Origin of the sequence: Bacillus sp. FSL W8-0629, assembly GCF_038593225.1 — a bacterium.
GTDB lineage: Bacteria > Bacillota > Bacilli > Bacillales > Bacillaceae > Bacillus > Bacillus altitudinis.
Genome location: NZ_CP151975.1, coordinates 1 through 461,373 on the forward strand (window position 1 = coordinate 1; position 461,373 = coordinate 461,373).

Annotated in this window: 407 protein-coding genes, 23 tRNA genes, 15 rRNA genes, 1 other RNA gene, 2 pseudogenes, 2 riboswitches and 3 other annotated features (1 of these 453 only partly in view); of the genes and pseudogenes, 358 read left to right on the forward strand and 90 right to left on the reverse strand. The window is 42.6% G+C overall.

The window, feature by feature from the left end:
• The 12 genes from dnaA to rrf (NSQ17_RS00060) all read left to right on the forward strand — a co-directional run bounded on the left by dnaA (position 1) and on the right by rrf (NSQ17_RS00060) (position 14,529).
• The gene (gene dnaA / locus NSQ17_RS00005; protein WP_008347594.1) at positions 1-1,341 is read left to right on the forward strand and encodes a chromosomal replication initiator protein DnaA; all 1,341 of its coding nucleotides are present in this window, start codon (positions 1-3) and stop codon (positions 1,339-1,341) included.
• Between the two features lie 196 nt (positions 1,342-1,537).
• Positions 1,538-2,674: a DNA polymerase III subunit beta gene (gene dnaN / locus NSQ17_RS00010; protein WP_008347596.1), complete on the forward strand. Its 1,137-nt coding sequence runs from the start codon at positions 1,538-1,540 to the stop codon at positions 2,672-2,674.
• Between the two features lie 150 nt (positions 2,675-2,824).
• Positions 2,825-3,040: a S4 domain-containing protein YaaA gene (gene yaaA, locus NSQ17_RS00015; protein ID WP_008347598.1), complete on the forward strand. Its 216-nt coding sequence runs from the start codon at positions 2,825-2,827 to the stop codon at positions 3,038-3,040.
• Between the two features lie 16 nt (positions 3,041-3,056).
• Positions 3,057-4,169, forward strand: coding sequence for a DNA replication/repair protein RecF (recF, locus tag NSQ17_RS00020; protein ID WP_007497487.1), 1,113 nt, complete (start codon positions 3,057-3,059; stop codon positions 4,167-4,169).
• 17 nt (positions 4,170-4,186) lie between these two features.
• The gene (locus NSQ17_RS00025) at positions 4,187-4,432 is read left to right on the forward strand and encodes an extracellular matrix/biofilm biosynthesis regulator RemA family protein (protein ID WP_024718423.1); all 246 of its coding nucleotides are present in this window, start codon (positions 4,187-4,189) and stop codon (positions 4,430-4,432) included.
• A 57-nt stretch (positions 4,433-4,489) separates the two neighbouring features.
• Complete coding sequence (gyrB, locus tag NSQ17_RS00030) at positions 4,490-6,406, forward strand: DNA topoisomerase (ATP-hydrolyzing) subunit B (RefSeq protein ID WP_024718422.1); 1,917 nt, start codon at positions 4,490-4,492, stop codon at positions 6,404-6,406.
• Positions 6,407-6,640: 234 nt separating this feature from the next.
• Positions 6,641-9,145 (forward strand): DNA gyrase subunit A, encoded by a 2,505-nt coding sequence (gene gyrA / locus NSQ17_RS00035; RefSeq protein WP_039169042.1) that lies wholly within the window; start codon positions 6,641-6,643, stop codon positions 9,143-9,145.
• A gap of 366 nt (positions 9,146-9,511) precedes the next feature.
• A 16S ribosomal RNA gene (locus NSQ17_RS00040) occupies positions 9,512-11,060 on the forward strand.
• A gap of 96 nt (positions 11,061-11,156) precedes the next feature.
• Positions 11,157-11,233: transfer RNA gene (locus tag NSQ17_RS00045), tRNA-Ile, on the forward strand.
• Between the two features lie 14 nt (positions 11,234-11,247).
• Positions 11,248-11,323: transfer RNA gene (locus NSQ17_RS00050), tRNA-Ala, on the forward strand.
• Positions 11,324-11,421: 98 nt separating this feature from the next.
• A 23S ribosomal RNA gene (locus NSQ17_RS00055) occupies positions 11,422-14,352 on the forward strand.
• Positions 14,353-14,413: 61 nt separating this feature from the next.
• Positions 14,414-14,529: ribosomal RNA gene (gene rrf, locus NSQ17_RS00060) — 5S ribosomal RNA — on the forward strand.
• The 16S, 23S and 5S rRNA genes sit together here with 2 tRNA genes alongside, the layout of an rRNA operon.
• An 11-nt stretch (positions 14,530-14,540) precedes the next feature.
• Here the strand turns inward: rrf (NSQ17_RS00060) and NSQ17_RS00065 are convergent.
• Complete coding sequence (locus NSQ17_RS00065) at positions 14,541-15,509, reverse strand: YaaC family protein (RefSeq protein WP_113767306.1); 969 nt, start codon at positions 15,507-15,509, stop codon at positions 14,541-14,543.
• Between the two features lie 121 nt (positions 15,510-15,630).
• On the opposite strand from NSQ17_RS00065, the gene guaB reads away from it, so the two are divergent.
• Positions 15,631-17,097, forward strand: coding sequence for an IMP dehydrogenase (gene guaB, locus NSQ17_RS00070; protein ID WP_008342039.1), 1,467 nt, complete (start codon positions 15,631-15,633; stop codon positions 17,095-17,097).
• 160 nt (positions 17,098-17,257) lie between these two features.
• Positions 17,258-18,583, forward strand: coding sequence for a D-alanyl-D-alanine carboxypeptidase family protein (locus NSQ17_RS00075; protein ID WP_008342036.1), 1,326 nt, complete (start codon positions 17,258-17,260; stop codon positions 18,581-18,583).
• Between the two features lie 42 nt (positions 18,584-18,625).
• Here the strand turns inward: NSQ17_RS00075 and NSQ17_RS00080 are convergent, their stop codons facing one another.
• The gene (locus tag NSQ17_RS00080) at positions 18,626-20,104 is read right to left on the reverse strand and encodes a PLP-dependent aminotransferase family protein (protein ID WP_144680511.1); all 1,479 of its coding nucleotides are present in this window, start codon (positions 20,102-20,104) and stop codon (positions 18,626-18,628) included.
• A gap of 246 nt (positions 20,105-20,350) precedes the next feature.
• Between NSQ17_RS00080 and pdxS the strand changes: the two genes are divergently transcribed.
• From pdxS to NSQ17_RS00105, 5 genes are all read left to right on the forward strand, one after another.
• On the forward strand, positions 20,351-21,235 hold the full coding sequence (gene pdxS, locus NSQ17_RS00085) for a pyridoxal 5'-phosphate synthase lyase subunit PdxS (RefSeq protein WP_024719576.1): 885 nt from the start codon (positions 20,351-20,353) through the stop codon (positions 21,233-21,235).
• A 20-nt stretch (positions 21,236-21,255) separates the two neighbouring features.
• Positions 21,256-21,846 (forward strand): pyridoxal 5'-phosphate synthase glutaminase subunit PdxT, encoded by a 591-nt coding sequence (gene pdxT / locus NSQ17_RS00090; protein ID WP_135009453.1) that lies wholly within the window; start codon positions 21,256-21,258, stop codon positions 21,844-21,846.
• Positions 21,847-21,899: 53 nt separating this feature from the next.
• Positions 21,900-22,115, forward strand: a binding site (T-box leader).
• 48 nt (positions 22,116-22,163) lie between these two features.
• The gene (serS, locus tag NSQ17_RS00095; protein ID WP_008342028.1) at positions 22,164-23,438 is read left to right on the forward strand and encodes a serine--tRNA ligase; all 1,275 of its coding nucleotides are present in this window, start codon (positions 22,164-22,166) and stop codon (positions 23,436-23,438) included.
• Between the two features lie 101 nt (positions 23,439-23,539).
• Positions 23,540-24,367 carry a methyl-accepting chemotaxis protein gene (locus tag NSQ17_RS00100; protein WP_008342025.1) on the forward strand — a complete coding sequence of 276 codons (828 nt, stop codon included), beginning with the start codon at positions 23,540-23,542 and terminating at the stop codon, positions 24,365-24,367.
• A 132-nt stretch (positions 24,368-24,499) separates the two neighbouring features.
• Positions 24,500-24,592: transfer RNA gene (locus tag NSQ17_RS00105), tRNA-Ser, on the forward strand.
• 84 nt (positions 24,593-24,676) lie between these two features.
• Here the strand turns inward: NSQ17_RS00105 and NSQ17_RS00110 are convergent.
• The 4 genes from NSQ17_RS00110 to NSQ17_RS00125 all read right to left on the reverse strand — a co-directional run bounded on the left by NSQ17_RS00110 (position 24,677) and on the right by NSQ17_RS00125 (position 27,937).
• Positions 24,677-25,336 carry a deoxynucleoside kinase gene (locus tag NSQ17_RS00110; RefSeq protein WP_024719578.1) on the reverse strand — a complete coding sequence of 220 codons (660 nt, stop codon included), beginning with the start codon at positions 25,334-25,336 and terminating at the stop codon, positions 24,677-24,679.
• Positions 25,333-25,956, reverse strand: a complete 624-nt coding sequence (locus NSQ17_RS00115; RefSeq protein WP_039170337.1) for a deoxynucleoside kinase — start codon at positions 25,954-25,956, stop codon at positions 25,333-25,335. The genes NSQ17_RS00110 and NSQ17_RS00115 overlap by 4 nt, the downstream gene beginning before the upstream one ends.
• Before the next feature lie 79 nt (positions 25,957-26,035).
• Entirely contained in the window at positions 26,036-27,337 is a 1,302-nt protein-coding gene (locus tag NSQ17_RS00120) for a glycoside hydrolase family 18 protein (protein WP_342467727.1), read from the reverse strand.
• Positions 27,338-27,382: 45 nt separating this feature from the next.
• Complete coding sequence (locus tag NSQ17_RS00125) at positions 27,383-27,937, reverse strand: isochorismatase family cysteine hydrolase (protein WP_041091587.1); 555 nt, start codon at positions 27,935-27,937, stop codon at positions 27,383-27,385.
• Positions 27,938-28,016: 79 nt separating this feature from the next.
• Here NSQ17_RS00125 and tadA point away from each other — a divergent pair, with 79 nt between their 5' ends.
• The 25 genes from tadA (at position 28,017) to rsmI (ending at position 47,014) form a co-directional block, all read left to right on the forward strand.
• Positions 28,017-28,493, forward strand: a complete 477-nt coding sequence (gene tadA, locus NSQ17_RS00130; RefSeq protein ID WP_008342015.1) for a tRNA adenosine(34) deaminase TadA — start codon at positions 28,017-28,019, stop codon at positions 28,491-28,493.
• A gap of 76 nt (positions 28,494-28,569) precedes the next feature.
• Positions 28,570-28,834: signal recognition particle sRNA large type (gene ffs / locus NSQ17_RS00135), an RNA gene on the forward strand.
• Between the two features lie 330 nt (positions 28,835-29,164).
• Positions 29,165-30,877 carry a DNA polymerase III subunit gamma/tau gene (gene dnaX / locus NSQ17_RS00140; protein WP_008342013.1) on the forward strand — a complete coding sequence of 571 codons (1,713 nt, stop codon included), beginning with the start codon at positions 29,165-29,167 and terminating at the stop codon, positions 30,875-30,877.
• 25 nt (positions 30,878-30,902) lie between these two features.
• Positions 30,903-31,226 carry a YbaB/EbfC family nucleoid-associated protein gene (locus tag NSQ17_RS00145; protein WP_008342011.1) on the forward strand — a complete coding sequence of 108 codons (324 nt, stop codon included), beginning with the start codon at positions 30,903-30,905 and terminating at the stop codon, positions 31,224-31,226.
• A gap of 15 nt (positions 31,227-31,241) precedes the next feature.
• Complete coding sequence (gene recR / locus NSQ17_RS00150) at positions 31,242-31,838, forward strand: recombination protein RecR (RefSeq protein ID WP_003218094.1); 597 nt, start codon at positions 31,242-31,244, stop codon at positions 31,836-31,838.
• An 18-nt stretch (positions 31,839-31,856) separates the two neighbouring features.
• Complete coding sequence (locus tag NSQ17_RS00155; RefSeq protein WP_008342008.1) at positions 31,857-32,081, forward strand: YaaL family protein; 225 nt, start codon at positions 31,857-31,859, stop codon at positions 32,079-32,081.
• 66 nt (positions 32,082-32,147) lie between these two features.
• Complete coding sequence (locus NSQ17_RS00160; protein ID WP_012009068.1) at positions 32,148-32,411, forward strand: pro-sigmaK processing inhibitor BofA family protein; 264 nt, start codon at positions 32,148-32,150, stop codon at positions 32,409-32,411.
• A gap of 276 nt (positions 32,412-32,687) precedes the next feature.
• Positions 32,688-34,236 (forward strand): 16S ribosomal RNA (locus NSQ17_RS00165).
• 96 nt (positions 34,237-34,332) lie between these two features.
• Positions 34,333-34,409 (forward strand) — tRNA-Ile (locus NSQ17_RS00170).
• 14 nt (positions 34,410-34,423) lie between these two features.
• A tRNA-Ala gene (locus NSQ17_RS00175) sits at positions 34,424-34,499 on the forward strand.
• Positions 34,500-34,597: 98 nt separating this feature from the next.
• Positions 34,598-37,528 (forward strand): 23S ribosomal RNA (locus tag NSQ17_RS00180).
• A 61-nt stretch (positions 37,529-37,589) separates the two neighbouring features.
• Positions 37,590-37,705: ribosomal RNA gene (gene rrf / locus NSQ17_RS00185) — 5S ribosomal RNA — on the forward strand.
• A gap of 170 nt (positions 37,706-37,875) precedes the next feature.
• Entirely contained in the window at positions 37,876-38,067 is a 192-nt protein-coding gene (locus tag NSQ17_RS00190) for a sigma factor G inhibitor Gin (protein WP_017359334.1), read from the forward strand.
• Between the two features lie 128 nt (positions 38,068-38,195).
• Positions 38,196-38,810 (forward strand): 5-bromo-4-chloroindolyl phosphate hydrolysis family protein, encoded by a 615-nt coding sequence (locus NSQ17_RS00195; protein ID WP_017359333.1) that lies wholly within the window; start codon positions 38,196-38,198, stop codon positions 38,808-38,810.
• Positions 38,811-38,831: 21 nt separating this feature from the next.
• Positions 38,832-39,893, forward strand: a complete 1,062-nt coding sequence (locus tag NSQ17_RS00200) for a toxic anion resistance protein (RefSeq protein ID WP_259255581.1) — start codon at positions 38,832-38,834, stop codon at positions 39,891-39,893.
• A gap of 77 nt (positions 39,894-39,970) precedes the next feature.
• The gene (locus NSQ17_RS00205) at positions 39,971-41,377 is read left to right on the forward strand and encodes an aminotransferase class I/II-fold pyridoxal phosphate-dependent enzyme (RefSeq protein WP_096880877.1); all 1,407 of its coding nucleotides are present in this window, start codon (positions 39,971-39,973) and stop codon (positions 41,375-41,377) included.
• A complete protein-coding gene (gene tmk, locus NSQ17_RS00210; protein WP_159160123.1) occupies positions 41,374-42,012 on the forward strand; it encodes a dTMP kinase in 639 nt (212 codons plus the stop codon). Before NSQ17_RS00205 ends, tmk begins: the two co-directional genes overlap by 4 nt.
• Positions 42,013-42,091: 79 nt before the next feature.
• Entirely contained in the window at positions 42,092-42,421 is a 330-nt protein-coding gene (locus NSQ17_RS00215) for a cyclic-di-AMP receptor (RefSeq protein ID WP_012008640.1), read from the forward strand.
• 12 nt (positions 42,422-42,433) lie between these two features.
• Entirely contained in the window at positions 42,434-42,874 is a 441-nt protein-coding gene (locus tag NSQ17_RS00220) for a YaaR family protein (RefSeq protein ID WP_008341898.1), read from the forward strand.
• Positions 42,875-42,885: 11 nt separating this feature from the next.
• Positions 42,886-43,875 (forward strand): DNA polymerase III subunit delta', encoded by a 990-nt coding sequence (holB, locus tag NSQ17_RS00225; protein ID WP_041506542.1) that lies wholly within the window; start codon positions 42,886-42,888, stop codon positions 43,873-43,875.
• A 2-nt stretch (positions 43,876-43,877) separates the two neighbouring features.
• Positions 43,878-44,705 (forward strand): stage 0 sporulation family protein, encoded by an 828-nt coding sequence (locus tag NSQ17_RS00230; protein WP_024719352.1) that lies wholly within the window; start codon positions 43,878-43,880, stop codon positions 44,703-44,705.
• A gap of 14 nt (positions 44,706-44,719) precedes the next feature.
• Positions 44,720-45,073: a DNA replication initiation control protein YabA gene (yabA, locus tag NSQ17_RS00235; RefSeq protein WP_007496228.1), complete on the forward strand. Its 354-nt coding sequence runs from the start codon at positions 44,720-44,722 to the stop codon at positions 45,071-45,073.
• 55 nt (positions 45,074-45,128) lie between these two features.
• Positions 45,129-45,872: a tRNA1(Val) (adenine(37)-N6)-methyltransferase gene (locus NSQ17_RS00240; RefSeq protein ID WP_017359328.1), complete on the forward strand. Its 744-nt coding sequence runs from the start codon at positions 45,129-45,131 to the stop codon at positions 45,870-45,872.
• On the forward strand, positions 45,859-46,158 hold the full coding sequence (locus NSQ17_RS00245) for a GIY-YIG nuclease family protein (protein ID WP_178896440.1): 300 nt from the start codon (positions 45,859-45,861) through the stop codon (positions 46,156-46,158). Before NSQ17_RS00240 ends, NSQ17_RS00245 begins: the two co-directional genes overlap by 14 nt.
• The gene (rsmI, locus tag NSQ17_RS00250; protein ID WP_342467728.1) at positions 46,133-47,014 is read left to right on the forward strand and encodes a 16S rRNA (cytidine(1402)-2'-O)-methyltransferase; all 882 of its coding nucleotides are present in this window, start codon (positions 46,133-46,135) and stop codon (positions 47,012-47,014) included. Before NSQ17_RS00245 ends, rsmI begins: the two co-directional genes overlap by 26 nt.
• 44 nt (positions 47,015-47,058) lie before the next feature.
• Here the strand turns inward: rsmI and NSQ17_RS00255 are convergent, their stop codons facing one another.
• Entirely contained in the window at positions 47,059-47,349 is a 291-nt protein-coding gene (locus tag NSQ17_RS00255) for an AbrB/MazE/SpoVT family DNA-binding domain-containing protein (protein ID WP_087975202.1), read from the reverse strand.
• A gap of 519 nt (positions 47,350-47,868) precedes the next feature.
• On the opposite strand from NSQ17_RS00255, the gene metG reads away from it, so the two are divergent.
• The 136 genes from metG (at position 47,869) to NSQ17_RS00935 (ending at position 164,102) form a co-directional block, all read left to right on the forward strand.
• Positions 47,869-49,869, forward strand: coding sequence for a methionine--tRNA ligase (metG, locus tag NSQ17_RS00260; protein WP_041506541.1), 2,001 nt, complete (start codon positions 47,869-47,871; stop codon positions 49,867-49,869).
• An 81-nt stretch (positions 49,870-49,950) separates the two neighbouring features.
• The gene (locus NSQ17_RS00265; protein WP_017359325.1) at positions 49,951-50,718 is read left to right on the forward strand and encodes a TatD family hydrolase; all 768 of its coding nucleotides are present in this window, start codon (positions 49,951-49,953) and stop codon (positions 50,716-50,718) included.
• A gap of 244 nt (positions 50,719-50,962) precedes the next feature.
• A complete protein-coding gene (locus NSQ17_RS00270; protein ID WP_268372947.1) occupies positions 50,963-52,165 on the forward strand; it encodes a G5 and 3D domain-containing protein in 1,203 nt (400 codons plus the stop codon).
• A 160-nt stretch (positions 52,166-52,325) separates the two neighbouring features.
• A complete protein-coding gene (gene rnmV / locus NSQ17_RS00275) occupies positions 52,326-52,886 on the forward strand; it encodes a ribonuclease M5 (protein ID WP_008341876.1) in 561 nt (186 codons plus the stop codon).
• Positions 52,879-53,757: a 16S rRNA (adenine(1518)-N(6)/adenine(1519)-N(6))-dimethyltransferase RsmA gene (gene rsmA, locus NSQ17_RS00280; RefSeq protein ID WP_024719357.1), complete on the forward strand. Its 879-nt coding sequence runs from the start codon at positions 52,879-52,881 to the stop codon at positions 53,755-53,757. The genes rnmV and rsmA overlap by 8 nt, the downstream gene beginning before the upstream one ends.
• Positions 53,758-54,047: 290 nt before the next feature.
• A complete protein-coding gene (gene yabG, locus NSQ17_RS00285; protein WP_007496216.1) occupies positions 54,048-54,932 on the forward strand; it encodes a sporulation peptidase YabG in 885 nt (294 codons plus the stop codon).
• A gap of 213 nt (positions 54,933-55,145) precedes the next feature.
• A complete protein-coding gene (locus NSQ17_RS00290; RefSeq protein WP_003217979.1) occupies positions 55,146-55,403 on the forward strand; it encodes a Veg family protein in 258 nt (85 codons plus the stop codon).
• A 161-nt stretch (positions 55,404-55,564) separates the two neighbouring features.
• Positions 55,565-55,750: a small, acid-soluble spore protein, alpha/beta type gene (locus tag NSQ17_RS00295; RefSeq protein ID WP_017366434.1), complete on the forward strand. Its 186-nt coding sequence runs from the start codon at positions 55,565-55,567 to the stop codon at positions 55,748-55,750.
• Positions 55,751-55,897: 147 nt separating this feature from the next.
• Positions 55,898-56,767 carry a 4-(cytidine 5'-diphospho)-2-C-methyl-D-erythritol kinase gene (gene ispE / locus NSQ17_RS00300; protein ID WP_017359321.1) on the forward strand — a complete coding sequence of 290 codons (870 nt, stop codon included), beginning with the start codon at positions 55,898-55,900 and terminating at the stop codon, positions 56,765-56,767.
• Positions 56,768-56,822: 55 nt separating this feature from the next.
• On the forward strand, positions 56,823-57,656 hold the full coding sequence (gene purR / locus NSQ17_RS00305) for a pur operon repressor (protein ID WP_007496210.1): 834 nt from the start codon (positions 56,823-56,825) through the stop codon (positions 57,654-57,656).
• Between the two features lie 38 nt (positions 57,657-57,694).
• Positions 57,695-58,072 (forward strand): 2-iminobutanoate/2-iminopropanoate deaminase, encoded by a 378-nt coding sequence (gene ridA, locus NSQ17_RS00310; protein ID WP_008341860.1) that lies wholly within the window; start codon positions 57,695-57,697, stop codon positions 58,070-58,072.
• A gap of 224 nt (positions 58,073-58,296) precedes the next feature.
• Complete coding sequence (gene spoVG, locus NSQ17_RS00315) at positions 58,297-58,593, forward strand: septation regulator SpoVG (RefSeq protein ID WP_008357439.1); 297 nt, start codon at positions 58,297-58,299, stop codon at positions 58,591-58,593.
• A 198-nt stretch (positions 58,594-58,791) separates the two neighbouring features.
• A complete protein-coding gene (glmU, locus tag NSQ17_RS00320) occupies positions 58,792-60,162 on the forward strand; it encodes a bifunctional UDP-N-acetylglucosamine diphosphorylase/glucosamine-1-phosphate N-acetyltransferase GlmU (protein WP_342467729.1) in 1,371 nt (456 codons plus the stop codon).
• A gap of 22 nt (positions 60,163-60,184) precedes the next feature.
• Positions 60,185-61,138 (forward strand): ribose-phosphate diphosphokinase, encoded by a 954-nt coding sequence (locus NSQ17_RS00325; protein WP_003217907.1) that lies wholly within the window; start codon positions 60,185-60,187, stop codon positions 61,136-61,138.
• A gap of 138 nt (positions 61,139-61,276) precedes the next feature.
• Positions 61,277-61,903, forward strand: coding sequence for a 50S ribosomal protein L25/general stress protein Ctc (locus tag NSQ17_RS00330; RefSeq protein ID WP_017359319.1), 627 nt, complete (start codon positions 61,277-61,279; stop codon positions 61,901-61,903).
• Positions 61,904-62,043: 140 nt separating this feature from the next.
• Positions 62,044-62,610 (forward strand): aminoacyl-tRNA hydrolase, encoded by a 567-nt coding sequence (gene pth, locus NSQ17_RS00335; RefSeq protein WP_144668535.1) that lies wholly within the window; start codon positions 62,044-62,046, stop codon positions 62,608-62,610.
• A gap of 55 nt (positions 62,611-62,665) precedes the next feature.
• Positions 62,666-62,896, forward strand: a complete 231-nt coding sequence (locus NSQ17_RS00340; protein WP_003217967.1) for an anti-sigma-F factor Fin family protein — start codon at positions 62,666-62,668, stop codon at positions 62,894-62,896.
• 67 nt (positions 62,897-62,963) lie between these two features.
• Entirely contained in the window at positions 62,964-66,497 is a 3,534-nt protein-coding gene (gene mfd, locus NSQ17_RS00345) for a transcription-repair coupling factor (RefSeq protein WP_342467730.1), read from the forward strand.
• A 139-nt stretch (positions 66,498-66,636) separates the two neighbouring features.
• Entirely contained in the window at positions 66,637-67,173 is a 537-nt protein-coding gene (gene spoVT / locus NSQ17_RS00350; RefSeq protein WP_007496196.1) for a stage V sporulation protein T, read from the forward strand.
• 204 nt (positions 67,174-67,377) lie between these two features.
• Positions 67,378-68,982: a polysaccharide biosynthesis protein gene (locus NSQ17_RS00355; RefSeq protein ID WP_342467731.1), complete on the forward strand. Its 1,605-nt coding sequence runs from the start codon at positions 67,378-67,380 to the stop codon at positions 68,980-68,982.
• Positions 68,972-70,456, forward strand: coding sequence for a nucleoside triphosphate pyrophosphohydrolase (mazG, locus tag NSQ17_RS00360; RefSeq protein WP_342467732.1), 1,485 nt, complete (start codon positions 68,972-68,974; stop codon positions 70,454-70,456). Before NSQ17_RS00355 ends, mazG begins: the two co-directional genes overlap by 11 nt.
• Complete coding sequence (locus NSQ17_RS00365) at positions 70,453-70,713, forward strand: RNA-binding S4 domain-containing protein (RefSeq protein WP_008341839.1); 261 nt, start codon at positions 70,453-70,455, stop codon at positions 70,711-70,713. The genes mazG and NSQ17_RS00365 overlap by 4 nt, the downstream gene beginning before the upstream one ends.
• Positions 70,714-70,787: 74 nt before the next feature.
• Entirely contained in the window at positions 70,788-71,096 is a 309-nt protein-coding gene (gene yabP / locus NSQ17_RS00370) for a sporulation protein YabP (protein ID WP_007496190.1), read from the forward strand.
• Positions 71,093-71,731, forward strand: a complete 639-nt coding sequence (gene yabQ / locus NSQ17_RS00375; protein WP_146271839.1) for a spore cortex biosynthesis protein YabQ — start codon at positions 71,093-71,095, stop codon at positions 71,729-71,731. Before yabP ends, yabQ begins: the two co-directional genes overlap by 4 nt.
• Before the next feature lie 18 nt (positions 71,732-71,749).
• Positions 71,750-72,124: a septum formation initiator family protein gene (locus NSQ17_RS00380; protein ID WP_342467733.1), complete on the forward strand. Its 375-nt coding sequence runs from the start codon at positions 71,750-71,752 to the stop codon at positions 72,122-72,124.
• Positions 72,125-72,206: 82 nt separating this feature from the next.
• Positions 72,207-72,605 (forward strand): S1 domain-containing RNA-binding protein, encoded by a 399-nt coding sequence (locus NSQ17_RS00385; protein WP_003217901.1) that lies wholly within the window; start codon positions 72,207-72,209, stop codon positions 72,603-72,605.
• 179 nt (positions 72,606-72,784) lie between these two features.
• Positions 72,785-72,858, forward strand: a tRNA-Met gene (locus tag NSQ17_RS00390).
• Positions 72,859-72,883: 25 nt separating this feature from the next.
• Positions 72,884-72,955: transfer RNA gene (locus tag NSQ17_RS00395), tRNA-Glu, on the forward strand.
• 202 nt (positions 72,956-73,157) lie between these two features.
• Positions 73,158-75,641 (forward strand): stage II sporulation protein E, encoded by a 2,484-nt coding sequence (spoIIE, locus tag NSQ17_RS00400; RefSeq protein ID WP_025206603.1) that lies wholly within the window; start codon positions 73,158-73,160, stop codon positions 75,639-75,641.
• 77 nt (positions 75,642-75,718) lie between these two features.
• A complete protein-coding gene (locus NSQ17_RS00405; RefSeq protein ID WP_342467734.1) occupies positions 75,719-76,453 on the forward strand; it encodes a VWA domain-containing protein in 735 nt (244 codons plus the stop codon).
• Positions 76,437-77,447, forward strand: coding sequence for a protein kinase family protein (locus NSQ17_RS00410; RefSeq protein ID WP_342468075.1), 1,011 nt, complete (start codon positions 76,437-76,439; stop codon positions 77,445-77,447). The genes NSQ17_RS00405 and NSQ17_RS00410 overlap by 17 nt, the downstream gene beginning before the upstream one ends.
• A gap of 96 nt (positions 77,448-77,543) precedes the next feature.
• The gene (tilS, locus tag NSQ17_RS00415; RefSeq protein ID WP_017366442.1) at positions 77,544-78,947 is read left to right on the forward strand and encodes a tRNA lysidine(34) synthetase TilS; all 1,404 of its coding nucleotides are present in this window, start codon (positions 77,544-77,546) and stop codon (positions 78,945-78,947) included.
• A 15-nt stretch (positions 78,948-78,962) separates the two neighbouring features.
• Positions 78,963-79,502, forward strand: a complete 540-nt coding sequence (hpt, locus tag NSQ17_RS00420) for a hypoxanthine phosphoribosyltransferase (protein WP_007496175.1) — start codon at positions 78,963-78,965, stop codon at positions 79,500-79,502.
• Positions 79,503-79,597: 95 nt separating this feature from the next.
• The gene (gene ftsH, locus NSQ17_RS00425) at positions 79,598-81,502 is read left to right on the forward strand and encodes an ATP-dependent zinc metalloprotease FtsH (RefSeq protein ID WP_024719367.1); all 1,905 of its coding nucleotides are present in this window, start codon (positions 79,598-79,600) and stop codon (positions 81,500-81,502) included.
• Between the two features lie 164 nt (positions 81,503-81,666).
• Positions 81,667-82,443: a type III pantothenate kinase gene (locus NSQ17_RS00430; protein WP_008341820.1), complete on the forward strand. Its 777-nt coding sequence runs from the start codon at positions 81,667-81,669 to the stop codon at positions 82,441-82,443.
• Between the two features lie 15 nt (positions 82,444-82,458).
• A complete protein-coding gene (gene hslO, locus NSQ17_RS00435) occupies positions 82,459-83,334 on the forward strand; it encodes an Hsp33 family molecular chaperone HslO (protein WP_007496169.1) in 876 nt (291 codons plus the stop codon).
• Positions 83,335-83,386: 52 nt separating this feature from the next.
• A complete protein-coding gene (locus tag NSQ17_RS00440) occupies positions 83,387-84,289 on the forward strand; it encodes a peptidyl-prolyl cis-trans isomerase (RefSeq protein ID WP_024719368.1) in 903 nt (300 codons plus the stop codon).
• Between the two features lie 77 nt (positions 84,290-84,366).
• Positions 84,367-85,290 carry a cysteine synthase A gene (gene cysK, locus NSQ17_RS00445; protein ID WP_017359310.1) on the forward strand — a complete coding sequence of 308 codons (924 nt, stop codon included), beginning with the start codon at positions 84,367-84,369 and terminating at the stop codon, positions 85,288-85,290.
• A gap of 124 nt (positions 85,291-85,414) precedes the next feature.
• The gene (locus NSQ17_RS00450; protein WP_048002274.1) at positions 85,415-86,833 is read left to right on the forward strand and encodes an anthranilate synthase component I family protein; all 1,419 of its coding nucleotides are present in this window, start codon (positions 85,415-85,417) and stop codon (positions 86,831-86,833) included.
• Positions 86,834-86,846: 13 nt separating this feature from the next.
• Positions 86,847-87,440 carry an aminodeoxychorismate/anthranilate synthase component II gene (pabA, locus tag NSQ17_RS00455; RefSeq protein ID WP_008341810.1) on the forward strand — a complete coding sequence of 198 codons (594 nt, stop codon included), beginning with the start codon at positions 86,847-86,849 and terminating at the stop codon, positions 87,438-87,440.
• The gene (gene pabC / locus NSQ17_RS00460) at positions 87,437-88,285 is read left to right on the forward strand and encodes an aminodeoxychorismate lyase (protein ID WP_342467735.1); all 849 of its coding nucleotides are present in this window, start codon (positions 87,437-87,439) and stop codon (positions 88,283-88,285) included. The genes pabA and pabC overlap by 4 nt, the downstream gene beginning before the upstream one ends.
• Before the next feature lie 9 nt (positions 88,286-88,294).
• On the forward strand, positions 88,295-89,152 hold the full coding sequence (folP, locus tag NSQ17_RS00465; protein ID WP_024719371.1) for a dihydropteroate synthase: 858 nt from the start codon (positions 88,295-88,297) through the stop codon (positions 89,150-89,152).
• Positions 89,145-89,507, forward strand: a complete 363-nt coding sequence (folB, locus tag NSQ17_RS00470; RefSeq protein WP_024719372.1) for a dihydroneopterin aldolase — start codon at positions 89,145-89,147, stop codon at positions 89,505-89,507. Before folP ends, folB begins: the two co-directional genes overlap by 8 nt.
• Positions 89,504-90,007 (forward strand): 2-amino-4-hydroxy-6-hydroxymethyldihydropteridine diphosphokinase, encoded by a 504-nt coding sequence (gene folK, locus NSQ17_RS00475; protein WP_007496156.1) that lies wholly within the window; start codon positions 89,504-89,506, stop codon positions 90,005-90,007. Before folB ends, folK begins: the two co-directional genes overlap by 4 nt.
• On the forward strand, positions 89,959-90,192 hold the full coding sequence (locus NSQ17_RS00480; protein WP_008341798.1) for a helix-turn-helix transcriptional regulator: 234 nt from the start codon (positions 89,959-89,961) through the stop codon (positions 90,190-90,192). Before folK ends, NSQ17_RS00480 begins: the two co-directional genes overlap by 49 nt.
• Positions 90,185-91,186: a tRNA dihydrouridine synthase DusB gene (gene dusB, locus NSQ17_RS00485; protein ID WP_008341796.1), complete on the forward strand. Its 1,002-nt coding sequence runs from the start codon at positions 90,185-90,187 to the stop codon at positions 91,184-91,186. Before NSQ17_RS00480 ends, dusB begins: the two co-directional genes overlap by 8 nt.
• Positions 91,187-91,276: 90 nt before the next feature.
• On the forward strand, positions 91,277-92,776 hold the full coding sequence (gene lysS / locus NSQ17_RS00490) for a lysine--tRNA ligase (protein WP_024719373.1): 1,500 nt from the start codon (positions 91,277-91,279) through the stop codon (positions 92,774-92,776).
• 342 nt (positions 92,777-93,118) lie between these two features.
• A 16S ribosomal RNA gene (locus NSQ17_RS00495) occupies positions 93,119-94,667 on the forward strand.
• Positions 94,668-94,849: 182 nt separating this feature from the next.
• A 23S ribosomal RNA gene (locus NSQ17_RS00500) occupies positions 94,850-97,780 on the forward strand.
• 61 nt (positions 97,781-97,841) lie between these two features.
• Positions 97,842-97,957: ribosomal RNA gene (gene rrf / locus NSQ17_RS00505) — 5S ribosomal RNA — on the forward strand.
• A gap of 782 nt (positions 97,958-98,739) precedes the next feature.
• A tRNA-Val gene (locus NSQ17_RS00510) sits at positions 98,740-98,815 on the forward strand.
• A gap of 33 nt (positions 98,816-98,848) precedes the next feature.
• Positions 98,849-98,924, forward strand: a tRNA-Thr gene (locus NSQ17_RS00515).
• Positions 98,925-98,961: 37 nt separating this feature from the next.
• Positions 98,962-99,037, forward strand: a tRNA-Lys gene (locus NSQ17_RS00520).
• A 7-nt stretch (positions 99,038-99,044) separates the two neighbouring features.
• A tRNA-Leu gene (locus NSQ17_RS00525) sits at positions 99,045-99,127 on the forward strand.
• A 30-nt stretch (positions 99,128-99,157) separates the two neighbouring features.
• Positions 99,158-99,229, forward strand: a tRNA-Gly gene (locus NSQ17_RS00530).
• 12 nt (positions 99,230-99,241) lie between these two features.
• A tRNA-Leu gene (locus NSQ17_RS00535) sits at positions 99,242-99,327 on the forward strand.
• Positions 99,328-99,338: 11 nt separating this feature from the next.
• A tRNA-Arg gene (locus tag NSQ17_RS00540) sits at positions 99,339-99,415 on the forward strand.
• 7 nt (positions 99,416-99,422) lie between these two features.
• Positions 99,423-99,499, forward strand: a tRNA-Pro gene (locus tag NSQ17_RS00545).
• 8 nt (positions 99,500-99,507) lie between these two features.
• Positions 99,508-99,583: transfer RNA gene (locus NSQ17_RS00550), tRNA-Ala, on the forward strand.
• Between the two features lie 124 nt (positions 99,584-99,707).
• Positions 99,708-101,256, forward strand: a 16S ribosomal RNA gene (locus NSQ17_RS00555).
• Positions 101,257-101,437: 181 nt separating this feature from the next.
• A 23S ribosomal RNA gene (locus tag NSQ17_RS00560) occupies positions 101,438-104,368 on the forward strand.
• Positions 104,369-104,429: 61 nt separating this feature from the next.
• Positions 104,430-104,545 (forward strand): 5S ribosomal RNA (rrf, locus tag NSQ17_RS00565).
• Between the two features lie 177 nt (positions 104,546-104,722).
• A complete protein-coding gene (locus tag NSQ17_RS00570) occupies positions 104,723-105,187 on the forward strand; it encodes a CtsR family transcriptional regulator (RefSeq protein ID WP_003217184.1) in 465 nt (154 codons plus the stop codon).
• A gap of 14 nt (positions 105,188-105,201) precedes the next feature.
• Positions 105,202-105,759: a UvrB/UvrC motif-containing protein gene (locus tag NSQ17_RS00575; RefSeq protein WP_007496258.1), complete on the forward strand. Its 558-nt coding sequence runs from the start codon at positions 105,202-105,204 to the stop codon at positions 105,757-105,759.
• Positions 105,760-105,763: 4 nt separating this feature from the next.
• Positions 105,764-106,855 carry a protein arginine kinase gene (locus NSQ17_RS00580; protein WP_065459669.1) on the forward strand — a complete coding sequence of 364 codons (1,092 nt, stop codon included), beginning with the start codon at positions 105,764-105,766 and terminating at the stop codon, positions 106,853-106,855.
• Positions 106,852-109,287: an ATP-dependent protease ATP-binding subunit ClpC gene (clpC, locus tag NSQ17_RS00585; protein ID WP_007496263.1), complete on the forward strand. Its 2,436-nt coding sequence runs from the start codon at positions 106,852-106,854 to the stop codon at positions 109,285-109,287. Before NSQ17_RS00580 ends, clpC begins: the two co-directional genes overlap by 4 nt.
• 93 nt (positions 109,288-109,380) lie before the next feature.
• A complete protein-coding gene (radA, locus tag NSQ17_RS00590) occupies positions 109,381-110,760 on the forward strand; it encodes a DNA repair protein RadA (protein ID WP_017359160.1) in 1,380 nt (459 codons plus the stop codon).
• 2 nt (positions 110,761-110,762) lie between these two features.
• Entirely contained in the window at positions 110,763-111,842 is a 1,080-nt protein-coding gene (disA, locus tag NSQ17_RS00595; protein WP_007496267.1) for a DNA integrity scanning diadenylate cyclase DisA, read from the forward strand.
• A 153-nt stretch (positions 111,843-111,995) separates the two neighbouring features.
• Positions 111,996-113,096, forward strand: coding sequence for a PIN/TRAM domain-containing protein (locus NSQ17_RS00600; RefSeq protein ID WP_047946821.1), 1,101 nt, complete (start codon positions 111,996-111,998; stop codon positions 113,094-113,096).
• Between the two features lie 13 nt (positions 113,097-113,109).
• Positions 113,110-113,799, forward strand: coding sequence for a 2-C-methyl-D-erythritol 4-phosphate cytidylyltransferase (gene ispD / locus NSQ17_RS00605; protein ID WP_008345432.1), 690 nt, complete (start codon positions 113,110-113,112; stop codon positions 113,797-113,799).
• A 3-nt stretch (positions 113,800-113,802) separates the two neighbouring features.
• Positions 113,803-114,279: a 2-C-methyl-D-erythritol 2,4-cyclodiphosphate synthase gene (gene ispF, locus NSQ17_RS00610; protein WP_007496273.1), complete on the forward strand. Its 477-nt coding sequence runs from the start codon at positions 113,803-113,805 to the stop codon at positions 114,277-114,279.
• A gap of 94 nt (positions 114,280-114,373) precedes the next feature.
• Entirely contained in the window at positions 114,374-115,825 is a 1,452-nt protein-coding gene (gltX, locus tag NSQ17_RS00615) for a glutamate--tRNA ligase (RefSeq protein WP_039169429.1), read from the forward strand.
• Positions 115,826-116,055, forward strand: a binding site (T-box leader).
• Between the two features lie 81 nt (positions 116,056-116,136).
• A complete protein-coding gene (gene cysE / locus NSQ17_RS00620) occupies positions 116,137-116,790 on the forward strand; it encodes a serine O-acetyltransferase (protein WP_017366453.1) in 654 nt (217 codons plus the stop codon).
• The gene (gene cysS / locus NSQ17_RS00625; protein ID WP_251211266.1) at positions 116,787-118,187 is read left to right on the forward strand and encodes a cysteine--tRNA ligase; all 1,401 of its coding nucleotides are present in this window, start codon (positions 116,787-116,789) and stop codon (positions 118,185-118,187) included. Before cysE ends, cysS begins: the two co-directional genes overlap by 4 nt.
• Before the next feature lie 3 nt (positions 118,188-118,190).
• Entirely contained in the window at positions 118,191-118,622 is a 432-nt protein-coding gene (locus tag NSQ17_RS00630) for a Mini-ribonuclease 3 (RefSeq protein ID WP_008345428.1), read from the forward strand.
• Entirely contained in the window at positions 118,606-119,355 is a 750-nt protein-coding gene (rlmB, locus tag NSQ17_RS00635) for a 23S rRNA (guanosine(2251)-2'-O)-methyltransferase RlmB (protein ID WP_017359163.1), read from the forward strand. The genes NSQ17_RS00630 and rlmB overlap by 17 nt, the downstream gene beginning before the upstream one ends.
• Before the next feature lie 2 nt (positions 119,356-119,357).
• Complete coding sequence (rae1, locus tag NSQ17_RS00640) at positions 119,358-119,870, forward strand: ribosome-dependent mRNA decay endonuclease Rae1/YacP (protein ID WP_007496285.1); 513 nt, start codon at positions 119,358-119,360, stop codon at positions 119,868-119,870.
• A 63-nt stretch (positions 119,871-119,933) separates the two neighbouring features.
• The gene (sigH, locus tag NSQ17_RS00645; RefSeq protein WP_008345424.1) at positions 119,934-120,590 is read left to right on the forward strand and encodes an RNA polymerase sporulation sigma factor SigH; all 657 of its coding nucleotides are present in this window, start codon (positions 119,934-119,936) and stop codon (positions 120,588-120,590) included.
• Between the two features lie 76 nt (positions 120,591-120,666).
• Positions 120,667-120,816 (forward strand): 50S ribosomal protein L33, encoded by a 150-nt coding sequence (gene rpmG / locus NSQ17_RS00650; RefSeq protein ID WP_008356502.1) that lies wholly within the window; start codon positions 120,667-120,669, stop codon positions 120,814-120,816.
• Between the two features lie 34 nt (positions 120,817-120,850).
• Positions 120,851-121,027: a preprotein translocase subunit SecE gene (gene secE, locus NSQ17_RS00655; protein WP_008345422.1), complete on the forward strand. Its 177-nt coding sequence runs from the start codon at positions 120,851-120,853 to the stop codon at positions 121,025-121,027.
• A gap of 171 nt (positions 121,028-121,198) precedes the next feature.
• A complete protein-coding gene (nusG, locus tag NSQ17_RS00660; RefSeq protein WP_003217197.1) occupies positions 121,199-121,732 on the forward strand; it encodes a transcription termination/antitermination protein NusG in 534 nt (177 codons plus the stop codon).
• 171 nt (positions 121,733-121,903) lie between these two features.
• Positions 121,904-122,329, forward strand: a complete 426-nt coding sequence (gene rplK, locus NSQ17_RS00665) for a 50S ribosomal protein L11 (RefSeq protein ID WP_003216956.1) — start codon at positions 121,904-121,906, stop codon at positions 122,327-122,329.
• 99 nt (positions 122,330-122,428) lie between these two features.
• Complete coding sequence (gene rplA / locus NSQ17_RS00670) at positions 122,429-123,127, forward strand: 50S ribosomal protein L1 (protein ID WP_017359164.1); 699 nt, start codon at positions 122,429-122,431, stop codon at positions 123,125-123,127.
• 46 nt (positions 123,128-123,173) lie between these two features.
• Positions 123,174-123,314 (forward strand) — a sequence feature (ribosomal protein L10 leader region).
• Between the two features lie 70 nt (positions 123,315-123,384).
• Entirely contained in the window at positions 123,385-123,885 is a 501-nt protein-coding gene (gene rplJ / locus NSQ17_RS00675) for a 50S ribosomal protein L10 (protein ID WP_003217048.1), read from the forward strand.
• Positions 123,886-123,927: 42 nt separating this feature from the next.
• Positions 123,928-124,293: a 50S ribosomal protein L7/L12 gene (gene rplL / locus NSQ17_RS00680; protein WP_008345418.1), complete on the forward strand. Its 366-nt coding sequence runs from the start codon at positions 123,928-123,930 to the stop codon at positions 124,291-124,293.
• Positions 124,294-124,389: 96 nt separating this feature from the next.
• Positions 124,390-124,995, forward strand: a complete 606-nt coding sequence (locus tag NSQ17_RS00685; RefSeq protein WP_135010469.1) for a class I SAM-dependent methyltransferase — start codon at positions 124,390-124,392, stop codon at positions 124,993-124,995.
• A gap of 255 nt (positions 124,996-125,250) precedes the next feature.
• Complete coding sequence (rpoB, locus tag NSQ17_RS00690) at positions 125,251-128,832, forward strand: DNA-directed RNA polymerase subunit beta (protein WP_024425866.1); 3,582 nt, start codon at positions 125,251-125,253, stop codon at positions 128,830-128,832.
• Between the two features lie 61 nt (positions 128,833-128,893).
• Positions 128,894-132,493, forward strand: coding sequence for a DNA-directed RNA polymerase subunit beta' (gene rpoC / locus NSQ17_RS00695; protein WP_007496298.1), 3,600 nt, complete (start codon positions 128,894-128,896; stop codon positions 132,491-132,493).
• Positions 132,494-132,639: 146 nt separating this feature from the next.
• The gene (locus tag NSQ17_RS00700; RefSeq protein ID WP_008345416.1) at positions 132,640-132,888 is read left to right on the forward strand and encodes a 50S ribosomal protein L7ae-like protein; all 249 of its coding nucleotides are present in this window, start codon (positions 132,640-132,642) and stop codon (positions 132,886-132,888) included.
• 113 nt (positions 132,889-133,001) lie between these two features.
• On the forward strand, positions 133,002-133,421 hold the full coding sequence (gene rpsL / locus NSQ17_RS00705) for a 30S ribosomal protein S12 (protein ID WP_003216962.1): 420 nt from the start codon (positions 133,002-133,004) through the stop codon (positions 133,419-133,421).
• Positions 133,422-133,542: 121 nt separating this feature from the next.
• A complete protein-coding gene (rpsG, locus tag NSQ17_RS00710) occupies positions 133,543-134,013 on the forward strand; it encodes a 30S ribosomal protein S7 (protein ID WP_003216884.1) in 471 nt (156 codons plus the stop codon).
• Positions 134,014-134,067: 54 nt separating this feature from the next.
• Positions 134,068-136,146: an elongation factor G gene (gene fusA, locus NSQ17_RS00715; RefSeq protein WP_007496301.1), complete on the forward strand. Its 2,079-nt coding sequence runs from the start codon at positions 134,068-134,070 to the stop codon at positions 136,144-136,146.
• 117 nt (positions 136,147-136,263) lie between these two features.
• Positions 136,264-137,454 (forward strand): elongation factor Tu, encoded by a 1,191-nt coding sequence (gene tuf / locus NSQ17_RS00720; RefSeq protein ID WP_007496302.1) that lies wholly within the window; start codon positions 136,264-136,266, stop codon positions 137,452-137,454.
• Between the two features lie 108 nt (positions 137,455-137,562).
• Positions 137,563-138,522 (forward strand): alpha/beta hydrolase, encoded by a 960-nt coding sequence (locus NSQ17_RS00725; RefSeq protein ID WP_342467736.1) that lies wholly within the window; start codon positions 137,563-137,565, stop codon positions 138,520-138,522.
• Between the two features lie 218 nt (positions 138,523-138,740).
• Positions 138,741-139,049 carry a 30S ribosomal protein S10 gene (gene rpsJ / locus NSQ17_RS00730; RefSeq protein ID WP_003156464.1) on the forward strand — a complete coding sequence of 103 codons (309 nt, stop codon included), beginning with the start codon at positions 138,741-138,743 and terminating at the stop codon, positions 139,047-139,049.
• Between the two features lie 37 nt (positions 139,050-139,086).
• On the forward strand, positions 139,087-139,716 hold the full coding sequence (rplC, locus tag NSQ17_RS00735) for a 50S ribosomal protein L3 (RefSeq protein ID WP_007496311.1): 630 nt from the start codon (positions 139,087-139,089) through the stop codon (positions 139,714-139,716).
• 27 nt (positions 139,717-139,743) lie between these two features.
• Entirely contained in the window at positions 139,744-140,367 is a 624-nt protein-coding gene (gene rplD, locus NSQ17_RS00740; RefSeq protein WP_007496312.1) for a 50S ribosomal protein L4, read from the forward strand.
• Positions 140,367-140,654 (forward strand): 50S ribosomal protein L23, encoded by a 288-nt coding sequence (rplW, locus tag NSQ17_RS00745; RefSeq protein ID WP_003217016.1) that lies wholly within the window; start codon positions 140,367-140,369, stop codon positions 140,652-140,654. Before rplD ends, rplW begins: the two co-directional genes overlap by 1 nt.
• 28 nt (positions 140,655-140,682) lie before the next feature.
• Entirely contained in the window at positions 140,683-141,516 is an 834-nt protein-coding gene (gene rplB, locus NSQ17_RS00750; RefSeq protein ID WP_142153613.1) for a 50S ribosomal protein L2, read from the forward strand.
• A 57-nt stretch (positions 141,517-141,573) separates the two neighbouring features.
• Positions 141,574-141,852, forward strand: coding sequence for a 30S ribosomal protein S19 (gene rpsS, locus NSQ17_RS00755; RefSeq protein ID WP_003216920.1), 279 nt, complete (start codon positions 141,574-141,576; stop codon positions 141,850-141,852).
• A gap of 17 nt (positions 141,853-141,869) precedes the next feature.
• Positions 141,870-142,211, forward strand: coding sequence for a 50S ribosomal protein L22 (gene rplV, locus NSQ17_RS00760; RefSeq protein WP_007496316.1), 342 nt, complete (start codon positions 141,870-141,872; stop codon positions 142,209-142,211).
• A 3-nt stretch (positions 142,212-142,214) separates the two neighbouring features.
• A complete protein-coding gene (gene rpsC, locus NSQ17_RS00765) occupies positions 142,215-142,871 on the forward strand; it encodes a 30S ribosomal protein S3 (RefSeq protein WP_003217241.1) in 657 nt (218 codons plus the stop codon).
• A gap of 1 nt (position 142,872) precedes the next feature.
• Complete coding sequence (rplP, locus tag NSQ17_RS00770) at positions 142,873-143,307, forward strand: 50S ribosomal protein L16 (protein WP_003225801.1); 435 nt, start codon at positions 142,873-142,875, stop codon at positions 143,305-143,307.
• On the forward strand, positions 143,297-143,497 hold the full coding sequence (gene rpmC, locus NSQ17_RS00775) for a 50S ribosomal protein L29 (RefSeq protein WP_003217155.1): 201 nt from the start codon (positions 143,297-143,299) through the stop codon (positions 143,495-143,497). The genes rplP and rpmC overlap by 11 nt, the downstream gene beginning before the upstream one ends.
• 25 nt (positions 143,498-143,522) lie before the next feature.
• Positions 143,523-143,786: a 30S ribosomal protein S17 gene (gene rpsQ / locus NSQ17_RS00780; RefSeq protein WP_003216906.1), complete on the forward strand. Its 264-nt coding sequence runs from the start codon at positions 143,523-143,525 to the stop codon at positions 143,784-143,786.
• A 39-nt stretch (positions 143,787-143,825) separates the two neighbouring features.
• Positions 143,826-144,194, forward strand: coding sequence for a 50S ribosomal protein L14 (gene rplN, locus NSQ17_RS00785; protein WP_003216882.1), 369 nt, complete (start codon positions 143,826-143,828; stop codon positions 144,192-144,194).
• Between the two features lie 35 nt (positions 144,195-144,229).
• Positions 144,230-144,541, forward strand: coding sequence for a 50S ribosomal protein L24 (rplX, locus tag NSQ17_RS00790; RefSeq protein WP_007496325.1), 312 nt, complete (start codon positions 144,230-144,232; stop codon positions 144,539-144,541).
• 25 nt (positions 144,542-144,566) lie between these two features.
• A complete protein-coding gene (gene rplE / locus NSQ17_RS00795) occupies positions 144,567-145,106 on the forward strand; it encodes a 50S ribosomal protein L5 (RefSeq protein WP_003217159.1) in 540 nt (179 codons plus the stop codon).
• A gap of 22 nt (positions 145,107-145,128) precedes the next feature.
• A complete protein-coding gene (gene rpsN / locus NSQ17_RS00800) occupies positions 145,129-145,314 on the forward strand; it encodes a 30S ribosomal protein S14 (protein WP_008356542.1) in 186 nt (61 codons plus the stop codon).
• 31 nt (positions 145,315-145,345) lie between these two features.
• A complete protein-coding gene (rpsH, locus tag NSQ17_RS00805) occupies positions 145,346-145,744 on the forward strand; it encodes a 30S ribosomal protein S8 (protein WP_007496327.1) in 399 nt (132 codons plus the stop codon).
• Between the two features lie 31 nt (positions 145,745-145,775).
• Positions 145,776-146,312, forward strand: a complete 537-nt coding sequence (gene rplF / locus NSQ17_RS00810) for a 50S ribosomal protein L6 (RefSeq protein ID WP_008345395.1) — start codon at positions 145,776-145,778, stop codon at positions 146,310-146,312.
• Between the two features lie 32 nt (positions 146,313-146,344).
• The gene (gene rplR, locus NSQ17_RS00815) at positions 146,345-146,707 is read left to right on the forward strand and encodes a 50S ribosomal protein L18 (protein ID WP_003216951.1); all 363 of its coding nucleotides are present in this window, start codon (positions 146,345-146,347) and stop codon (positions 146,705-146,707) included.
• 24 nt (positions 146,708-146,731) lie between these two features.
• Positions 146,732-147,232: a 30S ribosomal protein S5 gene (gene rpsE / locus NSQ17_RS00820; RefSeq protein ID WP_007496332.1), complete on the forward strand. Its 501-nt coding sequence runs from the start codon at positions 146,732-146,734 to the stop codon at positions 147,230-147,232.
• A gap of 13 nt (positions 147,233-147,245) precedes the next feature.
• A complete protein-coding gene (rpmD, locus tag NSQ17_RS00825; protein ID WP_003217067.1) occupies positions 147,246-147,428 on the forward strand; it encodes a 50S ribosomal protein L30 in 183 nt (60 codons plus the stop codon).
• A gap of 30 nt (positions 147,429-147,458) precedes the next feature.
• The gene (gene rplO / locus NSQ17_RS00830; RefSeq protein WP_003216888.1) at positions 147,459-147,899 is read left to right on the forward strand and encodes a 50S ribosomal protein L15; all 441 of its coding nucleotides are present in this window, start codon (positions 147,459-147,461) and stop codon (positions 147,897-147,899) included.
• Position 147,900: 1 nt separating this feature from the next.
• Entirely contained in the window at positions 147,901-149,193 is a 1,293-nt protein-coding gene (gene secY, locus NSQ17_RS00835) for a preprotein translocase subunit SecY (RefSeq protein WP_007496334.1), read from the forward strand.
• A gap of 55 nt (positions 149,194-149,248) precedes the next feature.
• The gene (locus NSQ17_RS00840) at positions 149,249-149,902 is read left to right on the forward strand and encodes an adenylate kinase (RefSeq protein ID WP_007496336.1); all 654 of its coding nucleotides are present in this window, start codon (positions 149,249-149,251) and stop codon (positions 149,900-149,902) included.
• Positions 149,899-150,645 (forward strand): type I methionyl aminopeptidase, encoded by a 747-nt coding sequence (gene map / locus NSQ17_RS00845; RefSeq protein ID WP_017359166.1) that lies wholly within the window; start codon positions 149,899-149,901, stop codon positions 150,643-150,645. The genes NSQ17_RS00840 and map overlap by 4 nt, the downstream gene beginning before the upstream one ends.
• Before the next feature lie 310 nt (positions 150,646-150,955).
• Positions 150,956-151,174, forward strand: a complete 219-nt coding sequence (gene infA, locus NSQ17_RS00850) for a translation initiation factor IF-1 (protein ID WP_003217190.1) — start codon at positions 150,956-150,958, stop codon at positions 151,172-151,174.
• Positions 151,175-151,205: 31 nt separating this feature from the next.
• Positions 151,206-151,319, forward strand: a complete 114-nt coding sequence (rpmJ, locus tag NSQ17_RS00855) for a 50S ribosomal protein L36 (RefSeq protein ID WP_003156543.1) — start codon at positions 151,206-151,208, stop codon at positions 151,317-151,319.
• Between the two features lie 21 nt (positions 151,320-151,340).
• On the forward strand, positions 151,341-151,706 hold the full coding sequence (rpsM, locus tag NSQ17_RS00860; RefSeq protein ID WP_003217023.1) for a 30S ribosomal protein S13: 366 nt from the start codon (positions 151,341-151,343) through the stop codon (positions 151,704-151,706).
• A gap of 20 nt (positions 151,707-151,726) precedes the next feature.
• A complete protein-coding gene (gene rpsK, locus NSQ17_RS00865) occupies positions 151,727-152,122 on the forward strand; it encodes a 30S ribosomal protein S11 (protein WP_003217231.1) in 396 nt (131 codons plus the stop codon).
• Between the two features lie 175 nt (positions 152,123-152,297).
• The gene (locus tag NSQ17_RS00870) at positions 152,298-153,242 is read left to right on the forward strand and encodes a DNA-directed RNA polymerase subunit alpha (protein ID WP_003217009.1); all 945 of its coding nucleotides are present in this window, start codon (positions 152,298-152,300) and stop codon (positions 153,240-153,242) included.
• A 75-nt stretch (positions 153,243-153,317) separates the two neighbouring features.
• Entirely contained in the window at positions 153,318-153,680 is a 363-nt protein-coding gene (gene rplQ / locus NSQ17_RS00875) for a 50S ribosomal protein L17 (RefSeq protein WP_003216944.1), read from the forward strand.
• Between the two features lie 124 nt (positions 153,681-153,804).
• A complete protein-coding gene (locus NSQ17_RS00880; RefSeq protein WP_008345218.1) occupies positions 153,805-154,647 on the forward strand; it encodes an energy-coupling factor ABC transporter ATP-binding protein in 843 nt (280 codons plus the stop codon).
• Positions 154,623-155,492 (forward strand): energy-coupling factor ABC transporter ATP-binding protein, encoded by an 870-nt coding sequence (locus tag NSQ17_RS00885; RefSeq protein WP_024718300.1) that lies wholly within the window; start codon positions 154,623-154,625, stop codon positions 155,490-155,492. Before NSQ17_RS00880 ends, NSQ17_RS00885 begins: the two co-directional genes overlap by 25 nt.
• Positions 155,489-156,286 carry an energy-coupling factor transporter transmembrane protein EcfT gene (locus NSQ17_RS00890; RefSeq protein ID WP_007496348.1) on the forward strand — a complete coding sequence of 266 codons (798 nt, stop codon included), beginning with the start codon at positions 155,489-155,491 and terminating at the stop codon, positions 156,284-156,286. Before NSQ17_RS00885 ends, NSQ17_RS00890 begins: the two co-directional genes overlap by 4 nt.
• Before the next feature lie 11 nt (positions 156,287-156,297).
• Entirely contained in the window at positions 156,298-157,041 is a 744-nt protein-coding gene (truA, locus tag NSQ17_RS00895) for a tRNA pseudouridine(38-40) synthase TruA (RefSeq protein WP_110487780.1), read from the forward strand.
• Between the two features lie 164 nt (positions 157,042-157,205).
• Entirely contained in the window at positions 157,206-157,643 is a 438-nt protein-coding gene (gene rplM / locus NSQ17_RS00900; protein WP_003217042.1) for a 50S ribosomal protein L13, read from the forward strand.
• A 20-nt stretch (positions 157,644-157,663) separates the two neighbouring features.
• On the forward strand, positions 157,664-158,056 hold the full coding sequence (gene rpsI / locus NSQ17_RS00905) for a 30S ribosomal protein S9 (RefSeq protein WP_007496354.1): 393 nt from the start codon (positions 157,664-157,666) through the stop codon (positions 158,054-158,056).
• Between the two features lie 840 nt (positions 158,057-158,896).
• Positions 158,897-159,658, forward strand: a complete 762-nt coding sequence (locus tag NSQ17_RS00910) for a hypothetical protein (RefSeq protein ID WP_342467737.1) — start codon at positions 158,897-158,899, stop codon at positions 159,656-159,658.
• Positions 159,659-159,722: 64 nt separating this feature from the next.
• Positions 159,723-160,781, forward strand: a complete 1,059-nt coding sequence (locus tag NSQ17_RS00915; RefSeq protein WP_342467738.1) for a YaaC family protein — start codon at positions 159,723-159,725, stop codon at positions 160,779-160,781.
• A gap of 342 nt (positions 160,782-161,123) precedes the next feature.
• Positions 161,124-161,639 carry a GNAT family N-acetyltransferase gene (locus tag NSQ17_RS00920; protein ID WP_342467739.1) on the forward strand — a complete coding sequence of 172 codons (516 nt, stop codon included), beginning with the start codon at positions 161,124-161,126 and terminating at the stop codon, positions 161,637-161,639.
• Between the two features lie 97 nt (positions 161,640-161,736).
• Complete coding sequence (locus NSQ17_RS00925) at positions 161,737-162,483, forward strand: amidohydrolase family protein (protein WP_342467740.1); 747 nt, start codon at positions 161,737-161,739, stop codon at positions 162,481-162,483.
• Positions 162,484-162,519: 36 nt separating this feature from the next.
• Positions 162,520-162,993 (forward strand): GNAT family N-acetyltransferase, encoded by a 474-nt coding sequence (locus tag NSQ17_RS00930; protein WP_342467741.1) that lies wholly within the window; start codon positions 162,520-162,522, stop codon positions 162,991-162,993.
• 110 nt (positions 162,994-163,103) lie between these two features.
• The gene (locus tag NSQ17_RS00935; RefSeq protein WP_342467742.1) at positions 163,104-164,102 is read left to right on the forward strand and encodes a serine hydrolase; all 999 of its coding nucleotides are present in this window, start codon (positions 163,104-163,106) and stop codon (positions 164,100-164,102) included.
• Positions 164,103-164,139: 37 nt separating this feature from the next.
• On the opposite strand, the gene NSQ17_RS00940 is transcribed toward NSQ17_RS00935, so the two are convergent.
• Positions 164,140-164,709, reverse strand: a complete 570-nt coding sequence (locus NSQ17_RS00940; RefSeq protein ID WP_058337236.1) for a DUF4825 domain-containing protein — start codon at positions 164,707-164,709, stop codon at positions 164,140-164,142.
• 147 nt (positions 164,710-164,856) lie between these two features.
• Here NSQ17_RS00940 and NSQ17_RS00945 point away from each other — a divergent pair, with 147 nt between their 5' ends.
• From NSQ17_RS00945 to NSQ17_RS00955, 3 genes are all read left to right on the forward strand, one after another.
• Positions 164,857-165,300: a YbaK family protein gene (locus tag NSQ17_RS00945; RefSeq protein ID WP_035389125.1), complete on the forward strand. Its 444-nt coding sequence runs from the start codon at positions 164,857-164,859 to the stop codon at positions 165,298-165,300.
• A gap of 58 nt (positions 165,301-165,358) precedes the next feature.
• Positions 165,359-166,072, forward strand: coding sequence for an N-acetylmuramoyl-L-alanine amidase CwlD (cwlD, locus tag NSQ17_RS00950; RefSeq protein WP_017359175.1), 714 nt, complete (start codon positions 165,359-165,361; stop codon positions 166,070-166,072).
• Positions 166,073-166,175: 103 nt separating this feature from the next.
• Positions 166,176-167,234 carry an Mrp/NBP35 family ATP-binding protein gene (locus NSQ17_RS00955; RefSeq protein WP_159145319.1) on the forward strand — a complete coding sequence of 353 codons (1,059 nt, stop codon included), beginning with the start codon at positions 166,176-166,178 and terminating at the stop codon, positions 167,232-167,234.
• Between the two features lie 38 nt (positions 167,235-167,272).
• Here NSQ17_RS00955 and gerD read toward each other — a convergent pair whose 3' ends face one another.
• On the reverse strand, positions 167,273-167,851 hold the full coding sequence (gerD, locus tag NSQ17_RS00960) for a spore germination lipoprotein GerD (RefSeq protein ID WP_007496366.1): 579 nt from the start codon (positions 167,849-167,851) through the stop codon (positions 167,273-167,275).
• A 90-nt stretch (positions 167,852-167,941) separates the two neighbouring features.
• Between gerD and NSQ17_RS00965 the strand changes: the two genes are divergently transcribed.
• Positions 167,942-168,544 (forward strand): KinB-signaling pathway activation protein, encoded by a 603-nt coding sequence (locus NSQ17_RS00965; RefSeq protein WP_008345196.1) that lies wholly within the window; start codon positions 167,942-167,944, stop codon positions 168,542-168,544.
• Here NSQ17_RS00965 and pdaB read toward each other — a convergent pair.
• Entirely contained in the window at positions 168,537-169,301 is a 765-nt protein-coding gene (pdaB, locus tag NSQ17_RS00970; protein WP_017366469.1) for a polysaccharide deacetylase family sporulation protein PdaB, read from the reverse strand. The genes NSQ17_RS00965 and pdaB overlap by 8 nt on opposite strands.
• Positions 169,302-169,675: 374 nt before the next feature.
• Between pdaB and NSQ17_RS00975 the strand changes: the two genes are divergently transcribed.
• The 7 genes from NSQ17_RS00975 (at position 169,676) to NSQ17_RS01005 (ending at position 177,535) form a co-directional block, all read left to right on the forward strand.
• Positions 169,676-171,224 (forward strand): 16S ribosomal RNA (locus NSQ17_RS00975).
• Between the two features lie 182 nt (positions 171,225-171,406).
• Positions 171,407-174,337 (forward strand): 23S ribosomal RNA (locus NSQ17_RS00980).
• Between the two features lie 61 nt (positions 174,338-174,398).
• Positions 174,399-174,514, forward strand: a 5S ribosomal RNA gene (rrf, locus tag NSQ17_RS00985).
• Positions 174,515-174,557: 43 nt separating this feature from the next.
• Positions 174,558-174,632, forward strand: a tRNA-Asn gene (locus NSQ17_RS00990).
• 1 nt (position 174,633) lies between these two features.
• Positions 174,634-174,706 (forward strand) — tRNA-Thr (locus NSQ17_RS00995).
• A 362-nt stretch (positions 174,707-175,068) separates the two neighbouring features.
• The gene (locus NSQ17_RS01000; protein WP_047946085.1) at positions 175,069-176,508 is read left to right on the forward strand and encodes a SulP family inorganic anion transporter; all 1,440 of its coding nucleotides are present in this window, start codon (positions 175,069-175,071) and stop codon (positions 176,506-176,508) included.
• Positions 176,509-176,569: 61 nt separating this feature from the next.
• Positions 176,570-177,535, forward strand: coding sequence for a bile acid:sodium symporter family protein (locus tag NSQ17_RS01005; protein WP_237562576.1), 966 nt, complete (start codon positions 176,570-176,572; stop codon positions 177,533-177,535).
• 38 nt (positions 177,536-177,573) lie between these two features.
• On the opposite strand, the gene NSQ17_RS01010 is transcribed toward NSQ17_RS01005, so the two are convergent.
• Genes NSQ17_RS01010 through murQ form a run of 6 tightly spaced genes read right to left on the reverse strand, consistent with a single transcriptional unit; the run spans position 177,574 to position 185,303 of the window.
• Complete coding sequence (locus NSQ17_RS01010; RefSeq protein WP_024719111.1) at positions 177,574-178,821, reverse strand: DUF1343 domain-containing protein; 1,248 nt, start codon at positions 178,819-178,821, stop codon at positions 177,574-177,576.
• A gap of 11 nt (positions 178,822-178,832) precedes the next feature.
• Complete coding sequence (locus NSQ17_RS01015) at positions 178,833-180,752, reverse strand: glycoside hydrolase family 3 protein (RefSeq protein WP_039170240.1); 1,920 nt, start codon at positions 180,750-180,752, stop codon at positions 178,833-178,835.
• Positions 180,753-180,765: 13 nt separating this feature from the next.
• Positions 180,766-182,121, reverse strand: a complete 1,356-nt coding sequence (gene pbp4b / locus NSQ17_RS01020) for a penicillin binding protein PBP4B (RefSeq protein ID WP_342467743.1) — start codon at positions 182,119-182,121, stop codon at positions 180,766-180,768.
• Between the two features lie 12 nt (positions 182,122-182,133).
• Positions 182,134-183,513 carry a PTS transporter subunit EIIC gene (locus NSQ17_RS01025; protein WP_017358875.1) on the reverse strand — a complete coding sequence of 460 codons (1,380 nt, stop codon included), beginning with the start codon at positions 183,511-183,513 and terminating at the stop codon, positions 182,134-182,136.
• The gene (locus NSQ17_RS01030) at positions 183,510-184,379 is read right to left on the reverse strand and encodes a MurR/RpiR family transcriptional regulator (protein WP_007498558.1); all 870 of its coding nucleotides are present in this window, start codon (positions 184,377-184,379) and stop codon (positions 183,510-183,512) included. The genes NSQ17_RS01025 and NSQ17_RS01030 overlap by 4 nt, the downstream gene beginning before the upstream one ends.
• A 12-nt stretch (positions 184,380-184,391) precedes the next feature.
• Positions 184,392-185,303 carry an N-acetylmuramic acid 6-phosphate etherase gene (murQ, locus tag NSQ17_RS01035; RefSeq protein WP_017358876.1) on the reverse strand — a complete coding sequence of 304 codons (912 nt, stop codon included), beginning with the start codon at positions 185,301-185,303 and terminating at the stop codon, positions 184,392-184,394.
• A gap of 220 nt (positions 185,304-185,523) precedes the next feature.
• Here murQ and NSQ17_RS01040 point away from each other — a divergent pair.
• The 25 genes from NSQ17_RS01040 (at position 185,524) to NSQ17_RS01160 (ending at position 205,301) form a co-directional block, all read left to right on the forward strand.
• Positions 185,524-185,598: transfer RNA gene (locus NSQ17_RS01040), tRNA-Glu, on the forward strand.
• A gap of 6 nt (positions 185,599-185,604) precedes the next feature.
• Positions 185,605-185,680, forward strand: a tRNA-Val gene (locus tag NSQ17_RS01045).
• A 3-nt stretch (positions 185,681-185,683) separates the two neighbouring features.
• A tRNA-Thr gene (locus NSQ17_RS01050) sits at positions 185,684-185,756 on the forward strand.
• 28 nt (positions 185,757-185,784) lie between these two features.
• Positions 185,785-185,869: transfer RNA gene (locus tag NSQ17_RS01055), tRNA-Tyr, on the forward strand.
• Between the two features lie 4 nt (positions 185,870-185,873).
• A tRNA-Gln gene (locus NSQ17_RS01060) sits at positions 185,874-185,945 on the forward strand.
• Between the two features lie 136 nt (positions 185,946-186,081).
• The gene (gene rocF / locus NSQ17_RS01065; protein WP_039170230.1) at positions 186,082-186,993 is read left to right on the forward strand and encodes an arginase; all 912 of its coding nucleotides are present in this window, start codon (positions 186,082-186,084) and stop codon (positions 186,991-186,993) included.
• A 184-nt stretch (positions 186,994-187,177) separates the two neighbouring features.
• Entirely contained in the window at positions 187,178-187,741 is a 564-nt protein-coding gene (gene sigW, locus NSQ17_RS01070; RefSeq protein WP_007498553.1) for an RNA polymerase sigma factor SigW, read from the forward strand.
• 14 nt (positions 187,742-187,755) lie between these two features.
• Entirely contained in the window at positions 187,756-188,382 is a 627-nt protein-coding gene (gene rsiW, locus NSQ17_RS01075) for an anti-sigma-W factor RsiW (protein ID WP_047946092.1), read from the forward strand.
• A gap of 203 nt (positions 188,383-188,585) precedes the next feature.
• Complete coding sequence (cdaA, locus tag NSQ17_RS01080; protein ID WP_008344027.1) at positions 188,586-189,407, forward strand: diadenylate cyclase CdaA; 822 nt, start codon at positions 188,586-188,588, stop codon at positions 189,405-189,407.
• A complete protein-coding gene (locus tag NSQ17_RS01085; protein WP_035704327.1) occupies positions 189,400-190,806 on the forward strand; it encodes a YbbR-like domain-containing protein in 1,407 nt (468 codons plus the stop codon). The genes cdaA and NSQ17_RS01085 overlap by 8 nt, the downstream gene beginning before the upstream one ends.
• Before the next feature lie 25 nt (positions 190,807-190,831).
• Positions 190,832-192,178: a phosphoglucosamine mutase gene (gene glmM, locus NSQ17_RS01090; RefSeq protein WP_008360584.1), complete on the forward strand. Its 1,347-nt coding sequence runs from the start codon at positions 190,832-190,834 to the stop codon at positions 192,176-192,178.
• A gap of 579 nt (positions 192,179-192,757) precedes the next feature.
• Positions 192,758-194,560, forward strand: a complete 1,803-nt coding sequence (gene glmS / locus NSQ17_RS01095) for a glutamine--fructose-6-phosphate transaminase (isomerizing) (RefSeq protein ID WP_342467744.1) — start codon at positions 192,758-192,760, stop codon at positions 194,558-194,560.
• Positions 194,561-195,041: 481 nt separating this feature from the next.
• The gene (locus tag NSQ17_RS01100) at positions 195,042-195,398 is read left to right on the forward strand and encodes a DUF2200 domain-containing protein (RefSeq protein WP_024719119.1); all 357 of its coding nucleotides are present in this window, start codon (positions 195,042-195,044) and stop codon (positions 195,396-195,398) included.
• A gap of 160 nt (positions 195,399-195,558) precedes the next feature.
• A complete protein-coding gene (locus NSQ17_RS01105) occupies positions 195,559-195,750 on the forward strand; it encodes a PLD nuclease N-terminal domain-containing protein (protein ID WP_017358881.1) in 192 nt (63 codons plus the stop codon).
• 14 nt (positions 195,751-195,764) lie between these two features.
• On the forward strand, positions 195,765-196,682 hold the full coding sequence (locus NSQ17_RS01110) for an ABC transporter ATP-binding protein (protein ID WP_024719120.1): 918 nt from the start codon (positions 195,765-195,767) through the stop codon (positions 196,680-196,682).
• Positions 196,679-197,443, forward strand: coding sequence for an ABC transporter permease subunit (locus NSQ17_RS01115; RefSeq protein ID WP_024719121.1), 765 nt, complete (start codon positions 196,679-196,681; stop codon positions 197,441-197,443). Before NSQ17_RS01110 ends, NSQ17_RS01115 begins: the two co-directional genes overlap by 4 nt.
• A 155-nt stretch (positions 197,444-197,598) precedes the next feature.
• Positions 197,599-198,318, forward strand: a complete 720-nt coding sequence (locus NSQ17_RS01120) for an ABC transporter ATP-binding protein (RefSeq protein ID WP_024719122.1) — start codon at positions 197,599-197,601, stop codon at positions 198,316-198,318.
• Positions 198,287-200,752 carry an FtsX-like permease family protein gene (locus NSQ17_RS01125; protein ID WP_342467745.1) on the forward strand — a complete coding sequence of 822 codons (2,466 nt, stop codon included), beginning with the start codon at positions 198,287-198,289 and terminating at the stop codon, positions 200,750-200,752. Before NSQ17_RS01120 ends, NSQ17_RS01125 begins: the two co-directional genes overlap by 32 nt.
• Positions 200,753-200,757: 5 nt before the next feature.
• On the forward strand, positions 200,758-201,270 hold the full coding sequence (locus tag NSQ17_RS01130) for a PadR family transcriptional regulator (RefSeq protein WP_041508142.1): 513 nt from the start codon (positions 200,758-200,760) through the stop codon (positions 201,268-201,270).
• 125 nt (positions 201,271-201,395) lie between these two features.
• Complete coding sequence (locus NSQ17_RS01135; RefSeq protein ID WP_039169392.1) at positions 201,396-201,794, forward strand: RidA family protein; 399 nt, start codon at positions 201,396-201,398, stop codon at positions 201,792-201,794.
• A gap of 217 nt (positions 201,795-202,011) precedes the next feature.
• Positions 202,012-202,734: an ABC transporter ATP-binding protein gene (locus tag NSQ17_RS01140; RefSeq protein ID WP_144668355.1), complete on the forward strand. Its 723-nt coding sequence runs from the start codon at positions 202,012-202,014 to the stop codon at positions 202,732-202,734.
• Positions 202,727-204,148 carry a sporulation killing factor system integral membrane protein gene (gene skfF, locus NSQ17_RS01145; protein WP_342467746.1) on the forward strand — a complete coding sequence of 474 codons (1,422 nt, stop codon included), beginning with the start codon at positions 202,727-202,729 and terminating at the stop codon, positions 204,146-204,148. Before NSQ17_RS01140 ends, skfF begins: the two co-directional genes overlap by 8 nt.
• An 18-nt stretch (positions 204,149-204,166) precedes the next feature.
• Entirely contained in the window at positions 204,167-204,682 is a 516-nt protein-coding gene (locus NSQ17_RS01150; RefSeq protein WP_024719127.1) for a HEAT repeat domain-containing protein, read from the forward strand.
• The gene (locus NSQ17_RS01155) at positions 204,682-205,092 is read left to right on the forward strand and encodes a thioredoxin-like domain-containing protein (protein ID WP_342467747.1); all 411 of its coding nucleotides are present in this window, start codon (positions 204,682-204,684) and stop codon (positions 205,090-205,092) included. The genes NSQ17_RS01150 and NSQ17_RS01155 overlap by 1 nt, the downstream gene beginning before the upstream one ends.
• Before the next feature lie 23 nt (positions 205,093-205,115).
• On the forward strand, positions 205,116-205,301 hold the full coding sequence (locus NSQ17_RS01160) for a hypothetical protein (RefSeq protein ID WP_342467748.1): 186 nt from the start codon (positions 205,116-205,118) through the stop codon (positions 205,299-205,301).
• A 65-nt stretch (positions 205,302-205,366) separates the two neighbouring features.
• Here NSQ17_RS01160 and NSQ17_RS01165 read toward each other — a convergent pair whose 3' ends face one another.
• The 5 genes from NSQ17_RS01165 to NSQ17_RS01185 form a co-directional block, all read right to left on the reverse strand.
• Complete coding sequence (locus tag NSQ17_RS01165) at positions 205,367-206,887, reverse strand: PH domain-containing protein (RefSeq protein ID WP_342467749.1); 1,521 nt, start codon at positions 206,885-206,887, stop codon at positions 205,367-205,369.
• Positions 206,888-207,409 carry a PH domain-containing protein gene (locus NSQ17_RS01170; RefSeq protein ID WP_216895617.1) on the reverse strand — a complete coding sequence of 174 codons (522 nt, stop codon included), beginning with the start codon at positions 207,407-207,409 and terminating at the stop codon, positions 206,888-206,890.
• Positions 207,410-207,477: 68 nt separating this feature from the next.
• A complete protein-coding gene (locus NSQ17_RS01175) occupies positions 207,478-208,398 on the reverse strand; it encodes an ABC transporter ATP-binding protein (protein WP_216895614.1) in 921 nt (306 codons plus the stop codon).
• Positions 208,398-209,087, reverse strand: coding sequence for an ABC transporter permease subunit (locus tag NSQ17_RS01180; protein WP_050826862.1), 690 nt, complete (start codon positions 209,085-209,087; stop codon positions 208,398-208,400). The genes NSQ17_RS01175 and NSQ17_RS01180 overlap by 1 nt, the downstream gene beginning before the upstream one ends.
• A 13-nt stretch (positions 209,088-209,100) precedes the next feature.
• Positions 209,101-209,529: a DUF4064 domain-containing protein gene (locus NSQ17_RS01185; RefSeq protein WP_216895612.1), complete on the reverse strand. Its 429-nt coding sequence runs from the start codon at positions 209,527-209,529 to the stop codon at positions 209,101-209,103.
• A 190-nt stretch (positions 209,530-209,719) separates the two neighbouring features.
• On the opposite strand from NSQ17_RS01185, the gene NSQ17_RS01190 reads away from it, so the two are divergent.
• Together NSQ17_RS01190 and NSQ17_RS01195 are read left to right on the forward strand one after the other, a co-directional pair.
• Positions 209,720-210,016 (forward strand): DUF2089 family protein, encoded by a 297-nt coding sequence (locus NSQ17_RS01190; RefSeq protein ID WP_216895610.1) that lies wholly within the window; start codon positions 209,720-209,722, stop codon positions 210,014-210,016.
• Positions 210,017-210,310 carry a hypothetical protein gene (locus NSQ17_RS01195; protein ID WP_216895608.1) on the forward strand — a complete coding sequence of 98 codons (294 nt, stop codon included), beginning with the start codon at positions 210,017-210,019 and terminating at the stop codon, positions 210,308-210,310.
• 102 nt (positions 210,311-210,412) lie between these two features.
• Here NSQ17_RS01195 and NSQ17_RS01200 read toward each other — a convergent pair whose 3' ends face one another.
• Genes NSQ17_RS01200 through NSQ17_RS01225 form a run of 6 tightly spaced genes read right to left on the reverse strand, consistent with a single transcriptional unit; the run spans position 210,413 to position 211,503 of the window.
• Positions 210,413-210,562 (reverse strand): aureocin A53 family class IId bacteriocin, encoded by a 150-nt coding sequence (locus NSQ17_RS01200; RefSeq protein ID WP_342467750.1) that lies wholly within the window; start codon positions 210,560-210,562, stop codon positions 210,413-210,415.
• A 25-nt stretch (positions 210,563-210,587) separates the two neighbouring features.
• The gene (locus NSQ17_RS01205) at positions 210,588-210,737 is read right to left on the reverse strand and encodes an aureocin A53 family class IId bacteriocin (protein ID WP_342467751.1); all 150 of its coding nucleotides are present in this window, start codon (positions 210,735-210,737) and stop codon (positions 210,588-210,590) included.
• Between the two features lie 42 nt (positions 210,738-210,779).
• Positions 210,780-210,929 (reverse strand): aureocin A53 family class IId bacteriocin, encoded by a 150-nt coding sequence (locus NSQ17_RS01210; RefSeq protein WP_050826864.1) that lies wholly within the window; start codon positions 210,927-210,929, stop codon positions 210,780-210,782.
• A 42-nt stretch (positions 210,930-210,971) separates the two neighbouring features.
• A complete protein-coding gene (locus tag NSQ17_RS01215) occupies positions 210,972-211,121 on the reverse strand; it encodes an aureocin A53 family class IId bacteriocin (protein ID WP_035390638.1) in 150 nt (49 codons plus the stop codon).
• A 38-nt stretch (positions 211,122-211,159) separates the two neighbouring features.
• Positions 211,160-211,312, reverse strand: a complete 153-nt coding sequence (locus NSQ17_RS01220; protein ID WP_144740576.1) for an aureocin A53 family class IId bacteriocin — start codon at positions 211,310-211,312, stop codon at positions 211,160-211,162.
• A gap of 41 nt (positions 211,313-211,353) precedes the next feature.
• The gene (locus tag NSQ17_RS01225; RefSeq protein ID WP_035390638.1) at positions 211,354-211,503 is read right to left on the reverse strand and encodes an aureocin A53 family class IId bacteriocin; all 150 of its coding nucleotides are present in this window, start codon (positions 211,501-211,503) and stop codon (positions 211,354-211,356) included.
• A gap of 396 nt (positions 211,504-211,899) precedes the next feature.
• On the opposite strand from NSQ17_RS01225, the gene NSQ17_RS01230 reads away from it, so the two are divergent.
• From NSQ17_RS01230 to NSQ17_RS01285, 12 genes are all read left to right on the forward strand, one after another.
• Positions 211,900-213,027, forward strand: a complete 1,128-nt coding sequence (locus NSQ17_RS01230; RefSeq protein ID WP_342467753.1) for a DUF418 domain-containing protein — start codon at positions 211,900-211,902, stop codon at positions 213,025-213,027.
• Between the two features lie 172 nt (positions 213,028-213,199).
• Positions 213,200-213,571, forward strand: a complete 372-nt coding sequence (locus tag NSQ17_RS01235; protein WP_017366490.1) for a GntR family transcriptional regulator — start codon at positions 213,200-213,202, stop codon at positions 213,569-213,571.
• Positions 213,572-213,576: 5 nt separating this feature from the next.
• Positions 213,577-214,452: an ABC transporter ATP-binding protein gene (locus NSQ17_RS01240; RefSeq protein WP_024719131.1), complete on the forward strand. Its 876-nt coding sequence runs from the start codon at positions 213,577-213,579 to the stop codon at positions 214,450-214,452.
• Complete coding sequence (locus NSQ17_RS01245) at positions 214,436-215,041, forward strand: ABC-2 transporter permease (RefSeq protein WP_008343909.1); 606 nt, start codon at positions 214,436-214,438, stop codon at positions 215,039-215,041. Before NSQ17_RS01240 ends, NSQ17_RS01245 begins: the two co-directional genes overlap by 17 nt.
• 184 nt (positions 215,042-215,225) lie before the next feature.
• Complete coding sequence (locus NSQ17_RS01250; RefSeq protein ID WP_144684438.1) at positions 215,226-215,444, forward strand: helix-turn-helix transcriptional regulator; 219 nt, start codon at positions 215,226-215,228, stop codon at positions 215,442-215,444.
• Complete coding sequence (locus tag NSQ17_RS01255; protein WP_017366494.1) at positions 215,441-215,740, forward strand: hypothetical protein; 300 nt, start codon at positions 215,441-215,443, stop codon at positions 215,738-215,740. Before NSQ17_RS01250 ends, NSQ17_RS01255 begins: the two co-directional genes overlap by 4 nt.
• Positions 215,741-215,796: 56 nt before the next feature.
• Positions 215,797-216,744 (forward strand): alpha/beta hydrolase, encoded by a 948-nt coding sequence (locus NSQ17_RS01260; RefSeq protein WP_342467754.1) that lies wholly within the window; start codon positions 215,797-215,799, stop codon positions 216,742-216,744.
• Between the two features lie 93 nt (positions 216,745-216,837).
• Positions 216,838-217,728, forward strand: coding sequence for an AraC family transcriptional regulator (locus tag NSQ17_RS01265; RefSeq protein ID WP_024719134.1), 891 nt, complete (start codon positions 216,838-216,840; stop codon positions 217,726-217,728).
• Positions 217,729-217,857: 129 nt separating this feature from the next.
• Positions 217,858-218,490, forward strand: a complete 633-nt coding sequence (locus NSQ17_RS01270; RefSeq protein WP_008343904.1) for a TetR/AcrR family transcriptional regulator — start codon at positions 217,858-217,860, stop codon at positions 218,488-218,490.
• 28 nt (positions 218,491-218,518) lie between these two features.
• The gene (locus tag NSQ17_RS01275; protein ID WP_342467755.1) at positions 218,519-219,190 is read left to right on the forward strand and encodes a bacitracin ABC transporter permease; all 672 of its coding nucleotides are present in this window, start codon (positions 218,519-218,521) and stop codon (positions 219,188-219,190) included.
• A 17-nt stretch (positions 219,191-219,207) separates the two neighbouring features.
• A complete protein-coding gene (locus NSQ17_RS01280; RefSeq protein ID WP_335352546.1) occupies positions 219,208-219,975 on the forward strand; it encodes a DUF4097 family beta strand repeat-containing protein in 768 nt (255 codons plus the stop codon).
• A 219-nt stretch (positions 219,976-220,194) separates the two neighbouring features.
• A complete protein-coding gene (locus NSQ17_RS01285; RefSeq protein ID WP_008343901.1) occupies positions 220,195-221,583 on the forward strand; it encodes an amino acid permease in 1,389 nt (462 codons plus the stop codon).
• Positions 221,584-221,621: 38 nt separating this feature from the next.
• Here the strand turns inward: NSQ17_RS01285 and NSQ17_RS01290 are convergent, their stop codons facing one another.
• The 5 genes and pseudogenes from NSQ17_RS01290 to NSQ17_RS01310 all read right to left on the reverse strand — a co-directional run.
• Complete coding sequence (locus NSQ17_RS01290; RefSeq protein WP_045034665.1) at positions 221,622-222,503, reverse strand: glycerophosphodiester phosphodiesterase; 882 nt, start codon at positions 222,501-222,503, stop codon at positions 221,622-221,624.
• A gap of 92 nt (positions 222,504-222,595) precedes the next feature.
• The gene (glpT, locus tag NSQ17_RS01295; RefSeq protein WP_008343899.1) at positions 222,596-223,930 is read right to left on the reverse strand and encodes a glycerol-3-phosphate transporter; all 1,335 of its coding nucleotides are present in this window, start codon (positions 223,928-223,930) and stop codon (positions 222,596-222,598) included.
• Positions 223,931-224,148: 218 nt separating this feature from the next.
• Positions 224,149-224,919: a SurA N-terminal domain-containing protein gene (locus NSQ17_RS01300; RefSeq protein ID WP_144679767.1), complete on the reverse strand. Its 771-nt coding sequence runs from the start codon at positions 224,917-224,919 to the stop codon at positions 224,149-224,151.
• Between the two features lie 152 nt (positions 224,920-225,071).
• Positions 225,072-226,559: a thioredoxin domain-containing protein gene (locus NSQ17_RS01305; protein WP_342468076.1), complete on the reverse strand. Its 1,488-nt coding sequence runs from the start codon at positions 226,557-226,559 to the stop codon at positions 225,072-225,074.
• Positions 226,560-226,643: 84 nt separating this feature from the next.
• A pseudogene (locus tag NSQ17_RS01310) lies at positions 226,644-227,135 on the reverse strand (thioredoxin domain-containing protein); the annotation flags it as partial.
• A gap of 573 nt (positions 227,136-227,708) precedes the next feature.
• Between NSQ17_RS01310 and NSQ17_RS01315 the strand changes: the two are divergent.
• Positions 227,709-228,164, forward strand: a complete 456-nt coding sequence (locus NSQ17_RS01315; protein ID WP_144679763.1) for a stage III sporulation protein AH — start codon at positions 227,709-227,711, stop codon at positions 228,162-228,164.
• A gap of 355 nt (positions 228,165-228,519) precedes the next feature.
• On the opposite strand, the gene fabF is transcribed toward NSQ17_RS01315, so the two are convergent.
• Complete coding sequence (gene fabF, locus NSQ17_RS01320) at positions 228,520-229,752, reverse strand: beta-ketoacyl-ACP synthase II (protein ID WP_342467756.1); 1,233 nt, start codon at positions 229,750-229,752, stop codon at positions 228,520-228,522.
• Between the two features lie 103 nt (positions 229,753-229,855).
• Between fabF and NSQ17_RS01325 the strand changes: the two genes are divergently transcribed.
• Positions 229,856-230,692 (forward strand): helix-turn-helix transcriptional regulator, encoded by an 837-nt coding sequence (locus tag NSQ17_RS01325; RefSeq protein WP_342467757.1) that lies wholly within the window; start codon positions 229,856-229,858, stop codon positions 230,690-230,692.
• A gap of 129 nt (positions 230,693-230,821) precedes the next feature.
• Here NSQ17_RS01325 and NSQ17_RS01330 read toward each other — a convergent pair whose 3' ends face one another.
• Positions 230,822-231,430, reverse strand: a complete 609-nt coding sequence (locus NSQ17_RS01330; protein WP_338704555.1) for a transglutaminase family protein — start codon at positions 231,428-231,430, stop codon at positions 230,822-230,824.
• A gap of 40 nt (positions 231,431-231,470) precedes the next feature.
• A pseudogene (locus NSQ17_RS01335) lies at positions 231,471-231,966 on the reverse strand (hypothetical protein).
• Positions 231,967-232,084: 118 nt separating this feature from the next.
• On the opposite strand from NSQ17_RS01335, the gene NSQ17_RS01340 reads away from it, so the two are divergent.
• The 10 genes from NSQ17_RS01340 (at position 232,085) to NSQ17_RS01385 (ending at position 237,607) form a co-directional block, all read left to right on the forward strand.
• Entirely contained in the window at positions 232,085-232,399 is a 315-nt protein-coding gene (locus NSQ17_RS01340; protein ID WP_008343888.1) for a metalloregulator ArsR/SmtB family transcription factor, read from the forward strand.
• Between the two features lie 83 nt (positions 232,400-232,482).
• A complete protein-coding gene (locus NSQ17_RS01345; RefSeq protein ID WP_008343887.1) occupies positions 232,483-232,911 on the forward strand; it encodes a DMT family transporter in 429 nt (142 codons plus the stop codon).
• 13 nt (positions 232,912-232,924) lie between these two features.
• Positions 232,925-233,389 carry a DMT family transporter gene (locus NSQ17_RS01350; protein WP_138278038.1) on the forward strand — a complete coding sequence of 155 codons (465 nt, stop codon included), beginning with the start codon at positions 232,925-232,927 and terminating at the stop codon, positions 233,387-233,389.
• Between the two features lie 122 nt (positions 233,390-233,511).
• The gene (locus NSQ17_RS01355; RefSeq protein ID WP_003217059.1) at positions 233,512-233,772 is read left to right on the forward strand and encodes a metal-sensitive transcriptional regulator; all 261 of its coding nucleotides are present in this window, start codon (positions 233,512-233,514) and stop codon (positions 233,770-233,772) included.
• Between the two features lie 125 nt (positions 233,773-233,897).
• The gene (locus NSQ17_RS01360) at positions 233,898-234,380 is read left to right on the forward strand and encodes a DsrE/DsrF/DrsH-like family protein (RefSeq protein ID WP_008343885.1); all 483 of its coding nucleotides are present in this window, start codon (positions 233,898-233,900) and stop codon (positions 234,378-234,380) included.
• 14 nt (positions 234,381-234,394) lie between these two features.
• Positions 234,395-234,751: a rhodanese-like domain-containing protein gene (locus NSQ17_RS01365; protein ID WP_148942579.1), complete on the forward strand. Its 357-nt coding sequence runs from the start codon at positions 234,395-234,397 to the stop codon at positions 234,749-234,751.
• Positions 234,752-234,803: 52 nt separating this feature from the next.
• Entirely contained in the window at positions 234,804-235,364 is a 561-nt protein-coding gene (locus NSQ17_RS01370; RefSeq protein WP_342467758.1) for a sulfurtransferase TusA family protein, read from the forward strand.
• A gap of 15 nt (positions 235,365-235,379) precedes the next feature.
• On the forward strand, positions 235,380-236,507 hold the full coding sequence (locus NSQ17_RS01375; protein WP_160758222.1) for an MBL fold metallo-hydrolase: 1,128 nt from the start codon (positions 235,380-235,382) through the stop codon (positions 236,505-236,507).
• A 34-nt stretch (positions 236,508-236,541) separates the two neighbouring features.
• Positions 236,542-236,772: a sulfurtransferase TusA family protein gene (locus tag NSQ17_RS01380; RefSeq protein ID WP_342467759.1), complete on the forward strand. Its 231-nt coding sequence runs from the start codon at positions 236,542-236,544 to the stop codon at positions 236,770-236,772.
• A 58-nt stretch (positions 236,773-236,830) separates the two neighbouring features.
• Positions 236,831-237,607: a sulfite exporter TauE/SafE family protein gene (locus tag NSQ17_RS01385; protein ID WP_342467760.1), complete on the forward strand. Its 777-nt coding sequence runs from the start codon at positions 236,831-236,833 to the stop codon at positions 237,605-237,607.
• A 52-nt stretch (positions 237,608-237,659) separates the two neighbouring features.
• Here the strand turns inward: NSQ17_RS01385 and NSQ17_RS01390 are convergent, their stop codons facing one another.
• Together NSQ17_RS01390 and proS are read right to left on the reverse strand one after the other, a co-directional pair.
• Positions 237,660-237,836 carry a hypothetical protein gene (locus tag NSQ17_RS01390; protein WP_017358723.1) on the reverse strand — a complete coding sequence of 59 codons (177 nt, stop codon included), beginning with the start codon at positions 237,834-237,836 and terminating at the stop codon, positions 237,660-237,662.
• 291 nt (positions 237,837-238,127) lie between these two features.
• Positions 238,128-239,561: a proline--tRNA ligase gene (gene proS, locus NSQ17_RS01395; protein ID WP_017358725.1), complete on the reverse strand. Its 1,434-nt coding sequence runs from the start codon at positions 239,559-239,561 to the stop codon at positions 238,128-238,130.
• Positions 239,562-239,961: 400 nt separating this feature from the next.
• A riboswitch (purine riboswitch) is annotated at positions 239,962-240,061 on the forward strand.
• 77 nt (positions 240,062-240,138) lie between these two features.
• On the opposite strand from proS, the gene NSQ17_RS01400 reads away from it, so the two are divergent.
• Positions 240,139-241,311 (forward strand): MFS transporter, encoded by a 1,173-nt coding sequence (locus tag NSQ17_RS01400; protein WP_096880926.1) that lies wholly within the window; start codon positions 240,139-240,141, stop codon positions 241,309-241,311.
• Between the two features lie 53 nt (positions 241,312-241,364).
• On the opposite strand, the gene NSQ17_RS01405 is transcribed toward NSQ17_RS01400, so the two are convergent.
• The gene (locus NSQ17_RS01405; protein WP_073415831.1) at positions 241,365-241,742 is read right to left on the reverse strand and encodes a hotdog domain-containing protein; all 378 of its coding nucleotides are present in this window, start codon (positions 241,740-241,742) and stop codon (positions 241,365-241,367) included.
• A gap of 138 nt (positions 241,743-241,880) precedes the next feature.
• Positions 241,881-242,648, reverse strand: coding sequence for a GNAT family N-acetyltransferase (locus NSQ17_RS01410; RefSeq protein ID WP_039169312.1), 768 nt, complete (start codon positions 242,646-242,648; stop codon positions 241,881-241,883).
• A gap of 203 nt (positions 242,649-242,851) precedes the next feature.
• On the opposite strand from NSQ17_RS01410, the gene NSQ17_RS01415 reads away from it, so the two are divergent.
• The 4 genes from NSQ17_RS01415 (at position 242,852) to NSQ17_RS01430 (ending at position 245,691) form a co-directional block, all read left to right on the forward strand.
• A complete protein-coding gene (locus NSQ17_RS01415) occupies positions 242,852-243,310 on the forward strand; it encodes a MarR family transcriptional regulator (protein WP_024719151.1) in 459 nt (152 codons plus the stop codon).
• A 348-nt stretch (positions 243,311-243,658) separates the two neighbouring features.
• On the forward strand, positions 243,659-244,120 hold the full coding sequence (locus tag NSQ17_RS01420) for a DUF523 domain-containing protein (protein WP_008343870.1): 462 nt from the start codon (positions 243,659-243,661) through the stop codon (positions 244,118-244,120).
• 29 nt (positions 244,121-244,149) lie between these two features.
• Entirely contained in the window at positions 244,150-244,566 is a 417-nt protein-coding gene (locus NSQ17_RS01425) for a DUF5301 domain-containing protein (protein WP_008343869.1), read from the forward strand.
• 297 nt (positions 244,567-244,863) lie between these two features.
• On the forward strand, positions 244,864-245,691 hold the full coding sequence (locus NSQ17_RS01430) for an aldo/keto reductase (RefSeq protein ID WP_008343867.1): 828 nt from the start codon (positions 244,864-244,866) through the stop codon (positions 245,689-245,691).
• 51 nt (positions 245,692-245,742) lie between these two features.
• Here NSQ17_RS01430 and NSQ17_RS01435 read toward each other — a convergent pair whose 3' ends face one another.
• Positions 245,743-246,825, reverse strand: a complete 1,083-nt coding sequence (locus NSQ17_RS01435) for an iron-containing alcohol dehydrogenase family protein (protein ID WP_342467761.1) — start codon at positions 246,823-246,825, stop codon at positions 245,743-245,745.
• A gap of 199 nt (positions 246,826-247,024) precedes the next feature.
• Here NSQ17_RS01435 and NSQ17_RS01440 point away from each other — a divergent pair, with 199 nt between their 5' ends.
• A complete protein-coding gene (locus NSQ17_RS01440) occupies positions 247,025-247,993 on the forward strand; it encodes a rhodanese-related sulfurtransferase (RefSeq protein ID WP_007498459.1) in 969 nt (322 codons plus the stop codon).
• Between the two features lie 343 nt (positions 247,994-248,336).
• Positions 248,337-249,956, forward strand: coding sequence for an APC family permease (locus NSQ17_RS01445; RefSeq protein ID WP_024719047.1), 1,620 nt, complete (start codon positions 248,337-248,339; stop codon positions 249,954-249,956).
• A gap of 33 nt (positions 249,957-249,989) precedes the next feature.
• On the opposite strand, the gene NSQ17_RS01450 is transcribed toward NSQ17_RS01445, so the two are convergent.
• Entirely contained in the window at positions 249,990-250,190 is a 201-nt protein-coding gene (locus NSQ17_RS01450; protein ID WP_024719046.1) for a hypothetical protein, read from the reverse strand.
• 185 nt (positions 250,191-250,375) lie between these two features.
• On the opposite strand from NSQ17_RS01450, the gene NSQ17_RS01455 reads away from it, so the two are divergent.
• The 4 genes from NSQ17_RS01455 (at position 250,376) to NSQ17_RS01470 (ending at position 255,087) form a co-directional block, all read left to right on the forward strand.
• Entirely contained in the window at positions 250,376-251,212 is an 837-nt protein-coding gene (locus tag NSQ17_RS01455; protein WP_008343858.1) for a PRD domain-containing protein, read from the forward strand.
• A gap of 236 nt (positions 251,213-251,448) precedes the next feature.
• Positions 251,449-253,308, forward strand: a complete 1,860-nt coding sequence (locus NSQ17_RS01460; RefSeq protein ID WP_058336293.1) for a beta-glucoside-specific PTS transporter subunit IIABC — start codon at positions 251,449-251,451, stop codon at positions 253,306-253,308.
• A gap of 18 nt (positions 253,309-253,326) precedes the next feature.
• Positions 253,327-254,748 (forward strand): glycoside hydrolase family 1 protein, encoded by a 1,422-nt coding sequence (locus NSQ17_RS01465; protein WP_342467762.1) that lies wholly within the window; start codon positions 253,327-253,329, stop codon positions 254,746-254,748.
• A gap of 153 nt (positions 254,749-254,901) precedes the next feature.
• Positions 254,902-255,087 carry a hypothetical protein gene (locus NSQ17_RS01470; protein ID WP_058336295.1) on the forward strand — a complete coding sequence of 62 codons (186 nt, stop codon included), beginning with the start codon at positions 254,902-254,904 and terminating at the stop codon, positions 255,085-255,087.
• 118 nt (positions 255,088-255,205) lie between these two features.
• On the opposite strand, the gene NSQ17_RS01475 is transcribed toward NSQ17_RS01470, so the two are convergent.
• On the reverse strand, positions 255,206-255,487 hold the full coding sequence (locus tag NSQ17_RS01475; RefSeq protein WP_025206666.1) for a hypothetical protein: 282 nt from the start codon (positions 255,485-255,487) through the stop codon (positions 255,206-255,208).
• A gap of 572 nt (positions 255,488-256,059) precedes the next feature.
• On the opposite strand from NSQ17_RS01475, the gene arr reads away from it, so the two are divergent.
• Positions 256,060-256,476 (forward strand): NAD(+)--rifampin ADP-ribosyltransferase, encoded by a 417-nt coding sequence (arr, locus tag NSQ17_RS01480; RefSeq protein ID WP_041508172.1) that lies wholly within the window; start codon positions 256,060-256,062, stop codon positions 256,474-256,476.
• Between the two features lie 61 nt (positions 256,477-256,537).
• Here arr and NSQ17_RS01485 read toward each other — a convergent pair whose 3' ends face one another.
• The 6 genes from NSQ17_RS01485 to NSQ17_RS01510 are packed head-to-tail and all read right to left on the reverse strand — an operon-like array spanning position 256,538 to position 264,027.
• Positions 256,538-258,457 carry a BglG family transcription antiterminator gene (locus tag NSQ17_RS01485; RefSeq protein WP_342467763.1) on the reverse strand — a complete coding sequence of 640 codons (1,920 nt, stop codon included), beginning with the start codon at positions 258,455-258,457 and terminating at the stop codon, positions 256,538-256,540.
• A complete protein-coding gene (locus NSQ17_RS01490; protein WP_058336297.1) occupies positions 258,454-259,338 on the reverse strand; it encodes an ROK family protein in 885 nt (294 codons plus the stop codon). Before NSQ17_RS01490 ends, NSQ17_RS01485 begins: the two co-directional genes overlap by 4 nt.
• A 57-nt stretch (positions 259,339-259,395) precedes the next feature.
• Positions 259,396-262,059: a mannosylglycerate hydrolase gene (mngB, locus tag NSQ17_RS01495; protein WP_285528974.1), complete on the reverse strand. Its 2,664-nt coding sequence runs from the start codon at positions 262,057-262,059 to the stop codon at positions 259,396-259,398.
• Between the two features lie 28 nt (positions 262,060-262,087).
• Entirely contained in the window at positions 262,088-263,206 is a 1,119-nt protein-coding gene (locus NSQ17_RS01500; RefSeq protein WP_017358746.1) for a PTS fructose transporter subunit IIC, read from the reverse strand.
• Between the two features lie 36 nt (positions 263,207-263,242).
• The gene (locus tag NSQ17_RS01505; protein WP_007498438.1) at positions 263,243-263,572 is read right to left on the reverse strand and encodes a fructose PTS transporter subunit IIB; all 330 of its coding nucleotides are present in this window, start codon (positions 263,570-263,572) and stop codon (positions 263,243-263,245) included.
• The gene (locus tag NSQ17_RS01510) at positions 263,569-264,027 is read right to left on the reverse strand and encodes a PTS sugar transporter subunit IIA (protein ID WP_024719036.1); all 459 of its coding nucleotides are present in this window, start codon (positions 264,025-264,027) and stop codon (positions 263,569-263,571) included. The genes NSQ17_RS01505 and NSQ17_RS01510 overlap by 4 nt, the downstream gene beginning before the upstream one ends.
• A 242-nt stretch (positions 264,028-264,269) precedes the next feature.
• Here NSQ17_RS01510 and NSQ17_RS01515 point away from each other — a divergent pair, with 242 nt between their 5' ends.
• Positions 264,270-266,936, forward strand: a complete 2,667-nt coding sequence (locus tag NSQ17_RS01515; RefSeq protein ID WP_342467764.1) for a S8 family serine peptidase — start codon at positions 264,270-264,272, stop codon at positions 266,934-266,936.
• 107 nt (positions 266,937-267,043) lie between these two features.
• The gene (locus NSQ17_RS01520) at positions 267,044-267,526 is read left to right on the forward strand and encodes a hypothetical protein (protein WP_007498435.1); all 483 of its coding nucleotides are present in this window, start codon (positions 267,044-267,046) and stop codon (positions 267,524-267,526) included.
• 345 nt (positions 267,527-267,871) lie between these two features.
• Here the strand turns inward: NSQ17_RS01520 and NSQ17_RS01525 are convergent, their stop codons facing one another.
• The 3 genes from NSQ17_RS01525 to mmuM form a co-directional block, all read right to left on the reverse strand.
• A complete protein-coding gene (locus tag NSQ17_RS01525; protein ID WP_144668299.1) occupies positions 267,872-268,492 on the reverse strand; it encodes a hypothetical protein in 621 nt (206 codons plus the stop codon).
• 112 nt (positions 268,493-268,604) lie between these two features.
• On the reverse strand, positions 268,605-270,008 hold the full coding sequence (gene mmuP / locus NSQ17_RS01530) for an S-methylmethionine permease (protein WP_024719033.1): 1,404 nt from the start codon (positions 270,006-270,008) through the stop codon (positions 268,605-268,607).
• Between the two features lie 46 nt (positions 270,009-270,054).
• Positions 270,055-270,993, reverse strand: a complete 939-nt coding sequence (gene mmuM / locus NSQ17_RS01535) for a homocysteine S-methyltransferase (protein ID WP_342467765.1) — start codon at positions 270,991-270,993, stop codon at positions 270,055-270,057.
• Positions 270,994-271,329: 336 nt separating this feature from the next.
• Here mmuM and NSQ17_RS01540 point away from each other — a divergent pair, with 336 nt between their 5' ends.
• The 4 genes from NSQ17_RS01540 (at position 271,330) to NSQ17_RS01555 (ending at position 273,914) form a co-directional block, all read left to right on the forward strand.
• Positions 271,330-272,160 carry a YitT family protein gene (locus NSQ17_RS01540; RefSeq protein WP_025206673.1) on the forward strand — a complete coding sequence of 277 codons (831 nt, stop codon included), beginning with the start codon at positions 271,330-271,332 and terminating at the stop codon, positions 272,158-272,160.
• 689 nt (positions 272,161-272,849) lie between these two features.
• Entirely contained in the window at positions 272,850-273,167 is a 318-nt protein-coding gene (locus tag NSQ17_RS01545; protein ID WP_008342169.1) for a PadR family transcriptional regulator, read from the forward strand.
• Positions 273,160-273,747, forward strand: a complete 588-nt coding sequence (locus NSQ17_RS01550) for a DUF1700 domain-containing protein (protein WP_072367545.1) — start codon at positions 273,160-273,162, stop codon at positions 273,745-273,747. The genes NSQ17_RS01545 and NSQ17_RS01550 overlap by 8 nt, the downstream gene beginning before the upstream one ends.
• Positions 273,744-273,914 carry a hypothetical protein gene (locus NSQ17_RS01555; RefSeq protein ID WP_162835678.1) on the forward strand — a complete coding sequence of 57 codons (171 nt, stop codon included), beginning with the start codon at positions 273,744-273,746 and terminating at the stop codon, positions 273,912-273,914. The genes NSQ17_RS01550 and NSQ17_RS01555 overlap by 4 nt, the downstream gene beginning before the upstream one ends.
• A 209-nt stretch (positions 273,915-274,123) precedes the next feature.
• Here the strand turns inward: NSQ17_RS01555 and NSQ17_RS01560 are convergent, their stop codons facing one another.
• Complete coding sequence (locus tag NSQ17_RS01560; protein ID WP_060832035.1) at positions 274,124-275,341, reverse strand: multidrug effflux MFS transporter; 1,218 nt, start codon at positions 275,339-275,341, stop codon at positions 274,124-274,126.
• A 211-nt stretch (positions 275,342-275,552) separates the two neighbouring features.
• Here NSQ17_RS01560 and NSQ17_RS01565 point away from each other — a divergent pair, with 211 nt between their 5' ends.
• Positions 275,553-276,089 carry a GNAT family N-acetyltransferase gene (locus NSQ17_RS01565; protein ID WP_058336302.1) on the forward strand — a complete coding sequence of 179 codons (537 nt, stop codon included), beginning with the start codon at positions 275,553-275,555 and terminating at the stop codon, positions 276,087-276,089.
• A 57-nt stretch (positions 276,090-276,146) separates the two neighbouring features.
• Here NSQ17_RS01565 and NSQ17_RS01570 read toward each other — a convergent pair whose 3' ends face one another.
• Positions 276,147-276,353, reverse strand: a complete 207-nt coding sequence (locus NSQ17_RS01570; RefSeq protein ID WP_024719027.1) for a hypothetical protein — start codon at positions 276,351-276,353, stop codon at positions 276,147-276,149.
• A 114-nt stretch (positions 276,354-276,467) separates the two neighbouring features.
• Between NSQ17_RS01570 and NSQ17_RS01575 the strand changes: the two genes are divergently transcribed.
• Positions 276,468-277,004 carry a DUF402 domain-containing protein gene (locus NSQ17_RS01575; RefSeq protein WP_039166435.1) on the forward strand — a complete coding sequence of 179 codons (537 nt, stop codon included), beginning with the start codon at positions 276,468-276,470 and terminating at the stop codon, positions 277,002-277,004.
• 37 nt (positions 277,005-277,041) lie between these two features.
• Here NSQ17_RS01575 and NSQ17_RS01580 read toward each other — a convergent pair whose 3' ends face one another.
• Entirely contained in the window at positions 277,042-278,655 is a 1,614-nt protein-coding gene (locus NSQ17_RS01580; RefSeq protein WP_235123200.1) for a S8 family serine peptidase, read from the reverse strand.
• Between the two features lie 188 nt (positions 278,656-278,843).
• Here NSQ17_RS01580 and NSQ17_RS01585 point away from each other — a divergent pair, with 188 nt between their 5' ends.
• From NSQ17_RS01585 to NSQ17_RS01600, 4 genes are all read left to right on the forward strand, one after another.
• Positions 278,844-280,328 carry an amidase gene (locus NSQ17_RS01585; RefSeq protein WP_342467766.1) on the forward strand — a complete coding sequence of 495 codons (1,485 nt, stop codon included), beginning with the start codon at positions 278,844-278,846 and terminating at the stop codon, positions 280,326-280,328.
• 43 nt (positions 280,329-280,371) lie between these two features.
• Positions 280,372-280,935 (forward strand): TetR/AcrR family transcriptional regulator, encoded by a 564-nt coding sequence (locus NSQ17_RS01590; RefSeq protein ID WP_024719023.1) that lies wholly within the window; start codon positions 280,372-280,374, stop codon positions 280,933-280,935.
• Positions 280,936-281,015: 80 nt separating this feature from the next.
• Positions 281,016-282,038 carry a quercetin 2,3-dioxygenase gene (locus NSQ17_RS01595; protein WP_342467767.1) on the forward strand — a complete coding sequence of 341 codons (1,023 nt, stop codon included), beginning with the start codon at positions 281,016-281,018 and terminating at the stop codon, positions 282,036-282,038.
• 161 nt (positions 282,039-282,199) lie between these two features.
• Positions 282,200-283,333 (forward strand): zinc-dependent alcohol dehydrogenase, encoded by a 1,134-nt coding sequence (locus NSQ17_RS01600; protein ID WP_342467768.1) that lies wholly within the window; start codon positions 282,200-282,202, stop codon positions 283,331-283,333.
• Between the two features lie 21 nt (positions 283,334-283,354).
• On the opposite strand, the gene NSQ17_RS01605 is transcribed toward NSQ17_RS01600, so the two are convergent.
• Positions 283,355-283,792 carry a MarR family transcriptional regulator gene (locus NSQ17_RS01605; RefSeq protein ID WP_007498406.1) on the reverse strand — a complete coding sequence of 146 codons (438 nt, stop codon included), beginning with the start codon at positions 283,790-283,792 and terminating at the stop codon, positions 283,355-283,357.
• Between the two features lie 262 nt (positions 283,793-284,054).
• Between NSQ17_RS01605 and NSQ17_RS01610 the strand changes: the two genes are divergently transcribed.
• The 4 genes from NSQ17_RS01610 to NSQ17_RS01625 all read left to right on the forward strand — a co-directional run bounded on the left by NSQ17_RS01610 (position 284,055) and on the right by NSQ17_RS01625 (position 288,453).
• Positions 284,055-285,563 carry an AMP-binding protein gene (locus NSQ17_RS01610; RefSeq protein WP_061417791.1) on the forward strand — a complete coding sequence of 503 codons (1,509 nt, stop codon included), beginning with the start codon at positions 284,055-284,057 and terminating at the stop codon, positions 285,561-285,563.
• Positions 285,564-285,630: 67 nt separating this feature from the next.
• Entirely contained in the window at positions 285,631-287,013 is a 1,383-nt protein-coding gene (locus tag NSQ17_RS01615; RefSeq protein ID WP_017358611.1) for an amino acid permease, read from the forward strand.
• Between the two features lie 100 nt (positions 287,014-287,113).
• The gene (locus NSQ17_RS01620; protein ID WP_008342155.1) at positions 287,114-287,479 is read left to right on the forward strand and encodes a VOC family protein; all 366 of its coding nucleotides are present in this window, start codon (positions 287,114-287,116) and stop codon (positions 287,477-287,479) included.
• A 113-nt stretch (positions 287,480-287,592) separates the two neighbouring features.
• Positions 287,593-288,453, forward strand: a complete 861-nt coding sequence (locus NSQ17_RS01625; RefSeq protein ID WP_342467770.1) for an alpha/beta hydrolase — start codon at positions 287,593-287,595, stop codon at positions 288,451-288,453.
• 39 nt (positions 288,454-288,492) lie between these two features.
• Here the strand turns inward: NSQ17_RS01625 and NSQ17_RS01630 are convergent, their stop codons facing one another.
• Both NSQ17_RS01630 and NSQ17_RS01635 read right to left on the reverse strand, forming a co-directional pair.
• Entirely contained in the window at positions 288,493-289,920 is a 1,428-nt protein-coding gene (locus NSQ17_RS01630; protein WP_017358609.1) for an alanine/glycine:cation symporter family protein, read from the reverse strand.
• A 33-nt stretch (positions 289,921-289,953) separates the two neighbouring features.
• Positions 289,954-290,934: a glutaminase gene (locus NSQ17_RS01635; protein WP_342467771.1), complete on the reverse strand. Its 981-nt coding sequence runs from the start codon at positions 290,932-290,934 to the stop codon at positions 289,954-289,956.
• A gap of 517 nt (positions 290,935-291,451) precedes the next feature.
• On the opposite strand from NSQ17_RS01635, the gene NSQ17_RS01640 reads away from it, so the two are divergent.
• From NSQ17_RS01640 to NSQ17_RS01650, 3 genes are all read left to right on the forward strand, one after another.
• Positions 291,452-292,738: a sensor histidine kinase gene (locus NSQ17_RS01640; protein WP_277519298.1), complete on the forward strand. Its 1,287-nt coding sequence runs from the start codon at positions 291,452-291,454 to the stop codon at positions 292,736-292,738.
• 4 nt (positions 292,739-292,742) lie between these two features.
• A complete protein-coding gene (locus tag NSQ17_RS01645; protein WP_047945840.1) occupies positions 292,743-293,681 on the forward strand; it encodes a response regulator in 939 nt (312 codons plus the stop codon).
• 193 nt (positions 293,682-293,874) lie between these two features.
• Positions 293,875-294,966, forward strand: a complete 1,092-nt coding sequence (locus NSQ17_RS01650; RefSeq protein ID WP_342467772.1) for an SEC-C metal-binding domain-containing protein — start codon at positions 293,875-293,877, stop codon at positions 294,964-294,966.
• A 48-nt stretch (positions 294,967-295,014) separates the two neighbouring features.
• On the opposite strand, the gene NSQ17_RS01655 is transcribed toward NSQ17_RS01650, so the two are convergent.
• Positions 295,015-296,055: a DUF4352 domain-containing protein gene (locus NSQ17_RS01655; protein ID WP_342467773.1), complete on the reverse strand. Its 1,041-nt coding sequence runs from the start codon at positions 296,053-296,055 to the stop codon at positions 295,015-295,017.
• A 498-nt stretch (positions 296,056-296,553) separates the two neighbouring features.
• On the opposite strand from NSQ17_RS01655, the gene NSQ17_RS01660 reads away from it, so the two are divergent.
• Entirely contained in the window at positions 296,554-297,483 is a 930-nt protein-coding gene (locus NSQ17_RS01660; protein ID WP_045034629.1) for an aldo/keto reductase, read from the forward strand.
• 35 nt (positions 297,484-297,518) lie between these two features.
• Here NSQ17_RS01660 and NSQ17_RS01665 read toward each other — a convergent pair whose 3' ends face one another.
• Both NSQ17_RS01665 and NSQ17_RS01670 read right to left on the reverse strand, forming a co-directional pair.
• Complete coding sequence (locus NSQ17_RS01665) at positions 297,519-298,484, reverse strand: GHKL domain-containing protein (RefSeq protein WP_342467774.1); 966 nt, start codon at positions 298,482-298,484, stop codon at positions 297,519-297,521.
• Positions 298,485-298,495: 11 nt separating this feature from the next.
• Entirely contained in the window at positions 298,496-299,197 is a 702-nt protein-coding gene (locus NSQ17_RS01670) for a LytTR family DNA-binding domain-containing protein (protein WP_342467775.1), read from the reverse strand.
• A gap of 160 nt (positions 299,198-299,357) precedes the next feature.
• Here NSQ17_RS01670 and NSQ17_RS01675 point away from each other — a divergent pair, with 160 nt between their 5' ends.
• The 3 genes from NSQ17_RS01675 to NSQ17_RS01685 all read left to right on the forward strand — a co-directional run bounded on the left by NSQ17_RS01675 (position 299,358) and on the right by NSQ17_RS01685 (position 301,781).
• Positions 299,358-300,098: an ATP-binding cassette domain-containing protein gene (locus NSQ17_RS01675; RefSeq protein ID WP_007498365.1), complete on the forward strand. Its 741-nt coding sequence runs from the start codon at positions 299,358-299,360 to the stop codon at positions 300,096-300,098.
• Positions 300,098-301,279 (forward strand): ABC transporter permease, encoded by a 1,182-nt coding sequence (locus NSQ17_RS01680; RefSeq protein WP_342467776.1) that lies wholly within the window; start codon positions 300,098-300,100, stop codon positions 301,277-301,279. Before NSQ17_RS01675 ends, NSQ17_RS01680 begins: the two co-directional genes overlap by 1 nt.
• Positions 301,280-301,451: 172 nt before the next feature.
• Complete coding sequence (locus NSQ17_RS01685) at positions 301,452-301,781, forward strand: hypothetical protein (RefSeq protein ID WP_342467777.1); 330 nt, start codon at positions 301,452-301,454, stop codon at positions 301,779-301,781.
• Between the two features lie 306 nt (positions 301,782-302,087).
• Here the strand turns inward: NSQ17_RS01685 and NSQ17_RS01690 are convergent, their stop codons facing one another.
• Complete coding sequence (locus NSQ17_RS01690; protein WP_039166404.1) at positions 302,088-303,149, reverse strand: DUF4352 domain-containing protein; 1,062 nt, start codon at positions 303,147-303,149, stop codon at positions 302,088-302,090.
• A 539-nt stretch (positions 303,150-303,688) separates the two neighbouring features.
• Between NSQ17_RS01690 and NSQ17_RS01695 the strand changes: the two genes are divergently transcribed.
• Both NSQ17_RS01695 and NSQ17_RS01700 read left to right on the forward strand, forming a co-directional pair.
• Positions 303,689-304,117 carry a cell wall hydrolase gene (locus NSQ17_RS01695; RefSeq protein WP_008342138.1) on the forward strand — a complete coding sequence of 143 codons (429 nt, stop codon included), beginning with the start codon at positions 303,689-303,691 and terminating at the stop codon, positions 304,115-304,117.
• A 112-nt stretch (positions 304,118-304,229) separates the two neighbouring features.
• A complete protein-coding gene (locus NSQ17_RS01700) occupies positions 304,230-305,012 on the forward strand; it encodes a glucose 1-dehydrogenase (protein ID WP_017366553.1) in 783 nt (260 codons plus the stop codon).
• 19 nt (positions 305,013-305,031) lie between these two features.
• Here the strand turns inward: NSQ17_RS01700 and NSQ17_RS01705 are convergent, their stop codons facing one another.
• Together NSQ17_RS01705 and NSQ17_RS01710 are read right to left on the reverse strand one after the other, a co-directional pair.
• Entirely contained in the window at positions 305,032-306,072 is a 1,041-nt protein-coding gene (locus tag NSQ17_RS01705; protein WP_216895570.1) for an acyltransferase family protein, read from the reverse strand.
• Between the two features lie 213 nt (positions 306,073-306,285).
• A complete protein-coding gene (locus NSQ17_RS01710; RefSeq protein ID WP_340940493.1) occupies positions 306,286-307,278 on the reverse strand; it encodes an LLM class flavin-dependent oxidoreductase in 993 nt (330 codons plus the stop codon).
• A gap of 417 nt (positions 307,279-307,695) precedes the next feature.
• Here NSQ17_RS01710 and NSQ17_RS01715 point away from each other — a divergent pair, with 417 nt between their 5' ends.
• The 15 genes from NSQ17_RS01715 to NSQ17_RS01785 all read left to right on the forward strand — a co-directional run bounded on the left by NSQ17_RS01715 (position 307,696) and on the right by NSQ17_RS01785 (position 322,870).
• Positions 307,696-308,298, forward strand: a complete 603-nt coding sequence (locus NSQ17_RS01715) for a TerD family protein (RefSeq protein ID WP_008342134.1) — start codon at positions 307,696-307,698, stop codon at positions 308,296-308,298.
• 20 nt (positions 308,299-308,318) lie between these two features.
• On the forward strand, positions 308,319-308,900 hold the full coding sequence (locus tag NSQ17_RS01720; RefSeq protein ID WP_008342133.1) for a TerD family protein: 582 nt from the start codon (positions 308,319-308,321) through the stop codon (positions 308,898-308,900).
• A 41-nt stretch (positions 308,901-308,941) separates the two neighbouring features.
• Complete coding sequence (locus NSQ17_RS01725) at positions 308,942-309,520, forward strand: TerD family protein (protein WP_007498343.1); 579 nt, start codon at positions 308,942-308,944, stop codon at positions 309,518-309,520.
• A gap of 140 nt (positions 309,521-309,660) precedes the next feature.
• Positions 309,661-310,440 carry a TerC family protein gene (locus NSQ17_RS01730; protein ID WP_007498342.1) on the forward strand — a complete coding sequence of 260 codons (780 nt, stop codon included), beginning with the start codon at positions 309,661-309,663 and terminating at the stop codon, positions 310,438-310,440.
• 82 nt (positions 310,441-310,522) lie between these two features.
• Positions 310,523-311,716 (forward strand): HpcH/HpaI aldolase/citrate lyase family protein, encoded by a 1,194-nt coding sequence (locus NSQ17_RS01735; RefSeq protein ID WP_342467778.1) that lies wholly within the window; start codon positions 310,523-310,525, stop codon positions 311,714-311,716.
• Positions 311,700-313,031, forward strand: a complete 1,332-nt coding sequence (locus tag NSQ17_RS01740) for a phosphoribosyltransferase family protein (protein ID WP_342468077.1) — start codon at positions 311,700-311,702, stop codon at positions 313,029-313,031. Before NSQ17_RS01735 ends, NSQ17_RS01740 begins: the two co-directional genes overlap by 17 nt.
• Entirely contained in the window at positions 313,024-314,133 is a 1,110-nt protein-coding gene (locus NSQ17_RS01745; protein ID WP_335352436.1) for a cysteine protease StiP family protein, read from the forward strand. The genes NSQ17_RS01740 and NSQ17_RS01745 overlap by 8 nt, the downstream gene beginning before the upstream one ends.
• The gene (locus NSQ17_RS01750) at positions 314,130-314,945 is read left to right on the forward strand and encodes an HAD family hydrolase (protein WP_342467780.1); all 816 of its coding nucleotides are present in this window, start codon (positions 314,130-314,132) and stop codon (positions 314,943-314,945) included. Before NSQ17_RS01745 ends, NSQ17_RS01750 begins: the two co-directional genes overlap by 4 nt.
• A 70-nt stretch (positions 314,946-315,015) precedes the next feature.
• A complete protein-coding gene (locus tag NSQ17_RS01755) occupies positions 315,016-316,632 on the forward strand; it encodes a YceG family protein (protein ID WP_024719001.1) in 1,617 nt (538 codons plus the stop codon).
• Between the two features lie 14 nt (positions 316,633-316,646).
• Complete coding sequence (locus NSQ17_RS01760) at positions 316,647-317,741, forward strand: toxic anion resistance protein (RefSeq protein WP_024719000.1); 1,095 nt, start codon at positions 316,647-316,649, stop codon at positions 317,739-317,741.
• Between the two features lie 400 nt (positions 317,742-318,141).
• Entirely contained in the window at positions 318,142-319,410 is a 1,269-nt protein-coding gene (gene opuAA, locus NSQ17_RS01765; protein ID WP_135010189.1) for a glycine/proline betaine ABC transporter ATP-binding protein OpuAA, read from the forward strand.
• 10 nt (positions 319,411-319,420) lie between these two features.
• Positions 319,421-320,266, forward strand: coding sequence for a glycine/proline betaine ABC transporter permease subunit OpuAB (opuAB, locus tag NSQ17_RS01770; protein ID WP_024718999.1), 846 nt, complete (start codon positions 319,421-319,423; stop codon positions 320,264-320,266).
• On the forward strand, positions 320,266-321,147 hold the full coding sequence (locus NSQ17_RS01775; protein ID WP_024718998.1) for a glycine betaine ABC transporter substrate-binding protein: 882 nt from the start codon (positions 320,266-320,268) through the stop codon (positions 321,145-321,147). Before opuAB ends, NSQ17_RS01775 begins: the two co-directional genes overlap by 1 nt.
• 39 nt (positions 321,148-321,186) lie before the next feature.
• Positions 321,187-322,062, forward strand: coding sequence for an alpha/beta hydrolase (locus tag NSQ17_RS01780; RefSeq protein WP_342467781.1), 876 nt, complete (start codon positions 321,187-321,189; stop codon positions 322,060-322,062).
• An 85-nt stretch (positions 322,063-322,147) separates the two neighbouring features.
• Positions 322,148-322,870: an SDR family oxidoreductase gene (locus tag NSQ17_RS01785; RefSeq protein ID WP_342467782.1), complete on the forward strand. Its 723-nt coding sequence runs from the start codon at positions 322,148-322,150 to the stop codon at positions 322,868-322,870.
• A gap of 48 nt (positions 322,871-322,918) precedes the next feature.
• Here NSQ17_RS01785 and NSQ17_RS01790 read toward each other — a convergent pair whose 3' ends face one another.
• The gene (locus NSQ17_RS01790; RefSeq protein ID WP_335350186.1) at positions 322,919-324,046 is read right to left on the reverse strand and encodes a M20 peptidase aminoacylase family protein; all 1,128 of its coding nucleotides are present in this window, start codon (positions 324,044-324,046) and stop codon (positions 322,919-322,921) included.
• A gap of 153 nt (positions 324,047-324,199) precedes the next feature.
• Between NSQ17_RS01790 and NSQ17_RS01795 the strand changes: the two genes are divergently transcribed.
• The 3 genes from NSQ17_RS01795 to NSQ17_RS01805 all read left to right on the forward strand — a co-directional run bounded on the left by NSQ17_RS01795 (position 324,200) and on the right by NSQ17_RS01805 (position 328,461).
• Positions 324,200-325,630, forward strand: coding sequence for a YfcC family protein (locus NSQ17_RS01795; protein ID WP_007498311.1), 1,431 nt, complete (start codon positions 324,200-324,202; stop codon positions 325,628-325,630).
• A gap of 217 nt (positions 325,631-325,847) precedes the next feature.
• Complete coding sequence (locus NSQ17_RS01800; protein WP_007498309.1) at positions 325,848-326,795, forward strand: L-lactate dehydrogenase; 948 nt, start codon at positions 325,848-325,850, stop codon at positions 326,793-326,795.
• A 43-nt stretch (positions 326,796-326,838) separates the two neighbouring features.
• Positions 326,839-328,461: an L-lactate permease gene (locus NSQ17_RS01805; RefSeq protein WP_342467783.1), complete on the forward strand. Its 1,623-nt coding sequence runs from the start codon at positions 326,839-326,841 to the stop codon at positions 328,459-328,461.
• A 52-nt stretch (positions 328,462-328,513) separates the two neighbouring features.
• Here the strand turns inward: NSQ17_RS01805 and NSQ17_RS01810 are convergent, their stop codons facing one another.
• Positions 328,514-329,503: a LacI family DNA-binding transcriptional regulator gene (locus tag NSQ17_RS01810; protein ID WP_159145371.1), complete on the reverse strand. Its 990-nt coding sequence runs from the start codon at positions 329,501-329,503 to the stop codon at positions 328,514-328,516.
• A gap of 109 nt (positions 329,504-329,612) precedes the next feature.
• On the opposite strand from NSQ17_RS01810, the gene NSQ17_RS01815 reads away from it, so the two are divergent.
• The 6 genes from NSQ17_RS01815 (at position 329,613) to NSQ17_RS01840 (ending at position 335,325) form a co-directional block, all read left to right on the forward strand.
• Positions 329,613-330,938 (forward strand): DegT/DnrJ/EryC1/StrS family aminotransferase, encoded by a 1,326-nt coding sequence (locus NSQ17_RS01815; RefSeq protein ID WP_326111455.1) that lies wholly within the window; start codon positions 329,613-329,615, stop codon positions 330,936-330,938.
• Positions 330,913-331,779, forward strand: a complete 867-nt coding sequence (locus NSQ17_RS01820) for an HAD-IIB family hydrolase (RefSeq protein ID WP_024718989.1) — start codon at positions 330,913-330,915, stop codon at positions 331,777-331,779. Before NSQ17_RS01815 ends, NSQ17_RS01820 begins: the two co-directional genes overlap by 26 nt.
• Positions 331,776-332,822: a Gfo/Idh/MocA family oxidoreductase gene (locus tag NSQ17_RS01825; RefSeq protein ID WP_024718988.1), complete on the forward strand. Its 1,047-nt coding sequence runs from the start codon at positions 331,776-331,778 to the stop codon at positions 332,820-332,822. Before NSQ17_RS01820 ends, NSQ17_RS01825 begins: the two co-directional genes overlap by 4 nt.
• 57 nt (positions 332,823-332,879) lie before the next feature.
• Positions 332,880-334,067, forward strand: a complete 1,188-nt coding sequence (locus NSQ17_RS01830) for an MFS transporter (protein WP_342467784.1) — start codon at positions 332,880-332,882, stop codon at positions 334,065-334,067.
• Positions 334,068-334,192: 125 nt separating this feature from the next.
• On the forward strand, positions 334,193-334,822 hold the full coding sequence (locus NSQ17_RS01835) for a LysE family translocator (protein ID WP_039166356.1): 630 nt from the start codon (positions 334,193-334,195) through the stop codon (positions 334,820-334,822).
• Positions 334,823-334,941: 119 nt separating this feature from the next.
• A complete protein-coding gene (locus NSQ17_RS01840; RefSeq protein WP_342467785.1) occupies positions 334,942-335,325 on the forward strand; it encodes a UPF0715 family protein in 384 nt (127 codons plus the stop codon).
• On the opposite strand, the gene NSQ17_RS01845 is transcribed toward NSQ17_RS01840, so the two are convergent.
• Positions 335,320-335,601: a DUF2651 family protein gene (locus NSQ17_RS01845; protein ID WP_024718984.1), complete on the reverse strand. Its 282-nt coding sequence runs from the start codon at positions 335,599-335,601 to the stop codon at positions 335,320-335,322. The two genes, NSQ17_RS01840 and NSQ17_RS01845, sit on opposite strands and share 6 nt — an antisense overlap.
• Before the next feature lie 229 nt (positions 335,602-335,830).
• On the opposite strand from NSQ17_RS01845, the gene NSQ17_RS01850 reads away from it, so the two are divergent.
• Complete coding sequence (locus NSQ17_RS01850) at positions 335,831-336,589, forward strand: YqcI/YcgG family protein (RefSeq protein ID WP_024718983.1); 759 nt, start codon at positions 335,831-335,833, stop codon at positions 336,587-336,589.
• Here NSQ17_RS01850 and NSQ17_RS01855 read toward each other — a convergent pair.
• Positions 336,584-337,933 (reverse strand): amino acid permease, encoded by a 1,350-nt coding sequence (locus NSQ17_RS01855; protein ID WP_268373329.1) that lies wholly within the window; start codon positions 337,931-337,933, stop codon positions 336,584-336,586. The two genes, NSQ17_RS01850 and NSQ17_RS01855, sit on opposite strands and share 6 nt — an antisense overlap.
• 83 nt (positions 337,934-338,016) lie before the next feature.
• Here NSQ17_RS01855 and NSQ17_RS01860 point away from each other — a divergent pair, with 83 nt between their 5' ends.
• The 9 genes from NSQ17_RS01860 to NSQ17_RS01900 all read left to right on the forward strand — a co-directional run bounded on the left by NSQ17_RS01860 (position 338,017) and on the right by NSQ17_RS01900 (position 347,874).
• Positions 338,017-338,613 (forward strand): urea carboxylase-associated family protein, encoded by a 597-nt coding sequence (locus NSQ17_RS01860; protein WP_096882145.1) that lies wholly within the window; start codon positions 338,017-338,019, stop codon positions 338,611-338,613.
• Between the two features lie 195 nt (positions 338,614-338,808).
• Positions 338,809-339,630 (forward strand): ammonia-dependent NAD(+) synthetase, encoded by an 822-nt coding sequence (gene nadE / locus NSQ17_RS01865; RefSeq protein WP_024718980.1) that lies wholly within the window; start codon positions 338,809-338,811, stop codon positions 339,628-339,630.
• 324 nt (positions 339,631-339,954) lie between these two features.
• A complete protein-coding gene (locus NSQ17_RS01870) occupies positions 339,955-340,812 on the forward strand; it encodes a citryl-CoA lyase (protein WP_286068355.1) in 858 nt (285 codons plus the stop codon).
• Complete coding sequence (locus tag NSQ17_RS01875) at positions 340,809-342,242, forward strand: aldehyde dehydrogenase family protein (protein WP_135010171.1); 1,434 nt, start codon at positions 340,809-340,811, stop codon at positions 342,240-342,242. The genes NSQ17_RS01870 and NSQ17_RS01875 overlap by 4 nt, the downstream gene beginning before the upstream one ends.
• Before the next feature lie 9 nt (positions 342,243-342,251).
• Positions 342,252-343,025, forward strand: a complete 774-nt coding sequence (aroD, locus tag NSQ17_RS01880; RefSeq protein ID WP_342467786.1) for a type I 3-dehydroquinate dehydratase — start codon at positions 342,252-342,254, stop codon at positions 343,023-343,025.
• Positions 343,026-343,063: 38 nt separating this feature from the next.
• The gene (locus tag NSQ17_RS01885; protein ID WP_047945860.1) at positions 343,064-344,824 is read left to right on the forward strand and encodes a thiamine pyrophosphate-binding protein; all 1,761 of its coding nucleotides are present in this window, start codon (positions 343,064-343,066) and stop codon (positions 344,822-344,824) included.
• A gap of 23 nt (positions 344,825-344,847) precedes the next feature.
• Positions 344,848-345,228, forward strand: coding sequence for a cupin domain-containing protein (locus NSQ17_RS01890; RefSeq protein ID WP_024718975.1), 381 nt, complete (start codon positions 344,848-344,850; stop codon positions 345,226-345,228).
• 87 nt (positions 345,229-345,315) lie between these two features.
• The gene (locus tag NSQ17_RS01895; protein WP_135010167.1) at positions 345,316-346,518 is read left to right on the forward strand and encodes a CoA transferase; all 1,203 of its coding nucleotides are present in this window, start codon (positions 345,316-345,318) and stop codon (positions 346,516-346,518) included.
• A 45-nt stretch (positions 346,519-346,563) separates the two neighbouring features.
• A complete protein-coding gene (locus NSQ17_RS01900) occupies positions 346,564-347,874 on the forward strand; it encodes an MFS transporter (protein ID WP_008342087.1) in 1,311 nt (436 codons plus the stop codon).
• 242 nt (positions 347,875-348,116) lie between these two features.
• On the opposite strand, the gene NSQ17_RS01905 is transcribed toward NSQ17_RS01900, so the two are convergent.
• Positions 348,117-349,478, reverse strand: a complete 1,362-nt coding sequence (locus NSQ17_RS01905; protein WP_342467787.1) for a hypothetical protein — start codon at positions 349,476-349,478, stop codon at positions 348,117-348,119.
• A 143-nt stretch (positions 349,479-349,621) separates the two neighbouring features.
• Between NSQ17_RS01905 and NSQ17_RS01910 the strand changes: the two genes are divergently transcribed.
• The 5 genes from NSQ17_RS01910 (at position 349,622) to NSQ17_RS01930 (ending at position 354,971) form a co-directional block, all read left to right on the forward strand.
• On the forward strand, positions 349,622-350,395 hold the full coding sequence (locus NSQ17_RS01910) for an IclR family transcriptional regulator (RefSeq protein ID WP_017366579.1): 774 nt from the start codon (positions 349,622-349,624) through the stop codon (positions 350,393-350,395).
• A gap of 85 nt (positions 350,396-350,480) precedes the next feature.
• Positions 350,481-351,038 carry a shikimate kinase gene (locus tag NSQ17_RS01915; RefSeq protein WP_025206715.1) on the forward strand — a complete coding sequence of 186 codons (558 nt, stop codon included), beginning with the start codon at positions 350,481-350,483 and terminating at the stop codon, positions 351,036-351,038.
• Positions 351,039-351,441: 403 nt separating this feature from the next.
• On the forward strand, positions 351,442-352,389 hold the full coding sequence (locus NSQ17_RS01920; protein ID WP_045034606.1) for a dihydrodipicolinate synthase family protein: 948 nt from the start codon (positions 351,442-351,444) through the stop codon (positions 352,387-352,389).
• A gap of 77 nt (positions 352,390-352,466) precedes the next feature.
• Positions 352,467-353,474 (forward strand): LacI family DNA-binding transcriptional regulator, encoded by a 1,008-nt coding sequence (locus NSQ17_RS01925; protein ID WP_341014846.1) that lies wholly within the window; start codon positions 352,467-352,469, stop codon positions 353,472-353,474.
• Between the two features lie 120 nt (positions 353,475-353,594).
• Positions 353,595-354,971 carry an MFS transporter gene (locus tag NSQ17_RS01930; RefSeq protein WP_024718969.1) on the forward strand — a complete coding sequence of 459 codons (1,377 nt, stop codon included), beginning with the start codon at positions 353,595-353,597 and terminating at the stop codon, positions 354,969-354,971.
• 230 nt (positions 354,972-355,201) lie between these two features.
• On the opposite strand, the gene NSQ17_RS01935 is transcribed toward NSQ17_RS01930, so the two are convergent.
• The gene (locus tag NSQ17_RS01935; protein WP_342467788.1) at positions 355,202-355,975 is read right to left on the reverse strand and encodes a class I SAM-dependent methyltransferase; all 774 of its coding nucleotides are present in this window, start codon (positions 355,973-355,975) and stop codon (positions 355,202-355,204) included.
• 118 nt (positions 355,976-356,093) lie between these two features.
• Between NSQ17_RS01935 and NSQ17_RS01940 the strand changes: the two genes are divergently transcribed.
• On the forward strand, positions 356,094-356,999 hold the full coding sequence (locus tag NSQ17_RS01940; RefSeq protein WP_342468078.1) for a LysR substrate-binding domain-containing protein: 906 nt from the start codon (positions 356,094-356,096) through the stop codon (positions 356,997-356,999).
• Positions 357,000-357,197: 198 nt separating this feature from the next.
• Here NSQ17_RS01940 and NSQ17_RS01945 read toward each other — a convergent pair whose 3' ends face one another.
• The gene (locus NSQ17_RS01945; RefSeq protein WP_096880978.1) at positions 357,198-357,983 is read right to left on the reverse strand and encodes a carbon-nitrogen family hydrolase; all 786 of its coding nucleotides are present in this window, start codon (positions 357,981-357,983) and stop codon (positions 357,198-357,200) included.
• 210 nt (positions 357,984-358,193) lie between these two features.
• Between NSQ17_RS01945 and NSQ17_RS01950 the strand changes: the two genes are divergently transcribed.
• On the forward strand, positions 358,194-359,156 hold the full coding sequence (locus NSQ17_RS01950; protein WP_327855610.1) for an acetylxylan esterase: 963 nt from the start codon (positions 358,194-358,196) through the stop codon (positions 359,154-359,156).
• A 70-nt stretch (positions 359,157-359,226) separates the two neighbouring features.
• Here NSQ17_RS01950 and NSQ17_RS01955 read toward each other — a convergent pair whose 3' ends face one another.
• Positions 359,227-359,541 (reverse strand): hypothetical protein, encoded by a 315-nt coding sequence (locus tag NSQ17_RS01955; RefSeq protein WP_008342068.1) that lies wholly within the window; start codon positions 359,539-359,541, stop codon positions 359,227-359,229.
• Between the two features lie 60 nt (positions 359,542-359,601).
• Here NSQ17_RS01955 and NSQ17_RS01960 point away from each other — a divergent pair, with 60 nt between their 5' ends.
• The 5 genes from NSQ17_RS01960 to NSQ17_RS01980 all read left to right on the forward strand — a co-directional run bounded on the left by NSQ17_RS01960 (position 359,602) and on the right by NSQ17_RS01980 (position 365,841).
• A complete protein-coding gene (locus tag NSQ17_RS01960) occupies positions 359,602-360,405 on the forward strand; it encodes a nucleotidyltransferase domain-containing protein (protein WP_342467789.1) in 804 nt (267 codons plus the stop codon).
• A 161-nt stretch (positions 360,406-360,566) separates the two neighbouring features.
• Positions 360,567-361,484, forward strand: a complete 918-nt coding sequence (locus NSQ17_RS01965; protein ID WP_024718963.1) for a proline dehydrogenase — start codon at positions 360,567-360,569, stop codon at positions 361,482-361,484.
• Between the two features lie 23 nt (positions 361,485-361,507).
• The gene (gene pruA / locus NSQ17_RS01970; protein WP_007498254.1) at positions 361,508-363,055 is read left to right on the forward strand and encodes an L-glutamate gamma-semialdehyde dehydrogenase; all 1,548 of its coding nucleotides are present in this window, start codon (positions 361,508-361,510) and stop codon (positions 363,053-363,055) included.
• A gap of 125 nt (positions 363,056-363,180) precedes the next feature.
• Positions 363,181-364,413: a helix-turn-helix domain-containing protein gene (locus tag NSQ17_RS01975; RefSeq protein WP_008342058.1), complete on the forward strand. Its 1,233-nt coding sequence runs from the start codon at positions 363,181-363,183 to the stop codon at positions 364,411-364,413.
• A gap of 129 nt (positions 364,414-364,542) precedes the next feature.
• Positions 364,543-365,841, forward strand: coding sequence for an arsenic transporter (locus NSQ17_RS01980; RefSeq protein WP_008342056.1), 1,299 nt, complete (start codon positions 364,543-364,545; stop codon positions 365,839-365,841).
• A 227-nt stretch (positions 365,842-366,068) separates the two neighbouring features.
• Here NSQ17_RS01980 and NSQ17_RS01985 read toward each other — a convergent pair whose 3' ends face one another.
• The gene (locus tag NSQ17_RS01985; RefSeq protein ID WP_008347854.1) at positions 366,069-366,746 is read right to left on the reverse strand and encodes an amino acid ABC transporter permease; all 678 of its coding nucleotides are present in this window, start codon (positions 366,744-366,746) and stop codon (positions 366,069-366,071) included.
• Positions 366,747-366,758: 12 nt separating this feature from the next.
• Positions 366,759-367,631, reverse strand: a complete 873-nt coding sequence (locus NSQ17_RS01990) for a transporter substrate-binding domain-containing protein (RefSeq protein ID WP_008347852.1) — start codon at positions 367,629-367,631, stop codon at positions 366,759-366,761.
• Between the two features lie 181 nt (positions 367,632-367,812).
• Between NSQ17_RS01990 and NSQ17_RS01995 the strand changes: the two genes are divergently transcribed.
• Entirely contained in the window at positions 367,813-368,142 is a 330-nt protein-coding gene (locus NSQ17_RS01995) for a YckD family protein (protein ID WP_024718960.1), read from the forward strand.
• A 46-nt stretch (positions 368,143-368,188) separates the two neighbouring features.
• On the opposite strand, the gene NSQ17_RS02000 is transcribed toward NSQ17_RS01995, so the two are convergent.
• Positions 368,189-368,953, reverse strand: a complete 765-nt coding sequence (locus tag NSQ17_RS02000) for an MBL fold metallo-hydrolase (RefSeq protein ID WP_056703006.1) — start codon at positions 368,951-368,953, stop codon at positions 368,189-368,191.
• Between the two features lie 115 nt (positions 368,954-369,068).
• On the opposite strand from NSQ17_RS02000, the gene NSQ17_RS02005 reads away from it, so the two are divergent.
• Positions 369,069-369,488 carry an Lrp/AsnC family transcriptional regulator gene (locus tag NSQ17_RS02005; protein WP_024718958.1) on the forward strand — a complete coding sequence of 140 codons (420 nt, stop codon included), beginning with the start codon at positions 369,069-369,071 and terminating at the stop codon, positions 369,486-369,488.
• A 24-nt stretch (positions 369,489-369,512) separates the two neighbouring features.
• A complete protein-coding gene (locus NSQ17_RS02010) occupies positions 369,513-370,319 on the forward strand; it encodes an AAC(3) family N-acetyltransferase (RefSeq protein WP_024718957.1) in 807 nt (268 codons plus the stop codon).
• A 1-nt stretch (position 370,320) separates the two neighbouring features.
• Here the strand turns inward: NSQ17_RS02010 and comJ are convergent, their stop codons facing one another.
• The 3 genes from comJ to NSQ17_RS02025 form a co-directional block, all read right to left on the reverse strand.
• A complete protein-coding gene (gene comJ / locus NSQ17_RS02015; protein WP_178929520.1) occupies positions 370,321-370,707 on the reverse strand; it encodes a competence protein ComJ in 387 nt (128 codons plus the stop codon).
• A gap of 136 nt (positions 370,708-370,843) precedes the next feature.
• Complete coding sequence (locus NSQ17_RS02020) at positions 370,844-372,541, reverse strand: methyl-accepting chemotaxis protein (RefSeq protein ID WP_017358550.1); 1,698 nt, start codon at positions 372,539-372,541, stop codon at positions 370,844-370,846.
• A 126-nt stretch (positions 372,542-372,667) separates the two neighbouring features.
• Positions 372,668-373,096 (reverse strand): NucA/NucB deoxyribonuclease domain-containing protein, encoded by a 429-nt coding sequence (locus tag NSQ17_RS02025; protein WP_007498233.1) that lies wholly within the window; start codon positions 373,094-373,096, stop codon positions 372,668-372,670.
• Between the two features lie 368 nt (positions 373,097-373,464).
• On the opposite strand from NSQ17_RS02025, the gene NSQ17_RS02030 reads away from it, so the two are divergent.
• The 12 genes from NSQ17_RS02030 to NSQ17_RS02085 all read left to right on the forward strand — a co-directional run bounded on the left by NSQ17_RS02030 (position 373,465) and on the right by NSQ17_RS02085 (position 426,433).
• Entirely contained in the window at positions 373,465-375,534 is a 2,070-nt protein-coding gene (locus NSQ17_RS02030) for a hydantoinase/oxoprolinase family protein (RefSeq protein ID WP_041508230.1), read from the forward strand.
• Positions 375,524-377,509, forward strand: a complete 1,986-nt coding sequence (locus tag NSQ17_RS02035; RefSeq protein WP_342467790.1) for a hydantoinase B/oxoprolinase family protein — start codon at positions 375,524-375,526, stop codon at positions 377,507-377,509. Before NSQ17_RS02030 ends, NSQ17_RS02035 begins: the two co-directional genes overlap by 11 nt.
• The gene (locus tag NSQ17_RS02040; protein WP_017358546.1) at positions 377,506-378,591 is read left to right on the forward strand and encodes an ABC transporter substrate-binding protein; all 1,086 of its coding nucleotides are present in this window, start codon (positions 377,506-377,508) and stop codon (positions 378,589-378,591) included. The genes NSQ17_RS02035 and NSQ17_RS02040 overlap by 4 nt, the downstream gene beginning before the upstream one ends.
• Before the next feature lie 8 nt (positions 378,592-378,599).
• A complete protein-coding gene (locus NSQ17_RS02045; protein WP_342467791.1) occupies positions 378,600-379,688 on the forward strand; it encodes an ABC transporter ATP-binding protein in 1,089 nt (362 codons plus the stop codon).
• Positions 379,688-380,557 (forward strand): ABC transporter permease, encoded by an 870-nt coding sequence (locus NSQ17_RS02050; protein ID WP_008347830.1) that lies wholly within the window; start codon positions 379,688-379,690, stop codon positions 380,555-380,557. The genes NSQ17_RS02045 and NSQ17_RS02050 overlap by 1 nt, the downstream gene beginning before the upstream one ends.
• Positions 380,550-381,353 carry an ABC transporter permease gene (locus NSQ17_RS02055; RefSeq protein WP_008347828.1) on the forward strand — a complete coding sequence of 268 codons (804 nt, stop codon included), beginning with the start codon at positions 380,550-380,552 and terminating at the stop codon, positions 381,351-381,353. Before NSQ17_RS02050 ends, NSQ17_RS02055 begins: the two co-directional genes overlap by 8 nt.
• Positions 381,354-381,721: 368 nt before the next feature.
• Positions 381,722-381,814: riboswitch (cyclic di-GMP riboswitch) on the forward strand.
• Between the two features lie 146 nt (positions 381,815-381,960).
• Positions 381,961-392,676 (forward strand): amino acid adenylation domain-containing protein, encoded by a 10,716-nt coding sequence (locus tag NSQ17_RS02060; protein WP_342467792.1) that lies wholly within the window; start codon positions 381,961-381,963, stop codon positions 392,674-392,676.
• A 19-nt stretch (positions 392,677-392,695) separates the two neighbouring features.
• A complete protein-coding gene (locus NSQ17_RS02065) occupies positions 392,696-403,390 on the forward strand; it encodes an amino acid adenylation domain-containing protein (protein ID WP_342467793.1) in 10,695 nt (3,564 codons plus the stop codon).
• A gap of 44 nt (positions 403,391-403,434) precedes the next feature.
• On the forward strand, positions 403,435-407,268 hold the full coding sequence (locus NSQ17_RS02070; RefSeq protein ID WP_342467794.1) for an amino acid adenylation domain-containing protein: 3,834 nt from the start codon (positions 403,435-403,437) through the stop codon (positions 407,266-407,268).
• 63 nt (positions 407,269-407,331) lie between these two features.
• On the forward strand, positions 407,332-417,474 hold the full coding sequence (locus tag NSQ17_RS02075; RefSeq protein WP_342467795.1) for an amino acid adenylation domain-containing protein: 10,143 nt from the start codon (positions 407,332-407,334) through the stop codon (positions 417,472-417,474).
• 13 nt (positions 417,475-417,487) lie between these two features.
• Positions 417,488-425,686 carry an amino acid adenylation domain-containing protein gene (locus tag NSQ17_RS02080; RefSeq protein ID WP_342467796.1) on the forward strand — a complete coding sequence of 2,733 codons (8,199 nt, stop codon included), beginning with the start codon at positions 417,488-417,490 and terminating at the stop codon, positions 425,684-425,686.
• A gap of 6 nt (positions 425,687-425,692) precedes the next feature.
• Positions 425,693-426,433, forward strand: a complete 741-nt coding sequence (locus NSQ17_RS02085) for an alpha/beta fold hydrolase (protein ID WP_024720177.1) — start codon at positions 425,693-425,695, stop codon at positions 426,431-426,433.
• Between the two features lie 79 nt (positions 426,434-426,512).
• On the opposite strand, the gene NSQ17_RS02090 is transcribed toward NSQ17_RS02085, so the two are convergent.
• From NSQ17_RS02090 to NSQ17_RS02100, 3 genes are all read right to left on the reverse strand, one after another.
• Positions 426,513-427,205, reverse strand: a complete 693-nt coding sequence (locus NSQ17_RS02090; RefSeq protein ID WP_041091079.1) for an ABC transporter ATP-binding protein — start codon at positions 427,203-427,205, stop codon at positions 426,513-426,515.
• An 8-nt stretch (positions 427,206-427,213) separates the two neighbouring features.
• Positions 427,214-428,548, reverse strand: coding sequence for a hypothetical protein (locus NSQ17_RS02095; RefSeq protein WP_235672216.1), 1,335 nt, complete (start codon positions 428,546-428,548; stop codon positions 427,214-427,216).
• Between the two features lie 193 nt (positions 428,549-428,741).
• A complete protein-coding gene (locus NSQ17_RS02100; RefSeq protein WP_342467797.1) occupies positions 428,742-429,668 on the reverse strand; it encodes a DMT family transporter in 927 nt (308 codons plus the stop codon).
• A gap of 131 nt (positions 429,669-429,799) precedes the next feature.
• Here NSQ17_RS02100 and NSQ17_RS02105 point away from each other — a divergent pair, with 131 nt between their 5' ends.
• Positions 429,800-431,137, forward strand: coding sequence for a PLP-dependent aminotransferase family protein (locus NSQ17_RS02105; RefSeq protein WP_342467798.1), 1,338 nt, complete (start codon positions 429,800-429,802; stop codon positions 431,135-431,137).
• Here NSQ17_RS02105 and NSQ17_RS02110 read toward each other — a convergent pair.
• Positions 431,124-431,825 (reverse strand): 4'-phosphopantetheinyl transferase superfamily protein, encoded by a 702-nt coding sequence (locus NSQ17_RS02110; protein ID WP_045035154.1) that lies wholly within the window; start codon positions 431,823-431,825, stop codon positions 431,124-431,126. The genes NSQ17_RS02105 and NSQ17_RS02110 overlap by 14 nt on opposite strands.
• Positions 431,826-431,968: 143 nt before the next feature.
• Here NSQ17_RS02110 and NSQ17_RS02115 point away from each other — a divergent pair, with 143 nt between their 5' ends.
• Positions 431,969-432,829 carry a GyrI-like domain-containing protein gene (locus tag NSQ17_RS02115; protein WP_342467799.1) on the forward strand — a complete coding sequence of 287 codons (861 nt, stop codon included), beginning with the start codon at positions 431,969-431,971 and terminating at the stop codon, positions 432,827-432,829.
• 25 nt (positions 432,830-432,854) lie between these two features.
• On the opposite strand, the gene NSQ17_RS02120 is transcribed toward NSQ17_RS02115, so the two are convergent.
• Together NSQ17_RS02120 and NSQ17_RS02125 are read right to left on the reverse strand one after the other, a co-directional pair.
• Positions 432,855-433,445 carry a hypothetical protein gene (locus NSQ17_RS02120; RefSeq protein ID WP_342467800.1) on the reverse strand — a complete coding sequence of 197 codons (591 nt, stop codon included), beginning with the start codon at positions 433,443-433,445 and terminating at the stop codon, positions 432,855-432,857.
• A gap of 85 nt (positions 433,446-433,530) precedes the next feature.
• The gene (locus NSQ17_RS02125) at positions 433,531-434,175 is read right to left on the reverse strand and encodes a YitT family protein (RefSeq protein WP_007498187.1); all 645 of its coding nucleotides are present in this window, start codon (positions 434,173-434,175) and stop codon (positions 433,531-433,533) included.
• 546 nt (positions 434,176-434,721) lie between these two features.
• On the opposite strand from NSQ17_RS02125, the gene NSQ17_RS02130 reads away from it, so the two are divergent.
• The 3 genes from NSQ17_RS02130 (at position 434,722) to NSQ17_RS02140 (ending at position 439,732) form a co-directional block, all read left to right on the forward strand.
• The gene (locus tag NSQ17_RS02130) at positions 434,722-438,771 is read left to right on the forward strand and encodes an isopeptide-forming domain-containing fimbrial protein (protein WP_342467801.1); all 4,050 of its coding nucleotides are present in this window, start codon (positions 434,722-434,724) and stop codon (positions 438,769-438,771) included.
• A 6-nt stretch (positions 438,772-438,777) separates the two neighbouring features.
• Entirely contained in the window at positions 438,778-439,338 is a 561-nt protein-coding gene (locus NSQ17_RS02135; protein ID WP_039166256.1) for a class D sortase, read from the forward strand.
• Positions 439,339-439,447: 109 nt separating this feature from the next.
• The gene (locus tag NSQ17_RS02140) at positions 439,448-439,732 is read left to right on the forward strand and encodes an AbrB/MazE/SpoVT family DNA-binding domain-containing protein (protein WP_041508244.1); all 285 of its coding nucleotides are present in this window, start codon (positions 439,448-439,450) and stop codon (positions 439,730-439,732) included.
• Positions 439,733-439,771: 39 nt separating this feature from the next.
• Here the strand turns inward: NSQ17_RS02140 and NSQ17_RS02145 are convergent, their stop codons facing one another.
• From NSQ17_RS02145 to tcyA, 3 genes are read right to left on the reverse strand one after another with little or no spacing between them, the layout of a single operon-like run.
• Positions 439,772-440,515, reverse strand: coding sequence for an amino acid ABC transporter ATP-binding protein (locus NSQ17_RS02145; protein ID WP_007498183.1), 744 nt, complete (start codon positions 440,513-440,515; stop codon positions 439,772-439,774).
• 12 nt (positions 440,516-440,527) lie between these two features.
• The gene (locus NSQ17_RS02150; RefSeq protein WP_008347286.1) at positions 440,528-441,220 is read right to left on the reverse strand and encodes an amino acid ABC transporter permease; all 693 of its coding nucleotides are present in this window, start codon (positions 441,218-441,220) and stop codon (positions 440,528-440,530) included.
• A complete protein-coding gene (tcyA, locus tag NSQ17_RS02155) occupies positions 441,207-442,022 on the reverse strand; it encodes a cystine ABC transporter substrate-binding lipoprotein TcyA (protein ID WP_007498178.1) in 816 nt (271 codons plus the stop codon). The genes NSQ17_RS02150 and tcyA overlap by 14 nt, the downstream gene beginning before the upstream one ends.
• Before the next feature lie 360 nt (positions 442,023-442,382).
• Between tcyA and NSQ17_RS02160 the strand changes: the two genes are divergently transcribed.
• Both NSQ17_RS02160 and NSQ17_RS02165 read left to right on the forward strand, forming a co-directional pair.
• Positions 442,383-443,003, forward strand: a complete 621-nt coding sequence (locus tag NSQ17_RS02160; protein ID WP_342467802.1) for a dienelactone hydrolase family protein — start codon at positions 442,383-442,385, stop codon at positions 443,001-443,003.
• 330 nt (positions 443,004-443,333) lie between these two features.
• A complete protein-coding gene (locus NSQ17_RS02165) occupies positions 443,334-444,725 on the forward strand; it encodes an amino acid permease (RefSeq protein ID WP_047946191.1) in 1,392 nt (463 codons plus the stop codon).
• 44 nt (positions 444,726-444,769) lie between these two features.
• On the opposite strand, the gene NSQ17_RS02170 is transcribed toward NSQ17_RS02165, so the two are convergent.
• A complete protein-coding gene (locus NSQ17_RS02170; RefSeq protein WP_159145400.1) occupies positions 444,770-446,263 on the reverse strand; it encodes a peptide MFS transporter in 1,494 nt (497 codons plus the stop codon).
• A gap of 263 nt (positions 446,264-446,526) precedes the next feature.
• Between NSQ17_RS02170 and NSQ17_RS02175 the strand changes: the two genes are divergently transcribed.
• The 11 genes from NSQ17_RS02175 (at position 446,527) to NSQ17_RS02225 (ending at position 458,445) form a co-directional block, all read left to right on the forward strand.
• Positions 446,527-448,311 carry a right-handed parallel beta-helix repeat-containing protein gene (locus tag NSQ17_RS02175; RefSeq protein ID WP_039166244.1) on the forward strand — a complete coding sequence of 595 codons (1,785 nt, stop codon included), beginning with the start codon at positions 446,527-446,529 and terminating at the stop codon, positions 448,309-448,311.
• 198 nt (positions 448,312-448,509) lie between these two features.
• Positions 448,510-449,835 (forward strand): LLM class flavin-dependent oxidoreductase, encoded by a 1,326-nt coding sequence (locus tag NSQ17_RS02180; RefSeq protein ID WP_047946171.1) that lies wholly within the window; start codon positions 448,510-448,512, stop codon positions 449,833-449,835.
• Positions 449,836-449,852: 17 nt separating this feature from the next.
• Positions 449,853-450,356: a GNAT family N-acetyltransferase gene (locus tag NSQ17_RS02185; protein ID WP_024720188.1), complete on the forward strand. Its 504-nt coding sequence runs from the start codon at positions 449,853-449,855 to the stop codon at positions 450,354-450,356.
• A 22-nt stretch (positions 450,357-450,378) separates the two neighbouring features.
• Positions 450,379-451,173 carry an amino acid ABC transporter substrate-binding protein gene (locus NSQ17_RS02190; RefSeq protein WP_008347268.1) on the forward strand — a complete coding sequence of 265 codons (795 nt, stop codon included), beginning with the start codon at positions 450,379-450,381 and terminating at the stop codon, positions 451,171-451,173.
• Between the two features lie 24 nt (positions 451,174-451,197).
• Positions 451,198-451,872: an amino acid ABC transporter permease gene (locus tag NSQ17_RS02195; protein ID WP_007498163.1), complete on the forward strand. Its 675-nt coding sequence runs from the start codon at positions 451,198-451,200 to the stop codon at positions 451,870-451,872.
• A gap of 12 nt (positions 451,873-451,884) precedes the next feature.
• Complete coding sequence (locus tag NSQ17_RS02200; RefSeq protein ID WP_007498162.1) at positions 451,885-452,631, forward strand: amino acid ABC transporter ATP-binding protein; 747 nt, start codon at positions 451,885-451,887, stop codon at positions 452,629-452,631.
• Positions 452,632-452,664: 33 nt separating this feature from the next.
• Positions 452,665-453,822 (forward strand): amidohydrolase, encoded by a 1,158-nt coding sequence (locus NSQ17_RS02205; RefSeq protein ID WP_342467803.1) that lies wholly within the window; start codon positions 452,665-452,667, stop codon positions 453,820-453,822.
• Positions 453,813-455,147: an MmgE/PrpD family protein gene (locus tag NSQ17_RS02210; protein ID WP_342467804.1), complete on the forward strand. Its 1,335-nt coding sequence runs from the start codon at positions 453,813-453,815 to the stop codon at positions 455,145-455,147. Before NSQ17_RS02205 ends, NSQ17_RS02210 begins: the two co-directional genes overlap by 10 nt.
• A gap of 267 nt (positions 455,148-455,414) precedes the next feature.
• The gene (locus tag NSQ17_RS02215) at positions 455,415-455,963 is read left to right on the forward strand and encodes a GNAT family N-acetyltransferase (protein WP_342467805.1); all 549 of its coding nucleotides are present in this window, start codon (positions 455,415-455,417) and stop codon (positions 455,961-455,963) included.
• A 369-nt stretch (positions 455,964-456,332) separates the two neighbouring features.
• Positions 456,333-457,028, forward strand: coding sequence for a response regulator transcription factor (locus NSQ17_RS02220; RefSeq protein WP_024720193.1), 696 nt, complete (start codon positions 456,333-456,335; stop codon positions 457,026-457,028).
• The gene (locus tag NSQ17_RS02225) at positions 457,018-458,445 is read left to right on the forward strand and encodes a HAMP domain-containing sensor histidine kinase (RefSeq protein ID WP_072367891.1); all 1,428 of its coding nucleotides are present in this window, start codon (positions 457,018-457,020) and stop codon (positions 458,443-458,445) included. The genes NSQ17_RS02220 and NSQ17_RS02225 overlap by 11 nt, the downstream gene beginning before the upstream one ends.
• Before the next feature lie 186 nt (positions 458,446-458,631).
• Here NSQ17_RS02225 and NSQ17_RS02230 read toward each other — a convergent pair whose 3' ends face one another.
• From NSQ17_RS02230 to NSQ17_RS02240, 3 genes are all read right to left on the reverse strand, one after another.
• The gene (locus NSQ17_RS02230; protein WP_024720194.1) at positions 458,632-459,477 is read right to left on the reverse strand and encodes a GAF domain-containing protein; all 846 of its coding nucleotides are present in this window, start codon (positions 459,475-459,477) and stop codon (positions 458,632-458,634) included.
• 152 nt (positions 459,478-459,629) lie between these two features.
• Positions 459,630-461,006, reverse strand: coding sequence for an aspartate kinase (locus NSQ17_RS02235; RefSeq protein WP_017358521.1), 1,377 nt, complete (start codon positions 461,004-461,006; stop codon positions 459,630-459,632).
• Between the two features lie 174 nt (positions 461,007-461,180).
• On the reverse strand, positions 461,181-461,373 hold the final stretch of the coding sequence (locus NSQ17_RS02240; protein WP_342467806.1) for an MDR family MFS transporter. It continues 1,241 nt past the right edge of the window; 193 of the gene's 1,434 nt are visible here — the last part of the coding sequence; its start codon lies off the right edge, out of view; it ends in the stop codon at positions 461,181-461,183.

Genomic DNA, 461,373 nt, shown 5'->3' on the forward strand with positions numbered 1-461,373 from the left:
ATGGAAAATATTTTGGATCTGTGGAATAAAGCACTTCAAAAAATAGAGACAAAATTGAGCAAACCTAGTTTTGAAACATGGATGAAGTCCACTAAAGCCCATTCTCTTCAAGGAGATACGCTGACTATTACTGCACCTAATGAATTTGCGAGGGACTGGCTCGAGTCAAGATACCTTCACTTAATTGCAGATACCATCTATGAACTGACAGGCGAAGAGCTCAGCATCAAATTTATCATTCCTCAAAATCAGGACGAAGAGGAAGCCATGCCAAAATCTCCAATCAAAAAAATGTCGAAAGAAGAACCCGTTGAAATTCCACAAAATATGCTGAATCCAAAATATACATTTGATACTTTTGTTATTGGTTCAGGCAACCGTTTTGCTCATGCAGCTTCACTTGCAGTCGCAGAAGCACCAGCAAAAGCATATAACCCGCTTTTTATTTATGGGGGCGTTGGTTTAGGAAAGACTCACTTAATGCATGCGATCGGTCATTACGTCATCGACCATAATCCATCAGCCAAAGTGGTCTATCTATCATCTGAAAAATTTACAAATGAATTTATCAACTCAATCCGGGACAACAAAGCAGTCGATTTCCGTAATCGCTATCGGAATGTAGATGTGCTTTTGATAGATGATATTCAATTTTTAGCAGGAAAAGAACAAACACAAGAAGAGTTTTTCCATACATTCAATACACTTCACGAAGAAAGTAAGCAAATCGTCATTTCTAGTGACCGGCCGCCAAAGGAAATTCCGACACTTGAAGACAGATTACGCTCTCGATTCGAATGGGGCTTAATTACAGACATTACCCCGCCAGATCTAGAAACGCGTATTGCGATCTTACGTAAAAAAGCAAAAGCAGAAGGTTTAGACATTCCGAATGAAGTCATGCTTTATATTGCCAATCAAATAGACAGCAATATCCGGGAACTGGAAGGTGCTTTGATTCGTGTTGTTGCTTACTCTTCTTTAATCAATAAAGACATCAATGCTGATCTAGCAGCTGAAGCCCTAAAGGACATCATTCCTTCATCAAAACCTAAGGTGATTACAATTAAAGATATTCAAAGAATTGTAGGGCAGCAATTTAATATTCGATTAGAAGATTTCAAAGCGAAGAAACGTACGAAATCAGTTGCTTATCCAAGACAAATTGCGATGTATCTCTCTAGAGAAATGACCGATTCCTCTCTACCTAAAATCGGAGAAGAATTTGGTGGACGAGATCATACGACCGTCATTCATGCTCATGAGAAAATTTCAAAATTAATCGTTGAAGATGAACAGCTTCAGCAGCATGTCAAAGAGATCAAAGAACAACTAAAATAATCAAGCTGATAAGATAAGTACGGGAAAATGTGAATAACTAGAGCATAGTCATACACAGTCTGTCCACATGTGGATAGGCTGTCTTTCCTTTCTTTCTACTGACTTATCCACATATTCACAAGCCCTACTAGTACTTCTACGATTTTTATTAAATAAATATATATACATGTCATTAAGAAAAATTAGGAGGACCACTATGAAATTCACGATTCAAAAAGATCGTCTTGTTGAAAGTGTCCAAGATGTATTAAAGGCCGTATCCTCTAGAACAACGATTCCTATTTTGACAGGGATTAAAATTGTTGCATCTGATGAAGGGGTTTCTCTCACAGGGAGCGATTCTGATATCTCAATCGAATCTTTTATTCCTCAAAGAGATGGAGATTTAGAAGTCATTACAATTGATCGACCAGGAAGTATTGTGCTGCAAGCCCGCTTCTTTAGCGAAATCGTTAAGAAACTGCCTATGTCTACAGTCGAAATTGAGGTAGAACAAAATCATCTGACCATCATCCGCTCTGGTTCAGCAGAATTTAATTTAAACGGCTTAGATGCTGAAGAATATCCGCATCTGCCACAAATTGAAGAGCATCATGCTTTTCAAATTCCAACAGATTTGCTTAAAAACCTTATCCGTCAAACGGTTTTCGCAGTGTCCACCTCAGAAACACGACCTATCTTGACAGGTGTAAACTGGAAGGTTGAAAAAGGTGAATTAATATGCACAGCAACGGATAGCCATCGTCTTGCTTTAAGAAAAGCGAAGTTGGATATTAACGAGGAAAGCTCGTACAATGTTGTCATTCCAGGAAAGAGTTTAACAGAGCTAAGTAAAATTCTTGATGATGGACAAGATCTTGTGAGCATCGTCATTACGGAGACACAGGTTCTCTTTAAAGCACAGAACGTGCTATTCTTCTCAAGATTGCTGGATGGTAATTACCCAGATACAGCTCGCCTCATTCCGCAAGAAAGTAAAACGGATGTAGTGGTGAATACGAAAGAATTCCTTCAAGCGATTGATCGCGCGTCACTTTTAGCAAGAGAAGGGCGTAACAACGTTGTGAAGCTTTCTGCTGATCCTGCGCAAAGCCTTGAAATCTCTTCTAATTCGCCTGAAATCGGTAAAGTAGTTGAAACGGTGCAAGCAGATGACATTAAAGGGGAGGATCTCAAAATCTCTTTCAGCCCGAAATATATGCTTGATGCTTTAAAAGTATTAGAGGGAACAGAGATTCATGTCAGTTTCACTGGCGCAATGAGACCATTCCTATTACGCACGCCAAATGATGATTCCATTTTGCAATTGATTCTTCCAGTTAGAACGTATTAATTTGGTCTAAAATGGCTGCTGTGTGAGCGCACAGCAGCTTTTTTCCTCGTTTCCTCAGCTTTCTTTCATCTCAGTTCGCTTTCCCCCTTTCCTTCTTGTCTTGTTTTTTAGTACAATTAGATATTAGTGATATTGAAAGAGGTCGATACAATGCCTAATCTGATAACGATTGAAACAGAAATGATTACATTAGGGCAGTTTTTGAAATTAGCCGAAGTCATTCAATCTGGTGGAATGGCGAAGTGGTTTTTAAGTGAACATGAGGTGTTCATCAATCAAGAGCCAGATAATAGACGGGGACGCAAATTATACCCAGGTGATGTTGTCGAGATAGAAGGTCACGGCACATTTCAAGTTGTGAATTAGAAACGGGTGACAATACATGTACATTCAAAGTCTGGCGTTAACTTCATACCGAAACTATGAACACACCGAGCTTCAATTCGACAATAAGGTGAATGTGATGATTGGTGAGAACGCCCAAGGTAAAACGAACCTGATGGAAGCGATCTATGTATTGTCGATGGCAAAGTCTCATCGTACGTCAAATGATAAAGAACTTATCCGATGGGACGAAGACTATGCTAAAATAGAAGGTAGAGTCATCAAAAAAAATGGTCCACTCCCCATGCAGCTCGTGATCTCAAAAAAAGGAAAAAAGGGCAAGGTCAATCACATTGAACAACAGAAACTCAGTCATTATGTTGGTGCCTTGAACACCATCATGTTTGCACCAGAGGACTTAAGTCTTGTAAAGGGCAGCCCGCAAATCCGCCGAAGATTCCTCGACATGGAGATTGGACAAGTGTCTGCTGTCTACTTGCATGATTTATCGCTCTATCAAAAAATCCTCACTCAGCGAAATCATTACTTGAAACAATTGCAAACAAGAAAGCAAACGGATCAAGCGATGCTGGAGATTTTAACAGAGCAGTTGATTGATGCGGCAGCGAAGGTTGTCAAAAGACGACTGACTTTTACGAAACAGCTCGAAAAATGGGCGCAGCCGCTGCATTTTGGGATTTCAAGAGAGCTGGAAACGCTCACGCTCCAATACCAGACGGCCATAGAGGTATCAGAAGCGTCAGACTTGTCGAAAATAAAAAATAGCTATGAAGAATCGTTTCAGAAACTAAGAGACAGAGAAATAGACCGAGGGGTGACGCTATGGGGGCCTCACAGAGATGATCTTCTTTTCTTTGTGAATGGTCGGGATGTTCAGACATATGGCTCTCAAGGGCAGCAAAGAACAACAGCTCTTTCACTAAAGCTGGCAGAAATTGATCTGATTCATGAAGAAATCGGTGAATATCCAATTCTTCTGCTCGATGATGTTTTATCTGAACTTGATGATTACAGACAGTCTCATTTGCTCCATACCATTCAGGGACGTGTACAGACCTTCGTCACCACAACAAGTGTTGAAGGCATCGATCACGCCACCTTGAAAGAAGCGGAAATTTTCAGAGTAGCCAGTGGAAAAGTAATTGACTGATAAATGAGGTGTGGGTCTTGTATATTCATTTAGGTGATGATTGTGTTGTTTCTACACGAGAGATTGTCGCAATTGTTGATTACAAAATGAGGTCATCTTCTGTTGTAGAGGAATTTCTTCAAAAACAAGAAGAACAAATCATTTCGTTGTCACAAGGGACACCCAAATCCATCGTCGTCACAACTAAATCCGTGTATTACTCTCCTCTTTCCTCAAGCACGCTCAAAAAACGTGCTTCATTTGTGATTGAAATTGAAGTCTAAAAGCTCAATTCATATAAATATATCGTTTAAGAAAAGTGTAGGTGAATGTACGTGGCAATGGAACAGCAACATAATAGTTATGATGAAAATCAGATACAGGTGCTCGAAGGACTAGAAGCGGTTAGAAAACGTCCAGGAATGTACATTGGGTCAACCAGTGCAAAAGGACTTCACCATCTTGTATGGGAAATTGTCGACAACAGTATTGATGAGGCTTTAGCTGGTTATTGTACAGACATTACAGTGCAAATTGAAAAAGATAATAGCATCACAGTGAAAGATAACGGCCGCGGAATTCCTGTTGGGATTCATGAGAAAATGGGACGTCCTGCTGTAGAAGTGATTATGACTGTTCTTCACGCTGGTGGTAAATTTGACGGCAGCGGTTATAAAGTATCTGGCGGTCTGCATGGTGTAGGGGCATCTGTTGTTAATGCGTTATCTACGACCTTAGACGTGACCGTATACCGTGATGGGAAAATTCATTATCAACAATTCAAACGCGGTGTTCCAGTTGGAGATTTAGAGATCATTGGTGAAACAGATGTAACAGGGACAACCACTCATTTTGTGCCAGATCCAGAAATTTTCACTGAAACCATTGAATTTGATTACGACACACTTGCTAACCGTGTACGTGAGTTAGCTTTCTTAACAAAAGGCGTCAACATCATCATTGAAGACTTACGTGAAGGCAAAGAGCGAAGAAACGAATACTGCTATGAAGGCGGTATTAAGAGCTATGTAGAACATTTGAATCGCTCGAAGGAAGTCGTTCATGAAGAACCTGTTTACATCGAGGGTGAAAAAGACGGAATCACCGTTGAAGTTGCACTGCAATACAACGATTCCTATACAAGCAATATTTATTCTTTCGCCAACAACATCAACACATATGAAGGCGGAACACACGAAGCTGGCTTTAAAACAGGTCTGACGCGTGTGATCAATGATTATGCTCGTAAAAATGGCGTATTCAAAGATGGTGACTCGAATTTGAGCGGTGAAGATGTACGAGAAGGCTTAACAGCCATTATCTCTATCAAACATCCAGACCCTCAATTCGAAGGACAAACGAAGACAAAGCTCGGTAACTCAGAAGCAAGAACCATTACCGACTCCCTCTTCTCCGAAGCACTTGAGAAATTCCTCCTAGAGAACCCTGATGCTGCAAAGAAAATTGTGGAGAAAGGTGTGATGGCAGCTCGTGCAAGAATGGCTGCCAAAAAGGCACGTGAGCTGACAAGACGTAAAAGTGCACTGGAAGTCTCTAGCTTGCCTGGGAAACTGGCAGACTGTTCTTCTAAAGATCCTTCCATCTCTGAGCTTTATATCGTAGAGGGAGATTCTGCGGGCGGATCTGCTAAGCAAGGTCGTGATCGACATTTCCAAGCGATCTTACCGTTAAGAGGGAAGATCCTAAACGTTGAAAAGGCACGACTAGATAAAATTTTATCTAACAACGAGGTTCGTTCAATGATTACAGCGCTAGGGACTGGAATCGGAGAAGACTTCACTTTAGAGAAAGCACGTTATCACAAAATTGTGATCATGACTGATGCTGATGTTGATGGAGCGCATATTCGGACGCTACTCCTAACATTCTTCTATCGCTACATGCGTGAAATCATTGAAAACGGTTATGTGTATATTGCACAGCCACCTTTATATAAAGTGCAGCAAGGAAAGCGTGTTGAATACGTGTATAACGATAAACAGCTAGATGAACTGTTAAAAACACTGCCTCAAACACCGAAACCTGGACTTCAGCGTTATAAAGGTCTTGGAGAGATGAATGCTACTCAGCTTTGGGAAACAACAATGGATCCTGATGCGAGAACACTTCTTCAAGTGACACTTGAGGATGCAATCGATGCTGATGAGACTTTTGAAATGCTAATGGGAGATAAAGTAGAGCCGAGACGTAACTTTATCGAAGAAAATGCACAATACGTAAAAAATCTTGATATTTAGATAGGTATCCCCCCTTGAGAGCAACCTTATTTCTTGTTTGGAATAAGGTTGTTTTTCAAGAAACAGGGGCGTGAAACGAATGTCCTGGTTTTCTGCGTTTCGTTGATTTTCTAGTAAATAAATGTGTATAAAGGCAAGATTATTGATATAATGGAGAATAGTCTTGTGAAGATAAATACATATTTTACTCCCACATAATTTATTTCATGTGATACGTAAAGGGAGGTTCTTATAGTGAGTGAACAACATACACCAAATGTACGCGAAGTGAATATTAGCCATGAAATGCGTACGTCCTTTTTAGATTATGCAATGAGTGTTATTGTTTCGCGTGCATTACCAGATGTGCGAGACGGATTGAAGCCCGTGCATCGAAGAATTTTGTATGCGATGAATGACCTAGGTATGACAAGTGATAAACCATTTAAGAAATCTGCACGTATCGTTGGGGAAGTTATCGGTAAGTACCACCCTCACGGTGATAGCGCTGTATATGAAGCGATGGTTCGGATGGCGCAAGATTTCAACTATCGTAATATGCTGGTTGAAGGGCACGGGAACTTTGGGTCTGTCGATGGAGACGGTGCAGCAGCCATGCGTTATACCGAGGCACGTCTTTCTAAAATTTCGATGGAGATCCTGCGTGATATCACAAAGGACACCATTGATTATCAAGATAACTACGATGGCAGTGAAAGAGAGCCAGTCGTTATGCCTGCTAGGTTCCCGAACTTATTAGTGAACGGGGCAACTGGAATCGCTGTAGGGATGGCAACGAATATCCCGCCTCACCAACTAGGTGAAGTGATTGATGGGGTATTGGCAATTAGTCAAAATCCTGATATGACGACACAGGAACTAATGGACATCATTCCAGGTCCAGACTTCCCAACTGCGGGACAAATCATTGGCCGAAGCGGTATTCGTAAAGCGTATGAAACAGGACGCGGCTCTATTACATTACGTGCAAAGTCAAATATCGAAGAAACATCTAGTGGTAAGCAGCGCATTATCATCAACGAGATTCCTTACCAGGTTAATAAAGCTCGTTTGATCGAAAAAATCGCTGATCTTGTCCGTGATAAAAAGATTGATGGCATTACAGATCTTCGTGATGAATCTGACCGTAATGGAATGAGAATTGTCATTGAACTACGAAGAGACGCAAACGTCCATGTTCTATTAAACAATCTTTATAAACAAACGACACTTCAAACGTCCTTCGGTATTAACTTGCTTGCACTTGTTGATGGACAGCCGAAAGTGTTGTCTCTCAAACAATGTCTTGAATATTACCTTGAGCATCAGAAAGTGATCATTCGTCGAAGAACGGCGTATGAATTGCGTAAAGCGGAAGCAAGAGCTCATATTTTAGAAGGCTTAAGAATTGCGCTTGATCACTTAGATGAGGTCATTGCCTTAATTAGAGGCTCTCAAACTGCTGAAATTGCAAGAAATGGTTTGATGGAAAACTATAGCTTGTCTGAAAAACAAGCACAGGCCATTCTCGATATGCGACTCCAGCGTTTGACTGGTTTAGAAAGAGAGAAAATAGAAGATGAATACAAAGGGCTTGTTGAATTGATTGCTGAATTGAAAGCCATTCTAGCAGACAATGAGAAAGTTCTAGAAATCATTAGAGAAGAATTAACAGAAATCAAAGAACGCTTCAATGATACGCGCCGCACAGAAATTGTGACAGCGGGTATAGAAACAATCGAAGACGAAGATTTGATTCCTGTTGAAAATATTGTGATCACACTGACTCATAATGGTTATATTAAGCGCCTGCCTGCATCAACATACCGCAGTCAAAAAAGAGGCGGTAAAGGTGTACAAGGAATGGGAACCAACGAAGATGATTTCGTTGAACAGCTGATCTCAACATCTACGCACGATACGATTCTCTTCTTCTCTAATAAAGGGAAGGTCTATCGAGCGAAGGGCTATGAGATCCCTGAATTCGGACGAACAGCGAAAGGGATTCCGATTATTAACCTTCTTGAAGTAGAAAAGGGAGAGTGGATAAACGCCATTATTCCAGTCAGCGAATTTGATGAAGATTCGTATCTCTTCTTTACAACAAGACACGGTGTATCGAAACGAACGTCATTGTCTCAATTTGCAAACATCCGTAACAACGGTTTGATTGCACTCAGCCTGCGTGATGAAGATGAATTGATGGCTGTTCGTTTAACCAATGGTGAAAAACAAATCATCATCGGAACGAAAAAAGGAATGCTCATTCGTTTCGACGAGACAGATGTTCGTGAAATGGGACGTACAGCAGCTGGAGTTAAAGGGATCACACTTTCTGAGGATGACATCGTCGTTGGAATGGAAATCCTTGAGCCAGATGCAAATGTATTGATCGTAACTGAAAAAGGTTATGGTAAATTAACGCCTGAAAAAGAATATCGTGTCCAAAGCCGTGGTGGTAAAGGTCTGAAAACGTGCAAGATCACTGACAACAACGGTCCGCTTGTTGCAGTGAAGGCGACTAACGCTGAAGCTGAAGAAGACTTGATGATTATTACAGGTAGTGGTGTCATCATCCGTATGGCTGTTTCAGATATCTCCACAACAGGCCGAGTCACTCAAGGTGTCCGTCTGATCCGTCTAGGTGATGATGAACATGTCGCTACAGTGGCATTAGTAGAACAATCACCAGAAGACGATGAAGAGAATAGTGAAGAAAACGTAGAAAATGTAGAGTCAGATCAAGAGCAATCTGAGTAAAGATAAAGCCGGTTTTTCACCGGCTTTATTTTTTTTTGAAAAAACATGATTTTTTTTGAAGTTTATAATGCTTTTTTCATAGATATGTGTTAATCTTTCAAAGGAGCAAAAAGAGGCTCTATTTTTTATCTCTTTCATAACAAAAACTTCTTAAAAAAATAAAATGTTTTTCAAGAAAAATGTTGACTATTGATAGAGATATATGATATATTTAAGTGGTCGCTTTGAGAGAGTGACAAACAAGTTCTTTGAAAACTAAACAAGACAAAACGTACCTGTTAATTCGAGTTTTTATAAAAAAATCCTATGATACATCATAGGTAGTCAGTCAAACGCTGACGAAAAACAAAACTTCGGTTTTGTACTTTTTCGGAGAGTTTGATCCTGGCTCAGGACGAACGCTGGCGGCGTGCCTAATACATGCAAGTCGAGCGGACAGAAGGGAGCTTGCTCCCGGATGTTAGCGGCGGACGGGTGAGTAACACGTGGGTAACCTGCCTGTAAGACTGGGATAACTCCGGGAAACCGGAGCTAATACCGGATAGTTCCTTGAACCGCATGGTTCAAGGATGAAAGACGGTTTCGGCTGTCACTTACAGATGGACCCGCGGCGCATTAGCTAGTTGGTGAGGTAACGGCTCACCAAGGCGACGATGCGTAGCCGACCTGAGAGGGTGATCGGCCACACTGGGACTGAGACACGGCCCAGACTCCTACGGGAGGCAGCAGTAGGGAATCTTCCGCAATGGACGAAAGTCTGACGGAGCAACGCCGCGTGAGTGATGAAGGTTTTCGGATCGTAAAGCTCTGTTGTTAGGGAAGAACAAGTGCAAGAGTAACTGCTTGCACCTTGACGGTACCTAACCAGAAAGCCACGGCTAACTACGTGCCAGCAGCCGCGGTAATACGTAGGTGGCAAGCGTTGTCCGGAATTATTGGGCGTAAAGGGCTCGCAGGCGGTTTCTTAAGTCTGATGTGAAAGCCCCCGGCTCAACCGGGGAGGGTCATTGGAAACTGGGAAACTTGAGTGCAGAAGAGGAGAGTGGAATTCCACGTGTAGCGGTGAAATGCGTAGAGATGTGGAGGAACACCAGTGGCGAAGGCGACTCTCTGGTCTGTAACTGACGCTGAGGAGCGAAAGCGTGGGGAGCGAACAGGATTAGATACCCTGGTAGTCCACGCCGTAAACGATGAGTGCTAAGTGTTAGGGGGTTTCCGCCCCTTAGTGCTGCAGCTAACGCATTAAGCACTCCGCCTGGGGAGTACGGTCGCAAGACTGAAACTCAAAGGAATTGACGGGGGCCCGCACAAGCGGTGGAGCATGTGGTTTAATTCGAAGCAACGCGAAGAACCTTACCAGGTCTTGACATCCTCTGACAACCCTAGAGATAGGGCTTTCCCTTCGGGGACAGAGTGACAGGTGGTGCATGGTTGTCGTCAGCTCGTGTCGTGAGATGTTGGGTTAAGTCCCGCAACGAGCGCAACCCTTGATCTTAGTTGCCAGCATTCAGTTGGGCACTCTAAGGTGACTGCCGGTGACAAACCGGAGGAAGGTGGGGATGACGTCAAATCATCATGCCCCTTATGACCTGGGCTACACACGTGCTACAATGGACAGAACAAAGGGCTGCGAGACCGCAAGGTTTAGCCAATCCCACAAATCTGTTCTCAGTTCGGATCGCAGTCTGCAACTCGACTGCGTGAAGCTGGAATCGCTAGTAATCGCGGATCAGCATGCCGCGGTGAATACGTTCCCGGGCCTTGTACACACCGCCCGTCACACCACGAGAGTTTGCAACACCCGAAGTCGGTGAGGTAACCTTTATGGAGCCAGCCGCCGAAGGTGGGGCAGATGATTGGGGTGAAGTCGTAACAAGGTAGCCGTATCGGAAGGTGCGGCTGGATCACCTCCTTTCTAAGGATATATGGAGCAGCGTACGTTTTTCGTCTTGTTTAGTTTTGAAGGAACTTGCAAAAGATCCTACAACATCATATCTTCGATATGAAAGATGGGCCTGTAGCTCAGCTGGTTAGAGCGCACGCCTGATAAGCGTGAGGTCGGTGGTTCGAGTCCACTCAGGCCCACCATCTTCTATTAAATCGGGGCCTTAGCTCAGCTGGGAGAGCGCCTGCCTTGCACGCAGGAGGTCAGCGGTTCGATCCCGCTAGGCTCCACCAACGTGTTCTTTGAAAACTAGATAACAATAAGTAATACATTCACATTGAATGCAATGCAAAGTTCATCACACATAGTGATTCTTTCTAAAGTAAGAAATGGTTAAGTTAGAAAGGGCGCACGGTGGATGCCTTGGCACTAGGAGCCGATGAAGGACGGGACGAACACCGATATGCTTCGGGGAGCTGTAAGCAAGCTTTGATCCGGAGATTTCCGAATGGGGAAACCCACTGCTCGTAATGGAGTAGTATCCATACTTGAATACATAGAGTATGAGAAGGCATACCCGGGGAACTGAAACATCTAAGTACCCGGAGGAAGAGAAAGCAAATGCGATTCCCTGAGTAGCGGCGAGCGAAACGGGAACAGCCCAAACCAAGAGGCTTGCCTCTTGGGGTTGTAGGACACTCTATACGGAGTTACAAAGGAACGATATAAGCGAAGAGGTCTGGAAAGGCCCGCCAAAGAAGGTAACAGCCCTGTAACTGAAATGTTGTTCTCTCCAGAGTGGATCCTGAGTACGGCGGAACACGTGAAATTCCGTCGGAATCCGGGAGGACCATCTCCCAAGGCTAAATACTCCCTAGTGACCGATAGTGAACCAGTACCGTGAGGGAAAGGTGAAAAGCACCCCGGAAGGGGAGTGAAATAGATCCTGAAACCGTGTGCCTACAAGTAGTCAGAGCCCGTTAACGGGTGATGGCGTGCCTTTTGTAGAATGAACCGGCGAGTTACGATCCCGTGCAAGGTTAAGCAGAAGATGCGGAGCCGCAGCGAAAGCGAGTCTGAATAGGGCGCATGAGTACGTGGTCGTAGACCCGAAACCAGGTGATCTACCCATGTCCAGGGTGAAGTTCAGGTAACACTGAATGGAGGCCCGAACCCACGCACGTTGAAAAGTGCGGGGATGAGGTGTGGGTAGGGGTGAAATGCCAATCGAACCTGGAGATAGCTGGTTCTCTCCGAAATAGCTTTAGGGCTAGCCTCAAGGTAAGAGTCTCGGAGGTAGAGCACTGATTGGACTAGGGGCCCCTACCGGGTTACCGAATTCAGTCAAACTCCGAATGCCGATGACTTATCCTTGGGAGTCAGACTGCGAGTGATAAGATCCGTAGTCGAAAGGGAAACAGCCCAGACCGCCAGCTAAGGTCCCAAAGTATACGTTAAGTGGAAAAGGATGTGGAGTTGCTTAGACAACCAGGATGTTGGCTTAGAAGCAGCCACCATTTAAAGAGTGCGTAATAGCTCACTGGTCGAGTGACTCTGCGCCGAAAATGTACCGGGGCTAAACGTATCACCGAAGCTGCGGACTGTTCTTACGAACAGTGGTAGGAGAGCGTTCTAAGTGCAGTGAAGTCAGACCGGAAGGACTGGTGGAGCGCTTAGAAGTGAGAATGCCGGTATGAGTAGCGAAAGACGGGTGAGAATCCCGTCCACCGAATGCCTAAGGTTTCCTGAGGAAGGCTCGTCCGCTCAGGGTTAGTCGGGACCTAAGCCGAGGCCGAAAGGCGTAGGCGATGGACAACAGGTTGATATTCCTGTACCACCTCCTCACCATTTGAGCAATGGGGGGACGCAGGAGGATAGGGTAAGCGCGGTATTGGATATCCGCGTCCAAGCAGTTAGGCTGGGAAATAGGCAAATCCGTTTCCCGTGAAGGCTGAGCTGTGATGGCGAGCGAAATTTAGTAGCGAAGTTCCTGATTCCACACTGCCAAGAAAAGCCTCTAGCGAGGTGAGAGGTGCCCGTACCGCAAACCGACACAGGTAGGCGAGGAGAGAATCCTAAGGTGATCGAGAGAACTCTCGTTAAGGAACTCGGCAAAATGACCCCGTAACTTCGGGAGAAGGGGTGCTTCTTAGGGTGTTAAAGCCCCGAGAAGCCGCAGTGAATAGGCCCAGGCGACTGTTTAGCAAAAACACAGGTCTCTGCGAAGCCGTAAGGCGAAGTATAGGGGCTGACGCCTGCCCGGTGCTGGAAGGTTAAGAGGAGCGCTTAGCGTAAGCGAAGGTGCGAATTGAAGCCCCAGTAAACGGCGGCCGTAACTATAACGGTCCTAAGGTAGCGAAATTCCTTGTCGGGTAAGTTCCGACCCGCACGAAAGGCGCAACGATCTGGGCACTGTCTCAACGAGAGACTCGGTGAAATTATAGTACCTGTGAAGATGCAGGTTACCCGCGACAGGACGGAAAGACCCCGTGGAGCTTTACTGCAGCCTGATATTGAATGTTGGTACAGCTTGTACAGGATAGGTAGGAGCCTTGGAAACCGGAGCGCTAGCTTCGGTGGAGGCATCGGTGGGATACTACCCTGGCTGTATTGACCTTCTAACCCGCTGCCCTTATCGGGCAGGGAGACAGTGTCAGGTGGGCAGTTTGACTGGGGCGGTCGCCTCCTAAAATGTAACGGAGGCGCCCAAAGGTTCCCTCAGAATGGTTGGAAATCATTCGCAGAGTGTAAAGGCACAAGGGAGCTTGACTGCGAGACCTACAAGTCGAGCAGGGACGAAAGTCGGGCTTAGTGATCCGGTGGTTCCGCATGGAAGGGCCATCGCTCAACGGATAAAAGCTACCCCGGGGATAACAGGCTTATCTCCCCCAAGAGTCCACATCGACGGGGAGGTTTGGCACCTCGATGTCGGCTCATCGCATCCTGGGGCTGTAGTCGGTCCCAAGGGTTGGGCTGTTCGCCCATTAAAGCGGTACGCGAGCTGGGTTCAGAACGTCGTGAGACAGTTCGGTCCCTATCCGTCGCGGGCGCAGGAAATTTGAGAGGAGCTGTCCTTAGTACGAGAGGACCGGGATGGACGCACCGCTGGTGTACCAGTTGTTCTGCCAAGGGCATCGCTGGGTAGCTATGTGCGGACGGGATAAGTGCTGAAAGCATCTAAGCATGAAGCCCCCCTCAAGATGAGATTTCCCATTCCGCAAGGAAGTAAGATCCCTGAAAGATGATCAGGTTGATAGGTCTGAGGTGGAAGCGTGGTGACACGTGGAGCTGACAGATACTAATAGATCGAGGACTTAACCTATATTCTAATGTGAAAAATGAACATTGTTATCTAGTTTTGAGAGAACATTCTCTCCATCAGGTTTGGTGGCGATAGCGAAGAGGTCACACCCGTTCCCATACCGAACACGGAAGTTAAGCTCTTCAGCGCCGATGGTAGTTGGGGGTTTCCCCCTGTGAGAGTAGGACGCCGCCAAGCTTTTCAAAGGATCAGTTCCAATCGGAACTGGTCTTTTTTGTGTTTTCTTCTAGCAGCATCATGATATAAGCCGGAAACTTGTCCTCGGCAATCTCCATATAACGTTCAATCATGACATAATCATCACTAATGTATTGAGATAAAAGCTCGTACCACCATTCTGTTTCGTAGCGGGCAATCATACTGAGATTATACATTAACAAGTAATGGCTGATGATCTCAGGAATCCCTAAAAAGGCATCTCGCGTTGATGGAATGAACCATTGATTCATTTCTAAATCATAATGAAGATGAGTAGCAAGAGCAGGGTTTTCTTCTGAAAATACATCAAATGTTAGTTTTTTAGCCTCTCGTTGCTTAAGCTTCCAAGTTGTATGGAACTCAAAATATTCAATAAAACGTTCGGCAGACATATTATAGAGCAAGGGAATATGATCTTGAATCAATATGCCATTTGCTTGCTCTACTTTCACTAAAGTCGCGGGCTGTTTTTGAAACTCAAGAATATGACCCATTTCAGGTATTTTTGAAAGGAGATTGATCATCGTAAATCGTTCATCTTCAAGACCATTTAAATGAAATAAGTGCTTTAATACATGCATACATAATCCGTTTCGCTGAATCTTGACTTCATCCTCACTAAAACGATAATGTTGCTTCTTTCTTTTTCTTGAGGTGACACCATGAGCTAAGACAGAGGTTTGAGAAGGATAGTCGGGATCCACTGTCAGCAAACATGCCTTTAACAGCTGTGCCATTCCATAAAACAATAAAATCGGTTTTAGTTCAAGTGGAGCTGATGCGGCTTGGTCATAAAATGTATGACCGTGCTTTAAAAAGTAAATAAATCGTTCACAGTTTTTATAGGCCTGCTGGTTTGCCTCCTGAATGTTCCGTTTCTCGTACTGTTGAAATAGAAACTTTTGGGAAGTTTCAAGTGAGTAAAAACGTTTTAAATCCTTCCATCCTGAACTTTTCATCTTCTTCCTCAACTCTCTTTATATTTTCTAAAAATTGCAACTGTTTGTTGCTTCCTTGACATGCTGTTTCCTAGTTGATAATCTACATATAATATTTTGCCGAAAAGAGGGGGATTTACTAATGTGGGAAAGTAAATTTTCAAAAGAAGGTTTGACGTTTGACGATGTGTTGCTTGTTCCAGCAAAGTCTGAGGTGCTTCCGCGTGATGTCAATTTATCAGTCGAGTTAACAAGCACTTTAAAGCTGAACATTCCAATTATTAGTGCAGGAATGGATACTGTGACGGAATCACAAATGGCGATTGCAATGGCACGTCAAGGTGGTCTTGGAATCATCCATAAGAACATGTCTATTGAGCAGCAAGCTGAACAAGTGGACAAAGTAAAACGTTCAGAGCGTGGTGTTATTACAAATCCATTTTTCTTAACACCGGATCATCAAGTATTCGATGCAGAACATTTAATGGGTAAATATCGTATTTCTGGTGTACCGATTGTTAATAACGAACAAGATCAAAAGCTTGTTGGGATTATTACGAACCGTGACCTTCGTTTTATTTCGGATTATTCAATGAAGATTAGCGACGTGATGACAAAAGAGGAACTTGTGACAGCTTCTGTTGGAACAACATTAGAAGAAGCTGAAAAAATCCTTCAGCAATATAAAATTGAAAAATTACCTCTTTTAGATGACGAAGGAACATTAAAAGGTCTCATCACCATCAAAGATATTGAAAAAGTGATTGAATTCCCTAACTCCTCTAAAGATGCACATGGCCGTTTAATTGTTGGTGCCGCTGTAGGTGTCACTGGCGATACAATGACTCGTGTGAAAAAATTAGTAGAAGCCAATGTTGATGTGATCGTCATTGATACAGCACACGGTCATTCTCAAGGTGTTCTAGACACTGTATCGAAAATCCGTGAAACGTATCCTTCTCTTAACATCATTGCTGGTAACGTTGCAACAGCTGAAGCAACAAAAGCATTGTTTGAAGCTGGAGCAGATATTGTAAAAGTGGGTATTGGACCAGGATCGATTTGTACAACACGTGTTGTTGCAGGGGTCGGTGTACCACAAATCACAGCGATTTATGACTGTGCAACAGAAGCAAGAAAGCATGGTAAATCTATTATTGCAGATGGTGGAATTAAATATTCAGGTGATATCGTGAAAGCATTAGCTTCTGGTGGACATGCTGTTATGCTGGGAAGCCTTCTTGCTGGTACATCTGAAAGCCCAGGAGAAACAGAAATTTTCCAAGGCAGACGTTTCAAAGTATATCGTGGTATGGGTTCTGTTGCTGCAATGGAAAAAGGAAGTAAAGATCGTTACTTCCAAGAAGATAATAAAAAATTCGTTCCAGAAGGTATCGAAGGACGTACACCGTATAAAGGACCAGTTGTTGACACTGTTTACCAACTTGTTGGCGGTATTCGCTCTGGTATGGGCTACTGTGGAACACAGGACTTACGTACTCTTAGAGAAGAAGCACAATTCATTCGCATGACAGGTGCAGGTCTTCGTGAGAGCCATCCACATGATGTACAAATTACAAAAGAATCACCAAACTACACAATTTCTTGATAAATTGTGACAATCAAATTACATTTGACAGGGTCTATGACTCTGTCTATTTTTTTTGTCTTTATTGTGATAAAATTTATACTGTTGTGTCGAAATAAGCCCTTGTGGATTAAATATATATGAAAAACGTCGAAAAAAGATGAATACGGAGGTATGACGATTGAACAGCAAGATGTTGAAACAGCTTATGGTCTCTATCCTTGCATTGGCATTGATTGTTACTGCATTTACCCCAATGTCCAAAGCAAAAGCGGCTGAAGATCCATTCAATGTGAATGCGAAAGCAGCCATCCTTATTGAAGCTTCTACAGGTAAAATTCTTTATAGTAAAAACGCAGAACAAAGACTGCCTATTGCAAGTATGGCAAAGATGATGACAGAGTATCTATTACTAGAGGCAATTGCTGAAGGCAAAGTGAAATGGGATCAAACATATACGCCAGATGATTACGTGTACGAAATTTCTCAGGACCGCAGTTTATCCAATGTTCCATTGAGAAAAGATGGTTCGTATACTGTCAAAGAACTTTATCAAGCAACGGCTATTTATTCAGCAAATGCAGCAGCAATTGGTCTAGCAGAGGTAATCGCTGGATCAGAATCAAAGTTTGTTGAAAAAATGAATGCAAAAGCAAAAGAACTTGGCTTAACCAATTACAAATTCGTGAATGCAACTGGATTAGAAAATAAAGACTTACATGGCAAACAGCCAAAAGGTACGGGACCTGATGAAGAAAGCGAAGTTTCCGCAAAGGATATGGCTTTGCTTGCACAGCATCTCATCAAAGATCATCCAGAAATTCTTGAAACAGCAAGCATCGCGAAAACAAAGTTCAGAGAAGGCACAGATGACGAAATGGACATGCCAAACTGGAACTTTATGCTTAAAGGACTTGTGAAAGAATATGAAGGCGTAGACGGTCTGAAAACGGGCTCTACTGATTCAGCTGGTTCTAGCTTCACAGGTACAGCAAAACGTGGTGACATGCGTGTGATCGCAGTTGTCCTTAATGCTAAAGGAAATCTTCATACAGCTCGTTTTGATGTGGCGAAAAAATTGTTCGATTATGCCTTTAAAAACTTCACGATGAAAGAAATGTACAAAAAAGGCCAACAAATCAAGGGACATGAAAACATCGAAGTCGATAAAGGGAAAGATAAAGAAGTACCCGTCGTGACGAAAGAAGCTTTCTCTGTACCGGTTAAAAATGGTGACGAGAAGAGCTATAAAGCGAAAGTAAATATTGATAAAAAGAACCTAGAAGCTCCTATTAAAAAAGGAACAAAGGTTGGCATGCTGACGACTTCTTATTCTGGTGATGAGAAGGACTACGGCTATTTGAGTAAAGACCAATCAGGTGTTGAGCTTGTGACGAAAACAGGTGATGAAAAAGCAAACTGGTTCATCCTTGCAATGCGTGGTGTAGGTGGATTCTTCGCTGGCATTTGGGGAGGAATCGTCGACACAGTAAAAGGTTGGTTCTAATAAAAAAACTGCTCTCTATATGTGAGAGCAGTTTTTTTATCGTTAAAAGAAAAGAGATTGTTTGTGGTTTTGAGGTGTAGACAAGGCCTGCTGAAAAATACCACATAACTTTTCCATACCTTCCGTCAGTGCCTTTTCATTCACATAAGAAAAGCTAAGGCGTATATAATTCTGCTTCGGCTCCCCAGGATAGCAGACAGAGCCAGGCAGGAAGGTGATTTGCTGCTTCCGTGCCTCATGTAATAGGGCACGTGTATCGACCCAGGAAGGAAAGCTAAGCCACAAATTGAGCCCGCCCTGTGGGATTTGCCACGTGACGTCCTTTGGCGCATGCTTTGTCAACACATCCATCATCAAATCGCGTCTCACCTTCAAGGCAGTTCTTAATTTTTTCGTATGATCGATCATTTTCTTGGAAGTGAGAAACGGTAAGATCGCCTTTTGGGTGAGAAGCGGACTCCCTAAATCATTATTGGCTTTTGCAGCTAATAAACGGTTAAATATAGAGCCTGACGCTGTAATAATTCCAATTCTGCATCCTGGAGCCAGTGTCTTGCTTAATCCTCGTAAATAAATGACGTGTCCATCGTGATCTAGGCTTTTAATGGGTGCCGGCGGTTTCTTTTCAAAATAAAGCTCACGATAAGGATCATCTTCTACAATGAGACAATCAATGCTTAGTGCCAGTAAAAGCAGCTGTTTTCTTCGTTTCATCGACATACTAGCACCTGTAGGACTGTGAAAAGTAGGAATGGTATAGATTAGCTTTGGTTTATATTTATCACAAATGCTTTGAAGCTGTTTCATGTTCATTCCTTCATGATCGACAGGAACCGTAATAATTCGTGCCCCTCTCCCCATAAAGACATCAATTGCGCCTGGATAGGTGGGCGCCTCCATGACAACTACATCATCCGGCCCGATAAATGTACGTGCCACTAAATCAAGCCCTTGCTGAGAACCGCTAGTGACAAGGATATTTTCAGGAGTAGAAGGGACATCTAATTTTTCTAGAAATGATTGAATGACCTGACGAAGCTGAAGGTCACCTTGTATTTCTCCGTATTTTGACATGATTTGAGGATGCCGGGCTAGGACATGCTGCATTTCTTTTTCTAAATACCGGTTAGGTAAAAGACCAGGATCAATCATAGAGGAAGAAAGATTAATGGCTTCTTCGACATAGTGATACTGAGCGAATTGAGACCTTGGTAAATAATCAGGGATCGATAACTGCCAATCGAAAGAAGTAGATGATTGAACCGGGATGTCAGTTTGCTCATGCTGCTCATTCACAAACGTACCTTTCCCTTGTACAGTCGTTAAAAATCCGTCGTCCTTAAGCCGTGTATATGCTTTTGCCGCTGTGACAAGACTTACATTTAGCTGTTTCGCTAGATCACGTACAGTCGGCAGCTTATCGCCTTGCTGAAGCAGACCTGATTGAATGTGATCAACGATGGAAAAGTAAATCTGATTCGAAAGAGATGTATCTGAATGTCGATGGATATCAATATGCATGAAAATCCTCCAATGGGTGTGGAATTGTTATAGATGGTTTCGAATTGTTATAGATGCATTATAACATGTTAATAACACTTAAAAGAGGGAATGATGCCTTTTTAACTATGAAACCTTGATATATAAGGGTTTCTTCTTTTTTATGAGCTAATTGAATTGTTATACTATTCTCTTTATTGTTATACTCTATCGCTTGTATGATAAAGGTGTTGAATCAATCGAATAGACAAATGGGAGGAAACAATTGTGAGCAATAAGGGAACTGAACGAGTAAAACGTGGAATGGCAGAAATGCAAAAAGGTGGCGTCATTATGGATGTCGTCAATGCTGAGCAGGCAAAAATCGCAGAAGAAGCAGGCGCAGTGGCAGTGATGGCACTAGAACGGGTACCAGCTGATATCCGTGCAGCAGGCGGTGTTGCCCGTATGGCAGACCCAAGAATCGTGGAAGAAGTACAAAATGCAGTAACGATTCCAGTCATGGCAAAAGCACGTATCGGCCACATCGTGGAAGCTCGTGTTCTTGAAGCACTTGGTGTTGATTATATTGATGAGAGTGAAGTGCTGACGCCCGCAGATGAGGAATTCCATTTAAATAAAAATGAATACACGGTTCCTTTCGTATGTGGCTGCCGTGATTTAGGTGAGGCGACTCGTCGTATTGCAGAAGGTGCATCTATGTTGCGTACAAAAGGTGAGCCTGGTACAGGAAATATTGTAGAAGCTGTTCGTCATATGAGAAAGGTCAATGCTCAAATTCGTAAAGTTGTCGCAATGAGTGAAGATGAATTGATGACAGAAGCCAAGAATCTAGGCGCACCTTATGAATTATTGCTTCAAATTAAAAAAGAAGGCAAATTACCGGTTGTAAACTTTGCTGCTGGAGGTGTTGCAACACCAGCAGATGCAGCACTAATGATGCAGCTTGGAGCAGATGGTGTATTTGTCGGCTCTGGTATCTTCAAATCAGACAATCCAGCTAAGTTTGCAAAAGCAATTGTAGAAGCAACGACTCATTTCACAGATTACCGTCTAATTGCAGAGCTTTCTAAAGAGCTTGGAACAGCGATGAAAGGAATTGAAATTTCAAATCTATTGCCAGAAGAGCGTATGCAAGAGCGTGGCTGGTAATTAAGGGAGCGCAAACGAACATGCTAACAATTGGTGTACTAGGGCTTCAAGGAGCGGTGAGAGAGCATATTCAATCGATTGAAGCTTGTGGCGCAGAGGGAAAGATCATCAAGCGGGTAGATGAGTTAGAAATTGTTGACGGTCTCATTATCCCTGGTGGTGAAAGTACGACGATGAGAAGACTCATGGATACGTACCAATTCATTGAACCGATTAAAGCGTTCGCTGCTCAAGGTAAACCGATATTTGGGACTTGTGCCGGTTTGATTATGCTGGCAAAGCATATAGAAGATCGAGAAGATGCTCATCTTGGCCTGTTAAATGTATCTGTTGCACGTAATTCGTTTGGCAGACAAGTAGACAGCTTTGAAGCAGATGTAGAAGTGAAAGGACTGGATGCGCCGTTTACAGGAGTGTTCATCCGTGCGCCTCATATCATCAGCGCAGATGAGAGCGTAGAGGTCATGGCTGAGTATGACGGCAGGATTGTGATGGCGAAAGAAAACAATATCTTAGGTTGTTCTTTTCATCCAGAGCTGACGGACGACCATCGGTTAACACAGCTGTTTGTTGAGATGGTGGAGTCCTATAAAACGAAGCTTGCTGTATAAAACGGTTGAAAAGAGATAAAACTTATAGTACATTAAAATCACAATCAAAGATCGAAAAAGCGTTGACGGGAAATAGTAAGAAGCCCCTCTTTCTCAGAGAGCCGATGGTTGGTGAGAATCGGTGAAAGATGCATTCTGAATCCATCCTTGAGCGAAATGCTGAAACACGAAGTAAGCATTTACGGTGATGCCGTTACAGAGGAAAGAGGAAAGCATGCTTTTGGCGTGTTTTCAATCAGGGTGGCAACGCGAGAGCTCTCGTCCCTTTCATGGGATGAGGGCTCTTTTTATTTTTCGATAAAAAAGGAGTGTTACACATGCTGGATATTAAACAACTGCGCACGGATTTTGATCAAATCAAAGAAAAATTAGCCCATCGAGGCGAAGATTTAGCGGATTTTGATAAGTTTGGTGAACTGGATCAAAAAAGAAGAGAATTAATCGGCAAAACAGAAGTATTAAAGAGCCGAAGAAATGAAGTATCACAGCAAGTGGCTGTTCTAAAAAGAGAAAAGAAAGACGCCGATCACATTATTCAAGAAATGCGTGAGGTAGGCGATGAGATTAAGAAGTTAGATGATGAATTAAGAACAGTAGAGGAAAGCCTGCAAACCATCCTATTCTCAATTCCAAACATCCCTCATGACTCTGTACCAGTCGGTGAAACAGAAGATGACAACATTGAAGTTAGGAAATGGGGCGAACAGCCAGCCTTCTCATTTGAACCAAAGCCGCATTGGGATGTAGCGGATGAACTGAAAATTTTGGATTTTGAACGTGCAGGAAAAGTGACAGGAAGCCGTTTCGTTTTTTATAAAGGGCTAGGCGCACGGTTAGAGCGTGCACTTTATAACTTTATGCTGGATTTACACGTAGATGAATTTGGTTTTACTGAAGTACTACCACCTTATATGGTCAACAGAGCAAGTATGACAGGAACTGGACAGCTTCCAAAGTTTGAAGAGGATGCTTTTAAGATTCGAGAAGAAGATTATTTCCTCATTCCAACGGCTGAAGTGCCAATTACGAACATGCACCGTGACGAAATTCTTGAAGGAGAGCAGCTGCCAATCAATTATGCAGCATTTAGTGCTTGCTTTAGATCAGAAGCTGGTTCTGCTGGCAGAGATACGCGCGGACTCATCCGTCAGCACCAATTTAACAAAGTAGAGCTTGTGAAATTTGTCAGACCAGAAGATTCTTATGAAGAATTAGAAAAACTAACAAACCAAGCAGAAAAAGTTCTTCAATTATTGAACCTGCCATACCGTGTCATGAGCATGTGTACAGGAGATTTAGGCTTTACGGCTGCGAAGAAATACGATATCGAAGTATGGATTCCAAGCCAAAATACGTATCGTGAAATTTCTTCTTGCAGTAACTTTGAAGCGTTCCAAGCGAGACGAGCAAACATTCGTTTCCGCCCTGAGCCTAAAGCAAAGCCAGAACACGTCCACACATTAAATGGATCTGGTTTAGCAGTAGGAAGAACTGTTGCAGCCATTTTAGAAAACTATCAACAAGAGGATGGAACAGTGATCATTCCTGAGGTGTTACGTCCTTATATGGGAAATAAAGAAGTGATAAAATAAGATGCCGTCATGGCATCTTATTCTTTTTACCTAAACTTCTACAGCTTTTCTAAAATAAGCCGATAAAAGAACTAAAAGCATCTAGGAAAGAAGGAATAACCTTGAATAGGCTTGACTATTATGTTGAAATGGCTCAATTACTCAGAAAAGTTCTAGATGAAAGTGTTCTTTTCGGCATCACTGATACAGAAAAGGTACTTTGCTATTATCCATCGACCACAGTAGATTTTGGCATTAAAGTAGGGGACGCTTTAAACCCAGAGGACCAAAACGTGGCGACGACATTAAGAGGACAAGAATATGATGGGCATTTGCCAGAGTCTTTATATGGTTATGAAATTGCTGTAAAAGGTTATCCGATTTTTGATGAAGATAGAAAAGTGATTGGCTCTTTTTTAGTGGCTTTTTCACATCATCGTGAGAAGAAATTAAGCGGCTATATGGAACATATCAATAAAGTAGCGAAAGAATTACAAGGTGGAATCGAGCAAATTGCTGCTCATTCTCAAGAACTGGCTGCGACAAGCTTAGAAATTAGTGAGCAGGCCGGAAGAGCAGAAGAGAAATCCGCAAACATTGAAGAAGTCGTCAAAACCATTGGCGGTATTGCGAGACAAACAAACCTGTTAGGACTCAATGCTGCAATTGAAGCGGCAAGAGCAGGTGAAAATGGAAAAGGCTTTGCTGTTGTTGCAGACGAGGTACGTAAGTTATCAGATGGATCAAAGGAAGCAGCTGAAACCATTAATGCATTTTTAAAAGAAATCCAAGACAGCATTGGCACTTTATCTGAAAATATCTCACAAATCAGCAGTTCAACAAACGAACAAGCTAAACAAGTGACAGACTTTACAAAGATAATTGAGTCATTAAATGATTTTAAAGAAGAGATGAATCTTTTTATAGAAGAAATTAGACAGGATACGTAATAGATGAAGAGCAGCCGATTATCGGCTGCTTTTTATAGGCTAAACATCATACCAAAATCAAATGTTGAAATTTTTTTCGAAAAGATGTTGACTTAAAATAAGATGATATGATATATTAATTCTTGTCGATACGGAGGAATACCCAAGTCCGGCTGAAGGGATCGGTCTTGAAAACCGACAGGGGTGTCAAAGCCCGCGGGGGTTCGAATCCCTCTTCCTCCGCCATATTGATTTTACCTTAGTTGAATTGAAACGCATAAAAATTGGAAATTGTCAAACCGCTGCATTCGAGAAATGCAGCGGTTTTTTTTATTTTGTGTTAGAGCGATTTTTTTGAATAACAGAAGCAATTTCATGAAGAATTGGATCAAGTGAGCTTTCATCATGAAGTAAGTCATAATCTTCAATATTAATTTTAATCACAGGGCACAGATCAAATTGTTCGATCCATTCTGTATATCGAGTGTACATTTCTTCCCAATATGCTCGATCGGTTTGAGTTTCCATCTCTCTCCCGCGCTCTTCAATACGATGTAATATATGATCTAAATCCCCATGTAAGTAGATAAGGACATCTGGGTGAGGGAAGTAAGGTGTCATCACCATCGCCTCAAATAGACTCGTATACGTTTCATAGTCTACCTCTGACATGGTACCTTTGTCTGCGTGCATTTTAGCAAAAATACCAGTGTCCTCATAAATGGACCGATCTTGTACATAACCTCCACCAGACTCGAAGATTCGTTTCTGCTCCTTAAAACGTTCAGCTAGAAAATAGACCTGTAAATGAAAGCTCCATCTTTGGAAATCTGAATAAAAAGGCTCTAAGTATGGATTATCATCTACTTTTTCGAGAGAAGTTTGAAACCCTAGCTTGTCCGCTATTGTTTTCGTCATGGTCGATTTTCCGACACCAACTGTCCCTGCAATTGTAATGACAGCATCCTTTGGTATTTCAATATTTTTCATAGTACTTGCTCCTTTATGTTCTGTACAATTTGCTGGTAATCTTGCTGTGAGGAAACGAAGTCTGTATGATCGCCTTCAATTGTAATGATAGGAAGACCTGGGTCAGTTTGTTTTAAATGCTCGATGGCCAACTCATAATCTTCAATCAGGGTTTTTAAATAAGCTGGATCAATGTCTTCTTCAAAAGATCGGCCTCTCATCTTTATTCTATCAAGTAAGGTGGGAAGGCTGGCTTTTATATAGATCATGGCATTTGGTTTAGGAAGATCATCTGTCAGCAAGTGATAGATCTTTCTGTATTTATCCATGTGCTTTTTAGATAAGGTTCTTTCTGCAAAGATCATATTTTTATAGACATGATAATCAGTGACAATCGGCTGCTGTTTTTTGACATAGTTCTCTTCAATAGATTCTAACTGTTTAAACCGATTGCATAGAAAGAACATCTCAAGCTGAAAGCTCCATTGTTCCATATCTGCATAAAATTTATCTAAGAATGGATTTTCTTCTACAATTTCTTTTACTAAAGGAAATTGAAATTCCTTTGAAAGCATTGTAGCCAAGGTTGTTTTTCCGGCTCCAATTGGGCCTTCCACTGCAATAAAAGGGGCAGGATACATAGGCGTTCTCCTCTATCTATAAAGTTGTCAAACCAATGTATATTGTACCATACCCCTTCTGAGAGATAGAGCGTATGAATTACGATGTCGTTCTTTTTTCAATATTAAATTGATCTGATAACAACAACCAGTTTTGTGGGAAGGATAGACCTAATTTCCAGTAAGCAATTCCATTTAGGTTTAACTCTTTAATGAGATTAAATTTGGCTTGAATGGATCTTGCATCTTCAAACCAAACCTCGTGTTCTTTGTTGTTAGCATCTGTATAACGGAAATAAGGTGCTTGTGCTGTTTCGTCATATAAAATGGATACATTATTCTCTCTAGCAATGGCGATCGCTTGTTGAGGGCTGACGGCTTTGGCGATAGGGCCTCCTTGAACATAAGGGAGTGTCCAATCATATCCATATAAATTCTGCCCCATCACAATTTTATTGGCAGGTATGACAGTCAGTGCATATTCAATGACTTGGCGGACAGGGCCGATCGGAGAGACGGCTTGAGCAGGCCCGCCGCTGTAGCCCCACTCATAAGTCATTAGCACAACATGATCAACAATCTTTCCAATTGCTTCATAGTCATGTGCCTCATACCATTTTCCTTTCTGTTCACTGCTTGTTTTAGGAGCGAGTGCCACAGAAATAGTCCAACCCTGTTGATGAAAACGAGTTGTTGCTTCTCTTAAAAATTGAAGGTAGGCTTCTTTATCAACTGGGCGTAAATATTCAAAGTCAAAATGGATTTCTTTTAATTGATACTTTTGAGCAACGCGGACGATTTCATTTAATAATGTCGTTTTGACAGATTGGTTTGTTAAAAGGATTCGCCCGAGTTCATCACTAAATTTATCATTCTCTAGATTTGTGACTACCATGGATAAAACCGTTCTGCTTTGAGCGGTAATCTGAGGCAATTGATCTAATGGTGGCTCGCGAAGTGTTCCGTCTCTTTGCGCTTGAAAACTAAAAGCGCCGAGATGTGTTAAGTATGGAGATGCCTCTCTGGCTGCTTGCTTTAAATTTTCGCTGACTTGGTTTCCGCGTGGTTCTATATAAGCATTAGAATTAATATTTCTTTTCGGTCTTTGTGGAATATAAAGCAAGAAGCGAATAGGCAATATAGCTTCAGGACGAATCCGATTCACACGTGCCAATTCTTCTACCGAAATTTGAAATCTTCTTCCAATTTGATAAAGTGTATCATTTTGTTTGACCTCATAAAATTGACCTCTAATAGGGATGACAATTGTTTGTCCAACGACTAGTTGATTTGGTGTTTCGATGTCGTTGGTCCGAATGATTTCATTTACCGTTGTTTTAAAACGCATGGCAATCTCATTTAACGTGTCTCCTCTTTTGACAACATAAATTTGAATGGTCAACGCCCCCTTTGTTATTGCTAACAATTTATGAGGGTGATGGATAAATCATGTTTGATTTTCATCCGTGATCTCTTTAGTGGTTGTGATTTTGGCGAGAAGAACGTTCTCCATCATCGTTAAAGCGTACTCGTTGTCCCTATCATCATTTGAAGCAATACAATCTTTAGGTACAGTGAGGTTGTACTCTCGCATGTAAGCGTCATTTGCAGTGAACAGGACACAGATGTTTCCGGCAATTCCAGTTAAAATAAGTTCTTGCACACCTAATTCATTTAGGAGTGTCTCTAGTGCCGTTCCGTAAAAGGCAGAGTGCTTAGGTTTAATTAAGAAGTAATCATCTTTAGATGGTGCCATTTGCTCTAAAATAGGGGCACTTCTTTCGTTTTTACATGTTTCCATAACAGCTTTGATATCAGCCTTCCAGAGTCCATAGTGGTCGTTGATATAGATAATTGGCCAATTTTTCTTGAAAGCGTGTTGTTTAAGGGCTAAAATTTTATTGGTCATTTGCTCTGTTTTTTCAGCGAGCACATGTCCCATTTCGAAATCAAAATTATTGATCATGTCAATAATAAGCAGTGCTTTTTGTTGTTTTGGCAAATCAAGACCCCCTTTAAAAGATTGTGATAATATGTTAACCTCAATATCCTTTAAAAAAACATGAAAAGAGAGCCGTGCTATGACGAAAGATGAACAGTTTATGCAAGAAGCTATTTCTGAAGCTTTGAAAGCAAAACAAATAGGAGAAGTTCCAATCGGTGCCGTCATCGTTGTTGATGATCAAATTGTAAGCCGTGCTCACAATTTAAGGGAAAGTGAACAGCGATCAATTGCTCATGCGGAATTACTTGCTATTGATGAAGCGTGTAAAATGACTGGTAGCTGGCGTTTAGAAGATGCTGTACTTTATGTTACACTCGAACCGTGCCCAATGTGTGCAGGCGCTATTGTACTTTCAAGAGTGAAAAAGGTCGTTTTTGGTGCCTATGATCCTAAAGGTGGATGTGCTGGTACTTTAATGAATTTATTGGACGATGAGCGGTTCAATCATCAGTCTGAAGTCATTGGTGGTGTGCTTGAAAATGAGTGTGGTGAGCTGTTAAGTCAGTTCTTTCGAGACCTCCGTCAGCGGAAGAAGCAGGCGAAAAGTAAATGAATGGATGTCGTTTGCAATTTTATCACTTAGAAGGTATACTTATGTCTGCGTCACCAACAATTTAATATTCATTTTGCCGTGCTAAGCGGGGAGGTAGCGGTGCCCTGTACTCGCAATCCGCTCTAGCGAGGCCGAATCCCTTCTCAAGGTTCGTTTACTTCAAGGTCTGCCTTAAATAAGTGGTGTTGACGTCTGGGTCCTGCGCAATGGGAATTCATGAACCATGTCAGGTCCGGAAGGAAGCAGCATTAAGTGAAACCTCTCATGTGCCGCAGGGTTGCCTGGGCCGAGCTAACTGTTTAAGTAACGCTTGGGGTAGCGAATCGACAGAAGGTGCACGGTAAATCAATATTAAATGTAACTCATCTAGTTTATCTAGGTGAGTTTTTTGTTGCTATTGAAAGAATATATCAGTTGTTTTGTTTATACAAATAGTAAAAAAGCCATTTTCGGGTGAGGTATTTTTGAAGCAATTTATAAAGGGAACGAATGTTCTTGTTGATCTGACAGGCATTTTCAGAAAGCAAGAAAACACGTTTTTTAATCAAGAAAAGTAAAAAGTCTTTAAAGGAAATGCTCTTTTTCGTTTATTAGAAAATAAAGGTGTACTTTTGAATTGATCGTTGCATCATGTATAATGAACATGATGATAAATGGAGGAGGGCGTATTTGTGAGTTATCAAGCTTTATACCGAGTGTTCAGACCTCAAGTTTTTGAGGATGTTGTTGGACAAGAACACATCACAAAAACGTTGCAAAATGCCCTTTTGCAGAAAAAGTTTTCTCATGCTTACTTATTTTCAGGTCCTAGAGGAACAGGTAAAACAAGTGCTGCCAAGATTTTTGCGAAAGCAGTGAACTGTGAAAAGTCACCTGTTAGTGAGCCGTGTAATGAGTGTGATGCCTGTAGAGGGATTACGACCGGTTCGATTTCAGACGTGATTGAAATAGATGCTGCCTCAAATAACGGGGTAGATGAAATTCGGGATATACGTGATAAAGTGAAATTTGCTCCTTCAGCGGTTACATATAAGGTTTATATTATAGATGAGGTACATATGCTCTCTATCGGGGCATTTAATGCACTTCTTAAAACGCTAGAGGAACCACCTGCTCATTGTATCTTTATTTTGGCTACCACAGAGCCTCATAAGATTCCTCTTACCATCATATCAAGATGTCAGAGATTTGATTTTAAACGGATCACGACAAAAGATATTGTTGGACGAATGGAGAAAATTGTAGATGCAGAAAGCCTAAATATACAAGAGGGTTCACTCGAGATTATTGCTAGTGCGGCAGATGGAGGCATGCGTGACGCACTCAGTCTCCTTGACCAAGCGATCTCATTTAGTGGTGAACAGCTCACAATTGATGATGCACTGCTCATTACAGGTGCTGTATCTCAGCATTTCATTAGTCAGCTTGCTGAAGCCATTTTTGAGCAAAATATTGCGATAGCGCTGGATACGTTAAATGAATTGCTTCAACAGGGGAAAGATGCCGCGAAATTAATAGAGGATATGATCTTCTACTTTAGAGATATGCTTCTTTACAAAACAGCACCGGATCTTGAAGGTGTCCTTGAAAAAGTCAAAGTCGACGATAAGTTTGTGGCTCTTTCAGAACGTGTGGCACCTCAGTTTCTTTATGAAACGATTGAAGTGCTGAATAAAAGCCATCAGGAAATGAAATGGACAAACCATCCTAGAATTTTCTTTGAAGTAGCTGTGGTTAAGCTCTGTCAGTCAACGGCTGGTGCTGTATCATCTCCGGCTGATTCCGACCTAACAGCGTTAACGAATAAAATAGACAGGCTGGAACAGGAGCTATCTAGGCTAAAAGCTGAGGGTGTTCCAATGACTCAGTCTCAGAGTCCTCAAGCAAAAACGGAAGCACCTCGACCTCAAACGAGTAATAAAAATGGTTATCGTGCACCTGTCGGTCGAATTCATGAGATTTTAAAAGAAGCGAAGCGGCCGGAGCTAGAAAAAATAAAAGGCAAATGGGGAGAGCTCCTTGCCCAATTAAAACAGCAAAATAAGGTATCTCACGCTGCGCTATTAACAGATAGTGAACCAGTTGCGGCGGCAACTCATGCCTTTGTTTTAAAATTCAAATTTGAAATACATTGTAAGATGGTGGCCGAAGATAAAAGTGGTGTTCGAACCAATCTTGAGCAACTGCTAGAATCTATGCTAGGAAAAAGAGTGGAATTAGTTGGCGTTCCTGACGCTCAATGGGGTAAAATAAGAGAAGAATTTTTAAGAGATCATCAGCCTGAAGAACAAGCAGATGGTCAGGCAGCTTCTGCTGAAGAAGATCCATTAATTGCAGAAGCAAAGAAGTTAGTAGGAACCGATTTAATTGAAATTAAAGATTAACAATTTGAAAGAGAGTGGTGTTCATATGCGCGGTGGAATGGGAAATATGCAAAAAATGATGAAACAAATGCAAAAAATGCAGAAGGATATGGCTAAGGCTCAAGAAGAGCTTGCAGAAAAAGTCCTTGAAGGTACGGCAGGTGGCGGCATGGTCACTGTAAAAGTAAATGGACAAAAAGAAGTCGTTGATGTGGCGATTAATGAAGAAGTTGTTGATCCTGAAGACATCGATATGCTTCAAGACCTTGTACTTGCAGCAACAAATGATGCATTGAAAAAAGTTGATGAACTAACGAATGAAACAATGGGTCAATTCACAAAAGGAATGAACATGCCAGGTTTATTCTAGGAGGAATAACTGAAGATGCAATATCCTGAACCAATATCAAAGCTGATTGATAGCTTTATGAAATTGCCAGGAATCGGACCTAAAACTGCGGTCCGTCTGGCTTTTTTTGTTCTTAGTATGCAAGAAGATGTCGTGCTGGATTTTGCGAAGGCACTTGTTAATGCAAAGCGTAATTTAACTTATTGTTCTGTTTGCGGACATATCACCGACCAGGATCCTTGCTATATTTGTGAAGATACAAGAAGAGATCAATCTGTGATCTGTGTCGTGCAGGATCCAAAAGATGTGATCGCAATGGAAAAAATGAAAGAATACAACGGCTTATATCATGTGCTTCATGGTGCTATTTCACCAATGGACGGAATTGGACCAGAGGATATTAAAATTCCTGACCTATTAAAAAGATTGCAAGACGATCAAGTCACAGAGGTCATTCTTGCAACCAACCCAAACATTGAGGGAGAAGCGACAGCCATGTATATCTCTAGATTGTTGAAACCATCAGGAATTAAACTCTCTCGCATAGCTCACGGACTCCCAGTAGGTGGAGATTTAGAGTATGCGGATGAAGTCACACTTTCTAAGGCTCTAGAAGGCAGACGTGAGATGTAGGAAGGAGAAGTACGGTACATGGGTTTTCTTCGCAGAAAATCAATTCGAAAAGAATTCGATGAGATATTAATTCAACAGCTTTTTAAGCAAAAGGAAGAATGGAACAGACAAAAAAAGCTTGTCGCAAATAGCGTTGAGCCTTCACCGGACATTCTATTCGAATTAAAGCTTGCTCAAGCGAAGTACTTTTTCTATCTGAGAGAAGCGAAAAAGAGAAATTTACGTTTAAACAACTGGAGATAGCAGGTCTATTTTCCATAATCCTCTCATATGCTTGTACTATTCATATGAAGAGGAGATGAGAGGATTATGGAACCTGTTATTGTGATTGGTTCAATTTTGTTAGCTGTTTTATTGTTGTTTATGTCGGGTGTTCAAGCAAATCCATTCAAATGGTTAGGGCTTATCGGAATAAAATTTGTCGCAGGCGCTCTTTTTTTATTTTGTCTCAATTTATTCGGCGAGAGTTTAGGGCTTCATGTTTCCATTAACCCTGTAACGAGCGGAATTAGTGGTTTGTTGGGCATTCCAGGTGTAGCAGCTTTAGTCGTAATTGAAAAGTTTATTATTTAATGCAAAATATTGTTGACTTTGATTATATATGGTGGTAAATTAATATACGTCGCTGATGACGAAGAAACGAAAAAACATAATAACAAAAAAGTTGTTGACACTAACAACTTGGATATGATAAGATGTTCTAGTCGCTTCCGAAGCGGTAAACAAGTTCTTTGAAAACTAAACAAGACAAAACGTACCTGTTAATTCGAGTTTTTATAAAAAAATCCTATGATACATCATAGGTAGTCAGTCAAACGCTGACGAAAAACAAAACTTCGGTTTTGTACTTTTTCGGAGAGTTTGATCCTGGCTCAGGACGAACGCTGGCGGCGTGCCTAATACATGCAAGTCGAGCGGACAGAAGGGAGCTTGCTCCCGGATGTTAGCGGCGGACGGGTGAGTAACACGTGGGTAACCTGCCTGTAAGACTGGGATAACTCCGGGAAACCGGAGCTAATACCGGATAGTTCCTTGAACCGCATGGTTCAAGGATGAAAGACGGTTTCGGCTGTCACTTACAGATGGACCCGCGGCGCATTAGCTAGTTGGTGAGGTAACGGCTCACCAAGGCGACGATGCGTAGCCGACCTGAGAGGGTGATCGGCCACACTGGGACTGAGACACGGCCCAGACTCCTACGGGAGGCAGCAGTAGGGAATCTTCCGCAATGGACGAAAGTCTGACGGAGCAACGCCGCGTGAGTGATGAAGGTTTTCGGATCGTAAAGCTCTGTTGTTAGGGAAGAACAAGTGCAAGAGTAACTGCTTGCACCTTGACGGTACCTAACCAGAAAGCCACGGCTAACTACGTGCCAGCAGCCGCGGTAATACGTAGGTGGCAAGCGTTGTCCGGAATTATTGGGCGTAAAGGGCTCGCAGGCGGTTTCTTAAGTCTGATGTGAAAGCCCCCGGCTCAACCGGGGAGGGTCATTGGAAACTGGGAAACTTGAGTGCAGAAGAGGAGAGTGGAATTCCACGTGTAGCGGTGAAATGCGTAGAGATGTGGAGGAACACCAGTGGCGAAGGCGACTCTCTGGTCTGTAACTGACGCTGAGGAGCGAAAGCGTGGGGAGCGAACAGGATTAGATACCCTGGTAGTCCACGCCGTAAACGATGAGTGCTAAGTGTTAGGGGGTTTCCGCCCCTTAGTGCTGCAGCTAACGCATTAAGCACTCCGCCTGGGGAGTACGGTCGCAAGACTGAAACTCAAAGGAATTGACGGGGGCCCGCACAAGCGGTGGAGCATGTGGTTTAATTCGAAGCAACGCGAAGAACCTTACCAGGTCTTGACATCCTCTGACAACCCTAGAGATAGGGCTTTCCCTTCGGGGACAGAGTGACAGGTGGTGCATGGTTGTCGTCAGCTCGTGTCGTGAGATGTTGGGTTAAGTCCCGCAACGAGCGCAACCCTTGATCTTAGTTGCCAGCATTCAGTTGGGCACTCTAAGGTGACTGCCGGTGACAAACCGGAGGAAGGTGGGGATGACGTCAAATCATCATGCCCCTTATGACCTGGGCTACACACGTGCTACAATGGACAGAACAAAGGGCTGCGAGACCGCAAGGTTTAGCCAATCCCACAAATCTGTTCTCAGTTCGGATCGCAGTCTGCAACTCGACTGCGTGAAGCTGGAATCGCTAGTAATCGCGGATCAGCATGCCGCGGTGAATACGTTCCCGGGCCTTGTACACACCGCCCGTCACACCACGAGAGTTTGCAACACCCGAAGTCGGTGAGGTAACCTTTATGGAGCCAGCCGCCGAAGGTGGGGCAGATGATTGGGGTGAAGTCGTAACAAGGTAGCCGTATCGGAAGGTGCGGCTGGATCACCTCCTTTCTAAGGATATATGGAGCAGCGTACGTTTTTCGTCTTGTTTAGTTTTGAAGGAACTTGCAAAAGATCCTACAACATCATATCTTCGATATGAAAGATGGGCCTGTAGCTCAGCTGGTTAGAGCGCACGCCTGATAAGCGTGAGGTCGGTGGTTCGAGTCCACTCAGGCCCACCATCTTCTATTAAATCGGGGCCTTAGCTCAGCTGGGAGAGCGCCTGCCTTGCACGCAGGAGGTCAGCGGTTCGATCCCGCTAGGCTCCACCAACGTGTTCTTTGAAAACTAGATAACAATAAGTAATACATTCACATTGAATGCAATGCAAAGTTCATCACACATAGTGATTCTTTCTAAAGTAAGAAATGGTTAAGTTAGAAAGGGCGCACGGTGGATGCCTTGGCACTAGGAGCCGATGAAGGACGGGACGAACACCGATATGCTTCGGGGAGCTGTAAGCAAGCTTTGATCCGGAGATTTCCGAATGGGGAAACCCACTGCTCGTAATGGAGTAGTATCCATACTTGAATACATAGAGTATGAGAAGGCATACCCGGGGAACTGAAACATCTAAGTACCCGGAGGAAGAGAAAGCAAATGCGATTCCCTGAGTAGCGGCGAGCGAAACGGGAACAGCCCAAACCAAGAGGCTTGCCTCTTGGGGTTGTAGGACACTCTATACGGAGTTACAAAGGAACGATATAAGCGAAGAGGTCTGGAAAGGCCCGCCAAAGAAGGTAACAGCCCTGTAACTGAAATGTTGTTCTCTCCAGAGTGGATCCTGAGTACGGCGGAACACGTGAAATTCCGTCGGAATCCGGGAGGACCATCTCCCAAGGCTAAATACTCCCTAGTGACCGATAGTGAACCAGTACCGTGAGGGAAAGGTGAAAAGCACCCCGGAAGGGGAGTGAAATAGATCCTGAAACCGTGTGCCTACAAGTAGTCAGAGCCCGTTAACGGGTGATGGCGTGCCTTTTGTAGAATGAACCGGCGAGTTACGATCCCGTGCAAGGTTAAGCAGAAGATGCGGAGCCGCAGCGAAAGCGAGTCTGAATAGGGCGCATGAGTACGTGGTCGTAGACCCGAAACCAGGTGATCTACCCATGTCCAGGGTGAAGTTCAGGTAACACTGAATGGAGGCCCGAACCCACGCACGTTGAAAAGTGCGGGGATGAGGTGTGGGTAGGGGTGAAATGCCAATCGAACCTGGAGATAGCTGGTTCTCTCCGAAATAGCTTTAGGGCTAGCCTCAAGGTAAGAGTCTCGGAGGTAGAGCACTGATTGGACTAGGGGCCCCTACCGGGTTACCGAATTCAGTCAAACTCCGAATGCCGATGACTTATCCTTGGGAGTCAGACTGCGAGTGATAAGATCCGTAGTCGAAAGGGAAACAGCCCAGACCGCCAGCTAAGGTCCCAAAGTATACGTTAAGTGGAAAAGGATGTGGAGTTGCTTAGACAACCAGGATGTTGGCTTAGAAGCAGCCACCATTTAAAGAGTGCGTAATAGCTCACTGGTCGAGTGACTCTGCGCCGAAAATGTACCGGGGCTAAACGTATCACCGAAGCTGCGGACTGTTCTTACGAACAGTGGTAGGAGAGCGTTCTAAGTGCAGTGAAGTCAGACCGGAAGGACTGGTGGAGCGCTTAGAAGTGAGAATGCCGGTATGAGTAGCGAAAGACGGGTGAGAATCCCGTCCACCGAATGCCTAAGGTTTCCTGAGGAAGGCTCGTCCGCTCAGGGTTAGTCGGGACCTAAGCCGAGGCCGAAAGGCGTAGGCGATGGACAACAGGTTGATATTCCTGTACCACCTCCTCACCATTTGAGCAATGGGGGGACGCAGGAGGATAGGGTAAGCGCGGTATTGGATATCCGCGTCCAAGCAGTTAGGCTGGGAAATAGGCAAATCCGTTTCCCGTGAAGGCTGAGCTGTGATGGCGAGCGAAATTTAGTAGCGAAGTTCCTGATTCCACACTGCCAAGAAAAGCCTCTAGCGAGGTGAGAGGTGCCCGTACCGCAAACCGACACAGGTAGGCGAGGAGAGAATCCTAAGGTGATCGAGAGAACTCTCGTTAAGGAACTCGGCAAAATGACCCCGTAACTTCGGGAGAAGGGGTGCTTCTTAGGGTGTTAAAGCCCCGAGAAGCCGCAGTGAATAGGCCCAGGCGACTGTTTAGCAAAAACACAGGTCTCTGCGAAGCCGTAAGGCGAAGTATAGGGGCTGACGCCTGCCCGGTGCTGGAAGGTTAAGAGGAGCGCTTAGCGTAAGCGAAGGTGCGAATTGAAGCCCCAGTAAACGGCGGCCGTAACTATAACGGTCCTAAGGTAGCGAAATTCCTTGTCGGGTAAGTTCCGACCCGCACGAAAGGCGCAACGATCTGGGCACTGTCTCAACGAGAGACTCGGTGAAATTATAGTACCTGTGAAGATGCAGGTTACCCGCGACAGGACGGAAAGACCCCGTGGAGCTTTACTGCAGCCTGATATTGAATGTTGGTACAGCTTGTACAGGATAGGTAGGAGCCTTGGAAACCGGAGCGCTAGCTTCGGTGGAGGCATCGGTGGGATACTACCCTGGCTGTATTGACCTTCTAACCCGCTGCCCTTATCGGGCAGGGAGACAGTGTCAGGTGGGCAGTTTGACTGGGGCGGTCGCCTCCTAAAATGTAACGGAGGCGCCCAAAGGTTCCCTCAGAATGGTTGGAAATCATTCGCAGAGTGTAAAGGCACAAGGGAGCTTGACTGCGAGACCTACAAGTCGAGCAGGGACGAAAGTCGGGCTTAGTGATCCGGTGGTTCCGCATGGAAGGGCCATCGCTCAACGGATAAAAGCTACCCCGGGGATAACAGGCTTATCTCCCCCAAGAGTCCACATCGACGGGGAGGTTTGGCACCTCGATGTCGGCTCATCGCATCCTGGGGCTGTAGTCGGTCCCAAGGGTTGGGCTGTTCGCCCATTAAAGCGGTACGCGAGCTGGGTTCAGAACGTCGTGAGACAGTTCGGTCCCTATCCGTCGCGGGCGCAGGAAATTTGAGAGGAGCTGTCCTTAGTACGAGAGGACCGGGATGGACGCACCGCTGGTGTACCAGTTGTTCTGCCAAGGGCATCGCTGGGTAGCTATGTGCGGACGGGATAAGTGCTGAAAGCATCTAAGCATGAAGCCCCCCTCAAGATGAGATTTCCCATTCCGCAAGGAAGTAAGATCCCTGAAAGATGATCAGGTTGATAGGTCTGAGGTGGAAGCGTGGTGACACGTGGAGCTGACAGATACTAATAGATCGAGGACTTAACCTATATTCTAATGTGAAAAATGAACATTGTTATCTAGTTTTGAGAGAACATTCTCTCCATCAGGTTTGGTGGCGATAGCGAAGAGGTCACACCCGTTCCCATACCGAACACGGAAGTTAAGCTCTTCAGCGCCGATGGTAGTTGGGGGTTTCCCCCTGTGAGAGTAGGACGCCGCCAAGCTTTTCAAAGGATCAGTTCCAGTCGGAACTGGTCTTTTTTGTATTTTAAAAAAGGAACAAACACTCGATCTGGCATGGATACATATACTAAACTATCATCTAAAACATTCTTAATTTTGTATACAATTGAAAGCGCTAGGGCATACTGAAGCTATAAGTGGAGGTGTCACAATGAGCAAAAAAGAGCGAGAAGCAATTTGTTTGATTTGTGAAGAGAAAAAAACAAAGGGAATTTATTTATATCATCAGTTTTTATGCCGAGATTGTGAACGGAAGTTAATTTCTACATCAACCTCGGATCCTAGTTATGCTGATTATGTAAGAAAGCTTAAAAATCTTCATACGCCGCCTTTGTATTCATAGACCATTAGATGGTCTTTTTTTATGGGCAATCGGGGATTGGGCCTGTTTTTTGGAACTTAGTTTGGACATCAACCGTAATAAATAATAAGATAAACAGAGAGCCTGATTATTCATAGGAGTCGATGAACATGAAATCAATTTTTTACACATTTGTATGGGCCGTTCTCTCTACTCTTTTTTCGCTGGTGATTTTAACTGTCAGTATTGGTGTTTTCCATCATCATGTTGGATTGTCGATACTGTATGCGATGATTGGGTGGGGTGTGATGTTTGCAGGAAGCCGATGGGCTGCCTTCCAGTTGTTTTTGAAGAAACACGGACTGTCTCGCAGTGATTATGTATATATTAAACAGCACTTAAAAGAAGCTGGGCAAAAGCTGGTTCGTTTGAAGAAAGCTTTATTTGCTGTGAAGAACGTACAGACGATCAAGCATAATTATGAAATTCTTCGGCTTGCACGACGCATCTATACGATAACAAAAAAGGAACCGAACCGGTTTTATGATGCACAGCGGTTTTATTTTGAGAGTTTAGATTCTGTTGTTGAATTAACTGAGAAATATGCACTGCTGTATAATCAGCCGAATCGTAGCCATGAGCTTGAAATGACATTAAGCCAAACTCGAGTCACGCTGACTGAACTGCAAAAGCAATTAACGAATGATTTACAGCAAGTTTTAGGAAGAGATATAGAAGCACTTCATATTGAACTTGAAGTGGCCGATAAAATGATTAAAAAATAGACATGAAAGGAGTCAAACTCGATGAAACCAGAAGATCCAGTCATACCACCAGCCCCATCTACTACAGATCTTCCGTTTCGGGTGTTTGATACCTTATCTGATGAGGAAAAGCAGGAGGCGCTACAGCGAGCTGAGAAGATCCCTGACCATCCACAAAAACTGCTTTTCTATGGCACACGTGTGCAGGAACGATTGTTAGAACAATCAAAACAAATGATGCAATATGTGGAGAAAAAAGATATTGACCAAATCGGAGACGTTCTAGAAGCTTTTTTACAGCAACTGCATTTAGTGGAGCCAGAGGATTTATTGCCAAAGAAGCGAGGCTTTTTTTTAAGGTTATTTCAGCGAGAAAAGCGTTCTACTCAGGAGATCATATCTCGTTTTAAACAAGCAGAAGCACAGATAGAGAGATTGTCAGCAAGGCTTCGTTACGCAAGAGGCGTGTTAATTTCGGACCATAAGTTATTGGAGCGTTTATTTGAAGAAAATCAATCATACTTTCAAGAGATGACGTTACAGGTTGCAGCAGTTGAAGCAAAATTGACGCTGTTAGAGCAACATGCCCTAACAGAATCACAGTCACATGATCGGACATTAGAGGAACAATTGATGAGTCGGGAAGTCGATGAAGAAGAATATATGGAGAGATTAAAAGAACGGAAGTATGATTTGTTGTTGAGCCGTCAAATCGCACTGCAATGTAATGCCCAAATTCGAATGATTCAGCATACAAACCATACATTAGCCAATCATATTCAATCAACTGTTTCCGCATCAATTCCTTTATGGATCAACCAAATGTCGATTGCGTTCAATCATATTCAGCAGCGAGCCAATTCAGCGCTTGAGCAGCGTATCCAGCAAACATATGAACAGGTATCGAAGCAGCAAGGACAGCTGATTGAAGATGCATCCTTAACGCCTATAGATACGTTGAAAAAGGTTCAGCACCAATTGGCCGAAACATTGCAGGAAACGTTGCAGGTAAAAGAACATGGGAGCCAAGAACGAGCTCAATTAAAAAGTAGCATGCATGAGGCAGAGCAGAAGCTGGTGAATCATAAACCAATAAAGGAATGAGAATCCATCTTTCAGTTCACTTGTTTGAACGTTATAATAGATATAAGATATCGTTTAAGTGAAAAGGGTCGATTTGTTTGAAAACACCTTTATATACAGCATTATCACAACATGCGGAAAAGAAGCCCTATTCTTTTCACGTTCCGGGACATCACAATGGAGATGTCTTTTTTGATGAGGCACGGTCCTATTATGCATCCATTCTTCAGCTGGATGTGACAGAACTTGAAGGTCTAGATGATCTTCACCATCCGACTGGGGTGATTCAAGAGGCAGAGGATTTATTGGCAAAGCTATATGGAGCTAAACAAAGTTTTTTCCTTGTGAATGGCACAACCGTTGGCAATTTGGCGATGGTGATGTCTGCGTGTCAGGCTGGGGAGGGCATTTTCGTTCAGCGAAATTGTCATAAGTCTGTGTTCCATGCGATTGAGCTTGCGGGAGCGACGCCTATTATGTTAGAAACTGAGAGTGATCCGCACTTGCACGTCCCAACTCATGTGACGGAGGAAACAGTCAAACAAGCTATGGTGACACATCCTAACTGCCGGGCAATCGTTTTGACATATCCGAACTACTACGGACATGCAGCTGATTTATCAGGGCTCATTCAAATGTGTCATGAAGCTGGCATCATTGTATTAGTTGATGAGGCACATGGTGCTCATTTTGTATTAGGCGGTGCCTTTCCTCCATCTGCCCTTTCCTATGGAGCAGACGTGGTGGTACAATCAGCACATAAAACCCTTCCGGCAATGACGATGGGGTCTTATCTCCATCTTCAAGGAGACCGAATTGATGTGAAGCGGATAAAGACGTTATTAACGATGCTTCAAAGCAGTTCACCTTCCTATCCAATTATGGCTTCGTTAGATGTGGCGAGAGCTTATGTGGAGGAGTTGAAGGGAAAAGGGTTAATGGACGAAATCATGAGGGACTTGGCAAAGCTGAAAGCACAGTTCAATATGATCTCCAATCTCGAAGTGGTTGAGTCTGACTCTTTACCTATGGATCCATTAAAATGTGTCATTCGTTCAACAAAAGGGCTGACAGGCTATGAACTCAAAAAGGTGCTTGAGTCGGTGGAGGTTCACCCAGAACTTGCGGATGAACATCAAGTCTTACTCGTTTTTGGTCTAAGGCAGACAAAGGACATTCCTTTTACAGCTATAGAGCAGGCTCTTCAGCAAAGTGATTCATTGCTTGTAAAAAAAGAGCCTCAAACGGGATCGCTCTTCTTAGAGGACGATCAGCAAAAGCGAGATGTAGAAGCTGTTCCATTCGAAAAAGCAGTTGGCCGGATTAGTGCAGAATCGGTCATTCCCTATCCGCCTGGCATTCCTTTGATGATTAAAGGAGAACCGATTGAATCAGATCAAATTGCGACGTTAAGCCGTTTGCTTGGGCATCAAGTTCATGTGCAAGCAAGTCAGGTGATTCAACAGAGAAAATTATATGTTTATATAGAAGAGGAGACACTATGAGCGGTATGTTTATTACGTTTGAAGGACCGGAGGGTGCTGGAAAAACGACAGTGATTCGAAAAGTGTACGAAGAAATGGAACGTCAAGGATATGCAGTGATGGCGACACGTGAGCCTGGAGGCATCGACATTGCAGAGCAAATTCGTGAAGTCATTTTAAATGAAAAAAATACAAAAATGGACGCAAAAACAGAGGCATTGCTTTATGCAGCAGCTAGAAGGCAGCATTTGGCTGAAAAAGTAGAACCGGCATTGAAGCGGGGGGAAACTGTTTTATGTGATCGTTTTGTCGACAGCTCCCTTGCTTATCAGGGCTATGCGAGAGGGCTTGGGATTGAAGAAGTCAAATCCATTAATGATTTTGCCATTGATGGCACGATGCCGCAAATGACCATTTACTTTTCCATTACACCAGAGGAAGGTCTAAAGCGAATTGATGCCAATCAAGGAAGAGAAAAAAATCGATTAGACATGGAAACACTGAATTTTCATCAAATGGTTAGAGAAGGATATGAGCTGCTGATTGCGCAATCACCAGAACGATTCCGTGTAGTAGATGCGTCTCAGTCTGTTCAGGATGTCTTTAATGAAGTGTTTCAGCTGATTCAGGACACATTAAAGAAAAATCAAATATGACCTCATTCCCAATCGTTGTTATAATATAGAGGAAGACATCGGCATGTCACCTGTGCCTAAAATGAAGGAGGCCAATCAAATGAAATTAATTGTTGCCGTTGTACAGGATCAAGATAGCAGCAAGTTATTGAAAATATTGACCGAACATCAATTCGGCGTGACAAAATTAGCTTCGACTGGTGGATTTCTAAAGTCTGGGAATACGACTTTTATCATTGGTTGTGATGATGTCCGAGTGGATAAAGCGTTACAGCTAATCAAGGAAAATTGCCGTAAACGTGATCAAATGATCGCGCCTGTATCACCAATGGGTGGAAATGCAGATTCATATGTACCATACCCTGTTGAGGTTGAAGTTGGTGGAGCTACCGTCTTTATTCTGCCAGTTGAACAATTTCATCAATTTTAAGGATGGGTTGCTGTGAAAATTAATCAAGATATGCGGCTGCTTTTAGAAAAGCGTGAACTTCAAGCGATGAAAGGAAGCCAAACTTCAGCATCGTTTAAATCATCGATGGAGACACAAAGCGGTAAAATGCGTTTAGAGCAGCTGACAGTCATGCTGAGCGATATCGAAGTCTTCGGCAAGAAACTGACAAAGTCACGAAACCTTAAAGATTTGGCTAGGTTTAAAGGACTTGTGAAACGCTTTGTAAAAGAAACAGTCGATAATGGATTAAATATAGAGACATCAAGGAGCTTTGACATTTATGGCAACACGCGAACACTCGCTTTAGTCAAAGCATTAGATGAAAAGCTGATTGAGTTAACAGAGGATATGATGAATCAAGAGAAACCCTCGATTGATTTGCTTGAACGTATTGGAGAAATAAAAGGTTTATTGATTAACCTTTACACATAGAGAGTGATAACATGGCAATTAGCTGGGATGACATGAATGATCTACAGCCGCGCGTCATGCGGCTGATTTTTAATAGTATTGATAAAGACCGACTGGCTCATGCTTACTTATTTGAAGGAAAAAAAGGGACAGGAAAGCTAGATGCTGCGATGCTTTTAGCGAAGAGCTTTTTTTGTTTGGAAGCAGGAGTGAAACCATGCGAGTCCTGTCAAAACTGCAAAAGAATTCAGTCTGGCAACCATCCAGATTTACATCTAGTGCAGCCTGACGGTCAATCAATTAAGAAGGCGCAAGTGCAGGCTTTGCAGGAGGAATTTACAAAAGCAGGCGTAGAATCGCATCGGAAAATGTATATCATTCTCCATGCGGACAAAATGACGGTCAATGCTGCGAACAGTTTATTAAAGTTCCTAGAGGAGCCCAACCGGGAAACGATGGCAATTTTAATCACTGAACAATCGCATAAAATGCTGGATACGATTATTTCAAGATGTCAGATGCTTAGCTTTCAGCCGCTGCAGCCGCAATCTTTGGAGCAGCAGCTTTTACAAGAAGGCGTGTCTCAGGATCTCGCAAGGCTTTTGTCGAATTTAACCAATAATTTAGCAGAAGCACTCGAATTAAGTCGAAATGATCAGTTTGCAGAGTCTAGAGCGAAAGTGATAAAATTGTATGAAGTCTTACACCAGCGAAAAGAACATGCATTTTTTTATATACAAGATCAATGGATGCCTTTTTTTAAAGAGAAAGACCTTCAAGAAACTGGTCTTGATATGCTTTTATTTATATATCGTGATGTATTGTCGATTCAAATAGGAAATGAAGATAAAGTCATTTATCAAGACTTATTCCAGACAATGAAGCAGCACGCGCTGCATTCCACACAGCAAATGGTGACGAATCAGATCCTTGCTGTATTAGAAGCGAAAAAGAGACTTCAATCCAACGTGAATGCCCAAGGGCTAATGGAGCAATTGGTGTTGATGTTGCAGGAGGGATAAGCTTGTACAACGTAATTGGTGTTCGCTTTAAAAAAGCGGGCAAAATCTATTATTTCGATCCTAATGGATTTCATATAGAAAATGATAGTTGTGTCATTGTAGAAACGGTTAGAGGTGTTGAGTACGGGCAAGTGGTCATCGCCAATAAAAAAGTAGATGAACACGATGTGGTTCTCCCTTTGCGTAAGGTGATTCGCGTCGCAGACGAACGAGACCGGCTCATCGTTGAGGAGAACAAAGAAGCAGCGATGGCAGCCTTTGACACATGTCTTCAGAAAGTAAGTGAACACGGCCTGGAAATGAAACTGGTCGATGTCGAATTTACATTCGACCGCAACAAGGTCATCTTCTATTTTACAGCGGATGGCAGAGTAGATTTCCGTGAGCTGGTTAAGGATCTTGCATCTATCTTCAAGACGAGAATTGAACTTCGTCAAATCGGTGTAAGAGACGAGGCAAAAATGCTAGGCGGCATTGGTCCGTGTGGCCGTATGCTTTGCTGTTCAACTTTCTTAGGAGATTTTGAACCTGTGTCCATTAAAATGGCAAAAGATCAAAACCTCTCGTTAAACCCTACCAAAATTTCAGGGCTTTGCGGTCGTTTGATGTGCTGCTTGAAATATGAGAATGATGAGTACGAAACAGCAAAAGAACAATTACCGGACATCGGTGAAACGATTCAGACGTCTAATGGCTCTGCAAAGGTAGTAGGGCTTAATATTTTAGAACGAATTTTGCAAGTTGAATTAACCGGGCAAGAAAAAGTGATAGAATATACTTGGGAAGAATTAATACAAGAAGGCGTTGTATCTGCACAAACAACTGAGTAACGAGGTGTGCCACCTTGGATAAAAAGGAACTATTTGATACGGTGATTAATTTAGAAGAACAAATCGGTTCTCTTTATCGCCAGCTAGGTGATTTGAAAAATCATATTGGTGAAGTGATTGAAGAAAATCACCAGCTGCAGATGGAGAATCAGCACTTGCGTGAACGTCTGGATCAATCCGATCGAGATAAATCGTCTGAGGCAGAGCATGATTCTGCCCAGAAGCCAAGTCATTCTGATATAGGAGAAGGTCATGATAACCTAGCTCGTTTATATCAGGAGGGCTTCCATATTTGTAATGTACATTATGGGAGCATTCGGAAAGAGGGAGACTGTTTGTTCTGTCTGTCATTTTTAAATAAAAAATGAGAAAAGGCTTCCGCTGAATCGGGAGCCTTTTTCACAGGAAAAGAAAGGATACATCATGGTTTCGTTAAGAGAAGATGAACGTTTAGACTACTTGCTTGCAGAAGATATGAAAATTATTCAAAGTAAAACGGTGTTCGCCTTTTCATTGGATGCAGTGTTATTAGCAAAATTTGCGTATGTGCCGATTCAAAAAGGGGAGATTATTGATCTTTGTACGGGAAATGGCATCGTTCCATTGCTGCTTTCGACGAGATCTAAAGCCTCTATTACAGGGGTTGAAATTCAAGAACGTCTGTTTGATATGGCAAAGAGAAGTGTGGCGCATAATCAACTGGAGCAGCAGATTGAGTTGATCCATGGTGATTTAAATGATATGCCTAAACGGTACGGAAACCACAAAGTAGACGTGATTACTTGTAATCCGCCATATTTCAAGACTCCTTCTAAGGATGAAATCAATGAAAATGAGTATTTGGCGATCGCACGTCATGAGATACATTGTACATTAGAAGATGTCATTCGTGTTTCTTCCACTTTGTTAAAGCAAGGAGGCAAACTGGCAATGGTTCACCGCCCTGGACGGCTGCTTGAGATTGTTGAAATGATGAAGAAATATCGAATTGAGCCAAAACGAATTCAATTTGTATATCCGAAACAGGGAAAAGAAGCGAATACCATTTTAGTGGAAGGGATGAAAGATGGAAAACCGGATTTGAAAATCCTCCCGCCGCTTTTTGTTTATGGAGAAGACCAAGAGTATACAAAAGAAATCAGGACGATACTGTATGGAGAAGCATAGTCATTATTTCTATGTATTGAAATGTGCAGATGGCAGTTTGTACGCTGGGTATACAAATGACTTACAAAAAAGGCTGACTACCCATAATAGTGGGAAGGGTGCAAAGTATACGAGAGCTAGACGGCCGGTGGAACTCTATTACCACGAATGCTTTTTAACCAAAAGAGAAGCCATGCAACAGGAATATCGTTTCAAAACGTGGACACGTCGAAAAAAGGACATGTATATAGAAGAAAAGCGAATCAAAAAGGAGGCGGCACATGAAAAAGACACAGAAAAGCTTTGATGGTCAATCAGAAATGGGGATTCTTTATCTCGTACCAACCCCGATTGGAAACTTAGAAGATATGACGTTTCGCGCGATACAAACGTTAAAAGATGTAGACTATATTGCCGCAGAAGATACGAGACAAACGAAAAAGCTTTGTCATGTCTATGAAATTGATACCCCATTAACGAGTTATCATGAACATAACAAAAATAGCAGTGGTCATAAGTTAATCGAATGGTTAAAAGAAGGAAAGAACATTGCACTCGTGAGCGATGCCGGTTTACCGACGATCTCTGATCCAGGAGCCGAAGTGGTTCGCGACTTTACGAACATCGGAGGCTATGTCATTCCGTTACCTGGTGCAAATGCAGCACTTACGGCGCTCATTGCGTCAGGAATCGCACCTCAGCCATTTTTCTTTTACGGTTTTCTTGATCGTCAAAAAAAGGAAAAGAAAAAACAGCTGGAAGCATTGAAGAAACGCCAAGAAACAATTGTTTTCTATGAAGCGCCCCATCGGTTAAAAGAAACGCTGACTGTGATGAAAGAAGTGTGGGGGAACCGGAATATTGCCATTACGAGAGAACTGACAAAGAAATTTGAAGAGTTTATTCGTGGAGATTTAGAATACGCGCTGACCTGGGTGACAGAACAACAAATCCGTGGTGAGTTCTGTCTCGTTGTACAAGGAAATGATCAGGATGAAGAAGAACTGAATGAAGAAGCTTGGTGGAATTCTTTATCTGAAAAAGAGCATGTGATCCATTACATAGAGGAAGGGTTAACGTCAAAAGAGGCTATTAAACGTACTGCGGTCGAACGTGGTGTGCCAAAGCGGACGATCTATGATGCGTATCATATTGAACAATAAAGAAAGGTTCTTGCAAACGGTGCAAGAACCTTTTTATATAAAACTTATTTTTGTGATTGAAGTTGGTTTTGGATTTCGTTAATGATTTGCTCTGCACCTTCACGGCTAAGAACTAATTTACCATTAGCAAGTTTAAGGTTATCGTCTGATACTTCACCTGTTACTTGGCAAGTCATGTTTGGTTTATATTTTTTTAGGATAATTTTTTCATCATCAACATAAATTTCCAAAGCGTCTTTTTCTGCGATTCCTAACGTACGGCGAAGCTCGATTGGAATCACCACGCGTCCTAATTCGTCAACTTTACGTACAATACCTGTAGATTTCATCTTCATTCTCCTCCCAAAAAGTTCTTATTCTTAATATAATATTATCTTCGTCATTATTCGACAAATTCCTTACATTCCTAGCATAACAAGGTTTCCATAAATCGTCAATCATTTTGTTTACTATTGTTTGTAAAATATGACTCTTAAAGTCAAAGGACCTTGAAACTACCGGTGTATAAGGATTTTTCAGAATTTATCTATAAAAATATGAAAAATGACGATAACAGATTAACAAGACTTTTGCCCTAATTTAGCCAATTGTAAATCTGGAAATAGATTTCATACGACAATATTCGACAAAATGTCGAGCGGTTTGTCGTTTTTTTCGAAAAACTCATCTTTTTCGTTCATTTCAATCTGTTCTATGTATATATGCTTGATCTTAAAGGCTAAGATGGTATCATAGAGAAAGCACAAGTGCAAAACATAATGAAATGATCTGACACATTTTAATGAAGTATGATGACCGCTCTCGTCCATTGGGCGGGAGTTTTTGACATTTACACACAAGCAGGAGGTTCCGACATGCCGGAAAAGAAAAAAACGTTTTATCTGACTACACCAATTTACTATCCGAGCGGAAAATTACATATTGGACATGCTTATACGACAGTGGCAGGGGATGCCATGGCTCGATATAAACGTCTGCAAGGCTATGATGTGATGTATTTAACGGGTACAGATGAGCACGGACAAAAAATTCAGCAAAAAGCTGAAGAACAAAATATTACACCGATTGAGTATTTAGATCCGGTCGTTGCTGACATTAAATCATTATGGAAGAAACTCGACATTTCAAACGATGATTTCATTCGTACAACGGAAAAAAGACATACGAAAATCATTGAGCAAGTCTTCCAAAAGTTGCTTGATCAAGGAGATATTTATTTAGATCAATATGAGGGCTGGTACAGTATTCCTGATGAAACATTCTATACGGAAACACAGCTTGTTGATGTTGAGCGAAATGAGAAAGGGGAAGTCATTGGAGGAAAAAGCCCGGACAGTGGACACCCTGTTGAATTGATTAAAGAGGAATCATATTTCTTCCGTATGAGTAAGTATGCAGATCGCTTACTAGACTATTACGAAAAGAACCCGTCGTTCATTCAGCCTGAATCAAGAAAGAATGAAATGATTAATAACTTCATTAAACCGGGGTTAGAGGATTTAGCTGTATCAAGAACAACCTTTGATTGGGGCATTAAAGTACCTAATAATCCGAAGCATGTCATCTATGTATGGATTGATGCGTTATTCAACTACTTAACAGCGATTGGCTACGGAACCGATCAAGATGAAAAATATAAAAAATATTGGCCTGCCAACGTACACCTAGTTGGGAAAGAAATTGTACGATTCCATACAATTTACTGGCCAATTATGCTGATGGCACTTGATCTGCCGTTGCCAAAACAAATTTTTGCACATGGCTGGCTGCTCATGAAAGATGGCAAAATGTCTAAATCAAAAGGGAACGTAGTAGATCCTGTTACGTTAATTGATCGCTATGGTCTTGATGCTCTTCGTTATTACCTGCTACGCGAAGTCCCATTTGGTGCAGACGGTGTGTTTACACCAGAAGGGTTCGTGGAACGTGTAAACTATGACCTTGCCAATGATTTAGGGAACTTACTTAACCGTACAGTGGCGATGGTGCAAAAATACTTCGACGGTACATTAAGCAGCTATAAGGGACCAGTCAATGAGTTTGATGAGGAACTAAAAGCTGTAGCTGAACAAACGGTGAAAGCTTATGAAGAAGCGATGGAGAACCTCGAATTCTCGGTGGCTCTTTCAAATGTTTGGACATTAATCAGCAGAACGAATAAATATATTGATCAAACAGCTCCTTGGGTATTAGCGAAGGATGAAACAAAACGAAAAGAACTGCATTCTGTGATGTACCATTTAGCAGAATCACTTCGAATCACAGCTGTATTGTTAACACCATTCTTAACAAAAACACCTGAGAAAATCTTCTTCCAGCTTGGAATTGAAGAAGAGAAACTCAAAAGCTGGGAAAGCATTCTTTCTTTCGGTGCGATTCAAAAAGCGACGGTACAAAAAGGTGAGCCGTTGTTCCCTCGTTTAGAGGTTGAAGAAGAAGTGGCATACATTAAAGAGAAGATGCAAGGAAGTGCGCCTAAGGTAGAAGAAGAGTCAGTTGAAATAGAAGAAACTGAATTACCTGAACTGGGTGCCGAAATTGCCTTCGATGATTTTTCGAAAGTTGACCTTCGTGTAGCACAAGTATTGGAAGCAGCACCAGTGAAAAAAGCTGACCGTCTCTTAAAGCTTCAGCTTGATTTTGGATTTGAAAAGAGACAAATTGTCTCAGGGATTGCCAAGCATTATCAACCAGAAGAATTGGTAGGGAAGAAGCTCGTCTGCGTAGCGAATCTCACACCAGTTAAACTAAGAGGAGAAATTTCCCAGGGAATGATTTTAACAGGAGAAACTGGTGGTAAATTGCAGGTTCTTGAAGTAGATCAATCTCTAGCAAATGGAACGAAAATTTTATAATTTAACAAAGGTGTTCCACGTGTAACATTTCGTCGAACACCTTTTGTTTTTCAGAAGAATTGTCGAAAGGAGCAATCAACCATGTTATTTGACACACATGCCCATTTAAATGCTGAACAATATAATGAAGACTTAGAGCAGGTGATTGAAAGAGCCAAAAGTGAAAAGGTAGAGAAGATTGTGGTGGTCGGGTTTGATCGCCCAACCATTACGAGAGCGATGGAGCTAATTGAAGCATATGATTTTATGTATGCAGCCATCGGCTGGCATCCTGTTGATGCCATTGATATGACAGATGAAGATTTGGCTTGGATCAAAGAATTATCTCAGCATGAAAAGGTTGTTGCCATTGGAGAAATGGGTCTAGATTACTATTGGGACAAGTCGCCAAAAGATGTGCAAAAAGAAGTCTTTAGACGTCAAATTGCTCTTGCAAAAGAAGTGAATCTGCCAATTATCATTCATAACCGTGACGCTACGGAAGATGTAGTGACGATCTTAAAAGAAGAAGGAGCGGCAGAAGTCGGAGGAATTATGCACTGCTTTACTGGCAGCCTCGAAATTGCAAAAGCATGTATGGAAATGAACTTTTATATCTCATTCGGTGGACCTGTGACATTTAAAAATGCGAAAAAACCGAAAGAAGTTGTAAAGGATATTCCAAGTGATCGTCTTCTAATTGAGACAGACTGCCCGTATTTAACTCCAGCGCCATTTAGAGGGAAACGAAATGAGCCGAGCTATGTGAAATATATCGCAGAACAAATTGCTGAATTGCGAGAAATAAGCTTTGAAGAGCTTGCTGCATTGACAACAGAAAATGCGAAAAAAGTTTTCCGTATAAACTGACAGTATATGATGTCAATCCTTGTTTAAGCTTGTCCAATTGTGAAACATAACGAAAAAGTTCTACACGTTTGCGCCTCCTCATAGGATAAGTTGTCGATAAGTCTTTCTTCCCTTCCTTCCAAAAATCTCCCATAATAGGTTTACAATCGAGCATTTTTGTACAGTGGGTGGAAGGGTTGACAGGTTTTGAGATACTCTATATAATCTCTCCGAGGAGAAGGAGGCGTTTTTCATCGTACAAAAAATGAAAAATCTGTTTTCTGTCAAGCTAGGAAAAGGCAAGGTTTTATTTCTAGTCGCTTGCTTGCTTTTAGCTGGAACTGGGACGGCTTACGGTGCGCATGAGCTCACTAAGCAGTCTATTACCATTTCAATCAATGGCAAAGAGAAGACAATTCGTACACATGAAGAGACAGTAGCACAGCTGCTTTCAGACCTTGGAATAAGGACCAGGGCGGAGGATCATATCTCTCCAAGTCTAAATACAAAGATTCAAGACAACATGAACATTGTGTATGATGCGGCTATACCGGTTCATCTCACCCTAGATGGGAAAGAGAAAACGATATGGACAACAGATCAGACGGTTGGAGCATTATTGAAGAATGAGAAGATAGATATTGGGAAGCACGATCAAGTAACTCCAGGAAAGAATGACAAGATTAAAAAGAATATGGATCTTGTGGTTCAGCAGGCCTTCCAGGTCAGCTTAAACGATGGAGGAAAGGATAAGAAAGTGTGGACCACTTCGACTACGGTCGCTGACTTTTTAAAGCAACAAGAGCTGAAGCTCAAGAAGCACGATAAGATCAAACCTGCGTTACATAGTCACCTTTCTAAAAAAAGCGCAGATGTGAAGATCACTCGGGTGGAAAAAGTCACCGATGTAGTGGAAGAGAAAATTGCTTTTGATACCAAACATAAAAAGGATCGATCTCTTGAAAAAGGAAAAGAGAAGGTGCTTGAAAAAGGTGAAGAAGGTAAATTGAAGAAGCACTATGCCATTGTGAAAGAAAACGGCAAAGTGGTGTCTAAAGAATTAATTAAAGAGGTTACTGCAAAAGACAGTAAGGATCGTTTAGTGGCCGTTGGTACACAAGTGTCCAAGAAAGAACCTAAAGCGTCCCCTACGGTTTCAAGAAGTAATGAATCGTCAGGAAAAGAGTTCTATGTGACGTCCACAGCCTATACAGCGGGCTGTGCTGGATGTACGGGTAGAACGTCTACAGGCTTTAATTTAAAAGCAAATCCGGGTGCAAAGGTCATAGCAGTAGATCCGAGTGTCATTCCGCTGGGCTCTAAAGTGTATGTGGAAGGCTATGGGTATGCCGTTGCATCAGACACTGGATCTGCTATAAAAGGGAATAAAATTGATGTGTTCGTCCCAAGTAAGTCGGCAGCTTATCAATGGGGAAATAAACGAGTGAAAATTAGAGTGCTCAAATAAACACATCAAATCATTTATATGAACAGAGGGCTTTGCGCACCCTCTGTTTTTTTGGTTATAATAGAAGCACTGTTTTCTAATTAATTAGACGCAAAAACAGCATGGAAGGTTTCATTTTTTGACAAAAAAATGTAGATTGTTTTTGCAAGCGGAGGAATACATGAAAATCAAAGAAATCATTGTGGTGGAGGGTCGTGACGACACTGCTAGAGTAAAGATGGCAGTTGATGCAGATACGATTGAAACGAATGGATCTGCCATTGGCGATACAGTCATTCAACAAGTGCGTCTTGCTCAGGAGACGAGGGGGGTTATCATTTTAACTGATCCTGATTTCCCTGGGGAAAAGATCCGTAAAACCATCGCAGAGGCTGTCCCTGGCTGTAAGCACGCCTTTTTACCAAAACACCTTGCGAAAGCGAAGCGGGACAAAGGAATTGGTGTCGAGCATGCTTCCTTGGATAGTATTCGAGAATGCCTTGCTCATGTCCATGAGGAAATGGAAGAATCAGAAAGCGAGATTACGTTAGACGATTTATTTGACGCAGGCCTTATCGGAGGCGAAGCATCAAAACGCCGCCGCGAACGATTAGGTGTGCTTTTAAATATAGGATATACAAATGCGAAGCAGCTGCAAAAGCGTCTTCACATGTTCCAAATAACGAAAGAGGATTTTATTGCGGCCTTAAAGACCGTCATGCAGGAGGAAGCCGATGAATAAAGATATTGCGACGCCCATCAGAACGAAGGAAATACTGAAGAAGTACGGTTTCTCTTTTAAAAAGAGCTTAGGGCAAAACTTTTTAATTGATACGAATATTTTAGATCGCATTGTCGATCATGCAGAGATTACGGATGAGACCGGTGTGATTGAAATTGGCCCTGGTATCGGTGCGTTGACTGAACAGCTCGCCAAACGGGCAAAGAAAGTCACGGCTTTTGAAATCGACCAGCGCCTATTGCCGATTTTAAACGATACGCTTTCTCCATATGATAATGTCACCATTATTCATCAAGACGTATTGAAGGCAGATGTAAGAAAGGTGATTGAAGAACAATTTGCTGACTGTAAAGAAGTAATGGTCGTAGCAAACCTTCCTTATTATGTGACGACACCAATTATTATGAAATTGCTTGAAGAAAACCTTCCATTGAAAGGAATCGTTGTCATGCTGCAAAAAGAAGTAGCAGATCGCATGGCCGCTGCTCCTTCATCAAAAGAATACAACTCTTTGTCGATTGCAGTGCAATTTTATACAGAAGCGAAGACGGTCATGGTTGTGCCGAAAACGGTTTTCGTCCCACAACCAAATGTGGATTCAGCGGTGATCAAACTAACTGTTCGTGAAACACCTGCGGTCTCAGTAGACAATGATACGTTTTTCTTTCAACTGATTCGTGCGAGTTTTGGCCAGCGCCGGAAGACATTGATGAATAACTTGATGAACAATCTGCCAGATGGTAAGAAACATAAAGCCATCATTGAAGAAGCCCTTGTAACAGCTGAGGTTGATGGGAAACGCCGCGGTGAATCATTGTCAATCGATGAATTTGCCCGTTTGTCCAATGTTTTACACAAAGCCCTCTCATAAGGGCTTTTCAGCGCGTGTAGACAAACCCTCGCATTCGGTGTCAGTCCTGCGCGCTGGTGCTCACGAATGTCAAATTCGCTCCGTGCCAGTGCTCGTTCTTCCTAGGGATGCAAAGGTTTTCTATCACGCTGAAAAGAAGACAAAGCCCTTTCATAAGGGCTTTTTTCTTTTGGTTTTCACCACTTCACCTGTTCAGGCATAGGCTAGAAAGAACAACACACCTGAAAGAAGAACAAGTGTAGCGTAAGACGATACCAACAGGATAAGAGCCTGATTGTGGAGTGAAAAGCATGCAATTTCAAATAGGAGATATGGTGACGAGGGCATCCTATCAGATGGATATTATGTTTCGTATCATTCGAATTGATGAGACAGACCAGCACGAAGCCACCGCCATTTTGCATGGGAATGAAGTGAGGCTGATCGCCGATGCGAAGATGTCAGATTTGGTCTTGATTCAAAAAGAGGAGCAGCTGACAAGAGAGAAGGACGATGAACGGAAAATTAACGAATCGCTCGACTTACTCAGGCAAGATTATCAGCTGCTTCGTGAAAAACAAGAGTATTATACGTCTGGACAATATCAGCATCAGGAGCAGTATTTTCATATGCCCGGAAAGGTTCTGCATTTAGATGGAGATGCTTCATACTTAAAGAAATGCTTAGATGTATATGAAAGAATCGGTGTACCTGTGTATGGTGTGCATTGCCACGAGAAGAAAATGCCAAGCATGATTGATTCATTAATTGATCAATACCGGCCTGATATTTTGGTCATCACAGGACATGATGCGTATTCTAAACAAAAGGGCGGTGTACACGATATCGGTGCATATCGTCATTCTCGTCATTTCGTTGAAACGGTTCAAAAGGCAAGAAGGAAGGTTCCGCATTTAGATCAGCTCGTGATCTTTGCAGGTGCCTGCCAATCTCATTTTGAATCATTAATTCAAGCAGGTGCTAATTTTGCAAGCTCACCCTCACGTGTCAACATTCATGCACTTGACCCCGTCTATATTGTTGCCAAGATCAGCTTCACTCCATTTGTAGATCGAATCAACGTGTGGGATGTGCTCCGAAATACGCTGACGAGAGAAAAAGGTCTCGGAGGGATTGAAACAAGGGGTGTTTTAAGGGTAGGTATGCCATATAAAAGAGACCATGAATCGACATAACCCGACTGATTTCAGTCTGGTTTTTTTTATGCTCAAAAAGAAATTTCATATGAATACATAATTCACCGGAATTTGAGAAAAATAGGGAGGAGAAAAGGTAGAAGTTTGTCAAAATTATTTTGTTGACAATGGCTCGTGTTGGTTGATATAATTTAATTTTTATTTGACAAAAATGGGCCGTTGTTGTATAATTATCTCAGTGAGGTGGATGCAATGGCGAAGACTTTGTCCGACATCAAAAGATCGCTTGATGGTAACTTAGGTAAACGTTTGACGTTAAAGGCTAACGGAGGCCGCCGAAAAACAATTGAGCGTTCGGGCATTTTAGCTGAAACGTACCCTTCTGTTTTTGTGATTCAATTAGATCAAGATGAGAATTCGTTTGAAAGAGTTTCTTACAGTTATGCAGATATACTGACTGAGACGGTCGAATTAACGTTCGATGATACCGCTAGCTCAGTCGCCTATTAATGGGCAGTGAACTTTTTGTTTACTGCTTTTTGTTTTGCCTTTTTTCTGTATGGGAGGCTGTCCATTATTTGAAAGGGGTAAAAGGCAGGAATCGATGCAAAATAAGAAAGCCACAAATGAGTGGCGATGATTCGAATTCTCGACCAAAGGGGCTGTTTCGTTTGGGTAGACGCCGAGGTATTATGTCAGATGAGTTCAAATACGAGCTGGCGAAGGATCTTGGATTTTATGATACCGTCAAAAATGGAGGCTGGGGAGAGATTCGTGCGCGTGACGCAGGAAATATGGTCAAGCGTGCCATTGAATTAGCTCAACAGCACATGGCTCAAGAAGAGAATCAACGATAAAGAAATGATCAGGGATACCTCGGGTGTCTCTGGTCTTTTTTGCTTGAAAAAGTGAGTGTGCTGGGGGCAAAAGCCAATATTCATCAGATCCATCAAATGTGATACAATATTGATACTTATGTTTAGATGGAGAAGTAGGTGAAATGTTTGCGTATTTTAGAAAAAGCACCGGCAAAAATTAATCTCTCACTTGATGTTCATGGAAAAAGACCGGATGGATATCACGAAGTGGAGATGGTGATGACAACAATAGATCTTGCAGATCGACTAGAGCTGACGGAGCTGGACAAAGACGAAATCCGTGTATCATCTCATAATCGTTTTGTGCCAGATGATCAACGGAATTTGGCTTATCAGGCAGCTAAATTATTAAAAACAAGATTCGGTATTCAAAAAGGCGTATCGATTGTCATCACAAAAGCAATTCCCGTCGCAGCAGGTTTAGCTGGAGGTAGCAGTGATGCCGCAGCAGCGCTTCGCGGCTTAAACCGTTTGTGGAAGTTAAATCTCACGTTAGATGAACTAGCTGAGCTTGGAGCGGAGATCGGCTCAGATGTCTCTTTTTGTGTACACGGAGGGACAGCGCTAGCGACAGGACGTGGAGAGAAACTAAAGCATATTGCGACACCGCCGCATTGCTGGGTGATTTTAGCGAAGCCGGTGATTGGGGTATCTACAGCTGAGGTCTACAGACAATATGACGCAAGCAAAGTAGAACACCCAAATGTACAGCGTATGATTGAAGCAATTGAAGCGAAAGATTATAAAGAGATGTGCGGCTCACTCGGTAACGTGTTGGAATCTGTGACATTAAAGATGTATCCGGAAGTCGATATGATTAAGAGACAGATGAAGCGTTTCGGAGCAGATGCTGTATTAATGAGCGGCAGCGGGCCAACTGTATTTGGCTTGATTCAATATGAATCGAAGGTACAAAGAATATATAACGGACTGAGAGGATTTTGTGATCAGGTTTACGCTGTCCGCATGATCGGCGAACAAAATACCCTTGATTAAATCCGTATATTAAGTTATATTATTCATAAATTATTCGGGTTCTGGGGGTAAGTTCATGAAGTTTCGTCGAAGCGGCAGATTGGTGGACTTAACAAATTATTTGTTAACCCACCCGCACGTACTAGTACCTTTAACTTTTTTTGCAGAGCGATATCAATCTGCGAAGTCCTCTATTAGTGAAGACTTAACGATTATCAAACAGACCTTCGAACAGCAGGGAATAGGGACTTTACTTACTGTACCTGGCGCTGCTGGCGGAGTGAAATATATTCCAAAGATTCATCTAAAAGAAGCAGACGAAGTCGTCAACGATATCGGAGAGGCATTATCAACTCCTGAACGTGTGCTTCCTGGCGGTTATTTATATTTAACTGATGTTTTAGGCAATCCATCGATTCTTGCGAAAATCGGTAAGCTTTTTGCGACCATTTTTTCGGATCGACCGATTGATGTTGTCATGACTGTTGCGACGAAAGGTATTCCGATTGCCTATTCTGTTGCAGGTTATTTAAATGTGCCTGTTGTGATCGTTAGAAAAGATAATAAGGTAACTGAAGGATCAACTGTGAGTATTAATTATGCATCAGGTTCTTCTAACCGAATTCAAACCATGTCACTTGCAAAGCGGAGCTTAGATAAAGGATCCAATGTGTTGATTATTGATGACTTTATGAAAGCAGGCGGAACCATTAATGGCATGATGAATCTTCTAGAGGAATTTAATGCAAATGTTGCAGGGATCGGTGTTTTATTAGAAGATGAAGGCGTAGATGAACGTCTTGTCGATGAATATGTATCACTTTTAAAGCTTTCAACCATTGATATGAAGCAGAAAATCATTGAGATTAATGAAGGCAATTTCCACGAGTTTTTTCATTCGAAAGCTTAAGCTTTGATCAAACATGTATTTGAATGGGAGAGATTGATATGACAAAAGTTGTTCAAACCAAAAACGCGCCAGCAGCCATTGGACCTTACTCTCAAGGGATTATCGTCAATAACATGTTTTACAGCTCAGGGCAGATTCCGTTAACGCCAGCTGGAGATTTTGTGAATGGAGATATTAAAGAACAAACACATCAAGTGTTTCATAATCTTAAAGCTGTCCTTGAAGCAGCGGGTGCTTCCTTTGAAACAGTCGTGAAAGCAACGGTTTTCATTAAAGATATGGAACAATTCGCTGAAGTGAATGAAGTGTACGGTGAATACTTCCATACACATAAGCCAGCTCGTTCATGTGTAGAAGTAGCCAGACTTCCAAAAGATGCACTTGTAGAAATTGAAGTTGTGGCATTAGTGAAATAAACAGGCCATCTCTTTGGAGACCGTTTGGTTTCATTATATGTATGAAAAGGCATCGTCATGATGTCTTTTTTCACGCAACCGATGTAAGCGTCGTCATTAAAATGACAAAAAATGTATAAATATCCCGATATTTCAAAAAAAGTTTAAAAAAAGAGCAGGAGAATCACCACAATCGTTGAATACCTAATTAATGCTTTTATATTGGGAAAAGGTGGTGAACTACTGTGGAAGTTACTGACGTAAGATTACGCCGCGTGAATACCGATGGTCGCATGAGGGCGATTGCATCCATCACGCTGGACCACGAATTTGTTGTTCATGATATTCGTGTGATTGATGGAAACAATGGCTTGTTTGTTGCAATGCCTAGCAAACGTACGCCTGATGGAGAGTTTCGCGACATTGCACATCCAATTAATTCAAGCACTCGGGGTAAAATCCAAGATGCTGTTTTAAATGAGTATCATCGCTTAGGCGAAGAGGAAGAGACAATTGAATATGAAGAAGCTGGAGCTTCTTAAAGATATGTGAACCTAAAAAGACAGCTTTAAGAGAAAATGAATGTTTTCTTTTAAATGCTGTCTTTTTTGCGTTTTTTCTCTTGTTCCTTATGTCTCCCGTTCATTAGAAAATTAATGCACTTCCTCTTGTATCCTTGAAATCAGTCCTTATTTAGGATATATTTTTCTATGGATAATAGGGATATTGGAGGCCAATCAATGGATAAGCGGTTCGCAGTGATTTTAGCAGCGGGAAAAGGAACAAGAATGAAGTCAAAGTTATACAAAGTACTTCATCCAGTTTGCGGAAAGCCAATGGTCGAGCATGTGGCAGATCAAGCGTTAAAGCTATCTTTAGCCAAGCTTGTGACGATTGTCGGTCATGGAGCAGAGGACGTCAAGAAGCAGCTTGGGGACAGAAGTGAATATGCACTTCAAGAAGAACAGCTGGGAACAGCACATGCCGTCAAACAAGCCAAATCGTTCCTCGCGCAGGAAAAGGGAACAACCATTGTCATTTGTGGAGATACACCATTATTGACAGCGGAAACAATGGAAGCCATGTTAAGCGAGCATCAAAAACAACAAGCGAAAGTGACGATTTTGACAGCACACGCGGATGATCCAACAGGTTATGGACGTATTATTCGTGATGAAACAGGTGCTGTAGTAAAAATCGTCGAGCATAAAGATGCAAATGATGCTGAACGTCAAGTGAATGAAATTAATACTGGAACCTATTGCTTTTCAAATGAAGATCTCTTCCGTGTGATTGAGCAAGTGTCAAATGAAAATGCACAAGGTGAATACTATTTGCCGGATGTCATTGAAATTCTAAAGAATGAAGGACAAACGGTTGCAGCGTATCAAACACCGCATTTTGAAGAAACACTTGGAGTCAATGATCGTATCGCTCTATCACAAGCAGAGCAATTCATGAAGCGACGTATTAATCATCAGCATATGAAGAATGGTGTAACCTTGATTGATCCTGAGAAAACGTATATCTCGCCAGATGCAGTCATCGGTGAAGATACAATGATTTATCCTGGGACGGTCATCAAAGGGAATGTAAAGATTGGTGCAGATGCCACAATCGGTCCGAACACTGAAATTGTTGATAGCGTAATTGGAGATCGGACAGTCATTAAGCAGTCTGTTGTCTGCGATAGTGAAGTTGGGGTAGATGTGACAATTGGACCGTTTGCTCATATTCGCCCGTTGTCGAAAATTGGCGATGAAGTGAAGATCGGGAATTTTGTCGAAATCAAGAAAACAGTTTTCGGTGACCGAAGCAAAGCGTCTCATCTCAGCTATATTGGAGATGCAGAGGTCGGAACGGATGTAAACCTTGGTTGTGGATCCATTACAGTTAATTATGATGGGAAGAACAAATTCTTAACGAAGATTGAAGATGGCGCATTTATTGGCTGCAATTCAAATCTCGTTGCACCAGTCACTGTCGGAAAAGGGGCATATGTTGCAGCCGGTTCAACGGTTACAGAAGATGTACCGCAGGATGCATTGTCTATTGCTAGAGCAAGACAAGTCAATAAAGAAGATTATGTGAAAAATATTCATAAAAAATAATCCAAATACCCGGAGGTTTACCATGTCTAATCGTTATGCTGATGCGAATTTAAAGATATTCTCTTTGAATTCAAACCCTGAACTTGCCAAAGAAATTGCCGATCGTATCGGAGTTGATGTAGGAAAGAGCTCTGTTAAACGTTTTAGTGACGGTGAAGTCCAAATCAATATTGAAGAAAGTATCCGTGGCTGTGATTGTTATGTTATTCAATCTACTAGTGCGCCAGTAAATGAGCACATTATGGAGCTACTCATTATGGTAGATGCACTAAAACGCGCTTCTGCGAAAACGGTCAATATTGTCATCCCTTATTACGGATATGCACGTCAAGATCGTAAGGCGAAACCTCGTGAGCCAATCACGGCGAAGCTTTTTGCGAACTTACTTGAAACAGCAGGTGCTACACGTGTCATTGCACTTGACCTTCATGCGCCGCAAATCCAAGGTTTCTTTGATATTCCAATCGATAACTTAATGGCTGTGCCAATCTTAACAAACTATTTTGAACAGAAAAACTTGAATGATATCGTTGTTGTGTCTCCTGACCACGGTGGTGTTACGCGTGCGCGCAAAATGGCGGACCGCCTGAAAGCACCAATCGCAATTATCGACAAACGTCGTCCGAAGCCGAACGTGGCTGAAGTGATGAACATCATTGGGAACATTGAAGGCAAAACGGCGATTCTCATCGATGATATCATTGATACAGCTGGTACGATTACACTTGCTGCAAATGCACTTGTGGAAAATGGAGCGGCTGAAGTCTATGCTTGTTGTACTCACCCAGTATTGTCTGGACCAGCAGTAGAACGTATTACAAACTCTAAAATTAAAGAATTAGTTGTGACAAACAGTATTCACTTAACAGATGACAAGAAAGTTGGAAAATTCATTCCGCTTTCAGTTGGGCCTTTGCTTGCAGAAGCCATCATCCGTGTACATGAAGAAGAATCTGTGAGCTACCTTTTCAGCTAATTTTCTAATTGAAAAAGGCCCTAGGCATCAGCTTGGGGTCTTTTTGCTGTGATAAATGAAAGGCAAACATGTTTAAAATGATTCAGTTATGGGTATTTATGAAAGTAGTGACAAAAAAGAAATAGGATGGTGCTGAATATGGCAACTTTAAAAGCAAATAAAAGAACTGATTTCAAACGTTCCACACTGCAAAAAATCCGTCATTCAGGACACGTTCCTGGTGTCATATACGGAAAAAATACAGACAACCTGGCTGTTTCATTAGACAGTATTGATTTATTAAAGACATTACGTGATGAAGGAAAAAACACAATCATCACATTAGACGTTGGCGGTGAAACAAAATCTGTGATGGTAACAGAACTGCAAACAGATCCGTTGAAAAATGAGCTTGTCCACGCTGATTTCCAAGTGGTCGACTTACAGCGAGAAATTGACGCAGATGTACCTGTACAACTCATTGGCGAATCCAAAGGTGTAAAGGATGGCGGTGTGCTTCAGCAGCCACTATTTGAGCTATCCATTACAGCGAAACCAAAGGATATCCCGCAAAATATTGAAGCTGATATTACAAACTTAGAAGTAAATGACGTACTAACAGTTGGTGATCTGACTGTTCAATCTACGTATCAAATTAATAATGATCCAGAAGAAGTTGTTGCTTCGATCTTACCGCCTCAGCAATCAGAGGTTCCTGAGCCAGATAGTGAAGAGGAAACGCAAGAGCCTGAGGCCATTAAAGAAAAAGATGACAGCGAAGAATAACTGGTCAATTAGAGACGTAACCCTCCCGCGGTTACGTCTTTTGTGCTAGAATGAAAAGAATTCATACGTTTTGCATGAGGCAATCACATTGGCTCATTTTTTAGGCGTGTGCATGTGCGACAAAGGAGGTTATTGGTTTCATGATTGCGTTCGTTGGATTGGGTAATCCAGGAAAAGAATATGAAAAAACAAGACATAACGTCGGGTTTATGACAATAGATGAACTATCAAAAAAATGGGACATCCCATTAAATCAATCAAAATTCCATGGACAATATGGAACTGGGTTTGTTTCGGGGCAAAAGGTTCTACTTGTGAAGCCTCTTACATATATGAACTTATCAGGGGAATGTGTGCGTCCGCTGATGGATTACTATGATATTCCCCTTGAACATTTGAAGGTCATCTATGATGATCTTGATTTGCCAACGGGCCGGATTCGTTTGCGTACTAAAGGAAGTGCAGGCGGACATAACGGAATCAAATCGTTGATTCAGCATTTAGGTTCACCAGAGTTTGACCGATTCCGTATCGGCATCGGCCGTCCACAAAACGGCATGAAGGTCGTCGATTACGTACTAGGACGCTTCTCAGAGGAAGAACAGCCTGATATCTCATTTGCTATTCAAGCATCTGTTGAAGCTTGTGAAGCCGCTTTAACAAAGCCATTTTTAGAAGTGATGAATGATTTTAACAAGAAGGTATAAGAATGATAAGCAAGGCACATACTGATCATAAAATCTCAGCATGGGAGGATCACGTATGGCTTTGCACTATTACTGCCGGCACTGTGGTGTAAAGGTTGGCAGTCTAGATGAATCCGCTGTCCAAAGTGAAGCACTTGGATTTCATCACTTAACAAATGAGGAAAGAAACGATATGATTTCTTATAGGGAAAATGGTGATTTACATGTACAAACCATTTGTGAGGATTGCCAAGAGGCGCTCGAAAGAAATCCTGATTACCATCAGTATCATACCTTTATTCAATAAAAAGCTTTGGTGTAGATAATAGACCAAAGCGTTTTTCTGTTTTAAACAAGCAGGGAGGAGGAGCCAAATGAAAAATATACAATCATTTATCAAACAAAGTGATGATTTTCAGTCCATTTTTAATGGGCTAAAGGAAGGTTTAAAAGAACAACTGCTCGCCGGACTATCAGGCTCCGTCAGATCTTTATTTACAGCCGCCATATCAGACGAATTAAAGCGGCCGATGTTTATTGTGACACACAACTTATATCAAGCACAGAAGGTCACAGATGATCTAGCAAGTGTGATGCCAGATCGCTCGGTCCTTCTTTATCCTGTCAATGAACTCATTGCATCTGAAATTGCTGTGGCAAGCCCGGAGCTTAGAGCGCAGCGTCTTGATGTATTGAATCGTCTCGCGAATGGAGAAAATCCGATTGTCGTGACCCCAGCAGCTGCAGTGCGTAGAATGCTTCCTCCTGTTGAGCTCTGGAAGGAGAGTCAGATCCATTTAAAGGTTGGTGAAGAAATTGATTTGGAGGCGTTTTCAAAACAACTCGTGCAAATCGGTTATGACCGGACGTCCATGGTCGCTGCGCCCGGAGACTTTAGTGTGCGCGGAGGAATTATTGACATTTATGCGTTAACGGAAGACCACCCGATCCGTATTGAGCTGTTTGATACAGAAGTGGATTCTATTCGGTCCTTCCACTCTGACACGCAGCGTTCATTGGAAACACTTCAAGAAATCAAGATTGGCCCGGCGAAAGAGATGATTGTAAGAGGGCCTGAACGAGTGAGAGCGATTGAACAGCTTGACGAAGGTCTTGCCAGCAGCTTAAAGAAATTCAACTCGGATAAACAAAAAGAACTGCTCCATCAGAATATTTCTGCTGATCGTGAGAAGCTGCTAGAAGGTATTGTGACACAAGAAATGACGAAGTATCTGTCCTATTTCTATGAAAAGCCTGCTAGTTTGCTAGATTATACATCGCAGGATACGGTAATCATTCTAGATGAAATCAGCAGAATTCAGGAGATGGAAGAACAGCTTGAACAGGAAGAAGCAGATTGGACAATTAGTCTGCTGGAAGAAGGGAATATCCTGCATGATCTAGCCCTTTCCTTCCCATTTCAAGAGCTGTTCAATCAGCAATCGAGATCGATTCTGTACTATTCCTTATTTTTGAGACATGTTCAGCAGACCAATCCGCAAAATATCGTCAATGTATCTAGTAAGCAAATGCAGAATTTCCATGGGCAGATGAATGTGCTTGCAAGTGAAATTGAACGCTACAAAAAGCAGAATTATACGGTTGTCTTTTTAGGTGCGGATGAAGAGCGGACAGAGAAGCTGTCATCTGTCTTGCATGATTATGACATTGAAGCAGCTCTTGCTAAACCTGATGCTGAGCTTGTCAGCGGGCAAGTATATATTTTACAAGGTGAGCTGCAAACAGGTTTTGAACTGCCTTTATCCAAAATTGCTGTCATTACAGAGGGTGAACTTTTCAAGAAACGTGTGAAGAAGCAGGCACGTAAGCAAAAGCTGACGAACGCAGAGCGAATCAAAAGCTATTCAGAGCTGCAAGTGGGCGATTACGTGGTGCACATTAACCACGGGATCGGTAAGTATTTAGGAATTGAAACGCTTGAAATTGGCGGCATTCATAAAGATTATTTAAATATTCATTATCAAGGAAGCGACAAGCTTTATGTCCCTGTTGAACAAATTGATCAGGTGCAGAAGTATGTTGGGTCAGAAGGAAAAGAACCAAAGCTATACAAACTAGGCGGTAGCGACTGGAAGCGCGTGAAGAAAAAAGTAGAATCATCTGTGCAGGACATTGCAGATGATCTAATTAAGCTGTACGCAGAACGTGAAGCAAGCAAAGGGTATGCCTTCTCGCCTGACCATGAGATGCAGCGCCAGTTTGAATCTGCATTCCCTTACCAAGAAACAGACGATCAAATTCGCTCGATTCATGAAATCAAGCAAGACATGGAGCGGGAGCGCCCGATGGATCGTCTGCTTTGTGGAGATGTGGGCTATGGAAAAACAGAGGTGGCGATTCGAGCGGCCTTCAAAGCCATTGCTGACGGGAAGCAGGTGGCACTGCTTGTACCAACAACGATCTTAGCGCAGCAGCATTTTGACACGATTATGGACAGATTCCAAGACTATCCTGTTAAAATCGCTCAGCTTAGCCGCTTCCGTACACGAAAAGAAACAACAGAAACCTTAAAAGGGCTGAAAAACGGAACGATTGATATGGTCATTGGGACGCATCGTCTTCTTTCAAAAGACATTGTGTACAAGGATTTAGGACTGTTAATTATCGATGAAGAGCAGCGCTTCGGTGTGACGCATAAAGAGAAAATTAAACAAATGAAAGCCAATATTGATGTGCTGACGTTAACGGCAACGCCAATTCCTCGTACGCTTCATATGTCGATGCTTGGCGTACGTGACTTATCTGTTATTGAAACGCCACCTGAGAACCGTTTCCCAGTTCAAACCTATGTTGTCGAGTACAATGGTGCGTTAGTTAGAGAAGCTATTGAGCGAGAACTGGCAAGAGGCGGTCAAGTGTACTTCCTTTATAACCGAGTGGAGGATATTGAACGAAAAGCAGATGAAATCTCGATGCTTGTTCCAGACGCAAAAGTAAGCTACGCACACGGGAAAATGAGTGAGAACGAGCTGGAATCCGTGATGATTAATTTCCTAGAAGGTGAATCGGATGTACTCGTCAGTACAACCATTATCGAAACGGGCGTAGACATACCAAATGTGAACACGCTCATTGTTCACGATGCTGATAAAATGGGGCTTTCGCAACTGTACCAGTTAAGAGGACGAGTTGGGCGCTCGAATCGTGTGGCCTATGCTTATTTCACTTATCGAAAAGATAAAGTGCTTTCTGAAGTAGCAGAGAAAAGACTTCAAGCTATTAAAGAATTCACTGAGCTCGGATCAGGCTTTAAGATTGCGATGCGTGACTTAACGATTCGAGGAGCAGGAAATTTACTTGGTGCTCAGCAACATGGATTTATTGATTCTGTTGGATTCGACCTTTACTCTCAAATGCTGAAAGAAGCCATTGAAGAAAGAAGAGGCGATACGACTGCTCAAGAAAAATTTGAGCCGGAAATTGATCTCCAAATTGATGCCTACATTCCAGATAGCTATATTTCTGATGGCAAACAAAAGATCGAGATGTATAAACAGTTTAGAGCGATTGGATCTATAGAAGAGCGGAAAGAGCTTCAAGATGAAATGATTGACCGATTCGGAGAATATCCGCAAGAAGTGGCTGATTTGTTCACGATTGCGACGATGAAGGTGTACGCTGTGCAGGAACGTGTCGAGTTGATCAAGATGGAGAAAGGCATTGTCAGACTCACTCTCGATGAAAAAGCAAGCAGCGACATCGATGGTCAAAAATTATTTGAGCTTGGCAGTCAATATGGACGTGATATCGGTCTTGGCATGGAAGGCAGCAAGCTGATTATTTCTGTCCAAACAAAAGGCAAGAAAACGGAGGAGTGGCTTGAAGTCGTTCTTCGTATGCTTCGAGGTCTTCAAGATGTGAAAAAAGAAACCATTCCATCTTCATAAAATTTTGTTGGTCTCTCGTGTATATTACGTTTGATGTGACGGATACTAATCTCAGGGTCAAGTGGTGAATGTTGCATAAAGTGGACGCTTTTGTTCCATTCACCCAACACATCATCAAACGAAAGAGAGGCAGCAGTGAATGAAAGCAACTGGAATTGTACGCCGCATCGATGATCTAGGTAGAGTGGTTATACCGAAGGAGATTCGCAGAACATTGCGTATCCGGGAAGGAGATCCACTTGAGATTTTTGTCGACCGCGATGGAGAAGTCATTTTGAAGAAGTATTCACCGATTAGTGAGCTAGGAGACTTTGCGAAGGAATATGCTGATGCTTTATTCGACAGTTTGGGTCATTCTATCCTCATCTGTGATCGTGATACGTATATTGCTGTATCCGGCAGTTCAAAAAAAGAGTACTTAAACAAATCCATTAGTGATTTACTTGAACGAACAATGGATCAGCGTAATTCTGTATTAGAGGACAGCAAGAAAGAAATTCAGCTTGTGGATGGTATTGATGATGATGTATCAGCCTATACCATTGCACCTATTGTTGCAAACGGAGATCCAATTGGCGCCGTCGTTTTATTTTCTAAAGAGCGTTCAATGGGAGAAGTGGAGCATAAAGCGGCAGAAACGGCAGCTGGCTTCTTAGCCCGTCAAATGGAACATTAGGTCTAATAATTCTATATCATCTTGATAAAAAGAAAGAATGCCGATGAAATCATCTGATTTTGTCGGCGTTTTTTATATGGGATGAAACAAAATAATGAATGTATCGTCTACTCCTTAGAAAGAAACGGCTCGCCAGTCACTTATGATATAATGAGTGCGTTTAAATGCAGGTATATTTTTTGATTGAACATAAAGGAGTCATCCATGAAAAATGCTGTGAATCAGCCGCATTGGCTTTTCCAAGGTGCGGTGATTTTAACCATCGCAGGCTTGTTATCAAAGGTACTGAGTGCCGTATATCGTGTCCCTTTTCAAAATATCGTAGGAGACACAGGTTTTTATATTTATCAGCAGGTCTATCCCTTTCTTGGCATTGCGATCATGCTCGGCACCACTGGTTTTCCTGTGATGGTGTCCAAGCTCCTGAGCGAGCATGGTGAGGAGAATCGCCGAATTATTACAAAGGTATCCTTGGTGTATATCACTTTGCTGAGCTTAATCTTATTTCTTTGTTTATATATAGGAGCAGGCACAATTGCGAATCTCATGGCGGACAGTCAATTAATGCTTCTCATCCAGATGAGTTCGTTTGTGTTTCTATTTCTGCCACTTACCGTGATGCTGAGGGGTGTTTTTCAGAGTGATGGGCTGATGCTCCCCACTGCGGTCTCTCAATTGGCTGAGCAGCTCATCAGAGTAGGCGTCCTGCTTGTTTTATCTTTCTATCTTGTGAGACATGGCTATTCGCTTTATGAAACAGGAGCGGGTGCGGTGTTCTCTTCTATAGCTGGAAGTGCTGCTTCACTCCTTTTGCTTCTTTTCCTTTGGCTGACCTATCGGAAGCGGTTGTCAGCGAGCAAGACATTAAAACAGGCTACACTGCGGAAAAAAGATGTGCTGAAGAGTTTGGTGCTGTATACATTGACGATTTGTGTGAGTGGATTGCTGATCCTATGGATGCAAATGATCGATGCTTTTCACTTGTATGCGCTGCTGCGCAGCTCGGGACTGAGTGAAGCAGCTGCAAAGGCGGCAAAAGGCGTATATGACCGAGGTCAGCCGTTCCTGCAGCTCGGGACGGTGTTTGCAATTAGTATCGGGACGTCTCTTGTTCCGTTTTTGTCGTCGGCCTTAAGAAAAGGGCAGCATGAAGCAATTCGTGAAAAAGTACGTACATCGTTTAAGGCAACATCGGTGCTGGGGATTGGTTCAGCTGTCGGGCTTATATGTATTTTATCGTCTGTGAACATTATGCTTTTTCGTAATGACTTAGGGACAGATGCGCTGCAAATATTTTGCATATCCATTGCCTTTACATCAATGGCGATTACGCAAACCGCTTTACTTCAGGGTCTGGGACATACCGTTTACCCGGCTGTTGTGGTCCTGATCAGTGTACTGGTGAAATGGGGGCTGACGCTGGCTCTTGTCCCGTTATTCGGCATTTATGGAGCCGCATGGTCGACTGTTTGTGGGTTTCTCGCCGCCGCTGCGCTCAATGCGGTGTATTTGAAGCATAAAGGGTGGATTTCAATAAGAGAGCTATTCCCAGTGAAAATTCTTTTATCAGCAGCATTCATGGCCGTTGTTTTAATTGGATATCAGGCATTGTTTTCTTGGGTCATTCCCTTTGAGAAACGTCCGTTTTCTGTTTTAGAGAGCCTGACTTCAGTTTTTATTGGTGGTTTCGCCTTTTTATATAGTATTCTTAAGCTAGACGTATTTACGGAAGAGGAATGGAGACTCATTCCATTAGGAGAAAAGATTTTATATTTTAAACAGATGAGAGGGAATCGAAATGGCAGGTAAGATTACAGTCGTTGGTCTTGGGGCAGGCGACATGGATCAGCTAACGCTCGGTGTATATAAGCAGCTGAAGCAGGCGAAAGAAATATACATGAGAACGCAGGATCATCCACTCACCGCAGAATTGATGCAGGAAGTCCCGTCTCTGACCTTTTTTGATGAGATATATGAAAAGCATGATCAGTTTGATGCAGTGTATGAGAAAATCACAGACATTCTCTTCCGAGAGGCTGAGGAGAAAGATATTGTTTATGCAGTACCAGGTCACCCGTTTGTAGCGGAAAAGACAGTGCAGCTTCTTGTTTCACAACAGAAGGAGCGCGGGGTTGAGGTGTACGTGGCTGGTGGACAAAGCTTTTTGGATGCGACGTTTAATTCCTTACAGATTGACCCAATTGAAGGGCTGCAATTCGTTGACGCAGGGGATATGAGAGCGGATGATCTGAAGTTGACCCAGCATGTGCTGATCTGTCAAGTATATGATCAGATGACAGCCTCGAATGTGAAGCTGACCCTCATGGAAAAGCTACCTGACGATTATGAAGTCTTTATCGTAACGGCAGCTGGAAGCAGTCAGGAACAGATTACAGGTGTTCCTTTATTTGAACTTGATCGAGATGTGTCGATAAATAACTTAACGAGTGTTTATGTGCCTCCAATCCAAGATGAAAAGCTACTCTATCAACAATTTGACACTTTCCGTGAAGTCATTCGTACATTAAGAGGTCCTGGCGGCTGTCCTTGGGATCAAAAACAAACGAATGAGTCGCTCAAACCATATTTAATTGAAGAATGTTATGAGTTGCTGGAAGCCATAGATGAAGACGATCCAGATCATATGGTTGAAGAACTCGGAGATGTACTGCTTCAAGTTTTACTCCATGCCCAAATTGGTGAAGATGATGGTTATTTCTCAATGGATGACGTCATCCAGCATGTCACAGAAAAAATGATTCGACGACATCCGCATGTGTTTGGTGATACGGATGTGTCTGAAGCATCAGATGTCGTCGCCAACTGGGAAAAAATCAAGCAGCAGGAAAAACCGGAGCGTGCAGCATCTATTTTGCAATCCATTCCAACGACACTTCCAGCTTTAACAAAAGCTTATAAGCTCCAAAAGAAAGCAGCGAAAGTGGGCTTCGATTGGACAGAAGTAGAGGATATTTGGAACAAATACGAAGAGGAAAAGCAGGAATTCCTTGTGGAAGTGGCAGAGAAAACGGATGAAGGTGCAACAAAGCAGATGAAGGATGAATTTGGGGATCTTTTATTTGTTCTCGTCAACATCGGCAGATTTTATCACCTAGAGCCTGAAACCGCCCTCTCTTCTGCAAACACAAAATTTATGCGGCGCTTTCAGCATATTGAACAAAAAGCAAAGGACATAGGGCGTTCACTAGAGGACTTGACCCTAGAAGAAATGGACGATCTGTGGAACGATGCCAAACGCATAGAAAGAGGTGAACATACATGAGACTAGATAAATTCTTAAAAGTGTCTCGTTTAATCAAAAGAAGAACATTGGCAAAAGAAGTAGCCGATCAAGGGAGAATTTCCATTAATGGCACGCAGGCGAAAGCCAGCTCTGACGTGAAAGAAGGGGACGAGCTTCAAATTCGCTTCGGCCAAAAGCTTGTGACTGTTCAAGTCAACGAGTTAAAAGACACAACGAAAAAAGAAGAAGCTGCTGGCATGTATACCGTGCTAAAAGAAGAGAAAACAGCAGAATAGGGCTTGTTCTAAATGTCCCGCCTGTCACATACAATGCAGTAACAATGCAAGTATGAGATATGGGGGATGTATAAATGAATCAATATTATAATCAACCTCAAGGCACGAAGTTGTCATCAGAAGCCGAGCATCATGTCACAATGCGCAACAGAAAGCATTTAGATATTACCGGGGTCAAACAAGTCGAGAGCTTTGATAATGAAGAATTTCTGCTTGAGACTGTCATGGGAGTCCTCGCCATTCGCGGAGAAAATCTGCAAATGAAAAACTTAGATGTAGAAAAGGGCGTTGTGTCCATTAAAGGGCGTGTCTTTGACTTAATCTATGTAGATGAGCAGCACGGGGAGAAAGCTAAAGGATTTTTTAGCAAGCTGTTTAAATGACACTGACGGTCCAGTTTTATACGATGCTTTCGATGGCGGCGATGGGCATCTGGCTGGGCGCATCGCTGGATACGTACAAGCTGTTTGTGAACCGGGAAAAAACAGCAAAATGGCTGCTGGCCATTCACGACCTCCTTTTTTGGGTGGTGCAGGGTCTCTTATTTTTTTATGTCCTGCTGCTGACCAATGAGGGAGAATTCAGGCTTTATATTTTTCTAGCTGTTGCTTTAGGTTTCTCGATGTACCAGGCATTGATGAAACAGCTTTATATGAACATCCTCAAGTTTGTGATGAGGTGTATTTATCAGACTGTTCTCGTCCTGAAAAGGCTGATCATGTCGATGGTTTTCCAGCCCATTCGCTGGATCGTTGGTTTGATCATAAGTGCTCTTCTGTTCTTGTTCCACTCGCTGTTACGCCTTGTTCGTTTTGCGTTTCGACTCGTGTGGAAGGTGCTGTATATTGTTTGTTATCCGCTTATTTGGTTACTCAATGTAACCATTATTCATCGAATTCCCGAAAAATGGCGAACATCAATGAGGTTGTTTTTCTCAAAAGGAGCAGGAATTTTACAAGGGATCAAGAAAGTATCTCGTACCATGAAAACGAAATGGAAACAATTCTGGACAAAGTAAGAGAGGAGGCCTTCATCCTTGAACGAGAGAAAAAGAAATATCGCACAAATTCAAAATGATTATCAAAAACAAATGGAACAGCAAGCGCAGCGCCTAAAACGCAAACGCCGGGGACTCCTTAGAAGGCTTACCGTGTTTGGAGTCATTGTGCTCATGTTTGCTGTTTTGGTAACAAGTGCCTTCTGGTCGCAATCGTCTGCATTGAAAGAAAAAGAAGAGAAGAAGGTTGCGCTTGAAAAAGAATTGAAGCAATTACAAACAAAGCAGGAAGATATTTCTGATGAAATCAAAAAGCTGAAAAGCAAAGAATACGTACTCGAACTGGCACGACGGGACTATTATATGTCTAAAAAAGGCGAAAAAATCTTTGATGTGGGCAATAAGAGCGATTAGCCTTGTTGACACTTAAAATTCAGTTTATGTATAATTGAACAAATGAGATTTTTTTATAAGTCTAAGGAGGAGCACTTTTTTTATGTCGATTGAAGTTGGCAGCAAGTTACAAGGGAAAGTTACGGGCATTACAAATTTTGGAGCTTTTGTGGAGTTGCCAGGCGGTTCAACTGGTCTCGTTCATATCAGTGAGGTAGCCGATAACTATGTAAAAGATATTAATGAGCATTTAAAAGTCGGTGAACAAGTTGAAGTGAAAGTGATTAACGTTGAAAAAGACGGTAAAATCGGCTTGTCCATTAAAAAAGCAAAAGATCGTCCTCAACAACAACAATCAAGACCGAGCAGAAATGATTTCCGTCCGAAGGAATCGTTTGAGCAAAAAATGAACAAATTCTTAAAAGATAGTGAAGACCGCTTAACATCTTTAAAACGTAACACGGAATCAAAACGTGGGGGACGCGGAGCAAGAAGAGGTTAACTTGTTGCTGCTTTCTATATATCTTTCACAACAAAGCACCTGCTGTTTAGCGGGTGCTTTTTTTCAATACAAATTCAACGTTTTTTGTGATTTCGCCATTTAATTTAAAACTTTCTATTGACGGACAAGCGAATCCTTTGTATTATAGTTCTTGTGCTTCTTAGCGCATTTTATATTATGGCGGTGTAGCTCAGCTGGCTAGAGCGTACGGTTCATACCCGTGAGGTCGGGGGTTCGATCCCCTCCGCCGCTATCCTTTTAAAAAGAACGATAAGCAAGGCCCGTTGGTCAAGCGGTTAAGACACCGCCCTTTCACGGCGGTAACACGGGTTCGAATCCCGTACGGGTCATCTTCCAAACAGCTTTCTATAGGAAAGCTGTTTTTTTGTGCTTTCGTAAAATTCTGATGAAAGACATCGACTTTCAAGAAAGTATGCCTTTTTGGCAAATAAAGCGTCGAACGTTTTATGGAAACGACAACTTCTTTTGACAAAATTTCTTTTTCACCTTCGCTATAATGCAAGCAACGAATATCAGGTGGGGGATGAAAAGATGGAAAAACTAGAAAGAAGAACTGATTTAACGGGAGCCGGGTTTGAAAGAATCAGTGCAGGGTTAAAAAAGATGAAAAACCTGTTTCTTCATCATACGCATTCTCTTTTTTTCTATAAAGGGTTTATTTATGTTGTTCTGGGCTTTTTATTGGGACGAGCCTTTATCTTATCTGAAATTATGCCGTTTGCATTGCCTTTCTTTGGGTCCATGCTGCTCATTAAAAGGGATAAAGCAATGCTTGCTTGTCTTGCTTTACTCGCTGGAGCGATGACGATATCACCTCAAAATGCATTATTCGTGTTTGCGTCATTGATCGTATTCCTCCTCATGTCAAAGGTCGTTTCATTTATCATCAAAGACCCAGTGAAAACATTACCGGTTGTGATTGTGCTCTCAATGCTGATGACCAGGGGAACTTTTGTTTACCTCGAGCAGGGTGCGGTTCAAAGCTATGACTATGTGATGGCGGGGGTTGAAGCTGGACTTGCCTTCATTTTGACACTGATTTTTCTTCAAAGTTTGCCGATTTTTACAGTCAGGAAAATCAAACACTCTTTAAAGGTTGAAGAAATTATTTGCTTTATGATATTAATCGCTTCAGTTTTAACAGGTCTGGCTGGGATCACATTTCAAGGAATGCAGGCAGAGCATATTTTGTCACGATATGTAGTGCTGAGCTTTGCCTTTATTGGAGGAGCGAGTATTGGTTGTACAGTGGGTGTTGTAACTGGATTAATTCTTGGTCTCGCCAACATCGGCAACCTTTATCAGATGAGTCTGCTTGCCTTTTCGGGCTTATTAGGCGGATTACTAAAAGAGGGGAAAAAAGCAGGAGCCGCCATCGGCTTGATTGTGGGTTCTTTACTAATCTCCCTCTACGGTGAAGGGTCAGCAGGGCTAATGACAACGCTATATGAATCACTCATCGCAGTTGCACTGTTTTTGCTCACGCCACAGTCAGTAACGTCCAAGGTGGCAAAATATATTCCTGGTACGGTAGAGCATGTACAGGAACAGCAGCAATATGCCAGAAAAGTAAGAGACGTGACAGCAAAAAAGGTAGATCAATTCTCTAATGTATTTCATGCGCTGTCTGAGAGTTTTGCGACATTTTACGAATCCATTCCTGAGGAGAAGAAGCAGGAAGAGGATGTAGATCTTTTTTTAAGTACGATCACAGAACGTTCCTGTCAAACGTGCTATAAGAAAAATAAATGCTGGGTGCAGAACTTTGATACAACCTATGAACTCATGAAACAAGTTATGCATGAATCTGATGAAAAAACGTACGAGCATAACCGGAAGTTGAAAAAGAAATTCAGTCAGCACTGCTCAAAATCAAAGCATGTAGAAGAATTGATTGAAGAGGAGATAGCTTACTATAAAGCAAATCAGACCTTAAAGAAAAAGGTCCAAGACAGCAGGCGCCTTGTCGCCGAACAACTGATGGGTGTCTCACAAGTCATGGAGGATTTTTCCCGGGAAATAAAACGAGAAAGAGAGCAGCATTTTATTCAGGAAGAGCAGATGATAGAAGCACTTCAGAACTTTGGAATTGAAATTCAGCAAGTTGAAATTTATAGCTTAGAACAGGGAAATGTTGATATAGAGATGAGAATTCCTTATTGCCAAGGTCATGGGGAATGCGAAAAAATCATTGCTCCAATGCTCTCGGATATTTTAGAAGAACAAGTTTTAGTCAAAGCAGAGCAGTGTGCGGAGCATCCAACAGGTTATTGTCATGTTGTATTCGGTTCTGCAAAATCGTATCGAGTATCTACAGGTGTAGCACATGCAGCGAAAGGCGGAGGATTAGTATCAGGAGACAGCTACAGCATGATGGAGCTGGGTGCAGGTAAATATGCCGCAGCTATTAGTGATGGGATGGGAAATGGAGCAAGAGCCCATTTTGAAAGCAATGAAACGATCAAGCTGTTAGAAAAAATCTTGGCGTCTGGTATTGATGAAAAAGTAGCGATTAAAACGATTAATAGCATTTTATCTTTACGGACAACAGATGAAGTCTATTCCACATTAGACTTATCCATCATTGATTTACAGGATGCGAGCTGTAAGTTCCTCAAGATTGGCTCCACCCCAAGTTTTATTAAACGTGGTGATCAAGTGATGAAGGTACAGGCCAGCAACTTGCCTATTGGCATTATTGATGAATTTGAAGTAGAAGTGGTGAGTGAACAGATGAAGGCAGGAGATCTCCTTATCATGATGAGCGACGGTATCTTTGAAGGACCAAAGCATATCGAAAATCATGATTTGTGGGTCAAACGAAAAATGAAGAGCTTTAAAACAGAAGATCCGCAAGAGATTGCTGATTTATTAATGGAGGAGGTCATTCGCACAAGAGCAGGTCAAATCGATGACGATATGACGGTTGTCGTTATTAGGCTCGACCACAATACACCAAAATGGGCATCCATTCCGACAGGTACATTCTACCTTCAGAAACAAGAGATTTCTTGAAATATCGTATAATATGAATTTCTTCTGGCGATGATGGGGGATATAAGCATTCAGTTACAATCCCAGGAGGAATGAAGATGCGAAAAGGTCACGTAAACCAAATCTTACTGATTACAGATGGCTGCTCAAATCATGGGGAAGACCCACTTGCGATTGCCGCATTGGCAAAGGAGCAAGGGATCACAGTCAATGTCATTGGCATTATGGAAGAGAACAGACACGATCATGAAGCGATGAAAGAAGTAGAGGGGATTGCTCTAGCAGGCGGAGGCATTCATCAGGTTGTCTACGTTCAGCAATTGTCTCAAACCGTACAAATGGTTACAAAAAAGGCAATGACGCAAACGTTACAAGGTGTTGTGAATAAAGAATTGCAGCAAATTCTTGGCAAAGATACTGAAATTGAAGAACTTCCCCCAGATAAGCGTGGAGAAGTGATGGAGGTTGTGGACGAGCTCGGTGAGACGGTTCATCTTCAAGTGCTTGTGCTTGTGGATACGAGTGCAAGTATGAAACCGAAGTTGCCAACGGTCAAAGAAGCACTCATCGATCTCTCTATTAGTCTAAATTCGAGAATTGGTGAAAATCAGTTTGGGATGTGTGTATTTCCCGGGAAAAACTCAGATGCAGAAATTGTGTTGAACTGGACGCCACGGTTCGATTCGTTATCATCGATTTTCCCGAAGCTGACAACAGGAGGAATTACACCGACAGGACCAGCAATTCGAGAAGCACTCCAGCATTTCAAATCAGTTCGTTCACGAAAAGGGCTGCTTGAAGCGAAGGAAGAATATGATGAATTCGGCTTCTAACATCCCATTAGGTACAATGATAAAGGGAAAGTGGCATCACCAACATTACCGCATTGTAAAAGAGCTGGGAAAAGGGGCGAACGGTGTGGTTTATCTGGCCGAATCGCCAAAGGGACAAGTGGCCCTTAAAGTGAGTGATGACAGTATGCTCATTGCATCTGAAGTCAATGTATTAAAATCCTTTTCAAAGGCTCCTGTGAAAACCATGGGGCCTTCTTTTTATGATATGGATGATGCTCTTTATCCTGGAATGTCAGAGAAACGGTCGTTTTATGTCATGGAGTATGTCAGAGGTCCATTGCTGCTTGAATTTGTGAAACAAAAAGGCGATGAATGGATCGTCGTTCTCATGATTCAACTGTTGTCTAACCTTGCTCACTTACATAAGGAAGGCTGGATCTTCGGTGACTTGAAGCCTGATAATCTCATCGTTTCAGGACCCCCAGCTACGATTCGTTGTATTGATGTTGGAGGAACAACGAAGGCAGGAAGGGCGATTAAGGAATACACCGAGTTTTTTGACCGCGGCTACTGGGGCTTCGGTACAAGAAAAGCAGAACCTTCTTATGATCTATTTGCCTTAAGTATGGTCATGGTGAACTGTGCCTATAAAAAAGAATTTAAAAAAGGGGCAGAACCAGAAAAGCAGCTTTATCGAGCGATTGAAGGACATCCTTTATTAAAGCGATATGAGAGGGTGTTAAAAGCGGCTCTCCAAGGCAAATATCAATCAGCGGCAGACATGAAAAGCGCGATGTTGAAAGAAGGACAATTGCTTGCTTCAAGAAAAACACGACAAAAGAAGCCATCACAGCAAAATAGGCAAAAGTCAGCTGTTTCCCAACATCAACAGGCCGCACCTTCACGATCAAGAGCTGCTGCTGCGAAAAGAACATCAGTACGCAAAAAATCAGGCGGTCTTTTTGAAACCATTCTCATCTTATGCAGTGTGCTCGCTCTTTACTGTGCCTATGTGGTTTTATTCCTATTATAGAGCTGTAAAAAAGCAGGCTTCTTCTTTGCTTGGAGCTAATGAAAGTGATAGGATATGTATATCTTTAAATTACCTGCTCTTTGTGAGGAGGAAGTTGTGAATAGAATTGAATCTTTTTTGAAAAAACATGATGTTTTCCTTGAAAATACGACAGTCATTGTCGGGGTTTCTGGCGGACCAGATTCTATGCTCTTGCTGCATGAACTAAACAAACGTCGAAAAGGTTCCTTTCAGCTGATTGCAGCCCATGTAGATCACATGTTCAGAGGAGAAGAATCCTTTGCTGATTTGGCATTTGTTGAAGCGTACTGTAAAGAGCATGAGATCCTTTTTGAATCGGCTCGTATACAGGTCACCCAATATGCAAAAGAAAACCGCTTAAACAAACAGGCAGCTGCAAGAGAGTGTAGATATGCTTTCTTTCGTCAATTGATGGAACAGTACAACGCTCAATTTATAGCGCTTGCACATCATGGAGACGATCAAGTAGAAACAATGGTGATGAGGCTGACAAGAGGGACTGTTGGAATAGGACTCGCAGGTATGCAAGCAAAGCGCCCTTTTCAAGAAGGGTGGCTGATTCGTCCGCTGATTGGATATTCTAAGGATGATGTACTCACTGCTTGCGAAAAAGAACAAGTTCCTTATGTCATTGATCAAAGCAATCACACCGATGACTACTTGAGAAACCGGATCAGAAGACACGTTCTTCCCGTGTTAAAAGAAGAGGCACCTCATGTGCATGAAAGCTTTCAGTTTGTAAGTGACATGCTGACTGAGGATGAGCAGTACTTGCAGGCATTAACAAAGGATCAAATGCATCAAGTCATTACGAATCAAACGCCTAAGCAAATTGAGATCAAAACGAAGCCTTTGCTTGACCTGCCTTTGCCTTTACAAAGAAGAGGCATTCAACTAATATTAAACTATCTTTATGAAAACACTCAATCAGCGTTTTCAAACCAGCATATTCTAGGGACTTTGGACTGGTTATCTCATACTGATCAACCGTCTGGATCATTAGATTTGCCAAAAGGTTTACAAGCTGTCAAATCTTATGATCACTGTATGTTTACCTTTGAACGATCGCTTGTCATAGATCAGTCATATACTCATCATTTAAAAGGTGAGCTTGGCGAGGAACTTTTTCTCCCGAATGGACAGTCTATCTTGGTATCAAATCATGTTCCGAAGGATGCACGGAACGGAAACCATTTTTTCTTGCTTCAAAAAGATCATGTTCGTCTTCCTTTGATCATTCGCTCACGAAAAAACGGTGATCGAATCAAACTTAAAGGGATGAATGGATCAAAAAAGGTGAAAGATATATTTATTGATAAAAAAGTGCCTCTTGCAGAAAGAGACAGCTGGCCGATCGTCACTGACTCGGATCATCAAATCATCTGGATCCCAGGTCTGAAAAAATCCGTTTTTGAAGAAATTGATATGACAAACAGCGATCTCATTGTATTACAATATAGACAGCACGAAAATTTGTAGGGGGCAAGCAAAAGCATGAAACAAGATATTGAAAAGATTTTGATCTCAGAAGAAGAGATCCAGCTAAAAGTGAAAGAACTGGGTGCAACATTAACCAGCGATTATGATGGTAAATTTCCCCTGGCTATTGGTGTTTTGAAAGGGGCTCTTCCATTCATGGCAGACCTGATCAAACACATTGATACATATTTAGAGCTTGATTTTATGGATGTATCTAGCTACGGAAAGTCTACCGTATCTTCTGGAGAAGTGAAGATCATCAAAGATCTAGATACTTCTGTTGAAGGAAGAGATATTCTAATTATGGAAGATATCATCGACAGTGGGTTAACTTTGAGTTATCTGGTAGAGCTTTTCCGATACCGTAAAGCAAACTCCATTAAAATTGTGACATTGCTTGATAAACCAAGCGGCCGCAAAGCAGACATCAAAGCAGATTATGTTGGGTTTGAAGTACCAGATGCATTTGTTGTTGGCTATGGATTGGATTTTGCCGAACGTTACCGAAACCTCCCGTATATTGGAGTGTTAAAACCATCTGTTTACGAAGGCTAATGAGCACACGTTTACATGAGGTTATTGGTTGTGTTGGAATGATTTTCTATGATACTATTGAACATAGTTGTGCTTACTGTGGGAGGAGGTAAGGAATGAATCGGGTTTTTCGTAATACGATTTTTTATATACTTATTTTATTACTTGTGATAGGGGTTGTCAGTTGGTTAGGATCCCCTAATCAAAAGCCTGAGAACATGTCTTACAGCAAATTTTCGCAAAATTTAAGTGCGGGAAAAGTGGAGAGTATCTCCATCCAGCCTGTAAGAGGGGTTTATGAAATTCGTGGTCAATTAGATGGCGCGAAGAAAGATGAATACTTCATTACCCATGTTCCAGATGGTCAAGGTGTTGACCAGATTTACAGTGCACTGAAGAATACAGATGTAAAAGTAGAACCAGCCCCTGAAACAAATGGATGGCTGCAAGTTCTGACAACCATCATTCCGTTCATTATCATCTTTATCCTGTTCTTCTTCTTATTGAACCAAGCTCAAGGCGGTGGAAGCCGTGTCATGAACTTTGGTAAGAGTAAGGCGAAGCTTTACACAGAAGAGAAGAAACGTGTGAAATTTAAAGATGTTGCCGGTGCGGATGAAGAAAAACAAGAGCTCGTAGAAGTGGTTGAATTCTTAAAAGATCCACGTAAATTTGCGGAGCTTGGCGCAAGAATCCCTAAAGGGGTTTTACTAGTAGGACCTCCAGGTACAGGTAAAACATTGCTTGCGAGAGCATCTGCAGGAGAAGCAGGCGTTCCTTTCTTCAGCATCAGTGGTTCTGACTTCGTCGAGATGTTCGTCGGTGTCGGTGCATCACGTGTACGTGATTTGTTTGAAAATGCGAAAAAGAATGCACCTTGCTTAATCTTTATTGATGAGATTGATGCAGTGGGTCGTCAGCGTGGAGCAGGTCTTGGCGGTGGTCATGATGAGCGTGAACAAACGCTTAACCAGCTTCTTGTTGAAATGGATGGTTTTAGTGCCAACGAAGGGATTATTATCATTGCTGCAACGAACCGTGCAGATATCCTAGATCCTGCATTGCTACGTCCGGGACGTTTTGACCGTCAAATTACGGTTGACCGCCCAGATGTCATTGGTCGTGAAGAAGTACTGAAGGTTCATGCGAAAAACAAACCGCTTGATGATACAGTCAACTTGAAAGCCATTGCAAGCAGAACACCAGGGTTCTCTGGGGCAGATCTTGAGAACTTACTAAACGAAGCAGCACTTGTTGCTGCCCGTCAAAACAAAAAGAAAATTGATATGCGTGATATCGACGAAGCAACTGACCGTGTCATTGCTGGACCGGCTAAGAAAAGCCGTGTCATTTCGAAGAAAGAACGTAATATCGTGGCGTACCATGAAGCAGGTCATACCGTCATTGGGCTTATCCTAGACGAAGCGGATATGGTGCATAAAGTAACGATCGTTCCTCGTGGTCAGGCAGGCGGATATGCGGTCATGCTTCCAAGAGAAGACCGTTATTTCCAAACGAAGCCAGAGCTTCTTGATAAAATCGTCGGCTTGCTCGGCGGCCGTGTTGCAGAGGAAATTACGTTTGGTGAAGTTAGTACAGGCGCACACAACGACTTCCAGCGTGCAACAGGTATTGCAAGAAGAATGGTGACAGAATTCGGTATGTCTGATAAACTTGGTCCTCTACAATTCGGTCAAGCACAAGGAGGTCAAGTATTCCTTGGCCGTGATTTTAACAACGAGCCGAATTATAGTGAAGCGATCGCTTATGAAATTGACCAAGAAGTTCAGCGCTTCATCAAAGAAAGCTACGAACGTGCGAAACAAATTCTCACTGAGAATAAAGATAAGCTAGAAATCATCGCACAAGCTCTTCTAGAAGTGGAAACATTAGATGCTGAACAAATTAAATCTCTTTACGAAACTGGAAAGCTTCCAGAGCGTGTATACGCAGATGACGAAGAGAAAAACGATGATGTGAAAGTGAACATCAAGAAAAAAGAAGAAGACGAGGAGATCTAATCTCCTTCTATAAAAAGCTGTCGGGCTCACCGGCAGCTTTTTTTTATTTCGATTCATGAATGGATCGGTTTCGAATTGTTTACAAATGGAACTCAATTCGTGTATGGTATGATAGAAAGTCGAAAAATGCTCTTTTTGAGACACTATTCAAAGTGGTGATGAAGTTGTTACTCGTGATAGATGTAGGAAACACAAATACCGTTTTAGGTGTTTATCATAATGGCGATTTGAACTACCATTGGCGGATTGAAACAAGCCGTCATAAAACAGAAGATGAATTTGGTATGGCAATCCGATCCTTATTTGACTATGTAGGGCTGATGTTTGATCAGATAGAAGGGATTATCATTTCTTCTGTTGTCCCGCCAATGATGTTTGCTCTGGAAAGAATGTGCGAAAAGTATTTTCACATTACTCCTCAAATCGTTGGGCCTGGCATGAAGACTGGATTAAACATTATGTGTGACAATCCAAAGGAAGTCGGCGCTGATCGAATTGTGAACGCAGTGGCGGCCATTCACCTGTATGGGGCGCCTCTCATTGTGGTAGACTTTGGAACAGCCACAACCTACTGCTATATCAATGAACAAAAACAATACATGGGTGGCGCAATTGCACCGGGTATTACCATCTCAACAGAGGCTTTATATACAAGAGCGGCTAAGCTGCCAAGGATTGAAATTGTTCGTCCGGATCATATCGTAGGGAAAAACACGATTAGTGCGATGCAATCAGGTATCCTGTATGGATATGTTGGTCAAGTCGAGGGAATAGTGAAACGGATGAAGCAGCAAGCCAAACAAACACCGAAAGTCATTGCAACAGGCGGTTTGTCTACATTGATTGGAAATGAATCAGACTGTATTGATATTGTCGATCCGTTCCTCACATTAAAAGGACTCCAATTAATTTATGAACGCAATCGTGTCGGTGTATTATAGGAGGGTTTAATCAAAATGGATTATTTAGTTAAAGCGTTAGCATATGACGGGAAAGTCCGTGCGTATGCTGCGAACACAACAGATACAATCAACGAAGCGCAGAGAAGACACCATACGTGGCCAACTGCTTCAGCTGCTATCGGCAGAACCATGACAGCGACTGTCATGATGGGAGCCATGCTGAAAGGCGAGAATAAATTAACTGTCAAAATTGAAGGCGGTGGGCCAATCGGAGCCATCATTGCAGATGGAAACGCAAAAGGTCAGGTGCGCGGATATGTCTCAAACCCACAAGTTCACTTTGATTTAAATGAACATGGGAAGCTGGACGTTAGACGTGCTGTTGGAACATCTGGAACGTTAAGTGTTGTCAAAGATATCGGACTGAAAGACCACTTTACAGGGCAAACGGAAATTGTCTCAGGTGAAATTGGAGATGACTTTACTTATTACCTGGTCTCCTCTGAACAAGTGCCATCCTCTGTAGGTGTGGGTGTTCTTGTCAATCCAGACAACTCGATCCTTGCAGCAGGCGGTTTCATCATTCAATTGCTGCCTGGAACAGAAGATGCAGTCATCGAAAGACTCGAAAAGAGATTATCAACCATTGAACCGATCTCTAAACTGATTGAAAAAGGGATGACTCCTGAAGAAATTTTAGAAGAAGTGCTCGGTGAAAAACCTCAAATCTTAGAAACTGTACCTGTCGAATTTTCTTGTAACTGCTCAAAAGAACGGTTTGCCAACGGTATTATCAGCCTAGGGAAAGCCGAAATTGAGGATATGATTGAACAAGACGGACAAGCAGAAGCTCAATGCCATTTTTGTAACGAAACGTATGTATTTACAAAAGAAGAGCTAGAAGAGCTACGTGAAGAAATAACCCGCTAAGCTCTAAGCAGCGGGTTTTCTTTTTAGAATGGAAAGGAGACGAAAGATGAGACTGAAAGCAAGAGTGGTATGGACATTTATCCTCGTTCTGCTCATGATTAATGCCGTTGTCATTGCATATGTATTAACAAAGTCACAAATGTCGCAGGCTTCTTCAAATGGGAAGAGCGGTGAAGAAATTGCTTCTATTGGGAAAGAGAAAGTGACACGTCAAGAATGGTTAAAGAAAATGGAAGACCGCTACGGAAAGGCAACACTTGAACAAATGATTAATCAGAAGGTAGTCAATCAACTTGCGAAAGAAAACAAGCTGGAGGTATCTCCAAAAGAGATCAATCGTGAGCTGCTGATGCTGAAAGCGGTATCTAATAATTTCTACGAAGACGGTCATACAAGTGAAAAGGAATGGAAAGAGCAGATTCGTTATCAAATTTTATTAGAACAGCTTCTAACGAGAGATGCGGTCGTTTCTGAAAAAGAAGCCAAATCCTTTTATGAAAAAAACAAAGACTTGTATCAATATGATGACTCATACCGAATTCGCCACATTGTTGTGAAAACAAAAGACGAGGCACAAAGTGTGTTAAAAGATTTAAAGGGCGGATCTAGTTTCGAAGCTGTAGCAGCTGAACGATCCACCGATCGATATACCTCTCCTTACGGCGGAGATCTTGGATTTGTCACAGAAGAGCAAGAAAGCATTCCAGCCCTATACATACAAGAAGCCCAAAAGCTTAAGCCAGATGAATGGACGAAAGAGCCGATCGAGATCAAAAATGGTTATGCCATCATACAATTAAAAGAAAAATTAAATGGCCGCTCCTTCTCTTATGAAGAAGTCAAAGATCAGATCAAAAGGCAGATCGCCATGGAAGATCTGGGTGAAAAGGCGAATGTCAAAACCCTGTGGAAAGAAGCAAAAGTCACATGGTTTTACGATGGAGAGCAGGACTAAAAGCATTGACAAAATTTTTCGAAATTGATAATTTAATATTAATACAATAAAATTACTCGGAGATAGAGGTGTTAGTGATGGCTCGTATTGCAAATTCAGTTTTTGAACTAATAGGAAATACACCAGTCGTTAAATTAAACCGTTTAGTAGATGAAGACAGTGCGGATGTCTACTTGAAACTTGAATATATGAACCCAGGCAGCAGTGTAAAAGATCGTATTGCGTTAGCGATGATCGAAGATGCTGAAGCAAAAGGTACATTAAAAGCTGGTGACACACTCATTGAGCCAACAAGCGGAAACACAGGAATCGGTCTTGCGATGGTCGCGGCTGCAAAAGGAATCAATGCGATTTTAGTTATGCCGGATACAATGAGTCAGGAGCGCCGCAACCTTTTACGCGCTTACGGTGCAGAGCTTGTCTTAACACCGGGTGCAGAAGGAATGAAAGGTGCCATCAAAAAAGCAGAAGAATTAGCGGAAGAGCACGGATACTTCATGCCTCAGCAGTTCAGCAATGAAGCCAACGCTGAGATTCACCGCCGCACAACAGGGAAAGAGATTCTTGAACAGTTTGACGGCGAACTTGATGCATTTATTGCAGGAGTTGGTACGGGTGGTACGATTACAGGTGCTGGTGAAGTCCTGAAAGAAGCCATTCCATCTATTCAGCTTTATGCGGTAGAACCAACAGATTCTCCTGTACTATCAGGCGGGAAACCAGGTCCGCATAAAATTCAAGGCATCGGAGCAGGCTTTGTTCCATCTATCTTGAACACAGAAGTATATGACGGCATTATCCAAGTGAAAAACGAAGATGCATTTGAACTTGCAAGAAAGGCAGCGAAAGAAGAAGGAATCCTTGGTGGTATATCTTCAGGAGCAGCCATTTATGCAGCGCTTCAAACAGCGAAGAAGCTTGGTAAAGGGAAAAAAGTTCTAGCGATTATTCCAAGTAACGGTGAACGTTACCTTAGTACGCCGCTTTATCAATTTGATTAAACAATACACCCCAGCATTTGCTGGGGTTTTTTTATGAATTCTGAAGATGGAAAGCAAATACTATTTTCTAAATAAATTGGATTGCATTACAATAAGATTAATGAAAATGAAAAAGGATGATTACATGACACAACGTAGGCCGATGGGCATCAAAATTCCTTTTACGAAAGATGCATTCTTGAAACGATACGAACAATTAACGGCTCATGAATCACATCACGTCCTTCTTGAAAGTGCACGTGGCGGAGAATACAGTATTGCCGGCATTCATCCGATCGCTAAAGCGAAAGGGAAGGACGGGATGACCACCATCCATTATCAGAATGAGGTGTTGTTCAAAGAGGGAGATCCTTTTAGGGCATTTGCTGATTGGTTTCAAACCCTACAAACCGAAACGAACGATGAATATCCTGACTTCCAAGGTGGAGCGATTGGATTTTTAAGCTATGATTACGCAAGATATATCGAGCATTTTAAAATGCTGTCCATCGATGATTTGAAGACGCCTGATTTGTATTTCCTCGTATTCAATGATGTCGCTGTCTTTGATCATAATAAAGACGTCCTCTGGCTGATGACTCATACAGAAGGAGACGAACCTGTCAGTGAAGTTCATCAAAGACTCGAAGAATTAAAGCAAAGCTGGACAAGCACATCAGAAGAATCAGCACATTCACCTGTCAATGTGTCTTCTTCGGAATGTGTACCTGCTGCACCTTTTACTGAAGAAGCTTTCGGGGAAGCTGTAGAAACGATTAAACAATATATCGCCAGCGGTGACGTGTTCCAAGTGAACCTATCCATTAGACAAGATGAACAGCTTCATACCCACCCATATCATTTATACAAAACATTACGTCACGTGAATCCATCTCCATATATGTCATATCTGCACACGCCAGATTTCCAAATTGTCTGTGGATCTCCAGAGCTGCTTATTAAGAAAAAAGGCATTCAGCTCGAAACAAGACCGATCGCTGGCACAAGATCAAGAGGCAAGGATGATGCGGAAGATCAAGCGCTGGCAAAAGAACTCATTGAAGATGAAAAAGAACGCGCAGAACATGTGATGCTCGTTGATCTTGAGCGGAATGATCTTGGACGAGTGTCTACTTATGGCTCAGTCAAGGTGAACGAGTTTATGGCCATTGAGAAATATTCACACGTGATGCACATTGTATCAAATGTCCAAGGGGAGCTGCGTGATGATTGTGATGCGGTAGATGTCATGAGAGCTGTATTCCCAGGCGGCACGATTACAGGTGCGCCAAAAGTGAGAACAATGGAAATCATAGAAGAACTTGAGCCAACAAGACGTGGGCTTTATACTGGATCTATAGGCTGGTTTGGATTCAATCAAGATATGCATTTTAATATCGTTATTCGTACGGCTTATTGTACAGGGGGCAGAGCCTTCATGCAGTCAGGTGCAGGCATTGTCATCGATTCTGTACCAAAGCACGAATACAAAGAATCGATTAAAAAAGCCTATGCAGTGAAAAAAGCATTACAGTTGAGCAAAGAAGAGACTATTTTGAGTTAGAGGTGAGCAGAGTATGATATTAATGATTGATAATTACGATTCATTTACGTACAACCTGGTCCAGTATTTAGGTGAGCTTGGGGAAGAACTGATTGTAAAACGAAACGATCAAGTCACTATTCAAGAAATTGAAGAGCTCAAGCCAGACTTTCTGATGATTTCTCCAGGACCTTGCAGTCCGGATGAAGCAGGAATTAGTATGGAAGCGATCAAACATTTTGCTGGGAAGATTCCGATCTTCGGTGTCTGTTTAGGTCATCAATCCATTGCACAAGTATTTGGTGGAGATGTCATTCGTGCGGAGCGGTTAATGCATGGGAAAACATCAGAAATTGAACATGACGGCAAAGGTGTCTTCACGGGACTCCAAAATCCGCTTGTCGCAACGAGATATCATTCATTAATTGTTAAAGACGAGACGCTACCGGAGTGCTTTGTCAGAACAGCGAGCACAAAGGAAGGCGAACTCATGGCCATTCGCCATAAAGAACTTCCGATTGAAAGTGTTCAATTCCATCCAGAATCGATTATGACGTCCTTCGGTAAAGAAATGCTCAGAAATTTCATTGAAACCTATCGTAAAAAGGGGAATGAAGTAAACGCATGATCATTTACCTGGACGGTCAGTATATAGAGGAGAAAGACGCGACTCTTTCTCCTTTTGATCATGGTTTTCTATATGGCATCGGTGTATTCGAAACATTTACCTCTCTAGCAGGACAAGTCTTCTTGTTAGACTGGCATCTTGAAAGGCTCAATCAATCATTGCGTGACCTTTGCATCGAATCCACAATAGAGAAACCATTTGTACTCGACATCATTCATACATTATTCAATCAAAACCAAATAACGGACGGTCATGCGAGGATCCGCTTCAATGTTTCTGCGGGCAGAGGCAATGGATTTTCTGCAGACCCTTATGAGGAGCCTGTTGTTTTTGTGATGATCTCCCCATTCCGGCCTGAATCAATAGTAGATGAAAAACAGGGAATCATTCTTGATACAAGAAGAAACACACCGGAAGGTCCAAGACGGCTCAAGTCGCATCATTACATGAACAACCTGCTGGCGAAAAGAGAAGTAGGGAACGATCCGTCGGTAGAAGGGATCTTTTTAACAAAAGAAGACGATGTGGCAGAAGGAATTACGTCAAATCTATTTTGGCGAAAAAAAGATGTGATCTATACACCTTCACTTGATACCGGCATTTTAAACGGGGTTACCCGTCGATATTGTATCGAAACGCTGCAAGCTTCGGGGATCCCACTAATAGAAGGAAGATATCCACTCTCGCACTTGCTCTCAGCTGATGAGGCGTGGATGACCAATTCGGTTCAGGGAATTGTGCCTTTTAAAAATATCGGAGACATCGTCCTGCAAAACCACAACCGAACGATTTCGACCAAGCTGAGAACAGAATATACAAAAGAACGTCTAGAACATAAAGAGTAGGTGGACACAATGACACAACAATTGATAAAGCAGCCTAAAATCATACAAGCCAAGCACCATACCCTTAGTTATGAAGAAAAGACATTGGTCATGGGCATTTTAAATGTCACACCGGACTCTTTTTCAGATGGAGGAAAATTCAATCAAATTGATAAAGCGCTGGCTCATGCAACGCAGCTCATAGAAGATGGGGCGCATATTATTGATATTGGCGGTGAATCGACTCGGCCGGGGGCGGCACTTGTCTCAGAGCAAGAGGAGCTTTCAAGGGTCATTCCTGTCATTGAGAAGATCACAAAAGAATTGGACATACCTATTTCTATTGATACGTATAAAGCCCATGTCGCAGATGAGGCAGTGAAAGCGGGAGCCTCAATCATTAATGATGTATGGGGGGCGAAAGCTGATCCTCAAATGGCGCATGTGGCAGCGAAGCACAACGTGCCAATCATCTTAATGCACAATCGACCAGAGCGGAATTACACCCATCTGATTTCAGATATGATTGCAGATCTGAAAGAAAGTGTTCAAATTGTAAAACAAGCGGGTGTCCGTGATGACATGATTATATTAGACCCTGGTGTAGGATTTGCGAAAAATAAAACTGACAACCTCATGGTCATGAATGAACTTGAACATTTTTGCCACCTAGGGTATCCGCTGCTTCTAGCAACATCCCGCAAACGATTCATCGGTGCAGTTTTAGACCTGCCGCCTGAAGAACGTACTGAAGGAACGGGTGCGACGGTCTGTCTTGGGATTCAAAAGGGCAGCGCGATGGTCCGAGTGCACGATGTAAAAGAAATCGCAAGAATGGCAAAAATGATGGATGCCATGCTGAATAAAGGAGGCGCTTATCATCGATAAAGTATATGTAAACGGAATGGAATTTTACGGCTATCACGGTGTATTTGCAGAAGAGAATAAACTAGGCCAGCGCTTTCGTGTGGACCTAACAGCTTCACTTGATTTAAGTAAGGCAGGACAAACGGATGACCTAAATGAGACCATCAACTATGCTGAGCTCTACAACATCTGCAAAAATATTGTAGAAGGGGACCCAGTGAACCTCGTTGAAACGCTGACAGAAAGAATTGCAAACCAAGTGTTAAAGGACTTTCCGACAGTTCAAGAATGTACAGTAAAAGTAATCAAACCAGATCCGCCAATTCCAGGACACTATCAGTCTGTTGCCATTGAAATGACGAGATCACGCGCATGAACAATACAGCATATATCGCTTTAGGCTCAAACATAGGAAAAAAGGAAACCTACTTAAAAGAAGCTGTCAAAAAACTTCACGAACATCCAGGTGTTCAAGTTGAATCCATTTCATCTATATATGAGACAACACCTGTAGGTTACGAGAATCAGGATGACTTCTTGAACATGGCTGTGAAGATTTCTACCTCGCTTCGTCCTGAAGAACTTCTATCACTGACTCAGAACATTGAGCAGGAGTTAGGCAGAACAAGAGAAGTGAGGTGGGGTCCACGGACAGCTGATCTTGACATTTTACTTTATAATCGTGAAAATATTGAAACAGAACAACTTGTAGTGCCGCATCCTAGAATGTACGAACGTTTATTCGTTCTTGTTCCGATGAGTGAGATTTGCCCAGAAATCGGCGAAGCCCAGATAAACGCCGTAACAGACCAAGAAGGTGTAAGCATATGGAAAAAGACATGTGGGGTAGAAGAATTCGTGCATACCGAAAGCTAAAAGGGTATACTCAGGAAGGGTTCGCCAAAAGACTGGGCATCTCTGTCTCTGTCTTAGGGGAAATTGAGCGAGGCAATCGATTACCAACAAACCAAATGGTTGGTCAAATAGCAGATGCTTTAAATATAACGGTGGAAGAACTTTCACCAATTCTTGAAGAAGAAAGGAGGGGACATGATGTTTAAAATCGGAGATATCGAGATTAAAAACAAAGTAGTGCTCGCACCAATGGCTGGTGTGTGTAACTCTGCTTTCAGACTCACGGTGAAAGAGTTTGGAGCGGGCTTAGTCTGCGCTGAAATGGTCAGTGACAAAGCGATCTTGATTAATAATGCCAGAACGATGGGCATGCTGTACATTGATGAACGTGAAAAACCGTTGAGCCTTCAGATATTTGGGGGAGAAAAGGACACGCTCGTAGAAGCGGCCAAGTTTGTAGACCAGAATACAACGGCGGACATTATTGATATTAATATGGGATGTCCTGTACCAAAGATCACGAAATGTGACGCAGGAGCGAAATGGCTGCTGGATCCAAACAAGATTTACGAAATGGTATCCGCAGTCGTAGAAGCTGTAGATAAACCTGTTACTGTGAAAATGAGAATGGGTTGGGACGAAGACCATATTTTCGCTATCGACAATGCCCGTGCTGTTGAACGAGCAGGTGGCCAAGCGGTTGCGCTTCACGGACGGACACGTGTGCAGATGTACGAAGGAACAGCGAATTGGGATATTATAAAAGAGGTCAAACAATCTGTTTCCATTCCAGTCATCGGCAATGGAGATGTCAAAACCCCTCAAGATGCAAAACGTATGCTTGATGAAACGGGTGCAGATGCTGTCATGATCGGAAGAGCCGCACTAGGAAACCCGTGGATGATTTACCGGACGGTTCATTATTTAGAAACGGGTGAACTAAAAGAAGAGCCTAATGTGCGTGAGAAAATGTCTGTGTGCAAACTTCACTTAGACAGACTCATAGACCTGAAAGGCGAGCATGTGGCTGTCAGAGAAATGAGAAAACATGCAGCATGGTACTTAAAAGGTGTCCGAGGCAATGCAGATGTAAGAAACCAAATCAATCAAAGTGAAACGAGAGCGGAGCTTGTAAAAGTTCTAGATGACTTTACGATCGAAGCCGAGGCAAAAGAGCTTCAAAGAATAAAAGTAGGATAAGACTATCTTTCTTTTTGTAGCTCACTGCTAGTGCACGTACTGGCAGTTTTTCTGCTTTTCTCTGCAAAATACATTATTGGAGTGATATAAATGAGTAATGAAGGGCTTAATAACGAAGAATTAAATGATCAATTCCAAGTAAGACGTGACAAAATGAATAAAATGAGAGAAGAGGGTATCGATCCATTCGGTGAACGATATGACCGTTCTCATCAATCCGCACAAATTATTGCTGAATATGACGAGTTTTCAAAAGAAGACTTAGAAGAAAAAGCAGCTCAAGTAACAATTGCTGGCCGTATGATGACAAAACGCGGAAAAGGGAAAGCTGGCTTTGCACACATTCAAGACTTAGAAGGACAAATTCAAATCTATGTACGTAAAGATAGTGTAGGAGAAGAAGCTTACGAATTATTCAAAAGCTCGGACCTAGGCGATATTATCGGTGTGACGGGAACCGTATTTAAAACGAATGTAGGAGAACTTTCAATTAAAGCGACTAGCTTTGAGGTTCTTACAAAAGCACTTCGCCCGCTCCCTGATAAATATCACGGACTAAAAGATGTAGAACAACGCTATCGTCAGCGTTACCTTGACCTGATTGTCAATCCAGAAAGTAAGCAGACGTTCATCATGCGAAGCAAAATCATTCAATCAATGAGAAGATACTTAGATTCAAAAGGATACCTAGAAGTTGAAACACCAACAATGCATAGCATCCCTGGTGGTGCATCAGCTCGTCCTTTCATTACTCATCACAATGCACTTGATATGCCGCTTTATATGCGTATTGCGATCGAGCTGCATTTAAAACGTCTAATTGTCGGTGGTCTAGAGAAAGTATACGAGATTGGTCGCGTATTCCGTAATGAAGGAGTCTCAACTCGTCATAACCCGGAATTTACTATGATTGAGCTGTATGAAGCATATGCAGACTATAAAGACATCATGAACCTAACGGAAAACTTGATTGCTCATATTGCCCAAGAGGTGCTGGGAACAACAACAATTCAATATGGAGAAGATCAAATTGATCTAAAACCTGAATGGAAGAGACTCCATATGGTTGAAGCAGTCAAAGAAGCAACAGGTGTAGACTTCTGGCAGGAGATGTCTGTAGAAGAAGCAAAACAGCATGCTGCTGATCACGATGTTGAAATCACAAAAAACATGACAGTAGGTCATATTATCAATGAGTTCTTCGAGCAAAAAGTAGAAGAAACACTGGTTCAGCCTACTTTTATTTACGGGCACCCAGTTGAGATTTCTCCATTAGCTAAGAAAAATCCTGAAGACCCGCGCTTCACGGACCGCTTTGAGCTATTCATCGTGCGCCGCGAGCATGCAAATGCATTCACCGAGCTGAATGATCCAATCGACCAAAGAGAACGTTTTGAAGCTCAATTAAAAGAACGTGAAGAAGGAAATGACGAAGCGCATCTCATGGATGACGATTTTGTTGAAGCTTTAGAATATGGCATGCCGCCAACAGGTGGACTAGGAATCGGTATCGACCGATTAATCATGCTGCTAACAAATTCTCCATCAATCAGAGATGTACTGCTTTTTCCGCAAATGAGAAACCGTTAATACATCAACAAAAGCGCCATTTGATCTGTGGCGCTTTTTATTTTTCATAAAATGAAACTTTTTTCAAAAAAACTATTGCAAGAAAAGAATCCAGATGGTATATTATTATTCGTTGCCGCAAAACAGCAACGAGGTTGAAAAAAGAAAATGAAAAAAGTTCTTGACTTCAACCAAAGCGAAATGTTAAGATATTAAAGTCGCTTACGAGCGATAACGAAAATGATCTTTGAAAACTAAACAAGACAAAACGTACCTGTTAATTCGAGTTTTTATAAAAAAATCCTATGATACATCATAGGTAGTCAGTCAAACTGGCGAAAAGCAAAACTTCGGTTTTGTACTTTTTCGGAGAGTTTGATCCTGGCTCAGGACGAACGCTGGCGGCGTGCCTAATACATGCAAGTCGAGCGGACAGAAGGGAGCTTGCTCCCGGATGTTAGCGGCGGACGGGTGAGTAACACGTGGGTAACCTGCCTGTAAGACTGGGATAACTCCGGGAAACCGGAGCTAATACCGGATAGTTCCTTGAACCGCATGGTTCAAGGATGAAAGACGGTTTCGGCTGTCACTTACAGATGGACCCGCGGCGCATTAGCTAGTTGGTGAGGTAACGGCTCACCAAGGCGACGATGCGTAGCCGACCTGAGAGGGTGATCGGCCACACTGGGACTGAGACACGGCCCAGACTCCTACGGGAGGCAGCAGTAGGGAATCTTCCGCAATGGACGAAAGTCTGACGGAGCAACGCCGCGTGAGTGATGAAGGTTTTCGGATCGTAAAGCTCTGTTGTTAGGGAAGAACAAGTGCAAGAGTAACTGCTTGCACCTTGACGGTACCTAACCAGAAAGCCACGGCTAACTACGTGCCAGCAGCCGCGGTAATACGTAGGTGGCAAGCGTTGTCCGGAATTATTGGGCGTAAAGGGCTCGCAGGCGGTTTCTTAAGTCTGATGTGAAAGCCCCCGGCTCAACCGGGGAGGGTCATTGGAAACTGGGAAACTTGAGTGCAGAAGAGGAGAGTGGAATTCCACGTGTAGCGGTGAAATGCGTAGAGATGTGGAGGAACACCAGTGGCGAAGGCGACTCTCTGGTCTGTAACTGACGCTGAGGAGCGAAAGCGTGGGGAGCGAACAGGATTAGATACCCTGGTAGTCCACGCCGTAAACGATGAGTGCTAAGTGTTAGGGGGTTTCCGCCCCTTAGTGCTGCAGCTAACGCATTAAGCACTCCGCCTGGGGAGTACGGTCGCAAGACTGAAACTCAAAGGAATTGACGGGGGCCCGCACAAGCGGTGGAGCATGTGGTTTAATTCGAAGCAACGCGAAGAACCTTACCAGGTCTTGACATCCTCTGACAACCCTAGAGATAGGGCTTTCCCTTCGGGGACAGAGTGACAGGTGGTGCATGGTTGTCGTCAGCTCGTGTCGTGAGATGTTGGGTTAAGTCCCGCAACGAGCGCAACCCTTGATCTTAGTTGCCAGCATTCAGTTGGGCACTCTAAGGTGACTGCCGGTGACAAACCGGAGGAAGGTGGGGATGACGTCAAATCATCATGCCCCTTATGACCTGGGCTACACACGTGCTACAATGGACAGAACAAAGGGCTGCGAGACCGCAAGGTTTAGCCAATCCCACAAATCTGTTCTCAGTTCGGATCGCAGTCTGCAACTCGACTGCGTGAAGCTGGAATCGCTAGTAATCGCGGATCAGCATGCCGCGGTGAATACGTTCCCGGGCCTTGTACACACCGCCCGTCACACCACGAGAGTTTGCAACACCCGAAGTCGGTGAGGTAACCTTTATGGAGCCAGCCGCCGAAGGTGGGGCAGATGATTGGGGTGAAGTCGTAACAAGGTAGCCGTATCGGAAGGTGCGGCTGGATCACCTCCTTTCTAAGGATATATGGAGCAGTGTGCGTTTTCGTCTTGTTTAGTTTTGAAGGATCATTCCTTCAAAACATGTCTCTAGCGAGACAGGATTGTTCTTTGAAAACTAGATAACAATAAGTAATACATTCACATTGAATGCAATGCAAAGTTCATCACACATAGTGATTCTTTCTAAAGTAAGAAATGGTTAAGTTAGAAAGGGCGCACGGTGGATGCCTTGGCACTAGGAGCCGATGAAGGACGGGACGAACACCGATATGCTTCGGGGAGCTGTAAGCAAGCTTTGATCCGGAGATTTCCGAATGGGGAAACCCACTGCTCGTAATGGAGTAGTATCCATACTTGAATACATAGAGTATGAGAAGGCATACCCGGGGAACTGAAACATCTAAGTACCCGGAGGAAGAGAAAGCAAATGCGATTCCCTGAGTAGCGGCGAGCGAAACGGGAACAGCCCAAACCAAGAGGCTTGCCTCTTGGGGTTGTAGGACACTCTATACGGAGTTACAAAGGAACGATATAAGCGAAGAGGTCTGGAAAGGCCCGCCAAAGAAGGTAACAGCCCTGTAACTGAAATGTTGTTCTCTCCAGAGTGGATCCTGAGTACGGCGGAACACGTGAAATTCCGTCGGAATCCGGGAGGACCATCTCCCAAGGCTAAATACTCCCTAGTGACCGATAGTGAACCAGTACCGTGAGGGAAAGGTGAAAAGCACCCCGGAAGGGGAGTGAAATAGATCCTGAAACCGTGTGCCTACAAGTAGTCAGAGCCCGTTAACGGGTGATGGCGTGCCTTTTGTAGAATGAACCGGCGAGTTACGATCCCGTGCAAGGTTAAGCAGAAGATGCGGAGCCGCAGCGAAAGCGAGTCTGAATAGGGCGCATGAGTACGTGGTCGTAGACCCGAAACCAGGTGATCTACCCATGTCCAGGGTGAAGTTCAGGTAACACTGAATGGAGGCCCGAACCCACGCACGTTGAAAAGTGCGGGGATGAGGTGTGGGTAGGGGTGAAATGCCAATCGAACCTGGAGATAGCTGGTTCTCTCCGAAATAGCTTTAGGGCTAGCCTCAAGGTAAGAGTCTCGGAGGTAGAGCACTGATTGGACTAGGGGCCCCTACCGGGTTACCGAATTCAGTCAAACTCCGAATGCCGATGACTTATCCTTGGGAGTCAGACTGCGAGTGATAAGATCCGTAGTCGAAAGGGAAACAGCCCAGACCGCCAGCTAAGGTCCCAAAGTATACGTTAAGTGGAAAAGGATGTGGAGTTGCTTAGACAACCAGGATGTTGGCTTAGAAGCAGCCACCATTTAAAGAGTGCGTAATAGCTCACTGGTCGAGTGACTCTGCGCCGAAAATGTACCGGGGCTAAACGTATCACCGAAGCTGCGGACTGTTCTTACGAACAGTGGTAGGAGAGCGTTCTAAGTGCAGTGAAGTCAGACCGGAAGGACTGGTGGAGCGCTTAGAAGTGAGAATGCCGGTATGAGTAGCGAAAGACGGGTGAGAATCCCGTCCACCGAATGCCTAAGGTTTCCTGAGGAAGGCTCGTCCGCTCAGGGTTAGTCGGGACCTAAGCCGAGGCCGAAAGGCGTAGGCGATGGACAACAGGTTGATATTCCTGTACCACCTCCTCACCATTTGAGCAATGGGGGGACGCAGGAGGATAGGGTAAGCGCGGTATTGGATATCCGCGTCCAAGCAGTTAGGCTGGGAAATAGGCAAATCCGTTTCCCGTGAAGGCTGAGCTGTGATGGCGAGCGAAATTTAGTAGCGAAGTTCCTGATTCCACACTGCCAAGAAAAGCCTCTAGCGAGGTGAGAGGTGCCCGTACCGCAAACCGACACAGGTAGGCGAGGAGAGAATCCTAAGGTGATCGAGAGAACTCTCGTTAAGGAACTCGGCAAAATGACCCCGTAACTTCGGGAGAAGGGGTGCTTCTTAGGGTGTTAAAGCCCCGAGAAGCCGCAGTGAATAGGCCCAGGCGACTGTTTAGCAAAAACACAGGTCTCTGCGAAGCCGTAAGGCGAAGTATAGGGGCTGACGCCTGCCCGGTGCTGGAAGGTTAAGAGGAGCGCTTAGCGTAAGCGAAGGTGCGAATTGAAGCCCCAGTAAACGGCGGCCGTAACTATAACGGTCCTAAGGTAGCGAAATTCCTTGTCGGGTAAGTTCCGACCCGCACGAAAGGCGCAACGATCTGGGCACTGTCTCAACGAGAGACTCGGTGAAATTATAGTACCTGTGAAGATGCAGGTTACCCGCGACAGGACGGAAAGACCCCGTGGAGCTTTACTGCAGCCTGATATTGAATGTTGGTACAGCTTGTACAGGATAGGTAGGAGCCTTGGAAACCGGAGCGCTAGCTTCGGTGGAGGCATCGGTGGGATACTACCCTGGCTGTATTGACCTTCTAACCCGCTGCCCTTATCGGGCAGGGAGACAGTGTCAGGTGGGCAGTTTGACTGGGGCGGTCGCCTCCTAAAATGTAACGGAGGCGCCCAAAGGTTCCCTCAGAATGGTTGGAAATCATTCGCAGAGTGTAAAGGCACAAGGGAGCTTGACTGCGAGACCTACAAGTCGAGCAGGGACGAAAGTCGGGCTTAGTGATCCGGTGGTTCCGCATGGAAGGGCCATCGCTCAACGGATAAAAGCTACCCCGGGGATAACAGGCTTATCTCCCCCAAGAGTCCACATCGACGGGGAGGTTTGGCACCTCGATGTCGGCTCATCGCATCCTGGGGCTGTAGTCGGTCCCAAGGGTTGGGCTGTTCGCCCATTAAAGCGGTACGCGAGCTGGGTTCAGAACGTCGTGAGACAGTTCGGTCCCTATCCGTCGCGGGCGCAGGAAATTTGAGAGGAGCTGTCCTTAGTACGAGAGGACCGGGATGGACGCACCGCTGGTGTACCAGTTGTTCTGCCAAGGGCATCGCTGGGTAGCTATGTGCGGACGGGATAAGTGCTGAAAGCATCTAAGCATGAAGCCCCCCTCAAGATGAGATTTCCCATTCCGCAAGGAAGTAAGATCCCTGAAAGATGATCAGGTTGATAGGTCTGAGGTGGAAGCGTGGTGACACGTGGAGCTGACAGATACTAATAGATCGAGGACTTAACCTATATTCTAATGTGAAAAATGAACATTGTTATCTAGTTTTGAGAGAACATTCTCTCCATCAGGTTTGGTGGCGATAGCGAAGAGGTCACACCCGTTCCCATACCGAACACGGAAGTTAAGCTCTTCAGCGCCGATGGTAGTTGGGGGTTTCCCCCTGTGAGAGTAGGACGCCGCCAAGCTTTTCAAAGGATCAGTTCCAATCGGAACTGGTCTTTTTTGTGTTTTAATAAATGATATATCTATTTATATTAAAAATAGTGGTCTTTCACTACATTCTCAATAACTCATTCATTTCATCCCCTTCACTGGAATTCTAGACATTCTATAAAATTCTTATCATCCAATCTCGTCGCTCGCTCATCTTGCTAAGAGTCAACATCGAAAGAGTAAACATGTCTAAAAAGGATCTTCTCCTCTGGCAACCATATGTAGCGAACTGCGCTTGCTGCTAGATCATTGAAACCTACATAAGAGAGCAAAGGGCATCTTGGTTTGCTAATGAGAGAGGGGAGGAAGATTTGAGTTAAGCACCACAATGTTTGATGAGGCAAGGGAACACTGAGACGAATTTTTGGAAAATGACCAGGATCAATTTAATATAAAGCAAATATACAAAATGGTTTCTCGGAAAAATAAAATAATAAAAAAATTCGTTTCTATATGCACGTTATCTGAGGATTTAAGGAATAAAACAAACATTTTTCAGCTTTAAAAGAGCTGTTTTTACATTGAAAAAGCGCTATTAATGCCCTTTTTAACAAAAAACATAAAAAAAATGAAAAAAAGACTTTTAAAATGAAGAGACAAGTGGTAAACTTCTTTAGGTGCCTTAACGAAAAGATGTGAAAAAATAGCTTTAAAATAAATTCAAAAATTATTTTAAAAAAGTCTTTACAAACAATATCTTATCGTTATATAATACTATTTGTCAGATCGAGAGACATTCGAAACGACATAATATGGAGGATTAGCTCAGCTGGGAGAGCATCTGCCTTACAAGCAGAGGGTCGGCGGTTCGAGCCCGTCATCCTCCACCATATTTATTCTTACATAATGTTAGGATAGATAAAGCCGGTGTAGCTCAACTGGTAGAGCAACTGACTTGTAATCAGTAGGTTGGGGGTTCAAGTCCTCTTGCCGGCACCACTTTCATATGGTAAGATAGACAAGTCGCTTTAAAAGCGAGCCATTAGCTCAGTTGGTAGAGCATCTGACTTTTAATCAGAGGGTCGAAGGTTCGAGTCCTTCATGGCTCACCATTTTCATGCGGGTGTGGCGGAATTGGCAGACGCGCTAGACTTAGGATCTAGTGTCTTTATGACGTGGGGGTTCAAGTCCCTTCACCCGCATTGCCAAACAACATAAAGAAATCCTGTAATGCGGAAGTAGTTCAGTGGTAGAACACCACCTTGCCAAGGTGGGGGTCGCGGGTTCGAATCCCGTCTTCCGCTTATACCATCCACGCCGGGGTGGTGGAATTGGCAGACACACAGGACTTAAAATCCTGCGGTAGGTGACTACCGTGCCGGTTCAAGTCCGGCCCTCGGCATTATAAAATAAGCGCCCGTAGCTCAATTGGATAGAGCGTTTGACTACGGATCAAAAGGTTAGGGGTTCGACTCCTCTCGGGCGCGCCATTAAGATCGGGAAGTAGCTCAGCTTGGTAGAGCACTTGGTTTGGGACCAAGGGGTCGCAGGTTCGAATCCTGTCTTCCCGACCATCTTTTATGGGGCCTTAGCTCAGCTGGGAGAGCGCCTGCCTTGCACGCAGGAGGTCAGCGGTTCGATCCCGCTAGGCTCCACCAATATGATCTTTGAAAACTAAACAAGACAAAACGTACCTGTTAATTCGAGTTTTTATAAAAAATCCTATGATACATCATAGGTAGTCAGTCAAACTGGCGAAAAGCAAAACTTCGGTTTTGTACTTTTTCGGAGAGTTTGATCCTGGCTCAGGACGAACGCTGGCGGCGTGCCTAATACATGCAAGTCGAGCGGACAGAAGGGAGCTTGCTCCCGGATGTTAGCGGCGGACGGGTGAGTAACACGTGGGTAACCTGCCTGTAAGACTGGGATAACTCCGGGAAACCGGAGCTAATACCGGATAGTTCCTTGAACCGCATGGTTCAAGGATGAAAGACGGTTTCGGCTGTCACTTACAGATGGACCCGCGGCGCATTAGCTAGTTGGTGAGGTAACGGCTCACCAAGGCGACGATGCGTAGCCGACCTGAGAGGGTGATCGGCCACACTGGGACTGAGACACGGCCCAGACTCCTACGGGAGGCAGCAGTAGGGAATCTTCCGCAATGGACGAAAGTCTGACGGAGCAACGCCGCGTGAGTGATGAAGGTTTTCGGATCGTAAAGCTCTGTTGTTAGGGAAGAACAAGTGCAAGAGTAACTGCTTGCACCTTGACGGTACCTAACCAGAAAGCCACGGCTAACTACGTGCCAGCAGCCGCGGTAATACGTAGGTGGCAAGCGTTGTCCGGAATTATTGGGCGTAAAGGGCTCGCAGGCGGTTTCTTAAGTCTGATGTGAAAGCCCCCGGCTCAACCGGGGAGGGTCATTGGAAACTGGGAAACTTGAGTGCAGAAGAGGAGAGTGGAATTCCACGTGTAGCGGTGAAATGCGTAGAGATGTGGAGGAACACCAGTGGCGAAGGCGACTCTCTGGTCTGTAACTGACGCTGAGGAGCGAAAGCGTGGGGAGCGAACAGGATTAGATACCCTGGTAGTCCACGCCGTAAACGATGAGTGCTAAGTGTTAGGGGGTTTCCGCCCCTTAGTGCTGCAGCTAACGCATTAAGCACTCCGCCTGGGGAGTACGGTCGCAAGACTGAAACTCAAAGGAATTGACGGGGGCCCGCACAAGCGGTGGAGCATGTGGTTTAATTCGAAGCAACGCGAAGAACCTTACCAGGTCTTGACATCCTCTGACAACCCTAGAGATAGGGCTTTCCCTTCGGGGACAGAGTGACAGGTGGTGCATGGTTGTCGTCAGCTCGTGTCGTGAGATGTTGGGTTAAGTCCCGCAACGAGCGCAACCCTTGATCTTAGTTGCCAGCATTCAGTTGGGCACTCTAAGGTGACTGCCGGTGACAAACCGGAGGAAGGTGGGGATGACGTCAAATCATCATGCCCCTTATGACCTGGGCTACACACGTGCTACAATGGACAGAACAAAGGGCTGCGAGACCGCAAGGTTTAGCCAATCCCACAAATCTGTTCTCAGTTCGGATCGCAGTCTGCAACTCGACTGCGTGAAGCTGGAATCGCTAGTAATCGCGGATCAGCATGCCGCGGTGAATACGTTCCCGGGCCTTGTACACACCGCCCGTCACACCACGAGAGTTTGCAACACCCGAAGTCGGTGAGGTAACCTTTATGGAGCCAGCCGCCGAAGGTGGGGCAGATGATTGGGGTGAAGTCGTAACAAGGTAGCCGTATCGGAAGGTGCGGCTGGATCACCTCCTTTCTAAGGATATATGGAGCAGTGTGCGTTTTCGTCTTGTTTAGTTTTGAAGGATCATTCCTTCAAACATGTCTCTAGCGAGACAGGATTGTTCTTTGAAAACTAGATAACAATAAGTAATACATTCACATTGAATGCAATGCAAAGTTCATCACACATAGTGATTCTTTCTAAAGTAAGAAATGGTTAAGTTAGAAAGGGCGCACGGTGGATGCCTTGGCACTAGGAGCCGATGAAGGACGGGACGAACACCGATATGCTTCGGGGAGCTGTAAGCAAGCTTTGATCCGGAGATTTCCGAATGGGGAAACCCACTGCTCGTAATGGAGTAGTATCCATACTTGAATACATAGAGTATGAGAAGGCATACCCGGGGAACTGAAACATCTAAGTACCCGGAGGAAGAGAAAGCAAATGCGATTCCCTGAGTAGCGGCGAGCGAAACGGGAACAGCCCAAACCAAGAGGCTTGCCTCTTGGGGTTGTAGGACACTCTATACGGAGTTACAAAGGAACGATATAAGCGAAGAGGTCTGGAAAGGCCCGCCAAAGAAGGTAACAGCCCTGTAACTGAAATGTTGTTCTCTCCAGAGTGGATCCTGAGTACGGCGGAACACGTGAAATTCCGTCGGAATCCGGGAGGACCATCTCCCAAGGCTAAATACTCCCTAGTGACCGATAGTGAACCAGTACCGTGAGGGAAAGGTGAAAAGCACCCCGGAAGGGGAGTGAAATAGATCCTGAAACCGTGTGCCTACAAGTAGTCAGAGCCCGTTAACGGGTGATGGCGTGCCTTTTGTAGAATGAACCGGCGAGTTACGATCCCGTGCAAGGTTAAGCAGAAGATGCGGAGCCGCAGCGAAAGCGAGTCTGAATAGGGCGCATGAGTACGTGGTCGTAGACCCGAAACCAGGTGATCTACCCATGTCCAGGGTGAAGTTCAGGTAACACTGAATGGAGGCCCGAACCCACGCACGTTGAAAAGTGCGGGGATGAGGTGTGGGTAGGGGTGAAATGCCAATCGAACCTGGAGATAGCTGGTTCTCTCCGAAATAGCTTTAGGGCTAGCCTCAAGGTAAGAGTCTCGGAGGTAGAGCACTGATTGGACTAGGGGCCCCTACCGGGTTACCGAATTCAGTCAAACTCCGAATGCCGATGACTTATCCTTGGGAGTCAGACTGCGAGTGATAAGATCCGTAGTCGAAAGGGAAACAGCCCAGACCGCCAGCTAAGGTCCCAAAGTATACGTTAAGTGGAAAAGGATGTGGAGTTGCTTAGACAACCAGGATGTTGGCTTAGAAGCAGCCACCATTTAAAGAGTGCGTAATAGCTCACTGGTCGAGTGACTCTGCGCCGAAAATGTACCGGGGCTAAACGTATCACCGAAGCTGCGGACTGTTCTTACGAACAGTGGTAGGAGAGCGTTCTAAGTGCAGTGAAGTCAGACCGGAAGGACTGGTGGAGCGCTTAGAAGTGAGAATGCCGGTATGAGTAGCGAAAGACGGGTGAGAATCCCGTCCACCGAATGCCTAAGGTTTCCTGAGGAAGGCTCGTCCGCTCAGGGTTAGTCGGGACCTAAGCCGAGGCCGAAAGGCGTAGGCGATGGACAACAGGTTGATATTCCTGTACCACCTCCTCACCATTTGAGCAATGGGGGGACGCAGGAGGATAGGGTAAGCGCGGTATTGGATATCCGCGTCCAAGCAGTTAGGCTGGGAAATAGGCAAATCCGTTTCCCGTGAAGGCTGAGCTGTGATGGCGAGCGAAATTTAGTAGCGAAGTTCCTGATTCCACACTGCCAAGAAAAGCCTCTAGCGAGGTGAGAGGTGCCCGTACCGCAAACCGACACAGGTAGGCGAGGAGAGAATCCTAAGGTGATCGAGAGAACTCTCGTTAAGGAACTCGGCAAAATGACCCCGTAACTTCGGGAGAAGGGGTGCTTCTTAGGGTGTTAAAGCCCCGAGAAGCCGCAGTGAATAGGCCCAGGCGACTGTTTAGCAAAAACACAGGTCTCTGCGAAGCCGTAAGGCGAAGTATAGGGGCTGACGCCTGCCCGGTGCTGGAAGGTTAAGAGGAGCGCTTAGCGTAAGCGAAGGTGCGAATTGAAGCCCCAGTAAACGGCGGCCGTAACTATAACGGTCCTAAGGTAGCGAAATTCCTTGTCGGGTAAGTTCCGACCCGCACGAAAGGCGCAACGATCTGGGCACTGTCTCAACGAGAGACTCGGTGAAATTATAGTACCTGTGAAGATGCAGGTTACCCGCGACAGGACGGAAAGACCCCGTGGAGCTTTACTGCAGCCTGATATTGAATGTTGGTACAGCTTGTACAGGATAGGTAGGAGCCTTGGAAACCGGAGCGCTAGCTTCGGTGGAGGCATCGGTGGGATACTACCCTGGCTGTATTGACCTTCTAACCCGCTGCCCTTATCGGGCAGGGAGACAGTGTCAGGTGGGCAGTTTGACTGGGGCGGTCGCCTCCTAAAATGTAACGGAGGCGCCCAAAGGTTCCCTCAGAATGGTTGGAAATCATTCGCAGAGTGTAAAGGCACAAGGGAGCTTGACTGCGAGACCTACAAGTCGAGCAGGGACGAAAGTCGGGCTTAGTGATCCGGTGGTTCCGCATGGAAGGGCCATCGCTCAACGGATAAAAGCTACCCCGGGGATAACAGGCTTATCTCCCCCAAGAGTCCACATCGACGGGGAGGTTTGGCACCTCGATGTCGGCTCATCGCATCCTGGGGCTGTAGTCGGTCCCAAGGGTTGGGCTGTTCGCCCATTAAAGCGGTACGCGAGCTGGGTTCAGAACGTCGTGAGACAGTTCGGTCCCTATCCGTCGCGGGCGCAGGAAATTTGAGAGGAGCTGTCCTTAGTACGAGAGGACCGGGATGGACGCACCGCTGGTGTACCAGTTGTTCTGCCAAGGGCATCGCTGGGTAGCTATGTGCGGACGGGATAAGTGCTGAAAGCATCTAAGCATGAAGCCCCCCTCAAGATGAGATTTCCCATTCCGCAAGGAAGTAAGATCCCTGAAAGATGATCAGGTTGATAGGTCTGAGGTGGAAGCGTGGTGACACGTGGAGCTGACAGATACTAATAGATCGAGGACTTAACCTATATTCTAATGTGAAAAATGAACATTGTTATCTAGTTTTGAGAGAACATTCTCTCCATCAGGTTTGGTGGCGATAGCGAAGAGGTCACACCCGTTCCCATACCGAACACGGAAGTTAAGCTCTTCAGCGCCGATGGTAGTTGGGGGTTTCCCCCTGTGAGAGTAGGACGCCGCCAAGCTTTTCAAAGGATCAGTTCCAATCGGAACTGGTCTTTTTTGTGTTTTTGGGACGTTTGGCACCAGATAAATGTGGAAATAATATTGTTAGTTGAGCGATTATCTTGAAAAATCGATCGAAAAAATTTATAGTAAGATTAAAGTCAAATATAGTCAAAGTCAATGGAGGAGGAGGCGGAGTGGCACAAAATATTTCTGATATCATCGAGCAGTATTTGAAGGAAGTCTTGGATCAGAATGGTCGAGAAATATTAGAAATTAAACGCAATGAAATTGCAGATAAGTTTCAATGCGTACCTTCACAAATTAACTATGTTATCAATACACGCTTTACGAGCGAAAGAGGTTATATCGTCGAAAGTAAGCGTGGCGGCGGTGGCTATATCCGAATCATTAAAGTCAAAATGAATGATGAAGTCGATTTATTGAACAACATTATTTCCCAAATATATCATCGTTTATCACAGGCTGCATCTGATCATATCATTATGCGTCTTGTTGAGAACAACATTTTATCCGAAAGAGAAGCAAAGATGATGATTAGTGTCATGGACCGTTCTGTTTTACACATTGATTTACCTGAACGAGATGAACTGCGGGCTCGGATGATGAAAGCGATGTTGAATGCTTTGAAATTAAAGTAAAGCGGGTGAAAAGATTGATTTGTCAAGAATGCAATGAGAGACCAGCCACTTTTCACTTTACGAAAGTAATAAATGGAGAAAAACAAGAAATGCACATATGTGAACAATGTGCAAAAGAAAACAGTGATTCATATGCTATGAGTGGAAACCAAGGTTTCTCGATTCACAACTTATTATCAGGCTTATTGAATATTGATCCTAGCTTTACCACAAGTGCGAATAAAGGATCATCTATTTTTCAAGAGGCAAGAGAAGTGGATCAATGTCCTAAGTGTGGCTTAACTTTTCAGCAATTCAGGAAAACAGGCCGTTTTGGCTGTGCAGAATGTTATCGAACCTTTGATCAGTATTTAAATCCTGTTTTAAGGAAAGTCCATAGTGGAAATACAGTCCATAATGGAAAAGTCCCTAAACGGATTGCCGGCAGTCTGCATGTTCGCCGGAAACTTGAGTTAATGCAGCAAGAACTGAAGCAGCTGATTGAACAGGAAGAGTTTGAAAAAGCAGCGGAAGTTCGAGATCAAATTCGTGCATTAGAGCATGAGCAATCTCAGCAGAGGGAGGGAGATTAACGACATGTCGCTCCAGCATTTTATTCAAGACGCATTAAGTCAATGGATGAAACAGAAAGGACCAGAAAGTGACATTGTTCTAAGCAGTCGTATTCGGCTGGCACGCAATCTAGAGCATGTTCGTTTCCCAACTCAGTTTTCTCAAGAGGAGGCTGAAGCTGTTCTTCAGCAATTCGAGCAAAAGTTTGCGAGCCAGGAAGTGAAGGAAATTGGAAACTTTGTTCTGATTCGAATGAATGAAACGCAGCCTTTGGCTAAAAGGGTACTTGTTGAAAAGCATTTGATTAGCCCCAATTTAGCAGAATCAAGATTTGGCGGCTGTTTGCTTTCAGAAAATGAAGAAATCAGTGTCATGCTGAATGAGGAAGACCATATTCGTATTCAATGCTTGTTCCCAGGATTTCAGCTGGCTAATGCACTAAAAGCAGCTAACCAAATAGATGACTGGATTGAAGAGCAAGTGGATTATGCGTTTTCAGAAAAGCGAGGATACTTAACGAGCTGTCCGACCAATGTAGGTACAGGTATTAGGGCTTCAGTCATGATGCACTTACCAGCATTAGCCCTGACAAGACAAATGAATCGCATTATTCCTGCAATTAATCAATTAGGTCTTGTGGTCAGAGGAATTTATGGTGAGGGTAGCGAAGCAATAGGAAACATCTTTCAAATTTCAAATCAAATGACACTGGGTCAATCAGAAGAAGATATTGTAGATGACTTGAATAGTGTGACGGCGCAGCTCATTGAACAAGAGCGATCTGCACGTAAGGCATTATATCAGACGTCTAAAATTGAACTTGAAGACAGAGTGTACCGTTCCTTGGGGATTTTGGCTAATTGTCGCATGATTGAATCTAAGGAAACGGCTAAGTGTTTGTCAGATGTGCGACTTGGAATTGATTTAGGTATCATTAAGGGGCTTTCAAGTAATATACTGAATGAACTCATGATTTTGACACAGCCTGGCTTCCTTCAGCAATATTCAGGAGGAGCCTTGGAACCAAATGAAAGAGATATAAAACGAGCAGCAATTATCAGAGAAAGGCTGCGCTTAGAAATGCATAGGAATGGACAGGAGGATGAAACGATATGATGTTTGGAAGATTCACTGAAAGAGCTCAAAAGGTATTAGCACTTGCACAAGAAGAAGCCATTCGCCTAGGCCATAAGAACATCGGTACAGAGCATATTTTACTTGGTCTTGTACGTGAAGGTGAGGGCATCGCCGCAAAAGCATTAGAAGCACTGGGCCTTGTTTCAGATAAAATCCAAAAAGAAGTCGAGAGCTTGATTGGAAGAGGGCAAGAGGTGTCTCAAGCTATTCCTCATTACACACCTAGAGCGAAGAAGGTTACGGAGCTTTCTATGGATGAAGCGAGAAAGCTTGGTCATTCCTATGTAGGGACAGAACATATTCTTTTAGGTCTTATTCGTGAGGGAGAGGGTGTAGCTGCCCGTGTCTTAAATAACCTCGGAGTGAGCTTAAATAAAGCACGCCAGCAAGTATTGCAGCTTCTAGGCAGCAATGAAACGGGTGCATCTGCGGCAGGATCTAATAGCAATGCCAATACACCAACTTTAGATAGCTTGGCAAGAGACTTAACGGCTATTGCGAAAGAGGACAGCTTGGACCCTGTGATTGGCCGCAGCAAAGAAATTCAGCGTGTCATTGAGGTCCTAAGTAGAAGAACAAAGAATAACCCTGTCTTGATTGGGGAGCCTGGTGTTGGTAAAACAGCGATCGCAGAAGGCCTCGCACAGCAAATTATTCACAACGAAGTGCCTGAAATTCTGCGTGATAAACGAGTCATGACACTTGATATGGGAACCGTTGTAGCGGGAACGAAATATCGTGGTGAATTCGAGGATCGTTTGAAAAAAGTCATGGACGAAATCCGTCAGGCTGGAAATATCATTCTCTTCATTGATGAGCTTCATACACTGATTGGTGCAGGAGGAGCAGAGGGTGCGATTGATGCCTCTAATATTCTAAAACCATCTTTAGCACGTGGTGAGCTTCAATGTATCGGGGCAACAACGTTAGATGAGTACCGTAAATATATTGAAAAAGATGCTGCACTTGAACGTCGATTCCAGCCAATTCAAGTGGACCAGCCATCTGTTGATGAAAGTATTCAAATTTTAAGAGGGCTTAGAGACCGTTATGAAGCACATCACCGTGTGTCTATTACAGATGAAGCCATTGAGGCGGCGGTAAAGCTTTCTGATCGTTATATCTCCGATCGTTTCCTTCCAGATAAGGCGATCGACTTAATTGATGAGGCGGGTTCAAAAGTTCGCTTACGTTCTTTCACAACACCGCCTAATCTAAAGGAACTTGAGCAAAAGCTGGATGAAGTACGCAAGGAAAAGGATGCAGCTGTTCAAAGTCAAGAATTTGAAAAAGCCGCTTCTCTTCGTGATACGGAGCAACGTTTGCGTGAAAAGGTAGAAGTGACGAAGAAATCTTGGAAAGAAAAGCAGGGACAAGAGAATTCAGAGGTTTCTGTGGATGATATCGCAATGGTTGTTTCTAGCTGGACGGGAGTACCTGTTTCAAAAATTGCTCAAACAGAAACAGATAAGCTTCTAAACATGGAACAATTGCTCCACTCTCGCGTCATTGGACAGGATGAAGCAGTTGTTGCTGTTGCAAAAGCTGTAAGACGTGCCCGTGCTGGACTAAAAGATCCGAAACGTCCGATTGGCTCCTTTATTTTCTTAGGGCCAACAGGTGTTGGTAAGACTGAGCTTGCAAGAGCACTCGCTGAGTCTATCTTCGGTGATGAAGAAGCGATGATTCGTATTGATATGTCTGAGTACATGGAAAAACACTCGACTTCAAGACTTGTTGGATCACCTCCAGGCTATGTGGGCTATGATGAGGGCGGTCAGCTGACTGAAAAAGTGAGAAGAAAGCCGTATTCTGTCGTGCTTCTAGATGAGATTGAAAAGGCGCACCCTGATGTGTTTAACATCTTACTTCAAGTGTTAGAAGATGGTCGTCTCACTGATTCTAAAGGTCGTACTGTTGACTTTAGAAATACGATTTTGATTATGACTTCAAACGTTGGAGCTAGTGAGCTGAAGCGCAATAAATATGTTGGCTTTAACGTGCAGGATGAAAGTCAAAATTACAAAGATATGAAAGGCAAAGTAATGGGTGAGCTGAAACGTGCGTTTAGACCAGAGTTCATCAACCGTATTGATGAAATCATTGTCTTCCACTCACTCGAAAAGAAACATCTAAAAGAGATTGTGTCTCTCATGTCTGATCAATTAACAAAACGACTAAAAGAGCAGGACCTTTCAATTGAATTGACGGAAGCAGCAAAAGCCAAGATTGCCGACGAAGGTGTAGATCTTGAGTATGGTGCTCGTCCGTTAAGAAGAGCGATTCAAAAGCACGTCGAGGATCGACTTTCTGAGGAATTGCTGAAAGGCAATATTGAAAAGGGCCAACATATCGTATTAGATGTAGAAGATGGAGAAATTGTCGTAAAAGCAACGGCTGCTACGAACTAATATAGTAAGAAAAAAGTGTGAGGCATACCAGTAAGTTGGATGCCTCCCTTTACTTATTTTCTGACCAGTATAAGGAGTTGTATTCTTCAATCTATGGCTAAGTCAAAATCAAAATTTATATGCCAATCGTGCGGTTATGAGTCAGCCAAATGGATGGGGAAATGTCCCGGCTGCGGCACTTGGAACAGTATGACAGAAGAGGTCGTTCGTAAAGAGCCGGCAAATCGTCGAAGTGCGTTTAATCATTCTGTTCAAACCATTCAAAAACCTTCACCTATATCTGCAATTGAAACATCCGAAGAACCCCGAATTAAAACGAATTTAGAAGAATTTAACCGAGTATTAGGAAGTGGAATTGTCAAAGGTTCACTCGTTCTTATTGGCGGTGATCCTGGGATTGGGAAGTCCACACTATTATTACAAGTTTCAGCACAGCTATCAGATCAAAATCAGAATGTGTTATACATATCTGGTGAGGAATCAATCAAACAAACGAAGCTTAGGGCGGACCGTCTCGGTATTGAAAGTGCCTCTTTACATGTTTTGGCTGAAACCGATATGGAGTATATAACGTCTGCTATACAAGAGATGAAACCCGCTTTTGTTGTGGTCGATTCAATTCAAACCGTTTATCAAAGCGATATCACGTCAGCTCCTGGATCTGTTTCTCAGGTGAGGGAATGCACTGCCCAGCTGATGAAAATTGCCAAGACGAATGGTATTCCTATTTTTATCGTTGGTCACGTGACGAAGGAGGGCTCGATTGCTGGGCCGCGCCTTTTAGAGCATATGGTAGATACAGTTCTTTATTTTGAAGGGGAGCGTCATCATACGTTTCGTATTTTAAGGGCAGTGAAAAACCGTTTTGGTTCAACGAATGAATTAGGAATTTTTGAAATGAGAGAGGAAGGGCTCACAGAGGTATTAAACCCATCAGAAATCTTCTTAGAAGAGCGGTCAGCAGGTGTATCTGGATCGTGTGTTGTTGCCTCAATGGAAGGAACAAGACCTGTTCTAGTGGAGATACAAGCACTTATTTCACCGACGAGCTTTGGGAATCCACGGAGAATGGCTACTGGCCTTGATCATAACCGAGTGTCATTGCTTATGGCCGTTTTAGAAAAACGGGTAGGGCTGTTACTGCAAAACCAAGATGCCTACTTAAAGGTCGCAGGTGGTGTGAAACTTGATGAACCAGCGATAGACTTGGCTATTGCCGTTAGTATTGCATCAAGCTTTAAAGATGCAGCGCCGCATCAAGCAGATTGCTTTATAGGAGAAGTGGGTCTGACGGGAGAAGTCAGAAGAGTATCAAGAATTGAACAGCGTGTGCAGGAAGCTGCTAAACTAGGATTTAAGCGAATGTTTATTCCTCAGGCGAATATAGATGGATGGAAAAAACCGAGAGGGATTGAGTTAGTCGGTGTAGAAAATGTAGCAGAGGCACTTCGTATTTCACTAGGGGGATCATAGAAATGGAAAAAGAGAAAAAAGGAGCGAGAGAAGTCGATCTCTTAGATATTGTCCAGTTTGTGGCACCGGGGACACCCCTGCGGGCAGGGATTGAAAACGTCCTAAGAGCCAATACTGGAGGGCTCATTGTTGTTGGTTATAATGATAAAGTGAAAAGTGTGGTAGATGGAGGATTTCATATTAATTCTGCTTTCTCCCCAGCACATTTATATGAATTGGCGAAAATGGATGGGGCGATTATTTTAAGTGACTCTGGTCAAAAAATCTTGTATGCGAATACACAGCTTATGCCGGATGCAACCATTCATTCATCAGAAACAGGCATGAGACACCGAACGGCTGAACGTGTAGCAAAGCAGACAGGTTGCTTAATCATTGCCATTTCTGAACGTCGGAACGTCATTACCTTATACCAAGGGAATCGACGATATACGCTGAAAGATATTGGTTTTATTTTGACGAAGGCCAACCAAGCGATACAAACACTTGAGAAATATAAAACCATTTTAGATCATGCCATTTCTGCGTTAAGCGCCTTAGAATTTGAAGAGCTTGTGACCTTTGGTGATGTATTATCCGTGCTACATCGTTATGAAATGGTACTTAGAATCAAAAATGAAATCAATATGTATATCAAAGAGCTTGGGACAGAAGGACACTTGATCCGTCTGCAAGTCAATGAGCTGATTACAGATATGGAGCAGGAAGCGGCGTTATTTATTAAAGATTACGTGAAAGAAAAGATCAAAGATCCATATGTGCTGCTGAAACAGCTCCAAGATATGTCGAGTTTTGAGCTTTTAGATGACTCCATTTTGTACAAGTTACTTGGCTATCCAGCATCTACAAATATTGACGAATATGTATACACTAGAGGATACAGATTACTTCATAAAATCCCTAGACTGCCTATGCCAATCGTTGAAAACGTGGTCGAAGCATTTGGTGTGCTAGATCGAATTATGGAAGCAGATGTACAAGATTTGGATGAAGTAGAAGGAATTGGAGAAGTAAGGGCGAAAAAGATAAAAAAAGGATTAAAAAGACTGCAAGAAAAACATTATATCGACCGTCAGCTATAAAAAGAGAAATTTTTCTTAAATACGGTTAAAAATGGATGAATATGGGTATATTAATGATGGTTTTGTTTTCTGTTCATGATGATAGGAAACTTAAGCATATATCAATGTCAGATGAAGGTGGATTGACAGATGAAAAATAAAGGAGGTGAAGGTATGTTAAAAAGAATCGTTCAGGCGTTTTTTATCATTTTCGGTGCAGTTGTAGGGATTTTTATCATTCCAGAGTTATTTCTGCTGTTAAATTTGAAGGACATACCTTTCATAACAAATGCTTACTCTTCAGCACTAATAGGAGCCGCTGTGTTCTTTATCATTGGTAAATGGTGCACAGGCTATGTGGTTAATTGGGTGAAATGGATCGAGGATTCTCTATTGAAGGCGCCTCTTCCTGATCTTATATCTGGAAGTTTCGGTTTAGTATTTGGACTTATTCTAGCATATCTTATTGTAAACGTGATCCCGCTAAACAATATCCCATATCATATTTTTGGTACCATTATTCCGATTTTCCTGGCTTTCTTTTTAGGATACCTTGGATTTCAGGTAGGGTTTAAGAAGAAGGATGAAATGATGGGGCTGTTCTCTCGATCTGCAAAGGTCACAAAGAAAAAAGGAGCAGCTGATGATGAACCTGAAATAGAAGATAAAAAGCTGAAAATTTTAGACACAAGTGTTATCATTGATGGAAGAATCGCAGATATTTGTCAAACTGGATTCCTAGAAGGTGTGATGGTCATTCCTCAATTTGTACTCGAGGAATTACAGCATATTGCAGACTCTTCTGATGTATTAAAGAGAAATAGAGGCCGAAGAGGTCTTGATATTTTAAATCGTATCCAAAAAGAACTGGATATTAAAGTTGAAATTTACGAAGGTGACTTTGAAGATATTCAAGAGGTTGACAGCAAGCTTGTGAAACTCGCTAAGTTAACTTCAGGTGTTGTTGTGACAAATGATTTTAATTTAAATAAAGTATGCGAACTTCAAAAAGTAGCAGTGTTAAACATCAATGATCTAGCCAATGCAGTCAAACCGGTTGTGCTGCCTGGGGAAGAAATGAAGGTACAGGTCATCAAAGATGGGAAAGAGCATAACCAAGGTGTTGCTTACTTAGATGACGGTACGATGATTGTGGTCGAAGAAGGACGCAATTATATTGGAAAAGACATTGATGTGCTCGTCACGAGTGTGCTGCAAACTGCTGCTGGAAGAATGATTTTTGCGAAGCCAAAACTTCTGGAGAAGGCGCTCTAAAGGGAGAACGAACATGTATTATGAAGTAGTTATTCCGGCTGCGGGGCAGGGGAAGCGAATGAAGGCCGGCCGCAATAAACTTTTTATTGAATTGAAAAGAATGCCGGTCATCATCCACACACTGAAGGTGTTTGACGCTCATTCACAATGCAGACGCATGATCTTAGCCATCAATGAAGAAGAGCGTCGTGACTTTGAAAGGCTACTGAAGGTACACGCTTTTCAAACGCCTGTTTCACTTGTCACTGGCGGTGAAGAACGGCAGCAAAGTGTATACGAAGGATTGAAGGCTGTGCAAGATGCGGACATCGTGCTTGTTCATGATGGCGCAAGGCCTTTTATTAAGCATACACAGATTGACTTGCTCGTTAAAGCAGCGATTGAAAAAGGCTCCGCAGTCGTAGCGGTACCAGTGAAAGACACAATCAAACGCGTTCAAGAAGGCAAAGTGGAACAAACCATTGAACGTCAGAGCTTGTGGGCAGTCCAGACCCCACAAGCTTTTCGTCATTCTATTTTAAAAGAAGCGCATGAACATGCGGAGCGGACAGGCTTTCTTGGAACAGATGACGCCAGTCTTGTGGAACAATTACACGGTGAGAGTGTGTATATTGTCCAAGGAGACTATACCAATATTAAACTGACAACACCGGATGATTTATTGGTTGCTAAGGCAATTATGGATGCGGAAAGAGGGTACTAGAACATGTTTAGAATAGGACAAGGTTTTGATGTGCATCAATTAACAGAGGGAAGACCTCTTATTATTGGTGGTGTGACGATCCCTTATGAAAAGGGTCTACTTGGGCATTCAGATGCGGATGTACTGCTTCATACTGTGGCGGATGCCTGCCTAGGTGCGATTGCAGAAGGAGATATCGGCAGACATTTCCCAGACACGGATCCGGAGTTTAAAGATGCAGACTCTTTTAAATTACTTCAGCACGTGTGGGCACTTGTAAAAGAAAAAGGCTATACACTGGTGAATATCGATTGCACGATCATGGCGCAAAAACCAAAGATGGCACCATACATTCAGCCAATGTGTGAGAAAATCGCAGAAGCTCTTGAGGCAGATGTCACACAGGTGAATGTCAAAGCAACAACGACAGAGAAACTTGGATTTACAGGAAGAGGCGAAGGAATTGCCTCTCAAGCAACCGTACTTCTTCAGAAAAAGTAAAATCCGTTTTGATGAGAATGGGTTTTGATGATAAAATACGTTTATAAAAAATTGGTGTCAGACAACATGATGCAGATGAAAGGAAGTTAAACTCATGGGAAATGAAGTGCGTGTTCGTTATGCACCGAGTCCAACTGGTCATTTACATATTGGGAATGCTAGAACGGCTCTTTTCAACTATTTGTTCGCACGCAGTCAAGGCGGCAAATTTATTATTCGAATCGAGGATACGGATCAAAAGCGTAATGTAGAAGGCGGAGAAGAAAGCCAGCTTCGCCACCTGCAATGGCTCGGGATTGATTGGGACGAGAGCATTGATAAAGATGGCGGCTACGGTCCTTACAGACAATCAGAGCGTAATGATATTTACAAAAAATATTATGACGAGCTGCTAGCGAAAGACTTGGCGTATAAGTGCTATTGTACGGCTGAAGAACTAGAAGAAGAGCGTGAAGCACAAATTGCTCGCAGTGAAATGCCTCGATATTCTGGTAAATGCAGTCATTTATCAAAAGAAGAAGAGGACAAGCTGATTGCGGAAGGAAGAGAGCCAAGCATCCGCTTCCGAGTGCCTAAAGGAGAAATCATCAAATTTGACGATATGGTCAAAGGCGAGATTTCATTTGAAACAGACGGCATCGGTGACTTTGTTATTGTGAAGAAAGATGGTACGCCAACGTATAACTTCGCTGTAGCGGTGGATGATCATTTGATGAAAATGACTCACATTCTTCGCGGTGAGGATCACATCTCGAATACACCTAAACAAATTATGGTCTTCAATGCATTTGGCTGGGATGTTCCGCTGTTCGGACATATGACGCTGATCGTAAACGAGAACCGCAAGAAATTAAGCAAGCGTGATGAATCAATTATCCAGTTCATCGAACAGTATAAGAACTTGGGCTATTTACCAGAAGCTTTGTTTAACTTCATTGCACTGCTTGGGTGGTCTCCAGTTGGTGAAGAGGAACTATTTACAAAAGAGCAGTTCATCGATATTTTCGATGTCAATCGACTTTCTAAGTCACCAGCTCTCTTCGATATGCATAAACTAAAATGGGTGAATAACCAATACGTAAAAGCACTTGATCTTGATCAAGTTGTGGCACTTACACTTCCACATCTTCAAAAGGCAGGCAAGGTAAGTGAGCAGCTGACAGAAGAAGAAAACACGTGGGTGCGCAAACTCATTTCTCTATACCACGAGCAATTGAGCTACGGAGCAGAAATTGTTGAGTTAACAGAGTTGTTCTTTAAGGAACAAATTGAGTATAATCAAGAGGCAAAGGAAGTTCTTGCAGAAGAGCAAGTACCAGAAGTGATGGCTTCGTTTGCAGGTCAGCTTGAACGTCTTGAGTCTTTCACACCTGATGAAATCAAAGCTGCCATTAAAGCGGTACAAAAAGAAACAGGGCATAAAGGTAAGAAACTATTCATGCCAATTCGTGTGGCTGTCACTGGACAAACGCATGGCCCAGAGCTTCCGCAAAGTATTGAACTACTAGGTAAAGAGACGGTATTAAACCGCATTAAACAAATATAAGGAAAATCGTTGCGAGGGAGAAGTACAATGTTATCGTCCATCACAGAAAGAGTCTTCACCGGCTGAAAGAGACTTATGGGCAGACGTTGGAAATGCACCCTCAAGACCCTTGAGGAACACGTATGTTAGTATGCAAGGGCGGTACCCTCCGTTATGGGATGAAGTTGAGAAGGCTGCGAAACGAGGGCTTTCTAAACAGAGTGGAACCGCGTTTTCAAAACGTCTCTGTCATATGGCAGAGGCGTTTTTTATTTGTCCAAAAAAGAGAGCAAGTCCTAAGAGAGATTGATGGGGAAGAACGGGGGGAGCATGTGTTTTTCAAAATGCTGAAAGAAGATATTGATACTGTGTTTGATCAAGATCCTGCTGCTAGAAGCTATCTTGAAGTAGTGCTAACCTATTCAGGGCTTCATGCAATTTGGGCTCATCGTGTTGCGCATGCATTTTACAAGCGTAAGCTGTATTTTCTTGCGCGGATCATTTCTCAGGTCAGCCGGTTTTTCACAGGGGTTGAGATTCACCCAGCAGCAACCATCGGCCGGCGGTTCTTTATTGATCACGGCATGGGCGTCGTGATTGGGGAAACATGTGAAATTGGCGATAACGTCACTGTTTTCCAAGGCGTGACATTAGGGGGAACAGGGAAAGAAAAGGGAAAGCGGCATCCAACTATTTTGGACGATGCCCTGATTGCGACTGGTGCTAAGGTGCTCGGTTCCATTACCGTAGGAAAAGGGTCCAAGATTGGTGCGGGGTCTGTTGTGTTAAAAGACGTACCAGACCATTCCACTGTTGTAGGTATACCTGGGCGAGTGGTCGTTCAAAATGGAAAGAAAATCAATCGTGATCTCAATCATCAAGATTTGCCAGATCCAGTTTCTGATCGTTTCAAAGAATTGGAGCGAGAAATGGAAAAGCTAAAACGTGAGCTGGCTTCATTGAGCAGAAAGGAAGAACAATCATGACAATCAATATTTATAATACATTGACACGTAAAAAAGAAGAGTTTGTCCCACTTGAACCAGGAAAGGTGAAAATGTATGTATGCGGACCAACCGTGTATAACTACATTCATATCGGGAATGCAAGACCTGCCATTGTATATGACACGGTACGTAAGTATTTAGAATATAGCGGCTATGATGTGAATTTCGTATCCAACTTTACTGATGTGGATGATAAACTCATCAAAGCAGCAAATGAATTAGGCGAAGATGTCCCAACGATTGCTGATCGATTTATCCAAGCATACTTTGAGGACGTCAGTGCATTAGGCTGCAAAAAAGCAGACCTTCACCCGCGAGTGACAGAAAATATGGATGATATCATTGCGTTTATCGCCACATTGATTGAAAAAGGCTACGCCTATGAAGCAGATGGTGACGTGTATTACAGCACACGCTCATTTGAAGGCTACGGAAAACTGTCTCACCAATCGATTGATGAATTAAAGACAGGTGCTCGTATTCGTGTAGGTGAGAAGAAACGAGATGCGCTGGACTTTGCTTTATGGAAGGCTGCAAAGGACCAAGAAATCTCATGGGATAGCCCGTGGGGCGAAGGACGCCCAGGCTGGCATATCGAATGCTCAGCCATGGTTAAAAAATATTTAGGTGATACGATCGATATTCATGCTGGCGGACAGGATTTAACGTTCCCTCATCACGAGAATGAGATCGCTCAATCTGAGGCTTTGACAGGAAAACCTTTTGCGAAGTATTGGATGCATAACGGGTATATTAATATTGAGAATGAAAAAATGTCAAAATCACTTGGGAACTTTGTGCTCGTACATGACATTATTAAAGAACAAGATCCAGATGTGCTTCGTTTCTTTATGCTGTCGGTTCACTATCGTCATCCAATCAATTACTCCATTGACTTATTGGAAAGCACAAAGAGTGCATTTAACAGACTCAAAACATCTTATTCAAATCTACATCATCGTCTTGAGAGCAGTACCAATATAACAGAGGATAACACTGAATGGTTGACAAAGATTGAAGAGCAGCGTGCGACATTTATTTCTGAAATGAATGATGACTTCAATACGGCAAATGCCATCTCTGTTTTATTTGAACTAGCGAAACAAGCGAATTACTATATGGAAAATGATCATACTTCTGAGGAAGTGATCAAGGCATTTATTGGCTTGTTCCAAGAAATCACATCCGTCCTCGGCTTCTCACTAGAAGAAAAGCACACGCTTGACGAAGAAGTAGAAGCATTAATTGAGAAGCGGAATGAAGCTAGAAGGAATCGTGACTTCGCATTGTCTGATCAAATTCGTGACCAGTTAAAGAGCATGAATATTGTATTGGAGGACACTCCTCAAGGTACGCGCTGGAAAAGAGGAGAATAGGTCATGTTGAATTTTGAAAAGCTGAAAGACGGAAAACAGTTGAACGGACTTGCTCTTGCTTATATGGGTGATGCCATTTTTGAAGTATACGTGAGGCATCACCTCCTCCAAACGGGGGCGACCAAACCAAATGAGCTTCATAAACGTGCAAGTAAGATCGTTTCAGCTAAATCTCAGGCCGCTATTTTATTTGAGCTTCAGCAGAAGGGCTTTTTCACAGAAGCGGAAGAAGCGGTGCTGAAAAGAGGAAGAAATGCAAAATCAGGCACAGTGCCTAAAAACACAGACGTTCAAACGTATCGTTATAGTACAGCGTTTGAAGCGCTCATGGGTTATTTATTTATTGAGAAGCAGGACGAACGCTTAGAAGAGTTGATTAGTCAGGCGATTGAAATCGGAACGTCAGGGAGGAAGACAAATGAGTCAGCAACATGATTATGTGATTGGGAAAAATGCAGTGATTGAAACACTGAAGTCAGATCGGGAGTTATACAAGCTCTGGATGGCGGAAAACACTGTAAAAGGACAAGCCCAGCAGGTCATTGAACTCGCGAAAAAGCAAAATATCACCATTCAGTATGTTCCGAGGAAAAAGCTTGATCAGATGGTAACAGGTCAGCACCAGGGAATCGTTGCACAAGTAGCAGCATATGAATATGCAGAATTGGACGATCTGTATCAAATTGCTGAAAAGCGGAATGAACAACCATTTTTCATCATCTTAGATGAAATTGAAGATCCGCACAATTTAGGGTCGATCATGCGTACGGCCGATGCTGTTGGTGCACATGGAATCGTCATTCCAAAACGACGAGCGGTAGGCTTGACGACAACTGTTGCGAAAGCATCTACTGGAGCCATTGAACATATCCCGGTCGCAAAAGTAACCAATCTTTCCAGAGCTCTTGATGAAATGAAAGAAAGAGGAATCTGGGTCGCAGGAACAGATGCATCTGCGAAGCAGGACTACAGACAATTTGATGGCACGATGCCTCTCGCTCTTGTCATTGGCAGTGAAGGAAAAGGAATTGGCCGATTGATTAAGGAAAAATGTGATTTCTTGATTAAATTGCCAATGGCCGGGAAGGTCACTTCATTAAATGCATCAGTTGCCGCTAGTCTATTGATGTATGAAGTGTATCGAAAACGTTATCCGTTAGGAGAATAGAGATGGACATCCTCTTAGTCGATGGATACAACATGATAGGTGCGTGGCCTCGTTTGCAGCACTTAAAAGAAAACAGCTTTGAAGAAGCCAGAGACGTGCTGATTCAACATTTAGCAGAATATCAAGCATATACAGGGTATCGAGTCATTGTCGTATTCGATGCCCATATGGTCAAAGGAATCGAAAAGAAGCGGACAAACCACCGAGTAGAGGTCATCTTTACAAGAGAAAATGAAACGGCTGATGAGCGGATTGAAAAACTGGCACAAGACTTAAATAACATTCGGACGCAAATTCATGTGGCGACCTCTGATTACACAGAACAATGGGCGATTTTTGGACAGGGTGCACTTCGTAAGTCAGCACGAGAGCTCTTAAGAGAGATAGAAGTGATTGAACGAAAGATTGAAACACGTGTCAAAAAGATTACTTCTGATAAACCAGCATCCAAAATTGAATTGTCAGAAGATGTATTGAAAACGTTTGAAAAATGGCGGCGGGGAAACTTGGAATAGCTTGACGATATTTCAACCATTATTGTATAATATTTCTATCTAGGTGCGGTCGGGGGGATCGAAGTGAATCTAAACAACAGCAAGGGTAAGTCCATCAGAGAGCAATTTTGCCAGTTGGAAGATGAACAAGTCATTGAAAGGGTTCATGTCGGAGATAGTGATGCGCTAGATTATTTAATAACGAAATACCGCAATTTTGTACGTGCGAAAGCAAGATCTTATTTCTTGATTGGAGCGGATCGAGAGGACATTGTCCAAGAGGGGATGATCGGACTTTATAAGTCTATCCGCGATTTCAGAGAGGACAAGCTTACTTCATTTAAGGCTTTTGCAGAATTATGTATTACCCGCCAAATTATCACCGCAATTAAAACAGCTACTCGCCAAAAACATATCCCGTTAAATTCCTATGTATCATTAGACAAGCCGATATACGATGAAGAATCGGACAGAACATTATTGGACGTCATTTCCGGTGCTAAAGCGCTTAACCCAGAAGATTTAATCATTAGCAAAGAAGAATTTGATGATATTGAAATGAAAATGGGTGAATTACTAAGCGAGCTGGAAAGAAAGGTACTTGTGCTTTATCTTGATGGCAGGTCCTATCAGGAGATTTCTGAAGATTTAAACCGTCATGTGAAATCAATTGATAACGCACTCCAAAGAGTAAAGAGAAAATTAGAGAAATATTTAGAGCTGCGCGAGATCAGTCTCTAATCAAACCTATATTGACAGCTTTTTCGACACTGTGATAAGGTACTAAGGAAATGATGTCGAGAAAATAGGTGTAAATATGAGGAAAAAGATTACTCTAGCCTGTAAAGACTGCGGAAGCCGCAATTATACGACAATGAAAAGTGTTGCTTCAGCAGCTGAAAGATTAGAAGTTAAGAAATATTGCAAGACTTGTAATTCACATAAAACACATTTAGAAACGAAGTAGGATTTGCGTTCTTTAATCTGTGGAGGTCTTTTACATGCGTATTATCAGTTTCTTAAAAAGTGTCGGGAAAGAAATGAAAAAGGTCAGCTGGCCAAAGAAAAACGAAATGGTCCGCTACACGATCACTGTTATTTTAACAGTCGTATTTTTTGCCATCTTTTTCTCTTTTCTTGATATAGGAATCTCACAATTAATCGAATTAATTCATTAATACTTGAATAATGGTCTGCTGAACGTGCTATAATAGATCATAATATGACTTGCCAAAAAACCCGTTTTACGGGTTTTTTCAATTGCTTGAAAATATTTACCGGTACTCGAGATTCGTCAAATAGACATTACGAAATGTGGGGAGGGAAGGACTAAATAGTCCTGAACGAAAATGGAAAAGAATTGGTATGTTGTGCATACGTACTCTGGCTATGAGAACAAAGTGAAAGCGAACTTGGAAAAGCGTGTTGAATCAATGGGCATGCAGGATAAAATTTTCCGCGTTGTTGTACCAGAAGAAGAAGAAACGGACATTAAAAATGGTAAGAAAAAAGTAGTGAAAAAGAAAGTATTCCCTGGATATGTGCTAGTAGAAATCGTCATGACTGACGATTCTTGGTATGTCGTTCGTAATACACCAGGTGTGACAGGATTCGTTGGATCAGCTGGATCAGGCTCTAAGCCGACAGCGTTATTACCTGGCGAAGCGGAAACCATTCTGAAGAGAATGGGACTTGAAGAGCGCAAGACAGAAATCGACTTTGAACTAAAAGAAACAGTCAAGGTCATCGATGGACCATTTGCTAACTTCACAGGCTCTATCGAAGAGATTGATTATGATAAAAGCAAAGTCAAAGTATTCGTTAATATGTTTGGTAGAGAAACTCCTGTGGAACTTGAGTTCACACAGATCGATAAATTGTAATTTAAAAGAGCTTGAAATGAGTGTATAGAAGTGGTAATATAGCAAAGGTACGTCTTGAGTTCGCTCAAGATCGCTAGCTAGTTATTTCGTCATTCATATAAAGAATGAAGTTGTTGAGTGGGAGGGGGATTCCCCTATTACCACATCACGGACTTTAAGGAGGTGTGTCTCGTGGCTAAAAAAGTAGTAAAAGTTGTTAAATTGCAAATTCCTGCTGGAAAAGCTAACCCAGCTCCACCAGTTGGACCTGCACTAGGTCAAGCCGGTGTTAATATCATGGGATTCTGTAAGGAGTTTAACGCTCGTACAGCTGACCAAGCTGGTCTTATCATTCCTGTTGAAATTTCGGTTTTTGAAGACCGTTCATTTACATTTATTACTAAAACTCCACCTGCTGCAGTATTACTTAAAAAAGCAGCTGGTATTGAGTCTGGTTCTGGTGAACCTAACCGTAATAAAGTGGCAACTGTTAAGCGTGATAAAGTACGCGAAATCGCGGAAACAAAAATGCCTGACTTAAACGCTGCTAGCGTTGAATCAGCTATGCGCATGGTTGAAGGTACTGCACGCAGTATGGGTATTGTCATCGAAGATTAATTTTTTGTCTTGTTGGGTTGCGAGTTTGGTTTTGACAAGTTCGCAACCCTTATTCGTGGGAGGTTATTCCGCTAAAACCACATAAGGAGGATTTTTATAATGGCTAAAAAAGGTAAAAAGTATGTAGAAGCTGCTAAGCTGATCGATCGTACAAAAGCGTATGATGTTGCTGAAGCTGTTTCTCTTACAAAAAAAGCAAATACAGCGAAATTTGATGCGACTGTAGAAGTTGCTTTTCGTTTGGGCGTAGACCCTCGTAAAAACGATCAACAAATCCGCGGTGCAGTTGTACTTCCTAACGGAACTGGTAAAACTCAACGCGTTCTTGTGTTCGCTAAAGGCGAAAAAGCAAAAGAAGCAGAAGCTGCTGGAGCAGACTACGTTGGAGATTCTGATTACATCACTAAAATCCAACAAGGCTGGTTCGAATTCGATGTAATCGTTGCGACACCTGACATGATGGGTGAAGTTGGTAAGATCGGTCGTGTACTTGGACCAAAAGGCCTTATGCCAAACCCTAAAACAGGAACTGTAACTTTCGAAGTAGAAAAAGCAATCAATGAAATCAAAGCTGGTAAAGTAGAATACCGCGTTGATAAAGCTGGTAACATCCACGCGCCAATCGGAAAGGTTTCTTTCGAGGACGAAAAGCTTGTTGAGAACTTTGCAACAATCTATGACACAATCCTTAAAGCAAAACCTGCAGCGGCTAAAGGTGTATACGTGAAAAACGTTTCTGTTACATCTACTATGGGCCCTGGCGTGAAAGTGGATCCATCTTCTTTCTCTGCAAAATAATTCTTGACTTATCACAATCGTTTTGATAATATCAAAATGTTGTAAAATAGAATAATCATTTATACCGTAGACAGCAGGGGCCTTATGGCTTAATTAACCCGCCGAGGTGTATATGTCACAGTCTTACGTTAACGTATGCTTGTATATACAGCCTCCATGTCTTAATGGAGGCTTTTTATATGGAGAACCGTTCGTTAGGAACGTGATGGCCTGATCGGTATAAGTGTTACACAAAGAATTGTACAGGAGGTGTAACCATGAGCAATGCAATCGATACTAAAAAAGTTGTCGTTGATGAAATTACTTCTAAATTTAAAGACAGTATGTCTACTGTAATCGTAGATTACCGCGGTCTTTCAGTTTCTGAAGTGACTGAACTTCGTAAACAGCTTCGTGATGCTGGCGTAGAATTCAAAGTTTACAAAAATACTTTGACTCGCCGTGCAGTTGAACAAGTTGAACTAACGGGTTTAAACGATTTCTTAACAGGTCCAAACGCTATCGCATTCAGTAACGAAGATGTTATCGCACCTGCGAAAATCATCAACGAATTTGCGAAAAGCCACGAAGCTTTAGAAATCAAAGCTGGTGTTATCGAAGGAAACGTAGCGACTGTAGAAGAAGTGAAGGCTCTTGCGGAACTTCCGTCTCGCGAAGGCTTACTTTCTATGTTGCTTAGCGTTCTTCAAGCTCCAGTTCGTAACCTTGCTCTTGCTACTAAAGCAGTTGCAGATCAAAAAGAAGAACAAGGCGCTTAATGCGTACTTGACGTAAAAAAACTTAAAATGGAGGAATTACAAATGGCTTTAAATATCGAAGAAATCATTGCTTCAGTTAAAGAAGCAACTGTACTTGAGTTAAACGACTTAGTAAAAGCAATCGAAGAAGAATTTGGCGTAACTGCTGCTGCTCCTGTAGCTGTAGCTGCTGGTGGCGGTGCTGCTGCTGAAGAAAAAACTGATTTTGATCTAGTACTTGCTGGTGCTGGAGACCAAAAAATCAAAGTTATCAAAGTGGTTCGTGAAATCACTGGTCTTGGCTTGAAAGAAGCTAAAGAACTTGTTGACAACACTCCAAAACCACTTAAAGAAGGTATTGCTAAAGAAGAAGCTGAAGAACTTAAAGCTAAGCTTGAAGAAGTTGGCGCTTCTGTAGAAGTTAAGTAATCTTCGCCTAATCTTTTGGGAAAGCTCGCTTTTACTGGCGGGCTTTTTCTTTTCTTATCTCCTGAAACGATTGAATCCAGAGGAGGTCCATTCACCATGAGTGACCACTATTATACGGAAAAGCCATCAGTGAAAAGCAATAAACAGACGTGGGACTTCACCTTGAGAAACCGTAGCTTTACTTTTACAAGTGACAGTGGAGTGTTTTCTAAGAAAGAAGTCGACTATGGTTCGAGGCTTTTAATTGAAGCTTTTGAAGAACCTGACTTGGATGGCGACGTCTTAGATGTCGGTTGCGGTTATGGACCGATCGGCTTATCGTTAGCAAACGAAATGACAGGCCGCACCATTCATATGATTGATGTGAACGAAAGAGCAGTCGAACTTTCAAAGGAAAACGCTAAGCATAATCGCATTGATAATGTCCGCATCTATCAAAGTGATTTGTTCTCGAATGTTCATTCATCAGCTGCTTTTGCCTCTATACTGACCAATCCCCCAATACGGGCAGGGAAGAAAGTAGTACATGCGATCTTTGAAAAAAGTGTTGATCATTTATTGCCGGAAGGTGAGTTGTGGGTGGTTATTCAGAAAAAACAAGGTGGACCATCTGCGATTGAGAAATTAGAGCAGCTTTTTGGAGAAGTGACGGTCGTTATGAAAAAAAAGGGCTACTATATTATCAAAGCTAAAAAAGTTTGACGCAGTTTCCTAGCTGTGTTAACATTATAAAATGCCAATGTGTATATTTTGCTTGATAGGCTTAAAAAACAACTATTTTGTATAAATTATGCATACTTGGGAAAACTAATAAAATCGGTATTTGTTTTTGGATGTGGTTTTCTTATTTTAGAAACCCTTTTTTCTTTTGTCTTGTAAAAGTATTTCTTTACTGACATTTGAAAGACAGAAATACTTTTTACACATATAATACGCATGATTTGAGGGGTGAATCAGTTGACAGGTCAACTAGTTCAGTATGGACGACACCGCCAGCGCAGAAGCTACGCACGCATAAGCGAAGTGTTAGAATTACCAAATCTCATTGAAATTCAAACCTCTTCTTATCAGTGGTTTCTTGATGAGGGTCTTAGAGAGATGTTTCAAGATATATCCCCAATTGAGGATTTTACTGGTAACCTTTCTCTTGAATTCATTGATTACAGCCTAGGGGATCCTAAGTATCCTGTAGCAGAATCAAAAGAACGTGATGTAACTTACTCTGCTCCACTAAGAGTAAAAGTTCGTTTAATTAACAAAGAAACTGGAGAAGTAAAAGACCAAGATGTGTTTATGGGTGATTTCCCAATCATGACAGACACAGGTACTTTTATCATTAATGGTGCGGAACGTGTAATCGTTTCTCAGTTAGTACGTTCTCCAAGTGTATATTTCAGTGGTAAAGTAGACAAAAACGGTAAAAAAGGTTTTACTGCGACTGTCATTCCAAACCGTGGCGCATGGTTAGAATACGAAACTGATGCGAAGGATGTAGTCTATGTACGCATCGATCGCACACGTAAGTTGCCGGTTACGGTTCTTTTGCGTGCTCTCGGCTTCAGCTCTGATCAAGAGATTCTTGACCTCATTGGCGAGAATGAATACTTACGCAACACGTTGGAAAAGGACAATACAGAGAATGCCGATAAAGCACTTCTCGAAATCTACGAGCGTCTTCGTCCCGGAGAGCCGCCAACTGTTGAAAATGCGAAAAGCTTGCTAGACTCTCGCTTCTTTGATCCGAAGAGATATGACTTAGCAAATGTTGGACGCTACAAGATTAATAAGAAGCTTCATATTAAAAATAGACTATTCAATCAAAAATTGGCTGAAACGCTAGTTGATCCTGAAACAGGTGAAATCCTAGCAGAAAAAGGTCAAATTTTAGATAGAAGAGTGCTTGATAAAGTTCTTCCATACTTAGAAAACGGCATCGGATTTAGAAAGCTTTATCCAAATGGTGGCGTAGTAGAGGATGAAGTAGAACTTCAATCTATCAAGATTTATGCACCAACTGATCAAGAAGGCGAGCAAGTGATTAACGTGATTGGTAATGCATATGTAGAGGAAGCTGTGAAGAACATCACGCCTTCTGACATCATTGCTTCAATCAGTTACTTCTTTAACCTGCTTCATGGAGTAGGTGACACAGATGATATCGATCACCTTGGTAACCGTCGTCTGCGTTCTGTAGGTGAACTTCTGCAAAACCAATTCCGTATTGGTTTAAGCAGAATGGAGCGTGTGGTTCGTGAAAGAATGTCGATTCAAGACACGAACACGATCACACCTCAGCAGCTGATCAACATCCGTCCTGTGATCGCTTCTATCAAAGAGTTCTTTGGTAGCTCTCAGCTTTCTCAGTTCATGGATCAAACAAACCCGCTTGCTGAATTGACACACAAACGTCGTCTATCAGCGCTTGGACCGGGTGGTTTGACACGTGAGCGTGCGGGAATGGAAGTTCGTGACGTTCACTATTCTCACTATGGTCGTATGTGTCCGATTGAAACACCAGAGGGTCCAAACATTGGTTTGATCAACTCTCTATCTTCATTTGCGAAAGTGAACCGCTTCGGATTTATCGAAACACCTTACCGTCGGGTTGATCCTGAAACAGGTAAAGTGACGCCGAGAATTGATTACTTAACCGCTGATGAAGAGGATAACTACGTTGTAGCACAAGCGAACGCTCAGCTAGCTGATGATGGTTCGTTTATCGATGATAACATTATCGCTCGTTTCAGAGGGGAAAACACCGTTGTTCCTCGAAACCGCGTTGACTACATGGACGTTTCGCCGAAGCAGGTTGTTTCTGCAGCGACAGCATGTATCCCATTCTTAGAAAACGATGACTCTAACCGTGCTCTAATGGGAGCGAACATGCAACGTCAGGCTGTGCCTTTGATGCAGCCGGAATCACCGATTGTTGGTACAGGTATGGAGTATGTATCAGGTAAAGACTCTGGTGCTGCTGTGATCTGTCGTTACCCAGGTGTTGTAGAACGTGTTGAAGCGAAGAATATTTGGGTTCGCCGTTATGAAGACGTTGACGGACAACAAGTCAAAGGAAACCTAGACAAATACAGCTTGCTGAAATTTGTCCGCTCTAACCAAGGGACTTGCTACAACCAGCGCCCAATTGTAAGTGTTGGAGATGAAGTCGTCAAAGGAGAAATCCTTGCAGACGGTCCTTCTATGGAAAAAGGTGAATTGGCTCTAGGACGTAACGTCATGGTCGGCTTCATGACTTGGGACGGTTACAACTATGAGGATGCGATCATTATGAGTGAGCGCCTTGTAAAAGATGACGTCTACACTTCTATTCATATTGAAGAATATGAATCAGAAGCTCGTGATACAAAGCTTGGACCAGAAGAAATTACGCGTGATATTCCAAACGTTGGGGAAGATGCTTTACGCAACCTTGACGAGCGTGGAATCATCCGTATTGGTGCAGAAGTAAAAGACGGAGATCTTCTTGTCGGGAAAGTAACGCCTAAAGGTGTAACAGAACTAACAGCTGAAGAACGTCTATTACATGCAATCTTCGGTGAAAAGGCTCGTGAAGTACGTGATACGTCTCTACGTGTACCACACGGCGGCGGCGGAATCATCCACGATGTCAAAGTCTTTAACCGTGAAGATGGAGATGAATTACCACCAGGTGTTAACCAGTTAGTCCGTGTATACATCGTTCAGAAGCGTAAAATTTCTGAAGGTGACAAAATGGCCGGACGACATGGTAACAAAGGTGTTATCTCTAAGATTCTTCCAGAAGAAGATATGCCGTATCTTCCAGATGGAACACCGATTGATATCATGTTAAACCCTCTAGGGGTACCATCTCGTATGAATATCGGTCAGGTACTTGAGCTTCATATGGGTATGGCTGCACGTTACCTAGGCATCCACATTGCGTCACCAGTATTTGATGGTGCTCGTGAGGAAGATGTTTGGGAAACGCTTGAAGAAGCAGGTATGTCCCGTGATGCGAAAACAGTCCTTTATGACGGTCGAACTGGTGAACCATTCGATAACCGTGTATCAGTCGGAATCATGTACATGATCAAACTGGCTCACATGGTTGACGATAAACTTCACGCTCGTTCAACTGGACCATACTCACTTGTTACGCAGCAGCCACTGGGCGGTAAAGCACAGTTTGGTGGACAGCGTTTCGGAGAGATGGAAGTATGGGCACTTGAAGCTTACGGTGCAGCATATACACTTCAAGAAATCTTAACTGTAAAATCGGATGACGTTGTGGGTCGTGTGAAAACATACGAAGCGATCGTCAAAGGGGATAACGTACCTGAACCAGGTGTCCCTGAATCATTCAAAGTATTAATTAAAGAACTTCAAAGTTTAGGTATGGATGTGAAAATCCTATCTGGCGATGAAGAAGAGATAGAAATGAGAGATTTAGAAGACGATGAGGAAACGAAGAAAGCAGACGGATTAGCGTTATCTAATGACGAAGATGCTGCAGACCTCGCACCTGTCGATCTTGAACGTGACGCAGTCACAAAAGAATAGCAGAAACGATTAGAGCAAGTGACTAGGGTATAACCCGAAGATTAAAAGGGAGGTAGGCCCCTTGCTAGATGTGAACAATTTTGAGTATATGAACATCGGTCTCGCATCACCTGATAAAATCCGTTCTTGGTCTTTTGGTGAAGTGAAAAAGCCTGAAACGATTAACTATCGTACACTGAAACCGGAAAAAGATGGTCTCTTTTGTGAACGTATCTTCGGACCGCAAAAAGACTGGGAATGTCATTGTGGAAAGTATAAACGCGTTCGTTATAAGGGTGTTGTATGTGACCGTTGTGGTGTAGAAGTAACACGGGCAAAAGTCCGTCGTGAGAGAATGGGGCATATCGAACTGGCTGCCCCAGTTTCCCACATTTGGTATTTCAAAGGTATCCCAAGCCGTATGGGTCTTGTTCTAGATATGTCACCACGTGCGTTAGAAGAAGTGATTTACTTCGCTTCTTACGTCGTGACTGATCCGGGCAACACACCGCTTGAGAAGAAACAACTTCTTTCTGAGAAAGAATTCCGTGCTTATTTAGATAAATACGGTAACACCTTCCAAGCAGCTATGGGTGCAGAAGCAATTAACAAACTTCTTCAAGATATCGATCTTGTGAAAGAAGTAGATACACTCAAAGAAGAGCTAAAAACAGCTCAAGGACAGCGTCGTACACGTGCGATCAAACGCCTTGAAGTGTTGGAAGCTTTCCGTAACTCAGGAAACAAACCGTCTTGGATGATCCTTGATGTACTTCCGGTTATTCCACCAGAATTACGTCCGATGGTTCAGCTTGATGGCGGACGTTTTGCTACTTCTGACTTGAACGACCTTTATCGTCGTGTCATCAACCGTAACAATCGTCTGAAACGTTTATTAGATCTTGGCGCGCCAAGCATCATCGTTCAGAACGAGAAGCGTATGCTTCAAGAAGCTGTCGATGCCTTGATTGATAATGGACGTAGAGGCCGACCAGTAACAGGACCAGGAAATAGACCATTGAAATCTCTTTCTCACATGCTGAAAGGGAAACAAGGGCGTTTCCGTCAAAACTTGCTTGGTAAACGTGTTGACTATTCTGGACGTTCCGTTATTGTCGTTGGACCACATTTGAAAATGTATCAGTGTGGACTTCCGAAAGAAATGGCTCTTGAACTATTCAAACCATTCGTGATGAAGGAGCTTGTTGAAAAAGGATTAGCTCACAACATTAAGAGCGCGAAACGTAAGATTGAGCGCGTGCAGCCGGAAGTTTGGGATGTTTTAGAATCAGTGATTCGTGAGCATCCAGTCTTACTAAACCGTGCACCAACTCTTCACAGACTTGGTATTCAAGCGTTTGAACCTACACTTGTGGAAGGACGCGCAATTCGTCTGCATCCACTTGTATGTACTGCCTACAACGCTGACTTTGATGGTGACCAAATGGCGGTTCACGTACCATTATCTGCTGAAGCTCAAGCTGAAGCTCGTATCTTAATGCTTGCTGCTCAAAACATTTTGAACCCGAAAGATGGAAAACCTGTTGTTACGCCATCTCAGGATATGGTGCTAGGTAACTACTACCTTACACTTGAGCGTAAAGGTGCTATCGGAGAAGGTATGGTCTTCAAAGATACGAACGAAGCCCTTCTAGCTTATCAAAATGGGTATGTGCATCTTCATACACGTGTAGCTGTTGCAGCTAACTCGTTGAAGAATGTGACATTCACTGATGAACAGCGTTCTAAATTGTTGATTACAACAGTTGGAAAACTAATCTTTAACGAAATCTTACCGGAATCATTCCCTTACATGAATGAGCCGACAAAGAGCAATATTGAAGAAAAAACGCCTGACCGCTTCTTCCTTGAAAAAGGTGAAGATGTCAAAGCTGCGATCGAGAAACAAGAAATCAATGCGCCGTTCAAAAAAGGTATTTTAGGTAAAATCATTGCGGAAATCTTTAAGAGATTCCATATCACTGAAACATCTAAAATGCTTGACCGCATGAAAAATCTTGGTTTCAAATACTCTACTAAAGCGGGTATTACGGTTGGGGTGTCTGATATCGTCGTATTAGATGATAAACAGAAGATCCTCGAAGAAGCGCAAGCAAAAGTAGATAACGTCATGAAGCAATTCAGACGTGGTTTGATTACTGAAGAAGAGCGTTACGAGAGAGTCATTTCGATCTGGAGTTCTTCTAAAGATGTCATCCAAGGTAAACTGATGAAGTCCCTTGATGAAGTCAACCCTATCTACATGATGAGTGACTCTGGAGCGCGTGGTAACGCATCTAACTTCACTCAGCTGGCTGGTATGCGTGGTCTGATGGCCAACCCGGCTGGACGTATCATTGAACTTCCGATTAAATCTAGTTTCCGTGAAGGTTTAACCGTATTGGAATACTTTATTTCCACTCACGGAGCGCGTAAAGGTCTTGCCGATACAGCTCTTAAAACAGCTGACTCTGGTTACCTCACGCGTCGTCTCGTTGACGTTGCGCAGGATGTTATCATCCGTGAAACAGATTGCGGTACAGACCGTGGAATCTTGGCGAAGTCCATTAAAGAAGGAAATGAAATTATTGAGAAACTTGAAGAACGTCTGATCGGACGTTTTGCAAGAAAACCAATTGTTCATCCTGAAACGGGCGAAGTCATTGTTGGCGAAAACGAACTAATTGATGAAGATAAAGCACTTGAAGTAGTTGAAGCAGGAATCGAGGAAGTATGGATCCGTTCTGCATTTACATGTAACACGCCTCATGGTGTATGTAAACGATGCTACGGCCGTAACCTTGCAACTGGTACTGACGTTGAAGTCGGTGAAGCAGTTGGAATCATCGCTGCACAATCGATCGGTGAGCCAGGAACACAGCTTACAATGCGTACGTTCCACACCGGTGGGGTAGCAGGAGACGATATCACTCAAGGTTTACCTCGTATCCAAGAGTTATTTGAAGCGCGTAATCCGAAAGGGCAGGCAACCATTTCTGAAATTGATGGTGTCGTTGCTGAAATTAACGATGTTCGTGACAAGCAACAGGAAATTGTGGTTCAAGGCGAAGTTGAAACTCGCTCTTACACAGCTCCTTACAATGCACGTCTGAAAGTTGTTGAAGGTGACAAAGTCACTCGTGGTCAAGTACTGACAGAAGGTTCAATCGATCCGAAAGAACTTCTTAAAGTGACTGACATGACAGCTGTTCAAGAATATCTGCTTCATGAAGTACAAAAAGTATACCGTATGCAAGGGGTAGAAATCGGAGATAAGCACGTAGAAGTAATGGTTCGCCAAATGCTTCGTAAAGTGCGTGTCGCTGATGCAGGGGATACAGATGTATTACCAGGCACACTTCTTGATGTACACCAATTCACAGAAGCGAACAAAAAAGTACTATTCGAAGGCAAACGTCCTGCAACAGGCCGTCCAGTTCTTCTTGGTATTACAAAAGCATCGCTTGAAACAGACTCATTCTTGTCTGCAGCATCCTTCCAAGAAACGACTCGTGTCCTAACAGATGCGGCGATCAAAGGAAAACGTGATGAACTGCTTGGCTTGAAAGAGAATGTCATCATCGGTAAACTTGTTCCTGCTGGAACTGGAATGCCAAACTACCGTAAAGTTAAGCCGGTTTCTCAAGTGCAGCCGTCTGACGATATGGTTCCTGTAGAGTAATCTTTCTCTTAAGATTTCTATAAAAATCATCAAAAAATGGTGAAGGATGTCAAGATTATCTGTCAAACGATATTGACATCCTTCTGCCATGATGATAATATAACCAAGGTGCTCAAAATAAAACCTGTTACTTTGGAGGATATTCGATGTCTTATGATAAAGTATCACAGGCTCAATCCATTATTATTGGTACGAAGCAAACAGTAAAAGCTCTGAAACGAGATTCAGTGAAGGAAATCGTCGTAGCGAAAGATGCTGATCCTGCTTTAACCGCTAGTGTAATGAAACTAGCGCAAGAGAAGGGTGTAGACATTTTAGTGGTAGATTCCATGAAAAAGCTCGGCAAGGCCTGCGGAATTGAAGTTGGGGCAGCAGCTGTTGCCATTATGTTATAGCGTACTTGTTTTGTTTTTGCATGCTTAAAATGCAAAAGCATTGTTTTTTGCCTTTTGATGAACCACCTGGGTATGTGGGTTATAAAAAAAGTAATGAAGGGAGGAATAACAACATGCCTACAATTAATCAGCTAATACGCAAAGGACGCGTGAGTAAAGTTGAAAACTCAAAGTCTCCTGCACTTAACAAAGGATACAACAGTTTCAAAAAAGAGCACACTAACGTAACATCTCCACAGAAGCGCGGGGTTTGTACTCGTGTCGGTACAATGACACCGAAAAAACCAAACTCAGCACTACGTAAATATGCTCGTGTACGTTTGTCTAACCTGATTGAGGTAACAGCTTACATTCCTGGTATCGGACATAACCTACAAGAGCACAGTGTAGTACTTATCCGTGGCGGACGTGTAAAAGACTTACCGGGTGTACGTTACCACATCGTTCGTGGTGCGCTTGATACTGCCGGAGTTGACGGTCGTATGCAAGGACGTTCTAAATACGGAACAAAACGCCCTAAACAAAGCAAATAATATAAACAAACATAAGGGTTTTTAGAAGTTGAGTTCAGTTCAGTGGAGTCAGGCAGCTGACAATGAAATTGAGATGAAAGACAGATAGAAATCCTTTTAAAAGAGAAGGGAGGCTATTCAGATGCCACGTAAAGGTCCTGTAGCAAAAAGAGACGTTTTGCCAGATCCAATTTACAATTCTAAACTTGTATCTCGTTTGATCAACAAAATGATGATCGACGGTAAAAGAGGAAAGTCACAAACTATTCTCTACAAGTCATTTGATATCATCAAAGAACGTACTGGTAATGAAGCGATGGAGGTTTTCGAACAAGCCTTGAAAAACATCATGCCAGTTCTTGAAGTTAAAGCACGTCGTGTAGGTGGAGCTAACTACCAAGTTCCTGTAGAAGTTCGCCCAGATCGTCGTACGACTTTAGGTCTTCGCTGGTTAGTAAACTACGCTCGTCTTCGTGGAGAAAAAACGATGGAAGAGCGTCTTGCTAACGAAATCCTTGACGCAGCTAACAACACTGGTGCTGCTGTTAAGAAACGTGAAGATACACACAAAATGGCAGAAGCGAACAAAGCATTCGCTCACTACCGCTGGTAGGATTTATACCAAACTAAAAAAACTATTCCCTAATAAGGAAGGAGAAATTACCCAATGGCAAGAGAGTTCTCCTTAGACAAAACTCGTAATATTGGTATCATGGCTCACATCGATGCCGGTAAAACGACAACGACTGAGCGTATCTTGTACTACACTGGTCGTATCCATAAAATTGGTGAAACTCACGAAGGAGCTTCACAAATGGACTGGATGGAGCAGGAGCAAGAACGTGGTATTACAATCACTTCTGCTGCTACTACAGCACAATGGAAAGGTTACCGTGTAAACATCATTGATACACCAGGACACGTAGACTTCACTGTTGAAGTTGAACGTTCTTTGCGTGTACTTGATGGTGCGGTTGCTGTTCTTGATGCACAATCAGGTGTAGAGCCTCAAACTGAAACAGTTTGGCGCCAAGCAACAACTTACGGAGTACCTCGTATCGTATTCGTTAACAAAATGGATAAAACCGGTGCGGACTTCCTTTACTCTGTAAGCACATTAAGAGATCGTCTTCAAGCGAACGCTCATGCAATTCAATTGCCGATCGGCGCTGAAGATCAATTCGAAGGAATCATCGACCTTGTAGAAAACGTAGCATACTTCTACGAAGATGACCTTGGAACTCGCTCTGATGCACAAGAAATCCCTGCTGAGTATAAAGACAAAGCTGAAGAGCTTCGCAGCAGCTTGATTGAAGCTGTCGCTGAGCTTGATGAAGAGCTTATGGAAAAATACCTTGAGGGTGAAGAAATCACAATTCCTGAATTGAAAGCTGCAATCCGTAAAGGAACTTTGAATGTTGAATTCTACCCAGTTCTTGTTGGATCTGCTTTCAAAAACAAAGGTGTTCAGCTTGTACTTGACGCTGTGCTTGACTACCTTCCTGCACCAACTGATGTTGCTGCAATCAAAGGTACATTGCCAGATACAAATGAAGAGGTTGTACGTGAGTCTACTGATGACGCACCATTCGCAGCTCTTGCATTTAAAGTTATGACTGACCCTTATGTTGGGAAACTAACTTTCTTCCGCGTATACTCTGGAACACTTGATTCTGGTTCTTACGTGAAGAACTCTTCTAAGAACAAGCGTGAGCGTGTTGGACGTATCCTTCAAATGCACGCAAACAGCCGTGAAGAAATCTCTACTGTATATGCAGGGGATATCGCAGCAGCTGTTGGTCTTAAAGATACATCTACTGGTGATACTCTTTGTGACGAGAAAAATCTTGTTATCCTTGAGTCTATGGAATTCCCAGAGCCAGTTATCGATGTAGCTATCGAGCCTAAATCTAAGGCTGACCAAGATAAAATGGGTATCGCTTTAGCTAAACTAGCTGAAGAGGATCCAACATTCCGTACACAAACAAACACTGAAACTGGTCAAACGATCATCTCTGGTATGGGTGAGCTTCACCTTGATATCATTGTTGACCGTATGAAGCGTGAGTTCAAGGTTGAAGCTAACGTAGGAGCTCCTCAAGTTGCGTACCGTGAAACATTCCGTTCTAGTGCAAAAGTTGAAGGTAAATTCGTACGTCAGTCTGGTGGACGCGGTCAGTTCGGACACGTTTGGATCGAATTCGAACCAAACGAAGAAGGCGCAGGCTTCGAATTCACAAATGCAATCGTCGGTGGGGTTGTTCCACGTGAATACATTCCAGCAATTCAAGCAGGTCTTGAAGATTCACTAGAAAATGGTGTATTAGCTGGATTCCCATTAATCGACATCAAAGCAAAATTATTCGATGGATCTTACCACGATGTTGACTCTAACGAAATGGCGTTTAAAATTGCTGCATCTATGGCATTGAAAAATGCTGTCAGCAAATGTAACCCAGTTCTACTTGAGCCAATGATGAAAGTAGAAGTCGTTATCCCAGAAGAATACATGGGAGACATCATGGGTGATATCACATCTCGTCGTGGACGTGTAGAAGGTATGGAAGCTCGCGGTAACGCTCAAGTTGTTCGCGCTATGGTTCCACTTTCTGAAATGTTCGGATATGCAACTGCACTCCGTTCTAACACACAAGGACGCGGTACTTTCACTATGCACATGGATCACTACGAAGAAGTGCCTAAGAGCATCAGTGAAGAAATCATCAAAAAAAATAAAGGTGAATAATTGATTTTGCCTTTAAACTAAAGTATAACTACTATTGAAGATCAGAAAGTGGGAGGTAACTCTTCACTTTCTATCACTCATACCAAATACAATGAACCTTTAAGGAGGATTTTTAGAATGGCTAAAGAAAAATTCGACCGTTCCAAATCGCATGCTAACATTGGTACAATTGGACACGTTGACCATGGTAAAACAACTCTAACTGCTGCTATCTCAACAGTTCTTCATAAGAAATCTGGTAAAGGTACAGCTATGGCTTATGACCAAATCGATGGTGCTCCAGAAGAGCGCGAGCGTGGAATCACAATCTCAACTGCACACGTTGAGTATGAAACTGAAACTCGTCACTATGCACACGTAGACTGCCCAGGACACGCTGACTATGTTAAAAACATGATCACTGGTGCTGCTCAAATGGACGGCGCGATCTTAGTAGTATCTGCTGCTGATGGTCCAATGCCACAAACACGTGAGCACATCCTACTTTCTCGTAACGTAGGTGTTCCTTACATCGTAGTATTCCTTAACAAATGTGACATGGTTGACGATGAAGAGTTACTTGAACTTGTTGAAATGGAAGTTCGTGACCTTCTTTCTGACTATGACTTCCCTGGTGACGATGTACCAGTTATCAAAGGTTCTGCTCTTAAAGCTCTTGAAGGTGATGCTGATTACGAAGCAAAAATCTTCGAACTTATGGATGCGGTTGATGAGTACATCCCAACTCCAGAGCGTGACACTGAGAAGCCATTCATGATGCCAGTTGAGGACGTATTCTCAATCACTGGTCGTGGAACAGTTGCTACTGGTCGTGTTGAGCGTGGACAAGTTAAAGTCGGTGACGAAGTTGAAATCATCGGTCTTCAAGAAGAAAACGGTAAAACAACTGTTACAGGTGTTGAAATGTTCCGTAAACTTCTTGACTATGCTGAAGCTGGTGACAACATCGGTGCACTACTTCGTGGTGTATCTCGTGAAGATATCCAACGTGGTCAAGTACTTGCTAAACCAGGTACAATCACTCCACATAGCCGTTTCAAAGCTGAAGTTTATGTACTTTCTAAAGAAGAGGGTGGACGTCACACTCCATTCTTCACTAACTACCGTCCGCAGTTCTACTTCCGTACAACTGACGTAACTGGTATCGTACATCTTCCAGAAGGTACTGAAATGGTAATGCCTGGCGATAACACTGAGATGGAAGTTGAACTTATCTCTACTATCGCTATCGAAGAAGGAACTCGTTTCTCTATCCGTGAGGGTGGACGTACTGTAGGTTCTGGCGTCGTTTCTACTATCATTAAGTAATAACAGTTAAAAGAGACTCCTTGCAAAAGGGTCTCTTTTTTTGCTTTTCCAGTGCATAACGGCTACTATAAGCTATAGAATCTAAATGGAACCGAGAGGATCACTGGAATGGCGAAGACAATGTTGAAAAAGTGGCCGATTGGCGGGCTTGATCAATGGATTATGATAAAAGAAGATCAAGCAGAAAAAACAAAACCTGTTTTATTATTTTTACACGGTGGCCCAGGCTCAGCTCAAATGAGTTATATCGATTCCTTTCATAAGGAACTTGATCAAGACTTCACTGTTGTTCATTGGGACCAGCGCGGTGCAGGACTGTCTTATCAAAAAAACATTCCTGAGTCTTCTATGACCATTGGGCAATTCGTAGAGGATACGATTGAGCTTACAGAAAAACTGCTTTCTTATAATGATCAAACGAAAATATACATTGCGGGTTATTCATGGGGATCATTAATTGCGATACAAGCTGTACATAAACGACCAGATTTGTATCATGCCTATTATGGAATTAGTCAGGTGGTTGATGTATTAAAAGAGGATATTGTATCGTACGAACTTCTTCTAAAAAAATATCAAGGCAAGCATTTCTTCACTAGATGTCTAAGATTGCTGACACCACCCCCTTGGAAATGCACCTCTGCTCATGCTTTGTTCTCTCTATACAAAGAGTTCGCAAAAGTAGGGCTCACGCATAGGTGGAAGCCACTTTTTCAAATGCTGTATGCATTTCTTGTTAGTAAGCATTATCAGCTAAAAGATAAGTGGAAATTCCTTATGGGACAGAAGTATAGCCAGGATTTGCTGTGGGACGAGCTGATGAACGAAAACATTCAATACCGAGTTTCTTCTATATTAATACCCTGCTACTTTATCATCGGGGAACATGACATGATTACACCAGCTGCTGTATCAAAACCATATGTTGATCAACTTACAGCACCAATAAAAGAGTGGTTTACTTTTAAAGAATCTGCGCATTCTCCGCATATTGAAGAGCCAGAAGAATTTATTCGTATCGTCAGGAAGACAGCTACACATCATCTTCAGGGAAAGCTTGATTTATAGGCTGAACCCCTGTATAATATGAAAAGTGTGCAAATCATAAATTTATCCGATTTATTATTGCAACACGCAGGCCAATTTGGTACAATAGTGCATGTTGGTCTTTGACTGCGATGAAGTGAGAGGTTGCTGACACACCCGGCCGCTTTGCCATGGCAAGGTGATCAGGTTTTTCTCACGGAGAACTGTCTAACGTAAGTAGGCGAAAAGGAGGGAAAATAATGGCAAAACAAAAAATTCGTATTCGTTTAAAAGCATATGATCATAGAATTCTTGATCAATCTGCTGAGAAGATTGTTGAAACGGCTAAGCGTTCTGGTGCTAGTGTATCTGGTCCAATTCCGCTTCCAACTGAAAAATCAGTTTACACAATCCTTCGTGCGGTGCATAAGTACAAAGATTCTCGTGAGCAATTTGAGATGCGTACTCACAAACGTCTAATCGACATCGTGAATCCAACTCCACAAACAGTTGATGCACTTATGCGTTTAGATTTACCATCCGGTGTAGATATCGAAATCAAACTTTAATTCAAATAGAAAACACATATTATAGGAGGTGTGACGAATGACCAAAGGAATCTTAGGTAGAAAAATTGGTATGACGCAAGTATTCGCAGAAAATGGTGATCTTATCCCTGTAACTGTTGTTGAGGCTGCTGCTAACGTTGTTCTTCAGAAGAAGACTACTGACACGGATGGCTATGAAGCAATCCAAATCGGTTTTGACGACAAACGTGAGAAGCTTTCTAACAAACCAGAGAAAGGCCACGTTGCTAAAGCGGAAACTGCTCCTAAGCGCTTCGTAAAAGAATTACGCGGTGTGGAGTTAGATGCGTATGAAGTTGGTCAGGAAGTCAAAGTTGATATTTTCGCAAATGGAGATATCGTAGATGTAACAGGAACATCAAAAGGTAAAGGATTCCAAGGGGCTATCAAACGCCACGGACAATCACGCGGACCAATGACTCACGGTTCACGTTACCACCGTCGTCCTGGTTCAATGGGACCTGTTGATCCAAACCGAGTATTCAAAGGTAAACTTCTTCCAGGACGTATGGGCGGAGAGCAAATCACTGTCCAAAATCTTGAGATCGTTAAAGTTGATGCAGAACGCAATCTTCTATTGATCAAAGGAAACGTACCAGGAGCTAAAAAATCTCTAGTAACTGTAAAGAGTGCAGTTAAAACTAAATAACTCTCTTAGGAAAGGAGGAAACAAGTCATGCCAAAAGTAGCATTATTTAACCAAAACGGTTCTACTAACGGTGAAATCGAATTAAACGCTTCTGTGTTTGGAATTGAGCCAAACGAAAGCGTAGTATTCGATGCTATTCTTATGCAAAGAGCTTCCTTACGTCAAGGAACTCACAAAGTAAAAACTCGTTCTGAAGTACGTGGCGGAGGTCGTAAACCTTGGAGACAGAAGGGTACAGGTCGTGCTCGTCAAGGTTCTATCCGTTCACCACAATGGCGCGGAGGCGGTATCGTATTCGGTCCAACACCACGCAGCTATTCTTATAAATTACCTAAAAAAGTTCGCCGCTTGGCTATCAAGTCAGTATTGTCTTCTAAAGTAATCGACAACAACATCATCGTTCTTGAGGATCTTACTCTTGATGCAGTGAAAACGAAAGAATTCGCAGGCATCCTTAAAGGGTTATCTGTTGAGAAGAAAGCGTTGATCGTCACTGCGGATGCAAACGAAACAGTTGCTTTATCTGCTCGTAACATCCCTGGAGTAACAGTTGTTGAAGCTAACGGTATCAACGTTCTTGACGTTGTCAACCACGACAAACTTCTGATCACTAAAGCAGCGGTTGAAAAAGTAGAGGAGGGACTTGCATAATGAAAGATCCTCGTGATGTTCTAAAGCGCCCTATCATTACTGAACGTTCTGCTGATCTAATGACAGAGAAGAAGTACACGTTCGAAGTTGATGTCAGAGCTAACAAGACAGAAGTGAAAGACGCTGTTGAAGAAATCTTTGGAGTGAAAGTTGAGAAAGTCAACGTTCAAAACTACAAAGGTAAATCAAAACGCGTTGGACGCTACACTGGTATGACTAGCCGTCGCAGAAAAGCGATCGTGAAATTAACTGCTGACAGCAAAGAAATCGAAATTTTTGAAGCGTAAATCTTAAAAAGAAGGAGGGAAATTCAAAATGGCGATTAAAAAGTATAAACCAACCAGTAATGGTCGTCGTGGCATGACTACTTCAGATTTTGCTGAAATCACGACTGACAAACCAGAAAAATCGTTGCTTGCACCGCTTCACAGAAAAGGCGGACGTAACAACCAAGGTAGATTGACTGTTCGTCATCAAGGTGGCGGTCACAAACGTCAATACCGTATCATCGACTTTAAGCGTGATAAAGACGGTATACCTGGACGCGTTGCTACAATCGAGTATGATCCAAACCGTTCAGCGAACATCGCTCTTGTAAACTATGCAGATGGTGAGAAACGTTACATTCTTGCTCCGAAAGGAATCCAAGTTGGTACTGAAGTTACTTCTGGACCAGAATCTGACATCAAACCAGGTAACGCTCTTCCACTTATCAACATCCCAGTTGGTACAGTTGTGCATAACATTGAATTAAAACCAGGTAAAGGTGGACAATTAGTTCGTTCTGCTGGTACTTCTGCTCAAGTTCTAGGTAAAGAAGGTAAATACGTTCTTGTACGTTTGAACTCTGGTGAAGTACGCATGATCCTTTCTGCTTGCCGTGCGACTATCGGTCAAGTTGGAAACGAACAACACGAACTAATCAACATCGGTAAAGCTGGACGTTCTCGCTGGAAAGGCGTACGCCCAACAGTTCGTGGTTCTGTAATGAACCCTAACGATCACCCACACGGCGGTGGTGAAGGACGCGCTCCAATCGGACGTAAATCACCAATGTCTCCATGGGGTAAACCGACTCTTGGATTCAAGACTCGTAAGAAAACCAACAAGTCTGATAAATTCATTGTACGTCGTCGTAAAAACAAGTAACGGGGTTGTCTACGGTTCATTTAGGACCGTAGTTCAATCACGAAGGGAGGTTCCACAATGGCTCGCAGCTTAAAAAAAGGACCATTTGTTGATGATCATTTGATGGCTAAAGTCGAGAAATTGAATGAAACTGACAAAAAGCAAGTCGTAAAAACTTGGTCTCGTCGTTCTACAATTTTCCCACAATTCATCGGTCACACAATCGCTGTCTATGACGGACGCAAACATGTACCTGTTTTCATTTCTGAAGATATGGTAGGTCACAAATTGGGCGAATTCGCACCAAGCCGTACTTACAAAGGTCATGCTAGTGACGATAAAAAAACAAGACGCTAATGAGAGGAGGCTTTTAAATGCAAGCTAAAGCTGTCGCAAGAACAGTCCGTATTGCTCCTCGTAAAGCACGTCTAGTAATGGACCTGATCCGAGGTAAGCAAGTAGGAGAAGCAGTTTCTATCTTAAACCTTACGCCTAAGGCTGCTTCACCAATTATTGAAAAAGTATTAAAATCTGCTATCGCAAATGCTGAGCACAACTACGAGTTGGACGCTAACAGCCTAGTGATTACTCAAGCATTCGTTGACGAAGGTCCAACACTTAAGAGATTCCGTCCACGTGCTATGGGTCGTGCGAGCGCAATTAACAAACGTACTAGCCACATTACAATCGTTGTATCAGAAAAGAAGGAGGGATAATCCGTGGGTCAAAAGGTAAATCCAGTAGGTCTTCGTATTGGCGTCATTCGTGATTGGGAATCTAAATGGTTCGCAGGAAAAGATTACGCTGACTTCTTACATGAAGACTTGAAAATCCGTGAATTCATCAGCAAGCGTTTGTCTGACGCGTCTGTTTCTAAAGTAGAAATCGAACGTGCTGCAAACCGCGTAAATATCACAATCCACACGGCTAAACCAGGTATGGTAATTGGTAAAGGCGGATCTGAAGTTGAAGCACTTCGTAAAGCTCTTAACAGCCTAACTGGCAAACGTGTACACATCAACATTCTTGAAATCAAGAGAGCAGATCTTGATGCTCAGCTAGTTGCTGAAAACATCGCTCGTCAACTTGAAAATCGTATTTCATTCCGTCGTGCACAAAAACAAACAATCCAACGCACAATGCGTGCTGGAGCACAAGGAATCAAAACAATGGTTTCTGGTCGTCTTGGCGGTGCAGATATTGCTCGTTCTGAATATTACAGTGAAGGTACTGTTCCATTGCACACACTTCGTGCTGACATCGACTATGCTACTGCTGAAGCTGATACTACTTATGGTAAGCTTGGCGTAAAAGTATGGATCTATCGTGGAGAAGTCCTTCCAACTAAGAAGAATACTGCGGAAGGAGGAAAATAATATGTTATTGCCAAAACGCGTGAAGTATCGCAGAGAACATCGTGGAAAAATGCGTGGTCGTGCAAAAGGCGGCACTGAAGTACATTTCGGTGAGTTCGGTATCCAAGCTCTTGAAGCTTCTTGGATCACTAACCGTCAAATCGAAGCTGCTCGTATTGCTATGACTCGTTACATGAAACGTGGCGGTAAAGTTTGGATCAAAATTTTCCCTTCTAAGCCATACACAGCTAAACCTCTAGAGGTCCGCATGGGTTCCGGTAAAGGTGCTCCAGAAGGCTGGGTAGCTGTAGTAAAACCGGGCAAAGTTTTATTTGAAATTTCTGGTGTGTCTGAAGAAGTTGCTCGTGAAGCTCTTCGTCTTGCATCTCACAAATTGCCAATTAAAACGAAGTTCGTAAAACGTGAAGAAATTGGTGGTGAATCAAATGAAAGCTAATGAAATTCGTGACCTTACCACTGCTGAAATTGAACAAAAAGTAAAGTCTCTTAAAGAAGAACTTTTCAATCTTCGTTTCCAATTAGCGACTGGGCAGCTTGAAAACACTGCTCGCATTCGTGAAGTGCGTAAATCAATCGCACGCATGAAAACTGTGATTCGTCAAAGAGAAATCGCTGCTAATAAATAATAATTAGAGGGGAGGCCCCGCAAACATGAGCGAACGTAACCAACGTAAAGTGTATCAAGGTCGTGTTGTTTCTGACAAAATGGATAAAACCATCACTGTTGTAGTTGAAACATACAAAAAGCATTCACTTTATGGCAAACGTGTAAGATACTCTAAAAAGTTCAAAGCACATGATGAAAACAACCAAGCAAAAATCGGAGACATCGTAAAGGTCATGGAAACTCGTCCATTATCTGCGACTAAACGCTTTCGTCTAGTTGAAGTTGTCGAAGAAGCTGTTATTATCTAATAAAGTTCGGATTTCTTTTTCCGAAGGGAGGTAACATTAATGATTCAACAGGAGACTCGTTTAAAAGTAGCTGACAACTCTGGCGCACGCGAAGTACTAACGATTAAAGTTCTTGGTGGCTCTGGACGTAAAACGGCTAACATCGGTGATGTCATTGTTTGTACGGTTAAACAAGCAACACCAGGAGGCGTTGTCAAAAAAGGTGAAGTTGTGAAAGCAGTTATCGTTCGTACTAAGAGCGGAGCTCGCAGAAACGATGGATCTTACATCAGTTTTGATGAAAATGCATGTGTCATCATCCGTGACGACAAGAGCCCACGTGGAACTCGTATCTTCGGACCAGTAGCACGTGAACTTCGTGAAAACAACTATATGAAAATTGTTTCTTTAGCACCAGAAGTACTTTAATGAATACAATCCGCGACTCAAGGAGGTGCGATTAAATGCATGTTAAAAAGGGCGATAAAGTAGTGGTTATCTCTGGTAAAGATAAAGGTAAACAAGGTGTCATCCTTGCTGCTTTCCCTAAAAAGGACCGTGTTTTAGTAGAAGGTATTAACCTTGTGAAAAAACACTCTAAACCAACCCAAGCTAACCCTCAAGGCGGAATTTCTGAACAAGAAGCGCCGATCCACGTATCAAACGTAATGCCGCTTGATCCTAAAACGGGTGAAGTGACACGTATTGGATATAAAGTTGAGGACGGAAAGAAAGTCCGTGTAGCGAAAAAATCTGGGCAAGTTCTAGATAAATAGTAAATAAGGAAGGGAGGTCTTTCTCATGAACCGCCTTAAAGAAAAGTATGTAAAAGAAATTACACCTGCATTAGTTTCTAAGTTTGAATACAAATCAGTAATGCAAGTGCCAAAAATCGAAAAAATCGTGATCAACATGGGTGTTGGTGACGCCGTTCAAAACGCTAAAGCAATCGATACTGCTGTTGAAGAATTAACGTTTATCGCTGGTCAAAAACCTGTCGTTACTCGTGCGAAGAAGTCTATTGCTGGATTCCGTCTACGTGAAGGAATGCCAATCGGTGCGAAAGTAACACTTCGCGGAGAGCGCATGTACGATTTCCTTGATAAACTTATTTCTGTATCTTTACCACGTGTACGTGACTTCCGCGGGATTTCTAAGAAATCTTTCGACGGTCGTGGAAACTACACGCTTGGTATTAAAGAACAGTTAATCTTCCCAGAAATTGATTACGATAAAGTAACAAAAGTCCGCGGTATGGATATCGTTATCGTTACGACTGCCAACACGGATGAAGAAGCACGTGAGTTATTAACTCAAGTAGGTATGCCGTTCCAGAAATAATCAATGAAAGGGAGGCGAAATCGTGGCTAAAAAGTCTATGATTGCGAAACAACAACGCAAACAAAAGTTTAAAGTTCAAGAGTATACGCGCTGCGAACGTTGTGGACGTCCACATTCAGTAATTCGCAAGTTTAAACTTTGCCGTATTTGTTTCCGCGAACTTGCATATAAAGGACAAATTCCTGGCGTTAAAAAAGCCAGCTGGTAATCCCCATAAATGGGAAGGAGGTTATTAAATAATGGTTATGACAGATCCGATTGCAGATTTGCTGACTCGTATTCGCAATGCGAACATGGTACGTCATGAGAAGCTAGAAGTACCGGCTTCAAAAATCAAAAGAGAAATTGCTGAAATTTTAAAGCGTGAAGGTTTTATCCGTGACGTTGAGTACGTCGAAGACAGCAAACAAGGAATTATCCGTTTGTTCCTTAAATACGGCCAAAACAACGAACGTGTTATCACTGGTCTTAAAAGAATCAGTAAACCTGGTTTACGCGTATATGCGAAATCAAATGAAGTACCACGTGTACTTAACGGACTTGGAATCGCAATTATTTCTACATCACAAGGTGTTTTATCGGACAAAGAAGCCCGTGCTAAACAAGCTGGTGGAGAAGTACTTGCTTACGTATGGTAAAAAAAGTTTAAGATGAATGGAGGTGCTTGGTATGTCTCGTATAGGTAAAAAGCTAATCGAGATCCCTTCAGGAGTAACTGTGACAAACAACGATAACACAGTGACAGTAAAGGGACCAAAAGGTGAACTAACTCGTGCATTTCACCCTGATATGGAAATTAAAATTGAGGACAACGTCTTAACTGTAAGCCGTCCGTCTGAAAATAAAGAACACCGTGCATTACATGGTACAACACGTAGCTTAATTGCAAACATGGTTGAAGGTGTATCTAAAGGTTTCGAAAGAGGTTTAGAACTAATCGGTGTCGGTTACCGTGCAGCTAAATCTGGAAACAAACTTGTTCTTAACGTTGGATACTCTCACCCAGTTGAAATCGTTCCTGAGGCTGGAGTTGAAGTAGAAGTTCCATCTCAAACGAAAGTAATCGTTAAAGGTATCGATAAAGAGCGTGTAGGAGCTCTAGCTTCTAACATCCGCGCTGTCCGTGCTCCAGAGCCTTACAAAGGTAAAGGAATTCGTTACGAAGGTGAATTCGTTCGCCGTAAAGAAGGAAAAACTGGTAAGTAAGATCGCTTAATGTGAAGAAAGGAGTGACTCGGATGATTACGAAAACTAGCAAAAACGCTACTCGTCTTAAAAGACACGCTCGTGTTCGTGCGAAACTTTCAGGTACTGCTGAAAGACCTCGCCTTAACGTTTTCCGTTCTAACAAGAACATCTACGCTCAAGTAATTGATGATGTTAACGGTGTAACACTTGTAAGTGCTTCTACTCTTGATAAAGAGTTAAAGATCGAGAATAGTTCTGACGCTGCAGCTGCTACTAAAGTTGGCGAACTTGTTGCAAAACGTGCTGTTGAAAAAGGCATCTCTAACGTGGTATTTGACCGCGGAGGATACTTATATCATGGACGTGTAAAAGCTCTAGCTGAAGCTGCTCGTGAGGCTGGACTTAAATTTTAATAAAAGAAGGAGGGACACATCCGAATGAGTCGTATTGACCCAAGCAAATTAGAGTTAGAAGAACGCTTAGTTACGGTTAACCGGGTAGCGAAAGTTGTTAAAGGTGGACGTCGTTTCCGTTTTGCAGCTTTAGTTGTTGTCGGTGACAAAAACGGTCATGTAGGATTCGGTACTGGTAAAGCACAAGAAGTACCAGAAGCGATCCGCAAAGCTGTTGAAGACGCGAAAAAGAATTTAATTGAAGTACCAATGGTTGGAACTACAATTCCACATGAAATCATCGGTCGATTCGGTGCAGGAAACGTTCTATTGAAGCCTGCTTCAGAAGGTACAGGAGTTATCGCTGGAGGCCCAGTGCGTGCGGTACTTGAGCTTGCTGGTCTAGCTGATATCCTTTCTAAATCTCTAGGTTCTAATACACCGATCAACATGATCCGCGCAACACTTCAAGGTTTAAGTGAACTTAAACGTGCTGAAGATGTAGCGAAGCTTCGTGGAAAATCTGTAGAAGACCTGTTAGGATAAGGAGGGAACAATAATGGCAAATAAATTAGAAATTACCCTCAAACGCAGTGTAATCGGTCGCCCGGAAGATCAGCGTGTCACTGTTCGTACTCTTGGTCTAAAGAAAACAAACCAAACAGTCGTACATGAAGACAATGCAGCGATCCGCGGCATGATTAACAAGGTGTCTCATTTAGTTTCTGTTAAAGAACAATAAAACATTTTTAATCGATAAGGAGGTGCCCAAATGAAACTTCATGAATTGAAGCCTTCAGAAGGTTCACGTAAAGTACGCAACCGTGTTGGTCGTGGTATTGGATCAGGTAACGGTAAAACTTCTGGTAAAGGTCATAAAGGTCAAAACGCTCGTTCTGGCGGCGGTGTACGCCCTGGATTCGAAGGTGGTCAAATGCCTTTATTCCAACGCCTTCCAAAACGTGGTTTTACAAACATCAACCGTAAAGATTACGCGGTAATCAACTTAGACAGATTAAACAGTTTTGACGAAGGAACGGAAGTCACTCCTGAACTTCTTCTAGAGACTGGTGCAATAAGCAAGTTAAAAGCAGGAGTAAAAATTCTTGGCAACGGTAAATTAGAAAAAAAATTAACTGTAAAAGCCAATAAATTCTCTGCTTCTGCTAAAGAAGCGATTGAAGCTGCTGGCGGTACAGCCGAGGTGATCTAACTTGTTTAAGACAATCTCCAATTTTATGCGCGTGAAAGATATACGGAATAAGATTATATTTACACTTTTAATGTTAGTCGTCTTTCGTATAGGTGCTTTCATCCCTGTGCCTAATGTGAACGCCGAAGTTCTCCAGGCACAGGATCAAATGAGTGTTTTCGGAATCCTCAACACGTTTGGGGGCGGGGCACTTTTCCAATTCTCCATTCTTGCAATGGGGATTATGCCGTATATCACTGCTTCGATCATCATCCAGCTCTTGCAGATGGATGTTGTACCGAAGTTTACTGAGTGGTCAAAGCAAGGAGAGGTTGGCCGCCGAAAATTAGCACAATTCACAAGGTATTTTACAATTGTTCTAGGATTTATCCAGGCTTTAGGAATGTCATATGGATTTAACAATATGGCAGGAGGCATGCTGATTGAAAACCCAGGTGTTTCAACGTATCTTTTAATTGCGGTCGTACTCACTGCGGGAACAGCATTCTTAATGTGGCTGGGAGAGCAGATTACTGCTCACGGTGTTGGTAACGGTATTTCGATTATTATCTTTGCCGGTATCATCGCAGGTATCCCTCAAACATTAAAGCAAGTGTACGCTCAGCAATTTGTAGGTGGAGATGGACAGCTGTTCATGCAAATCCTGAAAATTGCCCTTATTGTGATTGCTATTCTTGTCATTGTTATCGGTGTTATTTACATTCAAATGGCAGTGAGAAAGATTGCGATTCAGTATTCAAAAGGAACTGGCCGTGCACAAATGTCTGCTAGTCAAGCAACGCACCTTCCATTGAAAGTGAATCCAGCAGGGGTGATTCCAGTCATCTTTGCCGTTTCGTTCATTATTACTCCGCAGACGATCGCATCGTTCTTCGGAACAAATAATGTGACAACCTGGATAACTAACAACTTTGACTATACTAAGCCAATCGGTATGACGATTTATGTAGCACTGATTGTTGCTTTCACATATTTTTATGCCTTTGTCCAAGTAAACCCTGAACAAATGGCTGAAAATCTGCAAAAGCAGGGTGGCTATATCCCGGGAGTTCGTCCAGGGAAAATGACTCAAGATAGAATTACGAGCATTTTGTACCGACTCACGTTTGTGGGCGCCATTTTCTTAGCCGTGATTTCAATACTTCCTATCTTTTTCATTCAATTCGCTGGATTACCTTCCGCTGCACAAATTGGCGGCACAAGTCTTCTCATTGTTGTAGGTGTTGCACTTGAAACAATGAAACAGCTTGAAAGCCAATTAGTGAAACGAAACTACCGTGGATTTATGAAATAAAACAGAGGGCTGGGCTCCTGCCCAACCTCTCTAAGTAAGGAAGGGGAAATCCGAAATGAACTTAGTCTTAATGGGGCTTCCGGGTGCTGGTAAAGGCACTCAGGCAGAACGAATTGTTGATGATTATGGGATCCCTCATATCTCAACAGGAGATATGTTCCGTGCTGCTATGAAAGAGGAGACACAACTTGGACTCGAAGCAAAATCCTTTATCGATAAAGGAGAGCTTGTTCCTGATGAGGTCACAATCGGTATTGTTAGAGAAAGACTTGGCAAGAATGATTGTGAACAAGGTTTTCTTCTGGACGGATTTCCGCGAACAGTCGCTCAGGCTGAAGCTTTAGAAGACATTCTAAAGGACCTTGGCAGAACGATTGATTATGTCATTAATATTAAAGTCGATAAAGATGCTTTGATGGAGCGTCTGACTGGCCGAAGAATTTGCAAAGATTGCGGAGCAACATATCATTTAGTATTCAATCCACCTGCGAAAGAAAATGTTTGTGACAAGTGTGGAGGCGAGCTTTATCAACGTGCAGATGATAATGCAGAAACCGTTTCGACAAGACTTGAAGTGAACTTAAAGCAGACTGAACCTTTACTGAACTTCTATTCAGAAAAAGGATATCTTGCAAACATTGATGGTGCGAAGCACATTAACGATGTTTACGCTGATATCAAGGACCTGCTTGGGGGATTAAATAAATGATTATCTGTAAAACTCCTCGCGAGCTTGAGATTATGAGAGAAGCTGGACGCATTGTCGCACTGACTCATGAAGAGCTGAAGAAACATATAAAACCAGGTATTTCGACAAAAGAATTGGATCAAATTGCCGAACGTTTTATTACAAAGCAGGGTGCAATCCCATCTTTTAAAGGGTATAATGGTTTTCGCGGGAGCATTTGCGTTTCGGTGAATGAAGAACTCGTTCACGGTATTCCTGGTAAACGGGTTTTACGTGATGGAGACATCATTAGTATCGATATCGGCGCAAAGTTAAATGGCTATCATGGTGACTCTGCTTGGACTTATCCAGTTGGGGTAATCAGTGATGAGGACCGCAAACTACTGGAAGTCACAGAGGAATCTCTATATAAGGGCTTACAGGAAGCAAAGCCAGGTGAACGTCTGTCAAACATTTCCCATGCCATACAAACGTATGTTGAAGATGAGAATTTCTCAGTTGTTAGAGAATATGTTGGACATGGGGTCGGACAGGATCTTCATGAGGACCCTCAAATTCCTCATTATGGTCCGCCGAACAAAGGCCCACGGCTCAAACCTGGAATGGTGTTGGCCATCGAACCGATGGTGAACGCAGGCAGCCGATATGTGAAAACACTGGCTGATAACTGGACGGTTGTAACGGTTGATGGGAAAAAGTGTGCTCACTTTGAGCATACGATTGCGATTACAGATACAGGTTTTGATATACTGACTAAGATTTAGGTCTTCACTGAAGCCTTTCAGGCCCAAATCGGGCAGGTTGTCTGTATAGTCCAAGGAAAGAACAAGATCAGTATACAGTTGTCATCGGCGTGTTCGATGGCTGCCATGTACTAATCGCAGACGGAGAAAAGCGTAAATTCATTCTCCTAAGAAAAAATATCAATCATTTAACCTTTTATGATTGCGTATCTCCGGAAGTTCAGAACAGTATATTCAAAACAGGTCGGGTGATAGATGGACAATTGAGAACATCTCATTTGGACATTTATCAGAGAGCAAGTTACTGATTTGAAGAAGGGAGAACACTTGAATGGCGAAAGACGATGTAATTGAAGTGGAAGGTACTGTAGCAGAAACTTTGCCAAATGCAATGTTCAAAGTTGAACTAGAGAATGGTCATACAGTTTTGGCTCATGTATCAGGAAAAATCCGTATGCACTTCATTCGCATTTTACCTGGAGACAAAGTTACGGTAGAATTATCTCCATATGACTTAACTCGTGGTAGAATTACGTACCGTTACAAATAAAGCAACTCCGGAAGAAGGAGGTTGGAAACACATGAAAGTGAGACCATCTGTTAAACCTATCTGTGAAAAATGTAAAGTGATTCGCAGAAAAGGAAAAGTAATGGTGATCTGTGAAAACCCAAAACATAAACAAAAACAAGGCTAATAACAAGGAGGTGCCCAAATCATGGCTCGTATTGCTGGTGTAGATATTCCACGTGATAAGCGTGTTGTCATTTCTTTAACATATGTTTTTGGAATTGGTCGTACGACGGCTCAACAAGTCCTTAAAGAAGCAGGTGTTTCTGAAGACACTCGCGTTCGCGATCTAACTGAAGACGAACTAGGTAAAATCCGTGATATCATTGACAAACTTAAAGTAGAAGGTGACCTTCGTCGTGAAGTTTCACTTAACATTAAACGTCTAATTGAAATCGGAAGCTACCGCGGAATCCGTCATCGTAGAGGACTTCCTGTTCGTGGACAAAACACAAAAAACAACGCGCGTACTCGTAAAGGTCCGCGTCGTACTGTAGCTAACAAGAAAAAATAAGTAAAGGAGGTAGTTAAAGAATGGCTGCTGCTCGTAAACAAAATACGCGTAAACGTCGCGTGAAAAAGAATATTGAAGCTGGAATCGCTCATATCCGTTCCACTTTCAACAACACGATTGTAACGATTACTGATGTTCATGGAAACGCAATTTCTTGGTCAAGTGCTGGTGCATTAGGATTCAGAGGTTCTCGTAAATCTACTCCTTTCGCTGCACAAATGGCTGCTGAAACTGCTGCTAAAGGTTCTATCGAACATGGTCTTAAAACACTTGAAGTAACTGTTAAAGGTCCTGGTTCTGGTCGTGAAGCTGCAATTCGTGCGCTTCAAGCTGCAGGTCTTGAAGTTACTGCAATCAGAGACGTAACTCCAGTTCCTCATAACGGATGCCGTCCACCAAAACGTCGCCGCGTGTAATTTGTTTGTATAGATTTTGTGTCCCTGTCAATAATGGGTTATGATACAGTTATTTATGAGACGAATACACGACTCGTTGCCTGAGCACATACGGGACTAAACAATGAGGAATTTCGGATGGAATCTCATATGATTCTATTCGAGGTTTCGACGTTTTGAAGGAGGGTTTTATTAGATGATCGAAATTGAAAAACCAAAAATCGAAACGGTTGAAATCAGCGACGATGCCAAGTATGGCAAGTTTGTCGTAGAGCCACTTGAGCGTGGATATGGTACCACTTTAGGGAACTCCCTTCGTCGTATCCTTTTATCCTCACTTCCTGGTGCAGCTGTAACATCGATCCAGATAGATGGTGTCTTACACGAATTCTCAACGATCGAAGGCGTGGTTGAAGATGTTACAACGATTATCTTAAACATTAAAAAGCTTGCACTCAAAATCTACTCTGAAGAAGAGAAGACGCTTGAAATTGATGTACAAGATGAAGGAACTGTAACAGCTGCTGATATTACACACGACAGCGATATTGAAATCTTAAATCCAGATCTCCACATCGCAACTCTTGGCAAAAATGCGAGCTTCCGTGTTCGTTTAACTGCACAAAGAGGTCGCGGGTATAATCCTGCTGATGCAAACAAAAGAGACGATCAGCCTATCGGCGTGATTCCGATCGACTCAATCTATACACCTGTATCTCGTGTAACTTATCAAGTGGAGAACACCCGTGTTGGGCAAATCACAAACTATGATAAATTAACACTAGATGTATGGACTGATGGAAGCACAGGACCGAAAGAAGCGATCGCTCTAGGTTCTAAGATTTTAACTGAACACCTAAATATTTTCGTTGGGTTAACTGACGAAGCTCAGCATGCAGAAATCATGGTTGAAAAAGAAGAAGACCAAAAAGAAAAAGTGCTTGAAATGACAATTGAAGAGCTTGATCTTTCTGTTCGTTCTTACAACTGTTTGAAGCGTGCGGGTATTAACACTGTTCAAGAGCTTGCTAACAAGACAGAAGAGGATATGATGAAAGTTCGTAACCTTGGACGTAAATCTCTTGAAGAAGTGAAAGCGAAACTAGAAGAACTTGGACTGGGTCTTCGTAAAGACGATTGACTAGTTTCATTGTGAACTAGGATTTTCGTGTGTTTTTTATTCATACAGCATCTCTAATTAAGGAGGGGACATCACATGGCATACAGAAAGCTAGGACGCACTAGTGCACAACGTAAAGCAATGCTTCGTGACCTAACGACTGATTTGATCATCAACGAACGCATCGAAACAACTGAAACACGTGCGAAAGAACTTCGCTCTGTAGTTGAAAAAATGATCACTCTTGGCAAACGCGGAGATCTTCATGCTCGCCGTCAAGCTGCAGCTTACATTCGTAACGAAGTAGCTAACGCTGAAACAAACCAAGATGCACTTCAAAAATTATTCGCTGACGTTGCAACTCGCTACGAAGATCGTCAAGGTGGATACACTCGTATCATGAAGCTTGGACCTCGTCGCGGCGATGGCGCACCAATGGCTGTCATTGAATTAGTTTAATCACATATCGTGTATCTAAGAAAGGGCGGGACAGTTCATAACTGGATCTATGCCCTTTTTTAGATACTACGGTTTTTTAGCAATAGGCAAAGTAGAGGTTGAGCTGAGAGGAGGTCCGGTAGAGATGGAGAAGACATTAATTGACGTAAAAGACATTGTATTTCGTTATCACAAAGATGCGGACAAGCCCGCTTTAGACCAAGTGTCATTGCATGTGAATCAAAATGAATGGCTTGCCATTGTTGGCCACAACGGTTCAGGTAAATCCACACTTGCCCGTGTACTGAATGGGCTCATTTTACCGGATGCAGGAACGGTCAAGGTTGGTGAGATTGAGCTGAAAGAAGAAAGTGTTTGGGATATTCGCAAAAAGGTCGGCATGGTCTTTCAAAACCCAGATAACCAATTCGTTGGCTCAACGGTTCGTGATGATGTGGCTTTTGGTTTAGAAAATAACGGGGTTGAGCGGGAATTGATGATAGAGCGTGTAGATTGGGCTGTCAAACAGGTCAATATGCAGGAGTTTCTTGATCAAGAGCCGCACCATCTATCAGGCGGGCAAAAACAGAGAGTAGCAATCGCAGGTGTACTTGCCGCAAGCCCTGACATCATGATCTTGGATGAAGCAACATCAATGCTTGATCCGATTGGCCGTGAAGAAGTGTTAGAAACCGTCAGACTGCTGAAGGAACAAGGAACGGTCACGGTCATTTCCATCACACATGATTTAGACGAGGCTGCGAAGGCAGACCGCGTTATTGTGATGAATGGTGGGAAGAAATTTGCCGAGGGAACACCAGAGGAAGTATTTGAACTAGATGAACAGCTGGTTCAGATTGGACTTGATCTGCCATTTTCCTACCGGTTGAGTAAGCAATTGAAGCAGCAAGGTGTGCCGCTTGCAAATGCCCATTTGACACAAGAAGGATTGGTGAAAGAGCTATGGACATTACGATCAAAGAATTAGAGCATCGTTATCAAATGAAAACGCCGTTTGAGCGTCTCGCTTTGTATGATGTCAATGCTTCCATCAAAGAAGGCAGCTATGTGGCTGTCATCGGTCATACGGGTTCTGGCAAGTCGACATTGCTGCAACATTTAAATGGACTGCTCAAACCAACAAAGGGGAGCATTGCGCTTGGAGATACGGTCTTACAAGCCAATAAAAAGCAGAAGGATATGAAACCCCTTCGAAAAAAGGTCGGCATCGTGTTTCAGTTTCCTGAACATCAGCTCTTTGAGGAGACGATTCTAAAGGATATCTGCTTTGGTCCGATGAATTTCGGTGTTCCAAAAGAAAAGGCAGAAGCCAAGGCTAAAGAGATGCTGAAGCTTGTAGGCCTTCCTGAATCCTTGTTATCTCGATCACCCTTTGAATTAAGCGGTGGTCAAATGAGACGTGTGGCGATTGCAGGTGTTCTAGCGATGGAGCCAGAAGTGCTTGTGCTTGATGAGCCGACTGCGGGATTAGATCCACGCGGACGTAAAGAAATCATGGACATGTTCTATGAGCTTCATCAAAAAGCCAACCTGACGACGATCCTTGTGACACACAGTATGGAAGATGCCGCTCATTATGCGGATCAAATGATTGTGATGCACAAAGGAACAGTAAAGGCGACAGGTACGCCGAGGGAGCTATTTGCCAATCGTACCGACATGTCTTCTTTCGGACTGGACCTCCCGGAAACGATCAAATTCCAGCAGGCTGTCGAAGAAAAGCTGGGGATGACGTTTCCAAGACCGCTTCTGACCATGGATGAAATGGCAGAAGCCTTAACAGCTTTATATCAGGAGGACACGACATCATGATGGATAGTATGATTATCGGCAAATATGTGCCAGGTACATCCTTTGTCCATCGTCTTGATCCAAGGACAAAGCTGTTATCAATTTTCTTTTTTGTCTTTATTGTCTTTTTTGCGAATAACTACATCACTTACGGGCTTTTAGGGGTCTTTACGATCCTTGTGGTGATGGTATCTCAGGTGCCGCTGTACTTTATTCTCAAAGGAATGAAACCCATCCTTTGGATTGTTCTGTTTACCTTTATTCTGCATATCTTCATGACAAAGGATGGCGCTTTGCTCCTTCACTTTGGTTTTCTGAATATTTATGAAGAAGGTCTAAAACAGGGGATTTTCATTTCACTCCGTTTTGTCTATCTCATCATGATGACAACACTTCTGACGTTGACCACAACGCCTATCGAAGTGACAGACGGTATGGAGAAGCTGCTGCATCCTTTCCGTAAAATCAAGCTACCTGTTCATGAACTTGCTCTTATGATGTCAATTTCTCTTCGATTTATTCCGACTTTACTCGAAGAAACAGACAAAATCATGAAAGCCCAAATGGCAAGAGGTGTTGATTTTACAAGCGGACCCGTGAAAGATCGTTTAAAAGCGATTGTTCCGTTGCTTGTCCCGCTTTTCGTCAGTGCGTTTAAGCGTGCGGAGGAATTGGCGACCGCTATGGAAGCGAGAGGCTACCGCGGGGGAGAAGGGCGTACGAAATACCGTCAGCTTGTCTGGGGAATGAAAGACACGTTCACGCTGCTTCTATTCATTCTGTTAACAGCACTCCTTGTGCTGCTTAGAAATTAGGTGATGCCTAGATGAAAGTAAAATGTACCGTATCATACGATGGGACACATTTTAAAGGGTATCAAGTGCAACCAGGACAGCGTACTGTACAAACGGAGATTGAATCTGCTCTTGCTAGAATGCATAAACAAGATGAACTGATTCCGATTGTGGCTTCTGGCCGGACAGACAGTGGCGTTCACGCAAAGGGGCAGGTCATCCATTTTGACACCCCGCTGGCCATCCCGATGGAAAGATGGCCTTTTGCCCTCAATAGTCTCCTGCCTGATGACATCAGGGTTCTAAAGGCTGAGGAAGTGGATGAATCGTTTCATGCACGTTTTAGTGTCGTTTCGAAGGAGTACCGTTATAAGGTCTCAACGGAAACGCACCAAAATGTGTTCACGAGACAGTATGCCTGCCACTTTCCTTACCGGCTGGATGCAGACAAAATGAGAGAAGCTGCTGGGCACCTCATTGGCATACATGATTTCACAAGCTTTTGTGCGGCCAATACAGAGGTTCAAGACAAGGTGAGGGAGATTTACGCCCTTGAGTGGAAAAACGTCTCAGACGGGCTTGAAATGCGTGTGAGAGGGAATGGTTTTTTATATAACATGGTGCGAATTATAGCCGGCACGTTACTTGAAATTGGTTCTGGTAAATTTCACCCTGAGGAGATAAAAGCTATGCTTGCCGCCCGAAATCGCGAAGCGGCAGGCAAGACTGCGCCCAGTCACGGACTGTATTTATGGGAAGTTTTCTATGACAACTAAACCAGGTGTAACATGTTCTTGACACAGGAAGCAGAAAGTTATAAGATATCATATGGTATGTATTTCAACCCCACAAATAAGCCCCGGAAGACTTATCTGTGTTTTGAAATAGAACGTAGCATTTGATTCAGGAAAATTCATTGATTTATTTAGGAGGGAAACTCATGCGTACAACACCAATGGCGAACGCAAGCACAATTGAGCGCAAATGGCTAGTGGTTGATGCGGCAGGTAAGACTCTAGGTCGTCTTTCTACTGAAGTAGCATCACTTTTGCGCGGTAAGCACAAACCAACTTATACACCACACGTTGATACAGGTGATCACGTGATCATCATCAATGCTGAGAAAATCGAATTAACTGGTAAGAAATTGACGGACAAAATTTACTACCGTCATACGATGCACCCAGGTGGTTTGAAACAAAGAACTGCTCTTGAGATGCGTACAAACTACCCTGAAAAAATGTTGGAGCTTGCTATCAAAGGTATGCTTCCAAAGGGTCCACTAGGTCGTCAAATGTTCAAAAAATTAAATGTGTACCGTGGTTCTGAGCATCCACATCAAGCACAACAACCTGAAGTTTACGAACTTCGCGGTTAATTATAAGGGAGGTTAACAATTTGGCACAGGTTCAATATTACGGTACAGGTCGTCGTAAAAGTTCTGTAGCGCGCGTTCGCTTAGTTCCAGGTGAAGGCCGTATCGTCGTTAATAATCGTGAAATTACTGAATACATTCCATTCGCTGCTTTAATCGAAGACGTGAAACAGCCTTTGAACATCACAGAAACAGCTAACAGCTACGATGTTCTTGTAAATGTTCACGGTGGTGGATTCTCTGGTCAAGCTGGAGCAATTCGTCACGGTATCTCTCGTGCTCTTCTAGAAGTAGATCCTGAGTACCGTACACCACTTAAACGTGCTGGACTTCTTACTCGTGACTCTCGTATGAAAGAGCGTAAGAAATACGGTCTTAAAGGCGCACGTAGAGCTCCTCAGTTCTCGAAGCGTTAATCAATTTCTTATTGCAGCAGCGTTACAAAGTTATTTTGGTTCAAGGTGGTTCAAAACAGTTTGAACCTTATAAAGAACATAACAGATTTAAAGCATCGGCATCTTGCTGGTGCTTTTTTTCTGTCATTAATTCAATTTTGCATTGTTTGATCGTTGATGTGTTCTAACCGTTTAGAAACATAAGTATTATCAATATCTTAAGTAAATAAAATGATCGTGTGTCTCTAGGACCATGAAAAGGTTTTTGTAACCTCTAATTGTTTTAGTGATTTTTGAAGCTGTTGAGGTTGTTTAAACTATTCCAATCGAATACATACTCTGATTTATTTTCAGCCAATATGATAGACAATAGCGTTATAAAACATCCTTTTATATAAGAAATAACTCTCGTAAATTAATTGTCTCATAATCAAAGATGGTCTATATGGATAACGAAAAAAGATGCATGTTTACTGATAATTCACTAACATGTATAATAATGTAAGTGTGGATAATCGAAGAAAATCCAGAGAGTATTCTTTATTCTTTTTTAAAGAAATACAAAATATGCAGTTTCGAGAGATTTATATAAAATTTTTACGAATAGCCTAATTCAGCATCCAATAAATAAGGGATGGCTTGAATTAGAATATTCATTTGAAGGTCTAGCAGATAAAGATATTAAATATAATAATGGATTTCGCTATTCAATCTTTATACTGAATAATTAGTTAAAGTAAGTAGCGTTATTTTTTATATTTTTTGAGTAATTGAAAAAATAAATATCCTGTTTGAAAAGTTAATATTAATTGTCACTCTGATTTTAAATGAGGGAAAATAATAGGTATGAGGAGTTAAGGGATGAAGAACATAAAATTGAGACAAAATGAGCTTCCTTTTCCAGTTACTAATTTTGAGGATAAAACAAATAAAGAGTTTCCTTTTTATCAGAATGGAGCTAAATATGCTCTATGTCCAACTTGTGGTTCTTCTGTGCAAATAATAAATGGTAGAAATAATGTAACTCAAAATAGAAGCAAAACTATTTATGCAGCTCACACGAAAGGTTATGTTAATGGACTTAAATTTGATGAGAATGCAAAGTTAAATTGTCCTAGCTATAATGGTAATGCAAAAAACTGGCAAAAAATTTATAAAAAACGAGCAGGTAAAATAAAAAATAGTGAAGTGGAAAAATATATTACTTTGAATATCAGACAGATAGCTTTAGAAGTAGAACAAATTATCGGTTTTAAATGTGAATATGGAGAAGGACGCCAAAGTAGATTATTCAATAACCTTTATAATTCTTTTAAATCAAATGATGGGTTGTGTATAGATCCAAATCAATTTGTCCCCGATTATATTCCAAGATTGATAATAGAGAGAGCAGATCCAGTTAAATGTTGGGGTGCAATACCTAACAATGAGATAATTAAAGAAAAAATTAAGAATAATATACGATTAGAGAAATCGCTAGATCTAGGTGGACAATTTAAACCAGATATCAATGTTCAACTAGTGGGGGTGTTAGATGACGACAATAATCCAGCAAGACTCGAAATTAGATTGAAATTTTCTGATGATATATTAGTCTTAAATAGGATATCGGCAAATATATAGAATGTTTTTTATTTTAATATTTCTTTTATGATACACGAAAATAAAATAGAAATGAGAGGTACTAATGGGAGAAATTCTAACTTATTCTAATCATCCAATTAGTTTGAAAACAACATTTAAAACACCAGATATGAGGGGCAGAACTGTTTTAGTAGAAAATAGATGGGATTATGTAAGACATTTTATAAATTCTTTGCCTAGAGGAAAAAGAAAAAATAATGAACAAATATTATTTTATTGGAATCAAGCGGAAGAATTTTATAATTCAAGTATGAATTTAACACCGGTATCAGCCCCTTTACCACTTTATTATAGCTTTCTTAATGCAGTTAAGGCATTATTAATTAGTAAAAATGGAAAAATAAACCATGAATATCATGGAGTTTCTGGTAATTCGATAACTAATGGCAAATATCTATTATCTAATGAACATGCAAAAATACGAGGCAAGGGAATTTGCCCTGAATTTTTATTGTATTTAGGAGATTCATTAACTGATAAAGAATTTGATATTGATAATTTGCTTTTTAATCTTGTTTTTTTACATAGAGCATACGTAACATCACACAATATTAAAAAGGCGGATGAACTATTTTTACCATTAACAGATATAAGATTTGAAAGGAAACCTGATAAACATTTAACTTTAGTTTCGAAAATAGATCCCAAATATTCTGATAATAAAATACTCAATAAATTTAGGAATTCTAAAGTTCAGATTTGGAATAAAGAAGAAAATTTTATGCTTACATGGAAAAAAGGCCCGACTTTAAAGGATAAGCGTGCAATAAATAGTGATGGGGTGAAAACATTTCATAATAAACTTAGGAGATATTATCAAGAGATTTCAGCGGGAAGTAACTCAAGATGGTATTTCAAAAACTTTCAGGATAGTAGAGCAGTGGACTTAAATCCTCTGGTCATTATGTTAATTGTTATGCACCGGCTTAGCGAATTGTCACGCTATAATCCAGGGGTATTAAGTAATTATCTTGCTAGTGATCAAAGTTGGTTACTTTCAGAATTTATTTCTCTAACACCTTTTCAGTTCATCAATGGAATATCTGCTGAAATTACTTCTCAGCAACTAGGAATTCCAAGAAGCCCAAAATTATATTTTTAATTTATACTTAACTAATAGTTTTTCTATTTTAATAATATACGTCTTAGATTAAGAATTGATATTCTCTAAATTAATGAGATTAATTTATATTTTAACTTGTTCGAGGGTGGCGGAGAATGCAAAAAAGCTTAATATAAGGATAACTTGTGAGTTCTCAAAACGTTAATCAATATTATATTGTATGGACGTTTTACAAGGGTTTGTACAGACAAACCCTATATGAAAAGCATCAGCATCTTGCTGGTGCTTTTTTATTTGTGTTTTTTTCTGTCTGGAAACATATAAAATAGGATCATAGTCAGGTTTCTGTTTAAAAAATGATGTTAAAGGGGGATGGCATTTATGAATCTAACAACAGAAAGATGTCTCATTCGATCGTTTAATGAGGATGATTGGCAGGGTGTCTATGCATATACATCTGATCCGGTGGTGATGAGGTATATGCCAGAAGGTGTTTTTTCTAGAGAAGAGGCGCAGCAATTTGTCAAAAATAATCGTCTTGAGACGGGCAAGAATTTTGCTGTTCTATTAAAAGAAGATCATACATGCATCGGGCATATCGTGTTTCATCCTTACTTTGGTGAGCACACATATGAAATTGGCTGGGTCTTTAATTCTGCATATCAAAACAAAGGCTATGCATCAGAAGCTGCTTTTGCTGTCCTGCATCATGGTTTTCACACAATGAATTTACATCGAATCATTGCCACTTGTCAGCCTGAAAATGTGCCGTCATGGAGAGTGATGGAGAAAATGGGGATGAGAAGAGAGGGATATTTTAAAAAATGTATACCACAAGGAAATGAGTGGTGGGATGAGTTTTATTATGCCATCTTACGAGAGGAATGGAAAACTTGATAAGTTTTCATGATATGAAGTAATTCGTCATTCCAAATATCCCTTGGCTTTCTCTATTGATATAATCAGGTCAAATAAGTAGAAGAGGGGCGCGGGCATGAGGATCTTTGATGCACATTTTCATATCATTGATTTTGATTTTCCCATTCAAGAAAACCAAGGATATACACCGCCGAGTTATGTGGTGAATGATTATAGGAGAGAGACGGCTGATTTAGGGATTGTAGGTGGAGCGATTGTATCAGGGTCATTTCAGGGCTTTGATCAAGGTTATTTGTTGAAAGCACTAGATGAAATGGGACCGGCTTTTTGCGGTGTGACACAATTACCTTTTACCGCAGCCGATGATGAGATTGTTCAATTGAATCAACAAGGGGTAAAGGCTTTACGTTTTAATGTGAAGCGGGGCGGTTCGGAGGATATTTCAAAGCTCGACTATTTTGCGAGAAGGGTGTATGAGCTGGCTGGGTGGCATAGTGAGATTTACATAGACGCTAAGCATCTCCCTGACATCTCATCAACGCTTGAACAGCTGCCGGCCGTTTCCATTGATCATCTAGGCTTATCTGAAGAAGGCTTGCCGCATTTGCTCAAGCTGGTTGATAAAGGGGTTCGTGTGAAAGCAACAGGCTTTGGACGTGTAGATTTACATGTTGAACAGGCATTGACGTCTATTTATCAAACGAATCCTGATGCACTGATGTTTGGTACAGACCTGCCCTCTACAAGGGCAAAACGGCCATTTGAATACGGTGATATTGAATTAATTCAACAGATGTTTGATGAGGAAGCGGTGGATAAAATTTTATATGAGAACGCTATCAATTGGTATTTTGGCAAATGAATAAAGGCTTCCATTCCGTGATAGGAGGTGTGTTCATTGAATCTGAATCAATTGACATTTAGAGAAGCCGTCCAAGGAGACCTCGACAACATCGTTTTGATGCTTTCAGATGACAAATTAGGCCAAAGGAGAGAACGCTACACTCGTCCATTATTAGAAAGCTATCTCAATGCCTTTCATTCGATCGAAGCGGATCCCAATATTGAACTAATCGTCGCTTGTGATCGGGAAGAGGTAGTCGGTGTTCTCCAATTAACAATGACTCCATTTCTAACGTATCAAGGAGGATGGCGAGCTTCAATAGAAGGAGTTCGTACAGCCTCGACTCATAGAGGAAGAGGAATTGGCACATTGTTGATCAAACGGGCTATTCAACGCGCAAGTGACCGCGGGTGTCATATGATTCAGCTGACAACTGACAAACAGAGACCAGAAGCACGCCGTCTTTACGAAAAGTTGGGATTTGAAGCTACGCATGATGGGATGAAACTGCATCTTCTTCGTAAATAAACACACCAAGAAGCAAAGGTATTCACTGCTCTTTGCTTTTTTGTGCCTTTGTTTCAAATATTTGTTATATTGGAGACGAGAATCTATAGTGGTTTGGAAAGGAGAAACATTTGAAGAAAACAAAAGAGGATCTTTTGGCATTTGTCACGAAAAACAAAAAGGACGTATCAGTAACAATTATTGAAAATGAAGATGTGGTATTAGATTGGAATGGTGATCAAAAAACACCACTTGCAAGTACGATGAAATTAATGGTTTTGTTTCATTTTGTTAGAGCTGTATCCAGCGATGAAATCAAGTTAGATGAAAAAGTGACATTGTCTGATATAGAGCGGTTTTATATTGATAGAACCGATGGCGGTGCTCACACATACTGGCTGGAGGTCAATGATTTTTCTGAGCATGCAACTTTATTAGATGTGGCCAAAGGGATGATGCAATTCAGTTCAAATGCTTGTACTGATTATTTGATTGACCTGCTGGGCTTAGAGAAGATCAATAATCAGATGAAACAAGCAGGTCTTACAGAACATGATGAACTCATGCCACTGACACCCAAGGTGTTGTGGCCAGCCTATGTATCTGATCATGAGCAGGATGCATTAAAGCAAATAAGCGATGTAACTGATGAACAATACAAATCTCTGATGATTGAGATTTTTCATATCATGAAAAATGACCCGGAGCATAAAAAGGCGTTAGAAGAAAAATTGATGAAAAAGAACTTGTTAAGCTTGCGTATTCAATCTTTACTGACGCAAAAGATGACAAGGTCTACAACGAATCAATATGCACATTTTATGAAACGTCTACAGGATGAGCTGTTAACAACAGAAGAAAAGCGTCTTTTTAGCCAAATTGTGCTGGGAGAAATATTGAAGACGGAAACAGATCAATATATTTGGTATAAAGGTGGATCGACGTTGTTTGTTGTCACTGCTGCTTTATATCGAAAAACGGATACATCAACTATATCGATTTCTCTATTCATCAATGACCTGAAAGCGGAGAATTCTCACTGGATGGGGGAAGTGTTCGATGAATTTATACTTACCGTAGTAGCAGATCAAAACTTTCGACAACGATTGATTCAAGCTTTTACTACATAATTATCAAAAAACAGAGGGTGACGCCCCTCTGTTTTTATTATTTCTTGATGGGAAACGCTTTGTATACATCTTGACGTTTATCTTTTGACTTCACAACTCCATCAACCAGTTCCTTTTGCCAAAGCGCTGTATCGTCTTTGTACTCTTTAAAAGAGTGAGGCAGCTTTTTTTCTAGCTGTTTTCTTTTAAACGTGACGGATGGCTCGTCTTTAGCGTTCATCTTGAGTGTCACTTGCTCCACATTATCGATAAGAATAAAAAGTGCCAATGCATTATATAAGTAGTTTTTTTCAATGGTATCCTTCTTATCAAACCAAAATGAATCAAATTGTTCTTCTGTATCATTGGTATTTTCTTTCACGCCGTATGTCACTTTTAGCGCTTTTTCATCTACGATTTCATACTCGCGAATCACGTTACCTGGAAGATCTGATAAAATAGCGCCGACTGCTCCATTGTCTCCAATATAAGAATTTTTGTGTTTGGAGAGCTGTTTTAATGATATGTCTTCTATTCCTTTTATGTCGCTCTTCTGCTCGGTCGCTTGACTGCCGCATCCAGATAAGACGACTGTTAGTAGCAACAGGATATACATCCACTTCTTCATGAATTTTGCCCCTTTTCTATTCTTTCTATATATAAATGTTCATTTTATCACAATTTTCCAATCCGTTAGCGCATTGATTTCCATTTACTGAACTGCATGTTTTGTTCAAACCAACGAACAATACAAAGAAAAAAAGGAGTTCAGTCCATGGCAGAAGTTCTTTCATTTTATCAATTGAAAACAAAACGAGATGTCACGCTTGAAAAGAAACTGTTGCGTACATTGTCTCTTCAACAGGTGACGGTCGCTTCCGAGAAATTCACGAGGAAGCTGTTCCCATTTGCAGATGATCCAGCTGGGATTATGAGTGATGGCTGTATCGATTTCGCCATTGAGGCTTTTTTAGCAGGTGGCAGATACGGTGAGTCGAGTAAGTATGGTGAATCATTTGATGATATAAAAAAGCGGTCAGTTCATGAAGAAGATGAGCTGGTTGAGGAGCTAGCAGGGTGTTTGCAATCGTGGGGGAATATGTTCCGAATGGAGCGTAAGATGTCGTGTCTGTATCCATTTGCGAAGGAATTTTTAAGTAAGTGGTGGCAGGAAGGCTTTCGAGAATCAGAAAAAAGGCATAAGCTTCGACTGCACTAAGCATATTTCCAGCCCTTGTCCCATATCTATAAAATAATGGTGTATGGGAGGGACAGGGATGAAAAGAAAGCTGAAATGGACAGGGTTTTTAATCGGGTTTATTGTCCTCTTATTCTTATTCAGATTTCAGTTTCTAAATGATGATTCGTGGAAATCGTGGAACTTGCCTTTGAGCGGCAAGATCATCTATTTAGATCCGGGTCACGGCGGTCCAGATGGCGGTGCTGTTGGCGGCGAGTTGCTCGAAAAAGAGATTGCACTGGATGTGTCCATGAAGATAAGAGACTATTTGCAGGAGCAGGGAGCGCTTGTTCTCATGACCCGGGAAGATGACTCTGATTTATCATCAAAGAATACAAAGGGTTATGCCCGAAAGAAAGCGGAGGATTTGAGAAACCGTGTGAAAGTCATCAATGAATCTGAAGCGGATCTCTATTTAAGCATTCATTTAAATGCGATTCCATCGAACAAATGGAGCGGGGCACAGACGTTCTTTTACGGAAAGTATGAAGAGAATGAAAAAGCAGCGAAGTTCATTCAAGATGAATTGCGAAACAACCTTGAAAACACAGATCGCAAGGCGAAGCGAATCAACGGGATTTATTTAATGCAAAATGTCACGAAGCCAGGAGCGCTTGTCGAAATCGGATTTTTATCGAATCCAAAAGAGGCTGGTCAGCTGGCGACTCCTAAATATCAGGATCAAATTGCTGCTTCGATTTATAAAGGCATTTTAAGATATTTAACAGAGCAAAAAGAGCCGCCTGAATAAGGGGCTTTTTCCTGTTTATCGCAGGCAAAGAGGACAGACATTGTAAGGATATGTATGATATACTTGGATTGTAAACGAATTCAATAAAGGGTGAGGTTCTGCTATGATCGGACAAGATGATGTGAAAAAACTAGTTGGGAAGATGGACGAACCTTTCCTTCATATACCGCTTGGTGAGCTGGATGCCATCAAGGAAATCAGCCTAAAGCCTGAAAAAGAGCATGTGAGCTTAAAAGTGGCGATTGCCAAAACAGGCACTGCTGAGCAGATGAAGCTGCAGCAAGACATCGTACAAGCTTTAAAAGCAGCCGGCGCGAACACTGTAGGACTTCGTTTTGAAGAACTGCCTCAAGAAACTCTTGAAAGGTTTATGCCGTCACAGGATGAGGAAGAAAATTTGCTCAACTCTAAAAATCCACCTGTGTTCTTAGCGATTGCGAGTGGAAAAGGAGGAGTTGGGAAATCAACTGTTTCCGTTAACCTGGCTGTGGCACTGGCTCGTCTAGGGAAAAAAGTGGGACTGATCGATGCTGATATTTACGGCTTTAGCGTACCGGATATGATGGGAATCACCGTCAGACCGACAGTTAAAGGGGAAAAAATTATTCCTGTGGAACGCTTTGGCGTCAAAGTGATTTCAATGGGCTTTTTTGTTGAAGAAAACGCACCGGTCATTTGGAGAGGACCGATGCTTGGTAAAATGCTAAATAACTTCTTCCACGAAGTAGAGTGGGGAGAATTAGATTACTTACTATTAGACCTTCCGCCTGGAACAGGTGATGTGGCACTTGATATTCATACGATGCTTCCGAGCTGTAAAGAAATCATTGTGACGACACCGCATCCAACAGCGGCTTTCGTTGCTGCTAGAGCAGGCGCAATGGCACTGCAAACAGATCACGAGGTGCTAGGGGTCGTTGAGAATATGAGTTACTATGAAAGCAAAAAAACAGGTGAGAAGGAATATGTCTTTGGAAAGGGCGGCGGGGATAAGCTGGCGGAGGAGCTGCGTGTATCAGTTCTTGGTCAAATCCCTTTAAGACAGCCTGATTGGAATGAGGACGATTTTGCACCTTCTGTCTATGATGCGAGTCATCCGACAGGGGAAGTGTATCAACACATTGCCAATAAAGTCATTGAACAATTAACAGTGAAAGCATAATGAAAGCCCGAGTGGACCTTGTGCCACTCGGGTGATGTTTAACTGCCGCTTCCTTGTGAACCGGAATCATTGCTGCTTTCAGAGACTGCTTTTTTTAGCTCATCTTCGAATTTCTTCTTATAGAGAGGGCTGCTTAATGTTTCTGTAATAACTTTCTCTAAGTGCTTTCGGAACTCTTTGCTTTTGACCAGTTCACCGTATTTCTTTTCCATTTCAGGATCCTTGAGAATATCCATCATCATTTGTTGATAGTCAGGGTCCTTCATCAATTGTTTTAACATCTTTTCATGCTGTTGCTGCATGGATTTTGCGAAAGTCTCGGCAAATTTAGAATCCTCAAAGACCTTCTTCCAGAACTCTTTGCCTTTATCAGAAGTCAGTGTTTTCTCTATTGTTTTTTTCACAGTTTGTTCATCCATTACCAAAGCTTCATTCATTGCCTCGTCATTTAATAACTGTTGAATGGCCTTTTTACCGTCATCTGTTTTCAAAATATCGACGACCATTTTTTTCGTTTCGTCATAGTCCATATTAGATGAGGATTGGGTTTTGGGAGCACAAGCTGTTAGAGATAAAAGAAGAAAACAGCTCATTATACGCAAGATGCCTTTTGACATACTGTGGCTCCTTTCGTTACATGTCTTACTTTTAATATGAATGTTTCACATGAATTTATACATAACAAAAATAGGGGTTGGGTCATTTCAATGAAAAGTCGGGATTTAGTTCGTTTTTTCTTCTCTGTGCTGGCTGTTGGAGCGGTCATTACAAGCGTGGTAGGTTTTGCGCTGGAGTGGGGGAAATATCAGAAGCTGTTTGTATCGTTTGAGATTTTAGAGATTGCGTCTGTGTTATTTTGGTTTATTGGTGTGGGGATGATCTTTAGTGTAATCAGTCAGATGGGGTTTGTTGTCTTTTTGACAGTGCACCGGTTTGCGCTGGAGATTTTCAGGTCGCATTCTTTATGGAATACCATTCAGTTATTCCTTGTGATTTTCGTGCTGTTTGATTTAGCTTATTTGCGGTTTTTGTTTTTCGGGGAGAATGAATCATTTCTTCCATACTTGTGGCTGCCTGTTTTTATCGGTGTGTTTGCATTGATTGTGTCTTATTTTAAACAGCAGCAGTCCTCTAAGAAAACATTTATTTCTGCAATGTTTCTCATGGTCGTCATCACGTCGTTAGAATGGTTTCCGGCGCTTAGAGTCAATGAAGAGGACTGGCTGTATTTAATGCTATTCCCACTATTAGGTTGTAATGCGTTTCAGTTATTAGCTATGCCGCGGTTTTCAAAAGCAAAAGCTACTTAACCTCAGTTGACTTTGTTTTTGTATTAGAGATAAGCTCGCCAACCGTGACGTTTCTTAAATTCTTGTCTTTTAAGTGTTTTAAAATGGCTGGTAAGGCTTGAGCGGTTTGGGTGGCTGAATCTGAGGCGTGAAGGAGAATGATGTCTCCGCTTTTCATTCGATCATTTACATTATGAACAATCTGGTCGACGCCCGGGTTCAGCCAATCTTGAGAATTGATGCTGTAATGGACAACGGTATAGCCATACTGTGTTGCAATTTTCAATACCGTTTCATTAAATTGCCCAGTTGGCGGTCTTAATAATTGAATGTCTTCCAGTCCAAGCTTTTGGAATGTATTTTGTGCACGGACAAGATCACGCTTAATTTCGTTTTCTTCAAGCTGGCTATAATTTTTATATGCATAGCCAAGGCTGCCGATTTGATGGCCGTCCTCTTTAATCCTTTTCACAATATCCGGGTGACGCTCAGCCCAAGAAGCAGACAGAAAGAAAGTGGCGTTCTTTATATCGTACTCTCGGAGGACATTTAAAATAGGAACAGCCTTCTCGTCTCCCCAGCCAATATTAAACGTAAGGGATGCGTGTTTTGATGAGGTCTCTCCTTTATAAATTGCTCGGGGTCCTTGTTCTGTTTTAAATACCGACAGCGGCGGTGCCTTTTGTACATAAAAAAAGGTTGCAGCTGCAAGGGCTGCTACAAGAATAATGACTACTTGCTTCAGCCGTTTAATAGGCAACACATATAATCGACTCAATTCAAACACTCCTGCCTTGTCCAAGATTGTTACTTGATTGTATGCAGGACAAGGGTTTAACATGCACGATAAAACTATTTTAAAAAAAGTTCTGAAAAGACGTTGACCAACAGAATGTTTTCGTGATATATTATTAATCGTCGCTGACACACAGTGACAAACACAAACGCTTCGGGAAATAAACTTGAAAAAAGTTGTTGACATAAGATGAAGCGAAATGTTATATTATTAAAGCCGCTAAGAACGGCGAAGATGATCTTTGAAAACTAAACAAGACAAAACGTACCTGTTAATTCGAGTTTTTATAAAAAATCCTATGATACATCATAGGTAGTCAGTCAAACTGGCGAAAAGCAAAACTTCGGTTTTGTACTTTTTCGGAGAGTTTGATCCTGGCTCAGGACGAACGCTGGCGGCGTGCCTAATACATGCAAGTCGAGCGGACAGAAGGGAGCTTGCTCCCGGATGTTAGCGGCGGACGGGTGAGTAACACGTGGGTAACCTGCCTGTAAGACTGGGATAACTCCGGGAAACCGGAGCTAATACCGGATAGTTCCTTGAACCGCATGGTTCAAGGATGAAAGACGGTTTCGGCTGTCACTTACAGATGGACCCGCGGCGCATTAGCTAGTTGGTGAGGTAACGGCTCACCAAGGCGACGATGCGTAGCCGACCTGAGAGGGTGATCGGCCACACTGGGACTGAGACACGGCCCAGACTCCTACGGGAGGCAGCAGTAGGGAATCTTCCGCAATGGACGAAAGTCTGACGGAGCAACGCCGCGTGAGTGATGAAGGTTTTCGGATCGTAAAGCTCTGTTGTTAGGGAAGAACAAGTGCAAGAGTAACTGCTTGCACCTTGACGGTACCTAACCAGAAAGCCACGGCTAACTACGTGCCAGCAGCCGCGGTAATACGTAGGTGGCAAGCGTTGTCCGGAATTATTGGGCGTAAAGGGCTCGCAGGCGGTTTCTTAAGTCTGATGTGAAAGCCCCCGGCTCAACCGGGGAGGGTCATTGGAAACTGGGAAACTTGAGTGCAGAAGAGGAGAGTGGAATTCCACGTGTAGCGGTGAAATGCGTAGAGATGTGGAGGAACACCAGTGGCGAAGGCGACTCTCTGGTCTGTAACTGACGCTGAGGAGCGAAAGCGTGGGGAGCGAACAGGATTAGATACCCTGGTAGTCCACGCCGTAAACGATGAGTGCTAAGTGTTAGGGGGTTTCCGCCCCTTAGTGCTGCAGCTAACGCATTAAGCACTCCGCCTGGGGAGTACGGTCGCAAGACTGAAACTCAAAGGAATTGACGGGGGCCCGCACAAGCGGTGGAGCATGTGGTTTAATTCGAAGCAACGCGAAGAACCTTACCAGGTCTTGACATCCTCTGACAACCCTAGAGATAGGGCTTTCCCTTCGGGGACAGAGTGACAGGTGGTGCATGGTTGTCGTCAGCTCGTGTCGTGAGATGTTGGGTTAAGTCCCGCAACGAGCGCAACCCTTGATCTTAGTTGCCAGCATTCAGTTGGGCACTCTAAGGTGACTGCCGGTGACAAACCGGAGGAAGGTGGGGATGACGTCAAATCATCATGCCCCTTATGACCTGGGCTACACACGTGCTACAATGGACAGAACAAAGGGCTGCGAGACCGCAAGGTTTAGCCAATCCCACAAATCTGTTCTCAGTTCGGATCGCAGTCTGCAACTCGACTGCGTGAAGCTGGAATCGCTAGTAATCGCGGATCAGCATGCCGCGGTGAATACGTTCCCGGGCCTTGTACACACCGCCCGTCACACCACGAGAGTTTGCAACACCCGAAGTCGGTGAGGTAACCTTTATGGAGCCAGCCGCCGAAGGTGGGGCAGATGATTGGGGTGAAGTCGTAACAAGGTAGCCGTATCGGAAGGTGCGGCTGGATCACCTCCTTTCTAAGGATATATGGAGCAGTGTGCGTTTTCGTCTTGTTTAGTTTTGAAGGATCATTCCTTCAAAACATGTCTCTAGCGAGACAGGATTGTTCTTTGAAAACTAGATAACAATAAGTAATACATTCACATTGAATGCAATGCAAAGTTCATCACACATAGTGATTCTTTCTAAAGTAAGAAATGGTTAAGTTAGAAAGGGCGCACGGTGGATGCCTTGGCACTAGGAGCCGATGAAGGACGGGACGAACACCGATATGCTTCGGGGAGCTGTAAGCAAGCTTTGATCCGGAGATTTCCGAATGGGGAAACCCACTGCTCGTAATGGAGTAGTATCCATACTTGAATACATAGAGTATGAGAAGGCATACCCGGGGAACTGAAACATCTAAGTACCCGGAGGAAGAGAAAGCAAATGCGATTCCCTGAGTAGCGGCGAGCGAAACGGGAACAGCCCAAACCAAGAGGCTTGCCTCTTGGGGTTGTAGGACACTCTATACGGAGTTACAAAGGAACGATATAAGCGAAGAGGTCTGGAAAGGCCCGCCAAAGAAGGTAACAGCCCTGTAACTGAAATGTTGTTCTCTCCAGAGTGGATCCTGAGTACGGCGGAACACGTGAAATTCCGTCGGAATCCGGGAGGACCATCTCCCAAGGCTAAATACTCCCTAGTGACCGATAGTGAACCAGTACCGTGAGGGAAAGGTGAAAAGCACCCCGGAAGGGGAGTGAAATAGATCCTGAAACCGTGTGCCTACAAGTAGTCAGAGCCCGTTAACGGGTGATGGCGTGCCTTTTGTAGAATGAACCGGCGAGTTACGATCCCGTGCAAGGTTAAGCAGAAGATGCGGAGCCGCAGCGAAAGCGAGTCTGAATAGGGCGCATGAGTACGTGGTCGTAGACCCGAAACCAGGTGATCTACCCATGTCCAGGGTGAAGTTCAGGTAACACTGAATGGAGGCCCGAACCCACGCACGTTGAAAAGTGCGGGGATGAGGTGTGGGTAGGGGTGAAATGCCAATCGAACCTGGAGATAGCTGGTTCTCTCCGAAATAGCTTTAGGGCTAGCCTCAAGGTAAGAGTCTCGGAGGTAGAGCACTGATTGGACTAGGGGCCCCTACCGGGTTACCGAATTCAGTCAAACTCCGAATGCCGATGACTTATCCTTGGGAGTCAGACTGCGAGTGATAAGATCCGTAGTCGAAAGGGAAACAGCCCAGACCGCCAGCTAAGGTCCCAAAGTATACGTTAAGTGGAAAAGGATGTGGAGTTGCTTAGACAACCAGGATGTTGGCTTAGAAGCAGCCACCATTTAAAGAGTGCGTAATAGCTCACTGGTCGAGTGACTCTGCGCCGAAAATGTACCGGGGCTAAACGTATCACCGAAGCTGCGGACTGTTCTTACGAACAGTGGTAGGAGAGCGTTCTAAGTGCAGTGAAGTCAGACCGGAAGGACTGGTGGAGCGCTTAGAAGTGAGAATGCCGGTATGAGTAGCGAAAGACGGGTGAGAATCCCGTCCACCGAATGCCTAAGGTTTCCTGAGGAAGGCTCGTCCGCTCAGGGTTAGTCGGGACCTAAGCCGAGGCCGAAAGGCGTAGGCGATGGACAACAGGTTGATATTCCTGTACCACCTCCTCACCATTTGAGCAATGGGGGGACGCAGGAGGATAGGGTAAGCGCGGTATTGGATATCCGCGTCCAAGCAGTTAGGCTGGGAAATAGGCAAATCCGTTTCCCGTGAAGGCTGAGCTGTGATGGCGAGCGAAATTTAGTAGCGAAGTTCCTGATTCCACACTGCCAAGAAAAGCCTCTAGCGAGGTGAGAGGTGCCCGTACCGCAAACCGACACAGGTAGGCGAGGAGAGAATCCTAAGGTGATCGAGAGAACTCTCGTTAAGGAACTCGGCAAAATGACCCCGTAACTTCGGGAGAAGGGGTGCTTCTTAGGGTGTTAAAGCCCCGAGAAGCCGCAGTGAATAGGCCCAGGCGACTGTTTAGCAAAAACACAGGTCTCTGCGAAGCCGTAAGGCGAAGTATAGGGGCTGACGCCTGCCCGGTGCTGGAAGGTTAAGAGGAGCGCTTAGCGTAAGCGAAGGTGCGAATTGAAGCCCCAGTAAACGGCGGCCGTAACTATAACGGTCCTAAGGTAGCGAAATTCCTTGTCGGGTAAGTTCCGACCCGCACGAAAGGCGCAACGATCTGGGCACTGTCTCAACGAGAGACTCGGTGAAATTATAGTACCTGTGAAGATGCAGGTTACCCGCGACAGGACGGAAAGACCCCGTGGAGCTTTACTGCAGCCTGATATTGAATGTTGGTACAGCTTGTACAGGATAGGTAGGAGCCTTGGAAACCGGAGCGCTAGCTTCGGTGGAGGCATCGGTGGGATACTACCCTGGCTGTATTGACCTTCTAACCCGCTGCCCTTATCGGGCAGGGAGACAGTGTCAGGTGGGCAGTTTGACTGGGGCGGTCGCCTCCTAAAATGTAACGGAGGCGCCCAAAGGTTCCCTCAGAATGGTTGGAAATCATTCGCAGAGTGTAAAGGCACAAGGGAGCTTGACTGCGAGACCTACAAGTCGAGCAGGGACGAAAGTCGGGCTTAGTGATCCGGTGGTTCCGCATGGAAGGGCCATCGCTCAACGGATAAAAGCTACCCCGGGGATAACAGGCTTATCTCCCCCAAGAGTCCACATCGACGGGGAGGTTTGGCACCTCGATGTCGGCTCATCGCATCCTGGGGCTGTAGTCGGTCCCAAGGGTTGGGCTGTTCGCCCATTAAAGCGGTACGCGAGCTGGGTTCAGAACGTCGTGAGACAGTTCGGTCCCTATCCGTCGCGGGCGCAGGAAATTTGAGAGGAGCTGTCCTTAGTACGAGAGGACCGGGATGGACGCACCGCTGGTGTACCAGTTGTTCTGCCAAGGGCATCGCTGGGTAGCTATGTGCGGACGGGATAAGTGCTGAAAGCATCTAAGCATGAAGCCCCCCTCAAGATGAGATTTCCCATTCCGCAAGGAAGTAAGATCCCTGAAAGATGATCAGGTTGATAGGTCTGAGGTGGAAGCGTGGTGACACGTGGAGCTGACAGATACTAATAGATCGAGGACTTAACCTATATTCTAATGTGAAAAATGAACATTGTTATCTAGTTTTGAGAGAACATTCTCTCCATCAGGTTTGGTGGCGATAGCGAAGAGGTCACACCCGTTCCCATACCGAACACGGAAGTTAAGCTCTTCAGCGCCGATGGTAGTTGGGGGTTTCCCCCTGTGAGAGTAGGACGCCGCCAAGCTTTTTGTTTATATCCTTCCAATGGAAGAAGTTACTTTATCCATTCCGCAGTAGCTCAGTGGTAGAGCTATCGGCTGTTAACCGATCGGTCGTAGGTTCGAGTCCTACCTGCGGAGCCATGCTTCCATAGCTCAGTAGGTAGAGCACTTCCATGGTAAGGAAGAGGTCAGCGGTTCGAGCCCGCTTGGAAGCTTTCCTCTATATGATAATGGTAAATGTTAAGGTTTCTCGTTGATGAGAAGGCTTTTTTTGTTTGTTTTAAAATAAGTTGACGTTTATTGATCTTGGTTCGGCTCATGAAAATAGAAAATGACTCGAGCGATTTTGATGGAAGCTTTGCCTTAGCTTTCTACATACCCCTTCTATTTGTTCTTGATTCTTCGGCGTATTTCTTTTATCCTTACTAAAGTGATGACTTCCTCTCTTACAAAAGACTCTGTACGTTCCTCTTTTTCCCCGAAATTGAATGGTTATTGTTTTTCCCTTTCTGTATCTCCGGTTTTTATTCGCCTTCTTTTTCCTTGTACGGTATGTATATAAAAAGGAGTAGATGGTTTGAAAGATTTATTTGTAAAGCAAGAATGGTTTGGACATGTGCGTCAGGATGTGCTGGCGGGTATTTTAGTGGCCTTGGCTTTGATTCCTGAGGCGATTGCGTTTTCGATTATTGCGGGCGTTGATCCTAAGGTCGGTTTGTATGCTTCGTTTTGTATTGCGATTGTGATTTCGTTTGTTGGTGGACGGCCAGGTATGATCTCTGCCGCTACTGGGGCTATGGCGCTGGTCATGGTCAATTTGATTGCAGATCATGGATTGCAGTATTTGTTCGCAGCTACGATTTTAACAGGCTTGATTCAAATTGTGTTTGGATTGTGCCGTGTTTCTCGTCTGATGAAATTTATTCCGAGGTCTGTGATGGTTGGTTTTGTCAATGCGTTGGCAATTATGATCTTCATGGCACAGCTGCCGCATTTCGTTGGGGAATCCATGGCTATGTATGTCATGACAGGTGGAGCATTGTTGATCATTTATGTATTGCCGATGGTCACAAAAGTTATTCCCTCTCCACTTATTGCAATTATTGTGATGACGATGATTGCTGTATTTGGGCATATTGATGTCAGAACGGTTGGGGACATGGGAGAGCTTCCTAGCTCTTTACCAACTTTTCTTATTCCCAATGTACCGTTTAGCTGGGAAACACTTGCTATCATTTTTCCTTATTCCTTAGCACTTGCGATGGTTGGTTTACTTGAATCTTTATTAACAGCACAGATTGTAGATGATATGACGGAAACGTCTAGTCGTAAAAATAAGGAAGCGAGAGGCCAAGGAATTGCCAATGTGGTGGCAGGATTTTTTGGCGGTATGGCTGGCTGTGCGATGATTGGTCAATCTGTGATTAATACAAAGGCAGGGGGACGAGGCAGGCTTTCTACCTTTGTGGCTGGTGCATTTTTAATGGTATTGATTTTTGTTTTGGGTGATGTGGTTGTTCAAATTCCGATGGCTGCTCTTGTTGCTGTCATGATCATGGTTTCTATTGGTACCTTTGATTGGAGTTCATTCCAGCAGCTAAAAAAGAACCCCAAAACAGATTCTCTTGTGATGCTTGTCACGGTCGTGACGGTGGTGTTCACTCATGATTTATCCAAGGGTGTTTTTGCAGGGGTGCTGCTTAGTGCCGTATTCTTTGTGGCTAAAATATCAAAACTTCATATCACCTCTACAGAAAGCCAAGCTGGTACATGGATTTATCGAATTAAGGGACAAATTTTCTTTGCTTCCGTGACTGAATTGATTCAAGCCTTCCATCATGGAAACGACCTGAAAACGGTTGTGATTGATTTGTCTGAAGCGCGTATATGGGACGAATCAGGTGTGGCCGCAATTGAACGTGTGAAGGAAAAATATCGTACAGCTGGTGTAGAGGTGGACGTAGTTGGAATGGATACGTCTAGTCAAAAACTTATGAAACAAGTGATCGGATCTTAAAGAGACTTTTCTGTTTGTTACAATAGAACAAGGAAGAAAGTGAAGGATGGAGGTGGCCGGCATGCTTGTCCGTTTGAATCAGGTGCTCGGCCGGATGATGCCGCTCATTACGCCTGTCAGCGTGCTACTTGGTGTATTATTGGCGGCGTATTTAAAAGATTTCACCTTTTTGGTGCCTTGGGTGTTTGCTGTGATGACATTTTCAGGGAGCTTGTCATCTACTTTTTCAGCTTTAAAGCATACGGTGATGCATCCATTGCCTTTGATTTTATCGTTTATGATTTTGCATGTGCTGATGCCCCTTTATGCATGGTCGGCGGGGCATTTGATATTTGCAGGTGATGCTATGACGATCACCGGTTTGACGCTTGCGATGGTGATTCCGACAGGTGTGTCTAGTTTAATATGGGCGGCAATGTATAAAGGGAATGTGGGGTTAACGTTATCTATCATATTAATTGATACATTGCTTTCGCCATTGATTGTGCCAGTAAGCTTGTCAATCTTCGTTGGTACACAGGTCCATATGGACATGGTGGCGATCATGAAAGGACTATTCGGTATGGTGGTGCTGCCCTCTATTTTAGGGATGCTCGTTCGTCAGTATGCAAAGCCATCGGTGACAAAAGCAATGAGTCAGACCTTGGCTCCTTTTTCAAAATTAGGCTTGTTTGTTGTCGTATCGATTAACAGTTCTGTTGTCGCCCCATATTTGCGTGAACTGGATGTTGCATTTTTTAGCAAAGCAGCGACTGTCTTTTTCATTGCGATGAGTGGGTATGCTTTTGCGTGGTTGATTGGAAAGGCGATGAAATGTACCCAAGGAGAAATTGTGGCGATTGTGTATACGGGCGGTATGCGGAACATTAGCGCGGGTGCTGTGCTTGCCATTAGCTTTTTCCCGCCTGCTGTTGCTGTTCCTGTTGTGATTGGCATGCTGTTTCAGCAAGTGCTTGCAGCCTTGTTTGGCTTTTTACTTCATCGTTTCGAGCTGAAAGTACCTGCTGTGACTAAGTCTTTATCATGAAAAAACCTCCATCCTTTAAGATGGAGGTTTTTTTGCGATTAATAGATGAGGTATTTCTTCCGTTTCTTTTCGAACGTTTTCAGGTCATGGTGGTATTGTTTCATGATGTGTTTAATGGAAGTGCCTTTATTGATTTCTTCTTTGATCCAGCTATTCCCGATGAGTTTATCAAAGCTGCCTGTTTGTAGGAATTGAAAGTCATTAGGATACAAGTCATGTATTGCTTTGATGATGGATAGACCTGTTTTGACTGCTTCGAATGATTTTCGGTCTGTGACATAAAGCTGTACCCCGTGAGACAAAGTCCCGGCATGTTTTGAAAAGGTAGGGGTAAATGAAACAGGTCTAAATTGAACGCCTTTTAGTTTTAACCCATTTAAATGATCTGCTAGCTCGTTGCTATTGATATATGGAGCGCCAATGAGTTCGAACGGTTTTGTCGTTCCTCTGCCTTCAGAAACGTTTGTGCCTTCGATTAATCCTGTTGCTGGGTAAACAAAGGTACTATCAACGGTCGGCATGTTAGGTGAAGGGAGGACGAACGGCAGCTTCGTGTCATCGAACGTCATGGATCGTTTCCAATGTTTCATTTTGATCACTTTTACATCAGCGTTGATATGAAACTCTTTATTAAACATGTATGCAAGTTCTCCAGTTGTCATCCCATGTCTTAATGGGATGGGATAGAGACCTACAAAAGAGGCGTGTTCTGGCTCTAATACAGGTCCTTCTACTTTTAGCCCGTCTATTGGGTTTGGACGATCTAAGACAACAAATGGAATGTTGTTTTCCTTAGCTGCTTCCATTGCATACGCCATCGTGTAAATATAGGTGTAATAACGAGTACCAACGTCTTGAATATCAAATAGCAGGACATCTACATTTTTGAGCATTTCAGGAGTTGGCTTTCTTGTTTTTCCATAAAGAGAGTAAACAGGCAGGCCTGTTTTTTCGTCAGTATACGATTCGACGCCTTCTCCTGCTTGTGCATCACCGCGGACGCCATGTTCAGGCCCATACAAGGCAGTCAGTTTAATATCGGGGTGTTCAAATAGCAGATCGACACTGCTTTTCATGTTTGCATCAATGCCTGTAGGATTCGTAATAAGCCCTACTTTTTTCCCTTTAAGCCAAGAGAGGTTACTTGAGAGTAATGTTTCGATACCTGTTTTGACTGTTGCTTTTTTTCCTTTTGTATCTGTTCGTTCTGAATCTGCGGGGGAGGCGGCGGTCAATGTGCTGATCATGAGAATGCTAGCGAGTATCAAGCTTGCTGTCTTTTTCAAGAGAATCCCTCCTATTTGATCTGTTTTCCTTTTAAATTGAGTCCATAGCCAAATGGGTAAAGGGTTTGATTAGGATGAGTGACTGATGGGATAGCGACGGGTAATTTCCCTTTAGGTGAGGTCGCTCCAAAAATCACTTCTAGTCCCGCAGGAATATTCGGTTGATTGAATTGTCCGTTTGAGTACCCTTTAAAACCGTACACAGCTAGTAAGGCATCAGCTTCTTCAAAATTTGCCGCATCATAAGGGTTTCTAAGACTCATGATGACCAATTTTTTGTTTTGTGCTGCTGCTTCTTTCATGACAGCACGAGGGAAGGCCGTTGCCCATTTTTTCGGATCCTGTACACCGTCATCAATGACGCCATCATTCACAGCCGGGTCATTTTGGACAACGTAAGAGCCGGTAATGACATAGTCAGCATTTTGAATGAGTTTGGCTGTTTCTTTGGAGAAGCTCTTATCTGCAAATGCGTATGATTGGATTTGCACAGGTTTGATCTTTTTCTGTTTGATCAGAGATTCAATTGTGACGGACATTGCTTTTGTTTGATCTTCGTACGGTGCCATGAGTACGATTTTGTCATTCTTTTTAGGCTTAAAAGGCAAGGTTTTGTCGTTGTTTTTAAGGAGAGTGATTCCTTCACGTGCCATTTTTTGTTCTGCTTTTCGGTGCGACTTTTGACCAACGAGCTGTGTGGCTTTTTTGATTTTCTTCTCAAGGTTTACTGGTTTATTGGCGGAAATGATGCCGCGTTTGATCTTTAATTGAAGGATTTTTTCGACAGATTGATTGATCTGAGATATCGGAATTTCGTTTGTGAGAACTGCTCTTTTTAAAGCATTGAACACATTCTCTAGGTTTTTTTCTGTCTTTAAGGACGTGACAGGTGCTGGCATGAGGGCAATGTCGACGCCTGCTTTAATAGCCATTACCACAGCTTCTTCCTGTCCGAAGTTATCTGCAATCGCTTTCATATTGAGGGCGTCTGTTACAACCACTCCTTGAAAGCCCATGTCTTCTTTTAATAAGTTTGTGATGACTTTTTTTGATAAGGTTGCTGGAACCATAATGTCCTCGCCATCTTTTTTGCTTTTATACGTTGTGTCATCAATGGCTGGGAATTGAACATGAGCGGTCATGACCATATCTGCCCCTGCGTTGATTGCTTGTTGAAATGGATACAGCTCCACCTTTTTAAGACGATCTAGATCATGTTCGACAAGCGGAAGACCGTAGTGACTATCAACAGCTGTATCACCATGTCCCGGGAAATGCTTTAATGTGGAAATGGTCTTTTCCTTTTGAAGTCCTTTCATGGTTTGCAGACCAAGTCTTGTGACAAGTTCAGGGTCAGAGCTAAAGGAACGGACACCGATGACGGGGTTATTCGGGTTATTATTTACATCAAGAACAGGAGAGAAATTTGTATTGATACCTAGAGCGTTTAATTCTTTGCCGATGATTTTTCCAGTGTCATAAGCATTTTTCTTACTTCGAGAGGCACCAATCGACATATTTCCTGGGAAATGTGTTCCCTTTTGTAGTCTTGTGACGATTCCGCCTTCTTGATCAATGGAAATGAGTAAAGGAATGTTGGGTGATGCTTGTTGAAATTCATGTGTGAGTTTGACGGTTTGTTTCGTATCAACGACATTTTCTGCAAATAAGATGACACCACCTAAATGATATTTCTCTACAAGGTAAGAAACTTCTTTATTCATTTTTGTGAAGCCTGTAGGAGCGGATTCACCTTCTGCTTGCCAATTGCGAAAGTCTGGCATGAGCATTTGGCCAATTTTTTCATCCAAGGACATGTCCTGAACCATTTGTTTGGCAGTTGGGAGAGGGGCGGAGCTCACCTTTTCCGTTGGAATGGAAGAGGTGAGCAGGGCCAAAACGAGTGCAGCGGGGAACAGAGCTTTTAACATCGAATTCCTCCTTTTACTTAAAAGATTCGTAGATTGCAGTCATGATGCTTCCATAAGTACCAGTTGGGAAAAGGTCACCTTCAAATTGATTTGGGTTGACTTCAGGTGAAACGACGGGTGAATGTTTTTTATTTGTCAGCAAGACGACGCCTAGATTGTGTTTTGGATCAATCAATGTCATCGTTCCGGTCCAGCCTGTGTGTCCATACGCTTCTTTACTTGCGTATTTCCCAAACATCCATTCCATGTCAGTATTGCCGTTTTTCCGCCAGCCTAGCCCGTAAGTTGGGTTCGTGTCTGATGATTCCGTAAAGAGATCGATAGAAGCTTGGTCAAAGATGGTTGTTTTCCCATAGCCTCCTTTATTGAGCATCAGCTGAAGCAGTACGGCCATATCTGATGTATTAGAGAAAAGTCCAGCATGTCCGGAGACACCTGCCATTGAGTAATAGGCTTTCTCATCGTGGACTTCACCTAGCAAGGTATACCTGCGAATGTTTTCAAAATCGATGACACCATCTCTTGTATTGCCTAGACGCTCGGTTGCTGCAAAATGCTTTGGCTTGAATCCCTTTTTCAGCGGATTGAACATGGTATGTTTTAGACCAAGCGGTCGATAAATCGTCGACTCTACATATTGATCAAGTGGCATACCGGTTTTTTTCTCAATGATCATGCCTAACAGCATGTAATCAATATCACTATAAATATGCTGAGTGCCTGGCTTGTATTGCAGAGGCACCTTTGGCAGCCATTTCATGGTTGTTTGTCTATCTTGAGAGAAAAAAGGGCCCGCTTGCTCTTTGCTATAAAATAAAACACTGGAAGGCAGTCCGGCAGAATGGGTGAGAAGGTCTTTGACTCGAAGCTGATCTTTGCCGGTTACCTTTGCATCTGGTTCATCTTGAAAGTCAGGCAGGATGGTTTGTATTTTTTCATTTACATCTAGTTTTTGTTCATATACTAGCTTTTGCAGGGCATAGTTGGTGGCATACATTTTTGTATTGGATGCCAAATCGAACAGTGTGTTCTTTTTCATTTTCTTATAGAATTTGAGTTCTGTTGTCCCTTTATATTTTTGTCTGTAGCCATAGGTTTTTTGATGGACGATCTGACCATCCTTGATAATGATGAGTGCTGCCCCTGGAAACCCTGCTTTGATATCGTTTTGAATCATGTGATCAACCTTCCTAAGCTGCCTAGAAGAAAAACCTACTTGTTCCGGTCGTTTTGCTTTTTTTAAGACGGGATATTCTTCAGGTGCTGTTTTAGACAAAGACGATACAGGATGGGAGCTAGTTGCAAATGTTTGTACTGGTAACCCTAGGAGCATGAACAGACTTGTGATGATGAGAAAATATTTCTTCAAGAGCTAGACCTCCTATTGCTTATTTTCCTCGAATTCAACAGCCATATCATCATGAAATCCAAATAAGTATGTGAAGATAAATCCAGCGACATATGCAATGAAGAGACCTATTAAGTAAAGCAGCATTTGATGTGTGTGAACGATAAAGGTTAATGGGAGACCTGATACCCCGATTGCTTTAGTGGCGATTTGGAAATAGGCTTGAAATGCTCCGCCGATTCCAGCGCCGAGACAAGCAGTGAGGAAGGGTCTTCCGAGCGGGAGTGTGACACCGAAAATGAGCGGTTCTCCAATTCCAAGCATTCCTGAAGGAAGTCCGCCTGCAATGGCTCTTTTCAGCTTTTTCTTTTTTGTTTTCATATAAATGGCAAAGGCAGCACCGACCTGTCCTGCGCCTCCCATAGCGAGGATTGGCAGAAGTGGGTCATCTCCAATTGAATTAATCAGTTCCATATGAATAGGTGTTAGGCCTTGGTGAAGTCCAGTGACAACAAGAGGAAGGAAGGTCGCACCAAGAACAAATCCGGCAAAAATACCGCCAATGTTTAATAGATAAGTAAGTCCAGAGGTGATGGCATCAGATATAAATCCGCCGACTGGCATGAAGATAACGTACGTGAAAATGCCTGTAATGAGTAGTGTGATGGTTGGTGTGACAATGATATCGAGTGATTGCGGGACGAAGCGTCTGATCCGGGTCTCAACAAGTGCCATAAAAATAGCTGCAAGAAGAACACCGATAAGTCCGCCTCTACCTGGTAGAATATTAGTGCCAAATAACATAATATCAGCGGCAGCTGGGTTAATGATGAGAATACCTGCTAATGCGCCTAATGCAGGAGAGCCACCAAATTCTTTTGCGGCGTTTGTTCCTACTAATATACCGAGATAAGCAAACAAGCCTGAGCCTATAACGGTTAGGATAATCGCAGCTTGAGATTTTTCATCGAGCCAGCCTGCTTGCACGACCGCTTTTGTAATACCCGTTATAAGACCCGATGCAACGAGTGCTGGAATAATGGGAATGAAAATGCTGGCGATCCGCCGTAAGAACAGCTTGAATGGTGTGCGGTTCTTTTGTGAAATAGCTTGTTTGTTTTTCTGTGCTTCGTTGTTTAAGTCATATGAACCTGAGGCATTGAGTAGCTGTTCAAACGCACTTGATACTTGGTTGACAACACCTGTGCCTAAAATGATTTGCAGTGTTTCCGCTTCGACGACGCCAATGACGCCATCGAGTTCTTTGATCGCGGTGGTTTGCACTTTTTCACGATCAATGGGTGTAATTCGAAGACGTGTCATACAATGTGTGTGGGAAGAGATGTTTTCAGAACCACCACAGAGTGAAAGGATGTCTTTCGCCAACTGCTGATATTTTTTTTGATGACTCATGTTGAATCCCCCTTTGTTTTTCGTTTCATGGAGCGGATGGCATGCCTTGTTTTGTCAATATATTGTGCTGTCTGTTCATATTGACGGGAGGCTAAACTGAGGAACAAGACATCGATTAAATAGAGCTGTGCCATTCTAGAGGAAGTGGCAGCACTGCGAAAAGGTGCTTCATTGGAACCGGACGTCGATAGATGAACATCACACAATGCAGAAACGCTTGTATGCCCTGGATGCGTTAAAGCAATGGTTTTCACTTCATTTTCTTTTGCGAGTTGAAGGGCTTGGATGATGTCTAACGTTTCTCCTGAAAAGGATATACCGAACACAATGTCATTCTTTCCAGCATTTGCGATGACCGTAGATGCGATGTGCATGTCAGTAAAGGCTGTAGCTGCATAATTGATTCTGAGAAATTTCTGCTGGGCATCAGCTGCGACGATGCCAGATGCACCCACACCGATAAAATGGATTTGGTTTGCATTCAGCAGCAGTTGAACAGCTTTTTCTAAAGCTTCTACATTTAAAATAGAGGCTGTATCTTTGATCGATTGAATGGTGTTTCCTGCTGTCTTTTGAATAATGGATTGAAGTGGTTCATCTTGTTCGATATCCCGGTAGCCTTGTTTATCAGTGTGCATTAAATCTCCAGCGATCCGCATTTTCAAATCGTGATAGCCATCCAGCCCGAGAGACTTACAGAGGCGGATGACGGCAGAGCTGCTTGCACCGGCAGCCTGACTGATTTCATGCACTGTGCTTTTAATGACTTTGTCAGGATGGGCAAGGATATAGTCTGCAATGATTTTTTCAGATTGGGGAAGCTTTGATTTCATTGTGTGTAGTAGGGTGAGTCCGCCTGCTGACATGAGTTTCCTCCTTTAAGATTGATGACGTAAGATGGCTTTGTCGATGTGACCATCTGCTTTGTTGAGCAGGTCTTTGGCTGTCTTTTTATCTGTTTTGGTTTGGAGCATGACGATGGCTGTTTTAACTTCTAAATCGGCTGCTTCAAGTGCTTTTACGGCTTGTTCGTAGGAAGCATTGGTCACATGCTGAATGATGGTGATGGCGCGTTCTTTTAGTTTATGATTGCTTACTTTTACATCTACCATCAGGTTTTCATATACTTTGCCTTGTCTGATCATGACAGAGGTGGAAAGCATATTTAAAATCATTTTATGAGCGGATGCGGCTTTCATTCGTGTTGACCCAGTGATGGCTTCTGCTCCTACGACGACTTCAATGGCGCAGTCTGCTAGTTCGCTAATCTCTGCTTGTTCATTGCAGCTGAGGGCTACTGTTTTTGCTCCAATGGTTCTAGCATAGTTTAAAGCGCCAATGATATAGGGTGTTCTACCGCTCGCCGCGATGCCGACAACCGTATCTTTTGATGTCAGGTGGATGTGTTCTAAATCTTTTTGACCAGCTTCTTCACTGTCTTCCACATCTTCTGCTGCATGTGAAAAGGCAGAGTCGCCACCGGCCATGATGCCTACGATGACATCAGGTGAAATGCTATAGGTAGGTGGACATTCGACCGCATCCATTACTCCAATTCTGCCGCTTGTTCCAGCGCCTAGATAAATGAGTCTGCCCCCATTCGAGATGGATTCAAAGGCAAAGTCACTTGCTGTCTTTACGTCTGGAAGGACACGGTTGACGGCTTGAGCGACCTTCATATCTTCCGCATTTATCATTTGGAGTATTTCTAGCGGGCTTGCTTGTGAAATTCTCATGGTGTTAGGGTTTCTTGATTCTGTTGTCAAAGAACGCAGTTGAGATGGCTGCATGTGACATACCTCCTTATTTCTTCATTTTCAGTATATTGAGTATGACATGAAATTTCAATATTATATTTAAATACTGAAATTATATTTCAGTCGAAATGTTGTGCTGATGAGGGTTGAATAGTTAGAAAATAAAAAAAATAAAAATCCCCTTTACAAAAGGGGGACAACCTGTATATAATAACTTTTGTCAGCTTCACGGAAACAGTAAACTTGACAAACTGGCCCGTTGGTCAAGCGGTTAAGACACCGCCCTTTCACGGCGGTAACACGGGTTCGAATCCCGTACGGGTCACCATCATGTGGAGGATTAGCTCAGCTGGGAGAGCATCTGCCTTACAAGCAGAGGGTCGGCGGTTCGAGCCCGTCATCCTCCACCATATGCCGGTGTAGCTCAACTGGTAGAGCAACTGACTTGTAATCAGTAGGTTGGGGGTTCAAGTCCTCTTGCCGGCACTGTTTTTCTTTTATCAATTCCATATGTGGAGGGGTAGCGAAGTGGCTAAACGCGGCGGACTGTAAATCCGCTCCCTCCGGGTTCGGCGGTTCGAATCCGCCCCCCTCCACCATTTTTGGGCTATAGCCAAGCGGTAAGGCAACGGACTTTGACTCCGTCATGCGTTGGTTCGAATCCAGCTAGCCCAGTTAAGACACCTTTTTTAAAAAGGTGTCTTTTTTTATTTTGACGATTGGAATGTATAACTATTCAAAATATTGTTGAGTTGAGTCAGAAGGCACCGAGAAAGTAAAATATAAGCATGAACGGAAAGGGGATGTACATATGGGAGATCAAAAGAAGGTCACAATTGTCGGGGTGCCGATGGATCTCGGTCAAATGAGAAGGGGCGTCGATATGGGGCCGAGTGCCATTCGCTGTGCTGGTGTAAAAGAAAAATTGGAATCGCTTTCATTTGATGTTGAAGATCTAGGGGATATTCCTGTTGAGCAAAGAGATGATGAGAAAGGTCTCTATACAAGTGAAAAACTGAAAAACTTAACGGAGAATGCTGGCGCAAACCAGCTTCTTGCTGAAAAGGTTAGCAGTATTGTGCAGTCAGGTTCGTTTCCGCTGATTTTAGGCGGGGATCATAGCATTGCAATTGGTACACTAGCCGGTGTAGCCAAACATTATGAAAATTTGGGTGTCATTTGGTATGATGCGCACGGTGATTTAAATACAGAGGAAACTTCTCCTTCTGGAAATATTCATGGGATGCCGCTCGCTGTCAGTCTCGGCTTTGGGCATGCTGATTTAATCAATATTGGCGGTTATACACCTAAAGTAAAGCCTGAGAATGTGATCTTGATCGGTGCTCGTTCTTTAGATGAAGGAGAGCGGGCATTGATTAGAGAAAAAGGTATTAAAGTGTATACGATGCATGAAATCGATCGATTAGGGATGACGAGAGTGATGGAGGAAGCCATTGCGTATTTAAAAGAAAGAACAGATGGTGTTCATTTGTCACTTGATTTAGATGGGCTAGATCCTGCAGAGTGCCCTGGCGTGGGAACGCCGGTTGCTGGCGGCATCAGTTATAGAGAGAGTCATCTTGCAATGGAGCTTTTAGAGGAAGCAGGTATTTTGACTTCTGCTGAGTTTGTTGAGGTGAATCCGGTATTAGATGAGAAAAATAAAACAGCAGAAGCGGCAGTTGCATTAATTGGTTCTTTAATGGGTGAAAAGCTATTATAGAGCGGGACTTGTTCCCGTTCTTTTTTAATTTTGGGGAAATTTAAGGATATGTTAAGGTTTTTACCGGCTGATAAGCGTAACATGCTGTCAAAAATTTGTTACACTATTTTTTAGAGGAGAATGAAACCTTTTGGAACGAGGTTCGTATACATAAAGACCGGTGAAGGCAGAGGTTGAATATACTATGGAAACAATGATTAAAAAGAGAATTAAGCAAGTGAAAAAAGGCGACCAGAACGCATTTGCAGACATCGTAGACCTGTATAAAGACAAAATTTATCAGCTGTGCTATCGTATGCTTGGGAATGCACATGAAGCAGAAGATATTGCGCAGGAGGCGTTTATTCGTGCCTATGTGAATATTGAGAGCTTTGATGTGAATCGTAAGTTTTCCACGTGGCTGTACCGCATTGCAACCAACCTGACCATCGACCGTATTCGTAAAAAAAAGCCGGATTATTATTTAGATGCAGAGGTGGCAGGGACAGAAGGACTGAATATGTATTCTCAAATTGCGGCTGACGGCATTTTGCCAGAGGACGAGGTGGTGTCGCTTGAATTATCGAGCACCATTCAGCAAAAAATTTTAAGATTACCCGATAAATATCGCTCGGTCATCGTATTAAAGTATATTGATGAACTCTCGTTAAAAGAAATTAGTGAGATTCTGAATATACCAGTTGGTACGGTGAAAACGAGAATACACAGGGGTAGAGAGGCTCTCCGGAAACAGTTGAGAGACCTTTGAGTGAGGTGATTTTGATGAGCTGTCAGGAAAGAATCGTCCTGCTTATGCATCAGTATTTAGACGGGGATATAGAGCCCGAAGATGAAAAAGAATTAAAGAGCCATCTGCAATCGTGTGAGGAATGCCGTACTCATTTTCAACAAATTGAGAAATCCATCGCGCTCGTGCAGAGTACATCTCATATAGAAGCACCATCTGATTTCACTGCAAAGGTGATGGCAGGTCTTCCAAAGGAGAAAAAGCGTGTGTCGATTCAAAGATGGATCAAAGCTCATCCGCTAATGGTCGCCGCTGCCCTCTTTGTCATATTGATGGGAGGCAGTCTGTTTACTAGCTGGAATACGGATCATAATTTCAGTGTGTCAAAGCAGCCGAATCTCGTGGTTGAAAATGATACAGTGACGGTACCTAAAGGGGAAACCGTCAAAGGTGATGTCACTGTGAAAAATGGCAAGCTGATTGTAGAAGGCAAGGTTGATGGAAACGTAACAGTCGTCAATGGAGAACAGCTGACTGCTTCTGCCGGACAAGTCACTGGTCAAATCAATGAAATTAATGAAGTGTTTGATTGGGTTTGGTACAAAATGAAGTCTACAGCACAAGACGTGATGCGGGTCATTGGGCCAGAGGAGCAAAAGTAAATCAAACAGTGTGAGAGCAGTCTCTAAGGGACTGCTCTTTTTCTATTGATGGACAGACTTGAATGCCAGCCAGATATGGCAACTATTTTCCTTGCTGAAACAAAATGTGGTATAATAGCCACGCTATGTACTTACACATAGGCTCTTTTTTTATAAAAAATGAATCGAACGAAGAATAACTGAAAATTCTGGAGGACGAGGAAATGGCTTTAGGGGATATTCCTTTTTTGCAGTACCTCGGTAATGCTGTTGATATTCTCGTTGTTTGGTATGTGATATATAAATTAATGATGGTCATCCGCGGAACAAAAGCGGTTCAGCTTTTAAAGGGAATTGTCGTCATTGTTCTCGTCAGGATGGGGAGTGCGTATCTCGGTCTTAACACACTTCAATGGCTGATGGATCAAGCGATTACGTGGGGGTTCCTTGCGATCATTATTATTTTTCAGCCAGAGCTAAGGAGAGCGCTTGAGCAGCTTGGGCGCGGCCGTTTCTTCTCTAGAAGCGGAACACCTGTAGAGGAACAGCAGCAGAAAACGATCGAGGCAATTACAAAAGCAATTAACTATATGGCAAAACGAAGAATAGGCGCGCTATTAACGATTGAGCGTGATACTGGAATGAATGATTACATAGAGACCGGAATTCCTTTAAATGCAAAGGTCAGTTCTGAGCTGCTGATTAATATCTTCATTCCGAATACACCGCTTCATGACGGCGCTGTGATTATGAAGCGTGATGAGATTGCAGCTGCGGCGTGTTATTTACCGCTGTCTGAAAGTCCTTTTATCTCTAAGGAGCTCGGTACACGTCACCGGGCGGCAGTTGGTATTAGTGAAGTAACGGACAGTTTAACCGTCATTGTCTCCGAGGAGACAGGCGGCATTAGTGTCGCAAGAAATGGTGATCTCCATCGAGAATTGACAGAAGAAGCGCTTGAAGAAATGCTGATTGCTGAGTTTAGTAAGAACAGCAAAGATGCTTCCTCGACCAAATGGTATTGGAGGGGCAAGAAAAATGGATAAGATTTTGAATAATCGCTGGGCCGTTAAGTTTCTTGCATTGGTCTTCGCTTTATTGCTGTATGGTGCAGTCAATTCAGCGCAAGCGCCCACGCCGAAAAAAATCGGTGAATCCTTTTTCCCAACATCGACAACAGACGAAGCAACCTTAACGGACATTCCTGTTAAAGCATATTATGACGACGAAAAGTATGTAGTCACTGGTGTGCCGCAGACAGTCAATGTCACGATTAAAGGATCAACTAGTGCTGTGAAAACAGCAAGACAAACGAAAAATTTTGAAATTTACGCAGATATGCAAAACCTGACGACAGGTACACATAAAGTCGAATTGAAGGCAAGAGATGTATCGAAAGGAATCACGTTAACGATTAATCCGTCTGTGACGACTGTGACGATACAAGAAAAAACGACAGCTGAATTTCCTGTTGAAACTGAATTTTATAATCAAAATAAAATCAAAGACGGCTATTCACCAGAGCAACCTATTGTGAATCCGAAAAATGTCACGGTTACTGGCTCAAAAGACGTGATCGACAAAATTTCTGTCATTAAAGCATTTGTGAACTTAGAGGATGTTGATCAGCAAATTGAGAAAGAAGCGAAGCTCACTGTGTATGATAGCAGCGGGAATGAGCTGCCAGTCGAAGTGAGTCCGTCTGTGGTAGATATTACGGTCCCGATTACGAGTCCAAGCAAGAAAGTTCCGTTTAAGATTGAGCGGACGGGCAGCTTGCCAGATGGGATCAGTATCTCAAGCATCGAGACAAGCCCAAGTGAGGTTACAGTCTATGGTTCTCAAAAGGTGCTGGATGCACTTGATTTTATTGACGGCGTTAAGCTCGACCTAAGCAAGATTAAAGATGATACAGAGATTGATGCCGACATTCCACTGCCAGATGGTGTGAAAAAGGTATCGCCTGAAACTGTTAAAATCAAAGTGAAGGTTGCAACAGCTGAAGAAAAAAAGATCGATAATGTCCCAATTTCTGTCGTGGGTCTGAGCAAGGATCTTAGCTCTGCATTTGTGAGTCCGTCTTCTGGGCGTCTCACACTAACAGCAAAAGGATCAAAGAGTGCAATTGATAAACTAAAGGCTTCAGATATTGAAGCCTATATCAATGTCGGGGACTTAAACGAAGGAACACATGAGGTCAAAGTACAAGTGAATGGCCCTCAAAATGTGACGTGGACATTATCTAGATCGAAGGTCAAAGTGAAACTGACTTCTACTGATACAGAAGATCAGCCGGCTTCTACGAATGATCGAAAAGATCAATCATCCGATGATGATCAGGAAGAGAAGAGTCAAAAGGAATCAACACAAGATAAAGCAAAAAAAGAATCAAGTCAAAGACAGCGGGTCAAAGAAGATAACAAAGAGGACGCAGCGTCCTCTTGAATGGTAAAAAAGGAGCGATTGAAACATGGGCAAGTACTTTGGAACTGATGGTGTAAGGGGTGTGGCTAATAGCGAATTAACGCCAGAGCTCGCATTTAAAATTGGGAGATTTGGCGGCTATGTGCTCACGAAGGATAAAGAACGTCCAAAGGTACTCGTTGGACGAGACACGCGTGTATCTGGTCATATGTTAGAAGGAGCACTCGTAGCAGGCTTACTTTCAATTGGGGCTGAAGTCATGCGTTTAGGTGTGATCTCAACACCTGGTGTGTCTTATTTAACGAAAGCAATGGATGCAGAAGCAGGTGTCATGATTTCAGCTTCGCATAACCCAGTTCAAGACAACGGAATTAAATTTTTCGGCGGTGATGGTTTTAAACTGTCAGATGAACAGGAGAATGAAATCGAGCAGCTGATGGATCAGCCGGTCGATCAATTGCCACGCCCAGTTGGAGCGGATCTTGGAACAGTAAATGACTACTTTGAAGGCGGTCAGAAGTACTTGCAATTCTTGAAGCAGACAGCGGACGAGGATTTCACAGGCATTCACGTAGCGCTTGACTGTGCACATGGTGCAACATCTTCTCTTGCAACACATTTATTTGCAGATTTAGATGCAGATGTGTCAACAATGGGAACATCACCAAACGGATTGAATATCAACGATGGCGTAGGTTCTACTCATCCAGAGGCACTTTCTGCTTTTGTGAAAGAAAAAGGAGCGGATATTGGTCTTGCGTTTGATGGTGACGGCGACCGCTTAATTGCAGTCGATGAAAAAGGTGATATTGTAGACGGCGATCAAATTATGTACATATGTGCACGTTATCTAAAGGGTGAAGGTCGATTAAAGGATGACACGGTCGTGTCAACGGTCATGAGTAACCTTGGTTTCTATAAAGCGCTTGAGAAGCAAGGCATTAAGAGCATTCAAACCGCTGTTGGTGACCGCTATGTGGTCGAAGCGATGAAAAAGGATGGCTATAATGTCGGAGGCGAGCAGTCAGGTCACTTGATTTTCCTTGATTATAATACGACAGGTGACGGCATGCTTTCAGCGATCATGCTCGTGAATACACTAAAAGCAACAGGAAAAACATTATCAGAGCTTGCAGCTGAAATGGAGAAATTCCCGCAACTTCTAGTGAATGTGAAGGTATCTGATAAGTATAAAGTGGAAGAAAATGAAAAAGTAAAAGCTGTGATCCAAGAGGTTGAAAAAGAGATGAACGGTGACGGACGTATCCTTGTGCGTCCATCAGGAACAGAGCCGCTTGTACGTGTCATGGCAGAGGCGAAAACAAAAGAGCTGTGTGATGAATACGTGGCTCGCATTACGGCTGTTGTCAAAGAAGAAATGGGTATTGAGTAATTGATGTAAAGCAAATCGCTAAGCAGCGGTTTGCTTTTTTTCGAATAAACGTCATAAGAGGAAAGTTCTATACGAATGATATAAGCGAGGGCAATTTGCTGCTTGCTTTCATACATAAGAGAGCACATCAAAGGTAGAACGTGACAAGCCTCATCGCATATAGTGTAGGGAGGTCTCACTTTCTAACATGAAAGGGATCACCCGCTAAATTGTGATTGACGGAGGTCAGACCTTATAGTACAATCATCCTTGTGTTACTGGATTTTTATTCTAGCAGGAAAGGCAGGGTAGATGTTCAGCCACTCTTATAATTATAGCGCCCGAACTAAGCGATCGAACGAGACAGATGCTTAGTTGACGAGGATGGAGGTTATCGAATTTTTCGGCGGATGCCTCCCGGCTGATCAAATATAGAGATCACAGCCGTAAGTGTTTCTTTAAAGCAAAGAGGTGACTCTTTGTACAAAGGGAATACACATGATCTCCCAAATTAAACATGTAGAGAGGGACGAAGAAATGTCCCTTCTATTTTAGTAGGCTTTCTTTGTCCCTTTCACATGATCGGGAGGAAGAATATTTATGTGTGGAATCGTAGGTTATATTGGTCAGAATGATGCGAAGGAAATCTTATTAAAAGGTTTAGAGAAGCTTGAGTACCGCGGGTATGACTCAGCAGGTATCGCTGTGGCAAACGAAGATGGCGTGCATGTGTTCAAAGAAAAAGGACGTATCGCTGAGCTTCGTGAAGTCGTTGATACAAACGTGGCATCTTCAGCAGGAATTGGACATACACGCTGGGCAACACACGGTGTACCAAGCCATCTAAATGCGCATCCGCATCAAAGTGCTTCTGGCCGTTTTACGCTTGTTCATAACGGTGTCATCGAGAACTATGTACAATTGACACGCGAATATTTACAAGACGTCACACTAAAAAGCGACACAGATACAGAGGTTGTTGTTCAAGTCATCGAACAATTTGTGAATAGAGGTCTTGATACAGAGGAAGCTTTCCGTCAAACGCTTCTTCAACTAAAAGGCTCTTACGCAATTGCCCTTTTCGATAACGAAAACAAAGAAACAATCTATGTGGCGAAAAACAAAAGCCCGTTATTGGTTGGTTTCGGCGAAGATTTCAACGTTGTGGCTTCTGACGCAATGGCGATGCTTCAAGTAACAAACGAATATGCGGAATTAATGGATAAAGAAATGGTCATTGTCACAAAAGACGAGGTCATCATTAAAAACCTTGACGGTGATATCATGACACGTCCTTCTTATATCGCTGAGCTTGATGCAAGCGACATTGAGAAAGGCACATATCCTCACTACATGTTAAAAGAAACGGATGAACAGCCGCTAGTGATGCGCAAAATCATCCAAGAATATCAAGACGAAAACGGCAAGTTGTCAGTCGCTGGCGATATCGCAAGCGCAGTAGCAGACGCAGACCGCATTTACATCGTGGCTTGTGGAACGAGCTACCATGCTGGACTTGTTGGTAAACAATACATTGAAGACTGGGCGAAAGTACCTGTAGAAGTCCATGTAGCAAGTGAATTCTCTTACAACATGCCGCTTCTATCGAAAAAGCCGTTGTTCATCTTCCTTTCTCAATCTGGGGAGACTGCGGACAGCCGTGCTGTACTTGTTCAAGTCAAAGAGCTTGGTCATAAAGCATTAACGATCACAAACGTACCAGGATCTACGCTTTCTCGTGAAGCAGACTTCACATTGCTTCTTCATGCAGGACCAGAAATCGCAGTGGCTTCAACAAAAGCTTACACAGCACAAATCGCTGTTCTTGCGATCCTTGCATCTGTTGCAGCTGAATTAAATGGTCAATCACTTGACTTTGATCTTGTGAAAGAGCTTGGGATTGTGGCAAACGCAATGGAAGCCCTTGTCGATCAAAAGGATGAAATGGAACAAATCGCTCGTGACTTCTTCACAGTGACACGTAACGCATTCTTTATCGGAAGAGGACTTGACTACTATGTGTGCCTTGAAGGTTCACTAAAATTAAAAGAGATCTCTTACATCCAAGCAGAAGGCTTTGCTGGCGGAGAACTCAAACACGGCACGATTGCTTTAATTGAAGAAGGCACACCGGTCATTGCCCTTGCCACGCAAGAGCACGTGAACCTCAGCATTCGCGGTAACGTCAAAGAAGTCGTTGCACGCGGCGCAAACCCATGTGTCATCTCACTAAAAGGCCTAGAAGACGAAGGCGACCGTTTCGTCCTTCCAGCTGTACACCCAGCACTTGCACCACTTGCATCTGTGGTCCCATTACAGCTAATCGCTTACTACGCAGCCCTTCACCGCGGGTGTGATGTGGATAAACCACGTAACCTTGCGAAGAGTGTGACGGTGGAGTAGGTTTTAAATAAAATCGGTTTTTTGATACCCCTTTAGATATAATTGTCTAAAGGGGTATTTTTGTGTCAATAGAACTAGCAGTTGAAAGATTTAAGCTGAACTTTGATTGATAGATACTATTTCCATGATGCTATGATGATAAATATTCTTAGGGGGAAATATTATTTTTATTCGATACGTAAAAAAAGAAAAATGGGGAATTGTTTTTTTCATAATTGGTTATATTGCATTGTTTGTCATTTCTTATTGTTTAATTGGTGGTCCTGTCTCAAGCGGAGGACCAATTGGTGTATTCCTTGGATTTTGTATCGTTCAATTTCTTAAATATAGAGCTTTCAAAAAAGATGAAAGAAATAATAAAGGCATATATCATCGTTTATAAGTTGTATTTTTAACACATTATACTAAGTGCATAATGAGAGGGAGTTCCCTTGAGAAAGCGTGACAGTTTAAATATTTAACGAAGAAAGAGAGCAGACACATGACCAAACATAAAATTTACACAATGAGCTTTGCAAAAGTCTATCCTCTCTACATCGCAAAGGCAGAGAGAAAGGGTCGAACGAAGGCTGAGGTTGATACGATTATTTGTTGGTTGACGGGGTACAGTCCAGCAGAGTTACAGCAACAGTTGGACAAGCAGATAGACATTGAAACCTTCTTTGCTGACGCCCCTGAGCTTCATCCTTCCCGCAGTTTAATCAAAGGAGTCATCTGTGGTGTTCGAGTAGAGGACATTGAGGAAGAAACCATGAAAAATATTCGGTATCTAGATAAGCTGATTGATGAGTTAGCCAAGGGAAAGAAAATGGATAAGATTATGCGAGATTCATCATGACCATCACAAGCAAGCCCAGTGAATAACCCTCACTGGGCTTTTTTATATTTATAGACCATTCGATTGATAAAAATAAAAACCATTTGAACGAATTCCCTCTTCATGTCGTCAAAAGAAGTAATACCAAAACAAATTAACGTTTGAAAAGGGAGTGGCGTGGATGGATATGAAGCTGATTTTACCTCTTATTTTGCTACAAGCCATTTTAATGGTGATTGGTTTGTTTGATTTGTTGAAAAGAGATCCATCGAGGATTAGGGGAGAAGTGAAGTGGGTTTGGGCCTTGGTGATTGTGTTTGTGGCGAGTGCCGGTCCTATTGCGTATTTCATTTTTGGTCGTAAACAATCTTAGTAGGGGGGATTCGCTTGAATATGTTGGAGTGTCACGGGCTGACGAAATCGTATGGACGGCATGAAGTGTTAAAAGATGTCTCGTTTTCTGTTGGGGAGGTTGGATGTGTTGGCTTTTTAGGAGTCAATGGAGCGGGGAAGACAACGACGATCCGGATTTTGACGGGGCTTGCTCGTCCTACGTCTGGCGTTGTGAAGGTGGCAGGTTTTGATGTCGAAAAGGACATGGATCAAATCAGTCAGGTGATTGGGTACTGTCCGCAGCATCCTGCATTTTATCAGGACATGACGGGGCAGGAATGGATGCATTGGGTTGGCGGGTTATTTCATTTAGAGAAACACACCATTCGTTCCAAAACAGAGGAGCTGTTGAAGCTTTGCCGGGTGTATGAGGCGAAGGATCGTGCCATTGGCAGCTACAGCGGAGGGATGAAGCAGAGACTTGCCATTGCGCAGGCATTGATCAACAGCCCGAAGGTCCTCATACTAGATGAACCAGTGTCGGCACTTGATCCTATGGGGAGAAAAGACGTCCTTACTTTGATTGAGCGTCTAAAGCATGAGATGCTGATCTTTATGTCGACCCATATTTTAGATGACATTGAACGAGTGGCGGATCATATTATCATGATCAACAGCGGCAAAATTGAGATGTCCTCTTCGATGAAACAGCTCAAAGAAGACTATATCCAGCCCGTGATTGAATTTCAATTAGAACAACAGAATCCGAAACTAGTGGCTTTGTTAAAAGAACGGGATTGGGTGGAGGAATGCATGGAGACAGGGGACACTTATCAGGTACGAGTGAAAGATCAACAAATGGCATTGAGAGAGCTGCCGGGTCTCATCACTGAAGCTGGCGGTGTTCTTCTCCAATATCGACTATCTAAGCTAACGCTTGAAGATATTTTTATGAAGGTTGTGACGGCATGATGATGTTGAAAAAGGAATTTAGGGAGTTATTCACTAGTTATAAAATCTTATTTGTGCCAATCATTTTTACGATTTTAATGATCACCCAGCCTATTACGCTCAAAATGCTGCCAGATCTTTTGTCGAAATCAGCGAATCTACCTGAAGGGTCTACATTTTATATACCAGAGCCTAGTGCTGGAGAAGCTTTAGCCAGTGCATTGAGTAAATTTGATTCGCTCGGCGTGTTTATCCTCATTATGATCGTGATGGGGACGATTGCTGGAGAGCGTGCATCTGGTGTGACAGCCATGATTATGGTGAAACCGATCAGTCGAATGAGTTATTATGTCTCGAAACTATGCGCCTATGCCTGTTTAACTTTGTTTAGTTTGATAGTGGCGGTGCTAGCTTCCGTTTATTATGTGAACATTCAATTTGGGCATGTGGCTTGGGGCGATGTGTTAAAAGGAACGCTTTTGTATTATCCAAACCTACTGCTTATTGTGGTGTCGACCATTTGTGCATCGGCATTCTTTAAGCGTTCAGTGACTGCGGGCGGCGTTTCCCTTTTGATCAACCTCATCCTGTTTACCGTTCCTTCGTTTTATGAGGATGCATTAGGGAAGTTTGCACCTAAAGGCGTCACAAGTGCGGCTGAGGAGATGATTCATAGAGGGACTTATTCGGATCAGGCGCTTACAAGCTTTCTTGGTGTATCGGTATTGATTGGTTTCTTTTTTCTCATCGGATGGTTTCTTTTTAGAAAACAAGAATTATAGCATGATGTACCCTTTGGATATGAAAATCTAAAGGATTTTTTATATATTTAGTAAGTAATAAATAAGATGTAAATACATATTATCATGATTTAAATGTTGAAATAATATATACTTAGTATATAATTACTCCGTAAAGGGATGGGAGGAGTTTGCAGATGATTCAGATCAAGCATGTGAAGAAGGAGTTCATTCAAGGCCAGGAGCGGACTGAGGTGCTGAGGGGCGTTGATTTGACGGTAGAAGAAGGGGAGTTTGTAGCGGTGATGGGACCGAGTGGTTCTGGAAAAAGTACATTACTTCAGCTGTTAGGCGGGCTTGATCTGCCTACTGATGGAGAGATTTTGATAGATGAGCATCAGTTAAGTGAGATGAATGAGAAAGAGAGAACGATTTTTCGCAGAAAACAGATTGGGTTTGTGTTTCAAAATTATCAGCTGCTGCCTACATTAACTGTCGAAGAAAATGTGGCGTTTCCGCTGCATGCAGATGGACGTTTAACAAAGGAGAATCAACAGACGGTTGTAGAGCTGTTAGAGGCTGTTGGCTTGAATGGGCTTGGGCGGAAACGGGCTAGTTTGCTGAGCGGCGGGCAGCAGCAACGTGTAGCGATTGCAAGAGCTCTAGTCAATCAGCCGTCAGTGCTGTTAGCAGATGAGCCGACGGGGAACTTGGACCGACATAGAGCGGAGGATATTTTGGCGTTAATGTGCAAGTTCAATCGAGAAAGCAAGCAGACGATTATTATGGTGACGCATGATATTTTCGCAGCGGGGTTTGCGGATCGAATCATCCTTTTTAAAGACGGTGTTATTGATCAAGTGATTTCTAGAAAGGATGATGATTATGCTCAGTATGTGGCGAATTTCATGGCGTAACATGATTCAGCATAAAAAGAGGTTCGCCATTTCTGTCTTAGGCATCATGGTGGGGATCGCTTTTGTCACGTCAATGCTCATTGCCGATCGAACGACAAATGATGTGTTTCATTACTATGAGCAAATGTATGTCGCTGATGCAGATTATTGGGTGTTGAGTGATGATCATACATATGATGAGGAACAGATCTCCTCCATTTTAAAGCATCCTGATGTGACAGGATCATTATTAGCGCTGGATAAACAGACGTTTTTTGATGTAGAAGGTGATCACTCTCTTAACCAACGGGCGGTGCGAATTACCGGGGTGCAAGATCAAACGAGCTCTTTACTGAAGCTGCCTGTGATTGAAGGGCGTTTGGATAATCAGGGGTTGGTCATACCAGATGTTGTGGCAAAGCTGTTGAATAAAAAAGTGGGAGATACCATTCGTTTTTCTGATTTGGGCGAAGCGAAGGTATCTGCCATTGTGGAATATACACAGCTGCTTTCAAGTCCGAGTGACTGGAAGAGTGCAGAATCATCGAGCTTTCGTGTGATGGCGCCGCTTGATATATTGAGAGACTGGACGGGAATGGATGATCAGCTTTCTTATATGAGATTTCAGACAAATGAAGGCGGGGAACAGCTCTTTCAATCTTTACAGAAAGAGTTCAAGGATGCAGATGTTTTTGTCCAGCCTGTGGTGGCGGATGACCGGCAAAGTAATGACATTGGCGGGTTGTACACGTTCTTTTACCTCATCGCAGGGCTGTCGATGTTTATGAGCGGTTTTATCGTGTTTAATATGATCTATACGAGTGTGATGGAACGAAAAAAAGAATTTGCGATTATGAAGAGCTTCGGTTATACACAGGGCTCTGTTTCTAAGCTGATGTTGATTGAGGTTTTGATCTTGGCTTGTATTGGAACCGTCATTGGGGTACCGATTGGCGTTTGGCTTGGGGATGTGTTCATGCAAACACTGCTTGGTGTGTTTGCTTTTGATATGGTGTATTCGTTAGATTGGCAAGTGCCTGTTGTAATAGCAGTGATCATTGGTATTGTGTTCCCTGTGCTGTTTTCGTTATTTCCGATCTATCATGCAGGGAAAACGTCTGTGCTGCTGACTTTAAAATCCACCACCCAAACTTCTGCACCGAAGAAACAATCGGTCATTAGAGCGGCGATAGGGATAGGCTTGCTTTCATTTGTATGGGTGGATCATCCGGCTGCTTATCTTGCCATTTTAGCCAGCATGGTTCTGTTATTCCCATTTTTCCTGCTCTTTTTGAACCGGTTGTTGGCGCCTCTTTTGAAGTTTGTCTTTGGTTACCCGGGTCATCTATCCTCGCAGCATGTCACGCAGCAACTGAATCGAAATGCTAATACGGCGGCGATTCTAGCTGTTGGGATTGCTGTGATCTTGCTTTTAAGTGCGGTCATTGAATCGGCTCCAGATGGCTATGAAAAAGAGATTCGTCAAACGTATGGAGGCGATCTCAGGGTTACTTCTGAAGCCCTATGGACGAAAGCGGATCAAGAAAAGCTGTCATCTTATGAGGCTGTTGAGCGGGTGGAACCGATGATGGAAGCGGCTCCTTTGACATGGGAAACGGCTGATGGAGAGAAAAGACAATTTTCTCTGATCGGCGTAGAGGAAAAGGGACCGTCTTTTATAGAAGATGACAATAAAGGCGATTTGTATCAACATTTAGCAGAAAAGCCCTCTATCGTGTTAGGAGAGCGTGCGTTTGATGAATGGGGTGGGCATATTGGAGAGAGTGTGTATCTCAATGCACCTTCTGGCCGGCAGCAGTTACAAGTCATTGATGTGGTCAAGACTTCTCATCATTCAGGTTATGTGGCATTTGTCGATCAGACATTTTTACAAGAGGATTTAGGGTGGACGCAGCCCCTTGATATCCTGCTTACGTTAAAAGACAAAGGGGCCGGTGAGTCTTTACGAGATCAGCTATGGGAAGACTTTGGGCAGCGGCTTTCAAAGGTGAAAACAGTAGAGGATGAGATTGAATCAACGACATCGGCTTTAACTGGTATGAACGAGTTAATTTCTATGATGCTCATTTTCATTATGGGGCTCGCGAGCATTGGAACAGCCAATACACTGCTGATGAATACGCTTGAACGTACGTCTGAGATTGGCACCATGCGGGCACTTGGGCTAACAAAGCAGCAGGTGAGAAAAATGATCGTCGGAGAAGGTGTGCTCATTGGGTTATCAGGTGTGATTGGCGGCATTTTATTTGGTGTGATTCTTCTATATGTCTCAAGCCAATCTGATTGGCTCGGTGGATTTGTTTCATTTCAATTGCCGCTTGTGCATCTACTGCTGGCAGTGATCGCAGGAATTGCACTCAGTTTAGCGGCTTCGTGGATTTCTAGTGCGACAGCGAGTAAAATAGAGATGATATCATCTCTCAAAGAAGGTTAAATCATATGTCAGTGAAATACGGAATTTTAACATCGCTCTGTCAGCAGCAACATCATGGATATGAATTAAAGCTAGAGCTGGAGTCATTGCTCGGAATAAAAGGAAAAATCAACCCGGGTCAAATCTACACAACGCTTGATCGGTTAATTCGTGATCAATTGGTGACAGCAGTGGGAATAGATGACCAAGATCGAAAGTTGTACGACGTGACGGAAGAAGGCAGACAAGAGCTGGAATCATGGCTGTTGGCGCCTGTTCCGTATCATGCTGTAAAGGATGATTTTCACTTTAAATGGGGCTGTGCACGGAAAATCAGATTTCATCAAGAAAAAGAAATGCTTCAGCAGCAGAAAGCCGTCATCATGAAAGATGTGATGGAACTCACGAAGCTGAAAACGGAATGTCTTGTGCAAGGTGATGAGAGTCGGTACTTATTGATTTCTGGCACGCTGCTTCATTTAGAGGCGGATTTGAATTGGATTCATCAAATTGAGCATCGGAGCGGAGCATCATTTTAGAGAGGTCTTTCTTTTGAAGAAAGGTCTTTTTTTGGCTTCGTTCGGAGCATACGCAGATAGGATGGGAAGAAAGTTTGGTATGATAGGTGTAAATTGATTGTATTTTCAGAAAAGGGGTTTGATCAATGAAAACATCACGTAATCCTGAGACCATTCACGCGCCAGTTGCACCGTACATCCATCAAATAGAGACAACAGGGCCGCAGCGTTGGTTAACCTTATCAGGACAAGTGGGGATGGAAGTCGATGGGACCATCCCAGCGAGCCCGATGGAACAGCTCGAGCTAGCGTTAGAGAATGTAAAACGCAATGTAGAAGCGGCAGATATGAAAGTAGAAGATATAACAAAGCTTGTGTTTTATTTGGTAGGTGAGTTTGATGCCGAGAGTAGAAAACGAATCATGGGTCAGTTTTTAGGGGATCACCTGCCTTGTATGACGATGATTTATGTGGTGGCTTTGGCTTCACCTGCTTTAAAGGTCGAGGTGGATGCTTGGGCTTGTCGGGATATGGATTCGGTTTGAATTGGTTTATTTAATAGATAAAAGGTTGGGATGATTGATGCCCAATCTTTTTTGTTTTGTTATCTTTTAGTATTTTAAATGATTATAATTCTCTTACCCTTTTATACCTCATATGGTAATATTATGGTAAATAATGAGTGGGTCTAATTACATTTACATTCCACCGTAAAAACACCATAGATCAGCATACATCACTCTAATAAAAGGGAGAGATTTGATGCCATTCATGGAGGTTCAGAATGTAAGCAAACGATATAGCAATGGTGATGGGATAGAAGGCCTTTCATTTTCCATTGAAGCAGGGGAGGTTGTGGCGCTGCTTGGGCCTAATGGTGCGGGGAAGACGACAACCATTCGATGTTTAACAGGTCTCTATCAACCTGATCAAGGGGAAATACTCATAGAGGGATTTCCTCCTGGTCATTCCCATGTCCAAAAACAAGTAGCTCTTATTCCAGATCAGCCATATTTGTACCCAGATTTAACGGTTGCTGAACATGTTCAATTCCGTGCGAGGGGCTATCATAAAGGTTTAAAACAGATCAAAGAGAAGGTATTTGAGGCGTTGAAAGAAGTACATATCGAAATGAAGATGAACGAATTGTGCGGAAGGCTTTCAAGGGGTCAAAAACAGCGTGTCGTCTTAGCAGGGGCCATTGTGCAAGATGCCTCCCTTTTTATTTTAGATGAGCCGACCGTTGGGTTAGACATCCCTTCGAAACAATGGTTGTCAGATTGGCTGATACAGAAGAGCCTTCAAGGTGGTTCGGTTCTTGTGTCCACTCATAGTCTAGAGTTTGTTCTTGATACGGCTAGTAGGGTGATATTGATTCGAGACGGTGCCATCATGAAAAGTATCGCTGTTCCTAAGCAGCAGGAAGAACAAATGAAGTGGCGGACAGAAGTCATTCAACTTCTAGGGGAGTGGTCTAGTGAATAACACGCTTTCCCTTTTATGGATGAAATCCCAAAGGCGCTTGATCAGTAAAAATCAAGAAAAGAAAATGCCCTTTCTGATCTTGCTACTTATGATGGCTGCCATCGGTTTTCAGCTGAGCGTAGTCTCAAGTATGGGCGATTGGAATGCAAGTACAGCTGGATGGATCATTGTCGTTTTATTTGTTCTTTATACTGGCTTTGGCTTGTTTTCGAATAGGCTGCCTAGTCAGATGAACGATATTATGTGGTTGTATGGAAGTGGTGCTTCCTTATGGACAGTTGTGATGAGTGTATGGGTATATCACATTTTTTGGCGATGTGCTCTTCTCATTGTTTCTGCTGTGATGGCTGATATCCTCCTTCTTTGTTTAACGCAGCAGTACTTTTTTCTACTTGGTAAATCACTCCTGTTAACAGCGCTGTTATGTATGATCGAAACATGGATGATTGCGGTATCTTGTGCAAGAACCATTCAAGTATATAAGCGAGTGCTCTTCATTGGTTTTATACTGATATTTGGTTGTCTTTCATTGCTCACTTTGAATCAATTGATATTGAAACAGTCGTCTATGATGGAGATATCTGCTTCTTTGATGTATCAAGTCGGACGCATGATAGAGGAGTTTTCATTCATTTCTGTATTGATATTACTTGGAGTGATGATTTTATCTTTCATGATGATGTACAGGTCGAGTCATCGTATAGAGATGATGGAGTCGTTAGTCAAAGAGGCGGCATTTTGGGAGGAATTTGAGGGGAAACAGGTTCATGCAAATCCAATAAGTCCAAAGAAAAGCAAGACGTGGTGGGGGCTTTCAACATTAACCGGCATCTGGGCTTTCCTTTGGCTAGAAATATTGATGATCAAAAAGTATGCTACCTTCCACCTGTTATCTACCATGCTGTTGATCGGTACTTACTATGTCGTCAGTTCTTATTTTTCAGATTGGTTGACTCTATTCTTTCTGGTCATTGGTGCATCTGTCCTGTTCAGTTCATATTACGCTGGGATTGTAAGACACGGGCAAACGGGAGTACTGTATCTTTTTCCGGGTGCTTTATATCAAAAGATTCTTCTATTAGAAGTGTTTCAAACCTTTTGGTTGTATGGTGTCTACTTGATTTCTCTTATCTTGTTAGAGATTCATGATGTATTGTATTGGGCCATTTATGGGGTAGGGGTTTATATTTGGTTTTTGACCATACGGCTCTTTGCCTTTACGCAGCCTTTGAGACGAGAAGCGAGTCTTTCTTTGGGCATCTATTATCGATCATTGCTCATCGGATCTGTCATAAGTGCTGCGGTCATTAATTGGATTCATTTGTTCACTGATGGATGGTTTACAACGATGACATGTGTATTTGCTGGATGTGTATGTTATGTGATGTGTTATCGATGCCGTGGGACTCATTAAAAAGAGGAGTTGATTGTCATGAAACCAGAAGATAAGCTATCCCAATCGGTTCAACGTTTAGTCAATACCAATGAAGTAACGATCGTTCAAGCCATGGGGGAGTTAAGGAAATCAGGAAAAGAGGCAGTGCCAGTGCTTGTTGAAGCCTTAAAAGAAGAGGGTTCTTTGCGGAATATTGCAGCAGCGGTTCTTGGTGAATTTGGAGCAGATGCAGGGGACGCAGCAGAAGCTCTTGCCAAACTGTTAGAAAGTGAAGAAGAGGAGACAAGAATGGCGGCTGCGATCTCACTCATGAGAATTGGTCAGCCTAGTTTACCATTTCTTCTGCCTTTGGCAAAACGCTATAAGGGTCCTACTTGTTTTTGGGCGTCGTGGTGTATCTCTTGGATTGACCCATCAAAAATCGAAAAAAATATGTACGAGTGCCTAAAACAGGAACAAGAGAATCCATCAGGAAATGTGGCCCCTTTTGCCGCAGAAGAGGCACTAGGAAAAATCATCGCTTTTCAATTAAAAGAAAAGGGGGATGAGTAGTGGAATCGCAAATACTTAAATGGCCTGAGCACCTTCCGTGGATTCATTCTTCACATCAGCGGTGTTTACCAGAAGAGCATACTCAGCTTCTTTATTTTTGGTCAGTTAACTGTCAAGAATTAACCGACCACATTCTGCATAGTGTGGATCAGTTGAGTATCCATTTAACCTGTGTCCATGTTCCATATACGGAAGAAGAAAAATCGATAGAGGTTGTTTCGAAATATGCGGAGGAAAAGAATCTCATTGCTCCCATTGTGTTGGATCAAGATTATGAGATTGTCACAAAATATAAAATTCAAGGATTGCCAAGTTTTTGCCTCATAGATAAAGAGGGGCAATTAATTGATCGGAAAATGGGAGATACCGGCTGGGGAAAAATATTAAAAAAACTAGAAAAACGATCATAATTAGGGTTATGGAGGAGAGCGTTTTGTTTCAACCAAACCAAGAATTGAAAAAAACAGTGGTCTTTTATGCAGGTGTGGGAGCTGTTTTGCTGATTCTCATGATGTTGAAATGGCTGCCGGTTTCTGCAGACTGGGAGTTGCCGTTGATTTTGTTTGGATTGGGGATTTTGTTTTATGTGCTTTGGAAGGATGAAAAAGGTAAGGGCTAAAATGTTTAGCCCTTTTTTACGTAATCATAGTTTCAACTTAAGTCAGTGCCTGAATTAGATTTAAATTATGTTGGTTTCTGAACAGTAAATAGATCTAATGAATGATCATTAGGTATGTTGATAGAAGTTTGTTCTGCTATTCCTTTTGAATACCAATCATAATAATTTTCGGCTATTTCTTTTGGTAAATCATGCATGATAGTTGTTTTTGTTGGTTTTGCTCTGTTAACTATTTTAATTGAAGCCAACCCTAATTTCCTTTGGATAAGTGTCTCTGAGATTATTAATCTTTCTATATTATATTTGTGTGTTATGAGAAGTCTATCTGTAAGGCCGCCTTTTTTTATTTGCAAATAATGATCATTACAACTGTAGGAGCTGTACAAACTGCTAAACAATTGAATGAGTAAAAATACAACACTTATGAATATTGAAATATACCATAAGTCATTTCTGAAAAATAAAAGAAGAGCTGGCGTTAAACACCAAAATATGACTGATCTAAATAATTTAGGTATGATTGAATACCATGGTATTCTCTTCATATTGGTCTCTAGTCTAATGCTAGGAAAGATATCTGAAACTAATTTATTTGCCAAATTTTTATTTATAAAAGGAAATAATATATTTGGTGATTTTACATTTTCGTCATTAACTTCAGTCGAACTGATGATTTTTACTTTCACAATAGAAATTAATTTTTGTATAAAACTGCTAGTGAAGTATAACGCTTCAATCTTTTCTTTTGGGATAGAGAAGTCAGTAATATTTAATTTACCTTTTTCGATGTACAGTCTAGTTTTGTCCGAAGATAATTTAAATCCTCCATATTGCAAGTATGTCTTTAAAATTCCATATAGAATAGACAATATAATAAGTAAAAAAACACTCAGAATAATTGTCATTGGAGAGGATTTTACAAATGAAATCAAACTATCTATATACTTTTCTAAAGACAAAAATTGATTGATTTCTGAGTAAGCAGAATAGAGAAGAAGTAGAAAGAAAAGTAATCTTAAAGATGTAAGGGAAGCAATAAATATCTCCTTCATTTGGATTTCATAATGAAGTTTCTGAGCACTTTGTTGTATAGGTTTTTCAAATTCACTTTCTACATTAGCATTGATACTGCCTTTTTCCGTAAGGTGCTTTTTTATGCTCAAAGCTTCTGAAGTTTTAATCATATGTAATTTTACTACGTGGTCATTATTGCTTGATCCTACATCAATTAACAAAGAGGTAAGGTCAAAAAAACGATGAAAAAAAGTAGATGTTTGATTCACGCCTTGAATACTGTTAATTGGAAAATGTCTTTTTACAGTAATGAACCTACCCTTTTCTAAATATAACTCCTCTTCGCTTAGGTCATAACCAAAATGTTTCCACTCTAATAATATAGTAATGACCTTGTAAATTATAAAAATAACAATAATTAAAAAACCTAATTTAGAGAATATTGATATGGATGAAAAACCAAATAATACTGATAAAAAAATACAGAAGAAGATGAAACCTTTAATCGATTTTAATAATTCAAATAGCATCCATAATGGATGTAATCTTTTTAGGCGACTATTAGTTTCCATTTATAGAGAGCTTTCCTTTCTAATCTCATTCTTTTTGGTTTGATTATCAGTAATATGCGCTATATAATCACGAATATCTGAAGCTTCTTTTTCTGGAATGCAAGGTATTTCATGTACATAGCCAATCGTACCAATCTTAATAGAAGATAATTTATATTTTTTTAATAAGGGACCTTGATATGTATCTACAAAATATACTTTATTCATAGGAATTATTAGGTGTTTCCTTCTGAAAATTCCTCCATGCTTTAATTGAATCATATTTATATCTATTTCATAACGCCAAGTTTTTTGTTTGTAAATAGGGACTAACATGAGTTCTACCATAGCTGATATAATTAAAATACCCATAATGCTATAAATAAGCCAAACAATCCATTCTGACCAACTATAATAGTTGTGTAGAACTAAAAGGACAACTAAAACGCTAGTTGATATAATAAAATTTATAAAGTCAACTATCCGCCAAACCTTAATCGCATCTTTAGAAATTTTTTTTGAGGGCTCCTTCAATTGATACAAATATAATCCTCCTTATCCTTTGTAGATTTAGTACCACTTGGATACTAAATCTACTTTTTATAGGATTCTTAATTATTATCTCCAATATTAAGAAATATCTCTTCTAATGATGGCTCATCGACTTCTATTCTAAATACATCAATGTTTTTAGAAATAAAAAGCTTGTTGATTAATGGTATAGATGATTCATCTTCAATGGTTATTTGAGATGATAGTTCACTGATTTCACTTTTTATAGAAAGACTCTTAAGGTCTACTGTTAATGACTCAATCTGTGCAATTGAAGCAGCACTATGCTTTATATAAACGGTCATATTCTTTTTGTATGCTGTTCTTAACTCTTTCATACTTCCTTTAATTTGAATGACACCTTTGTTCATAATAGCAACTTCATCACATAATTTCTCAACTTCATCTAAATTGTGTGAGGTTAGAAATACGGTAGTACCGTTTGTGGCGATTTCTTTAATAATAGAATGGATATTTAATACTGAATTTGCATCTACCCCTGAAGTCGGTTCATCTAAAAAAATTAAATCAGGTTTATTTAATAATGCTTGGGCGATCCCTAGTTTTTTTTTCATTCCAAATGAAAAATTTTTAGTCTTTAACTTAGCTGCATCTTTTAACTCAACTTTATCTAGAAGTTCAATTAAATCTTCTTGTTTTAAATCTAATTTCAATATTTGACTAAAGTATTTCAAATGATCTAGTGCGGTCATATTTTCATAGAATGTAGAATAGTCAGGGAGAACCCCTATTTTACCCCAGATTGATTTTTGTTGATTCTTTTTATAGCCCAATACTTCATAAAGTCCTTCAGTTGGTTCAATTATACCTGTAATCATATTTATAAATGTTGATTTACCGGCACCGTTCTTCCCTAGAAAACCAAATATTGTGCCTTTATCGATTGATAAGTTCATTTTATCAACAACAATTTTATTTCCATATCTCTTTGTTAGATTGGTCGTTTTGAGTGCATACACTATAAATCCCTCTTTCTAAAAAGCATTAAACTTACGATTAAAAACAAAATTGGGAAAAGAATGACTATATATGTAAAAGCAGTCTGCTCTTGAGTGAAATAATAATAGGGTGTGATATAACTAATCATTTTAATGATAATATTATTTGATCCAATGCTAATCATACCGATAACAGGTAAAATAATCGACAATGTAATACCTAGAAACATTGTAATAGAAGGGTTTGAAATGATAGTGGATAGTAATAGAGTTAACCCTAAGAAGTAAGAAATAAACACAATACATTGTATTAATTCTAGAAAATAAAAAGTGTTTGAAAACGGGATAATTAATATTAAGGAAATTGTTAAACATACAATCCAAAAAAGAAGATTACCTAAAAACTTTCCTAATAATATGTTATTTCTAGATGTTTTCGTCACCAAAAATCGAACAGTACGAGAGTATACCTCTTTATTAATTACATTATGGGCTAGACTGGTGACAAATAGTGGGGCAGCAATGAAAAGTAATACCATTAATCCACCCACATATGCATTATCACCTAGACCTAAAGATTTCAATTGGTCACTAAATTGGCTAAGGATTTTTGCCGTACCGGTTGTAATTCCAATTAGGACAATAATAATTAGGATAGAGCGTATACTTTTAAACAGTGCTTTGAATTCATTCAAACCAATTGCAAACATAGTTTCACCTCTTTTAGAATGACTGATCTGTCCCGTTTCTTACTTTTTTATCTTTCACAATTATAGTAATTCCAGCAATTAGATACGCAATGCCGCCAAGTATGCCTAAAAAGATTGTTAATAAGGAGCCTAAAATAGAGGTAGTTATTAATAGAATACCGGCAGAGCGTGCTCTGTTTTTTAATAATATTAATGAAAAAATTCCTGCTAGTATGCTCAATATCGTTATTGCGATCATATATAAAGAACCATTGGCAAGGATGTTAATTACTTGTTCCGGTGTGATATCTTGTACGTTTTCTTCATCAATAAAGTCTTGGATTAGTTTGTTAGTATCATTGTTATTTTTTGTTCCTTCATAAAACATAAAGCTCCCAATAAGTAAGGCTGTGAATAAAATAACACCTATAATAGTAAAAGTCTTTTCAAAAGTACGTTTCATGCTTAACCTCCATAAAATACAATTTATTGGTTAAATAACCTAAACTTACAATAACATATTTTGGATAGATTTTTCCACAAAAATTTTAAAAAAGTTTAAAAAAAATAAACATTATTCATTTTTTTATTCATTTTTTGATTACATTTATTCTTTCTGTGTTATAATAATAAAAAAGCGGGGTGGCTGATATATGGAGAAAGATATTCCAACATGGATTTTATCTGTAGATTCTGAGGACAGAGAATTTATAAGAAAATTTATACTTAGTTCAGGTTCATTAAAACAAATGGCAAAAGATTATGATGTTTCTTATCCAACAGTTAGAACCCGATTAGACAGAATCATTCAATTGATTAAATTAAATGAAACTTTAGAGCAAGAAACTCTAATTAAATATGTAAAGAAACTCGCGATTGAGGAAAAAATTAGTTTAGAAGTTGCCAAAAACATTATTGAAAAATATAAAGCAGAAAGGGATGGAGATTAAATGAATGAATTAATGTATTTTATTTTAGTAGTTGTCGTTTTCGCAGTTCAGTATTTCCTTTCAACAAGAAACAACTTTTTGTGGGGAGCTTTAATCCCGATCGTCTTTATCGCTGGAATGTCATGGTTTTATTTAGAAAATAAAGTAAGTAATAATATAGGTTTTCTTATTATCGCGCTAGTTGGATTAGCTCTTTTAATTGAAGAGTGGAACCGCGGTCGTAGAATGCTCCACAAAAAAAGAGTCAAAGAAATTGAAAAGATGAAAACACAAGACATCACTATAAAAAAATAATCACAAAAATTATGATTTTTAGGTTTTAAATGTTTGATTTTTGGCTATAATAAAACAATAGGGATAGAGTGTTTACACTATCCCTATTGGGCTAACGAACAACTAGCCATTGATGATGCTGTCAATTTTATCGCTGATCCATTGGAACGTTGCACCGTTCTTGATCCAGTTGATAACAGTTGATTTGTTAGCCCAAGCCCATTTAGCTGCTTTAGTACCAAGTTGAGCAACAAATCTTAAGAAAGCTACCATTATTTATTTCACCTCCTGAATTCGTTTAGCCTGCTAAAGCTCGGATAATTTGGTTTGAAATCCATTTAAAAGAAAAGCCTTGTCCTATCCATTCAAGTACCTTTTTTTTGTTAGCCCAAGCCCAAATCGCCTGTTTAGCTGTAAGTTGAGCAACAAGTTGTAAGAAAGTTGACATTCTTTTCACCTCCACCAAACTACTTTAAAAGATATCTCAGAATTAGCCATTGATGATGCTGTCAATTTTATCACTGATCCATTGGAACGTTGCACCGTTCTTGATCCAGTTGATAACAGTTGATTTGTTGTCCCAAGCCCATTTAGCGGCTTTAGCGCCAAGTTGAGCAACAAGCCTCAAGAAAGCTACCATTGTTTTCACCTCCACCAAACTACTTTAAAAGATATCTCAGAATTAGCCATTGATGATGCTGTCAATTTTATCACTGATCCATTGGAACGTTGCACCGTTCTTGATCCAGTTGATAACAGTTGATTTGTTGTCCCAAGCCCATTTAGCTGCTTTAGTACCAAGTTGAGCAACAAGTCTTAAGAAAGCTACCATATTCTTTCCACCTCCCAAATTCGTTTAATTGCTCAATTTTATTTGCCTGCTAAAGCTTTGATAATCTGTCTTTCAATCCATTTGAAAGAAAAGCCATGTTGTATCCATTCAATAACTTTTTCTTTATTAAGCCAAGCCCAAAAAGCTTTTTCACCTGTAAGTTTAGTCACAAGTTTTAAGAAAGCTACCATTATTTCACCTCCACCAAACTACTTTAAAAGATATCTCAGAATTAGCCGTTGATGATGCTGTCAATTTTATCACTGATCCATTGGAACGTTGCACCGTTCTTGATCCAGTTGATAACAGTTGATTTGTTGTCCCAAGCCCATTTAGCTGCTTTAGTACCAAGTTGAGCAACAAGTCTTAAGAAAGCTACCATTGTTTTCACCCCCCCTGTTAATTTATGTATTAAATATTAAATCAAAATAATCCTAAATACAACAATTTTTTCATTTTTTTTCATATTTTACATTAAATTGAAGCTTATGAACTATATTTCTCGGGTTTTTTACTGGGATTCATTTTCGTATAGTAAATAAGTCTTTGTTTTGTAGTGGGGCGAATAAAGTGCATATAAAGATAATTATATTAGTTAAATGATGTATAAATTAAGTTTTATTTTTAAGAGTATGATTATTTCACTAATCTTACTTGTCTTATTGTTAAGTACAATTTTAGATAGTTTATAACTTTTGGGGATTTTATACCCTCTTTTTACATATATGGGTTATTATATTGTATGGTTGTATTTATATTTTCCGAAGGAGCTGTCGTGTTGAAGGGATCTAGGGTTGAGTTTATTGATAGTTTACGTGGTTTTAGTTTATTAGGTATTTTGATTGTGAATATGCTTAATTTTCAATATGATTATGATTTTGAGAAGATGTTTGATCCGAGCATATGGGGGCAGGAGTTTGGGGTATATGTGACGGAGATCTTGTTTCAGGGGTCATTTTATCCGATTTTCTCCTTTTTGTTTGGGTATTCTTTTATCAAGTTGATTGAATCCACGAAGGCAAAGGGGCTGAATACGAATGCCATCGTCGTTCGCCGCGGCTTTGGTCTTATTGTGCTTGGGATGCTGCATTACATATTCATTTGGAATGGTGATATTCTCTTATATTATGGAGCATGTACGTTTTTCTTGATGATGTTTTTAAGCAGCCGGATCAAAACAATGCTGATTTGGTCAGGTGTGTTAGGTGCTTTGTCATTAGTGGTTTTACCATATCTGATGACCTTTGTTTATGGAAATGATGATTTATTAACTGATGTGTATGCGAAGGGTGCATACGGTGATATTTTATTGAGCCGGGTGACGATTGAAGACGATATGATGATTGTGACCATTATTATGGCGATCGTGACCATTACGATGATGCCGATCTTGGGTTTTCTATTCGGTACGATCATGGTGGGACCATTTGCACTGCTTGGCATGGCGATCGGGAAAAAAGGTCATTTGACAGAAGAAGATCGAGGCATGGCTTATCGTAAAGGCTGGGTTTGGATGATTATCATCGGGCTCGCTTTAAAATGTGCGACGTTCAGTGATGCTCCTTGGAGTGAAATGGTGTTGACGTTAGGAGCCTATGTCCTGACGATCGGTTATATTCAAGCTTTTATTGTCTTCTACTATTCAAAGGCTGCACAAGGGTTGAAACGTCTGTTTGCAGGACTGGGCCGATTGTCTTTATCAAACTATTTGGCTCAATCTATTATTTGTACAACGATTTTCTATTCTTACGGACTTGGGTTATTCGGACAAATGGGCTCAATGTTTGGGCTGCTACTTGCTGTTGGACTTTACACAGCTCAGCTGTTCATCAGCTATCTCTATTTGAAAAAGTGGAGAAGAGGGCCTGTGGAATGGATTATGGGAAAATGGGTATATTGGAGATAAATTGATTTGTTGAGGAACCGCATGGCTGAAGAGCTGTGCGGTTTTTTAGTTGGATCGCATTCAAAAAAGTTCATAAAAGGAGTTGAATATTTTTTCAGTGTGTATATAATGTATATATAGTGTATATACAATATTTCGTTGCGAATACCAGTACAGAAAAAGAGGTTTTTATATGCAAATTACGATTTCTAACCATTCTAAGGAGCCTATCTATGAGCAGATTACGACACAAATCAAATCGTTGATCTTAACGGGGGAGCTTGCAGAAGGTGCGGCCCTCCCGTCTATCCGAAAGCTAGCGAAGGATTTACAAATTAGCGTCATCACAACAAAACGTGCATATGAAGAGTTAGAGAAGGCAGGATTTATTTATTCGATTGTCGGTAAGGGATCATTTGTTGCCGAGCAAAACCTAGAGGTCATGAGAGAGAAAAAATTGAAGGTGATTGAGGAACAGCTTGGAGCGGTTGTTACAAACGGCAAGGAATTAGGCTTATCTTTTGATGAATTGCAGCAGTTATTAAAGTTCTTGTATGAGGAGTGAGATGAGTGGAGCATGTGATTGAATTCAAAGGCGTGTCAAAACGGTTCAAAGACTTTTCTGTGCAGAATCTCGATTTACAGGTCAAAAAGGGCTTTGTTACTGGGTTTATTGGAGAAAATGGAGCTGGTAAGTCGACCACGATTAAAATGATCATGAATTTGTTAAAACCAGATTCTGGTGAGGTTAAAATTTTTGGATTAGATTATCGCACCCATGAAAAAGAGATTAAGGAACGAATTGGCTTTGTTTACGATGCTAACGTTTTTTTCCCAGGATTGAATTTAAAAGACATCAAACGAATTGTGGCACCTGCCTATAAACGCTGGGATGATAGACTATTTTATCAATATATTGAACAGTTTGGCCTGCCGCTGAATAAAGCGATTAAAACATTTTCAAAAGGGATGCAGATGAAGGCATCGCTTGCGATTGCGCTGTCGCACCATGCAGAGCTGATTATCATGGATGAACCAACTGCTGGTTTAGATCCGGTCTTTAGAAGAGAGCTGCTCGGCACGTTACAAGAATTGATGATTGATGGAAATCGAACGATTTTTTTCTCAACGCATATGACGACTGATTTAGATCGCATCGCGGATTATATTGCGTTTATACAAAATGGAAGATTGGTCTTTCAACAGTCGATTCATGAGGTGGCGGAGAATTATGCGCTGGTGAAGGGGAGCCTGGATTTGCTGGATCGAGACACAGAAAAGGCGTTTATCCATATTCAGCGTACGGCAGCCGGATTTGAAGCATTAACAGATCGGATTGATGAGGTGAAGCTTATTTTCGGGGATGCTGTTGTGATTGAACCGGCGTCGCTTGAGGATATCATGTTTTATTTGAAAGGCGGGGTTGCGCATGTTTCATTTAATTAAGCGTGATGTGATTTTGCAAAAGAAGCAGTTACTTATTTTTATTCCGTTTATCTTATTTTTCATTTTCATGGATGTCCATCCAGTATTAACGTTTCTAGTCGCTAGTGTCTTCATTCCATTTAACACATATGCTTATGATGAGAAGGCAGAAACGAATATTCTATTAAATTCCTTGCCCTATACACGTAAAGAAATTATCGCATCACGTTATCTTGGCGCCATTTTCTATATGAGTATTGCGATCGTGCTGACAAGTGCTGCATTATTTGTGTTTGGGAAGCTGTTTTCGCTGTCAGATATTGCGATTGGCAGCGGGTTGTTTTTATTGTTCGCAGCATGCACGTTTCCATTGTTTTATATCTTAAAACCTGGTTATATCACAACGGCAGTGATCATTGGCTTTATCGTCTTATCTGCTATGGGACCGCCTGTTGTTCTCTATTTAGCAGAGCAATTCAGTGGGATCACTGATTTTATCATGAATTTATCGATCCCTATTGTATATACGGGGTCAACTGTACTGATTATGCTCATCTACTTGCTGTCTTGGGGACTTTCTACAGCGATTTACCAGAGGAAAGTGTTTTAAATCAGATGATCACATCATTTATAGAGAATCATTCATTTTGAGGTAGGCCTTTCAAAATGGATGATTCTTTTTTGCATCCGGTGAAATTGACATACAGAAGAAAAGAGGTTATTGTTAATTAACATAATGTTAATTATTTTTAACATATTGTTAAATAAATCATCCTTTAAGAAAGGAATTTGAAATGGAGATTAAAAATAGAATTAAGGTATTACGGGCAGAAAGAGACTGGACACAAAAGGATTTGGCAGAGAAGTTAGGTGTGACTCGTCAAACTGTGGCAGCGATTGAAAATGGTAAATATTCTTTGTCTTTAAAATTAGCATTTCAAATTGCTAGGACATTTGAAGTTGATTTATATGACGTTTTTCAAGAGGTCGACAAGGAGGAACAACAGCGATGATGACAACGATCATACTTTATTCTCTGATTATCCTTTCTATCTTAAGTACGGTCTTTCAATTTAAGAAAAGCCGTGAATATAAACAGGATGAACGGGGCCAATTTATTTTAGCGAAAGCCGGAAGTTTTTCAATTGTAGGTGTGGCATTAGCCTATATATTGGTTGCTGTCATTCAAGCTTTTGTTCATGAATTATCATCTCCAACGGAATGGTTTTATATAGCGATTACGTTTATGTATGTATCAAGTGTTTGCGCAAATACCATTGGCATTATCTATTGTGAAAGAAAATACTAATCTTTTATCTGCGGATGCAAGCTAGGGTACTTCATCATGAAGGGAAGAGAAAACCAATGAAAAAAAAATTGAGAATCATGTTGATCTCCATAGGCACCATTATCACGGTCATGGTTGTTTTTCTAGCTACTGTTTATTTTGTAAACCTCATTAGTAATGAACGGGAGAAAGGGAAAATAGAAGCTTATGGGCAAAAGGTCTTGGTGGATGGGAAGCAGATGAATGTGCTCATTCAAGGCGATGGGAAAGAAACGATTGTCCTTCTCCCAGGCTATGGAACTGCTTCACCCGTGCTGGATTTTGAACCGTTAGTCAAGGAGTTATCGCCATATTATAGAGTCGTAGTGATTGAACCGTTTGGTTATGGTTTAAGTGACGACACAGATAAAGTAAGGACAAGTCAAAACATTGTGGATGAGATTCATGAATGTTTGCAAAAACTCAACATTAAAAAATATACGCTAATGGGTCATTCGATTTCTGGCATTTATGGATTAGAATATGTGAATCAATACGAAAAAGAAGTCCAAGCCTTTGTTGGAATTGATAGTAGTTTTCCTAAGCAGGAGGATGCAGATGAATTGCCAGTCTCCAGCTTACAGCTGCTTCATCAATCCGGCTTTTACAGATTGATAGTGAAAATGAATCCAGATCAACTGGTGATGCCTAAAGTAGATGATCAAACGAAAGCTCAGATTAAAATGCTGACTTTCCGAAATTTCTTGGATGAAAGCCAAGCTAGTGAGGCAGAAAACTTTAGAAACAATTTTAAAAACGCTCAACGCCTACATTTCCCTAAGAAGCTCCCTGTTGCTTTCTATCTAGCGGATCAAACGGAGAAAGAAACACCAAACTGGAAACCAATGCATGAAGAGCTGCTGAAAAATGTAGACAACGGAAAAGTCGTTACTTTCAAAGGCGGCCATTATTTGCATCATACGAAATCAAAAGAAATCGCAGATGATGTGAGGAAGTTTCTATCGAACAACGAGCGCTCACGTTAGCGTTTTTCCTCCTCAGCTGGACAGATGAAACATCGCAATTTTGATCAAAACGAGTGAACTGATTTGTTTTATGATCAAGAAGAGGTGAGGGAGATGATGTATAGTCGGGTGACGCAAGAGGTGATTTCTTATTTGGAGTCGCATTTGATGGATGAGCTGTCGCTGAAACAGGTGCATGAGAAAGTAGGATATTCACATTTTCATTTGCTGCGTGTATTTAAACGAGAAACCGGGCTGTCGATGGGGGAATATGTGCGGAAACGAAGATTAGCTACGGCTGCACAGCTTCTTTTGTATACGGATCAGGGGATTTTAGACATCGCTTTTTCGTTACAATTCCAATCGCAGGAAGCCTTTACGCGTGCTTTTAAGCATCTTTATTCTTTACCTCCCGGAATGTACAGGTCCATGATGAGAGATATGCAAATGAAAAAGGAGGAAGATTCGATGACATTACATGAAGCAGTACCTGGCTGGGGTTTGAGTGGTTCACATCCGCATATGTATGAGATGGGTGTTGATACAGCAGAGTTCCATACGGGAAAGCAATCAGGTGTTTTATCATCTAAAGAAGGCGTACAAGAAGGACAGTTTGCGACGATGATGCAGGGGTTTCAAGCAAAAGAGTATGTAGGCAAGCGGTTGAAGCTCTCTGCTTTCTTGAAAACAGAGAATGTATCTTCAGCAGGAATTTGGATGCGGGTAGATGACGGAAAGGGTGATACGGTGCAGTTTGATAATATGCAGAATCGACCTGTGACAGATTCTACGGAATGGAATCAATATGCGATCGTATTAGATGTTCCTACGCGCAGTGAATCCATTCATTTTGGAGTGCTACTCAGCGGTCATGGAACAGTCTGGGCTGACGGATTTCGATTTGAGGAAGTGGATGAGAAAACACCTACAACGAATATGGTGGAGGCTTCGGCTCTGCCAGATGTGCCGATGAATTTGCATTTTGAGCTTGAGAAGACCGTGTGAGCGGTCTTTTTTTGTTGTATACAAATCTGCATGAACCGTTTATAATGAAAAATATAAATAAACATACCGACGGTCGGTATGTAAGAGGAGGCGTTTGAACTGGCGCGAAATAAGTATCCAGAAAAGACGATGCAGCAAATTTTGGACGTGTCGACAAAGTTGTTTCAGGAAAAGGGATTTGAAAAGACAAGTTTGCAAGATATTATCCATGAATTGAATATGTCTAAAGGGGCTATATATCATCATTTTAAATCGAAGGATGAAATATTACGCGGCGTGATGGATCGGCAGTTTCGTTATGCAACCGAGAAGCTTGAGGAGTTAATTGAGCATACGGAGGCAGCTCATGCGAAAGAGAAGCTGCAGCTTATCCTGGAGCAGCTTGTGGCAGACCCGCAGTCTCATTCGATTGATGGGATCTTGGTTGATCAGATGAAAAATCCGCAATTTGTGATTGAAGGCATGAAGACAGGTGTCAATCAGGATGCTTTGAGAATCAAACAGTTAATCATTGAAGGGATTGAGGATGGTTCGATGGAAACTGCGTTTCCTGGTGAAGTGGCAGAAGTATTTTTGCTTCTTGTGAATATATGGTTGAATCCCACCTTGTTTGTCCGCAATCATGAAGAAACGGTCCAGCGTTTGTGTTTTTTAAAGCAGATGATGAAGGGTCTTGGCGTGGATATTGTGAGTGATCTATTTATTCAAAAGGTGACAGCGCACTATGCTGAAATTGGCGGGTATGATCTCCCCGAAAGATAAAGAATGCCAACTGATGGGAGGATGACGTATGATTCATTTTATGAAGGTTGAGCTAAGAAAAGGCCACATGAAGCAGTATATTCAAGCTAGTTTCATCGCGAGTATTGTGCTGCTAGTATTCATCTATTTTATTGCGTTTGCTGCAAAAATTGAACGCGAACCGGGTTTTCAGCAATATACGAATATTTATTTGTTAACGAGTACAGTATGGATGATCTTTTTTTCTATCATCACAGCTATGCTGTATTGGCGTGTAGGCAAGACTGTTTATCAGGAACGCACATCCAATTCAGTGAGATTCCTTTCTCATATGATATGGATGGTGTGCCTTTCAACGTTTGCGATGATGTGTAGTATCATTCCTTCGTTTGTTGTGTTTAGTGTGACTGAATTGTTTTTCCCTATTGTTCACGATACGCTGACGGCAGGTTCTCTGTTTCAATTGATGAAAACATTCTTTATGTTGATTGTTTGTGTTCAAGCGATTGGCATGATGGCGATGAGAATAGGGTTGAGTAAGAAATCTGTTTTGATGACCGTCCTGACTGCAATTGTTTTATGTGCTGTTTTAGGAAATGTATCGCTCGCCATTTATGGCAATGATCAAATGAACCTCATCCTGTCAGGAGTGATGATTGCAGCAGTCCTCATTGTGATCTTGGAATTGTGGAGCCGCCTCGGCCGGCTGCAAACGAGGTAATTCATGATGGGAAAGGGATGAGACATGTGAAGTATACGGTTCAAATTGAAGAAGCAATAACGGAACTTTCGTTAAACTGGCTGGTGGGAGATGTTCGCCTTTATCACCATGATCATCCTTATTTATTGATGAAGCAGACCACCAATCACGTATTCCCCCATCGGTATTTACTGCATCATCAAGTGCAGGAAGGCAGGCTAGTCATTCAAGATAAAAGAAAACGAGCGATCAGCTTGGGGCTTCATCTTCATCAAACGAATTTGGAGATTTACCTCCCTCAGGCACAGTTACAGTCCTTGTCTATTCATTGTAAAGGAGCAAATCTATTCTTGAATGGACTGAAGGTGAAGGAGGCTGACTGCCAATTGATTTCTGGAAAGTCCATGTTTACGGGAGAAATCAAGCATCTGCACTTGCAGACAGTGGGTGGACTTATCTCTAGTCAACAGCTCAACACGCAGACATTGAGCCTGCGTACTACTTCGTCAAAAGTGGAGATGGTAGGTGCTTTTTCAGATATTGATCTGAATTTAATAGGCAGAAGGGTACAGATACATTCAAAGGCCATGTTGCATTCGCTCAAATCGACGTCAACTGGATCATCTGTCAAAGTGGCAATTCCGGAAAATGATGGATTTATTTGTTATGTGAAGAAAAGATCAGGTACTTTTCACAATGACTTTCCTTGTGTTGATGATCAGGAGAGAATGGTTTATAAAAATGGAGGGAAAAGCTTTGAGGTCGATATAAGGGGAGGTTCTTTTCTATTAAGTGATGGTCATTGAAGCGATGATGATCCTCTGATTCGATATATCAATATAAAATAATTTGAATATCTTTTTATGTCAGAATATTTTGTTAATAGTGTTTTCCTCAAAAAAACAATTGTTTTTTAAGGGTAGATTTATTATGATAATATACATCGAAAGATTGAAGATTTTGAATCAGAATGAAAATTCTGATTTTTTATTTTTTATGTTGTTTGTTGATGAGGGGGAATAGAAGTGGCTCAAAAGGAATTAAAGAGAGGGTTAAGTGCTCGTCATATTCAAATGATTGCGCTTGGCGGCACAATTGGTGTTGGCTTATTTATGGGATCAGCTAAAGCCATTCAATGGACAGGTCCATCGGTTCTTCTCGCGTACGCAGTGTGTGGTATTTTTATCTTTTTTATTATGCGTGCGATGGGAGAAATGTTGTATCTTGAACCGAGTACGGGATCGTTTGCTACATTTGGGCATCAATATATTCATCCGCTTGCGGGGTATATGACAGCTTGGAGTAACTGGTTCCAGTGGGTCATTGTTGGAATGTCTGAGATTATCGCCGTAGGTGCTTATATGAAATATTGGTTCCCGGAGTTACCGGCGTGGATTCCGGGATTAATCGCCATGATCATTTTAGGTGCGGCCAACTTGATTTCGGTTAAGTCATTCGGTGAGTTTGAATTCTGGTTTGCGATGATCAAAATTGTGACGATTATTCTAATGATCATTGCAGGTTTAGGCATTATTTTCTTTGGGTTTGGCAATGGTGGAACAGCGATTGGTTTGTCTAACCTTTGGGCGCACGGCGGATTCTTTACAGGTGGATTTAGCGGTTTCTTGTTTGCATTGTCCCTAGTGATTGCTGCCTATCAAGGGGTAGAGCTCATTGGGATTACTGCAGGTGAGGCGCAAAATCCACAAAAGACGCTGACAAATGCCATCAAAAGCATCATCTGGCGTATTTTGATTTTCTATATCGGTGCGATCTTTGTCATCGTGACGGTGTATCCGTGGGATCAGCTGAATACGCTCGGCAGTCCATTTGTGGCGACGTTTGCGAAAATTGGAATTACGGCAGCAGCAGGTATTATTAACTTTGTTGTCATTACAGCAGCGATGTCCGGCTGTAATAGTGGAATCTTCAGTGCGGGACGTATGCTTTATACATTAGGTGTGAATGGACAGGCACCTGCTTTCTTTACAAAAATTTCGAAGAATGGTGTACCGTATTTTGGGACATTTGCTGTGCTGATTGGTTTAGCGGTTGGGGTGGTCTTAAATTACGTTTCTCCGCCAAACATTTTCGTTTATGTGTATAGTGCGAGTGTCCTTCCTGGTATGGTGCCTTGGTTTGTCATTTTGATTAGTCATATTGGCTTCAGAAAGGCGAAGGGGGCAGCGCTTGATCAGCATCCATTTAAGCTACCGCTTGCGCCATTTTCTAACTATTTGACAATCGGATTCTTGCTGATGGTGCTTGTGTTTATGCTGATTAATCAGGATACACGAATTTCTCTCATTGTGGCAATTGGGTTCTTGATTTTAGTGGCGCTTAGCTTTTTTGTATTTGGAATTGGTAAACGAAAACCGATTGAAACAGCTTCTTCTGATCAAACGGTGAAATAATCAAAAGCCTTGCGGAACAACCGCAAGGCTTTTGTCGTTTACAGAGAAGCTTTGACACGCTGAAAGACATCTGGAAAGTTGGTGAAAAGACCGGTGACGCCGTATTGCAGAAGACGTGTCATGTCTGCTTCGCTGTTTACCGTATATGGATGAAGGAGGAGTCCATGGCTTCTGACTTGCTGTACATTTTCAAGTGTCAAAGCTCTAAAATTCGGTCCGACCCCCACTGCATACGATTTGATGAAGTCGAGCTGATCATCTGTAATAGACGTCATTTGTGCTCTATCTAATAGCTGTACTTTTGGAAGCCGAGGGGCGAGTTTCTGCAATTTTAATAGACTTTCTTGGCTGAAAGATTGGATAATGACCTGCCCTTTTCTCGTATGTTTTCCAAGAAGATGATGTTTCTTTAAGACGGCCAATAGTTTTTCTTCCATTTGCGGATAGATGTCTGGTTTTTTGGTTTCAATATAATAATTTTCTCGTTTACCGAAGTAGCGTAATACCTCATCTAATGTGAGGACTTGCTGTCCAATAAAGTGGGCATTTTGTTTGTCGGGGTTGGCTTCGTTAAACCATGCACCGGCATCGAGCTGTTTGATTTCGGCGAGTGTGAGGTCTTTGACCCAGCCGGTTCCGTTTGTCGTCCGGTCAACCGTTTCATCGTGCATGACGATGAGGTGTCCATCCTTTGTCATTTGAAGGTCGAGTTCGAGGTAATCTGCATTCATCTTTGTGGCGAGCTTGTAGGAAGCTAGGGTATGCTCTGGGGCATACCCTGATGCTCCGCGGTGTGCAACGGTTAAAATGCGATCTGGAGATAAAAGATGTTCATGTGCCGACATGGTGGTCGGCACCCAACCAAAAGACAGTAAAGCAAAAGAGAGTAACACGAAAGCAAGTAATCTACTTTTCTTCATATTTTATCCTCCTTTTACGGTAACTGCCTCCATCATAAGAAATAGATGTAAAGGGCATGTTGGGCGGAGATGAATCTTTTATGTGATTTTCATTAAGCTTGCTCTACGCGCTTTCCTGTATTCCATGTCATGGCGAGGAACACAATCGCAAGGATACAAGAACCAACTAGTAAAATGAAACCTCCTGTCCAGTCATAGTGATCGACGACGACGCCCATCATGGCATTAGCAAAAGCAGAGCCACCAATATATCCAAAGAATCCTGTCAATCCGGCAGCAGTGCCAGCGGCTTTTTTCGGAGCGAGATCAATGGCTTGCAGTCCAATGAGCATGACAGGTCCGTAAATTAAAAACCCGATGCTGATGAGGGCAATGTTATCAACCATTGGATTGCCAGCAGGGTTTAACCAGTACACAAGAACCGCAATTAATACGCCAATCATAAAGAGGACGCCAGCAGGTGCGCGGCGGCTTCTAAAGAAGCGGTCACTAATCCACCCGCACAATAATGTACCAGGGATGCCTGCATATTCATAAAGGAAATAAGACCAGCGTGAATGCTCTGGTGAGAATCCTTTTGCTTCTGTTAAATAGGTAGGTGCCCAGTCTACGACCCCGTAACGGACAAAGTACACAAAGACGTTGGCAATGGCGATATACCAAAGGAATTTATTGTTGAGTACATATTTAAACAAAATCTCTTTTACGGTTAATTCTTTTTCTTGATCTTCATATTGTTGTGCCGGATAGTCATTTCGGTATTCTTCAATTGGCGGAAGACCAGCGGATTGCGGGGTGTCCCGAACGAGAAGAATGATGACGAAGGAGACGATAATGGCGATGATGGCAGGGAAGAAAAAGATACTTTTCCACGTCGCAAACAAAACAATTCCTAATGTGATAAGCGGTGCAAGAATTCCCCCACCGATATTGTGAGCGACGTTCCAAATGGACATTTTCGTACCACGTTCACTCACCGAAAACCAATGCGCCATCGTTCGTCCGCATGGCGGCCACCCCATTCCTTGAAACCAGCCGTTTAAGAACATGAATAAAAACATGATCCATACACTGGATGTCACCCATGGAAATGAGACAAATAGAATATTGATAAGAGCTGATAGAAAGAGTCCAGCGGCTAAAAAGTATCTTGGGTTACACCGGTCTGAGATCATCCCCATAATGAATTTACTAAAGCCATAAGCGATTGAAACAGCCGCCAGTACAAAGCCTAATTCACTTTTTGTGAACCCCTCTTCCTGTAAATAAGGGATGGCAAATGCGAAATTTTTGCGCAGCAAATAGTAGCCCGCATATCCGATAAAGATTCCCAAAAAGACTTGCAGCCGCAACCTTTTATAGGTTTCGTCTGTTTTGGCATCATCGAGCCTGTCGATATGCGGAGCTGGTTTAAACCATTTGAACATAAACATCCTCCTCTTGTAGATATGACTGAAACAAAAGTACGAGGTCTGTCTTTGATCTTGTACTTTTTCAGAGACAAAAGAATTGATAACGCTTTCTTTTGTACTCCCATCATATCGGATGGAGAAGATGTTTATGATGAGGCTTTTGTCATTATTTTGGAAAAACAGTTCATGAAGTGATGAAAAAAATCCGCACAATGGCGGATTTTTAATAGTGGTTAAATTGATACATTAATTTTTGCAGCTTTCTTTAGTTGATCAATTTCTTTTTGTACTTCTTTTTGTTTTTCTTGAGATTCTAACTGCTTCTTGATTTGTGATTTGACGTCTTTGAAATCAGGTGCTTTTTGTTTTTGTTTTTTCATTTGTTCGGCGTATTGGTCATAGTACGCTTTGACGTCTTTTTCAGACACAGAGGCTGATTTAATTTCTTTGTCGACATATTGGCTGTATTTGATGCTGTCGGCAATATCACTTTTCAACTGATCCATTGTCAGTCCGCTCTTTTTGAGTGCTTCCTCAAATTGGGCATTGTCTTTAAATTGTTTCTTTTCTTCTTTTAGCTGCTTATCGACTTGCTTGTCAGAGGCTTTATAGCCCTTCTTCTCAGCATCTTGCAGGATGAGCTCTTGACCTACTAGCGCATCAATGGTTTGCTTCTTGACAGCTTTTGCGCCTTCTTTAGATGTTGGGTCTTGTCCTGACTGCTGAAGTTGACCTTGAATGGTCGATAAGGCGCTATTGTATTCACTTCCTGTGATTTTATCTTTGTTGACGGTCGCAACGACCTTTTGATCATCAATTTTTTGTGCGTCTAATTTCTTTTGCATCTCTTCCATTTGCTTTTGCTGCTCTTTTTGGTCAGCCTGTGTTGTTTCCTTGCTTTTGGCTGAATCGTTTTGCTTATCCTGTTTCGCATCGTTTGATGAGCAGGCTGCAAGCCCCACTGATAACAGACAAGCAATGAGTGTATATGATACTTTTTTCAATTATTTTCTCTCCCTTCGGTATGAGAACATCTAGTGCGCATTCTAACCGTTTTAGAGGAAAAATAAAACCGTACAGATGAATTGTTAGCAGATTGACATGTTTTTTATCTGTTTGTCCTCATTTTGTCTTCTCATAGTCATCATATGACAGTTTAAATTTGAAATAATTGTTCCATCGCTTCGTCGAGATTGGTGATCGGCTGGCGGCAGCTGTAGTTTTCACAAATATAGACCGTCGTGCTGTCGTTGATCGTTTTGTAATCTTTTGCAAAAGGTGCGAGCCTTGCTAATTCTTGCCCTGTTTCGGCAGTTAAAATGAGATCAAATGGCATGAATCGTTTTTGCAATGCTTGTAGAAGCTGTTCTTTTTGCGGATCGCCCTTTTTCCCGAGAATAATGATTTCTCGTTTTACGGCATATTGGCTTAATAGTCCTTGTAAAAAGGCGGTATGTCCGCTTGGATAGGAAGAGACATCGACGTAAAAGGCGCTGAACATCTTCTCTAGTGTCTCGATCCAGTCTTGACGTCCGATCATTCTGCTTAGTTTCAGAAGCTGTTGGAGTGCAGTACTGTTACCAGACGGCATGGCCCCGTCGTATACTTCTTTTTCACGAACGATAAGCGCTTCTGCATCTGAGCCTGAGAAGAAAAAGCCCCCGATTTGCTCATCCCAAAACAGTTCAAACATATTTTCAGCAACGGCTCTGGCTTTTGTCAGCCAATCTAGGTCAAAGGTCGCTTCGTATAAAGACATATAAGCTGTTAGCATGTGAGCATAATCTTCGATAAAGCCTAGATGCTTCACGTCCCCTTCCCTGTAGCGGACCATGAGCCGTTCCTGCTGGACGAGGTGTGTTTCTAGAAAAGACATTGCCTGTTTTGCCATGCGTATGGCTTCTTCTTCATGAAAGACACTCCCTGCTTTGGCAAGTGCGGAAATCATCAGCGCATTCCACGAGGTGAGTACCTTGTCATCGATTAGCGGTGCAGGTCGCTGCTGTCTTACAGTGAGTAAGGTGTGTCGAGCGGATTGTAGTTTGGAATGAAGGGTTTTGTCGTCGATTGAAAAAGCTGCTTTGATGTCATCAAATGAGGTGGAAATGGTATGAGGGATGTTCTGTCCTTCAAAATTTCCTTCCTCTGTGATGTGGTAGACCGCACAAAATAAAGTGCCGAGGTCATCACCTAAATGGGTCATGATCTCCTTTTTTGTCCAAACGTAATATTGCCCTTCCTTTCCTTCTGAATCGGCATCGATTGCCGAATAAAAAGAGCCATCACGATTCATCATGTCTCGTTTGATAAATTGAATGAGGTCATGGACAAGTTTTTCGTACTCCGGGTGTTGAGTGATTTGATAGGCTTCGGTGTAGGCATTTATCAGCAAGGCGTTATCATACAGCATCTTTTCAAAATGCGGCACAAGCCATTTTTCATCTGTTGAATATCGAGTGAATCCAGAACCAATATGATCATAAATACCGCCGTTTGCCATACCGTTTAACGTTTTTGTGACAGCATATAACGCATTTTCTTGCCCTGTCCATTCAAAATAGCGCATGAGAAACGAGAGCATATGAGGCGCAGGAAATTTAGGCGCAGAACCGAAGCCGCCATACAGCGTATCAAAGCTGCTCATGAGCTGATAATAGGCTTTGTGAATCGACTCCTGAGTGAGCGTATTCTCTGTCTGCCCTGCTGCCTTGATCCGCAAATTATTTGTTGCCTTTTCTGCCAATGATTCAATATGATCTCGGTCGTTGTGATACGCATCCAGCAATTGCGTCAGTGCTTCAATGAAGCCAGGACGTCCGTAAGCACTTCTTTTTGGAAAATAAGTCCCCGCATAAAACGGCTTTTGATCAGGCGTGACAAACACGTTGAGCGGCCAGCCGCCTTGCCCAGTCATCATCTGACAAACGGACATATACATCGAGTCAATGTCTGGACGCTCCTCACGATCGACTTTGATTGAAATGAAATGCTCGTTTAGGATGTCAGCGACTTGTTGATCTTCAAAGCTTTCGTGTGCCATGACGTGGCACCAGTGGCAAGTGGCATAGCCGATGCTTACCAGCAAAGGCTTGTTTTCTTTTTTTGCTTTATCAAATGCTTCTTTTCCCCATGGATACCAGTTAACTGGGTTATGGGAGTGTTGGAGAAGGTATGGAGATTTTTCAGTGATTAATCTGTTGGGTTTATTGTTAGTAGACATGGAATCTCCTCCTTTCATATTTATTTATCAAATCTTTTTGAGTGTAAAGGGTGATGGGCTTAAGGAATTTCATTTGAATTTAGATAGTACTACTTCAAAAAAGTTACGTAGGATAATAACCGATAGTTCTTTATTTTGAAACTGAGCAAAAATCAAAAAACTATAATTAGGTCAAAGATTTATAGGGACTGCTGTGGAAATTTTAACTTTCGATAGATTTGTTTTCAATTCTTTTATTCACTTCATTAATTATGAAAACCTATATTAATGCCTTTTAAATGGAATTTTTTACTATATTTATCTTGTGTGTATTTAATCAATAATAACAAGCTGTTATAATAGCTTTGTGTTTTTATGAAAATATGTGTTAAAAGTGGTGTTGGAAATAAATGCATACTATTCATTCTAGTAATCTCTTCGTTTGGTGGAGAAGCACTTTTAGCACATTTAATTTCAATAGGTCTAGCGGTGACTATTACAGGAGTTACTTATGTTGCATAATCTGAGTTTAAGAAGCATAAAAGAACATACATTCAAAAAATCTAAAAAATGGGTATATGAGAAGGTGTAGATATGTTAGTTATTGATCAAAATCCAAAAGGTGAGCAGTACTCCAAATTAATTGATTTGGCTTTCGAAATTTGTGATGAGTTTCATTTAGTTTTAAGAAAAGATATGGGATCTTTAAAATTTTTTGATCCCTTCCTAAAAAAACTTGAAAGTTCATTGAAAGAGATGAAAGAACAATCAGAATGGGCTAGCACAATGCTATTTAACAATACAGCAAAAGTTTATTACTATTATACAGATGAAAATGCGAAGAGTATTCTAAAAGAATTCGCAAATTCTTTATATGATTGGGAGCAACCAAATTTACCAGAAGACTTGTCCTTCTTCAAAAATGGAGAAGAATGGCTGGTTACATCTTCTCATGAAGAAGAAAGTTATATAGATACGGAAAATGATACAGAGATACAAAGGATATTAAGTATACCAGAATTAAAAGTACATATGGAAAAATGGGATTAATGCTATTTAGTATTCAATAATAGTGTATTGATATAAAAGTAAGGAGGTTAATAAGATAGTTTCCTTACTTTTAAAATGTTATGGGCGTTCTCATCTTTATTTCTTAATTAAGATGTATTGTTTGTGTTCCAATAGAAGATTTGAACTTTAAATGTTTCCCAAATTGTTGAGTCTTGAAATTAATAACTAAATCCAAACTCTCATCCTTATCTTCATCCTCAAAACCGTCTAAACAGGAATATAATTAATATATCAGATAGCTGAGGTCCGTGATCAATTGTCTGTGAGGTATTCCCATCATGAAAAATCAAGGGCTATAAACCCTTGATCAATTCATTGTATTCTTTTCACTACTTCAATCGTAATGTTTTAACAAGATGGCTGAATTATGTCCTCCAAAACCAAAAGAATTGGATAGCCCATATTTCAATGGAAGCTGTCTCGCTTCTAATACAACATCTAAATTGCAATCTGGATCTTGTTTCTCTACATTAATAGTTGGCGGAATCATTCCTCGTCTCAAACTTTCCACTAAAGCAATCGCTTCTACTCCGCCTGCAGCACCAAACATGTGCCCAGTCATTGACTTGTTCGCAGTTGTTGGAATTTCACCTGAACGATCACCAAATAATTTCTTCATGGCTAGAACTTCTGAACGATCACCTACTTGTGTACTTGTTGCATGAGCACTAATAACATCGATTGCACTTGTTGATATATCTGCACTTCTCAATGCTTTCTTCATGGCTAAGTAGGCACCCCTACCTTCTGGGTGTGAAGCGACCATATGATGTGCATCTGAACTAGCCCCGTATCCCACTACTTCACATAATATCGGCGCATCTCTAAGAATTGCGTTGTCTAATGATTCTAATACTAAGATACCTGCGCCTTCACTCATAACAAAGCCATCTCTATCTGTATCGAATGGGCGGCTGGCACGACTTGGGTCTTGGTTTCTAGTAGACAGTGCATGTGCGTTTCCAAAACTAGCCAAAGATATCTGGTTGACGGCAGCTTCTGCTCCACCGGCAAATATTATATCTGCTTCATCATTTCGGATCGCATTGAAAGCTTCGCCAATAGAAGTGTTCCCAATAGAACAAGCTGTGACTGGTGACAATGATGGCCCTTGTGCGCCTAATTTAATGCTGATTTGGGCCGCAGCTGCATTTGAAATCATCATGGGGACAAGGCTAGGGCTTACTCTCGAGGGACCTCGTTTATCTAATACATTCACCTGATCAACAAGCGATTGTATGCCCCCGATTCCTGAACCAACATATACGCCTAAACGTTCAAGATCTACTTGATCTAACTGTAATTGTGAATGTTCTAATGCTTGTTCGGCTGCTGCTAAGGCAAACTGACTAAAACGATCTAATCGTTTTGCTTCTTTTCTCCCTAATATTTCATCTGCATCGAAATCACGAACGATTCCAGCTATTTTTGTTTTATAATCAGTCGTATCAAAAGAATCAATGAGAGATATTCCCGATTGTCCTTTCATGAGTTGATTCCAAAAGCTATCTATATCATTTCCAAGTGGAGAAATAACTCCCATTCCAGTAATGACAACTCTTTTCATGATCATTCCCTCCTTGTTTTTATTAACTTTAGCCATTGTGTTATCCTATTACAAGTTGTTGTTTATCCTAGTATAATGAATAATATTTTAAAAGGAGACCTTAATGAAACCTGAAACAAGACTTCAAGCATTATCAGAATTTCTAAAAAACCAACGTTCGAAAATTACGCCTCAAATGGTTGGTTTACCTGTAGGAACCCGCAGAAGAACACCAGGACTCAGAAGAGAAGAAGTGGCTCAACTAGCCGGTGTGAGTCTTACTTGGTATACATGGTTAGAGCAAGGCAGAGATATAAAAGTATCTACTTCGGTATTAGATGCGATTTCTAGTGCATTACAATTAAATAACGATGAAAGGAGATATTTGTACGCTTTAGCGTTAGAGGAAGGTGTGAAACAATCCTATATCATTGAGAATGAGAAGGAAATCAGTCCGGCTTTAGTGAAAATTCTGCAGGAACTTCGTTATTGCCCAACGATTATATCTGATAGAAGAAGTCAGATTGTTGGGTGGAATCAAGCAGCAGCTAGTGTATTTTTGGACTTTGAACAAATCATTCCGGCAGAAAGGAATATCATCCGCTTACTATTCGCAAGAAAGGAATTTAAAAGTTTAGCCGTGAATTGGGAGCATTTTGTAAGAGGATATATCGCCATATTTAGAACGTATTATGGACAGTATGTGGCGGATGACTGGTATGAGCAATTTATAGAAGAAATGGAGCAGGCATATCCTGAGTTTCGTAAAATATGGAATGAAAATGAGATCAGTTATGCACCTGAAGTATTAATTGAATTTCGTCATGCTAAGGTAGGGAAAATGTTGTTTAATCTCACTTCATTACAAGTGTATGGGGATACTGATTTAAGATGCAGTGTCTATACTCCAGTTGAGGATACTGAAACGGAGCTTAAGTTAAAACGTTTAATTGAAGGGTAGGTTTCGTTTGGATGAGGTTATTATGGCCATTAAATATAAAAGAGATCCTATGCTGTCAGTGAGAAGTGGGCATAACCGATGCTGATGAGCACGGGTTTAGTTTCACGTTGAGGCTTCTTGCCCCCAAGCCTATATCTTTTCTGGTAAATGGTGTTTATACATCTCAATAGCATCTGTATGTTCTTTTAAAATACTCATTGTTTTTGGATGGGGTCTTACATATATCAAAGGATAGTCGACTTCATCTAACTCTTGTTGAGTATGAAAAGCTAATCTCTCATGGTCAAGAGAAAATTGAGCATTAATTCCTGTTTTGTTCCCGCGTGAATCTAATCGAATCCATCTATTAAGTGAATGAAAAAATACAGCATTCAATGCGTGAATGCAATATCCTTTATCTGGCGTATCGAACAACATTAATCGCTGGTAACAAAAACCTGTGGGTATTCCCTGTGAGCGCAACAGGGCAGCCAATAGGTTCGACTTTGCGTAGCAAATTCCCTCTTTAAATGTTAATACATCTGATGCATGACAAGTCACTCGTTTGGATTGAATATCCCATGTATGGGATATTTCATCTCGAACAAACTCATAGGCTGCTTTTGCTTTTTCTATTTCTGTCTGCAAAGGGTTGAAAAGTTCATTTACAAGTGTACAAATAATAGGATTAGAATAATCAACTTCATTTAATTCCAGTAAATAATCATTAAAGTTTTTTGATTCACATGTCATATTCATTATAATGTCTCCTTTTCTCTATACTTTTACTGCAGAAGGTCTATTTTTTCACCAACACATATTGTAAGTTTTCTAATTCAAACATATCAATCAGTTCATCGATCCCTTTGTTTTCCAAACCGTTTTGTGCTTAGGTCAATTTCTACATCCAATTGATCGTCCTTTTCTTTCATTTCGAGTTCATTTAGACAAGAATAGATTTCGATGGTTTCTCCTTTTGACAGCTCTTTTTCAATGAATTTAAAAAGTGCACGAAGAGAATGAATGATGTCTAATTCATAAACAAAAGGGTGCGTGAATTTGTTTCTTACCGCTTCATTGACGGGATCTAGACAATCAATGTGAAGGCCTTCGAAATCCTCTTCTGTTTCAAATACTTCTATCAAAAGATCATCTTTTTGATAGATTTTGGGCTTTTTTTGTTTTTTATCAAACATGCTGATATTGAGTTCAGAGAATGGTTTATAGGTAGGATTTTGACCAATGGTACCAAGTGGCAGTTCTTTGTTTGATCCAATATAATGCTGTAAAGTCATGGGTTGCCCTCTTTCCTTGAAATATTCCTTATAGCGTTGATTATTTCCTTTTTACCAATTTAGAGGTGAATATGCAATGGCTTGACATATCGGTATTTCTAGATATACAATGTCTGCCATGGAACCTATTGATGTGTTTAAGGCATTATCGAATGAAACAAGGTTGAATATTTTAAAGTGGCTCAAGGAACCAGAGAAGCATTTTCCTAAGCAAGGCGCTCATTTACCGAAGGAGGTTAGTTATAAGGGGGGCGTTTGTGTTGGGGATATTCAAGAAAAGGCGCAAATTTCTCAATCAACGGTCTCTAGCTACTTACATTTGATGCAAAAGGCTGGTCTGCTTGAATCGGTACGGCATGGACAATGGACATACTATAGACGAAATGAAGAATTTATCCAACAGATCGGACAATATATGAAAACAGAGATCTAAAGGATGTGTGATTTCTGTTTTTTTCTATTCTATATATCTATTTATCTAGATATACAAATATATGAATCAAAGGAGATTTAATGATGCGTTTAATTTTTTATGTGCTTGCACTATTAGCGGGTGCGGCACTTAGTTTTGAAGGAGCCATCTATGCGGAGCTTGGGAAGTCGATCGGACAGTTAGAAACGAGTTTTTATAACTTTTTTGTCGGTTCAATTATTATGGGGCTATTGTGGCTCTTTTTTGGCAAAGGTGACCTTTCCTATACGTTGAAGGCACCAAAATGGTCACTGCTTGGCGGAGCGATGGGGGTTGTGTATTTAACGTCTATTGTGGTGAGTGTTCCATTCGTTGGTGTGGGGGTAACGATGGTCGCTGTCATTATTGGTCAGCTGCTGATGAGTATGGTGATTGAGCATTTTGGCTGGCTTGGGAGTCAGAGAACGAGAGTAAACAAAGAGAAGGTATTTGCGGTCATTTCGATGATCATTGCCCTTATTCTTATTCATTAGGAGGAAACTCGATATGGCATTATTGTTAATTTTATTTACTTTAATCGGAGGCATTACGTTAAGTGCGCAATCTTCCATAAACGGTACGTTTAGCAGGAGAGCGGGTACGATTGAAACGACCTTTTTGACCTTTTTAACGGGTACGATGTTTTTAACCATTCTGATTTTATTCTTTGGGAGCGGCCATCTGTTGAATCTCTTGCATGCGCCGAAGTGGCAGTTGAGTGCGGCTTTTCTTGGAACGGCTTATTTAATTCTGACAGTGATCGCTGTTCCGAAAATCGGTGTCATTGCTGCGAATATTGCGGGGATTGCTGGGCAGCTTGTCATTGGAATGGTCATTGATCATTTTGGCTGGTTCCATAGCTTGGTGATTTCACTTGATCTCAAACGCATATTGGCATTGTTCTTTATGCTGATCGCTCTTTATTTTATTTACAAAGGAAATAAGCGTTCTCGAGAGGAAGCGAGTGCTTAAAGAGAACGTGCTGCTGCGACATTTGCTCTCAGCAGCTCTTTTATACTGATTCATCATGTTTGACTAAATACCTATCAGGGTATACTATCTGATCATAGGGAAAAGAGAAAGGAGTGTTAAACGTGGAGTATAATCAGCAGATGAAGAATCGTCTTCGCCGGATTGAAGGGCAGATTAAAGGGGTTCTTGCGATGATGGAGCAGGGAAAGGATTGCCGTGAAGTGGTGACGCAGCTATCTGCATCACGCAATGCCATTGATCGGGCGATGGGTGTGATTGTAAGTACAAATCTTGAGCAATGTGTCCGTGAAAGTCTTGAACAAGGCAAGGATACAGAGGGGCTTGTCAAAGAAGCGGTTGAGCTCTTGGTGAAAAGCCGGTAAGAAATTCCTCAGCCTTTGGAGGTTGACGAATTTTTTTACTTGTTATAATATACCCTTACCGGTATGTGTATATATTTTTTGTTTTCTATATACCCCCATGGGTAATTGATATAAGGAGGAGCATGATGGAAGAACAAAAGAAACGAACGACAATTGTTTTATTTAGTGGAGATTATGATAAAGCGATGGCCGCTTATATTATTGCAAATGGCGCAGCAGCTTATGATCACGAGGTGACTATTTTTCATACTTTTTGGGGGCTGAATGCCTTGCGTAAGGAAGAGATGGTGCCACTGAAGAAGGGATTTTTAGAAAAAATGTTTGGCAAAATGATGCCGCGTGGCGCTGATCGAATGGGGCTGTCAAAGATGAATTTTGCAGGAATGGGACCGAAGATGATCAAGCATGTGATCAATAAACACAATGCCATGACCCTGCCGCAGCTCATTGATATGGCGAAGGAACAAGAGATCAACCTCGTGGCATGTACGATGACGATGGATCTTTTAGGGCTGCAGGAGAATGAATTACTAGCAGACATTCAATATGCCGGTGTGGCAGCGTATTTAGCAGAGGCAGAAATCGGGAATGTGAACTTATTTATCTAGGGGGGTGTCCATACATGATTCAAACGCTTTTGCTCATTATTGTGATCGCTTTGCTTGTGAGCCGTTTTCTTCCCGTACGGGGTGTGAAACAAATGGACGCAGCTCATCTGAAACCTAAATTGCATAGTCGGCATCAACAGCTGATAGACGTGCGATCACCTTTAGAGTTTCAAACAAATCATATAAAAGGATTTCAAAATATCCCCTTATTCCAGTTAAAGGAACGAGCGCATGAGCTTGAGAAAGACAAAGAAGTGTATGTGATCTGCCAGAGCGGGATGAGAAGTATGCAGGCGGCTAAATTGTTAAAAAAACAGGGATTTACCCACATTACGAATATCAAGGGTGGCATGAATGCTTGGCGATTATAGGTATAAATAGGCTTTAAAATATACCCCCACCCCTATAAAAGGAGGAAAAACAATGCAGCAACCAACAGCAATTCTAGATGCAAAAGGATTGGCATGCCCAATGCCCATTGTCAAAACGAAAAAACAAATGAATGAGCTCTTGCCAGGAGATGTGCTTGAAGTGCAAGCAACCGATAAAGGGTCTACAGCGGATTTAGCAGCTTGGTCAAAAAGCGCCGGTCATGAATTTTTAGGAACAAAAGTAGAAGGACAGGTGCTTCATCATTTGATTCGTAAAGGTGGAGCGAAACAGGAGGAGGAGCAGTCAATGATTTCGGAAATGTCGTTGAACATGTTTCAACAGAAGGTAAAAGAAGATCAGTCATTGTTTATTTTAGATGTACGAGAGCCGGATGAATATGAAGCGGGCCATATTCCAGGAGCTGTTCACATCCCTCTTGGCGAGGTGGAACATCGTGCTGATGAATTGAACCGAGAAACGCTCATTTACCTCATCTGTCATTCAGGCAGAAGAAGTGAATTAGCCGCACAAAAGTTAAAAGAAAAAGGATTTCATCAATTGATCAATGTAGTGCCAGGCATGAACAGCTGGACAGGAGAGATTGAAAAATAGGAGCTGAATGAACCAATGACTGTAAAAGCAATGACAGCAGAACAGTTAACAAAAAAGATCATCAACAAAGAGCCGATCTTTTTGTTGGATGTACGAAACGAATCAGATGTGCAGGACTGGAAAATTGAAGGGAAAGCCGTTGAATATTTAAATGTGCCTTACTTTGAGCTTCTTGATGGCGTAGAGGATATGGTGGAGAACATACCGGATGACCTAGATGTACTGGTCGTTTGTGCGAAAGAAGGCTCTTCTATTATGGTGGCAGAGATGCTGTCAGAGGCAGGCAGAACGGTCCATTATTTGCAAGGCGGCATGAAGGCATGGAGTGAGCATTTAGAGCCAGTGAAGATCGGTGATTTAACTGGTGGTGGAGAGTTGTACCAATTTGTGAGAATGGGCAAGGGGTGCTTGTCCTATATGATCATGTCGAATGGGGAAGCTGCGATTATTGATGCGGCTAGAATGACGGAGGTCTATACGCAATTTGCTAAAAAACATCAAGTCACGGTGACGCATGTGTTTGATACGCACCTTCATGCGGACCATATATCTGGCGGGAAAAAGCTGTCTGAACAGACTGGCGCTATCTATTGGCTACCGCCAAAAGACGCCGAAGAGGTGACATTTGATTACAATCACCTTGAAGAAGGACAGCGTGTGACGATTGGAGCGACGGAGATTGAGATTCATGCCCTTTATTCACCGGGCCATACGATTGGTTCAACCTCTTTTATCGTAGACGGCCGTTATCTCCTTTCAGGTGATATTTTGTTCATTGATTCGATCGGAAGACCTGACCTAGCCGGTATGGCGGAGGACTGGGTAGGTGATTTGAGGGAAACCCTTTATACACGATATACGGCGCTTTCGGCAGAATTGATTGTGCTGCCTGCACATTTTATGATCGTGGATGAGCTGAATGAAGACGGGAGCGTTTGGAAGAAGCTAGGCGCTTTGTTTGAAGAAAATCACGGGCTGAACATTGAAGATGAAGACGTATTTAGACAAATGGTCACGCAGGATCTACCTGCACAGCCAAACGCTTATCAAGACATTCGGTCTACCAATATGGGGAAGCTGCATCCAGACGAGGAAGCGCAGCGAGACATGGAAATTGGTCCAAACCGTTGTGCGATTCGATAATGTTCAATAAAATAAAGAAGCGAGGGATGATCAGATGACATCAGATCACATTTTAGACGTAACCGGGCTTGCATGCCCAATGCCGATTATTCGGACGAAGAAAAAAATGAACGACTTGGCAGAAGGCCAAGTATTAGAAATACATGCAACAGATAAAGGGGCCAAAGTTGATTTGGCTGCATGGGCTAAGTCAAGCGGACATGAATTGGTCACGCAGACGGATGAAGGGCATGTGCTGAAGTTCTGGGTGAGAAAAGGGTCCTAAAGGGGAGAGGGGTATCTATGAGGGAGCCCCTTTTCCTTTTGCAAAGGAGGAGATCAGCGTGGATTTTGCATTTTTCATTACTTTATTTATCATCGGATTTATTGGTTCCTTCTTATCAGGAATGGTCGGAATAGGAGGATCGGTGATCAACTATCCCATGCTGCTTTATATCCCGCCTCTAGTCGGAGTGATGGCATTATCGGCACACGAGGTTTCAGGGATTGGTGCCATTCAAGTACTATTTTCGACACTCGGCGGTGTGCTGGCGTATCGAAAAAGCGGATTTTTACATCGACCATTGATCTTATATATGGGGAGCAGTATATTGGCAGGGAGTTTATTAGGCAGCTATTTATCACATTTCCTTCCAGAGAAAGGCATCAATTTAGTCTATGGTCTGCTTGCCATTGTCGCTGTCATTTTAATGCTTGTTCCGAAAAAAGGTCAGCAGGCAGAAGCGGATGGAGAGGTGACCTTTCATAAAGGAATGGCGGCTGGTATTGCCTTTGTGATCGGAAGTGTATCGGGTGTATTAGGTGCAGGCGGTGCCTTTATTTTAGTGCCGGTGATGCTATCGATTCTCAAAATCCCTGTGCGGATGACGATTGCCTCGTCTCTGGCGATTACGTTTCTCTCTGCGATCGGCGCATCGGCTGGGAAAGTGCTGACTGGTCAAGTCATGTTCTTGCCTGCGCTTGTCTTAATGGCGGCCAGTCTGATTGCTGCGCCGATTGGGGCGAAAATTGGTCAGAAAATCAATGCCGTTTATTTGCAATGGGCGCTTGCCGTGATGATTACAGCCACAGCGATCAAAATCTGGGTGGATTTATTATAAGAAAAAGACCAACAACTGAGAGCAAGGGCTCTTTTCCATGTGTTGGTCTTTTTTATTTCATGTCATCGTGCTCGATATACGTTTCAAGTGCAGGGTGGTACTCTTTTTGATAATGAAGATTGGGGCATGTTTTCACGACTTTGCCTTGCAAGGCATTGGACTTCGAGACATCTAATGCTGTTTTACATTTTGGACAACGTTCGTTAAATATTGAGAGCCAGCGCTTCATAGATCACCACTCCAGTTAAAGTCTTAAAAACCGATTATATTAATATGAATTATAGGGGATTGTGTGAAGGAGGTCAATGGATATTTGGCTCTTTTTAACAAAAAAGAAGCATCGTATAAGATGCTTCAGCGTATAGACAAACCCTTGCATTCTTTGTCAGCCTTGCATGCTGGCGCTCATGATTTTTAATTTCGCTTCGCAAGAGTCCGAAGGCTTTCCGTCACGCTGAAAAGAAGACAAAGGGCTAAAATAAAGTTCATTTTAGCCCTTTGTCAACAATTTGAAGTATGATTAGTAGGCTTTTGCCCAGAACACCATATCAGAAGCAGGTTTCCCGCAGCAGACACATGTGTCAGAAACGGATTCTTGTTCAAACGGGATACAGCGTGATGTTGCTCCTGTTCTCTCTTTGATGTCGTTTTCGCAGTCTTCATCACCGCACCACATGGCTTTGATCAACCTGTTTTCTTCGGCAAGAAGCTGCTCGATGTCTTCGATTGTGTGGGCGTTTGATGTTTTTTCATGTAATCGTTCTTTTGCTTTTTCGTACATCGTCTGCTGAATGTCTTCAAGCGTGGACGTGATGGTTTGTTCAAGTGCATCTAACGTGACGGCTTGCTTTTCACCTGTGTCTCGTCTTGCGAGCATGACCTGGCCTTTTTCCATATCCTTTGGTCCTACTTCTATGCGTAATGGGATGCCCTGCATTTCACATTCGTTGAATTTCCAGCCAGGCTGTTTATCACTTGCATCGATGTCAGCGCGTGCGATGCGGGCGAGTCGATCCTTTAATTCATAGGCATGATCGAGGACACCTTCTTTATGGGAAGCAATTGGCACAACACGTACTTGGGTTGGCGCAATGTTTGGCGGCAGGACAAGTCCTCTGTCATCGCCATGCACCATGATCATAGCGCCAATGATTCTTGTGGTGAAGCCCCATGATGTTTGCTGGACATGCTCTAATTTTCCTTCTCGATTTAAAAATTCAATGCCAAACGCCTTGGCAAATCCGTTGCCGAAGAAGTGAGAAGTGGCGGTTTGCAGGGCTTTTCCGTCATGCATCAAGCTTTCAACCGTATAGGTGAAGCGAGCGCCAGCGAATTTTTCTTTCTCTGTTTTTCTTCCTTTAATGACAGGGATCGCTAGAAGCTCTTCACAAATAGACGCATAGACATGGAGCATTTTTTCTGTTTCTTCAATCGCTTCTTGCTCTGTCTCGTGACAAGTGTGCCCTTCCTGCCAGAGGAATTCAAGGGTTCTAAGGAATGGACGTGTTGTCTTTTCCCAGCGGACGACATTGGCCCATTGGTTATATAGCTTTGGTAAATCACGATAGGAGTGAATGATGTTTTTATAATGCTCAGCGAACAGCACTTCAGAGGTTGGTCTGACGCAGAGTCTTTCTTGTAATTCCGAATCACCGCCATGTGTCACCCACGCCACTTCAGGAGCAAAGCCTTCGATATGATCCTTTTCTTGCTGGAGAAGGCTTTCTGGGATAAAGAGCGGCATATAGACATTCTCGTGACCCGTTTCTTTGATTTGACGATCAAGTTCGTCGCGAATATTCTCCCAAATTTTAAAACCGTATGGCTGAATAATCATACTGCCTCTAACGCTTGAATAATCGACGAGACGCGCCTTTGTGACAACATCTGTATACCACTGGGCAAAGTCGTCTTCCATGCTTGTAATTTTCTCAACAAATTGTTTCTTTGACATCGTCTTTTTCCTCCTTTTAAAAAAACAAAAAAGCTGTGCTTTAAGTTAGGGACCATTCCTGGTGGTACCACCCTAATTTAAAGCACAGCTTTACACTCGATCATGATAACGGTATGAACCGCTGTATGAAACAGAACTAAATCGGCAGGTTCACTTGAAGATGTCAGTAGGAACTTCTCAGCACCGTTCCCTCTCTGGTAAAGATCGATTCAAGCTACTATTCCAGATCTACGTTGATTCTTGTTCGTTGATTTTTCATCAGTTTACCTGTAAATGGGGGAGAAAGCAAGTTGGTCCGCAAGTTCATTTCATGCCTTTCTTAGGTCGTTTATGTCGAAGAGCCATTGGCAAACATTTTCTATTTTTGCAGCTTGCACGTTATGGAAGGCTATGCTAATATATTTGAAGAAAAAAATAGACTTGTATAACCTCAATAATATGGTTTGAGGGTTTCTACCAGGATCCGATAAATCCTGATTACAAAAGCGCGCTTTCCTTTTTTGTAATCAGGGTTTTTTTGTTTGTCTGCACCCTGTATCAAAAGTGAAAGCCATGATATAGAGAAGGGATGTTAGACATGAACTGGAGAGTTTATTTATTAGCTGTTTCTACTTTTGCGGTTGGATTAGTTGAGCTTGTGGTCGGGGGCATTTTGCCAAGTTTAGCAGAGGATCTCAATGTGTCTCTTGCGACAGCTGGGCAGCTGATCACGGTATTTGCGATTGTGTATGCTATTTCAGCACCGGTGCTACTGACCGTCACAGCCAAAATCGAACGAAAGCGTCTTTATTTAATCGCATTATTGGTCTTTACATTAGGCAATGTATTCACATATTTTAGTTCCACCTTTGCCCTTGTCATGATCTCTAGGGTCTTGATTGCCATGAGTACAGCGCTTGTTGTGGTGCTATCATTGACGATTACCGCCAAGCTGGTGGAACCGGCGCATCGAGCGAAAGCATTAGGTCTGATTTTTATTGGGATTAGCTCATCACTTGTTCTCGGTGTACCGATTGGTATTTTTATTACAGAGAGCTTTGGCTGGAGAGTGATGTTTTTAGGAATCAGTATTCTGTCAGCCATATCCATGGTGCTCATTTATTTTCTATTGGAGAAAATGCCTGTTGAAAAAGTCACACCGCTTAAAGAACAAATTCGTTCTTTAGGGCATCCGAAAATTTTCAGTGCGCATTTGATTAGCTTGTTCATGCTTGCTGGTCATTATATGCTGTATTCTTATTTCACGCCATTTCTGATGGAAGTTCTGCATATGACTCCGTTTTGGATTAGTATTTGTTATTTGGTCTTCGGACTTGCGTCGATTGGTGGGAATGGATTTGGCGGCTGGCTTAGTGACAAGCTTGGTTCAGGGAAAGCCATTTTGCTGGTGACAATCGCGTTTGCCATTGTGATGTTTATCCTTCCTTATACAGCGGGAGTGTTTATGCTCTTTATGGTGATGGTTGTCCTATGGGGTGCTCTTAGCTGGGCACTGACACCTGCTTTGCAGAGCTATTTGATTCAAACAGACCCTGTGACGTCTGATATTCAGCAGAGTTTGAATACATCCGCTTTGCAAATTGGGATTTCCATTGGATCAGCAGTGGGCGGCGTCATGTTTACAATGACTGGTTCATCCGTTGACTTGGCTAAATTCGGGGCTATTTTTGTGCTGATTGCCTTTAGCTGTGCAGTGATTTCATTAAAGAGACCGCCGCTTTATATGGATCGAGGGCATCAGGCTGAATAGAAGAGAATAAGAACGTTTTCGTGTTAGTTAGCTGCCTCCTCGTAGGCAGCTTTTTATTTTTTTAAAACCACACCTTCGCTTTTACCAGTAATGACTTCTTCTCCATGCTGATTGATATAACGGGAAAAAAGGTGGACACGATGGTATTTTTCAAGGGGTTCTACCTTGGTGACGGCCATCTGACAGGTAATGGTGTCACCTGTATAAACAGGGCGTATGAAGGTACATGTCATCTCTTGACCGATAAAATGAAACTGACCGCCAAGTTTCGTGGCTAGACTTGCGGTGAGAAAGCCGTGTACCATGAGCCTGCCTTGATCATCTAGCTCGGTATGATGTTTGCCAAGATCACCTGTCATCTCGCCAAATTGAATCACATCTTCATGCGTATAGGTTTTGCTTGTTTGAAATTGATCGCCTGGTCGAACCATCTGTTTTTTCAGCTCCTTTTTTTAAATGTACCAAAGGAGTGAATGAATGTACATTCATTTTTGTGGTGAGATGTTGGAAGCAAAGAAGAGACAGGATGCCTTTCTTTGCCCTTGATAAGTCAGGAAAAATGTCATCGTCTATTCAAAAACTACCATTTCTCCAATTGGTTGAAATCCGGCACGCTGATAGATATGTTTGCCGTCATTTGAGGCTTGTAACATCACACACTTTTGTTTGTTATCTGTTTGGGTCAGAAGGTAATGAAACATGTCACTGCCAAGTCCTCTTCCGCGGTGTTCTGCCTTTGTGATGACATCATAAATACCGTAGCTGTCTGCTGTTTCGATCAATAAGCCCGTTGTGACCGGTTTGTTGTGTTCATATCCAACGAACATGCGGGTACTCGGGTGTAATCGTTCAATCGAAAAGCGTTGGAAATAGCTGTTTAAAGCGATTGCCTCAGGTGATCCTTCGAAAAGTTCGGTAAATAAATGTTGATAATCGAGAAAAGTTTGATCGTCAGTCACTTCCTTGATCGTAAGCGATTGAGAGGTCCTTTGATCGATGTCGTTTGTATGTTCAAGCATCATGATGGTATTGCGTTCCACTTCTTGAAACCCATATTTCTGCATGATATTCGACCAATCGGGGTGGAGCAGGCTTTGAGTGATCCATGTGCTGAATGTTAGTTGCTGTTGCTGCATTTGTTCGATGGCAGCTTCCACTTTTTGTTGATCTTGTATGTGCGCTGAAATGGGTAATAACAAATTGAACGTGTCAGTTGATATATGCGTGTTTGATAGAACGAAATCTTCCGTTGATAGGAACGATCCGTTTACAACAGAAGAAAACAAATTTATTTTTTCTTCTAACTGGCGAATGGCCATTTGCTGCTCTGTTTTTATTCTCTCACCTTCTTTTTTTGATTGAGGGTTACCTATCATAAATAATAGCAAAGAAAAGGAAATTGTGCGGTTGTAATCTAGTAAAAAAGTTCTCTTATTTATCAGGTCTGATGACCCATTCTTTTCCTCATCCCCACATTTCTTTTGACTCCTTTATTGATTATTAGTACCATTTTATTAACCAGTTAAGAGTGGAGGTTCAGATGGAAACAAACGAGCAGATTGTCTTAAAAGCGATTCAAGATTTGATTATGCATAGGGAAAAGAAACGGAACGATCCAACAGATCCACTGATTACCACGACTGATACACTCAAGCAAGATTGGACACTTACACAGCTTCATATTTTATCTATGATTCAAGCAAACCCTAATGAATCCAATAATACATTTCTTTCACAACAACTAAAACTATCAAAACCAGCCATTACAAAGGCTGTGAAAAAGCTCATCGAAAAAGGCATGGTCGACTATTGCCACCGGCAAGGTGACAAGAAATCCGTCTATTATTCACTGACAGAGGAAGGCACACAGCTTGCGGCACTGCATGATGAGCTTCATGAACAGGCAGTCTCCTCCTATTTAGAATTCCTCCATGAATTTAATGAAGACGAGCTACAGGTTATTGAGCGCTTCTTAAAGGCTTGGAAGGAAAAGATATAAATAACGGACCGAAAGCTTTCTATAAACTAGATGCTTTCGGTTTTTTTATGGTAAAATTAACATATATTGACGTTATTCGTGATGATGATTGAGGGAGGGAGCCGTGTTGGTGAAAGAGATGATGGAGAATTTTAAAAAATCTATTTTTATCATGCCGTTCGTCGGATTGTTTGTCAGCTTGCTATTATTTGTTTATTTTTTTGGGATCACAGGAGTTGAAGGGTCCATGTGGGCGGCTGTTTTGTATTGTGCTCTGCCCTTTCTGATGTACACGATACTCTGTTTGCCTTTATGGATTTATTTTAAAGTCAGCAAAAAACGTTCAATACATAGAAATGAGGAACATACATGATAGTTGTTAGCGCTTGTCTTGCGGGATTAAAGGTCCGTTATAATGGCAGCCATCGATTAGATCAACGTATCGAGGAGCTTGTGCAGGAAGGAAAGGCGGTAACAGTTTGTCCTGAGCTGCTTGGCGGCTTCTCTACACCAAGACCTCCCGCAGAAATTATTGGTGGAGATGGTCATGATGTCTTACGGGGGCAGGCTTCTGTTGTTGATGTTCATGGAACAGATGTGACAGAGATGTATGTAAATGGTGCACAAGACACGCTTAAGCAGGTTCAGACTCTTGGCGCAACATCCGTCGTGTTAAAAGAGTACAGCCCTTCTTGCGGAAGCCGGATGATCTATCGGGGAGAGTTTAACGGGAAGACAAGGGCTGGGGACGGTGTGACGTCTGCCTTGCTGAAACAGCATGGGATTCAAGTATTCTCTGAGGAGGATGATTGGACCTCGCTGTTTGTATAGGGATGGCGTGAATTGAAGGAGGAGTTAGGTTGAAGAAGTGGATCATTGGTTTAGTAGTCGTTATTTTCATCGGAATAGGTCTTTATTTTATGATCAATGCCAAAACATATGCTTTTGATGATGTGGTCTCGATTGATAAAGATAAAGTGACTTCTATTCAAATTGAGCATGATGATGAGCGCGTTGTAGTGGATAAGAAAGAGGATATTCAAAAGTTGCTGAAAAAATTTTCGGGTATTCAATTAAAGAAAATAAACGAGGCTAAAAAAGCCTCAAAAGAATCTTATTGGATCAGAGTGTACGAGAACGAAAAGCAAACTTATGGTCTGACTTTTTATGACCAAAGCTTTTTAGAGACATATGATGGTTCTAAAACAAAAAATCGAATCAGTGAATACCAAATCGTTGATGCAAATCAAGTCGATATGGGACAATACATCAAATAAGATCATTCAGTATATGAATGGTTTCAGCGTGTAGACAAACCCTCGCATTCTTTGTCAGTCCTGCGTGCTGGTGCTCACGAATGTCAAATTCGCTCTGCACCAGTACTCGTCCTTCCTAGGGATGCAAAGGTTTTCTATCACGCTGAAAAGAAGACAAAGGGCTAAAATCAAGTTCATTTTAGCCCTTTGTCAACTATCTGAGATCATTCAGTCTATGAATGGTTTATCTTCATGCATGATCTTTCGCACATTCGGGTATAGTGCATGGTAAGCAAAAATGAAGCGGAGGTTTGTTTGATGAGTGGATTAACAGATACAGTCACATTAGCAAACGGAGTGAAAATGCCGAAGCTTGGCTTTGGTGTGTGGCAAGTAAAAGATGGGGATGAGGCTGTAAATGCAGTCAAAGACGCACTAGAAGCGGGCTATCGCAGTATAGATACAGCAGCGGCCTATCAAAATGAAGAAGGTGTTGGCAAAGCCATTCAGCAATCAGGCATCTCTCGCGATGATCTGTTCATTACGACAAAAGTGTGGAATAGTGATCAAGGATATGAGTCAACGCTTGAAGCCTTTGAAACGAGTATGAACAAACTTGGTCTGGATGTATTGGATCTTTATTTAATCCATTGGCCGGTTGAAGGCAAATATAAAGAAACGTGGAAGGCGCTAGAAAAGCTGTATAAGGATGGCCGCGTGAAAGCCATTGGCGTGTGTAACTTCCATCAGCACCATTTAGAAGATTTATTAGAAGAGGCAGAAGTGGTACCAATGGTCAATCAAATTGAGCTGCATCCGAAGCTGACGCAGGAGCCTTTACGTGACTACTGCAAGGCAAAAGGCATTCATGTAGAAGCATGGTCGCCATTAGGCAGCGGAAAACTTCTTAACCATCCGGTGCTTCAAGATATTGCGAAAAAACATGAGAAGTCAGTGGCGCAAGTCATTCTTCGATGGGACTTGCAGCATGGCATTATCACCATTCCGAAATCTGTGACGAAGAGCCGAATCATCGAAAACACAAACGTATTTGATTTCGAGTTGTCCGCCCATGAAATGAGTGTCATTGATCAGCTCAATGAAGATGAGCGCACGGGTCCAGACCCAGATAACTTCGATTTTTAATATAAGAAAAGCACGGGCGGGATGCCTGTGCTTTTTTATTTGCCGGTATGTTCAGACCGTTTTTTGAGGCTGATAGGTCTCAATGATTTGAATGGCGTCGACAATTTGCTCTTTCGTATAGTCTCCAATCAAACAAAAGGTTTCATCTTTACTTGCAGCATGGTTTGCCACTGTATGTGCTGCTTCCTCTAGCTGAGCTGTGATGCCAAGCTCACGCATCGTTCTAGGTAATCCGAGTGTTTGATAAAGCTCAAGTAATGCTTCTACTTCCGTCATACGGTTTTCTGCAGCAAGCTGAACGAGAATGCCATAGGCCACTTTTTGTCCATGTAACACATGATGTGTTTCATCAATAAATGTTAATCCATTATGAACAGCATGGGCTCCTGCCATTCTGCCATAACGTCCTCCATAGCCGCCGACTGTTCCGGCTAACGTAATGATCGTATCTGTTACATCTGCAAAGGCTTGAGAAAGCTGACCTGTTTTTAAACTGCTAACGGCTTCTTCACTATGAGTCAGAAGAATGTCACGAACGTACACTGCCTGCTTTAATGCAGCATGTACCATGAGCGGCAAGGTGCCTTTTGTGTTGCGAATAATGGCTTCCGCTTCATACCATTTTGCGAGCGTATCCCCAATTCCGCTTTGGAGATAGGAAAGAGGAGATGAAAGCAAAAAAGTATGATCAATTAACGTGAGATAGCTGGACCGCTTATGATAGTCGACCCTCATGAAATTCCCCTTGTCATCATAAATGACGCTGAGCGGTGTAGAAGCCGCACATGTCCCAGGAATCGTCGGCACCATGATCACTTCAATTTGGAGAGCGTCGGCAACAGACTTCGCTGTATCTAAAATCGTGCCGCCACCGATCCCGATGATCACGTCTGAACTCTTGAGTTCTTCCGCAATTCGTGTGATCGCATTTGGTGAACTGTAACCTTTATGCTGAACAACAGGCCACTCGGATGGAAGCTTTGTGTACTGTGAAAAGGCTTGATATGAGTCATATCCTGTCACTATAGCTGGTGACTGAAAGGGAGTAACAAGTGACTCGATTTCATGATAAATCCCCTTTTGAGAAATAAACTGGTTAGGACCGCTTCTGACGATATCTTCTGGCTGGATCATTGACTTATGCTCCTTTACGAAATCATATAGTTCTTAAATCATCTCATTTTACAGAAAGTTCTGTCAAATAATCGAACAATATGAGACCATAGGCCCTTCCGTTTTATGGAATTGAACTGCTGACATTGCCTTAAGGTATGTATTTCCTGTATGATATAAAATGGTATGTTTTGATTAAATTTAAGAGGTGTTTATATATATGGAAAAACAATATCGTGTATTACTTTACTATCAATATGTCCCCATTGAGGATCCAGAAACGTTTACAGCAGAGCATCTAGCATTCTGTAAGGAACTTGGTTTGTTAGGTCGTATTCTTGTTTCATCTGAAGGCATAAACGGAACCGTTTCTGGTACCATTGAGCAGACGGACAAGTACATGCAAGCATTGAAAGAAGATCCACGCTTTGCGTCCATGCCAATTAAAATTGACGAAGCAGATGGTCATGCGTTTAAAAAAATGCACGTCCGCCACCGAAATGAATTGGTGAATTTAAGTCTTGAAGATGATGTGAATCCGCTAGAATTAACGGGGAAACATCTCAGCCCAGTTGAATTTTACGAGCAAATGCAATCACCTGATACGGTCGTGATTGATGCACGTAATGATTATGAGTTTGATGTCGGTCACTTCAGAGGTGCTGTGCGCCCTGACATTGAGACATTCCGTGAATTACCTGAGTGGATTCGTGACAACAAAGAGATTCTTGAAGGGAAAAAAATTCTGACGTATTGCACAGGCGGCGTACGCTGTGAGAAATTCTCAGGATGGTTAAAGCGTGAAGGCTTTGAAGATGTATCCCAGCTTGACGGTGGAATTGTCACGTACGGAAAAGACCCGGAAGTTCAAGGAAAGCTCTGGGACGGTCAATGTTATGTGTTTGATAACCGCCTAACGGTTCCAGTCAATCAAACAGAGCACGTCGTGGTAGGAAAAGATTTCTTCACTGGCGAACCTTGCGAGCGTTATGTGAACTGTGCGAACCCTGCATGTAACCGCAAAATGATTGCAACAGAAGAAAGCGAGCATAAATATATGCGCAGCTGCAGCCATGAATGCCGCACAAGCGAACGTAACCTTTATGTGAAACAGCACAATTTATCTGAAGAAGAAGTTCAAGAAAGACTAGCTGTCATTGAAAAAGAACAAGCAATCTCACAAGGATAAGAGGGTTTCCCTTTTATCCTTTTTTCTTTGAATGATACGTGTTCAGAGGGAAGAGGAAGTCATTTCCTCTTTCTTTTTTGTTTTGTTTTTTTCAAAATAAGGGTAAAGGTAGTTAATCAGTCTAATAGATTGAACAGTTGAAAAAGCGCTTTCTTTTGAAATAAGCATGTTCGACTATTTCAGAAAATGGAGAATTGAGAGATAATATAACAGGCAAAAAAATGAACAAAGATAAAAGTTCAGATCAGAAAGTATTTGCCAATGGAATGAATGGTGAGCTGCTATAAGAGAAAGGCGCTTGCTCGACACATGCTCTGTATTTTAATCGAAAGGTGTTATGAACATGAATCATTTGCATCGTAGGATGGGAACTTTCGCTTTAATGATGGTAGGTCTTGGCTCAATCATTGGTTCAGGATGGCTCTTTGGTGCGTGGCGGGCTGCTCAAATCGCCGGCCCTGCTGCTATTTTGTCATGGTTGATCGGGATGGTTGTTATTTTATTTATCGCATTGTCTTATAGTGAACTCGGGTCGATGTTTCCAGAGGCAGGCGGAATGGTCAAATATACGCAATATTCACATGGCTCTTTTATTGGATTTATCGCCGCTTGGGCAAACTGGATTGCGATTGTCTCAGTGATTCCTGTTGAGGCAGTGGCCTCCGTTCAATACATGAGCTCATGGCCTTGGGAGTGGGCAAAGTGGACAAGCCATTTGGTCACAAAAGGGGTTTTGACGACCGAGGGGCTCATGGTGGCAAGTGTGCTGCTGGTGATTTATTTTCTGCTCAATTATTGGACAGTTGGGTTGTTTTCAAAGGCGAATACATTCATTACGGTTTTTAAAATCGTCATTCCAGGATTAACAATTGGTGCGCTCTTATTCGTAGGTTTTCATAGTGAGAATTTTACTTCTGGAACAAGTATTGCGCCGAACGGCTGGGCGAGTGTGCTCACAGCTGTGGCAACATCAGGGATTGTGTTTGCTTTTAATGGCTTCCAAAGCCCGATTAATATGGCAGGAGAAGCGAAAAATCCAGGGCGTTCGATTCCAATCGCCATTGTTGGATCGATTTTGATTGCAACGGTCATTTATGTGCTGCTGCAAATCGCTTTTATTGGCGCTGTCGATCCATCAATGATTGTGAATGGCTGGGGGCATTTGAATTTCAACTCGCCATTTGCTGACCTTGCCATTGCGCTAGGGATCAACTGGCTTGTCCTTATTTTATATGCAGATGCGTTCGTTTCTCCTTCTGGCACAGGGATTACGTATACGGCGACGACGTCTCGTATGATTTATGGGATGGAAAAAAACAAGTACATGCCGAGTGTACTAGGCCGTCTGCACCCAATTTACGGTGTGCCTCGTCCAGCGATGTTTTTTAACTTAGGCGTATCGTTTATCTTTCTGTTTTTGTTTAGAGGCTGGGGGGTTCTCGCTGAAATTATCTCTGTGGCGACCTTGATTTCCTATTTGACAGGACCTGTGACAGTAATGACGCTGAGAAAGACGGGCACAGATTTATATCGTCCACTGCGAATTAAAGGACTCAGCATCATTGCTCCGCTTGGTTTTGTCTTTGCATCATTGACACTGTACTGGGCGAGATGGCCGCTGACGGGTCAGGTGCTGTTCATTATTCTCATCGGTCTGCCAATCTATTTTTACTATCAAGCAAAAGCGAAGTGGAAGGGCTTTGGCCGTCACTTTAAAGCAGGTGCTTGGATGGTTGTGTATTTGCTTGTGATGATGACGATTTCTTGTCTCGGCAGTGATAAATTTGGCGGGTATAACGTCATTCATTATGGCTGGGATATGGCGCTCATTGCAGTTGTGGCGTTGTTATTTTATATGTGGGCACTCAAAAGTGGATTTGAAACAGAGTTTTTAGAAGATGCGAAAAAAATCAATGATGAACTGCGTGCTTCTCAGAAAGAAGCCGCCTCATCTAAGGAATAACGGAAGGGCTGCCTGAATACTGCGGGCAGCCTTTTATTTGGATGAGTGATGCATGACATGTTGCTTTAGCCAAGTGGTAACGCCGTGTAGAACGGTGGCTGTCACAAGACAGATAAGCGCATATCTCCATAGCTGATCTAAGCCTTGTCCACTAAGCCAAAAAACAATACCTAGAATAAAGAGAGTCAGAATGAACATGAATAAAAAAGATGCTGACCAGAAAAAAGCCTTCATCGAAGGTCACCTCCTCGGGGTATTGTATGCAGGCCGGGGGAGGATCAGACCAGCAAGAAAGAAGTGAAAATATCGTGAAATCTATTTCAAAAGTCAGATAAAAACGCCAAGTGATTTGACAGTTGTGTTAAGATGAGAGCATATTTTGAGTGTAGATGGCTGGTTATAGACGGAGGTGTTTGGAGATGCAGATTCAAAAGGTTCTAAACAATAATGTCATTAGTGTGATAGATGAACAAGGAAAAGAAATCGTCGTCATGGGCAGAGGCATCGCTTTTCAAAGACGTCCCGGCGACCCGGTGGACGAGGCGTTAATTGATAAAGTGTTCCGCCTAGAAGATCATTCCGTACATGAGCGGATGAAAATGCTGCTTCAAGAGGTTCCATATGATGTCGTCAAGGTGACCGAGGAAATGATCCAATACGCACATACAAAGCTGAACCGAAGATTAAACGAAAGTCTGCATGTATCGCTGGCAGACCATATTCATTACGCCATCGAACGATTAAAGAAAAACCACTTGATTGAGAATTCGCTGATTTGGGAGATTAAACGTTTATACAAAGATGAGTTTCTCGTGGCGAAGGAATGCCTTGAGATGATTGAAGATCGTCTTCATATTGAACTGCCTGAAGATGAAGCGGGCTTTATTGCCATGCATATCATTAATGCAGAGCTCAATGAAGACATGAATACAACGGTCAATATCACAAAAGAAGTGAATGCCATACTGACCATTGTGAAATATCATCTGAACATGGAATTTGATGAAGACTCGCTCAACTTTTATCGTTTTCTCACACATTTACGCTTTTTCGTACAGCGTCTCATCAACGAAACGCTACTCGTCAGTGAAGATCAAGATTTATATCAGCTGATTAAAGTGAAATATCCGAAGGCGTACGAATGCGCAAAGAAAATCGCAGAATATGTGTATCAAACGTATCATCGCGACCTGACATCAGAGGAGATGCTCTATCTATCGATTCATTTGAATCGACTCATCAAACGAGAAAAATAAAGATAAAATTTTAAAAGAAAGCGTTGACATCATAAAAAGTGAGTGGTACTATTTGCTCATAAACATAAAAGAATACGGTTTCACAATGATCGTCTTAGAGGATTGTGACTGTTCGGCAGGCAAAACCTAAACGTTCACTGAAAAAGCGCAATAGCAAGTTGCGACTATTTTTGGTGCCCGTTTAGGTTTTTATTTTGCCTAAAAACGTATTTTTTTGAAAAAAAGGGGGTTTTTGTATGAGTCATCGTCAATTAGCAGAAGACATTATCAAACATATCGGGACAGAGAAAAACGTTCATTCATTGGTTCACTGTGCCACAAGACTTCGCTTCACATTAAATGACAGATCAAAAGCAGATAAAGCGGCCATTGAAAAATTAAATGGTGTGGTGACTGTCATGGAAAGCGGCGGCCAGTTTCAGGTGGTCATTGGCAACACGGTACCAGAGGTATATCGAGAGATTGGGGAGTTTACGAATCTATTAGAGGATTCCACTTCTTCATCTGCTAGATCAAGTGAAGAAAGTACAAGTCTTTTCGGAAAATTCGTCGACATTGTTTCTGGAATTTTCACACCGCTTCTAGGTGTCATGGCGGGTGCCGGTATTTTAAAAGGACTTCTAGGCATCTGTATCAATGCAAAATGGTTATCTCCTGAAGATACGTCGTATCAAATTTTATTTGCCGCATCAGACAGCTTGTTCTACTTCCTGCCGCTGCTGCTCGCATTCACTTCTGCTAGGAAGTTTAAAGCGAATCCATTTGTTGCTGTGACGATTGCAGGTGCACTGATCTACCCGACTATTCAAGAGCTCACAAAAGGCGGCGGAGATGTGTCGTTCTTCGGCATTCCGGTTGTCTTAATGTCTTATACATCAACGGTTATCCCGATTATTTTGGCAGTGTTTGTGATGGGATATATCGAACGTTTCTTTAACAAAGTTATTCATGAAAGTGTGAAAAACTTTATTACACCACTGATTTTACTGGTCACGGTCGTTCCACTGACACTGATCGTATTTGGACCATTTGGTGTGTATGCAGGGAACGGAATTGCAGCCGTCCTGCTGAAAGTATTCTCCTTTAGCCCTACACTTGCCGGTGCTTTAATTGCGATGGCATGGCAGGTTCTTGTCATCTTCGGTATCCATTGGGGGCTTGTGCCAGTCATTTTAAATAATATTGCGGTTCATGGAAAAGATCATATTAAGCCGGCCACTGCGCCAGCTGTATTTTCACAAGCCGGTGCTTCCATCGGTGTTATGCTGAAAACAAAGAACAAAAAGCTGAAATCATTAGCTGGATCGACAGCGGTTTCTGCTGTATTTGGAATTACAGAACCTGCTGTATACGGCGTCACACTTCGTTTGAAAAAACCATTTATTGCAGCGGTTATCTCTGCCGGTGTCGGTGGTGCCATTATCGGTTATTCACAAAGTATTGCGATCGCATCAGGTCTTCCGAGTTTACTGACACTTCCGATCTTCTATGGTCAAGGATTTACAGGATTCTTAATCGGAATTTCCGTTTCATTTGTCCTTTCAATCGTCTTAACCTATTTGATTGGATTCAAAGATCCTGTGGATGAAGAAGATGCTCCTGCAACTAGTTCTGTACCAGCATCTGAAAATGAACATGGTGTCAAAGCAGCTCATGTGAAAAGTCCTTTATCTGGCGAAGTCATCAAGCTAGAAGAGGTGCAAGATAAAGCCTTCTCATCTGGCGCTTTAGGTAAGGGCGCAGCTATTATTCCATCAGAAGGCAAGCTGTTTGCACCAGTAACTGGGGTCGTGACAACGGTATTCCCAACAGGACATGCATACGGTCTCACCTCTGAAAGCGGAGCAGAAGTACTCATTCATATTGGACTGGATACTGTACAACTTGGGGGGCGTCATTTTACGCCGAAGGTTGAGCAGGGCCAAACCATTACAGAAGGTGAACTGCTTGCGGAGTTTGATATTGAGGCCATTCAAGCAGCAGGTCTTTCTGTCACAACACCTGTGATTATTACCAATTCCGGTGAATTTAGCGATATCATTGAGACAGAAGAAAAACAAGTGACACCAGGACAATCATTTTTACACTTAGTTTAAGAAAGGGAGGACATAATCATGAGATATTCAACACTAGCACCATTTCCAAAAGACTTTTTCTGGGGCGGATCGACTTCCGCCTATCAAGTAGAAGGTGCATGGAACGAGGATGGCAAGGGGCCTTCAGTCATTGATATGAGAGAAAGCTATCCTGAAGGAACAACTGATTTTAAGGTAGCCAGCGATCACTATCATCGATATAAAGAGGACGTGAAGATGTTTGCAGAAATGGGCTTGAAGGCTTATCGTTTCTCCATTGCATGGACACGTATCATTCCAGATGGAGATGGGGAGATCAATCAAAAGGGAATTGACTTCTACCATTCTCTCATTGATGAATTGCGCCGCTATGACATTGAACCAATTGTGACGATGTATCACTTTGATTTACCTCATGCGCTTCAAGTGAAAGGCGGTTGGTCAAATCGTTCGACAGTCGATGCGTTTGAACGTTATGCGGAGGTTTTGTTCCAGGAGTATGGCGAGAAGGTAAAATATTGGCTGACCATTAATGAACAAAACATGATGATCTTACATGGATCAGCTCTAGGTACACTGGATCCAAATTTAGAAAATCCGAAAAAAGAACTATATCAGCAGAACCACCATATGCTTGTGGCACAGGCGAAAGCCATGACGCTTTGTCATCGTTTGCTGCCTGAGGCAAAAATCGGACCAGCGCCAAACATCGCCCTTATTTACCCGGCATCTCCAAAACCTGAGGATGTCATTGCTGCGGCTAATTACAATGCGATCCGCAACTGGCTATATCTTGATATGGCGGTATTCGGTCGTTATAACAACCTTGCATGGGCATACATGAAGGAAAAAGACATTCTTCCTGTGATTGAAGAGGGAGATATGGATATTTTGAAAAGTGCAAAGCCAGACTTCATTGCCTTTAACTACTACACATCTCAAACGGTTGAAGCGAGTAAAGGAGATGGCAATGATGAATTTGCCCGCGGCGGAGATCAGCATTTAAAATCTGGTGAAGATGGCGTCTACAAAGGCGGCAACAACCCGTTCTTAAGTAAAAATGCATTTGGCTGGGAGATTGACCCTGTCGGCTTCCGATCAACGATGCGTGAGATTTATGACCGTTATCAGCTGCCCCTTATTATCACGGAAAACGGATTGGGTGCATTCGACAAATTAGAAGAAGATGGATCGATTCAAGATGATTATCGAATTGACTATTTAGAAAAGCATATCGAACAAATCAAATGGGCAATCACTGACGGCGTCGAGGTCTTCGGATACTGCCCATGGTCTGCAATCGATCTAATCAGCACACACCAAGGATGCTCCAAGCGCTACGGATTCATCTACGTCAACCGCGATGAATTTGACCTAAAAGACCTAAAGAGAATTCGTAAAAAGAGCTCTTACTGGTATGAAACATTAATTCAGCAAAATGGAGAGAACATCGGGAAGTAACAGAAAAAAGCCAGTCACCTTATTAGCGGGTGGCTGGTTTTTTTGTTCACTCTATTGGCAAGAGCATATTGTTCGAATTGTTCTAAAATGTTAGTCTAATGATATATTGTAAAAATTGGATTATTATCCATTATAAGAAAGAGGGTTATGTAGATGATGACGATCCTTTATTTGTTTTTCTTATTGTTCTTTCTTTTTTATGCTTTAAACTATATTGGTCAGAAATTAATTGCGAAGGAACACCCAATGAACCACGGATTGATTGTGACGCTGTCAGCTGTGGAAGGTATTCTTGTTTTTGTCCTTGTTGGACTCAATGAGAAATTTCCTTTTTTTTAAATAATAAATCAAAGAAAATTTATTTTATAAGCCATGAAACATAAAAAAGTAAAAAATACCTGCGGAAAAGAAACTCACTAATCATGTAAGGTTAGTGAGTTCTTCAAATCATAGCCGTTTAAAATGTGGCTTTATATTCAGCACGCCACCAGCCGTCTCCCATATCTACTCTTTGCTGAAGAATCCATAGTAAGTTGTCTTCAGTAAATGAAGTTGGAAAAGCGTTAAAATCTTGGCCATAAATATATCTTGTGAAACTCGCCTTAGTTGAGGCATCATCTGTTATTCTTACATTTTGATTAGAACTTGTAGTAACTGGACTAGTAGCAAAAGCAGGAATAGAACTTCCAAGTAACGCCACAGCCAACGAAGAGGTAATTAGTACTTTTTTAATAGACATAATTAATCACTCCTAATTAATTTTTTCACTAACAATATATTAAATTCGTACATTAATTAAAAAGTCCTCCTATAAAATGAAAATAAATACAATAATTGGTTTTATTGGTATATAAAAGTGGATTTTTCCAATCCATTCAGGTTCAGAACATGAACTAGATCGTAACATGCCTTGGAATACAAATGTGACATTTGGTTTAATTGTGGTGATACCCGTAGTTATAATTACAGTGATAATCTACTTTATAAAAAGCAAAAAAAGAATAGCAATGTACCTAGCTAAAGAGGAGGCTCTATGACAATATTTGTCATAGAGCCTTTATAGTTAATCACTTTATTTATTGCGTCATCTATCAACATCAACAAATATCTTGCAAAGGAATTACGAAAAAACACTAAGATTGTTAAAAGATGACCGAATAGAGGAGGTTCAATCAATCATCTATGTCCGATCACATCTTACTCTCTACTATCATTATACCCCGAATTTCATCTCATTTATAGACTGTTTTCCGCCCGCATCAGCCCGTATACTGTTATACGCAAGTCAAAAACGATAAGGGATGTGGCTGTATGAATGACAAGAAAGATGTTTTAGATCCTGGGCCGTTTTTTCATGGGACGAAAGCGGAATTGAAGATTGGGGACCTTCTTGAACCGTTGCATTTATCCAACTATCAGGATAAACAATCGAACCACATCTATTTTACTGGAACATTAAACGCAGCCAAATGGGGAGCTGAATTAGCCCGGTCTGATGCAAAAGAGAGAATTTATGTTGTAGAACCGACAGGCGAGTTTGAAGACGATCCGAATTTGACTGACAAAAAATTTCCCGGTAACCCGACCCGTTCCTATCGATCGAAATCCCCTTTGAAAATTGTCGCAGAATTAGGTGCTTGGGAAAGACATTCCGATGAAGAAATCAACCATATGCTGACGTCGTTGAAAAAGTTAAGGGAAGAAGGAAAAAATGTCATATATGATTGATTCGTATGTGAGGAATAGATGAATAAAAGGCCGCCCGATTTCACTTGGGCGGCCTTTTGTGCTATTGAAACAGGACATGCATTAGCTCATCAAATGTCCTTGCATGTGTCAAGGAGTGAAGGCGGTCAGGACTGTCTAATAAATCGACAGCTTGTTCAAAAAATTGATTCATGCAGGCAGCGTCATCTTTCTGAATGGCTAACAAGAAAATCAGAGATACTTGATCGCCCTGCCAATCAATTGGCTGTTTCAATCGTGCAATTGCCACGCAGGAGGTGCCTTCATTTGTGATGAGCGGGTGAGGCATTGCAATCCCCTTGCCAAGATAGGTCGATGACATTTGCTCCCGCTCCAGCACGGAGGAACGAAAAGAAGATGAAACAAGCTGATACCCCTCCAGCCGGCTGCAAAGAGTATCTATTACCTCTTCTTTGCTTGAAAGGTCCACATCCAACAAGGTCAATCGTTCTTGGAAAAAAGCCATCAGCTCCTGCGAAGGGGCACCGTGTCCGTTTAACAGGTGAATGACCTCACTCACACGCTGGACATCATGATGTTCAAAAAAAGCATTCACTTGAATGATTGGTTTCCCCTTTGGTGCGAGAGGTACGGTTGTAATAATCACATCACATGGCAAAGTCGTGCTAAAAGCGTAATCCTGATAAGAATAAAGCTCAACAATCTCAAGCTCATGTTGAAAGGCCGCCTTCAATTTAATTTCAAGTAGCCGTGCCGTTCCTAGTCCAGATCCGCATACAATAATGGCCCTCTTTTTTTGTGAGGTGTCAAGATGACTTCTTTCAAATGAAGCAGCAATATGTAAGGCAACATATGCCGCTTCATCTTCATTTGGCGTCCGTACCAGCTGTAAGGCATTGAGTCCGCTGACGGCCAAATCAAACGGATAAGGGTAAGATGTTTTGATTTCATGCAAAAGCGGATTTTGTAAAGACACGCCGTATTGAATTCGATTTAATAATGGCTTCATATGCAGCATCAAATCTTGACGCAGGATATCGTCATCTACAAAACGATGACCGCTTGTTTTTTCAATGTGCTGGAGAAATCGTGTCACTGCCTGACGTACTTCTTCTGTTGTTTGGTGCTCATCGATTTCTTTCCACGTTTGATTCGCTAAGAGATGCATCACCAAGTAATCTGTTTCATCCTCTGATAAGGTGACATGAAACGTGTCGCTTATTTGATGAGTGATCTTTTGAGCGATTCTTGTTAACACTGGCGGTCTTTGTGTGTGAGTGGTACTGGCGGGTATCCGCTGTTTTTTTTGCGTTTGTTGAATGGCAATCGCTAAGTGAATCACTAAATTCTTTAGGGCAATATCTTTAATGAGCAGTGATTCTTGATATAGATTTGTCAGCACAATGGATCGAATGGTTTCGAGTGAAATGTCAGGGAAATGAAGCTGTTCCCGCTCAGTTATATGAGATAGGGCGGGTTCTTCTTCAAGCAGTAAGTCTGCGTAGCACGTCCTTTTTTGCAATTCGTCTCCGTCTACTTTTAAGCCAAATCCAGGCTTTGAGACAAGGGTCATACCGTAACGGGCTAACAGCTCCCGTCCTTTTTTTAAATCACTGCTGACCGTCATACGGCTGATGAACAATTCTTCTGCTAATTGATCAATTTTTAAGTAGTCTGATTGAAGCAATAGTTTTCTCATCATAAATCGTATGCGCTCTTCTGGCATGACGGGAACGAGAGAGCGAGCAGGAAGCTTTTGCTGATGAAGCCAAAGCAGGAAAGCGTCTTGGTCACTTGTTAAGAGCGTATACCCTTTCCCGCGGATGGTCTTGATCATGGCTCCAGCTTGCGTTAACAGCTCATTTGCTTCTTTGATTAAATTGCGGATGGAGCGGTCAGATAAGCGAAAAGAGGCAGTGAGCTCCTCCAGCTTCACGAACCCTTTCGTTTCAAATAGCCGCTGAATGAGCTGGTAGGTTCGAGTATCTGCCGTCATCATCATTGCGCCGCTCCTTGTTCCTTTAAGGCATCAGCTCCAAGGGCGATGGCTCCCATTAAACCAGATAATCCGTCAAAGGAAGGCTTTGTGACGATTTCATTTAATGGCTTTGGTAATTGTAAGTAACCATGAAGGCGTTTGTCTGTTTCTTCAAGGATGAGCGGCAGCAAGGCCGGCTGTTTCATGACACCTCCACCCAAAATAATGCGTTCTGGTGAAAGGGTGAGTAATAAATTTGCGGTCATTTGCCCAAGATAATAAGCTTGAAGTGACCAGGCCGGATGCTCCTCTGGCAGCATTTGTGCCAATGTATGATAGCGGCCTTCTATGGCAGGTCCAGATGCCAATCCCTCTAAACAATCATGGTGGATCGGGCAGCAGCCCCCATAGGTGTCATGAGGGTGGCGCTGAACGGTGATATGTCCCATTTCTGGATGAAGCAGTCCGTGAATGAGGCGGTTTTCAATATAGGCACCGCCACCGATTCCCGTCCCAACCGTGATATAGATCAAGGAATTTGGTCTGTCTGTTTCCGTTGAAAAACGAGCTTCACCGAGCGCCGCACAGTTCACATCCGTATCAAGCTTCATAGGGAGACCGAGTGCTTGTTTTAAGGTTGAGAGTAATGGAAATTGGCGCCAAGCTGTTTTGGGTGTTTCGAGAATCGTCCCATAACTTGGGCTGTGTTCTTTTACATCGACAGGTCCGAATGCGCCTATGCCAATCGCATCAACTGGATGCTCTGTAAAGTATTCGATCACTTGCCGGCATGTTTCTTCTGGGTTCCCTGTTGCAAAGGAAGTCATATGTTCAATCGTTCCGTCTGTTGTTCCGTAGCCGCAGACAAATTTTGTACCGCCTGCTTCGATGCCTCCAATTCGCATGATCAATGCCCTCCATTAAAGAGGGGCGGAATCCAAATGGATCCCGCCCCTACATGTTCATTTTTTCTTTACAATGTAGGTTTGTACCTGACAAGGTGTGAGCGGTTCAATGTGTAATGATCCATGTTGTGCTTTCAGTATATGTCCTTCAGGTGTTTCGCCTAAATTCGCTGTTTCTCCATGTTGTAGAGATGAACTATTGATTGAAGCGGCTGTTTGACGTGTTAAATATGGATTGAAGAGACGAATGACAATGCCTGTTCCATGTTCTTCTTTTTTCAAAGCGCTTAGAACGACCCCGTCTGTCTCAATGTCAAGCAGGCTATAAGTAGATTGTAAGTCTTCTTTTTCATCTCGGAAAGAGAAAATTAAACGACCGTTTAAAAAGTCTGCCCGCTCGTAGCACTGAACCGGGGTGGTGTAACGTTTAGCAAGCTGAGCCAAGTGTCCTTCACTTACCGCTTCTTGGCTATAGTGCATGCCAAAGGAGAATGATAGCGATCCTTGAAGCTGGGCATCAGGTGTTTCCACGATTTTTTCTCCAGAAGCCCGGCCGGGACGGTAAAGAAGGTTTTCCTTCCCCATTTTTCCGAAACAGCGGAAGAGTGTATACGCGATCGTTGTGTAGTCTTCTCCTGTGATCTGGTATTCTCTCACGCAGTCCGTCAACAGCGCGACACCGTATGCTTCATCACGAAGTGCAGTAAAGGATTGCATCGGTTCAATGGTGATCGGTTTTTCTTCCCAATGTTCATTGCTCCACCATTCAAGCTCTTGCGTGAGCTCAGTTGGGCGTTCGATGGTTCCAAACTGCTGATCGCTCAATGATACTTTTGATGCGATACCTGTATCAAAGAGGACACGCAGACGATGATCTAACGCATGATTGTCGACATCGACATGAAAACGGATGACAGGCTCATCTTTGTTTAATGCCACCTTCGCTGTAATCGGGAGAGAAGTCGTGACTGCTTGCTGAGAGCGCTCTTCTAAGTCATATGGAACCGTGAGAGTAAGCTGGATGGTGAGCTCTTCTTGCAAGCCGCTTTTAGACACTGTGATGTCTGTCGAAGAAAGATCCTTGGATGACACATACAGATCCTCGCGCGGTGGTGAATAGTTATAAGAATCCCCATCATCTCCGTTGTCTTCAAAGATCATTTGCTCAGAGAACGTTCGTCCAGTCTGTTTATCCGTAATTTCTAATGACCCATTGTCATTTGCTGTAATGTGGTAAAACGTATTTTCAATGACACGGCCTTCTGTTTTTTCCAAAATGGATTCACTAGATTCATCGAAAACCATGCTGACTTGTGTATAACCAACGGATGGCAAGTCGACTGCTTCAATGAGTAAAACAGCTTTCCATACTTGCTTTGGCATGTACACTTCTTTGCTTGGGTTAAGTGAAATCTGCTGTGCTAAGACATAATCTGTCACATCGGTTTTGCTTTTGACTGTGTAGTGAAGAGTTCGTCCATCAGCGTCTTTTAGTGTAAATGGACGTTCTGTGATAAAGGTTTCGACTTCAATGACTTCAGAGCGCTTTGAAGGCAGTGTGTTAAATAAAGTGAACGTGATTTCTTGCTCAGTTTGAAGCCGGATGGCGATGAGACGCATGTGTAAGTCCACAAGATTCTCGGCGATTTCCTTTGCCTGTTTATAGCGGAAGAAGACATCTTGATTCGTCGTATCACTGTTACAGCCACCAATGCTGTCATGCGCTGCATTTTCAAACATGAGGTACCAAATATCACGTACCGTGTCATGCGGATAGTCATGTCCGAGTGAATAGCTGATTGTAAGGATCGGCTCCATCACATTGACAAGATAGTTTTCAATTTGGTTGTTTAAGATTTTCAAATCTGCTCTTGTTGAAAAAATGGACTTATGAATTCGCATATGCTTGGCATGAATGAGTTCTCCTTCTAATGTCTCAAAAGAAGTCCGCTCTTTTTTCACTGCTGCAATGTAGTCTTCTAAACTGCTAATTTGATAGTGGTGCTCGTCTATTTCATTGGCTTTTTCTAATAAGTCAGGCAGGTTTTTACGAATAGGCGCTTGGTCAAAGCCATTTGGGAAATAGACATTCTTGGTCGTAGCTTTTGCTTGCAGCGCCCCGATTTTTTCAGAAAGAAAGGCTTGCAGGTCTTCATCCTTCTCAGGAATATTTCCTCCGTAGTAGTAGCCAAATGGCAGATTCACTGCAAACACTTCACTGCCATCCGCCCCGCGCCAATTAAATTCTGTGTGATTCGTCATATGATCAGAAACGCCGCGCCAAAAGGCTGTATCGACAATTCCAAAGCCTTGATAAATTTGAGGCATTTGTGCAGATTGACCGAAGGAATCAGGGACATAACCGACCTTCATGACATGTCCAAACTGCTGACAGCGCTCAATCCCATATTGCAGATTCCGTACAATCGATTCCCCAGAAATAACGAGCTGATCCGTTTGTGTATACCACGGACCGATGATGAGGCGTTTTGCTGTGACGAGCTGTTTGATTCGATTTTCATCCTCTGGGCGCCATTTCAAGTAATCATCTAGCAAGGATGCTTGTGCATCGAGCATGAAGTAATGGAACCGTTCATCTGTTTCGAGGGTGTCCAATATGTCCATTACGCTTTTCATTAAGTAGATACGGGAGCGGGAGGTGGTAAAATACCATTCCCGGTCCCAGTGAGTATGTGGAATCACATGTACATTGACAGTCATTGTGTAACGACACCTTTCTTTGTTCAAATTATCCTTCTAGCACAAGGTCAAAATCATCTTCTTCTTTCTGCTTCTGATCATGTTCTGGCTTTTGGGGTTCTTTTTTCTCAGAGAAGTTCACAAGTAGGTTGGCGCCAATTCCAATAACAAGTGCGCCAGTTAGTGCGCCGATTAAATACGCCCACCAGTTTCCTACTGAGAAGAATCCGTATAGTCCACCAATTGGCGGCATGATGTCATGGACACCTAATAAGGCAGCAACCCCGCTTCCTGCAGCACAAGCGACGACATTCAGCGGAATCAATTTCAAAGGATTGACGAGTGTAAAGGGAATGGCTCCTTCTGTAATCCCGATAATCCCCATCACAAGGCCGCCTCGTCCGGCTTCTCTGAAGGTAGGAGAGAAGTTGCGTTTTCGAATCAATGTCGCAAGCCCGTATCCTAGCGGCGGAATGACAATCGCGATATTGACGAGAATGGCAGGAAGATAGACACCTGATAGGAAGAGCGCGTTACCAGCCATCCAAGCTGATTTATTCACTGGGCCGCCAAGGTCAAAGCCAATCATTGCACCTAGAATGAGAGCAAGTGCGAGTGTGCTCGTTCCATCTGCGACCATGCCTTTGATCCATTCAATTAATGCGGTGTTCAAAGCCCCTAATGGCCCACCTAGCAGAACGGACATGAGAAGTCCGGTTAAGCCAACAGTAATGAGCGGTAAGATGAGCAGAGGGACGAGTCCAGCTGCAGAGCCTTGAATTTGAATTTTTCTTTTCACAAAGAGAGCGACATATCCGGCAAAGAAACCTGCAATGACGGCGCCGATAAAACCAGCATTTGTTGAGCTGGCAAGAGCTCCGCCGATAAAGCCGGCCGCAAGACCAGATTTATCCGCAATCGAATAGGCAATAAAGCCAGCGAGCAGTACGTTCATTAAGCCAATGCCTGTCCAGCCAACCTGTTCCATCAAATAGGCACCATGTAAAATGCCGCCTGCATCTTTATAGGCGTTTAAATCTGACACACCAAAACCTAACCCGACTAGTTTGGCTAAACCAACGATAAGTGAAGCTCCGATGATCACCGGAAGAATATAAGAAATACCGGTCATGAGGTGGCCTTCAATGACTTTTAATTTTGCTTTCATTCTGCTTTGCTCCTTTCTATATGGCATTGCTCTTGTTTATTGGGATTCAGATTTTTTCTTTTCAACCAGCGCAACGGCTTTTGTGATGATTTGCTCGGCATTTTTTAGGGCGCGTCCGATTTCGACACGAACAGTAGGAATACCTGAGAAGCGTTCAGCGTCGTTAATATGCTGATTGGAGGCGATAATGCAAAGGTCTGCCTGCTTGGCTTCCTCTGCTGTAATGCCATTCACCTGTCCCATAATTCCTTGTTGTTCGATTTTAATCTCGTGTCCAAGCTGTTTACCCGCATTCTCTAATGCTTTTGCTGCCATTGGTGTATGAGCTAACCCTGCTGGGCATGAAGTGACACCGACAATTTTCATTGTGTAATCCCCTCTTTCAATTGTTGTTCAATGACTTCGTAATAATAGTCTGCTGTTTGACCGGGTTGAATCTTTTCGATGAAAGCAGGCTCCATTAAACTTGTGGCAATGCCAGACAGTAATTTGAGGTGTGTGACATTGGCCTCTTCAAGTGGAACGAGCAGTGTAAATAAATAGCTTGTTGGCAAATCGTCGAAGCTTCCCCATTCAATGGGTTGTTCAAGTTCTAAAAAGAGAAGTGAAGCCGTTTGAACAGCAGAGCTTTTTGTATGAGGAATCGCAAAACCTTGCTGAAGTCCTGTTGAGACTTCGTCTTCGCGTTTCAACAAATCTGTTAATAACCCTGACTGATCGTTTGTAATGTGAAGGTCTTCAGCTTTCTCGGAAATGTATTGTAAAATCTCATTCTTTGATCGACCGTTTACTTGTGTAAAAACATGATCTTTTTGGAACAAGCTGATCCCTTCTCTCTTGTTTGTTAAGCGCTTACAATTTGATTGTAATGTACTTTTCGACATGGTTAAATAGCATCATTTTCCGTTTGAAATGGCAAAAAGTTTATGAAGCGAACAGACTAGTCATCTGAATATCTCAAATCCTAGCTTAAAACGAGTTTAATTATGTCAAAAATAGATTCTACTAAAAAGGATTCTGTGATATTCTTCCAAGGTATTGTAAAAGATAAGGGGGTCTTTTCATGTTTAAAAAGCAGGTCAAATCCTGTGTAGTTGTACTCATGGCCATCATTCTATGTATGGCTGTATTACCTGGGTACGAAGCATCAGCAGTTAGTAAAGGCACAAGTGTCAATGAAGCCATTGGGTTGAAAGATGGTGAAGTCATCTCAGGTACATTACAGAATGAAAAAGAAGAGTCATGGTACCAAATTACGCCATCTGCAGATGATGTGGTAAAACATACACATATGCAAATTTCTGTCAAAAGCAAACAAGTGTTATCTGTATCGGTCTACCCAAGTAAGGATAGAGCGATAAAGGATGACACTTATTCGAGATATCGTGTGGACACAGCAAGTGGAGAGACAGAAATCAACTTCCCGCATGCATGGTCAGGTCCTTACTATGTCAAAGTGCTGTATTTAGGTTCAGAGGAAGATAGCCGTGATGAGGAAGAGGATGCAGCATATACAATCGGGTATAAAGGTGCGAATCTTCCGCCATCTGAACCGATTTTCCCTGAAGAAGAAGAGCCAACGATCATCATTATTGAGAAAAAGCATGGACGTGAAATTCTTCAATCCATTCGTACGATCGAAGACAAACGATTCAATGAAACAGCCGATGGTCAGAAGCTGACACGTCTGCTACAAAAAACAAAGTCGTTTCTCAAATCTAAACTCATCAACAATCAAAAAAAGCAGCAAACGGTGTACAATCATTTGCTGACATTAAAATCATTGCTGAATGACGTAGAGAAAAATGGTGCATTCAGCGGTCATATCGTCACAGAGAAAGAGCAACAGGCGATCCGTTCCCTTTTTGATATGCTCAAAGAGGCAAGTCCAGCCTATTTAAAAAAGGAATTAGAAACAGTGGGGCAAAAAGTAGGAATCGATCAGCTTGAAGGAAAATCGATCGGTTATGTATTAGAGAAACAAAAGCTTGTTCCAGAAGAAAAGGTCAACACAAACAAAATCATCTTTAAATTAAAGGATGGACAAACGCTTCAATCCGCAAAAAAGAAGATGAAAAGCTACGGAATTCAAGAAAACCGTGTGACATCTCAGTCAGTAAATCCTTTATTTAAAGGAATGTATGTTTATGATGTACCGGCAGGGAAAGAATCAGCAGGCAAAACGCTTAAAGCAGGAAAAGCTGTGATCAAAAGCACGGCGAGAAAGCTTTCTAGTATGCCGAATGTTGAATTTGCAGAGCCTGTACAAACGTATCGTGCGCTCAGCAATGACGCGCAGTATGGTTATCAGTGGCCGCTGAAAAATAGTGCCCAAAACAGTGGGAAAAAAGGCGCTGATGTGAAGTTTGAACAAATGAATACATTGATTGGTACAAGCAAAATGAAGCAAACGTTAATCGCTGTTGTGGATACAGGTGTCGACAGCCGTTTGTCTGATTTAAGCGGAACGGTTCGTACAGACTTAGGTGCCAATCTGATTGGCCGTAATAAAGATGCAATTGATGACAATGGCCACGGTACCCATGTGGCAGGTATCATTGCAGCAAAAGCCGATAATCATTACTCCATGGCAGGGCTGAATCAACATACAGGAATCATCCCAGTCAAAGTGCTGGATGCGTATGGATATGGAGATACAGAGCAAATTGCTCTTGGCATTAAACATGCAGTGGACAAAGGTGCAAAGGTCATTAACATGAGCCTTGGCGGCTACTACAGCAAGGTCATTGAATATGCGATGAACTATGCTGCACAAAAAAACGTATTAGTGGTAGTGGCGAGCGGAAACGATGGCATTCCAGAAATGGGTTATCCTGCGACTTCCAAGTACGCCATGGCAGTTGGTGCAAGCAATCGCATGGATATTGCCGCTGAATTCTCAAGCTATGGGAAAGGATTAAGCATGTCTGCACCAGGGTCTGATATCCCAAGCTTAATGCCTGATGGGAATGTTTCATACCTGAGCGGGACATCAATGGCTACACCGTATGTTGCAGCAGCAGCAGGATTACTGCTTTCTAAAAATCCAACCCTGAAACCAAATCAAGTGAGAAATATTTTACAAAATACAGCGGATGATATTTCATTTAAAGCTGTTGATGGAACAGATGACATTTTCTATGATGAATATGACGAGCCTGTTGTTGATCCGAAAATTCCGGGTATCGACTGGATGACAGGACATGGCAGACTCAATGCTTTTGCCGCGTTAAGTGCTGTTGAATTAAACGCATCAGTTAACAAAGTAGAAGATCAGCATCAAAAGGTGACAGGAAAGGCGAAAGCCGGCGCTGCCATTTCTGTGTATAGAGGCAAAACCCTGCTTGGAAAAGGCACGGCAAGCAAAAAGGGAACCTTTAGTGTGAAGATCAAGCATCAAAACAAAAATAAAGTGCTTCACATCAAGATATCAAAAGGAAAGGCTGCGACTTCGCTCAAAACGGTCGTGAAAAAGGGCAAAGCGCCAGCTAAGCCAAAGGTGAATCGAGTAACAGTGAAAAGTAAAACGGTCAAAGGAACTGCGGGTGCAGGCTTGACGATCAAGGTGAAGAACAAATCAAAGAAAGTCATTCAAACGGTCAAAACCAATAGCAAAGGCGCATTTACGGCTAAAATCAAGCCGCAAAAAGCCAAAACTGTCTTGTATGTGACGGCTTCAGATGTGAGAAAAAGAGAAAGTAAAGCAGTGAAAGTTGTTGTGAAAAAATAGTCTTGTAGCTTCCCTTTTGAATAAAAAGGGAAGTTTTTTGTTTTTTACTGGAAAAATGACAATAACTGTCGATAGTAATATAGTAGGAAAAAAAGGAGGATTTATCGATGAAAAAAATCATGTTTGCTTTCTTTCTATCATTGCTTCTCGTTTTCCCAAGCTTTGCACATGCAGAGGAAACAGGAGCAGTACCAGCATCCGTACAAGTAACAGGCGTCACAGCAGCAGACGGTGGTATGGTCAATTACGGTTCTGGCAGTAAATATCGTGTAGGTTCATATTATCCAGCTACTTTTAAAGGAACATTAAAGGACACAAGTGGTCAACTCATGGCGAATCAGCCAATTCAGCTTTATTTTGAAGCAGCAATCAAATCATATGCTCAAACAGCGACAGGTACAACAGACGAGAATGGACAATTTTCACTAACGATTCAAGTTCCTGCAGGTGCAGGCTACCGTACATACAATAATGCAGGCTGGTCTACACATTACTACGATATCGTTCCAGTGACTTTCACTTCAAACGACATCACGCTATCTTCAAATGTGACAAGTGTGTACCATTTGGCATATACATCACGTTACTAATCTGCTAGAAGATGCGACTTGGCGCAAGCCCTGTCGTTTTCATAGAAAAAAGGATGTCAGCTAGTGACATCCTTTTCTTTTTGTTAGCAAACCTGCTGGGCGGCAACCGAAAGAGTCGCTAAACAAACACTCAAGAGCCGTTTCTCCCAGATTCGATCGAGCATTGAGCTTTACATCTTGAGCTTTGATGGATAAGAACTTTGAATACTTGAGCTTTCAGCTTTGAACGTTCAGCTTTGAGCTTTTATCATGGATCATCCTAAGATGATCATCAGATGAGGAGGGAATGACCTTTCCCTCGGAGGTGTTTAGTCCTATCGATTTTCGGCTCACTAACAAAATCGACTAGTCGATCTGTATTTTTGTCAAGGTATTGCTTTCTGATAAGGAGAAATCCACTTCCATTTGGAAATCTTCAATCTCTTTCGAAAGCTGTTCAATCTTCACTCGAAGACGAAGAGGGTCAATGATCGCCGCCTCATTTTCAGCTAGGAATGACTTGACGATCTCTTGGTTGGCAGCGGCTTGTGTTTTTCCGTCTTTCCCAAATAGTGTTTCTAAATGTTGATCCAGTCTCTTTTTCACATCTTCATTGATTTGTTCTGACTGGTCAACCAGCTCTGTATAGACCTTTTTTAATTTTCGTAAATAACGAATATCGTAATCTATGGATGTCTTGCGTTCAATGGCTTCTGCTACGGTCATGCTAACACCCGCCACCTCAATCGTTGTCGTAGCATTCGACACAACGATGGCTGATTTAATGGCATTTCGGCGTTTGATTAATGCTTGAATCGATTGGTCATCTGCTTTTGCCTTTTTTTCTACTTCTTCTTGATTTTGAAATCCGTTCTGTATATGTTTCCCGATGATCAAACCACCGAGTACTGCTTCATCAATCGTTCGGCTGATTCTTTTATCTAACATTTTCAGTTCACTTAATGCTCTTGTAATGGTCATTTCCATATTAACGACAGCTCCCTTGATTCATCCTGAAAATCATAGATTCCTATCATATACCAAAATGTCTTTGTTTTTCTAGTGATATCCTTTTTTGGAACAAACAAAAAACCTGGTGCTATACACCAGGTTTTTCTCGTTTTTTCTGAATCCATGTTGTCACGTAATAGGCAGCATAGCAGAGTGCGATAAAAGGGATACCGCAGATAAGAGCAATACGCTGATTTGGATCAAAAGCAATGCCGATCACAGATGCAAGGCATAGGAGGAAGGCAGCAATCGGAACCACCGGATAGAGCGGGGTTCGGAAAGATAAATCATGAAGCTGTCCGCCATCCTGTAAGAATTTTTTGCGAAACATGAACTGTGAAGCTGCAATTCCCATCCATACAACAACAACGGCGAGTCCAGAGATTGAAACAAGAACCAGATACACCGTTTCAGGTGCGATGACACTCGATAGCAAAGAGAGAATGCCCCCAATCATACTCAAAATGAGTGCATTCAAAGGAATTCCCTTTGACGTCAATTTTGCCAGCTTTTTAGGCAGTGTCCGTTCTTCAGAAAGGGACCATAGCATGCGAGATGAGGCGTATAGCCCTGAGTTTGCAGCAGATAAAATCGCTGTCAGAATGACAAAATTCATAAAATCTGCCGCATACGGAATACCGATGCGATCAAATACCACAACGAAAGGACTTTTGATCACCCCGGCTTCTTCTACTGGAATTAAGCCGGCTAAGACCACGATCGTTCCGACGAAAAACAGGACAAGACGTAGCACAGTCGTGCGAATCGCCCGGGGAATGGTCTCATCTGGATTGACACTTTCGCCCGCAGCAATCCCAATCAGCTCAGTACCCGAAAAAGCAAAATTAACAGCCAGCATGGTCATTAAAATCGGTAAAAAGCCGTTTGGGAAGAGACCTCCATCTCCAGTGAAGTTAGAGAAGAACGGAGCGGCCTCACCGCCTTTTAGTGGAATCAATCCAAACATCGCCGCTCCGCCAAGAATAATAAAGAGAATAATAGCCATGACTTTAATGCTAGAAAACCAAAATTCCGATTCTGCAAAAAACTTAACTGTAAAAGCATTGAGTAAAAAGATGAGAAGCGCAAAAACACCGCTCCACATCCAAACCGATGTGTCTGGGAACCAGCGCTGCATTAAAAGACCTGCCGCTGTAAATTCTGAACCAAGTGCCACGGTCCATGTCAGCCAATAAAGCCAAGCCACTGTATAGCCAGTGCCGGGCCCAATGTATTTTGTTGCATATGTGTGAAAAGCGCCTGTAACCGGCATTGCGACAGACAGTTCACCTAAACAGAGCATCACGAGGTACACAATTAATGCCCCAACCAGATAAGCCAAAATCGTTCCCGCAGGTCCGGCCTGATTGATCGTATATCCTGAACTTAAAAAGAGTCCTGTGCCAATCACGCCACCTAAAGAAAGCATGAACAGGTGACGGCTTGTCATTTTTCGTTGATATTGTTGTGACTGATCTTTTGCTTGTTCCATGTCTTCCCGCCCTTTTGCTTAGAAGTATGTGTGTTGAGTCATGATGCTACGATGTTGCCTGTTTTAAGATATCGGTAATATCCTCTGGTGTCGTCCGGCAGCAGCCGCCGATGATTTGTGCACCGTCTTTATACCATTGCTGCGCACATTCACCAAATGTATGGTGAGACGTATCTCCGCTCCAAACCTTTTCTTCAGGATCATATAATTCCCCTGAGTTCGGATACACGACAATCGGTTTGCTCGTCCCTTTTTTCATCTCCTGAATAAGAGAAGACATATATTGCGGCGGTGTACAGTTTACGCCAACAGCAGCGATCTGCTCATATGGCTCAAGTGCTTGTACACAGTCTCTAAGTAAATCTCCTTCACTAATGTGCTGACCATCCTTTGCACTAAATGTAATCCACGCATATACACCGCTGAACTCATCCTGCAGCAGTTTAGCGATAGCGATTGCTTCAATGAGACAAGGGATGGTTTCACAAGCGAGAATATCTGCACCAGCCTCTACCAATGCTTGAATTCTTGGTCTGTGAAAATCAATGAGCGCCTGTTCTGTGAGTCCGTAATTTCCCTTATATTCTGAACCGTCAGACAAATAAGCGCCGAAGGGCCCCACAGATCCAGCGACGAATGGTTTTGTCCGCTCTTTACGATGTGTCTCATCCTGCCAAAACTGCTCGCATGCTTCTTTTGCTAACGTGACAGATCGTTTCATTAATTCGATGGCATCTTCTTTTGTGTAGCCTTTTTCAGCAAAGCCATCAATCGTCGTTTGGTAGCTGGCTGTTGTTGCACAGTCAGCACCTGCTTGGAAGTAGTCCAAGTGTACTTGCTGAATCAATTCTGGCTGTTCAATGAGGATTTTGGCTGACCATAAACTGTCGTTTAAATCACAGCCCTTTCCTTCAAGCTCCGTTGCAAGTGCACCATCTAAAATCAAAGGTGTGTGAGCCTGTAAACGGCTTTGAATAGGATTCATATAAATCAAACAGCCTCCTTTGTCGATCGGAAATAATGGATATGATATGAGGCAGTAGTTTAAATGACTAAAGTGTTTTTGTCAAGGAGAGGAATAAGCATCACATGACGGAAAAACCCTGAAAACATGCGGGTTTGAGTGCATAAACATACAGTTGAAATAATAGAAAACCAAGTCATTGACAGCCTCTAAAAAGAGATATATATTATGGAAAGGTTCATTTCAGAAAGCTTCATCAAAAGGCGCCGTCTTTTGATTTTTATTTTGTCCAACGACTGTCTTCTTTCGTGCAGAAAGAGGGTTTTTTATATGCTTAGAAAAGGAGGAAAGAAGAAATTGAAAAAATGTGTAAAAGATATTGCAATGATTCTAGTTGGTTCTTTTTTATTTGCTGCAGCTGTGAACATGTTTGTCATTCCACTTGAGTTTGGTGAAGGCGGCGTAACGGGGCTGTCCATCATTTTCTACTATATGTTTGAGATTGCGCCGTGGCTGACAAACCTTGTGTTGAATGCGATTTTATTACTTGTGGGGTATAAATACTTGGACAAGAAGACCACGATCTACACAGTGGTAGCTGTCGCAAGTAACTCTCTATTTTTACATTTGACCACTACATGGGTGGTGAATGTCCATGAATTGATCATTGGTTCTATTTTTGCAGGGATCATCATTGGTATTGGCATTGGTCTTGTTTTAAGAGCGGGCGGTACAACAGCGGGATCTGCCATTCTTGGGCGAATTGCGAATAAGTATCTAGACTGGAACGTGAGCTACGCCATCTTGTTCTTTGATCTGATCGTTGTTTTTGCTTCTTACTTTATTATTGGTGCGGAAAAATTAATGTTTACGATTGTGATGCTGTATGTGGCGACTAAGGTGATGGATTTCGTCATAGAAGGGCTTAACACGAAAAAAGCAGTGACGATTATTTCTTCATGCAAAGATGATATTGCAGAAGAAATCAATCACACCTTGGATCGAGGCGTGACCATTTTAAACGGTCGCGGTCATTATTCGAAGGAATCGAAGGAAATTCTCTATGCAGTCATTCAAAAACAGGAGCTGATGCGTTTAAAGAAAATCATTAAGAAAATTGATCGAGACGCATTCGTTGTTGTCCATGACGTGCGTGATGTGTTTGGAGAAGGATTTGTGAATATATAAAAAGTGAAAAAAGACACCTCCACTATAAAGTGGGGGTGTCTTTTCATATGTTGAGTGATCTTATGTTTAAGGGACTATTTTTTCAAGGTATCATCTTTTTTCTCGTTACTTTTCAGAAAGAAAAAACGTATACACTCAGCAATGGCGGCTCCCACCACAAACAGGATGATGGGTGTAATGGTAAAAGGTTGTTTGAAGATGAACAAATACACGATATAACACAAAGTTAGTGTAATGACTAAAGTGAGATAATTACTCCACATTTTTTTCAAGGTCATCAGCTCCTCGTTTTTTAAGGTCTACCATTATTCGGTATTGGTTGGGTTGAAAAGAACTAGCCACTTTCAGCCGTTCTCATCACTTTAATTCGAGTTGAGTGTTTGTAAAACTTAGTATGAAGTTCATAAGGATACGCCATTGTGAATGAACTTCTTAATTCCATAAAATTCAGCTTATCCCTTTAAAATAAAGAGATTAAATGAGTTGTTTTCTATGATATTCGTTCCTGTGTATGTTTGTTGTCTACAATAGACACACGCTAGATTTATCTTGATTAGGTGAAGCCTTGAAGAAAGAGAAACTTCCTGTATGAAAATTTATAGGGACGTTGAGAGTGAAAAGTTGCAAAAGATACCTCTTGTCACACCATACTATGTATTGTATAGTATAAATAGTTAGGAGTTGTAAACATGAATGCACAACTAAAAAAAGGATTATTGGAATTCTGTGTACTGGCGGTATTAAAGAAAGGCGATTCCTATGGTTATCAAATGATTAAAGATATGTCCCATTGTATTGAGATTTCAGAATCGACATTATATCCGATATTAAAGCGGTTAGAGCAAAACAATTATGTGGAGACCTATTCACAGGAACATAACAGTCGATTAAGAAAATACTACCGGATGACAAAGAACGGACGGGAGCATATAGCGCAATTTTTAGCGGAATGGGATCAAGTGATGGCGATTTACGACTTTATTTCTGGAGGACAGGGCAATGAATAAAAAAGAATTTTTAGCCAGCTTAGAGAAGCACCTGCATCGTCTAGGCGAAAAAGAAAGTGATCGGTTCATCGAGTATTACGATGAAATGATCGAGGATTATCAGGAAGATGGCTACAGTGAACAGGAGGCAGTTCATCAAGTCGGTCAGCCTGCCATTATTGCTGAAGGGATTTTAAAGGAACAAGGAATCAAAACCATTCAGGTGCCGACGTTTGGAGAAAAAGCCACAAGGCTCTCCATCCTCATTTTAGGCTTTCCGTTATGGGGCAGCATTCTAGCAACAGTCTTCCTGCTGATTCTTTCTGTGTATATGGTGATTTGGTGCGTTCCACTCGTGACAGGTACAATGACGCTAGTTGGTTTGCTCGGTGGTTTTTGGAGTATCATTGGTTCTCCATTTATTTTTCAGGATGGTTTGCATGTGGTGGTGACGCAGATCGGAGTTGGGATTCTTCTATTAGGTGTCGGATTATTAAGCGGCATAGCCACGGCGTATTTAACAAAGCTATTTGTGCAAGGGACTGTTCAAACCACTAAGGCATTCATGGGAATGTTTAAAAAGAAGGTCGTGAGAGTATGAACGTGAATGATTTAAAAAAGCAATGCATCAAATGGGGGATCATCTTCACCGTTGCCGGAGGAATTGTCATGGCAATTGGTTTTGGACTTTCAGGCTTTGACCTAGATGCATATCAAAACAATGACCAGAACAATGTGTTCCGCACGATCAATTGGAGCAAGCCATAAATGAAAGACCCGCTTATGCGGGTCTCAGCGTGTAGACAAACCCTCGCATTCGGTGTCAGTCCTGCGCTTCGGTGCTCACGAATGTCAAATTCGCTCCGCGCCGATGCTCGTCCTTCCTAGGGCTGCAAAGGTTTTCTATCACGCTGAAAAGAAGACAAAGGGTTAAAATCAAGTTCATTTTAGCCCTTTGTCAACAATCTGCGACCCGCTTATGCGGGTCTTTTTTTCGCTCTGGCAACAAAGAAAAAATAACAGCAAAGTGCGCCAAGGTCACAGAGCATAATAATCAGTCCCATGGGAAAGGCAGTCTGGCTTCCAGCTAAGCCGACAAGGGGTGTCATGCATGCGCCAAGAAGCATTTGTGCCACACCGATGAGGGCAGCGGCACTTCCAGCATGCGCACCGTGATGCTGCATCGCAAGAGAAGGAGCAGACGTGCCGACAATCCCAACGCTAGAGACCACAAAAAAGAGCGGAATGAGGATGCCATAAAGCCCTGCATCAATAGAGATCATCACACACAAGGTGACGCCTCCTAAAGCAGCTGTCAGCAGCCCAATGCGAAGGACTTTCTCCTCACCAATTTTCGCAGCAACGCGGGCAAATACTTGTCCGGCTGTGATGATGCCAAGACTATTCACCGCAAAGGCAGCACTGAAGCCCTGCGGTGAAAGGTTGAAAATCTCCTGCAGTACAAACGGTGATCCAGAGATATACGCAAACATGGCGGCGAAGACAAGCCCTTGCGAAAGAGCATATCCGACAAAGAGTCGATCGCTCGCTAGAATTTTCATCGCACCTAGGATCTGTTTGAAGCCTCCAGTCTGTCTGCGTTCCGCAGGTAAGCTTTCTTTCAATGAAAACATCGATCTTAGAAGCATGAGCGCCCCGAGGATTCCTAGCAGAACAAACACACCCTGCCACGTCGTGAACCGTAACATTTGTCCGCCCACGATCGGTGCCGCTGCTGGAGCCACTCCGTTGACTAACATGAGCAAAGCAAAGAATTTCGTCATTTCTGAGCCTTCATAATGATCTCGTACGATGGCTCGTGCAATGACAATGCCTGCTGATCCAGCAAGTCCTTGAATCAGCCTTAAAAGAATGAATGTCCAAATTGATGTGACCACTGTGCATAAAAGAGAGGCCGCAATAAAAATGATCAATCCAACCATCAGCGGCTTTCTTCTGCCGACTGTATCACTGATTGGACCTGCAATCAGCTGTCCAAGCGCAAGTCCAATCAAACAAGCCATGAGACTTAACTGAGACAGCGCCGTGCTTGCTTCAAAGTCACGGGCGATATTAGGTAAAGCAGGTAAATACATATCCATTGCCAGCGGTGCAAGGGCTGTTAAAGAGCCAAGAAGCGCGGCAAGGAGGAATCGATTTTTTTTCGATTCTTGGGGATAAGATAAAGAATTCATATGATGCCACTCCTTGTATACGTCCTCAAATCAGCATAATGAATCAAGCTTTCCATTTCAATCAAAATTTTCAAAGAAAATTTCGTGCAAAATAATTGATCTTTAAAAGAAGACTCTTTACATTGAATGAGTAGAGAAAAGAATCAGATCATCGGCATGCAGTGATTGCATGATACGTATATCCATTCATAGACAAACAGGAGGTGCTGGCATGGAGCAGCAAGAGTTGATCATTCGTCAAGCAGTGAGTGAAGATCATGAGGCGATCACACATGTGCTGATCAAATCATACGCACAGTATGAGCCTCAATTTACAGAGGAAGGCTGGCAAAATTATTCTACAGCCTTGCGAGCGGCTGTAGATAACCCAAACATGGAGTTGATGCTTGTGGCCGAGCTTGAGGGCAAGGTCGTGGGGACCCTTCAAATGTTCCGATCATCAGAACAGGCATATGACAAGCCGGAGATGGGCATTACTTCAGCGATTGTCCGGTTTTTAGGGGTAGATCCTGATGTGAGAGGAAAAGGTATTGCAGAGTCCTTGTTGCGTAAAAGTATAGAACTGACGCAATCGTGGGGCGAGAACGTCCTGTACCTTCATACGTCGGATAAAATGCAGGCCGCCATTCGTTTATATGAAAGAATGGGCTTTGAACGGGCACTTGATAAAGAATTTGTGAATCAAAATGGGACGCATGTGAAGAGCTATCAGTATGTGATCAAAAAAGAACAGCCGGCTGGCTCATAACACGCTGTATAAGAAGAGGAAGAGCATGTCCTGCATGGACGGGGCTCTTCCTCTTTCTCATGATACCCATACGTTCAGTGCCATATATGAAAAGCACCATGAGATTAATCCGAACATGACAAAGAATTTCAACGCATGTTCATAAGGGGTCAGCTTTCGATCTCTTTTCGTTTTCACCAGCCGCCAGTAAAGGGCATAGCCACAAAAAACCAAGATGATTTGTCCGAGTTCTGCTACGGTTTCGATGATTGTGATTCCGTTCATTTGTTTTCACCTCACCATATGTCTTCCATAGGCAGCAGCAGTGAACCTTTATTTCTTCAAAAGAAAGCAGTGTATACTAGAATAAGAAGTAGATGCAGAAGGGGTTGTGACCGATTGTTTCCGCTATATGCAAATTCTTGGGATGACGTCATTGAGAGAAAAATCAAATACGATGATCAGGTTGTGGAACATACGTGTCAGCTGTTAGAGGCACAGGAGCAGCAAGTCGTGTTGTTTCATAAAATTCAAGAACCATTTACAATGGTTGCTGGTGATGGCACTGTCACGATTCCAAAAGGGAGTTATACGACCGCTTATTATTGGACGGACCGGCCTTACAATGTCTATTTTTGGCGGGATGATCAAGGCAATGAACTTGGCTCTTATGTGAATATCGTCAGACATACATGGTTTGAAGAACGGACGGTTGTTTTTGAAGATTTATTGATTGATCTACTCGTTCTTCCGAATGGTGATTTCTTTGTTTTGGATGAAGATGAACTGCCGGAGAGTTTAGCTTCCTTTGAACACGGCTCGGTTCATCGAGCACTCCGTGATGTCATCCATTCGTTAGCGCACATCCTCGATCAAGTAAGGCTGGATGCGAAAGGGAAGTATCATCACACCCTCTTTCAGAAGATGTTGAAATAGAAAAAACGATTCCTTGCTGAAAGGAATCGTTTTTTTATCAAACCTTGATCCGGTTTAGTCGTTTTTGTAAATCAGTTTTTGTTTTAGATGCTTTTAGTTGTTTGACCGCACTTTGAGCGGTTGCTTTTGTTTTCTTTGTTCGTTTGGCTTCGGCTTTTTTGACTTTTTGTTTGGCATCTGTCACTTTCTTTTGATAGTCGACTTGTTTTTTGACTTTGTCGAGCCGGTTTTGCAGGCTTGTTTTTTCTTTGCCTTTGGATAGCTTTTTAATAGCCGTTTGGGCACTTTTAATCGAGCCTTGGGTTTTACTTTTTTCAGCTGATTTGACCTTCGCTCGTGCGTCACGAATATCAATGGCTGTTTGGACTTTTTTGACTCGGTCAGTGAGTGCGGTTTTTTGCTTGCTGGCAGTGAGTCTGCCAATTTTCGTTTTGGCTTGATCAACATCTGTCTGTTTTTTAGATGTTTCGGCTGTCTTGACTGCGCTTGTCGCAGCCTTTAAAAAGGTTGACTGCGGCACATATTGCACGCGGCCATAGCCGAATTGTGGATCTTTTCCTTTTGCGCCAAGATCCACTGTATAGCTGCGCAATAAAGTACGGAGCTGAACATTTGTTTTCTTAGGATGTAGCTGTTTTAACAGCGCAAGCATTCCTGTGACATGTGGTGCCGCTTGTGATGTACCCGTTGCATACCAATATTCATTTTTCAAATAGGTACTGATGACGTTCTCGCCGGGAGCGGAAAATTCAATTCCTTTCCCCGTATTAGAGATGGAGGCGAGTTTGTCTTTGTCAGTCGTTGCGGAAACAGCAATGACGCTATTGTATGCGGCAGGATAACTAATCCCATTCTTCTTTCCATCATTTCCACTTGCAGCAACGACCAGCAGTCCTTTTTTGTATGCTTCATCAACTGCTGAACGTAAAATCGGAATGTTATCTTCAAAAGCTAGACTTAGGTTGATGATATCCATCTTATTGCTAATTGCCCAATCAATGCCTCGGAGCAGACTGTATAAGTCGCCTTCTCCTTTTTTATCTAATACTTTTACAGCATACAGCTTCACACCAGAAGCGACACCGACCGTACCGTAATCATTATTGAGCGCCCCAATTGTACCGGCGACATGTGTTCCATGTCCTTCATCATCTTTGTAAGAAGACGTGTAATTGACGAATGATTTACCGCCGGCTACCTTTAAATCTTCATGTGGGAAAATACCAGTATCGAGAACGGCTACTTTCACATTTTTCCCTGTCACGCCTTCTTTGATTGCTTGCTTTACATTGAGCTTCTGCAAGTTATAAGATTTTTGTACCAAAGCATCCTGACCAGTAGCAGCAGCTGTTTTTTTCACGGTAGAAGCAGCGAGTTTGACCCTAACGTTTTTTGAAACATAAGCGATGTTTGGGTCTTTTTTAAGTGAGGTGACAGCTTGCTCATCTGCTGTCACTGCTACAGCTGGAAGATGTATGTATTGAGCGTTCACTTTTTCACTTTCTTGAATAGCCGTCTGTTTTCCTTTTTGATTTTTATAGACGATGATGACATCTGTTTCTTTTGGTGGTGCAGCTGCCTGCGAATGGAAGGGCAAAGCAGTTGTCAAAGCAAGAAGAAACGCGATGACCACGACGATTTTCTTTTTCAAGGCAATGGCTCCTTGCATATGAGGTGACCTCCGTCTTTTTTTCTTTATTATATCGGAGAAATAAGATAGATGGTTAGAAGAATCATAGTCTAGAAAGAAAGTTTTTTTCACACGTATCCCGAAATTGAATTTCATAGAATTCTAGTAGACAATAGAGAGATCATAATATGAGAAAGAAGGACATGCCGATGAATGTAAAAGAGTATATGACGTATGATGCGACGGGACTGGCGTCACTTGTGCAGAAAAAGCAGGTCACGCCCGAAGAACTTGTACAAGCTGCATTTACTAGATTGGAAGAAGTGAATCCCGTACTAAATGCGGTGATTCAGACAAGACGAGATCAAGTGTTCAAAGACATGAAGTCACTAAATGCGGATCAGCCGTTTGCTGGTGTTCCGTTTGTGTTGAAAAATATATCGCAGGGGCTGGAGCATGAACCTTTGACGGCGGGTGCTTTGCTGTTAAAGGATGTAAAGGCGCAAACAGATTCCCACTTTGTCCGTCGATTGAAACAGGCTGGGCTCCTCATGATCGGTCATACGAACACACCTGAATTCGGATTGCGAAATGTGACAGAACCCTTTTTATATGGTCCGACGAGAAACCCTTGGAATGCTGACTATTCTCCGGGCGGTTCAAGCGGCGGGACGGCAGCAGCTGTGGCAAGCGGCATCGTACCTGCGGGTGGAGCGAGTGATGGCGGAGGGTCTATTCGGATTCCGGCATCCTTTACTGGTTTATTTGGACTCAAGCCAACAAGGGGGAGAACACCGGTCGGCCCGGGTGCAGGAAGGCAGTGGCAAGGAGCTTCCATTGACTTTACACTCACAAAAACAGTTCGAGACAGTGCAGCCCTGCTTGATTTGCTTCAAGTCATTCAGCCAGAGGCTGCGTTCCAAACGCCATTATATGACGGCAGCTATCAGGAGGATTTGGTGAAACGAACGCCTTCTATGCGAATTGCTTACAGTGTAGACTCTCCAGTAGGCACGAAGGTGAGTGAGGAAGCAAAGCAGGCAGTCTTGAACACTGTGAAATGGCTGAGTGAACAAGGGCATCAAATAGAAGAAGTGAAGCCGGACATTGATGGTGTCCATCTGATGCAGCAATATTACGTCATGAACAGCGGTGAAATGTCTGCATTATTTACCTCTCTGGCTCGTTCATTCGGGCGTCCGGTGAAGCCGGAGGAGACAGATATTGTGGCATGGGTACTGGCGGAAGCAGGAAAAAATGTGACAGCTGCTGCTTATACAGAAAGTCTTGATGCATGGGATATGGCCGCTGCAAAAATGGCCGCATTTCATCAAACCTACGATCTATATGTGACCCCAGCTACTGCCTATTCGGCTCCAAAGGTTGGCGAGCTGATGCATAACGATCAAGAAATGGCTGCATTGTTACGTGTGTCATCCCTTTCAATGCAAGCACAGCAGGATCTGATTTATGAAATGTTCCTCAAGAGTTTGACCTACACACCATTTACACAGCTGGCTAACCTAACCGGCCAGCCATCTATGAGTGTGCCAGTTCATCTCACAGAAGCAGGCATGCCTTTAGGCGTACAGGTGACAGCACCGAAAGGAAAAGAGGACTGGCTGCTCAGACTGGCGTCAGAAATAGAATCATCCTCATTATGGAAAGGAACGCATCCATTACTGAATCAATAACAATGGCATCGACGTTGGTCTATGGAGGAAAGGAGTGTCACACGTGAGTACGAAGGACAAAATCATTCAAACGGCCGCACTTCTTTTACGTAAACAGGGGTATCATGCGACAGGGTTGAATCAAATCATTAGAGAGAGCGGCACGCCGAAAGGATCTCTTTATTATTACTTTCCAAATGGAAAAGAAGAGCTAGCCATAGCAGCCGTTGAATATATTAGTCAAAGGGTCATCGATCAAATTGAAGAAAGCTTTGCCTATTCTGATGACCCATATGTCGCCGTCGATCATTTTATGACAAATATCATTCGGGGTTTTATGGAGCAAGAAAGTGAAAGAGGGATACCGATTGTCTTACTGGCGGCAGAGTCAAAACCTGAACATACAAAACTCCATGCTGCATGTAAACAAGAAATGATTCGCTGGCAAGAGCTTGTCAAAGAAAAGTTGATGAATAGCGGATATGATGAAACAAAAGCGGATGAGCGGGCATCTCTCCTTCATTCAATGGTCATCGGCGGATTATCAATGACTACTGCATTAAAGCAAACGACACCTTTAGAGCACGTAAAATGTTACCTTAGACACTTATTTATGCGAGAAGAGTAAAATCTCTCGCATATTGCCTATCTATTATATCAATTGGTCTATATAATAAAGATAGTCAATTAGTCATGAGGAGTGATGGGATGTCGGAGCAACCACAATCGATCAAGCAATCCGAAGATACCTCTTTTTATACCGTGTCAGGTTCGGGGGAGCTGTATGGTTTGGAAAATCAGCTTGTACATGTGCTGGCAGAAGCAAATCAAACAAATCAACTGTTTGAGCTTGTCTTAATCACAGGGGGGAAAGGTGCTTACTTTCCGCTGCATTGTCATGAGACGCTATTTGAAACCATCTTTGTGCTGGAAGGGAAGCTGGAAGTGATACTGGACGGTAAAAAATATATGGTGACGGCCTGTGATTATATTCATATACCGCCCAAAACAATTCATGGCTATAGAATGCATAGTCACAAAACAAGGTTTATTTCTTATACACTGGGCGGGCAAATGACAGATGTCTATCAGCAAATCGGAAAGAGGCTGTTGCAGAATGAATGGCCGATGACTGATCACCCATTTGATGCAGACAGCTTTCATCAGGCTGAAAAAGAAAGCGATATCATGTTGATGCACGGCATTAGGGAGCTATCCAATACAACCAAGCCAGCTGTTTTGTTTCATAGTCAGCTCCCACGCGCAGTGCAGCCATATGTGCTGGAGGCTGGTGAAGGAAAGCAATACATGGTCGAAGGTCAGCTTCATGAGCTGATTGCGACAACAGAAACAACAGGAGGCGGATTCAGTTATTTTGTGATTGAAGGGACAAAGGGAAAAGGCTTACGTCCGCATTATCATGAAGTGCATACAGAAGCACTTTATTGTGTTGAAGGCAGAATGAATCTTCAGTTAAACGGAGAAAATATTTGCTTGATGCCGGGGGATTTTGCTTATATTCCTCCGAATACCGTTCACTCGTATGAATTAGTGTCTCATTCAAATAAATTTTTGGTTTTGCTGCTGCCTGGCTATATTGAGCAAGTGTTTGAACAATTTGAAGAAGCACAAAGTCCAGGTATGTGCCCTTATTTTATACAGGAAGGGAACATGATGGAGGATGGGGAGACCTCTGCTCAGTATGATTTGGTGTTTGTCGAAGAAAAATAGTTGTGTAACGCGTTACACATATTGAAGTAAACAACCTGCTGAATAAATCGGCGGGTTATTTTGTTTTCCCTTATGGAACAGCATCCATATTCATATGCATGAACCATCCATTCAAGGTGAAGCTATAGAAATGCTGACTTGAACTAAAGGAGGAAATGCAGATGAGAGCTGTCACCTATCAAGGGAAAAGCCGCATTGCGGTAAAGGAAGTAGTTGCACCATCTATACAAGATCGTGAAGATGTCATCGTTCGGATAACATCTACAGCAATTTGTGGGTCAGATTTACATTTATATCAAGGGAATTTCCCGCTTCCTATTGGCTATGTGATTGGGCATGAACCGATGGGGGTGGTAGAGGAAGTCGGGCCGGATGTCACTGCGGTGAAAAAGGGAGATCGTGTCGTCATTCCATTTACCGTGGCGTGTGGTCAATGTCAGTATTGCCATCACCATTTAGAAAGTCAATGCGATCACTCAAATCCCCATTATGATTCAGGCGGACTTTTTGGATACAGTGAGAAATATGGGAATTACCCCGGAGGACAGGCTGAATATTTACGTGTGCCCTTTGGAAACTATACACCATTTAAGGTGCCGGATGATTGTGAGTTAGAGGATGAACAATTGCTGTTTTTATCAGATGTTCTGCCAACTGCTTATTGGAGTGTAGAACACGCAGGTGTAAAAAAGGGGGATACGGTCATTGTGCTAGGATGTGGACCTGTTGGGTTAATGGCACAGCAATTTGCTTGGCAAAAGGGCGCAGAGCGGGTCATTGCTGTTGATTACATAGACTATCGCCTTCACCATGCAAAACGAATGAGCGGCGTAGAAGTATTTGATTTTACAGAAGACCCTGACATGGGAGAAACCCTAAAAGAGCTCACAAAAGGTGGGGCGGATGTTGTCATTGATTGTGTGGGGATGGATGGGAAAAAGTCACCGCTTGAAAAGATTGAACAGAAGCTCAAGCTGCAAGGCGGAACGATAGGGCCCATTCAAATTGCCACAAAAGCCGTGAGGAAATGCGGGACTGTTCAGCTGACGGGTGTGTATGGAGGTCTTTACAATATGTTCCCATTGGGTGCTTTTTTCGCAAGAAACGTCACGCTGAAAATGGGACAGGCGCCAGCGAGAGGGTACATGTCAAAGCTTTATCAAAAAGTGACAACCGGGGAAATTGATCCTAGAGCGATCATCACACATCAAATACCGCTAGATGACGCAGCTCATGCGTATCACATATTCAATGAAAAACAAGATGATTGTATAAAAGTCATCTTAAAGCCATAAAAAGAAGGCTTAGGATATTTCCTAAGCCTTTAATGTGCGCTCGTCCATCATTTTTTCGATTAATTCAAAAAATGTTTTTTTATCTTCTTCTGATAGGTGATTGAACAGTTGATTGACAAGCAGCTGACGATTGTCGATCATTTGTCTGGCGATTTGTTCACCTGATTCAGAGAGTGTAATCCATACCGTACGGCGGTCATTGTTATTTCTAGAGCGGATAATCAGCCCTTCATCTTCTAAGTGATTGAGAGCGGTTGTTGTTGCGGAGGGAGATAATGAAACTTCCTGCAGAATATTTTTCACAGTACATGATTGATGGCGGTAGATGATGCGTAAAATAAACCCTTTTACATTCGTGACGTTTTTCGGGATATTCTCTTCATCTATTCGTTTCGTCGCCTTTAAATACTTTGTCAGTGCATGGTCTAACAAACTTGCCTCTAGCTCGAAATGTTGCATTCTCCATACCTCTTTTCCTATTGCATTCGCATTTTCCGATCAATTACTAGGTCTATCTTATCATAATAAGCATCATCATTTAAACCAAAATGGAAGACGGCTATAAAATTACCTATATTATCAATTAATAAAAGGAACAATTCCAAAATGAAATGATTTTACTTTCACCTCTTTTTATTTTAGAATGTGAATGAGATAAAATCTGCCAATCCAATTCTCTGGAAATTGGCTATTGGACATCAAACGTTTGGAGATGAAGATATTGAATACTTTACAGGCATTACTAAACGACAGAATGGAACGCTCTTCACAAATTGAAGCGGTAACTGGCGGAGGTGTGTCTTATACATTTGAAGAATATGCAAAACGCATTGATCAGCTGGCACATTACTTACACCGTAAAGGAATTCGAAAAGGTGACCGGGTGTGCTTTATTTGTCAAAACCATCATCACTTTTCTACGATTATGCTGGCAGCCATTAAAGCAGGTGCAGTCGCCGTACCGCTTAGCTGGCAGCTTACCTCTTTTGAGCTAGAAGGTATCTTGAAAAAAGCAGAGCCAAAGGCTTTATTTTTTGACCGTGAATTCCGTGACATCATTGCGGCAGTGAATGTGTCTTTAGAAGATTGTCTCATGGTGGAATCTGGTGTCAATGCGAAAACAACACAGCTGTTTGAAGACATATTGGCGTCTAATGATGGAAGTGATCTTGCTGAAGAGGTATCAGAAGAAGATTTGGCCATGATTTTATTCACCTCAGGTACAACAGGCAATCCAAAAGGCTGTATGGTCGGACATGGACGAATCTATCAATTTTTAACACGACGTGGGAATCGAGGATTTGATCTGAAAGGAAAACGGTACTTGGCAAGTCATCCGCTGTATCATATGAGTTCTATTAATCACTTGATTGCAGCTGCAATTGAAGGGTATACGTTAGTCTTCTTACATGATGCAACACCGAAACGCATTTTAGAAACGATTGAGAAAGAAAGAATTACGTTTATGATGGCTTTCCCATCAGCTTATACGTACATGCTAGAAGAAATGAAGCGCGGTTCGTACGATCTCTCATCTTTTGAAATTGCGATTTCTGGTGGTACGAAGGTACCGGTACGCTTAATTAAAGATTACAAAGAAGTAGGCATTCAGATGATGCATGGCTATGGAAGTACAGAAGCGTGGGTTGTGAGTGCGTGGCATCCAGCGATGGGCGAGGATAAGATGGGCTCTGCTGGTAAAGTGGATCCGGATGTAGAAGTCAAAATCGTGCATCCTGAGACAGAAGAGGCGCTCCCAGCTGGAGAAATTGGCGAGGTCGTCATGAGAAGCCCATTTTATTTCTTAGGCTACTATCATCAACCTGAAGCGACAGAGAAAGTGCTCAAAGATGGCTGGTTCCATATGGGGGATGCAGGCTATCTGGATGAAGACGGTTTTCTTTACATCACAGGGAGATACAAAGATGTGATTCTATACGGTGGGGATAATATTTATCCTGACCAAGTGGAAGAGGTCATTGATCAAATTCCAGGTGTAATTGAATCTGCTGTCATTGGGGTACCAGATGACTTATATGGTGAAGTACCAAGTGCGTATATCGTAAAAGACGAATCTGTCGATTTCTGCGAAGAAGATGTGGTGAATTACTGCAAGGAACGTTTAGCAGATTACAAAGTGCCATCCATTCATTTCACGCAGGATCTGCCAAAAAATAAACTTGGTAAAATCATGAAGAAAGATTTACGTGAATTGGTTGTGAATGCGTAGGACCTATTCTGCTATAATGAAATTTGAATGATTTTTTTGTTTTTCTAACGTTTTGGAGGGAAAGGGTTTGCGACATATACTTCGTAAGAAACACATTCACGATTTGTTAGAACAGAGCAGACAGCAAAAGGTAAAGAAAACACTGGGCGGGCTCGATCTCACGCTCCTTGGCATAGGGGCTGTGATTGGGACGGGGGTCATGGTGTTAACCGGAATTACAGCAGCTAAGGATGCAGGACCGGCTGTTATTTTCTCCTTTGCGATCGCAGCGATTGTGTGCAGTTTAGCAGCACTTTGTTATGCAGAAATGGCTTCCGCGCTGCCTGTGTTCGGCAGTGCGTACATTTATTCATATACCACAATGGGTGAACTCGTAGGTCATCTCATGGGATGGACGTTATTATCTGTTTATATGCTGACTGCTTCAGCTGTAGCGAGTGGCTGGTCGAGTTATTTTAACAGCCTGCTGGAGGGGTTTGGAATCTCAATTCCACATCAATTTTTAGCTGGTCCAGAACAAGGCGGATATATGAATTTGCCAGCAATTATCATTGCTTTACTCATTGCGTGGATCCTATCTAGAGGAACGAAAGAAAGTAAAAAATTCAATAATATCATGGTGTTTGTGAAACTTGGCATTATTGTTCTTTTCATTGTAGTAGGTGGTTTTTATGTAGAGCCAGCCAATTGGCAACCGTTCATGCCGTTTGGTACGGAAGGGATTATTGCTGGAGCCGCTGCTGTGTTTTTTGCCTTTTTAGGGTTCGATGCCATTTCGGCTTCTGCAGAAGAGGTGAAAAATCCACAGCGGAACCTGCCAATTGGTATTATTGGTTCATTGCTCATTTGTACGATCATTTATATTGTCGTTTGTTTGGTCATGACAGGCATGGTGCACTATACGAAGTTGAATGTGACAGAGGCAATGTCTTATGTATTGCAAAGTGTCCATCAACATAGCGTGGCTGGTATTATTTCTGTCGGTGCTGTGATTGGATTGATGGCTGTGATTTTCGCCAATAATTATGCGGCAACTCGAATTGCTTTTGCGATGGGGCGGGACGGGCTCTTGCCTAAAGTGTTTTCTAAAACAAATAAAAGTGATACACCTGTTGCAAGTATATGGGTGATTGGCGGGATGACAGCTGTTATTTCAGGGTTTATTGATTTGAAGGATCTGTCCAACCTAGCCAATATCGGTGCATTATTAACGTTTGCGATGGTGAGCTTATCCGTACTCATTTTGAGAAAGACACATAAACAGCTGGAAAGGGGATTCCGGGTTCCGTTTGTACCGGTTTTGCCAATTATCTCGATGGGCTGTTGTGTGTTTCTGATGCTCAATTTACCAGGCCGGACATGGCTGTACTTCGGGGTTTGGCTGATGATCGGTGTCGTCATGTACGCAGCGTATTCTAACAAACACAGTGAATTAGCGAAATCTGCTTGAGAAAAAGGTGCAAATCCGTTGACGATTTGTGCCTTTTTTCATACGATTTGGGATAAGCTATATAAGAGATAATGAACGGAACAAGAGGAGGATGAGGGAAATGATCAGCGTTAGTCCATATATTGTCGTAGAAGACGTCAAAGAATCTCTTCAATATTATCAAGGAATTTTTGGCGGAGATATTCGTATCTTAAATGAACATCAAGACCGTGTATTGCATGCTGAGCTGCACCTTGGAGAATCACTGCTCCACTTTTCAGATACATTTGGCCGCACACCAAAACCAGAGAATCTTCGATTGATCATGCAGTTTGACAATGAGGAAGAGTTAAAGGCTGTATACGAGGCGCTTGAAGCTGACGGAGATGTCCTTGTGGAATTACAGGATACGTTTTTTGGCGCACTTCATGGACAAGTACAAGATCGGAAGAATGGTCTGATATGGGTGCTGAATTATATGAAATAAATAAAGACCTTCACCCTTGTGAAGGTTTTTTTGTGAGTGTTTTTATTTTCTGAAAAATGGAAAATATGCTATGTTGGAAGAATGATAAGACATGGGGAAAGGGTGGAAAAGGAATGGATCAAGTTGAGTTTCAATATATTCAAACAAACGGCATAAAGCTCCATATGGCAATGGCTGGTCCTGAAGATGGCCCACTGCTGGTTCTGCTGCATGGATTTCCTGAGTTTTGGTATGGTTGGAAAAATCAAATCCTCCCCCTGGCTGAGGCGGGGTATCGTGTCGTTGTTCCTGATCAAAGGGGATACCATCTGAGTGACAAACCGGAAGGAGTCGAATCATACGTCTTAGACAAATTAAGAGATGATATCGTGGGATTAATTAAGGCGCTGAGCCCAAATCAAAAGGCTATTGTCGGCGGACATGATTGGGGCGGAGCGGTTGCTTGGCACCTTGCTTCAACCCGTTCTCAATATGTAGAGAAATTAATCATCGTCAACATGCCGCATCCGCGTGTGATGATGAAGGTCCTTCCATTTTATCCGCCGCAGTGGAAGAAGAGCTCTTATATCGCGTTTTTTCAGCTTCCAAATGTACCGGAGGCAACGCTTCAAGAAAATCACTTTCAAAGACTGGATGAAGCCATTGGACTATCTGCTAGACCTCATTTGTTTACAAAAGAAGATGTCTCAAGCTATAAGCTGGCATGGACGCAGCCTGGAGCCATTACGTCCATGTTGAATTGGTATCGAGCGATTAAAAAAGGCGGCTTTGAAAAACCGATTTCCAAACGAATTCTCGTGCCTGTCCGAATGATTTGGGGAATGGAGGACAAGTTTCTAAGCAGAAAGCTCGCAAAAGAAACGATCAAGATTTGCCCAAATGGACAACTGATTTTTGTTGATGATGCGACTCATTGGATCAATCATGAAAAACCAGATGTCGTGAACAAGCTCATTCTCGAATTTTTAGCATAAAGGAAAAAGCTCTGATCATATGACCAGAGCTTATTTGTTTTATCCGATTTGATTCTTTTTCAAGGAAACCGGTTCGTCGTCCCAGCATTCAATCTCTTCATTGTTTGGAACGGCATTTTTATAGAAAACAGGATCTTTGCCTTCTTTTTTCTGTCTCATGTAATCCTTCAGTGCTGCAAAGGCGACTTTGGACAACATGGTAATGGCAATGAGGTTGACGATGACCATGAGACCCATGAATAAGTCGGCTAGACCCCAAACGAGAGGAACAGTCGCAACAGCTCCGAATAGAACCATGCCAATGACAGCAACACGATAGATGTTGAGCCAAATTTTATTCGCTCCCAAGAACTCAATGTTCGTTTCACCATAGTAATAGTTACCGATTAACGTACTAAAAGCGAATAAGAAAATCATGATCGCCAGGAATCCAGAAGCCCAAGGCCCAATGTGCTGGCTTAATGAAGCCTGAGTTAGCTCAATTCCTTCCAGATTGGTTGTTTTATACGCATCAGAGAACAGAACAAGAAAGGCTGTACTTGTACAAATAATTAACGTATCTGTTAACACACCAAATGCTTGGATTAATCCTTGTTTGACTGGGTGGCTCGTGACAGCAGTTGCTGCTGCGTTAGGGGCACTACCCATACCGGCTTCGTTTGAGAAGAGACCGCGTTTAATCCCTTGTAACAATGCTCCACCTAATGTACCGCCGGCAAACTGCTCAAATCCGAAAGCATGCTTCACAATCGTACTGATGACACCTGGTAGTTCAGTGATATTTGTGATAATGACAAAGAAAGCAATCCCGATGTAAGCAACGGCAAGAAAAACGACAATATATTCAGATGCTTTTGCAATCGCTTTGATTCCTTTGAAAATAATGAACGCAAAAATAACAGCCATAACGATTCCGACAGTTAAACGATCTAGGCCAAAAGAGTTTTTAAAAGCGACGGTGATTGTATTTGATTGCACTGCGTTAAAGACAATCCCAAAAGAGATCGTGATCAGGATGGCAAATAAAATCCCCATCCAGCGCTTATTTAACCCTTTTTCCATGTAATAAGCAGGTCCACCGCGGAATCCTGTTTTATCTTTGACTTTATACACCTGAGCTAGTGTACTTTCAACAAAGCTTGAAGCAGAACCGATAATCGCGACGATCCACATCCAGAAGATTGCGCCAGGTCCACCGATCGCAATAGCGATGGCAATCCCTGTGATATTCCCTGTTCCGACACGTGCTGCCATACTGATGGCAAAAGCTTGGAACGGTGAGATTCCCTCTTTTTCTTTTCTTCCTTCTTTTAGAACACGCAGCATTTCTTTGAGCATTCTGACTTGCAGGAAGCGTGATCTATATGTGAAGTAGACCCCTACTCCAAGTAACAGAGCAATGATTAGATAAGTCCAAATAAAATCATTTGTAGTTGTTAAATAAGATAGCAAAGCTTTTTCGTTCATAACATCACCTCTTCGAATTCATCACTGTTCTTTTTAAAAAATACTGAGATCCCACTCTTTGGCGAGTTTCTTCAGCATCATGACACCGGTAATACTATTTCCACAATCGTCAATGGCAGGACCATAAATGCCGATACCGCAGCCTGTCTGAAATGGGAATTCTCTTCTTGCGCTTGGCGGAACGCAAGCCATGATTCCTCCAGACACACCACTTTTGGCTGGAACGCCTACGAAAACGGCAAAATTACCAGACGCATTGTACATGCCGCATGTCAGCATCAATGCCTTTGTTAGTCTTGCGATATCTTTTGGGATGACTTGGACTTGTTTAAAGGGATGGTAGCCATCACTTGAAATAATCAGTCCAATCAAGGCGATGTCCTCTGTTGTGACCTCAATGGAACATTGCTTTAAATACACTTCTAACGTGTCCTCGACATCTGATTCTAAGTAATTGGTTTCTTTTAAATAATAAGCAAGTGCCCGGTTGCGGTGTGCAGTTGCCCATTCTGATTGATAAACCTCTTCATTAACAGAAGGACGCTTCCCTATTAAGTTTTCGATTAAATCGAAAATATATGCTAGCTTTTCTGTAGAAGTCTTTCCAGGAAGGATGGAGGATACGGTAATAGCTCCAGCATTAATCATTGGATTAAAGGGCTTCCCTGGTTTATGCATCTCAAGGCGGTAGATGGAATTAAATGCATCACCAGTTGGCTCTACATCTACCCGATCCAAGACGTACGGAACGCCTCTTCCTAAACAGGCAGCTATAAAGCTGATGACTTTTGAGATACTTTGCAGGGTAAAGGGAACGTCCCAATCACCATAACGTACAGATGATCCATCTGGGCCTATCACGCTGATACCAAGTTGAGAGGAATTTACTTTTCCGAGTGCTGGAATGTAGCCAGCGTTCTGCCCGTTTTTGTAATACGGACGTATTTCTTCTGCCCATTGATCAACAGAAGACTGACATGCGTGTTGTGTATTATTAGAAATTGCTGTTTTCATACGATTCCTCCAATCAAAAATCAAAAAGTACCCTATTGAATTGGCGGATGACAAAAAATGCGATCAAATAGGCACGAAAACATGTTACACATCTATAAAGAACTTGTCATGCGCTGCTTGTACCACTCCTTTACACCTAAATATATGTTCAAATGAAGGCTTTGGCGGCGAAACAACAAAAAGGGTTTTTAGTGAAAATTCAGAAAACGCTTACATATAGTTTCACTAAAATTGTTCATTCAATTTATCTTGGAAACTACACAATCTGACGAAAATCTACAGAAAAACTTACAAATAAAAATCAGTCTGCATGTAATTGTCTAAACAATTCCCATTATTGTAGACAATCTCCAAATCGTAGAATAGCTGAAAGGTCACCATGCCTTCTCGGAGAATAGTCATAAAAAATGATTTTGAAGAGAGAAGTAGCCGTGAAAATAATTTTTTTGCTCATTGTGAAGCAAAGAGTCTCCTTGTATACTGTGGCTATGTAAACAGGGGAAGGGATGTCAGTCATTTGAGTTTAAACCAGCTTGTCAAAAAAGACGCATTTATTTTGATTTTTATGATCGTCATTGTGCCGCTTGCGGGAGAGCTGAAGTTTTATCCTGTGAATGAAACATTTCGTATTAGTTTTGGGGCACCTGCGTTTTTCTTTTGCTTATTACTTTTAAGAAAATCAAGACCATTGCTGCCAGGGTTTTTAACAGGCGCAGCCATTGTCCTATTTCGGGTAGGTTTAGATCTTATTCAGCAAAAAGCTGATCTGGCTCTGTCATTTTATCAGCAGTTTCCGAGCTTCTTTTTTTACTTTACTTATGCTTTTCTTTTCTTTGTTGTCCGTACAGGCCGTTTCAAGCAGCGTTCCATTTTTATTGGGCTGATCGGACTGATGATTGAACTGCTGGCTGATTTTGTTGAGCTGTTTGTACAATTTTTAGTGTTTGATACAACCATGACTTTCTCAAAGCTGAGTGATATGATCCTCATTGCATTTGCTCACAGCTTCGTGGTCATCAGCTTTTTTAATATGATGAGGCTGTATGAGGCACAATCAAGAGAGAAACAAATCATGAAGCAAAATGAGCATATGATGATGGTCATTTCAAATTTATATGAGGAAACAGTTCATTTAAAGAAAACGTTAAATCATACAGAGCACATAACGCAAGAATCCTATCGGCTCTATCGTCTGCTGAATGAACATGAGGCAGGAAAGAAAGTGAGTCAGGAGCTGCTGAAGCTTGCAGGGGAAATACATGAAGTTAAAAAGGACAATCAGCGTATTTACGCTGGGCTTTCAAAGCTGATTTCAAAGGAAAACATGCAAGATTATATGAGGGCAGAGGATCTTGTTCAAATCGTGATTCGCATTCAAGAGAAATATGCGCTATCTCTCGGGAAGAACATTTCCTTTACATCTAATATAAAAGGCATTCACTTGCATGAGTATCATGTGTTCATTTTCTTATCGCTGATTAATAATTTAATGGCAAATGCAGTTGAAGCAATCAAGGATGATGGAGCCATCTCACTCGTATTAAAAGGCAGTCATGATAAAATAGAGATTCGGGTCGAGGATGATGGACCGGGTATCCCTGAGAAATTGAGAGAGATTGTATTTGATCCTGGATATACCTCAAAATTTGATGCATATGGAACACCGTCAACTGGGATTGGCTTATCCTATGTGAGAGAGCTGGTTCAAGAGCTGGACGGTCAAATCCAGATTGAGCAGAAAGAAACGAAAGGAACAGCTTTTCAGCTTGTCCTTCCGATAAAAAATTTAATACAGAGAGGGTGAGTGTATGCGATTTTTCATTGCAGATGATGATCGTGCAATACGCTCGATTTTAGGTCAGATCATTGAGGATGAGGATCTAGGAGAGGTCGTGGATGAAGCTGATGACGGCATTGGATTAGAAGCGAATTCATTGAACTTGAAAAAAGTAGACATCCTTCTGATTGATCTTTTAATGCCAGCTAGAGACGGCATTCAAACCATACGTCATATTCACCCTGAATTCAAAGGAAAGGTCATCATGATATCTCAAGTAGAAGCAAAAGAGATGATGGCAGAAGCCTATGAACTTGGAATTGAATATTATATTCATAAACCCGTCAATCGAATTGAGATTGTCAGTGTCATTCGAAAGGTCATGGAGCGGATCAAGCTCGAAAAATCAATTTACGATATTCAAGCTTCTCTTCGGCATGTGCTGCCATTAGAGCCAGTGATTTCTCATGAGACAGGTACTGGATCAAAGCGAAGAACGATGAAAGAGGCAGGGGAATTCCTCCTATCTGAATTAGGAATTGTCGGAGAGAGTGGCTCTAAGGATTTACTAGAGATATTGATCTACTTACATGAAACGCAGACAGCCAATTCTCATGAGGTGAATTTTCCGCCATTAAAGCAGCTATTTATCAAAACGGCGGAACGAAAGCTTGGTCGTGGTGCGGCGGATGTGGAAGTGATGCGGGAAGTGAAAGCAGCAGAGCAGCGAATTAGACGAGCCATCCATCATTCCTTAAATCATTTCGCATCACTTGGGCTCACAGATTTTTCAAATCCTAAATTTGAGCACTATGCGTCGAAGTTTTTTGATTTCACTGATGTCAGCCAAAGGATGAAAGAAATGCAGAAGACTTCTTCTTCTGCAGGGTCAACAGGCAGAGTCAATACGAAAAAGTTCGTGCAAATCTTTTATTTTGAAGCAAAGCAGCTATTCGAAGGGATGAGCTGAGGGAAATCTATTGGAATGATTGGAGAAAATAAACAGAGACAGAGTGCTTTTGACTATGAGCCGCCTTGCTCTTTTAGACGTCTTTGTTATTTATCTGATCATTCTGATTTTTCTTTTTTCTTGAAAATAAAACTCTCCTGTGCAATCGTTTGTTAAAATAGTGAGGTTAGACTAGAATGTCGGAGGTTTTATTTTGGGAAAAATTAAACGAAATGCGCTCTGCCCATGCGGAAGCGGAAAAAAATATAAACATTGCTGTGGTCAAAAGTCAGGCGGAGAACAAACGTCTGAGCTTGTGTTTAAAGAAGCTGTACAAGTTCAAAAGGATTTAATGAATTATGCGTTCTCTAAGCATCAGAGAGCGATCAATCAATTCATTAATGAGTTTTCTTTCCTAGCAGATATGGATAAAGAAACGCAACAAATCTCAGTCTTTCATTTGAGTGTATGGGGCATTTTCTTCCGCCCATTAACAGATAAGAAAGAGACTATCTTCCAAGAATTCCTGACAAAAAAAGCAGAAGATATTACCCGTCCTAAAACAAGACAAGTGGTTGAATCTTGGACAGACATGGAGCCATCTTTGCTTTTATTAAATGAAAAAACGGACGAGTCTCTTTACTTTGAGAATATGGTGACAGCTGAGAAGGTTGAAGTTGATGTGAAGCCGGATCAAACCGTGCTGCCAGAGAAAGGTAGTCTTGTTCTAGGTTTCCCTGTTCAGTTTGAAGAAAAAGCAGAGTTTTTCATTCAATATACGATGTTCGCGAAAGAGTTTACTGATACGCTTCTTCTTCAGGTTCGCCAGCTCGTTGAAGCACATGAGGCAAACGGAGGAGCACGTAGCACATTTATGAGAGAAGCCTTCCCTGAAGTGCTGAAGTGTATGTTTGCGAAGCAAGAAGTTGAAGAAATAGAAGCGCCTGCTCAAACAGAAGGAAGTACAGTAGGACTATCAGCAGATCGGATGGACTGGGCTAGTGACGTTCAGCTGGAAACAGCCAAGCTGATTGAAGACGGGATGAAAGAGCACGGTGACCAAAGCCTGACAGATGGCGCTTTAACGGTTTGGAAAGCTTACTGTGATCAGAAAGCACCTGTGATCCGTAAAGCGGCGTCATTTGCTGCTGGAATCGAATATTATATTCATTCACTAGCAAGCGATGCCCCGCTTTCTCAAGCACAAGTTGCTAAAAAGTATGGCATTAGTGCGTCCACTGTATCGAGCCGATTTAAAGATATTGAAAAAGCGGTCAAAGAAGAGCAAGAGACGACTGTATCATAGCATGAAAAAAGACGCGGCACCTTTCAAGGAGCCAGCGTCTTTTTTTCATCATCTTGTTTTAATAAAACTACTCATGTATTGCTCTGTATTATAATCATTGAGGTCAATTTTCCACTGACCATCTCCGTTACGTTTCATTTTCACTTCATACTCAGCAGGGCTTGAGACTGGAGGAAGCTTTTCAAACTCAGATGCGTACATATTCAAGCTTTTCTTATACAATTCTTCTTTCGAACGGATTTTGCCGTTGTAAAACTCATCTCTTTGTTTGTCTAGTTTGTCTTTTAAGTTAGAAGCATCAATACCGGTTACTTGAGCGACAACCTTCGCTTCGTCATCTGAGATGGTTTTCACACTTGTTTCCACTTTCGCTTTATCCTTCATTGTATTTTGCATGCGTTTGTACATGGATAAAATATCGCGGTCACTGACTTCGTTTCCATATATGCCTGCACTTCTCTTAAAGTCTTTCACAAACATTTCGTGATATTTATTAACGACATCTGATTGATTGTCACCTGTTAATTCTGAGAATTGATCATTCTTTTTGTCAAAAACAATGATATCTGTATAAGCAGATAGTGCTTTTGCTGGGTTATCTAGCTTTTTCGCTGAATCCAGTATCTTTTCGCCATCTAGTTCCATTTCGATCGAATCGCTGTTTTTCTTGATGCTATCTTGGTACACGAACTGATATTTTTTGCCTTTATCTACTAGGAAATAAAGCGCTCCTGATAGTGATTTCCCTTTGTTCAAGGACCCAAGATCAAGGCGGTCTTTACTGCCGTAGAATTTTAAATCAGAGACTTTGGCATCGTCCTGATAAAGGGTGAAATCAGAGTTATATAGTGAAAGGGCTTTGTCACCTTTGTTGGTGATCGTCAGGTTGACTTTTAACACCAATTCATTGTCTCGCAAGGTAGTTGTTGAGTCTTCTGGTAACGTATATTCGTAGCTATTCACTTTTACCTCTGCTGTTTTTGTTGATTTTTGGTCAGCCTTTGTTGATTTTGCTGAGCTCTGGCAGGCTGCAGAGATGATCATCACGAATGAAATCATGAGGAGTGCACTTATTTTTTTAAGATTCACAGTTGATGCTCCTTTGCTTTTCTTTCGTCATTTTCTTCCCGCTATCTGACTGAGAAAAAAGAAACAGATAGAATGGTATATTCGGGTGTTAAAGGGGAAAATCTCCTAATGACGATTTGCACTATTCATTCTATCGAATTTCATTCGTGATGAGGAATAGGTTGTATTCCCTATCTTTGATAGATTTTTACACAAATACCTATAAAAAACGGAATTTAATAAGTAAAATATACTAGTTAATAAGAATTAATTTATCTATTTATCATGAGTTTTAAATGTTTTGTGTGTAAAAATCTTGAAATGGAGGTAGTTTTCATTTCAAAAGATGTGTTAGGATTCACATCGCAAAGCTTTTCGTTTAAGTATATCTTCATCATACGAATCTGTTTCTTTCAAAGCGTCCACCTTCAGATTGATTTTCAGAGAGCAGAATACTTGAATGTTGAAAATGATTCATGGGAAAATAAGGATGATTAAGCAGATAAGGGAGATGAGCTTTTGAAAAAAGTAACGCTTGGACGAACTGATTTACAGGTGAATCCGATAGGGCTTGGAACAAATGCAGTAGGTGGCCATAATTTATTCCCGAATCTGAGTGAAGATGCAGGGCGGGAGCTAGTAGAAACTGCTCTTGATCATGGTGTCAATTTCTTAGATTCTGCTTTTATTTATGGGCTGGGCCGTTCAGAAGAATTGATTGGCGAGATCATTGCCAAAAGAGGCGGCAGAAAAGAACTGGTTCTTGCGACAAAAGGGGCTCATAAAGAAGTAAACGGGCAAATTGAACTGGATAATAGCCGTGATTTCTTAAGACAGCAGGTCGAAGACAGCCTGAAGAGGTTGCAAACTGATTATATTGATTTGTACTATATGCATTTCCCAGACGGCCGCACGCCGCTGGATGAAGTGGCAGGTACTTTAAAGGAATTGAAGGATGAGGGGAAAATCCGGGCAATTGGGGCATCAAACCTTGATTTTGAACAGCTTCAAACCTTTAATCGAGATGGACACCTAGACGTGCTTCAATCAGAGTATTCTCTGCTAAAACGTCAGGCAGAACAAGACCTTCTCCCATACTGCGTGGAGCATGGGATTTCCTTTATCCCTTATTTTCCATTGGCGTCAGGCCTGTTGACTGGGAAGTTTACAAAGGATGCGACATTTGATGATATTCGAGCAAAGGACCCGCTTTTCCAAGGCGATGCTTTCCTTCAAAACCTCGAAAAAGTAGACAAACTGAAGACCATTGCGCAATCAAAACATGCCGAAACAGCCCATGTAGCGCTGGCGTGGCTGTTGGCGCAGGATGGCATTGATGCCATTATTCCTGGTGCAAAACGAGCCGAGCAAGTCTTACAAAACTTGAAAACAAACGATGTTCAATTAACAAAAGAAGAAATCAACGAAATCGATCAGATCTTTTCATAATATAAAAAATAAGGTGCCAAGTAGCACCTTATTTTTTATGCCATTGTGAGAGGAATCTTGATCACGAGCCTCAGGTTTGGAGAACGATACGTAAAATCAAGCGTGCCGTCTGCCTTTTCAACAAGCTGATGAATGATATAAGTACCCATACCTTGATGATCACCGCCTTTTGTCGAGCGGCCAAACGTCTTGAACAGATGATCTAATACGTGTTTTTCCATGCCCTTAGTACTGTTTTCACAATGAATCAAAAAGAGCCCGCTCCGGATGGAAGTCGTGATCGAGATGTTTCCCTCGTTCCCAGCTTGCTTCGCTTCAATGGCGGCATCTAATGCGTTATCAAGCAGGTTGCCAGTAAAACTCACCTGATCCGCCTTAGAAAAAGGAAGAGAAGAAAAGGGTGCTTGAAGATCTAGTGAAAGGGCAATGTCCTCTTTTTCAGCCCGCTGGAAAAAGGAATGAAGGGTGGAAGCCAAATAAGCATTTTCCCCTTTGATCCAAGGGAAATGTTTCACGTATTGCTGAATCAAATCTTTGATCTCATGCTCGTCATTCGATGCGGAAAAGGCATTTAAATGTCTAGCTGTTTCATGGTGTTTACTTCGCAGCTCAAGCAGCAAGTCATTGGTTCTCGACTCAGCATGGCTCAGCTCTTGAAGCCGTCCATTTAATCGTTGCTCCGTTTGCATCACCTTGAAGGAAAGGAGATCGGCTGTCAAAATGATGATGACAGTTAAAAGATGGCTTAGTCCATTTCCGTGCGTGAGAAAAAGTGAAATGCCTGAACAGGTAATGAGCACAAAAGCGCCTAATATCACGTAACCACTCATACCTAGCCAAAACCTTTTGTAAATGAAAAAGGTGTAAAGGCACATGATGCAAAAGGTCAGAAGCCACACCATGCTTGATGACAAAGGCAGAACAGCTTTAGCAGCAGCTTGAACTGCAAGACCGAGCCAGATGAGCGTATATATGCGAAATCCAAGATAGAAAGCGTTCACGTTCGTTCTCCTTAAAAGTAGTATTTCTTAAAGTATTCTAATTGCTGCTTCGTCATCATGGCTTTTTTATCAGTCCCTTCAAAAGACACGATAAATGAATTTTTGGCATACGCCGAAAAGTTCTTAATGTAATGAATATTGATGATAAACGAGCGGTGGGAGCGGATAAAGTCTTTCTCAGCTAAATCACCTTTTAACTCGTTGAGAGTTTGGTATGTTTGAATATCTCCTGTTGTTGTGACAATGGTCGTCGACCTGCCAGTACGTTCAACAAAGATGACATCCTTTTTTTGCAGTACATGGATATCTGATTGCTGCTTGATGAGAAGCCGTCCGTGAATGCTTTTCTCCTGCTTGGTGAACATGTAGCGCTCTAAGGATTTGGCGATTCGATCAGCTTGATAAGGCTTCATAATATAATCATGGACATTCAAATCAAAGGCATGGACAGCATACCCACTGTTTCCCGTCACAAATACAACATCCACATTCAGTGCATGGGAGTGAATAAGGTCTGCTAATTCATAGCCTGACATGCCAGGCATCTCAATGTCTGCAAACAATAGATCAATGTCGCCCTGTTTGACCTTCTCATATGCATCCTCCGCTGACTGCGTCACAAAAACGATGTCAACAGCATCCATTCTGCCGACAATGGCATGCAGCTTTTCTAAATCCACTCGGTAATCATCGACAAGACCTACTTTTATCATAAAAATCACCTATGACTCTTCTTATTATTTGTCTATTTTACCATTTGTTTTTTAAAATGGATCATTTCAAGACAGAAAAAGGACGTTTCGCGACATTTTTATGTCAGACAGGCGGTATTTTTTCTATCATAGACGTAGATAGTCGAAAGGGGCGAACCAAATGATTACTCTCAGCGATTGTAGTTGCTGGTTTACAGATAAGAAAAAAGTCGTAAAGGCGATGAAACATATGACATTCTCAGTGAAGGAAGGAGAAGTCGTCGGCATCTTAGGAGAAAATGGGGCGGGGAAAACCACATTATTACGCGCCGTTGCGACATTATTGGAGCCTACTCATGGAACAGTCAATGTTGCAGGCTTTGATACAGTCAAAGAAGCAACTGAAGTGAAGAAGCGAATTGGGGTCTTATTTGGCGGCGAGACGGGGCTTTATGACCGTTTGACGGCTCGTGAAAACCTTGAATACTTTGGGAAATTATATGGCTTAGATCAGCATGAAATCAAAGCAAGAATTGAGGATTTGGCAAAGCGATTCGGGATGAGGCAGTACATGGATCGCAAGGTAAAAGGATTTTCAAGAGGGATGAAGCAAAAGGTGGCGATTGCCAGAACATTGATTCATGACCCTGACATTATTTTGTTTGACGAACCGACAACAGGTTTAGATATCACATCGAGTAATATTTTCAGAGAGTTTATTCATCAGTTGAAACAGCAAAATAAAACGATTCTATTTTCAAGCCACATCATGGAAGAAGTCAGCCTGCTTTGTGACAGTGTCATGATGATACATCAAGGGGAGCTCGTGTACAAAGGAACGCTTCCAGAATTATATGCACAGGAACAAAGTGAAGACTTGAATTACATCTTTATGTCGAAGCTCGCAAGGGGGAATGCATAATGTGGAAAACCGTCTTTTTAAAAGAAATGACAGATTCGCTCAGAGACAGGAAAACGTTGCTCTTAACAGTGTTGATCCCTCTTTTGACGATGCTCGGACTCGTGTTTTTCTACGAAAGCATGATCGCTGACCCAGGCGATAAAACATATACAGTCGCAATCAATGAAAAGCTTCCGTCCGATATGAATGACATGATCAAAGAAGTGAAAAACCTGAAACTTGAAACATTTGATGACCCGCAGCAAGCCGTTAAAGACGGTGAGGCAAATGCTTATCTAGAAATGCCAAAAGATGCAGGCGATATGCTTCAGCATCAAACATCGTTTGCCATTAAAGTCCATGGGTATCCAACAGATGATGATTCAGTGATTGCGGTTCAAATGCTGCAATCATTGCTTGAACAATATCAAAATCAAGTCGTAGAAAAGCGTTTGGCACAGGATCAGATCAAATCGTCAGTGATTCATCCGTTTGAGGTGCAATCGGTTGATGTGCAAGAAGGAGAGGACGGGGATGGAGAAAACGGGGTGACCGCCATGCTGCTGTCGATTCTTCTTCCAATGATTTTAGTGACCTCTGTGATCTCAGGTGCTTTGCCAGCTGCGCTTGATATCGTAGCAGGTGAAAAGGATAGAAAGTCAATTGAAGCTTTATTCCTGACACCGGCCAGCAGACTTCAGCTTTTAATTGGAAAATGGCTAGCTGTTTCTATGTTTGGTATATTAAGTGGCATTGTGGCGATTGGCATGCTTCTGCTCTCTACATTGCTCTTTACAGAAAAACTGAAACAAGCGCTGAACTTCGGAGATCAAGTGTGGAGCATCATCGGCGTTATGTTTGCGGCATTAATTATTTTCTCATTCATGGTATCCATGATTGAACTGCTGCTCAGTGTCGTTTCAAGCTCAGTGAAAGAAGCACAATCGTACATGTCCATGATCATTACACTAGGTGTGATTCCGATGTTTTTCACCATGAGAGCAGGCGCTACGCAGCTAGATACGTATTATTTTGCGATCCCATTCCTTAATATTCACGCACTATGCAAGCAATTGATGTTTGGCATCATTGACCCGATGTCAATTGCCCTGACGCTCGGCTCCTCGGCGCTGACAGTGATGATCTTGTTTGTCATCGTGAGAAGTTTGTTTATGAAAGAGAAATGGATGCTTGCGAAATAGAAAGAACATTTCATTGATAGAAATGAAGAACTTGTAGATTTTTTCTACAAGTTTTTTGTTTTGTATGTTTAAGTGAGTGATAAAAAAGGGATCACAATGTGAATGAGGTGATAGAATAAAAATGCTCAGTCGTGTAAAATTGACTTCATTTTACTTAAAAGGGGTTTTGTATATGAGTGATCAATTAGAAGACGATGATGTTTTGGGGTTATGTAATATATATGCTCAGCAAACACATCATTTTGAAGCTTTCATTTTAGGGAATAAAAAAGGGCTGATAGAATTGAGAAATGCAATTGATAGAGCTTTAGGTTCTGTTGCACATTTATTCCAATCTGACTATGAAGGCGATGAAACTTATATTGCTTTAGTAGACGATGAGCAAAGGTTCGAGAAATTAATCACTCCTTATGTAGAGGAATACATAAAAGAAGATGATGCAGTTGATCCGATTGACATCATAAAAGGATATGATGCTGAAAAGGGGAATTCATCTTCATAGTATGTTGTATCCTTTTGTCAGTATACGCCTTGTAATAAGGAGGTGCGAAAATTGCCCGCAGCTTTCAGTTATGGAATCACCTGTTTCATCGCTTTTCTACTAATCATTTTCGTTCTCACCCATAAAAAACTAGAAAAAAAACTAGATCTCACAATTTTGATCGTAGTAGCCACCACATTATTGATGGTGAATGTTTTGTGGGTGTGGGTCACCATTTTCTTCCTTACTTGTTTGTATGTCGGAATCAAATATAGACATCAATCAAAAAAAGACTAAAGAAAACCCCCGGGAACCGGGGGTTTTTCTTTAGTTCTTGATGAACTTTTCAACCAATGAGCTTGTTTTGTAGTCGTTCAAATCAAGTTTCCATTGGTCGATATCGTTTTTCTTCATGTTCACTTCTACTGTTTCTTCAGAAGATGATGGTCCTAATTTTTTAAATTCATCTGGATAGATAGAAAGTAGATATTTCTGTGCATCATCATAAGATGCTGTACGGTTTTTGCTGTAGAATTCAGTTGCTTTTTCTTTTAAACGATCGACAAGCGGGCTTGCATCAATTGGTGTAAGTGTCACAGTCACGACAGCTTTATCACCGCTGATTGATTTTGTTTTCGTTGATACTTTTGATTTTTCAGCTAATGTTTCTTTTACAGCTTTTAGAAGCTTATCAAGGTTTTCGTCTTTTGCTGAGCTAGATGAAATACCAGAAGAAGAAATGTAGCCTTGTTTGAATGATTTATCAAATTCGTTTACGACAGTTGATTTGTTATCACCTGTTAGTTTTTCGAAATCGTCATTTTTCTTACCAAAGATCATGACATCAATATAAGATGAAAGGGCTTTTGCAGACGCTTGAAGTGTATCTGCCTTTTTCATCAAGTCTTTTCCTTTAATATCGAATTCTAGTGTTTTGTCATCTTTTTTCGATCCAGTACCAGGCTCTGTGTAGACAAGTTGATAGTCTTTTTCTTTATCAACTACATAGAAAAGACCACCTTTTGATACTTTACCTGCATTTAGAGAGCTTGAAGATAATACTTCGTTGTAGTCATCAGGAGAGATGGTAGACACCTGAGCGTCATCTTGGTAAAGCGTAAAGTTGCTTTTATCCACATTCAATGGTTCTTTGCTGATGTTTTTTACAGATACATTCACTTTTAGGACATATTGATCATCCTGAACAGATGTATCGTATTGAGGTGGTAAAGTGTACTCAGCACTTTCTACTTTTACTTCAGCTGCATCAAGGGATTTTTTTGTATCGCTTTCTTTCGCAGCAGTTTTGTCTTTTCCACCACTACAAGCAGCAGCGACAACAGTTACACACAAAATCAGAAGAAACAGGGATAATTTCTTTTTAAACATGAGATGTTTTCCTCCTCGGGTTTTATGGTGAATTTCATTGGAAAGCTTTAGTTCATATCGTTCTTTTTGCACAAAAAGAAAAATACTGTATGTTTTTTACTGTAGAATGAAGCGAAAGTACTGTCAATACCTCAGTGCGTTCGAAAGGTTCATCCACTTCAAGTAGTAAAAATGACACTATGTTGAGAGGAGAAATGTGTATTTTATTGTTTGAAATCTCCTGTAAAAACTCAACATTTTATATTTTAAGGTTTTGAGTCGGATTATTGAATAGGTTCAAATGACTGTTTTTGAAGAAGATGTAGCAAATAGAAGGATTTTTATGACTTGTAAATGAGTCGTTAGTAATGAATATTTTTTCCTGTGATGTGTATGATCACTAGGTTTGTGTGTTGTTGACATAGAGACACTTGTCCAGCGAAATGTTGAGGTATTTAGACAGGCTCTCGACACGGAATGTGTCTTTTCCCTTCAAAATGGCAGTCATCTACACAGAAACCCTACATAAAATAAAAGAGAAATGAATGGGAGGTGGATGTATGGCAGTGGTAAGAGCGACAAGCTCTGATATTGATTTAATGGCCAGACTGCTGAGAGCCGAAGCGGAAGGTGAAGGGAAACAAGGGATGCTGCTTGTAGGAAATGTAGGCATCAATCGTTTGCGTGCCAACTGTTCTGACTTTAAAGGGCTGCGTACGATTCCACAAATGATTTATCAGGAGCATGCGTTTGAGGCAGTCACGCATGGCTATTTTTATCAGCGAGCACGAGAAAGTGAAAAGACACTTGCGCGGAGGAACATTAATGGTGAACGATTTTGGCCTGCGAAATTCAGTCTTTGGTATTTCAAACCGCCTGGAAATTGTCCATCCACTTGGTACAATCAGCCGTTTGTGGCAAGGTATAAGTCACATTGCTTTTACCAGCCCACAGCTGAAACATGTGAGAATGTTTATAACACCTTTTAGCTTGATGAACAGCACAATCCTTTGTATTCAAGAGGATTGTGTTTTTCTTTTTTTCAAAATGGGTAACCATTGTGTATCAACAAGATGAAGCACGTGATTGGAGGAAATGAAGATGTATCAAGATTTAAAAGGGAAAACAGCCATTGTGACAGGTTCTTCTAAAGGTATAGGACAAGCCATCGCCTTGAGATTTGGACAAGAACAAATGAACGTGGTTGTGAATTATAAAGGTGATGAAGAGGGGGCTGAAGAAACAGTACAAGCCATTCAACAGCATGGAGGTAGGGCGGTGAAAGTACACGCAGATGTCTCCAAAGAGGAAGGGATTCAGGCGTTAATGGATGCTGCGCTGGAGAATTTTAACGCACTAGATGTGTTCGTCAATAATTCGGGATTTAATGGTGAAGAAGCAATGCCGCATGAAATGACGTTGGAACAATGGCAAAAGGTCATTGATGTGAATATCACAGGCTCATTTTTAGGAGCAAAGGCAGCAATCGCCTATATGATGGAGCATGATGTGAAAGGATCAATCTTGAATATATCCAGTGTCCATCAAGAGATCCCGCGGCCGTTCAATGTTCATTACTCTACTTCTAAAGGAGGAATGAATATGATGACGAAGACGCTGGCTCTTGATTATGCCGAAGCGGGTATTCGGGTCAATGCGATTGCACCAGGTACAATGGCAACGGAATCAAATGACGACCTTCAAGATGAACAGAAAAAACAAAAGCAGCTTGAGAAAATTCCAATGAGAACGTTTGGCGATCCGAAGGAGATTGGATCCGCCGCTGCATTTCTCGTATCGAAAGAAGCGGCCTATATTACAGGTACTACATTATTTGTTGATGGAGGAATGACACTTTATCCATCTCAATTAAATGATGAATAATAGAAAAACATCCGCCCCATTAGCCGGCGGATGTTTTTTCTTTGTAGCGGTGTGCTGACTTTGCTGGTTTGCCGAGCAGCATAGGATACTTGCTCAAGAAAGAGATACATGGCACCATGAGCAGCAATGTACCGATCGTATAAAAGAGCGTCCAAGAAAGCTGCGCTGTATCAGAGATATTGATGCCTAGTCCGTAATAAACAAATGCCTTCATGATATCGATACCGGCAAATTGCAGAACGAGAATCACAATGGAATGACGTCCGAGATACGTCAATATCGTGGACGTTTTCAATTTGAAGCTTAAATAAATAACAGCAGCTGAACCGAGCAGTGAACAAGCATAAAAAATGAATAGATCCCCATAGTCATTGACCCGCATATCAATTCGTGAATTGAAGCTTTGCATATATGCAGTCAGTACAAGCAGACCTGTACATAACAGAAGGGTAGGATCTGTTTTTAATTCCACAAACCATTGTTTTGCTAAAAATCCGATTGAATAAAACACAACAGCCGTTAACGCAACGTTGGCATTCCAAGGGAGACTCTGGTTTAACAATAGCGTGGAAGCATATCCGGCTCCGCCGCAAAGGACGGTCAGTAAAATCAATACAGCTGGTTTTCCTTTTGTCAGACGATGCATCAAGAAAAACAACATTTCCACTAAAAAGAGCGTCGTTAAAAACCAGATGGCTGGGTTATGCGTCAGTCTTGCTTCATCGGCATTTGAAATGAAAATCCCTGTAAAAGGAACGAAGGGATCAATATCTGTTTGCCCCTTAAAGGCGAAAAATCGGGTTACCGTGAACCAGAAAACGTACGTAATAATGGAGAAATAGAGATAAGGTAAGAGCAAGCTTTTTGCTTTTTTCTGTATAAATGACATAGCAGGTTGTGAGGATGATCGAAACATCATACCTGATAGTAAAAAGAAGAGAGGCATATGAAAAGAATATATAAATTGCTTGAATGAATCAGGAATGGGTACATGTGCCATAACGACGAGCAGAATGCCGATTCCTTTAGCCGCATCCACCCAGTCGAGTCGCTTATTCAAGGCCAGTCATCTCCTTCCTTCTCAGCATTGTAAACCGTTACTTCATATGTACCTCTACTATATAAAAGGTACACCTACCATGCGTTTACAGTTCGCTAACGATTAGAAGACACATTTGCGATCAGATGACAGAAGGAAGCTTTTTGACATCTCGATGTTACATTTCCCATTTTTTATAACAATGTAAAAAAAGAAGCCAATGAAAGATTGGCTTCAAAATAGTTCTGCGATTCGTTCAAAGGAACGCTGTTTTTCCATTGGATCAAATGAATTGTTTAATATCATGATCTCGTCCGTTTGATAGCGGTCCATTAAGATTTGTAGCTGTTCTTTCACTGTTTGCTTTGAGCCAACAATCATTCGCTGGCGGTTTTGTAACAATTTTTTCTTTTCTTGCTCAGTGTAATGATAGTTCTCTGCTTCTTCTATAGAAGGAACGCGACTGTCCAGCCCTTTTTCAACCCGAAGTAGCCATAAATCTGTACTGGTGGCAATGCGGCTTGCTTCCTCGTCTGTGTCTGCGCAGATCACAAAGACAGCAAACATAGACTGAGGCTGACGTGAGAAAACGGATGGAGAAAAGTGTGACCGATACGCTTCAAAAGCTTGCCGGCCTCGTGCAGGATGAATAAAATGTCCGAAAATATAGTTGATTCCAAGTGATGCCGCCTGGATGGCACTGTTTTCCCCGAGTCCAAGCAGCCAGACTGGCGGATAAGAATCAACGAGCGGAGCCGCTTTCACTCCTGCATGCCGATGACCAGAAGGCAGGCTGTCAGATAAGTAAAAAAGAAGGTCCTCCAGCTGGCGGTCAAATTGAGATAGTTCTTTCTTCACGCCGTCTGTCAAAGCAAGTCTCGTCCGTTCAATTCCGCCTGGGGATTTACCAACCCCGATCTCAATCCGCCCAGGGTAAAGGGCTTCAAGCTGGCGGGTGACTTCTGCTACTTTAAAAGGGCTGTATTGCGGGAGTAAAATACCCCCAGAGCCTGTGCGCAAAGTCGATGTGTGTGAAGCAATATGTGCCATTAATATTTCAGGCGCTGTACTCGCGAGTCCTCTCGTGCTGTGGTGTTCAGCAAACCAATATCGCTCATACCCCAGTGTTTCCGCAAGCTTGGCCAGCTCTGTCGTATGAACCAATGTTTCTTGTGCGGATTGGCCTTTAGGGATGGCGACTTGATCTAATATATGAAGTGATGGCATCATCAACACCCTTTCATCAATACGTTGAATTCTATTCATAAGTATAAAGAAAGTCAGGAACGGAAGGAAATGAAAGGGTTTATCACAGCTATGTACATGAATTTTCTATATCAACATATGAAGCGGCATCGATCCCTTCGTTTAAGCGAGAGGCTGTGTAACGGGAACATTCGACAATGTTTCACATGAAACACTTCTTTTACGACATGAATCATTTTTGTCATGGATCTTTCTTTAAAAAAATATCATCATATTGAAACCTCTTTTATACATAGATCGTATATACTAGTAAATAGAAAAAAGAGTAAGAGGCTCCAATGTCATTTCATGAATTTTGTCGAATTTTCATGTATGATGATTTTAATAGGGTCCATCGCTTAATAAATAGATTTTTATTATGCTGGAGGAGTGATTGATTTGGCGATTACATTAGAAAAAGGTCAACGTATTGATTTAACAAAAGGAAAAGCAGGACTAACCAATATTCTAGTTGGACTTGGCTGGGATCCTGTGTCACAAGGCGGCGGTTTTCTTGGAAAGCTGTTTGGCGGCGGAGGCGGCGCTGATATTGATTGTGACGCTTCAGTGCTGATGCTGAAAAATGATAAGTTTGTTGAAAATAAAGATTTGATTTACTTTGGTAACTTGAAAAGCAAATGCGGTAGTGTTGAGCATACAGGTGACAACCTAACAGGTGAAGGAGACGGAGATGATGAACAAGTCCTCGTCAACTTAAGCAAGGTGCCAGGCAATGTGAATAAATTGGTGTTCGTTGTGAACATTTATGATGCACTTAGAAGAAACCAACACTTTGGTATGATTCAAAATGCTTACATCCGAATTGTTGACCGTTCAAACAATCAAGAATTAGTGAAATATAATTTGAAAGATGAATATGCAGGTAAAACATCATTAATCGTTGGAGAGCTTTATCGCCACGAGAATGAGTGGAAGTTTGTAGCTGTAGGAAATGGTACAAACGATGCGAAGCTTGCCGATATTACGAGAAACTACATTTAATTAGAAGGGAGAGGTTCCTAGTGGGAATTTCTTTAGCGAAAGGTCAAAAAATTGATTTAACAAAAACGAATCCAGGTTTAACAAAAGTAGTCGTAGGTCTTGGCTGGGATGTAAACAAGTATGATGGCGGACATGACTTTGATCTAGACGCAAGCGTATTCCTTTTAGATGCAGCAGGGAAAGCAAACTCTCCATCTGACTTTGTCTTCTACAATCAAACAACTGGCGGTGGCGGAAGTATCGTACATACAGGCGATAACCGTACAGGTGAAGGAGACGGAGATGACGAGCAGGTCAATGTTGATCTTTCAACTGTACCAGCAAGTATTGAGAAAATCTCCTTCGTCATTACAATCCATGATGCAGAAGCACGCAGCCAAAACTTTGGACAGGTGTCTAACGCTTACGTCCGTATTTTAAATGCGGCATCAAATGAAGAGCTCATTCGCTATGATTTGGCAGAAGACTTTTCAATTGAAACAGCGATTATTGTAGGTGAATTATACCGTCATGGCGGAGAGTGGAAATTCTCAGCTGTTGGATCAGGCTATCAAGGCGGACTTGCCCGCATTGCAACAGACTTCGGCTTAGATATCGGGTAACGCCCGTTTTCATATTTTCAGAAGATAGGAGAGATACGAATATGGCGATTCAGCTTTCAAAAGGACAACGTGTCGATTTAACGAAAACCAACCCAGGGCTGACAAAAGTGATGATCGGACTTGGCTGGGATACGAATAAATATTCAGGCGGAGCCGAATTTGATTTGGACGCTTCGGCTTTCTTAGTAGATGCAAACAATCGTTGTCAACAAGATACAGACTTTGTGTTCTATAATAATCTGCAGCATCCAAGTGGCAGTGTCACTCACACCGGTGATAACCGTACGGGTGAAGGAGATGGAGATGACGAGCAAATTCTCGTTGATTTCTCGAAAATTCCTGCTAACATTGATCGTATCGGAATTACAGTTACGATTCATGATGCAGAGGCACGCAGCCAGAATTTTGGACAAGTCTCTAATGCATTTGTTCGTGTTGTAAATGAAGAGGGCGGGGAAGAATTGATTCGTTTTGATTTAGGCGAGGACTTCTCAATTGAAACAGCTGTCGTTGTATGCGAACTATATAGACACGGCAGCGATTGGAAGTTTAACGCAATCGGAAGCGGATTCTCTGGCGGACTTGCAGCTCTTTGTCAAAATTATGGGTTAGAAGTGTAAAGAGAAGAAACAACTTCATTCAAGAGGCGCTGCCAATGACTCATATGAGGGTATTTTCCAAAGTGAGAAAGAAACAGCGATCAAGAATAACAGCAGGCGAAAGCCTGCTGATGCTTCTACACTTATAGGAGGAAAACCAGTTGGACATTTTGAAACATATGTTGGACACGTATGCCTCGTTTTTTGATTGGCATATGTGGGCAGAGGTATTAACAAACCCTGTCTCTTGGGGGCTTATTGGGACCCTTGTCGTGCTTGAAGGTTTGTTGTCAGCGGATAACGCACTTGTATTAGCTGTTATGGTGAAACATTTACCTGAAAAGCAGCGTAAAAAGGCATTAACCTACGGATTAATTGGCGCTTATTTCTTCCGTTTTCTATTTATTGGCGTAGGGATGCTGCTTATTAAGTTTTGGTGGATTAAGGTACTAGGCGCTGCATACTTAGCTTGGCTGGTCATTAAGCACTTCTGGTTAGGTGACGGAGATGACGAAGCGAAGGAATTGAAAAAAGAAGGCTGGATGATTCGTGTATTTGGCGTCTTCTGGGCAACTGTTATTTCTGTAGAAATTATGGACCTTGCCTTCTCGGTAGACAGTATTCTTGCTGCATTCGCTGTATCTGAGGAAGTATGGATTCTTCTTTTAGGTGGAATGCTTGGAATTCTCATGATGCGTACAGTGGCACAATTATTCCTTGTGCTCATCGACCGTATACCAGAGCTTGAGAATACGGCATTTATTCTCATTGGAATTATTGCCATCAAAATGGGCTTAAGTGCTGCTCATATTGAAATCCCGCATCTTGCATTCTTTGCGATTATTATCCTAGCGTTTATCGGAACGTTTATTGTTCATAAAATCAATAAGAAGAAGCATCAAGGTGTAACAAACGAAGCTGCGGCTTCAAAAGAAGAATAGGACGATCAAAAAGGAATGGAGTTGACTAGCGGCTCCATCCTTTTTTGAATCATCAAGTCATTACAACAGGAGGTGGCACTGCATGCGATATTTTCGTTTTTTATCAGAGACGAGGCAGCACGATATTTTTTTAAAGCGGCCGGCGGCAGTTCATTCATTGACGCCAAGGCATGTACTTGCGCATGCATTAGGTGCTACTTTGTATATGCCTGCGACAAGACAGGATGTAGCAGACATGCTGCTTTCGCAGAAATATGAAGCGCTTTGCTCTGTTGTGTTTTGCTTGGAGGACGCCATTGGTGATCAGGAAGTGGACATGGCTGAACAGAATATAGTGGCACAATTGACCTGCCTTTCTGAGACATTTCATCACTCTCCAGAAATGGCTGAGCATTTGCCGCTTTTATTTATTCGGGTTCGTTCGCCCAAACAGTTGCTCAAAATGGCAGATTTGCTCGGTCCCTCTCTTCATTTACTGACTGGTTTTGTGTTTCCAAAGTGCTCCGTTCACAATGCAAAGGAATATGTGGACAGTTTGAAACAGGCTTCAGCACAAACTCAGAAAACACTATACGGAATGCCCATTTTAGAAACACCAGATTTACTAGAAAAAGAAACGAGATATCAGGTGTTGTCTGAATTAAAGCAGATCATGCTGAATGATGAGGAATATATTTTGAATATTCGCATTGGGGCAACGGATCTGTGTGGATTATACGGCATTCGCCGTGATCGCGAGACCACCATTTATGAGATCAGAGTCATTGCTGAGTTGATCACAGATATCATCAATTATTTTGGTCGTTCTTTTGTGATATCAGGAGCTGTATGGGAGCATTTTGGACCGGCACGAAAAGAACAAAATCCATTCATCCGTGCAATTTCTAAGAGCGGTGAGTCTTCCTCATCTGAACTCGATCATATGCAAGGTCTGCTCAAAGAGACAAAGCTGGATGTGGTAAACGGTATTCATGGCAAGACAGTCATCCATCCAACACATCTCAAGCCAGTTCAAAGCATGTACGTTGTCACAAAGGAAGAGTACATGGATGCATTAAGTATTTTAGAACATGCAGATGGTACAGTCGGCGTGATGAAGAGTACCTTCTCTAATAAAATGAACGAAACGAAGCCGCACTATCGCTGGGCGGAAAACATTTTAATGAAGTCAGACATTTACGGGGTGTTTCATGAAAATAGAAGCTATATCGACATACTCACAGAATCAGAAGCCGCATACGCTGAACATCTTGGAACATATGGAGGTGGAGCTTAACCTCAAAGAGGGTACGCTTCAGCTTGAAAAAGAACATCTTTTTGACATGGCGGCACGGGTGAACAAAAAGAGAGCCTTTTTATTTGTTAGTAAGGTGCTCGGGAAACATATGCCTGTTCACCCGTTGAAACCACTCCTCGTCTCAGGTCTTTTGGCAATGGCTTATGCAAAAGAACAAACAGGCAAGACGCCCCCGCATCAAGACGATATAGTAGAAGCACTAAAAACGAATGATCATGTTAAGTTAACCGAAGCCTATGCTGCGCTCAAAAAAGAGAAGCTTTCGGCGGTAAACGAGCCGATTGTGATCGGCTTTGCTGAAACGGCAACTGCGCTTGGTCATGGTGTGTATGACGTCATAGAAGGAGCATCTTACATTCATACGACACGTGAACAGCTGTTGGATCTTGATCCTTCACTCGTATTTGAAGAGGAACATTCTCATGCGACAGATCAGCTTTGCTACGCAGACGACGCCTTACTTCGGACGGATCGTCCGATTGTGCTAGTAGATGATGAGGTCACGACAGGCCGGACAAATATGAATATCATTCGGGATCTGCACGCAAAGCACCCTAGATCCTCTTATACGATTCTATCCATTTTAGATTGGAGAACAGAGGAGCACGAGGAAGCGATGCTTCAGCTTCAAGAGGAGCTAGGTGTAAATATCACATCATTATCTTTATTAAAAGGGCAGATGATGTTTCGGGGGACAACGCTGGATGAGCCTGCTTATTCGTATGAAATTGCTGCGCAAGAGAAAAGACCTGAACTCTCTTTTCATTCTCTTCAATCCTTCTTTAAGCAAGTGCCATATTCACTTTCCCATGCAGTCAATCCGGCGGGGCATTCGCCGTATATCCATGAAACAGGTCGTTTCGGTTTAAGCGCAGCGGACACGGACGCCATTGATCAAGCAGCTGTTGAGGCTGGGCTGAAGCTTCAGCGAAAACGAAAAGGAAAACAGACACTCTGCTTAGGAACAGGAGAATTGATGTATGTGCCGATGAGACTTGCAGCTCATATGGGCGAAGGTGTCCTTTTTCATTCGACGACAAGAAGTCCGATTCATCCGGTTGAAAAGGAAGGGTACGCTGTCCAAAACGGATTCACATTTTTGAGTCCGGAGGATGCCCGCATTCAGCACTACGTGTACAATATCCCTAAAGATCAGTACGATGATGTCTTTTTGTTTTTTGAGAAAAAGGTGTCTCAAGAAGCTTTGATGCCGCTGATCCACTTATTTGCTGAGCGGCATGTGAAGCATGTGCATATTGTGACTTTATCAGATGAGGTGAAGGTGAATGGCTAACGTGTATACAAAGATGGGAAGCTATCCAGAGCAGGACGTAACCTTCTTACTCAAGGATTTATCGTCGATTGAGATGGAGAAAAGTACTGAGGAGCGGGAGCGCTCTATTCAGAGCGGTGCCCATTACTCAGAAATGCTGCCAATTGAATATAAGCCGACGGCATCTTATATGGACTTATTCTATCAATCTCTTGAAGAAAGTAAGCAAAAGGTAGCGGAAGCCGTATCGGTTGTCGCAGAACAAATTGTGAAAAAGCGAGGTTTTCAAACCGTTCTGTGCAGCTTGGCACGGGCTGGGACACCAATCGGGGTGCTCATTAAACGGTATATCAGAAAGACGTATGGTCTCGATTTGCCGCATTATAGCATCTCTATTATTCGTGACCGTGGAATAGATGAAAATGCGCTACATTATATCCTCAAAGAACATCCAGGTTTTGAGATTGCCTTTATTGACGGCTGGACCGGAAAAGGTGCTATTTCTAAAGAGCTTCAAAAAGCGGTGCTTGATTTTGAACAGAAATATGGAATTCGTCTTTCGAGTGAGCTAGCTGTGCTTGCTGATCCTGGTTATTGTACGAGTGTTTACGGAACGAGAGAGGATTTCCTCATTCCAAGTGCCTGCTTGAATTCAACGGTCTCTGGTCTAGTTAGTCGAACGGTGCTAAACAACCGCTGGATCCATGCCGATGATTTCCATGGGGCCAAGTATTATGAAGAGCTCATTGATGAGGATGTCTCTAATCTGTACGTGAATACAATTGAAGAAGCATTTTCTGAACTTAAGGCAAATGTACAAGAGAAAGCAGAGACCCTGCTCGCACAAGGAACGCCTCCTGACTGGCGGGGGATGACCTCCATTGAAGCAATTGGTCAGGAGTTCAAAATAGACAATACACATTTGATTAAGCCGGGTGTCGGTGAGACGACCCGTGTGCTGCTCAGAAGAGTCCCTTGGAAAATACTCATTCAGCCTGGATCTCGGGAGAAGCTCAAGCACATTTTACTACTCGCAGAGGACAGAGGCGTGCCCGTCATTGAATATGCCAACATGTCCTACACATGCTGCGGACTCATCCGCCCATTGGAGCAATCGTCATGAAGAATATCGCATTTGCCAGTGATTTAGACCGGACACTGATATACTCACATCGAATGCTGGAGCAGTATGCATACAAGGGAGCATACGAATTAATTGAGGTGCTGGACGACCGGCCGCTTTCCTACATGTCGATTGAAACGAAAGCATCCTTACAGGCAATTCATCAAGCAGGCTGGTTTATCCCAGTGACGACAAGAACGACAGCACAATTTGAACGAATCACTCTCTTTCAGCAAGAGATTAAACCAGAGTATGCCATCACGACAAACGGCGGCTGTATTCTTCATCACGGTAAGCCGCTTGAGGAGTGGCAGGCGATTGTAGATGAGAGACTGCAAGAGTGTATGCCAGTGATAGATATGCTGCGGGCGATCTCTGAACTTCCGGTTGCCGCTTGGGTGAAACGTACTCGAACAGCTGAGGGAAGATTTCTTTATTTAATTATGAAAGACGAGTTTCTTTCTCATATTCCGCTCGCTGAATTAAGGCTGTGGGGTGAGGAGAGAGGCTGGCAAGTTTCTCTTCAGGGCCGAAAGCTGTATTTTATTCCAAAGCCGCTCAATAAGTGGGCTGCTGTTGCTTTTCTAAAAGAAAGGCTACACCTTGAATATGTATATGGTGCGGGCGACTCCTTGTTAGATGCTGATCTCATACGTCAAGCGGATAAAGGCTTCGCTCCGAGTCATGGGGAAGTCTTAGATGTTGATCTATCGCTTGAACCGACGACAGCCTCTGGCATGGCGGCGGCAGACGAAATCGCCGCTTCTGTCGCAAAGAAGATGAACACAGCAAAAAAGCCTTCGATTCGATAGCAGAAGTAGAAGGCTGAATGATATGATAGTAGTAGCTTTCGAGAAAATATAGGAGAAAGGAAGGAGCGGCGTGAGTTATAAAGAAATCAATGTAACCCAGACACGGGCGAAACAGGAAGCCTGGAAAAACCTGCTGAAAAAGCCGCTCCCTGAACGAGACGGCTACGTCAAGGACGAGCACACCTTATCCTTGCCGCGTCTCGCCGCCCGTGTCCTTGGAACTCCGCATGATGCAACCGATTATTTTATTTATTTACATGAATTATACGAAACTGACGGCATGCATATTTTAAGTGAAACCCTCAACCGGCATATTGAGCCGGAGCACTTTCAAGCGCTCCAGCGGATTCATATGATCAATCAGGAAGAAAAGGGATTGTCCGTGAATCGATTTGTGGCTTTCTTAGACGGTGAACAGCTCATTGTCCGTCATCCAAACCCAGTGATGAACCGGCATATTCGCCTTTCGTTAATCCAGGTGTTTGAACATTTCAAGCAGTTGCATGAAGGGGGATTCCAGCATCCTGATTTCCGCCGCGTGCTGCTAGATGTAGTGAAGTTTTCAAATAATCATCTAGGACCATGGCTGAAGGAAGTCAATATGGAAGAAAAAATGCCAGCTGTCATTTGGTATGGAGAGGCGAATAAAAGTCAGCTTTATTTTCTTTACTATGTCATGCTGATTGGCTGTGATGTGGTGCTGTTTCATCCAGAGGGCAAGGATCAATTTCGTGAATTAGATCCAGAAGAAAAGCTGACTTTTATTGATCAGTATCCAGGGACGTCAAAGCTTGAACCGTTCCCTACTGAAAAGCCTGAGAGGAAATCAACGGTGGCGTACCGTTCGACAAGAGAGCTTGAAGAGGTACTTCACACAGAAGATTCCATGCTGTATAAGCCATGGCAATTCAGAGATCATACCCCTCATTCTATTACGCTAAAGACAACGTATGATGAGCTGTTTTTAATTGCAAAGGAACGGTCGTTTATCCGCCCGAATTTCAAAGCAGACCGTGACACCATACAGATTCCGAATCTTTTTGCGAAGATGATGGGGGTGACGAGAGACAAGCGAGAATATTGGGACCGTATCCATACGCTAATGGAGGGGAAAGAAACGAAAACGATCCGTCATTTCCCTTTCACACAAGAAGTGTCTTCGAATTATCAATTTCATTATCAGCATGCACTCTCTAAAGCAGGAGAGGTTGACCCTGATTTGTTAATGAAAAGCAATGTGTGGCAGTTCTCGCATTTATATGAGGGCACCCAGCGTGCGATCGCAGAGGCCATTTCTCGAATTTGTCAGCATCCGAAGCTGTTAAAAGAAGGTCATGAGACCGAATTAGATGTGCGTATTTATTTATTCAAGCAGCTTTTGCATATGAACCAAGATGTAATTGAACTCATTCAAACCTTTGATTATGCCCAGACTGTACCGAAAGTGATTTTATACCATACGGAATATAATGGTGAGCTGACTCGTTCTGATGCGGCTGCCCTGATTTTCCTAAATGAAATGGGTGTGGATCTCTTCGTGTATCATCCCGCCGGCTATCAGTGTATAGAGCGGTATATAGACGATCAATTATTTGATACACATTGGCTTGATGAAATGGTCATGAACCAAGAGTTTAAAGAGCCGTCCATTGTGAGAAAGTTATTTCAATCCATTAAAAACCGATAAGGAGATCAAAGCTTATGACAAATACAAACGGAAATGACATCATTTCAATTGATAAAGAGGAAATCACGATTGAAAAGGCAGACGATATTCGCGTTCAGCTGCGCAATGAACCAGAAGTCCAAAACATTGCGAGACAGATTGATGCCAAAAATCAGCTTGAACTGCTTGAATACGGAAAACAGCCGGCTGTCGAAATCTCTAAGTTTTCTGACCGTATCCTCTCTATGATGCGTTCAACAAGTGTCACAGACTCAGGAACGATGCTTACACAGCTTGGAAAAATTATGGATCGTTTTGATAAAAATGATTTTGACGAGCCAAAGGGCGGTTTGTTATCAAAAATCTTTAAACGCGGCGGCAGCATGATTGAGAAGATTTTCAGCAAATATCAAACGCTCGGTGCAGAAATTGAAAAAATCAATGTGGAAATTAGTAAATACAAAGATGAAATGACCAAATCGACGGTTACGCTTGAAGAAATGTATGAGCATAACATTCAATACTATATGGAGCTTGAAAAGTATGTCGTCGCAGGGCAAATGAAGATCGAAGAATTAAAACAATTGGTTCCTTCTTATGAAGAAAAAGCGGCGGGGGGAAACCAGCTGGCACAAATGGAGCTAGATACGCTTCGTAATGGAATTCAAGCGCTTGAAGAGCGTGTATATGATCTTGATATGGCACGGATGGTGGCACTTCAAACGGCACCACAAATCCGTTTGCTGCAGCGTGGTAATACGAAATTAATCGGGAAAATTAACTCTGCCTTCATCATTACGATTCCAATTTTTAAAAATGGAATCATTCAAGCGGTAACAGCGAAGAGACAAAAGCTTGTGGCTGATTCCATGAGTGAGCTGGACAGAAGAACGAATGAAATGCTGAAACGAAATGCTGAAAATATCTCAAGTCAAAGTGTTGAGATTGCTAAATTATCAGGTCGTCCAAGCATCGACATTGAAACGATCGAATCATCCTTTAATACGATTGTACAAGGGATGAAAGAGACGAAGCAGATTGAAGAAGAAAACAAACGATTACGTGAGGACGGAACAAAACGTATGCTTGAACTTCAAGATAATATTAAGAGAGCTGCCCTAGAGTCCTAAAAAAACAGGCTGTCTGTAACGAAAGTTGCAGGCAGTTTTTTCATGAATTTGATTAAAATTTGAGAAAAAAGGTTTTTATGTGACCTTTTTCGGGTAAATCCTGTTCAGGGGCATGGTTCATCCATGAAAGAAAAAGCCCGCTACCACAAGGATTCGACTTATTTTTTAGCACAATAAGGAATTTCCAGTAAAATATTGTCTGGTGAGAGAAAATACCCCGTAAAATATGTAGTTTATGAAGCATTCTATAGGATTTACGAGTAATACGGCGTATAAACTGTAATCACCAGACCTCTATATGGAATTCATACATATTGTACGGAAATAAGCGAATTCTAAAGATTGTTCGCATCATAACGCTTATGTTACGGTTATAAAGATGCTAATTTGGAGGGAAAAAATGAATTCTGAAGAGAGAAAGATCAAAATCAAGATAAATAATGTATCTAAAATTTTCGGTAAAAATGCTAAAAAAGCATCTCAAATGCTTGAAAAAGGGAAGACAAAAAGAGAAATCCTAAAAGAGACCGGCGCAACAGTTGGTGTCAATCGAGCAAATTTTGATGTGTATGACGGCGAGATATTTGTCATCATGGGGCTATCAGGGAGCGGAAAGTCCACACTTGTGCGGCTGCTGAATAGGTTAATCGAACCAACCTCCGGCGAAATTTATATTGATGGGGATATGATAACAAATATGTCAAAGGATCAATTGCGTGAAGTCAGACGGAAAAAGATCAGCATGGTCTTCCAAAACTTCGCATTGTTCCCGCATCGTACCATTCTGGAGAATACAGAATACGGGCTTGAATTGCAAGGTGTAGAGAAGGATCAGCGCCGCTCTAAAGCGCTTGAATCTTTAAAGCTTGTTGGACTTGAAGGTTTTGAAGAGCAGTACCCAAATCAATTAAGTGGCGGTATGCAGCAGCGTGTTGGATTGGCACGTGCACTAGCTAATGATCCTGATATTTTGTTAATGGATGAAGCGTTCAGCGCACTAGATCCATTAATTCGTAAAGACATGCAGGATGAATTGCTTGAGCTTCATACGTCTGTAGGAAAAACAATTATTTTCATCACGCATGATTTAGATGAAGCGCTTCGTATTGGCGACCGCATTGTCCTCATGAAAGACGGGAATATCGTTCAAATCGGAACACCAGAAGAAATTCTGATGAACCCATCGAACGAGTATGTTGAACGTTTCGTTGAAGATGTAGACCTTTCTAAAGTATTAACCGCTGGTCATATTATGAAACGTGCAGAAACAGTTCAGATTGATAAAGGGGCACGTGTTGCGCTCACGCTCATGAAGAACCTTGGTATTTCGTCTATCTATGCAGTAGATAAGAAAAAGCATTTATTAGGTGTTATTTCTGCACAAGCAGCGAAAAAAGCGGCAGAAACGGGTGCGTCGCTAGAAACTGTTCTCGATAAAGAATTTACGACAGTATTGGAATCAACGTATTTAACAGAGATCTTTGATGCAGTATCTGATGCGGCAAATATTCCAATTGCCGTTGTAGATGAGAAAAACAGAATGAAGGGTATTGTGGTCAGAGGTGCATTGATTGGTGCATTATCAGGAAATGATGAATATATCAACATGTCTTCTAACAAACTAGAGGAAATTAAAACACAAGAGCCTTCTGCACAGGAGGTAGAATAAGATGTTTAGTATGAGTGATTTACCTAGAATTCCGTTCGCGGATTATATCGATCAATTTGTTGACTGGTTAACATTAACCTTTGGTGGTTTCTTTGATGGCATCACAAATGGATTAGCTGGAACAGTAAATGGTATTGTAGCTGCACTTGGCGTCATTCCATCTATTATTTTAACGCTTATCTTTGCCGGCATTGCTTGGTGGATCAGTACAAGAGGAGTTGCTCTTTTCACACTTATTGGATTCTTACTGATCGACTATTTAGGCTATTGGCAGCCAATGCTTCAAACGCTTGCGCTCGTTCTGACAGCTGTGGTCATTTCTATCGTGATCGGGGTTCCGATCGGTATTTGGGCATCACAGAAGGAAACGGTGCGTAAAATTGTCACACCTATTTTAGACTTAATGCAGACAATGCCTGCATTCGTTTATCTTTTACCAGCAATCTTCTTCTTTAACATTGGAGTAGTACCTGGCGTTGTGGCATCTGTTATTTTCTCTATGCCGCCAACGATTCGTATGACCATTCTGGGGATTAAACAAGTACCATCTGATTTAATTGAAGCAACCGAAGCATTTGGTTCAACGACATTCCAGCGTTTGTTCAAAGTTCAGCTTCCACTTGCTACAAAAACCATCTTAGCTGGTATTAACCAAAGTATCATGCTTGCTCTATCCATGGTCGTCATTGCGGCAATGGTAGGTGCACCAGGACTTGGTTCGGAAGTATATAGTGCGGTAACACAGCTGAAAACAGGGATTGGTTTTGAAGCTGGTATTGCCATTGTTATCGTGGCAATTACACTGGATCGTATTACACAGAACATTAAAACGAAAAAAACCAGGGGGAATGCTTAATGTGGAAAAAGTCTCTCTACATTGGGATGACCGCCCTGCTTGTCTTTTTACTAGCCGCTTGTGGTGCAAAGTCGGACTCAAATGCGAGTGCAGCACAGCAAGTGAATAAAACCATTATCGGTATTGATCCGGGTTCAGGTATTATGGCGCTGACGGATCAAGCGAAAAAGGACTACGGTTTAGAGGATTGGACGGTTGTGTCTGCCTCAAGTGCAGCGATGACAGCGACATTGAAGAAATCGTATGACCGTAAAAAACCGATTATCATCACTGGCTGGAATCCTCACTGGATGTTTTCCCGCTACGATTTAAAATATTTAGATGATCCGAAAAAATCATATGGTGAGGAAGAAGAAATTCACACCATTTCACGTAAAGGATTTGCGAAGGATCAGCCGGAAGCAGCCAAAATGCTCAGTCAATTTAAATGGTCTCAAGATGATATGGGCGAAGTGATGCTTGATATTCAAGATGGCGTCAAACCAACGGATGCTGCTGTTAAATATGTGAAAAAGCATAAAGATCAAGTAGCGAAATGGACAAAAGGCGTGAAAAAGTCAAACGGTGACAAAATCAATCTTGCCTACGTTGCGTGGGATAGTGAGATTGCAAGTACCAATGTGGCCGCAGAGGTATTGCGTGAGCTTGGTTTTAAAGTGACCTTGACTCAGGTTGAAGCGGGCCCAATGTGGACAGCAATTGCAACCGGAAGTGCTGATGCATCATTATCTGCATGGCTTCCAAATACGCATAAAACGTATGCAGCGAAGTTTAAAGGAAAATATGATGACCTCGGTACAAGTATGAAGGGTCTTCGCATGGGTCTCGTTGTTCCGACTTATATGAAAAACGTCAACTCGATCGAAGATTTGAAAAAATAGCCAATTGTATAACAGTTCCCTTATAATAGAAGGGAGCATATGGAAAAAGCAGTCTGCTCAAAAAGCGACTGCTTTTTCTTATATATAAGGATGGTGGATGAGTTGTCGATGGTGGAAAAACCAATGATGATTTTCCTGCACGGTGGAGGCGTAAGCAGCTGGATGTGGCAGGAGCATATGGAAATATTCAAGGAAACGTATGAATGCTATACCCCTGATTTTATCGGTCACGGGACAAGAGCAAATGAAACGTCGTTTTCCATGCGAGAAAGTGCTTTTGAAATCATTTCATGGATAAAGGAGCATGCACATGGTCGTACAGTCATTCTAATTGGCTTCTCTCTAGGTGCACAGGTAGCCGTTGATGTATTATCGAGAGAGCCAGACATCGCAGACATCGCCATTATCAATAGCGCCCTTGTGTTGCCATTACCATGGCTCTATTTGATGGTAAGGCCCATTTTACCTCTTACATATCCGTTATTAAAAAAAGATTGGTTCATCCAGCTGCAAGCAGAAAAGATGGAACTTCCAAACGATGTACTGGATCATTATGCAGCGGATTCCAAACAATTGCAGAAGAAGACGCTGCTTACGATGTTTCAAGAAAATCTTCATTACAAGCTCCCTGAGACGTTTCAACAAGCGAAGGCACGGATTCTTGTGACAGTGGGAGAAAAGGAAAAGAGCATTATGACTAGGTCAGCAGAGAAAATCACGAATGCACACCCGAATGCAGCCGGGTTCATCGTTCCTGACATTGGACATACGTTTACTTTTGAAAAGAAAGAACTTTTTGTCAACATGATCAAAAGCTTTATAGAAGAGCGTGCGTTACCAGCGGAATTAAAGGAAATAAGGAAACTAGGCCATTTAGAAAGTGAAGATGAGCATAAAAGGGGCAGGCATGTATAAGACATTGTATGATATAGGTATAAAACGTTTACAGATGAATGGGTGTATGGATGGAAGCTCGTAATTGAGCCATGAAGGAGGAAGCATGAGTAAAAACTATATCATATTTGGTGCGAGTCAAGGATTAGGGGATGCCTTTGTAAAAGGTCTTCCTTCAAGTGGAGATACAGTATGGATTGTGTCACGAAGTGAACCAAGTAGTTTGAACATAGACGATGGGGTGCGTAGAATTTGGCTGAAGATCGATTTATCAAGCCAAACCCATATCCCTTTTATGCTCGAAGCATTGAAGGATCAGACAATTGATGTACTCATTTATAACGTAGGTTTATGGGAAAAACGCGGCTTTGAAGATGATTATTCTTTCGATCATGATCAACCGGAGGATATCGCTCATTTAATCAATGTGAACGTTACCTCAACGATTACCTACATCCAAGCTCTGCTTCCGCACGTAAGGACATCTGAGAATGGAAAGATCATCGTCATTGGTTCTACTGCGGGACTTGACCATACGAATTTGCCTCAGGTTTCTTTTGTTGCTTCTAAATTTGGGCTTCGTGGTATTGTGAACGCACTAAGAGAGCACGTAAGGAAAGATAAAATATCCGTTACCTGTATCAATCCAGGAGAGTTGGCGGCAGAAGTTCCGTACGAAGATGGCGCCGACAAAGCCATTGCTCTGTATGATGAAACGAGAATACCTGTACAAGATATTGTCGAGCTGGCGAGATGTGTCATTCATCTATCCAGGGTGTCCTGTGTGAAAGAAATCAATGTACCGGCAATGACAGATGTGAATGCGTAAAATAAAGGAGACCACCCGCTTAAAGAAAAGACGGGTGGTTTTTTTATTTTACGATGAATGCTGCTGAAGTGTTTCGTATACAGCTTCCGTCAAAATCTCAATGCCGGTCAAAATCGCAGAGCGATCGAATGTCATATAAGGGTGATGAAGCCCAGGTTTTAAATCACAGCCTAAACCGAGCATCGTCGATTTAATATGAGGAAGCTTTGCTGCATAAAAATGAAAGTCCTCTCCGCCTGTCGTCACGATCGGTGGATCGAGCTGTTCTTTGCCTAGCACTTGCTCTATAGCATGTGACATGATCTCCACAGCTTCTTCATTTAATGTCGCAGCTGGAAGACGATGATCAGTTGAAAGTGTGATAGAGGCGCCAAAAGCATCCGCTACAGAATGGCATGCTCTTTCAATTTCCTTTTCTAATTCATCCATCACTTCGTTTGTCTGTGCCCGAACGTCGAGTGTAAAAGAGGCCTTGCCAGGTATGATGTTGGAGCTGCCGCCGCCTGCATTTAAATTGGTCATTTTCACAGAATGGGCGACTCGTGGATCGACATGGATATGTGCCAGTCTCTGCACAAGCGTAGATGCAACTTCGATGACGTTGACCCCAAGGTGCGGGCGTGCACCGTGTGCTTCCTCCCCTAGAATGGTTCCGACGTAATGATTACTTGATCCGTGCAAAATGGCAGGAGCGCAGCGTCCGTTTAAGGTTTCTTGAATTGGGCGCACATGCACCCCGTATAAATAATCGACGTCAGCTAACACACCTTTTTCGATCATCTTTAAAGCGCCGCCGCCTCTTTCTTCGGCAGGCTGAAAAATGAATCGGATCGTGCCACTTGGAAGTTCTTTTTCTTTCAATGCCATGAATGTCCCAAGTGCCATCGTCATATGTGCATCGTGTCCGCATGAATGGTTGGCTTGAAAAACGCCATCTACTTCCTGCCACAGTGCGTCAATATCGGCTCTCACAGCAACCACTGGTGCGCCTTCCCCAATTTCACCGATTACCCCTGTACAGTCTTCAAATGTTCTCGTTTTACAGCCTAATTTCTTTAATAGAGCTTCAATATAAGCTGTCGTATTTGTCTCTTCCCAGCTGATTTCTGGATGGGTGTGCAGATGTTCAAAGATGTCTGTCACGGTTTGTTTCATCTCGTTTGTCAAAGTTGTCATGAGAAGCCTCCTTGCTGACAGATAATCTGCCAAAACATTCTTTTAGTGAAATAATATTGATCTTAAATATCATCAGTGTTTATAATATAACACATCATTTGATTATTCAGAAAATTAAGTGAAATTCCGATCGGGACAAAGGGGTTTTGACAGATGAAAACAGCAACAGTATCAGCACCTGAGAAACAAAAAAGAAAACTTCAGATGCCGGATGCGTATGTACTCTTATTTATGATTGCTTTAATTTGTACGATCGCAACGTATTTTGTACCAGCCGGTGAATTTGATCGGAAAACGTCAGGAGAGATCACAACAGCTGTTCCTGGCAGTTATCACCGTATTGATCAATCACCAGTTAGTCCGGTTGGTTTTTTTACAGCGATTCAAGAAGGGATGGTTGGTTCATCCTCTATTATTTTTCTGATTCTTTTTACTGGCGGAACCATTGCAATTTTGGAAAAGACAGGTGCCATTAACGGGATGATTCACAATGTCATCAGCCGGTTCCAAACGAAACAGCTGTTGTTTATTTGTATTGTTGGCGGATTGTTTTCTGTACTTGGGACGACCGGAATTGTGGTGAACTCAGTCATTGGTTTTATTCCTATTGGGATCATTGTGGCACGTTCTTTAAAGTGGGATGCAGTGGCTGGAGCGGCGGTTATTTACATCGGCTGTTATGCAGGTTTTAACGCAACTATTTTGTCTCCATCTCCATTAGGTTTATCACAAACGATTGCAGAACTGCCGATTTTTTCTGGTATTGGGCTGCGTGTCATCATTTATCTTTGTTTTCTCCTATCTAGTATTGTGTACATCTATTTATATACAAAACGCTTGAAAAATAAAGAAAAGGGAAGCCTGCTTGGTGACGAGTGGTTTCCAGCTAAAGGGCTAGGAGGAGCTGATGCGGAATCTGTGGACAAGCCTGAATTCACCGGTAGACATAAGCTGATTTTAGCGGTGTGCGGTTTGTCGCTTGGGGGTTTTTTATATGGTGCGCTTCAGCTCGGCTGGACCGATAAGGAAATGGCTGGTGTGTTCATTTTCATGGCAATTGCTGCTGGCCTGCTTGGGGGATTAGCTGCCAATGATATTGCAAAAACGTTTATTGTCGGCTGTCAAAGCCTTGTATACGGCGCACTCATTGTCGGCATGGCACGCTGCATTTCAGTCATTTTGGAAAACGGCAAGCTGCTTGATACTGTGGTGAATGGGCTTGCGAGTATGCTGACAGGGTTTAGTCCAATCGCTGGTGCGATCGGCATGTATATCGCCAGTGCGCTCCTTCACTTTTTGATTTCATCAGGATCAGGAGAAGCGGTTGTTTTTATACCGATTCTTGCGCCGCTTGCTGATTTAATGGGTATCACGAGACAAGTAGCGGTAGAAGCAGTGATGCTCGGTGAAGGGGTGGTCAACTGCGTGAATCCGACTTCAGGTGTGTTGATGGCTGTCTTGGCTGCAAGTGGGATTCCTTACGTGAAATGGCTGCGTTTTATGGTACCGCTTGCGCTCATTTGGTTCGTCATCGGCCTTGTCTTTATTTGTATCGGTGTCATGATCAATTGGGGACCTTATTAAATAAGAAAGAAGCTGCCAAAGAGTGTTTGGCGGCTTTTTTCTTATGAGAAAATGTATGGGGACAGCGGTTTAAAACCACAATAAGAGTGTTCACAAAATGGCTACATTATTTTTTTGAGCAATCCCCTTGCAAAAGTTTGTGAAGTATTGCACAATAAGAATGTGAAATACTTCACATAAGAAAAACAACTTAGTTTTACTCAGGAGGATGAGATAAATGACAAACGAAAAAGTAAACAAAGTAGCACTTATTGGAGCAGGTTTTGTCGGCAGCAGTTATGCCTTTACATTAATAAATCAAGCAATCACAGATGAATTGGTAGTCATCGATTTGAATCAAGACAAAGCAATGGGTGATGTCATGGATTTAAACCACGGGAAAGCATTCGCCCCGCATCCTGTGAATACTTGGTATGGAGATTATGAGGATTGTCAGGATGCTGACATTGTATGTATCTGCGCTGGTGCAAACCAAAAGCCAGGTGAAACGAGACTTGATCTTGTAGAGAAGAATTTAAATATATTTAAAGGCATTGTAGACAATGTGATGAAAAGCGGATTCGATGGTATTTTCTTAGTTGCTACGAACCCAGTTGATATTTTGACATATGCGACTTGGAAATTCAGCGGACTGCCAAAAGAACGAGTGATTGGCAGTGGAACAACGCTTGATACGGCAAGATTCAGATACATGCTTAGTGAGTACTTTGAAGCAGCGGCGCACAATGTGCATGCGTACATCATTGGAGAGCATGGGGATACAGAGCTTGCTGTTTGGAGCCATGCGAATATCGGAAGTGTACCGATCACAGAATTAATGAAGAGAAATGACCAATACAAACAAGAAGATTTAGACGACATCATGGAAAATGTCCGTCATGCTGCTTACCAAATCATTGAGAAAAAAGGCGCGACTTATTACGGCGTAGCGATGAGTTTAGCCCGTATTACTAGAGCCATTTTACACAATGAAAACAGCATTTTGACTGTCAGCACTTATTTAGATGGAGAATACGGAGCAGAAGATGTCTACATTGGTGTACCTGCCCTTGTGAACCGAAATGGTGCAACAGAAGTGATGGAGCTCGCACTGAACGACACAGAAAAAGAAAAATTCGCACACAGTGTGAATGTGTTAAAAGAGATTTTAGCTCCTCATTTTTAATCAATCAAAGGCAACCTATCTGAGCAGAAAAGGATGAATCACTATGTGGCAGCAAATATATGATCCGTTTGGTAATGAGTTCGTCAGTGCATTGGTGGCTATGCTTCCAATCTTGTTTTTCCTACTAGCATTAACTGTATTTAAGTTAAAAGGGGTATTAGCCGCTTGTTTTACCTTGATCGTCAGTTTTGTAACAGCTGTTTTCTTCTTTCATATGCCAATTGAAAAAGCATTATCTGCTGTGGTGCTCGGTGTATCTAATGGGCTGTGGCCGATTGGATATATCGTCATCATGGCCGTGTGGCTCTATAAAATTGCTGTGAAATCTGGAAAGTTCGATGTCATTCGCTCTAGTATTGCAGGAATCTCTCAAGATCAACGTTTACAGCTCTTATTAATTGGTTTTAGTTTTAACGCATTTTTAGAGGGAGCCGCTGGATTCGGTGTTCCGATTGCGATTAGTGCCGCTCTTTTAACAGAGCTTGGGTTTAAACCACTGAAAGCCGCCATGCTCTGCTTGATTGCAAATGCTGCGTCTGGCGCTTTTGGTGCAGTAGGTATTCCGGTTATTACAGGGGCGCAAATGGGGAATATGACGCCGCTAGAGCTGTCTCAAACCCTTGTGTACACCATTCCTTTTATTTCTTTCTGTATTCCGTTTCTGCTTATTCTCATTGTAGACGGCTTTAAGGGAATCAAAGAAACACTTCCAGCCTTGCTTGTTGTAAGTGGAAGCTATGCGATTCTGCAGGCTGTTACAATGGTCACGATGGGCCCTGAGCTTGCCAATATTATTTCAGCTTTAGCGAGTATGGGAATTTTGGCTTTATTTCTTCGAAAATGGCAGCCGAAACATATTTATCGTGAAGCAGGGGCACCAGCCATTGAGAAGAAACAAACGTATAGCGGGATTGAGGTGCTGAAAGCATGGTCTCCGTTTTATATTTTAACTGCCGTCATTACTGTATGGAGCCTACCAGCTTTTAAAGCATTATTTGCTGAAGGAGGACCGCTTAACTGGACAACCATTTTAGTGAAAATGCCGTTTCTGCATCAGCAAATTGTGAAATTACCGCCAATTGCTCAAACAGAAACACCGATTGATGCGATCTTTAAAATTGATGTTATTAGTGCAACAGGTACCGCCATTCTAATTGCAGTGATGCTGACAGGATTGTTCAGCAGACATATTACATTAAAAGAAGGGGCTGCCTGCTTAAATGCAGCGGTCAAAGAGCTTTGGGTTCCTGTTCTTACGATTTGTTTTGTCATGGGCTTTGCCAACTTGGCGAATTTTGCAGGTCTAAGTTCTGCTATCGGACTAGCGTTTGCTAAAACAGGCGATTTATTCCCACTTGTCAGCCCAGTGCTTGGCTGGATCGGCGTGTTTATTACGGGATCTGTTGTGAGTAACAATGCCTTATTCGGCAACCTTCAAGCAGTCACCGCTTCTCAAATCGGCTCTCAGGCAGGTTTGTTAATCGGGGCAAATACGACCGGTGGTGTGATGGCGAAATTAATTTCTCCACAATCCATTGCCATTGCAACAGCAGCTGTTGGAGAAACAGGTAAAGAATCTGAGCTCTTCCAAAAAACAGTGAAGTACAGCTTCATTTTGCTTGGCATCGTATGTATATGGACATTCATTCTTGCTCAATTTATATAGGTTGATCGATTGATTGAAAAATGGAAGACTGAGAGATTTCTCAGTCTTTTTTTTATGTGGATTCTCGTGTGACAAGCCGAGTAGGTAGCTGAATATGTTCACGTTGTAATGGTTTTTGATCTTGGAGCAGCTGAATCATTTGTTTTACAGACTGCTGGCCGAGCTCGACGATGGGGATGTCGATGGTCGTGATCGTTGGTGCTGTCACCTCACAAATGTCTTGATTGTCATAACCGATCACCGCTAAATCCTTAGGAATGTGATATCCATATGAAATGGCTTGTTTAATGAGGCCTGCTGCCACTTGATCATTGCCGGTGAAAATCGCATCCGGCGCATCCGGCATCCGGTGGATTAAGTCCATCAAACGAAAGCCGTCTTCAATGGTAAAAGCCTCGCCGAACAGCCAATCTTCTTTAAGCGGCAAACTGTGATCAGAAAGCGCATCAAGATAGCCTTGCTTTCTTTGTTTTTGCGCTTCACTGCTTTCTGTATCAAAGCAAAATCCAATGGATGTACGCCCTGATTGAATCAAGTAGTCAACCGCTTTATAAGCAGCTTCCCGCTCATCATATCCGATAATCGGAATGTCTGCTGTTTGATGATACTCATTTGCCATGACGATCGGGCCGTTTGCTAAAAATGGCTCGATTGTTGCCCACTTATTTTCTAACGCCCCCAATATGACACCATCTACTTCTTTTCTTTTTAATAATTGAAGCCCTTCAAGTTCTACTGATTCTTGATAAAACGTCTGTAGCACGATGGCTTTATACCCTTGATCCAGCGCTTCCTTTGAAATGCCTTTAATCAATTGTGCAAAAAAAGGATGGTCCACAGCTGGAACAGACACAGCAATGGTTTTTGTCTGATGTGACCGAAGGGTGCGGGCCGCTGAGCTTGGTGTATACTCCATTTCCTTCATCACCTGTAAAATGTGCTGGCGCTTTTCTTCGGATACATATGGATGGTTGTTCAGCACCCGAGAAACAGTGGTCGTTGAAACCCCGCAGCGTTTGGCAATTTCATAAATTGTACACATATTAACAAATCCTTTACACAAAGTTATTGTTCTGAAATCGATAACATCATTTACAATGTGAAACAAGTTAAATATTAACAAATGGAATTGATTAATTGGAGGGAATGGAATGCAAATATTGACGAAGATATCAGGTAAAAGCAAGGATTATCTACCGTTGCTGGATATGATCAATCAAGGTGTTCAAGTAAAGGCTGATTCAGTTGAAAAGAATCTAGCGAATGATAAGCTTGCTGCGTTCCTTGAGCAAGATATTGCGCGTACAGGTTTGGAAAAAATTCTCTTCCATTATAAACAAAATAAGGAAAAAAAGATACCGTTCCTGCCGGTCGATAAACTGATTTCAGAGGATGAGATTGATGATATTATGCAGGTGCTGAAAGAAGTATTAAGTTCAGGCCGTTTTACATCAGGGCCTTATATTCCAAAGTTTGAAAAGACGCTTGCAGCGTACTTAGGGAAAAAATATGTCATTGCCACATCAAGTGGAACAGATGCCTTGATGATCAGTTTAATATCAGCAGGCGTCCATTCTGGAGATGAGGTCATCCTACCTGCCAACAGCTTTGCTGCAACAGAAAATGCAGTGCTTGCGATTGGTGCGGTTCCAGTCTATGCCGATATTGATCCAGACACCTACTGCCTAGCGCCGAATGAAATAGAAAAGCATATCACAGATAAGACAGTATGTATTCTCCCGGTTCATTTGTATGGAAAGCAAGCGGATATGAAGGCCATTTCGACGATTGCGAAACGGCATGGTCTATCGATCATTGAGGATGGCTGTCAGGCGATTGGCAGTAGCGGGCTTGGGGAATTTGGGGATGGACTTGTTCTCAGCTTTAATCCTTACAAAAACCTTGGAGTTTGCGGAAAGGCAGGAGCCATCGCGACAAATGATGAAGCCCTAGCCGAAAAATGCATGGAAATCAGCTATCACGGTTTTGAACCAGGAAAGAAAAACGTGAAGCGCAGTGACTATGGCTTTAATTCTAAGATTGATAACTTACAGGCCGCAATCGGGCTAGAACGAATGAAATATTTAGGTTTGCAAAACTTTAAACGCTTTTACTTGGCAAAGAGATACATAGATCAGCTGCAAACGCTGGAGGACGAGGGCTATATAAAGCTTCCGAAGCTAACAGAGGATCATGTATGGCATCTATTCCCGATCAGAGTGGTGAAGGGAAGCCGAGATGAGCTGGCAGAGAAATTACTGGAAATGGGCATAGAAACAGATGTCTATTACCCAATTTTATCGCATCAGCATCAAACGAATCTTGTTTCTCAAAAGTATAAACAAACGGCACTTCCACATACGGAAAAAGCCGTACAGCAATTACTCCATTTGCCGCTTTATCCAGGTATGCCGCTGCAAGATCAGGAGAAAGTCATCGAGGGGGTCCATCATGTTATCAAATCTTCCATTCAATAAAAAGCTGGTGCATCAACCACAACATCCGCAGTGGATCGTCTTCTGTGATTTCGATGAGACCTATTATTCTCACGGAATGACCGAGGAGCAGAGAGAGGATGTAAAACGGCTGGAAGCTTTTGTGGCAGAAAAGAGCGAAGCCGGACAGCTCATGCTGGGCTGGGTGACGGGAAGCAGCCTTGATTCTGTTACGAGCAAAATGGAGAAAGGCGGTTTCTATCAATTCCCGCATTTTATTGCGTCGAATTTAGGAACTGAAATCGTGTATACATCAGATGGGAAATTTGGACAGCCGGATGCAGAATGGATGAAACGGCTTGATGCACAGGGCTTTTCAGACGAAAAAATTGAAGATATTCTGCAAGCCGTACGTGAAAAGGGGATCACCCTTAGGCCGCAAACGCAGCTAGGCAGCTCTGGGTATAAAAAGAATTTCTATTATCAGGAGCAGGATGAACGAACAGATCTCCATCATCTATCATTCATCCAAACACTTGCGAAGGAGCGGGGAGTGGCGGTGAACATCAACAAATGCAACCCACTTGCGGGTGACCCTGCGGATTGCTATGACGTTGATTTTTTACCAGTGGGAACAGGAAAGGATGAAATCGTTCGGTTTATGCTGAATCAATATAACCTGTCAAAAGATAAGGGCTTTGCTTTTGGTGATAGTGGGAATGATCTGCGGATGCTTCAGTCCGTCACGCACGGCTTTCTTGTCCAAAATGCAACAGCCGAAGCCAAACGGCATCATCATCAAATTTGTCATCATGGGTATGCAAAAGGAATCTATGAAACACTGAAAACAGTGATGTATAAACATGAGGAGGCACATTCATGAAGAAAATTGGAATTGTTGGAGCAGGGAATATTGCAAAAGCACATGCTAGAGCATTATCAACGATCAAAGGTACAGAATTATCTGGGGTCTATGACTTGCACGAATCCGTCGCACAAGGATTTATTAAACAGTACGGTGGACGGGTGTATGCCAGTATCGAAACACTAGCGGATGCATCAGATGGATTGATCATTGCTTCCCCTAACTTCTGTCACAAGGACCATGCCCTTCAGGCGCTTAGAGCAGGACAGCCGATTTTATGCGAAAAACCGATGGCTGTATCGTTAAAAGAAGCGAAGGAAATGGTGGAGACAGCCAAACAGTTCCAGATTCAAGCCAGTATGGGCTTTAACTATCGCTATTTATCCTTTGTGAATATTTTGAAGAACTTGATCGCCAATGGTGAATTAGGACGCGTTTTGACAGTACGGACACATTTTAAGAAAAATAGTGCCCTTAGAAGAAAGACATTTTCGTGGAGAGACAGCGGCGAAAGTCTGCGTACAAGCGGTGCATTAGGAGATTTAGGGATTCATTTGATTGATATGCTGTGGTACTTATTTGGCAGTGAAATGAAAAAAGAATCCCTTAATACGAAGATGCTGACACATGTAAAGGAAAAAGAAGAGAAAAAGGTACAGGTCGATGACCATACCGAAATTTTTGGGCAAATGGAGAATCAAGTGTTCTTTCATTTGGTGACGTCCAAAAGTACGCAGCCGGAAGAATGTGGATTTAGTGTAGAAGTGGTGGGGCATGACAAGGTTTTTAAATACCATACAAACATGAAAAACGAATATGAGATCAGTGATGGCTTGTGTGTAGAGCGTCATCAAATGCCGCAAACATTGCTGACAGATCCGCCGAATGAATTTTATGGATGGTCTGATACATTCCGTGATCAGCTGATGCATTGGGTAAATACAAACTCATATCCATCTCATATGAAGGTAGCTGATTTTGAAGATGGTTATCGCGCGCAGGCTGCGCTGAATACGTGCTTCGAGAGGGAAGAGGCTGTCGTCTCTGCCCGCGCATATTAATGAAGAGGTGGAGCGGAGGATATCATGACTCCGCTCCTTTTTAGAGGAAGTGAAAAGATGAAAAAGGTGTTTTATTTTGGCTGTATCTTTTATTTTTTTATTGGGACCATTCATGTGTTTTTTGGCAGTTTAACGCCTTATTTGCTGTCTAGTTATGAGAAGGGTCCTGGGGAATTATCTTCTTTAATCTTCTTTCAGTTTATTGGCTTTTTGACAGGCGTTCTTTTGTCGCCCATTCTTGTGAGGAAAAAAGGCTACGGCGCTGTTTTGACGATGGGATTGCTGCTGATGATTGGAGCGCTTCTTCTTGGCCTTTTGGTGCCAGGTTGGACGATTCTTGTGGTGGCAGGTTTTTTCCTTGGGAGCGGTGCTGGCAGTCTTGAGACAACGGCCGGGGCGTATGTCATTTCAATGGCAAACAGTGCAAAGCGAATCAGCATCATGGAGGTCTTTTTTGGATTAGGTGCGCTATTATTTCCTCTATTGATTCTGCTGACTGTGACAGAGGAAACGTGGCATTATGTGTTTTTATTTCAAGTCGGTGCACTGACTTTTTTCCTTATGCTGTGGCTTACTTTTATGAATAAACTCCCTCGTGGGCAGATGGCGGCTCCTATTCAAGACATGAAGAAACCGTCCTTGCTGTTTGATCGAGGGAATCGAATGATTGTGGTGCTGATGATCTGTTTTGCGTTTTTCTACGCAGGAATTGAAACGAACTTTGCGAACTTTTTACCGTCGATCATGCTAGAAAAAGGGGGAGACAACTGGGGTCTTTTTGCGGTCTCTACTTTTTGGACAGCGATCGTCATTGGCAGAACTGTCATTGCGAGAAAAGCCGATCAGCTGCATCCGCTTCGTTTTTTAAAGTTAAGCGCAGCGCTGATGATTGTGCTGCTCGCCGTATTTGCTCTAGCCACCCACATCGCCGCGCAGCTAATTCTTATCTTTTTCATCGGTCTATGCGCAGCTGGCATGTTCCCCATTGCCTTGACAGCTTCTGCATTAATGATTGAAAATGCCATCGACGAGGCCACGAGTTATTTTATTGCTGCCGCTAGTTTAGGTGGAGCTTGTTTGTCCTTTTTGATTGGGTTTAGCCTTGAGTGGGCAGGTGCGGCAAGCGCCGTCTTTGTTTTCTCCTTTTTAGCTGTTCTCCTTTTTGCGGCTGCCATTCAAATGAATCGATCTCGGAAAAAAGAAACCATACCCACACAGCCGCCGGCGATGAAAGCCGATCGATAAGCAGCTGCTCTGGTGGCTCCTCCTTTTGTATAGCTTATCTTCAGAAAAGGTGACGAAGGACTTGTACTAAAACAACGAAAGCGTGAATAACATGTACAAGTCAGCATCAAAAGGAGGACGTCTATGTGGCGGTGTTTTTTGGTTATATCTTTTTAGGGTTGTCACTTTCAGCGCCTGTTGGGCCAGTCAATGCAGCCCAAATCGACAGAGGGATTAAAAGTGGATTTTGGCACGCTTGGATTTTTGGTGTGGGGGCTATGGCTGCGGATATTGTCTATATGCTCCTCATCTATTTTGGTGTCGCCCAGCTTTTGACTGCACCTCTTGTGAAAACCTTTTTGTGGCTGTTCGGCTTTTTCGTTCTGACCTATACCGGTATTGAAAGCCTTCGTAAAATCAATTTGCAGGAAAGCCCGAAGAAGGATGGAGGCAACACGTCGATCGGGCATTCGTTCATGACGGGATTTTTTATTTCTCTTTCCAATCCGCTTAGTATTTTATTTTGGCTTGGAATTTATGGAAGTATTTTGGCCAATACGATTGAAAAGTATGGAGCATCTCAAATGCTGATGTACAGCATCGCTATTTTCATCGGCATGCTCTTATGGGATTTCTGTATGGCGCTACTCGCCAGTACGTTTAGACGGTATTTAAATGAACGAATGTTGCACGGCTTATCCGTTCTGGCAGGTCTCTCTTTACTTGGCTTCGGTGCCTATTTTGGATATCAAGGGATCATGGCGCTCATTGGATAGAATGGTTGATAAGAAAAAGGGCTAAAATCTAAATCATTTTAGCCCTTTTTCATATTTGACAGAAATAGGACACTCTTCAATCATGATGGAAGATACATAAAATTGAAGGAGTTTTTGCCATGCGTATGTTCCTGCCAGCATTCAACTATGTGTGTATGCTGATTTTGTCTGTGATCACAGCGACATTTGTTTATACCATGTTGTTTGCCCCACCTGAATCCAGATTCAGTTATGTGGAGGTCACCAGTCTTTTCATTTTGATCGCTTATGTCCTATTTGCTACACCTATCCAAATGGTTTTACACCGTCATCCTGAGAAGTTTCGACGCCGTGATTTATTGGTTTATTTTATCGGGGCGTGGGTGGTTTGTACGGCGCTCGCATTATGGATTGATTATGGTGTTGTCGTCTTTATTAGCTACAAAGTTTATCTATTTAGCTTTTGCGCGGCCTTTATTTATTGGCTGCTTGATTCCATCTTTTTAAAGAAGAAACAATCATAAAGGCTTTTCCCGTTTTTTCTCTTGAACATGAACGTGTATGACCTTCGAGAGTCCGCTTGATACAAAAGCAAGAGCCGTCATCAGAAGGACCCAGTATAGATTGCTAAGGTCAAATCCAGTATAAGCGAAGATGAAAATCATCGAAATCACGGACGTTAATATGAGGACAGGCCATATCCGTTTAAATAGCAGATAACCAACAAATCCCCAAAGGAAAGCCATCACTGGTAGTGTAAATAAGATCAGATACATCGGATGGAGAAAAAGAAGACGCATGTCATTCACCCATTTCTTTTATAATGACCAATTCTATTAGATAGAGGCGGCTAAATGATGATATGCAGAAGCATACTCATACATGATTAGATAAATGGAAGTGAATTCCTGCCTCATCCGGCAAATCAACCACCTTGTGAATGTCCAGTGAAAGTCGTTGAAGGACAGTCACCACAGCTTTTTCCTCCTCATAGGCTATGGAGAAGACGCTAAAACGAGGTGGAAGAAAATGGCCCAGCTGTATGCAAAAAGTTGCCTTGATCAAAATCTACGATCACTCGAAGAATGGAAGCAGGATGCCTTCACACAGTTTGGAGAGATGGTAGGGGATGAGGCAGATACATTTCCGTGTGTACCAGGCAGACAAGGATTTTTTCTCGATCATTTGCGTTATGGATTTGTCGGTGATCCGCGGGGAGAAGAGGCCGTGAATGAATTAGCAGAGCTTTTAAGGGAATACCAAAGCTGCTCTAGGGAAACCGGTCAATATGCTTCGTTCATTTGCTTTTTTGAAACACCGCAGGATATGAAGGAGTATTCGCTCGAAGAGTATGAGGAGCAGTTTTGGTCGGTTGTTCAGCAATTACATCAAAAGGATGAAATGAAATGGCCAGAGGAAATTCCATCAGATCCTGAAAATCATGAATGGGAATTTTGTTTTCATGGGGAGCCTTATTTTATTTTATGCGCGACACCAGCGCATAAGCTAAGAAAAAGTCGTCACTTTCCTTATGTGATGTGGGCCTTTCAACCAAGGTGGGTGTTTGAAAAGATGAACGGTTCCACCACATTTGGTCAAAAAATGAGTAAACTCGTTCGGAAGAGGCTGAAGGCGTATGATCAAGTAGATGTACACCCAGCATTAAAATGGTACGGGGATCAGAAAAATTTAGAATGGAAACAATATTTTCTCTCAGATGATGAGGCGGAGAAACCAGCCTCCGCCAAATGTCCATTTACTGCTTTAAAAAACATGATGAAATTATGATGCGGCCTGATCCTGTTTCCACTTTTTTCTCATAAAGAGTACCATGATGCCAATCACGGCGATGATCCCAAGGCTTATAAAAAAGCCGGGTCGTCCGCTTGCCTCTGTCAGAGTGCCTGTAACGGCCGCACCGATTAAGAGCAGGGCAAGAACCGTTTCACACGTTTGACGAGTAGATGGTTTTGACAGCTTTTTACTTGATAGCAGAATAAACACCCATGTGTATAAAAGAGTTAAACCGGCTGCTGTTGTGAGATGCTCATATATGTGTTTGGACAAAAAGAGTGCCAGCAAAATCGAGACAATCAATCCAGCAGCAGTTAACAAGATCGAAGACCATCTAACATGAGATGGTTCTTTTTGTTTAAAACAAGCAGGTGCATCGTGATGCTCCGACATCGTGCCAAGCAGCGTCGTGACTGCATAGAGGGAGGCAACCAATGTTGAAAACCCGGCAATAATGAAAATGCCATTAAAGATATGAAGGAAAATCGATAAATGAAATGGTTCCAGTGATGTAATAAATGGACTGCTATTCTCGTTAAAGGCTGTCACTGGCACAAGCAAAAGCGCAAGTCCGATGGAGACGATATAAATGACAGCAAGAATGATCAGCATCACACGTCCAGATTTTGCGGCGTCTTTCGGATCTTTTAAATGAACCGCCATCAGCCCCATGACTTCAATTCCCCCGAAAGCATAAAACGCATAAATCAGCCCATTCCATAGACCGAGTGGGCCGAGCGGCATCCATTCATGGTCTTTATTTGGCAGGTGGAGGGTGGGCCTATGCTCTGTGAGAATGCCGCATAAAACAAGAACGGCAAGGACGACAAACAATAGGATCGCCCCGGTTTTCAGCACGGCAAGGACATTTTCCGTCTTTTGAAAAGAAGAAAGCCCAATGATAATCACAAGCAGGGCAAGAGCGGAATAAATCGCTGAAAACACCCATAGTGGAATGGATGGAAACCAGTGACGAGTAAAAAGAGAAATCGCCGTCAGTTGACTCCCTGTGATCAGCATTTCTGAAAACCAATACACCCAGCCATTACTAAAACCCGCCCAACGCCCATAGGCTTTTCGGGCATAGGAACAAAATGATCCCTTATCTGGGTTCTCGGCTGTCATCGCAGCCAGGTGTTTAAAGACGAGATATGTGCCGACTGCCGCAAGCAAAAATGAAATGCAGACGGAATAACCGGATTTTGTAATAGCGATGCTGGAACCAAGGAAGAAACCAGTGCCGATTGTACAGCCGACTCCGATAAGAGAAAGCTGCCACCAAGATAAAGATTGTTCTTCTTTCAATGCATGTGCAACACCTTTCCGATTCAATAGCATTAGCTTGTGACCGCCTCTTTTTTTTTATACATGATCAAGAGGACGTTTTGGGCATACTGTCAACATGGAAAGGAGTGCATGTGATGAACGGAGAATACGTGATTTTACCAAAGGATGGGCTTGGTTTTCGGTTAGGAAAAGGACAATGTATGCGAGTGGTTGATGTCGAAGGGCAGCAAGTAGCAGATGTGATGGCCTATCATGAAAAGGATTTTTATGAAAAATTTGATCAAGGCGCTACAATGGACAGCCTGTTCTCTTCCAAGGTGAAAAAGGGAGATCAGCTTTATTCTAATTTATATAAGCCAATGTTTACGGTCATTGAAGATACAGTCGAATGTCATGATTTATATATGCCTGCGTGCCGGCAAGAAATGTATCAGCTCTTATATGGCAGGACGCACCTAGAGGTCATGCATACATGCTACGATAATCTCAGAACAGCTTTTGAGCCATTCGGAATTCCAAAAGAGGATATGTATTATCCTTTTAATGTCTTTATGAATACAATCATTGATGACAAAGGAAAGTTGTCTGTCGAGCTGCCAAAATCGCTCTCCGGTGATTACATTCGTCTGCGTGCAGAAATGGACCTCATTGTCGCGGTGTCTGCATGTCCTGCCGACATTGGAAAATGCAATGGCTCAAGCTGTACATCCATCCGGGTGGAGATCGATTGAAAAGGAAAGACCAGTCAAAGAGACTTGGTCTATTTCGTTTGTGAATGTTTGATCATTTATGAAAAAGGGGAACGTCTAAAAAATATCTTTTTTCAAAACATGATATAATAAAGTGGCTAAAATCGTAGGTAAATCAATTGAAATGGAAGTAAAACCTGTTCTCTTCATGTAGAGGATGCTTAGGAGGAAAAGTGTATGAGTTTGCAGAAAAAAATCAGCCAAGAGTTGCATGTGCAGCCCTCAATTGACCCAAAGCAGGAGATCGAAAAACGGGTTGGATTTCTAAAGGCTTACTTGAAAAAGACCGGTGCAAAAGGATTCGTTCTCGGTATTAGCGGCGGACAGGATTCAACGCTTGCCGGTCGTCTCGCTCAGCTCGCTGTAAGTGAGCTTCGTCAAGAAGGAAAAGAGGATGCTGTCTTTATTGCAGTCCGTCTACCGCATGGCACGCAGCAAGATGAAGACGATGCGCAGCTGGCTCTATCATTTATTCAGCCGGACAAGTCTTGGAAATATGACATCGCACCTGCCGTGACGGCATTCAGTGAACAATATCAAAAGGAAACAGGCGGTGCGCTGTCTGATTTTAATAAAGGGAACGTCAAAGCACGCATGAGAATGATCGCACAGTATGCCGTCGGTGGACAGGAAGGCTTACTTGTCATTGGAACGGATCATGCAGCTGAAGCTGTGACGGGCTTTTTCACGAAGTATGGTGATGGCGGTGCAGATGTTCTCCCGCTCACAGGTCTGACGAAACGCCAAGGACGGACGCTACTAGAAGCGCTGCAAGCACCAGAGCGTCTATACTTAAAGAAACCAACAGCCGATCTGCTGGATGACAAGCCTCAGCAAACGGATGAAACAGAACTCGGCATTACGTATAATGAAATTGATGATTACTTAGAAGGTAAGCCCGTGTCAGATCAAGCAGCAGAAGCGATTGAAAAACGCTATGTTCAATCAGAACATAAACGCCAAGTACCCGCTTCCATGTTTGATGACTGGTGGAAATAAAATAAGTGACCTCTCCAGTAGATGGAGAGGTTTTTTTCTGTCAAATTTCAGCTGAATTTGACAGAATGAATCGAAAATGGTTCATTAATTAGTAGAACGATCTACATAAGTCTGTTTGACTAAATAAAGGGTAAATTGAAGAAGAAGTGGTGAAATAATTAGTTCGATTCACTTAATTTCTCATCAAAAGACAGTATTTTCAGAAAAAATGATTGACGATAAAAACGAATGCGCTTACAATGAAAACACATTCCAAAAAGTGAAATTGAATTCCACTAGACGGAATAAAAGGAGTCGTTCATCTCCAAATAAGTGGCTAAAGGAATGATTCACACAATGAAAAATCGAAGTGCACTGGAAATATACAAAGAAGGAGGCGCTTGGTGGGAGACTGAGATTAGTCATATTCAAAAAAATTCAATTGAACTTCGGGGCTATCCAATTGAAGAGCTTATTGGTCAATTATCGTATCCACAGATGCTTTATCTACTGCTTGTTGGTGAATTACTAGATGATTCGAAGGCAGCTCTTTTTGAAAGTGTTCTTGTCGCAGGTGCGGATCATGGGCCAAGAGCACCGTCTATTGCAGCGGCAAGAATGGCGGTTACGTGCGGCATTTCGTTTAATTCTTCTGTTGCAACAGGGGTGAATCTATTAGGTGATATTCATGGCGGAGCTGGTGAAAAGGCGATGCGTATGTTATACGAAGCCAAAGCGGTTTATGATGCACAAAAAGATATGAAGTATGCTGCAAAGCAAGTATGTCAGACATGGTTAGCTCGCAAGGAAAAAATTCCGGGAATCGGTCATCAGCTGCATGATGATGATCCTAGAGTGAGACGGCTGTATGAGCTGAGTCAAACATATGTGCAGCAAGGTGATATCAGCGGAACGTACTTACGGTTAGCTGAGGCGATTAGACATGAGCTTGAACAATTAAAAGGGAAAAAAATCACGATGAACATAGATGGTGTATCTGCTGCGATCCAATGTGAATTAAACATTCCAGCTGAAGCGGCAAAAGGCATCTTTTCCTTATCCAGAGGAATGGGCATCGTGGCGCATGCATATGAAGAGCTGACAAAAGGTGCCCTAGTGAAAGGTCCATGTCCGAATGAAGAAAGACTTGTTCGTTATGCGGGGGTCGGGACGCGTCACTTGAAGGAGGGTGAGAGAATTTGAGTGAATTGAAAGCGTTGTCATATATAAACGGCGAATGGCTGGATGCAAACCATGTCAAAGAAGACATTATCAATCCATACTCTGGGGAAATGATCGGTACATCCTATCTTGCCTCCTCAGAAGATATAGAACAGGCGCTTTCTATTGCGCAGCAAGCTAAAAAACAATTAGCGGCAATATCAGCATTAGAACGCTCAACGCTTCTAACAAAGGCAGCTGCCTTATTGGAAGAACAAAAAGAGCATTTTGCAAAACTCATTTCTTTAGAATTAGGCAAACCGCTTAAAAATACAAGAGATGAAGTCTCACGATCAATTGAAACGCTGGCGCAGTCAGCCGAAGAAGCCAATCGACTAATCGGTGAGACCATTCCTGGCAATGTATCTTCCCGTGGACAGAGAGCAATGGCGATGACATTTAAAGTGCCGGTTGGGGTTGTGCTGGCGATTACGCCTTTTAATGCGCCTCTCAACTTAATTTGTCACAAAATCGGTCCAGCTTTTGCGGCAGGGAATGCCATTATTTTAAAACCAGCACCGCAAACATCAGCTGTTGCCACAGCGTTTGTTAAGCTCCTGCTTGAAGCAGGGTTTCCAGAAAAGAGCCTGCAACTTGTGATTGGAGGAGTAGACGCCGGCAGACAGTTAGTCACTGATGAAAGAACCAATCTTGTTTCTTTTACTGGCGGTGCGGTGGGCGGAGAACATATTTCAAACTCTGCTGGATTAAAAAAGGTACTACTGGAACTCGGAGGAAATGGAGCGACGATTGTTCATCATGATGCAGATATCGAGCAAGCCGCATCTCTTTGTGCCAAAACGGGCTTTAGCAACTCTGGTCAAAGCTGTATTTCTGTTCAAAGAATTTATGTTCACAAGCAAATTATGTCGACATTTACTGAGACACTTAAACAAAAAGTAGAACAGCTCGTCGTTGGAGATCCGCTGTCTAGTGAAAGTGATATCGGCTGTATGGTTGATGTACAGGCAGCAAAACGTGTGGAGGCTTGGATACAAGAGGCAGAGAAAATGGGTGCCGAGCTTCTATCTGGAGGACAACGAAATGGCGCAAGCATCACACCGGCTATTTTGCTAAACCCGCCAAAACAAGCCAAGGTCGTCTGTGAAGAAGTGTTCGGTCCAGTTGTCAGCATTCTCCCATATGAGGAGCTGGATGAGGCAATCAAAGAAGCAAACGATAGTCGATATGGTTTGCAGGCAGGTGTCTTTACGAATCAGCTAGATATTGCGTTACACGCAGCAAAAGAGCTTGAAACTGGCGGCGTAGTCATCAATGGGACATCGAATTTCAGACTAGATCACTGGCCATATGGCGGGATTAAACGAAGCGGTATTGGAAGGGAAGGCCCACGTTTCGCCATCGAGGAGATGACCGAAACCAAAATGGTTGTGCTGCCAAATGGGCTATAAAGGGGGCAGATGGATGTGAATGTCTTTCAGCAAAAGTTAAAAAATGTGCAAAATGGCGGTCAGCCAATGATTTGTACGCCGCTCATTGGACAAACAAAGGAAGAATTGTTTCTTGAAGTTGAGGTGTTAGCTGAGAAAAAGCCTGATGTGATAGAGTGGCGAGCGGATTTTTTCAATCACCTCAATGACAAGGAACAAGTCATCGACACCCTAAAAGGGATGATCGAACAGGCAGATAACATCCCATTTTTATTCACCATTCGTTCTGAAAAAGAGGGCGGCGAACGCATCTCACTCTCAGAGGGTGAAAAGGTTTCCCTGCTTGTTGAGCTTTGTGCCACTCAGCTTGTGGCTGCCGTTGATTTTGAATTAATGCATGATGTCTCGCATATCCAGCAAGTCAGTCAGGCGGCTAAGAGAAACGGGGTCATCTTGATTGTGTCGTACCACGATTTCCAGCGTACCCCTGCGGCGGATCGGCTTGTGGAGCTATTCACCCATGCAGAATCGGTTGGCGCCGATATCGCAAAGATCGCCGTCATGCCGCATTCCTATGAGGATGCATTGACACTGCTTTCTGCGACGGGCAAGGCGAACAAGCATCTGTCCATCCCCGTTATTTCGATGGCGATGGGGGAATATGGCGCCTTCACAAGAATGGTAGGTGGACTCTTTGGGTCTATCATGACCTTTGCTGTAGGGAAAGAAAGCTCAGCACCTGGACAAGTTGCGATACAGGATTTGAATACCGTTCTATCGATTGTGTTTTCAAAGAATCAGTGAGTAGCAGATTCATAGCTGCACCGTGAGAGGAGAGAAACATGAAGAAGAATATATCTACACAGGTCATTCAGTATTTAGAAAATCGAGGAGTTGAGCATATCTTCGGTCTGTGCGGTCATACGAATATTGCTTTTTTATCAGCGCTAGAAAAAAGCCGTATTCAATTTGTGAATGTCAGACATGAACAGATAGCGGCGCATGCAGCAGACGGTTATGCACGAGCGAAAAAACAGACGGCTGTTGTGCTCAGTCACTTAGGTCCTGGACTCACCAATGCGGCAACAGGCGTAGCGAATGCTGCACTCGATTCCATTCCAATGGTTGTTATTGCAGGAGATGTTCCAAGTCATTACTACGGAAAGCACCCACACCAAGAAATCAATCTTCATTCCGATGCTTCTCAATACGAAATTTATCGCCCGTTTGTGAAAAGAGCATGGCGAGTCGACATTCCAGAATTATTTCCAGAAATTTTATCAAAAGCGTTTCAGTTAGCTGAAAGCGGCCGCCCTGGGCCAGTCCTGATTTCAGTTCCGATGGATGTGTTCTCAAAAGACTTAGATGTGTCGTTATTTGAACAAATCGCTCATCATACACACACCGTTGAAAAACCATCTATTGATGATCAAACAGCGAATCGGATATTAGATCGATTGCTGCAGGCAGACAAACCGCTTTTATATGTAGGGGGAGGCATTTTACTAGCCGATGCAGCAGAAGAGTTAAAGGCATTTTCTGACCATTTGAGTATCCCTGTTGCCCATTCTTTGATGGGGAAAGGGGCGATGCCAGATGATCATCCAATGACCCTTGGTATGACAGGGTTTTGGGGGACGAAATTTATCAATGATCAGTGTAAAGCAGCGGACTATATATTGGCTTTAGGCACCCGTTTTGCTGAAGCAGATGCGAGTTCGTGGGAATCGGAGTATACGTTCAATTTCCAATCAACCAAGCTCATTCATATTGACATTGATCCGAATGAAATTGGCCGAAATTATCCTGTGGAAATTGGAGCGGTAGCAGATCTCAAACAGGCGTTGACCGTACTCAATCGTGTGGCGAAAGAAAGGCTACCAGAAGGTCTGGATCGCCCTCAATTGAAAAAGGATATTGCGGTATATCGTGAGGAATTTCAGAAGAGCAATTTGACGAATATTCAAGACGAGTCTTTCCCAATGAAACCACAACGTATTTTGCAGGAGGTGCGGGAAGTATTGCCGCCTGATGCCTTCATTACAACCGATGTTGGCTGGAATAAAAATGGGGTCGGACAGCAATTTCCTGTATTCACCCCAGGCACTATTTTAACCCCAGGTGGTTTTGCGACGATGGGATTTGGCGCTCCTGCTGCACTTGGAGCAAAGATTGCCCAGCCTGACCGTGTCGTTGTATCACTTGTCGGGGACGGCGGATTCGGTCAAAATCCATCTGTTCTTGCAACAGCTATGGAAGAAAACATTCCTGTTGTGTGGATTGTGATGAACAACAGTGCGTTTGGGACGATCGCCGGCTTGCAAATGGCACACTATGAAACGACATACGGCACTGTTTTTAGAAAAGATGGAGAAAGCTATTCGCCTGATTTTGCAGCCATTGCAAGAGGTTATGGGATGAAGGGGATCAAAATTACGGCGGCTTCTGAATTCAAAGAAGCTTTGGCTGAAGCGATCGCTTCTCAGGAACCGTGTGTCATTGATGTAGCGATGAAAAATGATCCTGTGCCTACTGATGGACATTGGAACATTAATGATATTTATTCACCAAATACAAAACGTTCACATGTCAGTGTGAACTAAACATGACTAGGGAGGAATCAACAATGAAAATTAAAGTATTAAATCCATTTCAAGACGGTCATCCATTATGGTTAGGTTTAGATCATCCAGAAGAGAACATGATTCGGAAGGTGTTTCAAACGATCACACCAGATACCGTTGGATCAGAGCATATGATGGCAGGTCTCACTATTTTTGAGCCGGGAGAAGCAAGCTCAGTACACAATCACCCGGGTTCAGAGGAATTTGATTATGTGATTAAGGGGTCTGGCGAAGTCATTTGCGATGGAGAAAGACAATCATTTAAACAAAATGACTTTATGTTTATTCCAGACGGTGTCTCGCATCAGCATGTGAACACAGGGGATGAACCTTTATGGCTGATTTGGCTCTATACACCGCAAGGGCAGCTGCCGAAGGACTAAAGAAACCTTGCACGAGAGAAAGAAGAAAAGGGGCTAAAATAGAAAGCATTTTAGCCCTTTATCAATTGAACGAAAGGGAGTCAAGCAATGAATAAGAATACACCACTTGAAGGAATCAAAATATTAGATGTTTCAACGATGATTGCTGCACCATACGGCGCGGTGCTTCTAGGAGATTTCGGTGCAGAGGTCATTAAAGTCGAGATTCCTGGAAAAGGGGATACACTGCGGCATGTTGGCCCTTTTGCAGATGGTGAACCTTTGAGATGGTCAGGGCTTTCAAGGAATAAGAAATCTCTTACACTCGATCTACACAAAGAAGAAGCAAAAGACATTTTTAAAAAGCTTGCAGCGCAGGTTGATGTGATCATTGAAAATTTTCGTCCGGGCACACTTGAAAAATGGGACGTTGGGTACGATGTATTAAAAGAAATCAACCCTCGTTTAATTATGATTCGAGTTTCGGGTTATGGGCAAACCGGTCCATTTAAGGACAAGGCGGGGTTTGGTACACCTGCGACGGCATTTAGCGGCTTTACATATATTCAAGGGTTTCCAGATCGGCATCCAGTCAGCCCTTCCTTTTCCCTTACGGATTATATCGCAGGAATCTATGTGGCGTTTGCCACTGTGACAGCGATGTATTACCGTGACACACATCCAGAAGGAACAGGGCAAATGGTGGATTTGGCTCTCTATGAATCTGTGTTCCGCATGTTAGAATTTTTGGTTGCTGAATATGACAAGCTAGGGAAGGTGCGTGAGCGTTCACCAGGGTTAAGCGGTCATTCAAGCCCTGCCGGCACCTATGAGACAAAGGATGGGCATTATTTGGTTCTTGTGACGAGTACAGATTCGACCTTTAATCGATTGGCAGAGGCGATGAATCGCTTAGATTTACTAGAGAACGAGAAATTCTCTGTGAATGCAGCCAGGCTGAAGCATAACGATGAAATGGATGAGATCGTCTCGCAGTGGATTGCGTCCAAAACAAGAGATGACGTCTTAGACATTCTAGATACACATGGTGTGCCTGTGAGTCCGATTCTAAGCATTCGGGATATCTTTGAGCATCCGCAATTTAAAGCACGAGAAAATATTGTCGAGGTGCATCATCCACGTCTTGGAAAAGTGAAGGTGCCTGGAATCATTCCGAAGTTTGAAAAAACCCCCGGTCGTATTCGCCATATTGCGCCTGATTTAGGTGAACATAATTATGACATTTTAACGAAAATGCTTGGCTTCACAGAAGAAGAGTGTAAACAGTTAGAAAAAAAAGGGGTCATTTAAGACACTCAACCGATCCGCACGCTGCGGAAACAAAGGAGGATGGTTATGAAAGTGCATTCAGAACTGAAGGGGAACGACTTGCGGCCTGCTTATGCGAAACCAACAAAAGCTCGTTTCGGCATCTTGATTCTGTTGTTTTTTATTACCGCTATTAACTATATTGATCGAGCCAGTGTATCTATTGTTGCACCTGCGATTCAGTCTTCATTGCAATTAAACCCTGCCTTATTAGGCCTCATCTTTTCAGCATTTAGCTGGACCTATACAGCCATGCAGATCCCTGGCGGCTTTATTCTTGATAAGTTTGGATCAAAGGTAACGTATGGAATATCACTCATTACTTGGTCTATTTTCACCGGTTTACAGGCGTTTGCGAACAGCTTTGCCTTCTTATTTGGCTGCCGTTTGTTTATCGGAATTACAGAATCTCCCGCATTTCCTGCGAATAATCGCATTGTGACCACATGGTTTCCAAGGCGGGAACGCGCATTTGCAACAGGGGTTTATACCGCTGGAGAGTATGTGGGGCTTGCATTTGCGACACCTCTTCTTTTTTGGATTATGACAACTTTCGATTGGAGAACCGTCTTTATTACTGCTGGTGCGCTCGGTATTATATTTGCTTTCTTTTGGTACAAGTATTATCACGAACCAAAAGAGCATCCGAAGATCAATGAAGATGAATTAGAATTGATCCGTCAAGGCGAAGGACTGACTGTGGCATCACAGGAGAAACTGAAATGGGCAGACTTTGCCGCACTTTTAAAATATCGTAAATTGATTGGACTCTATATTGGTCAATTTTCTGTTGCGTCTACCCTCTTTTTCTTTTTAACATGGTTTCCGACCTATTTAGCAGAGGCGAAAAATATGGCCTTTCTCAAAGTGGGTTTTGCGGCATCCCTGCCATACATCGCTGCATTCTTTGGGGTGCTGTTTGGAGGCTATGTGTCTGACTGGCTGCTTAAAAAGGGTGTATCGGTCAATGTAGCGAGAAAGCTGCCGGTTGTGGTCGGTCTGCTTCTGACAAGTACCATTGTTTTAGCGAATTTTACAACGAATATCCCGCTTGTGCTCACTATTTTATCCATCGCGTCCTTTGCGCAAGGACTGTCTAATATCTCCTGGACCATGCTGTCTGAGGTAGCACCAAGAGAAATGGTCGGGCTGGCTGGCGGCGTATTTAACTTCTTTGCTAACTTATCCGGCATCATCACCCCGCTGATCATCGGATTCATTGTATCGGCGACAGGCTCTTACAACGGCGGTATTTTATTCGTCAGCCTAGTGGCATTAGGCGGAGCGTTGTCGTATATCTTTATTGTAGGTAAGATTGAACGGATTCAATTAAAATAATAGAGAGTAAGAAAAAGAGAACTCATTGGGTTCTCTTTCAGCGTGTAGACAAACCCTCGCATTCGGTGTCAGTCCTGTGTGCCAGTGCTCACGAATGTCAAATTCGCTCCGCGCCAGTACTCGTCCTTCCTAGGGCTACAAAGGTTTTCTATCGCGCTGAAAAAAAGACAAAGGGCTAAAATAAAGTTCATTTTAGCCCTTTGTCAACAATCTTAAAAGAGAACTCATTGGGTTCTCTTTTTCTATGAATAAAAGATGACGGTGATGATCGTTGCACATGCGATACCCATGCTGATATAAAAACCAGCAAACCAGATATTCCATCGAGTGATTCGGTAAGGGTTGACCTTCATCAAATCGGCTAATAGGGAGACAGATACATTATATGGGCTAAACATGACCGTTGAGGTCCCAGCGATAATGAGCATGATTGCGATGGGAAGGGCAGGCAGTTCATGAATGACAGGTGCCATCAAGCTCACTAAGAGAGCAAGCGAAACGAGCGGGTGAAAACCGCAAAGAGCGGTGATGAGAAAATACAGCCCGATGACCCCATAAACCCAAATGGCATGATCTGATATACTGACGATAAATGCTTGAATCGGCTGCAGGCTGTTTGTGACAAGCAGCATATCGACAAAGAAGCCCGCGCTTAAAAATAGACACATATAATTGGAGAGCTGGCGGGTCCGTTCTTTCCAATGGGGAATAGAGACGGCTACATATTGTTTTCGTTTTTTGATGATAGACGAGAATAATAGAGCGAAAGGAATAATCGTCAGCACAACAGCGAACAGATAACCTTTCCCAATCCAGGCGTCAACAAGCGAAACGACTGTCATAAAACTGAGCAGCATGAAAGCAAGCTGAATGGTTTTTCTCTTGATGCGATGAGGGTTGGAGTGAGCTTCTGCCGGCTGGATGATATGCGGCAATCGTTTGCTTTGACGAGAAAACAGCAACCAATCCGTCAACAGCACAAGCACCATTAAACAAAAGGTAACGGGTGCAATCTGATAATATTTCAATTTGGTTGCATCAATCGTGACACTCACCAGTACTTCGACAGGACTCCAGCTAAGACATAGCGCATATGACCTTAAAAGATTGCGCGTATAAAGGTGCTGTTTGACTTGTTCCTGAAGGGTGTTCAGCGACGTCTTCAAGGATGTATATAATAAGGGAATCGTTGCGATATTTAAAAACATGCCAAGAACATGAGTGACAAAAGAACTCTTGCGATAAAGCTGATTTGTACTCGTTGTATGTAAGGTAAGCAGTTTATTTAATTGAGTATCGAAATGTCCAACATGTATGAGAGAATGAATAAATGGCAACATGAAAAATAAAGAAAGCAAGCCTAGCATGGAATGAAAATGAAGGAAAAGCGTATGCAAAGGCTGTTCTGACCAGAAAAATAACACCAATCCAATCAAGAGAAACATAGCACCCGTTTTCAAATAAAGCCCATTGGCCTTCTTAAAGGAAATGGTGAGCGAAGCAGCCGCCAGCAGACCAACCAAATAGGAGAGAATGGGAGCAGGGAATAGTTGATGAACGATGTATAAGCTAATAAGAAGTGTGAAAATGAGCAGGTAGATCATGATATCTCCTCCATCAAAACATCTATCGGTTTTATTCCGTACAGTGGAATTTGTTTTCTTTTAATGGAACATTTAAAATGGATTATAGCAAAATTGGTCAATCATGTCGATAAGAAATCAAAGGGGAAAAGGAGAAAGTGAACATGGCTGATAAGAAGTCAAAAGAAGAATCAGGATTGCGTACCGTTCAGCGGGCTTTGGATATTCTTTCTTGCTTTAGCGAAGAACGTCAAGAGTTGACGCTAACGGACATTTCAAAAGAGATGAACTTAGCAATGTCTACCACAACGAGACTGCTCAAGGCACTTGAAATGAATCATTTTGTGGAAAAGAACCAAGAGACGATGAAGTACCGGCTCGGTCAAAGACTTTATCTTCTCGGTTATATTGCTGGGAAGTCCATCAAATTGAGGGAACTGGCAAAACCGCTCATGTACACACTTCGTGATGAAACAAAGGAAACCGTCAACCTGTATGTGCTCGATCACAAAAGCAGGGTATGTATTGAACAAGCCGAAGGGCTGCAATCGATTCGGCATCTTGTGAAAATCGGTGAGAAGCTGCCGTTATACGCTGGTGCTGGTGGAAAGGTGCTGCTTGCTTTCCAAAGCGAAGAGTTTCAACAGCAAGTTTTCGCGTCTGAGGCTGATCACATGACGATGGAGGAATGGCAAAAAGAATGTCGGCATATTCTTGAAACGCATACCGCTTGCAGTATTGATGAACGGGAAGTCGGATCGGCGGCAGTGGCGGCACCGATCTTTAACATTCATGGGGAGGTGCAGGCATGTTTATCCATATCTGGACCGACCCAACGATTTACTGAAGATGTCATCCCTCAATTGCAGCAAAAAGTGAAAGAGCATGCCGAGAAGCTCTCCGAACAGCTCGGTTACGTCGTCAAACACAATTTTTAAGAATGCCTATCTTTTCTCAGTCCATTTATCATATAATAGAAACATTATGTAGCATTCCTTGTCGTAAGGAGGACGTGTCACGAACATGAAAAACAATAGAGAGATTCCTGTGAGACAGCGAAATATTGTCCTCATTGGCTTTATGGGCGTTGGGAAAACAACCATTGGGCAGCTGGTTGCCAAAAAGTTATATAGAGATTTTATTGATGTTGATCAGGAGATTGAGAAAAAGTACAACATGACGATTCCAGAAATGTTTCAGCAAAAAGGAGAAGATTTCTTCAGACAGGCTGAAAAGGACTATATCGTCGATTTATGTGAACATACTCAGCTAAAGATCGTGTCTCTTGGAGGCGGTGCGTTTAAACAGGAAGAAATCAAACGATCTTGCTTAAAGCATTGTACGGTTCTTTTCCTTGACCTATCTTGGGAGAATTGGAAACAGCGGCTGGATATTTTAATTGAAAACCGTCCTGTTCTTCATAACCGCACGCTTGACGAGATGAAAGAGCTGTTTGAAGAGCGCCGGGAAATTTATTCCCTTCATAACTCAAGAGTGGAAACAGATCATCTAGAAGCTGAAGAAGTCGCCAATTATATTGTCGACACACTCAAGCTTGGCTGGGATCTATATTCGAAATAAAAAAGTCTATCCTAAGGGGGTAGACTTTTTCTATTAGATCAGGAGTAGTCAAAGAAATCACAGTCTGATGGATGAAAAAAAGAAGAAAAGATGTTTTTTCCTTCGTCATTATATCAAAATGTATGCATCCTTTATGTGGTGTGTCTAGCCGTTTGAAAAAAGTGGTGATCAGACTACAACTAGGTCAAGATGATGAGGTTTTTTGATTGATGTGGGAAACGAAATATATCTCTCATTTTCTTTTTTTGAAAAAATAAAATAGTATATAAATTCTAATAATCATTTTTTGAATTATTATAATTTTTAAAAATATTGTTGACACCTTCGGTTAGATCATTCTATGATTATTAACGTAAACGCTTACCGTAAACGTTTACTATAACGGATGGGGAGGAATTTGTTGATGAAAAATAAAGAAAAATGGAGCGGTGTATTCCCGGCAGTCTTAATTCCTTTTAAAGATGACTATTCAATTGATGAACCTGCTTTTCGTAAGCTTGTTCGCTGGGTGGCGGAGCACGAAGGGATTAATGGGATCGTTGTCAATGGACATACTGGCGAGATTATGACTTTGCTGCCACATGAACGAGCTGAAGCTGTGCGTATTGCAGCCGACGAATTAAAGGGAGAAATTCCTGTCATTTCTGGGGTTTCTGCTGAAGGGACAATTGAAGCGATCCAGCATGCAAAAGCAGTGGAGGAAGCTGGCGGAGAAGGTATTCTTCTTATGCCGCCACATTCATGGCTGAGATTCGGTATGCAGCCTGAGTCACCTGTCCAATTCTTTCAAGATGTTGCAGAAGCAATTGATATTTCAATCATCGTCCATCAATATCCAACATGGACAAAAACCTCTTATACAACCAGTCAATTATTAGAAATGTCGGAGATTCCAAACGTTGTCTCATTTAAAATCGGTCAAAGAGACATGGCGCAATATGAAGTCGATGTGCGCGCACTGAAAAAGCATGCACCAGATGTATCATTGCTCACATGTCACGATGAATATTTATTGCCAACATTAGTTCAAGGAATTGATGGGGCGCTTGTAGGTTTCGGCTGTTTTGTACCAGATTTGATTGCTGAGCTTGTGAAATGTGTGGAAGAACAAGACCTTGTAGCGGCTAATAAAGTGTACGATAGAATCTTTGAATTAAAGCATGCTGTGTATAAAATGGATGAACCTTCCTCTACCTCTCATCTGCGAATGAAGGAAGCGATGTTCCAGCGAGGTTTGATCAGCAGTTCGCTTGCGAGGAAGCCAGTATTACCTTTAACTCAAAAGGAAAAAGAAGAGATTCGTCAGGGCCTTCAAAGTGTTGGTTTACTTAAGGAAAACGTTAGTAAATAACAGACCATTGATTTCATGATGAAGGTGAGTCAGGTTATAATAGAGTATAAAACAACAGACTCCCGGAGGTATGAAATGTGTCAGTAAGTATTAAAGATGTCGCATTGAAAGCTGGAGTATCTATCGCCTCTGTTTCCCGAGTATTAAGTGGCAAACCAGGAGTAGGTGCTCAAACGGCTGAAAGAATTAAACAAGTGATTGATGAATTAGGCTATCGTCCTAATTTAGGAGCTAGAGGGCTCGTTAAAAGAAAGACTGGCAATATTGCTGTCGTGGTTCCTCGTGGTTCATATATTTTGAATAATCCATTTTTTTCGACGATTTTAGATGGGATAGCGAAGGAATTAGATGAGACTGAATTCAATATGTTGATGTCATTTACATCTGTACAGCAGCAGCGATTACTTGAAACGCAGGCTGTAGATGGTGCCATTTTATTTTCTCCAAGAAATGAAGAATTGAGCATGGATTGGTTAAAAAGTTTAGCTATTCCCATTATCGTTGTCGGAAGTTACTTAGAGGATTCTCCATTTCCATGTGTCAGGCCCGATGATGAAGAAGGTGTGTGCCAATCTGTCACGGCCTTATTTGATAAAGGTCATCGAACCATTGGACTGGTCAATGGTCCAATGAGTTCGATGCATAGTGTGAGGTATTACAAGGGGTATGAGCGTACACTGAAAAATTTAGGATTAACAATGAACAAAGAGCTTGTGTTTGAGTTAGATGAATTTGATGGGGGAAAAGTAGTAGAAGTGGTTTCTCAATTTCTCCAAGGAAACCAGCACATGACTGGAGTTGTTTGCTCTTCAGATTTTTTGGCGATAGGGGTCATGAAAGCGGCAGATATCGCAAATGTGTCAATACCTCATGATTTGTCTGTCATTGGTGCTGATGATGTGCCCATTGCAAGTTTTCTAACCCCTTCTTTATCTTCTGTTCATGTTGATTTAGTTGGAATGGGAAGAAAAGCAGTTTCTTTACTAACGCAGTTAGTAGAAGGAGAACAGTTAGAGAAGATGGAACATATCTTCCCGATGTACTATGTAGATCGTGGCACCACGGGAACGCCAAAAAAGAAATGATAGATGCTGAAAACTCATATGATCGCTTTAGAATGTCTCTTCATTTAAAATGTAAGCGATTTCTTTTGTGCTCATCAGCATGTACTTTTGCATCATTTCCTCTATTAAGGAGGAGATATCATGACGTTAGAACTCAGCGGAAATTCAAATTCTCATGATGAGCAAGTTGTTGATAGAGCTTCACAACTATTGACTAGGATGGAAAGTGTACCTTTTTCGAGATGGCATTTAAAACCTCGTATCATTATGGGATCTGCTACCTTTTTTGATGCTTTTGATGCACTATCTTTAGCGTTTGTTCTCCCAGTTCTCATCGGCATGTGGAATTTATCACCTGCTCAAATTGGTCTTCTTATTGGGTCTGGTTATATCGGACAAGCGATTGGTGCTATTTTCTTTGGGTGGTTAGCAGAAAGACGTGGCCGTGTATTTAGTGCAAAGTGGACTGTATTTCTCATGTCTATTATGAGTATCGCATGTGTATTTTCAGGTAACTTTATGGCCCTTTTTATTTTTCGTTTTATACAGGGGATTGGAGTAGGAGGAGAAGTGCCAGTAGCGGCCTCATATATCAATGAGTTGTCCCGGGCCCAAGGGAGAGGGAGATTTTTTATGCTCTATGAGATGATTTTTCCATTAGGATTAATGATCTCAGCTCAAATTGGTGCATTTGTTGTACCTAGCTTTGGGTGGAAATGGATGTTCTTGATTGGTGGAATCGGCGGTTTAATCGTCTTTGTCTTCTTTTTCATGTTACGCGAGTCTCCAAGATGGCTTATTTCAAAAGGCAGGTTAGATGAAGCCGAAAGAATCATTGAAGAGATTGAAGCTAGTACGGATAAACGAATGCCTGTTGCAAAGCAAGTGTCCAGCAGCACTGAAAAAGGCGACTGGAAAGAGCTCTTTTCTACTTTTTATCGTAAAAGAACATTGATCGTATGGGGACTATGGTTTTCTGCCTACTTTGTATCGAATGGATTAAATAACTGGTTACCAAGTCTTTATAATACGGTTTACAATTTGCCAGTTGGAGATTCATTAAGGGCAGCCTCTCTCACAAATATTTTACAGACCATAGGGGTATTCGCTTGTGCATTTTTAATAGATAAAGTAGGACGGAAGCGTTGGGCAACCATTGCATTTATCGTAACAGGTGCTTTATTAACGGCTTTATGGATCAGCGGAGCAAATTCTCCAGAAAGCGTTATTTATTTAGGGTCCGCTGCCTACGGAATGATGGGGACAATTACAGTTCTTCTCTATTTATATACACCTGAAATCTATCCAACCCGTATGAGGGTAATTGGTACGGCATTTGCTACAGCGTGGCTTAGGCTGGCCTCAGCGATCGCTCCTATTATGATAGGTTTTATTTTAGAGGTGAGCGGTGTTTCAACTATTTTTATTCTTTTTGCAAGTGTGACTGTAGTGGGAGCAATTCTTGCTTTTAAAATGATCGAAACGAGAGAGAAAGTATTAGAGGATATTGCACCGTAAGTGATGCATGCAGTGAAGAACTTATTCTAAAGAGGGTAGGTTCTTTTTTTATTCAGAGGATTTACGTACACTTTTGAAAAAGCCTAACCTACCTCAGTTCAATTATCTTATAATAGAAACATCATGCAGCACTCCTTGTCACGAACATGAAAAGTAATATCTATCAGATAGTGGAAATGTATATTCATAATATAAAAGTCTACCGGCTAGGGTAGACTTTTTCGATCAGTTTAATGTTTGATCCCTTGAAGCAGTGCAGCTTTTAGGCAAAAGGATGTTGGCTGACGATGTTCGTCGAATTCCAGTTGAAACAGCTGTTTCGTTTCATCGCCTGCAGCATGAAGGTGGGCAACGATTTCCTTTTGAACATTTTCTGGTGTACGTCCTCGTATGATCCAGTCCTGATAATCAATATGCAGATCCCAGTAACGGATATCTTCTTTCGTCAGATGGTTGTCAGCGAAAAGCTCTTTCCATTCTGATAACGAGCTTTCTCGCACATGGGAGGGATCTCTCAGTCTATTTAAATGATTAATAAAGTCATCCTGTGCTTGGTTTTCAGGTGCATAATGATCGACAAGTAGAAATTTGCCGCCTTTCTTTAAGACTCGGCTGATTTCAGACATGGCTGCCGGGAGATGTGGGAAGTGATGAGCAGCAAATCGGCATGTGACCAGATCAAATGATGCATCAGAAAAGGGCAATGCGTCTGCGGATGCCTGCTCAAACGTAATGTGGTTCAGCTGTCGCTCTTCCGCAAGTGCTGTAGCAACCTCGATCATTTTGGGTGTGACATCAATCCCGATTCCTTTAGAGATGACGTCTGAAAAGGAAAAAACGGTATGACCTGCCGCACAGCCGATATCAAGTAGATGCTCATTGCCCTTTGCCTTCGCCGCCGTTTTCATCCATTCAAGTTCTTTTCCAGCTGCAAAGATGGGTGAATCTCGGTAGTTCTCTGCATTTTGTGAGAATTGTTTCTCGGCTTTTGAATATGGATTCATTACTTTACCCCCTTTTTGTTGTTTCTTTATCGTAGGGTTCTTCCCGTGATTTGTCTAAGACATAAAAGATATGATATGAATAGTTAAAACCTATGAGGTGAGAGAAGTGGATATACGAATGATGGAATATGTCATGGAAGTGTACCGGCAGCAAAGCTTTACAAAAGCAGCGGAAAAACTTCACATTGCACAGCCCTCGTTAAGTCAGCAAATTAAAAAACTTGAGGAGGAATTAGATACTCCTCTGTTTATTCGGAAGTATGGACAAGTCACTCCTACACCTCAAGGAAACCGATTGATCAAAAGAGCAGAGACCATTTTGAAGGAACGAGATGATTTATTGCGTGAGATGGGGGAAGCTGCTTATGAGGTAGGGAAAGAACTGATGATCGGTGCGCCAGCTGTCACAGGGGGATATGTCCTGCCAAGTTTATTAAAAACCTATTGTCAAACGTATCCGCACGTTCACGTTCATTTGATAGAAGAATCGCCTCGTGAGCTAGAAAGACGTTTACTCGCTGGGAAACTGGATCTGGCGATTCTTTCTCTGCCTGTCGAGCATGAATCATTGAAAACAAAACAAATGCTAACAGAGCCGCTTCTCCTCGCCATTCCGCAAACGGCTCAGCCGTGGTTGACGGATGAACTGAATGAAATCATCAATCAAGCGGATCAAGAAGGGTCTGTCCCGTTTCACCTTCTGGAAAACGCCCCATTTATTATGCTGAAAGAGGGATATGGCTTTCGGCAAGTGGTCACGGAACTGTGCCGTCATCATGGCTTTCGGCCGAGAATTGCATTTGAAACAAGTCATATTCAAACAGCTCAGGCATTGGTTGAAAATGAGCTAGGTGTGACGGTGGTGCCGAAAATGGTGGCACAAGAGGAAAGGAAAGCAGTCACTTATTTACACATTGATTCATGCCCAACCCGTACTCTTGTGTTTGCATATGTGGAAGAAAGATATTTAACGAAAGCCGCTCAAGCCTTCATGGACCTTCAACAGAATCAAGGAAAAGCTTAAACAAACGTTTAATTAAACGTAAAAAGCAGGGGAGTCCCCTGCTTTTACCTTTTTTCAGCGTGATAGAAAACCTTTGCAGCCCTAGGAAGGACGAGTACCGACGCGGAGCGAATTTGACATTCGTGAGCACCGGCACGCAGGACTGACACCGAATGCGAGGGTTTGTCTACACGCTGAAAGCAGGGGGCCCCTTGCTTTCTAATATAAATCCAGCCGCTGATCTGTCATGACGGGGATTTGTTGTCTCACTTCATCTACGAGCTGAAGATCAATGTTTGCATAATAAATGTCTTCTTCATCATTTGTCTCAAGTAGAATGCGTCCGAGCGGGTCAATCACCATGGAGTGACCAGGGAATTCAGTGTCTCTGCTTGTGCCCGTCCGGTTCACCGCAATCACAAATGACTGATTCTCAATGGCTCTTGCGATGAGCAGACTGCGCCAATGGTCCACTCTTGCTGACGGCCATTGAGCGGTATTAACAAGCACCTTCGCCCCTTTGTTCACGAGCGTCCTAGAAAGCTGAGGGAAGCGGAGGTCATAGCAGATCATCGCACCAATCTTGACATTTTCACCATAGTCAAATAAACCAAGCTGATCACCAGCGGTTAAATAGTTATGCTCATCCATTAAGCGGAATAAATGAATTTTATCATAATCTAACAAAAGCTCACCTTGGCGGTTAAAGACATACATTGTATTGGTGATGTTTTCATCTTCTGTCCTCTTATTTAAAACACTGCCTGCGATGAGATACACTTGGTGCTTGCGGGCAAAGGAAGAGAAGAGTTGTTTTGTTCGCTCGCCATCTGCATCGGCAAGCTCATCCGCTTGCTCTAACGCATAGCCGGTATTCCACATTTCAGGTAGAATAATCAAATCAGGCTGTTGGCGGATGGCTTCTTCTAAACATGCTTCTGCTTTCTGAAAGTTTACATCAGGTTCTCCTATTTGTACGTCCATTTGAATCAGGGCGATGTTCATGTCGGTCTGCCTCCTTTATTCGTTTCATGCAATGAATGGTTCGGGTGATATTGCCTGAAGCATCTAGTCTTCAAGCCAGTTTCTTTATCATAAAGCTTTCCGCCATCTTTGCCAATAGAAATGTCAGAAGGTTTTGTTAAATGACTTTCTCAATCAAGAAATGAGTGGTATGATACTCATAACTAATAAAACAAAGGGGAATAGTATGATATGCAATTGTTCGATTTGTCACTAGAAGAGCTAAAAAAATATAAACCAAAGAAAACAGCACGTCCTGATTTCTCAGACTTTTGGAAGAAATCGCTCGAAGAACTGCGCCAAGTGGAGGCAGAGCCAACACTTGAATCTTATGACTATCCAGTGAAAGGCATCAAGGTGTACCGCTTGACGTATCAAAGCTTTGGACATTCTAAAATTGAAGGCTTTTATGCTGTGCCTGATCAAACTGGTCCGCATCCAGCGCTCGTTCGTTTTCATGGCTATAATGCCAGCTATGACGACGGCATTCATGACATCGTCAACTGGGCGCTGCACGGCTATGCAACATTTGGTATGCTCGTCCGCGGTCAAGGTGGCAGTGAAGACACATCAGTGACGCCAGGCGGGCATGCATTAGGGTGGATGACAAAAGGCATTTTATCGAAGGATACGTACTATTATCGAGGCGTTTATCTAGATGCTGTTCGTGCACTTGAAGTCATTCAGTCTTTCCCCGAAGTAGATGAACACCGTATCGGCGTGATCGGTGGAAGTCAGGGGGGTGCGTTAGCGATTGCGGCCGCAGCCCTTTCAGACATTCCAAAAGTCGTTGCGGCAGACTATCCTTACTTATCAAATTTTGAGCGTGCAGTTGATGTTGCCTTGGAGCAGCCTTATTTAGAAATCAATTCATACTTTCGCAGAAACAGTGATCCAGAAGCTGAAGAAAAGGTATTTGAGACATTAAGTTACTTTGATTTAATCAATTTAGCCGGCTGGGTGAAACAGCCAACATTGATGGCGATCGGTCTGATTGATCAAGTGACACCGCCATCCACCGTGTTTGCGGCATACAATCATTTAGAAACAGATAAAGAGCTGAAAGTGTACCGATATTTTGGGCACGAGTTTATTCCTGCTTTTCAAACAGAGAAGCTGTCCTTTTTACAAAAGCATTTGCTTCTATCAACATAAGAGCATGACAAAGAGCTAAAATGACATTCATTTTAGCTCTTTGTCTTTTTCAGCTATTGGAGCGATCAGCTTAATAACTGGTGTTCTGTCTTGTTTTTTCATCAGGCACTAATGCTGTAACGATCAGGGCAAGGGCTGTGATGATGTGAAGGATGAATCCGAGAATCGGAATCCATGCAAGGCAGGATGTGACAATCCCAATGATACTTCCAATCATTGGTCCCTGGTCTCGCTTCGATAAGACGAGTGTGATAATATGCAGAATAAGCATGACCATGAGCGGTGAATAGCCATTGCTGATAACGAATAGACCTCCGATCACAGGGATAGCAAGGCAAGCTTCAAAAATCCCAGTGATCCATTTCATAATGCGAGATATAGACATCAGATCCAACTCCTTTTTCATATATGTCTTATTCGTATTTTCCCAAAAGGTGAAGAAGTCATGCAGAATTCTATAGAAAGAGTTGATGGACACTTGAGAGAGAGAATTAAGGAAGAGCTGAAAATCATCGAAGAAACGTATGACGTCAAGATTTGTCTTGCCGTCGAATCAGGCAGCAGGGCATGGGGTTTTCCCTCGACCGATAGTGATTATGATGTTCGCTTTTTATATGTTCCCCGGAAAGAATGGTATTGGGCGATGGAAGAGCATCGTGATGTCATAGAACGACCGATTGATGACATGCTTGATATCAGCGGCTGGGAGCTGCGAAAGGCGCTGCGTTTATTCAATAAATCGAATCCGTCCATTATGGAATGGCTGTCTTCTGATATCATCTATGCTGAATCTTTCTCTTTGGCAAAGGAGCTAAGAGAATTAAAGGATCGAGCGTTTTACCCTGCGGCTTTGATGTATCATTACCTCAATATGGCGAAGCGGAATGAGAGCCGGCATTTACGAGGAGAGCAGGTGCGAATCAAGAAGTATTTCTATGTGCTTCGTCCGCTGCTTGCCTGCAAGTGGATTGAACGTTACCGAACAGTTCCACCAATGGACTTTCATGAATTACTCAAGGAGCTTGTGGAGGAAGGCCCGCTGTTAGCAGAAATTCACGAACTGCTCAAACGTAAAATGGACGGAGAAGAAATGGATGTAGAGAACCGTCTCGCTCATGTCCATCCATTTATTGATCAAGAGCTGGCGCGTTTTGATGAATTGGTGAAAAGCTACAATCAGCCGAAAGACAATCTGATGCAAGAATTAAATGAGCTTTTGCAGTCTACCCTTGATGAGGTGTGGGCGTAGGAGGGGAGAGTCAGCCGGATAGCGGCAGACTCTTTTTTTATCTCTTATTGTGATAAAACCACAAAAAAAGTCAGAATTTTTGTCATCTTCAAATATTGTAGCGGACAGCTCATGAGCCTTACAATAAAGACATAGCTTACAAAGAGTGGGAGGTGCCCTTTATGGAGTCGGTCACAAGAAATTTCTTCTTGTTTTTGTCAAAGAGCAGTCTCTTGAACCATATTGCTCGTAATTGGGGAAGTGCTGTTGCATCAAAGAAAATCATCGGTGGGAAGGATTTTGAGAGCGCTATCCCTGTTATCAAACGATTAAACGATCAAGGTATGGCCGTAACGGTTGATCACCTCGGTGAGTTTGTCACAAAGGCAGAGATTGCAAATGAGCGGACGAATGAGTGTATTCAAACCATTCAGCGAATTGCAGAGGCGGGACTCAATTCCCACGTGTCACTTAAAATGACATCGCTTGGCTTAGATATTGACGATGACCTTGTGTATCGCAATATGAAAAGCATTTTAGATACGGCAGAGAAACACCGTATTATGGTGACAATTGATATGGAGGATGAACAGCGCTGTCAAAAAACGCTGGACATTTTTAAAGAAATGAAATCTCAATATGAGTATGTCAGTACGGTTTTGCAGGCGTATTTGTACAGAACAGAACAAGATCTTGATGACCTAAATGAGTTGCAGCCATTTTTAAGACTTGTAAAGGGTGCCTATAAGGAATCCGCCGAAGTGGCGTATCCAAACAAAAAAGACGTCGATCAGAATTACAAGAAGCTGATCGAAAAGCAATTACTCTCAGGGAACTATACAGCCATTGCGACACATGACGATCAAATGATCGAATTTACGAAACATATTGTGAAAAAACACAATATACAGACAAGTCAGTTCGAATTTCAAATGCTGTATGGCATGAGATCAGAAACGCAGCAAGCACTTGTGAAGGAAGGCTATCAAATGAGGGTCTACACCCCGTATGGACGAGAGTGGTATGGCTACTACATGAGACGTCTTGCAGAAAGACCGGCAAATATTGCATTTGCCTTAAAAGGGATGACGAGAAAATAATTTGAAACGGGAGCGTGACAAAGATGACAACACCTTACAAGCATGAACCATTCACGGATTTTAGCCAGGAAGAAAATCGCCAAGCGTTTGAACAAGCATTAGCCAAAGTAACAGAATCACTTGGGCAAACCTATCCGCTTGTGATTAATGGAGAAAGAATCGAAACAACAGACAAGATTGTCTCGATCAATCCGGCGAAGAAGGAAGAAGTCGTGGGTACCGTATCAAAAGCTGGGAAAGAAGAGGCAGAGCAAGCGATTCAAGCTGCGGCAAAAGCGTTTGAAACATGGCGCTACACGTCTCCAGAAGAAAGAGCCGGCGTCTTATTCCGCGCTGCGGCAAGCATTCGCCGTAAAAAGCATGAGTATTCAGCCCTTCTCGTAAAAGAAGCAGGGAAGCCTTGGAATGAAGCGGATGCAGATACAGCAGAAGCCATTGACTTCCTAGAGTATTATGCCCGTCAAATGCTAGAGCTTGCGAAAGGCAAACCTGTGAACAGCCGCGAAGGGGAACGCAATCAATATGTGTACACACCGACTGGCGTGACGCTTGTCATTCCACCATGGAACTTCTTGTTTGCAATCATGGCAGGAACAACCGTTGCACCAATCGTCACAGGGAATACAGTCGTATTAAAGCCAGCAAGTGCGACGCCTGTCATTGCTGCCCGCTTTGTAGAAGAACTGGAGCAAGCAGGTCTTCCGAAAGGTGTTGTCAACTTCGTGCCAGGTAGCGGAGCAGAAGTTGGAGATTACTTAGTAGATCATCCGAAAACAAGCCTTATTACATTCACTGGATCAAGAGAAGTGGGCACACGTATTTTTGAACGTGCGGCAAAAGTACAGCCAGGACAACAGCATTTAAAGCGTGTCATTGCTGAAATGGGCGGTAAGGATACAGTCGTAGTAGATGAGGATGCAGATGTTGAATTAGCCGCTAACGCCATTTTCACATCAGCCTTCGGGTTCTCAGGTCAAAAATGTTCAGCTGGATCTCGTGCTGTCGTCCACGAGAAACTGTATGACCAAGTCGTTGAGCGAGTGAAGGAAATCACAGAAACGAAAACAACAGCGAATCCGTTATCAGCTGATGTGTACATGGGACCTGTCATTGATCAAGCTTCCTTTGACAAGATCACGGAATATATCGAGATTGGCAAGCAAGAAGGTCGTCTAGTCACTGGCGGAACAAGTGATGATTCAGAAGGGTACTTCATTCATCCAACCGTGTTTGCAGATCTAGAGCCAACATCTCGTTTAATGCAAGAAGAAATCTTTGGACCTGTCCTAGCTTTCTCAAAAGTCTCAAGCTTTGATGAGGCGCTTGAAGTAGCCAACAACACAGAATACGGGTTAACCGGTGCGGTCATTACAAATAATCGTGATCACATCAACCGTGCGAAGCAGGAGTTCCATGTCGGGAACCTTTACTTTAACCGTAACTGTACGGGAGCGATTGTGGGATACCACCCATTTGGCGGCTTTAAAATGTCAGGAACTGATTCAAAAGCAGGCGGACCAGATTATCTTGCTCTGCACATGCAGGCCAAAACGATTAGCGAAATGTTTTAATATGGAAAAGCATGAACTCGTGCAGGCGAGTTCATGCTTTTTTTACCTGTCTACGACTTGTTTCTATACAAATATGACTGGAAAGAAGTATGATAAATGTATCACTTATTCAGGGAGCAATCGGGATGGAAGAGATATTAGAAAAGCTTCATACATTTTTTGATGTCGATAAATTAATTGCATTTATTAGTGGGTATTTAAAAAAACCAGTCATTTTAGAAAGTACTGAATGTCAGCTGCTTGCTTATAATTCTTACAGCATCCAGCAGTTCGACCCAGTCAATCAGCAAACCATTTTCTCAAAGGAATGTCCGGGAGCTGTGGTGGATTGGTTAAAAAAAACAGGGGTCATTGAGCAGCTATATACAGATTCAAATCCTTTTTATGTGAATGGTCATGAGGAGCTCGGGTTTAATCGACGAGTGGCTGTGAGCGCCAAGCACAAACAAGAGGTTGTCGGCTTTATTTGGGTGCAGGACATTGAAGATTCTCTCTCTCAAGAGGAGCTGCAATTTTTACACGAGGCATCGTTTCAGGTTGGAAAAGTTATTTATAAAAATAAGAAACAGTTGGAGAAAAAGGAAGGCAAGATTGAAGAGTTCTTCAAAAAGGTCATGGATGATCATTTTTATACAGAAGAAGAGCTGAAATGGGAAGCTGAGAATTTAAGCATTCCACTGCCAGCTGTCTTTACTGTGATGGTTGTTCATGCCGCCGATAACAAAAGTGAGACGGCAGAAGATGTGAAGGATATGATTAGAACCTATTTACAGCTAGAAGACAAGGTCAATCACGTCTACTCTGTGCAAGCAGACATCGTCGTGATATTAGGCAGTTTGTCAGATCGCCACTCACCAAAAGCGACCGCTGCGGATGTCGTCGCCCATCTTCAATCGAAAACGCATACACACCCATCTCCTTTATATATTGGGATGGGAAGAGAATATCGAGATGTCATGAAAATGAGCACAAGTCGATTTGAAGCGATAGAAGTCGTGAAAGCAGTGAAGATTGTCGGCGGACAGGAATTGATTCCATACGATTACGAGCATTTGGGGGTCTTCCGGTTCTTAGACTCGATTTACAGTCACCAAAAAAAGAAAAACGACTTTAATCCAGATTTGTTGCGCCTAAAGGAAAAAGACCGTGACAGCCAAACATCATTTTTAAAAACCTTAGAGGTCTACTTATTGAATAATTGCAAGCTAAAACCAGCTGCAGAGCAGTTGTTTATTCATCAAAATACATTAAACTATCGAATGAAACAAATTTTTGAAATGACGTCTATTGATTTAAGTCATTTTAGCCAGCGATGTGAGTTATTTATTGAATTGATGCTGATGAAAAAAGATCAATAGACGTGGACTCCGCAGGTGCAAAGGATGACCTGCGGATTTTTATGCGAGATCATAAAATGGCATACAATTGCCTTATTTCGTTGTATGATAGATAAAGATTTTATGAGGAAAGTGAAAGGAGGGCCACCTTTGGGATCAGTCACCTTGGCCATTTTAATTTTCATCATGACCCTCGTCCTTGTCATTTGGCAGCCAGGACGTTTAACCATTGGATGGTCAGCGTGCGGGGGAGCGATTCTTGCTCTTGCTTTTGGGGTCGTTCATTTGGGCGATGTATGGGAAGTTACCCAAATTGTCTGGAACGCCACCTTTGCATTTATTGGAATTATCATCATTTCATTGATTTTAGATGAGATTGGTTTTTTTGAATGGGCGGCACTTCATATGGCAAAAGCCGCAAGAGGGAACGGGGTCCGCATGTTTATTTATTTAACATTGCTCGGCGCTGTGGTAGCAGCTTTTTTTGCCAACGATGGAGCGGCACTTATCTTAACCCCGATCGTTTTATCTGTGGTCAGAGCGTTGAAGCTGGATGAGCGTATGATTCTGCCATTTGTCATGGCAAGCGGCTTTATTGCAGATACGACGTCTTTGCCATTTGTCATTAGTAACTTGGTCAATATCGTATCAGCCGATTATTTTCATATTGGCTTTCTTGAATATACAGCAAACATGTTCGTCCCAAACCTTGTATCGCTTGGCGCTAGTATGCTTGTGCTGTATGTGTTTTATCGGAAACTCATCCCGAAAACGTACGATGTTTCGCAGGCGAAGGAACCAGCTTCGGCCATTCGTGATCTGCGCATGTTCCGGTTATCTTGGTATGTGTTAGGGTGCTTGCTTGTTGGATATTTTGCTGGGGAATTGGCAGGCATTCCGGTGTCAATCATTGTAGGAGGCATTGCCATTGCTTTCTTATGGCTGGCGAAACGGAGTCCACAAGTAGCGACAAAACGAGTCGTCAAAGAAGCACCGTGGTCGATTGTGTTTTTCTCTATCGGCATGTATGTCGTGGTGTATGGGCTGAAAAATGTCGGCCTGACAGAAATTTTAGCGGCGTGGATTGAACAGGGGGCGTCACACGGTTTACTTGCGGGAACGATGTTTATGGGGGTTCTGGCAGCAGTACTATCTTCAGTCATGAACAACCTCCCAACCGTTTTAATTGATGCGATTGCCATCGGTCACACAGATACAGCAGGTGTGATGAGAGATGCACTGATTTATGCCAACGTCATCGGCTCAAACCTTGGTCCGAAAATGACCCCAATCGGTTCATTGGCGACACTGCTGTGGCTTCATGTCTTGAAGAAAAAAGGTGTGCATATTTCTTGGGGAGCATACATGAAAGCTGGAATCATTCTAACCATACCAACGCTGATCATCACGTTATTGGGGTTGTATGTGTGGTTATGGTTGATACATTAAAAAGCAGATCCAATGGATCTGCTCAGCGTGAAGACAAACCCTCGCATTCGGTGTCAGTCCTGCGCGCTGGTGCTCACGAATATCAAATTCGCTCCGCGCCAGTGCTCGTCTTTCCTAGACTGCAAAGGTTTTCTATCACGCTGAAAAGAAAACAAAGGGCTAAAATCAAGTTCATTTTAGCCCTTTGTCAACAATCTAAGCAGATCCAATGGATCTGCTTTTTGTTGTTATAGATATTTTGCATAGCGTTTTTCCAAAAAGTCTTGGAGCAATGAGACCACACTGCATATGCCCCAGTAAATCAAGGCAACCAATATATACATGGTCATATAATCGAATTCTCGTCCACCCACAATTTTTGCTTGCTGGAAGAGTTCGGGCACAGTAATCATTGCCGCTAGTGAGGAAGCTTTGATTAAATCAAGCATGACGTTGGTCAGGGGCGGCAGTGCAATGCGCACGGATTGAGGCAAAATGACTCCACGCATCGTTTGCCAATAGCTGAGACCAAGTGATTTGGCGGCTTCCACTTGACCACTTGGAACAGAGGAGAGAGCCGCCCGGTTAATTTCGGCAATGTATGCAGCACTATTGAAGCTGAATCCAATAATAGCAGCAGTGACAGCTGTAAATTCAATGCCGATGTAAGGGAATCCGAAATAAAGGATAAACAAAATGACCAGAATGGGAACCCCTCGCATGAATGAAATATACAGCCGTGCAGGCAGCCGAAGGAACCACGTATTTGCCATTCTAGCAAGGGCAATAAAAAAACCTAGAATCGTACCAAAAAACATGCTCACAAAAGAAATGAGCAGCGTCAGCCAGATGCCTTTCATCACAAACGGAAATGACGCTTTTGCCAGTGCAGGATTAAAGATATATTCTAAATGAATATCTCCCACGTCTGCGGCTCCTTATTTAGAAATGTCGACATCTTCGACATCAACATCAATTTTCTTTGAGACGTCAGCATGATTAAAGAATTTCTCCGAAATCTTTTTCATGGTTCCGTCTTTTTTCATCTCTTTTAATACACGATTTAATTCTTTTTGAAGCTCTGTATTGTCTTTTTTCATCACAAACCCTTGTTCATTCGGCATGTATTTTAGGTCTGGATGGATCGTAATATTTAGCTTAGGGAATGCAGCAAGCGCCAGTGTTTGTAAGTAGTAGTCATTTAAAATGACATCTGTACGGCCATTTGCGACATCCTTTAAATATTGCTCGTTTGTGGCATTATCATAGATGACTTCTTTTGCACCATACTTACGGGCAACATCCATATAAATGGTCGTTGCAGCACCTGCTGCTTTCTTTCCTTTTAAATCCTTTAGCGTTTTAATACCTGACAGATCATCTTTTCTAACGATAGCGGTTCCATAGGAGTATTTATAAGGTGTTGAAAAGGCGAACTTATCTTTCCTGTCATCTGTGATGTCGATATCGTTTGCAGCGGCATCCACCTGACCTGAATTAATGGCACTGAGCATACCGTCATAACCCATTTCTTTAAATTCTACTTTTACGTCAAGGCGCTTAAATGCTTCTTTGACGACTTCCACTTCATAGCCAGTCAATTGATCCTTGCCGTTCGATGTATCATGATAAGACGTAGGATACAAGGTGCCTGAAGTAGCGACCACGATTTTCCCTTTCTTTTGAATCTGATCCCACTTTGATTCTCCAGACTGAGATGAGCCTGATTGATTGCAAGCAGACATGACAAGCATGAGAGCAGACACAACAAGCAGCACCCATATAGGTTTTCTATGATAAAAACGACTCATTTAAGAATCCTCCTCTATTTTTTATACAAAACAAAACATAGCACGCTTTTTCAGTTAGGACAACGTTTTCAGATGAAAAGCGAAAAAGTAAGAATATTATGTGCAATTTGATGGTGTGAATAATGTATAAAAAAGGAAAGAGTGTGCAAATTAAAATCGAATAAAGGAGGGAACGACAGAGATGAAAAAAACAAGTGGTTTGATCTTACTAACGATGGTGCTATTATTTGGTTTTCAGGTGAATACGGCTCATGGAGAAACACCCCAAATGGAAAAGCGCCCCGTCACGCATCAAGTAAAATTAACGACAGAGCAACAAAAACAAATTGAAGTTCTTGAACAGCAAATTTTGTCTAAACGAAAAGAAGTGATTGAAAAATACGTTCAGTATGGTGTGTTAACGAAGGAACAAGGCACGCACATCACAAAACGAATGGATGAACATTACAATCATTTAAAAAATAACGGGTTTGTTCCATTACTAAAAAAACCACAGCACCATCGACCATAAGTTCAAGAAAACCGGCAGCAAGGTGCCGGTTTTTATTGTTTATGTGTTAAAAGGTCAGTGTCTCACCATCTTGAGGGACAAAAATGGCCTGATCTGCATGATTCTCTTGAATGTAAGATGTTAATGCCGCTCTTGTTAATAAACAATGATTCACGGCTTCAAGGTGACAGGCGATGATTTGAGCTTGTGGTTGAGTATGGTGAATGTCTACAATCTCTTCCTTTGTCATCGTAATAGGGTCTCCCTCTAAAAATTGGGCAGCCCCACTATTGACCACAATAATATCTGGCTGGCATGTATTCACAACCTCTTTCGGCTCATCACACCAAATGGTATCTCCTGCAATATAAAGAGTAGGCTCATCAGGATGAGAGAAAACAAAACCGCTCACTTGTCCCATCCGTTTAGCGGTTTCTCCTGTCCCGTGCTGCCCGCCAGTTCGTTTCATATGAACACCGCAAACATCCATTTCATCTTCAATGCATGTAACATGCTGAAATCCAGCTTCTTTCACTATCGTGCGATCTTTCTCTGATTGAGTATAGATCGGCAAAGTTTGCGCTAACCTCTTTTTTGCCTCGTCGTCAAAGTGATCTACATGTAAATGAGTGAGCAGGACAGCATCCGGCTGTAATATCTTGTCCAAATCAATGTTTGCAGGCAGATCCACAATTGGATTGTTTACATGTTGATTGGCAGTATGCGGGAACGGTGGATAGGTTCCTTTTGCTGCTAAAAAGGGATCGATTAAAAATGTTGACGGACCATATTGAAGGTATAAAGTAGCATTACGAATGAGTGTTATTTTCATTAGAAGGCCTCCTTTTTTTCTCATTAAGTTTACAGTATATTAAAAGAGCTTCATGTGACAGAGGATCATGAAAGTCTTTCAGCGGAACGACTTGATTTTTGAAAGAGGTGAGCCAATGCTAGACAAAACAGATATGGATATATTAAAAGAACTCTCAAAAAATAGCCGATTGACGATGAAAGCACTTGGTGAAAAAGTCCATTTAACCGGTCAAGCTGCTAAAAATAGAGTTTTAAAGCTTGAAGAAGAGGGGGTTATTGAAGCCTATACCATTTCAATTAACTGGCGGACACAGCAGAACATCCAAACATTTTTACAGCTCTTTACCCGAAGTCATGATCATGAACCGCTTTTATCGTTTCTCCATCAAAAGGAAGAAATCAAAAACCTGTTTAAAATAAGTGGAGAGGGCTGTTATATGGCTGAAGGACATTTCTCCAGTCATGATGAGCTTGATCAATTTTTAACGGAGCTAACAAAGCATGCAAACTATAAATTGTCTATCGCTGTGAAACGTCTCACTCATCAAGAATAGATGAGGCGCAGGAGGAAATAACCGATGAAAAGATTAATTGAACATCAGGCTGAACCGATCACAAAGGAAAGAATCAAAGCGGATTTGGTTCAACTTGGTGTAAGGAAGGGCATGATCTTATGTGTCCACTCATCCTTGTCATCTATTGGCTGGGTGAATGGAGGAGCTATAGCCGTTATACAAGCTATGATGGATATTTTAACAGATGAAGGAACACTGATTATGCCGGCACAAACATTAGAGCTGTCGGATCCTGCTGATTGGATCAATCCGCCTGTTCCTTATTCTTGGTGGAAACCGATCAAAGACACGATGCCTGCATTTGATCCGGCTTACACAGCTCCAACAGCAATGGGAAAGGTAGCGGAGACCTTTTGGAAATACCCAGGCGTAGAAAGAAGCAATCATCCTCATTTCTCATTCACCGCCTGGGGGAAAAGGAAAGATGAAGTGTTGAAACACCATGCGCTTCCTTATGGTTTAGGAGAAAATTCACCTCTTGGACGTATGTACGATCTTGATGCAAAAGTGCTGCTAATTGGCACGTCATTCGAGAGTGTGACAGCTTTTCACTTAGCTGAATATCGAATCTCACAGCAAGACCTCATGACACGAGGGGCCCCCATTTTAGAGAATGGTTGGAGGGTGTGGAAAGAGTATCAAGATATCATCACAAGAGAAGAACTATTTGAACAGATTGGTCGTGATTTCTTACAATCAGGATGTAGTTATAACCACAGTCAAATCGGGCTAGCCAATTCGTATTTATTGCCGATGAGAGAATCGGTCGATTTTGCGGAAAAATGGCTTGAGCAGTACGACCAGGCGTGATCTAAGCATTCTGAAAATCAAAATAATAGAGATCTTGATCAGGGTGCTCAGATATATAGCAGGTGAGCTGATAGTCTCCTTTTGGAATGGAGAAAGACAGTACCTGTGCCATGACGCTTGTCAGATAAACATGATCACTTGAATGAATAAATGGCACTGTGATGACTCTATCAACGGATGATGGAGGCTCATGGCTGTTTAATGTCACGATAATAGAAGCTTTTCTGTTATTGATGCCTTCAAAAGAAATACCTCGATCCCCAGTTGCGAATCCTTGAAGAATATCGTCATCTGTCCAATCAATCACAGGTGGCGTCGTGCTTCCAGTGTATACGGTGATTTGGTGATAGGAGATAGATAGGGGATACGTTTGATTTAAATCATTCATATAGATAACTCCTTTATTCATAAAATTTGTCCAGCTGGCGATCATGTTGAAAAGTGAATGTTTGAAAGTAAGATAATTGAAGAGAATGTTAGGCAGCAAGACGATTGTCGCCGTCTTGCGCTACTGTATGAGGGATCTAGATGTGAAATTGCGAAACCATTTCTTTTAGGTCTCCTGCTAAATGGGCGAGAGCCTCTGATGAAGCTGTTACTTCTTCCATTGCTGCAAATTGTTCTTCTGTTAAACCTGCTACTTGTTGTGAATGTTCACTCGTCAGTTTAACGCCTTCTGTGATAGAGGCAAAGGTTTGCTTCGCATCATTTGTATAAGCTGCGATTTTTTGGGATGCATCTGATAAATGTTTAATGCCATCTGCCATTTCCTTCATTGACTGCTGAATGTCAATAAATGAATCCTCTGTATGAGAAATAAGAACAGCCCCTTGAGCCGCTTCCTCTCGTACTCGTTTAATGGCACTCGTCGAATGATTCATCTCTTTTTGTATTTCGGAAATGAGATGTGAAATCATGTTGGATGATGTTTGCGATTCTTCTGCGAGCTTCCTCACTTCGTCTGCCACAACGGCAAAACCTTTTCCATGTTCACCTGCGCGTGCTGCCTCAATGGCCGCATTAAGAGCAAGTAGATTTGTTTGGTTAGCGATATCTGTAATCACTTTGGAAATTTGATCAATCTCGGCTGAACGTGTTTCTAGCGCTTGAATTGCTGTACCATTCTCTTCAATTGATTTTGCAATAGATGTCATTTGTGAATTGACTTCACCGATATTTTGTACACCTTTTTGGGCCATTTCTTGTGCGGACTGGCTTCTTGTTGCCATTTGTCCCGCATTTTCAGTGATGTTTACCAGCTCGTTAGATACTTGTCTCATCGTGTGCTCACTAGCTGTCATTTGGGCTGATTGCTGTTCAGACGATTGAGCGACTTCTTGAATGGTATGGGTAATCTTTTCTGATGCTGCACTCGTTTCTTCTGCGCTAGCTGACAGCTCCTCAGAAGAGGTGGCTACTAATTCAGATGTTTTGATCACATTTAAAATGGTTTGATTTAATTTCTCACGCATCTTATTAAAGTGACCTGCCAGCTCAGAAAGTTCATCGCCTGTGTGATCTGTCACGTTGATGGTTAAATTTCCTTCGCCCGCACTCTTAATAGCAGATGCCATATGTTTGAGACGTGTCTGAATCCGCTTTGTGAAAATAGAAATAATGATAACAGAAACAATTAAACTTAACAGTAGGACCGTGACAAATTGAATAAAGAAAGACTGAAGCATTTGTGAAATCATGCTTTGATTTGCACCGGTATAGAAAATACCAATCGTTTCCCCTGTATCATTTTTGATGGGCATATAAGCCGTTTGGTAGTCTTTCCCGGCAACATTGGCTGTTCCGTAATAATTCTCACCTTTATCCAAAACAGCGGCCTTTACTTCAGGTGAGACTTCGGTTCCTACAGCTCGTTTCCCGTTTAACATGACATTTGTGGCAACGCGGGTATTTCCTTGGAAGATCGTGATTGTATCACCAGTATACTCGGCTAATTGATCAACCAATGTGTCATGGTTATTGATTTGAGTATTTCCTTTGTAAAGCTTGCCATCTTTTATCTGCCACGAGCCAGCAACCTTTTCAGTTAGGTAAGCGTATCCTAGCTTTAGATCGCCTTTTGCTTTTTCGGTGGCCATTTGCTTAATGTTCTCTGTCATTTCGCGGTTCACTACATAACCAACCACTGCTGAAAATACGATGAGGACACTTAAAAAGATCAGCATTATTTTGGCGCCAAGCCTCAGTTTTCCTTTTTTCTTCATGCTTTTTACTCCTTTAGGTATAAGGTAGGGTATCCCTCCTTAAAGATTATCGGCATGAAAAAAATGTTTGATATACGTGAATGCACTTACACAGAAATTTTTGTTATGAAAAAAGGAAAGATCGTGCTACTCGATAATAAATTGGATTCTTGTGCCATCAGGATCATCTGATAATTGATGACTTACCCAAGAGCCTGCCCCCCTATTATCCGAAGGACGTACATATTTGACAGAAGCCCCTGCTCCACCTTCTTTACACATCGCCATTGGCCATTCATCACGATCATAACCACGCTTTGTTGGAATGCCATGAAGTGATTTGTCTCTTTGCTCATCACTATTTTTCCGATCAATGGTGCAAATGGAAGAATGACCTTCGTCAATAGCTTCTTCTATGTGCTTCGCAGTTTCTGGATAACGATCTGATGGAAAGTGAATGGTTTTGTCATAAGAAGAGTTTGTCGTCTCTTGTTTATGTTGCCCTAGTTGGACATAGCCTGTCGCTATACCAATGACAATCAATAAAAGCAAGAGAATGGTTTTAAGAAGTTTCATAGATGCTAGCTCTCTTTCTCTTTAGCGTATTTTGTAAACAGAAGTATAGCAGAATTACTTACCAATTTCTCCTCGTTTTGAAAAAACGTCTTTTAAAGTTCGAAAAACGTTTTTTACCTGTTTATGCTCTTTTCCTATTTGAACAAAAATCACAAAAATTTTAATTTTGCTGCTCATATTACAATTCTGCTTATGTAAAATGGCTTTATCACAGGTTTTTAGGCTAATTTCAAGATTTTAACACACAGAAATTTCAAAAAAATAAAATTGACTAGACCGATATGCTTTAATAATATGGAGTCAAATATCAAAAAATGTCGTAATTTATCAAAATATGATTCCATTTACATGACAGGAGGGAAGTACAAATGGCGGATGTCTCTTATCGGCTCGGAATAGACATAGGTGGAACATTTACTGATTTATCGCTGATGAATGAAGCAACAGGGGAGCTGACTGAACTCAAGACACCTACAGTGACAGATGACCCAGCTCAAGGAATTATCAATGGGCTAAAACTTCTAAAAGAAAGAGGTGTCGATTTATCCAAAATCCAATATCTCGTACACGGCATGACAATCGGTCTTAATACATTATTGCAGAGAAAGGGAGCAGATTTAGCCCTTTTTGTAACGGAAGGTTTTCAAGACATTTTGTCATTACAGCGTTTACGTCTACCCATTCCTTATGACTTCAATTCTCAATTGCCAGAACCATTGATACCACGAAAACATGTATATCCAATCTCTGAAAGGCTCATACACGATGGTTCGATCAAAAAACCTCTCCAACTGCAGCAATTAGATGATGCTGTCCAGCAGGTCATCTCTAAAAAACTAGCAGGCATTGTCATTTCTTTTTTACATAGCTATCAAAATCCAGTTCATGAATTACAGGCAAAAGCCTATATTCATCATCATTACCCACAGTTAGAAGTCCTGACATCATCAGAATTATGGCCACAAATGAGAGAATATGAGCGGACAGTGATGTCTGTTGTCAATTTGTACATTCAACCAAAGGTGAAACAATATTTACAAACGTTGAAAAACCGTTTGAAAGAAGAAGGTGTACCAATTTCTCCATACATTACCCAATCAAATGGTGGTTTAATGGATGCAGAAAGCGCAGCCACTTCACCCGTTAAAACACTTTTTTCTGGCCCGGCAGCTGGAGTAATTGGTGCGGCAAGAATTGCAACATCTGCAAATGAACCCAATTTAATTACGTTTGATGTTGGTGGCACAAGTGCAGATATCTCGATCATTCAAAATGGGCAGCCTACAATGGCTCAGTCGAATCAGCTTTCAGGATTTCCGATCATTCTTCCATCTGTTGCAATGTATTCGATAGGGGCTGGCGGAGGTTCTGTTGCATGGCTTGATCAAGGCGGGCTTCTTAAAGCAGGACCGGAATCAGTTGGCTCGCAGCCTGGGCCTGCTTCGTATGGAAAGGGAAAAAAAGCTGCTTTAACCGATGCATTTCTCATATGCGGTTACCTCAATCAAGATCGGTTTGCCGGAGGACATTTACAATTGCAGCGGTCTGCAGCGGAAATAGCCTTTCAGCCAATTGCTGATCAGCTTCATAAAACGGTCGAACAGGCGGCTGACCAGTTGATTCAAGTGGCTGTTGCCAATATGTACACAGAACTAAGCAATGTCATGGAGCAGCAAGGGTTTGATCCTAGAGATTTTAGTTTGCTAGCATTTGGCGGGGCAGGGCCTGTTGTCGCGAATTTCCTTGCGAGAGAAATTCATGCGAAAAATGTGGTCGTCCCTCCAAGTCCAGGGACATTATGTGCGCTAGGTGCACTTACAGCCGATTTTATCCATGATGCTGTGTTGTCTAAGAAAATATGCTTACAAGACTATACGATGGACGAATTAAAACAAGATTATGAAATGCTTTCTCGCAAAGCAACGGATTGGTTCAGCCAGCAAAATATTCAACATATCAAACAAACGTCCATTTTGTTATTAGCAGATGCCCGCTATCAAGGACAGGCATTTGAGATTGAATTGCCATTATCGGTGGATTGGCTAAAGCAGGAACAAGACGTCTATCATCTGATTGAAGCTTTCCACAGCCTGCATGAGCGTCAATATGGCCATAGAGATGATCAGGCGAACATTGAATTTACTCATTTGCGAGTTCGGGTTATAGGTGAAACGCCTCCACTGCCTTTCTCTTCTGTTGATGAAAGCAGCGGACAGCCTTTAATACCACAATCATACAGACGAATCTTTATAGAAGAAAAAGAGTACGAAGCATCTGTTTACAATCGGAGTACTTTGTCATTAGGTGCTGTTGTGAATGGACCTGCCATCATTGAGCAAGATGATACGACAACATTGATTTTGCCAAACTGGGCAGGCAGCATAGACCATTCAGGAAACTTGGTGATTTCAAGGGAGGCGGCTTTACATGGGAACTGATCCAGCAAAGCTTGAGATGATGAGGAGTTATTTTAATGCGATTGCATCAGGCATGGGACATGTCATTGAGCGGACATCCTTTACAACATTCGTAAAAGAATCGGCGGATTTTGCCACAGCATTAGCCACGCCTTCTGGAGATTTCTTTGTTTACCCAAAAACAGTCGGTGTCACGATCTTTTTAGGGCTGAGTCTCAAAAAAGCGATTGAAGAAAGCGGACCGATGCAGCCGGGTGACATTATCATCACAAATGATCCTTATACGACAGACGGTTTAGCGACTCATTTGCCAGATGTTCATATCATCAAACCCATTTTTATAGAAAATGAAATTGTCAGCTATGCCTGGTCTTTTGTTCATGTAAGTGATGTGGGAGGTCTTGTCCCTTCAAGTATTTCTCCAACTGCCACGGATGTTCATCAAGAAGGATTAAGAATTCCGCCAGTGAAAATCTATGAAGGTGGAAAAGAGAATCAGGTTGTTCGTACCTTTTTAAGAGCTAATAGCCGGGCGAGTCATTTAAATGATGGCGATATTAATGCGATGATTGCCGCTGTTAATACAGCAGAAATCAGACTAAAAGAAATGATCGAGAAATTTGGAAAAAACGAAGTGAAGCAAGGAATGATTGATCTGCTGAAGCAAGCAGAGGATCGCGCCGGAAAAGTAATTGAAGCCATCCCTGATGGAACGAGTGAATTCGCTGATTACTTGGATGATGATATGATTTCGGATGTGCCGATCCGATTAAAGATCAAGCTGACGGTCAAAGGGAAACAGCTGACACTGGACTTCTCTGAGTGTGACCCGCAAGTTAAGACAGCTTTTAATCTTGTCACCAATGGTCAAAAGCACTCCTTCTTATATCAAGGATTGATTAATTACATCATTAGTAAAGATCCTTTTATTCCGATTAATGGTGGGATTACGTATCCGATAGACGTGATTTCACCTAAAGGAACGCTTGTCCATCCAGAATATCCGGCTTCTGTCGGTATTCGGCATTCCATTACAATGAGACTGTATAATGTCGTGCTAGGTGCTATTGGTAAGCTGTTGCCTGAAGCAGTGCCGGCGGCAGGTGCAGGTCAATCCGCTATCGTCGTTCTCTCTGTTCCTGATGATCAAACAGGAGGCAGAAAAATGTCTGTGGTTGAACCGTTAGGCGGAGGCGGCGGTGCTCAAAAAGGGACTGATGGAGTCGATGGAATTGATCATTCGTCAGGATTTTTAAAAAATACACCTATCGAGAGCTTGGAACAGCATATTGATATTCATGTACACCGATATGAACTGCTGCCGAACACAGGTGGAGCAGGGGAACATAGAGGGGGACATGCGATTGGCTTGGAATTTGAAATGATCAAGCCAGAATCGATGGTGACGGCACGAGGAATGGAACGAATGAAGTTTCAACCTTGGGGGTTAATGGGTGGCCGAGCAGGAGCAATTGGTGAGGTGAAATTGACCAAACCAAATGGGGAGACACAAAACCAGCCGAAAATTGATGTTATGCGTCTTGAAAAAGGCGATATTGTTCAATTGGTTTCACCAAGTGGGGGAGGATGGGGGAATCCATTTGCTAGAAAGAAAGAAAAAGTCCTTCATGAAGTGGAAGCAGGGCTATTAAGTGAAGAAAGAGCACTGCAGCAATATGGCGTCAAAGTCTATCGAGACCATAATGAATGGAAAATTGATGACGAACAGACGAGCAGGCTTCGTGAAAAGATGAATGATGCTGATGCTGTCGCTTGGGATTTTGGAGAGCAAAGAGCAGCTTATGAGAAAGTGTGGACGGACGAAGCCAGCAGTGAGCTTGCTGTGCAGCTTCGTTCATACCCAGCAAATGAGCGTACGCACTATAAACATGCGGTTCATTCTCATTTTGGTCATAGACAGGAACCGTTAACAAAGATGGATATTATTCAAGCACTTCATCACTTGAATCAACAAAAAGGGGGAAATGAATCATGAAAAGAAGAGTAATCGCCATATTTGCAGGTGTCCTATCCGTCATGTTACTGCTGTCTGCATGCGGTGGAAATGGGCAGGACCAAAGTAAACAGCAGCAGACTGTGATCGTTGGTGTCTACGGAGGAGATTGGGAAAAGAATATTAAGCCAATCCTCGAAAAGTTTGAAAAGGATACAGGCATTAAGGTACAAACGGTCTCTGGGGCAGATTCTGAATGGTTTACAAAATTAAAAGCATCTAATGGTAAAAATCCACCGTATGATTTGCTTATTTTACAGCCTGATACGATTCAAAGAGGTATTGCGGCAAACGTTCTTGCGCCTATTGATGAAGATCAAGCGCCAAATGTGAAAAAGCTTTATCGTTCTGTTCAAAAGAAACTCACTGTTGATGGAAAACAATATGCAGCAGGCTTTAGTATGGGACAGCTTGGAATTGCTTATAGAAAAGATCTTGTCAAACAGGAGCCAAACAGCTGGACAGATTTATGGAGCGATCAGCTGAAAGGGAAAGTGGCGATTTCTTCCCCAACTTATTCAGCGGGCTTACAATTTTTCTCTGCACTTGTCCATGCTCAAGGAGGGACAGAATCAAATCCTAAGGATATTGATAAAGCATTTAAAAGCCTCGCACAATTAAAAGGGCGTGTAGCTGCTTTTCCTGATAACCCAGGGTCTATTCAAACGCTGTTAGAACGTGGTGACGTGACGGCAGTTCCATATTGGGATGGCCGAGCATTTGCACTTGAAGAAGAAGGGATGGATATTGGATTCTCATATCCGAAAGAAGGCGCTGTGGCAGCAGTTGCGAGCTGGGCGTTAACAAAGGGAAGTCAGCATGAGGAAGCGGCTTATAAGCTATTAAACTACCTTAGCGGGAAAGAAGCTCAAGAAGCCTTCTCAGAAAAATCTTACTATGGCATGTCGAATTCTGATGTGAAATACGGAGACAAAATTAAAGGGAAAGTGAAAGTTGGCGAAAATTATTATAGCAAGCTGACTTGGGTAGATTACGAAACAGCGACTTCAGAGCTCGGTCAATGGACAAATCGATGGAATGAAGTATTAGGCGGAGGAAAATAGGTGATCGCATGAGTGGAATCAATTTAGAACATATCAGCCAGCATTTCGGCGAACAAATTGCTCTTGATGATGTCAGTCTTACGGTAAAAGAGGGAGAGTTCTTCTCCCTTCTTGGCCCTAGTGGCTGCGGAAAATCAACTTTACTCAATATCATTGGCGGCTTTTTAGAACCGACAAAAGGAGTCGTCTATATTGGTGATCAGGATGTGACGACTTTACCTCCTTATCAAAGGAAAACGGGGATGGTCTTTCAAAGCTATGCACTTTTCCCACATCTCACCGTATTTGATAATGTTGCATATGGGTTGAAGGTTCAAAAGAAAAAGAAGGCGGAAATCAAGCAAAAGGTGATGGAGAGCTTGTCGCTTGTTCAATTAGAGTCATTTGCCAAACGTATGCCGCACCAATTAAGTGGTGGTCAGCAGCAACGGGTCGCAATTGCACGGGCACTTGCTATCCAGCCGGCTGTTCTCCTTCTGGATGAACCACTCAGTAACCTAGATGCAAAGCTAAGAAAAAATATGCAGACGGAGCTGCGAAATATTCAACGGAATGTCGGAATTACGACTATTCTTGTGACGCATGATCAGGAGGAAGCCTTAAGCCTTTCCGACCGAATTGGGATATTAGGTGAGGGGAAAATTCAGCAGATTGGGACACCTTTAGAAGTATATCGTCAGCCAAATAATCGTTTTGTTGCTGAATTTATCGGACAGGTCAATCTATTTGAAGCGGAGTATGATGAAGTTACTTCCACATACACTGTTCCACATTTCACTCAATCAAACGGGAAGCAAGTTCAGCTAAAAGCCGCATTTAAAGAGAAGAGCGAGAAGCGTTTACTCATGCTGCGTCCTGAGAGAATCAAGTTATCTTCTGGCGGGGAGGAAGTTCAGCCAAATCATGTCACAGGAATGTTGGCAGATGTCAGTTATATTGGGCACTCTTTACGTTTGGTCGTTGGACTTGATCAAGGTGAAATCATTGTCCATGCATCAGACGCAGCATTTCCCGAGCTGCCTCGAGTTGGAGAAACTGTGCATATTCATTGGCAGCCTGAAGATATTGTGTTCTTAGATTCGAAGGTGCATGCGTGATGCGAATCAAAAAAAAGAATCAGCGCTTTCATTGGTTTATGCTGCTGCCAGCTTGTTTGTTTCTAGTTGTATTCCTTCTTGCTCCGCTTGTGATGATGTTTGTCCTCAGTTTTCGTGATGTGGATTCGATGATGAATACGTTACAATCCTATAGTTTGTCTCAATATTTACATGTATTTACGACAGATGCATATGTGAAAGCAATTGGAAGTACTGTGTGGGTGGCCTTACAGACAACGGTGATTTGTTTATTGATGGCATATCCTGCAGCTTATGTGCTAGTGAAAGCACCTCATCCAAGATTGCGGGCTTTTTTCTATATCTTACTTGTATCGCCGCTTTTGACGAGTGTCGTCATTCGGACATTTGCATGGATCGTTCTTCTTTCGCAAAATGGCTTGATCAATGGCATGCTGATCGATTTACATCTGATTGAGAAACCGCTATCGATGCTGTGGAATATGAATGCGGTCATTATTGCTTATGTTCAAGTGATGCTGCCTTTTGCAGTGCTGCCTATTGCAACGAGCTTAACTGATATGGACCGTCACTTAAGACCGGCTTCTATGAGCCTTGGTGCTGGGCGTATACGGACATTTTTTCATGTGACCTTGCCGCTTACGATTCCAGGCATGATCACCGGAGCAATTATTGTCTTCTCACTTGCAGCAGGAAGTTATATTACTCCTCTGCTAGTCGGCGGACGGATGCAGCCGCTCTTGCCACTGTCCATTTATCAGCAGGTCATGCAGGTGTATAATTTGCCTCTTGCCGCTGCGATGTCTTTTACTTTATTGATTTGTGTGCTAGCGGTCGTCAGTCTATTAAGCTATCTATTGAAGCGTTGGGAGGCGAGGATGCATGCGTAAAAAATCAATAAGTGACCGTTTGCTTTCGGTTCTGATATGGACCGCAGGCTCACTCGTTTATCTCTTTTTAACCGTACCTGTTCTTGTCATTGTTCTTTCTGCTTTTAGCCCGAATGCCTTTCCTGAATTCCCGCCGACTTCATTTTCCGTTCGTTGGTTTCATGAGGTCGTGTCGAATCCAGAATGGATGGAATCTTTGCGTATCAGCGTGATTCTGTTATTGATTGTGACGCCGCTTACTGTTCTTTTAGGAACGATGGCTTCTTATGCTTTAGCAAGGCTTTCTTTTAAGGGAAAGGAAGCTGTTCAAGCCTTTATTTTGTCACCTCTTATGATTCCTCAGGTGGTATTAGGGATTGCGATGCTGTATTTGTTTACGGCTATGGGTTTTACAGGGTCTTTGTGGGCATTAGTCATTGGGCATGTCATCATTGGTTTTCCTTATGTGGTACGAACCGTGGGTGTCAGTGTTTCAAATCTTGATCCACGTCTTGAGCTAGCTTCCATGAATCTTGGTGCAGGGCCCATACGTACTTTCTTTCGTGTGACACTGCCCTTGATCAAGCCGGGCATTATCGCAGGTGGGGTGTTTTCTGCTGTGACATCATTTGGTGAAATTTCGATTAGTTTGTTCGTTTCTTCACCTCAAACCATTACGATTCCCGTGAGGACGTTTAATTACATTGAGCAAACTTTTGATCCGAGTGTCAATGCGATATCTGTCATATTTATTATCATTTCTATCATTGCGTTGCTCATTATTGAGAAAACGATTGGTCTGTCTAAGGTGATGTAAATATAATGAAGAAACAAGGAGCTGTCATTTGAAATGACAGCTCTTTTTGTATTGTTTTTTATGGTAAAAATATTCAAAGTTTTAGGGAATATAGTTCTTAAGATTTAAGAAAATGCGAGACATGATAGGAGACCTCTCTCCTACATTTTCGGTCATATTTGCAAAATTTAAGGAAAAACATGAAATTTTTGCGGTAATTGGTCATTTATTTTCGGTGGAACGCAACTATTATTAGTTATTTTCGGTAAATATCGTAAATTATGATGTGATCCCTTCGGCATAACGCATGAATCTTTACACCCATTTTTCGGTGAAAAAAACAATAATTTCATATAAAGTGGACGTAAATAGAAAATATCTAAAAGAAAAGAAGAAAAAGGCAAATCTATGGAAACATAGAGACGCAAAGCCATGTCCTAAGGTAAAAGTTTCTTTTTTACTATGGTCGGCAGGTTACCGAATCAAAATGGGAGTCCCTCCGTTTTATTCGGGGTGGGCTCCTTTTCTGTTATTCGTCTATTTTAATGAAATAGACTTGGTTCTTTTGATATAGAGGGTGCAGGGTATCACATTTGGTGGAGAAAACATAGAAGAGCGGAGGATAAGAATGAGTACAGTTTATTACCCCTTAACACATGCGCAAAAGCGAGTATTCTACACGGAAAGATTTTATCCAGGCACAAGTATTTCTAATTTGGGTGGGTTTGCCAAGTTAAGATCGGTATCAGGTCTAAATCCTTCTTTGATCGTTGATGTGCTTCAAGCGTACATTCGTGAAACTGATTCTCTTCGTTTAAGGCTGGTGTATCAACATGAGCAGGAGGAGCCCGTTCAATATATCAAGCCATATGAAAAACAGCCGATTCGTTTGGTGAAAGGATGGAGTGAAAAGGAAGTCAGGGCGTGGGCGAACGAGGAGATTCGTGAGCCGATGGAACTGATTGACCGTTCCTTAATCGAATTTACGGTCTTTCAAATCAGTGATCAAGAGTGCTGGCTGTTCTGTAAAGCACATCATATTGTGGCTGATGGTATTTCAATTATCTTGATGGGAAACCGAATCATTGATCTATACCATGACATGCTGCAGGGGACAGACATCTCCCCAATTGAAGACATTTCCTTCGTTGATCACATCATGAGTGAGCAAACGTATGAATCTTCTAAACGTTTTCAGAAAGACCAAGCTTTTTGGAACGAGCAATTTGCCAATATTCCAGATTTCGCTTCTTTAACACCGCATAAAGGTTACGAGATGAGTTTACATGCGGAGAGATTTTCAGGGGATATTCCAGATGCTTTAAAGGAGAAGCTTCGCGTTTTTTGTGAAGAAGAGAAAGTCAGTATGCTTTCTATGTTTATGTCCGCTGTCTATATTTACTTGCACCGATTTAGCGGCATGGAGGATGTGGTCCTTGGAACCTTTATGGGCAATCGGACAAATGCAAAGGAAAAAAAGATGATTGGGATGTTTGTGTCGACCATTCCGATGCGCGCATCTGTGCAAGGATCCCTCACGTTTCTTGATTTCGTGAAGCAGGTCATGGCGGATCAGATGAAGATCTTGCGTCATCAAAAATATCCTTACAATGTGCTCATGAATGATTTAAGGGAAAGAGATGGATTTACAGGACGCCTGTTTGATATTTCTTTAGAGTATCAGGTCATGCAGTGGCAGAAAAAAGAGAATCTTTCGTTCATTACGGAGCCGATTTTTAGTGGAAGCGGAATGAATGATATATCGATTCATGTGAAAGACCGCTGGGATACAGATACATTGACCATTGATTTGGATTACCGTACAGATCTATTTAGTGAAGACGATATGAGTAAGCTGTTTGATCGATTGATGATTTTGCTGGAGGCGGCAGTCTCTCAGCCAGATCAGCTGATTGGGGCTCTCTCTTTACTGCCAGCAGATGAACAAAAGCAGCTGCTTCAATTATCTAAGGGAGAAGCATTTGATTTACCAGGAGCGAAACCAGTTCACCACTTATTTGATGAGGCAGCTAAAAAGTATTCAGAACGGGCAGCTGTGGTAGCGGAAAATGGAACGTTCACTTATGGAGAGCTGTATCAAAAAGCGGACAAACTGGCACGGTTTTTACAGATGAAAGGTGTCTCGCGTGATGTACCAGTTGCCGTTTTAATGGAACGGACGGCAGATGCGATGGTTGCCATTTTTGGGATATTAAAAGCTGGCGGTGCATATGTACCGATCGATCCGGCATTACCTGAGGAACGCATTCAATTTATTGTAGAAGATTCTGGTGCTTCTATCGTTTTAACAGAAGAATCGTTTGTTCAGCGATATTCATCCATTGCGGAAAAAATGATTATCCAGCAGCAAATGGAATTAGAAGATCGTCCGCTGCCTGAGCTGATCGATCAGACGACATCACAGGATTTGGCTTATCTCATTTATACATCGGGTACGACTGGAAAGCCGAAGGGAGTGATGATCGAGCATCTTCAGCTGCATCATTTGGTTCATGCCCTGCATCACGAAGTGTATGAGGGGGCAAATCAGCTTCAAGTGGCGCTTCTTGCACCATTCCATTTCGATGCATCTGTTAAACAAATCTTTGCTGCTCTTTTATTTGGACATACGCTTCATATTGTGCCAAGAGAAATGACACGAAACGGTGTACAGCTAGCGGCTTATTACAAAGAACATCAAATTGAAGCAACAGATGGAACGCCAGCACATGTGCAGCTTTTACTTGCAGTGGATTTGGATGGGCTTGCACTGACTCACATGCTGATTGGGGGAGAAGCACTCCCTGCGAAAGCAGCGCAGGCGCTGATTGAAGCTGTCCGTGTCAGCCAGCCCGATTTTGCCTTGTGGAATGTGTATGGTCCGACAGAAACGTGTGTGGATGCGACGGTTCACCGTCTAGATCTCAGTGAGCTGCAGAAGTCACCAGAACAGCGCTATGTGTCAATTGGAAAGCCACTGGGCCATCATCGGATTTATATTTTAAATGAACATGAACAACTACAGGTGCAGGGAGCTGTGGGAGAACTATGCATTGCGGGAATAGGAGTGGGACGGGGCTATGTGAATCAGCCTGAATTAACGGAGAAGGCATTCAGACCAGATCCATTTTTCTCTGAAGACCGGATGTATCGCACAGGTGATGTAGTGAGATGGCTTCCAGACGGCACAATTGATTACCTTGGAAGAATAGATGACCAAGTAAAAATAAGAGGTTACCGCATCGAAACAGGTGAAATTGAGGCAGTCATGGAGCAGGTAGACGGAGTCGATCGGGCTGTCGTCCTTGTCGTGGATGAACCGGACGGTGGAAAGGCTTTAAGTGCTTACTATCAAGCACGACAAGAATTTCTTTCCGTGGACACCCTGCAAGCCGCTATCAAACATCAGCTGCCAGCTTATATGATGCCGCTTTATTTCAAGCAGCTTGAGGCATTTCCACTGACAGTTAGCGGGAAAGTCGACCGGCGTGCGCTTGCTGCATTAAAAGGAGATAAGGCTGTCAGTGCTGTTTATGTAACGCCTAGAAACGATGTAGAAACGAAGCTTGTTCGTTTGTGGGAAGACGTTCTTCATCAAGAGAACATAGGTGTGTACGACTCATTCTTTGACCTAGGCGGGCATTCACTCAAAGCGATGAAAGTTCTTACAATCGTTCAGCGGGCTTTTCAAGTGGAGGTCCCTTTATCTGTTTTATTTGAACAGCAAACAATTGCAGCACTTGCTGTTTATATTGAACAAGCGGAAAAGTCTTCACAAGTGGTTATACCGAAAGCACCGACTGCCGCCGATTATCCACTGTCACCAGCGCAGCAGCGTGTTTATATGGTGACTCAGCTGGAGCAGAGCATCGCCTATCATATGCCTGCCGTTGTGAAATTAAGAGGAACGCTGCAACGAGAGAAATTGGGGGCAGCTTTTGAAAAACTGATCGCACGTCATGATATGCTGCGCACTTCTTTTCATACAGTCAAAGGAGTCCCTCGTCAGCGGGTAGCTTCATCCGTTCCATTTCAAATAGAACAGGTGACAGGCAGCACGATGGAAGAGAACATGCGTCAATTTGTCCGACCTTTTTATCTTGAGCAGGCTCCGCTTTTGCGTGTTGGGCTACAGTCTTTACATGATCAGGAGCATCTTCTCTATTTCGATATGCATCATCTGATTTCAGATGGTCTTTCAATTGATTTAATGCTGCGTGAGCTGTCTGACGCATATGAGGGATTAGTGAAATCGCCTTTGAAGCTTCAATATCAAGATTATGCTGTTTGGCAAGAACAACAGGCAGAGCAAGGCAGTCAAATAGATGAAGTATTCTGGCTGAAAGAATTTTCAGGAGATATCCCTGCTTTGCAGCTGCTAACGGATTATCAGCGTCCGGCTGTCCAGTCTTTCGCTGGAGACCGCGTTCTCAGAAACATCGATGAGACGTTAACAGGCCGTTTGCAGGAGCTTGCAGCTAATCATCATACGACGCTGTATACGGTGTTGCTTTCTGCTTACTATACATTGCTTGCGAAATACACAGGTCAAAAGGAGTTTGTGGTGGGGACGCCAACAGCAGGCCGGGTGCATGCAGATTTGAATGACATGATCGGCATGTTTGTCCAAACACTTGCTTTACGTTCAGAGGTAGATCCGAACGGTTCAATGACACAGTTGATTGAGCAAGTAAAGGAAAAGACGATGAGGGCGTTTGAGCATCAGCAATATCCATTCGAGCGGCTGCTTGAAAAGCTAAATGTGCAAAGAGATTTTAGCCGCCATCCATTGTTTGATACGGTCTTTACTCTGACGCCAGATCATTCAACAACCCAGCATATTGGAGAGATGAAAGTCGAAGTCGAGGAAACCAATTTCCATATTGCGAAGTTTGATCTCACACTTCAAGCGACGGAGTCAAGTCATGGTCTTTCCTTTGTTCTCGATTACAGTACGGCGTTATTTAAACGAAGTACTGCCGAGCAGATGCTCAAGCATTATGTTTATCTTCTGGAGCAGATGGTCGAAGTGCCGGAGCAAGCGATTCAATCATATCGCTTACTGTCTGAACAAGAAGCAGAGGCTCAATTGAAGATGTGGAACCCGTTACCTACGCCTTATCCTGCGGAAGAAACCATTGTGACGCAATTTGAATCACAAGTACAGCAGCAGGGTCATCAGCCTGCTTTGCAATGTAAAGATGAGGTTCTTTCTTATCAAGAGCTGAATCGCAGAGTGAACCAGCTGGCTCATTATTTACACGAACATGGTTTTGAAAAAGGGATGAAAGCGGCTTTATTCTTTGAACGTTCCAATGAGATGGTGCTGTCGGTTTTAGCTGTGCTAAAGGCTGGCGGTGTCTATGTGCCAATTGATCCTGACTTCCCTGATGAACGTATCAAGCACTTTTTGACAGATAGTGGTGCACAGTTTGTCCTGACCCATCAGGTGCTGCGTCATCGTTCTGTGCTTACTGCGTTTGAAGGGAAAATCATAGAAACAGAAGATCAAGCCATTGATCAGCAGTCAGAGAGCAATCCAGTTGTATGTGTTTCGCCTTTGGACTTGGCGAATTTGACCTACACATCTGGTACGACAGGCAAACCTAAAGGGAACATGGTGACGCATCGGAACATTTTGAGAACAGTGAAGCAGTCGAATTATCTCACCATTCATCATAAAGACACGGTGATGAGCCTTTCAAACTATGTATTTGATGCATTTATGTTTGATGTGTTTGGTGCTTTATTGAACGGAGCGAAACTCATTGTTTTGCCAAAGGATCACATTTTAAATATGAATGAGCTTTCTGGCGCGATTGAGAAGGAAAAAGTCAGTATTTTAATGATCACGACCGCTCTATTTCACTTACTGATTGATATGAAAAAAGGCAGCCTGAAAAACGTCAGAAAAGTGCTGTTTGGCGGGGAACGTGCTTCTGTGCCGCATGTTGTGGCAGCGCTTGAAACGGTTGGAGAAGACAAACTTATTCATATGTATGGACCTTCTGAAAGCACGATTTTCACAACGTATTATCCGGTGAATCACATTGAAGAACAAGCACTGTCGATTCCGATCGGAAAGCCGGTGAGTCAAACGGCTGTTTATATTGTCGATGAGTTTGGACATGTGCAGCCGCCGGGAGTAGCTGGAGAGCTTTGTGTCGCAGGTGACGGACTGGTCAAGGGGTATTATCAACAGCCAGAACTAACGAGCGAAAAGTTTGTTGAAAATCCTTTCCGATCTGGTGAAGTCATGTACAAAACGGGCGATCTCGCACGATGGCTGTCAAATGGAGATATTGAATTCATTGGGCGAATAGATCATCAAGTCAAGATTCGAGGTCAGCGTATCGAGCTTGGCGAAATTGAACACCAGCTATTGCAGCATCCGCAAGTGAAGGAAGCCGTTGTCATTGCGATATCAAATGATACATTGTGTGCATATTTCACAGCAGAAGGTGCTGTTCCGCTGTCGGATTTACGTGAGCAAGCAGGACGAGAACTTCCTGTTTATATGATGCCAGCTTTCTTCATGCAATTAGACGAGCTGCCACTAACGGGGAATGGCAAGGTAGACAGACGGGCATTACCTGTACCTGATGTAAGTGAGCAGGCGGCAAATGAATACGTCCCTCCTCAATCAGATACAGAGCGTATATTGGCACACATTTGGGAGGAAGTTCTTGAGGTGCCGAAAATCGGCAGACATGATCATTTCTTTGAATGCGGTGGTCATTCACTGCGCGGCATGAAAATGCTGAACAGGCTCTATGAAGAGATGCATGTGGAATGTACTTTGAAAACATTATTTGAATCACCCACTTTAGAGGCGTTTGCCCTTGCGGTGGATCAAACAGATCGAACTGAAATCAGGCGAGTGGAGAAAGCGGAAGAAGCGGCATTTTATCCTGTGACATCTGCTCAGAAAAGATTGTTTGTTCTGCAAAAAATGACAGATGCCGAGCAGAGCTATCATATGCCAGCTGCTTTAAAGCTTGAAGGTGTATTTGATGAAAAACGATTTAAAAAAGCCATTGACCAGCTTGTTCATCGTCATGAAGCATTCCGTACGAGCTTTGACTTCGTTCAGGGTGAACCTGTTCAGCGAATTGAAACGAATGTTTCTGTGAACATTGAAAACATCGAAGGGGAAGGCCGAGACATTCAGCAATTAATGAATGATTTTATTCGTCCATTTGATGTAGAAAAAGCGCCGCTGCTTAGAGTGAGGCTTGTGTCTGAATCGGAGAGTGTTCATTATTTGTTGATTGATATGCACCACATCATTTCAGATGGTGCGTCTGTCGGTATTTTAATTGATGAGCTATCGATCTTGTATCGAGGAGACGAACTTGATGAATTGCCTATTCAATATAAGGATTATGCGGTTTGGTCAAACAGTGAAGAATCTCTTGTGAAAAAAGAGGCTGAAGCGGCGTTTTGGTTAGAACAATTACAAGGAAAACTGCCTGTTTTGGCGCTGCCTGAGGATCTTCCGAGACCAAAGGTTCAGACGTTTGAAGGGGACCGCGTCGAATTCTCTATAGACGGTGCGCTTAAAGCGCAATTGGATGAGCTGGTTAGATCACTCAACGGTACAACGTATACAGTGCTGCTTGCTTGCTACAGTACGCTTTTAAGCAAGCTTTCGAGACAAGAAGACATCATGATCGGTTCTCCAGTGGTGGGCAGAACTCATCCTGATATTCAATCAGTCATCGGCATGTTTGTGAATACGCTGGCACTCAGAACAAAACCAGAAGGACATCAGACATTTTCTCAATTTGCGTCAACAGTTCATGAGCTTGTTTTAGCGGCAAATGAACACCAGCTTTACCCATTTGAAGAATTGGTGGACCAAGTACAAACGGTTCGCGACACAAGCCGCCATCCAATCTTTGATGTGGTGTTCTCGATGGAAAATGCAGATATTCGTGACCTGTCGATGGATGGACTTGATATCATTCCTCAGCCGTTCAATGAGAACATAGCAAAATTTGACTTAACCTTAACTGGAAACGAATCTGACGATCAAATCGAGCTTGTGTTTGATTTTAATTCTTCTATCTTTGAACGGTCGTCGATTGAGAAGTGGAAGGAGTATTTCCTTTACTTGATCGAACAAATGGTGTCAGCACCAGATCAATTATTAGATCAGATGCAATTATTATCACCAGCGCAACAGCAAAAACTGCTTGATGAATGGTCCGGACCTATCCTAGATGTCCCGACAGATCAAACGGTTCATGCATTGATTGAGGCGAAGTCACAGGAAGTACCTCATCAAAAAGCCGCAACTTTCTGCGGCACAAGCTGGACGTATGAAGAACTGAACAACCGGGCGAATACAGTCGCCGCAAGACTTATTTCCAGCGGCACAAAACCGGGAGACCGCATCGGAATTCTCACGCGTCCATCGCTCGAGATGACAGCCGCTGTTCTCGGAGTTCTCAAGGCAGGTGCGGCATTTGTGCCGATTGATGCCGATTATCCAGCGCAGCGCATTGCCTACATGCTGGAAGATGGCGGGGCAGAGGTCCTTCTGATTCAGAAAGAGCTCACTGCACCACCTTCTTTCACAGGTCATACCCTCTTCATAGAAGGGGCAGTAGAAGGAGAAGCACACGAGATTCAGGTTCCTATCAAACCAACGGATCTCGCCTATATGATTTACACATCTGGAACGACTGGACAGCCGAAGGGTGTCATGGTCGAGCACCAGTCCCTTGTCAATCTGGCTTACTGGCACAATGATGCCTTCCAGGTGACGAAACAAGACCGAACCGCCAAATATGCCGGCTTTGGCTTTGATGCCTCCATTTGGGAGATGTTCCCGACATGGATCGCCGGCGCAGAGCTCCATATCATCGACGAAGCGATTCGCCTCGATATGATCAAGCTCAATACGTATTTCAATGACGAAGGCATTACCATTGCGTTCCTGCCAACACAGCTATGTGAGCAGTTTATGTCGATGGACAATCATTCTCTCCGTTACTTACTGACAGGCGGGGACAAGCTGAAACAGGTGAAGCCCGTTCCATACAAACTCGTCAATAACTACGGCCCAACAGAAAATACGGTCGTGGCGACAAGCGGGATCATTGATCCAGATCAAGGCACGCTTCCTATCGGAACAGCGATTGCCAATACTCGTTTTTACATTATGGGTTCGTTATATGACCTCTCGCCGCAAGGCGTACCGGGTGAGCTCGTGATTGCGGGGAAAGGACTGGCAAGAGGCTACTGGAATCTCCCAGAGGAAACGAACAAACGGTTTGTCCCAGATCCGTTTCATCCTGGAGAGCGCATGTACCGTACAGGCGACTTGGTGAAATGGACAGAGGATGGCGAGCTGATCTACCTCGGTAGAAAAGACCATCAAGTGAACATCCGCGGATTCCGGATTGAGCTATCAGAAATTGAAGCCCAGCTCCTTGCGCTAAATGAAGTGAAAGAAGCCGTCGTGACAACGGTCAAAGACGCAAGTGATCAAGACGCTCTTGTCGCTTACGCCATCACAGATAAAGAAACGGATACGTTGAAAGAAAGCCTAAAGCGCACCTTACCTGAATATATGGTGCCATCATGGATCATCAAGCTAGACCAACTGCCAATGACGGCAAATGGCAAAGTGGATCTCAAAGCACTGCCAGCACCTGATGTGGAAGCGAATCAAATAGCATACGAAGCGCCAAGAGATGAAGTGGAAGCACTGCTTTGCGGCATTTGGGAAGATGTGCTTGGCGTCAGCCAAGTTGGTATTCACGACCATTTCTTCTTCCTTGGCGGAGATTCGATTAAAGGCATCCAAATGGCAAGCAGACTCACGCAAGAAGGCTGGAAGCTCGATATGAAACTGCTTTTCCAATATCCAACGATTGCGGAGCTTCGCCCATATATCGAAGAAGCGGACCTTCTCACAGCTGATCAATCACCTGTCGAAGGGGAAGTCATTTTAACACCAATTCAGCGCTGGTTCTTTGAACGGAACTTCAGCAGCCAGCATCATTGGAATCAGTCCGTTATGCTCCATGCGGCAAATGGTTTGGATGAAGCACTTGTCAAGCAAGTGCTCGAGCAGATGATGACCCATCATGATGCTTTGCGATTGGTTTATCCGATAGAAGAAGGACGCATCATCCAGCGTCATCGTGGAGTAGACGAAAACGATGTAGCGGTGGACGTGATAGAAGTACAAGGAGAACGATCACAGCAAATCGAGCAGGTAGAAAAACTGGCAAATGAAGTGCAGGCGAGTATTTCTTTAACAGAGGGACCATTAGTCAAACCTGCGATTTTCCGTACGGATCATGGAGATCACTTATTGCTCGTTGTACATCACCTTGTCATTGATGGTGTGTCATGGCGTATTTTCCTTGAAGACTTCATGGCTCTTTATGAGCAGGCGAAGCGCGGGGAGGAGCTGACACTTCCTGAAAAAACACATTCATTCCAAGCATATGCCCAGAAGTTGACGGAATACGCAGTGTCAGATGAGCTGCTGGCAGAAAGGGACTATTGGAAAAAGGTACTTGGGCATTTAACTGCACCTCTGCAAAAGGATCATGTCACAGAGGATCAAAGAATGCTGCATACAAAAACCATTCGCTTTACGCTGTCTGAGGAAGAAACACGCAGCCTACTGACAGAAGTACATGAGGCGTACCATACGGAAATCAACGACATTTTGCTAACCGCTTTAGGATTGACCTTGAAAGAGTGGACAGGAGAAGACAGACACTTTATTCACCTTGAAGGACATGGAAGGGAAGACATCCTTCCGGCGGTCAATGTGTCGCGGACCATCGGCTGGTTTACGAGCATGTATCCTGTGCTGCTTGATTTGTCGCATGCGGAGGATCTTTCGTATCAAATCAAGCTTTTGAAAGAAGAGCTCAGACACATTCCGAACAAGGGAATCGGCTATGGCGTTTTAAAATACTTAACGCCTGACAAAATGAAGGACGGTCTCGCATTTGATGTCACGCCAGATATCAGCTTTAACTATCTTGGTCAGTTTGATGAACAGATTGGCGGGGGTGAACTAAGTCGATCCACTTGGCAGGCAGGTCAATCATTAAGTCCAGAATCAGAGAAACCTCATGCATTAGATATTGTTGGTTTCGTAGAACAGGGCATGTTCCAGATGACGATGTCCTATCACCAGCTTGAATTTGAAGAGCAGACGATGGAACAGTTCAAGGACCTTTTAGAAAAGAAAGTGAAGGCACTCATCTCACATTGTGTATCACAAGATGAAGCGCAAATTACGCCTAGTGATGTAGGAGACGATGACCTGACCATGGATGAACTTGAAAAGCTAATGGATATATTTTAAGCAAACGAAGAGGTGGACTATGAGCAAACAGAAGATTCAAAAGGTATATCCTTTAACACCAATGCAAGAAGGCATGTTATATCATGCCATGCTAGACCCTAATTCGTCCTCTTATTTCACACAGCTGGAGCTTGGAATAAGAGGGGAGTTTGATCTCGATCTTTTTGAAAAAAGTCTCAATGAGCTCATCGGCACATATGACATTCTCCGTACAGCCTTTGTCTATCAGCAATTACAGAAGCCGCGTCAGGTTGTACTGGCAGAGCGCAATCTAGATGTGTATAGAGAGAATCTATCTCACCTGAACCATCAGGAACAGCAAAAGGTACTAGATCAATATAAAAAGCAAGTGAGAAAGCAAGGCTTCCATTTAACGAATGATTTGTTATTGAAGGTCGCTGTTTTTCAACTGAATGAAACAAACTGGCATCTCATTTGGAGCAACCATCACATCATCATGGATGGTTGGTCCATGGGAGTTTTGATGAAAAAATTGTTTCATTACTACGAATCTTATCGGAACGGCAAAACGCCGGATCGCTCACAAGGAAAACCTTATGCAGATTATATTCAGTGGCTTGGCAAGCAAAATCAACAAGCAGCGGAAGGCTATTGGAAGGATCGCTTAGATGGTGCGATTCAGCATCAAGGGCTTTTGCAGCAAAAAGAAGCGAACGGACAATATGACCATCAGGAATGGACGTTCACATGGGATGCTGAAATGGTCAGCACCATTCAAGAGATCGCAAGGAATTGCCAAGTGACAGCACCAAATCTATTCCAGGCTGTTTGGTCGGTTCTTTTAGGCACTTACCATGCGGCACATGATGTCACTTTCGGAACAGTCGTATCTGGCAGGCCGCCAAGTGTGGCTGGTATAGAACAGATGGCAGGACTTTTTATCAATACAATACCGGTCAGGGTAGAAATGGATCAGGAAGACACCTTCAAACAGCTGTTTCAAAAAGTTCAGCAGCATGCGCTGGAAGCGGAAAACTATGATTTTATGCCGCTTTATGACATTCAGCAACAGACAGCTGCAGGAGGACAACTCTTCGATCACTTGGTCGGGTTTGAGAACTATCCTTTAGATCAAGAGCTATCTGGTGACACCATGTCGGAACGTCTAGGGTTTTCCATTGATGTAAAAGACGGATTTGAACAAACGAATTTCGATCTAAATGTCCTTGTATATCCAGGTGAAACATGGACATTGAAAATCAAATACAATGCGGTTGCTTTTGAAGAAGAGGTCATTGAAAAAATATCGAAACACCTGACCAACCTCATGAAGCAGATCATCGAGAATCCGGAAGTTCGCCTTCATGACGTGACGTGTATCACCGAAGAAGAAAAACAGCAGATTGAAGCATGGAACAAGACAGAACGAGATTATCCAAAGCATCTGTCTATTCCTGAGCTTCTTAAAGAACGCATTCAAACGCAGCCAGACCATCTGGCGTTAGTCGAAGGAGAGCGGGTATTCACCTATGAAGAACTCGGCCAAGAAATCCATCGTGTTGCGGGATATTTGATTGATAGCGGAGTGAAACAAGAAGATGCCGTCGCAGTGTATATGAATCGATCTGCTGAAGCAGTGATCGCCATTTTAGCGATTCTTCAAGCAGGGGCTGCTTATGTACCAATTGATCCAGCCCAGCCAGAGGAGAGAATCCGCTTTATGCTTGAAGACAGCGGCGCATCCGTTTTGCTCTATGCGGACAGCCAGCCGCCAGTTCATGAAAGTATCCAAGCCGTTCGTGTGTCGGACATATCGAATCAGTCAAACGGACCATTCGAAGTCGAGACCTCTCCTTCGCAATTGGCGTATATCATGTACACGTCGGGGTCAACCGGCCAGCCAAAAGGTGTTCAAATTGAGCATCAGCATATTGTCAGATTGGCATGTTCTCAGGAGGCACTGGGCTTGAACAAGTCGGATCGTATGGCACATACAGGAGCAGTCAGCTTTGATGCCATTACTTTTGAAATTTTCACCACACTGCTGAACGGTGCAACGCTTTATCCTGTTGACCGTGACACGTTATTGGACATCAACCGGTTTGAACGCTTTATCCAAACGAATCAAATCTCGGCGCTCTTTTTAACAACTGGTTTGTTTAATCAACTCGCTCAGCAGCGGCCGCATATATTTAAAGGACTGTCCAAATTGATCACAGGCGGTGATGTGATCAATGTGAAAAGTGCAGAGCTTGTGAAGAAAAATCATCCATCACTTGTTTTACTGAATGCGTACGGCCCAACAGAAAACACCACCATCTCGACCATTTATGAGGTGAGAGGGGATGAAACGGGCACGATTCCAATTGGTCAGCCGATCAATCATTCGTCCGCTTACATTTTAGATGACAATCAAAGACTTCAGCCAATTGGCGCGCCAGGAGAGCTGTATGTTGGCGGAGACGGTGTCTCAAGAGGATATCTCCATCGTCCAGAATTAACAAAGCAAGCATTTATCGCTGATCCTTTCAAGGCAGAAGGGCGTTTGTATCGAACAGGAGATTTGGCTAGGTACGGTTCAAATGGTCAAATCGAATTCCTCGGACGGACAGATGATCAAGTGAAAATCCGTGGTTTCCGTATTGAGCTCGGTGAAATTGAAACGATTCTTCAACAAGAGACGGGGATCGATGATGCGGTTGTGCTCATCCATGCGTCTCCTTCAGATGAAAAAGAAATGACTGCTTACTATATGGGAACGATCACGGAAGAAGAAGTGCGGGCTCTATTTAATCAAGCACTGCCAGCATATATGGTACCTCATCACGTCATGAAGCTAGATGCTTTTCCGCTTACCGCAAACGGAAAGGTCGATCGAAAAGCTTTACCAACGCCTGACGAAGCTGATCGTGAAGAAATCAGGATCATTCCACCTGAAACCGAGACGGAAAAGGCGCTTGCTCAAATTTGGGAGGAACTGCTTGGGAAAGCGGTGGGAATAGATGAGCATTTCTTCATGACTGGCGGACATTCACTCAAAGCAATGATGATGTCAGCCAAAATCCAAGAAGTGTTCCAAAAGGAAGTTCCGATTCAAGTGATATTCGAAAAGCCAACGGTTCGATCACTTGCGTCATACATTGACCAGGACGGTCAAGAAGAACAAGGACATCCGATCTTACCCGCAGTGAAGGCGGAAGACTACCCAGTGTCACCAGCTCAGCGGCGCTTATACATTTTACAAACACTTGAACCTAAGAGTACGAACTATCATATTCCGATCGTCTTAACGCTTGAAGGTACGCTCGATCATCAGAGGCTCACCTCAGCATTTGATGAATTGATTCAAACGCATGAAATCTTAAGAACGAGTTTTCATATGAAAGGCGAGAACATCGTCCAAAGGGTACATGAACGATCGGCATTTGACCTCCCCATCCATGATGTAAAGGAAGAAGAGGCCGAGGCATTTCTTGCTGAACGTCAGGCGCCGTTTGATTTGACAGCCGCTCCCCTCCTGCGGGCACAGCTGCTCAAAGTGAGTCATGATCGTCATCTATTAGTTCTGGAAGCACATCACCTGATTACAGATGGCAGCTCCATGAAGACGTTCATTCAGGATTTGGCGAAAGCCTATGATGGAGAGGCACTTGCAGAAAGAGCCATTCATTATAAAGATTACGCTGTCTGGCAGTTAAGTGAAGAAGAATCAGAGAAACAGCGTGTGCATGAAGCGTATTGGCTGAAGCAATTCGAAGGAGATGTACCGGTTTTAGATTTGCCGACAGACTACCCGCGTCCAGTGGAACGTGATTTTTCTGGAGAACGAGTGATGTTTGGCTGTGATCAAGCGACAACTCAGCGTATTCATGAGCTGCTCAAGAAAACAGATACGACGTTGTACATGTTCTTGTTATCTGCATTTCAAGTGCTGCTCGCATCCTACAGCGGACAGGAAGATATCATTGTCGGATCTCCTGTTGCGGGGCGAACACATCCAGATATTCAGGACATGCCAGGGATGTTCATCAATACCATTGCGATGCGCGGGAAACCGGAACAAACAAAGTCATTTTTACAGCTGCTTGAAGAAATAAAAGAAACGAGTGTAGATGCTTTTGCACATCAAAGCTATCCGCTCGAAGAGTTAATCGCGCGTCTACCGCTTGATCGTGATACAACCCGAAGCCCACTCTTTAGTGTTTCGTTTAATATGCAGAACATGGATGTTCCTGCACTAAAGCTCGGCGATCTGAACATTTCGCCTTATGCAATGCAGCACCGATCCGTCAAATTTGATCTGTCTCTAGAAGCATTTGAACGTGAGGGAGAAATAAAACTAAGCCTAGACTATGCAACGGCATTATTTAAAGAGGAAACCATCCGCCGGTTCGGAACACATCTTCTTGCGATTATTCGTGAGGCGGTCCAGCATCCGAATGAACAAATTGGCTTGTTCAACCTCTTGGATCAGCATGAGCAAATGGAGCGGCTGGAGAAAAGGGATGGAGAACAAACAGGTCAACATGAGCCGTACCATGTGCAATTTTCACGTCAAGCCATGGAAACGCCTGATGCCATTGCGGTGATGGATGGTGAAAGGAAGCTGACCTACCGTGAACTAGATCACATGTCCAATGCTCTTTGCAGTGAGCTGAAGATGCAAGGCGTAGAGAAAGAAAGCACAGTCGCACTTATTCTTGATCGCTCTGTCTATGTCATTGTCTCCATGCTAGGTGTAATGAAAGCAGGCGGTGCATTTGTACCAATTGATCCAACTTTTCCTGCGGAACGTATTCGTTACACATTAAAAGATTCAGGGGCAAAAGTCATCGTGGCAAATGAGTCTCTTGGCGATTCGTATCAGCATCTCAAGTCGATTCAGGTCGTACATGTGGAGAAAGCCGTCCAACGAAACGATTCTCTAGACCTGCCGGACGTATCGGTTGATCAACTGGCTTATGTGATTTACACATCTGGAACAACAGGGAAGCCAAAGGGTGTACAGCTCACGCATCGTAATCTATCACACTACGTCAATTGGTTGACACATGAAGTGACTTTACAAGAATGCGATCGAACGGCACTCCTGTCTTCTTATGCATACGATCTTGGTTACACAAGCATTTTCCCGGTTCTAAAAGCAGGCGGGACACTCTATATTCCTCGTGAAGACGTGTATACAGACCCTGTACGTCTCATGCGTTTTATTGATGAACAAGAGCTGACTTATATCAAAATGACACCATCCTTATTTCATATGATGGCAGATTCGAAGGGTCATACATTTGACGCTTTACGGCTTGTGGTATTAGGAGGAGAACCGATTGTCTCTGAAGATGTTGAGACATTTATGAAGCAGCATCCATGCGTGGCAGTGATGAACCATTACGGTCCGACAGAAACAACGATTGGTACAGTGAGCAAGCTAATGACACCGCATGAGCTGGACGCTTTAAAGGAGCGTTCTATCATCGGAAAGCCTATTGCTCATACAAGAGCGCTCGTATGCAATCGCGAGCAGCGCCTTGTTCCTTATGGCGCACCGGGGGAGCTTTATATTTCAGGTGATGGTGTTTCAAGAGGTTATTTGAATCAGCCTGAATTAACAGCGGAGCGTTTTCTTGAAAATCCTTATTTCCCTCAAGAACGGATGTATCGAACGGGAGATTTGGTTAGACAGCATGCTAATGGGGAGATTGAATTCCTTGGAAGAGTAGACGATCAAGTGAAAATTCGCGGTTATCGAATTGAGAAACAAGAAATTGAGCATGCCGCACGTGCCCTTCCAACCATTCAAAAAGTGTATGTCAAGGTGATCAACACGTCTCGTTTACCGGAGCTGGTGTTATATTATACAGCACCTGATCACATTGGAACGCTGACATTTAGAGAAAAGCTTTCAGAGACACTACCGGATTACATGATTCCTACTTATTTTGTCAAAGTGGATCATATGCCGCTGACACAAAACGGAAAAGTAGATGCAAAATCTCTGCCGCTTCCTCATGAGGCACATATGAACCGCACAGCACATGCAGCACCAGAAACGGAGCTTGAGCAGACGCTTTGTGATATTTGGTCAGATGTTCTTGAGATTGAAAAAGTCGGCATTGATGACCATTTCTTTGAATTAGGCGGGCATTCTTTGAAAGGCATGGTGCTCATTTCGAAAATGCAAGCCAAACTGAATCAGCATGTTCCACTCAAGGTTCTTTTTGAAAAGCCAACGATACGGGCGATAGCTGCCTATTTGGAAGAAGCTGATGCTTCGCTCGTCACATCCATTCAGCCAGCGGAAAAGCAAGATTTCTATCCAGTCTCTTCCGCACAAAAGCGAATGTACGTATTACAGCAGCTGCATCCAGAATCCGTCACCTACCATATGCCAGCCGTTTTCATGATGGAAGGAAACCTTGATCTGAAGCAGCTAGAAGGAGCGATTCAAGCTTTAATTGATAGACATGAGTCATTGCGGACAGCCTTTGTTGAAATTGATGGCAGTCCCGTCCAAAAAATCTATCGCCGTGTGCCGTTTACGTTACAGATGGTTGAAGTAGAAAGCGATCAGGTACAATCCGTCGTAGACAACTTCATGACACCATTCTCATTACATCAAGCACCTCTAATGAGAGCTAAAGTGGCAAAGCTGTCTGATGACAAATATGTGTTCATGATGGATATGCACCATATCATCGCAGACGGAGTGACACGCAGTCTGCTTATTCAAGAATTAGCGGAGTTGTATGAGCATAAGACGTTACCGCCAGTTCAGTTGCACTACAAGGATTATGCGGTATGGCAGCAAGAGGAAGAGCAGCAAGCAGCACTTGAAAAACAGCGGCAGTATTGGCTGGAGCAATATGCACAGCCGCCAGAAGACTTAGCACTTCCGCTTGATTTCCCGCGGCCTAGCGTGCAGTCATTTGCAGGAGACCGGGTTGATAGATGGCTGTCTGCTGAAAAGGCGCAGCATATCAAAGCGCTCATGGCTGAAAAAAATGTGAGTTTGAACATGGTGATGCAAACGGCCTTTGCCATTCTCCTTCATAAATTGACTGGACAGCATGACATCGTCATAGGGGCTGTAACGGCTGGACGTACACATGCGTCAATCGAACGGATTCCGGGCATGTTTGTGAATACACTGGCCCTTCGACATGACGTTCAGTTAGAAGAAACTGCAGAGCATCTGCTAGAAAAAATAAGAGATCACAATCTATCAGCTTATGAACATCAAGGATTCCCATTTGAGGATTTGGTCGCGCAGTTAGACCTTCCGAAAGACACGAGCCGCAACCCGTTGTTTAGTGTCATGATGACAACGGATGAGCGTGATCTGACGTTACCGGAATTGAATGGACTTACGCTTTCGCACAAACAGCAAGAAGCCGTTCAGGCAAAATTTGATTTAACGCTCGGTGTCTTTGAGGAACAAGATCAAGTGGGCTTGCGCTTTGAATATGCAACGGCATTATTTAAAAAGAGTACCATTCAGCGATGGAGTCAATATTTTGAGCGAATCATAGACGAAATGCTTGCGAAATTGAATCAGTCGATCTCGACCATCTCCATCTTAACAAAAGAAGAAGAGCGACATCTGCTTGATGATTGGTCAGGACCTGTCCTAAATGTCCCGACAGATCAAACGGTTCATGCATTGATTGAGGCGAAGTCACAGGAAGTACCTGATCATAAAGCCGCATCCTTCTGCGGCACAAGCTGGACGTATGAAGAACTGAACAACCGGGCGAATACAGTCGCCGCAAGACTCATTTCCAGCGGCACAAAACTGGGAGACCGCATTGGCATTCTCACACGTCCATCGCTTGAGATGACAGCCGCTGTTCTCGGAGTTCTCAAGGCAGGTGCGGCATTTGTGCCGATTGATGCCGATTATCCAGCGCAGCGCATTGCCTACATGCTGGAAGATGGCGGGGCAGAGGTCCTTCTGATTCAGAAAGGGCTCACTGCACCACCTTCTTTCACAGGTCATACCCTCTTCATAGAAGAGGCAGTAGAAGGAGAAGCACACGAGATTCAGGTTCCTATCAAACCAACGGATCTCGCCTATATGATTTACACATCTGGAACGACTGGACAGCCGAAGGGTGTCATGGTCGAGCATCAGTCTCTTGTCAATCTTGCTTTTTGGCACAATGATGCTTTTCAGGTGACGAAACAAGACCGAACCGCCAAATATGCCGGCTTTGGCTTTGATGCCTCCATTTGGGAGATGTTCCCGACGTGGATGGCCGGCGCAGAGCTCCATATCATCGACGAAGCGATTCGCCTCGATATGATCAAGCTCAATACGTATTTCAATGACGAAGGCATTACCATTGCGTTCCTGCCAACACAGCTATGTGAGCAGTTTATGTCGATGGACAATCATTCTCTCCGTTACTTACTGACAGGCGGGGACAAGCTAAAACAGGTGAAGCCCGTTCCATATACACTCGTCAATAACTACGGCCCAACAGAAAATACGGTCGTGGCGACAAGCGGGATCATTGATCCAGATCAAGGCACGCTTCCTATCGGAACAGCGATTGCCAATACTCGTTTTTACATTATGGGTTCGTTATATGACCTCTCGCCGCAAGGCGTACCGGGTGAGCTCGTGATTGCGGGGAAAGGACTGGCAAGAGGCTACTGGAATCTCCCAGAGGAAACGGACAAACGATTTGTCCCAGATCCGTTTTATCCTGGAGAGCGCATGTACCGTACAGGCGACTTGGTGAAATGGACAGAGGATGACGAGCTGATCTACCTCGGTAGAAAAGACCATCAAGTGAACATCCGCGGATTCCGGATTGAGCTATCAGAAATTGAAGCGCAGCTCCTTGCGCTAAATGAAGTGAAAGAAGCCGTCGTGACAACGGTCAAAGACGCAAGTGATCAAGACGTTCTTGTCGCTTACGCCATCACAGATAAAGAAACGGATACGCTGAAAGATAGCTTAAAGCGCACCTTGCCTGAATATATGGTGCCATCATGGATCATCAAGCTAGACCAACTGCCGATGACGGCAAATGGCAAAGTGGATCTCAAAGCACTGCCAGCACCTGATGTGGAAGCGAATCAAATAGCATACGAAGCGCCAAGAGATGAAGTGGAAGCACTGCTTTGCGGCATTTGGGAAGATGTGCTTGGCGTCAGCCAAGTTGGTATTCACGACCATTTCTTCTTCCTTGGCGGAGATTCGATTAAAGGCATCCAAATGGCAAGCAGACTCACGCAAGAAGGCTGGAAGCTCGATATGAAACTGCTTTTCCAATATCCAACGATTGCGGAGCTTCGCCCATATATCGAAGAAGCGGACCTTCTCACAGCTGATCAATCACCTGTGGAAGGGGAAGTCATTTTAACACCAATTCAGCGCTGGTTCTTTGAACGGAACTTTGATCACCAGCACCACTGGAATCTCTCAATGATGCTTCATGCACCAAAAGGGTTTGACTTGGCTGTCACAGAACAAGTTCTGCAAAGACTGCTCTCACATCATGATGCACTGCGCATGGTGTTCAGACAGGAGCATGATGACATTCTGCAATACAACCAGCGGGAGCTGACAGAACCATTTTCAATTATTTCTTGTGATGTTTCAAAAGCGCAAGATGTGAAACAGGCGATTTCCACATACGCCAATGAGTATCAGCGTCAACTGAATCTTGAAAAAGGTCCATTGATGAAAGTGATTTGTTTCCATACAGAAAACGGTGATCACTTACTCATCATCACCCATCATCTTGTGATTGACGGCGTTTCTTGCCGGATTTTACTAGAAGACTTTATGTCTCTTTATCATCAGGCAGAAAAAGGAGAAACGATGGTTCTGCCGCCAAAAACGCACTCTTTCAAAGAATGGGCAGAAGCGGTTGAACGATACGCGCAGTCACAGCTGCTAAAAAACCAGAAGGAGTATTGGGCAGCGATTGAAAATAGACCGTTTACGACTTTACCTGTTGACCATGAAGTAAAAGAAAGAAAAGTCGCGGATACGAAAGCGGTCAAAATGCAGCTGACAGAAGCAGAAACCGAGCATCTGTTAACGAATATCCATCTTCCATACACAACAGAAATGAATGATATTCTTCTATGTGCGCTCGGGCTGGCCGTTCAGGAATGGACAGGACAATCTCATGTACATGTACAGCTTGAAGGTCATGGAAGAGAGGACATTTTATCAGGATTAGATATATCCCGCACAGTTGGCTGGTTTACGAGCATGTATCCAGTCGTTCTTGAAGCGAAGCCGAATCAGACCATTGCAGATGCTATCAAAGGAACGAAAGAGATGCTGCGGCGTGTACCGAATAAAGGGATTGGTTACGGTATTTTAAGATACATGACACCAACCGAACCGTCAGTCAAACACGTGCAGCCTGAAATCAGCTTGAACTATCTCGGGCAGATTGATCAGGAAGTGACGACAGAACTCTTTGGGCCCTCCACCTATGATATGGGTCGTCAAGCAAGCTCTGAATCAGAAGCTGTTTATAAGCTGAACCTCAGCGGTCTTGTTCAGCACAATCAATTCATTCTGTCGTGCTCATATTGTGCAAGTGAATATGAAGAACAAACGATACAGCAGTTCATCGCATTGTTGAAGGAGAAAATCAGATCCATCATCACTCATTGCTTAGCGCATCAAGAGCGAGAATTTACGCCAAGTGACTTCTCGGCTGCAGACCTTGAAATGGATGAAATGGACGATATCTTTGACATGCTCGAGGAGAAATTGACGTAACACCACTAGATCAGTCATGAAAAAGGAAAGGAGGAATGAAATAGATGAGTCAATTTAAAAGGGATCAAGTTCAAGATATGTACTATCTGTCACCGATGCAAGAAGGAATGCTGTTTCATACCCTCCATCATCAAGAAAAAGGCTTTTATGTAGAACAAATGGATATGAACGTGAAGGGGACACTTCGGTCTGATCTGCTTGAGAAAAGCATGAATATCATCGTGGAACGGTACGATATTTTTCGTACCGTGTTCCTCCACGAAAAAGTGAAGCGTCCTGTCCAAGTTGTATTAAAGAATCGACCTTTCCAGCTTGATATTGTGGACATACAGGATCTTTCTGAAAGTGAACAGCTTGAACGTATCGATCGTTTTAAACAAAAGGATCAGCTGAGAGGATTTGATCTCTCGAAGGATCTGCTCATGCGGGCCTCTGTTTTTCAAACGGGTCCTTCAAGCTATCGCTGGATATGGAGCTATCACCATATCCTTCTAGATGGCTGGTGTTTTGGCCTAGTTGTGCAGGAATTGTTTGCGATTTATCATGCACTTTTGCATGACGTCCCTTACAGGCTGGAGCCAGTCAAGCCATATAAAGAATATATTCAATGGCTGGAAAAACAAGATAAACAAGCCTCACTTGAATATTGGACGCAATCTTTGGCGGGTTTTGAGGGGCAATCGACTTTTAAAGAACAGCGAAAGCAAACAAATGAGCATGAATTAGGCGAAATTGAATGGGCCATGAGTAAAGAAGAAACAGCTGCTTTATCAGAGTTAGCCTTGCAGCAGAATGCCACGTTAAGTAGTGCGCTTCAATCGATTTGGTCTATCTTACTCAGCAGGTATCAGCGCTCAAACGATGTGTTGTTTGGAACGGTTGTGTCAGGACGTCCGGCAGATTTGGCTGGTGTGGACAGGATGGTGGGATTGTTCATCAATGTCATTCCAAGACGAATTCAGCTGACAGACCAAATGACGTTCCGTTCTCTATTATCAGAGACGCAGCAGCAGTCTTTAGCGGCTGAACCGCACCAATATATCCCGATTTATGATATTCAGGCTAAAGCAGGTCAGCAGCAGCTCATTGATCATATTGTGGTGTTTGAGAATGTCCCTGCTGCAAAGAAAGACGAGCAGGAGTCACTGCTTGGCTTTACAGTAGAAGACATGAATGTCTATGAAAAATCGAACTATGATCTCAATTTACTTGCATCACCTGGGGAACAATTGCAGCTGAAGCTGGCCTTTAATCAGCGTGCATTTGATCCTGCATTTGTCCATAAATTAAAGGATCAGCTGACCCTTTTGATCAAAGGGACCATCAAACATCCAGATCAGTCAGTTCATACACTGACACTTGTGACAAAGCAGGAAAAGCAGCGAATGTTAGAGGAATGGAATGCACCTGAGCTGGAGCATGATCAGCTTTATTTGACAAAGTGGTTTGAACATAATGTCCGAAAACAGCCGAATGCAGTGGCATTATCGACAGGTGATCACACGATGACATATGCGGAGCTGAACGAACAAGCCAATCGACTGGCAAGGCATTTGCAAAAAAATGGGGTCAATCATCAAACGGTGACCGCCATTTTAGCAGAGCGGACACCTGAACTCATTGTCAGCTTACTCGCTGTCTTAAAAGCAGGTGCCACCTATGTGCCGATTGATCCAGATTATCCAGAAAGCCGTATCCAATATATGCTGAAAGACAGTGGAGCGACGCATCTTCTGACTCATTCATCCTTTATCAGTCAGACGAGGTCACTCGCATTTGATGGCACGTATCTTTTTGCAGATGATCAAGAAATTTTACTGATGAGCTCAGAGAATCTGCCACTTGAAGCAGGTTTAGATGATACGGCATACATCATGTATACATCAGGAACAACCGGACAGCCAAAAGGCATCATGACGACCCATTCCAATATTGCCCGGGTGGTCAAAAATACGAATTATTTAACCATTTTAGAAACAGATACATTGCTGTCGTTATCAAATAGCGTATTTGATGGCTTTACATTTGATGTATATGGTGCGCTTTTAAACGGAGCAAAGCTTGTCCTGCCGCAAAAAGAAACCATTTTAGATATGGGGAAGCTCACTGAGCTGATAAAAGGAGAGCATATTTCTGTCATGTTTGTTCCAACCGCTTTATTCCATCTTCTCGTTGATGAAGGAACAGACTGGATGCGCGGTGTGCGTAAGGTGCTGTTTGGGGGAGAGAGGGCATCGGTTCAGCATGTGAGAAAAGCCTTTGATGTGATGGGAAAAGGCAGATTGTTGAATGTATACGGACCAACCGAATCAACGGTTTTTGCCACGTATTATCCGATAGATGAAGCGATCCCTTTAGAGGCACATTCTATTCCAATTGGGAAGCCGCTCAACCAGACGGGCGCTTATATATTAAGTGAGCACAGGCAACTTCAGCCGATTGGAATGGTTGGAGAGCTTTGTCTGAGCGGCAAAGGACTGGCAAAAGGATATTTGAATCGTCCTGATCTGACAAAACAAGTGTTTATTCCTCATCCTTTCGCTTCGGGTGAGCGCCTGTATCGCACAGGGGATTTAGCTTACTTTCGAGAAGACGGTCTGATTGAGTATGCAGGCAGAGTTGATGATCAGGTGAAAATTCGAGGACACCGTATTGAACTGACAGAAATTGAAGCCAACCTTCTCATGCACCCAGGTGTAAAACAAGCTGTAATCCTAGCGGATCATGATGAAACCAATCATACAAGGCTGCTTGCCTATATCACGTGTGATGATGCATGGAAAGGCAAACTCGATGACATCAAATCAAGGCTGAAAGAGCGTCTTCCAGCTTATATGTTGCCTCATGAGCTGATTGAACTGGAGAACCTTCCACTTACGCCAAACGGGAAGGTTGATAAACGCCAGCTACCAAAACCAGAGGCACCGCAAGGAAACCGCCGTGTGAAACTGCCCGCAAATGAAGTGGAACAAAAGCTGTTGGTGATGTGGCAGGAAGTACTTGAACGAGAGGATATTAGCACAGATGACCATTTCTTTGAGCTTGGCGGACATTCTTTAAAAGCGATGTCTCTTTTGTCCAAAGTATCAAAAGAGTTTGAGGTTCAGGTGCCGATCCATTTGTTGTTTGAGACCCCGACGATTGAAGCGCTTAGTCATTATATTCAGCATCAGGATGGGGAAACCGCTGGCTATCTTGTATTCAATGAATCTCAAACATCAACAGTCTTTGCTCTTCCGCCATTACCAGGCTACGGCTTTATCTATCAGGAAGCAGCAAAAACGCTTGATGATGTCCGGTTGATCGCCTTTGATTTTATTGAAACGAATAACCGAATGGCGCAGTACGTTCAGCATATTCAGCACCTTCAGCCAAAGGGGCCGCTGACGTTGATGGGGTACTCAGGCGGATGTTACCTCGCCTTTGAGCTTGTTCAAGCGCTTGAACAAGGAGGACGGACAGTCGAGAAGGTCATCATGATCGATTCCTATAAGAAAATTGGAGAAAGTGATTTAGAAGGGCGATCCATTGATGATGATATTGAAGCGATTGTTCATCAAACGAAACAAAGCGAACTTGCTCAAGGAGAGATCGTTCAAGAAGCGCTTGCGCAAAAGACGCGCGCCTACTATGAAACGTTTGTTAAGGGGGTGAATCAAGGCAAAATACAGGCAGATATTACGTTCATCCAATCTGAAGAACAAATAGCGATCCCGGACTGGATGGAAGAGTGGACACAGGCAACGGCCGGATCTTTTACCCAATACCAAGGCTATGGCCGGCATGCTGATATGTTCAAACATAAAGAATGTGCAGCTCAAAATGCAAAGCTGATCAAGCATATTGTCAATCAAACAAATAGAGAACGAGTCTTGTAAACTTTAGATTAGGCAGGATGCAGCCTTTGCAGTCCTGCCTAACAAAAAAGGAAAGGAACTCATATGAAACCATCAACCATTAACCAAACGAGTATACATGAATCAATGGATGCGATTTTACAAGATGTAAAGACAACCATTTTACAAACCAACGAAATCGAACGCTTCGCTGTTTTTTCACGTGAAAAAACCATTCGACCGCGGCCGTATCACCTCTCTCATTTATTTCTCGACAAGCACATTGAGCAGGAGGCCGCAGCGGAAGCGATACAGACGCAAACGGCTGTACCTGCTTTGGCCGACATGCCGCCCGCTCTTTCCTATGGAGGGGATCTCGACGTCACACAAGGCGCACAGACCTTACAGGAAGTCTTAACAGAGGCTGCAAAAACGACAAATGGGCTTACGTATATCGTGAATAGCAAGAACGAACTCACACAATCTTATGCACAGTTACAAGGAGACGCCGAGAGGGTTCTGACTGGTTTAAGGGCACTGGGGCTTAAGGCAGGCGATCCTGTTTTCTTTCAATTCTCATCGAATCATGCCATGGTCACTGCCTTTTGGGCATGTGTATTAGGCGGATTTGTTCCAACGCTTGTGTCGGCTGCCCCAACCTATCGGGAGATGAATGCTGCAGTGAAGAAGCTTCATCATGCTTGGAAGCTGCTCGAGCATCCGCTCATCCTAACAGATGACTCACTGATCGAGGAGGTGCAAGGGTTAGCCTTACTGTGGCATACAGACCAATTACGTGTCGCAGCAGTTGAGCCGATGCTGACATTAGAAAGAGATACAGCCGCTCACCCTGCCGCGCCGGATGATTCCGTCTTCTTTATCTTAACGTCTGGAAGTACAGGGATGCCAAAGTGTGTAGAGCATTCCCATAGAAGTGTGCTGGCGAACGTCAAAGGAACAGTAGCAGCGAATCAATTTACACAAGAGGATGTCTCGTTAGACTGGATGCCTTTAGATCATATTGGTGGCATCGTGATGTTCCACCTTGTCAATGTGTACACAGGCTGCGAGCAGATTCGGGCAAGAACAGATGACTTTATCGCTCAGCCGCTGCGGTGGCTTGACTGGATGGACCGCTACCGTGCAACGAAGACGTGGGCACCTAACTTTGCATTTGCGATGATCAATGATTATGAGAAAGAAATTTCATCAGGGTCTTGGGATCTGTCGGCGATGACCTGCATGATCAATGGGGCAGAGGCGGTCGTTCCAAAAACCATCCACCGATTTCTACACCTGCTTGCTCCGCACGGCTTAAAGGGAGATGTGATTAGACCGGCTTTCGGCATGTCTGAAATCTCATCAGCGGTTGTGTTTTCCTTTGCGATTGAGCGTGGAGATGAAAACAGCGGGGTTCTGACTTTTGAGGAAACATCGCTGACAGAGCAGCTAAGACCAGCAGAAGCACGTGAGACAGGAACCGTCAGCTTTACTGAGTTGGGCAAACCGATTCCAGGTATCACGATACGCATCGTCAATCATCAGCATGAGCTTCTTCCAGAAGATCATATTGGCCGTGTACAAATAAAAGGCCCAACCACCATGAAGGGCTATTACCGGAATGACGAAGCGAATCAAGAAGTATTTCAAGCGGATGGCTGGTTTCACACGGGTGATTTAGGTTTCCTGCACGAAGGAAGGCTGACACTAACCGGTAGAGAAAAAGACATGATTATCATGAACGGGAAAAACTATCACAACTATGAAATTGAAGCCATAGCAGAGGAAGTACCGGGAGTAGAAACGAGCTTTGTGGCTGCTTGTTCCGTCCGAATGGAGGCTTCTGCATCCGATGAACTGATTCTCTTTTTTACACCGAAGCTGTATGAGCCGGCTTATATTATGAGGGCAAGTCAGCACATTAAATCCCATATTGCAACAAAAATGGGCTTGTCTGCATCTCGCATCATTCCTGTCCAGAAGCATGCATTTCCCAAAACCAGCTCTGGAAAAATAGAAAGGGCACAGCTCAAGACAAGATGGCAAGAAGGCGAATTTGATGAAATGATCATGGAAATGGACATGAGACTTGAAAATGAACATACCTTGCCTGATTGGAGTTATCAAAAGAAGTGGATACCTGCTCCACTTGATGCAGCTGACAAGCAGATCATAGGGGACGTTGTGATCTTTGCAGATCCATTAGGACTGGCAGATCAATTGAAATCTTTTGCAAACAGTGAACAAACATACATTACGGTTGAACCGGGTCAAGCGTTCAAACAACTCACACACACTCACTTCATCATCCACCCGAATCGGCCGTCTGACTACGAACAACTCTTTGAGACGCTCCGTTCGTATGGCGTTTCGGTGAAACACATCATTCACCTTTGGAACTATACAAACCAAGAAGACAAGCTTTATGTGGCCAAGGCGAAACAAGCGCAGAAAACGGGCAGCATGAGTGCATTATTTTTAACAAAAGCCATTTCCGTCTATGAGGAGCAGGTGGCCATCACTTTTGTCTCAACCCATGCGATGAATGTGCCGGAGGATCACATCCACGATGTAGAAAAAGCAACGACAGCCGGACTGATGACAGCAGTTCAGCATGAATGGCCGTTTATCAAGGTGCAATGTCTTGATTTTTCACTAGCAGAATCGGTATCTAGTCATTCCCATGCAATGGCGATTATGGCAGAACTCACACATGACCAAGACCGTCATGTCGCTGCTTATCGTCACGGTGTTCGTTATATTCCCTTTTTAGCACCTCTTCATTTGGAAAAGGAACAGAAAAGGAAAGAGCCGCCATTTGAATCATCTGGGCTTTATGTCATAACAGGCGGGCTAGGCGGAATTGGACGTTTAGTCAGTGAACACCTACTGACATCTTATCAAGCACATCTCGTGTTGCTTGGAAGGAAAGAGAGAAAGGCACTTTCTAGTGACCAGCAAGAGACATTGTCTTTGCTAGAAAAGCAGGCAAAAGTGCATGGCGGCAAGGTTCTTTATGAGAAAGCAGACATCACGGCTGAAAAAGAGGTGGAAGCGATCATCTCTAGACATGAGGTCGCTGGAAATCAAAGGCTGGATGGCATCATTCATTTCGCAGGTATCATTCAAGAAGAACTGCTTGCTGATATGACATCTGTGTCTCTGAATGACATGTACGAAGCGAAGGTATATGGAACGATTGCGCTTCATGAAGCTGCCTCCAAACGCAGGAATGTTTTATTTCTTTCCAGCTCGTCAGCCCGAACGCTAAAGGGCGGTATGACTGTCGGTGCCTATTGCGCTGCCAATGAGTTCGTGGAACAATTTGCTCATTATCAGAAGCTGACATCTACAGTGAAGCCATATTGCTTTAGTTTCAGCATGTGGGACGAGATTGGCATGAGTGAAGGCTCCATGATAAAAGGCATGTTAAAAGAAAGAGGTTATCTACCAATTTCAAAGCAGGCAGGCTTCCAAACAATGCTCGCATGTCTGATGACAGATGCTCCGCTCATTTATGCGGGATTGGATCGATCGAAGAAAGAGATTCACGAGATGATCCATGCGGATGCGGAGATGCAAACAGAGCAGACCTTTTACGTCTTTTTCAAAACTGATCAAACAAAGGCGGTGGAAGAGCGGCTGTATCAATCGATTCATACATGTTTACAGTCCCGTCTATCTGGTGAATATGCCGTACATTTGTTTCCTGAGGAATATTGGAAAGAAACAGAAGATGGATCGCCAGACGAGGCATATTTTCATGAATTAATAGAGGAAAGCGGAATGGATGCAGACAACAGAGCACCTCACACAGAAACGGAGAAACTGCTCGCACACATTTGGTCAGAGCTGCTCGGTGTCTCAGATGTCAACTGCGGCGATCATTTCTTTCTACTAGGAGGTCATTCGCTGAAGGCGACGCAAATGCTGTCTGCGGTTAGGCAAAAAACAGGGTTTGACGTGCCGCTTGCTGTGTTGTTTGAACATACGAAACTCGGAGAATTAGCAGACTGGATCGATTCAAATGCCAAAGCAGATGAAGTGATTCCGATGAGAAAAATGGAGAAGGGTCAGGAAATTCCGATGTCTTATGCCCAGAAAAGACAGTGGTTCCTCTATCAATTAGAGCCGGATCTGCCATTTTACAATAATACGATTTCGTTTCGGATGAATGGGCCTTTAGATATCAAGGTGCTTCAGGAAAGTCTGCAACATATGGTGGAAAGGCATGAATCGCTCAGAACGTCCTTTACGATGAGCGGGGATGAACCGGTACAGGTCATTCATGAACAGATGGCCCTGCCAGAGCTTGAGGTGATGGACCTTTCAGGCATAGCGTCACAGGAAGAGAAAGAACAAAAAGCGACTGAATGGGCGAAAGAAGAGGCATCCACACCTTTTCAATTAGAACACGAAGCGCTCTTTCGAGTGAAGCTGATTCGACTTTCATCCGCAGAGCATATCTTGCTTATGTCCATTCACCACATCGTGTCAGATGGCTGGTCGATTGGCATTGTTGCAAGAGAATTATCCGAGTGGTATACAGCGGCGATCGAAGGGCGGGAGCCTCACTTGCCGGCACTGCCTATTCAATATGCGGATTATGCACTGTGGCAGAAGGAGTATTTGACAGGAGAGCCATTGCATAAGCAGCTTGCTTATTGGAAGGAGCAATTTGCGGCACCTGTTGAAGATTTGGTATTGCCGTATGATCATCCGCGGCCGGCCGTTCAATCCTACAAAGGGAAGACGAAAACATATCAGCTGTCGAAGTCACTGTCTAAAAAGATTGAGGCGCTATCCAAGAAAACAGACAGCACACTGTATATGACCTTGCTGTCGGCTTTCTCTACGCTTTTACATCGATTGTCTTCACAGGATGAGTTTGTCATTGGCTCGGTCATTGCTGGGAGAAATCGAACGGAAATGGAGCATTTAATCGGATTTTTCGTGAATACATTGGCGCTTCGGATCGACCATAGCGGGAATCCAGCCTTTACGGAATTATTAGAGCGAGTGAAGGAGACAACTGTCGGTGCTTATGCACATCAGGATGTTCCGTTTGAGATGGTGGTCGATGAATTGAATATTGTGCGTGATGCCAGTAAGCAGCCGCTGTTTCAGGTCATGTTTGTTCTGCAAAACCTACCGCTTGAAGCATCTCCAATGGGGGAGGCGACGTCGGTTTTAGCCATTGAAGATAATGATACAGCGAAATTTGATCTCTCCCTGTTTGTGTTTGAAGGAGCTGAAGGTCTTCAGTTAAAACTTGAGTATCAAGCGGATTTATTTTCTGATGACACGATGGAGCGATTCCTCGCATACTACGAGCACCTGCTTGAAAGCATTTGTGAAAATCCAGCGCAGCCGATCAGACAAGTGAATTTCCTGCCAGAGAAAGAAAAGCATCAATTGCTCTATGAATGGAGCGGAAAGACTGATCAACCAAAAGGTCCGCTGCTTATGACAGAACGATTTGAAGCGCAAGTGAAAAAGACACCTCATGCAGTGGCGCTCGAGTTCCAGGGAGATGAGTGGACGTACCAAGAGTTACATGAGAAAGTCGATCGTCTAGCAGCCTATTTGCAGCAGCGAGGCGTGACGCCGCATGAACCAGTTGGACTGCTCATCGACAGATCGCCTGAAATGATTCTTGGGGTGCTGGCCATTGTGAAAGCAGGCGGGGCTTATGTGCCAATTGATCCTGAATATCCAGATGCCCGCATTGATTATATGCTGAGAGATACAGGGATTCAGCTTTTACTGACAAAAAATGAATGGCTGAAAAAAGTATCCATCCATCAAACGGAACTCATTTGTCTTGATCAAGGGTATGAAGAATTTTTACCAGAAGCAGAGGTCATGCCCGCTGCACTAAGACCTGATGGACTTGCTTATATCAATTACACATCGGGGTCAACTGGACAGCCAAAAGGAGTACTGATCCCGCATCAAGCGGTCGTCCGGCTTGTGTGTGACACAGACTATGTCACCCTTAATGAACAAACGCGCATTTTACAAATCGCCAGCTTCTCTTTTGATGCATTTACGTATGAAATATGGGGAGCCCTTTTAAACGGGGGAAGGCTCATACTGACGGATCGAAATACCATTTTATCAATGGATACATTAGCGGAAGCACTAAAAACTCATCAGATTACAACAGGGTTCTTGACTGTGCCGCTGTTCAACCGTTTAACAGAAGAACATCCAGAAGCTTTATCTGGACTTCATGCATTATTGGTCGGCGGAGATGCCTTATCAGCCGCTCATATCAGAAAAGCACTGCCGTATTTACCTGAAGGGCTTTTAAATGGTTATGGACCAACAGAGAATACAACATTCTCCTGTGTGCATCATATTCGGGCACTGGAAGAAGATCAGGCGACGGTCCCGATTGGACAGCCTATTGCTTATTCACAAGCTTATGTATTAGATGACCAAATGCAGCCAGTTCCGCAAGGCGTCATCGGCGAAATTTATGTTGGCGGCACAGGGCTAGCACTTGGTTACCTTGGAGATGAAGAAAAAACAGCATCATCATTTATCCCGCATCCTTTCCAAGAAGGAGCGCGTTTATATAAAACAGGCGATATGGGCCGTTGGCTGTCAAATGGCATCATTGACTGTCTTGGAAGAATCGATCATCAAGTGAAAATTCGTGGACACCGCGTGGAATGCGGAGAAATTGAAGCCGCTATGCTGACATTTGATGACATCACAGAATGTGCCGTTATCCCGCATCAGCACGAGAGTGGTCATAAGCGATTGATCGGTTATTTTGTCCAAAAAGGTGGCATGACCACGCAAGACATTCGCCAAAACTTAAAAGACATTCTGCCAGATTATATGGTGCCAAGCCTATTAATAGAGCTGGATGAATTACCGCTCACGCCAAATGGCAAGGTAGACCAAAAGCGTCTTCCGCCGCCAGAGTGGAGACAAGAAGAAGTAGAAACAGCCATTGATAAAGCAGCTACTGAGGAAGAACGTGTGTTAGAAAAAGTGTGGTCTCAGCTGCTAGGCGTTCCTTCTATTGGCGTCCATGATAACTACTTTGAGCTTGGCGGAGATTCCATTATTGTCATACAAATGGTGGCACGCTTAGCACAGGAAGGCTACGTCATCCAGCCGAGAGATGTATTTGAAAAACAGACCATCTCACAACTCGCACAAGCGATGAGAAAGGCAGAGGTCTCTACGGTCTATGATCAATCACCTGTGACAGGAGAGGTTCGTCTTCTCCCGATTCAATCTTGGTTCTTTGAGCAATCGATGACCAATCAAGATTATTGGAATCTATCGGCGCATATTGAAATGAAGCGATCTGTTCCACATGAACAGTTAACACAGGTTCTTTCAAAACTGGTCGATCATCACGATATGCTGAGAGCTATATATACAAAAGAGGCAGATGGCACATGGATTCAAACCATTCGTGAGCCTGGTGTCACACCATGTGTCACATTCTTTGATGTGACGGATGTATCTCAGGAAGAAGCACGGGAACAAATCCGCTTGGAGACAAGTGCCTGTCAAGGAACATTGTCATTAGAGCGCGGAGAAGTGATCAAAGCGATTCTTTTTCATACAGGTGAAGACACGTCTGAGCTCTTTATTGCTGCACACCATCTCGTCATGGATGGCATATCATGGCGCATGATACAAGAAGATGTACTAAATGGATTGAAACAGCTTGCTACGGGGCAGGACATCATATTTGCGAAAAAAACCGCCTCCTATAAGCAGTGGGCAGATGCCTTATATGAATATGCACAAACAGATCAATTACAAGCGCAGGCCTCTTTTTGGCAAAAAATCAAGGATCAAGAGGAAGAAGGTTCTCCTTTCCAACTGCCTGCGCTTTCTAATATAGAAGAACATGCAGAGATCCTGTCGGTTCAGCTCACAAAGGAACAAACAGATATGTTACTTAGACAGGCCTCACAAGCATACCGAACAGAGATTAACGATTTACTGTTATCAGGACTCACGCAAGCCATTGGGAAGCCAATGCTCATCACGTTAGAAGGGCATGGACGCGAGGATTTATTTGAACAGATGGATTTGTCACGGACAGTCGGCTGGTTTACAAGCTCTTATCCTATTTTTATTCCTTTTATACAAACCGATGTTGCAAGACAAATCAAAGACGTCAAAGAAACCTTACGAGCTGTGCCGCAAAAGGGAATCGGCTATGGTTTGCTTCAATACATGACAGAACCTCGTTTACTCAAAACGGTAGCGCCGCAGATGAGTTTTAATTACCTCGGTCAGTTAGATCAGGCAGATGGCGAAGCCAAGCTTTATATCGCAGACGAACGAAATGGACATGTTCACGATCCGAAAGCAGAAAGACAGCATTTGATCGATGTGTATGGATATGTGACAGATGGTCAGTTGCAGATGAACTTTATGATCAATCGTGAACTGCTGCAAGATCAAGAGGTGCGGTTGTTACCTGAACGTTTTAAAGAAAAAATGGAGATCATCTTGACGCATTGTGTTGAAACGAGCGGCGGCTTTACACCATCTGATTTTCCAATGGTTCAGCTCACGCAAAAGCAAATAGATGAACTTCCAGACAATGTAGTCGATGTGTATCCGCTGTCTCCAATGCAGCAAGGAATGCTGTTTCATGCACTGCTAGATCAAGCCTCACAAGCTTATTTTGGTCAGGTGCATATGACGCTCCAAGGCTTAACAAACGGTGATGCCTATGAACAAGCTTGGAACCTTCTTGTAGAACGTCATTCGATTTTGAGAACAAAATTCGCTTGGGAAGGGCTGAAGGAGCCTGTTCAGTTCATTCAATCAGAAGGAAGCATCCACCTCACTCAGCACGATGTGCGCCACCTGAGTGACGCGGAGCAAGAAGAGACAATCGAACAATTTTTAGTATCTGATCGTTCAAAGGATTTCAATTTAGACCATATAGATGAACCGCTTATTCGGATTGCTTTATTCCGTTGTGATGAGGAAAGATGCACGTTTGTCTTTAGTTTTCATCACATTTTAATCGATGGCTGGAGTTTGTTCAGTTTTATTCAGGAATCTTTTGCGCTGTATCGCTCTCTTGTGGACGAACGAGAGATCAGTCTTTCTACAGTCCGTCCATATAAAGATTTTATCGAATGGCTGAAGAAGCAGGATCAAGAGAAGGCGCAAGAATTCTGGCAGCGTTATATGTCAGGCGTAGAGGAAGCGACACCGCTTCCAGGAGACGGCGAAGAACATGCTTCAGACCAAGAAGCAAGCATGGCGCAGTCCAGCGTCAAACTGACGCCAGAGATGCAGCAGAAGCTGGAGAAGATGACTGGCAAGCAGAAGGTCACGATGAGCACACTGATTCAATCAGCGTGGGGACTGCTTTTGCACCTTCATTCGGGCGCAGAGGATGTCATATTTGGGGTGACCGTATCTGGCCGGCCAGCCGACTTACCAGAAGTGGAAAGCATGACAGGGCTCTTTATTAACACATTGCCGCTTCGTCTGCCGATCCATTCGGACTGGACGATTGCGCGATTGCTCGCCTATACACAGGAAACCGTTTTTCAGATGAGAGAATACGAGTATACCGTATTGCCAGATATTCAGCAGATGACGGAAATTCCAAATGGAGAGGCATTGTTTCACAGCATTGTCGTGTTTGAAAACTATCCGATTGAGTCCATTGAGCCGTATGGCGTACGCATTTTAGACATCGCCAGTCATGAAGAAACAAATTATGACTTAACCCTTGTCGCAGTGCCGGGAGATACGCTGGAGCTTCGGATCACATACAACTTAAATCAATATACAGAAAAGCAAATACAAACGCTGATGCAGCAGCTGATTCACACACTTGAAGCCATGACAGAACAAGTGGATACGCCGCTATCTTCCTTCACCATTGTGACAAATGAGGAAAAAGAGCGGATGATCAGTGATTGGGCGAAAAACGCACATGTCAGCGTGCTATACCCAGACCAAGAAGAAGTTTATGCAGGCGTACATGATCCTGCCTATGAAACGGAAATATATGTCCTGAATGAAGAACATCAGCTCATGCCGATTGGATTTCCTGGAGATATTTTTATCGGCGCCAAAGAGATCAAAGCACTTTTTGGAGAGCTAGCCGATTGGATGGAGGCGCATAAAATTCCGCATCCATTCAAACATCAAATAGGCGAATACCTTTATCCGACAGGGGATGTCGGCGTTTGGGCGGAAGAAAGCAAGATTCAGATTTTGGATTGGATGTAGGAGGAGAAGAAGAATGCTAGTTAGTAGACGAAAAGGAAATGCAGCAAATCATATTGTCAGGATCAATGGAAAACGAATCGATCTCAAAGCATTAGAGAAAGTCTTCATGCTTCACTTTCCACTAAAGGAATGTGCGCTCATCCCGAAGAAAAATCAAGAAGGAGGCCTATCGCTTGTGCTGTTTGCACAGGCGAAGGACCCTTCGTTGACAAGAGAGGATTTGATGAAAGGACCACTTCATCCTGATGAAGTGCCAGCCGCACTCGTCCTCGTCCCTTCCTTGCCGCGAAAAGAAAGTGGAGCGGTCGATACCGAGGCGCTGCTTGCCATTGACGTACTAGATGAAGAGGAACGAAGAAAGATAGAAGAGCGCACGAAAGCCATAGATGGAGTAGAGGAAGCAGCCGTTTTGATAGAGAGACAGACAGAAAAACAAACACCCTATCATTTAGATGACCTCTTCCCAGATAGACAGCGTACAAATGGAAACGAATCGTTTTCAAAAGATGAAGTCAGTCAAACCATACAATCCTCCGTACAAGAAAAACCACCAGCTCTTGTTTATGGAGGTGATGTGATCAGAAAACCAGGTACACCAGTCACATTGACAGAGGTACTGATCCGAGCCGCCTTTATGTCACCAAATCGCGGAGTCACGTATCTCAAAGAAGGCGGTCATGAGGTGATCCAGACTTACCCGGAATTACTCACAGGAGCGGAACGTGTCCTATCTGGATTAAGGGCAGCCGGACTTTCAAACGGCGATCAAGTGCTGCTTCAATTGAAAGACCATCAAGATTTTATCACAGTATTCTGGGGCTGTATTCTCGGTGGAATCATTCCAACCCCAGTCTCTGTACCACCTGTGTATGATGAAATGAATCAAGGTGTGAACAAGCTCAAGGGCGTGTTTCAGCTGCAAAATGAACCATTCATTATTACAAACGAAGCGAGTGCTGAGGACATTGCAGGGCTACGTAAAACGTTTGAATCAAAAGCGATTCCGATTTTAACAATCGAAACATTACTTGCCTGTGACCCAGATGAACAGCATTATGAGCCAGAGCCGGATGAGCCTGTGCTTCAGCTGCTGTCCTCAGGAAGTACGGGTGTGCCAAAGTGTATCCGGCACAACCATCAAAGCATTTTATCTAGAATCATTTCCTTTGAGCAGGCAAATGGTTTCACGCATGAGGATGTATCAATGAACTGGATGCCGCTTGATCATGTAGGGGGCATTGTCATGTTTCATGTCCATGATGTCTACCTCGGCTGCCAGCAAATTAGTCCATCCATTGATCAATTTATCGAACGGCCGATGGTGTGGCTGGATTGGGTAGAAAGATACGGTGTCACAAGGACGTGGGCGCCAAACTTTGCCTTTGCGATGATGAATGAATATGAAGACGACATTCGCAAAGGGAGATGGGATCTCTCCACCTTGACCTATATCATGAACGCCGCCGAAGCAGTTGTTCCTAAAGTGACGCAGCGTTTCATGCACATCATGGGTGAGCACGGATTAAGCCGCCATGCGATGGTGCCGGCTTATGGCATGTCAGAAACATCATCAGCCATTGTCCAGTCAAAAGAATTCATGCGTCATGATGATCAGGGTGGACAACTGACCATTGATCAGACCTCATTAACAAGTGAGATTCAATATGTGACGCACGATCATCCGCACAAGATGACTTTTACAGAAGTCGGTGCACCAATCCCTTCTGTATGGATTCGGATTGTAGACGAGCATCACCAAGTGTTGCCAGAAGATCAAGTCGGCCGCTTGCAGGTGAAGAGTCCAACGATTATGATGGGCTACTATCAAAATGAGGAAGCCAATGAAGAAGTATTTGCGGAAAACGGCTGGTTTCATACAGGAGATTTAGGATTTATTCATGAAGGGCGCCTAGTCCTCACAGGACGGGAAAAGGATATCATCGTCATCAACGGAGCGAACTATTTGAATTACGAAATTGAAGCCGTTGTGGAAGAAGTTGAGGGGGTTGAAGTCACCTTTGCCGCTGCGTACGGCATTTACAATCCCGAATCAAGTAATGACACACTCGCCGTCTTTTTTGTCACGCAAAAGGATTCGATAGAGGATCAAATCACAATGATTCAGCAGATTAGAGAGAGCATCATTCGCAAAATGGGAATCGAACCTGACCATATCATTCCGGTGAAAAAAGACCAATTTCCGAAAACAGAAAGCGGAAAAATCCAACGTGCCCAACTAGGTGCGGCACTGAAAGATGGGGTATTTCATGACATTGAACGTGCACTTGATCTTGCTTCGGAAAATGAACAAACCCTCCCAGATTGGTTCTTTAAACGTATTTGGGTAAAAGAGAATATCGGTCCATCCCAGCCAGTATCCACTGATCATGTACTCGTATTTGAGGATGAAAAAGGGCTTTATCAATCGCTTTATACACAATTTGAACAAATGAACCTGCCTTATGTTTCTGTGAAAAAGGGTTATGAATTTTTACGCCTGTCAAAAGGGATGTATCAGATGAACCCTCGAATTAAGGGGGATTACGTCAGGCTTGTGGCGGCGCTTGAAGCCGATGAATTAAAAATTGACCGTATGCTCCACTTGTGGAATGTATCAGACAGGGAGATGATTGCGAGCCCTGAGCAGTTCAAAGAACTGAATGCAAGCACTAGCCAATCCATTTTGTATTTGTATCAAGCATTGAGACAAGCAAATAAAGAGCCGATGCGTCTCGTTGTTGTCACAAAAGGTGGTCAATTTGTAAAACCGCAAGATGAGCTTCATGTGGAGAAAACGTCTCTTGCCGGATTATTAAAAACCATCCCGCAAGAATGGGAAGGGGCAGAAGTGTCTCACCTTGATATTGAAGCGGAGAATGTGGAACAGGATGCCAAGCATATTACGGACGAACTAGGTGCGATTCATTTGAAAGCAGAAGTGTCTTACCGGCATGGCCAGCGCCTCGTACCAAAGCTGGAAAAAGTGAATATGATGACGGCACCTCAGACAGAAGGGTTTTTAGAATATGAAGGCTTGTACTTGCTGACTGGAGGGCTTGGCGGTATTGGATTTGAACTGTCTAAGCAAATGCTCCAATTTGGCTTGAAGCTCGTGTTAATTGGACGGACATCCCTTGAAGAAGACAGAGAAAAAGAGGCGTCATTCTCACAACTGAAAGATCTGGGAGACGTCCTTTATGTACAAGCCGATGTGACGAATTTATGTGACGTCGAGCGGGCGATTTATGAAGCAGAAAAGCATTTCGGACAGTCAATCCGAGGAGCGCTTCATTTAGCCGGTGCTGGCAATGTATCTGAGCACTTTCAGCATGTGGATACGTACACACTAGCTCATACAACAGAAGAAGATTTCGTAAAAGAACTTTCAGGGAAGGCAGATGGTGCTTGGGTGCTGCAGGAAGCTTTCAAGCATGATCCGTCTGTCCCACTCGTCTTTTTTGGATCAGTGAATGGCTTTTTTGGCGGCACCACATTTGGCGCATATTCTGCGGCGAACAGCTTTTTAGATGGACTCGCACATGCCCTTACCTATCATGAGGGAAGAAGAGCGATTTCGTTGAATTTCAGCATGTGGGATAATCTTGGTTTGTCTAAGGGACATACTGGGGCTGCGCTAACCGTTCGCAAGGGCTTTCAATTGATTGGAAAAAAACAAGGACTCCATTCATTATGTCTAGGTGTTCGGCTGAATGAAGCGCATCTATTTATTGGCCTAGATGGGGCGAATCAAGAAATCGCTGAACATCTTCAACCAGCACCAATACCACATTTTGAAAAGAAACTGTACTATACGGTGCAATCGGGCAAAGAAGTGGATGCTGACAAGATCACAGGAATCATAGAGGGGAAATGGGACATCAGGCAAGTGGAAGATATACCGAAAAAACAAGATGGCTCTATTGATCACGAAGCCCTCAAACAGTTCCATCACAAACACGCACAGCCGTTTGAAAAGCAATTGCCAGAAACGAAGACAGAGCAGGTGCTTGCGGCCATCTGGGAGGATATTTTAGAAGTCGATCGTGTGTACAAAGAGGATCAATTCTTTGACCTTGGTGGACATTCATTAAAGGCCACTCAAACGATTTCTCGTGTTAATCATGAGTTTTCAATAAAGGCACCGCTAAAAATATTATTTGAAAGCAAGAATCTGGCACACTTGGCACAAATGGTCGATGACATCAATGGAGCACCAGCCATTCAGGAAGCCAGCATTCCAAAGCTGGAAAAACGAACAAGCTATGAGCTGTCACACGCTCAAAAGCGAATTTGGTTCTTATCTACATTAGAAAAGAGCCATCATTACAATATATTAGGTGCTTGGAAGCTGATGGGCCAATTACACATCCAAACGTTAACAAAGGCGATCGGTCTCTTAACAAAACGTCATGAAGCACTGCGCGCAACATTTCAAACCATTGGCGGCAAGCCGGTTCAAGTCATCCGTGAAGATCTTCCGCCATCAGTAACCGTTGCGAATTTCTCATTGTTTAATGAAAAAACAAGAGCGAGAAGATTGGAACAGCTGATTCAGCAAGAGGCGAACCGCATCTATGACTTAGAACGGGGACCGCTTGCACAATGGACAATTGTTGATATGGGGAAAGAGGAATATTACTTGCTTTGTGCGCAGCATCATATCATTTCCGATGCATGGTCGCTCAGCCTGCTTATTCAAGAATTAGAAGTCGTGTATGGTGCGCTATTATTAGAGAAAACGCCTGAGCTACCTGCACTTGAGATTGAATGGACCGACTACGTTCATTGGGAGAATGAGCAATTAAAGAACCACCATGAGGCTCAGAGCTATTGGCTAGAAACGTTACAAGGAGAGTTGCCGGTATTAGAGCTCCCGTTCGACCGTCCTCGTCCGCCGGTTCAAACATTTAATGGGGCTACAGAGCAAATCGTGATAGATGAACCGCTTGTTCGTCGTTTACATGCTTTGTCGAGGCAGCAGGGGACAACACTATTTATGACGATGTTGTCAGCCTATTATGTCCTGCTTCACAAGTTGTCTGGACAAACAGATGTCATTGTTGGATCGCCGATCGCTGGCCGTGATGTCGAACAATCAGAGAAGCTCGTCGGCATGTTTGTCAATACATTGGCGCTGAGACAGGACGTTTCAAAAGCCGATACCTTTGCCGATTTACTGGAAAAGGTGAAAGAAATGACGTTAAAAGCCTTTGAGCATCAGCATTATCCATTCGACAAGCTTGTAGATGACCTTTCAATTGATAGAGACCTAAGTCGTTCACCGATCTTCCAAGTCGCCATGGGGTATGTCACTGATTCGCTGGATATCAACCTAAAAGGACTGACATCGGAACAAGTGATGGTCCATCATACCGTCTCTAAATTTGATCTCACCTTGCATGTATTTGAGCAGGAGGACAAGCTGTCTATCCATGTGGAATATAATACGGATTTATTTGAGCAAGAAACGATCCACCGTATGATGAATTATTATCTCAATCTGTTAGATGGCATGACGGCTCAGCCTGAACGGACATTTGCTGACTTTTGCGTCATGGACAAAACAGAACAGGATGCCATGATCATAGGGAAAAATCAAACTGACACGCCTTATCCAAAGCGTACGCTGCAAGAATTATTTGAAGAACAAGTGCAGCGTGACCCGCACCGGATTGCTGTATCTTATATGGAAGAGCATATGACGTATCAAGATTTAGACGAGAAGGCGACAAAACTGGCTGCCTATTTACAATCAAAGGGCGTTGGACCAGGTTCACTTGTCCCGATGCTGTTTGATCGTTCGTTTGACATGATGGTCTCAGTTCTAGGGATCGTCAAGTCGGGTGCTGCTTATGTACCGATGTCACCTGAGTATCCAGATGCCCGCATCGGTCTGATCGTTCGCGATACACAAAGCGATATCATCTTAACCCAGTCGCATCTGATCAATCGTTTAGACGATCTGAGCGGCACAAAGATTGAAATGGACAAGCCGTTACCAGAAACAGGCGCAGTGTATCAAAGGGAAAAATCGATTGTAGGAGAAGACCAGATTGCCTATGTTAACTACACTTCAGGCTCAACAGGCACACCAAAAGGCGTGATGCTTCCTCATGCAGGAGTGGTCCGCTTAGTGAAAGAAACAAACTATATTGAGCTTGGTTCAGAAGATAAAATGCTTCAGCTGTCTAACTATGCATTTGATGCCTTTACCTTTGAATTATGGGGAATGCTGCTCAATGGCGGTCAACTGGTTCTGATCCCGAAATATGCTGCTCTGAATATGGACGAATTAACTCGTTTAATCAAAACGCATCAAGTCACAGCCAACTGTTTGCCAACTGCATTATTCAACCGGCTGATTGAGCATGATCCAAAAAGTGTAGCTGGATACCGTACATTACTTGTTGGCGGAGAAGCCATGTCTAGTGAGCATGCACGAAAGGCATTGCCACATATGAAGGGTGTGCTGATCAATGCTTACGGTCCAACAGAAAACACAACATTAGCGACCACTTATCAAGTCACACACGTACCCGAGGATGCAAGATCAGTGCCAATCGGTGTGCCAGTCGCCAACTCAACGGTTGTCATACTAGATGATCATCTCAATCCAGTACCTACAGGCGTTAAAGGAGAAATCTATATCGGCGGAACAGGGCTGGCGAAGGGATATTTGCATGACCCAGAGCGTACGCAGGAGCGGTTTATTGACAATCCATTCCCGGCATTAAAAGGGGACAAACTGTATCGTTCCGGTGACCTGGGGAAATGGCGGTCTGATGGCAGTATTGAATACCTTGGCCGAAAAGACAACTTGGTCAAAATTAGAGGCTACCGAATTGAATGTGGAGAAATTGAGACAGCCCTGCTCAAACATCCACAAGTAAAAGAATGTACCGTCATTGCTAAAACGTACGGCAGCTCAAAACGGCTGGCAGCCTACCTTGTCACAGATGGGGGAGAGCCTGTTCCTGGATGGAAAGCATTTTTACAGGAAAGCCTGCCAGGCTATATGATTCCAAGTTACTTTATCGTACTTGACGCAATTCCTGTCACAACAAATGGGAAGGTCGATCAAAAAGCATTGCCGGAGCCGACAGACGCAGTCTCTTCCTCACATGAAGACGATCAACCGGCAACAGAAACCCAGCAGCTGATTGTGACAGCTTTCAGTGAAGTGCTTGGTGTCAAACGAGTAGGAATTCATGATTCATTCTTTGATTTAGGCGGAGATTCCATTATGAGTATTCAAGCCGTTGCCAAATTAAAAGAAAAAGGTGTCCGTGTTGATCCGAAATGGATTTTCATGCACCCAGCGCCAGCGCAGTTAGCGGCATATTTGGACACAGTGCCAGAAACAGGCGAGCCTGTCGTAAGAGCGCCGAAAGACTATGTAATCGAGTTGAAAAAAGGGGATCCGGCTGAACCGAGAATTTTCTTTGCACCGCCTGCTGGTGGAACGGTGATGGGGTATATTGATGTGGCCAAGCTCATGACACATGAAGGAGCTGTTTACGCCTTGCAGTCTCCAGGCTTGTATGAGGATGAAGAACCACAATTCCTTCATTATACAGAGCTTGTCACCATTTTTATTGAAGCCATTGAAACATTCTATCGACCAGGCATTGATTATTTGGCAGGGCATTCCATGGGCGGACATCTTGCTTACGGAATGAATCAGAGACTCTGTCATGCAGGAAAAGCGCCAAAAGGATTGATCATTTTAGATACGGTTCCGGTATTAAGAGATGAGGCAGATCAAGCGCTTCATGCCGATATGAACGAAGAAGAAGTGAAAATGCTGGCCCTCGTCCTGGGTATGGGGAACCTCGTCGGCATCAAACCAGAAGCATTACAAGGGCTCAGCTTCCAAGAAGTGAAGCAGAAAATCCTCAAAGAAGCAGAAAAGGATGAAGTCGTTCATCAATTTATGAATGATCACTATTTAGATAAATACTTGCAAATGCAGACTCATAATACCATCATGTCACAAGCCATTGAATTAGAAAAAGACCCATTCTCTGTGCCGTTTTATATTATACAAAGCAGCGATCACGCCACAGATTTCCAGAAAAAATTTGCCGATTGGGAAGCTTACACGAGAGAAACGTGCTCGTATTATCAAATAAAAGGCGACCATGTGACCATGATGAAAAGACCGCAGGCAGATCAACTTGCGCAGATTCTTGAAACGATCGTAAAGGGGTAAGGACGTATGAACCAATTATTTAAAACCTTTGAAAAAAAATCAGATCTCATTCAGCTTATTTGTTTTCCTTTTGCAGGCGGATATTCCGCCTCTTACCGTCCGCTCTTTGAACAGCTGAAGGACACGGCCGAAGTGACAGCAGCAGAGCCTCCGGGTCATGGAACGAACCTCATGCCGCTTGAAACAAGCATTGACCGGCTGGCTGAATTGTATAAAGAAGGACTGACAGGCAAATTAAACCGTCCATTTATTTTGTTCGGACATTCCATGGGCGGACTTGTGGTGTACAGGCTGACTCAGCTGCTAGAAAAGGAAGGCATCGATCCGGCAGCAGTTGTCATTTCTGCCATTCAGCCACCGCAAACAAAAAGACAAATATTGACCCATTTATCGAATGAAGCATTTGTTCAGCATATCGCTGAAATGGGCGGGATTCCAAAAGAATTGTTAGAGAACAAACCAATGATGGATTACTTTACACCATCCTTACGTGCCGACTATCAAGCATTAGAATCCTTCCAGCACACAGACAAAACAATCATTGAATCACCCGTTTATTTATTGAACGGAAAGCAAGATAAGAAATGCATGGAAGACGCAGACGGCTGGCTAACATGGGCAAACGCCATCGAACGCACTGATTTCGAAGGAGGTCACATGTATATCAACACACACCTCGAGCAGTTCGCAGAACATATGAGGCATGTCATTGAGCAGACAACAAAAAGGCAATTCATCAGCCAATAAAAGAAAACAACGGCCCCGTCAAACGAGGGCCGTTGTTTTCTATAGCTGAATATCATTTTAAACGCAGAGAAACTGCTATTTAGGATAACGTTTCAAAGAATCTTTTTTCAAGCTGACCTTCATCAAATATTTCTTCGGAAGGTTTTTTTTCTGAATGAACGATTTGTCCTTCATTTATAAAAAGGATCTCGTCACATAAGTTAGCGGCAAATTGCAGGATGTGTGTAGAAAGAATGATCGTTTTATTTTGAGCCTTAAATTCTCTTAGATGTCTTTTCATAAGTGTCATATTTGCTGGGTCTAGACCGGTAAATGGTTCATCTAATAAGATAATAGATGGATTGTGTAAGGTGGTTAATATAAAAGAAATTCTCTGCCTCATCCCTCGGGATAGAGAAGAAGAGCGAATATGGGCTTGTTTTTCAAGCCCATATTTTTCTAATAAATGTTGAATCTGTTTTTTATTTAACGGTTGTTCAACTAGCATGGATTGATATTTAATCAATTCGAAGCATGTTAAGTTTTCAAAAAGTGTTGGATCATCTTCCATGTAACCGACAGTTGAAAAACCATTTGCTATATCCTTTTGTATGATCAATTCACCTTTATCTGGTGTGATCAACCCCGCGATTATTTCAAGAATGGTTGTTTTTCCAGCACCATTTTTGCCTAATAATCCAACAATTGAGCCTTTATGAAAATGTAATTCATGAATTGATATTTTGAAGTTGGACTCTGTATATTCCTTGATTAGATCATGAATTGAAAGCATACAACCCCTCACTCGAATAATGTTTTAACTGATTTGCAGTTTTTGTTAATCGTTTTATCCCAAAATAAAAACATGATGACGATGATGATCACTGTACAAACAATCATGATCGTATTTGCCGCAATAAAAGAGGCTAGGTTATATGAGGACATAACGGATAAGCCTAAAATGAAACTGAAGCAAAGGTTTAATGTTAATTTGCTCAGTGTGCTAGGAACTTGATACACATACTCCCATTTAAAATAAGGAAATAGAACAGTAGAACCAACTGTGCATACGCCTATTAAAACGCTACTAACTAACAAAGTAAATATCACATAAAAGGGGTGATCTACATTTATTGTAAAAGTAGAAAAGATAGCATATACAATACAAAAAAACATATGTAATAAAACGGATAATATCAACTTAGAGTTTATTTTGTTCTTTATAAAGTGAGGTAACCTATGTTTTAAAGGAATAATGGGACCATCAACATCAAAAGAGACATAAGATTGAAGGGCGTTAGAAATAAAAATCATAGGGAATATCACACTAAAGATAAACAAAAAATCATTTTCTATATTCAGTGTTTCGATTTGGTTTGTATGAACACCATACAGAATGAGAGTAAATAGACCACCAGATATTGTTAATATAAATAGTAAAACCGACCATTGTATTGGAGGGTTTCTCAAAAGAAGGGTGATTTCAAAAAATAAAATATGATCGAAAGATCTTGATGTTGTGTTTTGATGATTTCTATCCTTCTCATCTGAATGGAAGATAGGCGTATATCTAAGGTTCTTTTTCCAATTGATTAACAAAATAAGACTAGTAAGAAAGATCAAAGCAGTAAGCGTAAGCACCAATTGGTTAGAAAAAGGAATAGAAAATAATTCGAATTTAAAAACAAAAAACATCCAAGAAGCAATGATCCCAGTGGTGATGTATTGAATCATGGGTGTGATTGAAAAGAATCTAGGTCTAGTAAGAAGTAATAATAAGTTCAATCTAAGTAAATATCCGAATAATAACGAGCTAATGCCTAAGGCCCCAAGAATAAAAGAATGATACAAAGCATGTGTGTTTAAAATCATGCAGAAAGAACCTAAAAAAAAGCATATAAAACCAATCATGACACCGAAAAATTTACTCATATCTTTCCCAAAAATATATTGATCCATATTCAATTTCAGGATGGCCATTTGTTTTTTATCTGAAGAAAATAAGATTCGCATAAGACTTTTATCAAGGTGAATCGTTGTTAAAAAAATGAAAAAAGAGATGTAGATGATTGATACGTTTTTGACAAAAAACGCAAGCAGTCCACCTAGGAAGAGTGGTGCTAGTATGTAGTTCATCGCAAATAACACATATAAATAAGGTCTGTTACGTTGATAGCCTCTTAACTCGTTGAGGATCAATATCTTTGTAAATACTATAAATATATGCACTCATAACACGTCCATTTTAGTTTGTATAATAAGGAAAGGTTCTCTCTCCTTATTATACAAAAAAATACAAGACAATAAATGGTTTTGTTGTTAGTTTTGTCTAGTTCTTCTGTGTTGAATTCCCCTTCCTCACCACATTCCCGCCAATCACTCCGCCAATGACGAGCACAGCCCCGATGAGGTGAACCATATCAATCGTTTCATGTAAAATAAGCACGCCAGCGGCAATGGTAATGAAAGCAGAAAGATTGTTAAAGATACTCACCTTTGCTGCTTCAAGGTGGGAAAGAGCATAGTTTGATAAATACGCTGTGAGCAGTGAAGAGAGAATGCCTAAAAAGAGCATAGACCATACAAAGGATGGCTGCGTAAACGGACTAAAAAACTGCGGTAGTGTAGCATTTACCGAGTGCCGAATGAGAGCAGCAGCATTAAAGAAGACAAATCCAAAGAATGTCATCACGAAAGTCAGTTCAATGACATGGAATCGCCGTGTCATCACCCTGGCAAATACGCTATAGGCACTGGATGATAAGGCTGAAAGTAAGATCAGCACATAACCAATGAGATGAGAATGTTTCACATCAATTCCCTTCACCACAAAGAGGAGCATCACCCCGGACACAGAAAGAATGGTAAACAGCACTTGAATCGAGGTAGGACGTTCCTTTAAACACCATGCTGCAAGCACCATTGTCAAAATAGGGATGGTCGCCTGAATAATGCCGGCCTCTGATGAAGAGGTGAACATCAGCCCCCACACTTGAAATGCAAAAAACAACACAGGATAAAGCAAGGAAAATGGCACAATGTAAATGAGATCACGCCATTGAATGGAAAAACGGTACTTTTTTCGTAAAAATGGAAATAACAAAAGAGCCGCTGCGAAAGAAACGGTAAATCGGTGTGCCAATACATCAATCGGATTCGCTGATGCTAAGGCTACTTTGACAAACAAGAATGAAAAACCAATAATACAGGCGTATGCGATCGAAGAAGCATACGCTTTTTGTTTTGACATATCCATCAGAATTCTCCTTACACGAGCATGCATGCTTCAGTTGAATTGACCGGTTCTGTCTTTTTATCGTAAACGGATCAAGTAAAGTGTACAATAAGAGTTATTGATATCTGTACCGGTACAAGGAGGGTAGTACTGTGAGGAAATATGATCAGCTTGTGTTGAATATAAAAAACAAAATCGAGAGCGGTGAATACAATGCTGGAATGAAAATTCCATCCATTCGTCACTTAGCGGCTCAATATGCTGTGAGCAAAAGCACTGTCATAAAAGCACTAGACACATTAGAGCGTGAACACTTGCTGTACTCTGTAGAAAGAAGTGGCTATTTTGTCGTGAAAACCAATCAGTCAGCCGTTAAGAAGGGTAGCACATGGATTGATTTTGCTTCCTCTGCGCCTGATCCCATTGTGTTTCCGTATGTCGATTTTCAGCACTGCATCAATCAAGCGATTGATCTGTATCAAAATGATTTATTTATCTATGGCACCACCAATGGATTACCATCTTTACTGCCAATCATTTCAAAGCGTTTAACGGATTATCAAGTGTTTGCCTCTCCAGAACAGATCGTCATGACTTCTGGTATTCAGCTGGCTTTATCGATTTTAAGCACCATCCCGTTTCCAAATGGAAAACAGACCATATTGGTCGAACAGCCAGGCTATCACCTATTCCTCCAATACTTAGAGAAAAACCAGCTACCTGTCCGGGGAATCCAGCGGACGGAAAACGGACTCGATCTTCAGGAATTGGAGCGTATCTTCCGAGAGGAGGATATTCGCTTTTTCTATACGATGCCAAGATTTCAAAACCCGCTTGGAACGAGTCTGTCGAAACAAGAAAAAATAGCGATTGCAGCCCTTGCCGAAGCATATGATGTCTACATCGTTGAAGACGATTATTTGGCTGATTTAGAATTCGATACAAAAAGAGACCCGATCTATTCATATGATCAGGCGGGGAAGGTCATTTATTTAAAAAGCTTCTCAAAAATCATTTTTCCGGGGCTTAGAACAGGTGCTGTCATCTTACCAAACGAGCTGATTGGCCCCTTTAGTGAACATAAACGGCTTATTGATATCGACAGCTCGATGCTCTCGCAGGCTGCTTTAGAAATTTATTTGAAAAGCGGGATGTTTGAGCGTCATAGAGAAAGGATGCAGGCGACCTATAGAGCTCGATCCAAACAACTTGTGGCCTGTTTGAAAAATGATCAAGGCGCTTATGAGCTGGGAGAAGAGGAGCCAGCTACCCATACCCACGTTCGTGTCGACCGGTCCATTCCGATGAATCAGCTCATTCAGCAACTAAAAAAGGCTTCTGTGATGGTTCAGCCGATCGACCGCCATTTCATTTCTACTTATCAAAAGGAGCCTATACTTCAGCTGAACATTTGGCATGTAAAAGAAGAGGAAATCGCACGAGGCGTCGATTTGCTAAAGTCATCACTTCAACAAATCACACGTTATTAAGGCGAGACAGCATGTTCTCACAAGTGAGTATCTCGACGTGCTCAGCCGCAGCGGGTTTTCTTGTACAAACCGCCATTTGGTAGGCAGGATCAAGCGAATATGTTTGGACAACGCAAGGGGCTTCGTGATCAGGTAATCTCAAAGTAGCCTGTCCATCCTTTGACAAGCGAGCGGTAAAGGATGAGAGACCATAGGATATTCCCTTCCCTGTCAGCTTGATAAAAGCCTCCTTCATGGACCATAAATGAAAGAAATAGGCTTCCTGCCGTTCTGCCGGCTGTGAGAGTAAATCTTGATATTCGTCAGCTGAAAAAAATCGTTTGGCAATGGCTAAATCAATCGGTTTAATCTCTTCAATATCAATGCCAACAGGCGCATCATCTACTGCGCCCACGACCCAATCACCAGAGTGAGAAAGATTAAAATGAAAAGAAGGAATTTGCCGGACAACAGGCTTTCCATTCCCTTCTGTTTCAAAAATGATCTGTTCCATAGGCAGTGCGTACATCTCATGAATGATGTGACGAATCAGTACCTCACCTAAAAGCGTTCTTCTTGCATCGATCAAAAAACGAAAGCGCTCAGCGGCGGCGCGTTTTTCAAGTGATACAAAAGGCTTCAGCTGTTCTATTTGTTTTCGTGCATTTTTATCATCTAAAGGTTGTAATTGAATAGCGAAAATCTTCATAACGGACCTCAATTTTTTACATTTATTGTACCATTGGATGAACCTCTGCAAAAGAGAAACAGACATCCTGTTCAATGAAAGCACAAAATGACAGGAAGGTGCGGGCGGTTCTCGATATAGTGGAAAAGGAAGGAGAGGGAAAAATGATTCACTTGATCATGGATAGTATCAATTATATGGAAGAGAGGCTGGATCAGCCTTTGCAGATTGAAGAAGTGGCAGAGGCCGCCTGTATGTCTAAATTTCATTATCAGCGGCTATTCCATATGCTGACAGGAATTGCAGTAGCAGAATATATTCGCAAAAGACGATTAACCCTTGCGGCAGAAGAATTCATGACCAAGCAAGTGAAAGTCATTGATGCGGCGGTGAAGTATGGCTATGAAACCCCAGAGTCGTTTGCGAAAGCCTTCAAGCGGCATCACGGATATACACCGGCAGCAGTGAAAACAGGCGAGTATACAGTGAAAGCCTACCCCCGTCTCTCCTTCGAACTTCAAATAAAAGGAGTCGAACCGATGCATTATCGAATTGTGGAAAAGGATTCATTTTCAATCATGGGCAGAAGACTAAAGACAACAACAAAGAATAGCCAAAACAAACAGGATATTCCCGCCTTTTGGAAGCGTGTCAATCAAGAAGGATGGACGGATTCACTGGCTCATGCAACTGGAGAACTCGGATATATCGGTGTATGTGCGCATTTTGATGAAACGCTTGAAACATTTGACTATATCATTGGGATTGAGCAAGGTGAGGAAGAACCAGATTCGACCATGACAGTCGAGCAGATTCCGGCCAGTACGTGGGCTGTATTTCAGGCAAAGGGGCCTGTCGAAACCGCTGTGCATTCAACATGGACACGTATTTTCACAGAATGGTTTCCTGCCTCAGGATATGAGCATGCTGGGGGAATGGAGATGGAAACGTACCCTTTAGATGGAGAGATACATTCTCCAGATCATGTGACATTGATTTGGATTCCAATCCGTAAACAATCATAAAAAAGGCAGCGTATCTCGCTGCTTTTTATCCTTGTTTGAGGACGTGAACACCGTTTGGATCGGTCGTATTCATCCCATGAGAATCCATCATCTTCACTTCAAGTAAAGAGAGACGTTCTCCCTTTTTCCAATGAATAGGTTGTGTCAAACCGTCCAGCGACTGATCGACCGCAGGTGTATGAGTCAAATCAGGTACTGCGATCGTCATCTCGGCAATTGCTTCTTCACCAGTTTCAATCACATCTGTCCGCCGCTGCAATTCAAGCCTTAAGCGCATCGGTGTAGAAAGAAACGTTCTTCGCTCCCCGGTCTGGATTGCCCAGTTTCTCTTTTGCGCTTGTACCAGCAACTGATCATATTCATCATCAGTCACTAGAAAGCCGATGTGATCAAAAAGGACTTTCTTACTATAACCAAATGTGATATTGATCTGTCCCTTTCTCATCTCAATGATTCGGAAAGACTGCTTCTTCTCTCTAAAATCATCCCATGTCAGCGGAGGGGGAAAGGAACCTTCCTTTGCGAAACGCCCCTTTACTTCAAAGCCTAATGAAGTGTACGCCTGCTCCGTCTCCTCAACAAATGGTGTCCAGTAATGATAATGGAAAAGCTGCATCAGAGGATCATCTCCTGTTTTAAGAATATTTCGTCTATTTAGTTTAGCACTAAACAAGCCATTCTTTTAGTAGAATGGCTTGTTCTTATCGGGTAAGGGTTTGAACAGGTTTCTCCGCTGTTTTTGTAATGAGCAGCTGCAAGAGCCGTGTCGATTGTGGCAATGAAAAACGAAGGACGAGTCCAGTAAAGATGGCTGTCAGAATCGTTCCAATGCCAATCGGGCCGCCGAGCATCCATGCAAATAGAAGCACGGTTAACTCAATACCATTTCGAACCCACTGTACGTTCAGCCCTGTTTTTGCTGAGATGAGCAGCATTAATGAATCCCTTGGCCCGGCGCCAAGATTAGCTGAGACATAAATGCCAACGCCATACCCAGACACAATCACGCCCGTAATAAATACATATAAAGCAGGTAAATACCCATGTGGTGCAGGTAATACTGCATTAAAGAAATCAATAAACACGCCAATCAGCACCATATTGAGAAGGGCGCCGATCTTTGGAAAAGATTTCGTGAAAACAGATGTCAGTGTCACAATCAGTGCACCAATAATGATCGACCATTGTCCAATGGTTAAACCAAAATGCTGAAACAGTCCATAATGAAAAGCGTCCCACGGACCAATGCCAAGGATCTTTCCCTTCACTGTCAGCGATAGTCCAAAAGCAAGTACAATCAATCCAACAAAATAAAAAAACCAACGTAAAAGATGTTCCCGCTTCAAAAGCTTTCCCTTCTTTCTTAAACACTCGATTTCAATCGTAACATACTCGCACGCCCCTTTAAATGGCTTTGCTCAATTGTAATCGCTTACTCGATAAAAAGAATTTTTTCCATAAAAAGAGCAGGAAACATCAAATTTTGGAGCAAGACTTTTGCCTTGTTTTTTTTAACAAAGTGAACCAATAATTAACAATTTTTATGAAAATAAGAAAAAAATTCAATATAAAATGACAAAAAAACAACCTTTATCCAATTAAAGAATATTCAAGATAAATTAGAATAGATTGTATGTAAATTGCGCCGTTAGGCCTGTTTTTATTGGTAGATAAAATATTTAATACACGATAAAAAAACTCGTTTTATTGGAAAAAACATAGATGGATCAGATGTCGAAAGCTGTATATGACAAAAGGGCTATTTTTGTCGAAAATAGTCTTTTAGTCATGTTGAGGGTTCTGAAATGTTACTGATATTCTTTACCAAAGTGTGGGAGGTGAACTGGTACATACCATTATGATTTAGAGCAGGGAAAAGGGGATGTCAAAAAATGAACATATTAAAAAGAACGAGTCAATTATTTCTAATATTGGTGCTGATTGCTGGGAATTTATTAACAGTTTCGCCACCTGTTACGAAAGCCGCTGGGACAGTGGTTGTCAATAACGCAGATTCCTACATGATTGGAAATGGGAAGTTAGTTCTTTATCAGCTTGATGGGCAAAATCCAACAAACGTAAAGGCTAGTGTACAGGTGAAGGGAATTAATTCGACTGTAGTGAACGGTGTTGCTGTGAATGATCAAGAAAACACTGTGTATGCAACTACGACAGCAAGTGGAGAGCCAGTTCTTTATAAAATAAATGCGACCACTGGACAAGCAGAGCGTGTAGGTGTTTTAGGCGGAAGAGCGCCTAATGCCGTTGTTTATAACGGTAAATATATTCATTCGTATGCGGTTGATGGAGAACCCTACCTTGCAACGTACGACTTAGCAACTGGTCAAAAAACGGCCAAGAAAATTGTCGGTTATGACGTTGGTCCTGGCATTGGCGGAGACATTGGCGGAGACCTTGTCGTCGATAAGGATGGCTATCTTTGGTTCGCATCTAATACCAGTGGGTCCATTGCGCAAATGAATCCTGAAACAGCTGAAGTCATTCGAGTGATTCCAATCACAAATGCAGATGGTAAACCGATTGAGGGAGGAGTACGAGGAATTAGCTTTTTGCCAAATGGACAAATGCTATTACAATCAGGAAAAGATGACTCTATTGGTCATTCTACTCTTTTTACACTTGATGCGAAAACATTAAGTACAACATATATGGGCACTGTAGGTGATTCATTATCTTACGACTTAGCTTCAAGGGTGAAGCCTGAATTCGATCCATATCCTCCTAACCTTGAATCAGAAAAATCTGTTACTTTACAGAAAAAAGCAGAAGGCAACACAGATGAAAAGCATCCAGAAGTAGGCGACACTTTGCTTTATACAATTAGAGCAAAAAATACGGTGCAATTCGGCATTCTTAAAAATCTGATCATATCAGATAATCTTCCGAGCAGCTTAACCTATGTTTCTGGATCTCTTAAGGTAGATGGCACAAGCGTAACAGATGCAAAGGATCAAGACAAAGGTGATTTTACAAACGGTACTGTGACAGGTCAAATAGGTGATGTGAAAGACACCGATTGGCACACTGTGACATTTGAAGCGAAAGTAGCAAAAGGGCAAGCGGGTAAAGATATTCAAAATACAGCGAATGTCAAAGGGGAAAACACACCGCCAGACAATCCAACAACAAACATAGAAATTTATCCTCGTGATCCGAAGCTTGAATCAGAAAAATCAGCGGTCTTACAGAAAAAAGCAGATGGGAATACAGATGAGAAACACCCAGAAGTAGGGGACACATTGCTGTATACCATTCAAGCCCGTAACGCTATTGAAGATAGTGTAATAGAAGACCTTGTGATTTCTGACAAGTTACCTCAAGGATTATCTTATGTACCAAATTCACTTCAGGTAGATGGAAATCCGGTCACAGATGTAAAAGATGACGACAACGGTGATATGACAGATGGAACTGTCACTGGAACGTTCGGTGAAGTGAAAGATACGAAATGGCATACCGTGACGTTTGAAGTCACAGTTGAAAAAGGCCAGGCAGGCAAAGATATTCAAAATACAGCGAGTGTCACAACCGGCAACACACCGCCAGACGAGCCGACAACGAATGTAGAGATCTATCCTCGTGACCCAAAGCTGACTTCTGAAAAATCAGCGGTCTTGCAGAAAAAAGCAGATGGCAATACAGATGAGAAGCATCCAGAGGTCGGTGATACACTTCTTTATACGATTAAAACAAAGAATACGATAGAAGACAGTCTCGTTGAAAATTTAGTGATCTCAGACGAACTGCCGGAAGGATTAGCGTATGTGCCGGATTCACTTCAAGTGGATGGAGAGGCAGTCACTGACGCAAAGGATGACGATAACGGAGACTTCACAGATGGTACCATATCAGGACAATTTGGTGACATTCAAGATACAGATTGGCATACTGTGACATTTGAAGTGACGGTTGAAAAAGGACAATCTGGCAAAGACATTCAAAATACAGCGAGTGTCACAGGTGAAAACACACCACCAGACGATCCGACAACAAAAACAGAAATCTATCCTCGTGATCCAAAGCTAGAATCAGAAAAATCAGCGGTCTTGCAGAAAAAAGCTGAAGGTAACAAAGATGAGAAGCATCCAGAAGTAGGAGATACCCTGCTTTATACAATTAAAACAAAGAACACGATAGAAGACAGCCTTGTGGAAAATCTAGTGATCTCAGATCAATTACCAAAAGGGCTGACGTATGTCGCTGGGTCTCTTGAAATTGATGGAGAATCTGTCACAGATGTGAAAGACGACGATAGCGGAGACTACACAGATGGAAAGGTCACAGGTTATTTTGGTGATGTGAAGGACACGGACTGGCATACCGTGACGTTTGAAGTGACAGTTGAAAAGGGACAGGCTGGTCAAGACATTCAAAACACTGCCGAAGTAACAGGTGAAAACACACCACCAGATGATCCAACAACGAATACAGAAATTTATCCTCGTGAACCAAAACTAGCATCAGAAAAGACAGCGAGCATTCAGAAAAAAGCAGAAGGGAACACAGATGAAAAAACACCACAGGTAGGCGATACCCTTCTTTATACGATCAAAACAAAGAATCTTGAAGAGGACAGCATCGTCGAAAATCTCGTGATTTCAGATCAACTGCCAGAAGGTCTTGAATACGTCGAAGGGTCATTAAAAGTAGATGGACAAGCCGTCACAGATGCAAAAGATGACGACAACGGAGACTACACAAAAGGCACAGTCACCGGACAATTTGGTGATATCAAAGACACAGACTGGCATACTGTTACTTTCGAAGCGAAGGTCGCAAAAGGTCAAGCGGATAAAACCATTCAAAACACAGCAAAAGTAACAGGCGAAAACACGCCGCCAGATGAGCCGACAACCGAAACAAACATTGATCCAAGAGATCCAAAGCTTGAATCAGAAAAAACATCTGAGATCTCTCAAAAAGCAGAAGGCAATACAAATGAAAAACAAGTTCAGGTAGGCGACACCCTTCTTTACACCATTAAAACAAAAAATAGTGTAGAAGACAGTGTCATCAGAGATTTAGTGATCGCAGATCAACTGCCAGAAGGTCTTGAATATGTCGAAGGATCATTAAAAGTAGATGACCAAGCCGTCACAGATGCAAAAGATGACGACAACGGAGACTACACAGAAGGCACAGTCACCGGTCAATTTGGTGATATCAAAGACACAGACTGGCATACAGTTACTTTCGAAGCGAAGGTCGCTAAAGGCCAAGCGGATAAAACCATTCAAAACACAGCAAAAGTAACAGGCGAAAACACACCGCCAGATGAACCGACAACCGAAACAAACATTGATCCAAGAGATCCAAAGTTTGAATCAGAAAAAACATCTGAGATCTCTCAAAAAGCAGAAGGCAATACAAATGAAAAAGAAGTACAAGTAGGCGACACTCTCCTTTACACCATCAAAACAAAAAATAGTGTAGAAGACAGTGTTATCAAAGATTTAGTAATCGCAGATCAACTGCCAGAAGGTCTTGAATACGTCGAAGGTTCACTAAAAGTAGATGAGCAAGCCGTCACAGATGCAAAAGATGATGACAACGGAGACTACACAAAAGGTACGGTGACCGGTCAATTTGGTGATATCAAAGATACGGACTGGCATACGATTACTTTTGAAGCGAAGGTCGCGAAAGGATCTGAAGGTAAAACCATTCAAAATATCGCAGTTGTGAAGGGCGAGAATGTTGACGAACCAGACAAACCTGAAAACTCAACAACGGTAGTACCGCCGCATGTGCCAGAGGTGCCAGCAAATCCAGAGCAGCCTTCTCATTCAGAACCGGATACACCTGGTCATCATCTTCCGAACACTGCAACAGAGATGTACAACCTTTTACTAGCAGGATTTGCACTTGTACTAATAGGTGCATCCCTTATTGTATGGAAAAGAAGAAAAAGAAACGGATAATCGTCCATGTTTCAAAAAATCATCTCAGCTCTATTGATTACAGCAGGTATTTGTCTTGTGATTGTAGGATATATGAAAATCGTTGATGGACAAAGACAAGTAGATCAATCATTCCAGTCTGCGCAAGCAGCCATCCAGCAAAAGGGGAAAATGGATTCCTCTTTTGTGCCGGAGGCTGGTGAAACCATTGGGCTCTTGCACATTCCAAAGTTAAACGCTGAGTTACCAATTGTAGAAGGAACAGCGGCGGAGGATTTGGCAAAGGGAGTTGGTCATTATCACGAGAGCTATTTTCCTAACGAACAGGGACAAATTGTTTTATCTGGGCATCGTGATACTGTGTTTAGACGAACAGGAGAACTTGTGAAAGGGGATCAACTTGTCATAGAGCTTTCATACGGTCGGTTTACCTATGAAATTGAGAAAACAAAGATTGTGAAAAAAGATGATCAAAGTATTATTACACTACAACAGGAAAAGGAAGAACTTGTCCTCACCACATGTTATCCTTTTTCTTTCATTGGGCCTGCGCCAAACAGATATATTATATATGGGAAGCGTGTTTAGCCATTGGATCAGCCTGCAGCTCATTCTTTCATTAATCGATTAGAGCGCTTAATCCCTTGATAAACAGGGAATCTTCTATATCCTATCTAGAGATGCAGGGGGGGTCAATTTGTTAAATAAAGAAGATGTAAAGTATATAGATAACGTTGGAAGAATTGTCCTGCCGACAGATATAAGAAAACGGTTGAAAATTCACCCACAAGATTTTATTGAAATCTATCAAGAAGAAAGTCACATTGTGATAAAGCCTTATTGGCAGGATAAACCTTGTATCGTTACAGGGCAAGTCACCTGTTCCAATAAGGCGCTGTCCGGCGGTGTAGTTGTCAGCCCAGAGGGAGCGAGACTGCTCCTGCAAGATTTACTAGCGCTGCGGCTGCAAAAAGAGATATAAAAAAAGGCTGTTCTCACATGATGAGAACAGCCTTTTTGATCATACTGGATTCAAAATCCGATTTAAGAATTGTTTTGTTCGTTCTTCCTTTGGTCGTTTGAAGATTTCTTCAGGAGGACCTTGTTCAACGATGACGCCGCCATCAATAAAAATCACTTCGTCCGCCACTTCTTGGGCAAACTTGATTTCATGTGTGACAACCGCCATCGTCCAGCCTTCTTTCGCTAAATCTTTCATGACCTTTAAGACTTCTCCGACAAGCTCAGGATCTAGCGCAGAGGTGGGTTCATCAAAAAGCATAAGCTCTGGCTGAATGGCAAGTGCACGGGCAATGCCGACACGCTGCTTTTGACCGCCTGACAGCTGGAAGGGATACAAATCTTTTTTATCCTCAAGTCCTACCTTTTGCAGGAGCTGAATCGCTTCTTTTCGCACCGCTTCTTTCGGACGGCGCTGGACTTGGACTGGACCTTCCATCACATTCTCAAGAACAGTGCGATGTGGGAACAGATGATAATCTTGAAACACCATGCCTGACTTCCGGCGAAGCTTGAGCAAATCAGCTTGTTTATTTTTTTTAGAAAAATCAATCGAGAAATCATCGAAGGTAAAGGAGCCGGCATTTGGAATTTCAAGTGCATTTAAACAGCGAAGCATCGTTGTTTTTCCTGAACCTGATGGACCAAGAATCGCCACAACCTGCCCTTTGTTGATCGTAAAATCAATCGACTTTAAAATCTCATTTTCACCAAAGGATTTGTTTAAGCCTTTGACTGTTAGCATGTCGTTCCCTCCTTACCTTGCGACATATCGATCAAGTCGTTTTTCAATTTGGTGTTGAACGAGCGATAGAATGAAGCAGAATACCCAATAGATCAGGGCTGCTTCCATATAAATAAATAAAATTTGATCCAAGTTCGCCGCAGCAATTTCTTGTGATTTACGGAACATCTCTGCCACGAGGATTTGGGAGGCAAGCGATGTATCTTTCACCAAACTAATGAATGAATTAGACAGCGGCGGAATCGATACACGCACTGCCTGCGGTAAAATCACGCGGACGAGCGTTTTGCGATGGGTCATCCCAATCGAATACCCCGCTTCCCATTGTCCTTTTGGAACAGATAGGACGGATGCACGAATAATTTCCGAAGCATACGCACCTACGTTTAAAGAAAAAGCGATGATAGCACTTGGATATGGATCAAGTGTGATATTAAATGTCGGAAAGAAATAGAAAATAATAAACAATTGCACAAAAAGCGGCGTTCCGCGAACAGCCGACACATAGATAGAAAAAATCCATCTGAGCGCTTTGATTTTAGACATTCTAGCAAGAGCTGTCACAAGCGCGATAAAAAGACCAATGATAAAAGCAATGATGGCGAGGGGAATTGTATAATAAATTCCCTGCATCACCATTGGCCAAAAAGATTGCTGAAGAAGATCCCACGGAATGACGACTCCGAGGATATTATTTTGTAACATCTTCACCAAACCATTTCTTAGAAATCTTAGCGAGTGTACCGTCTTTCTTCATTTCTTTTAGTGCGCCATTCACTTTGTCAACGACTTCGCCGCTGCCTTTTCTGAAGGCAAAATACGTTTCTTGTGGATCTCCTGTTTCAAATGCAACTTTTAGGTTTTTGTTACCGCTTGTTTTCAAGTAATTCAAGACAGCCAATTTATCATTGAACGTCAAATCAGCACGCCCTTGCTGAATCAATTGAATGGATTGTGCAAGACCTTCAACCCCTTCAATTTTAGCGCCAGCATCTGTAGCTAATTTGTTGTAGTTACTTGTTAATGATTGTGCTGCTTTTTTGCCTTTCACATCAGAAAGTTTCTTGATGTCATTGTTATCTGATTTTGTCACAACAATGGCTTGAGATGTTGTGTATTTATCAGAGAAATCATATTGATTTTCACGTCCAGTTTTACCAACTTGGTTCGCTACCACATCAAAACGTTTTGAATTCAGACCAGCAAACATGCTGTCCCATTGTGTTTCTTTGAATTCTGGTTTTAAGTCAAGACGTTTTGCGACTTCTGTGATGACCTCGACATCATAGCCAGTTAATTTATCTGTCTTTTTGTCATGGAAGGTGAAAGGAGCATATGTACCTTCTGTACCGATGGTTAATACGCCTTTATCCTGAATGGACTTCCAAAGGTCACCTGATTCCTTAGACCCAGATTGTTTATTTGCGCTGTCGTTTGCAGCTGATCCACATGCTGTGATCAATGCAACACAAGCGCCTAAAATAATGGCAAAGAACATTTTTTTCATTTTATTCCCCACTTTTCTTGTTGGTATTTACAACATATGATCTTACAGAGAAGCAACCTAAAAGTAAAGCATTTGAAACTAGCTTGAGCGAATCTCACCAACTTTATGCCTTGAACTGGTTGAACGGATAAACGATAGAACTATACCCAAAACAAAAGGTGGATAAAACCAAACGCATTCTCAAACGATGATGAAGAGAGTTCGATTGATGAGAATGTGAGATAGACTACTTAATGGCAAAATATGCTATGATTTTCACATCGAAAGAAGTTTATGTGGGTGTTGATCAGTCGACTTAAATGACTTTTTAAAGTACACGATCCTCCAGTGAACAAACGGAATAAAGGGAAGTGTGATCATTTGCATACATCGAAACAAAAACCTGTCATGATTTTAGTACACGAAATATACGGAATAAATGATCATATGAAGAGTATGATCGATCATTTTGACAAAGCTGGTTTTGAGGTTTATTGTCCTCATTTATTAGGACAGGCTAAACACTTCCCTTATGCCAGTGAGAATGAGGCATATGACTACTTTATGAATAAAGTTGGTTTTGATGAATCGGTAACGATCGTATTGAATGTGGCAAAAGAGTTAAAAACGAAAAATGCAGAGAGAGACATATGTCTGATAGGTTTTAGTGTGGGGGCAAAAATTGCTTGGCAATGCAGCCAATATGATCAGTTGTTTACCGGAGTGATTGGATTTTATGGTTCACGGATAAGAGATTTTCTCGATATGACGCCTGCCTGCAATACGCTGTTATTTTTCCCGGAAGTTGAAGCATCTTTTAACCCTCGGGAGGTTGCGAATGTTTTGGAGAAAAAGGAAAAGCTATGCGTGAAAATAGTAAAGGGGCAGCATGGGTTCGCCAATCCAGATTCTACGACTTTTCACGCTGAATCTAAAAATCGCTGCTTTCAAGATATAGATGGTTTTATCAAAGAGTGTCTACAAAAGGAAAATGACTCATGACTGTTTGAAATGAGACTCGAATAGAGGGAAATGAAACCAGTGTGTCATGTAAGTTTGCATGCTGGTTTTTTCGTGCAATTCTTTTGGATATAAGGCATCCTATCAAATGATCAGAATCACCGTATAGTTGTGCGAACATTACTAAAATAAAGACTTTGTAACAGTGACGATAGAAGGAAGCATATTTATTATAAAAGATGTATAATTAGTAGGTTGTTTTGAAATTGGAATAATCACATGGAGACATGTTTTGATAACAGAACATCTTAGAAGAAGGAGGGCATCATTGTGGATGTTGGACAAAATCAGCCCGAACAATTGAAAAGGGCGATGACCTCCCGCCATTTATTTATGATTTCTCTTGGCGGTGTCATTGGGACAGGCTTTTTCCTTGGAACAGGCTATACGATTGGACAAGCAGGGCCAGTTGGAGCTGTTCTTTCCTATATAGTGGGCGGATTGATTATGTATTTAACCATGCTGTGTCTTGGAGAGCTGTCAGTCGCGCTTCCTGTGTCGGGATCGTTTCATACGTATGCGACGAAATTTGTGAGTCCTGCAGCGGGTTTTGCGGTTGGCTGGATTTATTGGCTTGGCTGGGCAGCCACCGTGGCGCTGGAATTTTTATCAGCAGGGCAGCTGATGAGACGCTGGCTTCCACAAGTGGATGTGTGGATTTGGTGTCTCATATTTGGGCTGTGTTTGTTCTTATTAAATGCCAGGTCAGCGAAAGCGTTCGGGGAGTCGGAGTTTTTCTTTTCAACCATTAAGATTGTTGCCATCTTACTATTTATTGGCGTAGGCGGAGCGGCGATGTTTGGTTTTATTCAAACGACGAGCGGGGAACCAGCTCCTTACTTTAGTCATTTTGTGAGTGACGGTCTGTTTCCGAATGGCTTGCTGGCCGTTGTCGTCACGATGATCACGGTGAATTTTTCGTTTCAAGGGACGGAGCTGATCGGGATTGCGGCAGGAGAAAGTGAAAATCCGGAGAAAACCGTGCCTCGCTCGATTCATCAGACGGTTTGGCGCACCCTTGTCTTTTTCGTTTTATCTATTTTTGTCTTAGCGGGCATGGTGCCTTGGAAAGAAGCGAGTGTGCTGCAAAGCCCATTTGTCACTGTGTTTGAGAGAACGGGCATTCCTTATGCGGCAGATATCATGAACTTTGTCATTATCATTGCTTTATTATCTGTGGCGAACTCTGGCCTATATGCCTCTACGAGAATGCTGTACTCTTTGTCGAAGGAAGGAATGGCAGGGAAGGCGTTTAGACGAGTCAATCAGCGGGGCATCCCGATGAATGCCTTACTGCTCACTTTCCTGTTTACAGGTATTTCGTTATTATCAGGATTCTTTGCAGAGAAAACCGTTTTTGCTTGGATCGTGTCAATTGCGGGCATGAGTGCCCAAACCGGCTGGATTACGATTACATTATCACAGCTGCTTTTCCGCAGAAGATATTTGAAAGCAGGCGGAAAGCTGGAAAACCTAAAATTTAAAACCCCTCTTTATCCGGCACTGCCGATCATTGCGATCACGCTTAACTCGATTGTGCTAATCAGTCTTGCCTTTGATGCGGAGCAGCGGATTGGGCTGTATGTCGGCGTACCGCTCATGATCATTGGATATGTTGTCTATCACCGTTATGTGAAAAAACATCAGGTGAAAAGTGAACCGCTCCAGTTGCAAATCCACGGAGATGATGAAATTCGGTTTTAATTCAAAAAAAGAAGCCTTCCCATTTGGGAGGCTTCTTTTTCAATTTAATGCACGCCTTTCATCGCTTTCTTAATCACCGGTGTAAGCAGGAGCATAGCGCCACATAAAATGATGGCGAGCATGCCGATGATCCCGAAATAGACGGTTTCTGGCACTTTATCAAATAGCTTGACCACTTGCGCATTGATGGCCTGTGCCATTGCATTGGAAAGGAACCAAAGGCTCATCGTTTGCGCTGAGAAGGCAGCAGGTGCCAGCTTTGTTGTCGCTGAAAGTCCAACTGGTGATAAGCAGAGCTCTCCGATCACGACGAGGAAGAAGCTTAGAACGAGCCATAATGGGCTCACAAGTGTATTCGGACCAGACATGTAGGCAGGAATGATCATGATGATAAAGGATAATCCTGCGAACAGAAGGCCAAGTGAGAATTTAATCGGGGTAGACGGCTGTTTCTTACCGAGTCTGACCCATAACCAAGCAAATACTGGTGACAGGAGCACAATAAAGATTGGGTTCAATGATTGGAACCAAGAAGAGGCTAATGTCATGCCAAGGAAATTCAAGTTTGTTCGCTGATCTGCATATGTGGCTAAAATATTTGAGCCTTGTTCTTGAATGGCCCAGAACATCACCGCAGCTAGGAACAATGGAATATAAGCGAGTACCCTCGACTGCTCCACTGCACTCGTTTTTTTACTAAAATACATCACAATAAAATAAACAATTGGAATCAGCACACCAAGGACACTGACAAACCAAGTGAATAGATTAATCGTGAGCGCTCCTGTTCGAATACCGATGACAGCAAAAACAGCAAGTACAATCACGATCAATGTACCGAAAATTTTGAAGTTCTTGCGTTCAGTAGCTGATAGTGGATTTGTGACATAAGTGCCGGCAAGTCCAAGATTCGGCTTTTTCGTGATGACAAACGTAATAAGTCCAACAAGCATACCAACGGCAGCGAGTGAGAAACCAAGGTGGAAATTCACTTTTTGACCGAGTGTTCCGACAATTAATGGGGCGATAAAACCACCCATGTTGATCCCCATATAGAAAATACTGAATCCAGAATCCCTCCGAGGATCTGTTTTTGTATACAGGTCACCGACTATGTTTGACACGTTCGGCTTTAGGAGACCTGTCCCAATAATAATCAGCCCCATACTAATAAAGAGCGCTGTTGCTCCGCTAGGCAGTGCCAAAATGACATGACCAAGCATAATGAATACCCCGCCATAAAAGACCGTACTGGACGAACCAAATACCCGGTCGGCAAGCCATCCGCCAATAATGCCTGACATGTAGACAAGCGCACCATAGACAGACATGATCGAATTAGCGGTTGTCTGGTCGAAGCCAAGACCGCCTTTTGTCACCTCTGTGTACATATAATAAATAAGCAGTGCACGCATGCCATAATAAGAAAAACGCTCCCAAAATTCAGTGAAAAACAGTGTGTAAAGTCCTTTAGGATGTCCAAAAAACCCTTTTTGAGGAACACTTTTAACAATTTTATCGTGGTCAATTGTAGACATGGCATAGATCCTTTCTTAAAAAAAGAGATATGAGAAAAATGATATTCTTGTATAGTTCTTGTGTCAATATAAAACTATTCTAAAACAGGAAAATGTTAGTTCAATAGGTGTAAAGACTCAAAAAGATGAAAAATTCGCTCAAGTGAAAATCATCGGAAAGTTATTCCAGAAGAATTTATATAAAATTTGAAATATCGTACAAGCAAACCTTTCCCACATGCATAGGATGACAAGAGGACATGTGTAAAAAGGAGGGGTTTTCATTGGGGGATGTAAATGAATCTGATCTGAAGAAACCCATTGTCAATGTATTAGACTTTGGCGTGATTGCTGACGGGAAAACGGACTGTACAGCGAAACTGAACGAATGCCTGGAATGGACAAAAGCACAGGGCTACTCCCACGTCTGGCTGCCGAGTGGAACGTATCTAATAGATGCGGTGTACAGGGGGGATCAATTTTTTCCTTTTCGTCATGCCGGCATACGAGTGCCAAGTCATATTTGTATTGAGATGGCATCAGATGCCGTTATCAAAGTGAAACCAAATGATTCGTGGGGATATGCAGCCTTTTATATAGGAGAGGTAGAGCATGTGACCATTCGGGGCGGGCGGATCGAAGGCGACCGTGATGAGCATGTGTACAAGGCACTCCCGCCAGAAAGAAAAACACATGAATGGGGCTTCGGGGTGTGTATTGAAGGTGCTTCCCATGTGAATATCGATCGTGTTCAAATCAACAATTGTACGGGAGACGGCATCATTGTCAGTCCGCACGGTTTATTGACCCATATCGAATCGTACTCGCCTGCTTCGTCAATTCATATTTCTGGCTGCACCATCACTGACTCAAGGCGAAACAATATTTCTATTACAGGCTGTGATGGTGTCATTGTGGAAGACTGTTTGCTTGAAAGGGCAGGGGTAAACGGGGTCGAGCCAAAAATGGGCATTGATATTGAAGGATACGGAGAAAATGCGACCAACTTGGAGGAACCGCTGAATATTCAAATTCGAAACAACATAGTCAGAGGCGGCGCAGCCAGCTCTATCTATAATTTCAACGGCTATGGTGTGATCATTGAAGGCAATCAAACGGACAGCAGTATCTCCTATGGCTTCGCCACTGAAATGATCATTGCGAATAATTTGATTCGTGCAGTGAGAGGGGGCGTGACAAAAGCAGGGATTACGAGCTTAGGTGTGCCGCTTGATCAATCGGAAAACAATGTGATCATTATTGGCAATATGATTGAAGGGTTTGAAAAGGGTATTGATGTGAGGGGAGACAGCGTGCACATCACAGGTAATAAAATCAGTCTTTTTGAAGATGCGGCTGTGTCTGTCTATATGGCCAATCGTATTTTAATAGAAGGAAACCATATTGAGTCAGGGACAAACACACGGCTTAGAAGTACATCGCTGCGTATTTATCAATCAGACAGCATTGTCTTTTCAAACAATACCGTCTACTCTGTCATCGATGCGGCGATGGTCAGAGGAACGAATATCTTAATTCAGCATAATCAATTCAAGGAATTCAGCCGAGGGATATGGGTGCAGGAGGGAGAAGCGGGGATCAACGGCAATCACTTTATTCAAGAAGGACATTCACAGCTCGCATCTTCGTATACAATCAGCGTGACAGGAAATGCAAAGGCTTTCATATGGCAGAATCGTTTTAAGCACTATCAAAACTATGCCGTCTACAGCAATACGACCGCTCCTTTAGAGATTAAAGACAATTCCTTTGAAGAAACGTCCTTATATGTGGTGATGTATATTAAAAATGGCTCACCCCAAATTGGTGATAACCGCTTTTATTTAAATCGTTCAATCGGACAGCCGACAGCCGTTTTTCTTGATGAGGTTGTCTCAGCACGTGTGCTGCGGAATAACATCATTAATCTCTCTCCTCAAAAAGCGATTGCCGTCCGCACCACATCTTCCACTCATTCGGTGATTGCCCATAACGTACTAGAGCGCAGTCAATTGATGACGCACTCCACGGACCGGCTCATCGGAAATATTGAAATTGATCCACCGTAACCGCCTGTAAATCCCTTTTTTTGGAGGTTTAGAAGGCGGTTGACAATCATGTAAAAAGGGCATATAGTAATAATTATTTTTCATTTTTCACAACATTTGCCCTTTTTTTATGGATAAAACCGATTAATTCAATCAGAAAAATGTATCTTGTAAAATAATCACTTGATACAAGGAAGATATAGAAAGGATGAAGAACAAGTGTCACAGCCGAAACGGAAGCTCAAGCTAGGCGTATTCATCGCGGGAACTGGACATCATGTCGCCTCTTGGAGACATCCGAAAGCAGTACCAGACGCAGCCATGAATCTTGATTACTTTAAACAATTAGCGAAAAAGGCCGAGGAAGGGAAGCTGGATTTGCTCTTTTTAGCCGACAGCTTATCAATTAATCATACATCTCATCCAAATGTATTAACAAGATTTGAACCGCTCACCCTGCTTTCTTCGATTGCAGAGTCTACCTCAACAATTGGTTTAGCAGCAACAGCATCAACTACATATAGTGAGCCATTCCATATTGCGAGACAGTTTGCCTCACTCGATCATTTATCAGGCGGACGAGCAGCATGGAATGTGGTCACATCTTCTATTGAAGAAACAGCGAAAAATTTTAGCGGAGAAGAGCATTTAGCGCACCACAAACGATACGAACGAGCTGAAGAATTCGTCGATGTCGTCAAAGGTCTGTGGGATTCTTGGGAAGAGGACGCACTTATCAGAAACCAAGAAACAGGAGAATTCTTTGAGTCTAGTAAGCTTCATGAGCTGCAGCACAAAGGTGAATTCTTCTCTGTACGGGGACCGCTTAACGTATCACGCACCCCGCAAGGACAGCCAGTGATCATTCAAGCAGGATCTTCTGAAGATGGTCAAAAGCTTGCGGCTAAAACGGCTGAGCTTATTTTTACGGCACAAAACGATCTCGACAAAGCGAAGGAATTTTACCAAAGCTTGAAGGGAAAAGTAGAGGCTGTTGGGCGAGCTAGAGAGGATGTCAGCATCATGCCGGGCATCTTCCCAATCATTGCCGATACTGTCGAAGAAGCAAAAGCGAAGTATGAAGAATTACAAGAGCTGATTGTTCCAGAAATCGGCCTTAGCATTTTACAAAACTACTTAGGGGGTATTGATCTTTCCCAGTATCCACTAGACGGACCACTTCCAGAGATTGATCCAAGCGCGTCAAATGCCGTGAAAAGCCGCTTTGACCTTGTGATGAATATGGCGAGAAAGGACAACCTGACCATTCGCCAGCTCTACCAATCTGTTGCAGGGTCCCGTGGGCACCATATCTTCATTGGAACACCAGAGCAGCTAGCAGATGTGATGGAGACATGGCTCGTTGAGGAAGCAGCCGACGGTTTTAACGTGATGCCGCCATTATTGCCAGAAGGACTTGATGCCTTCGTAGACCGCGTCGTTCCGATCCTTCAGGAAAGAGGCCTGTTCAAAACAGAATACACAGGACAAACTTTACGAGAAAATCTCGGCTTAAAACAGCCAAAAAATCGCTACACGACATAAAGGTGAGGTGACTAACGTTGGGATATACGTTTCGTCTGGCAACTGAGGATGATATAGAAGCGCTGCTTGAACTGACAACAAGAGCCTACGAGCCGATTCGTGAGCTCGGCATTCAGTTCCAAGCAGCACATGCAGATGTCGCCCTCGTTCAGAAAAATGTACAAAAGAACCTTTGCTATGTAATGGAAGAAAACGGAGAGCTTCTCTCCACCTTATCACTCCGTATGCCGTGGGGAGAACAGCCAGGACCATTCGGCGTTCCGCATATTTGGTGGTTTGCTTCAGAACCAGCGGCAAAAAAAGGCACAGGCTCAGCCTTGCTTGAGTGGGTTGAAACGGAAGTGCTAAGGGACACACTAAAGGTACCGTTTGTCTCTCTTGGGACAGCTGATAAGCATCCGTGGCTCATGGACATGTATGAGCGTAAAGGCTATGTCAGAGCAGGTGAAAAGGATCTAGGCAAAGGCCATATCACCATTTATTTTAAAAAACAATTAAGATCAGATATTACACAACCATAAGAGGAAAGAAGGGTGTACGAACATGAAAAACAAAAAGTGGCTAGTTGTTTTATTTGCGGCAATGCTTGCGGTGTTAGCAGCATGCGGCGGGGGTAATCAGAGTGAAGGCAAAGACGAGAAAGTGCTTAAAGTGGGCGCTACAGGCCAAAGCTATCCATTTGCTTATAAAGAAAACGGCAAACTAGTAGGATTTGATGTCGAGGTCACAGAAGCCATTGCGAAAAAGCTAGGCTACAAACTAGACTGGCAGCTGAGTGAATTCAGCGGACTGATGGGCCAGCTGACATCTGGTAAGCTGGATACTGTATCAAACCAAGTTGCGATTACAGATGAGCGTAAACAAACGTTCAACTTTACAGATACGTATGCATACGCAGGAACACAAATCATTGTCAAGAAGGACAACAAGGACATTAAAGGACTTGATGACTTAAAAGGAAAAACGGTGGCGGCTGTTCTTGGCTCAAACCATGCCAAAAACCTAGAGAGCAAAGACCCAGACAAGAAAATCAACATTAAAACATATGAAACACAAGACGGTGTCTTAAATGAAGTCGCAAATGGCCGTGTAGATGCTTATGTCAACGGACGCAGTGTCTTGTTAGCTCAAATTGAAAAAACAGGACTTCCACTCAAAATCGTCGGCAACCCAATCGTATATGAAGAAGTCGGCTACCCATTTGCCAAAGATGAAAAGCACGACAAGCTAAGAGAAGAATTCAATAAAGCGATCAAAGAATTAAGAGAAGACGGAACACTGAAGAAATTGTCTGAGAAATATTTCAAAGACGATGTCACAGTTCCAATTAAAAAATAACAACAGCGGCGGTGAAAAGCAGACATGAATCACATTGATTGGCAGTATATGGTGACGGTTTTTCCAACCTTGATTCAATACTTGCCGATAACGATCTTCATGGCGATTGTCTCCATGGTATTTGCCATTATCATTGGTGTGGTATTCGCGCTTATAACGAAAAACCGGATACCTGTCTTATACCAATTTGCCAAGCTGTATATTTCTTTTTTCAGAGCGGTTCCAACTTTGGTTCAGCTCTTTCTCATTTATTTTGGTCTTCCGCAGCTATTCCCTGCGATGACCTCAATGGATGCCTTAACAGCGGTCATTATCGGTTTAAGTATTAAAAACTCAGCGTACTTAGCAGAAATTTTTAGAGCGGCTCTTAATTCAGTGGATGAAGGGCAGCTTGAGGCCTGTTTATCTGTCGGCATGACAAGATGGCAGTCTTACGTCAGAATTATTTTCCCGCAGGCCGTCAGAAATGCCATTCCAGCGACGGGGAATACCTTTATTGGACTTTTAAAAGAAACATCGCTTGCCTTTACCATTGGGGTGGCAGAAATGTTTGCGCAAGGGAAAATGATTGCATCGGCCAACTATAAGTACTTTGAAACGTATTTAGCGGTTGGCATTGTGTATTGGGTACTCACCATCATTTATAGTTTCCTACAAGACCTATTTGAACGAAAAATCAGCAAACCTTACCGGAATTAAGGAGGTGTGGACATGATCAAGCTCACCAATTTGAAAAAATCATTCGGCGACCTTGTCGTCTTAGACGGAATTAATCTTGACGTGCAAAAAGGGCAGGTTGTGGCCATTATCGGACCTTCTGGCTCCGGTAAATCAACATTGCTGCGCTGTCTAAATCTATTAGAAACGCCAGACGAAGGTACGATTGAAATTGGCGATGCGAAGCTGAATGCGTCTAAATATACACGTAAAGAAGCCCATCACCTGCGTCAGCAAACGGCCATGGTGTTTCAAAACTATAATTTATTCAAAAACAAAACAGCCCTGCAAAACATTACAGAGTCACTGCTTGTGACGAAAAAAATGACAAAACAGCAGGCAAATGAAATCGGTATGAAGCTATTGAAACAAGTAGGGCTAGAACAAAAAGCTGACAGCTACCCGGTCACACTATCCGGCGGCCAGCAGCAGCGAATCGGGATTGCCCGTGCGTTAGCGGTCGATCCACATGCGATTTTGCTGGATGAACCAACGTCAGCACTAGATCCAGAGCTTGTCTCAGGTGTGCTTCAAGTGATTAAATCCATTGCCATCCAAGAAACAACGATGATCATCGTGACACATGAAATGGCGTTTGCAAGAGAAGTAGCAGATCATGTGATTTTTATGGCAGATGGTCATATCATTGAGCAGGGAACGCCAACCGAACTATTTGACGAAACGAAGAATGAACGAACAAAACGATTTATCCAAAAAGAAGCAGCGGCTGAAGAAGCATAAGCTGCTTTTTACTCTTTAGAGGGGTGAGTATCAGTGAAATCAATAGAAAATGAAGCTTTAAACAAACGTTTAATTAACATACGCCGAGCGCTTCATGAGCATCCAGAGCTAGCATTTGAAGAGTATGAAACGACAAAAAAACTACGAGGCTGGTTAGAAGAGGAAGGGATCACAGTGCTCGATTTCCCAGATCTTCAAACCGGGGTCGTTTGTGAAATCAAAGGAGAACAAGAGGGACCAACGATTGCTCTGAGAGCCGATATTGACGCACTTCCAATTGAAGAAGCATCTGGCGAACCATTTTCTTCAAAGATACAGGGGAAAATGCATGCATGCGGTCATGATTTCCATACCGCTTCGATTTTTGGTGCGGCCGTCCTATTAAAAGAACGGAAACATGAGCTCAAGGGAACAGTGCGCATTTTGTTCCAGCCGGCTGAGGAAGTGGCGCAAGGAGCGAAACACGTCATAGAGGCAGGCGTCTTAAATGGAGTCGATGCGATATTTGGTATGCACAATAAACCTAACCTGCCAGTTGGCACCATCGGGATAAGAGAAAAAGCGTTAATGGCGAGTGTCGATCGGTTTGAAATCGACATTCAAGGAACGGGTGGTCATGCTGGAATTCCAAATCACACAATTGATCCGATTGCCATCAGCGGTCAGATCACAAGCGCCCTACAGCAAATTGTCAGCCGCCGCATTAGTTCTTTGCATCATGCGGTTGTCAGCATCACACGTATTCAAGGCGGCACATCATGGAATGTGATACCTGATCGCGTCGAGATGGAAGGGACCGTTCGGACGTTTGAACCTGAAGTGAGAGCGATGATTCCAGATCTCATGAAACAGATCGTGAGCGGTATCGCAGAAGGATTTGGCGCAAAGGCAGATGTGAAATGGCATCCGTATTTGCCTTCTGTGATGAATGACGAGCGTTTGACAAAGGTTATGGAAGAAACGGCAGGAGCACTTGATCTCGCAGTAGTGGAGGCAGAACAGTCACCAGGCGGAGAAGACTTTGCCCTTTACCAAGAACGCATTCCAGGCTTTTTCGTCTGGATGGGGACAAGCGGTACCGAGGAATGGCATCACCCTGCCTTTACGTTAAATGAAGAGGCACTCCCTGTTGCCGCTGCCTTCTTTGCCGAGCTTGCGGTTCGGACGTTGGAGTCAAGATCATGGAACTAACGAAACAGCTCGCAGAGGCAGTGCTATCTGCTGATCCGCTGCAAGATCAACAGGCCGTTCAAATGGCTCGAAACGGTTTGTTAGACGCTGCGGCAGCAGCGCTTGCTGCAAAAGAGGATGAAGGGATTCAGAAGCTCATGGCGCTGGTGGAACAAGAAGGCGGCGCGGCTCAAATTCCCGTCATTGGACAAGGGAAGAAGGTCAGCCGTCAATCCGCAGCCATGCTAAATGGCTACCTGATTCACGCCCTTGATTATGATGATGTGCATTCTGATGTGAGAGGACACCCAAGTGCGGTGATCATCCCGGCCTTGCTTTCCCAGCTGACCAACGGGGAGGCGTACAGTGATCGATTTCTAGCAGCCTACATTACTGGCGTCGAAGTAATGGCAAGGCTAGGTGAATCCATCGGCAAATCGCATTATGAGCGGGGCTGGCATAATACCGGAACTCTCGGAGCCATTGCAGCGGTCTGTGCGATTGGTTATTTGAAACAAGTTTCACAGAAAGAGCTGGCGAAAGCGATCGGCTTTGCAGGTGCGCAATCAGCTGGAATGCGAAAGCAGTTTGGGACTGATATGAAACCATTACAAGCTGGCCTCGCCGCTAAAACCGCCGTATGGTCCATGGATTTAGCTTGTTCAGGTTTTGGCGGGAGTGAATCGCTTCTGGATGGAGAGCTGGGCTTCTTTTCTCTCTATGGGGATCAGAAACTAGCGGAAAGACGTCTGCTAGAGGACTATGGCACTGCGTGGCGTATTGTGTCACCAGGTCTATGGTTCAAAGTCTATCCGTTCTGTTCAGCGGCGCATCATACAGCCGATGCGATCGAGTCATTAGTACAAGAACACTCTTACTTACAGGGGAAGATCGAACAGGTCGACGTCATGTTTCCGCCTGGCGGAGATGCCGCACTCACGGAGCGGACACCTTTGACGGGAGAAGAGGGACGATTTAGTGTCGAGTATGTCATCGCACTAGCGGTGTTTGGACAACCTTTATCACTGGATGCTTTTACGAAAAAAGCCATTTCACCAGAGCTGCGGACATGGATGAAGCGGGTAAATAGAGTATATGATCAAACGATAGAACCCCATCCAGACGCAGTGCCAAAAGGACGATTTACGATTGTAAAGCTCACCTTATCTGACGGAACCACCATCAGCAAACGAGTCGATATCCCTCGGGGAGCACCAGGCTGTGCGTTATCGACAGAAGACATCATACAAAAGTTAAGCAGCGTCACCAGCACATCACAGGCAAAGCAGCTTTTACAGGCGGTTGAAGAGGGGAATGACGCTGCTTATCTGAAGTTGCTCGTGTGATATGAAAAAAGCTCATCTTTGGAGATGAGCTTTTTAAATGTCCTTATTCTTATAAGAGTGAATACACTCTATGACGTCAAAGAAGATATTCTCTTCGTCAGGTGAACAATTGATCTACAACAATCACATTTAAAAACGACCCTATTCTATGACAGAGGCAAAACGAGTTTTATCTTTTAGGTGTATTTTTAAAGGTATCAAATCGCAAATCGACGAATTTAGTAGTACGTTTAAAGATTTAAATCATTTAAATGAAGGGAGTATGAAATGTTAACTATTCGTCGTATCTATCAAAAAAATTATCCTAAAGGAAAACAAGTATATTATCAATATACATCTGAAAAATACTATGAAATTCATATGGAAACCAGTCACAATGGTTGGAACATCTCCCTTACAGAAGAGGTATTTGAAGTGCCAGTTAAAAAAAATCTAAAAGAGGAGATTTTCGATCCATATAAAGAGGGTTCAGAGGTTTACGTGTCAGAGATGAATGGTGAAGAAACTGGAATTATAGTCATTCAACACATGAAATGGAATAATACATTACTCATTCATGATTTATATGTGGATAAACAATTTAAAAGAAAAGGTATTGGCAGCACTTTCATTAAAATGGCAAAAAAACGCGCTCGTGAATTGAGAGTTAGAATGATTGTATTAGAAACCCAATCATCCAATTTTCCAGCTATCCAGTTTTATTTGAAAAATGGCTTTCAACTGATTGGATTAAATGTCAATTCTTATTCAAATGAAGATATAAAGAAAAAGGAAATTCGCATCGAAATGGGGTGCCTTATAGAAAATCACAATTAGCTTCGTTAGGGCACACCGCCCTCGATATGCATGTCCAGTTCCAAACTGTTTTATATAGACCATTTATAACGATCAGGAAGCGTGTCATTTCATTCTTTTACTACATGGGAGACTTCTCCCTCTGAAAGAACGTAAATGACACTGTCCTCATCTTAGACTATCCCCTATAATTCCTTCATTTTTCCATTCTACTATATTAAAAAAGAACAATGTGATTCTCCAAAATGTCAACTCCATCAAAAAGTATGAATAAAAGATGACCAAAGCATGATAAGTTCATGAAATCGTATCAATCCAATTGAGATTTGAGAAGGAACATGTAAAATAAAGCTACATAAAGAAAAACAAAGGCAACAGCGGAGGCTGATGATGAAAATATTAATGATCGAAGATAACCAGAGTGTTTGTACAATGACGGATATGTTTTTTCAACGAGAAGGATTTCAAGCGGAATTCGTCCATGATGGATTAGAAGGATTGAATCGATTTAAGCAAGAGGAGGATTGGGATCTGCTCATCTTAGATGTCATGCTTCCTTCAATGGATGGTCTGACCATTTGTCAAAAAGTACGGCAGATTAGTGATGTTCCGATTATTATGCTGACAGCAAAGGAAACGGAATCCGATCAGGTGCTGGGCTTCGATCTTGGGGCAGATGATTATGTGACAAAACCCTTTAGTCCGCTCACCTTAATGGCAAGAATCAAAGCAGTGAAACGACGTTTTGCTCAAACAACATCTACTCAAGAAGGAGCGAAAGAGGATGAACGGCTAGAGACCGAACATTTTCAGTTAGATAAAAAAACGAGAGAAGTGTTTCTAGAGGGGAAACGGATCGAAAATTTAACGCCAAAGGAATACGATCTGCTGTGCTTTTTTATACAGCATCCTCGGCAAGTATTTTCACGAGAACAATTGCTTGAGCAAATTTGGGGATACCAATTTTATGGTGATGAACGAACAGTTGATGTTCATATTAAACGATTGCGCCAAAAAATCGGAGACGGACCTAAGCCCTTTCTGTATACGGTATGGGGCGTAGGGTATAAGTTCGATGAAGATTAAATATTTTTACCAGTTGCTGATTAGTCACCTTGGGTTATTGCTCATTGCCATCATTATTATCAGTACCCTCATGTCTCATTTTGTAAAAGATATTGCCTATCAAAATAGGGTAGACGAAATGAGTTCGTATGGGAATGAAATTTTGGAGAATTTTAAACAACTGTCGAAAGCCGAGATGAACTTCCGTTTGCGTCCATTTGAAGACATTCTTTCGACAAGACAAATCCGTTTTTTCGTCTTTGATGAAAAAGGGACTGTGCTGTCTCAGCAGCAAGAGATGCCACCGCATGAAGCGTTACTCACAAAAGATTTGTGGGCCAAGCTTGCAAAAGGAGAAGAAATCATTGTCAAGCGAAGTGATTCGCGCCGGCTTGATCAAGAAGCATCACTTGTGGCACTTCCTGTCATGGAAGACGGAAAGCTGAAGGGCGGGGTGGTACTCATAGCTCCTATTCAAGGAGCAGAAGAGCTGATTGCTCAAATGAACCGGTATTTATATATCATCGTGTTTGTGGCATTGACGATTACCTTTATTCTCAGCCTGTTTCTGTCGAAGTTCCATGTGAATCGTATCAAAAAACTGAGAGAGGCAACTGAGAAAATTGCGCATGGTGACTACAACATTCATCTTGAAAACAAACACCTTGATGAAATTGGCACACTAGGTGAGGATTTTAATATGATGGCCAATCGTCTTCAACGGTCAAGAGAGGAAATTGACCGGCTTGAAAAACGGAGACGCCAATTCATTGCGGATGTGTCTCACGAATTGAAAACACCGCTGACGACCATTCGAGGATTGGTCGAATGGCTCAATACTGAGGATGTGCCGGCAGAAGAGAAAGAGAAATGCTATGCGCTCATCACTGATGAAACAAAAAGAATGTTGCGTCTCGTCAATGAAAATATGGATTATGAGAAAATCAGGTCGAATCAAATCACCCTTCAAAAATTTCACTATCCACTCATTGATACGTTTGAAGTGATTAAGGAGCAGCTGAGCCGAATGGCTGAAGAGAAAAACAATCAGCTCATGGTAGAGGTTCACCCTGAACAAAAGGTATACGCAGATTATGACCGGCTCATTCAAATCCTCGTCAACATCACAAAGAACGCCATCCAATTTACAGAAGGCGGCCGTATTTCTTTGAGAGGGAAAGAAGAGAACGGGGAAACGATCATTGAAGTAGAAGACACGGGAATCGGCATTGCACCCGAAGAAGTCAAACACATTTGGGAACGTTTTTATAAAGCGGATATTTCGAGAACGAATACACCATATGGAGAATACGGACTTGGATTGTCGATTGTCAAGCAGCTTGTGGACTTGCATGACGGACAGATTGATTTAAAAAGTGAAAAACATAAGGGAACAACATTTATCATTCGATTGCCGCTCCCACAAGAAAAGGGCTAAACTCCGTTTAGCCTCAGCGTGAAGACAAACCCTCGCATTCTTTGTCAGTCCTGCGTGCCGGTGCTCACGAATGTGAAATTCGCTCCGCGCCGGTACTCGTCTTTCCTAGACTGCAAAGGTTTTCTATCACGCTGAAAAGAAGAAAAAGGGCTAAACTCCGTTTAGCCCTTTTTGGTGTATCATCACTTATTCTGTTTTGGAGAACGTTAGGCCGATATGAGCAAGTGCCTGCGGTAAATCCTTACGAATGGTGATGTCTTTAAATGAAATATTCGATTGAATCGCACTCAGCGCAAGGTCTTGCTTAATTCCTGTTAAAACAGCTGAAATGCCTAACAGTCTTAACGTTTGCGCATAGCTGACCAAGTATTGAATGCTTTGTTCATTGAGTCGTTTTGTCCCTGAAACATCAATGACCAAATGAGAGAGCGACAGCCTGTAGCTTTCCTGTAAAATGGTTTCTAAAATATGCTGCGCACGTGTCTCTTCGATATCACCAAGAAGAGGGAGCACGGCGACACCGTCAACAACAGGTACGATCGGTACAGATAATTGCTGAATCTGCCGATTGGCCTGGTCGAGTTCTAAGACGTAACTCAACAAAGATGCCATCGTTTCAAACATATGAACATGCTCTTCTGTAAATTGCTGCGGCCTTAGGTCAAGTCCACAAATTGTTCCATAGTTCGTACCATCAGTAAAATCGATGGGAACCCCAATAAATGAGCCGCCTTGCAGCTGTTTCGTGACGTCTAAGTTTTTTGAACGCTCGTCCAAGCGGATATCAGGGATCAACAGCGTATCGCGATGATCGACCGCCAGCTTGCAAAATGTCTTCTCGTAAGGATTTTCTTCCCCTTCTTCAAGAAGCTGCTCGTCATGATTTAGCACCTTCACAATCTGATTGGTGTTTTGATCATTTTTAGCAATAAACAGTGTATTCATATGAATGAATTGACTCATCATGTTTAAAATACTTGTAGAAGCATCATGAAAATTGCGAAACTGTTTTAATAGTTGTTGACGAGGCATGGATTAGGACTCCTTGTAGCTCCGATCAATGGCCGGAACAATAGTTGATTTGTCTCTATCATACAAAATCAAACGAGAAATAGATATACTTTAATGCGCAAATCGTGTGAGATCAAAAAGACTGCCGATCCGGAGATCTGACAGTCTGCTGATTAAATGGAGACAGGCACCGTGGACATAGAGAAAAATTCCTCATATAAGGCTTGAACGGCTTCTTTTTCTTGAGCTGCTTTGACGCCAAACATCATGCTCACCTCTGAAGAGCCTTGGTTGATCATTTCAATATTCACTTTGGCTTTTGACAGCGCTTTTGCTGCTCTTGCTGTTGTACCAACATTATGACGCATCGCTTCTCCTACGACCATAATAAGCGAGAGGTTCCGCTCTAAAACCACTTCATCTGCATCAAGCACAAGCTTTAATCGGTCTAAAAGCTCTTGTTCAATCTGCTGCTCCTCCAGCTGATCCTGCCTTAAAATAATGGTCATATCATCAATGCCAGAAGGCACGTGTTCATACGTAAGTCCATATTCCTCTAACGTTTGCAACACCTTACGTCCAAAGCCCACTTCTCGGTTCATCAAATACTTAGAGATATAAATACTGCAAAATCCATTGTCTGACGCGATTCCCACAACAGGGCCATTCGTATGATCCCGTTGATTTACAATTTTTGTGCCTTTGGCCGTTGGATTATTGGTGTTCTTAATCTGAACAGGAATGCCTGCCCGAAAGGCTGGAATAAGTGCCTCATCATGAAATACAGAAAAACCCGCATAGGACAATTCACGCATTTCACGATACGTCAGCTCTGTGATTTCCTTTGGTTCATGAACGATCGTTGGATTGACGGCGTAGACTGCATCCACATCCGTAAAGTTTTCATACACATCTGCCTTCAGTCCATTTGCCAAAATGGAACCGGTAATGTCTGATCCACTACGGGAAAAAGTGACGATATCACCCGCTAGACTAAAACCGAAAAAGCCAGGGAACACAATAATGCCAGAGCGTTCTCTTAATTTGTACAAATGATCATACGATTCTGGAAGGACTTGCGCTTGACCAGGCTCGTCACTGACAAATAGACCGGCTTCTTTTGGATTCACATAGTGCGCTTCGACGCCTTGATGCTGAAAGTAGGCTGCAATCAGCTTTGCGTTATTATCTTCACCGCTTGCTTTAATCGCATCAAGATACCGCTCAGGATGAGAAGAATCAGCCTGTAATAACGTGTTTACATCTTGCCGGATGGTGTCAATAATGTCTTGACCTAATCCCAGCTCATCCGCAATCGAGGCATATCGCTCGATGACAGCTTCTTGTAAATCGTGTGCTTCACCTAAACGTAAATATTGTTCACCGCAGCTAATTAATAGATCGGTGACCTTCGTATCCGTTGAATGCCGTTTTCCTGGTGCGGAAACAACGACTGCTTTTCGAGCTGGATCTGCTGTGACAATGTCAAATACCTTTTGCAGCTGCTTGCCAGAAGCAAGAGAACTGCCACCAAATTTAACGACCTTCAATGCATACATCTCCTATAGTAAAAATTTTCTCACAAATTGAATAGTTTCTATTATCAACTCTTTTCTTCAAATTATCAAGGTTTTTCTTCTCTGAATGAACAAATGTATTTTTGGAGAGGACGTTATGTATGAATAGATGAAAAAAGAGCCGGCGATATGCCGAGCTCTTTGTCTTTATGAAGAAGAGGACGAAGAAGATAGCTCCTGCTTCATCACTTTGTTTTCACGTTTTTCTTTTAAGAAGAATGAAAGGACGAGTCCAATGACCGCAATAGCACCAGACACGATAAATGACGTATTCATGCCATGAACGGTTGACTTCATTGGATCGGATAATGCTGCATTGGCAGCAGAGCTGCTCATAATG

Coding starts and splice junctions, on each gene's coding strand:
- dnaA (WP_008347594.1), top strand. CDS start 1: ATGGAAAATATTTTGGATCTGTGGAATAAAGCACTTCAAAAAATAGAG.
- dnaN (WP_008347596.1), top strand. CDS start 1,538: ATGAAATTCACGATTCAAAAAGATCGTCTTGTTGAAAGTGTCCAAGAT.
- yaaA (WP_008347598.1), top strand. CDS start 2,825: ATGCCTAATCTGATAACGATTGAAACAGAAATGATTACATTAGGGCAG.
- recF (WP_007497487.1), top strand. CDS start 3,057: ATGTACATTCAAAGTCTGGCGTTAACTTCATACCGAAACTATGAACAC.
- gyrB (WP_024718422.1), top strand. CDS start 4,490: ATGGAACAGCAACATAATAGTTATGATGAAAATCAGATACAGGTGCTC.
- NSQ17_RS00065 (WP_113767306.1), bottom strand. CDS start 15,509: ATGAAAAGTTCAGGATGGAAGGATTTAAAACGTTTTTACTCACTTGAA.
- guaB (WP_008342039.1), top strand. CDS start 15,631: ATGTGGGAAAGTAAATTTTCAAAAGAAGGTTTGACGTTTGACGATGTG.
- NSQ17_RS00080 (WP_144680511.1), bottom strand. CDS start 20,104: ATGCATATTGATATCCATCGACATTCAGATACATCTCTTTCGAATCAG.
- pdxT (WP_135009453.1), top strand. CDS start 21,256: ATGCTAACAATTGGTGTACTAGGGCTTCAAGGAGCGGTGAGAGAGCAT.
- serS (WP_008342028.1), top strand. CDS start 22,164: ATGCTGGATATTAAACAACTGCGCACGGATTTTGATCAAATCAAAGAA.
- NSQ17_RS00110 (WP_024719578.1), bottom strand. CDS start 25,336: ATGAAAAATATTGAAATACCAAAGGATGCTGTCATTACAATTGCAGGG.
- NSQ17_RS00115 (WP_039170337.1), bottom strand. CDS start 25,956: ATGTATCCTGCCCCTTTTATTGCAGTGGAAGGCCCAATTGGAGCCGGA.
- tadA (WP_008342015.1), top strand. CDS start 28,017: ATGACGAAAGATGAACAGTTTATGCAAGAAGCTATTTCTGAAGCTTTG.
- NSQ17_RS00145 (WP_008342011.1), top strand. CDS start 30,903: ATGCGCGGTGGAATGGGAAATATGCAAAAAATGATGAAACAAATGCAA.
- recR (WP_003218094.1), top strand. CDS start 31,242: ATGCAATATCCTGAACCAATATCAAAGCTGATTGATAGCTTTATGAAA.
- NSQ17_RS00155 (WP_008342008.1), top strand. CDS start 31,857: ATGGGTTTTCTTCGCAGAAAATCAATTCGAAAAGAATTCGATGAGATA.
- NSQ17_RS00160 (WP_012009068.1), top strand. CDS start 32,148: ATGGAACCTGTTATTGTGATTGGTTCAATTTTGTTAGCTGTTTTATTG.
- NSQ17_RS00190 (WP_017359334.1), top strand. CDS start 37,876: ATGAGCAAAAAAGAGCGAGAAGCAATTTGTTTGATTTGTGAAGAGAAA.
- NSQ17_RS00195 (WP_017359333.1), top strand. CDS start 38,196: ATGAAATCAATTTTTTACACATTTGTATGGGCCGTTCTCTCTACTCTT.
- NSQ17_RS00200 (WP_259255581.1), top strand. CDS start 38,832: ATGAAACCAGAAGATCCAGTCATACCACCAGCCCCATCTACTACAGAT.
- tmk (WP_159160123.1), top strand. CDS start 41,374: ATGAGCGGTATGTTTATTACGTTTGAAGGACCGGAGGGTGCTGGAAAA.
- NSQ17_RS00215 (WP_012008640.1), top strand. CDS start 42,092: ATGAAATTAATTGTTGCCGTTGTACAGGATCAAGATAGCAGCAAGTTA.
- holB (WP_041506542.1), top strand. CDS start 42,886: ATGGCAATTAGCTGGGATGACATGAATGATCTACAGCCGCGCGTCATG.
- NSQ17_RS00240 (WP_017359328.1), top strand. CDS start 45,129: ATGGTTTCGTTAAGAGAAGATGAACGTTTAGACTACTTGCTTGCAGAA.
- NSQ17_RS00245 (WP_178896440.1), top strand. CDS start 45,859: ATGGAGAAGCATAGTCATTATTTCTATGTATTGAAATGTGCAGATGGC.
- rsmI (WP_342467728.1), top strand. CDS start 46,133: ATGAAAAAGACACAGAAAAGCTTTGATGGTCAATCAGAAATGGGGATT.
- NSQ17_RS00255 (WP_087975202.1), bottom strand. CDS start 47,349: ATGAAGATGAAATCTACAGGTATTGTACGTAAAGTTGACGAATTAGGA.
- metG (WP_041506541.1), top strand. CDS start 47,869: ATGCCGGAAAAGAAAAAAACGTTTTATCTGACTACACCAATTTACTAT.
- NSQ17_RS00265 (WP_017359325.1), top strand. CDS start 49,951: ATGTTATTTGACACACATGCCCATTTAAATGCTGAACAATATAATGAA.
- NSQ17_RS00270 (WP_268372947.1), top strand. CDS start 50,963: ATGAAAAATCTGTTTTCTGTCAAGCTAGGAAAAGGCAAGGTTTTATTT.
- rnmV (WP_008341876.1), top strand. CDS start 52,326: ATGAAAATCAAAGAAATCATTGTGGTGGAGGGTCGTGACGACACTGCT.
- rsmA (WP_024719357.1), top strand. CDS start 52,879: ATGAATAAAGATATTGCGACGCCCATCAGAACGAAGGAAATACTGAAG.
- yabG (WP_007496216.1), top strand. CDS start 54,048: ATGCAATTTCAAATAGGAGATATGGTGACGAGGGCATCCTATCAGATG.
- NSQ17_RS00290 (WP_003217979.1), top strand. CDS start 55,146: ATGGCGAAGACTTTGTCCGACATCAAAAGATCGCTTGATGGTAACTTA.
- purR (WP_007496210.1), top strand. CDS start 56,823: ATGAAGTTTCGTCGAAGCGGCAGATTGGTGGACTTAACAAATTATTTG.
- ridA (WP_008341860.1), top strand. CDS start 57,695: ATGACAAAAGTTGTTCAAACCAAAAACGCGCCAGCAGCCATTGGACCT.
- glmU (WP_342467729.1), top strand. CDS start 58,792: ATGGATAAGCGGTTCGCAGTGATTTTAGCAGCGGGAAAAGGAACAAGA.
- NSQ17_RS00325 (WP_003217907.1), top strand. CDS start 60,185: ATGTCTAATCGTTATGCTGATGCGAATTTAAAGATATTCTCTTTGAAT.
- NSQ17_RS00330 (WP_017359319.1), top strand. CDS start 61,277: ATGGCAACTTTAAAAGCAAATAAAAGAACTGATTTCAAACGTTCCACA.
- pth (WP_144668535.1), top strand. CDS start 62,044: ATGATTGCGTTCGTTGGATTGGGTAATCCAGGAAAAGAATATGAAAAA.
- NSQ17_RS00340 (WP_003217967.1), top strand. CDS start 62,666: ATGGCTTTGCACTATTACTGCCGGCACTGTGGTGTAAAGGTTGGCAGT.
- mfd (WP_342467730.1), top strand. CDS start 62,964: ATGAAAAATATACAATCATTTATCAAACAAAGTGATGATTTTCAGTCC.
- spoVT (WP_007496196.1), top strand. CDS start 66,637: ATGAAAGCAACTGGAATTGTACGCCGCATCGATGATCTAGGTAGAGTG.
- NSQ17_RS00355 (WP_342467731.1), top strand. CDS start 67,378: ATGAAAAATGCTGTGAATCAGCCGCATTGGCTTTTCCAAGGTGCGGTG.
- mazG (WP_342467732.1), top strand. CDS start 68,972: ATGGCAGGTAAGATTACAGTCGTTGGTCTTGGGGCAGGCGACATGGAT.
- NSQ17_RS00365 (WP_008341839.1), top strand. CDS start 70,453: ATGAGACTAGATAAATTCTTAAAAGTGTCTCGTTTAATCAAAAGAAGA.
- yabP (WP_007496190.1), top strand. CDS start 70,788: ATGAATCAATATTATAATCAACCTCAAGGCACGAAGTTGTCATCAGAA.
- yabQ (WP_146271839.1), top strand. CDS start 71,093: ATGACACTGACGGTCCAGTTTTATACGATGCTTTCGATGGCGGCGATG.
- NSQ17_RS00385 (WP_003217901.1), top strand. CDS start 72,207: ATGTCGATTGAAGTTGGCAGCAAGTTACAAGGGAAAGTTACGGGCATT.
- spoIIE (WP_025206603.1), top strand. CDS start 73,158: ATGGAAAAACTAGAAAGAAGAACTGATTTAACGGGAGCCGGGTTTGAA.
- NSQ17_RS00405 (WP_342467734.1), top strand. CDS start 75,719: ATGCGAAAAGGTCACGTAAACCAAATCTTACTGATTACAGATGGCTGC.
- NSQ17_RS00410 (WP_342468075.1), top strand. CDS start 76,437: ATGAATTCGGCTTCTAACATCCCATTAGGTACAATGATAAAGGGAAAG.
- hpt (WP_007496175.1), top strand. CDS start 78,963: ATGAAACAAGATATTGAAAAGATTTTGATCTCAGAAGAAGAGATCCAG.
- ftsH (WP_024719367.1), top strand. CDS start 79,598: ATGAATCGGGTTTTTCGTAATACGATTTTTTATATACTTATTTTATTA.
- hslO (WP_007496169.1), top strand. CDS start 82,459: ATGGATTATTTAGTTAAAGCGTTAGCATATGACGGGAAAGTCCGTGCG.
- cysK (WP_017359310.1), top strand. CDS start 84,367: ATGGCTCGTATTGCAAATTCAGTTTTTGAACTAATAGGAAATACACCA.
- NSQ17_RS00450 (WP_048002274.1), top strand. CDS start 85,415: ATGACACAACGTAGGCCGATGGGCATCAAAATTCCTTTTACGAAAGAT.
- pabA (WP_008341810.1), top strand. CDS start 86,847: ATGATATTAATGATTGATAATTACGATTCATTTACGTACAACCTGGTC.
- pabC (WP_342467735.1), top strand. CDS start 87,437: ATGATCATTTACCTGGACGGTCAGTATATAGAGGAGAAAGACGCGACT.
- folP (WP_024719371.1), top strand. CDS start 88,295: ATGACACAACAATTGATAAAGCAGCCTAAAATCATACAAGCCAAGCAC.
- folK (WP_007496156.1), top strand. CDS start 89,504: ATGAACAATACAGCATATATCGCTTTAGGCTCAAACATAGGAAAAAAG.
- NSQ17_RS00480 (WP_008341798.1), top strand. CDS start 89,959: ATGGAAAAAGACATGTGGGGTAGAAGAATTCGTGCATACCGAAAGCTA.
- dusB (WP_008341796.1), top strand. CDS start 90,185: ATGTTTAAAATCGGAGATATCGAGATTAAAAACAAAGTAGTGCTCGCA.
- lysS (WP_024719373.1), top strand. CDS start 91,277: ATGAGTAATGAAGGGCTTAATAACGAAGAATTAAATGATCAATTCCAA.
- NSQ17_RS00580 (WP_065459669.1), top strand. CDS start 105,764: ATGTCGCTCCAGCATTTTATTCAAGACGCATTAAGTCAATGGATGAAA.
- clpC (WP_007496263.1), top strand. CDS start 106,852: ATGATGTTTGGAAGATTCACTGAAAGAGCTCAAAAGGTATTAGCACTT.
- radA (WP_017359160.1), top strand. CDS start 109,381: ATGGCTAAGTCAAAATCAAAATTTATATGCCAATCGTGCGGTTATGAG.
- disA (WP_007496267.1), top strand. CDS start 110,763: ATGGAAAAAGAGAAAAAAGGAGCGAGAGAAGTCGATCTCTTAGATATT.
- NSQ17_RS00600 (WP_047946821.1), top strand. CDS start 111,996: ATGTTAAAAAGAATCGTTCAGGCGTTTTTTATCATTTTCGGTGCAGTT.
- ispD (WP_008345432.1), top strand. CDS start 113,110: ATGTATTATGAAGTAGTTATTCCGGCTGCGGGGCAGGGGAAGCGAATG.
- ispF (WP_007496273.1), top strand. CDS start 113,803: ATGTTTAGAATAGGACAAGGTTTTGATGTGCATCAATTAACAGAGGGA.
- gltX (WP_039169429.1), top strand. CDS start 114,374: ATGGGAAATGAAGTGCGTGTTCGTTATGCACCGAGTCCAACTGGTCAT.
- cysS (WP_251211266.1), top strand. CDS start 116,787: ATGACAATCAATATTTATAATACATTGACACGTAAAAAAGAAGAGTTT.
- NSQ17_RS00630 (WP_008345428.1), top strand. CDS start 118,191: ATGTTGAATTTTGAAAAGCTGAAAGACGGAAAACAGTTGAACGGACTT.
- rlmB (WP_017359163.1), top strand. CDS start 118,606: ATGAGTCAGCAACATGATTATGTGATTGGGAAAAATGCAGTGATTGAA.
- rae1 (WP_007496285.1), top strand. CDS start 119,358: ATGGACATCCTCTTAGTCGATGGATACAACATGATAGGTGCGTGGCCT.
- rpmG (WP_008356502.1), top strand. CDS start 120,667: ATGAGGAAAAAGATTACTCTAGCCTGTAAAGACTGCGGAAGCCGCAAT.
- secE (WP_008345422.1), top strand. CDS start 120,851: ATGCGTATTATCAGTTTCTTAAAAAGTGTCGGGAAAGAAATGAAAAAG.
- nusG (WP_003217197.1), top strand. CDS start 121,199: ATGGAAAAGAATTGGTATGTTGTGCATACGTACTCTGGCTATGAGAAC.
- rplA (WP_017359164.1), top strand. CDS start 122,429: ATGGCTAAAAAAGGTAAAAAGTATGTAGAAGCTGCTAAGCTGATCGAT.
- rplJ (WP_003217048.1), top strand. CDS start 123,385: ATGAGCAATGCAATCGATACTAAAAAAGTTGTCGTTGATGAAATTACT.
- rplL (WP_008345418.1), top strand. CDS start 123,928: ATGGCTTTAAATATCGAAGAAATCATTGCTTCAGTTAAAGAAGCAACT.
- NSQ17_RS00685 (WP_135010469.1), top strand. CDS start 124,390: ATGAGTGACCACTATTATACGGAAAAGCCATCAGTGAAAAGCAATAAA.
- NSQ17_RS00700 (WP_008345416.1), top strand. CDS start 132,640: ATGTCTTATGATAAAGTATCACAGGCTCAATCCATTATTATTGGTACG.
- rpsL (WP_003216962.1), top strand. CDS start 133,002: ATGCCTACAATTAATCAGCTAATACGCAAAGGACGCGTGAGTAAAGTT.
- rpsG (WP_003216884.1), top strand. CDS start 133,543: ATGCCACGTAAAGGTCCTGTAGCAAAAAGAGACGTTTTGCCAGATCCA.
- fusA (WP_007496301.1), top strand. CDS start 134,068: ATGGCAAGAGAGTTCTCCTTAGACAAAACTCGTAATATTGGTATCATG.
- tuf (WP_007496302.1), top strand. CDS start 136,264: ATGGCTAAAGAAAAATTCGACCGTTCCAAATCGCATGCTAACATTGGT.
- NSQ17_RS00725 (WP_342467736.1), top strand. CDS start 137,563: ATGGCGAAGACAATGTTGAAAAAGTGGCCGATTGGCGGGCTTGATCAA.
- rpsJ (WP_003156464.1), top strand. CDS start 138,741: ATGGCAAAACAAAAAATTCGTATTCGTTTAAAAGCATATGATCATAGA.
- rplC (WP_007496311.1), top strand. CDS start 139,087: ATGACCAAAGGAATCTTAGGTAGAAAAATTGGTATGACGCAAGTATTC.
- rplD (WP_007496312.1), top strand. CDS start 139,744: ATGCCAAAAGTAGCATTATTTAACCAAAACGGTTCTACTAACGGTGAA.
- rplW (WP_003217016.1), top strand. CDS start 140,367: ATGAAAGATCCTCGTGATGTTCTAAAGCGCCCTATCATTACTGAACGT.
- rplB (WP_142153613.1), top strand. CDS start 140,683: ATGGCGATTAAAAAGTATAAACCAACCAGTAATGGTCGTCGTGGCATG.
- rpsS (WP_003216920.1), top strand. CDS start 141,574: ATGGCTCGCAGCTTAAAAAAAGGACCATTTGTTGATGATCATTTGATG.
- rplV (WP_007496316.1), top strand. CDS start 141,870: ATGCAAGCTAAAGCTGTCGCAAGAACAGTCCGTATTGCTCCTCGTAAA.
- rplP (WP_003225801.1), top strand. CDS start 142,873: ATGTTATTGCCAAAACGCGTGAAGTATCGCAGAGAACATCGTGGAAAA.
- rpmC (WP_003217155.1), top strand. CDS start 143,297: ATGAAAGCTAATGAAATTCGTGACCTTACCACTGCTGAAATTGAACAA.
- rpsQ (WP_003216906.1), top strand. CDS start 143,523: ATGAGCGAACGTAACCAACGTAAAGTGTATCAAGGTCGTGTTGTTTCT.
- rplN (WP_003216882.1), top strand. CDS start 143,826: ATGATTCAACAGGAGACTCGTTTAAAAGTAGCTGACAACTCTGGCGCA.
- rplX (WP_007496325.1), top strand. CDS start 144,230: ATGCATGTTAAAAAGGGCGATAAAGTAGTGGTTATCTCTGGTAAAGAT.
- rplE (WP_003217159.1), top strand. CDS start 144,567: ATGAACCGCCTTAAAGAAAAGTATGTAAAAGAAATTACACCTGCATTA.
- rpsH (WP_007496327.1), top strand. CDS start 145,346: ATGGTTATGACAGATCCGATTGCAGATTTGCTGACTCGTATTCGCAAT.
- rplF (WP_008345395.1), top strand. CDS start 145,776: ATGTCTCGTATAGGTAAAAAGCTAATCGAGATCCCTTCAGGAGTAACT.
- rplR (WP_003216951.1), top strand. CDS start 146,345: ATGATTACGAAAACTAGCAAAAACGCTACTCGTCTTAAAAGACACGCT.
- rpsE (WP_007496332.1), top strand. CDS start 146,732: ATGAGTCGTATTGACCCAAGCAAATTAGAGTTAGAAGAACGCTTAGTT.
- rpmD (WP_003217067.1), top strand. CDS start 147,246: ATGGCAAATAAATTAGAAATTACCCTCAAACGCAGTGTAATCGGTCGC.
- rplO (WP_003216888.1), top strand. CDS start 147,459: ATGAAACTTCATGAATTGAAGCCTTCAGAAGGTTCACGTAAAGTACGC.
- NSQ17_RS00840 (WP_007496336.1), top strand. CDS start 149,249: ATGAACTTAGTCTTAATGGGGCTTCCGGGTGCTGGTAAAGGCACTCAG.
- map (WP_017359166.1), top strand. CDS start 149,899: ATGATTATCTGTAAAACTCCTCGCGAGCTTGAGATTATGAGAGAAGCT.
- infA (WP_003217190.1), top strand. CDS start 150,956: ATGGCGAAAGACGATGTAATTGAAGTGGAAGGTACTGTAGCAGAAACT.
- rpmJ (WP_003156543.1), top strand. CDS start 151,206: ATGAAAGTGAGACCATCTGTTAAACCTATCTGTGAAAAATGTAAAGTG.
- rpsM (WP_003217023.1), top strand. CDS start 151,341: ATGGCTCGTATTGCTGGTGTAGATATTCCACGTGATAAGCGTGTTGTC.
- rpsK (WP_003217231.1), top strand. CDS start 151,727: ATGGCTGCTGCTCGTAAACAAAATACGCGTAAACGTCGCGTGAAAAAG.
- NSQ17_RS00870 (WP_003217009.1), top strand. CDS start 152,298: ATGATCGAAATTGAAAAACCAAAAATCGAAACGGTTGAAATCAGCGAC.
- rplQ (WP_003216944.1), top strand. CDS start 153,318: ATGGCATACAGAAAGCTAGGACGCACTAGTGCACAACGTAAAGCAATG.
- NSQ17_RS00880 (WP_008345218.1), top strand. CDS start 153,805: ATGGAGAAGACATTAATTGACGTAAAAGACATTGTATTTCGTTATCAC.
- NSQ17_RS00885 (WP_024718300.1), top strand. CDS start 154,623: ATGGACATTACGATCAAAGAATTAGAGCATCGTTATCAAATGAAAACG.
- NSQ17_RS00890 (WP_007496348.1), top strand. CDS start 155,489: ATGATGGATAGTATGATTATCGGCAAATATGTGCCAGGTACATCCTTT.
- truA (WP_110487780.1), top strand. CDS start 156,298: ATGAAAGTAAAATGTACCGTATCATACGATGGGACACATTTTAAAGGG.
- rplM (WP_003217042.1), top strand. CDS start 157,206: ATGCGTACAACACCAATGGCGAACGCAAGCACAATTGAGCGCAAATGG.
- NSQ17_RS00910 (WP_342467737.1), top strand. CDS start 158,897: ATGAAGAACATAAAATTGAGACAAAATGAGCTTCCTTTTCCAGTTACT.
- NSQ17_RS00915 (WP_342467738.1), top strand. CDS start 159,723: ATGGGAGAAATTCTAACTTATTCTAATCATCCAATTAGTTTGAAAACA.
- NSQ17_RS00920 (WP_342467739.1), top strand. CDS start 161,124: ATGAATCTAACAACAGAAAGATGTCTCATTCGATCGTTTAATGAGGAT.
- NSQ17_RS00925 (WP_342467740.1), top strand. CDS start 161,737: ATGAGGATCTTTGATGCACATTTTCATATCATTGATTTTGATTTTCCC.
- NSQ17_RS00940 (WP_058337236.1), bottom strand. CDS start 164,709: ATGAAGAAGTGGATGTATATCCTGTTGCTACTAACAGTCGTCTTATCT.
- NSQ17_RS00945 (WP_035389125.1), top strand. CDS start 164,857: ATGGCAGAAGTTCTTTCATTTTATCAATTGAAAACAAAACGAGATGTC.
- cwlD (WP_017359175.1), top strand. CDS start 165,359: ATGAAAAGAAAGCTGAAATGGACAGGGTTTTTAATCGGGTTTATTGTC.
- NSQ17_RS00955 (WP_159145319.1), top strand. CDS start 166,176: ATGATCGGACAAGATGATGTGAAAAAACTAGTTGGGAAGATGGACGAA.
- gerD (WP_007496366.1), bottom strand. CDS start 167,851: ATGTCAAAAGGCATCTTGCGTATAATGAGCTGTTTTCTTCTTTTATCT.
- NSQ17_RS00965 (WP_008345196.1), top strand. CDS start 167,942: ATGAAAAGTCGGGATTTAGTTCGTTTTTTCTTCTCTGTGCTGGCTGTT.
- NSQ17_RS01005 (WP_237562576.1), top strand. CDS start 176,570: ATGCTTGTCCGTTTGAATCAGGTGCTCGGCCGGATGATGCCGCTCATT.
- NSQ17_RS01015 (WP_039170240.1), bottom strand. CDS start 180,752: ATGTTAAAAGCTCTGTTCCCCGCTGCACTCGTTTTGGCCCTGCTCACC.
- NSQ17_RS01025 (WP_017358875.1), bottom strand. CDS start 183,513: ATGAGTCATCAAAAAAAATATCAGCAGTTGGCGAAAGACATCCTTTCA.
- NSQ17_RS01030 (WP_007498558.1), bottom strand. CDS start 184,379: ATGTCAGCAGGCGGACTCACCCTACTACACACAATGAAATCAAAGCTT.
- murQ (WP_017358876.1), bottom strand. CDS start 185,303: ATGCAGCCATCTCAACTGCGTTCTTTGACAACAGAATCAAGAAACCCT.
- rocF (WP_039170230.1), top strand. CDS start 186,082: ATGGGAGATCAAAAGAAGGTCACAATTGTCGGGGTGCCGATGGATCTC.
- sigW (WP_007498553.1), top strand. CDS start 187,178: ATGGAAACAATGATTAAAAAGAGAATTAAGCAAGTGAAAAAAGGCGAC.
- rsiW (WP_047946092.1), top strand. CDS start 187,756: ATGAGCTGTCAGGAAAGAATCGTCCTGCTTATGCATCAGTATTTAGAC.
- cdaA (WP_008344027.1), top strand. CDS start 188,586: ATGGCTTTAGGGGATATTCCTTTTTTGCAGTACCTCGGTAATGCTGTT.
- NSQ17_RS01085 (WP_035704327.1), top strand. CDS start 189,400: ATGGATAAGATTTTGAATAATCGCTGGGCCGTTAAGTTTCTTGCATTG.
- glmM (WP_008360584.1), top strand. CDS start 190,832: ATGGGCAAGTACTTTGGAACTGATGGTGTAAGGGGTGTGGCTAATAGC.
- glmS (WP_342467744.1), top strand. CDS start 192,758: ATGTGTGGAATCGTAGGTTATATTGGTCAGAATGATGCGAAGGAAATC.
- NSQ17_RS01100 (WP_024719119.1), top strand. CDS start 195,042: ATGACCAAACATAAAATTTACACAATGAGCTTTGCAAAAGTCTATCCT.
- NSQ17_RS01105 (WP_017358881.1), top strand. CDS start 195,559: ATGGATATGAAGCTGATTTTACCTCTTATTTTGCTACAAGCCATTTTA.
- NSQ17_RS01115 (WP_024719121.1), top strand. CDS start 196,679: ATGATGATGTTGAAAAAGGAATTTAGGGAGTTATTCACTAGTTATAAA.
- NSQ17_RS01120 (WP_024719122.1), top strand. CDS start 197,599: ATGATTCAGATCAAGCATGTGAAGAAGGAGTTCATTCAAGGCCAGGAG.
- NSQ17_RS01125 (WP_342467745.1), top strand. CDS start 198,287: ATGCTCAGTATGTGGCGAATTTCATGGCGTAACATGATTCAGCATAAA.
- NSQ17_RS01130 (WP_041508142.1), top strand. CDS start 200,758: ATGTCAGTGAAATACGGAATTTTAACATCGCTCTGTCAGCAGCAACAT.
- NSQ17_RS01135 (WP_039169392.1), top strand. CDS start 201,396: ATGAAAACATCACGTAATCCTGAGACCATTCACGCGCCAGTTGCACCG.
- NSQ17_RS01140 (WP_144668355.1), top strand. CDS start 202,012: ATGCCATTCATGGAGGTTCAGAATGTAAGCAAACGATATAGCAATGGT.
- NSQ17_RS01150 (WP_024719127.1), top strand. CDS start 204,167: ATGAAACCAGAAGATAAGCTATCCCAATCGGTTCAACGTTTAGTCAAT.
- NSQ17_RS01165 (WP_342467749.1), bottom strand. CDS start 206,887: ATGGAAACTAATAGTCGCCTAAAAAGATTACATCCATTATGGATGCTA.
- NSQ17_RS01180 (WP_050826862.1), bottom strand. CDS start 209,087: ATGTTTGCAATTGGTTTGAATGAATTCAAAGCACTGTTTAAAAGTATA.
- NSQ17_RS01185 (WP_216895612.1), bottom strand. CDS start 209,529: ATGAAACGTACTTTTGAAAAGACTTTTACTATTATAGGTGTTATTTTA.
- NSQ17_RS01190 (WP_216895610.1), top strand. CDS start 209,720: ATGGAGAAAGATATTCCAACATGGATTTTATCTGTAGATTCTGAGGAC.
- NSQ17_RS01195 (WP_216895608.1), top strand. CDS start 210,017: ATGAATGAATTAATGTATTTTATTTTAGTAGTTGTCGTTTTCGCAGTT.
- NSQ17_RS01200 (WP_342467750.1), bottom strand. CDS start 210,562: ATGGTAGCTTTCTTAAGATTTGTTGCTCAACTTGGTACTAAAGCAGCT.
- NSQ17_RS01205 (WP_342467751.1), bottom strand. CDS start 210,737: ATGTCAACTTTCTTACAACTTGTTGCTCAACTTACAGCTAAACAGGCG.
- NSQ17_RS01210 (WP_050826864.1), bottom strand. CDS start 210,929: ATGGTAGCTTTCTTGAGGCTTGTTGCTCAACTTGGCGCTAAAGCCGCT.
- NSQ17_RS01215 (WP_035390638.1), bottom strand. CDS start 211,121: ATGGTAGCTTTCTTAAGACTTGTTGCTCAACTTGGTACTAAAGCAGCT.
- NSQ17_RS01220 (WP_144740576.1), bottom strand. CDS start 211,312: ATGGTAGCTTTCTTAAAACTTGTGACTAAACTTACAGGTGAAAAAGCT.
- NSQ17_RS01225 (WP_035390638.1), bottom strand. CDS start 211,503: ATGGTAGCTTTCTTAAGACTTGTTGCTCAACTTGGTACTAAAGCAGCT.
- NSQ17_RS01235 (WP_017366490.1), top strand. CDS start 213,200: ATGCAAATTACGATTTCTAACCATTCTAAGGAGCCTATCTATGAGCAG.
- NSQ17_RS01245 (WP_008343909.1), top strand. CDS start 214,436: ATGTTTCATTTAATTAAGCGTGATGTGATTTTGCAAAAGAAGCAGTTA.
- NSQ17_RS01250 (WP_144684438.1), top strand. CDS start 215,226: ATGGAGATTAAAAATAGAATTAAGGTATTACGGGCAGAAAGAGACTGG.
- NSQ17_RS01255 (WP_017366494.1), top strand. CDS start 215,441: ATGATGACAACGATCATACTTTATTCTCTGATTATCCTTTCTATCTTA.
- NSQ17_RS01260 (WP_342467754.1), top strand. CDS start 215,797: ATGAAAAAAAAATTGAGAATCATGTTGATCTCCATAGGCACCATTATC.
- NSQ17_RS01265 (WP_024719134.1), top strand. CDS start 216,838: ATGATGTATAGTCGGGTGACGCAAGAGGTGATTTCTTATTTGGAGTCG.
- NSQ17_RS01270 (WP_008343904.1), top strand. CDS start 217,858: ATGCAGCAAATTTTGGACGTGTCGACAAAGTTGTTTCAGGAAAAGGGA.
- NSQ17_RS01275 (WP_342467755.1), top strand. CDS start 218,519: ATGATTCATTTTATGAAGGTTGAGCTAAGAAAAGGCCACATGAAGCAG.
- NSQ17_RS01280 (WP_335352546.1), top strand. CDS start 219,208: ATGAGACATGTGAAGTATACGGTTCAAATTGAAGAAGCAATAACGGAA.
- NSQ17_RS01290 (WP_045034665.1), bottom strand. CDS start 222,503: ATGAAGAAAAGTAGATTACTTGCTTTCGTGTTACTCTCTTTTGCTTTA.
- glpT (WP_008343899.1), bottom strand. CDS start 223,930: ATGTTCAAATGGTTTAAACCAGCTCCGCATATCGACAGGCTCGATGAT.
- NSQ17_RS01305 (WP_342468076.1), bottom strand. CDS start 226,559: ATGAGCAGCTTTGATACGCTGTATGGCGGCTTCGGTTCTGCGCCTAAA.
- NSQ17_RS01315 (WP_144679763.1), top strand. CDS start 227,709: ATGTTAGTTATTGATCAAAATCCAAAAGGTGAGCAGTACTCCAAATTA.
- fabF (WP_342467756.1), bottom strand. CDS start 229,752: ATGAAAAGAGTTGTCATTACTGGAATGGGAGTTATTTCTCCACTTGGA.
- NSQ17_RS01325 (WP_342467757.1), top strand. CDS start 229,856: ATGAAACCTGAAACAAGACTTCAAGCATTATCAGAATTTCTAAAAAAC.
- NSQ17_RS01330 (WP_338704555.1), bottom strand. CDS start 231,430: ATGAATATGACATGTGAATCAAAAAACTTTAATGATTATTTACTGGAA.
- NSQ17_RS01340 (WP_008343888.1), top strand. CDS start 232,085: ATGGAACCTATTGATGTGTTTAAGGCATTATCGAATGAAACAAGGTTG.
- NSQ17_RS01345 (WP_008343887.1), top strand. CDS start 232,483: ATGCGTTTAATTTTTTATGTGCTTGCACTATTAGCGGGTGCGGCACTT.
- NSQ17_RS01350 (WP_138278038.1), top strand. CDS start 232,925: ATGGCATTATTGTTAATTTTATTTACTTTAATCGGAGGCATTACGTTA.
- NSQ17_RS01360 (WP_008343885.1), top strand. CDS start 233,898: ATGGAAGAACAAAAGAAACGAACGACAATTGTTTTATTTAGTGGAGAT.
- NSQ17_RS01365 (WP_148942579.1), top strand. CDS start 234,395: ATGATTCAAACGCTTTTGCTCATTATTGTGATCGCTTTGCTTGTGAGC.
- NSQ17_RS01370 (WP_342467758.1), top strand. CDS start 234,804: ATGCAGCAACCAACAGCAATTCTAGATGCAAAAGGATTGGCATGCCCA.
- NSQ17_RS01375 (WP_160758222.1), top strand. CDS start 235,380: ATGACTGTAAAAGCAATGACAGCAGAACAGTTAACAAAAAAGATCATC.
- NSQ17_RS01380 (WP_342467759.1), top strand. CDS start 236,542: ATGACATCAGATCACATTTTAGACGTAACCGGGCTTGCATGCCCAATG.
- NSQ17_RS01390 (WP_017358723.1), bottom strand. CDS start 237,836: ATGAAGCGCTGGCTCTCAATATTTAACGAACGTTGTCCAAAATGTAAA.
- proS (WP_017358725.1), bottom strand. CDS start 239,561: ATGTCAAAGAAACAATTTGTTGAGAAAATTACAAGCATGGAAGACGAC.
- NSQ17_RS01400 (WP_096880926.1), top strand. CDS start 240,139: ATGAACTGGAGAGTTTATTTATTAGCTGTTTCTACTTTTGCGGTTGGA.
- NSQ17_RS01405 (WP_073415831.1), bottom strand. CDS start 241,742: ATGGTTCGACCAGGCGATCAATTTCAAACAAGCAAAACCTATACGCAT.
- NSQ17_RS01415 (WP_024719151.1), top strand. CDS start 242,852: ATGGAAACAAACGAGCAGATTGTCTTAAAAGCGATTCAAGATTTGATT.
- NSQ17_RS01420 (WP_008343870.1), top strand. CDS start 243,659: ATGATAGTTGTTAGCGCTTGTCTTGCGGGATTAAAGGTCCGTTATAAT.
- NSQ17_RS01430 (WP_008343867.1), top strand. CDS start 244,864: ATGAGTGGATTAACAGATACAGTCACATTAGCAAACGGAGTGAAAATG.
- NSQ17_RS01435 (WP_342467761.1), bottom strand. CDS start 246,825: ATGATCCAGCCAGAAGATATCGTCAGAAGCGGTCCTAACCAGTTTATT.
- NSQ17_RS01440 (WP_007498459.1), top strand. CDS start 247,025: ATGGAAAAACAATATCGTGTATTACTTTACTATCAATATGTCCCCATT.
- NSQ17_RS01445 (WP_024719047.1), top strand. CDS start 248,337: ATGAATCATTTGCATCGTAGGATGGGAACTTTCGCTTTAATGATGGTA.
- NSQ17_RS01450 (WP_024719046.1), bottom strand. CDS start 250,190: ATGAAGGCTTTTTTCTGGTCAGCATCTTTTTTATTCATGTTCATTCTG.
- NSQ17_RS01455 (WP_008343858.1), top strand. CDS start 250,376: ATGCAGATTCAAAAGGTTCTAAACAATAATGTCATTAGTGTGATAGAT.
- NSQ17_RS01460 (WP_058336293.1), top strand. CDS start 251,449: ATGAGTCATCGTCAATTAGCAGAAGACATTATCAAACATATCGGGACA.
- NSQ17_RS01465 (WP_342467762.1), top strand. CDS start 253,327: ATGAGATATTCAACACTAGCACCATTTCCAAAAGACTTTTTCTGGGGC.
- NSQ17_RS01470 (WP_058336295.1), top strand. CDS start 254,902: ATGATGACGATCCTTTATTTGTTTTTCTTATTGTTCTTTCTTTTTTAT.
- NSQ17_RS01475 (WP_025206666.1), bottom strand. CDS start 255,487: ATGTCTATTAAAAAAGTACTAATTACCTCTTCGTTGGCTGTGGCGTTA.
- arr (WP_041508172.1), top strand. CDS start 256,060: ATGAATGACAAGAAAGATGTTTTAGATCCTGGGCCGTTTTTTCATGGG.
- NSQ17_RS01485 (WP_342467763.1), bottom strand. CDS start 258,457: ATGATGATGACGGCAGATACTCGAACCTACCAGCTCATTCAGCGGCTA.
- NSQ17_RS01490 (WP_058336297.1), bottom strand. CDS start 259,338: ATGCGAATTGGAGGCATCGAAGCAGGCGGTACAAAATTTGTCTGCGGC.
- mngB (WP_285528974.1), bottom strand. CDS start 262,059: ATGACTGTCAATGTACATGTGATTCCACATACTCACTGGGACCGGGAA.
- NSQ17_RS01500 (WP_017358746.1), bottom strand. CDS start 263,206: ATGAAAGCAAAATTAAAAGTCATTGAAGGCCACCTCATGACCGGTATT.
- NSQ17_RS01505 (WP_007498438.1), bottom strand. CDS start 263,572: ATGAAAATTGTCGGTGTCACTTCATGCCCAGCAGGGTTAGCTCATACA.
- NSQ17_RS01515 (WP_342467764.1), top strand. CDS start 264,270: ATGTTTAAAAAGCAGGTCAAATCCTGTGTAGTTGTACTCATGGCCATC.
- NSQ17_RS01520 (WP_007498435.1), top strand. CDS start 267,044: ATGAAAAAAATCATGTTTGCTTTCTTTCTATCATTGCTTCTCGTTTTC.
- NSQ17_RS01525 (WP_144668299.1), bottom strand. CDS start 268,492: ATGGAAATGACCATTACAAGAGCATTAAGTGAACTGAAAATGTTAGAT.
- mmuP (WP_024719033.1), bottom strand. CDS start 270,008: ATGGAACAAGCAAAAGATCAGTCACAACAATATCAACGAAAAATGACA.
- mmuM (WP_342467765.1), bottom strand. CDS start 270,993: ATGAATCCTATTCAAAGCCGTTTACAGGCTCACACACCTTTGATTTTA.
- NSQ17_RS01545 (WP_008342169.1), top strand. CDS start 272,850: ATGAATGCACAACTAAAAAAAGGATTATTGGAATTCTGTGTACTGGCG.
- NSQ17_RS01550 (WP_072367545.1), top strand. CDS start 273,160: ATGAATAAAAAAGAATTTTTAGCCAGCTTAGAGAAGCACCTGCATCGT.
- NSQ17_RS01555 (WP_162835678.1), top strand. CDS start 273,744: ATGAACGTGAATGATTTAAAAAAGCAATGCATCAAATGGGGGATCATC.
- NSQ17_RS01560 (WP_060832035.1), bottom strand. CDS start 275,341: ATGAATTCTTTATCTTATCCCCAAGAATCGAAAAAAAATCGATTCCTC.
- NSQ17_RS01565 (WP_058336302.1), top strand. CDS start 275,553: ATGGAGCAGCAAGAGTTGATCATTCGTCAAGCAGTGAGTGAAGATCAT.
- NSQ17_RS01570 (WP_024719027.1), bottom strand. CDS start 276,353: ATGAACGGAATCACAATCATCGAAACCGTAGCAGAACTCGGACAAATC.
- NSQ17_RS01585 (WP_342467766.1), top strand. CDS start 278,844: ATGAATGTAAAAGAGTATATGACGTATGATGCGACGGGACTGGCGTCA.
- NSQ17_RS01595 (WP_342467767.1), top strand. CDS start 281,016: ATGTCGGAGCAACCACAATCGATCAAGCAATCCGAAGATACCTCTTTT.
- NSQ17_RS01600 (WP_342467768.1), top strand. CDS start 282,200: ATGAGAGCTGTCACCTATCAAGGGAAAAGCCGCATTGCGGTAAAGGAA.
- NSQ17_RS01605 (WP_007498406.1), bottom strand. CDS start 283,792: ATGCAACATTTCGAGCTAGAGGCAAGTTTGTTAGACCATGCACTGACA.
- NSQ17_RS01620 (WP_008342155.1), top strand. CDS start 287,114: ATGATCAGCGTTAGTCCATATATTGTCGTAGAAGACGTCAAAGAATCT.
- NSQ17_RS01625 (WP_342467770.1), top strand. CDS start 287,593: ATGGATCAAGTTGAGTTTCAATATATTCAAACAAACGGCATAAAGCTC.
- NSQ17_RS01630 (WP_017358609.1), bottom strand. CDS start 289,920: ATGAACGAAAAAGCTTTGCTATCTTATTTAACAACTACAAATGATTTT.
- NSQ17_RS01635 (WP_342467771.1), bottom strand. CDS start 290,934: ATGAAAACAGCAATTTCTAATAATACACAACACGCATGTCAGTCTTCT.
- NSQ17_RS01645 (WP_047945840.1), top strand. CDS start 292,743: ATGCGATTTTTCATTGCAGATGATGATCGTGCAATACGCTCGATTTTA.
- NSQ17_RS01670 (WP_342467775.1), bottom strand. CDS start 299,197: ATGATAAAAGTAGGTCTTGTCGATGATTACCGAGTGGATTTAGAAAAG.
- NSQ17_RS01675 (WP_007498365.1), top strand. CDS start 299,358: ATGATTACTCTCAGCGATTGTAGTTGCTGGTTTACAGATAAGAAAAAA.
- NSQ17_RS01680 (WP_342467776.1), top strand. CDS start 300,098: ATGTGGAAAACCGTCTTTTTAAAAGAAATGACAGATTCGCTCAGAGAC.
- NSQ17_RS01685 (WP_342467777.1), top strand. CDS start 301,452: ATGAGTGATCAATTAGAAGACGATGATGTTTTGGGGTTATGTAATATA.
- NSQ17_RS01690 (WP_039166404.1), bottom strand. CDS start 303,149: ATGTTTAAAAAGAAATTATCCCTGTTTCTTCTGATTTTGTGTGTAACT.
- NSQ17_RS01695 (WP_008342138.1), top strand. CDS start 303,689: ATGGCAGTGGTAAGAGCGACAAGCTCTGATATTGATTTAATGGCCAGA.
- NSQ17_RS01700 (WP_017366553.1), top strand. CDS start 304,230: ATGTATCAAGATTTAAAAGGGAAAACAGCCATTGTGACAGGTTCTTCT.
- NSQ17_RS01710 (WP_340940493.1), bottom strand. CDS start 307,278: ATGCCATCACTTCATATATTAGATCAAGTCGCCATCCCTAAAGGCCAA.
- NSQ17_RS01725 (WP_007498343.1), top strand. CDS start 308,942: ATGGCGATTCAGCTTTCAAAAGGACAACGTGTCGATTTAACGAAAACC.
- NSQ17_RS01735 (WP_342467778.1), top strand. CDS start 310,523: ATGCGATATTTTCGTTTTTTATCAGAGACGAGGCAGCACGATATTTTT.
- NSQ17_RS01740 (WP_342468077.1), top strand. CDS start 311,700: ATGGAGGTGGAGCTTAACCTCAAAGAGGGTACGCTTCAGCTTGAAAAA.
- NSQ17_RS01745 (WP_335352436.1), top strand. CDS start 313,024: ATGGCTAACGTGTATACAAAGATGGGAAGCTATCCAGAGCAGGACGTA.
- NSQ17_RS01750 (WP_342467780.1), top strand. CDS start 314,130: ATGAAGAATATCGCATTTGCCAGTGATTTAGACCGGACACTGATATAC.
- NSQ17_RS01760 (WP_024719000.1), top strand. CDS start 316,647: ATGACAAATACAAACGGAAATGACATCATTTCAATTGATAAAGAGGAA.
- opuAA (WP_135010189.1), top strand. CDS start 318,142: ATGAATTCTGAAGAGAGAAAGATCAAAATCAAGATAAATAATGTATCT.
- opuAB (WP_024718999.1), top strand. CDS start 319,421: ATGAGTGATTTACCTAGAATTCCGTTCGCGGATTATATCGATCAATTT.
- NSQ17_RS01775 (WP_024718998.1), top strand. CDS start 320,266: ATGTGGAAAAAGTCTCTCTACATTGGGATGACCGCCCTGCTTGTCTTT.
- NSQ17_RS01780 (WP_342467781.1), top strand. CDS start 321,187: ATGGAAAAAGCAGTCTGCTCAAAAAGCGACTGCTTTTTCTTATATATA.
- NSQ17_RS01785 (WP_342467782.1), top strand. CDS start 322,148: ATGAGTAAAAACTATATCATATTTGGTGCGAGTCAAGGATTAGGGGAT.
- NSQ17_RS01790 (WP_335350186.1), bottom strand. CDS start 324,046: ATGACAACTTTGACAAACGAGATGAAACAAACCGTGACAGACATCTTT.
- NSQ17_RS01795 (WP_007498311.1), top strand. CDS start 324,200: ATGAAAACAGCAACAGTATCAGCACCTGAGAAACAAAAAAGAAAACTT.
- NSQ17_RS01800 (WP_007498309.1), top strand. CDS start 325,848: ATGACAAACGAAAAAGTAAACAAAGTAGCACTTATTGGAGCAGGTTTT.
- NSQ17_RS01805 (WP_342467783.1), top strand. CDS start 326,839: ATGTGGCAGCAAATATATGATCCGTTTGGTAATGAGTTCGTCAGTGCA.
- NSQ17_RS01810 (WP_159145371.1), bottom strand. CDS start 329,503: ATGTGTACAATTTATGAAATTGCCAAACGCTGCGGGGTTTCAACGACC.
- NSQ17_RS01815 (WP_326111455.1), top strand. CDS start 329,613: ATGCAAATATTGACGAAGATATCAGGTAAAAGCAAGGATTATCTACCG.
- NSQ17_RS01820 (WP_024718989.1), top strand. CDS start 330,913: ATGTTATCAAATCTTCCATTCAATAAAAAGCTGGTGCATCAACCACAA.
- NSQ17_RS01825 (WP_024718988.1), top strand. CDS start 331,776: ATGAAGAAAATTGGAATTGTTGGAGCAGGGAATATTGCAAAAGCACAT.
- NSQ17_RS01830 (WP_342467784.1), top strand. CDS start 332,880: ATGAAAAAGGTGTTTTATTTTGGCTGTATCTTTTATTTTTTTATTGGG.
- NSQ17_RS01840 (WP_342467785.1), top strand. CDS start 334,942: ATGCGTATGTTCCTGCCAGCATTCAACTATGTGTGTATGCTGATTTTG.
- NSQ17_RS01845 (WP_024718984.1), bottom strand. CDS start 335,601: ATGCGTCTTCTTTTTCTCCATCCGATGTATCTGATCTTATTTACACTA.
- NSQ17_RS01850 (WP_024718983.1), top strand. CDS start 335,831: ATGGCCCAGCTGTATGCAAAAAGTTGCCTTGATCAAAATCTACGATCA.
- NSQ17_RS01855 (WP_268373329.1), bottom strand. CDS start 337,933: ATGCTATTGAATCGGAAAGGTGTTGCACATGCATTGAAAGAAGAACAA.
- NSQ17_RS01860 (WP_096882145.1), top strand. CDS start 338,017: ATGAACGGAGAATACGTGATTTTACCAAAGGATGGGCTTGGTTTTCGG.
- nadE (WP_024718980.1), top strand. CDS start 338,809: ATGAGTTTGCAGAAAAAAATCAGCCAAGAGTTGCATGTGCAGCCCTCA.
- NSQ17_RS01870 (WP_286068355.1), top strand. CDS start 339,955: ATGATTCACACAATGAAAAATCGAAGTGCACTGGAAATATACAAAGAA.
- aroD (WP_342467786.1), top strand. CDS start 342,252: ATGGATGTGAATGTCTTTCAGCAAAAGTTAAAAAATGTGCAAAATGGC.
- NSQ17_RS01885 (WP_047945860.1), top strand. CDS start 343,064: ATGAAGAAGAATATATCTACACAGGTCATTCAGTATTTAGAAAATCGA.
- NSQ17_RS01890 (WP_024718975.1), top strand. CDS start 344,848: ATGAAAATTAAAGTATTAAATCCATTTCAAGACGGTCATCCATTATGG.
- NSQ17_RS01895 (WP_135010167.1), top strand. CDS start 345,316: ATGAATAAGAATACACCACTTGAAGGAATCAAAATATTAGATGTTTCA.
- NSQ17_RS01900 (WP_008342087.1), top strand. CDS start 346,564: ATGAAAGTGCATTCAGAACTGAAGGGGAACGACTTGCGGCCTGCTTAT.
- NSQ17_RS01905 (WP_342467787.1), bottom strand. CDS start 349,478: ATGATCTACCTGCTCATTTTCACACTTCTTATTAGCTTATACATCGTT.
- NSQ17_RS01910 (WP_017366579.1), top strand. CDS start 349,622: ATGGCTGATAAGAAGTCAAAAGAAGAATCAGGATTGCGTACCGTTCAG.
- NSQ17_RS01915 (WP_025206715.1), top strand. CDS start 350,481: ATGAAAAACAATAGAGAGATTCCTGTGAGACAGCGAAATATTGTCCTC.
- NSQ17_RS01920 (WP_045034606.1), top strand. CDS start 351,442: ATGAAAAATAAAGAAAAATGGAGCGGTGTATTCCCGGCAGTCTTAATT.
- NSQ17_RS01930 (WP_024718969.1), top strand. CDS start 353,595: ATGACGTTAGAACTCAGCGGAAATTCAAATTCTCATGATGAGCAAGTT.
- NSQ17_RS01935 (WP_342467788.1), bottom strand. CDS start 355,975: ATGAATCCATATTCAAAAGCCGAGAAACAATTCTCACAAAATGCAGAG.
- NSQ17_RS01940 (WP_342468078.1), top strand. CDS start 356,094: ATGATGGAATATGTCATGGAAGTGTACCGGCAGCAAAGCTTTACAAAA.
- NSQ17_RS01945 (WP_096880978.1), bottom strand. CDS start 357,983: ATGAACATCGCCCTGATTCAAATGGACGTACAAATAGGAGAACCTGAT.
- NSQ17_RS01950 (WP_327855610.1), top strand. CDS start 358,194: ATGCAATTGTTCGATTTGTCACTAGAAGAGCTAAAAAAATATAAACCA.
- NSQ17_RS01955 (WP_008342068.1), bottom strand. CDS start 359,541: ATGTCTATATCTCGCATTATGAAATGGATCACTGGGATTTTTGAAGCT.
- NSQ17_RS01960 (WP_342467789.1), top strand. CDS start 359,602: ATGCAGAATTCTATAGAAAGAGTTGATGGACACTTGAGAGAGAGAATT.
- NSQ17_RS01965 (WP_024718963.1), top strand. CDS start 360,567: ATGGAGTCGGTCACAAGAAATTTCTTCTTGTTTTTGTCAAAGAGCAGT.
- pruA (WP_007498254.1), top strand. CDS start 361,508: ATGACAACACCTTACAAGCATGAACCATTCACGGATTTTAGCCAGGAA.
- NSQ17_RS01975 (WP_008342058.1), top strand. CDS start 363,181: ATGGAAGAGATATTAGAAAAGCTTCATACATTTTTTGATGTCGATAAA.
- NSQ17_RS01990 (WP_008347852.1), bottom strand. CDS start 367,631: ATGAGTCGTTTTTATCATAGAAAACCTATATGGGTGCTGCTTGTTGTG.
- NSQ17_RS01995 (WP_024718960.1), top strand. CDS start 367,813: ATGAAAAAAACAAGTGGTTTGATCTTACTAACGATGGTGCTATTATTT.
- NSQ17_RS02000 (WP_056703006.1), bottom strand. CDS start 368,953: ATGAAAATAACACTCATTCGTAATGCTACTTTATACCTTCAATATGGT.
- NSQ17_RS02005 (WP_024718958.1), top strand. CDS start 369,069: ATGCTAGACAAAACAGATATGGATATATTAAAAGAACTCTCAAAAAAT.
- NSQ17_RS02010 (WP_024718957.1), top strand. CDS start 369,513: ATGAAAAGATTAATTGAACATCAGGCTGAACCGATCACAAAGGAAAGA.
- comJ (WP_178929520.1), bottom strand. CDS start 370,707: ATGAATGATTTAAATCAAACGTATCCCCTATCTATCTCCTATCACCAA.
- NSQ17_RS02020 (WP_017358550.1), bottom strand. CDS start 372,541: ATGAAGAAAAAAGGAAAACTGAGGCTTGGCGCCAAAATAATGCTGATC.
- NSQ17_RS02025 (WP_007498233.1), bottom strand. CDS start 373,096: ATGAAACTTCTTAAAACCATTCTCTTGCTTTTATTGATTGTCATTGGT.
- NSQ17_RS02030 (WP_041508230.1), top strand. CDS start 373,465: ATGGCGGATGTCTCTTATCGGCTCGGAATAGACATAGGTGGAACATTT.
- NSQ17_RS02035 (WP_342467790.1), top strand. CDS start 375,524: ATGGGAACTGATCCAGCAAAGCTTGAGATGATGAGGAGTTATTTTAAT.
- NSQ17_RS02040 (WP_017358546.1), top strand. CDS start 377,506: ATGAAAAGAAGAGTAATCGCCATATTTGCAGGTGTCCTATCCGTCATG.
- NSQ17_RS02045 (WP_342467791.1), top strand. CDS start 378,600: ATGAGTGGAATCAATTTAGAACATATCAGCCAGCATTTCGGCGAACAA.
- NSQ17_RS02050 (WP_008347830.1), top strand. CDS start 379,688: ATGCGAATCAAAAAAAAGAATCAGCGCTTTCATTGGTTTATGCTGCTG.
- NSQ17_RS02055 (WP_008347828.1), top strand. CDS start 380,550: ATGCGTAAAAAATCAATAAGTGACCGTTTGCTTTCGGTTCTGATATGG.
- NSQ17_RS02060 (WP_342467792.1), top strand. CDS start 381,961: ATGAGTACAGTTTATTACCCCTTAACACATGCGCAAAAGCGAGTATTC.
- NSQ17_RS02065 (WP_342467793.1), top strand. CDS start 392,696: ATGAGCAAACAGAAGATTCAAAAGGTATATCCTTTAACACCAATGCAA.
- NSQ17_RS02070 (WP_342467794.1), top strand. CDS start 403,435: ATGAGTCAATTTAAAAGGGATCAAGTTCAAGATATGTACTATCTGTCA.
- NSQ17_RS02075 (WP_342467795.1), top strand. CDS start 407,332: ATGAAACCATCAACCATTAACCAAACGAGTATACATGAATCAATGGAT.
- NSQ17_RS02080 (WP_342467796.1), top strand. CDS start 417,488: ATGCTAGTTAGTAGACGAAAAGGAAATGCAGCAAATCATATTGTCAGG.
- NSQ17_RS02085 (WP_024720177.1), top strand. CDS start 425,693: ATGAACCAATTATTTAAAACCTTTGAAAAAAAATCAGATCTCATTCAG.
- NSQ17_RS02090 (WP_041091079.1), bottom strand. CDS start 427,205: ATGCTTTCAATTCATGATCTAATCAAGGAATATACAGAGTCCAACTTC.
- NSQ17_RS02095 (WP_235672216.1), bottom strand. CDS start 428,548: ATGAACTACATACTAGCACCACTCTTCCTAGGTGGACTGCTTGCGTTT.
- NSQ17_RS02100 (WP_342467797.1), bottom strand. CDS start 429,668: ATGGATATGTCAAAACAAAAAGCGTATGCTTCTTCGATCGCATACGCC.
- NSQ17_RS02110 (WP_045035154.1), bottom strand. CDS start 431,825: ATGAAGATTTTCGCTATTCAATTACAACCTTTAGATGATAAAAATGCA.
- NSQ17_RS02115 (WP_342467799.1), top strand. CDS start 431,969: ATGATTCACTTGATCATGGATAGTATCAATTATATGGAAGAGAGGCTG.
- NSQ17_RS02120 (WP_342467800.1), bottom strand. CDS start 433,445: ATGCAGCTTTTCCATTATCATTACTGGACACCATTTGTTGAGGAGACG.
- NSQ17_RS02130 (WP_342467801.1), top strand. CDS start 434,722: ATGAACATATTAAAAAGAACGAGTCAATTATTTCTAATATTGGTGCTG.
- NSQ17_RS02135 (WP_039166256.1), top strand. CDS start 438,778: ATGTTTCAAAAAATCATCTCAGCTCTATTGATTACAGCAGGTATTTGT.
- NSQ17_RS02145 (WP_007498183.1), bottom strand. CDS start 440,515: ATGCTAACAGTCAAAGGCTTAAACAAATCCTTTGGTGAAAATGAGATT.
- NSQ17_RS02150 (WP_008347286.1), bottom strand. CDS start 441,220: ATGTTACAAAATAATATCCTCGGAGTCGTCATTCCGTGGGATCTTCTT.
- tcyA (WP_007498178.1), bottom strand. CDS start 442,022: ATGAAAAAAATGTTCTTTGCCATTATTTTAGGCGCTTGTGTTGCATTG.
- NSQ17_RS02165 (WP_047946191.1), top strand. CDS start 443,334: ATGACCTCCCGCCATTTATTTATGATTTCTCTTGGCGGTGTCATTGGG.
- NSQ17_RS02170 (WP_159145400.1), bottom strand. CDS start 446,263: ATGTCTACAATTGACCACGATAAAATTGTTAAAAGTGTTCCTCAAAAA.
- NSQ17_RS02190 (WP_008347268.1), top strand. CDS start 450,379: ATGAAAAACAAAAAGTGGCTAGTTGTTTTATTTGCGGCAATGCTTGCG.
- NSQ17_RS02195 (WP_007498163.1), top strand. CDS start 451,198: ATGAATCACATTGATTGGCAGTATATGGTGACGGTTTTTCCAACCTTG.
- NSQ17_RS02200 (WP_007498162.1), top strand. CDS start 451,885: ATGATCAAGCTCACCAATTTGAAAAAATCATTCGGCGACCTTGTCGTC.
- NSQ17_RS02210 (WP_342467804.1), top strand. CDS start 453,813: ATGGAACTAACGAAACAGCTCGCAGAGGCAGTGCTATCTGCTGATCCG.
- NSQ17_RS02215 (WP_342467805.1), top strand. CDS start 455,415: ATGTTAACTATTCGTCGTATCTATCAAAAAAATTATCCTAAAGGAAAA.
- NSQ17_RS02220 (WP_024720193.1), top strand. CDS start 456,333: ATGAAAATATTAATGATCGAAGATAACCAGAGTGTTTGTACAATGACG.
- NSQ17_RS02225 (WP_072367891.1), top strand. CDS start 457,018: ATGAAGATTAAATATTTTTACCAGTTGCTGATTAGTCACCTTGGGTTA.
- NSQ17_RS02230 (WP_024720194.1), bottom strand. CDS start 459,477: ATGCCTCGTCAACAACTATTAAAACAGTTTCGCAATTTTCATGATGCT.